Source organism: Vibrio tritonius (assembly GCF_001547935.1).
In the GTDB taxonomy this organism is placed as follows: domain Bacteria; phylum Pseudomonadota; class Gammaproteobacteria; order Enterobacterales; family Vibrionaceae; genus Vibrio; species Vibrio tritonius.
On record NZ_AP014636.1, the window covers coordinates 980,416 to 1,441,788 of the forward strand.

At 44.3% G+C, this 461,373-nt stretch carries 415 protein-coding genes, 8 tRNA genes, 7 pseudogenes and 1 riboswitch (1 of these 431 only partly in view); of the genes and pseudogenes, 160 read left to right on the forward strand and 270 right to left on the reverse strand.

Features of this window, described 5'->3' with window-relative positions; translation table 11 throughout:
• Nucleotides 1-38: 38 nt before the first annotated feature.
• From JCM16456_RS19645 to JCM16456_RS19665, 5 genes are all read right to left on the reverse strand, one after another.
• Nucleotides 39-371, reverse strand: coding sequence for a hypothetical protein (locus JCM16456_RS19645; RefSeq protein WP_068717690.1), 333 nt, complete (start codon nt 369-371; stop codon nt 39-41).
• 176 nt (nt 372-547) lie between these two features.
• On the reverse strand, nt 548-865 hold the full coding sequence (locus JCM16456_RS19650) for a heavy metal-binding domain-containing protein (RefSeq protein WP_068717692.1): 318 nt from the start codon (nt 863-865) through the stop codon (nt 548-550).
• 155 nt (nt 866-1,020) lie between these two features.
• Complete coding sequence (locus JCM16456_RS19655; RefSeq protein WP_068717694.1) at nt 1,021-1,239, reverse strand: DUF6500 family protein; 219 nt, start codon at nt 1,237-1,239, stop codon at nt 1,021-1,023.
• Nucleotides 1,240-1,552: 313 nt separating this feature from the next.
• On the reverse strand, nt 1,553-1,837 hold the full coding sequence (locus JCM16456_RS19660; protein WP_068717696.1) for a MazG nucleotide pyrophosphohydrolase domain-containing protein: 285 nt from the start codon (nt 1,835-1,837) through the stop codon (nt 1,553-1,555).
• A 141-nt stretch (nt 1,838-1,978) separates the two neighbouring features.
• Entirely contained in the window at nt 1,979-2,737 is a 759-nt protein-coding gene (locus JCM16456_RS19665) for an alpha/beta fold hydrolase (protein ID WP_068717698.1), read from the reverse strand.
• A gap of 290 nt (nt 2,738-3,027) precedes the next feature.
• Between JCM16456_RS19665 and JCM16456_RS19670 the strand changes: the two are divergent.
• Together JCM16456_RS19670 and JCM16456_RS24560 are read left to right on the forward strand one after the other, a co-directional pair.
• A pseudogene (locus JCM16456_RS19670) lies at nt 3,028-3,186 on the forward strand (phage integrase N-terminal SAM-like domain-containing protein); the annotation flags it as partial.
• Nucleotides 3,172-3,466 (forward strand): annotated as a pseudogene (locus tag JCM16456_RS24560) (transposase); the annotation flags it as partial. The pseudogenes JCM16456_RS19670 and JCM16456_RS24560, both read left to right, overlap by 15 nt.
• A 193-nt stretch (nt 3,467-3,659) precedes the next feature.
• Here JCM16456_RS24560 and JCM16456_RS19675 read toward each other — a convergent pair.
• The 4 genes from JCM16456_RS19675 to JCM16456_RS19695 form a co-directional block, all read right to left on the reverse strand.
• Nucleotides 3,660-4,274, reverse strand: coding sequence for a hypothetical protein (locus JCM16456_RS19675; protein WP_068717702.1), 615 nt, complete (start codon nt 4,272-4,274; stop codon nt 3,660-3,662).
• A gap of 154 nt (nt 4,275-4,428) precedes the next feature.
• Nucleotides 4,429-4,683, reverse strand: a complete 255-nt coding sequence (locus JCM16456_RS19680) for a hypothetical protein (RefSeq protein ID WP_068717704.1) — start codon at nt 4,681-4,683, stop codon at nt 4,429-4,431.
• A gap of 52 nt (nt 4,684-4,735) precedes the next feature.
• Nucleotides 4,736-6,270 (reverse strand): IS3 family transposase gene (locus JCM16456_RS19685; protein ID WP_456243176.1). Its coding sequence is split into 2 segments (ribosomal slippage): nt 4,736-5,802 and nt 5,802-6,270, totalling 1,536 coding nucleotides; the frame shifts between segments, so codons are not numbered across the junction.
• Nucleotides 6,271-6,316: 46 nt separating this feature from the next.
• Nucleotides 6,317-6,739: a hypothetical protein gene (locus JCM16456_RS19695; RefSeq protein WP_179946807.1), complete on the reverse strand. Its 423-nt coding sequence runs from the start codon at nt 6,737-6,739 to the stop codon at nt 6,317-6,319.
• A gap of 342 nt (nt 6,740-7,081) precedes the next feature.
• On the opposite strand from JCM16456_RS19695, the pseudogene JCM16456_RS19700 reads away from it, so the two are divergent.
• Nucleotides 7,082-7,632, forward strand: a pseudogene (locus JCM16456_RS19700) (IS110 family transposase).
• 31 nt (nt 7,633-7,663) lie between these two features.
• On the opposite strand, the gene JCM16456_RS19705 reads toward JCM16456_RS19700, so the two are convergent.
• From JCM16456_RS19705 to JCM16456_RS19790, 18 genes are all read right to left on the reverse strand, one after another.
• Complete coding sequence (locus tag JCM16456_RS19705) at nt 7,664-9,004, reverse strand: hypothetical protein (RefSeq protein WP_068717708.1); 1,341 nt, start codon at nt 9,002-9,004, stop codon at nt 7,664-7,666.
• Between the two features lie 110 nt (nt 9,005-9,114).
• The gene (locus JCM16456_RS19710; RefSeq protein WP_068717710.1) at nt 9,115-9,729 is read right to left on the reverse strand and encodes a hypothetical protein; all 615 of its coding nucleotides are present in this window, start codon (nt 9,727-9,729) and stop codon (nt 9,115-9,117) included.
• A gap of 119 nt (nt 9,730-9,848) precedes the next feature.
• A complete protein-coding gene (locus JCM16456_RS19715; protein ID WP_068717712.1) occupies nt 9,849-10,700 on the reverse strand; it encodes a DUF6602 domain-containing protein in 852 nt (283 codons plus the stop codon).
• 932 nt (nt 10,701-11,632) lie between these two features.
• Nucleotides 11,633-12,691, reverse strand: coding sequence for a nicotinate-nucleotide--dimethylbenzimidazole phosphoribosyltransferase (cobT, locus tag JCM16456_RS19720; protein WP_068717714.1), 1,059 nt, complete (start codon nt 12,689-12,691; stop codon nt 11,633-11,635).
• A gap of 38 nt (nt 12,692-12,729) precedes the next feature.
• Nucleotides 12,730-13,488, reverse strand: a complete 759-nt coding sequence (gene cobS, locus JCM16456_RS19725; protein ID WP_068717716.1) for an adenosylcobinamide-GDP ribazoletransferase — start codon at nt 13,486-13,488, stop codon at nt 12,730-12,732.
• A gap of 2 nt (nt 13,489-13,490) precedes the next feature.
• Entirely contained in the window at nt 13,491-15,041 is a 1,551-nt protein-coding gene (locus JCM16456_RS19730) for a cobyric acid synthase (protein WP_068717718.1), read from the reverse strand.
• 99 nt (nt 15,042-15,140) lie between these two features.
• The gene (locus tag JCM16456_RS19735; RefSeq protein ID WP_068717720.1) at nt 15,141-15,866 is read right to left on the reverse strand and encodes a cobalt-factor II C(20)-methyltransferase; all 726 of its coding nucleotides are present in this window, start codon (nt 15,864-15,866) and stop codon (nt 15,141-15,143) included.
• A gap of 25 nt (nt 15,867-15,891) precedes the next feature.
• Nucleotides 15,892-16,668 carry a sirohydrochlorin cobaltochelatase gene (cbiK, locus tag JCM16456_RS19740; RefSeq protein WP_068717722.1) on the reverse strand — a complete coding sequence of 259 codons (777 nt, stop codon included), beginning with the start codon at nt 16,666-16,668 and terminating at the stop codon, nt 15,892-15,894.
• Nucleotides 16,669-16,735: 67 nt separating this feature from the next.
• Nucleotides 16,736-17,551, reverse strand: coding sequence for a precorrin-6A reductase (gene cobK, locus JCM16456_RS19745; RefSeq protein WP_068717724.1), 816 nt, complete (start codon nt 17,549-17,551; stop codon nt 16,736-16,738).
• Complete coding sequence (locus JCM16456_RS19750) at nt 17,548-18,351, reverse strand: precorrin-3B C(17)-methyltransferase (RefSeq protein WP_082712391.1); 804 nt, start codon at nt 18,349-18,351, stop codon at nt 17,548-17,550. Before JCM16456_RS19750 ends, cobK begins: the two co-directional genes overlap by 4 nt.
• On the reverse strand, nt 18,336-19,424 hold the full coding sequence (locus JCM16456_RS19755; protein ID WP_068717726.1) for a cobalt-precorrin 5A hydrolase: 1,089 nt from the start codon (nt 19,422-19,424) through the stop codon (nt 18,336-18,338). Before JCM16456_RS19755 ends, JCM16456_RS19750 begins: the two co-directional genes overlap by 16 nt.
• On the reverse strand, nt 19,411-20,175 hold the full coding sequence (locus JCM16456_RS19760; RefSeq protein WP_068717728.1) for a cobalt-precorrin-4 methyltransferase: 765 nt from the start codon (nt 20,173-20,175) through the stop codon (nt 19,411-19,413). The genes JCM16456_RS19755 and JCM16456_RS19760 overlap by 14 nt, the downstream gene beginning before the upstream one ends.
• Nucleotides 20,162-20,737, reverse strand: a complete 576-nt coding sequence (locus tag JCM16456_RS19765; protein ID WP_068717730.1) for a decarboxylating cobalt-precorrin-6B (C(15))-methyltransferase — start codon at nt 20,735-20,737, stop codon at nt 20,162-20,164. Before JCM16456_RS19765 ends, JCM16456_RS19760 begins: the two co-directional genes overlap by 14 nt.
• Entirely contained in the window at nt 20,724-21,329 is a 606-nt protein-coding gene (locus JCM16456_RS19770) for a cobalt-precorrin-7 (C(5))-methyltransferase (RefSeq protein ID WP_068717732.1), read from the reverse strand. Before JCM16456_RS19770 ends, JCM16456_RS19765 begins: the two co-directional genes overlap by 14 nt.
• Nucleotides 21,326-22,534 carry a cobalt-precorrin-5B (C(1))-methyltransferase CbiD gene (gene cbiD, locus JCM16456_RS19775; protein ID WP_068717733.1) on the reverse strand — a complete coding sequence of 403 codons (1,209 nt, stop codon included), beginning with the start codon at nt 22,532-22,534 and terminating at the stop codon, nt 21,326-21,328. Before cbiD ends, JCM16456_RS19770 begins: the two co-directional genes overlap by 4 nt.
• Nucleotides 22,531-23,229: a cobalt-precorrin-8 methylmutase gene (locus JCM16456_RS24015; protein WP_068717735.1), complete on the reverse strand. Its 699-nt coding sequence runs from the start codon at nt 23,227-23,229 to the stop codon at nt 22,531-22,533. Before JCM16456_RS24015 ends, cbiD begins: the two co-directional genes overlap by 4 nt.
• Nucleotides 23,230-23,238: 9 nt before the next feature.
• Nucleotides 23,239-24,189 (reverse strand): adenosylcobinamide-phosphate synthase CbiB, encoded by a 951-nt coding sequence (cbiB, locus tag JCM16456_RS24020; protein ID WP_068717737.1) that lies wholly within the window; start codon nt 24,187-24,189, stop codon nt 23,239-23,241.
• Complete coding sequence (locus tag JCM16456_RS19790; RefSeq protein ID WP_197655222.1) at nt 24,186-25,793, reverse strand: cobyrinate a,c-diamide synthase; 1,608 nt, start codon at nt 25,791-25,793, stop codon at nt 24,186-24,188. The genes cbiB and JCM16456_RS19790 overlap by 4 nt, the downstream gene beginning before the upstream one ends.
• 59 nt (nt 25,794-25,852) lie before the next feature.
• A riboswitch (cobalamin riboswitch) is annotated at nt 25,853-26,034 on the reverse strand.
• Nucleotides 26,035-26,665: 631 nt separating this feature from the next.
• On the opposite strand from JCM16456_RS19790, the gene cobA reads away from it, so the two are divergent.
• The 3 genes from cobA to JCM16456_RS19805 are packed head-to-tail and all read left to right on the forward strand — an operon-like array spanning nt 26,666 to nt 29,420.
• On the forward strand, nt 26,666-27,439 hold the full coding sequence (gene cobA, locus JCM16456_RS19795) for a uroporphyrinogen-III C-methyltransferase (RefSeq protein ID WP_068717739.1): 774 nt from the start codon (nt 26,666-26,668) through the stop codon (nt 27,437-27,439).
• Between the two features lie 45 nt (nt 27,440-27,484).
• Complete coding sequence (cobD, locus tag JCM16456_RS19800; protein ID WP_068717741.1) at nt 27,485-28,564, forward strand: threonine-phosphate decarboxylase CobD; 1,080 nt, start codon at nt 27,485-27,487, stop codon at nt 28,562-28,564.
• On the forward strand, nt 28,557-29,420 hold the full coding sequence (locus tag JCM16456_RS19805) for a GHMP family kinase ATP-binding protein (protein ID WP_068717743.1): 864 nt from the start codon (nt 28,557-28,559) through the stop codon (nt 29,418-29,420). The genes cobD and JCM16456_RS19805 overlap by 8 nt, the downstream gene beginning before the upstream one ends.
• On the opposite strand, the gene JCM16456_RS19810 is transcribed toward JCM16456_RS19805, so the two are convergent.
• Together JCM16456_RS19810 and cobU are read right to left on the reverse strand one after the other, a co-directional pair.
• Entirely contained in the window at nt 29,417-30,034 is a 618-nt protein-coding gene (locus tag JCM16456_RS19810; RefSeq protein WP_068717745.1) for a histidine phosphatase family protein, read from the reverse strand. The two genes, JCM16456_RS19805 and JCM16456_RS19810, sit on opposite strands and share 4 nt — an antisense overlap.
• Nucleotides 30,027-30,593 carry a bifunctional adenosylcobinamide kinase/adenosylcobinamide-phosphate guanylyltransferase gene (cobU, locus tag JCM16456_RS19815; RefSeq protein WP_068717747.1) on the reverse strand — a complete coding sequence of 189 codons (567 nt, stop codon included), beginning with the start codon at nt 30,591-30,593 and terminating at the stop codon, nt 30,027-30,029. Before cobU ends, JCM16456_RS19810 begins: the two co-directional genes overlap by 8 nt.
• A 181-nt stretch (nt 30,594-30,774) precedes the next feature.
• On the opposite strand from cobU, the gene JCM16456_RS19820 reads away from it, so the two are divergent.
• The 3 genes from JCM16456_RS19820 (at nt 30,775) to JCM16456_RS19830 (ending at nt 33,159) form a co-directional block, all read left to right on the forward strand.
• A complete protein-coding gene (locus JCM16456_RS19820; RefSeq protein ID WP_068717749.1) occupies nt 30,775-31,245 on the forward strand; it encodes a DUF3237 domain-containing protein in 471 nt (156 codons plus the stop codon).
• A 241-nt stretch (nt 31,246-31,486) separates the two neighbouring features.
• On the forward strand, nt 31,487-32,455 hold the full coding sequence (locus JCM16456_RS19825) for a glutathione S-transferase family protein (protein WP_068717751.1): 969 nt from the start codon (nt 31,487-31,489) through the stop codon (nt 32,453-32,455).
• A gap of 101 nt (nt 32,456-32,556) precedes the next feature.
• Complete coding sequence (locus tag JCM16456_RS19830) at nt 32,557-33,159, forward strand: alpha/beta hydrolase (protein ID WP_068717752.1); 603 nt, start codon at nt 32,557-32,559, stop codon at nt 33,157-33,159.
• Here the strand turns inward: JCM16456_RS19830 and JCM16456_RS19835 are convergent.
• Together JCM16456_RS19835 and JCM16456_RS19845 are read right to left on the reverse strand one after the other, a co-directional pair.
• Nucleotides 33,134-34,314 (reverse strand): IS3 family transposase gene (locus tag JCM16456_RS19835; protein WP_408068373.1). Its coding sequence is split into 2 segments (ribosomal slippage): nt 33,134-34,047 and nt 34,047-34,314, totalling 1,182 coding nucleotides; the frame shifts between segments, so codons are not numbered across the junction. The genes JCM16456_RS19830 and JCM16456_RS19835 overlap by 26 nt on opposite strands.
• A 251-nt stretch (nt 34,315-34,565) precedes the next feature.
• Nucleotides 34,566-35,009 (reverse strand): winged helix-turn-helix transcriptional regulator, encoded by a 444-nt coding sequence (locus JCM16456_RS19845; RefSeq protein WP_068719071.1) that lies wholly within the window; start codon nt 35,007-35,009, stop codon nt 34,566-34,568.
• Nucleotides 35,010-35,109: 100 nt separating this feature from the next.
• Between JCM16456_RS19845 and JCM16456_RS19850 the strand changes: the two genes are divergently transcribed.
• Together JCM16456_RS19850 and JCM16456_RS19855 are read left to right on the forward strand one after the other, a co-directional pair.
• Nucleotides 35,110-35,970: an alpha/beta fold hydrolase gene (locus JCM16456_RS19850; protein WP_068717755.1), complete on the forward strand. Its 861-nt coding sequence runs from the start codon at nt 35,110-35,112 to the stop codon at nt 35,968-35,970.
• Between the two features lie 3 nt (nt 35,971-35,973).
• Nucleotides 35,974-36,990 (forward strand): NADP-dependent oxidoreductase, encoded by a 1,017-nt coding sequence (locus JCM16456_RS19855; protein WP_068717757.1) that lies wholly within the window; start codon nt 35,974-35,976, stop codon nt 36,988-36,990.
• A gap of 106 nt (nt 36,991-37,096) precedes the next feature.
• Here JCM16456_RS19855 and JCM16456_RS19860 read toward each other — a convergent pair whose 3' ends face one another.
• The 4 genes from JCM16456_RS19860 to JCM16456_RS19875 all read right to left on the reverse strand — a co-directional run bounded on the left by JCM16456_RS19860 (nt 37,097) and on the right by JCM16456_RS19875 (nt 39,006).
• Complete coding sequence (locus JCM16456_RS19860) at nt 37,097-37,477, reverse strand: nuclear transport factor 2 family protein (RefSeq protein WP_068717759.1); 381 nt, start codon at nt 37,475-37,477, stop codon at nt 37,097-37,099.
• Nucleotides 37,478-37,494: 17 nt separating this feature from the next.
• Nucleotides 37,495-37,893 carry a GFA family protein gene (locus JCM16456_RS19865; protein ID WP_068717761.1) on the reverse strand — a complete coding sequence of 133 codons (399 nt, stop codon included), beginning with the start codon at nt 37,891-37,893 and terminating at the stop codon, nt 37,495-37,497.
• A 74-nt stretch (nt 37,894-37,967) separates the two neighbouring features.
• Complete coding sequence (locus JCM16456_RS19870; RefSeq protein WP_068717762.1) at nt 37,968-38,720, reverse strand: SDR family oxidoreductase; 753 nt, start codon at nt 38,718-38,720, stop codon at nt 37,968-37,970.
• Between the two features lie 67 nt (nt 38,721-38,787).
• Nucleotides 38,788-39,006 (reverse strand): hypothetical protein, encoded by a 219-nt coding sequence (locus JCM16456_RS19875; RefSeq protein ID WP_068717764.1) that lies wholly within the window; start codon nt 39,004-39,006, stop codon nt 38,788-38,790.
• A gap of 422 nt (nt 39,007-39,428) precedes the next feature.
• Between JCM16456_RS19875 and JCM16456_RS19880 the strand changes: the two genes are divergently transcribed.
• The 5 genes from JCM16456_RS19880 to JCM16456_RS19900 are packed head-to-tail and all read left to right on the forward strand — an operon-like array spanning nt 39,429 to nt 45,086.
• A complete protein-coding gene (locus JCM16456_RS19880) occupies nt 39,429-41,183 on the forward strand; it encodes an ABC transporter substrate-binding protein (protein ID WP_068717766.1) in 1,755 nt (584 codons plus the stop codon).
• Between the two features lie 15 nt (nt 41,184-41,198).
• Nucleotides 41,199-42,152: an ABC transporter permease gene (locus tag JCM16456_RS19885; RefSeq protein ID WP_082712393.1), complete on the forward strand. Its 954-nt coding sequence runs from the start codon at nt 41,199-41,201 to the stop codon at nt 42,150-42,152.
• A 20-nt stretch (nt 42,153-42,172) separates the two neighbouring features.
• A complete protein-coding gene (locus JCM16456_RS19890) occupies nt 42,173-43,063 on the forward strand; it encodes an ABC transporter permease (RefSeq protein WP_068717770.1) in 891 nt (296 codons plus the stop codon).
• Between the two features lie 2 nt (nt 43,064-43,065).
• Nucleotides 43,066-44,088 carry an ABC transporter ATP-binding protein gene (locus JCM16456_RS19895; RefSeq protein ID WP_082712394.1) on the forward strand — a complete coding sequence of 341 codons (1,023 nt, stop codon included), beginning with the start codon at nt 43,066-43,068 and terminating at the stop codon, nt 44,086-44,088.
• On the forward strand, nt 44,088-45,086 hold the full coding sequence (locus tag JCM16456_RS19900; RefSeq protein ID WP_068717771.1) for an ABC transporter ATP-binding protein: 999 nt from the start codon (nt 44,088-44,090) through the stop codon (nt 45,084-45,086). Before JCM16456_RS19895 ends, JCM16456_RS19900 begins: the two co-directional genes overlap by 1 nt.
• A gap of 32 nt (nt 45,087-45,118) precedes the next feature.
• On the opposite strand, the gene JCM16456_RS19905 is transcribed toward JCM16456_RS19900, so the two are convergent.
• Nucleotides 45,119-46,054, reverse strand: a complete 936-nt coding sequence (locus JCM16456_RS19905; protein ID WP_068717773.1) for an alpha/beta hydrolase — start codon at nt 46,052-46,054, stop codon at nt 45,119-45,121.
• 342 nt (nt 46,055-46,396) lie between these two features.
• Here JCM16456_RS19905 and JCM16456_RS19910 point away from each other — a divergent pair, with 342 nt between their 5' ends.
• A complete protein-coding gene (locus JCM16456_RS19910; RefSeq protein WP_068717775.1) occupies nt 46,397-47,488 on the forward strand; it encodes a pectinesterase family protein in 1,092 nt (363 codons plus the stop codon).
• Nucleotides 47,489-47,686: 198 nt separating this feature from the next.
• On the opposite strand, the gene JCM16456_RS19915 is transcribed toward JCM16456_RS19910, so the two are convergent.
• Nucleotides 47,687-48,208: a GNAT family N-acetyltransferase gene (locus tag JCM16456_RS19915; protein WP_068717777.1), complete on the reverse strand. Its 522-nt coding sequence runs from the start codon at nt 48,206-48,208 to the stop codon at nt 47,687-47,689.
• 24 nt (nt 48,209-48,232) lie between these two features.
• On the reverse strand, nt 48,233-49,102 hold the full coding sequence (locus JCM16456_RS19920) for a hypothetical protein (RefSeq protein WP_068717779.1): 870 nt from the start codon (nt 49,100-49,102) through the stop codon (nt 48,233-48,235).
• A 615-nt stretch (nt 49,103-49,717) separates the two neighbouring features.
• Here JCM16456_RS19920 and JCM16456_RS19930 point away from each other — a divergent pair.
• Nucleotides 49,718-51,252 (forward strand): IS3 family transposase gene (locus JCM16456_RS19930; RefSeq protein WP_408068385.1). Its coding sequence is split into 2 segments (ribosomal slippage): nt 49,718-50,171 and nt 50,171-51,252, totalling 1,536 coding nucleotides; the frame shifts between segments, so codons are not numbered across the junction.
• Nucleotides 51,253-51,273: 21 nt separating this feature from the next.
• Here the strand turns inward: JCM16456_RS19930 and JCM16456_RS19935 are convergent.
• The gene (locus JCM16456_RS19935) at nt 51,274-51,777 is read right to left on the reverse strand and encodes a CBS domain-containing protein (protein WP_231894456.1); all 504 of its coding nucleotides are present in this window, start codon (nt 51,775-51,777) and stop codon (nt 51,274-51,276) included.
• Nucleotides 51,778-52,176: 399 nt separating this feature from the next.
• Nucleotides 52,177-53,538, reverse strand: a complete 1,362-nt coding sequence (locus JCM16456_RS19940; protein ID WP_068717780.1) for an aminotransferase family protein — start codon at nt 53,536-53,538, stop codon at nt 52,177-52,179.
• Between the two features lie 213 nt (nt 53,539-53,751).
• On the opposite strand from JCM16456_RS19940, the gene pdxR reads away from it, so the two are divergent.
• Nucleotides 53,752-55,266: a MocR-like pyridoxine biosynthesis transcription factor PdxR gene (gene pdxR, locus JCM16456_RS19945; protein ID WP_068717782.1), complete on the forward strand. Its 1,515-nt coding sequence runs from the start codon at nt 53,752-53,754 to the stop codon at nt 55,264-55,266.
• A gap of 341 nt (nt 55,267-55,607) precedes the next feature.
• Entirely contained in the window at nt 55,608-56,570 is a 963-nt protein-coding gene (locus tag JCM16456_RS19950) for a transposase (protein WP_068717784.1), read from the forward strand.
• Between the two features lie 225 nt (nt 56,571-56,795).
• On the opposite strand, the gene JCM16456_RS19955 is transcribed toward JCM16456_RS19950, so the two are convergent.
• The 5 genes from JCM16456_RS19955 to JCM16456_RS19975 all read right to left on the reverse strand — a co-directional run bounded on the left by JCM16456_RS19955 (nt 56,796) and on the right by JCM16456_RS19975 (nt 60,767).
• Nucleotides 56,796-57,557 (reverse strand): amino acid ABC transporter ATP-binding protein, encoded by a 762-nt coding sequence (locus JCM16456_RS19955; protein WP_068717785.1) that lies wholly within the window; start codon nt 57,555-57,557, stop codon nt 56,796-56,798.
• Entirely contained in the window at nt 57,550-58,215 is a 666-nt protein-coding gene (locus JCM16456_RS19960; protein ID WP_068717787.1) for an amino acid ABC transporter permease, read from the reverse strand. The genes JCM16456_RS19955 and JCM16456_RS19960 overlap by 8 nt, the downstream gene beginning before the upstream one ends.
• A 10-nt stretch (nt 58,216-58,225) precedes the next feature.
• Nucleotides 58,226-58,867, reverse strand: coding sequence for an amino acid ABC transporter permease (locus tag JCM16456_RS19965; protein ID WP_068717789.1), 642 nt, complete (start codon nt 58,865-58,867; stop codon nt 58,226-58,228).
• 74 nt (nt 58,868-58,941) lie between these two features.
• Nucleotides 58,942-59,811, reverse strand: coding sequence for a transporter substrate-binding domain-containing protein (locus JCM16456_RS19970; RefSeq protein ID WP_068717791.1), 870 nt, complete (start codon nt 59,809-59,811; stop codon nt 58,942-58,944).
• Between the two features lie 170 nt (nt 59,812-59,981).
• A complete protein-coding gene (locus tag JCM16456_RS19975; protein WP_068717793.1) occupies nt 59,982-60,767 on the reverse strand; it encodes a helix-turn-helix domain-containing protein in 786 nt (261 codons plus the stop codon).
• Nucleotides 60,768-60,851: 84 nt separating this feature from the next.
• On the opposite strand from JCM16456_RS19975, the gene JCM16456_RS19980 reads away from it, so the two are divergent.
• Complete coding sequence (locus JCM16456_RS19980; protein WP_068717795.1) at nt 60,852-61,859, forward strand: bile acid:sodium symporter family protein; 1,008 nt, start codon at nt 60,852-60,854, stop codon at nt 61,857-61,859.
• A gap of 21 nt (nt 61,860-61,880) precedes the next feature.
• Here the strand turns inward: JCM16456_RS19980 and JCM16456_RS19985 are convergent, their stop codons facing one another.
• The 8 genes from JCM16456_RS19985 to JCM16456_RS20020 all read right to left on the reverse strand — a co-directional run bounded on the left by JCM16456_RS19985 (nt 61,881) and on the right by JCM16456_RS20020 (nt 69,566).
• A complete protein-coding gene (locus tag JCM16456_RS19985; RefSeq protein ID WP_068717797.1) occupies nt 61,881-62,300 on the reverse strand; it encodes an OsmC family protein in 420 nt (139 codons plus the stop codon).
• 431 nt (nt 62,301-62,731) lie between these two features.
• Nucleotides 62,732-63,277: a GNAT family N-acetyltransferase gene (locus JCM16456_RS19990; RefSeq protein WP_068717799.1), complete on the reverse strand. Its 546-nt coding sequence runs from the start codon at nt 63,275-63,277 to the stop codon at nt 62,732-62,734.
• A gap of 62 nt (nt 63,278-63,339) precedes the next feature.
• The gene (locus tag JCM16456_RS19995) at nt 63,340-64,356 is read right to left on the reverse strand and encodes a lipoate--protein ligase (RefSeq protein WP_068717801.1); all 1,017 of its coding nucleotides are present in this window, start codon (nt 64,354-64,356) and stop codon (nt 63,340-63,342) included.
• 220 nt (nt 64,357-64,576) lie between these two features.
• Nucleotides 64,577-65,752, reverse strand: coding sequence for a pectate lyase family protein (locus tag JCM16456_RS20000; protein WP_068717803.1), 1,176 nt, complete (start codon nt 65,750-65,752; stop codon nt 64,577-64,579).
• Nucleotides 65,753-66,152: 400 nt separating this feature from the next.
• Nucleotides 66,153-68,003, reverse strand: coding sequence for a sensor domain-containing diguanylate cyclase (locus tag JCM16456_RS20005; RefSeq protein WP_068717805.1), 1,851 nt, complete (start codon nt 68,001-68,003; stop codon nt 66,153-66,155).
• Between the two features lie 109 nt (nt 68,004-68,112).
• Nucleotides 68,113-68,658 carry a ribosomal protein S5-alanine N-acetyltransferase gene (rimJ, locus tag JCM16456_RS20010; RefSeq protein WP_156430606.1) on the reverse strand — a complete coding sequence of 182 codons (546 nt, stop codon included), beginning with the start codon at nt 68,656-68,658 and terminating at the stop codon, nt 68,113-68,115.
• 96 nt (nt 68,659-68,754) lie between these two features.
• A complete protein-coding gene (locus JCM16456_RS20015; RefSeq protein ID WP_068717809.1) occupies nt 68,755-69,153 on the reverse strand; it encodes a phosphate-starvation-inducible protein PsiE in 399 nt (132 codons plus the stop codon).
• A 20-nt stretch (nt 69,154-69,173) separates the two neighbouring features.
• Nucleotides 69,174-69,566, reverse strand: a complete 393-nt coding sequence (locus JCM16456_RS20020; RefSeq protein WP_068717811.1) for an NUDIX hydrolase — start codon at nt 69,564-69,566, stop codon at nt 69,174-69,176.
• Between the two features lie 305 nt (nt 69,567-69,871).
• On the opposite strand from JCM16456_RS20020, the gene JCM16456_RS20025 reads away from it, so the two are divergent.
• From JCM16456_RS20025 to glpD, 4 genes are all read left to right on the forward strand, one after another.
• Nucleotides 69,872-71,869, forward strand: a complete 1,998-nt coding sequence (locus JCM16456_RS20025) for a methyl-accepting chemotaxis protein (RefSeq protein WP_068717813.1) — start codon at nt 69,872-69,874, stop codon at nt 71,867-71,869.
• Between the two features lie 392 nt (nt 71,870-72,261).
• A complete protein-coding gene (locus tag JCM16456_RS20030; RefSeq protein WP_068717815.1) occupies nt 72,262-72,444 on the forward strand; it encodes a hypothetical protein in 183 nt (60 codons plus the stop codon).
• A gap of 382 nt (nt 72,445-72,826) precedes the next feature.
• Nucleotides 72,827-73,264, forward strand: a complete 438-nt coding sequence (locus tag JCM16456_RS20035; RefSeq protein WP_068717817.1) for a DUF3069 domain-containing protein — start codon at nt 72,827-72,829, stop codon at nt 73,262-73,264.
• Between the two features lie 260 nt (nt 73,265-73,524).
• Nucleotides 73,525-75,075 carry a glycerol-3-phosphate dehydrogenase gene (gene glpD / locus JCM16456_RS20040; protein WP_068717819.1) on the forward strand — a complete coding sequence of 517 codons (1,551 nt, stop codon included), beginning with the start codon at nt 73,525-73,527 and terminating at the stop codon, nt 75,073-75,075.
• A 57-nt stretch (nt 75,076-75,132) separates the two neighbouring features.
• On the opposite strand, the gene JCM16456_RS20045 is transcribed toward glpD, so the two are convergent.
• The 3 genes from JCM16456_RS20045 to JCM16456_RS20055 form a co-directional block, all read right to left on the reverse strand.
• The gene (locus tag JCM16456_RS20045; protein ID WP_068717821.1) at nt 75,133-75,738 is read right to left on the reverse strand and encodes a DJ-1/PfpI family protein; all 606 of its coding nucleotides are present in this window, start codon (nt 75,736-75,738) and stop codon (nt 75,133-75,135) included.
• A 26-nt stretch (nt 75,739-75,764) separates the two neighbouring features.
• Entirely contained in the window at nt 75,765-76,172 is a 408-nt protein-coding gene (locus JCM16456_RS20050; protein ID WP_068717823.1) for a MazG nucleotide pyrophosphohydrolase domain-containing protein, read from the reverse strand.
• Between the two features lie 169 nt (nt 76,173-76,341).
• The gene (locus JCM16456_RS20055; protein WP_068717825.1) at nt 76,342-76,980 is read right to left on the reverse strand and encodes an HAD family hydrolase; all 639 of its coding nucleotides are present in this window, start codon (nt 76,978-76,980) and stop codon (nt 76,342-76,344) included.
• A gap of 85 nt (nt 76,981-77,065) precedes the next feature.
• On the opposite strand from JCM16456_RS20055, the gene JCM16456_RS23875 reads away from it, so the two are divergent.
• Entirely contained in the window at nt 77,066-77,233 is a 168-nt protein-coding gene (locus JCM16456_RS23875; RefSeq protein WP_156430422.1) for a hypothetical protein, read from the forward strand.
• Nucleotides 77,234-77,495: 262 nt separating this feature from the next.
• Here the strand turns inward: JCM16456_RS23875 and JCM16456_RS20060 are convergent, their stop codons facing one another.
• From JCM16456_RS20060 to JCM16456_RS20075, 6 genes and pseudogenes are all read right to left on the reverse strand, one after another.
• Nucleotides 77,496-77,903 (reverse strand): TM2 domain-containing protein, encoded by a 408-nt coding sequence (locus JCM16456_RS20060; RefSeq protein WP_225251685.1) that lies wholly within the window; start codon nt 77,901-77,903, stop codon nt 77,496-77,498.
• Nucleotides 77,900-78,121, reverse strand: a complete 222-nt coding sequence (gene yidD, locus JCM16456_RS23450) for a membrane protein insertion efficiency factor YidD (RefSeq protein WP_082712395.1) — start codon at nt 78,119-78,121, stop codon at nt 77,900-77,902. Before yidD ends, JCM16456_RS20060 begins: the two co-directional genes overlap by 4 nt.
• A gap of 1 nt (nt 78,122) precedes the next feature.
• Entirely contained in the window at nt 78,123-78,338 is a 216-nt protein-coding gene (locus tag JCM16456_RS20065) for a DUF4177 domain-containing protein (protein WP_068717829.1), read from the reverse strand.
• A 156-nt stretch (nt 78,339-78,494) separates the two neighbouring features.
• Nucleotides 78,495-78,644 (reverse strand): annotated as a pseudogene (locus JCM16456_RS23880) (GNAT family N-acetyltransferase); the annotation flags it as partial.
• Between the two features lie 138 nt (nt 78,645-78,782).
• On the reverse strand, nt 78,783-79,256 hold the full coding sequence (locus JCM16456_RS20070; protein ID WP_068717831.1) for a GNAT family N-acetyltransferase: 474 nt from the start codon (nt 79,254-79,256) through the stop codon (nt 78,783-78,785).
• Nucleotides 79,257-79,359: 103 nt separating this feature from the next.
• Nucleotides 79,360-79,935: a cysteine hydrolase family protein gene (locus JCM16456_RS20075; RefSeq protein WP_068717833.1), complete on the reverse strand. Its 576-nt coding sequence runs from the start codon at nt 79,933-79,935 to the stop codon at nt 79,360-79,362.
• Nucleotides 79,936-80,083: 148 nt separating this feature from the next.
• Here JCM16456_RS20075 and JCM16456_RS20080 point away from each other — a divergent pair, with 148 nt between their 5' ends.
• Complete coding sequence (locus tag JCM16456_RS20080) at nt 80,084-80,389, forward strand: hypothetical protein (protein WP_068717835.1); 306 nt, start codon at nt 80,084-80,086, stop codon at nt 80,387-80,389.
• A 247-nt stretch (nt 80,390-80,636) separates the two neighbouring features.
• Here JCM16456_RS20080 and JCM16456_RS20085 read toward each other — a convergent pair whose 3' ends face one another.
• From JCM16456_RS20085 to JCM16456_RS20100, 4 genes are all read right to left on the reverse strand, one after another.
• Complete coding sequence (locus JCM16456_RS20085; RefSeq protein WP_068717837.1) at nt 80,637-81,254, reverse strand: NUDIX hydrolase; 618 nt, start codon at nt 81,252-81,254, stop codon at nt 80,637-80,639.
• 132 nt (nt 81,255-81,386) lie between these two features.
• Nucleotides 81,387-82,010 (reverse strand): GNAT family N-acetyltransferase, encoded by a 624-nt coding sequence (locus JCM16456_RS20090; protein ID WP_068717839.1) that lies wholly within the window; start codon nt 82,008-82,010, stop codon nt 81,387-81,389.
• Nucleotides 82,011-82,289: 279 nt separating this feature from the next.
• A complete protein-coding gene (locus tag JCM16456_RS20095) occupies nt 82,290-85,274 on the reverse strand; it encodes a sensor domain-containing protein (RefSeq protein ID WP_068717840.1) in 2,985 nt (994 codons plus the stop codon).
• A 232-nt stretch (nt 85,275-85,506) separates the two neighbouring features.
• Nucleotides 85,507-86,433 carry an AEC family transporter gene (locus JCM16456_RS20100; protein ID WP_068717842.1) on the reverse strand — a complete coding sequence of 309 codons (927 nt, stop codon included), beginning with the start codon at nt 86,431-86,433 and terminating at the stop codon, nt 85,507-85,509.
• A gap of 698 nt (nt 86,434-87,131) precedes the next feature.
• On the opposite strand from JCM16456_RS20100, the gene msrP reads away from it, so the two are divergent.
• The 4 genes from msrP (at nt 87,132) to JCM16456_RS20120 (ending at nt 91,373) form a co-directional block, all read left to right on the forward strand.
• Nucleotides 87,132-88,142: a protein-methionine-sulfoxide reductase catalytic subunit MsrP gene (gene msrP / locus JCM16456_RS20105; RefSeq protein ID WP_068717844.1), complete on the forward strand. Its 1,011-nt coding sequence runs from the start codon at nt 87,132-87,134 to the stop codon at nt 88,140-88,142.
• Nucleotide 88,143: 1 nt separating this feature from the next.
• A complete protein-coding gene (locus JCM16456_RS20110; protein ID WP_068717846.1) occupies nt 88,144-88,770 on the forward strand; it encodes a ferric reductase-like transmembrane domain-containing protein in 627 nt (208 codons plus the stop codon).
• Between the two features lie 260 nt (nt 88,771-89,030).
• Nucleotides 89,031-90,260: a sensor histidine kinase gene (locus tag JCM16456_RS20115; RefSeq protein WP_068717848.1), complete on the forward strand. Its 1,230-nt coding sequence runs from the start codon at nt 89,031-89,033 to the stop codon at nt 90,258-90,260.
• Nucleotides 90,261-90,290: 30 nt separating this feature from the next.
• Nucleotides 90,291-91,373 carry an AraC family transcriptional regulator gene (locus tag JCM16456_RS20120; protein WP_068717850.1) on the forward strand — a complete coding sequence of 361 codons (1,083 nt, stop codon included), beginning with the start codon at nt 90,291-90,293 and terminating at the stop codon, nt 91,371-91,373.
• On the opposite strand, the gene JCM16456_RS20125 is transcribed toward JCM16456_RS20120, so the two are convergent.
• The 4 genes from JCM16456_RS20125 to JCM16456_RS20140 form a co-directional block, all read right to left on the reverse strand.
• The gene (locus JCM16456_RS20125) at nt 91,370-92,287 is read right to left on the reverse strand and encodes a glycyl-radical enzyme activating protein (protein WP_068717852.1); all 918 of its coding nucleotides are present in this window, start codon (nt 92,285-92,287) and stop codon (nt 91,370-91,372) included. The genes JCM16456_RS20120 and JCM16456_RS20125 overlap by 4 nt on opposite strands.
• 60 nt (nt 92,288-92,347) lie before the next feature.
• Entirely contained in the window at nt 92,348-94,888 is a 2,541-nt protein-coding gene (grpM, locus tag JCM16456_RS20130; protein ID WP_068717853.1) for a glycyl radical diol dehydratase GrpM, read from the reverse strand.
• A gap of 170 nt (nt 94,889-95,058) precedes the next feature.
• Nucleotides 95,059-95,256: a hypothetical protein gene (locus JCM16456_RS20135; protein WP_068717855.1), complete on the reverse strand. Its 198-nt coding sequence runs from the start codon at nt 95,254-95,256 to the stop codon at nt 95,059-95,061.
• Between the two features lie 86 nt (nt 95,257-95,342).
• Entirely contained in the window at nt 95,343-95,837 is a 495-nt protein-coding gene (locus tag JCM16456_RS20140) for a GlcG/HbpS family heme-binding protein (RefSeq protein WP_068717858.1), read from the reverse strand.
• Between the two features lie 38 nt (nt 95,838-95,875).
• On the opposite strand from JCM16456_RS20140, the gene JCM16456_RS23885 reads away from it, so the two are divergent.
• Entirely contained in the window at nt 95,876-96,034 is a 159-nt protein-coding gene (locus JCM16456_RS23885; RefSeq protein ID WP_156430607.1) for a hypothetical protein, read from the forward strand.
• A gap of 100 nt (nt 96,035-96,134) precedes the next feature.
• Here JCM16456_RS23885 and JCM16456_RS20145 read toward each other — a convergent pair whose 3' ends face one another.
• From JCM16456_RS20145 to JCM16456_RS20160, 4 genes are all read right to left on the reverse strand, one after another.
• On the reverse strand, nt 96,135-97,004 hold the full coding sequence (locus tag JCM16456_RS20145) for an aldo/keto reductase (protein WP_068717860.1): 870 nt from the start codon (nt 97,002-97,004) through the stop codon (nt 96,135-96,137).
• Between the two features lie 268 nt (nt 97,005-97,272).
• Nucleotides 97,273-98,511 carry a PrpF domain-containing protein gene (locus JCM16456_RS20150; protein ID WP_197655223.1) on the reverse strand — a complete coding sequence of 413 codons (1,239 nt, stop codon included), beginning with the start codon at nt 98,509-98,511 and terminating at the stop codon, nt 97,273-97,275.
• Between the two features lie 274 nt (nt 98,512-98,785).
• Nucleotides 98,786-98,860 (reverse strand) — tRNA-Gly (locus JCM16456_RS20155).
• A gap of 44 nt (nt 98,861-98,904) precedes the next feature.
• Nucleotides 98,905-98,979 (reverse strand) — tRNA-Gly (locus tag JCM16456_RS20160).
• 253 nt (nt 98,980-99,232) lie between these two features.
• Here JCM16456_RS20160 and JCM16456_RS20165 point away from each other — a divergent pair.
• The 4 genes from JCM16456_RS20165 (at nt 99,233) to JCM16456_RS20180 (ending at nt 103,733) form a co-directional block, all read left to right on the forward strand.
• A complete protein-coding gene (locus JCM16456_RS20165) occupies nt 99,233-100,849 on the forward strand; it encodes a VRR-NUC domain-containing protein (RefSeq protein ID WP_068717862.1) in 1,617 nt (538 codons plus the stop codon).
• A gap of 499 nt (nt 100,850-101,348) precedes the next feature.
• Complete coding sequence (eat, locus tag JCM16456_RS20170; RefSeq protein WP_068717864.1) at nt 101,349-102,713, forward strand: ethanolamine permease; 1,365 nt, start codon at nt 101,349-101,351, stop codon at nt 102,711-102,713.
• Nucleotides 102,714-102,899: 186 nt separating this feature from the next.
• Nucleotides 102,900-103,262, forward strand: coding sequence for a hypothetical protein (locus tag JCM16456_RS20175; RefSeq protein WP_068717866.1), 363 nt, complete (start codon nt 102,900-102,902; stop codon nt 103,260-103,262).
• 282 nt (nt 103,263-103,544) lie between these two features.
• Nucleotides 103,545-103,733 (forward strand): hypothetical protein, encoded by a 189-nt coding sequence (locus tag JCM16456_RS20180; RefSeq protein ID WP_068717867.1) that lies wholly within the window; start codon nt 103,545-103,547, stop codon nt 103,731-103,733.
• A 43-nt stretch (nt 103,734-103,776) separates the two neighbouring features.
• On the opposite strand, the gene JCM16456_RS20185 is transcribed toward JCM16456_RS20180, so the two are convergent.
• The 8 genes from JCM16456_RS20185 to JCM16456_RS20220 form a co-directional block, all read right to left on the reverse strand.
• The gene (locus JCM16456_RS20185) at nt 103,777-104,364 is read right to left on the reverse strand and encodes an RNA-binding S4 domain-containing protein (protein ID WP_068717868.1); all 588 of its coding nucleotides are present in this window, start codon (nt 104,362-104,364) and stop codon (nt 103,777-103,779) included.
• An 80-nt stretch (nt 104,365-104,444) separates the two neighbouring features.
• Nucleotides 104,445-105,704 (reverse strand): enterobactin transporter EntS, encoded by a 1,260-nt coding sequence (gene entS, locus JCM16456_RS20190; RefSeq protein WP_068717869.1) that lies wholly within the window; start codon nt 105,702-105,704, stop codon nt 104,445-104,447.
• 64 nt (nt 105,705-105,768) lie between these two features.
• On the reverse strand, nt 105,769-110,091 hold the full coding sequence (locus JCM16456_RS20195) for a non-ribosomal peptide synthetase (RefSeq protein WP_068717871.1): 4,323 nt from the start codon (nt 110,089-110,091) through the stop codon (nt 105,769-105,771).
• 14 nt (nt 110,092-110,105) lie between these two features.
• Nucleotides 110,106-110,321 carry an MbtH family protein gene (locus tag JCM16456_RS20200; protein WP_068717873.1) on the reverse strand — a complete coding sequence of 72 codons (216 nt, stop codon included), beginning with the start codon at nt 110,319-110,321 and terminating at the stop codon, nt 110,106-110,108.
• Between the two features lie 22 nt (nt 110,322-110,343).
• Nucleotides 110,344-111,039 carry a 4'-phosphopantetheinyl transferase family protein gene (locus tag JCM16456_RS20205; protein WP_068717875.1) on the reverse strand — a complete coding sequence of 232 codons (696 nt, stop codon included), beginning with the start codon at nt 111,037-111,039 and terminating at the stop codon, nt 110,344-110,346.
• 32 nt (nt 111,040-111,071) lie between these two features.
• On the reverse strand, nt 111,072-111,731 hold the full coding sequence (locus tag JCM16456_RS20210; protein ID WP_068717879.1) for an isochorismatase family protein: 660 nt from the start codon (nt 111,729-111,731) through the stop codon (nt 111,072-111,074).
• 8 nt (nt 111,732-111,739) lie between these two features.
• Nucleotides 111,740-113,368, reverse strand: coding sequence for a (2,3-dihydroxybenzoyl)adenylate synthase (locus JCM16456_RS20215; RefSeq protein WP_068717880.1), 1,629 nt, complete (start codon nt 113,366-113,368; stop codon nt 111,740-111,742).
• A gap of 11 nt (nt 113,369-113,379) precedes the next feature.
• On the reverse strand, nt 113,380-114,561 hold the full coding sequence (locus JCM16456_RS20220; RefSeq protein ID WP_068717881.1) for an isochorismate synthase: 1,182 nt from the start codon (nt 114,559-114,561) through the stop codon (nt 113,380-113,382).
• Between the two features lie 172 nt (nt 114,562-114,733).
• On the opposite strand from JCM16456_RS20220, the gene JCM16456_RS20225 reads away from it, so the two are divergent.
• The 4 genes from JCM16456_RS20225 to JCM16456_RS20240 all read left to right on the forward strand — a co-directional run bounded on the left by JCM16456_RS20225 (nt 114,734) and on the right by JCM16456_RS20240 (nt 118,549).
• On the forward strand, nt 114,734-115,522 hold the full coding sequence (locus JCM16456_RS20225) for a 2,3-dihydro-2,3-dihydroxybenzoate dehydrogenase (RefSeq protein WP_404819166.1): 789 nt from the start codon (nt 114,734-114,736) through the stop codon (nt 115,520-115,522).
• A 177-nt stretch (nt 115,523-115,699) separates the two neighbouring features.
• A complete protein-coding gene (locus tag JCM16456_RS20230; protein ID WP_068717883.1) occupies nt 115,700-117,355 on the forward strand; it encodes an alpha/beta hydrolase-fold protein in 1,656 nt (551 codons plus the stop codon).
• A 74-nt stretch (nt 117,356-117,429) separates the two neighbouring features.
• A complete protein-coding gene (locus JCM16456_RS20235; RefSeq protein ID WP_068717884.1) occupies nt 117,430-118,164 on the forward strand; it encodes a nucleoside phosphorylase in 735 nt (244 codons plus the stop codon).
• A 4-nt stretch (nt 118,165-118,168) separates the two neighbouring features.
• Entirely contained in the window at nt 118,169-118,549 is a 381-nt protein-coding gene (locus tag JCM16456_RS20240) for a DnaJ family domain-containing protein (RefSeq protein WP_068717885.1), read from the forward strand.
• A gap of 45 nt (nt 118,550-118,594) precedes the next feature.
• On the opposite strand, the gene JCM16456_RS20245 is transcribed toward JCM16456_RS20240, so the two are convergent.
• From JCM16456_RS20245 to JCM16456_RS20255, 3 genes are all read right to left on the reverse strand, one after another.
• On the reverse strand, nt 118,595-119,569 hold the full coding sequence (locus JCM16456_RS20245) for a LysR substrate-binding domain-containing protein (RefSeq protein WP_068717886.1): 975 nt from the start codon (nt 119,567-119,569) through the stop codon (nt 118,595-118,597).
• A gap of 464 nt (nt 119,570-120,033) precedes the next feature.
• On the reverse strand, nt 120,034-121,944 hold the full coding sequence (locus JCM16456_RS20250) for a DEAD/DEAH box helicase (protein ID WP_068717888.1): 1,911 nt from the start codon (nt 121,942-121,944) through the stop codon (nt 120,034-120,036).
• A 799-nt stretch (nt 121,945-122,743) separates the two neighbouring features.
• Complete coding sequence (locus JCM16456_RS20255; RefSeq protein ID WP_082712446.1) at nt 122,744-123,226, reverse strand: phosphatase PAP2 family protein; 483 nt, start codon at nt 123,224-123,226, stop codon at nt 122,744-122,746.
• 484 nt (nt 123,227-123,710) lie between these two features.
• On the opposite strand from JCM16456_RS20255, the gene JCM16456_RS20260 reads away from it, so the two are divergent.
• The 3 genes from JCM16456_RS20260 to rnb all read left to right on the forward strand — a co-directional run bounded on the left by JCM16456_RS20260 (nt 123,711) and on the right by rnb (nt 127,497).
• On the forward strand, nt 123,711-124,673 hold the full coding sequence (locus JCM16456_RS20260; protein WP_068717890.1) for a transposase: 963 nt from the start codon (nt 123,711-123,713) through the stop codon (nt 124,671-124,673).
• 46 nt (nt 124,674-124,719) lie between these two features.
• A complete protein-coding gene (locus JCM16456_RS23890) occupies nt 124,720-124,950 on the forward strand; it encodes a hypothetical protein (RefSeq protein ID WP_156430608.1) in 231 nt (76 codons plus the stop codon).
• 522 nt (nt 124,951-125,472) lie between these two features.
• The gene (rnb, locus tag JCM16456_RS20265) at nt 125,473-127,497 is read left to right on the forward strand and encodes an exoribonuclease II (RefSeq protein WP_068717891.1); all 2,025 of its coding nucleotides are present in this window, start codon (nt 125,473-125,475) and stop codon (nt 127,495-127,497) included.
• A 153-nt stretch (nt 127,498-127,650) separates the two neighbouring features.
• On the opposite strand, the gene JCM16456_RS20270 is transcribed toward rnb, so the two are convergent.
• Nucleotides 127,651-128,004, reverse strand: coding sequence for a DUF3024 domain-containing protein (locus JCM16456_RS20270; RefSeq protein WP_068717894.1), 354 nt, complete (start codon nt 128,002-128,004; stop codon nt 127,651-127,653).
• Between the two features lie 313 nt (nt 128,005-128,317).
• On the opposite strand from JCM16456_RS20270, the gene JCM16456_RS20275 reads away from it, so the two are divergent.
• On the forward strand, nt 128,318-129,139 hold the full coding sequence (locus tag JCM16456_RS20275) for a phosphate ABC transporter substrate-binding protein (RefSeq protein ID WP_068717896.1): 822 nt from the start codon (nt 128,318-128,320) through the stop codon (nt 129,137-129,139).
• A gap of 62 nt (nt 129,140-129,201) precedes the next feature.
• On the opposite strand, the gene JCM16456_RS20280 is transcribed toward JCM16456_RS20275, so the two are convergent.
• Nucleotides 129,202-129,873, reverse strand: coding sequence for a MaoC family dehydratase (locus JCM16456_RS20280; protein ID WP_068717900.1), 672 nt, complete (start codon nt 129,871-129,873; stop codon nt 129,202-129,204).
• A gap of 328 nt (nt 129,874-130,201) precedes the next feature.
• On the opposite strand from JCM16456_RS20280, the gene JCM16456_RS20285 reads away from it, so the two are divergent.
• Nucleotides 130,202-130,292, forward strand: a tRNA-Ser gene (locus tag JCM16456_RS20285).
• 65 nt (nt 130,293-130,357) lie between these two features.
• Here JCM16456_RS20285 and JCM16456_RS20290 read toward each other — a convergent pair.
• The 7 genes from JCM16456_RS20290 to JCM16456_RS20320 all read right to left on the reverse strand — a co-directional run bounded on the left by JCM16456_RS20290 (nt 130,358) and on the right by JCM16456_RS20320 (nt 139,468).
• On the reverse strand, nt 130,358-131,350 hold the full coding sequence (locus JCM16456_RS20290) for a sensor domain-containing diguanylate cyclase (protein ID WP_068717902.1): 993 nt from the start codon (nt 131,348-131,350) through the stop codon (nt 130,358-130,360).
• 1,019 nt (nt 131,351-132,369) lie between these two features.
• On the reverse strand, nt 132,370-133,362 hold the full coding sequence (locus JCM16456_RS20295; RefSeq protein WP_068717904.1) for a cytochrome d ubiquinol oxidase subunit II: 993 nt from the start codon (nt 133,360-133,362) through the stop codon (nt 132,370-132,372).
• Nucleotides 133,359-134,699, reverse strand: a complete 1,341-nt coding sequence (locus JCM16456_RS20300; protein WP_068717906.1) for a cytochrome ubiquinol oxidase subunit I — start codon at nt 134,697-134,699, stop codon at nt 133,359-133,361. The genes JCM16456_RS20295 and JCM16456_RS20300 overlap by 4 nt, the downstream gene beginning before the upstream one ends.
• A 281-nt stretch (nt 134,700-134,980) precedes the next feature.
• Nucleotides 134,981-135,967: an acyltransferase family protein gene (locus JCM16456_RS20305; protein ID WP_068717909.1), complete on the reverse strand. Its 987-nt coding sequence runs from the start codon at nt 135,965-135,967 to the stop codon at nt 134,981-134,983.
• Between the two features lie 374 nt (nt 135,968-136,341).
• Nucleotides 136,342-137,169 carry an aldo/keto reductase gene (locus JCM16456_RS20310; protein ID WP_068717911.1) on the reverse strand — a complete coding sequence of 276 codons (828 nt, stop codon included), beginning with the start codon at nt 137,167-137,169 and terminating at the stop codon, nt 136,342-136,344.
• 140 nt (nt 137,170-137,309) lie between these two features.
• Nucleotides 137,310-138,539, reverse strand: a complete 1,230-nt coding sequence (locus tag JCM16456_RS20315) for an MFS transporter (protein ID WP_082712396.1) — start codon at nt 138,537-138,539, stop codon at nt 137,310-137,312.
• 50 nt (nt 138,540-138,589) lie between these two features.
• A complete protein-coding gene (locus tag JCM16456_RS20320; RefSeq protein ID WP_068717916.1) occupies nt 138,590-139,468 on the reverse strand; it encodes an SDR family NAD(P)-dependent oxidoreductase in 879 nt (292 codons plus the stop codon).
• Between the two features lie 382 nt (nt 139,469-139,850).
• On the opposite strand from JCM16456_RS20320, the gene JCM16456_RS20325 reads away from it, so the two are divergent.
• Entirely contained in the window at nt 139,851-140,807 is a 957-nt protein-coding gene (locus JCM16456_RS20325; RefSeq protein WP_068717918.1) for a LysR family transcriptional regulator, read from the forward strand.
• Between the two features lie 102 nt (nt 140,808-140,909).
• Here JCM16456_RS20325 and trpS read toward each other — a convergent pair whose 3' ends face one another.
• From trpS to JCM16456_RS20340, 4 genes are all read right to left on the reverse strand, one after another.
• Nucleotides 140,910-141,932 (reverse strand): tryptophan--tRNA ligase, encoded by a 1,023-nt coding sequence (trpS, locus tag JCM16456_RS20330; protein ID WP_068717921.1) that lies wholly within the window; start codon nt 141,930-141,932, stop codon nt 140,910-140,912.
• A 281-nt stretch (nt 141,933-142,213) separates the two neighbouring features.
• The gene (locus JCM16456_RS23455; protein ID WP_082712397.1) at nt 142,214-142,429 is read right to left on the reverse strand and encodes a DUF1289 domain-containing protein; all 216 of its coding nucleotides are present in this window, start codon (nt 142,427-142,429) and stop codon (nt 142,214-142,216) included.
• Nucleotides 142,430-142,675: 246 nt separating this feature from the next.
• The gene (gene yicI, locus JCM16456_RS20335; RefSeq protein WP_068717925.1) at nt 142,676-145,000 is read right to left on the reverse strand and encodes an alpha-xylosidase; all 2,325 of its coding nucleotides are present in this window, start codon (nt 144,998-145,000) and stop codon (nt 142,676-142,678) included.
• 1 nt (nt 145,001) lies between these two features.
• A complete protein-coding gene (locus JCM16456_RS20340) occupies nt 145,002-146,414 on the reverse strand; it encodes a glycoside-pentoside-hexuronide (GPH):cation symporter (protein ID WP_068717926.1) in 1,413 nt (470 codons plus the stop codon).
• 532 nt (nt 146,415-146,946) lie between these two features.
• On the opposite strand from JCM16456_RS20340, the gene JCM16456_RS20345 reads away from it, so the two are divergent.
• The 8 genes from JCM16456_RS20345 to JCM16456_RS20380 all read left to right on the forward strand — a co-directional run bounded on the left by JCM16456_RS20345 (nt 146,947) and on the right by JCM16456_RS20380 (nt 154,457).
• Nucleotides 146,947-147,336 (forward strand): universal stress protein, encoded by a 390-nt coding sequence (locus JCM16456_RS20345; RefSeq protein WP_068717930.1) that lies wholly within the window; start codon nt 146,947-146,949, stop codon nt 147,334-147,336.
• A 206-nt stretch (nt 147,337-147,542) separates the two neighbouring features.
• The gene (locus JCM16456_RS20350; protein WP_068717932.1) at nt 147,543-147,899 is read left to right on the forward strand and encodes a DOPA 4,5-dioxygenase family protein; all 357 of its coding nucleotides are present in this window, start codon (nt 147,543-147,545) and stop codon (nt 147,897-147,899) included.
• Between the two features lie 154 nt (nt 147,900-148,053).
• Entirely contained in the window at nt 148,054-149,376 is a 1,323-nt protein-coding gene (locus tag JCM16456_RS20355) for a DASH family cryptochrome (RefSeq protein WP_068717934.1), read from the forward strand.
• 2 nt (nt 149,377-149,378) lie between these two features.
• Complete coding sequence (locus JCM16456_RS20360) at nt 149,379-150,098, forward strand: SDR family oxidoreductase (RefSeq protein WP_068717936.1); 720 nt, start codon at nt 149,379-149,381, stop codon at nt 150,096-150,098.
• Between the two features lie 278 nt (nt 150,099-150,376).
• A complete protein-coding gene (locus JCM16456_RS20365) occupies nt 150,377-151,696 on the forward strand; it encodes an acetylxylan esterase (RefSeq protein WP_068717942.1) in 1,320 nt (439 codons plus the stop codon).
• Nucleotides 151,697-152,087: 391 nt separating this feature from the next.
• Nucleotides 152,088-152,828 carry a hypothetical protein gene (locus JCM16456_RS20370; RefSeq protein WP_068717946.1) on the forward strand — a complete coding sequence of 247 codons (741 nt, stop codon included), beginning with the start codon at nt 152,088-152,090 and terminating at the stop codon, nt 152,826-152,828.
• A gap of 49 nt (nt 152,829-152,877) precedes the next feature.
• Entirely contained in the window at nt 152,878-153,774 is an 897-nt protein-coding gene (locus JCM16456_RS20375; protein ID WP_068717947.1) for a hypothetical protein, read from the forward strand.
• Nucleotides 153,774-154,457, forward strand: coding sequence for a hypothetical protein (locus JCM16456_RS20380; protein WP_068717948.1), 684 nt, complete (start codon nt 153,774-153,776; stop codon nt 154,455-154,457). The genes JCM16456_RS20375 and JCM16456_RS20380 overlap by 1 nt, the downstream gene beginning before the upstream one ends.
• Before the next feature lie 238 nt (nt 154,458-154,695).
• On the opposite strand, the gene JCM16456_RS20385 is transcribed toward JCM16456_RS20380, so the two are convergent.
• A complete protein-coding gene (locus JCM16456_RS20385; protein WP_068717949.1) occupies nt 154,696-155,676 on the reverse strand; it encodes a ribonuclease T2 family protein in 981 nt (326 codons plus the stop codon).
• 308 nt (nt 155,677-155,984) lie between these two features.
• On the opposite strand from JCM16456_RS20385, the gene map (JCM16456_RS20390) reads away from it, so the two are divergent.
• Nucleotides 155,985-156,776 carry a type I methionyl aminopeptidase gene (gene map / locus JCM16456_RS20390; RefSeq protein ID WP_156430609.1) on the forward strand — a complete coding sequence of 264 codons (792 nt, stop codon included), beginning with the start codon at nt 155,985-155,987 and terminating at the stop codon, nt 156,774-156,776.
• A gap of 57 nt (nt 156,777-156,833) precedes the next feature.
• Here the strand turns inward: map (JCM16456_RS20390) and qhpR are convergent, their stop codons facing one another.
• Both qhpR and JCM16456_RS20400 read right to left on the reverse strand, forming a co-directional pair.
• Nucleotides 156,834-157,889 carry an AraC-like transcriptional regulator QhpR gene (qhpR, locus tag JCM16456_RS20395; protein ID WP_156430610.1) on the reverse strand — a complete coding sequence of 352 codons (1,056 nt, stop codon included), beginning with the start codon at nt 157,887-157,889 and terminating at the stop codon, nt 156,834-156,836.
• A gap of 208 nt (nt 157,890-158,097) precedes the next feature.
• Complete coding sequence (locus JCM16456_RS20400) at nt 158,098-159,180, reverse strand: phosphotransferase enzyme family protein (RefSeq protein WP_197655224.1); 1,083 nt, start codon at nt 159,178-159,180, stop codon at nt 158,098-158,100.
• A gap of 232 nt (nt 159,181-159,412) precedes the next feature.
• Here JCM16456_RS20400 and JCM16456_RS20405 point away from each other — a divergent pair, with 232 nt between their 5' ends.
• Entirely contained in the window at nt 159,413-160,753 is a 1,341-nt protein-coding gene (locus JCM16456_RS20405; RefSeq protein ID WP_068717956.1) for an aspartate aminotransferase family protein, read from the forward strand.
• 75 nt (nt 160,754-160,828) lie between these two features.
• On the opposite strand, the gene JCM16456_RS20410 is transcribed toward JCM16456_RS20405, so the two are convergent.
• From JCM16456_RS20410 to JCM16456_RS20430, 5 genes are all read right to left on the reverse strand, one after another.
• Complete coding sequence (locus JCM16456_RS20410) at nt 160,829-161,896, reverse strand: FAD:protein FMN transferase (RefSeq protein ID WP_068717958.1); 1,068 nt, start codon at nt 161,894-161,896, stop codon at nt 160,829-160,831.
• A 344-nt stretch (nt 161,897-162,240) separates the two neighbouring features.
• The gene (locus JCM16456_RS20415) at nt 162,241-162,546 is read right to left on the reverse strand and encodes a DUF4144 family protein (RefSeq protein ID WP_068717960.1); all 306 of its coding nucleotides are present in this window, start codon (nt 162,544-162,546) and stop codon (nt 162,241-162,243) included.
• A gap of 3 nt (nt 162,547-162,549) precedes the next feature.
• On the reverse strand, nt 162,550-163,044 hold the full coding sequence (locus JCM16456_RS20420; RefSeq protein WP_068717962.1) for a GNAT family N-acetyltransferase: 495 nt from the start codon (nt 163,042-163,044) through the stop codon (nt 162,550-162,552).
• A gap of 192 nt (nt 163,045-163,236) precedes the next feature.
• The gene (locus JCM16456_RS20425; RefSeq protein WP_068717964.1) at nt 163,237-163,743 is read right to left on the reverse strand and encodes an HD domain-containing protein; all 507 of its coding nucleotides are present in this window, start codon (nt 163,741-163,743) and stop codon (nt 163,237-163,239) included.
• A 278-nt stretch (nt 163,744-164,021) separates the two neighbouring features.
• Nucleotides 164,022-164,582 (reverse strand): hypothetical protein, encoded by a 561-nt coding sequence (locus JCM16456_RS20430; RefSeq protein ID WP_068717965.1) that lies wholly within the window; start codon nt 164,580-164,582, stop codon nt 164,022-164,024.
• 484 nt (nt 164,583-165,066) lie between these two features.
• On the opposite strand from JCM16456_RS20430, the gene JCM16456_RS20435 reads away from it, so the two are divergent.
• Entirely contained in the window at nt 165,067-166,803 is a 1,737-nt protein-coding gene (locus tag JCM16456_RS20435) for a polysaccharide lyase family protein (protein WP_068717966.1), read from the forward strand.
• Nucleotides 166,804-166,888: 85 nt separating this feature from the next.
• Here JCM16456_RS20435 and JCM16456_RS20440 read toward each other — a convergent pair whose 3' ends face one another.
• From JCM16456_RS20440 to JCM16456_RS20450, 4 genes are all read right to left on the reverse strand, one after another.
• The gene (locus JCM16456_RS20440; RefSeq protein ID WP_068717967.1) at nt 166,889-167,776 is read right to left on the reverse strand and encodes an AEC family transporter; all 888 of its coding nucleotides are present in this window, start codon (nt 167,774-167,776) and stop codon (nt 166,889-166,891) included.
• Nucleotides 167,777-167,918: 142 nt separating this feature from the next.
• Nucleotides 167,919-168,062: a hypothetical protein gene (locus JCM16456_RS23895; protein WP_156430611.1), complete on the reverse strand. Its 144-nt coding sequence runs from the start codon at nt 168,060-168,062 to the stop codon at nt 167,919-167,921.
• Between the two features lie 19 nt (nt 168,063-168,081).
• Complete coding sequence (locus JCM16456_RS20445; RefSeq protein ID WP_068717968.1) at nt 168,082-168,516, reverse strand: hypothetical protein; 435 nt, start codon at nt 168,514-168,516, stop codon at nt 168,082-168,084.
• Nucleotides 168,517-168,691: 175 nt separating this feature from the next.
• The gene (locus JCM16456_RS20450) at nt 168,692-170,590 is read right to left on the reverse strand and encodes a hypothetical protein (RefSeq protein ID WP_068717969.1); all 1,899 of its coding nucleotides are present in this window, start codon (nt 170,588-170,590) and stop codon (nt 168,692-168,694) included.
• Between the two features lie 553 nt (nt 170,591-171,143).
• Here JCM16456_RS20450 and JCM16456_RS20455 point away from each other — a divergent pair.
• On the forward strand, nt 171,144-171,782 hold the full coding sequence (locus tag JCM16456_RS20455; protein ID WP_068717970.1) for a DUF2628 domain-containing protein: 639 nt from the start codon (nt 171,144-171,146) through the stop codon (nt 171,780-171,782).
• 230 nt (nt 171,783-172,012) lie between these two features.
• On the opposite strand, the gene JCM16456_RS20460 is transcribed toward JCM16456_RS20455, so the two are convergent.
• The 5 genes from JCM16456_RS20460 to thrS all read right to left on the reverse strand — a co-directional run bounded on the left by JCM16456_RS20460 (nt 172,013) and on the right by thrS (nt 177,794).
• On the reverse strand, nt 172,013-174,223 hold the full coding sequence (locus JCM16456_RS20460) for a family 43 glycosylhydrolase (protein WP_068717972.1): 2,211 nt from the start codon (nt 174,221-174,223) through the stop codon (nt 172,013-172,015).
• Nucleotides 174,224-174,609: 386 nt separating this feature from the next.
• Nucleotides 174,610-174,963, reverse strand: a complete 354-nt coding sequence (rplT, locus tag JCM16456_RS20465; RefSeq protein ID WP_004401084.1) for a 50S ribosomal protein L20 — start codon at nt 174,961-174,963, stop codon at nt 174,610-174,612.
• Nucleotides 174,964-175,009: 46 nt separating this feature from the next.
• On the reverse strand, nt 175,010-175,204 hold the full coding sequence (rpmI, locus tag JCM16456_RS20470) for a 50S ribosomal protein L35 (protein WP_004727973.1): 195 nt from the start codon (nt 175,202-175,204) through the stop codon (nt 175,010-175,012).
• Nucleotides 175,205-175,310: 106 nt separating this feature from the next.
• Nucleotides 175,311-175,838 (reverse strand): translation initiation factor IF-3, encoded by a 528-nt coding sequence (gene infC, locus JCM16456_RS20475; protein ID WP_197655225.1) that lies wholly within the window; start codon nt 175,836-175,838, stop codon nt 175,311-175,313.
• A 27-nt stretch (nt 175,839-175,865) separates the two neighbouring features.
• Nucleotides 175,866-177,794: a threonine--tRNA ligase gene (gene thrS, locus JCM16456_RS20480; protein ID WP_068717976.1), complete on the reverse strand. Its 1,929-nt coding sequence runs from the start codon at nt 177,792-177,794 to the stop codon at nt 175,866-175,868.
• A 555-nt stretch (nt 177,795-178,349) separates the two neighbouring features.
• Here thrS and JCM16456_RS20485 point away from each other — a divergent pair.
• Nucleotides 178,350-179,576 carry an MFS transporter gene (locus tag JCM16456_RS20485; RefSeq protein ID WP_068717978.1) on the forward strand — a complete coding sequence of 409 codons (1,227 nt, stop codon included), beginning with the start codon at nt 178,350-178,352 and terminating at the stop codon, nt 179,574-179,576.
• Nucleotides 179,577-179,719: 143 nt separating this feature from the next.
• Here the strand turns inward: JCM16456_RS20485 and JCM16456_RS23900 are convergent, their stop codons facing one another.
• The 5 genes from JCM16456_RS23900 to JCM16456_RS20505 are packed head-to-tail and all read right to left on the reverse strand — an operon-like array spanning nt 179,720 to nt 185,465.
• Nucleotides 179,720-179,887, reverse strand: a complete 168-nt coding sequence (locus JCM16456_RS23900; protein WP_156430422.1) for a hypothetical protein — start codon at nt 179,885-179,887, stop codon at nt 179,720-179,722.
• A gap of 29 nt (nt 179,888-179,916) precedes the next feature.
• Nucleotides 179,917-181,509 carry a microcin C ABC transporter ATP-binding protein YejF gene (yejF, locus tag JCM16456_RS20490; protein ID WP_068717979.1) on the reverse strand — a complete coding sequence of 531 codons (1,593 nt, stop codon included), beginning with the start codon at nt 181,507-181,509 and terminating at the stop codon, nt 179,917-179,919.
• Between the two features lie 7 nt (nt 181,510-181,516).
• Nucleotides 181,517-182,557, reverse strand: coding sequence for an ABC transporter permease (locus tag JCM16456_RS20495; RefSeq protein ID WP_068717981.1), 1,041 nt, complete (start codon nt 182,555-182,557; stop codon nt 181,517-181,519).
• Entirely contained in the window at nt 182,557-183,639 is a 1,083-nt protein-coding gene (locus tag JCM16456_RS20500; RefSeq protein WP_068717983.1) for a microcin C ABC transporter permease YejB, read from the reverse strand. The genes JCM16456_RS20495 and JCM16456_RS20500 overlap by 1 nt, the downstream gene beginning before the upstream one ends.
• An 8-nt stretch (nt 183,640-183,647) precedes the next feature.
• Entirely contained in the window at nt 183,648-185,465 is a 1,818-nt protein-coding gene (locus JCM16456_RS20505) for an extracellular solute-binding protein (protein ID WP_068717990.1), read from the reverse strand.
• Between the two features lie 273 nt (nt 185,466-185,738).
• Here JCM16456_RS20505 and JCM16456_RS20510 point away from each other — a divergent pair, with 273 nt between their 5' ends.
• On the forward strand, nt 185,739-186,527 hold the full coding sequence (locus JCM16456_RS20510; protein ID WP_068717994.1) for a siderophore-interacting protein: 789 nt from the start codon (nt 185,739-185,741) through the stop codon (nt 186,525-186,527).
• 86 nt (nt 186,528-186,613) lie between these two features.
• On the opposite strand, the gene JCM16456_RS20515 is transcribed toward JCM16456_RS20510, so the two are convergent.
• Nucleotides 186,614-187,297: a UTRA domain-containing protein gene (locus JCM16456_RS20515; protein WP_068717996.1), complete on the reverse strand. Its 684-nt coding sequence runs from the start codon at nt 187,295-187,297 to the stop codon at nt 186,614-186,616.
• A 133-nt stretch (nt 187,298-187,430) separates the two neighbouring features.
• On the reverse strand, nt 187,431-188,105 hold the full coding sequence (gene yjjG, locus JCM16456_RS20520; RefSeq protein ID WP_068717998.1) for a pyrimidine 5'-nucleotidase: 675 nt from the start codon (nt 188,103-188,105) through the stop codon (nt 187,431-187,433).
• A gap of 253 nt (nt 188,106-188,358) precedes the next feature.
• Between yjjG and JCM16456_RS20525 the strand changes: the two genes are divergently transcribed.
• A complete protein-coding gene (locus JCM16456_RS20525; RefSeq protein WP_068718004.1) occupies nt 188,359-189,279 on the forward strand; it encodes a LysR family transcriptional regulator in 921 nt (306 codons plus the stop codon).
• On the opposite strand, the gene JCM16456_RS20530 is transcribed toward JCM16456_RS20525, so the two are convergent.
• Nucleotides 189,272-190,234, reverse strand: a complete 963-nt coding sequence (locus tag JCM16456_RS20530) for a transposase (RefSeq protein ID WP_068718005.1) — start codon at nt 190,232-190,234, stop codon at nt 189,272-189,274. The two genes, JCM16456_RS20525 and JCM16456_RS20530, sit on opposite strands and share 8 nt — an antisense overlap.
• Nucleotides 190,235-190,483: 249 nt before the next feature.
• Between JCM16456_RS20530 and JCM16456_RS23905 the strand changes: the two genes are divergently transcribed.
• From JCM16456_RS23905 to eutC, 6 genes are all read left to right on the forward strand, one after another.
• Nucleotides 190,484-190,651: a hypothetical protein gene (locus tag JCM16456_RS23905; RefSeq protein WP_156430612.1), complete on the forward strand. Its 168-nt coding sequence runs from the start codon at nt 190,484-190,486 to the stop codon at nt 190,649-190,651.
• Nucleotides 190,652-190,679: 28 nt separating this feature from the next.
• Nucleotides 190,680-191,330, forward strand: coding sequence for an isoprenoid biosynthesis glyoxalase ElbB (elbB, locus tag JCM16456_RS20535; RefSeq protein WP_068718006.1), 651 nt, complete (start codon nt 190,680-190,682; stop codon nt 191,328-191,330).
• Nucleotides 191,331-191,655: 325 nt separating this feature from the next.
• Entirely contained in the window at nt 191,656-192,804 is a 1,149-nt protein-coding gene (yiaY, locus tag JCM16456_RS20540; protein ID WP_068718007.1) for an L-threonine dehydrogenase, read from the forward strand.
• Nucleotides 192,805-193,076: 272 nt separating this feature from the next.
• The gene (locus tag JCM16456_RS20545) at nt 193,077-194,825 is read left to right on the forward strand and encodes a formate--tetrahydrofolate ligase (protein WP_068719079.1); all 1,749 of its coding nucleotides are present in this window, start codon (nt 193,077-193,079) and stop codon (nt 194,823-194,825) included.
• Between the two features lie 313 nt (nt 194,826-195,138).
• Entirely contained in the window at nt 195,139-196,542 is a 1,404-nt protein-coding gene (locus tag JCM16456_RS20550) for an ethanolamine ammonia-lyase subunit EutB (protein WP_068718008.1), read from the forward strand.
• Nucleotides 196,539-197,414 (forward strand): ethanolamine ammonia-lyase subunit EutC, encoded by an 876-nt coding sequence (eutC, locus tag JCM16456_RS20555; protein WP_231894457.1) that lies wholly within the window; start codon nt 196,539-196,541, stop codon nt 197,412-197,414. Before JCM16456_RS20550 ends, eutC begins: the two co-directional genes overlap by 4 nt.
• 179 nt (nt 197,415-197,593) lie before the next feature.
• On the opposite strand, the gene folE is transcribed toward eutC, so the two are convergent.
• Nucleotides 197,594-198,247, reverse strand: a complete 654-nt coding sequence (folE, locus tag JCM16456_RS20560) for a GTP cyclohydrolase I FolE (RefSeq protein WP_068718009.1) — start codon at nt 198,245-198,247, stop codon at nt 197,594-197,596.
• Nucleotides 198,248-198,438: 191 nt separating this feature from the next.
• Between folE and moeA the strand changes: the two genes are divergently transcribed.
• From moeA to JCM16456_RS20575, 3 genes are all read left to right on the forward strand, one after another.
• Nucleotides 198,439-199,671 (forward strand): molybdopterin molybdotransferase MoeA, encoded by a 1,233-nt coding sequence (gene moeA, locus JCM16456_RS20565; RefSeq protein WP_068718014.1) that lies wholly within the window; start codon nt 198,439-198,441, stop codon nt 199,669-199,671.
• 17 nt (nt 199,672-199,688) lie between these two features.
• Nucleotides 199,689-200,441 carry a molybdopterin-synthase adenylyltransferase MoeB gene (gene moeB, locus JCM16456_RS20570; RefSeq protein WP_068718016.1) on the forward strand — a complete coding sequence of 251 codons (753 nt, stop codon included), beginning with the start codon at nt 199,689-199,691 and terminating at the stop codon, nt 200,439-200,441.
• Nucleotides 200,442-200,509: 68 nt separating this feature from the next.
• On the forward strand, nt 200,510-201,343 hold the full coding sequence (locus JCM16456_RS20575; RefSeq protein WP_068719082.1) for a sulfurtransferase: 834 nt from the start codon (nt 200,510-200,512) through the stop codon (nt 201,341-201,343).
• Nucleotides 201,344-201,470: 127 nt separating this feature from the next.
• Here the strand turns inward: JCM16456_RS20575 and JCM16456_RS20580 are convergent, their stop codons facing one another.
• The gene (locus JCM16456_RS20580) at nt 201,471-202,472 is read right to left on the reverse strand and encodes a sugar-binding transcriptional regulator (RefSeq protein WP_068718018.1); all 1,002 of its coding nucleotides are present in this window, start codon (nt 202,470-202,472) and stop codon (nt 201,471-201,473) included.
• A 456-nt stretch (nt 202,473-202,928) separates the two neighbouring features.
• On the opposite strand from JCM16456_RS20580, the gene tal reads away from it, so the two are divergent.
• Together tal and tkt are read left to right on the forward strand one after the other, a co-directional pair.
• Complete coding sequence (tal, locus tag JCM16456_RS20585; protein ID WP_068718019.1) at nt 202,929-203,879, forward strand: transaldolase; 951 nt, start codon at nt 202,929-202,931, stop codon at nt 203,877-203,879.
• Nucleotides 203,880-203,955: 76 nt separating this feature from the next.
• Nucleotides 203,956-205,995 carry a transketolase gene (gene tkt / locus JCM16456_RS20590; RefSeq protein WP_156430613.1) on the forward strand — a complete coding sequence of 680 codons (2,040 nt, stop codon included), beginning with the start codon at nt 203,956-203,958 and terminating at the stop codon, nt 205,993-205,995.
• 78 nt (nt 205,996-206,073) lie between these two features.
• On the opposite strand, the gene JCM16456_RS20595 is transcribed toward tkt, so the two are convergent.
• On the reverse strand, nt 206,074-207,000 hold the full coding sequence (locus JCM16456_RS20595) for a ketopantoate reductase family protein (protein ID WP_068718021.1): 927 nt from the start codon (nt 206,998-207,000) through the stop codon (nt 206,074-206,076).
• Nucleotides 207,001-207,388: 388 nt separating this feature from the next.
• Between JCM16456_RS20595 and JCM16456_RS20600 the strand changes: the two genes are divergently transcribed.
• Nucleotides 207,389-208,114, forward strand: a complete 726-nt coding sequence (locus tag JCM16456_RS20600; protein WP_068718023.1) for a helix-turn-helix domain-containing protein — start codon at nt 207,389-207,391, stop codon at nt 208,112-208,114.
• 261 nt (nt 208,115-208,375) lie between these two features.
• Here the strand turns inward: JCM16456_RS20600 and JCM16456_RS20605 are convergent, their stop codons facing one another.
• Nucleotides 208,376-209,818 (reverse strand): carbohydrate porin, encoded by a 1,443-nt coding sequence (locus JCM16456_RS20605; protein WP_068718024.1) that lies wholly within the window; start codon nt 209,816-209,818, stop codon nt 208,376-208,378.
• 590 nt (nt 209,819-210,408) lie between these two features.
• Between JCM16456_RS20605 and JCM16456_RS20610 the strand changes: the two genes are divergently transcribed.
• Nucleotides 210,409-211,086 carry a tRNA (adenine(22)-N(1))-methyltransferase gene (locus JCM16456_RS20610; protein ID WP_068719084.1) on the forward strand — a complete coding sequence of 226 codons (678 nt, stop codon included), beginning with the start codon at nt 210,409-210,411 and terminating at the stop codon, nt 211,084-211,086.
• An 84-nt stretch (nt 211,087-211,170) separates the two neighbouring features.
• On the opposite strand, the gene JCM16456_RS20615 is transcribed toward JCM16456_RS20610, so the two are convergent.
• The 4 genes from JCM16456_RS20615 to JCM16456_RS20630 all read right to left on the reverse strand — a co-directional run bounded on the left by JCM16456_RS20615 (nt 211,171) and on the right by JCM16456_RS20630 (nt 214,881).
• The gene (locus JCM16456_RS20615; protein WP_068718025.1) at nt 211,171-211,974 is read right to left on the reverse strand and encodes a DODA-type extradiol aromatic ring-opening family dioxygenase; all 804 of its coding nucleotides are present in this window, start codon (nt 211,972-211,974) and stop codon (nt 211,171-211,173) included.
• A 303-nt stretch (nt 211,975-212,277) separates the two neighbouring features.
• Nucleotides 212,278-212,475: a hypothetical protein gene (locus JCM16456_RS20620; protein ID WP_068718027.1), complete on the reverse strand. Its 198-nt coding sequence runs from the start codon at nt 212,473-212,475 to the stop codon at nt 212,278-212,280.
• Between the two features lie 83 nt (nt 212,476-212,558).
• The gene (locus JCM16456_RS20625) at nt 212,559-213,671 is read right to left on the reverse strand and encodes a hypothetical protein (protein WP_068718029.1); all 1,113 of its coding nucleotides are present in this window, start codon (nt 213,669-213,671) and stop codon (nt 212,559-212,561) included.
• A 130-nt stretch (nt 213,672-213,801) separates the two neighbouring features.
• Nucleotides 213,802-214,881 carry a PTS transporter subunit IIC gene (locus JCM16456_RS20630; RefSeq protein WP_068718031.1) on the reverse strand — a complete coding sequence of 360 codons (1,080 nt, stop codon included), beginning with the start codon at nt 214,879-214,881 and terminating at the stop codon, nt 213,802-213,804.
• A 204-nt stretch (nt 214,882-215,085) separates the two neighbouring features.
• Between JCM16456_RS20630 and JCM16456_RS20635 the strand changes: the two genes are divergently transcribed.
• The gene (locus tag JCM16456_RS20635; RefSeq protein WP_068718035.1) at nt 215,086-217,008 is read left to right on the forward strand and encodes a RecQ family ATP-dependent DNA helicase; all 1,923 of its coding nucleotides are present in this window, start codon (nt 215,086-215,088) and stop codon (nt 217,006-217,008) included.
• Nucleotides 217,009-217,042: 34 nt separating this feature from the next.
• Here JCM16456_RS20635 and JCM16456_RS20640 read toward each other — a convergent pair whose 3' ends face one another.
• A complete protein-coding gene (locus tag JCM16456_RS20640; RefSeq protein WP_068718036.1) occupies nt 217,043-217,246 on the reverse strand; it encodes a hypothetical protein in 204 nt (67 codons plus the stop codon).
• Nucleotides 217,247-217,792: 546 nt separating this feature from the next.
• Here JCM16456_RS20640 and JCM16456_RS20645 point away from each other — a divergent pair.
• Entirely contained in the window at nt 217,793-218,905 is a 1,113-nt protein-coding gene (locus JCM16456_RS20645) for an iron-containing alcohol dehydrogenase family protein (RefSeq protein WP_068718037.1), read from the forward strand.
• Nucleotides 218,906-219,142: 237 nt separating this feature from the next.
• Here the strand turns inward: JCM16456_RS20645 and JCM16456_RS20650 are convergent, their stop codons facing one another.
• Nucleotides 219,143-220,366 carry an MFS transporter gene (locus JCM16456_RS20650; protein ID WP_068718038.1) on the reverse strand — a complete coding sequence of 408 codons (1,224 nt, stop codon included), beginning with the start codon at nt 220,364-220,366 and terminating at the stop codon, nt 219,143-219,145.
• A 326-nt stretch (nt 220,367-220,692) separates the two neighbouring features.
• On the opposite strand from JCM16456_RS20650, the gene JCM16456_RS20655 reads away from it, so the two are divergent.
• Nucleotides 220,693-221,592 (forward strand): LysR family transcriptional regulator, encoded by a 900-nt coding sequence (locus JCM16456_RS20655; protein WP_162266558.1) that lies wholly within the window; start codon nt 220,693-220,695, stop codon nt 221,590-221,592.
• A gap of 4 nt (nt 221,593-221,596) precedes the next feature.
• Here JCM16456_RS20655 and JCM16456_RS20660 read toward each other — a convergent pair whose 3' ends face one another.
• The 4 genes from JCM16456_RS20660 to JCM16456_RS20675 form a co-directional block, all read right to left on the reverse strand.
• A complete protein-coding gene (locus JCM16456_RS20660) occupies nt 221,597-222,178 on the reverse strand; it encodes an HD domain-containing protein (protein ID WP_068719086.1) in 582 nt (193 codons plus the stop codon).
• Nucleotides 222,179-222,214: 36 nt separating this feature from the next.
• The gene (locus JCM16456_RS20665) at nt 222,215-222,817 is read right to left on the reverse strand and encodes a histidine phosphatase family protein (RefSeq protein ID WP_068718041.1); all 603 of its coding nucleotides are present in this window, start codon (nt 222,815-222,817) and stop codon (nt 222,215-222,217) included.
• Nucleotides 222,818-222,974: 157 nt separating this feature from the next.
• Nucleotides 222,975-224,372 (reverse strand): APC family permease, encoded by a 1,398-nt coding sequence (locus tag JCM16456_RS20670; protein ID WP_068718042.1) that lies wholly within the window; start codon nt 224,370-224,372, stop codon nt 222,975-222,977.
• A 165-nt stretch (nt 224,373-224,537) separates the two neighbouring features.
• On the reverse strand, nt 224,538-225,677 hold the full coding sequence (locus tag JCM16456_RS20675; RefSeq protein WP_068718044.1) for a tyramine oxidase subunit B: 1,140 nt from the start codon (nt 225,675-225,677) through the stop codon (nt 224,538-224,540).
• 265 nt (nt 225,678-225,942) lie between these two features.
• On the opposite strand from JCM16456_RS20675, the gene JCM16456_RS20680 reads away from it, so the two are divergent.
• Entirely contained in the window at nt 225,943-226,776 is an 834-nt protein-coding gene (locus JCM16456_RS20680) for an AraC family transcriptional regulator (RefSeq protein WP_068718046.1), read from the forward strand.
• Between the two features lie 117 nt (nt 226,777-226,893).
• Here the strand turns inward: JCM16456_RS20680 and JCM16456_RS20685 are convergent, their stop codons facing one another.
• The 19 genes from JCM16456_RS20685 to JCM16456_RS20775 form a co-directional block, all read right to left on the reverse strand.
• Nucleotides 226,894-228,390, reverse strand: a complete 1,497-nt coding sequence (locus tag JCM16456_RS20685; RefSeq protein ID WP_068718047.1) for a DHA2 family efflux MFS transporter permease subunit — start codon at nt 228,388-228,390, stop codon at nt 226,894-226,896.
• Between the two features lie 12 nt (nt 228,391-228,402).
• On the reverse strand, nt 228,403-229,608 hold the full coding sequence (locus tag JCM16456_RS20690; protein ID WP_068718048.1) for an efflux RND transporter periplasmic adaptor subunit: 1,206 nt from the start codon (nt 229,606-229,608) through the stop codon (nt 228,403-228,405).
• Between the two features lie 21 nt (nt 229,609-229,629).
• Nucleotides 229,630-231,093 (reverse strand): efflux transporter outer membrane subunit, encoded by a 1,464-nt coding sequence (locus JCM16456_RS20695; protein WP_068718049.1) that lies wholly within the window; start codon nt 231,091-231,093, stop codon nt 229,630-229,632.
• Nucleotides 231,090-231,593, reverse strand: a complete 504-nt coding sequence (locus JCM16456_RS20700) for a MarR family winged helix-turn-helix transcriptional regulator (protein WP_068718051.1) — start codon at nt 231,591-231,593, stop codon at nt 231,090-231,092. Before JCM16456_RS20700 ends, JCM16456_RS20695 begins: the two co-directional genes overlap by 4 nt.
• Nucleotides 231,594-231,938: 345 nt before the next feature.
• Nucleotides 231,939-232,307 carry a DUF1294 domain-containing protein gene (locus JCM16456_RS20705; protein ID WP_082712401.1) on the reverse strand — a complete coding sequence of 123 codons (369 nt, stop codon included), beginning with the start codon at nt 232,305-232,307 and terminating at the stop codon, nt 231,939-231,941.
• 174 nt (nt 232,308-232,481) lie between these two features.
• Nucleotides 232,482-232,850: a hypothetical protein gene (locus JCM16456_RS20710; protein WP_068718053.1), complete on the reverse strand. Its 369-nt coding sequence runs from the start codon at nt 232,848-232,850 to the stop codon at nt 232,482-232,484.
• 184 nt (nt 232,851-233,034) lie between these two features.
• Complete coding sequence (locus JCM16456_RS20715; RefSeq protein WP_082712402.1) at nt 233,035-233,442, reverse strand: YbaN family protein; 408 nt, start codon at nt 233,440-233,442, stop codon at nt 233,035-233,037.
• The gene (locus JCM16456_RS20720) at nt 233,423-233,989 is read right to left on the reverse strand and encodes a hypothetical protein (RefSeq protein WP_068718057.1); all 567 of its coding nucleotides are present in this window, start codon (nt 233,987-233,989) and stop codon (nt 233,423-233,425) included. The genes JCM16456_RS20715 and JCM16456_RS20720 overlap by 20 nt, the downstream gene beginning before the upstream one ends.
• Nucleotides 233,986-234,528 carry a TadE/TadG family type IV pilus assembly protein gene (locus tag JCM16456_RS20725; RefSeq protein ID WP_068718059.1) on the reverse strand — a complete coding sequence of 181 codons (543 nt, stop codon included), beginning with the start codon at nt 234,526-234,528 and terminating at the stop codon, nt 233,986-233,988. Before JCM16456_RS20725 ends, JCM16456_RS20720 begins: the two co-directional genes overlap by 4 nt.
• Nucleotides 234,528-235,370 carry a tetratricopeptide repeat protein gene (locus tag JCM16456_RS20730; protein ID WP_068718061.1) on the reverse strand — a complete coding sequence of 281 codons (843 nt, stop codon included), beginning with the start codon at nt 235,368-235,370 and terminating at the stop codon, nt 234,528-234,530. Before JCM16456_RS20730 ends, JCM16456_RS20725 begins: the two co-directional genes overlap by 1 nt.
• A gap of 11 nt (nt 235,371-235,381) precedes the next feature.
• Complete coding sequence (locus JCM16456_RS20735) at nt 235,382-236,326, reverse strand: type II secretion system F family protein (protein WP_068718063.1); 945 nt, start codon at nt 236,324-236,326, stop codon at nt 235,382-235,384.
• A complete protein-coding gene (locus JCM16456_RS20740) occupies nt 236,323-237,303 on the reverse strand; it encodes a type II secretion system F family protein (protein ID WP_068718064.1) in 981 nt (326 codons plus the stop codon). Before JCM16456_RS20740 ends, JCM16456_RS20735 begins: the two co-directional genes overlap by 4 nt.
• Nucleotides 237,303-238,667 carry a CpaF family protein gene (locus JCM16456_RS20745; protein ID WP_156430614.1) on the reverse strand — a complete coding sequence of 455 codons (1,365 nt, stop codon included), beginning with the start codon at nt 238,665-238,667 and terminating at the stop codon, nt 237,303-237,305. Before JCM16456_RS20745 ends, JCM16456_RS20740 begins: the two co-directional genes overlap by 1 nt.
• A complete protein-coding gene (locus tag JCM16456_RS20750; RefSeq protein ID WP_068718068.1) occupies nt 238,664-239,875 on the reverse strand; it encodes a hypothetical protein in 1,212 nt (403 codons plus the stop codon). The genes JCM16456_RS20745 and JCM16456_RS20750 overlap by 4 nt, the downstream gene beginning before the upstream one ends.
• 16 nt (nt 239,876-239,891) lie before the next feature.
• Nucleotides 239,892-240,533 carry a CpaD family pilus assembly lipoprotein gene (locus JCM16456_RS20755; RefSeq protein WP_068718069.1) on the reverse strand — a complete coding sequence of 214 codons (642 nt, stop codon included), beginning with the start codon at nt 240,531-240,533 and terminating at the stop codon, nt 239,892-239,894.
• 18 nt (nt 240,534-240,551) lie between these two features.
• Nucleotides 240,552-241,979 carry a type II and III secretion system protein family protein gene (locus JCM16456_RS20760; protein ID WP_068718070.1) on the reverse strand — a complete coding sequence of 476 codons (1,428 nt, stop codon included), beginning with the start codon at nt 241,977-241,979 and terminating at the stop codon, nt 240,552-240,554.
• Between the two features lie 56 nt (nt 241,980-242,035).
• On the reverse strand, nt 242,036-242,947 hold the full coding sequence (gene cpaB / locus JCM16456_RS20765) for a Flp pilus assembly protein CpaB (RefSeq protein WP_068718071.1): 912 nt from the start codon (nt 242,945-242,947) through the stop codon (nt 242,036-242,038).
• A gap of 14 nt (nt 242,948-242,961) precedes the next feature.
• On the reverse strand, nt 242,962-243,525 hold the full coding sequence (locus JCM16456_RS20770; protein WP_068718073.1) for an A24 family peptidase: 564 nt from the start codon (nt 243,523-243,525) through the stop codon (nt 242,962-242,964).
• Between the two features lie 19 nt (nt 243,526-243,544).
• On the reverse strand, nt 243,545-243,742 hold the full coding sequence (locus tag JCM16456_RS20775) for a Flp family type IVb pilin (RefSeq protein ID WP_068718075.1): 198 nt from the start codon (nt 243,740-243,742) through the stop codon (nt 243,545-243,547).
• Nucleotides 243,743-244,072: 330 nt separating this feature from the next.
• On the opposite strand from JCM16456_RS20775, the gene JCM16456_RS20780 reads away from it, so the two are divergent.
• The 3 genes from JCM16456_RS20780 (at nt 244,073) to JCM16456_RS20790 (ending at nt 247,516) form a co-directional block, all read left to right on the forward strand.
• A complete protein-coding gene (locus tag JCM16456_RS20780) occupies nt 244,073-244,741 on the forward strand; it encodes a response regulator transcription factor (protein ID WP_068718080.1) in 669 nt (222 codons plus the stop codon).
• Between the two features lie 9 nt (nt 244,742-244,750).
• Nucleotides 244,751-246,127: a HAMP domain-containing sensor histidine kinase gene (locus tag JCM16456_RS20785; protein WP_068718082.1), complete on the forward strand. Its 1,377-nt coding sequence runs from the start codon at nt 244,751-244,753 to the stop codon at nt 246,125-246,127.
• A 150-nt stretch (nt 246,128-246,277) separates the two neighbouring features.
• Nucleotides 246,278-247,516 carry an ankyrin repeat domain-containing protein gene (locus tag JCM16456_RS20790; protein WP_068718084.1) on the forward strand — a complete coding sequence of 413 codons (1,239 nt, stop codon included), beginning with the start codon at nt 246,278-246,280 and terminating at the stop codon, nt 247,514-247,516.
• 1,049 nt (nt 247,517-248,565) lie between these two features.
• Here JCM16456_RS20790 and JCM16456_RS20795 read toward each other — a convergent pair.
• The gene (locus JCM16456_RS20795) at nt 248,566-249,318 is read right to left on the reverse strand and encodes an AraC family transcriptional regulator (protein WP_082712403.1); all 753 of its coding nucleotides are present in this window, start codon (nt 249,316-249,318) and stop codon (nt 248,566-248,568) included.
• Nucleotides 249,319-249,419: 101 nt separating this feature from the next.
• On the opposite strand from JCM16456_RS20795, the gene JCM16456_RS20800 reads away from it, so the two are divergent.
• A complete protein-coding gene (locus JCM16456_RS20800; protein ID WP_068718086.1) occupies nt 249,420-249,845 on the forward strand; it encodes a nuclear transport factor 2 family protein in 426 nt (141 codons plus the stop codon).
• 684 nt (nt 249,846-250,529) lie between these two features.
• Here JCM16456_RS20800 and JCM16456_RS20805 read toward each other — a convergent pair.
• From JCM16456_RS20805 to hutX, 9 genes are all read right to left on the reverse strand, one after another.
• On the reverse strand, nt 250,530-251,627 hold the full coding sequence (locus tag JCM16456_RS20805; RefSeq protein ID WP_068718088.1) for a Fic family protein: 1,098 nt from the start codon (nt 251,625-251,627) through the stop codon (nt 250,530-250,532).
• Nucleotides 251,628-252,386: 759 nt separating this feature from the next.
• On the reverse strand, nt 252,387-254,501 hold the full coding sequence (locus JCM16456_RS20810) for an HlyD family efflux transporter periplasmic adaptor subunit (protein ID WP_068718090.1): 2,115 nt from the start codon (nt 254,499-254,501) through the stop codon (nt 252,387-252,389).
• A complete protein-coding gene (locus JCM16456_RS20815; protein ID WP_068718092.1) occupies nt 254,498-255,958 on the reverse strand; it encodes an efflux RND transporter periplasmic adaptor subunit in 1,461 nt (486 codons plus the stop codon). Before JCM16456_RS20815 ends, JCM16456_RS20810 begins: the two co-directional genes overlap by 4 nt.
• Complete coding sequence (locus tag JCM16456_RS20820) at nt 255,958-256,773, reverse strand: efflux RND transporter periplasmic adaptor subunit (RefSeq protein WP_068718094.1); 816 nt, start codon at nt 256,771-256,773, stop codon at nt 255,958-255,960. The genes JCM16456_RS20815 and JCM16456_RS20820 overlap by 1 nt, the downstream gene beginning before the upstream one ends.
• Entirely contained in the window at nt 256,763-258,475 is a 1,713-nt protein-coding gene (locus JCM16456_RS20825) for a TolC family protein (protein ID WP_068718096.1), read from the reverse strand. The genes JCM16456_RS20820 and JCM16456_RS20825 overlap by 11 nt, the downstream gene beginning before the upstream one ends.
• Before the next feature lie 128 nt (nt 258,476-258,603).
• Nucleotides 258,604-263,775, reverse strand: a complete 5,172-nt coding sequence (locus JCM16456_RS20830; RefSeq protein ID WP_068718098.1) for a beta strand repeat-containing protein — start codon at nt 263,773-263,775, stop codon at nt 258,604-258,606.
• 18 nt (nt 263,776-263,793) lie between these two features.
• Entirely contained in the window at nt 263,794-265,392 is a 1,599-nt protein-coding gene (locus JCM16456_RS20835; protein ID WP_068719090.1) for a Tad domain-containing protein, read from the reverse strand.
• 380 nt (nt 265,393-265,772) lie between these two features.
• Complete coding sequence (gene hutZ / locus JCM16456_RS20845) at nt 265,773-266,330, reverse strand: heme utilization protein HutZ (protein WP_068718102.1); 558 nt, start codon at nt 266,328-266,330, stop codon at nt 265,773-265,775.
• A gap of 10 nt (nt 266,331-266,340) precedes the next feature.
• Entirely contained in the window at nt 266,341-266,847 is a 507-nt protein-coding gene (hutX, locus tag JCM16456_RS20850) for a heme utilization cystosolic carrier protein HutX (RefSeq protein WP_068718104.1), read from the reverse strand.
• A gap of 486 nt (nt 266,848-267,333) precedes the next feature.
• On the opposite strand from hutX, the gene JCM16456_RS20855 reads away from it, so the two are divergent.
• Nucleotides 267,334-268,749 (forward strand): alanine/glycine:cation symporter family protein, encoded by a 1,416-nt coding sequence (locus tag JCM16456_RS20855; protein WP_068718106.1) that lies wholly within the window; start codon nt 267,334-267,336, stop codon nt 268,747-268,749.
• 120 nt (nt 268,750-268,869) lie between these two features.
• Here JCM16456_RS20855 and JCM16456_RS20860 read toward each other — a convergent pair whose 3' ends face one another.
• From JCM16456_RS20860 to JCM16456_RS20875, 3 genes are all read right to left on the reverse strand, one after another.
• The gene (locus JCM16456_RS20860) at nt 268,870-269,775 is read right to left on the reverse strand and encodes a hypothetical protein (protein WP_068718108.1); all 906 of its coding nucleotides are present in this window, start codon (nt 269,773-269,775) and stop codon (nt 268,870-268,872) included.
• Between the two features lie 921 nt (nt 269,776-270,696).
• Entirely contained in the window at nt 270,697-272,262 is a 1,566-nt protein-coding gene (locus tag JCM16456_RS20870) for a methyl-accepting chemotaxis protein (protein ID WP_068718112.1), read from the reverse strand.
• Nucleotides 272,263-272,436: 174 nt separating this feature from the next.
• Nucleotides 272,437-273,045, reverse strand: coding sequence for an OmpA family protein (locus JCM16456_RS20875; RefSeq protein WP_068718114.1), 609 nt, complete (start codon nt 273,043-273,045; stop codon nt 272,437-272,439).
• A gap of 211 nt (nt 273,046-273,256) precedes the next feature.
• On the opposite strand from JCM16456_RS20875, the gene JCM16456_RS20880 reads away from it, so the two are divergent.
• Nucleotides 273,257-273,730, forward strand: coding sequence for an FKBP-type peptidyl-prolyl cis-trans isomerase (locus JCM16456_RS20880; RefSeq protein WP_068718116.1), 474 nt, complete (start codon nt 273,257-273,259; stop codon nt 273,728-273,730).
• 79 nt (nt 273,731-273,809) lie between these two features.
• Here JCM16456_RS20880 and JCM16456_RS20885 read toward each other — a convergent pair whose 3' ends face one another.
• From JCM16456_RS20885 to JCM16456_RS20925, 8 genes are all read right to left on the reverse strand, one after another.
• Nucleotides 273,810-274,412: a beta-phosphoglucomutase family hydrolase gene (locus JCM16456_RS20885; protein ID WP_068718118.1), complete on the reverse strand. Its 603-nt coding sequence runs from the start codon at nt 274,410-274,412 to the stop codon at nt 273,810-273,812.
• 232 nt (nt 274,413-274,644) lie between these two features.
• The gene (locus tag JCM16456_RS20890; protein ID WP_068718120.1) at nt 274,645-275,175 is read right to left on the reverse strand and encodes a GNAT family N-acetyltransferase; all 531 of its coding nucleotides are present in this window, start codon (nt 275,173-275,175) and stop codon (nt 274,645-274,647) included.
• A 342-nt stretch (nt 275,176-275,517) separates the two neighbouring features.
• Nucleotides 275,518-276,150 (reverse strand): response regulator, encoded by a 633-nt coding sequence (locus JCM16456_RS20895; protein WP_082712404.1) that lies wholly within the window; start codon nt 276,148-276,150, stop codon nt 275,518-275,520.
• Nucleotides 276,143-277,888 carry a nitrate/nitrite two-component system sensor histidine kinase NarQ gene (narQ, locus tag JCM16456_RS20900; RefSeq protein ID WP_082712448.1) on the reverse strand — a complete coding sequence of 582 codons (1,746 nt, stop codon included), beginning with the start codon at nt 277,886-277,888 and terminating at the stop codon, nt 276,143-276,145. Before narQ ends, JCM16456_RS20895 begins: the two co-directional genes overlap by 8 nt.
• Before the next feature lie 363 nt (nt 277,889-278,251).
• Complete coding sequence (gene secF, locus JCM16456_RS20910; RefSeq protein ID WP_068718126.1) at nt 278,252-279,151, reverse strand: protein translocase subunit SecF; 900 nt, start codon at nt 279,149-279,151, stop codon at nt 278,252-278,254.
• Nucleotides 279,152-279,153: 2 nt separating this feature from the next.
• Entirely contained in the window at nt 279,154-280,980 is a 1,827-nt protein-coding gene (gene secD, locus JCM16456_RS20915; RefSeq protein ID WP_068718128.1) for a protein translocase subunit SecD, read from the reverse strand.
• A gap of 174 nt (nt 280,981-281,154) precedes the next feature.
• Nucleotides 281,155-281,625, reverse strand: a complete 471-nt coding sequence (locus tag JCM16456_RS20920) for a hypothetical protein (protein ID WP_068718130.1) — start codon at nt 281,623-281,625, stop codon at nt 281,155-281,157.
• Between the two features lie 72 nt (nt 281,626-281,697).
• A complete protein-coding gene (locus tag JCM16456_RS20925; RefSeq protein WP_068718133.1) occupies nt 281,698-282,390 on the reverse strand; it encodes an SH3 domain-containing protein in 693 nt (230 codons plus the stop codon).
• 448 nt (nt 282,391-282,838) lie between these two features.
• Between JCM16456_RS20925 and JCM16456_RS20930 the strand changes: the two genes are divergently transcribed.
• On the forward strand, nt 282,839-284,734 hold the full coding sequence (locus JCM16456_RS20930) for a sensor domain-containing diguanylate cyclase (protein WP_068718135.1): 1,896 nt from the start codon (nt 282,839-282,841) through the stop codon (nt 284,732-284,734).
• 71 nt (nt 284,735-284,805) lie between these two features.
• On the opposite strand, the gene JCM16456_RS20935 is transcribed toward JCM16456_RS20930, so the two are convergent.
• From JCM16456_RS20935 to JCM16456_RS23910, 5 genes are all read right to left on the reverse strand, one after another.
• The gene (locus tag JCM16456_RS20935; RefSeq protein ID WP_068718137.1) at nt 284,806-285,783 is read right to left on the reverse strand and encodes a 2-hydroxyacid dehydrogenase; all 978 of its coding nucleotides are present in this window, start codon (nt 285,781-285,783) and stop codon (nt 284,806-284,808) included.
• Nucleotides 285,784-286,011: 228 nt separating this feature from the next.
• A complete protein-coding gene (locus JCM16456_RS20940) occupies nt 286,012-287,013 on the reverse strand; it encodes a LacI family DNA-binding transcriptional regulator (RefSeq protein ID WP_068718139.1) in 1,002 nt (333 codons plus the stop codon).
• Between the two features lie 69 nt (nt 287,014-287,082).
• Nucleotides 287,083-288,522 (reverse strand): 6-phospho-beta-glucosidase, encoded by a 1,440-nt coding sequence (locus JCM16456_RS20945; RefSeq protein ID WP_068718142.1) that lies wholly within the window; start codon nt 288,520-288,522, stop codon nt 287,083-287,085.
• Between the two features lie 8 nt (nt 288,523-288,530).
• Complete coding sequence (locus JCM16456_RS20950; protein ID WP_068718143.1) at nt 288,531-290,429, reverse strand: glucose PTS transporter subunit IIA; 1,899 nt, start codon at nt 290,427-290,429, stop codon at nt 288,531-288,533.
• A 481-nt stretch (nt 290,430-290,910) separates the two neighbouring features.
• Nucleotides 290,911-291,078, reverse strand: coding sequence for a hypothetical protein (locus JCM16456_RS23910; RefSeq protein WP_156430590.1), 168 nt, complete (start codon nt 291,076-291,078; stop codon nt 290,911-290,913).
• Between the two features lie 321 nt (nt 291,079-291,399).
• Between JCM16456_RS23910 and glgC the strand changes: the two genes are divergently transcribed.
• A complete protein-coding gene (gene glgC, locus JCM16456_RS20955) occupies nt 291,400-292,614 on the forward strand; it encodes a glucose-1-phosphate adenylyltransferase (protein WP_068718144.1) in 1,215 nt (404 codons plus the stop codon).
• Between the two features lie 191 nt (nt 292,615-292,805).
• Here glgC and JCM16456_RS20960 read toward each other — a convergent pair whose 3' ends face one another.
• Nucleotides 292,806-293,708 (reverse strand): AraC family transcriptional regulator, encoded by a 903-nt coding sequence (locus tag JCM16456_RS20960; RefSeq protein WP_068718146.1) that lies wholly within the window; start codon nt 293,706-293,708, stop codon nt 292,806-292,808.
• Nucleotides 293,709-293,786: 78 nt separating this feature from the next.
• Nucleotides 293,787-293,927 (reverse strand): hypothetical protein, encoded by a 141-nt coding sequence (locus tag JCM16456_RS23915; RefSeq protein WP_156430615.1) that lies wholly within the window; start codon nt 293,925-293,927, stop codon nt 293,787-293,789.
• Nucleotides 293,928-294,011: 84 nt separating this feature from the next.
• On the opposite strand from JCM16456_RS23915, the gene JCM16456_RS20965 reads away from it, so the two are divergent.
• The gene (locus tag JCM16456_RS20965; RefSeq protein ID WP_068718148.1) at nt 294,012-295,160 is read left to right on the forward strand and encodes an iron-containing alcohol dehydrogenase; all 1,149 of its coding nucleotides are present in this window, start codon (nt 294,012-294,014) and stop codon (nt 295,158-295,160) included.
• Nucleotides 295,161-295,416: 256 nt separating this feature from the next.
• Nucleotides 295,417-295,872, forward strand: coding sequence for a methylglyoxal synthase (locus tag JCM16456_RS20970; protein ID WP_068718150.1), 456 nt, complete (start codon nt 295,417-295,419; stop codon nt 295,870-295,872).
• Nucleotides 295,873-295,964: 92 nt separating this feature from the next.
• On the opposite strand, the gene JCM16456_RS20975 is transcribed toward JCM16456_RS20970, so the two are convergent.
• The 5 genes from JCM16456_RS20975 to helD form a co-directional block, all read right to left on the reverse strand.
• Entirely contained in the window at nt 295,965-297,554 is a 1,590-nt protein-coding gene (locus JCM16456_RS20975) for an RICIN domain-containing protein (protein ID WP_197655226.1), read from the reverse strand.
• Between the two features lie 278 nt (nt 297,555-297,832).
• Entirely contained in the window at nt 297,833-298,456 is a 624-nt protein-coding gene (gene pncA / locus JCM16456_RS20980) for a bifunctional nicotinamidase/pyrazinamidase (protein WP_068718152.1), read from the reverse strand.
• A gap of 49 nt (nt 298,457-298,505) precedes the next feature.
• Nucleotides 298,506-299,867, reverse strand: coding sequence for a GGDEF domain-containing protein (locus JCM16456_RS20985; RefSeq protein WP_068718154.1), 1,362 nt, complete (start codon nt 299,865-299,867; stop codon nt 298,506-298,508).
• Between the two features lie 51 nt (nt 299,868-299,918).
• Nucleotides 299,919-301,283, reverse strand: a complete 1,365-nt coding sequence (locus tag JCM16456_RS20990) for a GGDEF domain-containing protein (RefSeq protein ID WP_156430616.1) — start codon at nt 301,281-301,283, stop codon at nt 299,919-299,921.
• 126 nt (nt 301,284-301,409) lie between these two features.
• The gene (helD, locus tag JCM16456_RS20995; protein WP_068719096.1) at nt 301,410-303,473 is read right to left on the reverse strand and encodes a DNA helicase IV; all 2,064 of its coding nucleotides are present in this window, start codon (nt 303,471-303,473) and stop codon (nt 301,410-301,412) included.
• Between the two features lie 279 nt (nt 303,474-303,752).
• Between helD and yccS the strand changes: the two genes are divergently transcribed.
• The 4 genes from yccS to JCM16456_RS21015 all read left to right on the forward strand — a co-directional run bounded on the left by yccS (nt 303,753) and on the right by JCM16456_RS21015 (nt 308,343).
• Nucleotides 303,753-305,909 carry a YccS family putative transporter gene (gene yccS, locus JCM16456_RS21000; RefSeq protein WP_068718158.1) on the forward strand — a complete coding sequence of 719 codons (2,157 nt, stop codon included), beginning with the start codon at nt 303,753-303,755 and terminating at the stop codon, nt 305,907-305,909.
• A gap of 242 nt (nt 305,910-306,151) precedes the next feature.
• Nucleotides 306,152-306,409: a hypothetical protein gene (locus JCM16456_RS21005; RefSeq protein WP_068718160.1), complete on the forward strand. Its 258-nt coding sequence runs from the start codon at nt 306,152-306,154 to the stop codon at nt 306,407-306,409.
• Nucleotides 306,410-306,537: 128 nt separating this feature from the next.
• A complete protein-coding gene (locus JCM16456_RS21010) occupies nt 306,538-306,855 on the forward strand; it encodes a hypothetical protein (protein ID WP_068718162.1) in 318 nt (105 codons plus the stop codon).
• Nucleotides 306,856-307,095: 240 nt separating this feature from the next.
• Nucleotides 307,096-308,343 (forward strand): hydroxymethylglutaryl-CoA reductase, encoded by a 1,248-nt coding sequence (locus JCM16456_RS21015; RefSeq protein WP_068719098.1) that lies wholly within the window; start codon nt 307,096-307,098, stop codon nt 308,341-308,343.
• A 64-nt stretch (nt 308,344-308,407) separates the two neighbouring features.
• Here the strand turns inward: JCM16456_RS21015 and modC are convergent, their stop codons facing one another.
• The 3 genes from modC to modA are packed head-to-tail and all read right to left on the reverse strand — an operon-like array spanning nt 308,408 to nt 310,990.
• The gene (gene modC / locus JCM16456_RS21020) at nt 308,408-309,514 is read right to left on the reverse strand and encodes a molybdenum ABC transporter ATP-binding protein ModC (protein WP_068718164.1); all 1,107 of its coding nucleotides are present in this window, start codon (nt 309,512-309,514) and stop codon (nt 308,408-308,410) included.
• On the reverse strand, nt 309,511-310,185 hold the full coding sequence (modB, locus tag JCM16456_RS21025) for a molybdate ABC transporter permease subunit (RefSeq protein ID WP_068719100.1): 675 nt from the start codon (nt 310,183-310,185) through the stop codon (nt 309,511-309,513). Before modB ends, modC begins: the two co-directional genes overlap by 4 nt.
• Nucleotides 310,186-310,210: 25 nt before the next feature.
• Nucleotides 310,211-310,990, reverse strand: a complete 780-nt coding sequence (gene modA, locus JCM16456_RS21030) for a molybdate ABC transporter substrate-binding protein (protein ID WP_068718166.1) — start codon at nt 310,988-310,990, stop codon at nt 310,211-310,213.
• 719 nt (nt 310,991-311,709) lie between these two features.
• On the opposite strand from modA, the gene JCM16456_RS21035 reads away from it, so the two are divergent.
• Together JCM16456_RS21035 and JCM16456_RS21040 are read left to right on the forward strand one after the other, a co-directional pair.
• A complete protein-coding gene (locus JCM16456_RS21035) occupies nt 311,710-312,078 on the forward strand; it encodes a YgiW/YdeI family stress tolerance OB fold protein (protein WP_068718168.1) in 369 nt (122 codons plus the stop codon).
• Between the two features lie 149 nt (nt 312,079-312,227).
• Nucleotides 312,228-312,752: a hypothetical protein gene (locus JCM16456_RS21040; RefSeq protein ID WP_068718170.1), complete on the forward strand. Its 525-nt coding sequence runs from the start codon at nt 312,228-312,230 to the stop codon at nt 312,750-312,752.
• Between the two features lie 22 nt (nt 312,753-312,774).
• Here the strand turns inward: JCM16456_RS21040 and luxQ are convergent, their stop codons facing one another.
• The 6 genes from luxQ to JCM16456_RS21070 all read right to left on the reverse strand — a co-directional run bounded on the left by luxQ (nt 312,775) and on the right by JCM16456_RS21070 (nt 319,215).
• Nucleotides 312,775-315,336, reverse strand: coding sequence for a quorum-sensing autoinducer 2 sensor kinase/phosphatase LuxQ (luxQ, locus tag JCM16456_RS21045; protein WP_068718172.1), 2,562 nt, complete (start codon nt 315,334-315,336; stop codon nt 312,775-312,777).
• Nucleotides 315,337-315,350: 14 nt separating this feature from the next.
• A complete protein-coding gene (locus JCM16456_RS21050) occupies nt 315,351-316,448 on the reverse strand; it encodes a substrate-binding domain-containing protein (RefSeq protein ID WP_404819184.1) in 1,098 nt (365 codons plus the stop codon).
• A gap of 326 nt (nt 316,449-316,774) precedes the next feature.
• The gene (locus tag JCM16456_RS21055) at nt 316,775-317,929 is read right to left on the reverse strand and encodes a conjugal transfer protein TraF (protein ID WP_068718175.1); all 1,155 of its coding nucleotides are present in this window, start codon (nt 317,927-317,929) and stop codon (nt 316,775-316,777) included.
• A gap of 87 nt (nt 317,930-318,016) precedes the next feature.
• Entirely contained in the window at nt 318,017-318,331 is a 315-nt protein-coding gene (locus JCM16456_RS21060) for a GIY-YIG nuclease family protein (RefSeq protein ID WP_068718176.1), read from the reverse strand.
• Nucleotides 318,328-318,987 carry a YceH family protein gene (locus tag JCM16456_RS21065; RefSeq protein WP_068718177.1) on the reverse strand — a complete coding sequence of 220 codons (660 nt, stop codon included), beginning with the start codon at nt 318,985-318,987 and terminating at the stop codon, nt 318,328-318,330. Before JCM16456_RS21065 ends, JCM16456_RS21060 begins: the two co-directional genes overlap by 4 nt.
• A gap of 21 nt (nt 318,988-319,008) precedes the next feature.
• Complete coding sequence (locus JCM16456_RS21070) at nt 319,009-319,215, reverse strand: hypothetical protein (RefSeq protein WP_068718179.1); 207 nt, start codon at nt 319,213-319,215, stop codon at nt 319,009-319,011.
• A gap of 189 nt (nt 319,216-319,404) precedes the next feature.
• Here JCM16456_RS21070 and JCM16456_RS21075 point away from each other — a divergent pair, with 189 nt between their 5' ends.
• Both JCM16456_RS21075 and JCM16456_RS21080 read left to right on the forward strand, forming a co-directional pair.
• Entirely contained in the window at nt 319,405-319,719 is a 315-nt protein-coding gene (locus JCM16456_RS21075; RefSeq protein ID WP_068718181.1) for a DUF496 family protein, read from the forward strand.
• 386 nt (nt 319,720-320,105) lie between these two features.
• Nucleotides 320,106-320,330 carry a hypothetical protein gene (locus JCM16456_RS21080; RefSeq protein ID WP_408068394.1) on the forward strand — a complete coding sequence of 75 codons (225 nt, stop codon included), beginning with the start codon at nt 320,106-320,108 and terminating at the stop codon, nt 320,328-320,330.
• An 89-nt stretch (nt 320,331-320,419) separates the two neighbouring features.
• Here the strand turns inward: JCM16456_RS21080 and glpK are convergent, their stop codons facing one another.
• Complete coding sequence (glpK, locus tag JCM16456_RS21085; protein ID WP_068718185.1) at nt 320,420-321,940, reverse strand: glycerol kinase GlpK; 1,521 nt, start codon at nt 321,938-321,940, stop codon at nt 320,420-320,422.
• Between the two features lie 98 nt (nt 321,941-322,038).
• Nucleotides 322,039-322,893, reverse strand: a complete 855-nt coding sequence (locus JCM16456_RS21090) for an MIP/aquaporin family protein (protein ID WP_068718187.1) — start codon at nt 322,891-322,893, stop codon at nt 322,039-322,041.
• Between the two features lie 516 nt (nt 322,894-323,409).
• On the opposite strand from JCM16456_RS21090, the gene glpA reads away from it, so the two are divergent.
• From glpA to glpC, 3 genes are read left to right on the forward strand one after another with little or no spacing between them, the layout of a single operon-like run.
• A complete protein-coding gene (gene glpA / locus JCM16456_RS21095; protein WP_068718189.1) occupies nt 323,410-325,059 on the forward strand; it encodes an anaerobic glycerol-3-phosphate dehydrogenase subunit A in 1,650 nt (549 codons plus the stop codon).
• Nucleotides 325,059-326,360: a glycerol-3-phosphate dehydrogenase subunit GlpB gene (glpB, locus tag JCM16456_RS21100; RefSeq protein WP_068718190.1), complete on the forward strand. Its 1,302-nt coding sequence runs from the start codon at nt 325,059-325,061 to the stop codon at nt 326,358-326,360. Before glpA ends, glpB begins: the two co-directional genes overlap by 1 nt.
• A complete protein-coding gene (glpC, locus tag JCM16456_RS21105) occupies nt 326,357-327,583 on the forward strand; it encodes an anaerobic glycerol-3-phosphate dehydrogenase subunit GlpC (RefSeq protein ID WP_068718192.1) in 1,227 nt (408 codons plus the stop codon). The genes glpB and glpC overlap by 4 nt, the downstream gene beginning before the upstream one ends.
• Before the next feature lie 49 nt (nt 327,584-327,632).
• On the opposite strand, the gene JCM16456_RS21110 is transcribed toward glpC, so the two are convergent.
• Nucleotides 327,633-328,733 carry a ketoacyl-ACP synthase III gene (locus tag JCM16456_RS21110; protein ID WP_068718194.1) on the reverse strand — a complete coding sequence of 367 codons (1,101 nt, stop codon included), beginning with the start codon at nt 328,731-328,733 and terminating at the stop codon, nt 327,633-327,635.
• Nucleotides 328,734-329,063: 330 nt separating this feature from the next.
• On the opposite strand from JCM16456_RS21110, the gene trxC reads away from it, so the two are divergent.
• The 4 genes from trxC (at nt 329,064) to acuI (ending at nt 334,099) form a co-directional block, all read left to right on the forward strand.
• Nucleotides 329,064-329,498 (forward strand): thioredoxin TrxC, encoded by a 435-nt coding sequence (gene trxC, locus JCM16456_RS21115; protein WP_068718196.1) that lies wholly within the window; start codon nt 329,064-329,066, stop codon nt 329,496-329,498.
• 184 nt (nt 329,499-329,682) lie between these two features.
• On the forward strand, nt 329,683-330,843 hold the full coding sequence (locus JCM16456_RS21120) for an MFS transporter (protein WP_068718198.1): 1,161 nt from the start codon (nt 329,683-329,685) through the stop codon (nt 330,841-330,843).
• A gap of 350 nt (nt 330,844-331,193) precedes the next feature.
• Nucleotides 331,194-332,795, forward strand: a complete 1,602-nt coding sequence (locus JCM16456_RS21125) for a BCCT family transporter (RefSeq protein WP_068718200.1) — start codon at nt 331,194-331,196, stop codon at nt 332,793-332,795.
• A 317-nt stretch (nt 332,796-333,112) separates the two neighbouring features.
• A complete protein-coding gene (gene acuI, locus JCM16456_RS21130; RefSeq protein WP_068718202.1) occupies nt 333,113-334,099 on the forward strand; it encodes an acrylyl-CoA reductase (NADPH) in 987 nt (328 codons plus the stop codon).
• A gap of 224 nt (nt 334,100-334,323) precedes the next feature.
• Here the strand turns inward: acuI and acuR are convergent, their stop codons facing one another.
• Nucleotides 334,324-334,962, reverse strand: coding sequence for an acrylate utilization transcriptional regulator AcuR (gene acuR, locus JCM16456_RS21135; RefSeq protein ID WP_068718204.1), 639 nt, complete (start codon nt 334,960-334,962; stop codon nt 334,324-334,326).
• Nucleotides 334,963-335,084: 122 nt separating this feature from the next.
• Entirely contained in the window at nt 335,085-336,245 is a 1,161-nt protein-coding gene (locus JCM16456_RS21140) for a mandelate racemase family protein (RefSeq protein ID WP_068718206.1), read from the reverse strand.
• Nucleotides 336,246-336,385: 140 nt separating this feature from the next.
• Here JCM16456_RS21140 and JCM16456_RS21145 point away from each other — a divergent pair, with 140 nt between their 5' ends.
• The 3 genes from JCM16456_RS21145 to JCM16456_RS21155 all read left to right on the forward strand — a co-directional run bounded on the left by JCM16456_RS21145 (nt 336,386) and on the right by JCM16456_RS21155 (nt 340,597).
• Nucleotides 336,386-337,069: a FadR/GntR family transcriptional regulator gene (locus JCM16456_RS21145; protein WP_082712405.1), complete on the forward strand. Its 684-nt coding sequence runs from the start codon at nt 336,386-336,388 to the stop codon at nt 337,067-337,069.
• A 176-nt stretch (nt 337,070-337,245) separates the two neighbouring features.
• On the forward strand, nt 337,246-338,403 hold the full coding sequence (ercA, locus tag JCM16456_RS21150; RefSeq protein ID WP_068718209.1) for an alcohol dehydrogenase-like regulatory protein ErcA: 1,158 nt from the start codon (nt 337,246-337,248) through the stop codon (nt 338,401-338,403).
• The gene (locus tag JCM16456_RS21155) at nt 338,390-340,597 is read left to right on the forward strand and encodes a sensor domain-containing protein (protein ID WP_068718212.1); all 2,208 of its coding nucleotides are present in this window, start codon (nt 338,390-338,392) and stop codon (nt 340,595-340,597) included. Before ercA ends, JCM16456_RS21155 begins: the two co-directional genes overlap by 14 nt.
• A gap of 37 nt (nt 340,598-340,634) precedes the next feature.
• Here the strand turns inward: JCM16456_RS21155 and JCM16456_RS21160 are convergent.
• From JCM16456_RS21160 to JCM16456_RS21180, 5 genes are all read right to left on the reverse strand, one after another.
• Nucleotides 340,635-340,708 (reverse strand) — tRNA-Cys (locus tag JCM16456_RS21160).
• A 25-nt stretch (nt 340,709-340,733) separates the two neighbouring features.
• A tRNA-Leu gene (locus tag JCM16456_RS21165) sits at nt 340,734-340,820 on the reverse strand.
• A gap of 273 nt (nt 340,821-341,093) precedes the next feature.
• Nucleotides 341,094-342,203: an ABC transporter permease gene (locus tag JCM16456_RS21170; RefSeq protein WP_068718214.1), complete on the reverse strand. Its 1,110-nt coding sequence runs from the start codon at nt 342,201-342,203 to the stop codon at nt 341,094-341,096.
• On the reverse strand, nt 342,200-343,129 hold the full coding sequence (locus JCM16456_RS21175; RefSeq protein ID WP_068718216.1) for an ABC transporter ATP-binding protein: 930 nt from the start codon (nt 343,127-343,129) through the stop codon (nt 342,200-342,202). Before JCM16456_RS21175 ends, JCM16456_RS21170 begins: the two co-directional genes overlap by 4 nt.
• Nucleotides 343,122-344,075, reverse strand: a complete 954-nt coding sequence (locus tag JCM16456_RS21180) for an HlyD family secretion protein (RefSeq protein ID WP_068719102.1) — start codon at nt 344,073-344,075, stop codon at nt 343,122-343,124. Before JCM16456_RS21180 ends, JCM16456_RS21175 begins: the two co-directional genes overlap by 8 nt.
• 183 nt (nt 344,076-344,258) lie before the next feature.
• On the opposite strand from JCM16456_RS21180, the gene JCM16456_RS21185 reads away from it, so the two are divergent.
• A complete protein-coding gene (locus JCM16456_RS21185; RefSeq protein WP_068718218.1) occupies nt 344,259-344,924 on the forward strand; it encodes a TetR/AcrR family transcriptional regulator in 666 nt (221 codons plus the stop codon).
• Nucleotides 344,925-344,961: 37 nt separating this feature from the next.
• Here JCM16456_RS21185 and JCM16456_RS21190 read toward each other — a convergent pair whose 3' ends face one another.
• The 3 genes from JCM16456_RS21190 to JCM16456_RS21200 form a co-directional block, all read right to left on the reverse strand.
• On the reverse strand, nt 344,962-345,297 hold the full coding sequence (locus tag JCM16456_RS21190; RefSeq protein ID WP_068718220.1) for a GrlR family regulatory protein: 336 nt from the start codon (nt 345,295-345,297) through the stop codon (nt 344,962-344,964).
• 181 nt (nt 345,298-345,478) lie between these two features.
• Nucleotides 345,479-346,768 carry a right-handed parallel beta-helix repeat-containing protein gene (locus JCM16456_RS21195; protein WP_068718222.1) on the reverse strand — a complete coding sequence of 430 codons (1,290 nt, stop codon included), beginning with the start codon at nt 346,766-346,768 and terminating at the stop codon, nt 345,479-345,481.
• Nucleotides 346,769-346,902: 134 nt separating this feature from the next.
• Entirely contained in the window at nt 346,903-347,535 is a 633-nt protein-coding gene (locus tag JCM16456_RS21200; RefSeq protein ID WP_068718224.1) for a hypothetical protein, read from the reverse strand.
• Between the two features lie 545 nt (nt 347,536-348,080).
• On the opposite strand from JCM16456_RS21200, the gene JCM16456_RS21205 reads away from it, so the two are divergent.
• The gene (locus JCM16456_RS21205) at nt 348,081-349,205 is read left to right on the forward strand and encodes a S1 family peptidase (RefSeq protein ID WP_068718226.1); all 1,125 of its coding nucleotides are present in this window, start codon (nt 348,081-348,083) and stop codon (nt 349,203-349,205) included.
• Nucleotides 349,206-349,294: 89 nt separating this feature from the next.
• A tRNA-Gly gene (locus JCM16456_RS21210) sits at nt 349,295-349,369 on the forward strand.
• Nucleotides 349,370-349,387: 18 nt separating this feature from the next.
• Here the strand turns inward: JCM16456_RS21210 and JCM16456_RS21215 are convergent.
• Genes JCM16456_RS21215 through JCM16456_RS21225 form a run of 3 tightly spaced genes read right to left on the reverse strand, consistent with a single transcriptional unit; the run spans nt 349,388 to nt 350,874 of the window.
• Complete coding sequence (locus JCM16456_RS21215) at nt 349,388-349,693, reverse strand: DUF3861 family protein (protein ID WP_068718228.1); 306 nt, start codon at nt 349,691-349,693, stop codon at nt 349,388-349,390.
• Between the two features lie 19 nt (nt 349,694-349,712).
• Nucleotides 349,713-350,441, reverse strand: a complete 729-nt coding sequence (locus JCM16456_RS21220; protein ID WP_068718230.1) for an SDR family oxidoreductase — start codon at nt 350,439-350,441, stop codon at nt 349,713-349,715.
• Nucleotides 350,442-350,451: 10 nt separating this feature from the next.
• The gene (locus tag JCM16456_RS21225) at nt 350,452-350,874 is read right to left on the reverse strand and encodes a GlcG/HbpS family heme-binding protein (RefSeq protein ID WP_068718232.1); all 423 of its coding nucleotides are present in this window, start codon (nt 350,872-350,874) and stop codon (nt 350,452-350,454) included.
• Nucleotides 350,875-351,078: 204 nt separating this feature from the next.
• On the opposite strand from JCM16456_RS21225, the gene JCM16456_RS21230 reads away from it, so the two are divergent.
• A complete protein-coding gene (locus JCM16456_RS21230) occupies nt 351,079-351,696 on the forward strand; it encodes a TetR/AcrR family transcriptional regulator (RefSeq protein WP_231894458.1) in 618 nt (205 codons plus the stop codon).
• A 102-nt stretch (nt 351,697-351,798) separates the two neighbouring features.
• Here JCM16456_RS21230 and JCM16456_RS21235 read toward each other — a convergent pair whose 3' ends face one another.
• Both JCM16456_RS21235 and JCM16456_RS21240 read right to left on the reverse strand, forming a co-directional pair.
• Nucleotides 351,799-353,367 carry a putative bifunctional diguanylate cyclase/phosphodiesterase gene (locus JCM16456_RS21235; protein ID WP_068718234.1) on the reverse strand — a complete coding sequence of 523 codons (1,569 nt, stop codon included), beginning with the start codon at nt 353,365-353,367 and terminating at the stop codon, nt 351,799-351,801.
• 208 nt (nt 353,368-353,575) lie between these two features.
• Nucleotides 353,576-354,001, reverse strand: a complete 426-nt coding sequence (locus tag JCM16456_RS21240) for an MAPEG family protein (RefSeq protein ID WP_068718236.1) — start codon at nt 353,999-354,001, stop codon at nt 353,576-353,578.
• 391 nt (nt 354,002-354,392) lie between these two features.
• Between JCM16456_RS21240 and JCM16456_RS21245 the strand changes: the two genes are divergently transcribed.
• Nucleotides 354,393-354,959, forward strand: coding sequence for a porin family protein (locus JCM16456_RS21245; RefSeq protein WP_068718238.1), 567 nt, complete (start codon nt 354,393-354,395; stop codon nt 354,957-354,959).
• 83 nt (nt 354,960-355,042) lie between these two features.
• On the opposite strand, the gene maeA is transcribed toward JCM16456_RS21245, so the two are convergent.
• On the reverse strand, nt 355,043-356,623 hold the full coding sequence (gene maeA, locus JCM16456_RS21250) for an oxaloacetate-decarboxylating malate dehydrogenase (protein ID WP_068718240.1): 1,581 nt from the start codon (nt 356,621-356,623) through the stop codon (nt 355,043-355,045).
• 13 nt (nt 356,624-356,636) lie between these two features.
• The gene (locus tag JCM16456_RS21255) at nt 356,637-357,920 is read right to left on the reverse strand and encodes a 2-hydroxycarboxylate transporter family protein (protein WP_068718242.1); all 1,284 of its coding nucleotides are present in this window, start codon (nt 357,918-357,920) and stop codon (nt 356,637-356,639) included.
• A 247-nt stretch (nt 357,921-358,167) separates the two neighbouring features.
• Here JCM16456_RS21255 and JCM16456_RS21260 point away from each other — a divergent pair, with 247 nt between their 5' ends.
• Entirely contained in the window at nt 358,168-359,772 is a 1,605-nt protein-coding gene (locus tag JCM16456_RS21260; RefSeq protein ID WP_068718244.1) for an ATP-binding protein, read from the forward strand.
• A 10-nt stretch (nt 359,773-359,782) separates the two neighbouring features.
• Entirely contained in the window at nt 359,783-360,445 is a 663-nt protein-coding gene (locus tag JCM16456_RS21265) for a response regulator (protein WP_068719106.1), read from the forward strand.
• 140 nt (nt 360,446-360,585) lie between these two features.
• Here JCM16456_RS21265 and JCM16456_RS21270 read toward each other — a convergent pair.
• From JCM16456_RS21270 to JCM16456_RS21285, 4 genes are all read right to left on the reverse strand, one after another.
• A tRNA-Cys gene (locus JCM16456_RS21270) sits at nt 360,586-360,659 on the reverse strand.
• A 249-nt stretch (nt 360,660-360,908) separates the two neighbouring features.
• Entirely contained in the window at nt 360,909-361,976 is a 1,068-nt protein-coding gene (locus JCM16456_RS21275; protein WP_068718246.1) for an extracellular catalytic domain type 2 short-chain-length polyhydroxyalkanoate depolymerase, read from the reverse strand.
• A gap of 380 nt (nt 361,977-362,356) precedes the next feature.
• On the reverse strand, nt 362,357-363,757 hold the full coding sequence (locus tag JCM16456_RS21280; protein WP_068718248.1) for a family 43 glycosylhydrolase: 1,401 nt from the start codon (nt 363,755-363,757) through the stop codon (nt 362,357-362,359).
• A gap of 276 nt (nt 363,758-364,033) precedes the next feature.
• Nucleotides 364,034-364,591: a DJ-1/PfpI family protein gene (locus tag JCM16456_RS21285; protein WP_068718250.1), complete on the reverse strand. Its 558-nt coding sequence runs from the start codon at nt 364,589-364,591 to the stop codon at nt 364,034-364,036.
• Nucleotides 364,592-365,080: 489 nt separating this feature from the next.
• Between JCM16456_RS21285 and JCM16456_RS21290 the strand changes: the two genes are divergently transcribed.
• Together JCM16456_RS21290 and JCM16456_RS21295 are read left to right on the forward strand one after the other, a co-directional pair.
• Complete coding sequence (locus tag JCM16456_RS21290) at nt 365,081-365,500, forward strand: winged helix-turn-helix transcriptional regulator (protein ID WP_068718252.1); 420 nt, start codon at nt 365,081-365,083, stop codon at nt 365,498-365,500.
• A 356-nt stretch (nt 365,501-365,856) separates the two neighbouring features.
• Nucleotides 365,857-367,143, forward strand: a complete 1,287-nt coding sequence (locus JCM16456_RS21295) for a right-handed parallel beta-helix repeat-containing protein (protein WP_068719108.1) — start codon at nt 365,857-365,859, stop codon at nt 367,141-367,143.
• Nucleotides 367,144-367,215: 72 nt separating this feature from the next.
• Here the strand turns inward: JCM16456_RS21295 and JCM16456_RS21300 are convergent, their stop codons facing one another.
• Together JCM16456_RS21300 and JCM16456_RS21305 are read right to left on the reverse strand one after the other, a co-directional pair.
• Complete coding sequence (locus tag JCM16456_RS21300) at nt 367,216-367,977, reverse strand: transporter substrate-binding domain-containing protein (RefSeq protein WP_068718254.1); 762 nt, start codon at nt 367,975-367,977, stop codon at nt 367,216-367,218.
• 94 nt (nt 367,978-368,071) lie between these two features.
• Entirely contained in the window at nt 368,072-368,965 is an 894-nt protein-coding gene (locus JCM16456_RS21305; RefSeq protein ID WP_068718256.1) for a LysR family transcriptional regulator, read from the reverse strand.
• 210 nt (nt 368,966-369,175) lie between these two features.
• On the opposite strand from JCM16456_RS21305, the gene JCM16456_RS21310 reads away from it, so the two are divergent.
• The 3 genes from JCM16456_RS21310 (at nt 369,176) to JCM16456_RS21320 (ending at nt 372,738) form a co-directional block, all read left to right on the forward strand.
• Nucleotides 369,176-370,591 (forward strand): coniferyl aldehyde dehydrogenase, encoded by a 1,416-nt coding sequence (locus tag JCM16456_RS21310; RefSeq protein ID WP_068718258.1) that lies wholly within the window; start codon nt 369,176-369,178, stop codon nt 370,589-370,591.
• A gap of 82 nt (nt 370,592-370,673) precedes the next feature.
• Entirely contained in the window at nt 370,674-371,351 is a 678-nt protein-coding gene (locus tag JCM16456_RS21315; protein WP_068718260.1) for a type 1 glutamine amidotransferase domain-containing protein, read from the forward strand.
• Between the two features lie 397 nt (nt 371,352-371,748).
• Nucleotides 371,749-372,738 carry an LLM class flavin-dependent oxidoreductase gene (locus JCM16456_RS21320; RefSeq protein WP_068718262.1) on the forward strand — a complete coding sequence of 330 codons (990 nt, stop codon included), beginning with the start codon at nt 371,749-371,751 and terminating at the stop codon, nt 372,736-372,738.
• 114 nt (nt 372,739-372,852) lie between these two features.
• Here the strand turns inward: JCM16456_RS21320 and hxpB are convergent, their stop codons facing one another.
• Both hxpB and dalD read right to left on the reverse strand, forming a co-directional pair.
• Nucleotides 372,853-373,518, reverse strand: coding sequence for a hexitol phosphatase HxpB (gene hxpB / locus JCM16456_RS21325; RefSeq protein ID WP_068718264.1), 666 nt, complete (start codon nt 373,516-373,518; stop codon nt 372,853-372,855).
• 131 nt (nt 373,519-373,649) lie between these two features.
• On the reverse strand, nt 373,650-375,017 hold the full coding sequence (gene dalD, locus JCM16456_RS21330) for a D-arabinitol 4-dehydrogenase (RefSeq protein WP_068718266.1): 1,368 nt from the start codon (nt 375,015-375,017) through the stop codon (nt 373,650-373,652).
• A 217-nt stretch (nt 375,018-375,234) separates the two neighbouring features.
• Here dalD and JCM16456_RS21335 point away from each other — a divergent pair, with 217 nt between their 5' ends.
• The 5 genes from JCM16456_RS21335 (at nt 375,235) to JCM16456_RS21355 (ending at nt 381,323) form a co-directional block, all read left to right on the forward strand.
• Nucleotides 375,235-376,188, forward strand: coding sequence for a sugar-binding transcriptional regulator (locus JCM16456_RS21335; RefSeq protein WP_231894460.1), 954 nt, complete (start codon nt 375,235-375,237; stop codon nt 376,186-376,188).
• 231 nt (nt 376,189-376,419) lie between these two features.
• A complete protein-coding gene (locus JCM16456_RS21340; protein ID WP_197655228.1) occupies nt 376,420-378,543 on the forward strand; it encodes a beta-galactosidase in 2,124 nt (707 codons plus the stop codon).
• Nucleotides 378,544-378,776: 233 nt separating this feature from the next.
• Nucleotides 378,777-379,739 carry a transposase gene (locus tag JCM16456_RS21345; RefSeq protein ID WP_068718271.1) on the forward strand — a complete coding sequence of 321 codons (963 nt, stop codon included), beginning with the start codon at nt 378,777-378,779 and terminating at the stop codon, nt 379,737-379,739.
• Between the two features lie 349 nt (nt 379,740-380,088).
• The gene (locus JCM16456_RS21350) at nt 380,089-380,805 is read left to right on the forward strand and encodes a DUF554 domain-containing protein (protein WP_068718273.1); all 717 of its coding nucleotides are present in this window, start codon (nt 380,089-380,091) and stop codon (nt 380,803-380,805) included.
• A gap of 23 nt (nt 380,806-380,828) precedes the next feature.
• The gene (locus JCM16456_RS21355; protein ID WP_197655229.1) at nt 380,829-381,323 is read left to right on the forward strand and encodes a GNAT family N-acetyltransferase; all 495 of its coding nucleotides are present in this window, start codon (nt 380,829-380,831) and stop codon (nt 381,321-381,323) included.
• A 5-nt stretch (nt 381,324-381,328) separates the two neighbouring features.
• On the opposite strand, the gene JCM16456_RS21360 is transcribed toward JCM16456_RS21355, so the two are convergent.
• The 3 genes from JCM16456_RS21360 to JCM16456_RS21370 all read right to left on the reverse strand — a co-directional run bounded on the left by JCM16456_RS21360 (nt 381,329) and on the right by JCM16456_RS21370 (nt 384,744).
• Nucleotides 381,329-381,402 (reverse strand) — tRNA-Cys (locus JCM16456_RS21360).
• A 243-nt stretch (nt 381,403-381,645) separates the two neighbouring features.
• Nucleotides 381,646-383,091 (reverse strand): ATPase RavA stimulator ViaA, encoded by a 1,446-nt coding sequence (gene viaA / locus JCM16456_RS21365; protein WP_068718277.1) that lies wholly within the window; start codon nt 383,089-383,091, stop codon nt 381,646-381,648.
• 9 nt (nt 383,092-383,100) lie between these two features.
• Entirely contained in the window at nt 383,101-384,744 is a 1,644-nt protein-coding gene (locus JCM16456_RS21370) for an ATPase RavA domain-containing protein (protein WP_068718279.1), read from the reverse strand.
• 247 nt (nt 384,745-384,991) lie between these two features.
• Here JCM16456_RS21370 and JCM16456_RS21375 point away from each other — a divergent pair, with 247 nt between their 5' ends.
• Nucleotides 384,992-385,513: an NUDIX hydrolase gene (locus JCM16456_RS21375; RefSeq protein ID WP_068718281.1), complete on the forward strand. Its 522-nt coding sequence runs from the start codon at nt 384,992-384,994 to the stop codon at nt 385,511-385,513.
• Between the two features lie 238 nt (nt 385,514-385,751).
• Nucleotides 385,752-386,477, forward strand: coding sequence for a TetR/AcrR family transcriptional regulator (locus tag JCM16456_RS21380; RefSeq protein WP_068718283.1), 726 nt, complete (start codon nt 385,752-385,754; stop codon nt 386,475-386,477).
• Nucleotides 386,478-386,583: 106 nt separating this feature from the next.
• On the opposite strand, the gene JCM16456_RS21385 is transcribed toward JCM16456_RS21380, so the two are convergent.
• From JCM16456_RS21385 to JCM16456_RS24380, 3 genes are all read right to left on the reverse strand, one after another.
• Complete coding sequence (locus tag JCM16456_RS21385; protein ID WP_068718285.1) at nt 386,584-387,870, reverse strand: DEAD/DEAH box helicase; 1,287 nt, start codon at nt 387,868-387,870, stop codon at nt 386,584-386,586.
• Between the two features lie 36 nt (nt 387,871-387,906).
• Entirely contained in the window at nt 387,907-388,488 is a 582-nt protein-coding gene (locus JCM16456_RS21390) for an acyl carrier protein phosphodiesterase (RefSeq protein WP_068718287.1), read from the reverse strand.
• 84 nt (nt 388,489-388,572) lie between these two features.
• Complete coding sequence (locus JCM16456_RS24380) at nt 388,573-388,695, reverse strand: hypothetical protein (protein ID WP_263647140.1); 123 nt, start codon at nt 388,693-388,695, stop codon at nt 388,573-388,575.
• Nucleotides 388,696-389,239: 544 nt separating this feature from the next.
• On the opposite strand from JCM16456_RS24380, the gene JCM16456_RS21395 reads away from it, so the two are divergent.
• Entirely contained in the window at nt 389,240-390,445 is a 1,206-nt protein-coding gene (locus JCM16456_RS21395; RefSeq protein WP_068718288.1) for an aromatic amino acid transport family protein, read from the forward strand.
• 285 nt (nt 390,446-390,730) lie between these two features.
• A complete protein-coding gene (locus tag JCM16456_RS21400; RefSeq protein ID WP_068718290.1) occupies nt 390,731-391,708 on the forward strand; it encodes a glycosyl transferase family 90 in 978 nt (325 codons plus the stop codon).
• Between the two features lie 100 nt (nt 391,709-391,808).
• On the opposite strand, the gene JCM16456_RS21405 is transcribed toward JCM16456_RS21400, so the two are convergent.
• Entirely contained in the window at nt 391,809-392,768 is a 960-nt protein-coding gene (locus JCM16456_RS21405; RefSeq protein WP_068718292.1) for a ShlB/FhaC/HecB family hemolysin secretion/activation protein, read from the reverse strand.
• A gap of 278 nt (nt 392,769-393,046) precedes the next feature.
• Here JCM16456_RS21405 and JCM16456_RS21410 point away from each other — a divergent pair, with 278 nt between their 5' ends.
• Both JCM16456_RS21410 and JCM16456_RS21415 read left to right on the forward strand, forming a co-directional pair.
• The gene (locus JCM16456_RS21410) at nt 393,047-395,242 is read left to right on the forward strand and encodes a TonB-dependent siderophore receptor (protein ID WP_068718294.1); all 2,196 of its coding nucleotides are present in this window, start codon (nt 393,047-393,049) and stop codon (nt 395,240-395,242) included.
• A gap of 483 nt (nt 395,243-395,725) precedes the next feature.
• The gene (locus tag JCM16456_RS21415) at nt 395,726-396,364 is read left to right on the forward strand and encodes a hypothetical protein (RefSeq protein ID WP_068718296.1); all 639 of its coding nucleotides are present in this window, start codon (nt 395,726-395,728) and stop codon (nt 396,362-396,364) included.
• 65 nt (nt 396,365-396,429) lie between these two features.
• Here JCM16456_RS21415 and galE read toward each other — a convergent pair whose 3' ends face one another.
• The gene (gene galE, locus JCM16456_RS21420; RefSeq protein ID WP_068718298.1) at nt 396,430-397,446 is read right to left on the reverse strand and encodes a UDP-glucose 4-epimerase GalE; all 1,017 of its coding nucleotides are present in this window, start codon (nt 397,444-397,446) and stop codon (nt 396,430-396,432) included.
• A 309-nt stretch (nt 397,447-397,755) separates the two neighbouring features.
• Here galE and JCM16456_RS21425 point away from each other — a divergent pair, with 309 nt between their 5' ends.
• A complete protein-coding gene (locus JCM16456_RS21425; RefSeq protein WP_068718300.1) occupies nt 397,756-398,496 on the forward strand; it encodes a 5-oxoprolinase subunit PxpA in 741 nt (246 codons plus the stop codon).
• 33 nt (nt 398,497-398,529) lie between these two features.
• Here the strand turns inward: JCM16456_RS21425 and JCM16456_RS21430 are convergent, their stop codons facing one another.
• The 3 genes from JCM16456_RS21430 to JCM16456_RS21440 form a co-directional block, all read right to left on the reverse strand.
• Entirely contained in the window at nt 398,530-399,972 is a 1,443-nt protein-coding gene (locus JCM16456_RS21430; protein ID WP_156430620.1) for an FAD-dependent oxidoreductase, read from the reverse strand.
• Between the two features lie 381 nt (nt 399,973-400,353).
• Nucleotides 400,354-402,789: an ABC transporter permease gene (locus tag JCM16456_RS21435; protein ID WP_068719112.1), complete on the reverse strand. Its 2,436-nt coding sequence runs from the start codon at nt 402,787-402,789 to the stop codon at nt 400,354-400,356.
• 23 nt (nt 402,790-402,812) lie between these two features.
• Nucleotides 402,813-403,490, reverse strand: coding sequence for an ABC transporter ATP-binding protein (locus JCM16456_RS21440; protein WP_068718304.1), 678 nt, complete (start codon nt 403,488-403,490; stop codon nt 402,813-402,815).
• Between JCM16456_RS21440 and JCM16456_RS21445 the strand changes: the two genes are divergently transcribed.
• From JCM16456_RS21445 to JCM16456_RS21455, 3 genes are all read left to right on the forward strand, one after another.
• A complete protein-coding gene (locus JCM16456_RS21445; protein ID WP_068718306.1) occupies nt 403,489-404,088 on the forward strand; it encodes an arylesterase in 600 nt (199 codons plus the stop codon). The two genes, JCM16456_RS21440 and JCM16456_RS21445, sit on opposite strands and share 2 nt — an antisense overlap.
• A gap of 92 nt (nt 404,089-404,180) precedes the next feature.
• Nucleotides 404,181-405,383 carry an enoyl-ACP reductase FabV gene (gene fabV / locus JCM16456_RS21450; RefSeq protein ID WP_068718308.1) on the forward strand — a complete coding sequence of 401 codons (1,203 nt, stop codon included), beginning with the start codon at nt 404,181-404,183 and terminating at the stop codon, nt 405,381-405,383.
• Between the two features lie 198 nt (nt 405,384-405,581).
• Nucleotides 405,582-407,231, forward strand: coding sequence for an ABC-ATPase domain-containing protein (locus JCM16456_RS21455; RefSeq protein ID WP_068718310.1), 1,650 nt, complete (start codon nt 405,582-405,584; stop codon nt 407,229-407,231).
• Here the strand turns inward: JCM16456_RS21455 and JCM16456_RS21460 are convergent.
• Nucleotides 407,228-407,872: a DNA-J related domain-containing protein gene (locus tag JCM16456_RS21460; protein WP_068718313.1), complete on the reverse strand. Its 645-nt coding sequence runs from the start codon at nt 407,870-407,872 to the stop codon at nt 407,228-407,230. The genes JCM16456_RS21455 and JCM16456_RS21460 overlap by 4 nt on opposite strands.
• Before the next feature lie 498 nt (nt 407,873-408,370).
• Here JCM16456_RS21460 and JCM16456_RS21465 point away from each other — a divergent pair, with 498 nt between their 5' ends.
• Nucleotides 408,371-408,976: a DUF2238 domain-containing protein gene (locus JCM16456_RS21465; protein ID WP_068718315.1), complete on the forward strand. Its 606-nt coding sequence runs from the start codon at nt 408,371-408,373 to the stop codon at nt 408,974-408,976.
• A 51-nt stretch (nt 408,977-409,027) separates the two neighbouring features.
• Here the strand turns inward: JCM16456_RS21465 and cutA are convergent, their stop codons facing one another.
• From cutA to JCM16456_RS21480, 3 genes are all read right to left on the reverse strand, one after another.
• A complete protein-coding gene (gene cutA, locus JCM16456_RS21470) occupies nt 409,028-409,354 on the reverse strand; it encodes a divalent-cation tolerance protein CutA (RefSeq protein ID WP_068718317.1) in 327 nt (108 codons plus the stop codon).
• Between the two features lie 54 nt (nt 409,355-409,408).
• Nucleotides 409,409-410,074: an HAD-IA family hydrolase gene (locus JCM16456_RS21475; RefSeq protein WP_068718319.1), complete on the reverse strand. Its 666-nt coding sequence runs from the start codon at nt 410,072-410,074 to the stop codon at nt 409,409-409,411.
• Nucleotides 410,075-410,242: 168 nt separating this feature from the next.
• Nucleotides 410,243-410,773, reverse strand: coding sequence for a hypothetical protein (locus JCM16456_RS21480; RefSeq protein ID WP_068718321.1), 531 nt, complete (start codon nt 410,771-410,773; stop codon nt 410,243-410,245).
• A gap of 284 nt (nt 410,774-411,057) precedes the next feature.
• On the opposite strand from JCM16456_RS21480, the gene JCM16456_RS21485 reads away from it, so the two are divergent.
• A complete protein-coding gene (locus JCM16456_RS21485) occupies nt 411,058-411,531 on the forward strand; it encodes a CreA family protein (protein ID WP_068719114.1) in 474 nt (157 codons plus the stop codon).
• Nucleotides 411,532-411,718: 187 nt separating this feature from the next.
• Nucleotides 411,719-413,023 (forward strand): inosine/guanosine kinase, encoded by a 1,305-nt coding sequence (locus JCM16456_RS21490; protein WP_068719116.1) that lies wholly within the window; start codon nt 411,719-411,721, stop codon nt 413,021-413,023.
• A 240-nt stretch (nt 413,024-413,263) separates the two neighbouring features.
• Here the strand turns inward: JCM16456_RS21490 and JCM16456_RS23920 are convergent, their stop codons facing one another.
• Nucleotides 413,264-413,494 (reverse strand): hypothetical protein, encoded by a 231-nt coding sequence (locus JCM16456_RS23920; protein ID WP_156430621.1) that lies wholly within the window; start codon nt 413,492-413,494, stop codon nt 413,264-413,266.
• 178 nt (nt 413,495-413,672) lie between these two features.
• Between JCM16456_RS23920 and JCM16456_RS21495 the strand changes: the two genes are divergently transcribed.
• Nucleotides 413,673-415,409, forward strand: a complete 1,737-nt coding sequence (locus JCM16456_RS21495) for an EAL domain-containing protein (protein ID WP_068718323.1) — start codon at nt 413,673-413,675, stop codon at nt 415,407-415,409.
• A gap of 84 nt (nt 415,410-415,493) precedes the next feature.
• Nucleotides 415,494-416,807 (forward strand): sensor domain-containing diguanylate cyclase, encoded by a 1,314-nt coding sequence (locus tag JCM16456_RS21500; RefSeq protein ID WP_068718325.1) that lies wholly within the window; start codon nt 415,494-415,496, stop codon nt 416,805-416,807.
• A 7-nt stretch (nt 416,808-416,814) separates the two neighbouring features.
• On the opposite strand, the gene JCM16456_RS21505 is transcribed toward JCM16456_RS21500, so the two are convergent.
• The 3 genes from JCM16456_RS21505 to JCM16456_RS21515 form a co-directional block, all read right to left on the reverse strand.
• Nucleotides 416,815-417,876, reverse strand: a complete 1,062-nt coding sequence (locus tag JCM16456_RS21505) for a S1 family peptidase (protein ID WP_068718327.1) — start codon at nt 417,874-417,876, stop codon at nt 416,815-416,817.
• 265 nt (nt 417,877-418,141) lie between these two features.
• Nucleotides 418,142-419,278: a glycine cleavage system aminomethyltransferase GcvT gene (gene gcvT, locus JCM16456_RS21510; protein WP_068718329.1), complete on the reverse strand. Its 1,137-nt coding sequence runs from the start codon at nt 419,276-419,278 to the stop codon at nt 418,142-418,144.
• A gap of 462 nt (nt 419,279-419,740) precedes the next feature.
• On the reverse strand, nt 419,741-420,367 hold the full coding sequence (locus JCM16456_RS21515) for a helix-turn-helix domain-containing protein (RefSeq protein ID WP_068718331.1): 627 nt from the start codon (nt 420,365-420,367) through the stop codon (nt 419,741-419,743).
• 625 nt (nt 420,368-420,992) lie between these two features.
• Between JCM16456_RS21515 and JCM16456_RS23925 the strand changes: the two genes are divergently transcribed.
• The 5 genes from JCM16456_RS23925 to glk all read left to right on the forward strand — a co-directional run bounded on the left by JCM16456_RS23925 (nt 420,993) and on the right by glk (nt 426,235).
• Nucleotides 420,993-421,148: a hypothetical protein gene (locus tag JCM16456_RS23925; RefSeq protein WP_156430622.1), complete on the forward strand. Its 156-nt coding sequence runs from the start codon at nt 420,993-420,995 to the stop codon at nt 421,146-421,148.
• Nucleotides 421,149-421,346: 198 nt separating this feature from the next.
• The gene (gcvH, locus tag JCM16456_RS21525; protein WP_068718335.1) at nt 421,347-421,745 is read left to right on the forward strand and encodes a glycine cleavage system protein GcvH; all 399 of its coding nucleotides are present in this window, start codon (nt 421,347-421,349) and stop codon (nt 421,743-421,745) included.
• Nucleotides 421,746-421,854: 109 nt separating this feature from the next.
• On the forward strand, nt 421,855-424,716 hold the full coding sequence (gene gcvP / locus JCM16456_RS21530) for an aminomethyl-transferring glycine dehydrogenase (RefSeq protein ID WP_068718337.1): 2,862 nt from the start codon (nt 421,855-421,857) through the stop codon (nt 424,714-424,716).
• Nucleotides 424,717-424,938: 222 nt separating this feature from the next.
• Complete coding sequence (locus JCM16456_RS23930; RefSeq protein WP_156430623.1) at nt 424,939-425,202, forward strand: hypothetical protein; 264 nt, start codon at nt 424,939-424,941, stop codon at nt 425,200-425,202.
• Between the two features lie 64 nt (nt 425,203-425,266).
• On the forward strand, nt 425,267-426,235 hold the full coding sequence (gene glk / locus JCM16456_RS21535) for a glucokinase (RefSeq protein ID WP_068718339.1): 969 nt from the start codon (nt 425,267-425,269) through the stop codon (nt 426,233-426,235).
• A gap of 62 nt (nt 426,236-426,297) precedes the next feature.
• On the opposite strand, the gene JCM16456_RS21540 is transcribed toward glk, so the two are convergent.
• A complete protein-coding gene (locus JCM16456_RS21540) occupies nt 426,298-426,651 on the reverse strand; it encodes a hypothetical protein (protein WP_068718341.1) in 354 nt (117 codons plus the stop codon).
• Between the two features lie 478 nt (nt 426,652-427,129).
• On the opposite strand from JCM16456_RS21540, the gene JCM16456_RS21545 reads away from it, so the two are divergent.
• A complete protein-coding gene (locus JCM16456_RS21545; RefSeq protein ID WP_068718343.1) occupies nt 427,130-427,660 on the forward strand; it encodes an inorganic diphosphatase in 531 nt (176 codons plus the stop codon).
• A 163-nt stretch (nt 427,661-427,823) separates the two neighbouring features.
• Here the strand turns inward: JCM16456_RS21545 and JCM16456_RS21550 are convergent, their stop codons facing one another.
• A complete protein-coding gene (locus JCM16456_RS21550) occupies nt 427,824-428,585 on the reverse strand; it encodes a DeoR/GlpR family DNA-binding transcription regulator (RefSeq protein ID WP_068718346.1) in 762 nt (253 codons plus the stop codon).
• 98 nt (nt 428,586-428,683) lie between these two features.
• On the opposite strand from JCM16456_RS21550, the gene JCM16456_RS21555 reads away from it, so the two are divergent.
• From JCM16456_RS21555 to JCM16456_RS21580, 6 genes are all read left to right on the forward strand, one after another.
• A complete protein-coding gene (locus tag JCM16456_RS21555; protein ID WP_197655230.1) occupies nt 428,684-429,310 on the forward strand; it encodes a TIGR00725 family protein in 627 nt (208 codons plus the stop codon).
• 93 nt (nt 429,311-429,403) lie between these two features.
• Nucleotides 429,404-430,183, forward strand: a complete 780-nt coding sequence (locus JCM16456_RS21560; protein ID WP_068718348.1) for an ABC transporter permease — start codon at nt 429,404-429,406, stop codon at nt 430,181-430,183.
• Nucleotides 430,180-431,220, forward strand: coding sequence for an ABC transporter ATP-binding protein (locus JCM16456_RS21565; protein WP_068718350.1), 1,041 nt, complete (start codon nt 430,180-430,182; stop codon nt 431,218-431,220). Before JCM16456_RS21560 ends, JCM16456_RS21565 begins: the two co-directional genes overlap by 4 nt.
• A complete protein-coding gene (locus JCM16456_RS21570) occupies nt 431,207-432,286 on the forward strand; it encodes an extracellular solute-binding protein (RefSeq protein ID WP_068718352.1) in 1,080 nt (359 codons plus the stop codon). The genes JCM16456_RS21565 and JCM16456_RS21570 overlap by 14 nt, the downstream gene beginning before the upstream one ends.
• Nucleotides 432,287-432,317: 31 nt before the next feature.
• Nucleotides 432,318-433,139, forward strand: a complete 822-nt coding sequence (locus JCM16456_RS21575; protein ID WP_068718353.1) for an ABC transporter permease — start codon at nt 432,318-432,320, stop codon at nt 433,137-433,139.
• Nucleotides 433,140-433,293: 154 nt separating this feature from the next.
• Entirely contained in the window at nt 433,294-434,253 is a 960-nt protein-coding gene (locus tag JCM16456_RS21580) for a transposase (RefSeq protein WP_068718355.1), read from the forward strand.
• Nucleotides 434,254-434,276: 23 nt separating this feature from the next.
• On the opposite strand, the gene JCM16456_RS21585 is transcribed toward JCM16456_RS21580, so the two are convergent.
• The 9 genes from JCM16456_RS21585 to JCM16456_RS21625 form a co-directional block, all read right to left on the reverse strand.
• Complete coding sequence (locus JCM16456_RS21585; RefSeq protein ID WP_068718357.1) at nt 434,277-435,236, reverse strand: D-2-hydroxyacid dehydrogenase family protein; 960 nt, start codon at nt 435,234-435,236, stop codon at nt 434,277-434,279.
• Nucleotides 435,237-435,295: 59 nt separating this feature from the next.
• The gene (locus JCM16456_RS21590; RefSeq protein ID WP_331710532.1) at nt 435,296-435,817 is read right to left on the reverse strand and encodes an RDD family protein; all 522 of its coding nucleotides are present in this window, start codon (nt 435,815-435,817) and stop codon (nt 435,296-435,298) included.
• Nucleotides 435,818-435,907: 90 nt separating this feature from the next.
• Nucleotides 435,908-436,441, reverse strand: coding sequence for a GNAT family N-acetyltransferase (locus tag JCM16456_RS21595; RefSeq protein WP_068718361.1), 534 nt, complete (start codon nt 436,439-436,441; stop codon nt 435,908-435,910).
• Between the two features lie 96 nt (nt 436,442-436,537).
• Entirely contained in the window at nt 436,538-436,993 is a 456-nt protein-coding gene (locus JCM16456_RS21600; protein WP_068718363.1) for a GNAT family N-acetyltransferase, read from the reverse strand.
• A gap of 31 nt (nt 436,994-437,024) precedes the next feature.
• Nucleotides 437,025-437,447, reverse strand: coding sequence for a bleomycin resistance protein (locus JCM16456_RS21605; protein ID WP_068718365.1), 423 nt, complete (start codon nt 437,445-437,447; stop codon nt 437,025-437,027).
• Nucleotides 437,448-437,530: 83 nt separating this feature from the next.
• Nucleotides 437,531-437,980, reverse strand: a complete 450-nt coding sequence (locus JCM16456_RS21610; RefSeq protein WP_068718367.1) for a GNAT family N-acetyltransferase — start codon at nt 437,978-437,980, stop codon at nt 437,531-437,533.
• Between the two features lie 141 nt (nt 437,981-438,121).
• On the reverse strand, nt 438,122-438,694 hold the full coding sequence (locus JCM16456_RS21615; RefSeq protein WP_068718369.1) for a histidine phosphatase family protein: 573 nt from the start codon (nt 438,692-438,694) through the stop codon (nt 438,122-438,124).
• A 75-nt stretch (nt 438,695-438,769) separates the two neighbouring features.
• Nucleotides 438,770-439,780: a Gfo/Idh/MocA family protein gene (locus JCM16456_RS21620; protein WP_068718371.1), complete on the reverse strand. Its 1,011-nt coding sequence runs from the start codon at nt 439,778-439,780 to the stop codon at nt 438,770-438,772.
• Between the two features lie 40 nt (nt 439,781-439,820).
• A complete protein-coding gene (locus JCM16456_RS21625) occupies nt 439,821-440,243 on the reverse strand; it encodes a GNAT family N-acetyltransferase (protein WP_068718373.1) in 423 nt (140 codons plus the stop codon).
• A gap of 287 nt (nt 440,244-440,530) precedes the next feature.
• Here JCM16456_RS21625 and JCM16456_RS21630 point away from each other — a divergent pair, with 287 nt between their 5' ends.
• Nucleotides 440,531-441,883, forward strand: a complete 1,353-nt coding sequence (locus JCM16456_RS21630) for an MFS transporter (protein ID WP_068718375.1) — start codon at nt 440,531-440,533, stop codon at nt 441,881-441,883.
• 184 nt (nt 441,884-442,067) lie between these two features.
• On the opposite strand, the gene JCM16456_RS23460 is transcribed toward JCM16456_RS21630, so the two are convergent.
• Both JCM16456_RS23460 and JCM16456_RS21635 read right to left on the reverse strand, forming a co-directional pair.
• The gene (locus JCM16456_RS23460) at nt 442,068-442,223 is read right to left on the reverse strand and encodes a DUF2256 domain-containing protein (RefSeq protein WP_082712410.1); all 156 of its coding nucleotides are present in this window, start codon (nt 442,221-442,223) and stop codon (nt 442,068-442,070) included.
• Nucleotides 442,224-442,259: 36 nt separating this feature from the next.
• Nucleotides 442,260-442,577, reverse strand: a complete 318-nt coding sequence (locus tag JCM16456_RS21635) for a DMT family transporter (RefSeq protein WP_068718377.1) — start codon at nt 442,575-442,577, stop codon at nt 442,260-442,262.
• 137 nt (nt 442,578-442,714) lie between these two features.
• Here JCM16456_RS21635 and JCM16456_RS21640 point away from each other — a divergent pair, with 137 nt between their 5' ends.
• Nucleotides 442,715-443,596, forward strand: a complete 882-nt coding sequence (locus JCM16456_RS21640; RefSeq protein WP_068718379.1) for a LysR family transcriptional regulator — start codon at nt 442,715-442,717, stop codon at nt 443,594-443,596.
• Nucleotides 443,597-443,696: 100 nt separating this feature from the next.
• Here JCM16456_RS21640 and map (JCM16456_RS21645) read toward each other — a convergent pair whose 3' ends face one another.
• Entirely contained in the window at nt 443,697-444,485 is a 789-nt protein-coding gene (map, locus tag JCM16456_RS21645) for a type I methionyl aminopeptidase (protein WP_068718382.1), read from the reverse strand.
• The gene (locus tag JCM16456_RS21650) at nt 444,478-444,696 is read right to left on the reverse strand and encodes a ParD-like family protein (RefSeq protein WP_068718384.1); all 219 of its coding nucleotides are present in this window, start codon (nt 444,694-444,696) and stop codon (nt 444,478-444,480) included. Before JCM16456_RS21650 ends, map (JCM16456_RS21645) begins: the two co-directional genes overlap by 8 nt.
• 262 nt (nt 444,697-444,958) lie before the next feature.
• Between JCM16456_RS21650 and JCM16456_RS21655 the strand changes: the two genes are divergently transcribed.
• Entirely contained in the window at nt 444,959-446,974 is a 2,016-nt protein-coding gene (locus JCM16456_RS21655) for a methyl-accepting chemotaxis protein (RefSeq protein WP_068718386.1), read from the forward strand.
• Nucleotides 446,975-447,101: 127 nt separating this feature from the next.
• Here the strand turns inward: JCM16456_RS21655 and JCM16456_RS21660 are convergent, their stop codons facing one another.
• The 3 genes from JCM16456_RS21660 to JCM16456_RS24385 form a co-directional block, all read right to left on the reverse strand.
• Nucleotides 447,102-447,809, reverse strand: coding sequence for a pentapeptide repeat-containing protein (locus JCM16456_RS21660; protein ID WP_068718388.1), 708 nt, complete (start codon nt 447,807-447,809; stop codon nt 447,102-447,104).
• Nucleotides 447,810-448,077: 268 nt separating this feature from the next.
• Nucleotides 448,078-448,584, reverse strand: coding sequence for a hypothetical protein (locus JCM16456_RS21665; RefSeq protein WP_068718390.1), 507 nt, complete (start codon nt 448,582-448,584; stop codon nt 448,078-448,080).
• A 164-nt stretch (nt 448,585-448,748) separates the two neighbouring features.
• Nucleotides 448,749-448,883: a hypothetical protein gene (locus JCM16456_RS24385; RefSeq protein ID WP_269450977.1), complete on the reverse strand. Its 135-nt coding sequence runs from the start codon at nt 448,881-448,883 to the stop codon at nt 448,749-448,751.
• A gap of 358 nt (nt 448,884-449,241) precedes the next feature.
• Here JCM16456_RS24385 and JCM16456_RS21670 point away from each other — a divergent pair, with 358 nt between their 5' ends.
• Nucleotides 449,242-450,423 carry a type III PLP-dependent enzyme gene (locus JCM16456_RS21670; protein WP_068718392.1) on the forward strand — a complete coding sequence of 394 codons (1,182 nt, stop codon included), beginning with the start codon at nt 449,242-449,244 and terminating at the stop codon, nt 450,421-450,423.
• Between the two features lie 192 nt (nt 450,424-450,615).
• Complete coding sequence (locus JCM16456_RS21675) at nt 450,616-451,158, forward strand: hypothetical protein (protein ID WP_068718394.1); 543 nt, start codon at nt 450,616-450,618, stop codon at nt 451,156-451,158.
• On the opposite strand, the pseudogene JCM16456_RS23465 reads toward JCM16456_RS21675, so the two are convergent.
• A pseudogene (locus tag JCM16456_RS23465) lies at nt 451,150-451,338 on the reverse strand (transposase domain-containing protein); the annotation flags it as partial. The gene JCM16456_RS21675 and the pseudogene JCM16456_RS23465 overlap by 9 nt on opposite strands.
• A gap of 46 nt (nt 451,339-451,384) precedes the next feature.
• Between JCM16456_RS23465 and JCM16456_RS21680 the strand changes: the two are divergent.
• A complete protein-coding gene (locus JCM16456_RS21680) occupies nt 451,385-452,503 on the forward strand; it encodes an IS110 family RNA-guided transposase (RefSeq protein ID WP_068712904.1) in 1,119 nt (372 codons plus the stop codon).
• A gap of 257 nt (nt 452,504-452,760) precedes the next feature.
• Here the strand turns inward: JCM16456_RS21680 and tnpC are convergent.
• The 3 genes and pseudogenes from tnpC to tnpA form a co-directional block, all read right to left on the reverse strand.
• Nucleotides 452,761-454,137, reverse strand: a pseudogene (gene tnpC, locus JCM16456_RS21685) (IS66 family transposase); the annotation flags it as partial.
• Nucleotides 454,138-454,196: 59 nt separating this feature from the next.
• Nucleotides 454,197-454,550 (reverse strand): IS66 family insertion sequence element accessory protein TnpB, encoded by a 354-nt coding sequence (gene tnpB / locus JCM16456_RS21690; protein ID WP_068713892.1) that lies wholly within the window; start codon nt 454,548-454,550, stop codon nt 454,197-454,199.
• The gene (gene tnpA, locus JCM16456_RS21695; protein WP_068713891.1) at nt 454,547-454,867 is read right to left on the reverse strand and encodes an IS66 family insertion sequence element accessory protein TnpA; all 321 of its coding nucleotides are present in this window, start codon (nt 454,865-454,867) and stop codon (nt 454,547-454,549) included. Before tnpA ends, tnpB begins: the two co-directional genes overlap by 4 nt.
• 108 nt (nt 454,868-454,975) lie before the next feature.
• On the opposite strand from tnpA, the pseudogene JCM16456_RS21700 reads away from it, so the two are divergent.
• Nucleotides 454,976-455,998 (forward strand): annotated as a pseudogene (locus tag JCM16456_RS21700) (methyl-accepting chemotaxis protein); the annotation flags it as partial.
• Nucleotides 455,999-456,240: 242 nt separating this feature from the next.
• Here the strand turns inward: JCM16456_RS21700 and JCM16456_RS21710 are convergent.
• On the reverse strand, nt 456,241-456,756 hold the full coding sequence (locus tag JCM16456_RS21710; protein WP_162266559.1) for a helix-turn-helix domain-containing protein: 516 nt from the start codon (nt 456,754-456,756) through the stop codon (nt 456,241-456,243).
• Nucleotides 456,757-456,886: 130 nt separating this feature from the next.
• Nucleotides 456,887-458,077, reverse strand: coding sequence for an MFS transporter (locus JCM16456_RS21715; protein WP_068718402.1), 1,191 nt, complete (start codon nt 458,075-458,077; stop codon nt 456,887-456,889).
• Nucleotides 458,078-458,373: 296 nt separating this feature from the next.
• On the opposite strand from JCM16456_RS21715, the gene JCM16456_RS21720 reads away from it, so the two are divergent.
• Together JCM16456_RS21720 and JCM16456_RS21725 are read left to right on the forward strand one after the other, a co-directional pair.
• Nucleotides 458,374-459,204 carry a class I SAM-dependent methyltransferase gene (locus tag JCM16456_RS21720; RefSeq protein WP_068718405.1) on the forward strand — a complete coding sequence of 277 codons (831 nt, stop codon included), beginning with the start codon at nt 458,374-458,376 and terminating at the stop codon, nt 459,202-459,204.
• Nucleotides 459,205-459,515: 311 nt separating this feature from the next.
• Nucleotides 459,516-460,436 carry an EamA family transporter gene (locus JCM16456_RS21725; protein ID WP_068718407.1) on the forward strand — a complete coding sequence of 307 codons (921 nt, stop codon included), beginning with the start codon at nt 459,516-459,518 and terminating at the stop codon, nt 460,434-460,436.
• Nucleotides 460,437-460,464: 28 nt separating this feature from the next.
• Here JCM16456_RS21725 and JCM16456_RS21730 read toward each other — a convergent pair whose 3' ends face one another.
• Complete coding sequence (locus JCM16456_RS21730) at nt 460,465-461,055, reverse strand: TetR/AcrR family transcriptional regulator (RefSeq protein WP_068718409.1); 591 nt, start codon at nt 461,053-461,055, stop codon at nt 460,465-460,467.
• Between the two features lie 194 nt (nt 461,056-461,249).
• On the opposite strand from JCM16456_RS21730, the gene fabF reads away from it, so the two are divergent.
• A protein-coding gene (gene fabF / locus JCM16456_RS21735; protein WP_068718411.1) for a beta-ketoacyl-ACP synthase II crosses the window boundary here: on the forward strand, nt 461,250-461,373 show its 5' end (the start). It continues 1,142 nt past the right edge of the window; 124 of the gene's 1,266 nt are visible here — the first part of the coding sequence; the start codon lies at nt 461,250-461,252; its stop codon lies off the right edge, out of view.

Here is a 461,373-nt window from a genome sequence, read left to right on the forward strand (position 1 = left end):
TACCAACCCAGATTTAGATGGTTTAAGTGATTTAATACTTAAGATTTTTGCTTTTTCTTTTTGCCATATTTAGCGTTGTACGCTTTTTTACTTAGCTTCTTATCTTGCTCTTCTTGATCGTCTTTGGCTGCACGTTTTTTCAAACGTGACCACACGAACAGACCGTATAGCACACCACACAACGTCCAAATGATGGAGCCTTTGAGTAAGTAGCTACCGGTGAAAATATTTTCCACGCCCATGTTGTAAGTCAAAACAGCTTCCATGATAAAAACTGGTACGGTAAACAACAAAATACCGCGAATACCAATGAATTTATAAATACCTTGCTGCTTTGCTTTTGCCCAGCGTATTTGATTAGGCGTTTTCATCTTATCTATGTTCCTAACATCATAATTTATCGATAATTTACCTCATCACCATGCCAATTTTAAGAGATAAAATCAAACATCTGCACATTGTTGAGCGTTTAGGTACGATTTTGGTTTAGATAAGAATCAACTGTGTTATGGACTTGTGTCGGCTTCGCGACACAAGTCCTTGTTTGTTATGTTCGAAGTTTAACAGCCGTACCAAACACAAGTATTTCTGATGCCCCATCAATAACAGAGCAAGTTGTAAATCGTACCCCTACTATCGCATCGGCATTTAACTTTTCAGCATCTTCAATTAATCGCTCTACTGCAATATTTCGAGCCTCAGTTAACATCTCGGTGTAGCCTTTAAGCTCACCACCGACTAAACCTTTCAAACCCGCCATGATGTCTCGCCCAAGATGTTTAGACTGCACTACATTGCCATTTACTATGCCCAAAATGGCTTCAATTTCCTTTCCAGGAACCGTTTCTGTTGTTGTATAGATCATAATTTCTTCTTGTCCTTGTTTGGCATAGTGCTTTGCCGTGCACCAATCACCAATAATGGGGTATTAATTGAGATATAATTTCGAAACACAATGCATTATCTGGAGTGCAATGACAGAAGGTAAAGCGTTCCACAACTGAAACTCAAAACATTCTGTTATTGACCTAATTCGACCATTTTAATAATTTTAGTGGCTTTCTCAAAATGATTTAGCTTGTGTGTTTGAATCCACCAAGTAGCCGCTTCCATTAGCAACTCAGGGTCATCGTTTTTATTAGAAAAGAAAGCATAAAATGAAACACCTACATTTTCTCCTTTCTGCTTAATCTTTTTCGTACAAACTTCTATTACTTTAGATTTTAAAGAATCACGCATTAAACATATCCGACGTATTTAAGATGCATTCCACCATACAGGTTGCGAATAGATAGAGCAAAACAGCTCGCCAATCCTATCCCGACGAGTTCAGCATGTATGAGCAAATCAAGTACCGACTGGTAAACGTTTACGTTAGTGATGTGATTAAAACATCGTCACGCCGTGGCTTTTCTCGCCTTGAAAATACGGTCTACTCCGTACCTACCATAAACATCGAACCTGTAATTTGCTATATAAGTGGCTCGGGCTTGTTCAACACCCAGATAAAGTGTCGGCTGCGCGACACTTATCCTTGTTTGTTATACGCGTTCTAGCGGTTGTACTTAACCTTGTTCAAAACTTCTTTTAGTTCATGCGTTTTCTCAAGGTTTACACCGTGAATATTGGCTAAAGCACAAACATAATACAAAACGTCATATAACTCTTCTGCGATTGAACCTTTTAGTTCTTCTAGCGTTGGTTGCCCACTTTTACCTTTGCGAATAGATTCTGATAATTCGCCAACTTCTTCGATTAGTTTTAAAAAATAGTGTTCAGATTGCTCTGGCGCATAATCGAATTCTTTTATATGACTTTGTAACTCAGATAACTTCATAACTTCCTTTTTATATCATTTCTTATAAAGCGTATAACGCCGCAAACAGTGGTGCTTTCACCAATGTTACTGCTCATTTAAAACCCAAAACAACAAGCACCCAAGCGTTAAGCATCCATTGTTTTGCTTTGTTAGGTTTGTTTAAACCGAACTCGCTATGACTGCGGCTAACTCTTTCGGATTTTCCCATGCCATCGAATGTCCGGCGTTTGATACCACAACTACATTAATATTATTTTTATTCAATTCATCATAGTCTGAATCCGGCAGACTATGACTTCCAAAGATATATGTTTTAGCTGTACCAAGCGAATAATATAATTGTCTCCAGCTCGGCACTTGACCTTTTATCAAAGATATTGCATTTCTGTGAATCGCAATTGGTGAACTATTTGATAATCCAGCAGCCCATTCAGTATTACCACTTGTTACGCTCTCTTTAATAAGATTCGCATATCCGAAATTTATAAAATCATTTTCAGTAAAACTTGCAATTTTTTTACTAAAAAAACCGCCACCGGAATCAAGATTAGCTTCACTTAAAATAAGTGCATTCACTCTATTTTTTATAAGATTAGCTAACACGACAGATATCGCTCCTCCCATGCTGTGACCATAAATTACAACGTTGTCGATATGTAAATGATTTAGTAATTTTTCTATATAATTAGCATGATTAGCTATCGTGTAATCAAATGCCTCTGGTTTATCACTGTAACCAGACCCTATCAAGTCAACGAGAATACGTCGATGATCAGATAAGCTTCTCATTGATGCTACTTGTGGATAGTCAAATGATGAGGCGCAACCTAGCCCGTGAATAAATACAATTGGGACATCCTCTCCAGGAAGGTCCTGATACCTAAGAATCACATTATTATCAAGTTTAAACTCTTTCATTTTACTACCCAGTCATTAATTTTTAGCCATTGATAATATCATGGGGACACTGTGTTTATATACAGTTTTGAATTAGTCTTAGTGGGCAGGAGAACCTAACGCCTAATTCAATGGTACATAAGCACCGCTACTGCAAAGACCAAGTAACTTCAAAACAAGAATGCCAGACGTTATATGCATCCATTGCAATTTTTTGTTGAACGAAGCCGCTGCGCGGCAGAGTCAATAGCCTCTTGTCCATACTCTTCAGTAACACTGTCATTCCGACTGTGCCCACTGGAGAAATGATGATGACCCCTCATGAACAAGAACACTTCAATTTTCTTTACCAACAACATCTTACCAATCTAAAGTTGCAAGGCAAAAGACCAGCCACTATTGATGCCTACTCTCGTGCTGTTCGTCGTATTAGTGAATTCTTTAATTGCTCGCCTGATACCGAGGTCACCTTCCGCTATCTAGACAGCCAAACCAACCCCGGACTCTGCCCGTACTGAGTTCTTATGGCTTATCCTGCAGCATGTACTGTCCAAAGGAATGTAACGTGTCAGAGACTACGGCTTCTTACGAGGAAATGCCAAACAGACACGCGTTAGGAGCCAGTTGCTGCTAATTGCTTTGTTTTACTGTACTCCGCACAAAGAGCAACCGGTTAGAAGCAAAGCAGTGCGAGCTTGCCCCTGTTGTGACCACGAGATGGCTTGTGTCGGGGGAAGCCGACCGAGCTAGCCGAAAGGTAACCCGAATAAGGATAATGGCCGCAACTTTATTAATAGGAGATACACTGAAATGTTAGAGGGTTATCGACGTGATGAATTAACATCGTCACGCCGTGGCTTTGCTCGCCTTGAAAATACGGTCTACTCCGTATCTACAATAAACATCGAATCTGCAATTTACTATATAAGTGGCTCGGGCTTGTTCAACACCCAGATAAAGTGTCGGCTGCGCGACACTTATCCTTGTTTGTTAGGTGTGTTTTATATATACACAAACAATCTTCTAATTCATTTGGTTTCAATACTTGAAAATCTTCCGGAAATTCAGAAATGTGGACTTTATCTCTCGAAGTATTGAAGCCTAAATTTTTAGCTCCTTCTTTTGTACCAGCATGCAAATAGACATACTCAGGTTCAAATCCAAAATAAAATCCGATTCTTACCGCAGTATCATAAACCATTAAAGGTCCAATACCACAGATAGGAAGAAGCTCATCGCAAAGTAATTGGTGCAGTTCTTGGAAGTCCTTGCAATCACAAATTGGTAGAGTATTCAGTTTTAATGTGGCCGAATTTAATGCAACTTGTTTTAATCGATATTGATGTGAATGTCGTTTGTTTTTATATGTTTTAGCCGAACCAGCATATCTTATAAGGCTAATAACATCTGGAAGAGAACTATAAAACTCGCGTTCGTCGTCAGTATTTTTTTTATGATATTGTAAATAATTTTGAACAATATCTTCATATGTGTTTAATTTTAAGTTCTTACCTACCGAACAACCTTTACGTTTTTTAATATCTATATTGCATCCCATATAAACTCCGCGGTCACTCAGCTAAGGCGTGAGCAACGCAATACAAAAGCTGCTGCATACCACCTTAAATACCAAACGCAACGCATAGTAAAAACGCCACGCGTTGCGAATCCCTTTTAAACATTTTGTCAATTGATTCGACATGTTAGGCGTTTTACCAGAACCTATTTTGGAGCGAAGGTATTTCTAATTGCAAATCATCTGAATATTCAAAACTTTCTTCATCGTCATCAGATATATGTAACTCCGTAGCGTATGAACGTAACCAGAGCTTCCTGTCTTCGGCCGAAAGCACATATCCTTTAAGCTCTTCTTTTCCTTTAAGGCGATCCGGATAAGCCCAACCTTTTTTTTCAAGTTTAGTAATCGTAACTGTCAAGTGTGCCAACAAAGGTTGTTCAGGCGACACCAATTCATGGAACCGGTGTTTTTCAAGATAGTTGTCATCATTTGCTTATTTATTAAGCTGCTTCTTTTTCTGGATTTAAGTAAACCTCTCCAACGGGTTTACAGTTCCTAATATCTCGCGACCAACGCTCTGGATGCCGCTGTTTTGCAGCAAGTAACACTTCAGCCCTGTGCGCTAAGATAGCTTTATCCTTCCCATTGTGTCGCTGCGAAGGTGTCACGTAATTTAATTGACTGTGTTTGTGCTCGGTGTTGTACCAACTCACGAACGTTTCAACCCAACTACGGCTCGACTTCAGATGCTCAAAGCCCTTTGTTGGCCATGTCGGTACGTATTTCACCGTTCTAAACAGGGACTCAATGTAGGGATTATCGTCACTGACCTTTGGGCGACTATACGATGATATAATCCCTAGCTCCTCCATTTTGGCTTTGAAGGTCAGTGACTTCATCGGTGCCCCATTGTCTGAGTGAAGAACGATAGGCTGATTAAAGCACTGCTCTCGTATCAGAGTTCTTTGTAATAGCTGTGACGCTAATTCACCACACTCTCGCTCGTACACGTCGTAACCAACGATTTTTCGACTGTAGATGTCTTCGATAACATACAAGTAATAATGCTGCCCTTTTACCTTTGACGGTAAATAGGTAATGTCCCATGTATACACTTGATTTGGACCTGTTGCTTTATAGCTTCTAGGCTTAGCATGAGGCTGTCTTCTTCGCTGACGGCCTCGGTGATGCAGTTGGTCATGGGCGTTGAGAACTCGATAAAAACTCGACTCTGAAGCAATATATTCGCCCTTATCCAGCAAGCTCGGAACAATTTGAGTCGGCGGTAAGCTCGCATACTCAGGGCGATTACAAACATCAATAATCGCTTCATGTTCTTGCTGCGATAATTGATTAGCGGGCCGTGGTCGAGCGCAGGTTTTCCTTTTGTCGGATTGAACCTCGCCTTGTTGATACCAACGACGATACGTCCGTAAATCAATAAGAGCTTCATGGCAGGCCGGGACTAAACGACTACCATTTTGCTGCGCTTCATGAATGAGCTCGATTAAGCATTGCCTTTCTTCGGTCGAGGTCAATCGTCCTCTGGCTCTTCCCCGTAAAAGGCTCTCAGCTTTTTTCGAAGAACCAACAAGGCAGCGGTTTCGGCTAAGGCTTTCTCTTTGATTCGTAGTTCTTTCTTTAGTGCTTTGATTTCATTTTTGTCGGCTTTAGCTTGTTTTTTAATGTCCGCTTCACGCTCTTTATTCGACATAAAACCGTGCATGCACTCGCAGCGCCAAGCTTCGACTTGTTCGGGGTAAAGCCCTTTTTCTCGACAATAGTTGCTAAGTTCATTTTCTGTCATCGAGTACGTTTCAGCAACGATAGCAAGCTTGGTTTGAGCAGACCACTGCTCTGATGATGTATGGCTATTAGGCACGGCGGCTCCTGATTCTCTGAGTTGTTGACGCCAATAATACAGGGTTGCCGTGCTAATGCCTTCCTCTTTTGCCAATTGGCTGACAGACATGGAATAAGGTGGCAGTAACTTTTTTAATATGGCTTCTTTTCTTTCAACAGAAATACGAGACAAAATACACTCTTTAACGCCCAAACTGGTTAAATTTTAACAGTGACAACTATCCTGCCAGAGGGGGGAACCAAGGCCAAAACTCTTCATCTTCTTGAGATGCTCGCCAGCCTTTCACTTTGTTTATCTCAGTCAAGTTAGCGTATGGGTGAGAGTGGAAAGTCCCAACTAACTCGATATTTGGCCAATACTTTTCGAAAAAGCTTTTTTTCGCGATTATCGAATTCAAATCAGGCTGAACCCAATCCTGATGTCTTAAAGCAGATGTCTCCACTGTAGCCATTGTAGCGACTACCCGAGCGGGTAGATTTCCTTTTTGAGGAATTGAATAACCCCATAACAACCCAAAGGTCTCCAAGTTTTTATACGATTTACCATTTTTATGCGCTTTATGTTCAAACTCATAAGCTTCTATGGCTGTAGTGAATAGTTGAGGTACAACATGATCTTCAATCACTATATTTTTATCCATTCGGGGATCCTTAAAATAATTTAAAACTCTTTTTCAGCGCCTAACGATTAGCACAGCAGAACTACGATGCTGTACCAACAATCTGATTACTTCAAGCCGCAAACGCCAAGATAAAATGTGTCTGCTGCTGCTCTTTGTATGGATAATAAATATTCAAATTAGGGTAAAGTGAGACCGGCTTTAGCTGCAACTAAAGCTTTCTATGTAGTAGTTCGATGCTGCGTTGGATCCTCAATTGAGAGACCGATAACAAGAAAGAACGCTACATAGCTCTCCAAGCACCACACTCGAATTGTCTTCTGGGTCTCGAACCCGTATTATGCAAGCAAGAGTTAGCTTATTATGAACACTTACGCACATCAAAGTATTAATGTCGGTGTTGATACCGGCAAAGCAAATTTAGATATTTATATCCGTCCTCTCGACATCTTCTTCATCGTTTCGAATGATCACACAGGCACTCAAGAAGCAGTCAACACCATTAAAAAATACCATCCAGAACGCATCGTTGTTGAAGCGACTGGCCGTCTCGAAATGCCGTTCATTTTAGCCTGCTCTAAAGCTAATTTGTCTTTCGTTATCGCCAATCCTATCCACATAAAAAGGTTCGCTGGTGCGATTGGAAGACGAGCTAAAACAAATAAACTCGATGCCAATTTAATCGCTCATTTCAGTGAAGCTGTCAAACCAAAGCTAACTAAGCTAAAACCTGAAATTATGCGATTTATTAGTGACTTAGTATCCCTGTTTTTGAAGCTACTTATCAACGGTTACTTGAGGCAGGGAAACCAAAGAAAGTGGCGATAATTGCCTGTGTCAGAAAGATGGTAGTGATACTTAATTCAATGCTCAGAGATGGTGCTATGTGGAACGAAAATATGGCGAAAAACTAGCTATTGACGCCATACTCGTTTGTTATACGATTTATTCTACGATGTAACGACTTAGAAAATTAGAGGCTGTTACTTTCGAGTCAAAAGCATCTTGAAGTATCTTCGTTGCCTCGGTTGGCGACTGTTCTAGATATTGCTTGACTCTAGTTTGCAATACAGGAAGTGCATCAAACTTATTTGAGATAATAGATTCAGCCGCCCATGCCCCCCAATCAGCCGCCTGTTTTATGGCGATTGATAATTTTAATGCGTATACATCTGTCGAGTTTTTAATAACTTGCTCTTCGACAACGTTAAAGCTACGAGAAAAAGTGTTAGCTGTATCAAAAGTAGAAGAACCTGCTCTTTGCAACAACAGCTCTTGATATTTTTCCCAAAGGTCACCTGATTCATGGGCGAGTTTGGGAGTAAACTCTAAATACGAATGCTTGCTAACAAAAACAAAGCATTCGTCATGCAGATTTTCAACCAACTCAGGAGCTTTTCGTAAGATATTTTCAAATAGTTGGGCGGGACTGTTCACTGAAGAACTATTCGGAGTTTCTCGGGTATTCTTGTTGATACATTTTACCAAACGTTCTTTAGCTGTTGCAGACAGTCTCGATATCAGTTTTGGAGAAATTGATACAGTTGCTAAACATTGAGAGCTATAGTCAGTGTCATCCAATTTTTTCTCAAGCAGCTGACTTACAAGCAATTTGTTCCACTGTTCATTGTTTATACAAGAAATGCCGTCTATGAAATATCGAGAGTTTTGAGACAGCTGCTTATCTGCACCACTAATGTTATCTATCAGCTTAGCTAAAAGGTATGGAAAACCATCGTTATGCAATAAACTCGTTTCGTGCTCTACTGTGACTTTCACATCACGGATATCGCTAGAATAAAAGAAATTTCTATTTTCCAACCGCACTAGTATTTCATCTGCAAGGACTTTAGAGCTAAAAGCCTTTTTACTTAAAAATTTATCAATAACTTCGAAATAGATAAATCTAGCCTCCTCTGCGGAAGGGGCATGTCCAGAGGCATGAGCTGACTTATTACGCCTATTTTTTATTACCTCTGCTGTAGAGGAGTCTAACTCAGAGATCAATTTATTTGCAGCAAGTTGCTCCAATAAGTAATTTTCATAAACATCTTGGTTGTTTTGGCGTTTAGTTACCTCATCATGAATCCGTCTTGCAACTTTGTTCAAATGCCGAATTTCAGCCAATTTGCGCACACAATCATCAAATAATGCGATCGATGAAAGTACGATACAGCCACGGTAAGCACCCGCGCTATAGCACTGCAATGCCTCTTTCATGTAGACTGACATGGAGTTATCAGAGATCTTTTGCAACAACTCTTCCATGTCTGATAAATGTGACATTTCTCAATATTCCCCCCAAATCGTATAACGCCTAAATAAGCGGCGTAGAAAGGTTGGCTAACATTAGCGAAGAATGAGCGCAAGCCAACCTTTATGCGTCCGTTCTTAATTTACTTGTTAGATTTCAGTTCTCTCGATACTACTTCTATAATTGCATGCGCTAATTGAGTACCTTTTTTCGTTATCCTTATACTAGCCGTAATTGTGTTATAGTCACTTTTAGGAATAACTTGCTGGGTTTGATATTTCCATTGAGTGTCATTCTCGCTAACTTTCACAAATCCTTTTGATTCTATAGTCTTAAAATATGAATCAATGTTTTTCGAAAAAGACAAGAAACCTTTTTTCTCGAGAGACTTAAATTCTTTAATTTGATGTGCATTATGAATATAAAGAAACTTTCCATCATAGCTACCAAAAGACCAGTTTCTAGGTCCGAAATAAAGTAGAGTCTCAATCTCCTTTTCTGTCAGTTTTGATAGTTCTTCAGGGATGCCTTTTAGCCCTTTTTGTTTTGCTGCATCTTTTACTTTTAGCTCAAGGTAATTGCCGAATTTCACAGATTGTAGATTATCGACAAACATGGGTAATTTACTCTCAAACGCAGTTAGTACAGGTTTGACTGTACAAAGCGAAATAATAAAAACAATTAACCATGCGATATACTTAATGTATGCAATATGAAGATCGTACCCATTCGTTTTCTGGACTTCTGACTCAGACATTTTCCACCTTACTTTCAATGAAATCTAACGCATAGAACAGTTGCAAAATATATGGCGCTACATTTTGCGAAGCAAAATTCGTGACATATATTTTGTCAATTGATTCGTTTTGTTAGGAACTACCTTACGACGTTGTCTGATATATACTCTACAGGATCAAATTCTACTAACGTTGCCATTTTACAATGATTATATAAGGCACTTACAAGTAAACCTATTGCCAAAGGAACTTCATCATCTATAGGAGCCTTAAATTCTTGATTATGTAGCTCTCTTCTTGTTTGAGGATAATGATAGTTATGAGTAACTCTAAACATTTCCCAAGAGGGATTACAACAATATGCACAATGACCAACATCTAAACTGGCTATAAAATTATGGTAATCAGCTATGTCAACATCAGCACAATAATTAAAGCCTGATTCAGGCATTTCAGTAAAAGATTTACAGATTACAAACGAAAAGATAGCATCAAATCTAAAATATTGAGAATCAAAAGGTAAACCATTATCCTCATCTGGAGCATAAATTTTTCTTGTGGTTCTTGTGCTATTCCGCAAATGTTTTAATGCTTTATTTCTAGCCATCTTATCTAAAATTGTTTCCATTTCAGATCTAGATCTGATTTGAGACTTTACTTCGCCAATAGCTATAACTGCTTCAACAGGAATAAAATGTGTGTGCGATGAATCGACTAACTTAGGACAAGATTGTTTATCATATATGATTAAATCACATTGAGTACTTTTCCTATTATCTTGAGTAATTATGAAACCATTTGTAATACCAAAATTTTGTGGTATGCATAGTTTTAAAAGCTCTTCTACTGCGCGTTCTCGATATTGACCAAATTCACCAGGGTGAAATATCTTGTCCTCTTGATCTCTAAAAATTGTTTCGGATCTATTAAAGTCATCACTTAGCTTTCCAATTTTTTCAATTAATAAATTTCTATAAATATTACTCGACATATTCATATTCCTAACGCCTAGCACAGCAGCACCTAGCCATTGTGCCAGCAAATATTTGACTCTAAACAGCGCCCGCCCAACTTAATAGTGTCTGCTGCTGCGCCTTGTTAAAAAAAGCTTATACTGTAACCACTTACCTTACAGCAACCTTTGGGTTTAAGACAGTCATGCGCTATCAACAAGTGCTGCATTCCACGATGTAACCACGACAAAACAATCAACATCATCAGACTTGTTTGTGGTTGATGAACTTGCCGCCCACCGAAGTAAGGAACAGCTAATTGCCACTTGATGATGCCGAGTTGGCGAGCCTGTTAAATGGCGATATTAGCCCTGCGATAAATTCAAACGGCTTACACCAAAGAAAACGGAAACATACAACAAAGAAAATGCTAAAACTGACTCGAATATTGCAGCGAACACAGAACCAAACCTATTAAATTAGCTTTGCCCTTTTGCAGCTTTTTAACAGATATTATAAAGACAACATCTGGATTTTCTTGTCTTTATAAAACTAAAATTTTGTCTCATACAAAACCACATTTTGTCAGTAAAACCGCCAGTTACCCTCTGGTCATACCTCAGAAAATGCCGACATTGTCTTTTTAATCTATCCACAGGCGGTTTTTGTTATGACTGTATGCATATACAGTAAATTAAAATTTGCCAAGCTACCGCCCTTTCTTGACAGAAATTGACACTGATTTACATACACAGATTGCATATGGGTTATACCAAAGGAGTAACGTCCTTACCACCCTAAAGTGTTATTTTGCTTCGATTTTTATGGGGTATTTGATGTGTGTATAGTTAATTCGTCGATGGGATGTAACAGATTTCGAGCGGAATTGCTTTTGGGGCTATTGCTTTGGGGTGATAAACAACAAGCCTGTGTAACAGGCTCGTTGTTTCGTATTGCGGGGAAAATCGGTTTATACCGGTTTAGGCAGTTCCAGTCCGTTATCTTCCATCTTACCCATGCGGTTATACATGGCGTGCGCGGCATCGATAAATGGCATGGCAAGTACTGCGCCACTGCCCTCTCCTAAACGCAGTTCCATGTCAATAAATGGGCTGAGTTGCAGCTGCTCTAACACCATTTCAGCGCCTTTTTCTGCCGAGCGATGTGACGGAATTAAATAGTCCCAAACACTAGGCACAATTTGGCACGCCAGTAGCGCGGCTGCATAGGAAATAAAGCCATCGAGCACCACTGGAATCTGTTTGGCGGCTGCGCCTAAAATCGCCCCTGTCATGGCAGCCACATCATAGCCACCCACTTTCGCTAAGATATCCACCGGATCCGTTGGGTTAGGAAAGTTAACGTCAATCGCCTGTTGCACAATCGATACCTTGTGCTTTAAACGGTCGCTAGGCAAATTCGCCCCCAAGCCGACCACATCAATCGGGTCACGGCGCGTAATCACACACACTAACGCCGCTGCGGGAGTGGTGTTGGCGACACCGAGTTCCCCAATACCAATCACTTTAAGCGCTTCACGATCAATGCACTCTTGTACGTATAAGGCGCTATCGATAATCAGTTTTTCTGCAACGTCATAGGCCATGGCTGGGCCTTGAGCGATATTGCCACTGCCTCGTGCCACTTTGAGGTTGGTGACACCGGGTAATACTCCGCTATCGATACCCACATCGACCATTTCTACAGCCACTCGGTTCGCAAAGGCAAGCGCAGCGACTCCTGTCTCGCCCTTAACCGTGTTTATGGCTTGAATTGCGGTAACTTCTCGAGGAGAAACAGCAACGTCTTCATCATACACACCGTGGTCGGCGCCCATCACAAAAATCTTTTTACGCCCGATTTGCCACTCTGTCGTGCGGTAAATTGCTGCCAATTGACAGGCCAGTTGCTCTAGCTGTCCCAAACTACCCACGGGTTTGAACAGGCTCTCGACATGATGTTGAGCCTCAGTACGAACCTCATCATCAACGGGAAGGATACTTTCCGCTAACGCGACTAAAGACATCATTAGCGCTCACTCCTACTAATTACTCTTACTTAACGCTGTTAGGCAATCATACTCGCTGCACACAGCAATACTATGATTTCAAACAATTCGTTACCGGCTCCTAGCGTATCTCCTGTCTGCCCACCTAAACTGTGATTAATGTAATAACGGTAAAGCAAACTAAAGAGATAAGACAAAATAAACACGCCAAACGCCATGCCACCGACAGCAAAAAACAGCAAAATAAAGCAGGTTAATAAGGTGATGAGATACGCTTGGCCGCCAATTTTGCCAATAAAAATATTCCCTAAGCCATTTTCACGGGCGTACTCTTGCTCGTACATCAAGACCGACATCAAGGCGCGGCTGACCACTGGCGCTATGATCAACGTGGCATACGCTGCATGTGGATTCATTTGCAGCAGTTTGGCGACTAACATCACTTTTAGAAGCAAACCAAAAATCAAGGCCAGAGTGCCGTGCGTACCAATACGGCTATCTTTCATGATTTCGAGCATACGCTCGCGCGTGCGCGCCGAGAAAATACCGTCACAGGTATCCGCTAGCCCATCGAGGTGTAAGCCTCCGGTCAATATCGCCATCATCAGTACATAAATTACTGCGCTCACGCCGTTACCCAGTTGCAGATAATCCGCAGCAACGTGGGTCACAAACGCCGCTAAAGCACCGAGTATCAAGCCAACCCAAGGGAAATAGATGATCCCTTTGTATGAATCCTTGAATTCAAAGCCATCGGTCCAATGCTGTGGCACCGGAATACGACTCATAAATTGCAGGGTTGCGAAAAACAGTTTCATGCTCAATTATCCTCTGCCAACGTGAGTGGGAAATCATTCATAATGCGCTCAAGCTGTTCAATATCAAGCACTTTTTCAAGTTCATCGGCAAGCAGTTCAAACTGGCTATCTTTGTAAGCCACATAATCAAACACGTCATCCGCTAGAGGTTGTAGTCCTTTGCGTTGACGTAATCGGTTGAGTAAACGGCGTGTATACGCACCGCTATCAAACAGTCCGTGAATATAGGTGCCCGCCACCAAACCATCGGCACTGACCGCACCATCACTCACAGTGACAACGTCACCATTACGCGATTGAATCGTGGTTAAAGGCTGCATGCCTTCACCCAATTCGGTGTCGCCCATGTGAATTTCATAGCCTTGCAGCGTGGTATCGTCGCAAAAAAGCCCCGACCCAGAGACCATTTGCGCCATCACTTGCGTGGTGTGCTTCTCTTTAGCAAAACGCGTCACGGTATTGAGTAAACCAAGGCCCGCCATTTGGTCTATGCCCGATTCTACTCCATCAATCAGCTGTTTACCCAGCATTTGATAGCCGCCGCAGATGCCAAGCACTGGCACTTGCTGAGCTGCCAAATCTTGAATCACCGCACTAAAACCCGATTCATTGAGATACGTTAAATCGCCCAATGTGTTTTTGCTGCCGGGAATGATCAAAAGATCCGGTTTGCCAATTTGGGCAGGTTGATTCACGTAACGCAGCTGCACATCGGGCTGCGCCGCTAACGCATTAAAATCGGTGAAATTGGAGATACGCGGCAAGCTCACTACCACGATGTCGAGCTTTTCACGGTCGCTGTGAATGCCGAGTTGCTGACGCAGTTTTTCCGGCTGCAGTGCCACACCATCTTCTTCTTCTAGATCCACATTAAGATACGGCACCACACCAATCACTGGCACGCCGGTCAGTTCTTCGATTTGGCGTAAACCGGATTCGAGTAACGCGACATCGCCACGGAATTTATTGATTATCACGCCTTTGACGCGTGCTTGCTCTTGGGGAGCCAGCAGCTTGATGGTGCCGTAGATAGAAGCAAACACGCCGCCGCGGTCGATATCCGCCACCAAAATCACCGGGGCGTTAATCAGCTCCGCCATGCCCATATTGACGATATCGCGATCGCGCAAGTTAATTTCTGCTGGGCTACCCGCACCTTCGAGCACCACGGTGTCGAACTCTTGAGTGAGTTCTGTAAAGGCTTGCCACACTTTTTGTTGTAGCTGGGGTTTGTATTCGTGATAGGTTACCGCTTCCATATTGTCGAGCACTTTGCCCATCACAATCACTTGCGAGCGGCGTTCACCAGTGGGTTTGAGTAACACCGGATTCATGCGCACATCGGCATCGATGCCAGCGGCTTCTGCTTGAAAAATCTGCGCGCGCCCCATCTCTTCACCGGTTTTGGTGATGCCAGAGTTGAGCGCCATATTTTGCGCTTTAAATGGAGTGACAGCGTCACCTCTACGTTTAAAAATGCGGCACAAACCGGCTACAAGAATGCTTTTCCCAACGTCAGAGGCCGTTCCCTGAATCATAATGGCGCGACTCATGCCCGCTCCTTTTTGTTTGTTTTTTTCATCATTATCAGGCTCGGATAATATCAAAAAGGCGTTATCTAAGATAACGCCTTGTTTGTTAACCCGTCATTTTTAACCGGAAACTTTCGCGCTCCATGCACGGTTCACCACAATCGTTGAGAAATACGGCAGTTTCTCGTCATCGGGCACCGCCATTAAATCGCGATACGTCACTTCTGTGTCCATGGAAGCATTGGCCATCATTACCGCGTGATCGACTAAATCCAACTCTCGCAGCAGTTCGCGAATTTGTTGGAAACGACCATACACCTTCATCAACACCACACATTCGTGATTTTGTAAGGCAGCCGTTAATACTTCTGGCTCTGCGGTACACGACATCACCGCCATGGATTGCTGCTCCATCGCCAGTGGGAATTGCGCCGCAGAAGCAATGCAAGAATAAGAAGAAATGCCCGGAATCACTTCCATCGGCAAGTTCTTGTCGTGTAAACGTTCAAGTAGGAAGACCCAAGTAGCAAACAGCATGCTGTCGCCAAGGGTAATAAAGCCCACTTGTTTACCCGCCCGCACATCGTGTTCAATGTCTTGCGCTACGGCATCCCACACTTCGGCTTTTTCATCCGCATTGGCGGTCATGGGGAAATGACGCTCTTCCAATTGCACTTGTTCACCAAGATATTCACGCACAATAGAGAGCGCTAAACTGTCTCCGCCTTTACGCCCAGCCGGCGCGTACAGCACATCTAATTTACCGAGCAAACGCGCTGCGCGCACGGTGATCAAATCACTCGCGCCGGGGCCTGTGCCCATGGCGTACAGTTTTCCTTTACTCATTTCCTTCACTTATATTGGTTCCTTGTTATTCTGCTAGCGCTTGCGCTAAGTGCTCTGCAAACATGTCACGAATCATTGGGTTCTCACCCAACCCTTGCACGATAGGCTCAGCTTCAATACCCGCTTGGGTGATCACGGTTTTCCACGAATCCTCTTCGTCTGATGCCATGTCGTTAGTGGCGTGATCGCCAGCCACCAGCATCAGCGGCATCAGGTACACTTTGCGCACCTGTTCTTTATGCAAACGCTTAATCACGGTTTCGATTTCTGGGTAGCTCTCTACAGCGCCCACCACCATCGGCAGCTTTTGATCCATTAACATATGGTCTAAACACGCATACGCAGCGAATGCATGGTGAGTGGCACCGTGCCCCATCAATACAAGGCGTTCATCTGCTGCCAATTTAGGCGATTGATGTTTCAGTGCCGCAATCAAATCTTGGTAATCGTCATAACTGCTCAGCAGAGGCAAGCCGATGTTCAAACGAGCAAATTTGCCTTGAAAACTCTTAATTTCACGAGCGATTTTTTCGTACTCATCACCATTAATGATGTGCAGCGATTGCACTAGAACATCTTCGTAACCCGCATCCAACAAAGCTTGCAGCGCTTGCTCTGGGTTGTTGATTTGTACGTTGTCGCGACGAGCTAACTTCTTAATGATCATTGAAGAAGTAAACGCACGAAACGCATCACGATCTGGGTGAGCGTCAGCTAAAGTCTGTTCGCACGCCACAATGTTTTTTTCCATTGTCTCTGGGTAACTGGTCCCAAAGCTGATCACTAACAAGGCTTTTTTCATGTTTCTTTCCAGATTAAGGGAGATGCGCGCACAAAGGTGCTTCATCCGCATCTCGATTAGAGTCTATTTATTCGTGTTCTTGGGTTCCAATCCACTGGGTAAACAGGGACTGACAAGCGGATAATTCACTTAACACGGCGTGGTATTCCCCACTGAGCACCGGCTGTGGACGTTCAATCACAACACACGCAATGCCGAGTTCTAAACACGGACGCATCTTTTCTAAAAAGCCGCCCGCTTGACCCGATTCTTTGGTCACCATCACATCCGGTGCGACCGTTTTGTATAGCGCATGGTTGAAGGCTTCACTGAACGGCCCTTTCATGGCAATCAAGTTATCCACGCCCAAACCAAGCGCTTCACATTGCTGCATGACTTGGGCGATCGGCAATACACGGGCAATCAAATTTTGCTCCGGTAATTGCTGGCAAAATGTGCCGAGATCTTTACTGCCGGTGGTGAGCAGCACTTTCTGCCACCCTTGGCTTTTTATCTCTTCGCACGCTTGCTGCACCGATTCCACCCGAGTAATCAGTTCATGATCAATATGTTGACTTTGGCGTTCAAAGCGCACCAACGGCAGGTTTAACCCGATACTTGCGGTCATGATGTTTTGACGCAGCTCTTGCGCATATGGATGCGCCGCATCAATCACATGGGTAATGTGATGGTCGGTCATCCACTGCTGCATTTGCGCGACATCCATGCGCCCGACAATCAATTCACCTTGAATGCAAGGCTTGCCATCGCTGCCTTGCGCCATTTGGCGACCGGCATCGGTCGCCACAGAAAAGGTGTAATGAATGCCTAATTGCTCCAGTTCACGACATACGGTAATGGAATCCGACGTGCCACCAAAGACCAATAACTTAGGAGAACTCACTGTGCTTCGCCTGCCAGTTCAGCGTCAGTTGTCGTTTCTTCTACCGGCGCACTTTCATCAGCTGCATCATCTCGTGCCACTTCATAACCGCGCGGTGTTACCATCAAGCCATTTTCAATGTAAGTCGATTTATTGCCGACAATCACCAAGGTGCGCATGTCAACCAATTCAAAATCCATCTCTTCGAACGTGGTGATCCATTTTTCTTCTTTACGACGACCCGCTTCTTTGACGATGCCCACTGGCGTTTTGCCGTCGACAAACGGTGCCATCAGTTCAAACGCGCGTTTCAAATGACCTTCGCGACCGCGACTGCGTGGGTTGTAGAAACAGACCACAAAGTCCGCTTCGGCTGCGGATTTCACCCGTTGTTCAATCACTTCCCAAGGGGTTAATAGGTCGCTCAAGCTGATGTGACAAAAATCGTGCATCAAAGGTGCGCCAAGCACAGAAGCGGCAGCAATACTGGCGGTCATGCCCGGAATCACTTTCACTTCCACGTCCCATTTTTGGCGTGTCACCATTTCTAAAATCAAGCCCGCCATGCCATACACGCCCGCATCACCACTGCTGATGATAGAAACGGTTTTGCCTTCTTGCGCCAACTCAAGCGCCGTGGTGCAACGCTCAATCTCTTTACACATGCCGGTTTTGATGACGGTTTTATCTTTGATCAGCTCTTTCATCAAATGGGTGTAGGTTTTGTAACCCACAACGATGTCCGATTCTTCAATGGCGCGGCGCGCTTCAAAGGTCATCATATCTAGGCCACCAGGGCCAATACCTACCACGTATAACATGCTTTTTTAACTCCAAAAGTGAAGGTCATGCCTTGTTGTTTCACGGTATCTCCGACCAAACACCCTTGGCTTATGATCCAGGCTGAGGGCTGAGAAACGGCGCCAACACCGACCGTTTTTCTAACAAACTCTGATTCTGGGCCACTCCAGCCCGAATCGTTTAATTGTGCCGCGCTGAAAAAGCTCAGCGAAGCGTAATACTGTTGAGCCAACTGCAAAATCGCAGGCTCATCGTGTTTAACATCAATGCTGGCAAACTGGGTTAACGCCAAAGGATGCCAATTGCGCTCTTGCAGTAATTCAGCAAAGCTCTGCGCCATTAAGCTCGGTTCAAGGTCGCGGCGACAGCCCATGCCGACAACAAGTTGCTGCGGCACGATATGATAAGCATTTGAAAGTGCCGACCACTCACCTAACTCTTGCTGCATCGAGACCAGCAGTACATGGTCGCAATAACCCGCTTCGCTTGGCTGCTCAAGCTGGGTTAGACCACGTAAATCAAGCCGATTGAGATCCAAATCGAGCCAAGCGATTGTGCACTGATCAAAATAGATCCCTACTTTTTCACCGCTAACCAAGGCTTGATTAAGCACTTTTACCGCGTCACGAAAATCCACCATGGTGGCGCCAAGTTGCTTGACCAACACATCAATCGCGCAAATCTGATTCACATCCGTTGCGGTGGTGATCACTGGCGTTGCGCCCACGCGAGCCGCCAATTGACACGCCAGTTCGTTCGCGCCGCCAATGTGCCCAGACAGCAAGCTAATGACATGCTGCCCTTTTTCATCCATCACCAGTACGGCAGGATCGTGCAGTTTGTCTTGCACTAGTAGTGCTAAGGTGCGCACCACAATCCCGCACGCACCAATCACGATGATTGCTTCGTCGCGAGCAAAAGCTTCCGCTAAGGTGGCAGCAAAACTGCCACTAAACGCAGTAAAACCCGGTTTGAGGTATTTCTCGGCGCAGTAACATTTCACCGGCCACAACGCTTGAATGCGCTCGGCCAATGCCTGCCCACCCGGGGTTAACGAGAGTAACGATACCCTTGCGGGATCAGCGATACTCATGGCTAAACTCCGCATCGTAGAGTTTGGAGTAGTGATACTCTTCCCCTAAGAAGCGCCCGACCAAAATCAGTGCGGTTTTGTTGATGCCAGCTGCATTCACTTGCTCAGCAATATCGGTTAAATCGCCGCGAATGATTTGGCAATCATCCCACGTGGCTTTGTACACCACCGCCGCTGGCGTCTCTTGTGGGTAACCGCCTTTGAGAAGCTGTTTCACCACACTCTCAATGCCTTGCACTGAAAGGAAAATCGCCATCGACGTTTGATGGGCCGCAAAGCGTTCAATCGATTCCAATTCCGGCGTTGGCGTACGACCTGCCATGCGGGTAATCACCAAGCTTTGTGACACTTCAGGAACCGTGTATTCCACGCCCAATTCCGACGCTGCGCCCAAGAAAGAAGAGACCCCCGCCACAGAGCGAAAACCAATGCCGTGTTTACCCAGCTCTTCCCCTTGTTCACGAATTGAACCGTACAGCGACAAATCACCAGTTTGCAGACGCACCACCAGCTTGCCAGCTTTGATGCCGCTCACCATCAATTCGGTGATTTGATCAAGGTGCAAATACGCACTGTCGTGACATTCTGCTTCTGGTTTGCAGTAATTGAGCAGCTCTTTATTGATCAGCGATCCCGCGTAAATCACCACGTCGGCTTGGCTAAGAATGTTGTAGCCTTTGAGGGTAATCAGTTCTGGGTCGCCGGGACCTGCCCCCACGAAGTACACCATCGAAGGATCATACGTTGCCATGAGCTTTCCCCTTTTTACACGACACCACAAAGGTCGGGTTATTTGGTTTGAAGTAGTAACCTTTGCCGAGTGTGGCATAGTTAGACACCAAAATTTGGCAGCAATCGAGATCGTCTACGTCACACTGTTTCAGGTGGTTAAGCGCCTCGTTAAGGTTATCTTGCAAAATAAAGCTCAATACCAAACGCCCTTTTTCCATCAGGTGCTCTAGGCTCCAATCGATGATGTCGGTAAGATTACCGCCGCTGCCACCAATGAACATCGCATCCACATGACCGGTGAAATCACACGGCGCTTTTGCCGGAATCACTTTGATCTGTTCACAGCCAAAACGCTGGCAGTTGTCTTTGATCAAATCAACCGCTTGTGGTTTTTGCTCAATGGCGATGATGTTCAAATTAGGATGACGAATTGCCGCTTCGATCGCGACACTACCGGTGCCTGCACCGACATCCACAAAGCGACTCGCGTGATGTAAATCCAATCGTTCTAATACTACCGAGCGCACTTCACGCTTGGTCATTGGGACGGTTTCGCCCCGTAAAAATTCACTGTCTTTCATTGACTATTATCACCACATTCATGTCGTATTCTGCCTGCACTTGCTCGGGAGCGAGCACAGAAATCCTTTGGGTTGGGTAACCGAGGTTTTCACCAATGATCATGGTCCGTTTGAAGCCGCGCGACAGGATTTCCTGTGCGATTTGATAAGGGCCGATCACCTTGTCGGTCACTAATGCCGTTTTGTCGTGCATTAAAATAAAATCCAAATTGGGCTGCTTGCCGTGGCTACTGGTGATGTACACATCGTTCATATCCAGCCCCACCGCACTAAACAGCGCTTGAATCGAGCTGATGCCCGGTACAATTTGGCGCTCATGCTCAGCAAAGGCTTCGGCAATGCGTTTACCAATGCCAAACAACATGGGGTCGCCCGAGGCGAGCACCACAATCTTGCGCGTTTGGTTAACGCGCAGCCATTCGATGGTGGCATCGATATCGACGCCCATCAGATGTTTTTCTGCGGGGTGTTCATCAAATTCACTAAGGAGACGTCGCCAGCCAACCAGCACATCCGCTTCATCGATCAAAGCTTGCGCTGCATGGGTGATCAGCGCTTTATCGCCGGGTCCGGTACCAATTACGCTGATCATGCTAAGTCTCCTTTTGGAACCGACTTATCGGCTACCTCGCCAACAATCTCGCTCACTGGTCGGTTTGAACCAAGCACGATGTTGTCGTAGGAAAACAGCACCACATCGCAAGTCATCTTATGCGTGGCATAACGCAGCATATGCTCGACTTTCTCGACAATCGCTTTGGCAATTTCGTTATACACGCCATCGAAACCTTGTTCGTGAATCAGTTCCATCGCCGCTTCGGTGGTTGGACACGCAAACACCGCTTTGAGCAGATCGTTTGGCGCGCCAAGTAAAGCCAAATGCGTGACCAAGGTTTCCATGCGCGCATCCGCCACATGGGAGTGCGTATGAAATACCCCCGCCGCCACTTTCACCAACTTGCCTAAGTGGCCGACCATGATCACCCGTTTAAATTGCAGGCGATTGGCCTCTTGCAGCATGTAGCCAACAAAGTTACTCATGTTCACCACCAGATCGCCGCTTAAATGCAGCTCATCGGTAACAAAGCGTTCGCCATGATTGCCCGGCACGAAAATGATTTCTTCCATACCAAAAGCGCGCTTTTGCTCAAGCTCAATGGCAAGGGATCGTTTCCAACTCTCTTCCGACATCGGCGTCACAATGCCGGTTGTACCGATAATGGAAATACCGCCTTCAATGCCTAACCGAGCGTTGTAAGTGCGGGTGGCTCGCTCTTCTCCCTCTGGAGCAAAGATGACTACTTTCGCCCCTTGATTAGGGCCAATCACACCACGCACTTCTTGCTCGATGGTATGACGTGGCGTTTTATTGATTGCTGCCCAACCAATCGGCAAGCCGACGCCTTTTTTCGTCACCACACCCACGCCTTCTCCACCAGTGATTTCAATGTCGGTGCTCTCTTCTAACAAGGACACACGCGCAAAAATCAGCATATCGTGGGTGGCATCCACATCATCGCCACCATCTTTACGAATCGCCGCGACCGCTTCATTGCCTTGAATAGAAGGCTCTTCCACATTCAAATTGAGCGTCACGCCCGATGGCGTCACAATCGATACCTGATAAATCAGCTGTTGGCGCGCAATCATCAAGGCAGCTACTTTTGCCGCAGCGGTAGCGCACGACCCGGTGGTGTAACCTTTGCGATAAGACTTTCCACGATGCCAAACTAACTCTTCCCCACCGGGACTGGCACTCGCGCTAATCGGTGAGGCTTGCTGAGTCTCTTCGCTCATGCGTTTGCCTTATCGTGATCGGCTTGTGCTTGGGCTTTTGCAGTGTCGGCTGCCGTATCGCGAATGTGGTAAAGCACCGCATTAATAATGGCCGCCGCCACGTTGCTACCGCCTTTGCGACCGAGCGCTGCAATATGTGGGAAACGGCTTTCGTGTAGGGCTTGTTTCGATTCCGCCGCACCAACAAAGCCCACGGGTACACCAATGGCGATGGGTAAATTTTCGGCATCAAAACGCGCTTCATGGCTGAGTAATTGGAACAACGCCGTTGGCGCATTACCAAACACAAACACATGGTTGCCTTCTTCTTGCACCACTTTATCGACCGCGGCCATAGAGCGAGTAATGCCGTTGGCTTTGGCAATCTCGGCCACTTCAGGATCGGCGATATAACAACGCGTTTCGCAGCCATATTCGGCTAATAAACGTTTGTTAATGCCTGATAGCGCCATGGTGGTGTCGGTAACTAAGGTGCAACCAGAAAGAATCGCTTGTTGCAGTTTATCCAACACATCCGGTGAAAATTTTAGGATTTCCAACCAATCAAAATCCGCCGTGGTATGAATGGCACGGGTAATGACCTTTTTTTCCAACTCATTGTGAAAACGGTAATCGGGAAATTCTTCCGCGATGATGCCGTCGATGATTTCAAAGCTCGTACTTTCAATGAGTTGCGGCTGTTGAATAAAGGTCATAATGATTCCCTAATGAATAATCCAAAAACAAAGTGTGAAAATAATCAGTGCGGCGCATGACGCGACAAACATCATTTTATTAGTGTGAACAATATCTTGTGGCTCGATGTCTCGGTGATGATCACCAATCCACGGTTTATCGACCATTTCACCAAAATAGCGGTTTGGACCGCCTAAACGAATACCGAGCGACCCAGCAACAGTCGCTTCCGACCAAGCTGAATTAGGGCTTTTATGCTGATAGCGATCACGCCAACCAATGTGCAGCGCATTGCGCCAGTTAAAATTCAGTGCCCAAGCCGCAAATGTTAAGAGCAACCAGCCTAAACGTGCCGGGATAAGATTGAATAAATCGTCCATTTTGGCAGAAACAAAGCCTAACTCGCGGTAACGGTTGTTTTTGTAACCCACCATCGAATCAAGGGTATTAACCGCTTTGTACGCCATGGCAAGCGGCACCCCACCGATAAACAGGTACATCAAAGGCGCAAACACACCATCGACACTGTTTTCCGCCACGGTTTCAACCGTGGCGCGAGTAATTTGCGGCGCTTCCAATTGCGAAGTATCACGACCAACAATGTAAGAGAGCATGATACGACTTTGCCCCAAATCCCCTTGCATCAAAGGCTTCATCACATCCAAAGCGCAATCTTTCAGGCATTTACCCGCCAATACCGTCACTGCCAACCAAAGCTCGACTGCGGATCCCAGTAACCAGTGCCAGTGGAACAGACTAAACAGCAAACCTTGAGTGACCGCGTAACTTCCACCGACAACAATCAGCCATAAAATACCACCAGCGATGTAGAGCCACTGCGGTTTTTCACCTAAGCTGCGCAGCCATTTCTCCATCCAGCTAATGGAATTACCAATCCAACGAATCGGATGCGGCCAATTGGGCGGATCGCCAATCAGCCAATCGAGCATAAACGCAAACCAGATGATGATAAGGCTCATTTTATTGCCTCGTTTATTGGTTTAGTGCGTGAAAGTTGGTTCTCTTTTGCAAGAGCAAACCAGTGCTTAATTAGCTCTGGCTGTTGAGCAAAATGCAGGTGCAGATAGGTCGCTAAAGTATTGCCAACTTGATAACCACCACCCCAACGCGAAATGATTTCGCCATCGCGTTCTTTGGTCATATCGAACACAGGTTCAAGCTCAGTCGTAAACTCTGAATAATGAAATTCGTGACCGCGTAACACTGTTCCTTGCGGACATATCACCGTATTGGTGTTGGCGGTAGCAAAGCAGTAACCAAATCTTTTCAATGACTTGGTCATAGTGCTACGGCCAGGTAGAATCCCCACCATAGGGTGTGTGTCCCCCTTAACATTCCCTTTATTTAGGGTGTGTGTCCCCGTTAATGGATGTGCGGAAAGGTGTGTGTCCCCGTTAGTTTTAGTAGTTTTAGGGTGTGTGTCCTCGTAAGTGGTGAGGCTGTCGCCGAGGTACATCAAGCCGCCGCATTCGGCATAAATGGGGGTGCCTTGTTGATGGAGCGTGCGCAGTGATGCAAGCATGCTGCTATTTTGCGCTAATGCTGCGCCATACGATTCCGGATAACCGCCGCCGATATACACTAAGTCACATTCAGGTACGGCTTCATCATCTAGAGGACTAAAGCGCACTATGGTCGCGCCTTGCTGCTCGAGTAAATCGAGATTGTCTTGGTAATAGAAGTTAAACGCGTTGTCGTGGGCCAGCGCGATAGTTAAACCCGCTCCCGCTTGGTCTGCTTCTTGATCGGACTCTGCATAGGATTCTGGCAATGCATTGAGATCGGGGAAAGCAAATTCGTTGATGTCTGCGCCCTGATCTTCTATCTCACTTAGCGCCAGCAAGGCATCTAAATCGATATGCTCTTCTATCGCCTCTGCAAGAGTTTGCCAATGAGGATCAAATCGTGAAGATTCTTGCGCGGTCAACAACCCTAAATGGCGCTCGGGCAATTCGATTGCTGGCAACTTAGGCAGGCGACCTAAGACGGGTATTTGACAGTATTTTTCCACTGCCGCGCGAATCAAATCTAAGTGAGAATCGGAATTAACGTTATTGAAAATCACCCCTGCGATATTGAGTTCTGGGTCGAAGTGTTGGAACCCCATCACGGTTGCAGCGGCAGAGGTCGACACAGCGCGCCCGTCCACGACTAAAATTACCGGCAAATTCAAATCACGAGCAAGGCCGGCGGTACTGCAGTAATGTGGATCAACGCCATAACCATCGTAAAGGCCCATTACCCCTTCGATGACAGCGATATCTGCTTTACGAGTATGAGAGTAGAAAAGAGAACGCATGGTGTCTGCTGGCAGCATAAAGGCATCCAAATTACGCGATGCCACACCGCTGACACGAGTGTGCCAAGCAGTATCAATATAGTCCGGTCCGACTTTATAAGGTTGCACCGCTAAACCGCGATTGGTTAGCGCCTTTAGCAAACCTAACGTCATGGTCGTTTTTCCACAACCACTGTTTGTACCGGCAATCACAAATGCTTTCATATTCCACCACAAGGTATAAGTTAGTCCTTGATAGGGAGAGTTTTGAAAAACAATCAACACAAAGCCTACCTTGCGGCATGACCTGTTCTGGTTGTTTCCACTCTCTTCCCACCGAAGAAGTTTTGGAATTCATAGTGACTCGTCTTCTGGCTTAGCGTCATTCGCTTTGGCTCCTTCCCGTTTTCTAAAACAGTGGTGTTAGCCAAATTGTCAGCATTACAGCAGCGGGGGCTGCGGAGGATTCTCACCTCGCTTCCGGAGCATCGCTCACACGATGCGCATCTCTATGATAAACAAATAAATAAACGCGCTTACTATACCTCAAGCTTATCCCAAGCGACATGCGCTTTGCGCCACATTCCCTTCATCTTTAATGTAACTAATCCACATCCTAACTAAGCCACATCACGCTAACAGAGAATAACAGCACAAATTTTTGGCTAACTGCAACCAAGATGCTTAATTAAACAGCCAATGAGCTGTATTCGTCTTTGCCATGTTCGTGCTGTTACACAAAATTAAAGTGCTACCATATTAATATTTACCGCTATTCATCCATGATATAGATCAAGATATTTCTGTTTTCTTTCTATCTTTAGTTAATTGGTTAAAATAAATTCTTCTCGGTAAATCAGGCACTTTAAATATTTCTCCACATTGATTATTCCTTCAGCTAAATTGAATTTTATTCATCTATAAATTGAAATAATTTCATTTTTTCGCGCCGCTTTTATATTCTGCTGTTTATTTCTCTATTTATTTTTTCGTAAATCGTTATTAACTGACACATTATTGTCGTGGCTCAAAAAAAGACGCGATCAGCGATGGTACTGTCAAACGCAGATACCAAATAACATCAATAACATAGTGATAGCCAATCGTGAGCAAGGCCGCTCAACGATTTTCCTCACTGAATAAAGAGAAAAGTAAACATGCCAGGAAAAGTATGGCTCGTCGGAGCAGGTCCAGGAGATCCAACCCTTATTACCGTAAAAGGTTTACACTGCATTCGCCAAGCCGATGTCTTGGTCTACGACCGACTTGTGTGTAAAGAACTGCTTGATGAAGCAAACGCTCAGTGTGAATTGATCAATGTGGGCAAAACCCCTAACTTTCATCCTATCCCACAAGAAGAAATCAATAATATCTTGATAAAACATGCACTTCAGGGGCAGAATGTTGTTCGGCTAAAAGGTGGCGACCCATACGTATTTGGTCGCGGTGGTGAAGAGGCAGAAGCGCTAATTCCACATCATATTCCGTTTGAAGTCGTACCGGGCATCACCTCTGCGATTGGTGGATTAGCCTACGCAGGCATTCCTGTAACTCACCGTGATTGTGCCTCTTCTTTTCATGTCATTACCGGACACCGTAAAGAAGGGAAAGATCAGGTGGACTGGTCACAATACGCCAAACTTGATGGCACCTTAGTGGTGTTAATGGGAATGAGCCAGCTAAGTCACATCTGTCAGTCGCTTATTATGTGTGGCAAAGATGCCTCCACCCCGGTTGCCGTGGTTCGCTATGCGTCACGTAAAGAGCAACAAGTGGTGTGCGGTAACTTAGACAGCATCGCCAGCTTGGTGCAAGACGCTGGATTACGCTCTCCAGCCCTGATCGTCATCGGTAAGGTCGCGGAAAAACACACAATTTTGGAATTTACTGCCACGCATCACGAGATACAATCGTTAGTACTTAACCAGTAAGTGGCCTTATAACAACACAACATCAATATCATTTGGGAAGCGCGTATGGCCAAAAGTGGGCAGCACGGTGGAAATGTCATTCAAATGGCACAAGAGCACGGTTTAAACCCGGAGCAGGTCATTGATTTTAGCGCCAATATTAACCCCTTAGGTATGCCACACAGTGTGAAACAAGCCATTATCGAGCAGCTCGATTGTGTTGAACACTACCCAGATATTGATTATCTCAAGTTGCACCAAGCGATCGCAGCCCATCACCAACTGCCCGTACAACAGGTGATTGCGGGCAATGGGGCAACTGAACTGATTTTTCTGTGGGCCAATCACATAAAGCCGAAAAAGGCGCTTCTTGTTGAGCCAAGTTTTGCCGAATACCGCCGCGCCTTAGCGCGCGTCGATTGCGAAATCGTGCAATTTAATTTGCGAGAATCCGAACAGTTTGCATTGACCCCCAAGTTACTCGACGCACTCGACGCCTCCTTAGATGCCTTGTTCTTGTGTACGCCCAATAACCCCACCGGTTTAATGCCAGACCACGATTTATTATTAGCAATCGTCGCCCGTTGCCATGCACTCGATATTGCGCTGTTTATTGATGAATCCTTTATCGATTTTATGGGAGACACGCCAAGCTTAGTGGCTCAACTGGCTGATTATCCAAATCTCGCTATTCTGCGCTCTTTAACTAAGTTCTATGCCATGCCCGGTTTGCGTCTAGGTTATTTGCTTTCTTCGAATGACGCATTGCTTGGCCAGATGCGGGAACAGCGTGAACCATGGACCATTAATGCGCTTGCCGCTTTAGCGGGTGAAGTACTGTTCTCTGATACCCAATTTGTAAAGAACACCCTACACTGGTTAGAGCAAGAGCAGACATTTGTTTGGCAGGAATTAAGTCAACTTTCAGGCATTACGATGTATAGGCCAAGCGCCAATTATCTGTTTTTTAAACATCTTGAGCCAAATAGTCAGCTGCAAGCTCAAATGATGAAACACGGCATATTGATTCGCAGTTGCGCCAATTACCCAACGTTAAATCAACAGTTTTATCGTATTGCAATCAAATCCCGTGCGGCCAATATCCAGCTGATTTCGGCATTAAAAGAGGTATTACATCATGGCTAAAGCAAGTTGCCCCGCTTCCTGTGGTGAATTAATTCAAGGCTGGATTAATGGCAATGAAAAATTGGTTTCCTGCCCAATTAATTGGTTTTCAACGGTTGAGGTCAGTCGAAACCCCGATCTTCCCACCAATACCGGCTTTATGGCACGTAAGGCTTTCAATTTAGCGTTAACGTTTCTTGGTCAGCCAGAAGAAGCCGCGAAAGAACTTTCTATCCATGTTGAAAGTAATATTCCGAAAGCCAAGGGGATGGCAAGCAGCACTGCCGACATCGCAGCAACCTTGATGGCCACAGCCCGTTATTTTAATCGCGAACTCACTGAGGTGGAAATTGGCCATTTGTGCGCCTCATTAGAGCCAACCGACGGAACCATCTTTAATGCCCTAACCCTCTTTGACCATAACCAAGGCGAAGTGATTGAAACCATGGGGACGATTGATCCTATTAATCTGTTGGTATTGGAAAGTTCGATTAGCTTAGAGACGGCGGATTACCACCGCATGCGTCGTTATGAAACCCTACAAGCATCTTCAGACCAACTGGAAAAGGCCCACCGCCTTTTGCGTAATGCCGTGGACGAACAAGACAAAGCATTACTGGGTGAAGCGGCAACTCTGAGCGCCATTGAAAGCCAAAAAGTGCTGCCAAAACCGCTCTTTTACTCCATCTTAGACATGGTAGAACGCCAAGGTTTGTATGGCATTAACCTTGCCCACAGTGGCAGTGTTATCGGTGTTATGTACGATGAATCCCGCCACGATGTGGAAAAAATAGCTCATCAAATTCGCCAAATCGATGTGCTTGGTTTTTACCACACTCAACATCGACAACAGCTCATTCAAGGTGGGGTGCGTTAATCAAAGGTCGTGGTGGTCAACGGCAGACCAACACCTTGAACGCTAAAAAACGCTTTCCCTTCATAGCGCAGCAGCTGAACATGAGTAACGCTCTGGTTGGTAATGTTCAGCACGCTATACCACTTGGGATCTTTCCAATCCACATTGAGAAGGTGTGCCAACACAAAACGGATCATCCCGCCGTGGGTGATCACTATGGTGTCTTCTTGCGCCTGTTCAACCAGATGTTTCCACGCTGCCACTGCACGATAGTAACCTTGGTCTAAAGGTTCCGATTCCGGTATCGGATTGGCTAATGGATCGGCCCAAAAAGCCTCTAGCTCTGCCCAAGCATCCCCTAACTCATCATAAGGAACACCGTCATAAACGCCAAAATCTAGCTCACGCCAGCTCTGATCAACCTGAATATCGAACTGCTCCCGACACAGGCGATCAGCCACATCAAAGCAGCGACGCAGAGGTGAACTCACAATCTTTTTCACCGGACCTGCTTTGATACAAGCCGCCATTTCATCTTGAATATCATCATTCACCAACACATCCGTTGCACCATTTAGCGCGTTGGGTTGTACGGTTTTACCGTGGCGAATCAGATAAAAGTTTAACTTAGTCATGGGGAAACTCCTCGACCGGCCCACCCTTCATTGCCAAAGGTAAACCAGCAGCCATAAAAGTCACGGTATCGGCAACCTTGGCAATCGCCTGATTCATCCAACCCGCATGGTCGACATACAAACGAGTTACTTCACCAAGCGGCACAATGCCTAAACCAACTTCATTGGAGACACAATAGTAAGTCGCAGGACTGCGCGAAAGAGCCAGCACGAGTTGCTTAACTTGCGCATCTATCATCTCAGCCGTTGCGGTATCACCATTGTTGTAGATGATGTTGTTCATCCATAGGGTAAAACAATCAATGAGTACCACATCCTGCACAGAAAACTTTTCAATCAGCGAGACAAGTTCCGTTGGCTCTTCATGATTATGCCACTGTGTTCCACGACGCTCCTGATGCAGTTCAATACGCCGGCGCATTTCATCATCAAAGGCGACAGCCGTCGCAATGTAGTGCAATTGTTTGCTCTGAGATTGAGCTTTACACGCCAGTGCTAACTGCTCGGCATAACTGGATTTGCCACTGCGTGCACCACCCAGTAAAAAATGGACTGTCATCTAAATTCCTTTCAATCAGCCGCTAAAAAGCACGGTGAATCGTGTTAGAAAACCACGAAAAACGTGGCTTAGCTAGGCTGAATATGGTAACAATAAAAACCGTATATTCCCAAACGATCTCTTGCAGATCTTGTTGAATATTCACAGTTTTGTCTAAAATTTCCTACTATTGTGTGTACTTATGTTTCCAGAATTTGAATTTTCATTTCGCATTGAAATTAAGGTCGACAAACCCGTTGTCGTCAGCCAATCTAAAACCCTTGGTAAACGCCAATTAATCCCGATCGCCTCCGGTATTGTGAGCGGCGCTATTGAAGGAAAAGTGCTTCCTGGTGGCATCGATTCACAAATCATCGACTGTGAGGGGTTATGTCATCTTTCGGCACGTTACGCAGTTGAAACCAAAGACGGCGATACCTTCTATATCGAAAATAACGGCATTCGTCGTATCCCAGAGCAATGGCGCGCCCAATTGTTTAGCGACGACATGAGCTTTTTTAACGAGATCCCTAAAGACGAGATCTACTTTAAAACCACGCCAACCTTTGAAGTGTACAGCGACAACCTGAAATGGTTAACCGAATCACTCTTTGTTTGCAGCGCTGCACGCAGTGCAACCGGTGTGTTCCTCGATATGTATCGCGTTAAGTAAGCGGCCAAACTCGTCACCGTTGCTAACAAAAATCGCGCTTATTGCCCTTTACTGGATAAGCAAATTGTACTGACGGGATTATCCACATTTTGGCGAATATGATTCCACATAATGACCATTTTTGTGGATAGTCTTCAATGTTAATCTAGCCCTATTGGTTTCCAGCCCACGCGAACCTAATCCGCTCGCGACAATACAACACGAAATGCTGGAACGGTTTGATTGATAGGAGTAAAGGCAGATGTTAGTCGATGGTAAATGGGTAGAAAACTGGCAACCCGTCCAGAGTAAAGATGAACAGGGTCGCTTCGTGCGCCAAGTTTCTTCATTTCGTCATTGGGTTACCCCCGATGGCAGCGCTGGCCCAACCGGCGAAGCTGGATTTAAAGCTGAATCTGGCCGTTATCGTCTCTATGTGGCGTATATCTGCCCTTGGGCATCGCGCACCCTAATGGCCCGCGCTCTTAAAGGGCTAGAACAACATGTTCCCATTACGGTCGTTAATCCCACGATTACGGATCAAGGCTGGCAATTTGGTGATTACGATCAAGCAGACCAAGATCCCCTATTTAACTCCAGCTACATGCACGAGATTTATACCCGCGCCGATGCCCATTTCACCGGTCGCGCAACCGTCCCTGTTTTGTGGGACACACACACTAACACCATAGTGAATAACGAGAGTGCGGATATCGTGCGCATGTTCAATACCGGTTTTGGTGACTTGGCAAACAACGATTACGATCTCTACCCAGCTGAACTGGCAGAGCAGATCGACGAACTCAACCCGCGTTTGTACCACCAGCTCAATAATGGCGTGTATAAATCGGGCTTTGCATCCACTCAGCTAGCTTACGATGAAGCAGTGCAAGGCGTGTTTGCCATGCTCGATGAATTGGAACAACGACTCGATGGCGATTTTCTGTTTGGAAAGCAGCTAACCGAAACTGACATTCGCGCCTTTGTCACCTTGATTCGTTTTGATTCTGCCTACCACGGCATTTTCAAAACCAACTGGAAACGCATTGCAGACTATCCAAAGCTCTCTGCGTATATGGAAAAAATTTATCAATTGCCGGGCATCGCACAAACGGTCAATATGGATCACATTACGCGCGGCTATTACTCGATTAAGGCGCTCAACCCACTCGGGATTCGCCCGATTGGCCCTGAGCACATCACACGGTTACTCAAATCCGTGCGCGTCTAATCATTGAGATGTCACATTTGTGCTTTAACCCTGTATAGAATCAACGATACAGAATCTACGCCCGTGAATCGCAGATTGACGGGCTTATTAAGGAGAACTCCATGACAAGGGTGATATTTTTACACGGCGTCGGTGCCAACGGCGCCACATTTAACCCATTGATTGAAATGCTAAAACTTGATGAGTTCAACGTTGAAGTGTTTAACCCTGATGCCCCTTACCCATACGATATGTCTGCTTACGGTCGCCAATGGTTTTCTATCAGTGGCGTGACTGAGGAAAATCGCACAGACCGAGTTAATCAAGCTCTGACCAAGTTCAAACAAGTGCTAGAAAGCTATGGACCACTTGAAGACACAATTTTAGTGGGCTTTTCACAAGGTTCGATTATGTCGCTGCATGCAGCCGCTGCAGGCTTTCCCGTCAAAGGGGTTATCGCAATAGCCGGACGTTTATCGGCCCCAGTCGCCCACCGCGACGAATGGCCAGCAATCACCCTTATTCATGACCAAGATGATCCCGTCATTGCCATTGAAAAAGCCCAAGAAACCTATCACTGGCTTGAAGAAGCTGGCGCAAAACCACAAGCGTTTGTATCCAAAGACGTAGGCCACTCCATCGGCAGCTCAATGATTCCGGTGATCCGCAAAGAGATAGAAAAATTGCTTTATGTAGTGGTCAACAAAAATTGGCCACAGTTTTAGAGTTTTCCCAATACAATCGTTCTGATTCATTGGGTGTTAAGCCACCATTGTACTGATGGGGTCTGAGTTGGCTGTAATAACCAATAATATATCTAATGATCTCTTGTTGAGCTTCAGCAAAGCTACGATAACCTGTTACTGGAACCCATTCTGTTTTTAAGCTTCGGAAAAAACGCTCCATGGGTGCATTATCCCAGCAATTTCCTCGTCGTGATAAGCTTTGCTTTATTTGGTAACGCCAGAGCAATTTTCGATAATAGCGGCTCGTATAATGACTTCCTTGGTCACTGTGGAACATGACATTATTAGGCTTTCCGCGAGATTCAAACGCCATTGTCAGTGCCTTACCAGTAAGTTTACTGTCTGGTGATAATGACATTGCCCAGCCAATCGGTTTGCGCGCAAATAAATCGATCACGACTGCTAAGTACATCCAACGGTTACCTGCCCACACATAGGTCACATCACCCACCCATACTTGATTGGGTTCAGTGACTGCAAATTGGCGACCTAAGTGATTGGGGATTTCAACATGCTCTTGTGTTGCCCGTTTATACCGGTGTTTGGGCGATTGACAACTCACTAAGCCAAGTACTTTCATCATTTTGGTCGCACGATAACGACTGAGAGAAACCCCTTTAGTATTCGTGACGATATCAGCAATAGTTCGTGCGCCAGCCGAGCCATTACTGGCCTCATGAGCTTCACGAACCATAGCTTGAAGTTTTACCTGCTCTGGTGACAATTGCTTTGAACGTTTACGCCAATATCGATAACTGCTGCGATGAACATTGAACACCTCGCACAGCTTTTTAACGCAATAGTTCAAGCTAAGCTGTTCGATTATCGAGAATTGTTCAGTGAGTCCGACATCACCAGAGCCGTAGCCTTTTTTAAAATTTCATTGTGTTCTCGAAGACGAGCATTTTCTTTCTTGAGTTCACGAATTTGAATCTGCTCTGGCGTCATTGGAGCAGATTTGGGAGCAACACCATCACGTTCTTGGCGAAGTTGTCGAACCCACTTATCCATGGTGGATTTACCTACGCCCATGGCATCCGCTGCTTCTCGAATGGAATAATTTTGTTCAACAACGAGCAGTGCGGCTTCAAGGCGAAACTCGGGGCTAAAAGTCGGTCTTGTTCGTTTAGTCATATTGTCACCTGTCTATTTATGAGGTGTATCATAACACCTCTTATCAGGTGGCCAAATTCACTATGCCACTACATTAACTTTGCAACATACCCATGATCACTTTCAAGAACACGAACCACATCAGTTAAGTAAGTACGTACCCTAAAATAGGTAAAAAACCTATTTTCAGAGCAGTACAAAACCGTCCTTGTTCAGTAGACGCAGAGCAATAAACTCAAACTCTGCGTCACTCGAATAAATCGGTGTCCACACTAAACGTCATCTGGACGTACGACACGAATCGGCCTTGAACCAATTTTAGCCCCCGTGTTCTCGTCAATAGTGATTGGTACGATTTCCGTCCCTAATTCTCCATCTAAGAAACGAGTTAATTTTCCTACTCCCCTGTGTTTGCGCCCCCAGGCTCCAATAGCAAACAATACCGGGAGGAAATCTCTACCAGCATCAGTCAATACGTACTCCTCGCGAGGTGGATGCTCTGAATAAAGCCGCTTTTCTAACACGCCTTCTTCAGTGAGCAATGCTAACCTGCGAGTCAGAATTGTTGGTGAAATGCCAAGGTTCTTTCTAAATTCATCAAATCGAGTACATCCATCATGGGCATCTCGAAGAATTAAAATACACCACGCATCCCCTGCAAACACTAAGCTGCGGGCAATTGGACATGGCTCAAACTCTATATTTTCTTTGTTCATACTATTTTGATAGTGACTTAGTTTCAAATTGATAGTAACCTTACTACACATTTGATAGTAACACGCATTTTTATAGAATATAAGATGAATAAGGTGATTTATGAGTAAGCATACGTGGGAAAACGTCCCCACTCAGACTGTCAACGTCAATGGAGTGACTTACGCATACAGACAGCTCGGCACCGGTGATGTTCCGGTTATATTTCTTCATCACCTAATGGCTGTACTTGATGATTGGGACCCAGAAATTATCAATGGTATAGCTACCCAACACAAAGTGATCGCATTTGACAATAAAGGGGTTGGTAGTACCGAAGGCGTTACTCCTAATTCGATTGATCAAATGGCTATCGATGCCATTTCTTTTATTCAGGCGCTTGGCTTTAATAAAGTCGACTTACTGGGTTTTTCTATGGGAGGCGGTGTAGCTCAATCAATAGCCTTACAGGCACCTGATCTTGTTCGTCGGATTGTTCTCGCAGGAACAGGCCCTAAAGGCGGCGGAGGTATTGAACGAATAAATAAAGTTGCGATTTCCGCTTACCTAAAAGCGGTGTTAACTCTCAGCGACCCAAGAAACTTTTTGTTTTTTCCAAGAACGAAAGAAGGTCGACGAGCAGCTAAGGCCTATTTAACTAGGTTAAAGCAACGATCATTTAACCGAGATAAACGGATCTCTTGGCAATCACGAATAGCGCAATTACAAGCAATTAAGTCAGCGGGATTAAGTCAACCGGATGATTTATCCAAGATGACTCAACCTGTTTTTATTGCTAATGGCGACAATGATTTAATGGTTGATAGCTCACTCTCTTTAGACCTTGCTAACCGCATACCTAACTCCAAGTTGTCTATATATCCGGACTCTGGCCACGGGGGCGTTTTTCAATACTACGACACATTTTTATCAGAAACCCTAGCGTTTCTCGATAACCAGAATTCAACAACCTCAGTGAAATGACATATGACTAACCACACTATGAAAGCGCTAACTTTTAGCCGATACAGTAAAGTACCAGAATACGCGTTTATGGACGTACCTGTCCCAACATTACAACCCAACGAATTATTGGTAAAAGTACACGCGGCAGGTATAAACCCTATTGATAACATGATCCCAACAGGGATATTTAAAGCAGTATTACACTTTCAGCTCCCAGCAACAGTCGGCAGTGACCTTGCTGGAGAAATTGTCGCTGTCGGTGAAAAAGTAACGGCGTTTAAACCGGGCGATTTTATATTTGCGAGCGTATTTGACTTAGGTATCGGATCGTTAGCTGAATATGCAGCGATACCGGAACATACGGCTTCATTAAAACCTTCAAACCTTGATTTTGTACAAGCCGCATCGGTGCCAATGGTTGCTCTCACATCATGGCAAGCACTGAAAGAGCGCGCCGATATTCAACCGGGACAAAAAGTCTTTATTCCTGCTGGCTCCGGCGGTATCGGTACGTTTGCAATTCAGCTTGCAAAGCACTTTGGTGCTTATGTAGGCACAACGACAAGCTCAAAAAATATCGAGCTAGTTCGCAGCTTAGGCGCAGATACCGTTGTTGACTATAAAAAGGAAGCTTTTGAAGCAACTCTAAAGGACTACGACTTAGCCCTTGGCACGGTTAGAGGCGATACCATTGAAAAATCGGTATCAATTTTAAAGCGTGGAGGAAAACTGGTTTCTTTAGTAGGTCCTTTGGATGAAGCATTTGCCCATGAGCGAAAACTGAATTTTATCTTCAAGTTTCTGTTTAAGTTAATGAGCAGAAAACTCCGTAAGTTATCAGCACAAGGCAATATTTCGTATTCATTTCTTTTCGTAAGGCCGGCTGGGAACATATTAAGTGAAATTGCTCAACTACTCGAAAATAAAACCATCACGCCCGTCGTGGACCAAGTATTCCCCTTTGAACAATCTAAAGAAGCACTAGCCTATCTTGCCAAAGGTCATGCAAAAGGTAAGGTCGTCATCAAAATACGATGACGTCGCCCTCGTTTCAGAGGCCAATCGTGGTGTTGCGCTCTGCAGGTCTCATCGATTCTAAATAATAGCCAGCATAAAGCTGGTTATTTAACTCAATATTGGTTAGTTAGATCACCACAATACTTGAATGGGCCGCGACAACTTGCCAATCGTGGTTATCTTTACGTTGCCAAACTCGTGTAAAGCGAAACATTCCATTTGCAGGCTCACCGGCATAGGTACCAAATAGGGTGACTTTCGCAAATACCATCGCAGCACCCTGCAGTAATTTGACTTGCCGCTCTTGAGTTTCAATCCGAGTAATCTCTAATAATCCCGAGCGATGCGCTTGCAAATCATCTTGTTTGCCAAGGCATTGCCCTAAATGATTGGTAAAAATAAGTTCGTCTGCGAGCAGGTGATCTAATTGTTCGACATTGGAATCGAGCATCGCTTGAGATAAGGCATCTTCTGCTGCTAAAATTTCGTTTTCTGTACTGACTTCCATGCCATCAAACTCCCAATTTATATTCGATCTGCCGGATGATTCACACCATCATTTGTGACAACGTCACCCAAATCAAAAGGGTTTACCCCATCTAAACATCCGATGTTATAACCGTATTCATTGGGGTTAGAACGTCTTTGGTGGTGGGTGTAGATACCACAAACAGAGCAGAAATAGTGTTTCGCTGTATGAGTATTGAATTGATAAAGTGTTAGAAACTCTTCACCTTGCACAATACGAATTGCAGACAAATCTACTGACCCCACAATAGCACCTTTACGCCGACAGATGGAGCAGTCACAACGCCTTGGATTTACAATACCGTTAGGTAATGTGAGTTCTAATACCACGTTGCCACAGTGACAACTCGCTTGGTGCTTTGGCAAAATGGTGGTCTTCCCTACTTTCTTTATCATCATGACATTCCCTATCTATTTGTCGTTAAGCTAACTTATAACCCAAATAGACCACATAGCAACCTCGCGTTTTTCTATAAGCCACCTGTCACGTCAATGTAGTTGGCAGTTGAAAACGTTGACTTATCAGACGCTAGCCAAAAAATCGCTTCGGCGACTTCTTGCGGCTGTCCTCCACGTTGTAATGGAATAACAGATGTTAATCGTTCGATTCGTTCCGGCTCACCACCATCAGCATGCATTTGAGTATAAATAAGTCCCGGACGAACACAGTTGACGCGGATTCCCTCAGAAGCTACTTCCATCGCTAAGCCTTTGGTTAACGTATCTATAGCGCCTTTCGATGCTGCATAATCGATGTACTCTTTTGGCGAACCAGAGCGAGCGGCACCAGAGGAGACATTAACGATTACACCACCATTACCTCCATGGCGCGTCGACATGCGTTTAACCGCCTCACGACTGCACAAAAAATAGCTGGTAACGTTATTGATTAATACTGTGTTAATTCGCTCAGCAGTCATTTCCTCTAACCGCATTTGCTTAAATAAGATACCTGCGTTATTCACCAATACCGATAAGGTTCCAAGCTCTTTGTCTACTGTCTCGAATAAACGTTGAACATCCCCTTCTTGCGATACATCAGCCTGAACGGTAATACATCGACCACCAGCATTTCTTATTTCATCTGCGACTAAACTTGCTGCCTCTAGGTTGGATTTATAATTGATGCAAACTGAATATCCTTGTTGGGCAAACAGTTTTGCTGATGCCGCTCCAATACCTCGACCACCGCCAGTAATCATCACCACTTTTGAGTTTTGCATGAAAGTCCTTTATTTAGAGAAATAAACGCAAGTTTCGTATAAAGAAAGTCGTTTTACCGCGCATCTATCAATCATCATCCATATATTCCCACATCTCATTATCATGTAACCATATTGGATCGGCGTTATTGAGTATAAATTCATCCACTGGTATGCCTTCGACTGTTTCAGGTCGTTTCACTCTTACCTGCTTACCATTGATAAAAACCATTTGATATTTTTTCTGCCGTTCTAATTTGGCCTTGCGCCTAGCAACTTTTTGCGCCTTCGTTAAACTTTTTTTCATTCATTCATTCGGTACTCATTCTACAGCGACTATTTTCAAATTAATCAATATGATAAAGATATTAATAAAAAACCAATATAGATTAACTTGAATTTCTATCATTGTATATTGCGTAGATAAGCAATTAGTACAGCAAAATATAAGGAATGCCTTGTTAAAATGAACGAAAATTCGCCGTTTATTTTCAATATCAGAATAATGAACGTTTGTTGCGCAAACATTGTATAAATGTGTGATGAATACCACTTTTTTATGTACCTATTCTGAATAGTATCAATCAAGTTAATGAAGCCTAGTGTGAGTTAGGCTGAATAAAATATCGATAGAATCGATTGATTACGCTTAATTTATTCATAAAGGAAGTCAAATTCTTATGTGATTCACTTAATCTCATACAATTTGAAAATACAAAAGGAGTTTGTATGAAAGCAGTTAAGCTTCTGCCGTTGGCAGCGCTTATTATGGCTACTTGTGCCCATGCGGCAGATGATAAAGTCTTTAAATTCTCAGACGATGGCGCACCAAGTACCTTTGATCCCGTTCAATCGGGTACGATGTACAGCAATGAAATCGTCACCGCCATTTTTGATACCCTTTACGAATATAAATACCTCAAACGCCCCTATGAAATAGAGCCAAACCTCGCAGAGGGAATGCCTCAGGTTTCTGAAGATGGCCTCACCTACACTATCAAAATTAAGCAAGGCGTTAAGTTTGCTGATGATCCCGCTTTTGCAGATGGTAAAGGCCGTGAAGTTACCGCTCAAGATTTTGTCTATTCCATTGAACGCCATTACGACCCTAAAAATCGCTCCCAAGGGGCTTGGGTATGGGAAGGTAAAATTGCAGGAATGGATGATTGGAAAGCCGCTGGCTCTGATTACTCTAAACCCATTGCAGGTTTAAAAGCGCTGGATAAATACACCATTCAAATCACGCTCACCCATAAATTCCCACAGCTTACCTACACGTTAGCGATGGGCTATGCGGGCGTAGTTCCCCACGAAGCGGTGGAAAAATACGGACGTGAATTTGGCTTACACCCGGTCGGTAGTGGTCCATTTAAAATGGAATCAACCAACAGTACCAAAACCGTGTTAGTGCGTAATGACGCCTATCGCAGTGATATTTTTCACGCCAAAGCAGAAGGTTACGACGCGAAAGTTCATGGCGCTACTGGTATTGCCAAACTAGATGGTAAAGCGATGCCGTTTGTCGATCGCGTGGAAGCAAACTGGATAAAACAATCTTCAGCACGTTGGAACTCCTTTACCAAAGAGAACGAAATCCAAAATACCTCACTGCAAAACGAGCAGTTAGACCAAGTGCTCTCTTCTCGCGACCCGGTGACACTGCGCCCTGAATACGCGGCAAAATACAATTATCGCGTTGCGACCGAAACTGGCATGGTGTTTAACATGTTCAACTTCGATGACGAGTATTTCGGTTTTAACAAAGATCCTAAGATCAATGCGCAAAACAAAGCACTGCGCTGCGCGATTGTCAGTTCATTTAGTTGGCCAAAACGTATTCAGCGTTTTTACCTTGGCTTAGGTCATGCCTATGCTGGTTTTATCGTCCCCGGAACCGATGGTTTTGACCCGAATATGGGCAAAGAAGCGATTGAACAAAACATTGCTAAAGCGAAAAAACTCCTCAAAGAGAACGGTTGGAATGCGAAAAACCTACCGGTGCTTTACTACCCAACCGTATCGGATGTGAAAAGTAAACAGATGTACGAGGAGTTTCGTGGCTACCTAACCAAAATTGGTTATCCAAAAAACAAGATCAAGCTGAAAGCTTACGCGACGTTTGGTGATTTCAATAAAGACATCAAAGAGAGCAAAACTCAAATGGTACCAATGGGTTGGAGCTTGGATTACCCCGATGCAGAAAATACGCTGCAACTCTTCTACGGTCCAAACCGTTCACCCGGTGCGAACAGCGCCAACTACAGCAATCCTGAGTACGACAAAATCTTTAAGCAAGCTTCGGTTATGCAGCCAAGTCCAGAACGTACTGAGCTATATAAACAGCTAAATAAAATGCTGGTTGATGATTGTGTTGGTGTGGGTAGCTTCTCTCGCACACGTGTCGCTCTGTGGCATAAAGACGCCATCATGTGGCCTGAAGCGAGCATTTTAGGTAACTATTTCAAATACGTAGACGTGCAATAGGACGGTGCCAAAGGCATGGATACATTGAAATACTGCATGCGGAAGCTGGTTTACAGCCTTCCGCTGCTTTTCGGAGTCACTCTGATTAGCTTTGTTCTGATGGTCTATTTTGGCCCAGATAAAACATTCGATCTGCTAGGACGCAATCCAACTGTACAGGAAATCGCCAACGTACGGCATCAACTTGGCTACGACCTGCCATTTTGGACCCGTTATCTGAACTACCTAAAAGAAGTGGTAACGTTCAACTTTGGTTATTCCGATTCCAGCGGTGAACAAGTCATGACCATCTTAGGACGCACGATTCCCATTTCGCTCATCCTTGGTTTGCCCGGCTTTGTGATTGGGCATTTGATCAGTATCGTATTGGGCTTGGTCGCCGCACAAAATCGAGGACATTGGATCGATAAAGTCGTGATGTCATCTTCTGTGGTTGGAATGAGCATTTCTTACATCATTGTGATCATCGCCATTCAACTTATCTTCTGCTCTAGCTATGGGTTGAATTGGTTTCCGGTCTATGGCTGGGAAGTGCACGATGTAAGCAGCTATCTCTACTACGTCACCGTACCGACCCTGTGCACGATTTTCGTGTCCGTCGGTTACACCACTCGATTTTATCGCGCCATTTTGGTGGAAGAAATGAATCGCGACCACATTCGCACCGCGAAAGCGTTTGGGCATTCGCCAATGAGAATTTTGGTCAAACATGTATTAAAGAATGCGCTGATTCCAATTATTACGCGCATCATTTTTTCGATTCCTTTTGTATTGGTCGGAGGATCACTGCTATTAGAAAGCTATTTTGGCATTCCAGGAATCGGATTAGTCACCTACAACGCGATTACTACTGGCGATTTACCGGTATTAAAAGCAGTCATTGTTTTAATTACATTGCTTTATATCGTGGTCGTTAGCACTGTAGATGTTATCTACAAACTCGTTGATCCGCGTATTTCACTGCAATAAGGATATGAGTGGAGGTCATTATGACGGATGTTATTACTCAAGTATCAATGGATGTACCATTAAAACGGGAATCACTTTGGACCAAAGCGTTTTGCAAATTTCGCCAAGACAAAATCGGCATGTTAAGCCTATTTGTCGTAGGCCTATTTTTGTTAATTGCTCTACTGGTATGGTTAGGCGTCATCGGACAGCAATGGGATGAATTGCTTGCCCCCGGACAAAGTGGGCCGAGCGCACAATATTGGTTTGGAACAACCATTAATGGTCAAGACATTCTTGATCGCACCCTATACAGCACCAAAACCGCCTTTCAGGTCGGCTTGATCGTTGCGCTGTTCTCGATCCTGTTCGGGGCGATTGGCGGCGCACTAATGGGTTTTTATTCAAACACTTGGTTAGATGAAGCCATTTTGTGGCTCATGAACAGCATTGACTGTGTGCCCTATTTTCTGCTGGTGGCTGCTATTGCTGTGGCGCTGAAGGAGAATCCTTATGCGATGCACATCGCGATGATCATGGCGTTTTGGACCAGCACAGCGCGCGTGATTCGCGGCGAAGTGATTAAATTAAAAAACATGGAGTTTACTGAGGCAGCGCACTCTCTTGGGGTGCCTACTTATCGCATCATCTTCAAACACCTATTGCCTAACACCATCCATATTTTGCTGGTGGACTTAACATTGCTGTTTATTACCGCGATCAAAAGTGAAGTTATTTTAAGCTTCTTGGGACTGGGCGTGAAAGACAGCATCAGTTGGGGCGTTATGATTGCTGAAGCGAGTACCGAAGTGAGCGCGGGTCATTTCTGTAACTTCTTCGCCGCTTCCGTTCCTTTGTTTGTTCTTGTGTTGGCGTTCAACATGTTCTCCGATTCGCTGCAAGATGCGCTTGATCCGCGCAAGGTGGCGTAACGATGACAGAAGCTAAGTTAACACCATTACTCTCAGTACGCGATTTGGCGGTTGAGTTTCGCACCGACAAAGGCCCAGCTCGTGCCATTAATGGGGTCAGTTTTGATGTTTACCCGGGAGAAACCTTAGCCATTGTTGGTGAATCTGGCTGCGGTAAATCAGTCAGCTCACTGGCGATTATGGGCTTAATCCCTTCTCCGCCGGGCAAAATTGTCGCTGGCAGTATTCGCTACCAAGGCCAAGAGCTGGTCGGGTTGAATGAAAAAGCCTACCGCCGTTTGCGTGGCAGCCAAATTTCGATGATCTTTCAAGAGCCGATGACCGCCCTCAATCCGGTGCTCAAAATTAGCACCCAAATGATTGATGTGATTCGTAATCACCAATCTTTGAGTCGTAAAGAAGCCAAACAACACGCTATCGAGATGCTAAGCAAAGTGGGGATTCCTGCTCCTGAAAAACGCATTGATGATTATCCGCATCAGCTCTCTGGCGGGATGCGACAAAGGGTCATGATTGCCATGGCGCTCTCTTGTCATCCCTCACTATTGCTTGCCGACGAACCGACAACCGCCTTAGATGTGACGATTCAAGCACAGGTAATGCGCGAAATGGTACGCCTTAAACAAGAGCTGGAAATGGCGATGATTTTAGTGACGCACGACTTGGGTGTCGTCGCGGAATCTTGCGATCGCGTGGTGGTGATGTACTGCGGCGAAGTGGTAGAGCAAGGCACAGTAGACGCCATTTTTGCTAACCCACAGCATCCGTATACTCGCGGTTTACTCGAGTCAGTACCTAAAGTGCGTGAACATAAAATTCGCCGGCTGCCGACCATCGAAGGTATGGTGCCAGACCTTTTCCACCTTCCCCAAGGGTGTCGTTTCGCTGATCGCTGCGCTTTGGCTTCGACCCAATGCCACCAGCACAGCCCCGAACTGGAAAACATTTCCGCGTTAACGGCCTCAAACACGCCAGCAGTAGAACACCGTGCCGCTTGTTTTCACCTTGATAAGGAGCCAGCATAATGAGTCCCGATGTATTAGTGGAAGTCAAAGGCTTACGCAAAACCTTTGCCGTCAAACAATCTGGCTTTTTTGGACGTAAAGATCTGCTGTGTAAAGCGGTCGATGATGTCAGTTTTACTATTCGCAAAGGTCAAACACTTGGCTTAGTGGGAGAATCTGGGTGTGGCAAATCAACCTTAGGTCGCTGCTTGCTGCGCCTGATTGAGCCAAGCGATGGCACTATTGTGATCGATGGCGAAGCGGTTGATAGCTTAAATAAAAAAGGCTTAAAGGCGATGCGCAAAGACATGCAAATGATCTTTCAAGATCCGTTTGCCTCGTTAAGCCCGCGCATGACCATTCACGATATATTACGTGAGCCTTTGGATATTCACCGCATCGGCACCATTGATGAGCGTGAAGCCAAAATTGCCGAAGTAATGGCGATTGTGGGTTTAAGACCACAAGCGTTAAACCGTTACCCGCACGAGTTTTCTGGTGGGCAACGTCAACGTATCGGCATTGCGCGCGCGTTGATGCTTGAGCCTAAATTCATTGTCGCCGATGAGCCGGTTTCGGCACTCGATGTGTCAGTGCAAGCACAAGTGCTTAACTTAATTGCAGAACTGCAAGAAACCAAAGGCATTTCGTTTCTGTTTATTGCTCATGATTTGGCCGTGGTGCAGCATATTTGTGATGAAGTTGGAGTGATGTACTTAGGGCGTTTAGTGGAACGAGCCAGTGCCGAAGAGCTGTATCGCAATCCCAAACACCCCTACACGCAGGCATTACTCGCATCTATCCCGGTTCCCGATCCAACCTTGCGTAAAGATAAAGAACCGCTGCAAGGGGATGTACCGTCGCCACTAGCACCACCGAGTGGCTGCACGTTTCGTACCCGTTGCCCTCATGCTAGTGAACAGTGTGCCAAAACCGCACCAAGTACCGTTGACCTTAGTCACTCAAACGACGAACCGCATTGGGTGGCTTGCCATCTGTACCAGCAAACCACCAGCTGAATGTTCATATCAGCCTGTTCATATCGGACTCGTTAGTGACGTTCGCTGTTTTCATCAAAACCACCGTTGCCGTGATAATCACTTTGCGGCGCGGTGACTTGCATAAATCGGCGTAGCTGACGTACAAATTCTAATGCCAAAGGCTGCTCTGGATTGTTATAGGCTGCGCGGTTCGATTCATAGTCTTCCCCTACCGTTCGCAACACATGGTTCATACCTTTAATCACACAATATTGCGCCTTAGGTTGCGCCGATTCTAACGCCAAACCATTTAACTCACCGATTTCCAAATCGTTATCACCATAAACCAATAAAATGGGGACATTCACTCGAGCCAGCACATCCACTGGTTCGTAACGAAATAGGGATCGTAAATAGGGCTGAACTGAAGGGCGAAAAAGATGGCTCAGGGATTCAGATACCTCAGCTACTGGTTTATTGGCGGCGAGTGAATCGAGTATCGATATGGCTTCACCACGAAAGGGTTCCGGTAATGAAGAGAGTTGCAAACGCAGTAATTTTTGGCGATTGAGCGACGATGCTGCAATCATAATCATCTTATCGACACAGGGCATGGTCGCAATTAACGAGGTAATCAACGCCCCTTCCCCCAATCCTATCAACACAATGTGTTTATATTGAGTTAAACGCACCGCAATATAACGAACCCAGTTTTTTGCATCGTTAATGTAATCATCAAAGCTCAGTTCGCTTTCCGATAAACCATAGAAACTGCTGGCACCAATGCCGCGTTTGTCATAACGAATGCTCGCGCACCCCATCAAAGCTAACTCTTGGGCTAAATGTTTTAGGCTGGCGTTACGTTCATTAGGTTGATTTCCGTTTCGGTCGATAGGTCCAAACCCAGCAACAATTAATGCAATGGTATCGCTCTGAATCGGCTCTAATAACTCGCCGTACAGATCACAGCCATCACTGGTTAATGATATCTGTGTGGTCTTGCTCATTTTGCCTCTGCCTCAAGCAAAGAGAATATAAACAATGTAGCATAATCAGAAGTTAGAAAAATAACTCTAAAGTGACAAATAAGCGGTGAATATATGAGCATTACGTCAAGGACTTACCGAGCGAGAAAGTTATAATGTCTCGCGATATCTCATGAGTACAAAAGTATTTAACTCGATAGAGTAAGCGCTAGCCACACTCTGAGGTTTTATCACTAACGTTCTATTTTAGTTTAACTTACAAGGGATTAGAGCAAAAGAACATCCGTTTTACACTATCATACGATGTTAATCTGATAGCGGAGAAAATGGCTCGTCATGTCTTTCTATTAAGGAGCTGGATCAATGTCATCGTTACACAGCAACGATATCCCAACACTCACTGTTCGCCAAGATGGAAAAGGCGATTACCCGACAATCCAAGCCGCTCTTGATGCTTTGGTGGGTCTTGATGCATTAATCAATAGTGAGGGAGTGAAAGGTAAACACACGCTTTACCAAATCAACATTGGTCCCGGCACTTATTATGAACGGCTGTGTGTTACACGCCCTAACCTTATTTTGCAAGGCAGCAGTTTGCACGATACTCATATTGTTGCCAGTACCGCCAACGGTATGCTCGATCCGCAAGGACGCATTTTTGCCACCACCGGCAGTCGCACCGTAAGCCTTGATGCCGACAATATCACCCTACGCGACCTCACCATTCGCAACGATTTCGACTTTGATGCCAACCAAAAAAAACGCGCCGACGATCCTACTCGCCTTACCCATACTCAAGCGGTTGCCTTGCTAATTGATGAGCACGCCGACAAAATTGTGCTCTCGCATCTGGGGCTTGAGGGCGCGCAAGATACCCTATTTCTTAAATCTGGCCGAACCTATCTGCATCAGTGTTTGATAACCGGACACATCGACTTTATTTTTGGTGCCGGAACGGCTTGGTTTGAGCAGTGCGACCTTACCGCCAAAGCACGACGAGATACCGCGCATAATGAAGCGTGGGGTTATGTTTGTGCACCGGCAACCTCAATCACCAAACCCTATGGGTTTATTTTCCATCGCTGTGCACTACTAAAACAGCTCAATGTGCCCGAACACAGTTTTGCCCTCGGCCGACCTTGGCACCCAACTACCCAATTTGCCGACGGCCAGTATGCCGATCCGCAAGCGGTTGGTCAGGCGGTATTCATTGATTGCGTTATGGATAATCACATCTACGGCTGGGATAAAATGAGTGGTAAAGGCAAAGACGGCGAACGAGTATGGTTTACGCCGCAAGAATCGCGCTTTGCGGAATACCACTCCCACGGATATGGCACAGAAAATAACAAAGAGCAACGTCCAGAAATAACCGAAGCCGAACGAGAACAATACACCATAGAGCATGTGTTAGATGGCTGGTTTCCCCAGATTAGCGAAGAAGCGGCGTGGTAAAAACAATGCGTGTGTAGAGATTAAGTTGGTGACTCTGGGGAAAAAAACTGAAATTATTCTTTGGCTGAATGTCACTGTTACCTACACGCCTGTAGCCGAACTCGTTTCACGCCTCTGCCTTAATGTTTTACATCGCATAACGCTGTGCACTGAGTGCATAAGGTGATTAGATGCTTTGATTAGCTTTAGAATGAGAAATTAGTACATATAACCCAGCCAGTCCAAATGACCATTTGTCCATTCTTTGCCACTCACTGATTTGATAAACAACTCATCAATATGCTCCACTGCCACACCATAATTTGTGTGCTCATCGATCCGTAACCAAGAATGGGTTGTTTCAACTTTGCTAAAACCATGACTAAGATAGAAATCATCTAACTCAGCCATAAGCATGATGAAATCAACCGCCTTTCCCTTTGCAAACGCCGACACTTCAGAAAGCATAAACGTTCCAATGCCTTTACCTCGATATTGTTCGGCAACACAAAAATCAATGATACCCAAGACGTTGTAGACATCATTGCCAACTCTCATCGCACGATAATCTAGACCCAAATAGCCCACAAGCATGTCACCTTCATATTGCAAAGCACGCATATGAGGCAGTTGTTTGTAATAGGAGCGATTAACTTGATGTTCAGGAAAAGAATGATTCCTTAAAGACTCGATAGCTTTGTGCTGTACTTCCGTTACATTAATTTCAAATACAATATCCATTGTGTTCCTTGATGGGGCTAACTTTCAAAACATACTATTTTGTTTTTGTGCAAATTGATGATCGGTAACTTTTGTAATTATTTTTTCAACTTTCAAACATGTTGGCGTTTGAGTCTGTATTACATCCATTTCGACTAATAGTATATCATTTTTACCGAACCGCTCTTCTCCTTCATCTACACGGCTTAAGAAATTTTCGTCTGTTATTTCAGCGTAGAAACTTGATTGTCCATCGCTAAACTTCCATTTATTACCATCTTTAAATGACGGTGATTCGATAACTAAGCCTGTTTTTATAGTATTCGTAAATAGCGGTTTTTCAAAATCTATCGGTTTAAAATAGTCTGATTCGTTGGCTGACACATGAGCTTCAATCGCAGATGATGCTGAATTTATTTTAACAGCGTCTAAACCTTTAGATAATGGTTCTCTAATAAAGCAGTCTAATGAATTTGCTGCTTTAGGATCAGCTATGACATTTATTGTTTCTATATGATAAACGTTTGTATCACCACTCTGATTTGTAACACGAACTGACTTATCTATTGTGTTACGCTGAACTTCTTTTGGATGACTACCTTGCAGATGAATACAAGCTTTAATACAGTCTGTTGTTAAAGAAATAAGATCACTTGGAGATGCAGAAGAAAACAAAACAGCAGCTCCTAAATTTACAACTTGTAACGCAAAATCAATATCAAAAGATTCATTTCGAAAACCAGCGACATCAAAAATCAACTCAGCATCTTTACCATAAGCATGTTTAGTGGCAATTGACATAAAGTCATCAATTGCTGATATATACCGAGCAACATCTTTCGCTCGTAGTTGTCCATTAGCTACCTTTTTCCCATGATATTCTAGGGATAACAAATCCTTTATTTCTATATCCAACGTCTATCTCCGTTGCTAAATAAATTACATTTAAGGCTCGCTTTATCTACACAAAAAGGGAGTAATTCTATGTTAATGAGTTAGCATAGCGAGTGACACAAAAAACTAGAAAGGATTGGTGTCAGAATGCAGGCGTTTGTTATACAAAAGTTACAGGAACTAAAACTATTGATTCAAAATCCTTAGCTTTCTCTTTGCCTACTGTCTCAATTACATCATCTGAATGACCAATGAACTCTTCAGCATCTGAGATAGTGCTGGTAATATGTTTCCAACTTAATAGACAGATTATGTTTGACCGACTATGTGCTACTTCGTTGCGAACAATTTCAAGTCTTTCCAAAAAGGTTTTAAATTTTTTTTTACTAAAACCAAACCGTTTTAAAAATTCTGGCTCATTTCTAAGAATTTCTTTTTTATCACAAAGCTGAGCACATTCAATAACAGCGAGGTAATCACTACTCCCTCGACGACGTTCTATAATTTTTTGTACTTTAGTTTGCCTATTTGCGTTTAAATATTGAAGCCAAGTGTCATTAGGATAGTAGTAACCCCCTCTGGCAGGATAGTTGTCACTGTTAAAATTTAACCAGTTTGGGCGTTAAAGAGTGTATTTTGTCTCGTATTTCTGTTGAAAGAAAAGAAGCCATATTAAAAAAGTTACTGCCACCTTATTCCATGTCTGTCAGCCAATTGGCAAAAGAGGAAGGCATTAGCACGGCAACCCTGTATTATTGGCGTCAACAACTCAGAGAATCAGGAGCCGCCGTGCCTAATAGCCATACATCATCAGAGCAGTGGTCTGCTCAAACCAAGCTTGCTATCGTTGCTGAAACGTACTCGATGACAGAAAATGAACTTAGCAACTATTGTCGAGAAAAAGGGCTTTACCCCGAACAAGTCGAAGCTTGGCGCTGCGAGTGCATGCACGGTTTTATGTCGAATAAAGAGCGTGAAGCGGACATTAAAAAACAAGCTAAAGCCGACAAAAATGAAATCAAAGCACTAAAGAAAGAACTACGAATCAAAGAGAAAGCCTTAGCCGAAACCGCTGCCTTGTTGGTTCTTCGAAAAAAGCTGAGAGCCTTTTACGGGGAAGAGCCAGAGGACGATTGACCTCGACCGAAGAAAGGCAATGCTTAATCGAGCTCATTCATGAAGCGCAGCAAAATGGTAGTCGTTTAGTCCCGGCCTGCCATGAAGCTCTTATTGATTTACGGACGTATCGTCGTTGGTATCAACAAGGCGAGGTTCAATCCGACAAAAGGAAAACCTGCGCTCGACCACGGCCCGCTAATCAATTATCGCAGCAAGAACATGAAGCGATTATTGATGTTTGTAATCGCCCTGAGTACGCGAGCTTACCGCCGACTCAAATTGTTCCGAGCTTGCTGGATAAGGGCGAATATATTGCTTCAGAGTCGAGTTTTTATCGAGTTCTCAACGCCCATGACCAACTGCATCACCGAGGTCGTCAGCGAAGAAGGCAGCCGCATGCTAAGCCTAGAAGCTATAAAGCAACAGGTCCAAATCAAGTGTATACATGGGACATTACCTATTTACCGTCAAAGGTAAAAGGACAGCATTATTACTTGTATGTTATCGAAGACATCTACAGTCGAAAAATCGTTGGTTACGACGTGTACGAGCGAGAGTGTGGTGAATTAGCGTCACAGCTATTACAAAGAACTCTGATACGAGAGCAGTGCTTTAATCAGCCTATCGTTCTTCACTCAGACAATGGGGCACCGATGAAGTCACTGACCTTCAAAGCCAAAATGGAGGAGCTAGGGATTATATCATCGTATAGTCGCCCAAGGGTCAGTGACGATAATCCCTACATTGAGTCCCTGTTTAGAACGGTGAAATACGTACCGACATGGCCAACAAAGGGCTTTGAGCATCTGAAGTCGAGCCGTAGTTGGGTTGAAACGTTCGTGAGTTGGTACAACACCGAGCACAAACACAGTCAATTAAATTACGTGACACCTTCGCAGAGACACAATGGGAAGGATAAAGCTATCTTAGCGCACAGGGCTGAAGTGTTACTTGCTGCAAAACAGCGGCATCCAGAGCGCTGGTCGCGAGATATTAGGAACTGTAAACCCGTTGGAGAGGTTTACTTAAATCCAGAAAAAGAAGCAGCTTAATAAATAAGCAAATGATGACAACTATCTTGAAAAACACCGGTAATTAATCCAGAAATTTATATGTAACTCAAATAAAGAAACCACACCAAATAAATATGTCCTTGGAATTGGCTTATTCAGATCTGAACGTGTGACGATACCCACTATTTGATCATCTCGAGTCACATACTTAAATTCAGTTGTCTCCAAAGTATGGAGTAAATGAACTAAGGAGGTATTTTCATCTATTTTTTGCTCTTCTTCTATCGCCTTTACATGTTCAGCTACTAAGCCATGATTCAGAGCCTTCCTTTCAATTTGTCCAACAATAACACCATCATCGTTAACAACACATGTCACATCAAAATCTCTCGATTCAAGAGCATGTTTAGCGTCGGATGCACTATCAGTATCTTTGCAACAAAGGATTGGTTCAAGCAAAGAAAGTAGCTTTGCATTTTCAAGGAAAATACTACGTAAGGACTCAAATCTAGTCCCCTGACGTCGATAACCAGTTTGTGGCGACATCCATAGTTGGTAACCCATGTAGATAAATCCCAATTGTTGTATAACAGTATCTTTACATCAGGAATTGTCTCTATACTATTTTTAAAAATACAGACACCACTCCAGCAACATACTATTCTATATGTCCTATTCTTGCTTACACTCACAAATTGCAGAACATATCTGCCCAATCTCAATTGCTCAACTAAATTCATAATCCTCCAATAACAAAATCAGATCAAGAATCGGCTTGGGTAATTATTCAGCAATAGTACAAAAAGAGAAGCGACTCACTCTTTAGTGTTAACCACAATGAAAAATCGCACGCTATCTTTCGTGTCTTTTCCACTACAAAAGCGCCCGCTAAAAATTTCCAATAAAAAAGGCCACGCTGATTTATGAAAATCGACGTGGCCAATGGCTCGAAGAGAAAAAGGGTTAACGTTTTAAATTAGCAAAAGCGTAGTCGATTGCGTCTGCAATAATATCCGCCTCTTCTTTGGTTAGAGTCAGCATCGGGCTTAAACATAAGGTGTTGTTGTATTTACGAAATGAGCGGTTTGTGCGGCCAATCAGCACGCCTTGTTGCTCGCATAGGCCAACCAGTGCCATACATACCGACTCGTCGACTGGCTCTTTGGTGGTACGATCATTGACTAACTCCATGCCAATGAAGAGACCTTCACCGCGCACATCGCCAATCAAAGGGTATTTCTCTTGCAGTGCTTGGAGGCGTCCTTTGAGGTATTCGCCCATTGCGGCACTGTTTTGCAGCAACTGCTCTTCTTCAATAATGCGTAAGTTTTCTAACGCGGCAGCAGGGCCGGCGGTACAGCCACCAAAGGTACTGATATCGCGGAAATAGCTTTCACGCTCTTCCGGTTGGTCGTTGAGTAAATTGAACACCTCTTCGGTAACCACCGTGCACGAAATTGGTGCATAGGCAGAAGCTAAACCTTTGGCCATAGTGACAATATCTGGTTTAATACCAAAATGTTGATAGCCAAACCATTGACCGGTGCGGCCAATACCACACACCACTTCATCAATGTGCAGCAAGATATCGTACTTGCGACACAGGGCTTCAATCCCACGGAAATACCCAGCAGGAGGCACAATCACCCCGCCGCCAGCGGTAATGGGTTCAAGCACCATCGCCCCAATCGTCTCTGGGCCTTCTTTAAGAATGATCTGCTCTACCGCTTCAACCGACAGCTCTGCATAATTATCGGTATCGCCATATTGGCTGCGGTATTCGCAGCAGTGAGGAATTTCGACAAAACCTGGGGTAAATGGGCCATATTGATTTTTACGTTCTTCCTGACCGCATGAACTCAAACAGGCAATGGTGGTGCCGTGATAGTCGCGATCACGGTACAAAATTTTGTGTTTTTTGCCACCGTATTTTTTCTCAGCAATTTGGCGCACCATTTTGTACGCTTTCTCATTGGCTTCAGAGCCTGAGTTAGAGTAATAAACTCGGCTCAAGCCCGGCATAAAACTCAGCAGTTTAGCGGCAAATTCCGCAGCAATCGGCGTTGCGCCAGAGCCCGCGTAGTAGTTCAGTTGCACAAGTTGGTCGCGCACGGCATCAGCGATGCGAGTTCGGCCATAACCGACGTTGACACACCATACGCCACCTGCGACGGCATCGAGAAATTTCTCGCCTTGGTCATTCCAAAGGTAGCTACCCTCACCTTTCACAAACATCGGTGCGGTATGGTTCGCGTGTTGCATCATATGATGCCAAACGTGTTGTTGATCCTTTTCTTTACTTGATGCTATTGATGACAAATCCATTTCGTCATTCTCCAAATTGCTAACGAAGGCAAATTTCACGTTAGAGCAAATTCTCACCTGCGTTTAGGTCCAGATCTCGGTTTTTTTAGGACCACTTTTATGCTTCATTCCGAATAGGGTTTGCAGCCAAATAGCATATTTCTGAGTAATTATTCAGAAATGGCACATATCATGCTTTTCTATAAAAAAAATATAAATAAAGAGGAGTAGATTTTGAAGAACGATCATTTAATTCACATTCAATTTTCTCCTGATAGAAGCCTCCAAGAACAGATCAGAGAACATCTACTGGAAAAGATTCATCAAGGGATATTTGCAGACAAAGCTCTACCGTCATGCAGAAAATTAGCACAAATGCTCAATGTATCGAGAAATACCATAGTATTAGTCTACGAGCGTTTAGTGGATGAGGGATTCTTGGTCTCTCACCAACGCAGTGGTTTTTTTGCCAACCCCGAAATTGATGCCATAAAAGTCACCACGCTGGCACGAGAAGAAAATGCACCTAAGTGCGTAAGCGACGCACCAATATGGAGCAGAAAGTTCAAATGTGACTTTTCTGGACAACGTAGCCGCATTAAACTCAACAACTGGCAAGAGTTTCCCTATCCTTTTATCTATGGTCAGCCAGACGAAAGCCTGTTTCCTGCCAGCCATTGGCGCGAATGTGGCCGCTTAGCGCAGCGTACCAACGTGATTAAAGACTGGCTTGCAGATCACGTTGACGACGACGACCCTATGTTGATCAAACAGCTACAAACCAACGTTCTTAGCAAACGCGGCATCATTGCCGATAGCGATGAAATTTTGGTAACGATAGGCACGCAAAACTCACTGTTTCTGATTGCACAGCTGCTAACAGATAGTCATTCAACTGTAGGTATCGAAGAACCCGGCTACCCAGATGCGCGCCACATTTTTTCGACCTTTCATGCCAACATTCAAAGCTTGCGGATTGACCACGAAGGTGTGTCTATTACCCCTGAGCTCACTCAGTGTGATTACATCTACACCACACCTAGTCATCAAGTCCCCACTAACGTGACAATGTCACTTAAACGTCGTCATGAACTGTTAAAAATGGCCGATAAACACGACATTGTGCTTATTGAAGATGACTACGACAGTGAAATCAACATCAATCAACAGCCGCATCCATCGCTAAAGAGCTTGGATAAAAATGGCCGCGTGATTTATGTCGGCAGTTTGTCCAAATCGCTATCACCCGGCCTGCGTATCGGCTTTATGGTGGCGGATCGCAATATGATTGCCCAAGCGCGTAAGCTGCGCCGTTTGATGTATCGTCATCCACCATCCAATAACCAACGCACCTGCGCGCTGTTTATCTCTTTAGGCTACTACGATACCTACTTAAGTAAGATTAAACGTGCCTACTGTGAAAAATGGCAAGCACTGCGCCAAGCTCTGGAACGCCATTTACCGGAATGCATCACCACTGATACCCTAGGTGGGAGCGCATTTTGGCTGCAAATGCCAGATGGGGTGAGCGGTAAGCAGGTCGCCAAGCTGGCTCGAGAACAAGGTGTAATTGTAGAAGATGGTGATGTGCTATTTAGACATCCAGAAAATCAACACCATCGCTTTCTGCGCTTAGGGTTTGGTTCAATAAAAGCAGAGAACATCGAACCTGGCATTGATATTCTCAGCCAAATCGTACGCTCACTCACATTAACCTCTTGCCAAGAAGCCTTTTGGCGAGACGAATAGCCCACAGCCAATCCACCAGCAAACACCAAAGAGTAAAGCCACCGCTTTACTCTTTTTTGGCGGACACACACCTTTTTAGCGGGACACCTTTTTAGCGGGACACTCATCGTTATTCGCTTGGAGCGCAGTGCTTTTTAAGCAGGACACTCATTCTTATTCATTTGGAACGCGGTGTTATTTAAGCAGGACACTCGCTTTTATGAAATTCACATTTGGCTTGAAAACATGCATAACAGCACCAGTGATTCTTTGAAGCGTCTCGAATAATCGTGGCCTCACTCTTACACTCACTTCAGTTAATCGTCACGCTAAGGCTCTCTATTTTCTCGGAATCGCAATTTATGACAACCGCCCGATCACAGCTGATTTGCCCCGACATCACGCCTTATTATCACTGCGTGTCTCGCTGTGTGCGTCGCTCTTATTTATGCGGTGTTGATAGTCTTACCGGAAAATCTTATGAGCATCGCCGCGATTGGATTGAGCAACGCATTCTTTCTCTCGCCTCAGTTTATCTGATTCAAATATGCTCTTATGCGGTGATGAGCAATCATTACCATCTCGTTGTTAGTATTGATAAAGAGAGCGCTCTTGCTTTATCGGACTTAGAAGTAGTTGAACGCTGGCACGCGGAACATCAACTGCCACCAATTATCCAACGTTGGTTAGCGGGAGAGATAAAATCAGACACAGAAAAAGAAGCGTGCAATCAATTCATTAGCGAGTGGCGAGAGCGACTTTATTCCCTCAGCTGGTTTATGAGAGAACTTAATTACGGCATTGCCGTGCAAGCTAATAAAGAAGACCAATGCACTGGTCGCTTTTGGGAAGGGAGATTCAAATCACAAGCACTACTGGATGAAAAAGCACTTCTTTCGGCCATGGCGTATGTCGATTTAAACCCAATTCGAGCCAAAATAGCCGACACACCCGAGCAATCCGACTTCACCTCAATAAAAGCACGACTGATGAGTTTAGAGAAAGGGAAAACCACCACACCATCACTCGCCAATTTTACGGGCTACGAGCATCAAGATAAAACGCAAGGGATCCCTTTTCAGCTCAGTGATTACCTTGAGTTAGTAGATTGGCTTGGTCGACAAATAAGGCCAGATAAACCCGGCTATATCGCTGATTCACAACCGAATATACTCGCAAGACTCACACTAACCCAATCTGACTGTTTAGCGCTTTGCACAGAACTAGAGAAAAAGCCTCGAGTTTGGATTGGCTCCACTCCGCGTTTACATCAAGTAAAAACCGCATTGAATAAGAAACGAATGGTCGCTCTGCATATCGCCTAAATCCCTAACTAAATTTGTGTAACTCAACACCCATCTTGCCCTTTTCTTTTGAAAAACAAAGCTAACGCGATTTCCACTTTCGCGACTTCAACCTATTCGTCATTCGTGCAAAACAATTTGACCCATACCGTAACCAAACCGGTTATTTTGCCTTCTCTCTAACTGGATGGTGTGTGTCCTGCTTAAAAGATGTGTGTCCCGGTTAAAAACCGGGTCACTGGTTGGTTATGCGAAGGAGGTTAAGAATTGGCGTACACGCTCAGATTTAGGGTTATTGAAGAACTCTTCTGGTGGGGCTTTTTCAATCAATTTGCCTTTTTCAAGGAACACGACTTGGTCTGATACCGCACGAGCAAAATCCATTTCGTGGGTAACCACCACCATGGTGTAGCCCTCTTGAGATAGTTGCTTCATAACACCCAATACTTCTCCAACACGTTCAGGGTCAAGGGCAGAAGTAGGTTCATCAAAGAGCAAGACGTCTGGGCTTAATGCCAGTGAACGGGCTATTGCAACACGCTGCTTTTGCCCACCAGAAAGGGTTATTGGATAGACGTCTTTTTTATCGAGCATGCCAACCTTTTCCAGTTGTTCAAGTGCGACTTTTTCGGCGTCGTGCTTTTTCATGTGTTTTACTTTGATCAGAGGCAGCATCACGTTATGTAAGATGTCTAAATGTGGCCATAAGTTGAAGTTTTGGAACACCATCCCTACACGTTCACGGATTTTCGCCAGCTGTTTGTTGCTCATTGGTTGATTAGTCGCATTGTCGACACCAATGCGCTCTTCGCCGACAAAAATTTTGCCTTTGTCTGGTGTTTCTAACCAATTCATACAGCGAAGCAATGTTGATTTGCCTGAACCTGATGAACCGAGAATGCTCACTACTTCACCTTTATTTACTGTCAGGTTGATGTCGCGTAACACTTCGATTCCATCAAATTGTTTCGACAGTTTTGTCACTTCAATTGCAGAGTCTTTAAGCATGATAAAATCCTTTTTTCTTACCAATCAACCCGATTAATTTAATGCTGTTTTCAATCGCAAGGCCCACAATCCAATACAATGCAATCGCCACTAAGAACGCTTTAAACGGAATAAAGTACGTCGATTGCACGCTGTTTGCCGATGCGGTGATCTCTTGTACGGTGATAATGCACAGAAAGGCGGTATCTTTTAGAGTAATGATTAGCTGATTTCCAAGTAGCGGTAATGCACTCAGTACCACGTTTGGCAAAATAACGTATAAAAAGGCTTGATGATGACGAAAACCGTGCGCGTGCGCCGCTTCAATCAACCCTTTTTGCATAACCAACCGTTGACCACGTAAGATTTCACAGAAGTAGGCGCCATGGTACAGAATCAAGGAGACCAGACCAGCCACTTCTGCTTCCATGCGAAAACCGTATTGACCTAAACCGTAATAAAGCAAGTAAGCCAAAATCAAAAAAGGGACGGTACGCATGACGGTCATAAAGACTCGCACCGCGCGAGAAAGAAACGGTATTTCCGCTTCTAGGATGTACAACAGCACCAAGCCAAAAATAAAGCCAATAACGGCTGCAATCGCAAACAGATAGAGAGTTTCAGTAAAACCATCAATAAACCAATCTCTGGCTTCCCATATCATTGCCCATTCATTCATCTGACTCTCCTTACATCGCTAAACGGCGAGCTTTAACTTCGGCAATCGACTGCGCTTTAACCAACAGCCCAACAATGACCATATAGATGAGTCCAGCGCCCAAAATTGGGCAGAGCGGTTCATACGTCACCGATGAAATACGGTTGGTAACGCGGGTTAAATCCACCAAACCAATAATCGCCACCGCAGGACTGCCTTTGATCAAAAAGGACATTTCATTCACCAGCGCAGGTAAACTAACCGAGAAAATCTGAGGTAACATAATGTGACGGAAGAAGGTCCATTCAGTCATGCCACATGCATAAGCAGCCTCTCTTTGATCCATAGAAAAGTTACGGATCGCTGAGCGCCAGATTTCGGCATTAAACGCGGCGGTATTCAGTGCTAATGACATGATCGCAGCGACGGTGACATCCAATTGCAATCCCAAAGCTGGCAATGCGAGGAAGATAAACAACACCAATGTCACAAGCGGAGTGGAACGAGCGATGCTTATATATAAGGCAAGTAATTGATCGATGAAAGGAATTTTTCGTTGGCGAATAATGGCGATCAATAATCCCATCGATACACCAATCACAATGGCTGTTGCAGATACCCAAATCGTGGTAACAGCCCCCTTGAGTAACATTATCCAAGCACCCAAATCCATCTAGTCGTGCTCCTTTGTTGGCTTTCTCAAAATCCGGCCCAACAGCTGGGCCGGTACAGCTTTTTTGTTCGCTATTACTTGATGTTAGCGAGTTTATGGAACTCAGCTACATTGGTAATAGGTTGGTCAGGCAGTCCGTTAAATTCTTGACCAAACCATTTTTTCTGCAGTTCTGTTAATTTGCCTGTCGCTTTTAGATGTGCCACAAACCCATCGAGGAAAGCCAATAGCTCTGGGCTGTTTTTAGGTACAGGCCATGAGACGAAACCGCCACCTGAAACAGGTAACCCTTTTTCAAATACGTTAGGGCGTTTTTTCACCAGGTCATTAACTGAGATAACCGCGTTAATAACGTAATCTAAACGGCCGTTAGCAAGGTCGGCATAGGCTTCTGGATATGATTGGTATTGAACGATTTTACCTAGGCTACCACCTTGTTCTTTGAGCATCTTTTTCAACTCAGGCAAGCGTGCCATAAAAGCACTTCCTGCTTGAATGCCGACGGTTTTGCCATCGAGATCTTTGATGGTATCAAGACGATCATCCCCTTTGCGTTTCACAAAATAGTGTTGCGCAGAAGCTAGTGGCGTTACGAAGTTGAAAACATTTAAACGTTGGTCGGTGACCAATGCACCGGTAATCGCTGCATCGTATTGACCAGAAGAGACAGCAGCAAGTAAGCCTGTCCAAGGCAGAATGCTTTGCTCAACTTTGATGTCTTTTGCGTAGGTTTGAAGTTCTTTTAATACGTCGTTGTTAAATCCGACGGGTGTACCGTTATCCATAAAGTTGAAGGGGGCGTAATCATCTTCGGTCGCCACCTTAAATACACCCGCTTGTTTGATTTGGGGTAAGTCGTTAGCGTGAGCAGCGAAGCTTCCTAGCATCAGTGCCAATAGCGTAACTTTCCCGATCCGTTTCAATTGTTGACTCGCTAATTTCATAACCACCTCCTGTGATAGTGTCCTTACGTTATGATTTCTCACAACAATTAGCTTCTATTTAGCAATCCTTAACAATGCTTTCACTATTACTGACTCTACCAAAGAGTAATAGAGCCAAAAATAAATGAAATTAAGGCCAGCACGGCTTTGATAGGGCCAATCTGGCCCCATCAATGATGAAAAAATTGCCCCGGCGTACAGCCAAACTGCTTTTTGAATGCTTCACCAAAAGCCGAGACCGAATCGTAACCACAACGCAGTGCCACTTCAGTCACCACAGTGCCCTGCTCCAATAGATTTAACGCATAGATAAAGCGCAACCTTTGCCGCCACTGCTGAAACGTAAGCCCTGTCTGCTTAACAAAAAGTCGACTGACACTGCGCCCACTTAACCCAATGTGTTGGCCCCATTGCTCTACACTCCAGCGATGCGCGGGTTCCGCTTGCAACTGCTGGCACAGAGCACGAATTCGCCTATCGTCTGGCATTGGTAACTCCAAGCTCACCCTCTCCTGCAATTGCAATTCATCAAGCAACACCATCGCTAACCGCTCTTGTGCTGATGCCAATTCATATAAAGCAGGCATTTGGCAAAAACGAATGATGAGTTCTCTAAATAGTGGGGAAATCACACACACAAAAGGGGCATCCCATCCAACTCCGGGCAGTACATGGGATTCAATATAGAGGCTATTCATGGTGGCAGCGCCATCCGACACCACTTGATGAGTCACCCCTTCTGGTACCCAAATGCCATAATGTGGTGGTGACACGTAGCTGGCATGCTCTGTTTGCACCGTCAAAATCCCTTGCGCCGCATAAGAGAACTGGCCCCATGCATGAGAATGCCAGGGCGTCGCGCTACCTTGATCATCCCAGCGTTCTGGCCGCGCCCAGATAGGGCGTGGCAATTGCTCATACACCGGAATGGTGCGGATTTGTCGTGTATTCGACATAATTTGTCTTAACTTCGATAGCAGGAAATAGAAAGAGAGCGTACCTTAGCGCAGGTCATCTTTTCAATCCCGTTGGAACACTTTATGTTTATCAATTCACTCCTACAACGCATTCAAAAAGAGTGGTTTATCGTCACAATGTTACTCATGATTGTGCTCGCTGCTCTGATTCCCGATTTAGGTAAAAGCCAAGGTTGGTTTCATCTCGACAAACTCACCAGCATAGGTATCGCCATTATCTTCTTTTTACATGGTATTGGCTTGTCACCAGAGAAGATCCGCCAAGGTGTGAGTAACTGGAAACTTCACTTGGTTGTACAACTCGCTACGTTTGTCGTCTATCCGCTGATTTGGGTCGTGTTTGGTCACATGATGTACCAAGCATTTCCAGCGGCATTAGCGGTCGGGTTTTGCTATCTATTTGCCCTACCCAGCACGATTTCGTCATCAGTTGCGATGACCAGCATCGGCAAAGGCAACATTCCTGGCGCCATTTTCAATGCCTCTTTGTCCAGTGTGTTGGGGGTATTTATTACGCCATTGTTGATGGGATGGTTTACTCAATCAACAGGGGCGAGACTCGATGTTTCAGGCACCATTGTATCCGTTGCCGAGCTTTTACTCTTGCCGATGATCGCTGGTCAGCTTCTTCGACCACTGTTGGGTAATTTACTAGCCCGTTATAAAGGCATCACCAATAAAGTCGACAAGTGGGTTATTTTGATGATTGTGCTTAATGCCTTCAGTGACTCCGTCATCGAACACATTTGGTCGCACTTTTCGGTAACACTACTAGGCATCTCTGCTTTGATTTGTGTGGTGGTACTTTTGGCGATCACTCACTTGTTACGCTGGGTATCGGCTCGTTGGCACTTTTCCCATGCCGATGAAGTGGCTGCTGTTTTCTGCGGCACAAAAAAAACCTTAGCCGCTGGCATACCAATGGCTAAGGTTATCTTTAGTACTTCACCAGATTTGGGCATGATACTTTTACCTATCATGCTCTATCACCCAATTCAGCTGTTTTACTGTGCAATTTTAGCTAACCGTTATGCCAATAGAGCCAATGCTCATCTTTCACCAAACAAATAAGCAAATTGCAAAAGAGTTGGGTTAGGATGCCAACTCTTTTGAGATCTGCACAACGTGATAAGTGTAAGTGATCGCCATACTCGATTTAAGCATCAGTGCCACATGACAATTTTCATTTATCGCGCTTTCAATCACTTGATTTACCATAGAATCATTAAGACCAAATCCTTTAATGATAAAATGCAAGTTCACACTTTTAAAGAGACGAGGTTGAGTATCGGTTAAGCTGTAGCTCACCTCTGTTTTCATACCAAACAGTTCTACCTCTTGCTGTTTCAGTCCAGCAATCACTTCACCTGAGCAACAAGAACCTAAGGCTGACAACAGAATATCGGTTGGACAGGTAGCACTTTCATTATTGTTATCCACTGGGAAATGAAAGTTATGATCGTTGATTACATCAAACTTATAATCTTGCTGCCATTCGACGCTAACAGTCATAATAGCCTTCTCCTAAGAGTTATACACACCGCTAAACATTCACCGACGTGTGCTTCACGTTCAGTATGTTTATTACACTCCATTCGGTTAGAGCATAAATAAAATTGAATGTTTTATTTATAATATCAATAAGTTAAATCCGAGCAATTGCAGTTTAAGCAAGCACAATCTCTGCTAATGCTTTAAGCGTTTGCTGTGCGTTATCGATAAAGCCGCCGATAGTAACAGACGATGAACCCGGTTTCATTATCATTATCGAGTTTAGGGAGATAATTTGGTGTAAACGGTGAACTACGCACCAATTGTTAATTCAATTATTATCAAATAAGTTGATACGGAGCGTAAAAGTGAGCTTGATGTGAGCCAAGTCACCCAAAGGCAACTTGGCGCGGCTGGTAAAACACCATAACATTATACAGCAAATGCTAATGTTAACCTTTTGAATTAAAACACCATTCTGTTGCTAGCGCCGCCATGGTGACCTTGTCTTTAAACTCCCCATGACGAAATCCAGCTTGGCGCAAAACGCCCTCCTCGCGATAACCAGCATTGGAGTAGGCCTTAACTGCAGCAGGATTATCGGCAAACGCAGTTAACGTCATACGATGTAATCCAATATCAGCAAAGGCATATTCAGTAATACGCCTCGTAACTAATGAGGCAATCCCTTTACCCCACAGCTCTTTTTCGCCAATCAAGATAAAAAACTCACCACTGCGATTGAGCGTACTCATTGAACTGATACCCGCGTATCCGATCAATTGGTGATTTTCTTGTAGCACAATCCCAAATGTAATGGTGCGGCTATCATCGTTAATCTGGCTTAGCCATTTTTGAACATCAGTGCGTGATTGTGGATAGCGATACCCAGACAAACTGTATTGCGTTATCTCATCATCACAGCCCCAGCGGTAAAAGCTCTCGGTGTCTTCAACATCTAATGCCCTCAGGTAGACCATCCCGGTCTTTAAAATCATCGTGTGTCCTTCTCTTGATCTGTCATACTGTTGATAAAGGGAACTCTTAATAAAGGGGCATACTATTGTATTTGCGCACCAAGCCAGGAGCCGAGTTCCTCAAGTTGGGCTTGATACTCAGGCGCTTGTTCAATCACGGCGGTGATGGCTTGGCGCATACCGTCTACGGTGTATGTCTGTTTGGCCAATGCTGCGCCGAACAGTTCAATCGGTTTGGGATCCAACGCGTCACTGTAGACTTGCGCATGTTCAATAATGCCGTGCGTCACATCCAAATAGAGATCCACCCCACCCCATGCAAACCGCTCACTCAATTGATGAGTAAATTGCGGCGTGCTACCGAAGTTCCACTCCCAGCTACTTTGCTTAGCAAATTTTGTTGCAAAATCTGGCAAGTTGGCTGACGCTTCTGGAGAAATAAATTCGATGTCAATTTCGGTATCATAGTAGTGACGATAAGCTTCTATCATCGCATCACATACCATTTTATGGTCGATTTTCGGCACAATGGTATTGAGGTTAATAACACGCGATTTTACCGAAGTAATGCCTTTGGCTTGCAGTTTTTTAGGATCCGGATTGAGGTAGTCCGCCAAGCGCGACATATCGGTACTCATCAAAATGGTGCCATGATGGAACCCGCGATCAATGGTTTCACGATAGGCCGAACCAGAGAATTTACGAACGCCCTGCTCATCTTCCACAACCAAGTCATTGCGACCCGTTGCTTTGCCATTCACACCGATACTAGCCAGTGCATCTAATACAATTTGGGTGGAAACACTTTTATCGTATTCTGGCTTACCCGCCATAAACGTAAAACAAGTGTTACCAAGGTCATGAAATACAGCACCACCGCCGGTTTGCCGACGCGCCAATTTCACGCCATCGCGCTCCATGATATCGGTTTTACACTCTTTCCAAGGGTTTTGTGCTCGGCCGATAACCACAGTATCGTTGTTTTGCCATAAAAACAGCACGCGCTGATCCGCAGACATAGAACGGAAAATGATGTCCTCCACAGCAAGGTTAAACCAAGGGTCCGTGGACTGGGACAGTAGAATACGCGTTTTTTTCATAGCAAAGCCTGCCTATCTGATTGATTGCTCGATATGTTAAGTGATTTTTAATCGAGAATCACTATGTGTTCGACACGCTCGATTTAAGAAGATAGTCCCCAAAGTTGATGATGCGATACTCAGGCAAAGGTCCATACTTGGTTTCAAGAACAACATAACAACAAAGGCGAACAAAAAAAGGATGCCGAGGCATCCTTTTCGTTACATCACAATGGCTCAATTAAAGAGACAACTTACCAGCGCCTGCTGTCGCTTTTAGATAAGCCGCCAAACCTTCAGTAGAGTACAGTGAGTAAGAGTAAGGAATATTCCAAGATACGTCAGCTGGAATATTGCTACCGCTTAGATCAAGCGTTGTATCATTGAACACTGAACCTGTATCTGTCAGCTCTGAATTGGTTTTGTAGACTTTAGCCACTTTGTATTGTTTGCTGGTTTTCAAGTTATCAATGTTAAATACATTGTATTGTGAATTGATAGAACCTTCATAACCTAGACCGAACGCGTACATGAACGGGTAAGTGTCATCTTTGTAATCGCCTTCAAATAGGTTATTGAATGCATGGATTTTACCGTAACGAACACGTGGCGTACGCTGAGTAGTTTTGCTAAATACGTTATCGGCTAAGGTTACACGTAAATGACCGCTGTCTTCTTTAGAGTTGCTTTTGCTGTGGCCGATAAGCATCGTTTTATTATGGTTTTCAAATAAAGACGCAGAAACCGTGACAAAATCACTGCCATGTTTAATATCAAGCATACCGTCGTGACGAACATATTCATAACCGTCTACTTCTGTGTAATCGGCATCAGTATATGAACCATCATCAAATGTCACATGGTCAACCCAAACATTTTTAGAATATGTGATTGTCATGCTATCCCACTCAGCATTCCAACCATCACCAGATTCAAAATGCGGTGCAACATCCACTGGAGTTTCAATGTGAATATTACGGATAATAACATTATTGACATGAGACATAACTAACGAACCATTAGTAAAGCCTGCATCGCTGGTCACACCAATAATAGTGGTGTTAGAAGGAATTTTAATTTGAGAGCGCGATTTTTGGTCATTAAAACTGCTATAAGCAGTGCCACCACTAATATCAATTGTACCTTGAATTTGAATAATGCGAGCGTCACCCTCATCTTCATCTAGTGCGGCTTCGAATGCGGAAATAGAACTCACAAGATAAATATGCGCGCTATCTGCGTTTGCACCACCAGTGGTACCACCGTTTTGCGTTGCGAAACCGATAGTTGCTTCTGTAAGTGCTTCATTAGTATACAAAGGTCCTGCTTGAGCCGAAACCGCAGCAAACATTGATGTTAACGCACAAGTCACAGCCACACCAAGTGTGCGCTTAGCAAAATGAGAAGAAAAAGTCATACATGATTCCTATAAATGTATCAAAAACAGATTTTGCTTAATTAATAAGCTATCTTATGTTTACGAAAATAAATGGAACACAATCACTCCACATAATTTTCGCTAATGTAAGAATTTGTAAAGTTTAATTCCAGCTGTTTTTAACATTTATTTTTTTATTGTAAAACTCATAAAATTAATAAGTTTACTTTATGGGACCCATGCCACATTTAATCAATGAAAAATATTGAGATAAGAACCTATTTATACTTCTAAGCTCCTATTAATATTTTAACAATTAGATAATATACAGTACCAATATATTTTATTAGATGTTATCCCCACTATACGCAGATGACAGACGGGTTTATACCAGCCTCATTCTACAGGTTACTTCGCAGTTGAATTCACGGGGATACGATTAAGAAAGGTGGTAGCCATCACGCCCGTGATGTTTGACATGATACAGAGCGTCATCAGCCCTTTGAATTACATCACTTAAACTCTTATCGGATGCTTGAACCTTTGCGATACCAATACTAACACCAATAGCAATACATAGATCTCTAATTAAAAATGGATCGGATAGCGCCGCAATAACAGATTCCGCAATATTAATAGCGATATCTTCCGTATTGTCGTAATCCAACAGCAATATCGCAAATTCATCGCCACCGAACCGTGCCACCAAATCGCTACGTTTAACCACGGCGGTAAGGCGCTTTGCGACCTCTTTTAGCACTTCATCTCCAATGATATGCCCATGAGTATCGTTGACCGGTTTAAAACGATCCAGGTCCAGCATCAATAATACGCAACTTCCATGCGAACCACTGGTTGCTGATACCTCAAGTTCACGCGCTAATGCCTCTTCTAACACCTGATTGAATAACATACGGTTTGCCAACCCGGTAAGCGGATCGTGCCGAGCAGCAAACGCGATTTTCTCTGCAGCTTTCTCGCGCTCAGTGATGTCTTCCACCGTCGTCACCCAACCACCATCAGGAAGAGGGGTATATAGTACGGCGACTATCCGACCATGTACTAAAGAGTATTTAATTGCCATCGAATCGCCACGTGCGAAGTGAGATTGCATTTCGCGAAAGATACACTCTGGGCTTAATTCGAAGTCACTACGAACAACCAATTCACTTAAAAGCTGCAAAAAAGGCGTACCATAGACCATTTGCTTCTCATTACGATTGAGAATATCTCGATATTGGGAGTTGGAATATTTTAAATGCGTATGTTCATCAAAAACCGCCACGCCTTGGCGCATATTAGCAATAATGGTATACAACTCATCTGATTTTTCCCGTGCCGTGGATTCACTCTCACGTAAACGCAGTTCTTGCTCACGGCGCGATGTAATGTCTTGACAACCGCCGATGAGCCTCTTCAACTTCCCATTTTCAAATACAGCCTGTCCTGTTGCTTTTACCCAGATGGACTTACCTTTTGCGGTAATCAAAGGAAGCTCAAAGTCCCAAATCCCGGTAGAGTTAAGACCATCCTGAACAGCTTTTTCTATCAGCGGCCTGGCCGTGGGTGCGTAAAAATTTATCGCCTCTTCTAACGTTGGCACATAATCGTCCGATACTTGATGAATCTCACGGGTTTTTTCTGTCCAATAAAGCTCATCGGACTCCACATCCAATTCCCACCCCCCTACTCCAGAAACTTTAGCAACTTCTTCAAGCAGTTGGCCCTTGCGCAGAGCCATGTTCTGTGCGTTTTGTGCGATCTGACTCGCGATATCTGCCTTAATTGCGTTTAATTGCGATCGAAGTAATCCTTCTACCGCTCGAGCAATGCGTTGTAAACGCAATCTATCACGCTCGCTAAATTGCTGTGGCTGTGTAGAAAATAAACTTAATACACCGATAGGAATGTCATCTTGTAGAAAGAGAGGTAAGCCAGCGCAAAAGCGTAATTCACATTGGCTATTTAAGTAGGGATTATCGGAAAACTCGGGACACACATGGCTATCTTGCACCACAAATAGCTCGTTACGCTCTATGATCATTTGATGGAATGAACCTTCATCCACCTCAATGCTTGAAAGTGATGTGCCAACCGCAGAGATAAATTGCTGCTTTCCACCATCAAAGAGAGCAGCTAATGCAATGTCAGCTTGAAAGATATCCGCAACTAAGGTTACCAACTCATCAAGTTCAGGGAGTTGTCCTACCGTCATACGCAGCAAAACTTGCAACGACTCTTGCTGCAAGTCATGTTCTTCAATCGATTCTGCTTTGAGCCTTGTTACCATACCCCTTCCCACGGTTATCTTTACCGAGTTCACACCTTAATGAGTGCGTAGGCCGATAAAGGAACTTACTGAATATAACTATAGGAGAATATGCGTAAAATAGAGGTTTTTACTCCACTAACGGGTTGATCTTCGACATCAATATGTGATCTTGCCATTGACCAGCAATTTTTAAATATCGCTTGGCGTATCCTTCTCGTTCAAAACCCAGCTTCTCGAGAACACGTTCACTGCCCTTATTGTCTGGAATATAGTTAGCCATGATGCGGTGCAATTTTTGTTCAGTGAACAAATAATCAATCGTCGCTTCAAGTATCTCCGTCATATAACCTTGCCCTTCAAACGGTTTGGAAATGCAATAACCAAGAAAACAGGCTTGAAAAGCTCCGCGCGCCACATTGGTAAAATTGGCGACACCAATCACTTGATCACGCTCTGCAGTCAAAGCAACAAAATGAAACCCAATACTTTGCTCAAAATGGGTTTGGTTGCCAGCAACCGCATTGTGCCAATACTCTTTTGTGTAGTATTCCGACGCACGAATCGGTTCCCATGGCGCAAGATGTTCACGGTTTTGTTGATAGAAATTGAGTAATAAATGACTCTCCTCAGGATTGAGTATTTCAATCCGAGTCCTTGCCGTGGTAAGCAACATGATCTCTTCCTATATCAATAAAACTTGGATAAAAAAACGGCCCAAAGGCCGTTTATTTATCCAATCTAATAAAATGCAAACCCCAAAAGGTTTTGTTTAATGCGTATCCGTTTCCCCATAAGGAAATTTCTTATGACCAAAACGAATCACTAAAATCGACAAAGCGATAATAAAGATGGCGCCAGCAATCCCCAACATATTCATGGTGTCGAGATTTTTCATGTCTAACGTTAGGTAACGTGCCAAGGCAACAATGACGATATAAAGCGGCATCCTAACGGGTAAACGCCCCGATTTAAGATACAACCCGACCATAGCGAGAACTTCAAGATAAATGAATAGCAGTAACAAATCGCCTAGGCTGACGGTCATAGCACGATAAATCGCACCCACTTCTACCCCCATCGCAACAATGGTTAACGCCGCGATGAGAAGTAACCCTAGATCTTCAATAACAGTTAGGTATTGATAACCTAACTTTCTGATTTTATTCAACTATGTTCTCCAAAACTATTTTATGCCAATACATTTTGCGCTAAAAATGAATCTAAGGCCATACGATCAGATTCAATATCAGCATGATGCTCACAAAGGTCATGCCAAAAAACTTCCTCGGCCTCATGAGCTTCTATCGTACCTTGCCATGCATCAATGACATAGTAATGGATTTTTTGCCATTCAGTTGTTTTATGTAAATGAGTACACAAATACCGATATTTAGTTGGCACAACGGCAAGTTCTTCTTCCATCTCGCGCAACAAAGTATCCTGCTGATTTTCACCCACTTCCATATGTCCACCTGGAATAGTCACCAAACCAGGATCATGTTCTTTACTCATGGAACGTCGCTCAAGCAGAATTTTGCCGTTTTTAATTAGCATAAATGAGACACATTGATGCTCAGCCATGATTGGATTCCTTTCATGAGTTATATGAATCAATAACATAATGCGATTACTAAAGTTAGGCAAAGCTATTTTGTCAATTCCATGTAAACCTTGCAGTTAGAAGTATTGCGACGTCTCTCTTTGGGAAATGTCTCTTAAATGTCGTAACTGTTATTGAGTACTTTCATAATGTAATGTTAACTCGAACAGTACAAAAATTGGACGCCAGCTAAAACAAGACTAAACTTGCTAAAAATAATTTTAATAATTCTTACGTCATTGGATTGAGGACTTTATAAGATTTTGTAAACGGACCAGGAGGCTCGATGATCCAATTACACTCAATCAAAACTAAAGTGACGTTAGGTTTTGTTACTTGCGTTCTCTGTTTTAGTATCGCTTCTGCCTGCGCTCTTGTCGCATTGAATCATTCATCTGTCGCTTTTAAACACATATTAGCTGAATCAAAAATGTTCAGCGAAGTGAGCGAAATTCAAGCACTGTTTTTGAAAACTCGGTTAGCAGCTACCGACTACTTTTACACTCACGATGATTCGTTTCTCGCCGAACTTTCAACTAAAAAAGAGAACCTATACTCCATTTTCAATCAGTTAAACAAGCATGAGGAGCTTGCACTAAACCCGCAGCTCGAAAAGCAAGCTGCAACCATCCAACAAGACATGAACGAGTATTTCTCAACATTTGATCAGGTAGTAAGGCAATCGCATCAATACGAAGCCTTAGTGGATAGTCAATTTTTACCCGAATTTAAAGCGACCAAAAATGCGCTAAATCTTTTGCTTGAGCAGGCTAGAGAAACGCACAACACTGAACTGGAGTACAACTTGGCCAAATTGGTTGAAGGTATTTTAGAACTCGAAATCAACGCATTAAACAGTTTAAGCACAACGCACTCAGATGCTGCTATTTATGATAAATTACTTGAGCAACACATAGCGCCGCTTGAAGCCACCGTTACCCAACTTCTTACCAGCAGTAACGAACGTAACACCTTTACTCGTTATTTGAAGCATAAATCCCTATTTAGCAACAGTTACCATCTATTAGTGGATTACAAACACGAATTGGAGAATCACAAGCAGCAACTCTTGTCAGTTGGAAGCCATACATCCAAGGACTTAGTCACGATTAAACAAAATCTACTCGCGCAGCAACGCCAAGAAGCCAGCGTAATGGCAGATGAAAAAATCCTCTTTCAAACCATTATTGAAGTGGCCACCATTTTCGCATTCATCGTCGCCGCTCTATGCACCTTTTTTATTAGTCGCTTAATTGCTCAAGGAATGCACAAGCTTTCCCATGTAATTCGGCTGTTAGCTCAAGGCGACCTGACTTACCGCACTCCTGTAAAAGCCTCACAAAAGGATGAGTTTAGTGTTTTACTGCAGCACCTTAATATCTCGTTTGATTCGCTAAATGATGTGTTAAGCGAGGTGACTACCGCTTCTGGTAGCGTTAATCACATGTCTCATAACTTATCTAATGTTGCTAGTACTGTAGACAAATCATCACAAGAACTGCGTAGCGAAATGGACCAAGTTGCATCCGCATTACATCAGGTGGCATTGTCTTCGGAGGAAATCGCCAACAGCGCGCAAGACTCTAATCAGTTCACGGTAAATGCAAGCAAAATCACCACAAAAACGATTAATTCTGTGCAGTTAGTGCTCGACGACATCGCAGACATAACCAGCGATATCGAACAGAGCACGCAGGTAATTTCCCAATTAGTGTCACAATCGGATAATATCGGCAATATCATTGTCACCATTCGTGCCATTGCTGAACAAACCAACATGTTAGCACTTAATGCGGCTATTGAATCCGCTCGTGCAGGGGAACAAGGACGCGGCTTTGCGGTGGTCGCAGATGAAGTTCGTACATTGGCCCATCGTACCCAAAGTTCAACAGAAGATATTGAGAAACTGATAGAGCAATTACAAGAAGGGGTACAAAAAGCGACTGAATCCATAAATCATTGTCGCGATAAAACTATCCAAGCTTCAGGACGTGCAGAGTCCATTTCTGGCACTGTGCGTAGTATGCACGTCACGATTGAAGAGCTTCAGGACATAAATAACCAAGTAGTCGTAGCCGTTGAAGAGCAAAGCGTTACGACCACAGACATCAGTCGCAACATGGACAGTGCTAATGAGATAGTGGTTGAAACAACACAAAACATCACCGAACTTGCCAAAACCAGCAATCACTTATCGCAGCTCTCCTCAGGGCTCATGGCACGAGTTCGCCAGTTCAAATTAGTTAAAGGTGATGACGCAGCTAACCAAAACAGAGCAGCTTAAACCGTTTAGCTTTCATTTTAAGGCGATGATTTACATCGCCTTTATTTCAAAATCACACAATAATCAGAATAATGTCAGAAAATTAACCACTTTACGTCAAGATGCATTAACTGGAATAAGATCACACTAACCCGCACCAATCTGGAACGCAATAAAATCAATTTAATTAATTGATATATAAGTGTTATTTATCAACCCTCGCCCCAAAATAGTAACCTTGCCTCCTAATCGAACAGCATTCATTAAACTTAATTTGCATTTTTACTGGCTATTTTTCTTTTTTACTCAGCGCTAAGGTAATTATCAGTAACGCAGCATAAGAGCGAATACAGCATCTAGAGGTTACTTGGGTATAACAAGTTATCAATAACAAACAATAATCGAGGTTTACAATGAAAGTTATAATTGAATACGATGAATCTGGCCTATACCGTGACAACGCTTGGGAAACGCCAACCGTACGTTCAAAGGGCCAAAGCCAAGCTGTTACGCCAGCGCAAGCCGCTCAACTGATCAAAAATAACCAAGCACATTTATTGAAAAATGAACTTGGTGAAGTTCAATTTAGCCATTAATGCCCTTCGCTCATACAGAGTGTTTTATGGTGGGGAGAACTCCCCAACCATTTTCATTGCGTTTTTCACCCCTGGCAAAAGGTCATAATAGAGCGTGTACTCACAAGCTTATCGGCCCTTATTATGATGCTATCTAGTTACCCCTGCCCCATTCTGTGAACACAACAAAAGCTTGGGTTTGCGCTCAGACAAAGACAACTCACTGTTCATTTGCCACTTTATCGAATCAGCTCAAAGCACGAGCGAAGCAATTTAAGCTAAAATCTGCATAAATGCTGAAAAAAACGCAACTGGACCAAAGTTACTCAATGTTTATTGACTTATCGAGCAATCTTTCTAGGATGCGCATTTGATTTTCGACTTTCTCTACAGGATGGCTTCCATGTCTGATACCAACCAAAATGAAACTCCAGTCGTTGACCTAGACTCTCTGTCTGCAGAACTACGTCAAGTTATCGAGTTTGAAGAAGTACCACAAGAAATGCACTTCATGATCCAATCTATTCACGAAGTATCTGAAGAGGCCGTGCGTGAATCTTGGGATTCTCTACCAGGCAGTGCGCAAAATATTCTCGACAATTTTGAACAGTTCCATGCTCTTATTTCTGTAAGCCAAGCATTTGCTGGTATCAGTGTGATGGAAGAGTTCCCAACACTCGATCTACCAAAAGACATGAGCGAAGAAGACAAAGAAAACTACCGCGCTCAAATGCTTGATGATGTGCTGTTCAACTGCGTAAAAGATATGCTGAAACAACTGAAAAAAGCACGTCGCGACCCGATTTTAAAACGTGACTTTCGTGAAGTGTTTTCAAAGTAAGCAACTAACGCTTTAGCTAACCACCGAGATTAAACCAACCTGCCAATTGGCAGGTTTTTTTGTATTCTCAGCAACCATGCCTGGGGCCGTTCTCCTTCACTTATCACATCTTTGTCATCTCCTACTGGCAAACTTATTTTGTTCACTTGATAACTTTTTTGTTACAAAAACAAAAAAAACGGTGGATATATCACCAAAAAACGCGTTTAATAGTTTCGTACGAACATTAAAGACCAATAACGAACATAAAAGGCCTACAAATGAAACATACACTACGCTCAACAACGGATGACACACTTCTGGATTTGATAGTGGTTGGTGGTGGGATCAACGGCGCAGGAATTGCTGCCGATGCTGCCAGCCGCGGCATGCAAGTAGGACTCTATGAAGCGCGTGATTTCGCAGGGGCAACCTCCTCTGCGAGCTCAAAACTGATTCATGGCGGCTTGCGCTATTTAGAACATTACGAATTTCGTTTGGTTGGCGAAGCGCTGGCTGAACGTGAAGTGCTACTGAAAAAAGCACCTCATATTGTGAAACCAATGCGTTTTCGTCTTCCCCATCAACCTTATTTACGCCCCGCCTGGATGATTCGTACCGGGTTATTCCTTTACGACCACCTTGGAGGGAAACGTACCTCTTTAGATAAAAGCCATAAAGTACGATTAAACGCGGGACACACCACTACTGAAGATTTAAAGGTGGGTTTTGAGTATTCAGATTGTTGGGTTGACGATGCGCGTATGGTGATCCTCAATGCCATGCAAGCAGAAGAAGCTGGCGCCGAAGTACGCAACTACTGCCTCGTTGAAAAAGCACAGCGCAACGATAATCACTGGGTCGTCACTCTCTTTGATGAACGGACTCAAACGCGCTTTACCCGCAAAAGTAAAGCATTAGTGAACGCAACCGGTCCTTGGGTAAAACACTTTCTTACCGAAAATATCGAGCTAAACTCACCTTATGGTATCCGGTTGATTCAGGGCTCTCATATCGTCGTACCAAAAATTCACGGCGAAGAGCAAGCATACATCTTACAAAATGAAGATAAACGTATTGTGTTTGTCATTCCTTATATGGACAAATACTCTCTCATTGGCACCACCGATGTAGAGTACCATGGCGATCCTCGCGCAGTTGCCATTTCAGATAAAGAACGTGAGTATCTGATCAAAGTTGTGAATCAGCATTTTGAACACAAGATTTCAACTGATGATATTGTGTTTGAATACAGTGGCGTACGCCCACTGTGTGATGATGAGTCAGATTCACCGCAAGCGATTACCCGCGACTACACTCTGACTTTAGATGGCACCCCAAGTAAAGCGCCTGTGGTGTCCGTGTTTGGCGGTAAATTAACAACGTATCGTAAATTGGCTGAATCGGCACTACACCATTTACAACCATTTTTCCCAGGGTTACCTGAAGGAAACACAGATACATCGTTACTGCCCGGCGCAGAGAGTTACGATTTAACCCATTGGCAGGCGGAGTTACAACGTCACCTACCAACATTAAGCACATCTCTGATCAAACGCTGGTTAACGAGCTACGGATCTCGAGTTGTCACTGTGATGCTGCGTGACGTTGATAATGTGGGTGACTTAGGAGAAGAGTTGGCGCCTGAATTCTACGCCAAAGAACTGGACTATTTATTGGAATATGAGTACATCTACCAACTTGACGATGTGATTTGGCGTCGCAGTAAATTGGGTATTGGCATGAGTGACGGTGATAAGGCTCGTATTCAAGCTTACATCGAACAAAAGATCGCACAGCAAACAGTCCAAGAACCTGAGCTAGTGGATTAATTAACGGTAGTAAATCGTTTTTCAATAACAGACTCGTGGGGTGAATCCATCACCCCACTACTCAGTAATAAACTGATCATCTTGCGGTGCATTTTCCCAAGCGTAATCCATCTGGATCGCCGTCTCTTCGGCTAAAGTTCGTGTCGTCAACTCGCTAACAAGCCACAAACTCATATCAATCCCAGCGGATATTCCAGCCGATGTCACCACATAGCCATCATGAACCCAACGTACATTGGGCACAACAGTCAGTTCCTCAAAGGTTTCCTGTAAAGCGGGAATGTCTTCCCAATGGGTAGTGACTTTTTTACCAGCCAATAAACCTGCTCGAGCCAGCAAAAATGCACCAGTACATACGGATGTAACCCAGGTAGCTTGCTGCTCTGCTACCGACTTAATCCAATCAATAACGGGAGCCTTATCCATCTCGTCATGATGAATACCGCCCACAACCACCAAGAGGTCAATGGGAGGGTGATCAGTAAATGAATACATTGGAACATGCTTAAAACCACCCCGAGCGGAAATAGGTTCGTGGGTTTGGCCTACCGTAAATACATTCCAATGATCAGCCCCTAATCGTTTTGCCGTTGAAAATACTTCAAAAGGACCGGAAAAATCCAACACTTCTGAATTCTCATAGACATAAATACCGATATTCATAGGACTCTCCTTGTCGCATGGTAGGATTATTTGTTTTGCGCAGTTAAAGCATTATTTTGCGGCGTTAACACATCTTCACAATGTGCTTTAGCAAGCTCAACAGACTGTCGATGTTTCACTTCATCCCAAGGCTGACCTTGCTCAATAGCGGTTACACGCTCTTGATACTTTTGACATGCACGGTGCAATACGCGTTGGGGATCAATCCCTTGCTCTTTAGCCAGAGCTTGCAATACGTTGACATAGTCCCACAGAACATCAGCTAACTCATCTTCAAGATATACGCGGCGATGTTTGTTTAACTCTGAGCGAACCTCTGCTAGCTCGTTTTCAATTCCAGTTAGGTAGGTTTCTGGACCTTGGTACCAATCACTGTCAGCATCGATGGCCGATTTACGTGCAGCGATCTTCAATAAGGTGTCAAACTCGTTCATAAGCTCATAATATCAAGTAAATTTGATACACTATTCTACCACTCCCAAACGATGAATGGGAGTTAGATCACAGTAGTATGATATAAATCAGTTTAGATATTACCAGAGATGCTTATTGTTTCTTCGACAACAGCTCACCCACGTCGGGTTTTCTCCCCCAGAGTCCACCTTACTTTTCCAGTAATAACCGAAAATCAGAGACATGCGCTGTTGCATTTTCAAAGCAGTGACGCTGATTGAATTTGTGCGCAATAGCCACCACGTCACAGTTTGCAGCAAGACCCGCTTTTAAGCCCGCCTCTGAATCTTCAAAAATAACCGCTTGATCCGCTTTCACCCCTAAACGCTCTAACGCCAGTAAATACGCCTGAGGATGCGGTTTATGTTTGATAACATCTTCTCGCCCAATAATCACCTGAAACTGCGCAGTTAAATTAAGCTGCTGTAAAATCTTATCCACCATCCAGTTTGCTGCAGAGCTTACTACGGCGCAGGCTAAACCACGTTGATTCAACCGCTCTATATAGTCGCGAGCGCCAATATTCAAAGAAAGCTCATCTTCAAGTAATCGCTCATAATGGCGACGAAAATGCGCATTAAATTCACTGAACTCAGGCGTGATATTGGCGTGGTCAAAAAAGTGTTGCGTGACGGTCGCCCAATCTTCGCCCATAACCTGTTGATAGATGTGATAGTCAACATCTGCATCATATTCTTTGCACGCAAGCGCTAAAGCTTGACCTTTAAGAGGCTCTGAATTGACTAGAGTTCCATCCATATCAAATAGATAGGCTTGATATTCCTTCACTTGAATTTCCTTTATATCGTACAAATGTGGCAACTTAATCTAAATTGACCACCAGTGTAAAGTCATATACCCAAATGACCTCAAGATGCAGACTTCAGAGCTTCATCAACGAGCACAGGTCAAGCTCAATGACGGAAGGAATGGTCACTCCCTTTCAACGTCATTGGGCGCAGAAATGGGCTTGTTGATGAGCTCCCAAGGGGCGAGTTGTATTCGCTCCTATGCTGCGTTACCGATTTTCTACGTAGAATAACTAGGTATTCAAATCGGTGCCTTGCCTATGAGCGAATACATTCTCGCTGAAACCGCATCTTGAGGTTACTTGGGTATATACACAATTATGCTTCAATTCTGATAATCAGGCGGATACTCACTATGATACGCACCTAACAAACAGCGCTAACTGCCAATAGTCTAGCAACTGTTATGTGCGGTGATTCTGCCACAGTTTTACATGGTGAAATGTACGATGACAAAATAAAAAGAGCTACCGAAGTAGCTCTTATAACAGTAAGTTAATTTTTCACCAGCGCTTTTTCACGCGCCTCGCAAAGTATTTTTGTCGATATATTGTAGTTGTATTGCCGTACAATCTTCTGCGCATAAAAGAGCTGAGGTAGTTCAACGAGCAATAATACGCCGACTAAGAACCATCCAGAGGTAATCCCAAGGGCAAGAGTGATGATCGCCAATAACAAACAACACACCTCACCGGCGAATAAACCATATTGACGTAAATAGAAATGGTGAATTCCTCCAAGGAAAAACCAATTAAGCGCAGCATAGGTATCGGGGTCTTTCACACGCTGAGACTGCTCATCGAAGAAATATCTCCGGCGAGCCTCATCTAGTGCTTGAACCTGATAACGTAATGAATTTTCTTTATTTTCTAGTTGTATAGTGGATTCAAAAATATTCATCATGGCACCTCATCGTAGATTTTTTCGACGAGATCAGGATGGGTACAGCGACGTATTCGAGACAACCCTAAACGCCAACCTTTGATCGCGCCGTATTTTACGATGCATTGACGCGTATACTCTGAACAACTGGGTTCAAAGTTACACTCCGTGTTAAACCATCGCTTTGAACCGCCTGTTTTCTGATAGTAGCGGATAAGCGACAGTGAAAACCATTTCACATTATCGACCTAACGTCAGAATGATTGCTTCTCGTTGCCAAAAAAGCATAAAACGCTTTTTCTCAATCACCTGAAAGACGACTTCCCAACCATCTTGAGCATAGCGGTTAAGTTCCGCTTCCAAACGCTGAACAGGTAGACCACTCGCACCAAGTAAAATAGTACCGCAACCACCTTCTACAATTGTTACAACTTTATATTCTTTAAATGTTGCCATGTTTAAACCAGCCTATTGATATTAACTAACGTTGTTATGAATTATGTTATCACATTGAATGTTCGATGTATTTATTCAACGTTCTGATGTTACTGGCTGGCTGATTTATGTTCAATTATTAGTCTGTTATCTTTATTCCAATTTTTGCATCAGATTCTACACATTGAGATTATCTGAGTGATTAAACGTCATCATTGTCACTTCATTTCGCGGATACCAATCAAGTTTAGCGTAAAAATTTTGTGCTGCATGGTTGTCATTTAACACAAATAGATGTGTTTTCATGATACCGATTTCAGCCAGCGCAGCGACATGTGTTCGGTTGCACGCCAAAGTGTGATGACATCTTCGTAGTCTTGTATCTCCATTACACGGTAGTTAATCACTGCAGTTTTCCTTACTTTAGATAAAACAATAAATTGGCATCATAGTTACCACGCCAACTCAAGCGTAACTCAACTTCATAACGTGCTGTGGCCCAGCTGCTCCTCCGAGATAAAGCTCGCCAGTATCAATAAACCCACCCGCTAAGTAACTTTGTCTTGCAAACGGATTACGACAGTTGACCGTTAAGTAAATGTTCCCGCGGTGGGAATAATAACTTTTTAAATAGGTACCAAACTGCACCATCGTGGCTCTAGCGTAGCCCTGTCCTTGATAACGTTGATCGATAAAAAAGCCACGCAAGCCGATCGCATTATCCAGCGCAAAGTCATATTTGATTCCGTAGAAGGTATCGATGAGAAAAAAGCCGATCACTTGATCGTTAACGCAGATAACATGTGGATGAACATCCATTGAGACACAGGCAAGGAGGCCTTCCATCGTACCTACGTATTGCTGCTGTTCTTCGCTAACAGCCAGTTCACATAACTGCGCATAATGCGCTTTTGCTAGGGGTTGGATGGTTAGATTCATGCCACTCACCATTTCATTATGAAATTGAATAGAAACATGAACCTAACATGGATTTTAACGTATGAAAACAGTTACCCAATTGAACACGATATGCTGTAGTGTATTAATTGTGTTTCGATTCAAATTGCATAAATTGGTACAACTTAGGGCTACCAGATACAATAGCATCCGCTTTGGCTAACTGAATTGGTACTCCAAAACTGCTCATTGCACTCAATGTTTGATTATGGTGCTGACGAATATTCGCCCCTAATGCATGGGGTTTATCGTGGGTCGTGTGAGCATCAGACGCCAATAAAATGGGGTATCCTAACCCTGCAGCACGGCGTGTTGTCGTATCCACACAAAAATCTGTTGCGTAACCACAAATGATCAAACGATCGACACCCTGCTCTTGTAAAAGCTCTTGCAAATTGGTGCCAAGGAAAGAATCTGGTGTGGTTTTACGTACAAATAAATCATCCGTTTGTGGCTGCAAGGCTTCATACAGTTGCCATTGCGGTGTATCAACTTCCAGCTCTTGCTCTTCATGCTGAATATAAATGACAGGGTAACTTGACTCTCTTGCCCAATTACAGAGTTGATTGATGTATTCGACCACCTCAAGCGCTTTGTACGGCTTAGGGGTTGTATCAAATAAGGCTTGTTGTACATCAATGACCAATAAGGCTATTTTCATTATTTTTCCTTCTACACCATCAACAAAAAAAGGTAACAGCCCAATATTCGTCATTTATCCACAAAAAATATGTGGATAGAGGTATCCAGCTTGCTACATACTCGCTACAATACCCCTACAAAAATTACGATATTAGTCAGTCACCTTCATGAATAAAAAACCTGATCGCATCACCGCTATGCGTCAAATAATCGAAGCGGTAAAAGCGGAATTCCCTCTTTATCAAGCAGACACCTTTGTCTGTGGTCCTGATAATGAATGTATAGGTTGCCCTAAAAAACTGATGGAATTAGTAGACACAGAGCTCACTTATTGGGAGTACGCGATTAATCGCGGTATTTCGCCAACATTTGATGAGCTCAACCGTTTTGGCAAAATGTGCAAAAACGTTCGTCGAGGCTTAGTCAGAAATAAACGAATCCCCAACCAAGCCATTCCTATTATTACAGCATGATAATCGGTAAATATTACTATTACCTACAACATCTCACTTATTTTATGATAAAAAATGCAATTTTTAACGATTAAATACCTTTAAATAAGCATTTGAATATTATGATTATTTTTTACTAATATCATAATCACTAATTCATAGCCATCTAATTTATCACATCATTTTTGCTAGATGGGAACCAAGGTATTAAAAACACAAATTTTAATTTTTATCTATGTTAACTTTTCTTAAATATTAGCCACAACTATTAATCAACATAAACGGGTAAAGATGGGTTATTATAATGAGCAAACATCATTTCTATATCACTCATTAAAGTACGTGATTCTGATAATGGGGGAATATCATCTAGGCTAAAAAAACCTGCCTCAGAAATTTCAATATTCTCAGTGATCTCCCCACCGACAAATTCGCAGATGAAAAACAATTTATAAATATGAAAAGGAAATATAGGGTTGTAGCCGTGTACAGCTCGGTCTTTAATCGCAACCAGTCTAGGGTTTTTGACATCAAGTCCAGATTCTTCTTTAACCTCGCGAATCACACCTTGAGTTGGAGTTTCACATACATCACCCCACCCACCAGGCAGTGACCAGGCGCCATCTTCGCGCTCTCTTACAAGTAATATTTTATTCTCTCGGATAACCGCTGCGCGAACATCGACTTTAGGTGTAGGGTAACCTTCCTCAGCAATATAAAGCTGCGCCACTTTATCAACAGTACTGCCCGCTAAATCGGCAATCATCTGATAGGATATGGCCTGCACTTGCGCAAAGCGTTCTAGGTCATATTCGTCTTTACTGTAAGCATGGCCCGCTTGGGCGATGGCTTGCAGTTGTTTCGCCATTTCTAGCCAAGGTTGCATCAATGGTCTCCTCTCGACAACAGCGGACCACGGTAGCACACTAGAAAAAAGGGTAAGTGACCTAGGTTACAGTACTTGAGGATAATACTATGAATATTATCAGTATTAGCTATCTAATACTCACGTTGAATGTTAACTAATGGATTTATCGAAACACTCCAAACTACTTAATTTGCTGGTAACAAGCGCACATAAGTTGGGCAGTTTCTCAAACCATTCTTCACGTAACACCCCATATCTAACCGAATCATAGTAGGTTCCATTAAAATAACGCACCTTACGTAAACGCGCTTCTTGCTGCATACCCAGTTTTTCCGCACAGGCCATCATACGGGGGTTACCGGACCAAGTGGTTAACCCGACCCGCGCAATCTCCTTGGTTGCAAACATATGCGTAATCCAAGGAATCAGCGCCTTAAAACCTAACCCTTTTGACCACATAGTGGAGCGATAAATGATGATCCCTACTTCTAGCCATCGTGTGGGCTCGTTTTCCCAGTAGAATGAGACGGTACCAATAGGTTGATCATCTTTGGTAATCAATAAACACTCATCACCCATACATAACTGAGTAAAGTGCCCCAATTGAAAATCACGTAAGTTAGGTCGTTCGTAACCAAAATACGGCCCATTAAATTGCGTCCATTGCTCATCATCGGTGATCATACTGTATACATCGATTAATTCGCTTGGGTAGGCAGGCCTTAATTCAATATCAGCAAACGGCAAGCTAGCCGCAAAAGACGTAGTATTCATTCGACAACTATATAAAGGCGTTTAAAAGGAATGGTCAGATACCAATGCCTCGTATTTGTATATTATACAAGTGGTTAATAAGACACTTAATATCGAAGTAACCTCAAGATGCCGAAACAGAATCTTGGGATCACTTAGGCATCATATAATAAGATTATCGTAATTTTGGTTTATGGGAACGATTCCAGCTCACAGATCCCTTGCGGATAAATGACAGATTCAATAGTGAGATAAGGCTTGTCTCTTAGAGATGAAGATCATCACAACCCCAAAGAGCCATCAATCTTTGTTGCGATTGAAGTGCTGGGTCATAAATTGAGTCAACTGCTCAGCCGACATGGGTTTAGCGTATAGATATCCCTGGCATAGAGTAAAACCTTCATCGAATAAAAAGTGATGTTGCTCTTGGGTTTCAACCCCTTCCGCTATCACTTCTAACCCAACAGCCTCACCTAACCTATGTATGGCACGTGTAATCGCAACATCATTAGCATCCGTTGGCAGATCGTTTACAAAGGAACGATCCAGTTTAAGCTTGGTCACGGGTAAACGTTTTAGATAAGACAGTGAGGAATATCCGGTTCCGAAATCATCAATTGCAATACCAACACCAAGGTTTCGTAACTGATGCAAACGGGAAATAGCCAGCTCGCTTTCATGCATAACGAAACTCTCTGTTAGCTCAACTAAAATATGATTTGCTGGGCACTTAGTCTGTGCAAATATGCCGTTAGCAATGTTCACAAAGTCACTGTGCATGACCTGTTTACCGGATACATTGACCGACACAAAACCTACTGCGACCTCTTGCTCATACCAAGTAACCCACTGCTCACACGCACGTTTTAGAACCCATTCACCTAATGGGTGAATAAGTGCCCCTTCTTCTGCCAAAGGGATAAACTTCATCGGGGGAATCATCCCCTTGGTCGGATGATTCCAGCGCACCAATGCTTCAACACCAGCACAATCTCCCGTCATAATATCCAAAACTGGCTGATAGAAAAGCACCAGTTGGTTCTGCTCGATTGCAATACGTAAATCGGCCTGAAGCTCAGTTCTCTCCTGAATATGTTCCGACATTTCTTCTCGGTAAAAATGATACTGATTACGACCAAGTTCCTTTGACCGATACATGGCAAGATCAGCACGCTGAAGTAAGATATTGGCATCCAAACCATCGTTAGGAAAACAAGCAATGCCGACACTGGCAGAAATAAAGAAATCACCACGTCCAACATCAAATGGCTTCGCTAATTCCGCACAAATCGCAGTCGCAATTTTGCTGGCCTGTTTTTCACCGTCAACGCTACGTAGCAATAGCGCAAACTCATCACCACTATGACGACTTACAATATCATTCTCACTGACAACTGCCTGCATTCTTTCTGCAGCTTGGCAAAGCAATTTGTCTCCAACGGGATGACCATAGGTGTCGTTCACTTGTTTGAAATTATCAAGATCAACAAACAATAAAGCGAGAAACTGTTCATTCTGTTTTGCTTGGGATAAGAACTGCTCAAATTGTTCAAGAAAGAGAGTACGGTTAGGTAAATTGGTCAATACATCGTAATGGGCTAGATAGTGAATCCGTTTTTGGGCTTGGAGCTGTTCGCTGATGTCATACACCGTAGCGATAAAACGTTCTACTTGGCCATTGTGATTATAAATTGTGGTTAAACTGAGCCACAGTGGTGTATCAAATCCCTTGGTGTGGCGCTGCCAAATCTCGCCCTGCCAACGCCCTGTTTCTCGAGCAATATCCCACAGTTCAAGGTAAAATTCTTTACTGTGCTTTTCGGTTCTTAGCATGGCAATGCCCTTGCCTACTATATCCCGATTTTTATAGCCGAGAATCTGCTCAAACGCTGCGTTAATTTTTACCACTCGTCTTTCGGCATCGAGGATCATGACACCATCCATAGTGCTTGAAAATACGTTTGCTGCAAGGATCAATTCAGCATCAGCTTCTTTACGTTTAGTAATATCCGCTATCGACACCACGGCATAATGCTGATCAGCTTCAACCAATGGAGCAAGAGCCACTTCCACAGGAAATTCACGACCTTGCTTATCCAGCGCGTATAGATCTCGCCCCACCCCCATCATTCGAATACTAGGTTGAGTGGTATACTCTCCACGTAAGTGCACATGGTGGCTACGGTAGCGTTCAGGTAGCAACACTTCAACAGGCTGCTGCTCGATTTCATCTTGTCGATAGCCAAACACTTCCTCACTGCGTTTATTCGCTTTTACGATGAGACCATTCTCATCAACCAATAAAATCGCCTCCGGCATGGTATCGATGATATTACTCACCCTAGCTTGGCTTTGTTCCAAGCTAAACTGCCCCTGTTTCAACGTTTCAATATCAGTAAAAGACCCCACCCATTTCGTCTGCTCATTTGGCACATCATCTAAGGGGGTAATCCGCGCGCTAAACCAATGATAGCCACCACTATGATCACGAATTTTGCATTCAATACCTGCCGATGCTTGTGGATTGTTCCAATGCTCAATAAACACCTGACGTTCTGGTTGGGCAATCGTTGCTAGCCAGTCACAACCATCACCATCAAGAAAGCAGACTCCTGTATACGATTGCCATTGCTGACTGGCATAAATGCATTCACCGTGCGCATTAAACTCGAGCATTAACTGGGGAAGCGTTTCTGCAACTCTACGTAGACTACGTTCACTTATCTGTAGGTAATTTTCACTGGCAAGATAATGCTCAACAACAAGTCGTTGTCTCTCGAGTAGCAATTGCACAGCAGCATGTTCTTCTTGAGTAATGTCGATTAAAGAAAGTTGAAGCAGCAATGAAGCGATATCTTCCTTTGGTACCAGCGCATTGCCCCAAGTGGTGAGTACATCGATATAATCTCGCTCTTGATGACACTGTAACTGAATAATTAAAGAACGCTCGTTAGGCAATACCAGCGATAAAGTAGGAAGCTGAGTTAATGATGGACCTTGAGGGAAAACCTCGTTCGCATCAGCGGATAAAGTGATGGTCAATCCCGTGAGTGATTGTCTTTCTGCCGCAATGAGCCAAGGCGCATAGTGATGAGTGCACCACTTTTTGATCTCTGCTGTTTCAACCAGCAACAAAATAGCCAACTTGCCACTTTGCAGCAAAGTATCAATCAGATCTTGTTGCTCAGATGATGGTACCGTGTCTAACCGTATCCACAGCTCATCACCAGCCTCTTGGGCTGAATTGGTTGTATGCTGTCCAGCGGTTGTTCTATTTAAAGCCAAAGGTATTTGCCTCAAAGTCTCATTGTCTCGCTGACAATACTGTCTATATCACTACTCTAAGAGTATATGCAGTAGATAATTAACAGATGGGATTATTTGTAACAATAAAGCCCTGTTTTGTCGCTCTTTGTGATACTCGATACGTAGGTAATACAATACAAGGCACCATCACCACGTCAAACAGCACATCAACTATCGCAGAATAATGGCTTTAGATGATTAGGATTTACCCTTAATTTAGGCCACCTGTATAAAGAATAGAAAGTGTACTCATAATTGCCACCCCACTCATGATCGTCAAACTATTGGTAAATGCGGAAAGCTGCACATCGGCCTTTAACTTCATGGAATAAATTGGGGCGAGCGCACTGGCTGGAGCAAAAACCACCACAGAGAGGACTTGGCGAGTTAAGAGATCAAATGGCAACCAATAATACGCGGTTACCGAAAAGAGCACGCCCCAACACAAACGCAGTGCAGTTAAACCCAATGCGATTTTAAGCTGACTTAACTCTACGTGAGGGTTAAATAGCAGCCCGAGCATAAACATTGCTAAAAATGGCGTTGCTGCGCCAATAGGAGTGAGTATTTGATTGACGGCGTGCGGCAATTTCCAACCTAAAAATGCCAATATAAACATAATGATATAGGTAACAAATGGCACCGACTGTGACAAATTACGTACCACATCCTTCATGGTCATCCTTTCGCCATCGGCTTCCGGTAACAGATATTGAGTGAGAACATACGAACCACCCGTTACTAATAACGCGTTACCTGTGTCAAAAATGGTGGCTAACACGCCACCCTCATTACCGAAATAAAGCTGAATAAACGGCAGCGCAAAACACCCTATATTAAACCCACTGATATTGAGCATCACTACGGCGCGACTGTAGTTGGCCATTTTGGTCGTCATTCGGTAGATCACCAAAATGGGCAATAAACTGGCAACAAAGCCGAACATGCATACCTGCAGTAGGTTTTCCGTTGAACGTAGTGAGGCAAAGGTAACGATGATGGTGCAAGGAAGCGCAAGGTTCATCAGTAGCTTATTCACTACCCGGCTTTCATCAGGCTGAATAAAACCAACCTTTTTAAGGGTAAACGCTAAAGCCATGATAAAGACAAACGATAATGGGCCGAGAAACTGGTTCATAGTGAAGACTCAATATTGGGTAATTAAAAAGGCGAGGCAGCAATTATTCTATCGATTCAATAAGATAAAATTTGCCACTCAGCTCGAATTTTAATCACTTCACACTTTAACCACGGCTGCTTTGCTATGCCCAAAACAGCATTTCACCACCAGCATGACGATGCGTGCTTTGTAGTCCCCACTGGCCCGAGGGAAGACAAAGATCAAGATAAGCTAAGATCCATTTCATAACACATTCCTTGTGTAACATGGGATTACTACGGTGTAAGAACCGTCGGTATCCGCTTATTTCTAGCTAACTTAGTTAGCCCCAAACGGCAAAGGTAAAATATCGATGCGGTTAATCCTTTAACCGACTGATCGTGTGCCTCAAGCTGTATTTGTGCCAAACCAGCGCCAATGGCCTGAGAAACACATCTTTTATCACTCTACCTCAAGCCCTTCAGGATTAAATTTTTAAATCGCGGATGAAAACAGGCCGTACACTGTAACCCTCTAACAAGCCTGCTCATTGCAGAATCAAACACTAACCAACGGTGATCTCAAGCAACAAGCTCATGTTCTTCTATGCTTGTTGAGACAAACCCATTAAACATTCCAGAAACTTAAATTTATTTTCGGTGCAACTGTAATACCTAACGCGTTGTCTACGACTAATAGGCAATAGCTGCACAAACCTCAATTCAATAAGGGACATTATGAACAAGCGTTATCAGCCCAGCGTGAAACTAACAGAAAACGATGTCACTGATGAAGATGTCTATCTGCAACGCAGGAAGGTATTAAAATCCCTTGGCTTTATTGGCCTTGGTAGTTTGCTGCCCAATAGCAGCCAAGCATTTAACCTATTTGGTAGCAAGGAAGAAACGCCTACCCGCACATTTGTGACTCAGCCTCTGAGTTTTGCTAAACCTGAAAAATACGCATCTCAAGAAACGCAAACCCCTTATGAAAAGGTCACTAGCTACAATAATTACTATGAATTTGGCACCAGCAAAGAGGATCCAGCCAAACTGGCGCAAGAATTTAAAGTCGAACCTTGGACGCTCACCATTGATGGCTTGGTCAATAAACCGATAACACTCAGTTATGACGACTTAACCCAACGCTTTTCCCTTGAGGAACGCATTTATCGCTTACGCTGTGTTGAAGCATGGTCGATGGTGATTCCGTGGATTGGCTTTCCGTTAAGTGAATTAATTAAGCAAGCAGCCCCCCTTTCTTCGGCCAAATACGTGGCCTTTGAAACCCTGTTCGACCCCAAACAGATGCCCGGACAAGCTAGCCGATTTGTTGGTGGTGGTTTAGATTACCCCTACGTTGAAGGGCTTACGCTTGCAGAAGCCATGCATCCCTTAACTCTGATGAGCGTGGGTCTGTACGGCAAAACCTTAATGCCACAAAACGGCGCCCCAATTCGCCTTGTTGTGCCTTGGAAATACGGGTTTAAGAACATCAAATCCATCGTACGTATTCGCTTAACCGACAAGCAACCGCGCTCTACTTGGAATGAGTTAGCACCTCATGAATACGGCTTTTACGCGAACGTTAATCCAAATGTCGACCACCCACGTTGGAGCCAAAAAACCGAAAGACGCATTACCGCAGGTGGCTTACTCTCAACCAAACGCATCAACACACAGCTTTTTAATGGCTATAGCGAAGTCGCAAGCTTGTATAGCAATCTCGATTTAAGGAAATTCTATTAACATGGCAATGCGTTGGACCATAAAGCTCACTCCATGGCAAAGAATCATAATCAAGAGCCTAATTCATCTGGTGGCAAGTGGCTGGCTAATGTTGACATTTTGGCTAGGCGTTCAAGATCAACTAGGCGCAGATCCCGTCGCAGGCTTGTTGCATTTTACTGGCTTTGGCGCGATAAACTTACTGCTTATCACCCTATTAATCTCACCACTAAGCCGTTATTTCGGCGGCGAACTCATGCGCTTTCGCCGCTTAGTGGGCATCTACACCTTTGTCTACGCTCTGGGGCATTTTCTCACTTTCGCCATTTTTATTCTGGGTCTCGACCTTAACCAGCTTGGCGCGACCATTGTAGAGCGCCCCTACATCACCATCGGCTTTGCTGCGCTGCTTATTTTACTCGCCCTCACCATTACCTCCCCAAACGCCCTACGCCGCAAACTCGGTCGCCGCTGGCAAACACTGCATAACCTCATTTACCCAGCACTGTTCCTGATGCTATGGCACTATACTTGGTCTGAAAAAACCGCCTGGGGCACACCGGTTTATTATTGGGCGGGAGCGCTGGGTGTTGTATTAATAAAAACCCATATGAAATGGAAAGGTTGGTTATCTTTTCGCCGTAAATAGCAATGCATAACCAGCAATAAACAAGCGGTATCGAGTACAAATTAGCAGGACATCACACTTCGTCGTCATTAAAAATATTAACATCATTTTAGTTAATATAATTTATTGATTTTATGAATAAATATATTCACTTCTACCTTACCATTCTCCTTATCGCCTATTGTTTTCTTTAGTGTGAACGCTCTCAACGTTAACCCCTGCGTGCGCCGTTATAGTGCAATATGGTTATTCCGCTATATTCAACACTCGTGACTCGCATAATGAACGCTCAATATAAACTCCAGCAATACTTGAATATTGATAGGCTGCAAACACTTCAAGACAATTTCAGTAAGTCGATGATGGTGGCTCTGGTGGTGGTTGATGCAGATGGCGTGCCGGTCACGCAACCAAGTGGCTTTTGTGAATATTGCGAGTACGCAAGACAAGACCCTAAGCAGAAACATCAGTGCTATCAGAGCGATTCAGCCGGTGGAAAACTTGCTATGCAGTCAGGCAAACCCGCGGTTTATCGCTGTTATTGTGGCTTTGTCGAGTGTGCTGTTCCCATTATGATCAATGGTCGTTATCTTGGCGCATTTATCTCAGGCCAAGTAAAAATTGATAAGACGGATGATAATCATCCTGTCCCTTATATTCTCAGTCAAAATAAAAACATCGCTAACGATGAACGCTATATTGCACTCTTTAATAAAGCTCAAAGCATGCCCTACGATAGATTTGAGTCTATCGCGTACACGTTGTTTAATGTTGCCTCTTATCTCGTAGAACAAGCTCACAATACTTATATTCAAAGTGAGCTAAGACGCAAAGAAATTGAACTTACGGATGAATTGCGTAAAAGAATGGAAATAGAACGTTCTTTACATGAAGCCGAGTTTAAGGCGTTGTCCTATCAAATTAATCCACATTTTCTTTTTAATGTATTAAACACCATTGGCCGACTTGCCTTTTTAGAAGAAGCACAGCGTACCGAAACCATGGTGCACGATTTTGCCGATATGATGCGTTATTTACTAAGAAAGAATAATCAGGGGTTAATCACGCTAAAACAAGAAATAAATTATGTGAAGAATTACATGTCCATTCAAACGGTGCGCATGGGTAATCGCTTTACCTATTCTATTGATATACCGGATCGTTACTTAAACGTGGTGTGTCCTTTTTTAGTGCTACAACCCTTGGTCGAAAATTTCTTTAATTACGTGGTCGAACCGAGAGAAATTGTCAGTGAATTATCGATAAAAGCAATCGATGACGGAGAGAACGTAATTATTGAACTGAAAGATAACGGTGACGGAATCTCACCAGAGAATATCGACCTCATATTGTCTGGCGAGCGTAATCAACAAAAAGGCGGCATCGGCATTTTTAATATCATTAACCGCATGAAATTACTGTTTGGCGATCATTATAAGCTGGAATTATCCAGCCCTTACCAACCCATGAAGGGCACCACCATTCGCTTACGCTTTCCGATGCAGCAATAGGCTGCATACAATCTAATCACGAGACGCATTATGTACAACATTGTTATTGTGGAAGATGAACCCATCGAACTTGAATCGCTCAACCGCATTGTTTCTCAATGTGTGGATAATGTTGTACTCCATGAGGCATCAACTGGAAAACAAGCCATAGCGCTTATTGACTCATTAAAGCAGATCGACATGATGCTGGTAGATATCAATATTCCGCTGCCCAACGGCAAAGAGGTGATTGAGTATCTCAAAGCAAAAAACAACACCACCAAAGTCGTGGTCACCAGTGCTAATGACGATTTTGATATGTTACGCAGCATGTTGAGCTTACATGTCGAAGATTATCTATTAAAACCGGTGAAAAAAGCCACGCTCACCGAGACCATCAACCGCACATTAGGTGTCGATAGACAAACCATGTCGGCATCACGCGCCATGAAACAGAACATTACCGATCTATTAGATCATGCGCAATGCGCCCAATGGCATGATTACCTTTTAAAGCAGGTCAATCAAGCGTTCCAACAGGCTCAAGCAGGTACGGATGCAAGCCTTCAGCTCAAAGAGCTTTTCGATACTATCCGCATTCACCTTGCTCGCCCGAATGACCAATATGCCACGGTACACACTAAGCTCAATAGCCTTGCCCAAGAGGTAGAGCGTTATGGGCTGACCCCATCACTGTATGCTCATCTTATTCTTTCGTTGCTTAGGTTAAGCCACGAGATTTTTTCGATGACACCGATAACAGCAAAACCGCATTCGAGCCATCAAGCGTTTTTGCAACGAGCAACACTGCACATTGAACGCCATATTCTCGAAAAACTCACGTTAGACGATATTGCAAAACACGCCTTTGTCAGTGCGTGCTACCTAAGTCGAGGATTCAAAAACCAGTGCGGCGTTGGAGTGTCAAACTACATCACTCAACGCAAAATCATGATTGCGTGCGGGCTGTTACAGTACAGCGACCTCAACATGAACACCATTGCTTTAGAACTGGCGTGGCAAGACGCCAACTATTTCTGTCGTGTGTTTAAAAAAACGGTTGGCATGACACCGTCTGCCTACCGACAACACCACGCCTTACCACAACGTTCAGCCGCAATCGTCACTGGTTAACCACCGATTTGACATTCGAAACCTTGCGCTTCTACTGTTGCTTTAAGCTGCTCCATTTTCTCTTCGCTAACTGGCGCTGTCTCTCCCATTGGGTAAATACGCCCCAGCAGCGCGTATTTGTTCTCACCATAGGTGTGATAAGGCAACAAGTGCAACGACTCAACGCCACGCAATAACTTAGCAAACTCGGTAATGGCTTGGATCTCTTCAACGTTATCATTTACGCCTGGGATCACTGGCACTCGCACCACCAGCTGAGTGATTTGCGCAATACGCAGCAAATTTTCCAAAATGATGCGATTATCGACGCCAGTGTGCTCTCGATGAATAAAGGGATTGATCGCTTTGATGTCGGTCAGCGCCACATCAATAAAGGGAAAAATCTCTCTAATCACTCGTTTCGGTGCATAAGCCGATGTTTCTATCGCCGTATGCCACCCTTTCTCTTTGCACGCTTTAAGCAATTCGCGCGCAAATTCCGGCTGGGCTAGCGGCTCTCCACCAGACAGCGTGACACCCCCACCCGCACGGCGAAACAGGTTTTCTTCTTTTTTCAGTTCATCAACCACTTGCGCCACACTCATCCGTGTACCTTTCATTTCTAATGCTTGGGTTGGACAGGCGGCAACGCATTCGCCACATTGGTGACATTTATCACGATCAATAAAATACCGGTTGGCAAACGACAACGCTTGATGGGGACACACCACCTCACACTTACCGCAATGCACACAACGTAGGCTATTGAACATCAGTTCAGGTTTGAGACGTTGCGATTCTGGGTTGCTGCACCATTTACACGATAGCGGACATCCTTTGAAAAAAGGAATAGTCCGAATTCCCGGTCCATCATGGATCGAATAGCGTTGAATATTGAACAGAGTCCCTTCGGCATGGTAATTCACTTCATTCATCTAGCAGCTCTCATGACAAAAAAACAGGCCGCACCAAGGCGGCCTTAAACGGACTCAAGGTTAGAAGGTTTGCTCGGTACGACTGATGATGTCGTCTTGTACCTCTTTGGCTAACACAATAAATTGCGCACTGTATCCCGCCACGCGAACCACCAAGTCTTGGTGCTCTTCGGGGTGCTGTTGAGCATCCAGTAACAAGTCACGATCAATGACATTGAACTGAACATGCATCCCTTTCTTATCAAAATAGCTGCGCACCAAACCACTGAAATGACGTAAGCCTTTTTCACCGGCTAATGCAGAAGGCAGGAATTTCTGGTTGTAGAGCGTACCGTTGGAGGCGATAAAGTGATCCAATTTGGCGACCGAGTTGGCAGCCGCGGTTGGCCCTAAGATGTCTTTACCCTGCCGTGGTGACACCCCATCCGCCAAAGGCTGTTTAGCCAAACGACCATCAGGAAGTGCTGCCACATCTTTACCAAATAAAACGTTGGCTGAAACAGGATAAATCCCTGCTTGGAAACGTCCTCCACGCGGGTTGGTGTATTTTTCCACCTCTTGGCAATAAACCAATGCACAACGACGAGCGACATAATCGACGGCATCAATGTCGTTGCCAAAACAAGGCGTGTTTTCGAGAATATGACGAATCTCCTCGTTACGGGACATACGCCCGCTAGACGCCGGAGTCACATTTGTTTCTGACAGTTGACGATACACCTCTTCTTTAATCGCCGCCGGTTCCAGTGCGCCATTTTGTTCTACGATGCGTTGAACCAGTGCGTTAATTTCATCTTCACCAAGTGACATTCGGCTTGCTGTTTGTGGCTGTCCTTGATAATCAAAGTTCGCATCAAGGGCGGTTTTCAGTTCCGCTAACGACAGTTTCTTGTCATCAAACACCTGTTTTTGCATGGCATAAACCGAGTCGCCACTATCGGCAATACCAAACGCTTGTGGGCCGGTAAAGTTGTAAATTGCGCCCCCTTCTTGCAGTGATTTACCGCGCCCGATACAGTCGTCAACCATGGCAGAAAGAAACGGCAATGGGCAACGTTCGCCGTGGGCAATATCAACACTGTTGCACGCTTCAACCAATTTATGAACAAAGTACGCCATTTGCGTTTTAAACGCGGCAAAAAAGTCTTCGATGTTGGTGTATTTGGTCATTTCGGCAGTGACAGGTCCCAACTGTTTATTACCGACACGACCACCATGTAAGGTAATTTCAAGCACTTTGGCGACGTTAAAGAATGCCGCATCATGCCAACCTTCGGTACGGTGTGGCGCTTGCGGCTCAACACAACCGATAATGCAGTAATCACGCGCATCGTGGAGCGATACCCCGCGGTTTTGTAGCGCCGGAATGATCACTTCATCGTTGTACATCGCAGGCACACCTAAGCCTAAACGCACTAATTCACAAGCGCGGAACAGAAACTCATCTGGTGTCCCTTGCCATACGCGAATGGAGAAGGAAGGTTGCGGTAAACGTACGTGTGCCGTTGCTTCCATACACATGTATGTTAGGCGGTTAGTGGCATCTAAACCCTCTTCGGTTTGACCACCCACAATCAAGTTTTGGAACACGGCATAACCGGCAAACGCTTGTGCAGAGACTTCATCACGGGTTTTATTGATGTCGTTAAGTTTGATCCAGCAGCAATCAACCAATTCTTGGGCGAAGATAGGGTCGATATCCGTATCTGCTGCCAAATAGGGGTACATATATTGGTCGAAACGCCCTGGAGAAATCGAGTGACCGCTTGATTCGATTTGCAACATACTTTGCACAAACCAGAAAGCTTGGCAGGCTTCCCAGAACGTGGTTGCCCCTTGTTCAGGCACGCGACGACAGTTTTGTGCGATCTGTGCTAATTCATCTTTACGATGAGGATTAGCTTCAAGTTGGGCAAGGCGCGCAGCTTCATCTGCATAGCGATGAGCGAACTTAATAGCGGCTTGATAACTGATGATCACCGCATGATAGAACTGTTCTTTCTTAATGTAATCGGGTTGGGTGCGGTCTAGGTTTGCTAACGCTTGCTTTACTTCGTCGATGACGCCGCTAAAACCCTTTTTCAGAATCTTACCGTAATCCACACACACATGACCTACCCCACCGAAGAAGTAGTTGCCGACCGTGAACACACCATTGTTCATCGCAGCGTGTGTTTCAGCAGACATGTAAGACGCCGCCAGTTCACTGGTAGTTTTACCGGGCCAGTATTTAAATGCTTCATGCAGTTGTTGGGCGGTTTTCTTTTCAATCACGAACGGGTCAGCAATACGCGTTGCCATCGTCTCGAACTCTTTTTCAACCCAATCGAACGAGAATTCCGGACAAATTTCCGTAGAACGTGGATTGATGGTCACCGCCCCAACAATCAACTCGTCTGGACGAATGGTGACAGGCAGTTCATTAAAGATTTTCTCCACCACTTTAGCCCGTCGCATAATCGCAGGAAGCTGTTCGTTTTCACGATAGGCTTGGGTGGCAAGCACTGCTCGTTCAGATTCGACATAGGGCTGTGCACGTAAAATGGTATTTTTCAGTCTAACCACCCGATCGGTTGGGTTGGTAAAGCCTTTCTCTAACATACAATGTCTCCCAAAATGATGAACAGGTATGCTTTAACACACACCTTGTAAATGAATTCGGTTGCAGTGATAGCCGCTGTGACTTCGCAAAACCATACCCATGCCTGTCGACTTATGGCCCGTCACTGAATCCCCCCCCTTTGGCGCACGCGCAATGGAGTGGCTGTCATTTAATCTTTAGGATATGAACTCGCGTTTAAGGTGTCAGCCAATGCGCGAGAAACAATGCTGGTTAGATCGAATGCGGCGGTTTTTTGGGCATCTTTTTTAGCATCGCTCACCAAAGGCGTCGCCTCTGTTTCAGCTTTAGGCTCGGTGTATTGACTTAGAATCTTGTCGACGACTTGAGCAATTTCTGCATCGTTCATATCAGATTTCCCCTTGCGGCTAGACCACACATACGCTGTAAAGCCACATTTATGCAGCTAACCATCTGTTGTGCCAGTAATAGCTGTTATGCAGGTAATAATGAGTAGTAACGCTGACTAAATTGGGTGACTGCGTATTGCGCTACCGTAACGTCTTGTTCCACGCTGCCACCACTGATGCCTAGCGCTCCCACTAACAGGTTGCCACTCCACAATGGAATGCCCCCACCAAAACAACACAAACTTGCGTCATTTTGTAAGGTATACAGACTCTTACCCGGCTGAATTTCTTGTGCTAATTGTTGGGTCGACATTTTCAGTGCCACTGCTGTCCACGCCTTTTTAACCGCTACGGTATGGCTAACTAACAGCGCATCTTCCATGGAGAAGAAATAGCGTTGATGCCCACTAGCATCCACTAAGCAAAACACGACCGGCAAATTCATTTCTAGCGCTTTCTGTTTTGCGAATTCGCCCAATAACATGGCGTCATGCAAGGAAATTTTTTGTGGGGCTTGCGTTGGTTTTGGGGCTGTCGCACTCGCGATAGGAGTGTCGAACAATTCATCATGACTCTTCACGGTTCATACCTCTTGTTTGATTTTATTGAGCTAGCACCATGCTAAGACGTGTTACTCCATTCAGTGAGGTAGCGGCTTACCTAGCACATAGCAACATCTCTTTGTTACGTTACTACTTAGGCAAAAGGAATCCGATGTCAGAACTTGCGGCGATGGAGGACAATTTTGCGCACTCCAACGCCTTTAGGACAAAATAGTGCTACTTATACCCAAGTAACCTCAAAGCCCTAAAAAAACACCCCCACCGAATCGGCAGGGGTGTGCTGATGATCATGCTCAGTAATTTAGGCTGGCAAACTAATCGTGAATTTTCACACCTAAACATCCGCGGACAAAGGCCGGATTAAAATGTTTTACCGCTTCACCAACGTAGCCGAGATCAAGCGATGTGATCTTAGCCATCTCAGCGTCTGTTAACGCGAAATCCCAAATATCGAAGTTTTGTTTGATGCGCTCTTCATGTGTGGATTTAGGAATCACCGTCACCCCGCGTTGTACGTTCCAACGCAATACCACTTGCGCTGGTGTTTTGCCATGTTCCGCAGCGATGCCTTTTACCACCTCGTTATCATGAATGTTATGACGACCACCACCCAGTGGTGCCCAAGCTTCAGGTTGAACGTGGTAATGTTGCATTGTTTCTAACGCTTCGGTTTGCGCAAAATAAGGATGCAGTTCAACTTGGTTCACCATCGGCGTGATACGCACAGTTTCACAGAAGTTGGTTAACACATGCGCGTAAAAATTGGAGACACCAATCGCTTTGAGTTTGCCCGCGTCGTAAGCGTCTTCCATTGCACGCCACGCACTGAAATAGTCACCCATGGCTTGGTGTTGGAGGTACAAATCAAAATAATCAAGGCCGGCTTTTTTTAATGACGCTTCGATTCCTGCTTTGGCCGTATCGTAGCTCGCCATATCCTGCACCCACAATTTAGAGGTAATAAACAGCTCTTCACGGGTACATAAACCTTCGGCAATCGCTTCACGCACCGCATCGCCAACCGCATCTTCATTGCCATAAACCGCAGCGGTATCAATCAAACGGTAACCAGCACGAATCGCAGCAAGGAGCGCTTGCTTGCATTCTTCTTTATCTGTCACTTGAAAGACACCAAACCCAGCCATTGGCATCTTAAGACCATTGTTTAACGTAGTGTATTCCATCAAAGAATGTCCTCACTTTGTCGATAATTGTATTGAAATAAACTCGTTTTACTGTCCGTTTGAGCACTGTCGATAACAGCGTCACTTTCTTGTGATGAGCCTATCTTCTATTTTGGGGTATAGATTAACCGAATGAGGACGGGATGATTATCCGCAAAATCTTGGACGAACTTATGAGCACTGATCATCAATGCTAGGCCCAGGGCAAAAATGGACTCAGCGGATAAAAATCATGATCATCATGTGCTCAGATAAAGACTTATTGGTATTAATCGCGATCGAGCGTTAACGCAGCACGCAGCTTTGCTGATGCGCCAATCAAAGGCACCCAACCTTTTACTAAAATTTGTGCCGTGCGCTTATAGGCTGCGCCAGTAATACTCAGTTTGCAGTGAGGGTCGCTTTGATAGGTGATTTCAGTTTCTAATACACCGGCGGGGTTTTCGATACGGATTTTAGTTACATCATGACTGTCTGCGACCTTTTGCCGTTGAATACGTTCGGCAACTTGCGCCGCAACACTACCGTCAACAAGGCAAGCAGAAGCAAGACAACATCCCCCGGTAACGGCCATAGACGCGTGCGCTTTTTGTGGGGTGAAATAGCGCACCGCTATATTGGCATCATTGTGCTTAGGCTTGGTGATCAAACAGATTTTAGGAATCGTCTCACTGCGTTGAAGCTCTTCCACTGTCATGAAAGACCCTTGTTTGGTTTTCAGCCCCATACGCAAACCTGCCTCGACCCAAATGGCCATTAACCGCTGCTTAAGCTCTAAGTTGTCGTTTAGCTGGCTTGGCGTCTCATCGCCCACCATTCCCACATCTTCGGCTTTGACCATCACCATAGGCACCGCGACATCAACACAGCTTACTTCAATACCATCAATGGTTTCCTTCGCTTTACCCGTGGGTAACAACCGTCCAGTTTTGGCCCCGACCGGATTTTGCAAAAAGAGGTCGACACTGGGGTAGCATCCATTAATTCCCGGGATCTCCGTCAATTCAAAGCCCGATGCTTTGGTGTAATAAAGCCGCGCTAACGTAGCCACTCCAGTATTGCTATTCAATATCTCCAACTCGGGATTATCCACTTGGGGCAATAAGCCGTGATCATACGCCCATAGAGGAATCGCGGAGGACATATTGCCACAATTGACACTCCAGTCGATGTCAGCGTGATCGGCGGACAACTGAGCCAAGGTGCTGACTAACTTTACTCGCTGCTCGCTTTGCTCTGCCACAGAAACGAAGAACACTTTGTTGGTTGTCGGCGTAGCGCGCCCTAACCCATTAAGCTGATTATTATTGAGAATTGAGCCAGACAAGGGTGCTCCCATAATGAGCCGAAGCAGCTCTTCGCGTAGCGCTTTGGTTTGCGGCGCGATACCTTCCCAAATCACTAGCCCAGTCGAGGTGCCACCACGCATATAGTAAACAGGAAATTCCACCACGCCAGTCGCGGTATTGACATTGACTGACATAAACTTCTCTTTACTACTGTGCATAGCAACGTCCTTATAAACAAACTCGTCCCCACTCACTGGCCTCTTTTTCAGTGGTTTAACTCGTTAAGATACAACAAGTTGAATTACAGGGAATCATAGAATTGATGGGAATTTAATCTAAAAATCAGATTGTTACCATAATGACATTGAGAATTATTGGGTCAATAGCAAGTTGCTAGAAGTGATGAGTTACTCGGTGAAAAATCGAAAGAATAGCTTGAGTTAATTACTCACTAGTGAAAACGACAATCAAGAAAAGAAACAAGAAGAAACTTGGAGCGGGCAGCGGGAATCGAACCCGCATCATCAGCTTGGAAGGCTGAGGTAATAGCCATTATACGATGCCCGCGTTGATGTGCATCTAGCGCTTGTATGGATGAAAACAGAAGAATCTGGAGCGGGCAGCGGGAATCGAACCCGCATCATCAGCTTGGAAGGCTGAGGTAATAGCCATTATACGATGCCCGCATTGCTTTGCATCGAAGCGATGGACTCAATATGCCACTGCTCTGGCAAAAAGAAAACCCTTTTTTTTCAAATACGTGGTTACTTGGTCAGTTAATGATCAACCTTGCTTCATGCTGATGAAATTTTGACAAACTGTTGGGTTTTTACTGGGTAAATTCTGTGCACCACCTTTTCCGAAGGCAACAATATTGGGTTTTGGAGATGAGGCGGCTATAATGCCAACTCGCCTTGGGCAATCAGCTACAGGAATATCATGCTCCCCTCCTCTGCACACACACCGCCACTCGCTCCTGATTATTACTTGAATAATTTCAAGCGCCTTATCGATCATGCATGCCAGTGGTACACAGATTTGTTAACCGAAGAGGAGCACAACTGGATTAATGCGTTTCAAACACTGCCCCATCCCTCGCAATCTCTTATCGTCCGTTTGTTATCACGTAAAGGCGAGTGGTTTCGGAGCGACAAACTGAATTATCCCGAAATTAAACAATTAGATGAGCAATGGCCAGCGCTTGAAAACGCAGGATTTGTCGAGCGAAACCCAGCCGTGAGCGAACTCGTGCTTTGTGAACAGTTATTCACTAAGCCAGAAATCATCGCACGGCATCCCACGTTAAATAAGGCACTTAAAAAACCAGACTTAATTGCGGCAATAGATCCGAACGAGCCAGCGCAACCCACACCATTTACGGTTATCTTTCTGGCACATAATCACATCATCGAATTACTGCTCATTCTCTTTTTTGCCAATGCGCGCCAAGATCTGAGCCAGTTTGTGCTTGATGATCTGGGGTTACATCGTTTTGAGCAGTACTCACTCAGTCATACTCTGCGCTTTTTCCATAATAGAGAAGAGGTTGAGCAATTACGCCAACTACAGCACCTTGCTCAAGTCTATTGGCTGAATGAAAAACAGCCCACCGCCTCCATTCTCAGCTTGTGTGAACAACTACCCGATAAAGCATCTCATCCTTATGTAGAAAGAAAGCGACAAAAACTCATCAATCAATTGGCTCGCGCATTAGAACGTCAAGGTGAAGCAGAGCTCGCATTGCGCTATTTTGCCCAATCGTCTTTGCCACCAAGCCGTGAACGCCAAGCTCGTATTTACGATAAACTCGGCCAATATCAGCAAATGGGTGAGCTAATTGAGCAAATAAAACACAACCCATATCATCAAGAAGAGCGCGAGATCGCAGAGCGTTTGCAGCAGCGTTATCTTCGCGCTCAAGGAGAAAAGGTCCCTCGAGCAACTAAGCCCAATTGGCCAGAACGTCATCTATCACTCGATTTATCTACCCAACGTGTTGAATTAGCCGTACGCGATGAGCTAATCGCCCAAGGCTATCATGTCTATTATTTAGAAAACCAACTGCTTAATACCCTACTGGCATTGGTATTGTGGCCCGCCATCTTTGCGCCAGTGGAAGGCGCTTTTGTTAATGCCTATCAAGCTCGCCCGTTGGACTTCTATCACGCGGAGTTTGTCACAAAACGACAATCGCTTATTGATGCGTGTTTTTCTTATTTCATCGAACATGGCGTGCTTGCCTTAATCGAACGCTGGCAACAAAAACAGGGTATTGCTAATCCGTTAACGAGCTGGCAAGGCGTTGATGAAGCACTGTTTCATTGGATAGAACGCACCATGCCACGAGCCACTCTGGTGGAATTAATGAAGATTCAACTTAAAGATTTACGCTTGTTTCGTGCGGGAATGCCCGATTTGATGGCCTTTAAAGGCGAAGCATACGAATGGATCGAAGTGAAAGGTCCTGGCGATAAATTGCAAGATAATCAGCAACGTTGGATGAGAGAATTGAGTAAACTCGGTATCCCCTTTTCGGTTTGCTACGTCAATCATTGATGTGCTTCGCCCATAATTAACTCTTCACAACCGAAATCGCTCGCCGACATAACCAGACCATGATTCTGTTAATGCACTATTGATGTGCACAACCAAAGATCGTGCGCCGTTATTGTGCTTATTTATGCATAAAGGCATTCTGTGCTCTGTTTTATCACACTTCATTAACAGCATGATTAGCCGAGAAATAGTTATTCCGCAGTATGATAGCACTAGCGAATGTAACGAAAGATTTCTGCCACATTATTTTGTCCTTAACTTTACTGATTTCATTCCTATTTCAAATAGTCGGTATGAGTTTCGCTTATGGTTGATAGTGGAGCATTAACCACTGGTATGAACAACGCTTTTAATAAATACCACCAGCTTCCACTGTAGCACGATGTATATACAGAATGTTCTTCTGTTGCATCAAATAAGGATAGTTAAACCCAAAGTCTTATTCACGTTAACAAGGATGACGTGAGGCAGTAGACATAAGGGATTAGGAGACATACATATGACGGCCAAATTACAAAAAACACTGGGCACGCTCCCTCTTTGGGGGATTGCGGTTGGTCTAGTGATTTCTGGTGAATATTTCGGATGGAGTTACGGTTGGGGTATCTCAGGCACATTGGGATTTTTGGTCACTACATTGATTGTGGCAGCAATGTACACCTGTTTTATTTTTAGTTTTACCGAGTTAACAACCGCCATTCCACACGCGGGTGGTCCTTTTGCGTACAGTCGCCGCGCTTTTGGTGAAGTGGGCGGTTTGATTGCAGGTTTAGCCACACTGATTGAGTTTGTGTTTGCGCCACCCGCCATTGCCATGGCAATTGGTGCGTACTTAAATGTTCAGTATCCTAATTTAGATCCTAAATTAGCAGCTGTTGGCGCTTATATCGTGTTCATGACACTCAATATCTTGGGTGTAAAATTGGCAGCTATGTTTGAACTTTGCGTGACCATTTTGGCTGTTCTTGAACTGTTAGTCTTTATGGGCGTCGTCGCTCCGGGCTTTAGCTTCTCTAACTTTGTGCTAAACGGTTGGGCCGGCAGCAATGAATTCACTTTTGGTACTTTATCCGCTATTTTCGCGGCGATTCCATTTGCGATTTGGTTCTTCCTCGCCATCGAAGGCGCTGCAATGGCAGCTGAAGAAGCCAAAGACCCACAACGTACCATTCCCAAAGCCTACATCTCTGGTATTTTGACTCTCGTTGTATTGGCCCTTGGCGTGATGATCTTTGCCGGCGGTGCTGGCGATTGGTCTAAACTGTCCGGTATTAACGACCCATTGCCACAAGCGATGAAAATGGTGGTGGGCACTAGTTCTGGTTGGTTACACATGTTGGTGTGGATTGGTCTATTCGGTTTGATCGCCTCTTTCCACGGCATTATCCTCGGCTATTCACGTCAATTCTTTGCCCTTGCACGTGCTGGTTACCTACCAGCAGGACTGGCGAAACTGTCACGCTTTAATACTCCGCATCGAGCTATTTTGGCTGGTGGTGTCATAGGTATCATCGCTATCTTTAGTGATGGTGTAATCAATTTACAAGGTATGAGCTTAACGGCTGCCATGATTACCATTGCGGTATTTGGCGCAATCGTAATGTACATTATGAGTATGTTAAGCCTATTTAGACTGCGTCGTTTAGAACCAAACTTGACTCGCACTTACCGTGCCCCGTTCTACCCTATTGTTCCTGGTATTGCGTTAGTATTAGCTGTGCTGTGTTTGATTGCGATGGTTTGGTTTAACCAAGTGATCACCGCGATCTTCCTCGTGATGATGTTTATCGGTTTTGTCTACTTTAGCCAAACCAAACATCAGCGTGAAACTGCCGAGAAAGATCTGATGTTAGTACGTGAATAACTATTTAAAACAAGAACTTAAAATAATAAAGCCAGTATTAACTGGCTTTATTTTGGTTTTAATTATCGTAATAAAACAATGTGCATATTAATTTGATCTCGCCCCAAAAAATATCATTCGGTTATTTTTTGTTCGAAAATTCCAGCTAAAATTTGCGCACTTCAGATGAAGCTAGGAAATAAAATAATGAAATCAAATCGAACGTTAAACGTCATTTGTGATGAGTGCTACCAAGAATCTTCACTCTCTCCTCATGACCAAAAAGTCATATACGAACAAGGCTATATTCGCTGTAAACATTGCGCCATGGCCGTTGGTTTTGAAGAAACCATCTCGCAAAAAATTAGAACCATTATGTTACTTACCTTTTTTGTTGCGAGTGCTCTAACCATTCTTGCTGTCGTTCTTAGCCACTTTATTAGTGACAACGCGCTGCCCGCTTCCATTGCGATCATCGTTGTTGTGATGAACTTAGTGGTCATCTCTATCGCAAGTAGCCAACCTATCAAACTGGTCAGCTCTATGCGCAACTATGCAGTAAGTCATTAATATTGATAGGCTTCATTCAATGGATGAAGAAGCCTTAATTTCTTTTCTGCCAATCAATCAGTTATTCCCCCTTCCCAAAACGCTGTAAAAAAATCTTATTTTTTGGTTTCAATATCAAGCTGAATTTCATTAAGAAAATCGTTCTAAGCCGATTTGCCAGGATCTTACTGGTGATCCAATTGCTGTGATTTGACTACAATGACACTGAAACGCTGTTATTAACCATAGCAATACCATTGGTCAATAGCATTAAGGCAGCCCTATCAACTAGGAGGTACGAAGATGAATATTCGCGAGAACATTGACGTGCTGGAGCAACAAATATACGTTGCCTGCTCAGAGGGTGATTATGAAACAGTTTCTGCGTTAGAAAAACAGTTGGAATATCTGCGTGGGAAAGTGGAGCATCCTTTTGATGAAGATCCTTACGCCCTTGAGGGCCGAACCTATCAAGACGGTGATTGGTTCTAATGTTTAGGGGAAGCTTTCGCTTCCCCCCTTTTTTCACTCACACTTATAGAAAATCGATCGAATTACGACCCGTTCTATTGGTGTTCACTGGTGCTTCATCGTCTTGTTGTGCCTTCTCTTGCACCGGCGCTTTCTCAGCAGAGGCTGACAAACGTGATTTATTTCGTTTGGATGCAGACTTCTTGGTGCCCGTCGCAGCAAGGAACGCTTTTTCCGCTTTATCTGCCTTGGCAGCACCAGTCGACTTAGGACCTTTTTGCGGTTTTGCAGATTCACCAGACGCTTTTTTTGCACCTGCTGATTTGCTTTTCTTAGCGGCAGATTTTACTTTAGGTTCAGCCTTTTCTTTTGGTTGAGAAACCGGCGCATCGCAAATCACCAAGTAAAATTCTTGGTTAAATTCGATTAAATCGCCGTCGTACATCTTACGACGTTTGCGTGTTTCTAGCTCACCATTCACAAACACGTAGCCTTCAGTGATTACGTGTTTTGCTTCACCGCCACCGCTTACCGCGTCAGCAATTTTCAGCACCTTATACAGTTCAATAGGCTGCTCTGAAACTTCCACGCCAACCGCTTCAATTTCAATTTCGTCTTCAGCCACAAACTCTTGCTGATCCATATCCGTCATAAGTCACTCTCAGTATTACTTTGCGCGCAGTTTACCCTCTTCTCGAAAGGGAAGAAACCACTAAATACCGGGTTTGACAATTATGCCTGCTGTGGCGCTTTCATTAATTGTGGATCGCTTAATTGCGCACCACGTAATTGACGAAAACCAAGTGCCATAACCGAGCCAATGCCAAGTGCCCCTAAGCCAAACGCCAGAATCGACACGCCCGGAGCCATAATGTTACCTAAAGCGCCTAAACCCAGTGCACCAATTGAGTGGCCAGACACATCTTGTGCTGTCCATAAACTGCTCACCCGCCCCATCAAATGATTTGGGGTATGTCCTTGCACCAAAGAGTACTGAATAATTTTGGTTAATGAACCGAGATAACCAAACACCACCAGCACCACTAATAGCAGCACATAATGTGTAACCACCCCAATGGCAGCAATGCTGACAAAAATACCGAGTGTGCTCCACACCATAATCAGTCCCGGTTTAGGGGATTGATTCACCCAACCGGAGGTCAGCGCACCTAACATCGCCCCCAACGGCATCGCCGCATACAGTAACCCAGCTTCTGCCGCTGTGCCACCAAACACATCAATCGCCAAGACAGGAAACATCACTTTCACTGCGGTAGCGAGGGTTTCTAGTGTACCTAATGCCACCACACTGCCCACCAAGCGATGTTGGAAAAGAAACTTCACCCCAACCTTCAGTGAGGTGAGTGGTGTTTCTCCTTTTGTCCCTTCCGCTTTCATGCTCGGCAAACGCAGTAGCGGTAACAAGGTCAAAAAGGTGCCAAGTGCCGCCAAACTATAGTTCCAACTCACTTCACCCCAGGCGATAATCAACCCACCAATGGCTGGCGAAAGTACCATGCCCGCACGAACGGTCAGCATACTCAGTGCCGCGGCTTGGGGAATGTTTTCCCTGCCGACTATCACTTGCATGCAGGCCATTAACGCTGTGACACCAATGGCAGCAAAAAAGCCATTCCAAAGTGAAAGGAAGTAAAGCACCCACAAAGATGGGTCTGGCAGCATGCTGTTCATCGCCATGGCAATAAACCCGACACCACAAATACCGCGAGCAAACAGGATCAGTTGCTTACGTTCATAACGGTCGGCAAGTACGCCCCCTAAAAGTAGGCCAATAAACATACCACCACCGTCCAGTGCCATAATGCCCCCCACCGCTAGGGTCGAGTTGGTCATGTCATGCACTTGAATCGGGACGGCGACCATCATCAGCCCTAATGCCAATACTGACACCAAACGGGCAATGAACACCATGCGAAAATCACGGTTCTCTTTGAGCAGAGTAAAATCAACGAGGAAAGAAGGTTTTTTCATAATAACGTCTTATTAAGCCGCCTTTAGTCATTGCGACTAAAGGCGTTTTGATAAATGAATTCAATTATGCTTTGATGAGCTGGGTATCGCGGCGGATCACTTGATCCAATAACGGTCCTACTCGCTTTAGGGTTTCCGGCTCTAATATATCTTGGTGGCGTGTATCAATATGTAGCTGAGTTAGATCGGCTGCGTATTTAGACCACACCTCCTCAATATCAAAATCAGGGAAGGTTTGGTCGGCAACAAACAGATGCAATCGACCAGCGTAGTAACGGGTTTTCGCTGTGGCCATTAGCCCCACGGCATAACCGTAGTTGGCATCCACATCCGCCAACATGGCTTGTTGCGCTGCGCCCATTTCTATTGCTTCGCCACCGTTTTTCTCGTCAAGAAAAGCGGCTTTCTCTTTTTCTGCCACTTCTTGGTTCATTGCAACGTCCCAATCTTGGCATTCGGTTGGATAGGTATCGAAAAGACCAACAAATGCGACCTCTTCCCCTTCTTGTTGCAGGCGTGCTGCCAGCGTGTGAGCGACGTTGCCGCCAAACGAATACCCAGCTAGATGATATGGACCATGCGGCTGCACTTTTTTCAGCTCCTCGTAATACATATCACAGGCTGCATCCATGGTGTTTGCCGTCGCGATAGCGCCACCTTCACGGGGTGATTGCAAACCAATGATCGGATAGTCGCCACCTAGGTATCGAAGCAATCCAGTATAAAGCCAAGAGAAGCCTGATGCTGGGTTGATGCACACTAATGGTACGCCTTCGCCACGGCGAATCGGCAATACTTTTTCCAGCCCCACCATAGAACTTCCATCAGTGCCTTCATCCAAACATTGTGCAAGGGCTTCCACCGTTGGATTGATGATCACTTGCCCTACCGATAGCGTTTGGCCGGTTTTTTCATGAATGTCGGCAGCTAGTCGCATACAAAGTAAAGAGTGTCCCCCCAGTGAGAAAAAGTCATCTTGGACAGTCACTTCACTGACTTGCAATAACTCACAAAATAGCTGGGCAACGATTTTCTCGTTGTCACTTTGCGGCGCACGCCCTTTATGGCTAGTTTGCAACGTTGGTAATGGCAACGCTTTGCGGTCCAATTTGCCGTTAGCGCTTAATGGGAACTCATTTAGAACCATGATCGCCATTGGCACCATATGCGCCGGCAAACGCTCTTGCATTTGACTGCGCAGCAGTTGTGTATCAAGTAATGGTGTATCGAGCGAATCACTCTTATCACTGGCCAGTACATAACCGATCAATTGGCGGTTATCGGCTCCTGCCACACCGGTTTGTGACGGTAAGTTTTTCGCGCACACAATCGCTTGGTGAACCCCTTCCAGCTCTTGCAGGCACGCTTCAATCTCGCCTAACTCAATACGTTGACCGCGAATTTTAAGTTGGTCATCACTGCGGCCTAAATAGTCCACTTTGCCCGAAGGTAACCAACGCACCACATCACCAGTGCGATACATACGACTGCCCGCAGGACCATAAGGGTCTGCGACGAATCGGTCTGCAGTTAATGCGCTGCGATTAAGATACCCCTCTGCCAGCTGCGCCCCTGTCAGATAAAGTTCCCCTGGCACTCCAATAGGCACTTCACGTAAGAAACTATCTAAAATACGCAGCTCTGTGTTCCACACAGGTAAACCGATCGGCACGCCGCCGCTTAGTCCTTCATCAAGTTCAGGGCCAAATGCTGGACAATAAGTGACATCAACTGCCGCTTCTGTCGGGCCATATAAATTGTGTAACGGCGCATCAATATGGTGTTGATATAAACGCGCAAGCTCTTTAGTCAGCGCTTCACCACTACAGAATACGCGACGTAAACTGGAAGCGACTTGATCGTTTGTATCGACTTGAGAATCAACATAAGCAATAAATGCCGCCAACATCGACGGTACAAAGTGCACCGTGGTGATATGGTAATCTTCCATCAAATGCAGTAACGCATCGGGGTCTTTATGCACTTCCGGTGGCGCCATCATCAAACTCGCCCCTTCAATCAGTGCCCAGAAAAACTCCCACACTGAGACATCGAAACTGCAAGGTGTTTTTTGCAATACCACATCGCTAGCATTTAACTGATACTCGGCTTGCATCCACGCTAAACGGTTAACGATCGCGCCATGGGAAACCAACACGCCTTTCGGGTTGCCAGTCGAGCCAGAGGTATAAATAATGTAGGCGCCATCTTGGGTATCCAATGGACGATTTTCGATAAGAGACTGACTTTCCTCTGGTAAGCTATCCAACAGCAACACCGGCGCAAGATCACTAAACTCAGATTGATATTCTGACGTGGTGATCACCAAACTCGGCTTCGCATCATTCACCATGTAACTTAAACGTTCACTTGGGTAACTCACATCCAAAGGCAGATAAATTGCCCCGGCTTCAATCACCGCGTTAATCGCTAAGCTCAGTTTGACACTGCGCGGCAAAGCAATAGCCACGATATCGCCTTTTTGCACACGATGGGTTATCAGTTGATTGGTCAAACCTTGCACCCGCGCGCGCATCTCTTGATACGTAAACTGATGATCCACATCCATCAAGGCAGATGCTTGAGGCGTTTGTTGCGCTTTTTCACGCATCAAGGCGCGTAACGTGGTTTGAGGTAATACGACTTCGGTTTGGTTTATTTGTGTTAGCAGAGCTCGGTCGGCTTCGGTTTGCAAAGAGAGATCACGCACTAAAGCTTCTGGATGACTTAGCAACTGGTCAATTAGCCATTCCACTTGACCTGCAATTCGTTGTGGCGCGTATTTACTGTTACGATAAGCCACCATAATTTGCAGCTCATCGCCAGGAACAACAAACACTGTCATGGGGAAATGGGTATAACCGCGATTTTTAATCCGCTTAAGACGCCAAGCATGGTAAGTTTCCCCAAGCCATTGCGCTTCTTTAGGGAAATTTTCAACCGACAGCATAGTATCGAACAGGCTTTCCCCACCCACTAATTGTTGGATTTCACTCAGTCCTAACACATCGTTTTCCAACACACCAATTTGAGCCTGCTGCATGGCGATAAGTTGGCTAAACAGTGTTTGATCTGGACGCAGCTTAGCACGCACTGGAATGGTATTGGTTAGCAACCCAACATGGTTTTCGATATCCGTCACTTCAGCAAATCGGCCAGAAATAGGCGTACCAAAGATCACATCTTCACGCCCGGTGATAGAGCCGAGAATCAGTGCCCATACCCCCTGCATTAGCGTGTTGATGGTGATGCCCTGCTTACGACATAGTTGGTAAACCTGTTGGCTTTTTTCGCGGCTTAATGTGAGATTCACTTCGTCGATATCGTGACGCTCAACATCGCCATCGTAAGCCAGTGTGGGAGTCGAACCTTGTAATAACTCTTGCCAAAGCGCTTTTGCCGGCGCTTTATCACGAGCAAGAAGCTGTTCCACTAAGTCCGCGTAAGGAGTGCTATCACTGACAAACGCACATTCTCCTGTGGCATAACTGTGCAATAGGGTGTTGAGCATGAGCGGAGTTGACCAGCCATCCACGATCAAATGGTGCTCAGAAAGATACACAGTATGTAGCCCATCACCATGATGCACTACTTTGCAGTACAGCAAGGGCAACGTCGGATCCATCAGGTCATAGCGGCGGTCAATTTCTTGTTGTTCAATGAGTGCCAACTGCTTTTGTTGCTCATCATGAGATAAGTGATGTAAATCCACCTCTTCAATTGGCCACAACGCATCACTTTGATCAGGGACACTCACCAATATTTGCATGAGTTGTCCGGTAAGACGCGCATCAAAACGAGTCCACAATTGCGGATAGGTTTTAACCACGTTATCTAAACTGTTTTGCAAACGCTGGCGCTCAAATGCGCCCGAAAAAGTCATGATTGATATGGCGTTGTAGTTGCAACCTGCTTGCGCCAGCAATGATTGGAAATAAAGGCCTTGCTGCAAAGGCAATGCCGGAAGAACTTGGCTAACTTTGCCAAATCGCGCTTCACATTGTTGCCACTGTTCCTGAGAGAGGTAGGATTGATTCGCTAGGTGCGTTTTTTCATAGCGGCCATTGACGTCAGGCGCTTGAGCCGCTTGCTCTGACTGTTCATGGCTTGCCTTGCGCGCTTTTTTCTCACCTTTTACTTTGGCTTTTGCTGCTATATCACGAAGCACTTTGCACACAAAAATGTCTTTCGCTTTAAGCACGTAACCTTGTTTGCGCATTTTAGTCGACAGGGCCATCGCGGTAATGCTATCGCCACCTAGAGCGAAAAAGTCGTCATCGATGCTGATGCTATCGGTATTTAGAAGTTCTGACACAATAGAATACAACACTCGCTCAGCATCACTCAGGCCAGAGCAAGTATCGATTGAATTAATCATTTGAGACATCACGTGTTTCTTCCTTATGATTCCTTTGATGGCAATGGCTGGCGAATGTCGACCCAGTGCTTTTCAATGTATTCACAGCACTCTGTTTTTGCACAAGGTCCAAACACCACTTCCCAGCCTGATGGCACCGGCGCAAACTGGGGCCATAAGCTGTATTGCTTTAGTGTGTTGAGCAACACTAAAAATGAATGCTTATCGTCATCAAACGGATTGATATAGTGATCTTTCATGGCGGTTCCTAAAAATTGGGGGTCATTGCGAGCGGTAACCTGCGCGAGGCAGTGTCACAAGCGTAATGACATGAAGAGAGTTCCACAGATAGTCGCAGCAGCAGGTCGCCCATCCCAGCTCATTAGTCAGAGCGTTAGAAAGGCGAAAAGTGAGCTGGCTTTGACTTGCGCAAACCAATGTGGCATCAGAAAAATCGAGATAACGTTTTACATGGGGATAGAGCGCTTTAAATAAGCTCTCTTTGGCAGAAAAAATCAGAGTTAGCTGCTGAGCAAGGGACAACTGCAGTGCCGCGAGCAATGCATGCTCTTGCCCTATAGCAATCACACCAAGCACCGCATCAAGATCGTCTTGCATCAATAACTCTTGAACATCGACACCAATACCTGCCCATCGTTCGTTACCCTCGGCAACGGCGACAGCCATCTCATCGCAGTGGGAAATGGAGCCAACAACGTTCTCAGGCCAACAGGGGGAACGATGTGGTCCAATCGCAATAGAAAAATCGGTGTATCCCAACATACGCAATGCATCGTTTGCCACCACTCTTCCAGCGACAAATTCCGCTTTACGTTTTAATGCAGCGTTGCGAAGTGAATCCGGCAGTGTCATCTGCGCGGTATCTCGAGGTTCTTGAAACTCATGGCGATGGAAACCGCGTAGATAAAGAGTCACCCCTGCAAGCTGCCTAGTCTGGCATACACCGATAAAAGTCATTGGCCAATTACCAATTGAGAAGATTTAAAAAATTAAGCGTCGGCGAACTCTGCCTCATTCACTTGTAATGTGTCTAAAAGCGCAGCGTGGGTGGTCACGTAACCACAGCGTTTTGATACATAATTTAGAGCATGGATGTGCTCTTCCCGAGAGAAATCCCCCAGCGCATCGGAGACGAAAAATGCTTGGATGTCATACATAAAGGCATCTGCAGCGGTTAACATGCAACCGATATGCGCATACACACCACAAATAATAAGCTGGTCACGACCACTCTCTTGCATCATGTTGAGCAGGTCAGAACGTTTAAACGCGCTGTAACGCCATTTGGTATAAACAATATCATCACTCTCTGGCGCCAATTCAGGCACGATACGCGTGATGGATTCATCGGCTTTTAAGCCTGTGCCCCAAAAATCCGTCAGCAGGGCGCGATCCGCTGGGTCTTGGTCACCCGGCTGTGCGGTATACACCACGGGAATACCTTGCGCTTTACACGCTGCTTTTAAGGTTTTAACACGAGAGATCAAGGTTGATTTCAACTGATCATCTGCGTAGAAATCCAAGAAATATTGCTGCATATCATGCACTAACAGCACTGCACGACTTGGATCGACCGCCCAATCGACTTTATTGGTCACACCCAGCATCAGGTTATCGAGTGAGTATGAGTTCAGTTTTGGAATCGCCATAATATCTCCTAAGCGGTGGTCGTTTGTTGAGCAAACTGTTGGCGCAGGTGTTTCTTATCTATTTTGCCAACCGGTGTTTTGGGTAGTTGTTCAACAAAGTGAACAAAATCGGGAATTTTAAAATCGGCTAAACCGCAATCACGCAAGAATTGTTTAAATTCTACTGGGCGGATATCACTGCCCGGGTGAACGACGATCACCGCGCAGCTTCGTTCACCTAGGTATTCATCCGGTACAGCAATTAACGCCGCATCGTGCACCATTGGGTGTCTTAGCAGTTGGTTTTCAATCTCTTCTGCCGCGATTTTTTCACCACCACGGTTGATCTGATCTTTATCGCGCCCAGTAACAATCAAGTTACCCTCTGGGGTCATACGCACAATATCACCGGTGCGGTAAAAGCCTTCAGGAGTAAAAGAACGCTCATTGTTATAAACCGATTTGTAGTAGCCACGGATGGTGTACGGACCTTGAACGGTTAAAAAGCCCTCTTCACCACGCGCCACTTCTTGGCCCTGCTCATCCACGATTTTCACTTCGTCATAAGCAGAAATTGGGCGACCTTGGGTTTGGGTGATCATCTCGAGCGGATCATCTAAGCGGGTATAGTTCACTAAACCTTCTGCCATACCAAACACTTGCTGCAGTTGGCAGTCAAATAGCGCAGGCAAACGCTTCGCTGCCGTTTCGCTAAATTTGGCACCGCCGACTTGAATCACTTTCAGGCTCGACAGGTCATAGTCACCGTCTTGCACCGCTTCCATCCACACCAAAGCAACTGGCGGAACCAATGCGACAAAGTCAACTTCATGTTCTTCAATCAATTCAAATGCGGCATCGGCTGAAGGGTCATCGCCAATAATCACGGTGCCACCAGCCCAGAAGATACCAAGAGAACCAGGGGAACTTAATACGTAGTTATGCGCGACAGGTAATACACAAAGGAAACGTGTATTTTCGTCGATTTCACAAATCTCATTACTGCCAACCACGCTGTAGGCGTAATCGTCGTGGGTACGCGGAATCATCTTTGGCACTCCGGTCGTACCGCCAGAAAGTTGAAAAAACGCCACCTTGTCTGGTGAGGCATTTTGCTCAAAATCAGGCAGTAAGCGGCACGATTTCAACGACACAAAGCGGCCATCGACAGAATCATGCCCACCTTTCACAATCACATGCTTTAGTTGTGGACACTCTTGTGCCACTTGCTGAGCCAGCTCGGTGTAATCAAACATCGGGTCTTCGCCATCGATGATGTACGCCTTAGCATTGGCATGCTGACAGAAATAGGTAATCTCGTTTTTGCGATGCGCAGGAAGTGCCATTACCGGGCGAATGCCCTTTTGAATCAAAGCAAAATAGCAGAAGTAAAATGCTTCATGATTGGTCATTTGCAATACAACGTTATCACCTTCCGTCAGCCCTAGTTGCGTAAAACCCGCTGCTAGACGGCCAATCTCTTGTTGCATTTGGAGATAAGTGTATTCACGATCGTCGCAAATAATCGCCGTATTATGAGGGAAACGACGTACGCTATCGCACAGATAATCGTAAAAGGTTTTTCCTTGCCATAACCCAAGCTCACGATACCGTTTGGCTAACGCTTCGGGCCATGGAGTAAATTCTAACTCTTCCATTTTTGAGTTCCTTAAGCCATTAACTTATCTTTAAGATCGATACCTGCCGCGGACAGGAAAGTGCTCATCTTCGCGCCGGTTTCATCCAGTTCGCTTTCTGGCTCAGATTGATCAACAATCCCTGCGCCAGCGAAGACTTTCATCGAACGTTTTTGCACTTCTGCACAACGAATAGTTATCACCCATTCACCATTACCACGAGCGTCACACCACCCCACCATGCCAGTAAAATAGCCGCGTTCAAATGACTCTAATTGACGAATCGCATCGTAGGCACGTTGACGCGGATAGCCGCATACAGCAGGGGTTGGGTGCAAATCTGCAGCTACTTGCAGCGCGCTCACATTCGTGTCATCTACCTCACCTTCCAATAAGGTTGACAGGTGCAGCATGGTTTTGGTTTCGATTACCGATGGAATCATTGGGGTGTATAAATTACGGCAATATTGGCTCAACACCCGTTCCACTTCTTGTACGACTAAGCTGTGCTCATGCAGATCTTTCGCGCTATTAAGCAGCGACAGAGTGTGCTCTTGATTCACGGTGTCGTCTGCACTGCGGGGTCTTGATCCAGCCAATGGGTTCGATTCCAAATGGGAACCACGTTTACGTACCAAAAGCTCAGGGCTTGCGCCCATTAAGCGTTGGCCTTCACTCAACTTTGCAGAGAAGGTGTAACCTTTGGGGTTACTCATTAGCAGGTTGTGTAGCAACGCAGAATGATCGATATCTTCATCTGTCGCGACTTCAATCGCACGCGAGAGAACAACTTTGGAAAGCTCAGTTGTAGCGAATAATTCGATTGCATCCACAACACCTTGTTTGTACTTCTCACCTGTCGGTCCAGAAATAACATGTCCGGCGGAGCTCGCTTCACTGATTTGAATCTGACCACGAGTGCTGCTTGAAACAGAAAGCTGCTTCGGAATCATCAATCGCGTTGGATGCTCTTCATTAAATGGAATGATGCCAAATAAGATGGGGTTATCAGAGGGATTCTCTTTCGCTTGTTCAAGTAGAGCGCTGGCTTGCGCCGCAAGATTTTTGAACGGGATAGCTTGATTAAATTCACTCTCAATCCCCTGACCAACAAAGGTACAAGTTGGGGATGAGAAAAAGAAAGGCATACTATCAAGTTCTTGATTTGAAGTAATATCTTGCATTTGGCTATAGCCAATGACTTCACGCTTCATCACAGATTCCTTCTTAACTATTAACCTGTTTTGGGAGAGATGTCTCGAATGATGGAGAGCCTAACCGAATATGAGTGCAAATGCTAACAATTATCATTAGTATTTTAGCGAGCGGTGATATCCATGGACACAGATCACAAATATTAATGAATTTAACAACAATAAAGGGCAGATTATGAACGCTCAACACACTCAGAACACCGTACTGCTAACTGGCGCTTCCCGAGGCATTGGTTTTGCGACCTTAACTCGGCTTCTCGAAAGCGGATACAAAGTGATCGCAACCGATTATCAGATGGATGCTTTAGAAACTCACTGTCGTGAATTAAAAGAAGCCTACCCACAACAGCTCTTTCTCAGTAGCCTTGATTTAACTGACCTTAAAGACATTCCGAGCACAGTTGAAGGTTTAATCGACCAATTTGGTCCGGTTGATCATTTGGTTAGCTGCGCTGGTATTTTGCATTTGCAACCAATTTTGACGATGCCAATGGAGCAATTAGCTCACACCTTTGATGTTAACGTTTTTGGTCAGGTCGCGCTGATGCAAACCGTAGGACAACGCATGAAACAGCAAGGGACGGGCAACATGGTGATCGTGGGTTCCAATGCGGCCAATACACCGCGAGCCAACATGGGCGCTTATGCTGCCTCGAAAGCTGCTTTACATATGATGGTGAAGTGCATGGGGATGGAACTCGCCTCAACGGGAATTCGCTGCAACATCGTTAGCCCAGGCTCCACCCGCACCGACATGCAAATGCAATTGTGGAATGAACACTATGGTGAGCCACAAGTGATCGCCGGTGACGCCAGTACCTTTAGACTGGGTATTCCACTCAATAAAATTGCAGAACCAAACGATATCGCCAACACCATACTGTTTTTAATGTCCGATGCCGCAAACCACATCACTTTGCATGATCTGCGTGTGGATGGTGGTGCAACATTAGATAACTGATTCCGGTAACGCCAAGACCATTGAAAGAGCAACATCTTTGACGGTATTCAAAGGCTTTGGCATTTTTCCTTGATACATCACCCTAAACGTAAATGAGCGTAAAACTCTATTTACGTTACGGTTTCTCATTCTATAATCACACTCGCTTGTGATTGATAACCCAATAAGTGATTATTCATGCATCAAGCTCGATTATTATTAATAACCGCAGTGAGTTGTACCGCAGCAACTGTGACCTATGCCAATCCATCATCTGCCACTCATGCTCATCATGCTAAAATTGCTCAGGTGGGAAAAGAGAAGCCTATGCTGCAATTAACTCAGGTAAACAAGACTGAAAATCGATATGTCTACCAAGTTGAAGCGCAAGCAGGCCACTACTATCGTGGACAACTGCGTAGTAACGTACCATTAAGCCGTGCCTATATCCGCCTAGGTAACAACCCAACGAAATCGCTCTTGCAGCCTGGACAAAATGAAGCTGATATCTACTGGTATCCGCAAGAGGACGGCAAAGCACAGTTCATCATTTATACCAATGGTCAGCAATCAAAAGCCGACATTGAGATTAATTTAAACGAGATGCCCCTCAAAGCGAACCAGAAGATCTCACCAAAACATGATGTCCAAAGCCCAATCCTCTTTGATACCCTAACTGCGCTAAGTAACGGTGATAAACAGGCCATCACACGTTTCTGGCAACACGTCGAGAAAAATGGAACACCGCTTATTGAGCCATTAAAAAACCATCGTTCTTTGATTACCTTTTTATGGCGTGGCACAGAGGAAAACAATGTGGGATTGCTTGGTGCTCCTTATGAAGGCCATGCCTACCTCACGCATTTGCAAGGCACAGATATTTGGTATAAGTCCTACGAGGTGAGCAACACCACCCGTCTGTCTTATCGTCTCGCACCAAACGTACCACAACTGAGTGGTCAACATGCAATGGAGCAGCACCGCGCGATTATCGCTACTACCCAAACCGATCCCCTCAATAGCAACTCAACATACCATGAACTGGTTGACCCTTGGGGTGATGCTTCCACGGTTGTTCTCGATAAGGCGGATTTGGCGACCGAAACTCAAAGCCAAGGCAATGTCCCCAGAGGACGAGTCGAACGTTACAACTTCATGAGCCAAGGCTTAGACCAACAGCGGACCATCGACATCTATCATCCTGTGCCATCGAGCAAGCTCACGTCAGATGCCCCACTACTGTTTCTCTTCGATGGGCTAGAATATCAAGATAAAATTCCCGTTCCGACCATTTTGGACAACCTAATCGCCCAAGGGGAAATACCGCCAATGCGCGCGGTGTTCATTCATCACAACTCAATGAACCAAAGAATGAAAGAGCTCCCCCCTAACCAAGCTTTTACTCATTTTGTGGCACAAGAGCTGATACCTTGGTTATGTGAGCAAAAACAACTGTGTCCCAAGGCAGAAAACCGCATCTTAGCTGGTTCGAGTTTTGGTGGCCTAGCCGCTCTATCGATTGCTCACGAACACCCCGAACTTTTTGGTAACGTATTGAGTCAGTCGGGTTCATTTTGGTGGGGACCGAATCCAGAGTCATTGGAATGGCTAAGCCAAAAGATTACGCAAAAACCACACCCCCAAATTAAGGTGTATCTCGATGCTGGTCAGTTTGAAACCACCCCACCGCCTCGGAGTATTTTACATACCAACCAACGCCTCTATTCACTGCTGCAAAGAAAAGGTTACAACGTAGCGTTCTCAACACTTCCCGGCGGGCACGACTTCTACAGCTGGCGTGCCGCGTTTGCCCATGGATTAACGCATTTAGTTAGCCATTCACAGTATCAGTAGTTTGAAAAGGTTGCGGTGAGCGTTAATCGAGTTGCATAATAACTAAAAGCGGCGACTGCCAAGGAGTTATAAGTATGAGTATTCAACCTCATCTGACCGTTGATGAATCGCAAGTGTCAGAGCGAGTGATTGTGTGCGGTGAGCCCGATCGCGTTAATCGTATCGCGTCCTTACTGCAAGAAGCCAAACCAGTGGCGGAAAACCGCGAGTTTCGTCTGTTTCAAGGTAAATATCGCAACCAGCCAATCACGATTTGCAGTACAGGTATAGGTGCGCCGTCGATGATCATCGCACTGGAAGAACTGGTCCAATGCGGCGCAAAGTCAATTATCCGAGTCGGCTCTGCAGGGGCGTTACAGAAAAACGTTGGCCTTGGAGATTTAATCGTTGCAGAGGGAGCGATTCGTGATGATGGCGGTTCGCTGGCTTATGTAGAACCAAGCTACCCAGCCTGCGCCGATTTTAGCCTATTACTTCAAATCGAAAATTACTTACGGACCCAAGAACGACCTTATCACTTTGGCATAATACGCTCTCATGACAGTTTTTATCACGATGACGAAGCGCAACTCCGTCAAAAATGGAGCAAAAAAGGGGCAATCGCCTCTGATATGGAAACCTCAGCCCTACTCACCGTTGGCCGTTTGCGAGGTATAAGAACAGCGTGTATTCTAAATAATGTTGTTTTATATCAACAAGATGTAAAGGAAGGTATTGGAATGTATGTTGATGCGGATAAAGTCATGATGGATGGTGAACGAATCGCAGCCAAAGCAGCATTAGAGGCCCTAACCTACATTAGGTCCTGAGCCTATGACATTGTTAATCGATCAAATAGTCGAACAACGGATCGCTAAAGCGATAGAAAATGGCGAGTTCGATGATCTGCCCAAACAGGGAGAAGCGCTAATCTTGGATGATGATAACGGAGTTCCCGAACACCTTCGGATGGGGTATCGAATCTTAAAAAATGCCGGGTATTTACCACCAGAACTTGTCGCTCGTAAAGAAGTATTGGAGCTGTGTGACTTAGTGGCACAAAGCGATCCAGAATCACAAGAAACCCGAGACGCACTCGCACATATTCGTAAGCTAGAATTGAAGATGCAAATCAAAGGCATTGATACCCGCTTTTTACATCGCTACCTAGCGCATCAACAAGAACAGAAAGCGCAGACAAAAAACAAGCAATAACAAAACGGGCTAAGATGCCCGTTTTACTTAAGTTGCGAACTCGACTTAGTACACAGGTAATTCGATGTTCTTAAATAAGTTATCAATCTTAGTTGGGTTACTGTTGGCCAACACTTCTTCCATCAATGGTTTGGTTAAATGCGGCGCAAATGATCCCAAGAAATCATACATATAGTTATGCAAAATAACGTCTTTACTAAAACAAATCCACGCTTGGCATGGCTGTAATAAGTGGTCAAGATTGATGTATTTCATGTTGGTATTGGCAATATCAGTCGCGGCCAAATTAGAAATGATACCTACACCAAAATTGAGATTCACATAACGTTTGATGACGTCAGCATCCATGGCACTCATAAAGTATTTAGGTGTGCAACCCGCTTCACGCATCGCATCATCAATACATTCACGACCCGTAGCACCCGGTTCGTAACTCAATAAAGGGTGCTCTGCGATTTGCTGAATCGTTGGCTTATCAATTTTCGCCAGTGGATGATCTTTATGCACCACAGCTCCCATGCGCCATAAGTAGGCAGGAAGAACAATTAAGTCAGTATCCGGTGCCACAATTTGCGCCACGATAGAGAAATCAGTATGACCTTTGCTGATGCCACCACGAGTGTCCGAAGGAACAGTCGGATATAAATTGAAATTGACACTTGGATAACGTTTTGTAAAGGTTGCTACACTCTTAGGAAGTAAGTAACTCGCAATGGTGTGCGTGGTGTAGATGTTGAACGTTCCCTTGCCCGGATCAACATACTCTGCCGCAATGGCTTTGATCTTCTCTTCAAGAAGCAGCATTTTCTCTACTTCTTCAAAAATCTTTTCGCCAATATCAGTGATGCGCTGTAAATGTTTACCGTGACGTTCAAAAACACGTACGCCAAGCTCTTGTTCGAAAAGCAAAATTTGCTTACTAACACCTGGCTGAGTGGTATATAAAGATTCAGAGGCCGAGGATATGTTAAGGTTATTATCTTTAACTGCTTTCAGATATTTTAACTGCTGTAACTTCACGTTCTACGATTCCTCTTTTATCTATTCTTTCCGATGAGTATAGATGTCTATTCAGCACATGAATCCATGAGCGACTTACTCACGCAATGTCACCCATAATAGAGCTTGTAGTCGAGTAAATCCATGACAGACTGAAATTAATCAAGCTGTTAGTGCATTCTATAAGCAACCGATAACTTATGAGAATAATAAATCCCAAAAACTCATTTTAAAATCAGTACTGGCAAATAACCCTAATCAGCAAGGGTACAATTTACCTGTAATTATCCGAATAGAAAACGATTATTATCAAAAGTTATTAAATATAGCCGATAGGTTGAAAGGGAATGACCATTCCTTGCGTAATTGTGCCTGACTTAGCTTGATGATGATGCTTTGAATTCTGCATCTTGAGCGTATTGGGGGATAAACCCAAATTCCAGATACAAAAAGGCCCATGATATTCATGGGCCTTTCACTTTTAATTATGCGTCTTGGCTGTGCTGACGGCGACCATGGCCACGCTCACCACGGAAGTTACCGCGATCATCACCACTACGGTTACGGTCAAAACGACGTTCACCACGGTAGTTACCACGGCCATTGTTATCACCGTTACCACCGTTACCACGGAAGTTACCTTCACTGCTGAAACGACGACCGCCATCACGACGACCACCGTCACGACGACCACCATCGCGGCGACCACCATCACGACGACCACGAGGCTCGCGGAAATCAGTGAAGTCACATACAACTGCGTCAACTTCTTTTTGGCGAATACGTAGTTTACGTAGTTTGTTAGTCACATCGTTAGACATGGTTTTTGGCAACTGTACAAAAGTATGACCTTGAGCCAGTTTGATTGCACCAATAGAACCTTTAGTTAGGCCTAGTTCGTTTGCTAGTGCACCAACAATGTCTTTCACTTGTACGCCTTGCTCACGGCCAACTTGTAACTGATAAGTTTCCCAATCTGCGTTGTTGTTACCGAAATCACGACCGTTTTCACGACCGTTTTCACGACGTTCACGACGACGATTCTTATCACGTTCAATCGCTTCTATCATTGGGTCTTCACCAACGTAGAACAATGGACGTTTACCTTGTTGGCGTTTTAGCAGAATAGCGGCAAGAGTTGTTGCGTCAATTTCTAGAGAACCTTGAATTTTCTCTACAAGTTCAGCAAATTTATCTAGAGCTTTGTGTTCTTTTTCTGCTTCCAAATCGCTCGCAAGCTTAGTCAAACGAGACTCTGCTACTTTATCGCGGTGTGGTAACTGGATTTCTTCCATAGAAGAGTGAGTTACGCGCTCAATAGTGCGTAGCATGCGGATTTGGTTAGTACGAACCAATAGGATCGCCTTACCTTTACGTCCAGCACGACCAGTACGACCAATACGGTGGATGTAAGATTCTACGTCAAATGGAATATCGTAGTTAAATACGTGTGTAATACGTGGCACATCAAGACCACGTGCTACTACGTCAGTTGCTACTAGAATGTCGATAACACCTTGTTTGATGTGATCAACAGTACGTTCACGTAGAGACTGAGGAATATCACCGTGAAGTGCAGCTGCTTTAAAGCCACGTGCACTTAACCAATCAGCAAGACGTTCAGTATCTTGACGAGTACGAACGAATACGATTGACGCATCAGTTTCTTCAGTTTCTAGAAGACGAGACATTGCTTCGTCTTTTTCAACACCTTTCACTACCCAGAATTGCTGTTCTACTTTAGAAACAGTTTGGTTAGAACCTGCAACGTCGATACGAGCTGGATCACGTAGGTAACGGTCAACAATGTTTTTAACCATTGGAGGCATAGTTGCAGAGAACAACACGCGTTGTGCTGTTGCTGGAGCCTGCTCCATGATCCAAGTAACATCGTCAACAAAGCCCATTTTTAACATTTCGTCAGCTTCGTCCAATACGAAGGTATGACATTCGTCTAGATGGAGACGCTCACGAGTAATCAAGTCTTTAACACGACCTGGAGTACCAACAACAATATGGGCACCAGATTTCAGGGCGCGCATCTGATCAACGATCGATGCACCACCGTAAATTTCAAGAACTTTAAGGCCAGAGATCTTTTGACCAAGATTCTTAATCTCAGCAGCAACCTGAATAGCCAACTCACGAGTTGGAGCCATAACGATTGCTTGAGGTTTACGTTGAGATAGTTCTAACTTGCTCAGCAGTGGAAGAGAAAACGCTGCTGTTTTACCTGTACCGGTTTGCGCTTTACCAAGCGCATCACGTCCTTCTAACAGAACAGGGATAGACGCTGCTTGAATTGGTGTTGGTTGCACAAAGCCCATTTCATCGAGGGCTGATAGAATTGCACTGTTAAGTGCTAAGTCACTAAATTGAATGACAGTATCTTGCATGGGATTCCCATAATAATAAAAAAAACCAAGGTCCCATGAGCTTTACCATTTCCAACCAATCCAAAAATTTGCTGATTCCGTTCAGATGCGGATAAGTATTAAAACGCATCAAGCCACTTGGGACATAACTTAGGGAAGCGGATTATTCCTTAAATACATAAAAAAAGCTAGGAAAAATTGAAATTCATCACAATTTTTTCTTACGTATGATAAAACTCTGACTTAAACGAGTTCAGAGCCCTTGTTCTACTTGGCTAGTACATTATGTTTAGCCAACTCAAGCCACACCCCAATTTATCCAATCTTTAAGTAGCATTAACCGTCATTTCACCTATCCGATACTGTGTTCGGAATGTATCGAAACATGTAGAACAAACCGTTCGCACAAGAACACAAAACCAGAAAAACCCCCATAAATTCAATGGGCTTTACTGTTTCTCTTGCAAATAAAACTGCACGGCACTCTACTTGAGATTGTCAGATCGCATTTTAGCCTATTCTTGCGCAATTAGATATGGATCACTAAATTTCTTTTTATACTTAATCACTGAGGGCTTTGTGTTTTCAAAGAATGTAAAGTTTGATTTTTAACCATTAGAAGTTCATTCAAATACTAAAGCTTACTTTTTAAACATTTTTAACGACGCCAACTTAATAAGCACCTAATAATTATCTATTTTTACAAAAATAATTCTCACCGAATTAAAAAGTAAAGCCAAATCCAAGTTGTCCATGCTAGATATTCAAGCATGCGAAATTAAGATTTTATTCAGTTAGATAACAGAGTTTAGATAAGCTGTCAGTAGCGGAATGAGACCGCAACACCAACCCCTTTCGACTCAATATAAGGAACGATGGCTAATTCTGTAACAGACCAACCTTGTTGAGAGACTAGGTACTGGATTCCCGTCCCAAGCGCAAATCCTGCAGCCACATCTCGCCAATAATGTCTATCGGCATCAATGCGAGAATAGCCAACGACCCCAGCGGCAATAAATGCTGGGATACCATATTGATAACCATAACGAAACTGTAAATAGGCAGCACCTTGCGCTGCACTCGACGTATGTGCTGAAGGGAAACTATGATCGGTTCCATCGGGGCGAGTGGCATCAACGGTACTTTTTAGTATATGTGTCGACAAAGCCGTCCAAATAGCACCTTCTCCTAATTCGAGCAGTCCCTCTCCATCGAGATGGTAAAGAGAAATGGCACCAGCGACTAAAGGAATACCATATTGCCCTACATCCCCTACTTTCTCTAACTTCTCACTTTTGGCCATGGCTGAAACTGAAAAAGACAAAACAAAAATAGCAGTACTAATCTGAATAATAGACAAAAACTTCAAATTGGCTCTCACTCTTCACAATACGTTACGACGTTGCATTCCCTAGCTTGAATAGATGGCATTATGGTATTTCGGCTCTGAAGGCGAATTACTTTTATTTTATGCCACCTTTTGCACTTTGCCTGACCGAACATAACTTATGTAATCAAGGTCGATAAATCTAAGTCGCTGTACACAAATAAACATTCATTTCCGAGAGCTCAGTACTGTTTAAGTATACGGGACACTCACCCTCAATAAGCCTGTATGACTGATCAAGGAGGACACGCACCTTTATTCAATTCACATTTTGATTTACACCATGCATAACATCTCCAGTGATTCTTTGAAGTCTCTCCAGTAATCACTAACGCACTCTTTTGCTCATTTCACTAAATGGCCACGCTAAACCTTTCTATTTTTCCCGAGGCTACAATTCATGACTACCGCTCGCTCACAGCTAATTTGCCCCGACATCACGCCTTATTATCACTGCGTGTCTCGCTGTGTGCGTCGCTCCTATCTATGCGGTGTTGATAACCTCACTGGAAAATCTTATGAGCATCGTAGAGATTGGATTGAGCAACGAATTCTTAGTCTTGCCGATGTTTATCTGATTCAAATCTGCTCCTATGCCGTAATGAGTAATCATTACCATCTCGTTGTTTGTATTGATAAAGAGAGCGCTTTAGCCCTTTCAGACTTAGAAGTAGTTGAACGCTGGAACGCGGAGCACCAACTGCCACCGATTATTCAACGTTGGTTAGCAGGGGATATTCAATCTGAGTCGGAAAAAGACGCGTGCAATCAATTCATTAGCGAGTGGCGAGAACGACTTTATTCCCTCAGTTGGTTTATGAGAGAGCTTAATTACAACATTGCCGTTCAAGCTAATAAAGAAGATCAATGTACTGGGCGCTTTTGGGAAGGTCGATTCAAATCACAAGCACTGCTCGATGAAAAAGCCTTGCTGGCAGCCATGGCGTATGTCGACTTAAATCCAGTTCGAGCCAAAATGGTCGATACACCAGAAAAATCTGACTTCACCTCAATTAAAGCGAGACTAACGAGTTTAGAGAAAGGAGAAACCACTACACCATCACTCGCGAATTTCATGGGCTATGAGCATCATGATAAAGCGCAAGGTATCCCTTTTCAGCTCAGTGACTACCTTGAGTTAGTGGATTGGATTGGCCGACAAATAAGGCCAGATAAGCCTGGCTATATCCATGATTCACAGCCCAATATACTTACAAGACTCTCGTTAACCCAAACTGACTGTTTAACACTGTGTACTGACCTAGAGAAAAAACCACGTGTTTGGGTTGGAACCACAGCACGTTTACACCACGCCAAAACTGTTCTGAACAAGAAAAGAATGGTCGCATTGCACATTGCTTAAATTCCCTCCGTATATATACCAAAATATATACCAAAATGACCTCAAGATGCAGACTTCAGAGCTTCATCAACGAGCACAGGTCAAGCTCAATGACGGAAGGAATGGTCATTCCCTTTCAACGTCATTGGGCGCAGAAATGGGCTTGTTGATGAGCTCCCAACGGGCGAGTTGTATTCGCTCCTATGCTGCGTTACCGATTTTCTACGTAGAATCACTAGGTATTCAAATCGGTGCCTTGCCTATGAGCGAATGCTTTCTCGCTGAAACCGCATCTTGAGGTTACTTGGGTATAAACTAAGCCAACTTTTACCTATACCTTTATTCCGATTCAATGACAGTAATGAGAATGCCATTTTTGCAGAATCTTTCGTCTCTTAGTCAGTTCGAACCCAATTAACCCACCAATTAGCGCTCCTCTCTCCATAAGGTGAATCACTAAAATCATTTAAGCTGTGTGTCCTTGTTAGTTCTTTGTTTCCAAAGATGAGTGTCCTCGTTAGTTCTCTTCGTTAGTTAGACTTCGCGATATACATTGATGCCATTACCTAGTACCATTGACACCAGACTCAGCGTGCTTTGGTCAACATTGCCACTCGTTTGTAGTGTAACCAGCGCAAATGGCATTATTGATATTTCTTACTCGGTTATCGTAAGGAAGTCAGGATAGCTTTATGTCCGAAGCGTGATGTATGCCAAGAGTGAACACTCAACGCTCACGAAATTGCTCTGCATGATGCAGTTCGTACTGGCGTTCATACTTCATAACAAGGGTATAAATACCAACAATTAAGAGTAAATAATGTTTCAAGACAACCCATTACTTGCCCAGCTTAAACAGCAGATTCAGGAAAACCTACCGAAAAAGGAAGGTTCTATTAAAGCCACAGATAAAGGTTTTGGCTTTTTAGAAGTAGACAGCAAAACTAGCTTTTTCATTCCGCCTCCATACATGAAAAAATGCCTACATGGTGACAAAGTGGTTGCTATTATTCGCACCGAAAATGAACGTGAAGTGGCAGAACCTCAAGAACTATTAGAGCCATCCTTAACTCGTTTTATCGGCCGTATAAAATTATTCAAGGGCAAGTTAAACGTTGTACCTGATCACCCTCAATTGAAAAAGCAGTCATTGAAAGCTCGTACTGCTAAGGGACTGAATCCGGAAGAATTTAAAGAGGGCGATTGGGTTGTTGCTCACTTAACACGCCATCCGCTTAAAGGTGACAATGGCTTTTTTGTTGAGATTTCTAAGAAAATTACCGACGCTGACGACAAAATCGCGCCTTGGTGGGTAACACTGGCCGAAAATGACCTGCCTAATTCAGAACCAGATGGCATTGATAACTGGGAGTTGAAAGACGACTCAGATTTAGTTCGCGAAGACCTAACGGCGGTTCCTTTCGTAACAATTGATGGTGAATCAACCAAAGACATGGATGATGCACTATATGCGAAGAAAAATGCTGACGGTAGCTTTAGCTTAACCATCGCAATTGCGGATCCAACAGCCTACATCACGCCTGAAGACTTTATGGATAAAGTAGCTCGTGAACGTGGATTCACTATCTACCTACCAGGTCGTAACATCCCAATGCTGCCACGTGATCTCGCTGATGAGCTATGTTCACTCATGGAAGGCGAAGTTCGCCCGGCACTATGCTGCAGCGTGACGGTTGATGCAAACGGTGTAATCGGCGAAGATATTCGCTTCTTTGCTGCTAACATGCAGTCACATGCCCGCTTAGTTTATGACCACGTTTCAGACTGGTTAGAAAACGGGTCAAGTGACCAGTGGACTCCGAGCGATGAAATTGCTCAAGTGGTTCGTGATCTTTGTGATTTTTCTAAAGCACGTGCCAACTGGCGTGAAACTCATGCTGTTGTATTCCCAGACCGTCCAGATTACCGCTTTGAATTAAGTGAAGATAACGACGTTGTTGCTATCCATGCTGACATGCGCCGCACCGCGAACCGCTTAGTGGAAGAATCAATGATTACTGCCAATATCTGTGCAGGTAAAGCATTGCGCCAAGCCTTCCAAACAGGCGTATTCAACACTCACGCTGGCTTCAAACCAGAAAAAATGGCGGAAGTGATTGAATTAATGGTAGCCAACGATGCGCCAGTAACAACAGAAGAAGAACTCAACACTGTAGAAGGCTTTGCTACGTTACGTCGCTGGTTGGGTCAACAAGAAACACCTTACCTCGATAACCGTATTCGTAAATACCAAAGCTACAGCGAGATTGGTAACCAACCACTACCACACTTTGCTATGGGTCTGGATGTGTACGCTACATGGACATCACCTATTCGTAAATACGGTGATATGATCAACCACCGCATGCTTAAAGCGATGATTCTGGATAAAGAACCAGTACAAACTCCAGATGAAACCGTTGGTGAAGAACTCGCATTACACCGCAAACACCACAAAATCGCGGAGCGTAATGTTGGCGATTGGTTATACGCCCGCACCTTGGCGGAAGAGCCAGCAAAAGCGACACTCTTTACTGGCGAAATCTTCGATATCAACCGTGCTGGTATGCGCGTACGTGTTTTAGAAAATGGCGCAATGGCCTTTATTCCTGGAGCACTGATTGTCGATAGCAAAGAGCGCATCGAATGTAACGGCGACAACGGTACAATTTCTATTGATAAAGAGATGGTTTACCAATTAGGTGACACACTTGAAATCGTGTTGACGGAAGTAAACCAAGAAAACCGCAGCATCGTTGCCAAACCAACGCAAGTGTTTGCAGCACCACAGAAAGCAGAAGCACCTGCAGTGGAAGCGACGGAACCACAGGCTAAAGACGCTTAATTAAGCTTTATATCGAACTTAATTAAGCTCTATATCGAATATAAAAAGGCATTCGTTAGAATGCCTTTTTTGTTTTTATGCCGTTAATAATTTGCTCATAGCTGTTATGTCATTAGAGTGCTAGCATCGGTTTCAAAAATACGCTTTTACTCACTACTGCCAAAACACCGATTTGGGGTCTTTTTCTACCTCTCGCACCATGGCTGTTAAATCAGAGCTTTTCGATAAATAAGGATAAGGTAACCACTTACCCTCACCTTCTTCATCAGCAGGGACGTATAGAGCCCACTGGCAAATATCGTCCTCCCAAACTAACTTGGCGACAGCACTAATATACTCACAACGAGAGGAATCCAATTTACAATGGTGCTGTAGGAAATGTACTCCCTGCTCGATTGATTCAAAGCTTGATTTTCCCATATCGACAGGCAAATTCTGATTACGGTTTTGACAAATCAGCTCCGCTCGCCTTTCAATCTGACGTTGCAACATGTTCACGACCGTCATGACGAAACCTCATATGCGCTCAATAACTTATAAAGCAGTATCGTCGGATTAAATCCAATATTCAACGACCTCTGTTGCAAATGAGTATAAACGATTTAACGAAAACCCACCCAATTTCACAACAATCTGTCATCTTGACCTATAGTAACATTGATAGGAAATAACCGTTCCTGTTGTGATTGGACTGACCAGACCTCATTAATTAAGCCTAGTATCCTGCATTTGAGGTGACTGGAATACATAGTTTTCACATATATGTCATTTTAACGAAATATACTATTGATTCTTAGCTAATCCCATTTTGGAGTATTTTATGTTGCGAGTGATTCTTGCTGCACTTATTACTTGTTCTACCCTCGCATTTTCTGCGCACGCAGATGAAATCAACGTTTCAGGTTCAACGTCAGTCGCTCGTGTGATGGACGTTCTTGCTGAACACTATAACAATCAACAAAAACAAACCTTTATTGCTGTTCATGGCACAGATTCAACCTCTGGAATCATGCTTCTCAAAAAAGGCATTTCTGATATTGCCATGAGCTCTCGCTATCTAACTGAAGGTGAGAAAGATGATAATTTAACCATCAACACTTTAGCGCTTGATGGTATTGCCGTCGTTATTAACATCAATAACCCGGTGAAGGCGTTAACACGAAAACAGTTATTTGATATTTATAAAGGTACGCTGACCAATTGGAAAGAGGTCGGGGGGCAAGATAAACAGATTGCTGTGGTGACACGTGAAGCCTCATCAGGTAGCCGCTATAGTTTTGAAACTCTGCTTGGCTTAACTCGAGTATTCAAAGACAAATTAGTATCAACCATGACACCCAATGCCCTCGTTGCAAACAGCAATGGGATGGTGAAAACACTGGTCAGTCATAATCCACAAGCTATCGGCTTTATTTCTTACGGCTCGGTAGACATGTCGGTAAACTCATTGCTCATTGATAATGTTAAAGCCACCAGCGACACTATCGCCGACCGTCAATACCCGTTAACTCGACCTTTTTTGATTTTGCACTATCCTGAAAAAAATTCCGCTAGCGTAAAAGCGTTTCTCGCTTATCTTAAATCGCTTGAAGCCCAAAAAATAATACAAGATTATGGCTACGTGCCAATGACCCAAAAATAATACTTTTAGACAAAAAAATAGGAGGGCCTTGGCTCTCCTATTTTTTATCAAACATATTGTAATTAAAAGTGAAGTTGAATAACGGACATCACAATACAGCCAGGACGTCTCACGCCTTCGATTTCTACTTTTATTTCGCGCTCAATCTCCAAACCTTTCTTTATCGGCGTCACTTTTGAAAGCGTACTAACCGCTCTCACCTGACTACCTGATTTTACTGGGTATGGGAATCGCACTGAATTCAATCCAATATTCACCACCATTTTAGCGGTAGGAAATAGGGAATGCTCAGGGTCTACACTATCCGTCAATTTTGGCAACAATGCCAAAGTTAAAAAACCATGCGCGATGGTTGTCTTAAAAGGAGACTGCTCCGCTGCCTTTTCAGGGTTAGTGTGGATCCACTGCATATCTTCCGTGACTTTGCCGAACTGATTGATACGTTCCTGATCAACCATTATCCAATCGCCAGTATGAATAACCTCACCAATCTTCGGCAGTAACTCTTCATACACTGCCTGAGCTGCCGGCGATAAAACGATCGGCTCTGGTGCGGCCACTTCTTCATTTGCTGGTTGATTAAATTCCTTCATCCAAGCAAATATTTGGCGGTTATTGGCTTTGTTCAAGAACTCCCCCCAGTACTCTCGTACTGCCGGAGACATCCATTGCTTGAATTCAGTGTGCTTCACTAGATTTTCAGCACGATGCTTCAAAAGATCCGCGACTTTCATCAAAACCTCATTCTCTACTAAGAAGAAATGCTAACACGTTAATTTTGAAGTACTTCACGCTACGAATCAAATACTTTCGGGCGTACAAGCGTATTCTGAACAGTGTTTTCTATATACTTTTCATAGACTTATCAATAAAACATTATTTTATTAGCCTAACGTCAATTAGAGTAATTGCACGCATATCTTTGCGTTATATTAGCTTTTGATAAAATTTGCGTAAGAATAGTGTCAAATCTGGAAGTGGTCACAATAGCAGCAAACGATTCATTTATACCTATTTTATGCTTTACAAACGATCCAAGCCCCCCTAATATGACCGCCACACGGAGAGATGGCTGAGTGGTTGAAAGCACCGGTCTTGAAAACCGGCATACGTTAATAGCGTATCTAGGGTTCAAATCCCTATCTCTCCGCCACATTTTGAAAAGCCCGCTGATCATTCAGCGGGCTTTTTTTCATTTTTGCTCATTTATGCTTGAAGCTAACGAATGGGATCATCGCTATCTTGCTTGTACATCACCCAGTGTTTGGCTTTAGCAGGCTCATCCATTCCCTCTTCCATTGAGGCATCGTAACAACAGGTTTTATTGCGGCCGTGTTTTTTAGCATGATACAGAGCTTGGTCTGCACGGGTTATCAAATGGTGCACCTCTAGATCACCCACACCGATTTCCGCTAGGCCGATACTAATTGTAAGCAACACCTCAAAGTTTGGAAATGAGCACGTCGTATGAGCGATACACTTGCGTAACTTCTCACTCACCGAAACTGCATTACCAATATCCGTATCTCGCAAGAGCACTAAAAATTCATCTCCGCCCAGCCGACCTATACAATCTCTGGACCGCAATTCCCTTTGTGCAATATTAGCAACATGTCGAATAACACGGTCGCCAGCAGGATGTCCGAACGTGTCATTAATGCGCTTGAATTTATCGATATCAAAGATCAATAAAGTAAAAATACGACCAAACTCTTGAAACTCTTTGATAGCAGAATCTATACGTTCAACAATAGTACGACGATTAGCGATGGAAGTGAGTTCATCAATCTCTGAAAGCACTTTCAAACGCTGTTCGATCAAACGTTGCTCGGTGATATTTTTTGCCGTCCACAGCACAGTGCGTTCATTATTAATGATAAGTGGAAGCGGTTTTATTGTTCCTTCGAACCAAATTTCATCGGTACCTGGTAATCCAGGATAACTATCACCCATTTCTTCTCTGGAGAATTGATAGATGACTTTCTGGGTACACTGCTCTTGTAGTGTTCTTTGAATATATGACAAGTAAATCTTCGCAAGTCTTTGCGGAAAAACATCATTAATTGTCTTACCGACATTAGCCTTGCTGTCTTCGATACGGCTATTTTCTTGACCACCAAAAGCATTCACATATCGGCCTGTTTCAGATAAAACGAAAACATGTTCTGACAGCGCATTTAGCAAAATATCAAATTCGTTGTAATCGCTCATTTTTCTAGCCTATATTTAAACTGTATCTAGTGAAATTATCCAATCACTTCATACATGTCATAACCTATAACAGGTTACGTTAAACATTATAAAACTTAAATACCAAGAATTGGGGATAGATAATTATAAAAATGTCAATACATACGATTAAATAAAAATAACTTACTCATACAATCACTAATCAATTTAAAATCAATAAGATAATGATTTAATCTCGATATAATCTAAACACACCCTATTTTCAACGTCCCCAAAGAGTCAGTATCTATTAATAGCGAAACAATATCTGTGAGCAATCACTCTATTTAACAACTTATTAACTACGTAAAGATAACAAGAAAAGTGAATATGTATTTAATAAAAGCAAGAGTTAACACAATATGTCAGCTATTTTTACAGCAATATGTATACACAGATCATAAATAGTAACTCGCTCAACCCCACCATAAAGCCACCATCCTATACCAAGTATGGTACTGATAATGCCTTTTGATACGAACGAGGCTTAACATCAAGTAAAGAAGAACTATTATCACTGGCATTATGAATTTATGCTTCGTATTGAGTGATTTTTGATAACCCCAAGACTATATATTTATTCAAGAGGAGAATTAAATTTATTGTTATAAAAAATACGGCATACATCGATTATTCACTATTTATCTGAATCCATAAAATTTATGTTCACAATTCATAACAGCATTTTCATTTGGCTATCATGTCAGATAATTTTACAATATAACTAACATATATTTAGTCATCTCAACCATATAAATACGCCCAAATCACAATAAATAAAAGTCTTAGTGAATTTATATTGATGATAGGATTCAAGAAAAATCAGTCCGCCCCATAAACCCATTATCACTGGCTATCAATCACCTGGTCACAATATATACCCAAGTAATTTTAAAAAGCTGTTTCAGTAGGAATGCATTCGCTCTTAGACAAGGCATTGATTTTCTACATAGTTATTCTACGTAAAATACCGGTAATGCCGCTAGGAGCGAATACCCTATTTATTTATAGCTGAGTTCTGAGGCTTTTCCTTTAAAGATTCGATACACAATAAAGGTATAAATCAGAATCATAGGCATCACGACCATCACACCAAACCCTGTTATCAACAAAGTTTCTGGAGCACTTGCAGCCTGTTGCGCAGTAAACTTCCCCGGAACCACTTCAGGAAAGAAACTGTATGCTAAACCAAAAAAACTTAAGGCAAATAGAGTAATAACCCCAGTAAACGGCAAATGCGCACCAAAATCTTCGCGCGTTGGCACTCGAACTAAATACCGATCGATAGCCAATACTAAGCCAATCACAATGACAGGCACCGGAGCTAACATCAGTACTGCCGGAAACTGAAACCAACGTTCCGCGACATGAGTGCTTACCAGAGGGTTAGCAATACTGACCGCCATAATGCCAAACAAAGCAACATACCCGGCTTTACGCGACCAGCGCGCTGCTTTTACTTGAAGTTGGCCTTCTGTTTTTAATACTAACCACGTGCCGCCAATGTAGATGTACGCAGCAGTGACACAAAGTGCACTTAATATTGCGAAAGCATAAGCAGCTGCGCCATCGGCAAATCCCAATACATAACGTCCCATCATGTAGCCTTGCGTGCTGGCTGCGATAAACGAACCCAATTTAAAACAGTTATCCCAGCTGTCCTTGTGATCTGCTTTCGCTTTTGCTCTAAAGTCAAACGACACGCCTCGCATAATTAAGCCGATTAACATCAAGGTGGTAGGAAAATACAGTTCAGTAAAAATTAGGCTATGGGCAGCAGGAAAAGCAATCAACAAAATGCCTACCGCCAATACCAGCCATGTTTCGTTGGCATCCCAAAAGGGCCCAATTGAAGCAATCATTCGGTCTCGTTGTGGTTCACTGTGCATCGGCAGTAACATTCCTATACCGAGATCATAGCCATCAAGCACGGCATACATAAATACCGTAAAGCCAAGCAACAATAAGTAGATTTCGGGTAAATAATGCATCATGCCTGTTTCTCCTGTGGGACAATTGCAAGTTTTGCCTCTTCAGATACGCCCTTGCGTGCGAGATAGAAGATGGTGCGTAAATAGGCATACAATAATGCGACATAGGTAACGAGATAGAGCGCTAACGACAAAGCAACCGAAGATCCAGCAACGGGCGTGACGGCGTCAGCGGTTCTTAGCACCCCTGTGACTAACCAGGGTTGACGCCCTACTTCGGTAACATACCAGCCAGCAAGAGTGGCAACCCAGCCAGAAAAGGTCATCACGACAAAGGTTTTAAGTACCAAAGGCGACAGGTAACCTGTACGATGAACTCGCCAAGCGCCAAACCAACTCATCAGTAACATCAGCACACCGACGCCAACCATAATCCGAAAACCAAAAAACAGTGGCTTAACTGGTGGATGGTCCGGTGCAAATTCATTTAACCCTTGCAACTCACCATTGATATCATGAGTCAAAATTAGGCTAGCTAAGTTGGGTATTTCAATCGCCCAATCATTCGTTCTTTTCTCTTCATTTGGTAGAGCAAAAACCAGCAGTGGCGCGCCCTTCTCGGTTTCCCACACGCCTTCCATTGCCGCAATTTTCGCAGGTTGATGCTCCAAGGTGTTGAGGCCATGCAAGTCACCAACGAACATTTGCAACGGCGCTAGAACAGCAGCGGCTGTTACAGCCACTTTGAACGCCCGTTTCGCTGGACTAAAAGCCTTGTCCTTAAGTAATTGGTATGCAGACACACCAGCGGTAACAAAACACGCAGTTAAAGCAGAAGCCAGCAACATATGGGCAAATCGATATGGCAATGATGGGTTAAATATCACCTCATACCAACTGACCACATGCACGACGCCGTCAATTAACTGATGCCCTTGCGGAGTGTGCATCCAACTGTTGAGAACCAGTATCCAGAATGCCGAGATGGTCGTCCCCACCGCCACCAGCACTGTGGCAAGGGTATGTAGCCATTCAGGAACTCGTCCCCGACCAAATAACATCACACCAAGGAAAGTAGCTTCCATGAAAAAGGCAGTCATCACTTCATAACCCAGTAAAGGCCCAGCTACATTACCGACTTTTTCCATAAACCCAGGCCAATTGGTTCCAAACTGAAAACTCATGGTAATACCGGACACCACACCTAACGCAAAAGTCAGTGCAAACACCTTTACCCAAAAGTAATAAACTGTCAGCCACAGAGAATCGCCTGTACGATTAAAGCGCCATTTGTAAAATACCAGCAACCACCCAAGCGCTATCGTCAAAGTGGGAAATAGAATGTGGAAGCTGATGTTGGCGGCAAATTGAATACGCGACAGGATCAGAGTTTCTAACATAAGAGCATCCTCGTTTAATTCACTCAGGCTTACTAAGTTTTCTATTGATTTCTACGTAAATAGCGCCGTAATGATCATCAATAAAACACTCCAGCCCATACCAGTAATGCACTGATAACGGGCGACAGTGTAACGAGGGTAATTATGTTTTTCTGACACAAAATGTGTGCACATATTGCAAACTATGACTTCGGAAATAACCTGTTTTTCATAAGGTTAAAAAGTCTATAACGCTCATGGGAAAATCATGATAGGCCCATATTGATACAAGCTATCGTATTTTATGCACCTGCTTTTATTGCTTTTCTCAGTACAAAATCGCCATTAAGAAGACCGAAAGCCCTAGCCCAATAATATTTAAGTGCGATAGCAAATACCGTTGCAACTGCGAAAGTAATCATCGCCACTACGATATCGGTTTGCCACGAATGAGGTAACACCCACTCTTTTAGAATCCACATCCAGATAGGATGGCTCGTATAAATTAGCAGTGAATAATCACGACCTATGTCAGCGATCACATTATTGTTCATTTGTGATTTCACCCCAATAAGCATCAGTGCGATACAAAATGGAATCACAAAGATAGGAAACTGGCGCAGGATGATCGAACGAGTATCGTCACCTTGCAACAAATACGGTAAACCGTAAATGCCGATAAGACTGATGGTCAACACCGTATAAACCACTGGCATCTGAATTTTGTTTCGATCCATACCACTCACTACATAACCAATAAACAGGCATGGTAATGAAATAAAATGGCGGAACCAGTTTTCGTTTTGCGTCAGATCAGGAAACAGATCCACCGCAAAATAGGCGCACACAATCCCGGCAGAAACTGCCCACATAGTGCGCATCGAAACGCGTTGAATCAATAACTTAAAAGTTACCAAACCAAACATAAGCGAAGAAAGATACCAAAGATGAAATGACATACCGGAGATAATCACGGTATCAGACATCACACGCTCGCTGATTTTATCCGCGCTGAAATCATGTTTGATGTAGATGTATGGCAGATACATAAGTGACGAAATCAGAAATATCTTACCGATTTTCAATGCTTGACCACCGAGACGGTCTTCTAGCCCTTTAGAACCGATAAAAAAGCCAGTCACCATAAAGAAAAACGGCACCGCCCAGCGACCAGACAACCGGATGATCTCGCCATAAAAATGGTTAAATTCTTTAAATAGCCCCACATGCAATGTAATTACAAAAAAGGCGGCTATCGCTTTCATAACGTCGAGTGTGTAAAGCCGCATACATCACCTGTTTGATTGAAATCTATTGGTGTAAAGCGCCCTGCACTTTACGCTGATACTCAGTTTATCGAATCACAGAATCCGCCTCTACTCGCTACAAGATAGCACCACGATAACTTATGCTTTTGGTAAAAAGCTTGACCTTTCTCCTACGCTCTCTTGACGCCATTTTTGCCCTCACGCCCAATCCAAGAACAAATTCTGTACATCGTTGACTTAACTTGCACAAAGATAACTTAAGTTGGGGTTGGCAAAATTTAAGTAAAATTATTCAGCTATCATCTGGCTAATCACAAGGTAAAAAATAAGGGCAGTCCATCCTCATGATGGTCTGCCCTATTGTTATGGATATTGGAAGGTAATCTTGTCTAAGATTAGCCAAAGGTCAGTGGGTCGGGGCCCATCCGGCGGCCTTGATCCAGTTGTGCGATTTGCGCCATTTCTTGGTTACTGAGCTCAAAGTCAAAGACCTGAAAGTTACTCTCAATACGCGATGGAGTGACGGACTTTGGAATCGCCACATTACCCAGTTGCATGTGCCAACGAATAATAATTTGCGCTGGAGTTTTACCATGTACACTCGCAATAGCGCCAATGACTGCATCATTAAGCACTTCGCCCTGCCCCAATGGACTCCAGGCTTGAGTGACAATATGGTGCTCATGATGAAAAGCTCGTAACTCGGCTTGTTGTAAATAAGGGTGCAGCTCAATTTGGTTAATCACGGGCGCAACGTTCGTCTCATCAATCAAGCGTTGCAAATGATCAGCATTGAAGTTAGAGACGCCAATTGAACGTACTTTACCCGCTTTTTGGGCATCGATAAAAGCACGCCAAGTATCGACAAAGCGATCCTGCTTTGGTGTTGGCCAATGGATCAATAACAGATCAACATAGTCTAACTGCAATCTATCTAAACTGGCGTTTAACGCGGCAGTTGCCTCTTCATAACCTTGCGCATCATTCCATACTTTTGTGGTGACAAAAATATCATTACGCACCACTCCCGACTGCTTAATACCTTGTCCTACACCTTCTTCGTTTTGATAAATCGCGGCGGTATCTATATGGCGATAGCCAGATTTTAGAGCATGACACACCGACGCAGCCGCTTGCTCTTGTGTCGCCTGCCATACCCCTAGGCCAATTTGCGGAATCGAATTACCGTCAGAAAATTTGGTGAGTGTTTGTGTCTGAGTCATAACATCGTTTCCTTTGTCATTAATATGAAATAGTACTTTCTCTTATTTGTGCCAACCGTCTTCATTGCATGGTCAGAGAATCGTTGTGATTAAAGTTAACTAATTGAAAATCAATTATTACTAAAAGAGGTAACTGAGATCTAGTGATCCCAGCGCTTAACTAAATGTTCAGGTTCCCGGCCCATACGCCACCGCTGATAAAAAATGGACAACATCATTAACGCGATGCCAAAAAGCGCTAAGGCACAGCCAATCCACCCCGTCGATGTCCATCCCCAACCATACGCGATGGACCAACCGCCAAGGCTCGCACCAATAGCATTAGATAGATTAAATGCACTGTGATTCAATGCCGCTGCTAACGTTTGCGCTTGACCTGCGACATCCATTAACCTTACCTGAAGTGCAGGCACTAATGCAAAACCACACCCAATCATAAACAGCGCAACCAGTGCGACAAGTTTATTTGATGCGCCGAAAGCAAACAGTGCTAAACTGAACACATTCCACGCCATAATAATAAAAATGGCTTGAATAAGGTTACGATCAGCCATGCGTCCGCCAAACACATTGCCAAACACCATCCCCATTCCCCATAAAGCAAGCACCAGAGGAACGTCGCTTAGCTCAAATCCTGAAACTTGCGTTAACGTCGGTGTGATATAGCTATAGACAGAAAACATTCCACCGAACCCAATCGCAGCCGTCACCAAGGTTAACCATAAAAGCGGACGTTTTAGCCCAGAGAGTTCACTTTTGACTGTGGCATTATTATTTGCAGCGAGTGCCGGAATACAGAAGGTCAGCATTACTATTGTAATAATGCCACCAAGGGTGAGCGCGCCAAATGCCGCTCGCCACCCTAAGTGCTGTCCAATCCAAGTGGCAGCAGGCACACCAAGTACATTGGCCACAGCAAGGCCCGCCATTACATACCCTGCTGCTTGTGCTTTCTTGTTTTCATCCACCAGCGACGCAGCAACTAAACAAGCAACACCATAATAGGCACCATGTGGCAATCCGCCAATGAACCTAGCCACTAACAAAGAGGCATGATTCCACGCTAACGCACTCATGGCATAACCCACCGCAAAGATAAGCAGTAAAACATTTAACAAAGTTTTACGGGGCCAGCGTGCCGCTGTGATGGCAAGGAGCGGCGCGCCCACCATAACACCTATTGCATAGGCACTAATGTAAGCCCCCGCAGCGGGTACCGAGATACTCATCGCGTTTGCCAAATCGGGAAGTAAGCTCATCGAAACAAACTCCCCCGTTCCTATAAAAAACCCACCCATTCCTAACGAAATAAAAGCAGCCCATAAACCATGCGGCGGCACTGGTCGCGCTGCATTGGACAAATTAACCATAATGAGGTTCTCAATAATAAATTTTGACAGGAAATGATGAAAGGCAGTGATTAAGGGATATATTTCTTAAATTCATCCACATAATCTGGATGCCATCGCGATAAGGCAGGCCGCCCCAAAATCATGTCGTCTGCGCTCCACTGCATTCGACGTTGATCAAGCTCTTTGGTCACTTCATTATCTTCACAAAAAATATAGAACTCCCGCCGACTTAACCCTTCGAGTAAACGTTCTACCACCTGATCTACACTCCAAGGCGCTGCGGGCTTGGCTGACAACTCACTATCGCGATCTGAGAAATCCACCTTTGGAAAATTCATTGGGGTGAATGTGTAACCGGGTATCAATAAATGAGCAGAAATCTGCCCCGCTTGCTTCTCACGAAGTTCATGTGCTAATTGTTCCGTTAACACTTTAATGGCGGCTTTAGAAACCGAATAAGCCGCATTTCCTGGCGGTGTGGTAATGCCCTCTTTGGAACCGAGATTAATGACAGCAGCAGGTCTATTTTGCTCAATCAACCGAGGCACTAACATGGCTTGCAATTCCAGTACCGCCCAAAAGTTAACATCCATAATATGACGCCATTGCTGTGTATCATGCCAAGGTCCCGCCCCTCGGCTCACGTTGTTTCCCAATATGCCAGCGTTATTGACCAAAAGCGCGAGTTCTCCCAACTCATCAACTGCATCACTGATCGCGCGACGTCCTTGCAGACTGGCAACATCAGCACATATTGCTTGTAACTGGATGTCTGGATAATGTCGCATTAAATACTGTTTCGCCTGTTCTAGCGTCGCTTTGTTATTGTCCAATATGATGAGATTCATCCCTTCTTTCGCTAAACGGTCGGCAATAGCAAACCCAATGCCAACACTAGCTCCGGTAATGACTGCACTCGCTCCATGACGTATTGCTGGATGATTCATTGATCGCTCCTTGTTGTGGGATAAAAACGTGACTGCGTTGCAAAATAGAATGCCACCACTTCCGGCTTATTTATCCGTGAGGTAATGACATTTATCTTCATCGTTGACTCAGTCTCTATGATACGAAGATCGACTCTCGCTATCTTGCGCCTTTTTTTTAAGGCCCATTGAATTGAATTCAACCTTACTAAAAGACGTATTCCCCCTTTCGCTTAAAATAAGATAACTAACTAAAATTTATAATAATTAACCACACACAGTTAGGTTAATCATTGGGCAAAACATCCTAATCAAACGAGGTTGTTAGCAAATAAATGGATGAATTCTCCCGCCATATTTCTTAGACTATTAATGAATTCTACTCAACCAACCGACTCTTGCGATGAATAGCTATACGAACAAACTTTCTAAAAACGATCTCTCCAATCTCAATGCTTTTTGTGCTGTAGAGCGGTTACGCAGTTTTACTCAAGCCGCAAATGAACTGGGGATCACCACTTCAGCATTAAGTCACGCAATTAAGAATTTAGAAGCGCGCTTGGGGGTAAAATTGCTCCACCGCACAAGCCGTACCGTGGCTCCCACCGACGCAGGGGCCAACCTGGCTCGCAGACTCGATGTAGGATTTAAAGAAATTGGTTTAGCCTTAGATGATGTTAATCGCTATCGAGATAAACCTTTTGGCAAGCTCAAAATCAGTGTGCTCACTGATAGCGCTCGGCTTATTTTGGGTAAATACCTCCCACATTTTCTGGCCAAATATCCAGACGTGCAGCTAGAAGTATCGGTAAACGATCAGATGGTTGATATCGTCGCGGAAGGATTTGATGCCGGTATTCGCTTTGGTGGTACTGTACCAGAAGATTTTGTCGCAACTCGGTTAAGTGATGCCTCCAAATGGGTGATCGTTGCAACCCCCAAGTATCTTTTTCAGCGCCCTAAAATTAATGCTCCAGAGGATTTTCTCCATCCTGACCACACCTGTATCCGCTTGCGTTGTGGCAAAGGCGATGTTTTCAAATGGGATTTTAATCAAGGTGAAGAATGGCGTTACATTGATGCACCAAGCCCTATTTGCGTGAATGAGACACGTCTTTCTCTCGAACTATCTCTTAAAGATGTCGGCATGACTTATTGCCTTGAGTCTATTGCGCAAGAATACTTAGAGCGAGGGGAATTAGTAGTGGTACTGCCCGACTGGGCTCCAGCATCTTCTCCCATGTATCTCTATTATCCAGGGCATAGGCAAGTACCACAGGGACTAAAAGAGTTGATCGCAACACTGAAAGAAGAGATAGCCCTTGAGCAGCAAAAAACAGCCTTAGTGAGAAAACGATAACCATGGCCGATATGGCACAGCATTGTGCCATATCGAAATACCAAGATTGAGCAATTAAATAACACCTACCTAGAAAACACGCACAATCAAAAGTAGCCAATACTAAAGCAGGTTTAAACCAAACACATCTCGCACATCATGCAAAACCTCTTGCGTGCGTTCGCGAGCAGCCGCACTGCCTTTATGCAATACATCAATAAGTTGGCCTTTATCTGCCAGAAATTCCGTGCGACGGGCGCGTATGGGAGCTAACATCTCCAATAAGCACTCTTCTAGCACTTTTTTGGTTTGACCATCGCCCAAACCACCCGCTTGATAGTGCTCTTTTAATCCTGCGACCAAAGCTTTATCGGGGTGAAATGCATCAAGGTAGGTAAAGACGATATTGCCTTCAATCTTACCAGGGTCTTCAATACGAAGGTGATGAGGATCGGTGTACATAGATTTGACCGCCGCTTTGATCTCTTTTTCCGTTGCCCCTAAGTTGATTGCATTCCCTAATGATTTTGACATCTTATTCTTACCATCTGTGCTAGGTAACCGTGAGGCGTTACTGAGCATGGCTTGGCATTCAACGAGAATCTCTTTACCAGCTAAACTATTCATTTTTCGCACAATCTCGTTAGTTTGTTCCAACATCGGCAATTGGTCATCCCCAACCGGCACTAAGGTTGCACGAAATGCGGTAATATCGGCTGCTTGCGAGATGGGATAGGTAAAAAAACCGGTCGGAATAGAACGGCCAAATCCCTTGCTTTGAATTTCGCTCTTCACAGTAGGATTGCGCTCTAAGCGTGACACCGTAACCACATTACTGTAATACATGGTCAGTTCAGCCAACGCGGGCAATTGTGATTGCAAACAGATAGTGGTGTAGTTCGGATCAATGCCTACTGCGAGATAATCGGCGACCACATTTAAGATATTGGCAGAGACTTTTTTAGGATCGTTGGCGTTATCCGTTAGCCCCTGCATATCAGCAACTAATACGGTTTGGTCATGAGTATGTTGTAACTCAACACGCTGCTTTAATGAACCAACATAGTGCCCCAGATGCAAGGGACCAGTGGCCCTATCGCCAGTAAGGATTCGAGTAAGGGGTTGTTTTGATTCGGTGTTTTGCATGGTTAATCTCCAAAAATGCAAGCCACCGGGAGATATTGAGGATAAACGCTCTTTGCTACCTTCCGGCGGCGTAAGAACGAGTTTCATCAGCGCCGCTCAGTTTAAGAGCGCCACCAGAAAAATAGGGATTGGGTGTTAGAAGTCGTCGTTTTCATACCAATCAAACTAACAAATAACCTATTGTTACACAACGACAAATTAGCACCTTCTTTATTCTAATTTGTTACTAAAGCCATGATTTAATAATGCTTAAGCATGAAGTTCTGTACTTTCGAATACTCTTACCTTGTTAAACGATGCTGAGAGAACGAATGTTCGGCTCGCTCTTCACTGTGTTTCAAAATTTCACGCTGTTCACTAACAGACGCCTCATGCCAATGTAATATCTCATCGTAAGTTCGGTGGCAGCCAAGACAAACATCGTGATCATCTAGGCAACAGTTGTGAACACATGGGTTAGGCAAGCTTTCCCGTACCGATTTTGTTTTCGTAAACACACTTCACTCCTACACAATCCATCGTGATGCAAAAAGTATGGTAGCCACTTCGAGGTATTTCAACCATGAATGTGTCAAATACCCATTTCATTTCAAAGTTGATGTTTCCATATTCGAAGCTTAGAGCTTAGCAGGACACACACCTTAAGTTCTTTGCCATATCATAGTGTATGCCCGGTTTATGTGTGGTTTTATTGACAATATTGTCTTACGTGATTTTATCCTTATTCATGCTATTGACGACCTCTACCTTTGCTTAAATTTTACCGAGAATTTCTGGTATCGAGGAATAAGGTATAGACACCCAGCACTTACATCGAGGTCGCATCCCTTTGTGTCAATTACCGCTTCGACAGCCTGATTAATCAAAGCTACTCGGTAATTATTCGATTCACCAGAAGAGACAAAGTGAATCTCGTTGCTGTTTCGGATGGCCTCCAAAGTAAATCTTGGCTTACCATGCCTATCCACTAACTGGCAATGCGCTTGAGCGCTCTGCTGAAGGGCATAGAGTTCAATTGTAACATTATGACAAAAATCATAATCCGTTTTATCATCGCAGGCGCCTTTTGCGAGTAGTGTATTTTGTCTCACAAATAACGGCAAACTCATAAAACCATATTCTTCTGTATGCCAACCCGCCTTGCGCGATGTTTTGTTTAACAGATGGGTCCACTCTCCTTTGGGTAAATAGTATTGAACCTTGCCATCAGTTGAAAAAACAGGAGCTACTAACAATGAGTCACCCAACATGTACTGTTGGTCGAGAAAACTACACGTTGGATCCTCTGGAAATTCCAACATCATCGCACGCATTAACGGATAACCGAATTGCGCTGTTTGTTTGGCTTGCGTATAGAGATAAGGCATAAGTTGACATTTAAGTTGAGTAAAGTAACGCACAACGTCACAGGCCTCTTCATCATATAACCATGGAACACGGTAGGATTTACTACCATGTAATCGACTATGGCTAGAAAGAAGCCCAAACGCACACCAGCGTTTGTAGACATCTGCGGGCGCAGTATCTTCAAATCCCCCGATATCATGACTCCAAAAGCCAAATCCCGATAAACCGATCGATAATCCACCACGTAGACTTTCCGCCATGGACTCATAATTGGCGTAACAGTCCCCACCCCAATGTACCGGGAATTGCTGTGCTCCTACTGCAGCAGATCGAGCAAACAATACTGCATCGTCATCACCACGCTTCTTTTGAATACATTGATAAACTATCTTGTTGTACAAAAAGGCATAATAATTGTGCATTTTGTCTGGGTCAGCCCCATCATGCCAAACTACATCGGTTGGAATTCTTTCACCAAAATCCGTCTTAAAGCAATCAACCCCCATATCCATTAAGCGCTCAAGGTGAGTACAATACCATTGTGCTGCCTCTGGATTAGTAAAATCCACGATTGCCAGACCCGGCTGCCACTTATCCCATTGCCAAACAGAACCGTTAGGCTTGGTTAACAAATACCCGTTGTCCATTCCAATACGAAACAGCGGAGACTTTTGTCCAATGTAAGGGTTAATCCAAACGCAAATCTTTAGCCCTTTGCCTTTTAGCCGCTGCAGCATTCCGTGAGGATCTGGAAAAGTGTTAGGGTCCCATTCAAAATCACACCATTGAAATGGTTTCATCCAGAAGCAATCAAAGTGGAAAACATGCAATGGAATATTACGTTGAGCCATTCCTTCAATAAAACCACTCACTGTTTGTTCATCGTAATCAGTTGTGAATGAGGTCGTTAACCACAAACCAAATGTCCATGCCGGAGGTAATGCGGGTTTGCCAGTAAGCGAAGTGTAACGTCTTAACACCTTTTTGGGAGTGGGACCATCAATAACAAAATATTCCAGTGATTCATTTTCAACGCTAAATTGTACTTTTGACACTTTTTCAGAAGCGACTTCAAATGAGACTTTTTCCGGATGATTTACATAGACACCATAGCCGCGATTGGTTAAATAAAATGGTATGTTTTTGTAAGCTTGTTCGGTACTGGTTCCACCATCTCTATTCCAAATATCGACCGTTTGGCCATTCTTAAGAAAAGAAGTAAACCGCTCACCTAAACCATAAACTAACTCACCTACCCCCAAATCTAGCCGCTCGTACATAAACCTTTTATCTTGATTGTTGTCTTCAATGTACCCAGATGATTTCGGACTACTACTGGTTAATTTTTTTGCCCCAGAATAAAACTCTAGATGCCAAAGATCGCGATAAATTTTTACCGTTAAGTCACCAGAACCAAAAACGCCGTATTCATCGTTTTCTTCAAAATGTGACGCTACACTTTCTTTATAAAGATGATAATTAGGGCCTACTGGTTTTAAACCCAGAAAGTGCTCATACCGCACACCTATTACACCTTCTCGCGGCGAACTAAACGTGACAGTAAAAAGCGGAGCATCCAACTGATTAGCTCGATAATTCATGTCTTTTGGAGACACGTACACAACGAGTTGATCATTATCATATATAAAGCTATGTATGTGCAGTGGATTGGTAATGTCTAACCCTTTTTGAATTAGCCAGTTTCCATCACTAATTTTCATCCTATTTCCCCTCTATCATTACATCATGATCAACTGGAGGTTGAGCAACAAAATCTGTCGGTTTATTTTTACTACCCATTTCCAGTTCGGACATAATCGTCATTAATTTTGCATCAGTAAGAACGTAATATTTAGACACAACGAAACCACTAACCAGATAGCAAATAGCGGGCAACAAAGTAAATAAAATAACAATGGAAGTTGCTGCTGTAGAATTTTGAACCGCAGCGCCGGATTGATAGCCTGTATACGCCAATAACCAGCCAATGACTGCTCCGGCTAATGCAAGTCCGAGTTTAAGCACAAATAACGTACCTGCAAAACTAACACCAGTTAAGCGTTTTCCATATTTCCATTCACCATAATCGACCGTGTCAGACATCATTACCCACTGAATTGGAGTAACCAATTGATGCAATATGCCAATGACCAAAATGAATATAAACATGATAGTCATTGCGCTCATTGGCACAAAAAACATAAGACTACTGACTACAGCTAGAAGAATATTGGTCCAGAAAAAAACGTACACTTTGCAATAATTTTTGGTGAGTGGTTTTGCCAAAGCACTGCCGAACATATTACCTACAGAATACGTGGCTAAAAAATAGGCGAAGATTTCAGGTCTTCCCAGAATATACGTTACGTAATACATCATTGAACCACCGCGAATCGCGACTGCCATGATGTTAAGAATGGTTAACACCCCCACAACACGCCACTGATCATTTCTTAAAATATCCACCAGGTCCTGGCGAGCCGTACCCGGTTCGGAATCAGCTTTGGTTTCAATCCGTTCATGAGTTGTAGCAAAACAAATGAAAAACAGTATTGTTGCAACAACAGAGAGCACAATAATCGCGCCCTGATACCCCCAAACCTGATCATCACCACCAATCCATTTAACAAGAGGCAACATTAACACCGTGCTGATCATCCCTCCTGCAGTTGAAATCACAAATCGGTATGATTGTAGTGAAATCCGTTGTTCTGGCTCAGCGGTAATCACTCCACCTAAAGCACAGTAGGGAATATTGACAATTGTATACATCAGAGTCATCAAAATATAAGTGGCTGAGGCATAGAACATTTTTGCCATCATCGATAAATCTGGCACGGTGTAAGTCAAGACACAACTAACCGCAAAAGGGACAGGAGCAAATAACAAATACGGCCTAAATTTACCCCAACGACTTTTAGTTCTATCTGAAACTAACCCCATAGCAGGATCTGATATGGCATCCAAAACTCTCGCTCCGAGGAACATCGTTCCAACAAATGCAGCATTGAGACCAAACACATCTGTATAAAAAAACATCATATACATCATAATATTATCAAAAATAATATGGCTGGCGGCATCACCTAACCCATATCCTATTTTTTCTGTTTTGCTTAGGACATTCATTTTCATTTTGAGAATTCCTTAATATGTAGGGTTCTGTTTTTCTATTTATATTGTTCTCTCCTTCAGTCACTTTTTATAACAAGCATCCGTACGATGTTCTTTTACCGTTTTTTGTATTAGCTTTATCGAATTTTGTTAACGAGCAGCCCATCACATTTAAGTCTCTTAAATTCATAGCTATATCGGACACAGAAATATTACTAATTAACTATTTCCATATATAAGGCATTAAGATTGCATAACACCATCCATGATGACCCTTATAGAATTGAAGCGTAATTGTGAACAGTTTCACCTTAAAATTTGGTAACCATCGGATTGCCCGAGATAAAAGGTAATAGAGAAACTTAGTGGGCAAATTTAACGAAAAACCTAGCAGGACACACACCTTAAAAAACTGCGATATATCGTTTTACCGGTAGAAGCAGATGCTAGTGATAACGATCAACATCACTAAATAGCAGATGATATGCCCATATCTAACCCTTAATGGCTAGACTTTAAGTACGCACATAACTCTCTCACAAGGAGATACGTAATGAGCTATCAACATATTTTAGTTGCCGTCGATTTATCAGAATCGTCCCAAACTTTATTAGAAAAGGCCGCTGTTCAAGCAACACAAAACCATGCCAAATTGTCGATTGTTTATGTGGACGTTGATCATATTATCAGTGATCCCAAAGCTGAGCGTGATTACCATCAGAAATTAGACAACCTCGCTTCTCACTGTGATTATCCTATCGAAAACACCTTAGTCGTCATTGGTGAGCTTCACATGAAAATTGCAGGTTTAGTAAAATCCGAAGCGGTTGACCTAGTTATTTGTGGGCATCACCATAGCTGGATCGATCGCATATTCAGCTCGGTACCTAAACTTGCCAACAACGTCGATGCTGATTTATTGGTGGTCTATCTACCGAAATAATTGGTCCCATTTTCGATATTCAGGCTCGTTTTAAACAGAAGCTAAAGGGAAAGAAGCTAAACAGGACACACACCCTAAACACTAATGGTGATTAGTGATGTGTGCTTTTTGTTTTTCTGAGTACATGAAATAATGGTTGGTGAATCCCTCCCACATTACTTATTTTGTGGCATACTGCGTTGCCTCATCAATTACCGAGAATGTCCATGACACAGTATCCATCGAATGACTATTCGCACTATCATGCCCATATCTACTTTGATGCCACAACGTTAACTCAAGCGACAGCTTTAATTGAACAAGCTGGCGAAAGCTTTCCGGTTAAGGTCGGTCGAGTGCATCAAAAACTCGTTGGGCCTCATCCCAATTGGAGCTGTCAACTCGCCTTTGAACACACCATTTATGACACGCTTATTCCTTGGCTTGAAGCCAACCGAGCACAACTCACTGTGTTGATTCACGGCTTAACCGACAATGAATATAAAGACCATACCGAGCATTTGTTCTGGCTCGGAGAGAGTAAACAGCTCGATTTATCGGTGTTTAATAGAAACCACTCATAATATGCCCACTGCTATTTAGACTGCTCGTCAGACGCATAGGCCCGAATCGTATTTTTCTTTTTAACAAAAACTTTGATCACCTTTCCTTTCTGAGTATGAACAACAATACTTCTAAAGAGTACATATCTGAACACAGAGTTAAGAAGAGGACTGCGTGAAACGGATCGGGGTTTACTGGTTTACCCATGACTTACGGGTTAATGATAACCAACTGCTGCATAAAGCCGCGCAAGAGCTTGATGAGCTAATTTGCCTATATTGCGTTCCTAAAATTACTCCATTTTTGCAACGTTTTTCTCAGCGACACAAACTAGGCTCTGCTCGGCAACAGTTTATAAATCAATCTGTTCATGATCTTTTGCAGAGTTTACGACGTTATGATCAAACGCTACTGGTAATGGATCGAGCTCCAGTGACGGTATTGCGCTACCTCATTGAACATCATCAAGTAACACATCTATACTGTGACCAATTTTCAGGTTACGACGAGCAGCAAGTTTGCAAACAAATAACTCGAGAGTTTCCCACTCTGGTATTATCCCAACTTGCGAACAATACCCTCTTTGAGCAAGGACAACTTCCCTTTGCTATTACTGAATTACCCAACACATTTACTCAATTTCGAAAGCTAGTCGAGACTCTACCAATTGTGCTGCCCTGCTCTCGTCCTTCTTTCTTACCACCGCCGGTGAATGTGCAGTTGCCTTCAGTTCATTTACCACTATTTGCACCGGATCAGACCTTATACCCAGGTGGTGAAGCCGCAGGGATTGTTCATTGTCAGCACTATTTTGCCACCACATCAGCATCGCACTATAAAGAAACGAGGAATGCGCTAGACGACGAATTAGCTTCGACGAAATTCTCGCCTTGGTTAGCACTGGGTTGTGTCTCCCCTAAAACCATTGTCGCTATGCTGCGTCATTATGAAGTACAACAAGGGCAAAATGAGTCCACCTATTGGATCGTTTTTGAACTTCTGTGGCGCGAATACTTCTATTGGTATGCCAGAAAATATCAGAGCGCATTATTTCAGTTTGCAGGAATTCACCATAAGCGCCCATTGACCAGCTTTTATGCCTCTCGTTTTTTGCAGTGGGTAAAGGGACACACACCTTATCCAATAGTCAATGCCTGCATGAAACAGCTCAATGAAACTGGCTATATGTCTAACCGCGGCAGGCAGTTAGTCGCTAGCTGTTTGATTCATGAATTGGGGCTAGATTGGCGCTACGGTGCAGCCTTTTTTGAAACACAATTACTCGATTACGATGTCGCATCAAACTGGGGCAATTGGCAGTATTTGGCTGGTGTCGGAGCTGATCCAAGAGGTTCTCGCCAATTTAATTTGGATAAACAAACCGAGCTGTATGACCCAGAAAGACGCTTCATCAAACGTTGGCATGGCGACGATAACGTAACCGATATTTACGATGTAGATATGGCAGACTGGCCAATTTTGCCAAAGGATAAGTAGCGATGACCATACCAAGCCACATTGTAGTGATTGGCGGCAGCGGCGGAATTGGCTACGCTATCGTCCAAAAATTGCTCTCCCTCTTTCCCAACGCCTTAGTGCACGCAACATATCATCGGCATGAACCTAGTTTTCAAGCGCCTAATCTTAAATGGACACAATTGGATATCACAAGCCCAACTGAAATTAGCCAATTTGGCCTTCAGTTTTCCCGCGTCGACTGGTTGATCAATTGCGTTGGAATGCTGCATACGCCAGAACATGGACCAGAGAAAAATATCGAATCAATTGATGGTCAATTTTTTCTGCGCAATATTGAGGTCAACACGCTACCTACCCTGCTGCTAACGCAAGCCTTCTTCCCCGCTTTCAAAGTTTCACCATCGGTTAAATTGGCCGTCATTTCCGCTCGGGTGGGAAGTATTGAAGATAATGGTTTGGGCGGGTGGTACAGTTACCGCGCATCAAAAGCCGCATTAAATATGGTGGTGAAAAACCTATCAATTGAAATGCGGCGCCGTTTAAAACAGGCCACAGTTCTCGCGCTTCATCCCGGAACCACGGACACCGAGTTATCCAAACCATTTCAAACCAATGTTCCAGAGGGAAAGCTTTTTAATGCAGACAATGTCGCCCTCGATTTACTCAATTTAATTGCGAACAGTACTCCCAACGATTCTGGTCAGTTTTGGGATTATCGCGGGGAAAATATTCCATGGTAAGCCAATGAGGAAGAGAGTCGACTCCACAGAAAAGCTTAGCAGGACACACACCTTAAAAGCAGTAACTATACGTCTCAAATCACACAATCAAAACAATGGTTTATTTTTTAAAGTTAGCCTTTCATAATTGTGAAACACCTAGAATGTTGACAAGCCATTTTGTTATAAAAAGAAACGAGTACAAGATGTAAAGCTCGTTGATTCAACACACTTAACCACGCTCATTAGATTGGGTTTATTCAGCGAGCACGCCGAAACTCGACCCATAAGGTGTGATAATGGTTAGAAAACATTCGTTACTCAGTGCCCTTTCGGCACTGCTGTTCATCTGTATGGCTTTTTTTGCCCAAGCAGAAAATTATCCTTATCGGAGTGACTATTTATGGGTAACGACACCCAGTCATGATAACTGGTTATATCAGCTCAATGAAAAGGCAACTGTTAAGGTGTCACTGTATCACTATGGCATGCAGCTCGAAACTGGCACTATTCACTACTCGATTGGACCCGATATGCTCGATGCTGATACGCAAGGAGAGATCACGCTCAATCAAGGTATCACCACCATTAATGTGGGAACCATGAACAAGCCCGGATTTCGCGATTTACGTTTAGAATACAAAGAAGGTACTCGAGTCGTTCGCCATCATATAAAGGTGGGCTTTGAGCCCGATAAACTGACTCCTTATACAACACAACCAACCGATTTTCTCAATTATTGGCAACAAGCAATTGACGAGTCGAAAGCCATTCCTTTAGATGTTGAAAAAACGTTTGTTCCACAATTTTCCAATAACATGATTGATTGCTACTTATTGAAGATACAGGTCTATAAAACCGACCAATATGTTTATGGGTATTTAACGGTGCCAAAAAAAGATGGGAAATATCCTTTAGTTTTCTCGCCACCCGGTGCAGGCATTAAACCGATGACGCCAGAAAAACACCTCTTCTATGCAGAAAATGGCATGATTCGCTTTGATATGGAAATTCACGGCATACGCCCAAACCTAGACAAAACCACTTATAAAGAAGTAAGCCGAGCCTTTGGTACAGGCAACAATAGTTACTTAGTCAATGGGTTAGATGACAAAGACAGCTACTACATGAAAAAAGTGTACGTTTCGTTATTTAGAGTCTTAGATTACCTAACCACAGAACCTAAATGGGACGGTAAAAACCTGATTGTTCAAGGAGCAAGCCAAGGTGGCGGCTTAGCTCTAGTGACCGCGGGATTAGATAAACGCGTCACCGCAGTGGCAGTTAATCACCCAGCCCTAGCCGATATGGCAGGTTATAAAGCGGGACGAGCTGGCGGGTATCCTCATCTTTTCACCCGTTTTACAGGCATGGATACTCCAGAGAAATTAGCAACTCTACCCTACTATGATGCGGTGAACTTTGCCCGGCTCATTACCGTTCCTGTGTTTATGACATGGGGCTACAACGATAACACTTGCCCACCCACCACCAGCTACATTGTGTACAACACCCTAACCAGTGACAAAGAGGCGTTAATTACCCCAATCACCGAACATTGGGTATCAACAGAAACAAGATGGAAGATACTCCACTGGATTGAAAGACAGTTACATTAATTATTTGAAACATATATAAAAATTAAAGGGAAGCGAATGCTTCCCTTAGTTGTCTCTAAGGCCTGAACTTAAAAATTAACGGTGTGTGTCCCGCTAAGAGGAGAGGACACAAGATGACTGATCAGGTCCGCATTAATCAATGAAAGGGCCATTACAAGGCAGCGAACTCACTATCGCAAGCCATACTCTAAGAGAACAATATGGGCTATGTCGAACCGAGCCACCTAGGGTAACGGTTTATGTGCAACGCTAGGAAACATCAAGCTTACAAGGCGATATCACCTATGCTTTCACGGGCAATAGCCAGGGAATCTTGCATTGATTATCTCAGTGCAATTAACGATAATACCCGCTGTCGATAATAGAAATATACGTAATTGAGGTGTCTTAAATGTCTTCTAAATTGACCCACTTAGTATGGAATTATCGCACAGATAAAGTCGAAGATAAGCTTATGCTACTCGCTTTAGCGGAGTTATCGGACAGAAAAGGCGCTTTCGAAACGTCTATCGCAGAATTAGCAGAGCTTACTTCCATGTCTTCAGGTATGGTGAAAACTGTACTCAGCCATTTTGCTAACTCACGAATTAAACTGGTAAAACTGCCACCTCGTGAGCCTCAACGTGATACAGAAACCTTTGCCGGTCTGCTTACCATTGATGGGCCACAAGCGCGTACCCTCCCCGTGGTGGAAATGGATCTGATGGAAATGGCACGTGAACAAAACGAACGCCTTAATCAGAACAAGAAAAACAACCATGGTAAGCTCAATCGTAGCCAACGTTCGCAAATTACTCCGCTCAATCGTAGCCGAGAAGAAAAACAATACAATGTGCTCGAAATCTACATGGAAAAAATACCTGATTGGGCAGAAGGCCTAATGTTTAAGAAAGGAGTGCATGGCCGTCAAGATATTTGGGATGCATTTGTTGTCGATGTGCATGGCACTGGGGAAAAAATCTTTTCCCAAACTCAGCTTATCAATCGCCTTCATCAGAAGATCGATTATTTTAAAGGCCAATCGTTCTCCAATTTGGAACAGAACGTGCCATCTCGACCGGCCAAACAATCCGCTCTCAGTGCTTTTGAAGAAAAGTACCAAGATTATTTATATGATGAGCACGACGACTAGTTTGTCTACTTCAGCCCACTTAAAACCATAATGATAAAGGATTGATTGTATGTCAGATAACTTTGATAAGCCGAAAGATATCGCCAGCCTCGGGGTCTCCTTTGAAGAGCGCCTCGCTCAGTTAGGTAAACTCTCAAAGCAGACACGTGGCTCGAATTCACCGACTCAAGGGCATTCGTCGTCAGCTCACCCGACGCAACGTAAAAACAGCGACCTTGATAGTTCACGCTCGATCAATCAACAGTCGAAACAAGCACTGGATGCTTACAAAGAGAAAGGTCAAAGTAAGCAGATTCTTAAAGTGTGGTTTATGCTGATGCAAGCCTTTGATTCAAAAATGAAAGTCTTTTTTGGTGATGAGCCAGACGTTCACTTTATGAAATTTGCAGCAAGCCTCACACCAGAGTCGTATAAACGCCTTGAAGCAAACCTGCTTGAACGTCTTGATGAAGACCGTGAATGGCCGCCATCATTGATTCGTTTGCGCCAACTCGCCAACTCACCAACCAAAGAGATGATGTACAAAGCACGTCAGCATCTGTTTCATCACCCAGTACCCATTGATCAATTGGATCGCGTCGAGCTATTTATTAAACGCTATAAAATGCGTGAAGTCAGAAGTTTCTCTGAGCGTTATTTTGAGGCGGAATTCAACCGTAAATATACCCAATGGTTTAGAGAAGTGATTCTCGAAGACATGGATAAAAAGCTGGAAGAAGAACGAGCACGAATCAGTACCTACATTGATGTTGAGAGCACCAATGAGCATGACAAAGAGATTGACCAAGTCATCGCTCAAGGGAAGGCGTTCGAAAACCCTCTCGGCGAACGAATCCAACAAATGCTGCGTGAAAAAAAATCTCAAGCGCCAGAGATAAGTGATGTGACTGAAGAAGAGCTCGCCCAGCAGCGCCGTCACAAAGCAGACTCAACTGGTGAAAAATAATGCGCGATTTTAATGTGTTAGAGCGTCAGGACCACTATTTTCGTTGCAGTGTCGACAATATCGCATCTCGTTACTGTCGGATTGTGATCGATGAAAATAGCCAAGACCTTCCACTAGGTAAAAGTACACTGCATGTTGAAGAGGTTACCAACCGTTACCAACATCATGGGAAAGATTGTGTATTTCGTTTAACGCTGCCCTTTGCCGAGCAAGATTCTATTGAAATTTGCACCCTTAATGCAGGGCCGAAAAATAGCTTCACTTACAAAGAGTGTTTACGCTTGGGGGGCAAATGGGAACCCGTCATAAACGAATGGGTATTTTCCGGGTCGGTCAAAGATCAAGTAACGAAGTTAGAGACGATTGTTCGCTCAAAACAAGTTACCGTGGAGGTACTGTTTAAAGAAACCATCACCGCCCCACAAAAAGCACTGACGCTGTTTGGTTTTGAACTGGTGAAAGGATTAAATATTAACTTCACCCCCATTATGCACAAAGGGGTCACGGTCAAGAAAGGCGACATCTCCTATGTAGCTGGACCCGATGCAAAAACCATTGCTCGCGCTGGCACCTTGGTGCACCTATGTCTGCCTGAGTTAATGCTCGAGTCAACACTCTATCGCGAAGAGTATTTCGCTGCGCTCGATTATCGGGTAATAAAAACCCGAGCTAAACGTCGCTAAACGCTACGTGACCATCCGCACATCGCCCCGAATAAAAAAGTAAGCCCGACGTTCAAATTGAACCTCGGGCCTTATAAATTTCAACGACGTTGAAAGACTAAATAACGGTTCCTAATTATGTTCCAGTTATACTCATTAGGCGAATGCGGATAAGCAGACCCTCTTTGGTTTTATGCGAGTCTGCGTTCAGCATTTGCCTAAATGACTTACATTTGGGGATTATGGCCAGAGGTTGGGATCAGTTTATCCCTGGCGCCTCTACATAAAATTGTTTACCACAGTTACCCGCAAATGAGTTTGCCGCCTTTGCTCCAGAGACCAATTGGGGAATATCTGCATCCATATTGAGTGATTTGGGTAACTGAACTCGAATTTCGCTGAGGTATTTCTTCACTCTTCCTGAGCAAGAGAGTTGGATTTTATTGACCACCTCATCGCCCATCACGCTAGCCAGTTCACTTTTCATTGATGCCGTTTTCACTTCTGTTGCGAGATTGTGGCGAATAAAATCACCTAATTCAGAATGGTCGAACTTTTCGACTAACTGCTTCATCTGCATAAAGTAGCTGTCATCGTCCAGAGCTTGGCAAGTGCCATGCTTTAACCATTCATGAGAGCCAAAATCAGTCGAATAATAAAAGTTTGGCATCCAAGGCGATATCGCTTTTATCGTTTCTTCACGTAAATTCAGTGGCGTAGTTGCACAACTATCGTAGTGAATACCGCACTCTGTTTTATTGGGCCATAAACCATGTATCGTTAGGTTAGAAACGCTTAAGGATCCGTCATTGAGATGATCACATTCAGCTTTGGTCCCCCGATAATTTACATGTTCACAGAAACCCGCTTGCCAACTCATCGACAGCACATACGAATCAAAGGTATTAGCGACATGACACTCCTTGCTCATACCTAGACTCTCTTTTTCGGCAGATCGTGTATTCATTGATAGGATCCCACATGAGCGATTAACCCACCGCTGCTTCGGCTCTTGGTTTGGAAACTCCAATAACAGCCAATGGCCTCCGGGTTTATTCTCACCGACTACCGAGTAAATATCAGCGACTTGGGTCATTACATTATCTGGGTTATCGCGATTTTTGATGCTTTTGTACGCCGGACAAATAAGTGATGCAGAAAAGGTTCCCTGGATTGGTGCTGCCCATGTGTAAGATGAGCACACTAGCCATCCCAAACTCATAATAATTCCTCGTTTCATGACCTTTCCTTTTCCCTACTAGAACAACGCTTAACGAACTGTGACTCCAATTGAGTTAGCCATCTATTAAAACAACATAAGTGATTGTTTTTACAAGTGAGGCTATTGTATCGGTTTTTTTCCCTATTGAGATGCGAACTGGGTAACAAGTTCTCACAATGAATACAATCTCTATTTGTTATACAAAATGCTCATATTAAAAGTGACAAGATCACAAAACCGACCTAACATTCTAATATAACAGCGATATTTTTAATCAATTTGGCGGATTCACACTGAAATATTGTGAGCACCCTTGAGGAAACAACGTGAGACCAGAGGTCACTCTTAAAACCGATTATGAAATACGGTTAATGCGCGAAAGCGGCGCACTGTTGGTCGAGGTGTTTGCTATGCTCGATGAACGAGTGAAACCCGGTATCACCACGCTTGAGCTAGATAAAATTACTGAGCAGTTTATTCGCCATGAACTCAAAGCGGCACCAGCTAGTCTCGGTGCCTATGGCTATCCATTTAGCATTAACGCCTCCCCTAATCATGTTGCTTGTCATGGGATGCCCACTGAGGAGGTGGCGATCCAACCAACTGATATTTTGAATATTGATATTACCCTAGAGAAAAACGGCTTTATCGTCGATTCCAACAAAACCTATATATTACCGGAAGCTAGCAGCGAAGCGCAGCGTTTGGTTATGGTCGCCAATCAAGCGATGTGGAAAGGCATCGAGCAAGTTGTTCCCGGTGCCCACTCCGGTGATATTGGCTTTGCCATTAGTGAGTTTGTTGAGAGTCAAGGCTATAGTGTGGTTCGCGAATTTTGTGGACACGGTATTGGCAGAGTGATGCATGAAGCACCGCAAATCCTCCATTTTGGCCTACCAAAGACGGGGTTTATTATTGAACCAGGTATGACCTTTACCGTTGAACCCGTTATTAATCAAGGCAGTAATCGTGTGGTCACCTTAAAAGATGGTTGGACTGTTGTGACATGCGATAACCAGCTTTCTGCCCAGTTTGAACATACCCTTGCTGTTACCAAAGAGGGCGTGGAAATTCTCACCTTACGCCAAGATGAAACACCCTTCCCTTGGCGAAAATAGCGAGAGTCGGTTATCGCGGCATCGGCATTAACTTTTACGATTTAACTTTGCCGACACTTAACTTTGCCGACGATAGCGGCTAGGACTGACACCAAACCAACGGCGAAATGCCCGTGAAAAAGCGCTGGTTTCTGAATACCCTAGCATCATCCCCAAGTCGGTGATTGCCAGTTGGTCCTGCTGTAGATACTGCTTCGCCATAGTGCATCGAACCTGCTCAACTAACTGGCGAAATGACTGTTCTTCTTGGCGCAACTGGCGTTGCAATGTCATACGAGAGACTCCCATTTGCATTGCAATGTGCTCCAATTGCGGCTCACCTTGCATTAGCTGATGCTGGATATGAGCACTAACTTGCTCTGTCACACTCTGGCAACTCGTGGTGGTATTTAATTGTGATAGAGCAGAGAACATCAAAGGCAATAACAGCGGATCATGCGAAGGCATCGGCCGCTGAAGAACATTTTTTGCTATTACCAATGAGTTAAAAGGTTGATTGAAATAGACTGGGGCATCAAATACTTTACAGTGTTCATGCCAGTCTGCTGGTGCTGGGTGCTCGAAATGCACTTCTTTGGGTGCCCAATGCATGCCCGCAGCCTGACGCACTAAGTTAACAATCATTCCCATGGTCAGCTCTGCATCCTGACGACGAGCCATAATCGCGCCATGGCGAATCTGATAGTCAAAACGCCACGCCTCTTTAAGTTCCACCCATTGGGTCAAAGTGTCATGCTGATGCCAGTGAAAACAGCGAACCACGTTTTGAATGGCTTCACCTACTGTGGGCGAGCACAGTCCAATGTAACCAAGCAACCCCAACTGTTGAGGCATAAACTGCTTTCCATAATAGAGTCCAAAATGATCGCATCCCGTCGCTTGAGCGGCCTGTTCAAGCACTTCACAATAGCTAACCAAAGTAAGGCTTGAGGTCGGTTGCATTAACCATTCAGGATCAATCTGACTGCGCTCTAAAATGGTATCGGTGTTCCCGCCCATTTGGCGAATAAACCCATCTAATCCTGTCGCGGCAGCCGCTAACACCCCACGATTTACGGTACCTGCCGTGTTGGGCAATACCATGTGCGTTGGATTTATGTTGCCATTCGACATGCTCTGTTCCTCACTAACCGTGTGCTACTTAATAGGATCCAGATTGCAAAATTCACACCAGAAACATTTTTCATCAACAACAAATATCGTATTGATATTTATGATTATTTTTACAGAAGTTACAAAATACAACACATAAATACCAAGCTCCTGCTGCACAATAGGGCACCCGCACTGCCGAAGTGCGTGTGCCTCTATCGCTTCTAAGCTATACGGCCAATGGCAATTCTGAACATTCTTGTTCAAGAAACTCTCTGCATAAACGTACGGTTTCTTTCACCCAATTCTCTCCTAAACTTTGCGCCATTTCTGTCTCACTGTGTGAACCTATCCATGCCAATAATTGAATTCGACGTTGGATGATCATGACTGGTAGAATGGCGATATCGTGCGCGGTTAAAGCACGTACGGATTGATACCCTATCAACCAATTGTTGAGCCATTCATCTCGTAGAGGGTGATGCTCATAAAAGCTGATTGCGGCGGCAGCATCATGCATAAACCAGCCGATACCACAGTCGTCAAAGTCGATGACCCGAGTACCCTCTTGGTGCATCAGTAAGTTAGTTAAACGCAAGTCAGCATGAATTAAACCATATCGGTCTGGCGCTTTACCGTAGTAAGTCAATTGGCGCTGCACGATGTTCAGGACTCGTTCTATCAGTTCTCTATCTTGGTCGTTAAGTCCTGCCACTGCAGACCAAGCCCCCCAGTAACCACGTTTTCCCACCATGTTATCGTGACTCCAAACGAGCCGTTTAAAATCATTCGGTTTGTGCCACTGAATACTTTGCATGTGCAGTCGAGCCATGATGGTCCCTAACGCTTGATACGCTTTGGGGTCAACATCAGTGGTGGGAGTGGTTCCATCGATCCAATCAAATAACACGGCATGGCGTTGTTCGTGTTCTGAGACAAGAAGTGTTTGAACCCTACTTCCATCTCGACTCGCGATAGGCGTGGGGGAAACAATGCCTTGTTCTGTCAGCGCAGAGAGCCACGCCAATTCACTTTCAATACTGATTTTATCGTGATAGTTCGGGCGGTGAATTCGCAAAGCGTATTGCTTGTCTGCTGTCACAATCTTAAACGTGGCATTTTCTGAACGACACAAGAGATAAAGCTCTCCTTGATAGTCTGCAGCATAATTTTGCATCGCGCGCTTAGCGAGTTCGGTGATTTCAACATCACTAAGTGTGTCGTATTGCTCTACTGTAATATCACACTGAGCTTGCGAGCCAGCGTCACCTCGTAACACTTGAGTTTGTTGGTTAGACAGTTCCATCGTCATTGTTACCTCCTGATTTTGGGGTTGGGTCAGGATTAGCATCTAATGAAACGCTGCATGGTGCTTGACCGCAAGGTAAAAACCAAACACTTTGAATGATCTTTGGGGTCAACTAAGGCCTCAAATTGACCTGAGAACGCTTAATCGACGCTCTCAGGTCAAGTTTTTTGCCGATGAGACGTCCATGATGAACCCATACAGCATGATGCTAACTATTGATTAGACCGGAGGATTTATGGTCGTACGCTCAACTATTATGGACACCAATAGCTTTCGCGCCGAACACGCCCAAGCTCTCGATTCACACACTCGCTCATTAACGGATAAACGCGCTAAATTACTTGGCGAATCCTACCGCCTCTTTTATCGTCGTCCCGTGCATTTGGTCAAAGGCCAAGGCCAATATTTGTGGGATGCCAACGGCGACAAATATCTCGATGTGTATAACAATGTCGCAAGTATTGGTCACTGCCACCCTGCAGTTATTGAAGCAGTTAACCACCAAATGCAACAACTCAATACCCACACTCGCTATCTGCATGAACGTATTTTGGATTACAGCGAAGAGATCCTGCGTACTATGCCATCGGCAGTCAATAAAGCGATGTACATGTGTACAGGATCTGAAGCCAACGATTTAGCCATTCGAATTGCGCAAGCCTATTCTGGCGGCACCGGAATTATCGTTACCCAAGAAGCCTATCACGGCACAAGTCAGCTCACCTCTGGCGCTTCACCTGCTTTGGGCTCTGGTCAACCGCTCGCTCCGACCACCCGGTTAGTGGCACCGCCGGATCATTATCGTTTAGCAGGCCAAGATGTCGGCTTATGGTTTGCCCAGCAGATCCAAGCACAGATTGATGATATGAAAGCCAACGGCATTCAGTTCGCGGGCTTTTTGGCCGACTCTATCTTCTCTTCCGATGGCGTATTGCCGGGTGAAGCAGGATTCTTACGAGCAGCGATTGATGTTGTCCATAAAAATGGCGGTATCTTCATTGCCGATGAAGTTCAACCTGGCTTTGCTCGTACCGGCGAAGCGTTTTGGGGCTTTGCTCGTCATGGTATTGTTCCAGATGTTGTGACTACAGGTAAACCTATGGGTAATGGCATTCCTATTTCTGGGCTGTTTGCTCAAGACCATGTATTAGCAGCTTTCAGCGATCAGATTCCGTATTTCAATACCTTTGGCGGTAACCCTGTAGCGATGGCTGCAGCGCAAGCCGTGCTCAATGTGATTCGTGAAGAGGATCTGCAACGACATAGTCTTGATATCGGTTTACAATTGAAAAAAGAGCTACAAACCCTGCAAGAGAAATACGAATGTGTTGGTGATGTTCGCGGTGCAGGTCTCTTTATCGGCTTTGAACTGGTGACAGATAAAGAGAGTAAAAATCCCAACAAAGCATTAGCTCTGGATTTGATTGAGCGTCTGCGTGATAAAAAAGTGCTAACCTCAGTGGCAGGTCCACACGGTAACGTATTGAAACTGCGTCCACCATTGGCATTCCAAGCCCAAGATATTGACTGGTTAGTAGGCGCATTGGATGAATCTCTGCACGAACTTACGCTATAAATCAGATATAAAAATGGCCACAACAAAGTGGCCATTTTTTCGAAAAAATACTATCCCAGTTGTTTTCAACCCGGCTTATTTCGCCGTTTGATCAAACGTAACACGTTTTGATTTTGATAACGCTTCGCTCATAAAGCTGGTTGGGTGATCTTTATCGCCTTCAATAAAGAACACTTCAAGGTTCTTACGTAATGCAACCGCTTTACCCACTTTAGGCCCCAAACACAGCATCGCTGTTGCCCAGGCATCGCTAATTTCCGGATCGTCACCAAACACAGAAGCAGACACCAATTCGTGCGTTACGGGCGCACCGGTACGAGGGTCAAGGATGTGGGAGTACTTTTTACCTTGAGCATCAAATGAGTGATGGTAAGTACCTGATGTATCGAGAGTCACGCCCTTTTCATTATTGATAGTCACAATACGATAAGCTTCAACGCCTTCATCGGCTGGAATAGGTCGCTCAATTGCAACACGCCATTTTTGACCTTTTGGTTTATGACCACGAATTTTCATATCACCACCAAATTCCACTAAATAGTTGGTGATACCGTCAGATTCAAGAATACTGCTCAATTTACCTATGGTGTAGCCCTCGCCCATTGACGAGAAATCTAACTGCACATGCGGCATGGTTTTACGAATGCGCATAGTGCGGGTATCAATTTGAATCTTATCTAAACCCAGCTCTTTTTTTACTGCCGCGATCTTTTCTGCCGATGGCACTTCTAACGTTCCTTTTTGGAACCCCCACAGTTTAAATAACGGAGTAACGGTAGGATCGTAGCACCCTTGTGTATCACGGTTCACCATACGCGCAACTTGAATCAAATGGATAAAATCCTCTGAGGCAGATTGCCAATCCGTACTGGTGCTTTTATTAAATTCCGAAATGTACGAGTCGTCACGGTAAGTCGACAGCTCTTTGTCGATTTGGTTAAGTTTCTCTTTAAATTGCGCTTGGACGGTTTCGGTATCAACAGCTTTATCAGACCACCAGCTAATGTGGTAAGTTGTGCCCTGAGCATATCCTTCTACTTTCTGAATTTCTGGTGGTTGATTACAGCCCAGAAGAGTGCCACTCGCGATAGCTGCGACGAAAAGATTGCGGCGAAGTTTTGAGGTTACACCTTGTTTATTCATGGAGATAAAAGAACCCTGTTTTCGAATAACTTGTTCGAAAGGAAGTGTAGCACGTTGCCTATGTTAGACAGTATAACTAACCGTCAACGTAAGAAATCACCTATCGAAACGAATAAAAATTTTGCAGCAGAGTCTAACTGGAGATGAGGTAGATTGCGACCCCTAAATCACTCTAAACAGGGCTATTCGTGAATTTTTTTTATCAGAAATGCTATATAGAGCAATGAGATACAAGCTAATGAGCCTAGAGTCAATAGCAAAACACCCCCACCCTAAAGATCATTCAAGCCAGCAATAACGATTTTATCCTTGTGGCACAATGTATCTTGCCACAGAGTTATCGACTAAATCGCACGCCAAGCGTCTTTAATTGTGTTGAAGAAGATCTTGGTAACGCAAACTTGTCCTTCATTAAACGTATGTTTTTGTACTAATTCACTGGCTTCATTGACAGAAATGCTATGATTGGCAAAACCCAACTCAGGCGTGAGCACAAAGCACCGCCCATCAGCATCAATTAAACGGTCTTGTTCGGTATATCGCCACCCCAATAGAGGGACTAAGGTATCTTCATCAGCAACAGCAATCAGTTCATCGTCTCCAGATAGATGAATGACTGCCGGCCAGATAATCTTGTTAATGGTTTTCATGGGTTATAATTCACAACGGAAAAAATCAAAGGGTTCAGTATGCTTGGGATTGGCCTTCCAATATTGCCAACCGTGTTTTTGATAGTGGCGTATTGCACGAAGGTTCCTTTGAGCAACCGATAAGATAGCATAGCGACAGCCACAACTCTTTAACTGAGTTTTTAGAAATGCCTCCATCTCTGCAGCCACTTGGGTACTGCGATGCTCGGGGGCAATATACATAAGGTGGACATACCCAGTCTCTGGATAATCACTAAAGTCACGAAAATCGAGTTGGCCAACTAATGTGCAGCCTGATTCATCGCCTTCATCACTCCATACATGCCAGAAATGCCAGCGCTTATCCTGTTGTCGAGCAAGAATACGCTCGGGGTAGTTATGAAGGCTTTCTTCTACGCCTTGATAATGGCCGAAGCTGCAGAAATAAGAATCGCGGCGAAATTGAGTGCAATAGTGACTATCTTGGTCAACGTCGATGGGTTTGAAATAAAGTGCCATACATGGTCCTTTTCTGCTCTATCTGATTGGTATACCCACGAAATGTTAAGATGCTGTTTCAGCGAGAATGTACTCGCTCATAGGCAAGGCACCGCTTTGAATACACAGTTATTCTGTGTAACAAATCAGTCATTCTACGTAGAAAATTGGTAACGCAACAAAATAGCGAAAGCGATTATCAGCAAACAAACATCACAATGGGGGAGCCCATTCAATATCGAGTAAACGTGACATTTCTTGCCAAAAATCGTCACATAGTCCTTTACGATAAGCACATTGAAAAAACTGTGGGTGCTCGCCTCGATACATCGACAGCCGATCTTCATCTCGAGTAACGGTGCACATACGCAGATTCGCCAAGCGATCCGCGGCCTTAACAATGAGAGCCAATTTTTCTCGTCCTGCCACATGAGACATGCGCTCGTACGTTTTAGACTTGCGTTCTTGTCGAGTCGCTCCGGGCTTGTCGGTTAAGATCTCAACACAACTGGCAATAAAAGGGCCAAAGCGCTTGCGGACATCATCTAATGTGGCTGGTGTATCTTCTACCACGTCATGCAAATAAGCGACCGTTGTTGCATCAGTACCGAAAGGCAAACAGAGAATGGCGACCGCATTAAGGTGATTCACATAAGGGTCAGAACCATATTTTTGCCCACCATGAAATTGGACAGCAAAATCCCGCGCTTTACGATTCATGCTTTACCCCTCAGTAAGTTAGCTTATTTTAGACTACACCAATTACGGCAGCAGAGGCACTAAGTCATCTCCATAATGCTCATATTCAACACAAATCTGTGAACCTATCGTCTTAATTATGCGCATAAAACACAAAGGAAAACGGGATTAGCGATGCCTTACTTGAGGAAGTGGAAGTTCATTATAGAAAGATCAAGTAAAATGACGAGAATTAAAAAAGCACCGATAGGTGCTTTTACTATTTTTTTTCTTCTGGTTTCAAAGTGTTAACCGTACCTTCAGCTTGAGCGCGTTCGTAAGCCTGCTTGAGCTTGCGCATAGCCTCGACTTTCCGCTCTTTGGTTTTGCTGTCTGTACTCTGCTGTCTTGATTGCATAATCAAGCCCCTCGTCACCTAAACCAGTGTTTACGCTGTAGTTTAATTCAACAGCATACTTTTTGGCAAGACGATCATAGAAGTGCTTGAGTCTGAGGTTTTCTGCCGAGACAAAATAGACTTGGGCGCCAGTCAATGAACGGTGAAACTCGATTAAGCGACATAACCCTATACCTAAGCGAGCCAATTTATCCAATCCCATAAAACTATACCCGGCGGCAGGAGGAGCATAAAACTGTCCACTTTCAAAATTTTCTACCCGATCAAATTTAATGTCATAACTTTGCTCCGGGATCTTAAAGCCGACCTGTGATTCACGATTTCGTAGATACATAACATCATCACAAATCACTGGCGTAAAGATCATAAAAAATCGGTGGTCATCAACAGAGAAATCAATACGCTGCGAGTAGATCTCTCCGCATGGAAACTGTTCAAATTCCCAACGTTTGATAGTTGGCATGCTCATCCTATCCCCATCAGAACGGCTAGATCCTGTCGCGTAATGCCACCACCAACAGTCAATCCTGTTTTACTCCTTATATCGACCTGCTGATAGAGATAAGCCTTCGCTGCAAGCTTATACATGGCCTACCGTTCATCTATTTATAGAGAATTATTCAACTAGAGCAACAGGTTAACATGCAACTGTATAAATATACAGTATTTATTTAAATTTTGTTTCTGGCCCATTTATCCGTCTGATTTACTGACATTTTCTGAGTGTTTAAAGCATGACTCTGCTAGGCATCAAAACATGATAATTCTGTTAATTTGATCTACTGATACTCGCTTTTTAAGCCAGTGCACTTTTGTTAATGGCTGGCTTTTTAAGGTTCAACCCATCTTAGAGAAGATACTAAATTGTGAATCCTCTGTATGCATCAGCGACAGAGTCATTGGGTGAGCCTTGTGCTCCCGCTATCAGCCTATATTTGGACATCTCTATGAAACCATTAAAACGACAATACCCATTCATTGCGTTGGGGTTCATGATTGCCAGCAGCTCAGTACTTGCTGACGTCACCCTATCTCAATCAGGTGATAAGATCACCATGAGTAATGATCAACTTTCAATAACCATTAACACCACAGGTGCAAATGTCACGGATATTCACCCCGCAGGAGGCATTAACTTAGTTGAAAACCTCTCTGCCCTGCACGCAGATCCCGCTAACGTAAAAACCTTTTATTTGGATTACCATACGGGCGTGAGCGGCGGTGGTAAAAGCTTTGTTCCCACAGACTATCAAGTAGTGAGCCAATCAAACTCTCAAGTGCACATCATGTTTACTGGTGCCGATGATGCCTATTTAGAGCTTGAGTATCACTTTATTTTGCGTGACGGTATGTCAGGTATCTACAGTTATGTGGTGGCTAAAAATCCCCATGACACCACACAACGTGTTGCTGAACTGCGCACCGTATATCGCTTTGATGCGCGAGTGATGGATACGGTATTTAACGGCAAGCACTCCGCCACTCCCCTACTTTATGCCCAACTCGATGAGCTGACCAAAATTCAAGACGAAACGTGGCAGCTTAATGACGGTACCTATTACAGCAAATACGATTTAGCCAATTACACTCGTGAAGCGCCTTTTTGGGGCGTCTACGGCGGTGGATATGGCGCTTGGATGATTCCAGCGAGTCACGATTACTACCCCGGCGACCCGCAAATGCAAGAATTGATTGTCCATCAAGATGGTATTGCACTGAACTACTTAACGGGCGCGCACTTGGGCAGCCCTGATATGCAAGCCCCTTCCGGCTGGGAAAAGCTTTATGGGCCTTGGTTGGTTTACATCAATCAAGGAACGGTTTCTCAAATGCGAAAAGATGCGGCACGCCAAACCCAGCGCGAACGTCAACAGTGGCCCTATCGCTGGATGAATGATGATCGTTACCCACTCGAACGTAGCTCCCTTTCTGGTTCAATCAAGTCAAAATACCCTGTTGAATTAGTGCTTACTTCTGCCACGGGAGAAGACTTTGATACCGAAACTCTAGGCTATTCCTACTCAGTAAAACCCGATAAAAAGGGGCGCTTCACACTAAAACATATTCGCCCAGGCGACTATCAGCTCACCGCTTACCCAATCTCTGGACCACAAACCGGAGCTGTGATTAAAAAAGCATTGACCATCTCAGGCAAACATCAAACCATCAAGCTTGTCGCAGCGCGATGGAAACGGCACGTACTCTGGCAAATTGGACAATCGAACCGTCGTGCAGACGAATTTGCCCTTGCTCATGAAGATCGCAACTACCGTTGGAAAGAACAAGTTCCTGAAAATCTCACCTATACCATTGGGAAAAGCCGCGCTCACCGAGATTGGTATTACGCGCAAACTCAAGTCGGCGGCAGTTGGAATGTCGACTTCAAACTTCGCCACGCTCGCTCGGCACGGTTAGATGTGGCATTTGCGGCCGCCAGCAACAGTGGCATGACGGATCCAACCACTCCCACAGTGGATGTGTTAGTCAATGGTAAGAGTGTGACCACACTCGCTTACGAAAATGATAAAGCCATCTACCGCAGCGCATTGCAAAGTGGACGTTATCACCGCGCATCCATAACCATTCCGGCCAATCTGTTGAAAAGAGGGAAAAACCAAATCAGCTTTAAACTTGAAGGGGGCGCTGTCATGTACGATACCATTGTGTTATCCCAAGGGAGATAGCGGTATACATTTCAAGTTCTACAACAAAAATGCAGGCCTCATAGGGCCTGCATTTTTTCTTGGTGTTCATTCGCATCGCCTTGCATCAACTACCAATAAAAAACATCTTGATAAAAATCAGTGCAATAAACGCTGTTGGTAAGGTTAAGAACGTCAAGCCTGCCACTTCATTAACGGGGCCGTTAAAACGTGTAGCAAAAATATAGTTCAACACCGCCACGGGCATAGAACAAGCAATCAACAAATTGCTCATGTGCAATGGAGATAAACCCAACAAGGTTGCGGCGCCGAATGCCATGGCAAAACCAAGAGCCGGACGATATAACGCCAACAGAGAGAGCCTTCCCCAGTGTGCTTCATGCACTTTCATGTGTGCCAAAGAACGACCTAACATCAACAACATAATTGGCACAGTAATACTGCCCAGCATATCAAATATGCGCACCACAAACTCTGGAACTGGGATACCTAAACCAAGAATAATCGCACCGATAATCAGCGCAATGACGGGGGGATTTGCCAACAACCGACGCGGGTTAAAAGTGCCCGACATCATACCAATGCCTAAGGTAAAATGGCTGATTTCAATAATCGACGAAATGATCACTGCGCCAGCAAGCCCATCACTTCCTAGCAAGGCATACGCGATAGGAATACCCAAATTACCTGTATTAGGATTGACCAAAATAGGCAAATAATAGCGTCGATCCAATTTCATGATTTTAAGTACGATTAATGTGACTAGCACCATCGCAGCCAATGCTAAAACCGATGCAAGTACCAGTTTGCCCATCCCAAGAAAATCGATGTGAGTTCCGAGCATTGAGTGCAACAACAACGTTGGCATACCAACATTAAGCACTAATTTAGGCAAATTGGGGTCGTCAAGATAGGCGGTACGTTTGCTGAGGAAAGCCCCAACCAACGCAATGACCATCACCGGCAAAATCGCCGATATAAATGCGGCAAACATGAAATACCTTTTACTATTGATGCGCCAGCTTATCAAAAATAAGTGAACCAAGATGGTTGCTGAGCATAAAGAAAGAAATTAACGTCTTAATCTACCGTTCTTTTTCATCAATACCAATAGAATTTTACGTCATTTTTAACGATTAAGTTTCATTTGAATCCCACCATAAGATAGTACCAATAATCACCGTCACAACCATTACAAATATCGATAGATCATCGAACGCAATATTGGTCATTGACTCAGCTGCACCATAGGCTTGACTCAACTCCATAAGTATTTTCATTCCAGCATCTTGAGGTTAATCATATCGCTTTCAACATATTATGGTGCGCTTGTGCCAACCCTTCGTATGAAAGTGCTGCAGTCATCGTACGCAACATAAGCTGCGCCATCCCTTTAGGTCCAACATGGCAGACACGCCCCGTTTTTAAGCGCACCAATACTCGGTCTGCACGGATAACTATCTTACTAACTCGATGACCTAGTTCGTTGGGTAACACGTGACGCATCCAGTAGTGCACCACGAAAAAATGACGCACCCTTTGTTTGTCTACGTAAAGAATGCGGCTCAATTCTTTTTCATCAAACGCAAGCTCTTTCTTGTTACCTACTAGAGTCAACTCCAAAAAGCGGGTATTCCACCCTCGGACGTTTTTACACTCACGTGTAATAAACTGCTGAATACGCTGATAGATATCCAAATAGTCGGCAATCATGGTTTGATAAGTCTGAGTCACTGTTTCCTCACCGGTTACTCACAATGTTGAGTGGTCAGATTAAGGAAATAGGTCCAATAGAGAGAATCATAAGCTTATAAACGGCTTATCATAGAGTGTCGCAAACAACAAAAGGCTCACCGTAGTGAGCCTTGTATGATGAGTTTCCGATTTTCTACGTGGGATAACGGATTTGCTACTCAGAATCGGGCGCCTGAGAGCGCTCAATATACCCAGCTGCTTGACCTAAATTTTCACTGTCTAATGCTTTATTTTCCGTACTATTAGGTTGCATTGAACGAGTTTGCTGGTTGATATCATGAATCTGTGAGGCGTTGTGTAAATCACGTTCACTGGTAATCGAAGCGATAGATTCACGATCTTTGAGGAAGGCCCGCATATCATGTTTGATACTCGCCAATTCCTCTTCATTTTTATGTAATTCTAAAATGTAACGCGGGTATTCAAGGTTACGCATACCGGTAGAAGCGAAGGTGCTCGACACAATGCGAGACACAATTACCCAAGGCGTGATACTGGAGCGAACCAAGACATTTTCTGAGCGAGTCGAATCATTAATTCCAGTACCGGTGGAAATTTTCGATTCACTAAAAGTACCTTCCACTTTGATGTAGATAAGGTTACTTTCAAACAGCATTTCTGCGTAAAAGAGATGCCCAGTTTTCACCAATATATTAGCGAATGCTCTGATAAATAAACCACTCACTAAAAGTTGTACGATGCCTGTCAAATGCGTCTTACCAAACACAAGCCACGCTTGCTGAGCGGCATCATTTGAACGCGCTGTCACTGCGGTTTGGATTGCATGGTACGCATCGATCACACTGTAAGCCAACCAGACGGTCACCAATGCAGCAGCAATAAAGAGAATTCGACCCAAAACAACAGCAAAAAAGCGAGAGTTGTCATAAGCACTACCTAAGTTCATGGAGTGAATACGTGGTTGAACTTCCTGAGTCATTTCACCACGAAACGAGCCCTTGCCATCGACTTGCTCGTTTAATGCTGGCTCCAGCATCTTATACACTCGGTTTGGCGCTTCTTGATAACGACGATTTGCCATCACCAAATTGTCTAAATTAATAAAAATTTCATTGGGATGGATACTCTCTTGCCAGTTTTCGCGTAACTCTGACACCTCAGCGACAGCATCACCAAAGGCCAATCTTTTTTTCAGTAATAGAACATTAAAGACAGTGACAATGATTCCGCCAGTGAGAGCCATCAACATAAACCAAAGTGGGTGAACGTTTAGCCAGTCGTTGACTAAAGATTGAATGGCTCCAGATGGCACTTTCATAAACGCCAAAATCCATTGCAGACCAAACCCAATGACGGTTGGTATCAGGATCGCGGCTGCAATAGTCTTAGCAACGTCAATCACACTTAAGCCATCAACGCCCTTTTCAACCTCGCGTTGTGAGCCCATAAAACGCCCTGCTCCAAACCACGTTTTGAGTAGGTGGAGCACCACAAAAATCGAGTAAACGGGGAAAATAGTCTCACCAAGTTGGCCAGCGAAACCCGCAAGGGTAACAAAAGCAACCAACGCATAGACCACAAAAATCAGCACGGTTTTTACCCAAGCGGAAAAGAGATACTGTGCTTGATTACGAATCATATAAGGCATGAATGTTAACCTTGGCACTACGCTATGTAATAGCCGAGCGATGATTCCCTGCGGCTCTACGAACGTAATATTTTTTCTGCCCATCAGCATTTCAGTTAATTCGCTTCCTTGGTAAGCAACGTATTGCGCCTCTTGAGTTGCCGTTTGCGACTGTGATTCACTGAAATTTTGGGCAAGCGACGTGGGATGATTACGTCCAACGAAGTAACGCAGCATAGCTGATACACCAGCCGCGACGGTCCAAATACCACTGACCAGCATACCCAAACCAAATAGAGCGAAAACCCACCCACCGAGAACATCTTGCTTTACCGATGCTGCAGCTTGCACCAACAAATAAACACCAATTAGAGCCACGATAACACCACCTATGGTGTTTATTACGCCCTCTTTCTTAAAAGGGTTCTTAATTCCTAGGTTAATTGAACCGTAATCAAATGCCATTGTACTACCTTATGCCAACCTAAGCTTTTGAAGATTAAACCTCTCAAACTGCAGGATATGTATTCTCATACTCAAATAACCTCAAGATGCAGAAACAATATCTTGAGCTTAATTGGGTACATAATGTCGCCGTCTATATTAAGGGGAAACGTATGCCGACTTTTTGCAAACTATGGGATTCTCTGCACAAAATTGACCTTCAGGGAGCCAGTTTCCCCCAAAAGCGGTAGTGCATTGCCGTCGCTCGCTCGTTATCGTCTCAATAACGGCAAATAACTAGACTCCCGTTCCATTAGTGAGGAGATGCTGATAATTGTGTGATCTTTATCGAAAGGGAAAAATTAACTCGTTTCTCGCTAACACAGTACAAAACGAAGTTCGGTTACACTCAGCACAATACCCAAATGACCTCAAGATGAAGAATGACCTTCTCTCTGAAACAGAATCTTTAGGTTACTTGGGAGTTAAAATTAACTGCGAACATACGTAGTAAAATATATTGGCTAGTGCAGCACCTTTCGTCATGGTGCTAATAATAAAAAGAGACCTTTCTATGACAATGGAAACGCCTGTGACTCAAGAGTCACAACTCAGTGCGAAATGGCTTAAACGCTTTGAGTTGCTCGATCAATTCAATGCTATCAATAGAAACCGCACCGACATTCTACGTGATAAAGCATTTCGTGCTTTACCTTGGAAAAAACGCTTTCTCATCACGACCAACTTGTGGGCGTTCTTATTCGGACCGCTTTACTACTTCGCAAAAAAAATGCATCGCAAAGGCTTTGTTATCTTAGGGATAGCCTCGCTTTGGAGCGCAATGCTCACCGTAATTGAATACCAATTTAGTCTGACTTTGCCGGCTTTTTGTTTCAGTATTCTTCCTAGCGTAATTTGTGCTTCGTACGCTAATTTTGATTACTATTTAAAAAAAGAAATTGGTCAAATCATGTGGGCTAGAGCACCGTTCTGGCTTCATACCACATCGGGGGTTGCTATATTTACGTTGTTAGGCATTGGCATTAATATTTGGGCTATTCAAGATGTGATGCAGCATGAGTATTACACCTATGATGCACAACATGCATTTATAACAGAAACGGTTCGCTGTGGTGATTCAATCATCCATGTCACCACTGGGGAATATCGGTTTAATAGCAAAGAGTCGATCTGCGAATTACTACAAGAATAAGCTAATCGCTAGTTTTACTTCTTTGATTCTTGGACAACCAAGACAGCGCTAAGTACTGTCTTGGTTATTTTCACTGTATACCCATGTAACCTCAAGATGCGGTTTCAGCGAGAAGGTATTCGCTCATAGGCAAGGCACCGATTTGAATACATAGTTATTCTTTGAATACATAGTTATTCTACGTAGAAAATCGGTAACGCAGCATAGGAGCGAAACACAGTTTCCTGAGATCAGTTCTGTTTGACCAAACTAAACATCTGCGACGAATCTCCTGCAATGCATTGGTATTGTACGATGTTTGCCCCATCACGACTGGCATCTGCTGCAACCTGTAAGCAGAGTCCACTATTACGATTAATGATTCGCCATTTACCAGAACCGGCAGCTTGGAAACGAAATTGTTGATCCAAACCATCGTCAAAACGGCTCAATTCAATGTTCGTATTACTAGTCCGATAGCCATTTTTCACTGTCACGGCTTGCGTAGGCGCATTGAGTGGTGAAATACGATGCCAAATTTCATCCACACTCGATATCGCAAATTTTTGGCAATCGTTATTTAACCAACTCCACTGTTCTACATTGGTTCCATCACTGGTTGCACAATTAGTGATATCAATCGCTTTACCTGATATCAATGGTGTAATTCGATACGTTCCACTGACCGTGGTATTGACGACGTTTGACGTGCTGACATCTCTTAAATAGAAACGCTGGCAAATGTTATCAAGGTCTGCATAGACACCGACTGCCGTACCGTCATCTAACGCACAGTTGGTCAAATCGAGCAATTTACCATTCGTTGCAGAAACAAAGCGATATCCCCCTTCATCTCTCGGACGAACATACCATTGTGCTGCGTTACTGGTGCAATTAGAAAAACGAGTACTGCTGCTTTCAGCTGCCAAGCAAGTATTGTTAGCACCGGTGTTCGTCAGCGTCACAGTACCATTAGATTGCGCATTAATTTGCCATAGCTGGCTGTCCTTTTCACTCCATCCTTGCTGCTCCGTTGAGGAGTCTGTCGCCGTTAGAACTCGCCCACTTTGACCACTCACAATGGCGATGTCACCCGTTGTTGATAGACTCCAACCACGACTACAATCCTCCCCGCCGCATGCAGCAAAAGATTCGTTGCTGGTGGCGTTGGTCAATGTAAGCAATCCATCAGAATCGATACCAAAGCGCCATTTTTGGCAGTCCGAATTTTGCCATGGCAAGAATGATTGGCTACTACTGCATTGATATCCTGATAAAAAGTTACCATCTTGGTTGGCAAGACGAACCACACCATCACCAATTTGGTCGACAATAACGTTGATAGCGCTGTCCAACTGTGCAGTGCCATTCTCTTTAAGTGTATAGTGACTCAGCTTGAGCATTGGAGCTTCAGGTTTCACTTTCATTGGGCCATTTTCACCGGAAGGTACAGCGATTGCGGCGCCAGTAGCAACAGGCTGACCAAAGTTTGGCGTACCGTCGCTATTCCAAGTAAAGGATTGCGCGCGAAGTGAACGTGTTGTACCACAACCGTAGCTAGCGCTGGCATTGGCGTGATAAACAAGCCAATCTTCTTTGCCATCTGGCGAAGTAAAAAAGCCATTATGTCCTGGGGCGTAAACCCCATTGGCCGATTCAAACACCGGCTCTGACGTTTTGATCCAGCTATCGATACTTAGCGGGTCATCTCCGGTTAACTCCAGTAAACCCAATTTATAGCTTGATGTCGCACAGTAGCTCGCCGAATAGACCACATAGACATGACCGTTATAAATCAAGGGTTCTGGCCCTTCATTGACATTCATCCCAACTTGTTCCCAATCCAATGACGGTGAACTTAACAAGCTAGGAGAGCCTGATGCGGTCCAAGGGTCAGACATTTCTACAATAAAGAGCTGTTGGTAATCACCGTTCCATTGCGAATACATCAAATAGAGCTGACCTTTGATAGTGATGTAACTACCATCAATATTGTAGCTATCCTCCAACGGAGAACCTTTATATTCATAAGGCCCCATTGGATCATCACCTTGGCTTTCTAACACCGAAATATGCTGATAATCATACGTTCCGTTTTGACCAGAGGTATAAAGCATATACCAGCGCCAACCATTGGGACCATTTAAGCGGTGAAATTCAAAAGCCCAAAAATTGCAGCAACGTGAAGAATCAGTCTCAGACCATACGTTCACTGGTGTTGCATCGGCTAAGCCCGCTAAAGTGGGTGATTTGCGCATTTCTAACTGAGAACTCCACGTTGTGGTCGCAGAATAATAGTTACCGTGATAGTACATGAGCCAAGGATCAGCTCCGTTTTCATAAATAGGGTTGGTAAATGTGGTCGAACTGGCAAAGCTGTTACTTATCGCAAATAAAGATAAGCACAGTAATGCTAATCCTCGACTCCACCAGTGACGATACATCCACTGAGTTGTTTTCATCGTTATTCTCCGTTACACGTTATTTGGTCGTGTTTAGTGCGTAATGGCTGGCAAAAACTGAATAACCACATAGGCATTGAAACACTTAAAAACTATACGAAGCAGCGACTTAAAAGACCTAATCGACAAACGTGATCTGCCACCAAATAGAAAATGAAACATTATTTCATTTATTAATTTGGACACCATATCAACATTTGTATTTCATTTTGGTAAGGAAACTAAAAATAACCGGAATGATGAGATGTCTGCTTAGATGTTTCTCGCAAAGGAAATCGAGAGCTACAGAATAGAGATGGGTCGGGACGGGAACCGTTATAGGCAAAATCAAGACAAGAAAAAAGGAGAGCTACGCTCTCCTTTATCTTAAACCTTCAAACCGCTAATTAAAGAGCAGCTTTCGCTTTTTCAACTAGAACTGCAAATGCAGCTTTGTCGAATACCGCGATGTCCGCAAGGATCTTACGGTCGATCTCGATAGATGCTTTCTTAAGACCATTGATGAAACGGCTGTAAGATAGACCATTTTGACGAGACGCAGCATTGATACGTGCAATCCAAAGTTGACGGAATTGACGTTTCTTGTTGCGACGGTCACGGTAAGCGTATTGACCAGCTTTAGTAACTGCTTGGAAAGCTACACGATATACACGTGAACGTGCACCGTAGTAACCTTTAGCTTGTTTCAGAACTTTCTTATGACGTGCACGAGCTTGTACACCACGTTTTACGCGAGGCATTATGCTTCTCCTAAACTAAACGAATTAATAACTAACTAAAAACAAATTAAGCGTATGGCAGACAACGAACGATACCCGCAACTTCACATTTAGGAAGAATTGAGTTTGGACGTAGTTGACGTTTGTTCTTAGTAGTACGCTTAGTCAGGATGTGACGTTTGGTAGCGTGTTTGAACTTAAAACCACCAGCAGTTTTCTTGAAACGCTTAGCAGCACCTTTGTTGTTTTTCATCTTAGGCATGATGAATAACTCCGCATTGTAGTAGTTAAATAACAATAGTAATTAAGGCGAATTAAAAACTGGCCATTTAAAACGGCCAGTTTCAATTACTTGCGAATGCCGTTAATTACTTCTTCTTAGGGGCCAACACCATGATCATCTGGCGACCTTCAATCTTCGATGGGAAAGATTCTACTGCTGCAAAATCAGCGGTATCTTCTTTCAAACGATGAAGAACGTCTACACCGATGTCTTGGTGAGCCATTTCGCGGCCACGGAAGCGAATAGTAACTTTCACTTTGTTGCCGTCTTCTAGGAAACGTAACAGGTTGCGTAGTTTTACCTGATAGTCACCAATGTCAGTTCCAGGACGGAATTTGATTTCCTTGATCTGGACCTGTTTTTGCTTTTTCTTCTGCTCTTTTGTAGCCTTGCTCTTCTCAAAGAGGAACTTGCCATAGTCCATCACACGACAGACTGGTGGCTCGGCGTTAGGGCTGATCTCTACGAGATCCAAACCAGCTTCATCTGCAGCTGCTAGTGCTTCTTGAATCGATACAACACCAACAGATTCACCGTCAACGCCAGTCAAACGAACTTCACGAACGCCACGAATTTCACCGTTTAAACGGTGCTGGTTTTGTTTGGCCGGCACTTGGCCACGTCTTCCGCCTTTAATAGTTTATTCCTCCAGATTAAGCTTACGGCTAGCAACCTCAGATTGGATATGCTCAATGAAATCATCCAACTTAAATTTACCGAGATCCTTACCTTTACGAGTACGTACTGCGATTTCGCCGGCTTCCATTTCTTGGTCACCGCAAACCAGCATGTACGGAACACGCTTCAAAGTGTGTTCGCGAATTTTAAAGCCTATTTTCTCATTTCTCAAGTCCGCTTTCGCACGAATACCACATTTTTGTAGTTTTTGGGCTACTTCTTGAGCATAATCAGCTTGTTTATCGGTAATGTTCACAACAACGGCTTGTTCTGGCGCCAACCAAGTTGGGAAGAAGCCAGCGTATTCTTCAATAAGAATACCGATAAAGCGTTCAATTGAACCCAGAATCGCACGGTGAATCATTACTGGTACAACGCGTTCGTTGTTTTCGCCTACGTAAGTCGCACCCAAGCGACCAGGAAGGTTGAAGTCCAACTGAACCGTACCACACTGCCATGCACGACCTAAACAGTCGTACAAGGTAAATTCGATCTTAGGACCATAGAAAGCACCCTCGCCCTCTTGAATCTCAAACGGAATTTCAAGAGCGTTCAATGAGGTGATCAAGTCTGCTTCAGATTTATCCCAGATTTCGTCACTGCCAACACGTTTTTCAGGACGAGTTGATAGTTTAACAGCGATGTTCTCAAAACCAAAGGTTTTATATGTGTCGTACACCATCTTAATGCAAGATGTTACTTCTTGCTGAATTTGATCTTCAGTACAGAAGATGTGTGCATCATCTTGAGTAAAGCCACGAACACGCATAATACCGTGTAAAGAACCTGATGGTTCGTTACGGTGACATGAACCGAACTCAGCCATACGTAATGGCAAATCGCGGTACGATTTTAGACCTTGGTTAAAGATCTGCACGTGACCTGGACAGTTCATCGGTTTAATCGCATATTCACGGTTTTCTGATGAAGTCGTGAACATCGCATCTGCGTATTTGTCCCAGTGACCTGAACGTTCCCAAAGAACGCGATCCATGATCATTGGACCTTTCACTTCTTGGTAATCGTATTCAGTTAGTTTACTGCGAACAAATTGTTCTAGACTGCGGAATACGCTCCAACCGTTATGGTGCCAGAACACCATACCAGGTGCTTCTTGTTGCATGTGGAACAAGTCTAGCTGTTTACCAATTTTACGGTGGTCACGCTTTGCAGCTTCTTCTAGACGAGTCAGGTGCGCCTTCAATGCTTTCTTATCGTGGAATGCTGTACCGTAGATACGTTGCAACATTTTATTGTCGCTGTTACCACGCCAGTAAGCACCTGCAACGTTAAGAAGTTTGAAATGTTGACAGAAACCCATGTTTGGTACGTGAGGACCACGACACATATCGATGTATTCTAGGTGATGGTATAGACCCGGACGATCATCACGAGAAACATTTTCATCTAGAATTTCAATTTTGTACGGTTCACCACGAGATTCAAAAGTATCGCGAGCTTCTTGCCAGCTTACTTTTTTCTTCACGACTTCGTATTTGGTTTTCGCCAGCTCTTTCATACGGGCTTCGATTTTCTCTAAATCTTCTTGAGATAGAGAATGTTCCATATCGATATCGTAGTAGAAACCATTGTCGATAGTCGGACCGATCGCCATTTTCGCATCAGGGTAAAGCTGCTTCAATGCGTGACCTAAAAGGTGAGCACATGAGTGACGAACGATTTCAAGACCATCTACTTCATCTTTAGCGGTGATGATTTCAAGACTTGCATCTTCTTCAATCAAATCACAAGCGTCGACACGATTGCCATTAACACGCCCTGCGATGGTTGCTTTAGCAAGACCAGGACCGATAGACTGTGCGACTTCAAGAGTAGTAACTGGGTTGTCAAATTGACGCTGACTGCCGTCAGGAAGAGTGATTGTAGGCATTTGATATCCTTACAGTGGTGTTGCACACCAAGCAACACTTGTCATGTATTTAGTGCGTTGATTCGTTTTGCATACGACGCACACGATAATAGTTGATGCCCTTGTTTAGGTACAAATACGGATGCACCTGCCCAAGCACAATCCATGCATTCTAAATGAATAGTCTGAAATAACAACCGCTTTATAGCCAAGTAACCTCAAGATTCTGCTTCAGGGAGAATGTATTCGCTCTTAGGCAAGGATGGCAAAGAGGAGCTAATACAACACGACCATCTAACTATATCAAATCTCTCATGATAAATAAGAGGTTGCGTACTTGAGCCAATATAAAAAGCAAGGTAACCTCAAAGCAATTTTCCGATGTTCTGCTGCCAAAATTGCGTTATTGAATCAGCATAAGACAAAATAGGAACATCGCCGTTTTTGTCATGAGTCACCATTCCCCTTTTATTGCATCATTTACAAGTTGGGTCTCAGCACAAAACCGCCAGTAAAACATGCGCCATTGTTTTACACCACTCTACTACCTTATGAATAACGAGCACCCAGACACACATGACAACCGATCACTCCTCACTTAAATTGCGCAACTATCCAGCTTTTTTTCATTTCTGGCTGTCACGCTTAACCAGCGGATTCGCGTTTCAAATGGTCTCTGTTGCGGTGGGATGGCAAATCTACGATATGACCCACTCCGCACTTAATTTAGGATTCATTGGTTTAATCCAATTTGTACCTGCGGTGTTACTGGCCTTGCCTGCGGGTCATATCGCCGACCAATTTCATCGCCGCAATGTGGTGGTGGTTTGCCAATTTTTTGAATGGATTGCACTTGTTGCCTTGGCAGTACTCAGTTTTGCCGGCTGGCTTAATGAAACAGCAATACTGACTTTTATCGGCATCATTAGTGTATTTCGTACCTTTGAAAACCCATCAGGTCGTGCCATTGTTCCCGCATTGGTTCCAGAAGCCATTTTGCCGCGAGCGTTAGCCATTAATGGTTCGGGCGGTCAGGCAGCAAGCATTATTGGCCCAGCTCTTGGTGGGTTCTTATATTTGCTTGGTCCAAGTTATGTTTATGCTATTACCGCCGTTATGACCCTTACCTCCCTGATTTTAATGGCAAGTTTGAAGTATCAATATGCACCACCTAAGCGAGTACCGATGAACGTGGAACGACTGTTCTCTGGCGTAGCGTTTATTCGCAAAGAGAAAATCATTCTGGGCGTATTGTCGTTGGATCTTTTCGCGGTTCTACTTGGCGGCGCAACAGCGCTCTTGCCTATTTTTGCTCGAGATATTTTGCACACAGAAGCTTGGGGCCTAGGTTTATTACGTGCGGCACCGGCTGTGGGTGCTCTATTGATGTCGTTCTACTTGGCTAAATATACATTACAGCGCCGCGTGGGAATGGTGATGTTTGCTTCCGTAGCGGGCTTTGGTTTGGCCACCATTGTGTTCGCTTTATCCCAAAATTTATGGCTCTCTCTAGCTGCTTTGTTTGTACTTGGCGCTCTCGATATGATCAGTATGGTGATTCGCAGCACGCTGGTACAAATCGAGACACCCGATGAGATGCGGGGTCGCGTTGGCGCGGTCAATTCTATATTTATCAATACCTCCAACCAGTTAGGCGAATTTGAATCTGGGATGCTAGCCGCCGCTGTTGGCGCTGTGAATGCGGCACTTTTCGGTGGAATCGGTACCATCATCGTGGTCGGCTTGTGGATGGTGTGGTTCCCATCCATTCGTCAGCGAGAAAAGTTGGTACGAGAAGACTAACGATCTCATTATTTAGGGCGTTTAGGGATTTAAATAAAAAAACGGCGCAGTGGATATCACTGCGTTATACCCAAGTAACCTCAAGATGCGGTTTCAGCGAGAATGTATTCGCTCATAGGCAAGGCACCGATTTGAATACATAGTTATTCTACGTAGAAAATCGGTAACGCAGCATAGGAGCGAATACAACTCGCCCCTTGGGAGCTCATCAACAAGCCCATTTCTGCGCCCAATGACGTTGAAAGGGAATGACCATTCCTTCCGTCATTGAGCTTGACCTGTGCTCGTTGATGAAGCTCTGAAGTCTGCATCTTGAGGTCATTTGGGTATATCAATATCGTCAAAAGGAAGAAAGACGAACCAACTCTTGGGTATACGGATTTTGCGGTTGGGCAAAAAGCTGCTGCGTATCACCCTGCTCTACAATCTCCCCTTGGCGCATCACAATGGTGTAATGACACAAAGAGCGCACTACATTCAAATCATGACTTATAAAGAGATAGGTTAAACCATGCTTTTCTTGCAACGATTTTAGCAGTTCCAACACCTGCGCTTGAACAGTGCGGTCAAGGGACGATGTCGGTTCATCCAACAAAATAAATTGCGGCTTTAATACCAACGCTCGTGCGATAGCAATACGTTGACGTTGCCCACCAGAGAATTCATTCGGGAAACGAAAGCGGGTTTCAGGGTCGAGATCCACCTCGCGCATCACGGCACAAATCGTTTGGTCAATGCCCTCTTCATCTAGGTCGGTATGAACGCGAAGGCCTTCACCTATTACCTGTGCGACAGACATCCGTGGGTTCAATGCAGAGAATGGGTCTTGAAACACCACCTGCATTTTACTGCGATATGGCAGCATGGCTTTACGTTCTAGTCCTTGCAGCTCTTGGTGATTAAACTGAATGGAACCTTGTGATTGAACTAACTGCAATATCGCCATACCCGTGGTGGATTTACCCGAACCACTTTCCCCGACCAAACCAATAGAATGGCCCTTTTTGAGTGCAAAGCTCATGTCGGTCACCGCCTTAACATGATCTTTGGTTCGCTTAAGCAAGCCACCTTTGATCGGGAACCATACTTTGAGTCCTTGCGTGCTGACTAAGACAGGTTCTTCTTCACTGACCGCAACAGGCAGACCTTTCGGGTCAGAATCGATCAACTTACGCGTATAAGGGTGCTGTGGGTTGTTAAACAAAGCATGGCATTCGTTCGTTTCGATCAAATGGCCATGCTGCATCACAGCTACGCGGTCAGCAATGCGGCGCACAATGCTTAAATCGTGAGTGATAAACAACATCGCCATGCCCAACTCTTGTTGCAGCTCTTTCAGTAAATCAAGAATCTGAGCTTGTACCGACACATCCAGTGCCGTGGTTGGCTCATCCGCAATCAGCAATTCCGGTTCATTGATTAGCGCCATCGCAATCATTACGCGCTGGCGTTCACCACCAGAAAGCTCGTGAGGATAAGCATCAATTTTTTGCTCAGGCTGGCGAATACCCACTTTCCCTAACCACTCAATCGCTAATGTACGCGCTTTGTTTTCACGCATACCGCGATGCACGGCTAATGTTTCAACCAACTGTTTACCCACTTTATGCAGTGGATTTAACGACACCATCGGCTCTTGGAAGATCATGCCAATCCGCCCGCCACGTATACCGCGTAACTCTCTTTCACTGCATTTGAGCGTATCCACACCATCAAACCGAATTTGCCCAGTTTGATAGTGAGCAGACCCTTTGGGCAATAGCTTTAGTATGGCGTTCGCAGTCACCGATTTACCCGAACCACTTTCGCCAACGAGCGCCAAAGTCTCCCCTTTTTTGATACTCAAGGAAACGTTGTATGTTACGGTTTCGACACTCTGCGCGCGACCGAATCCGACCGATAATTCATCTATGGTTAGTAATGCGTCATTCATATCAAAATCACCGTTGTAAATGAGGGTCAAAGGCGTCGCGTACCGCTTCACCGACAAAAACAAGCAATGTCAGCATCATCGATAACACCACAAAGGCCGAAATGCCAAGCCAAGGAGCTTGCAGATTAGCTTTACCTTGCGCAAGCAGCTCACCTAATGAAGGGGAACCAACGGGCAGACCAAACCCTAAGAAATCCAAAGAGGTCAGAGTGGTTACCGAACCTGACAAAATAAAAGGCATCATAGTTAACGATGCCACCATCGCATTTGGCAGCATATGGCGTAGCATAATACGTCCATCACTTACCCCCATTGCTTGCGCTGCACGCACGTAGTCAAAGTTACGACCACGCAAGAATTCAGCGCGAACAATGCCGACCAAACTCATCCAACTAAACAGCACCATAATGCCCAATAGCCACCAAAAGTTTGGTTCAACAAAGCTCGATAAAATGATCAGTAGAAACAGCGTCGGCATACCCGACCAGACTTCGATAAAACGCTGACCAATTAAGTCTATCCAACCACCGTAATAACCTTGCGTTGCCCCAACGAAAACGCCAATCACTGAAGACACTAAGGTAAGCACAAAACCAAACAGCACTGAAATGCGAAAACCGTAGATGATACGAGCTAAAACATCCCTGCCCTTATCGTCTGTCCCCAACAAATTCGTATGATCAGGGGCAGAAGGCACACTGCCTACTAAGTTATAGTTGATGGTGTTGTAACTAAATTGAATGGGTGGCCAAACCATATAGCCATCTTTTTCAATCAGTTGTTTAACATAAGGGTCGGAATAGTCCGTTTCCGTTAAAAATTCCCCACCAAACGTGGTTTCTGGGTACATTTTTGCAATCGGGAAATACCACTCATGCTGATACGAAACCAGCAGCGGTTTATCGTTAGCAATCACTTCGGCAAACAGACTTAGGACAAACAGCAGGGCAAAAATCCACATTGACCACCAGCCACGACGGTTGGATTTAAAACGCTGCCAACGTGCCACGTTCAATGGGTTAGGACGAGAGTGTTTAAAAAAAGCCATTAGCGAGCCTCAAAATCAATGCGCGGGTCAACCCACATATAAGTGAGATCCGAAATAATGCTGAGTATCAAACCCAATAAAGTCATGATATAGAGCGAGCTAAACACCAGCGGATAATCGCGCTGAATGGTCGCTTCAAAACCGAGTAAACCAATGCCATCAAGAGAGAACATCACTTCAATGAGCATCGATCCAGTAAAAAAGATACTGATAAACGCGGCCGGAAAACCAGCAATGATGATCAACATGGCATTACGAAATACATGCTTGTATAAAATGGCACCTTCATCCAACCCTTTGGCTCGCGCGGTCACCACATACTGCTTATTGATTTCATCCAAAAACGAGTTTTTGGTCAGCATGCTTAATGTGGCAAACCCGCCAATCACCATCGCCACAATCGGCAGCGCCATGTGCCAAAAGTAATCGCCAATTTTCTGGTACCAGGTCATTTGGGCAAAGTTATCCGAAACCAAACCACGTAACGGGAACCAATCAAAATAGTTACCGCTGGCAAATAGGATGATTAAGATGATGGCGAATAAAAAGCCCGGAATGGCATAACCGACAATCACTAAAGCACTCGACCACACGTCAAAACGCGAGCCATGATGAATCGCTTTGGTGATGCCTAAAGGAATCGACACAAAATAGATGATTAACGTGCTCCATAGTCCCAAAGAAATCGAGACAGGCAAACGATCTTTAATTAAATCAATTACATTGCCACCACGAAACAAGCTTTCACCAAAGTGAAACGTCACGTAGTTTTTGAGCATATCGGTATAGCGTTCCAAAATAGGCTTATCAAAACCAAATTGCTTTTTAATCGACTCAACCACTTCAGGATCTAAACCGCGAGAGCCTTTGTAGCCGGTGGATTTTGCTTCGTTTGCAGGAGCAACCTCTTGACCACCGCCAGTGAAACGCTCCATTGTGCCATTAGCCTGTCCCTGAATTTGTGCAATGGCTTGCTCGACTGGCCCGCCGGGAGCGACTTGGATAATGAAAAAGTTAATGGTGATAATTGCCCAAAGCGTAGGAATCACCAACAGTAAACGACGAAATATATACGCAGCCATAAGTCCCTCTACTGACGTTTCGCAGGCAGTTTTTCAGCCTTCGCTTTATCTACCCACCAAGTATCGATAGCCAAAGAGTATTTCGGCATCGTTTTCGGACGATCAAACTTATCCCAAACCGCAATACGGTATTTACTCACATGCCACTGAGGAATGATAAAGAAATTCCATTGCAACACACGATCCAATGCTCTTCCTAACGGAAGAAGCTTTTCAGGGTTCTCTTGGTTCTTAACGATGCTTTCGGTTAATGCATCGATCGTTGGGTCCATCACCCCAGCCGTGTTGTAGGTTGAATCGATATAATGGGAGTTCCATGGGAATAACAAGTAGGAACTCGGGTACGCATTCGCAGAATAGCTTGATAACACCATATCGAAATCGCGATCACGTAGGCGCTTAGTGTACTGCGTGGTATCGATGGAGCGAATGTGCATGTCTATGCCCAAACGTTTCAAATTCCGTTGCAGTGGAATCGCCATGTTTTCTTGAGTCGGACTGTAAATCATGACCGAAAACGTAAAGGGTTCACCGGTTTTTTCATTGACCATCACACCATCACGCACCACCCACCCTGCTTGTTTAAACAGTGCAAAGGCCTTACGCATTTGCGGGCGTATGTAGCCTGAGCCATCAGTGACCGGTGGTTGATATTCTTCAGTAAACACGCGAGGTGGAACTTTATCTTTATAAGGTTTGAGTACTTCAAGCTCTTGCTTTGAAGGTAACCCCTTCGCTTCATAATCGGTGTTGGAGAAAAAGCTGCGCGTACGGGTGTATTGACCATAAAAAAGGTTTTTATTCATCCATTGGAAATCTAACGCGTAGTTGATGGCTTCTCTTACACGAACATCACGAAACATCGGTCTCTGGGTATTAAAGACATAAGCTTGAGTTGCCGCTGGCGATTCATGCTGGATCTCTTCTTTAACGATATACCCTTTATCGAAGTTAGAACCGTTGTAGGCGTTAGCCCACAATCGAGCCTGACCTTCTTGGCGAAAATCAAACTCACCAGCTTTGAAGGCTTCCAGCATTACGGTATCGTCGCGGTAATAATCGTATTGGATTTCTTCGAAATTGTTACGTCCAACGTTGACCGGCAAATCTGCCGCCCAGTAATTAGAGTCTAACTTATAAGTAATGCGTTGCCCCATCTTGTAACTGGCGATTTTATAAGGACCACTACCAATTGGTGCCTCTAACAAGGGTTCTGCTAGGTTTTTATCTCGCCAATAATGTTCCGGTAAAACTTGGGTTGATTCAGCCAAAGAAAATAACTTATCACGATTTGGTGTCGCCATTTCAATCCGTACCGTTAAAGGCTTGATGGCTTTGACCGATTTCACGTCTTTATAATAAACACGATATTGAGGGACCCCCTCGGTCATGAATTTACTGAAGGTAAATTCCACATCTTTAGCGGTAATCGGCGTTCCATCTTGAAAACGTGCTTTAGGATTAATGTCGATTTCCATCCAGGTGTAATCGTCGGAATAACGGACACGTTCAGCAATCAAAGGATAATAAGTGTTGATCTCGTCGTCTGAACCTTTGAAAAGAGCATCATAAAGTTGACTGGTATCAGCCGCAGCCACACCGCGAGAAGCGAAACGGTTAAAATTATCAAAAGTGCCGATTTTACCAAACGTCACTTTACCGTACTTTGGCGCGTTAGGATTGACGTAATCAAAATGAGCAAAGTTGTCAGAATACTTCGCGGTACCAAAGCCGACAAGGTGTTGGCTTTCAATGACTTTTGCTTGAACTGATTGGGTCGCAGTCGCAAGCAAGACAGAAAGCAATACTGGAGCAAATTTCCCCATTACGCCGTCCTTGAGATTTGATTGGAATAACAATTCATTCTATTTACAATGTGTTAAGGTGATGTTCTAGTATAGAGGCTAATCGGGTCTCTTAAGCAACTCGACACTGTTGTTCTTGCCAAGTTTTGCCTTTAAATCCCAATTTTGCGATCTACACTATTAAAACATCACATTTTCACGTAAATGAATGAAAATAACAACGATTATCATTGTTATATATGTAATTAAACGTTACTGTGCCAAACGCACAAGAAGTAATAATAACAGGTAATTATGCAAGCGAAATCGACTCAACGACCTAAATATCAGCTCACAGTGACTGCTACTCAACAACTGTCTGCGAACTACCAACGTATCACTCTTCAAGGTGAAAGCATTGCACACTTTGGAGCAGACAGCGCTGGCGATTACATTAAGCTTCTCTTTACTCCAGAAGGCAGTACCGACCTGTCGACCCTACCACACGACGCTCGTCCCGTGATGCGTACCTACACCATTCGCCAATTCGATGAAGAAACCAACTCCATGGATATCGATTTTGTGCGCCACACCGTCAACGATATGAGCTGTGGTTTTGCAGCTCGTTGGGCATTAGAGTGTAAGGTTGGTGATACCATCGAAATTATGGGACCGGGTAAAAAACAGGGAATCAATGAATACTCTGACTGGTTTTTCTGCGCCGCAGATATGACCGCCCTTCCCGCACTCGCTAATACATTGGCTCAGTTACCGCTGGACGCCAAAGGTTACGCAGTGATTGATATCCTTGATAAGGATGACCGCCAAGAAATCGATGCCCCAGATGGCATTAATGTGATTTGGAATATCCAACATCCTGAACATACCTTGGTGGATGTGGTCAAGGCTCAACCATGGTTAGATGGCCAGTGTGCCGTATGGTGTGCTTGTGAATTTGATTCGATGAAAGCGCTGCGCAAATACTTCCGCGATGAGCATGACATTGATCGTGAATACATCTATCTCAGCAGTTATTGGAAAAGTGGCGTGAGTGAAGATGGACATAAAGTGCTTAAACGCCAAGATTTAGACGAGCAGCACTAATAACCACTCTGCTTTGTCGCTTAAAATAAAAAATGGCCGCTGGGCCATTTTTTTCGTCGATAGATTTTGCCTCAAAAACAGTGGGGTTACCCTTCAATAACCACCACATCATGTCGCCAATATTCCACATCGGCCCTGACGATACGTTGCTGTTTGTCGATAAAACGACGCTCGATCACCAAACAAGGCGTACCTTCAGTAGCACGCAGCAACTGAGCAATGTCCCCCTGTAAGGACTTTACCGCCAAACGATAGGTTACTGCCTCTAATATCAAAGGAAACTGTTTTTCAAGTTCAGTGAGCAAAACGTCTTCTTCAATTCCCTCAGTAGCGCTAACATAGTCTGGTAACAAGTAACTATTCACGTAACAAATCGGTCTCTTTTCGAGGTAACGAATTTGTTCAATAGCGTGCGCTTTACTAAAAGGAGCTAACTCAAGTAAACGAGTTGCCGTTTTCGTCGCTAAGCTGTTCTTAACCGACAAAATTTGCCAGCTGCCTTCCCGCTTTTGATCGTCCGTTAATTGCACAAATGGCAACGCTTTACTGGGGTCATAGCGAAGTGGTTCCGGTGCAATAAACCAACCTCGGCGATCTTCCCGATAAATAGCCCCTTCCGATTCAAGCAGAGATAAAGCCTCACGCAGAGTCACTCGTGTTGTAGAAAACGACTCGGCCAATTGACGCTCAGAAGGTAACTTTTGCCTTGCGGCTAACGTGCCGGCTTCTATCTGATCCAAAATCGCTTGCTTGATTTTCACGTATTGCACGTTCAGTCCTCAAAACGCTGGTTAAACCACACTATACATTTTCTACGTAGAATAACTATGTATTCAAATCGGTGCCTTGCCTATAAGCGAATACATTCTCGCTGAAACCGCATCTTGAGGTTACTTGGGTATATTAAGCCAATAGCAGTGCTTGTAACTCATCAAGAGAACGCACTTCATGATGAGGTAAAATATCTTGCGGCGTTTCTTCCCCATTGAGATTTAACCAACAGGTTTCCACACCAATATTGAGTCCACCAAGAATATCAGAATGAGGGTTATCACCAACCATCAGTACCCGCTTTTTGTCTGGGTTACCCATTTTTTCCAGTGCATGGGCAAAAATACGGGCATCAGGCTTTGCAATGCCAACCTCTTCGGAGATGATGATATGTTCAAAATGAGACGCCAGTCCTGTGCGCTCTAAACGAACCATCTGTAAATCAGCAAAACCGTTGGTAATAATACCCATCCGCACTTTCCCTTGCAGGGCATCAATAAGCGCTTGAGCACCAGGGAGCAAACTGCAAATATCCGCCATAGCCTGCATGTATGAGCGATTTAACTCTGCCGGTGTGGTATCCAGTTGCTTTGCCCATTCAATAAAACGAGTGTGTTTGAGTTCATTTGCAGTAATATCGCCATTTTGATAATCAACCCACAGCGGTTGATTCACTTTTTGATACGCTTGGTAAGCCTCATCCGTCAGCTCCATCCCTTTACGCTCTAACATTAAGGTTAATCCGCGACGACCGTCAAAATGAAATAGTGTCTCGTCGGCATCAAAAAGTATCCAATCGTACTGCATGTGTTTCTCCTCATTAAGTACCGCTCAGTTTATACTGTTTCCAACAAACACATAAGTCATTGGCATAGAAACTTTTTGTTTCCCTCCCATCAACAATAACTCTAGCATTAACACACCGAATGCCGCTACACTCCCTTACGTGGACACACACCCCATTAGGCGGACACATACCGTATCTTTACACGGACACACACCATAAAGTCGTTATAAGTAACGGTGTGTGTCCGGTTAACAATCAAATCAGGAGCCCATTATGTACAACAACTTCCCGACTATTCCACTGTTTGTCGCGGTTGTCGAAAGCGGGAGTTACTCACGCGCAGCAGAAAGGCTTAACATCACTAAATCCGCTGTCAGTAAACGTATCAGTCAGCTAGAAGATGAGTTGGGTATTCGTTTAATTCAAAGGACGACCCGCCATATTAGTCTAACGGAAGCTGGAGAACGTTATTACGAGTATGTATCCCAAGCGTTGTCTTTTGCTCAACAGGGTGTTGATGCGGTGGCAGAGCTGCAAGGAGAACCTCGAGGAAAACTAAAAATTACAGCGCCTATGTCATTTGGGGTACGGCATATAGCACCATTTCTTACTGAGTTTTTGCAGCGTTATCCTCATATTGAACTTGATCTGCAATTTGAAGATCGTATGGTGGATTTGGTTTCAGAAGGTTACGATCTCGCCATACGAATTGGTCATCTAACAGACTCCAATTTGATCGCTAAACGCTTAGTGACCTGTCATAGTGTACTGTGTGCCTCGCCAGAATATCTAGCGCAACATCCAGCCCCTACTGAGCCAGCCGATTTAACTCACCACAACTGTATCAAATACTCGTATTTTCGCGGCGGCAGTGAATGGACTTTTTGTAAGAGTAATAAAGAATTCAAAGTATTACCTAAAGGTAATATGTCGGTAAATAACAGCGAAGCCATTCGAAGAGTGCTGCTTTCTGGATTGGGAATTGGCCAACTACCTACATTTATCGTCGGAAAAGACGTACAAGAAAAGCGCTTAGTACCGATCATGTCGCCCTATGCATTGCCAGTCCATGCCGTTTACGCTGTGTATCCAGTGCGTAAACACCTCCCACAAAAGGTGAGCCTCTTCATCGAGTTTTTAAACGAAAAATACGGCCAAGCACTGCCTTATTGGGATAAGGGCATTTTTAGCTAATCCTAAGGCCCACGATTCGCTGTTTATTGAGTTTTTGTTTTGCAGCATCAAGCTTATGCGCAGCCCCAATCCAAACTTTGGCGTCTTTTTCTAGTTGGGTACAAAGGAAAAGGCATTCACGGTTGGACAACGAGAGTCGCGTTAGAATCGGCGGAGTTGATGCAACAATATAGCCTGAAGACGTATCACGTACGTGTCTTCCTACCCAATCAATGAATTCTATATAATCGAGCAATCGGAAAGGAATGCCCGATGAATCATCAAAAGCCGTATTTCCTACAAAATCACTCAGTCCAATAACCTGGGGTCGTCCCTGCTCTAACGCATCTAAACGCGCTCTTAGTGATGTATGTTGAGCATCTTCTGGCGTGCTGACCATTTCAGCTCGAACAGGATTGAGGTCGACATATGCCATCGCACTTAGCAGCGCCTTTTCATCCAGTAATGCTTGGGATTTAAAACGTCCTTCCCAAAATCGGCCAGTGCAGTCATCCTCTTTATTGGCTTGAACAGCGATGCCATAATTTAGCTCTTTCATAAACCAGCTTAACGAGCAAAGACGTTCGCGCCACTCCAATATCGTTTCATCGCACCATTTTTTCTGAGCGTCCGTTAGTTGCTCTCCTGCCAACCAACTTTTGATTATTACGGGTGTTTTATGTTCAACACACCATCGTTCTACAACATCTCGCTCACTTAAACCAAATGCCTGCTCCTGATTGAGGCTAACCACCAAATGGTAGTGATTACTCATTACCGCATAAGCACACACATCTACACAATAAAAAGACGCCAAGGTCAAAATTCGCTGCTCGATCCAATCGCGTCGATGTTCATATGAGCGTCCGGTTAACGCATCCTCTCCGCATAGAAATGAACGTCGAACACAACGAGATACACAGTGGTAGTATGGTGTCACTTCTGGACATACCAATCGAGAACGAGCTGTTGCCATAACATCACCTGAATTGTTTAACTTCTGACCACTTTCCCTATAGACGCTAACAACGCCAATAATCGTTCCAGTATTTTGCGAGGCAATTCAAAAGATGAGCTGATTATTAGCCTGTCTGTCCAGCTAATAACGTGTGTGTCCGGCTAATGAGGTGTGTGTCCGGTTAACATTTACTGATATAAAACAAGGCGTGAATACGCAGGGAGTTTTATAAAGAAAGGATTGACTTGCCAACCCCTAAGGACAGCTATGAAACACTTTCTCCCCTCTTCTGCTATATTGACCGCATTTACTATGCAACACTATTCTAGTGTCGATGAATATTTGACAGCCCAAGAGCAAAAATCCGAAGCACAACAAGCGGCTCAAGCACCAACCAATCACACTAAAACCAAAGACGATACGGAATCGAACTAACCCCACTTAACAATAAAGGAGCGACCCCATGAAAAAAGTAGCCGTGATACTCAGCGGATGCGGCGTCTTCGACGGAGCAGAAATACACGAATCAGTATTAACCCTACTCGCCATTGAGAAGAATGGGGCGACTTGGCACTGTTTCGCACCAAATGTAAATCAACATCATGTCCTCAACCATATTACCGGTGAGGAGATGGAAGAAACTCGCAATGTATTGGTAGAGTCTGCTCGTATCTCTCGTGGCAAAATAGATGATGTTGCTAAGCTAAAAGCTCACGACTTTGATGCACTGATCATTCCTGGCGGCTTTGGCGCAGCAAAAAATCTGTCTGATTTTGCCTTCAAAGGAGCAGATTGTGTGTTACATGAGGATGTCGCGAAAGCGTGTCGTTTATTTGCGAAAGCAGGTAAACCTGCCGCCTACTTATGCATCGCTCCTCATCTTATTCCCAAAATCTACGAATCAGGGGTCGAGGGAACCATCGGTAACGATAAAGAAACTGCTGCAGCCTTCAATAAAATGGGAGGGCAACACGTCAATTGCCCAGTGGATGACTTCGTCTACGATCAAGAGCACAACGTACTATCGACTCCCGCTTATATGCTTGCTGAGAATATTTCTCAAGCAGAATCAGGAATTAACCGTCTTGTAACAAAATTAATCTCATTGGCGTGATAATTTTTGTGTGCCAAAGCCTTATATAACGGGCTTTGGCGTTAAATTTTGTGTCCAGATTACCCCATTTGTGAAATGTAAAATTACTGCATTAGTTATTCCATTTTGGTAAAAATTCATGAGATGAACATCACCGTATAAAATTCCATCAGTAGAAACTATAAGTCACTATATTCACTATGGTTATTAATGTGATCCAGCTCAAGAATGAGCATCAATTTGAACGTGCTTCAAGGATTTTTGCGCCAGATCAAACACACTCTGCGACAAACTGTGCAACTCTAGAGCCAGATATTTTGAACATAATTATTATTGGAGTTAACTCATGGCGAGTGCATTTTTTATTCCTACAGTAAACCTAATGGGCGCAGATTGTCTTGTTGATGCAGCGGATGCGATCAAATCTAAAGGCTTTACCAAAGGTCTGATTGTAAGTGACGCAATTCTGAACAAAATCGGCGTAGTTAAACAAGTTGCTGACCTACTAACTGAACGTGGTGTAGCAACAGTGGTTTATGATGGTACTCATCCAAACCCAACTGTGACCAACGTAAATGAAGGTCTAGCGATTCTTAAAGAAAACCAATGTGATTTCGTTATTTCTCTAGGCGGCGGTTCACCACACGACTGTGCAAAAGGTATCGCTCTTCTTGCTTCTAACGGCGGCGAAATTGCGGATTACGAAGGCGTTGACCAATCTCCAAAACCAATGCTGCCATTGATCGCAATCAACACCACTGCAGGTACTGCGTCTGAAATGACTCGTTTCTGCATCATCACTGACGAAGTTCGTCACATCAAAATGGCTATCGTAGACAAACACACGACTCCACTGATGTCTGTTAACGATCCTAAATTGATGCTTGCTAAACCAGCTTCTCTAACTGCAGCAACTGGTATGGACGCACTGACTCACGCAATCGAAGCTTACGTTTCTATCGCTGCAACACCTATCACTGATGCCGTTGCAATCAAAGCAATCGAAATGATTCAAGCGAACCTACGTGAAGCAGTGAAAAACGGTCAAAACCTAGAAGCTCGTGAAGCAATGGCATACGCACAGTTCATGGCGGGTATGGCATTTAACAACGCTTCTCTAGGCTACGTACACGCAATGGCACACCAACTAGGTGGTTTCTACAACCTACCTCACGGTGTATGTAACGCAGTACTTCTTCCACACGTACAACGTTACAACGCAACTGTTGCAGCAGACCGTCTACGCGACGTAGCTAAAGCAATGGGTGTGAATGTAGAAAACCTAACAGCTGAACAAGGCGCAGCAGCGGCTATCGACGCTATCGTATCTCTATCTAAAGAAATCGGTATCCCTGCAGGTCTAACTGAGCTTGGTGCGAAAGTTGAAGATGTACCGACACTAGCAACTAACGCTCTTAAAGATGCTTGTGCTATCACTAACCCACGCCAAGGTACACACGAAGAAGTGTGTGAAATCTTCAAAGCAGCATTTTAATTGCTGATTTGCTAAGACTTTGATAAAAAGGTGCTCTCGGAGCACCTTTTTTTATGCCGACTGAAAATACCCCGTCCTACTTATTAAATTCAATAAGTTGAATAATAAAATGGCGATAAAACAGCAGGTAAATTTGATTCATCGCAGTAAAACGGTGAAAGATCCACTGCTTTTCCTCGTTCGTGGGAGTTTTGCTTTACATGCAAAAAATAAAGGTTATTATCCGAAGCAAACGTTTTCCTCACCACTTTATTAACCATGATGAGGGTTTTATGCTGTCAGATATCGAAATTTGCCGCACAACACCACTACAGCCAATTGATGATGTTGCTCATCAAGCGGGTCTACAAACCAACGAGTTTCAAAGCCAAGGTCGCTACAAAGCGAAGGTCTCTCTAGACGCCCTAAACCGCCTAAAAGATCACCCTAGGGGCAAGCTGGTGGTTGTCACTGCCATGACCCCCACTCCGCTAGGCGAAGGTAAAACTGTCACCACGATTGGACTGGCTCAAGGTTTAGAGCAACTCAATCAATCCGTGTTTGCTTGTATTCGTCAACCCTCCATGGGGCCAATTTTTGGCGTCAAAGGTGGTGCCGCAGGCGGTGGTTATTCTCAAGTTGCTCCAATGGAAGAGCTGAATATGCACCTTACTGGTGACATTCACGCCGTCACGGCAGCACATAACCTTGCGGCCGCGGCTATTGATGCTCGTATTTACCATGAACAGCGCAACGGTTACGAAGACTTCACAGCTCGAACAGGATTAAAGGCACTGCGTATCGACCCAAATCATGTCAAATGGAGACGCGTGCTGGATCACAACGATCGCGCACTACGCATGATCACCATCGGACGTAATGAAGATGGCAAAACAGTCAACGGCTTTGAACGTGAAGATGGCTTTGATATCTCAGCCGCTTCAGAGCTGATGGCGATTTTGGCGCTTGCTAGTGATTTAAACGACTTACGTCAGCGTATCGGTCGCATTGTGGTGGCTTATGATTTCGACGGTCAGCCCATTACCACCGAAGATTTGCAAGTGGCTGGTGCCATGACAGTCACCATGAAGGACACTATCCAACCAACGCTAATGCAAACTCTTGAAGGTGTACCAACGCTGGTTCATGCAGGTCCTTTCGCCAATATTGCCCACGGTAACTCATCAATTATCGCGGATAACATCGCAACTCGATTAGCAGATTTTACCGTTACTGAAGGTGGCTTTGGTTCTGACATGGGCTTTGAAAAAGCCTGTAATATCAAAGCAAAAGCATCAAATATCGCCCCCGACTGCGCGGTAATTGTTGCGACCTTACGTGGTATTAAAGCTAACTCAGGTCGTTATGATTTGCGCCCAGGCCATGCGATTCCGGATAGCCTATTTGCACCAGATTCTGCCGCACTCACTGCCGGTTTTGCTAATTTGCAATGGCATATCAACAACGTGACCCAATATGGTGTTCCCGCGGTAGTAGCAATTAACCGCTTCCCACAAGACAGCGAGGAAGAACTACAACAATTAGTGGACATGATCAAAGCCCTACCACAAGGTGTTGAAGTGGCGATCAGCGAAGCCTTTAGTCGCGGTGGATTAGGTGCTACACAATTGGCGCATTGCGTCATGAAACAGTGCGAGAAAACGGTCCAGTTCACGCCACTTTATAAGAGCGAAGACTCTCTGGATGATAAATTGCATGCCGTAGCGCTTAAAGGGTACGGCGCAGGCTCAGTTACCTACTCAGAGAAAGCCACAGCGCAGCTTAAGCGCTTTAACGAGTTGGGTTACAGTCATCTTTCTGTGTGTATGGCGAAAACCCCACTTTCGATCACCACCGATTCGGCCATTAAAGGCGCTCCATCAGGCTTTGATGTGACGATTCGTGAACTGAAACTGTGCTCTGGTGCTGGCTTTATCTATGCCCTCTGCGGCAGCGTAATGACCATGCCAGGACTGCCAGACAAACCCGCCTTTATGTCGTTAGACATTGATGAGCAAGGGAATATTGTCGGATTAAGTTAATCGATACTAAGTGCAGTGATTTCCTCTCACTGCACTTACCCCTCACGCCCCACGCCAGATTTATGTATGTGTATCTTCTAGCCTCTCGCAACCTGCCCAAACAAAGTGCAAGCGTTTCCCTAATATGTAGCAAGGCTCGTATTCGACTGAATACCTATCTCATTAAATAACAAATAACCACATTTAACCTATTGGTTTTTATTGTAAAAATTCTTTTTCATTCCAGCCTTGAAATAGGGACACTTTTTGCATAATGAAGATCAACAGTGCAAAGGCACTCGCCAAATAATCAAACCGAATTTGCGAGGGATGTATGAGTTCGGAATATCGTTATCAATTGGGTAGTAAAACGTTTCGTTTTCGCTCCTTAAAAGAAGTGATGGCTAAGGCGTCACCTCTACGTTCAGGAGACCAGCTCGCTGGCGTTTGCGCCGCGTCTGCAGAGGAACGCGTTGTTGCTCAAATGGTATTGGCTGATCTGCCTCTTAAAACTTTTCTAAATGACTTGGTGATCCCGTATGAGAAAGATGAAATATCACGGCTGATCATTGATGAACACAATGCTAAAGCCTTTATAGACATTGCCCATCTCACGGTGGGTGATTTTCGCAATTGGTTATTACAAGAATCCACCACTTGTGTTGAACTAACACGTGTTGCCCCTGGGGTCACGCCGGAAATGGCAGCAGCGGTCAGTAAAATCATGCGTAACCAAGATCTGATTTTGGTCGCTAAAAAGTGCCAAGTGACCACTGCATTTCGCAACACCATCGGTTTGGCTGGGCATATGTCGACTCGACTACAACCGAACCACCCGACCGATGATATGAACGGTATCGCAGCATCGATTTTCGATGGACTTATGTATGGTAATGGTGATGCCGTCATTGGTATCAATCCAGCAACAGACAGCGTAAGCCAAGCGATTAAGCTTATGAAGCTGATGGACGAAGTGATTCAACACTACGAGATCCCAACGCAATCGTGCGTATTAACCCATGTTACCAACACAATTGAGTGTATTGAACAAGGTGCACCAGTGGATTTGGTGTTCCAATCGATTGGTGGAACAGAAGGTACCAACAAAGGGTTTGGTGTCAGCATTGATGTGCTGCAACAAGCTTATGATGCGGCGAACAGTCTACAACGTGGCACGGTTGGCAACAACTTCATGTACTTTGAAACCGGTCAAGGTAGCGCGCTTTCTTCAAATGCGAACCATGATGTTGACCAACAAACTTGTGAAACACGAGCTTATGCGCTCGCTCGTAAGTTCAAACCTTTATTGGTTAATACCGTTGTCGGCTTTATTGGTCCTGAGTATCTGTTTGATGGCAAACAAATTATCCGCGCCGGACTAGAAGATCACTTCTGTGGCAAGCTGCTTGGTCTACCAATGGGTTGTGATATTTGCTACACCAACCATGCCTATGCCGATCAAAACGACATGGATAACTTATTGACCTTACTTGGCGTGGCCAACTGCAACTTCATTATGGGCATCCCGGGTTCTGATGACATCATGTTGAACTATCAGACCACCTCGTTCCATGATGCCTTATATGCACGCCAAGTGCTTGGATTAAAACCTGCCCCTGAATTTGAAGCTTGGTTGCGTAAAATGCAGATTTTCAGTCAAGATGGTCGAACTCAGCTTAGTGATCATATGGCACCAGCGTTTAAACAGCCGCTTAGCCTACTGCAGGAGGCGGTATGAACTTAGACAAAATGATAAGTGGTAAATTGTCCGCTGAGCAATCTTCGCCAGAATTAGTGCACCATGACCCGTGGGATACATTGCGTCAATTTACCCAAGCGCGAATTGGTTTAGGCCGTGTAGGCACCAGTATTCCGACCAGTGAACTGCTGCGTTTTCAACTCTCTCATGCGCAAGCCATTGATGCCGTGCATGTACCGCTGGATGAAGATGCCTTAGTGACCAGTTTGACTGACAAGGAAAACTTGCGCCCTTTACTACCCGCTTTTCATTTGCACAGTGAGGCAAGCGATAGAGTTACTTACCTACAGCGGCCAGATTTGGGGCGTAAGCTGAGCGAACAAGGCATCACTGAGTTAAAAGAGCACAGTGATTCACGAGCTAAGCCTTACGATTTGGCGATTGTGATTGCCGACGGTCTGTCGTCTTACGCCATTGCCAATCATGCAGCGCCATTTTTGGATGCGCTGTTAAACCAGTTAAATGCTGACACCAAACAAGCATGGGACGTTGCCCCGTTTGTGATTGTTCAGCAAGGCCGCGTTGCTGTTGGTGACGATGTCTGTGCTGCGATTAACGCCAATGAAGTGCTGATTTTGGTTGGTGAGCGTCCAGGGCTCAGTTCCCCAGACAGTTTAGGTTTGTATTTAACGTGGAACGCCTATCGCGGCATTGAAGAGTCGCTACGCAATTGTATTTCGAATGTGCGCCCAGAAGGTTTACGTTACGACGCAGCGGCACACAAATGTTTCTATCTTCTTTCAGAGTCTCGTCGTCGTCATATCACGGGCATTGGTTTAAAAGACCGCTCCGACGACCATACCATCGAGCATAAAGCTGAAAGACAGTTTTCTCTCGTTTCTCCGTCCTAAAATATGAAACGATAGAAACCAAAAGCGCCTTCCTTACGGTCGGCGCTTTTTTCTTGATTCATATAAAACTGGATGTATTGCGATAAGGCTCTGCCGATTGGACTGTCTATTACAGAATCTATCTACAGAAGCCCCTACCAACATAACGAATGCAAAGCGCTAGACGCCTTGCATGAGCATTAACGCAGCCCGTGGAGGAACTCTGAGCGAGTTGCAGGGTTGCTCTTGAAAATGCCACCTAATGCTGTAGTGGTGGTTTCACTGGTGGCGTCCATCACTCCGCGAGATTTCACGCAGTAGTGAGTCGCATCCATGGTCACAGCAACATCATCGGTTTCAAGCAGGGTTTGCAGTGCCACCAGAATTTGCTGAGTCATACGTTCTTGAACTTGTGGACGCTGAGCGAAGAAACGCACGATACGGTTAATTTTAGACAAACCGATAATTTTGCCTCGTGGAATGTAAGCCACCGCCGCTTTACCATCGATAGTCACAAGGTGGTGTTCGCAAGTGCTGGTCACAGTGATGTCTTTCACTCGCACCATTTCACTGACACGCATCTTATTTTCAATCACGGTGATTTTTGGAAAGTTTTTATATTCCAAACCAGAAAAGATCTCATCAACATACATTTTAGCAATACGTTGCGGCGTTTCTTCTAAGCTATCGTCTGTCAGATCCAGTCCGAGAATATTGAGAATATCGCGCATGTGATGCTCAATTTTTTCTTTTTTCTCTTCACGCCCCATATCATTAGGCGTCATCGGAGTCTCAAGACCACGACGGGCAAGCGCTTCTTTAACCAACTTCGCTGAATCGCTCAGATCAGACATTACAATACCTCTTAGATAACCCCTTTCGGATGGCTGACAAGGATACTCGGATTTTTTAATAATTACACCCATATTTTATAACGGGTATTGTACAAACCAATGATTTATCGATTACCCCTGCTCTTGCTTCTCTCTGCGCTTTTTTATGTGTTAAAGTGCACGACACAAAAATAACACCATAGGATTCAATCATGGGATGTTGTGACGCACCGGGCTTAATGCCAATCGAAGACGCATTGAATAAGATGCTTTCCCTCGTATCACCTATTGACGATACCGTCGAGTTACCATTGTCAGATGCTCTAGGCTACGTTCTAGCCGACAATCTGCTCTCACCAATTAATGTTCCCCCCTTTGCTAATTCTGCAATGGATGGGTACGCGGTTCGCACCGCAGAGCTCAATGGTCAACCGCTGCCGGTAGCGGGCAAATCCTTTGCTGGTACTCCATTTAGGGGGGAATGGCCAGCCAATACTTGTATTCGCATCATGACGGGCGCTCAAGCACCCGAAGGTGCTGATGCAGTCATAATGCAAGAGCTTGCTCAAGTTAGCGAACAAGGTGTGCTGTTTACGGTCAGTGACGTGAAACCGGGTGCGAATATTCGACCTATTGGCGATGATATTATGCAAGGGCAAGTTGTTCTCGCGAAAGGCACTCGCCTTACCCCGCGCGATATTCCTATGATCGCCTCTCTTGGTATTGCCACCGTCACTGTGCTACGCAAACCTAGAGTCGCCTTTTTCTCGACAGGGGACGAACTAAAACCTCTAGGCAGTGAACTGGAAGCGGGCCAAATCTACGACAGTAACCGTTACGGCATCAAACCACTGATTGAGCATTTTGGTTGTGAAGCGATTGATCTTGGCATCATTCCCGATTGCCCTGACAAGCTCAAAGCCACCTTTGAAGAAGCACAAGCAGTGGCGGATGTTGTAGTCACCTCTGGTGGTGTCAGCGTCGGTGAAGCCGACTACACCAAAGACATTTTAGAACAGCTTGGCGAAATCGGCTTTTGGAAATTGGCGATAAAACCGGGCAAACCTTTTGCATTTGGTCAGTTACCTAACGCCCTTTTTTGCGGTCTTCCGGGCAATCCAGTATCGGCATTCATCACCTGTTATATCTTGGTGCAACCTATGCTGGCGAAATTAGCCGGACACACGGAGTGGCGACCACAGCCTTCTATTCCCGCAACAACACGTTCAGCCTTTAAAAAGCAGCCCGGTCGAACCGATTTTCAACGGGGTATCTACACCATTGAAAACGGGCAATTCGTGGTCGAAAGTACAGGCAACCAAAGCTCAGGCGCGTTTCGTTCAATGAGCCTTGCGAACTGCTTTGTGGTGTTGGAGCGTGAGCGTGGTCGTGTCGAAGTGGGCGAAACCGTCAATATCGAGCTATTCAACTCAACGCTTTACTGATATTAAGGATTGTTACAATGGATATTCTCAGTGATGAGGAGATGCTGCGCTATAACCGCCAGATCATCTTGAAGCAGTTTGATTTCGATGGACAAGAGGCCCTCAAACAGAGTTCAGTATTAATTATTGGTGCAGGCGGTCTCGGCTGCGCCAGCAGTCAATATTTGGCGGCGGCCGGTGTTGGTAAAATCACGTTAGTAGATTTTGATAAAGTTGAGCTGTCGAATTTGCAGCGCCAAATTTTGCATCACGACAGTGATATTGGTCGCTTTAAAGTGGAATCGGCTGCCGATGCACTTAATGAAATTAACCCGCACATTAAAATCCAAACTATTGCCCGCTGCCTAGAAGACCAAGAGCTAGAGACCCTTATTCGTCATCACACCGTGGTTTTAGATGCCAGTGACAACGTAGCAACACGCAACCAACTCAACCGCCTTTGTTATGAAAGTAAAACACCGTTAATCTCTGGCGCAGCCATTCGTATGGAGGGACAAGTGAGTGTTTTTACCTATCAAAATGAAGACGAGCCTTGCTACCAATGCTTAAGCGGGCTGTTTGGCGAAAATGCTCTGACCTGTGTGGAAGCTGGGGTTATGTCGCCTGTGGTTGGCATTATTGGGGCAGTACAAGCAATGGAAGCCATAAAAGTGATAACCCGCCTTGGCACACCGCTTACAGGCAAGATTTTGATGCTGGATGCGATGTCGATGTCATGGCGTGAAATGAAATTAATGAAATTGCCCACGTGTCCCGTTTGTCATCACTAAACTCATAAACAGTCACTGGATTTTGCGAATAACTGATAAGGATTAACTCAACAATGGATCGTGTAACAATGAGCCCCCTTGTTTCTGCAGCATGGCTTAAAGAACACCATTACGATGCTAATGTGATAATTTTGGATGCCAGTATTGAATTTCAAATCCCTGGTGAAGGCCATAAAGATACATTCAATATTATCACTCGTGCGCGTCGCTTCGACTATGATGAGGTGTTTTGCGATAAAAACAGCACACTTCCGCACATGATGCCCTCTGAGCAGCGTTTTAATATCTTGGCCCAAGATTTAGGTATCAACCAAAATTCGGTGATCGTGGTCTACGACAATAGCGGTACCTTTGCGTCACCTCGTGCATGGTGGATGTTCCGCGCAATGGGACATGAGCAAGTCTATGTTCTGGATGGTGGCCTCACTGAATGGAAAGCGATTGGCGGCGATACCACACAGCAGTATGAACCAGTAGCGACTCAAGGTAACTTTCGTGGTCAACTGCAATCCGGTTATTTCGTTGATGCCGACTATGTCCTGGCCCAAATCAGTAACGATACCAGCTTAACCATCGATGCTCGGGGAGCAGCGCGCTTTTATGGTGAAATAGAAGAGCCTCGTGCTGGTGTGCGTAGTGGTCACATTCCTAGTGCAGTAAACCTCCCTTTTACTGAACTAATGAATGAACATCGCTTTAAACCGATTGAAGATTTAAAACCCATCGTCACAAACGTTTTAAACGCCAGTAAACAAGAGTACCTATTTAGTTGCGGCTCCGGCGTTACCGCGTGCATTGTGTTACTTGCGGCCGCGCTGTGTGGCTATGAGCACTTAGCCGTTTACGATGGCTCATGGACAGAATGGGGACAACGTACGGATCTGCCAATAGAAACTCGCTGATCTTTTGCTTTAACTGCTGCTAGTTACTTTTACGTCTATTTACTCGATACAGCGATATGTTCAAGCGCTGCTTTCTCAATGGAGAGAGCAGCGCTTTTTCATTGGTAAAATCGCGTGAAATTTGGCACTAATCAACCATCAAACGGGCACTGTGCATTTGCTCAGCCAAGTTCAAAACGGTTAATGCATTACTTACACTGGTCGCGACCACGTCCACCGCCCCAGTGCGCAGCGCACCCAATAGTGCCAATGGTTTACTGTTTTCTGCGGCTATGGCAATCACTTCAGAAATCGGACGAAACTCTTCAATACTCATCCCAATCACTCGATCGCTCATCACCGTTTTGGCAATACCACCTTTGACATCAAAAAAGTCGTGTCCAGCGAAATCGCCCACTACGCCTTGATGCAAGCGCGCCTGTACCACCTCATCGGGCGTAAACCACCCCAAATCCACCATGTAGCTGTTTTCGCTCATATCACCAATACCAACTAACGCCATATCCGCTTTACGTGCTAAATCCAAGGTTTGTTTTACAGTGCTGTTTTGCATAAACACCATCTTTTGCTCGAGGTTTTCTGCGTAAGCTGGCGCATAAAGCGTCTCGGAAGTACCGCCGTATTTTTTGGCTAACTGACGACAAATATGGTCCGCGTTGAACGCACTACCACGAGGGTGAATACCACCAATCCCACTAACAAAGGTACAGTCACGGGGAGTAATAACCCCCATATGATGAGCAACGGCAGACACATTACGTCCCTGCCCCACAGTCACCACCATACCGCTTTTAAGTGTTTGGGAGAGATAGTTAGAAACCAAACCCGCCACTTGCTGGCGTTGCAACTCTTCGGTGGGCTGATCGAGAGCAATCAAAGCGCGCTTAATACCGAAGCGCTCCATCAAACGCTGCTCAATTTTGGCACTAAAAACCGGATGGTATTTCACGGTGATCTCGACAATACCTTCATCACGCGCTTGTTTTAACAGCCGCCCAACTTTAGCGCGAGAGATACCGTATTTCTTTGAAATATCTTCCTGAGTTGCACCATCTTGATAATAAGCCACAGAAATTTCGGTGAGTAGATCGCTATCCTCTACTGAAATCTCGGGTTTGGATATATTCATTTTTTTCTCTTATCCTTAGTGCATCACTGCAGTAAATTTGATGAGCAAATGTAATCGCTTTAAACAAAAGTCACAAGCAAATGGTGGCGTTACTTTTGCTCATTAACATTACATTTTCTCAGAGTAAGTTTATGTAATCTGGGTCAGCCAATTGTTAACAAACAGAAACATTCAACAGACACTGATTAGCATAGCGTCAGGGAAAGAAAAAATAGGTGACCAATGTCGTCATATCGACGAAATCTCGATTGACTTTCGCTATGGATGGGTTAAATATGGAGGCATCATTTACTCAGCAATCGATCATATGTTCATGAGCATCTGTTATCGGTTGATACAAGAGAGCAGGTAATCACGAGATACAATGTAATTACCGCTTAATGAATAACGAACATGCTTGCAAATGCCCAGTCACATACTGTGGCAGCCCTAGCCTAACGATAAAGGACGAAAGAAATGAGCAACAAATTAGAGCAACTTCGTAAATTAACTACAGTCGTGGCAGATACTGGTGAAATTGATGCGATCAAAAAATACCAACCAGAAGACGCTACCACTAACCCTTCTCTGATTCTTAAAGCCGCTCAAATCGCTGAATATGCACCTTATATCGACCAAGCAGTAAAAGCAGCAAAAGAACTTAGCACTGACAAAGCTCAACAGCTTGAAGATGCTTGCGACATGCTGGCTGTGAACATCGGTAAAGAGATTTTAAAAACCATCCCAGGTCGTATCTCTACTGAAGTAGACGCTCGTCTTTCATACAATACGGAAGCAAGCGTTGAAAAAGCACGTAAACTGATCAAGCTGTACAACGACGCTGGAATCAGCAACGACCGCATCTTGATCAAACTGGCTTCAACTTGGGAAGGTATCCGCGCAGCAGAGATCCTAGAAAAAGAAGGCATCAACTGTAACCTAACTCTTCTATTCTCATTTGCTCAAGCGCGAGCTTGTGCTGAAGCTGGCGTATTCCTGATTTCTCCATTCGTTGGTCGTATCATGGACTGGTACAAAGCGAAAGAAGGCCGTGACTTTACGCCTTCAGAAGATCCAGGCGTACTGTCTGTAACAAAAATCTACAACTACTACAAAGAACACGGTTACAACACCGTGGTTATGGGTGCAAGCTTCCGTAACATCGGTGAGATTTTAGAATTAGCAGGTTGTGACCGCCTAACTATCGCACCAGCACTACTTAAAGAACTGGAAGAGTCTGAAGGTGTTGTTGAAGAAAAACTTAAAGATTCAAACGGCAATGCAGCACGTCCTGCAGCAATGACTCACGCTGAATTCCTATGGGATCACAACCAAGACCCTATGGCTGTTGAAAAATTAGCTGAAGGTATTCGTAATTTTGCGATCGACCAGGGTAAATTGGAAACCATGATCCAAGCTAAACTGTAATAGCAAACGGAGCGAGGCCTAGCCTCGCTTTTCTTTTTGTTAGGTTTAGCCTCAAACAAAAATTCTGAAGAGCCGCATGTCATTAGAGACGGCTCTACCTAACCTACTTAAATCGAGACATCACATGAATCGTAAACAACTTGCAAATGCTATTCGTGCCCTGAGTATGGACGGGGTACAAAAAGCCAAATCTGGTCACCCTGGAGCACCAATGGGTATGGCTGATATCGCGGAAGTACTGTGGCGTAACCATTTAAATCACAACCCACAAAATCCAAAATGGGCTGATCGCGACCGTTTCGTACTTTCAAACGGCCACGGCTCAATGCTGATTTACTCTTTACTTCACCTCACTGGTTATGACCTATCGATTGACGATCTGAAAAACTTCCGTCAACTGCACTCAAAAACGCCAGGTCACCCTGAATACGGTTATGCACCAGGCATTGAAACAACAACTGGTCCTCTAGGTCAGGGGATTACAAATGCTGTCGGTATGGCGATTGCTGAAAAAGCACTGGCAGCACAATTTAACAAAGACGATCACGACATCGTCGATCACCATACGTATGCTTTCTTGGGTGATGGCTGTATGATGGAAGGCATTTCTCACGAAGCGTGCTCTCTAGCAGGTACACTAGGCCTTGGCAAACTTATCGCGTTTTGGGATGACAACGGCATCTCTATCGACGGTGAAGTTGAAGGTTGGTTCGCTGACGATACACCAAAACGTTTCGAAGCGTACGGCTGGCAAGTTATTCCAGCAGTCGATGGTCACGATGCAGAAGCTATCAATGCCGCCATCGAAGCTGCAAAAGCAGATACCACTCGCCCTACACTGATCTGCTGCAAAACCATCATTGGTTACGGTTCACCAAACAAATCAGGTTCACACGACTGTCACGGCGCACCTCTAGGTGACGACGAAATTAAAGCAGCACGTGAATACCTAGGCTGGAACTACGCTCCATTTGAAATCCCTGCTGACATCTATGCAGAATGGGATGCAAAAGAAGCAGGTGCAGCGAAAGAATCACAATGGAACGACAAATTTTCGGCTTACGCGAAAGCGTACCCAGAATTGGCTGCAGAATTTAAACGTCGTATGGAAGGTAAACTCCCAGAAGGCTTCGAAAAAGCAGCAAATGAGGTGATTGCCAACCTGCAAGCGAATCCTGCCAAAATCGCTTCCCGCAAAGCATCACAAAATGCTCTGGAAGCTTTCGGCAAACTACTCCCTGAGTTTATGGGCGGCTCTGCAGACCTTGCGCCATCTAACCTAACCATGTGGTCTGGTTCTAAATCACTGACTCACGAAGATGCATCGGGTAACTACATTCACTACGGTGTGCGTGAATTTGGTATGACTGCCATCATCAATGGTATTGCTCTACACGGTGGTTTCATTCCTTACGGTGCCACCTTCCTGATGTTTATGGAATATGCTCGTAACGCAATGCGCATGGCGGCACTGATGAAAGTGCAAAATATCCAAGTGTACACTCACGACTCGATTGGTTTGGGTGAAGATGGTCCAACTCACCAACCGGTTGAACAGATCGCTTCATTGCGTCTAACACCAAACATGAGCACATGGCGCCCATGTGACCAAGTTGAGTCTGCAATGGCTTGGAAACTCGCGATTGAACGCAAAGATGCTCCATCTGCACTGATTTTCTCGCGTCAAAACCTAGCACAGCAACCACGTACTGCTGAGCAAGTAGCCAATATCGCGAAAGGTGGCTACATCCTAAAAGACAGTGCAGGTACACCTGACCTTATCTTGATTGCCACCGGTTCTGAAGTTGAACTTGCAGTCAATGCAGCTGCTGAGCTAGAAAAAGAAGGCAAAGCGGTACGCGTCGTATCCATGCCATCAACAGATGCGTTCGACAAACAAGATGCAGCTTACCGTGAAGCCGTGCTTCCTGCTGCAGTGACAGCTCGCGTTGCTATCGAAGCTGGCATCGCTGACTTCTGGTACAAATACGTTGGCTTGAATGGCCGTATCGTCGGTATGACTACCTTCGGTGAATCTGCACCAGCAGAGCAACTGTTTGAACAGTTCGGCTTTACTGTGGCGAACGTGGTAGCGAAAGCAAAAGAAACACTGTAATCGACTAGCACATAAAAATACTAAGGCCCGCATTGTTGCGGGCCTTTTTTATCTCTGGTCACCTAGATAAAGTCAGACTCAGTCGTACAGCTCGTACGCACCTTCGATTGAGTGAATCAGAGCAACAATCAAAGTGTTGTAAGGCGTTGGTACACCATACAGTTTCGCTTGCTCGACAATCGCGCCATTGATAGCATCGATTTCCATTTTGACGCGATGCTTGCGATCTTGATACATCGAAGAGTAACCATCACCTGCTGTTTCACACACCGATTTCACCATATTGAGTGCTTCACGGCGATCAAAATAGGTTCCATCCGCTTCGGCAACTTCAATTGCTTCATAGATGAGTCGCTTAGCAAAATCCCATGCGTGCTGGTTTTTCACCATATAACCGATAGGCGTTTCGGTAATCGCGGTAAAGGTATTAATAGAAAGGTTGACTAAAAGCTTGCTCCAGATGATACGCTGAATGTCATCCACCACTACCACAGCAAAACCCGCTTCTATCAGCGCTTGCTCTGCTACGAGTACTGACCCCTTCTCATTATGATTACTACCGATGGTGGTATCACCTTGTGCGGGATGTTTGATACGGCCTTCACCAAGATTCACAGCGTTGTGTTTACTGGTGCCAATAACGATATTTTCAGGTTTCACGTATTGTGCGATTTTACGATCGTTACCAGCGCCATTTTGTAAAGTCATGACTAATGTCGACTCACCAAACAAAGCACTGTTTTGCTCTAGCGCGACCTCAGTGTAAGTAGACTTAACAAAAACGATCACCAAATCCACAGCATCTTGATACTCACCAGAAACCGCAGCAGTCACATTAGGAAAGTTAACACTTTCACCATTGGCTTCATCGAGCGTAATCCCTTGCGCTTTAATCGCTTCAACTTGTGAAACCGACGTATCAATCATCACCACATCGTGTGAACGACTTAAATACGCTCCATATAGGCAGCCCATTGCCCCTGCACCAATGACAGCAATCTTCATCTAACTCTCCTTGCTGCTAACCGTTGTTAGCATCTAAACCAATCCTACACACTCCACGATGACTAAGTACTCATGAGTGGCGAGCTTCGCTGTTGTGAATTGATCGGGAGTATACAAATCGGTGCTCAGTTTCTCCAAACGGCATAAGTTTCTTTAAACGAAACTTTTATGTCGTTAATTCTCCTATTAATAGAATTTAACCCACTATTTTGCTAAATTTCGCTTGGTATGAAAAAAGTCGTAAATAAAACAGGGAAATAGACCGTAATACGAACCTTTAACTGGAACCGTACGGTTTATACCCAAATGACCTCAAGGGGCGAGCTGTATTCGCATCTTGAGGTTACTTGGGTATAGAGTAGTTATCACACAAGGATATCAATCTACGATGGATGAACACCTCAATATTAATCGCCATATCGGCGGTCGCATTCGTGCTTATCGCAAAACTCGAGGCCTCACCATAGCTCAACTAGCGGAACGTATTCATAAGAGTCGCGCAACTGTCTCCAAATATGAAACAGGAGAAATCTCTTTGGATATGCCAATGCTATTCACATTGGCTAGCGCGCTAAACATAACTCCTAATCAATTAATTGATTATCAAGTCGAACGTTTAGCTGAAACAATCAAACCCCAAAGCAATTTGACCACTTTTCACAATGCCGACCAGCTCTATTTTTACTTCTATGATGGCCGCTACAATCGCGTTAAAGACGGCGTGATAAAAATCCTGCCTGATAAAGAAGGCAATCAACACACCGCAACTCTCACCATCAGTGTCGTGACACCCAATGGCCGCAGCAGCGAAATCTACTACATTGGCAGTGTAACCTATAGCGACCGACTGATTCGTTTCTCGTTTATCAACCAATACAACACATTGGAAGAGTGTTTGTTGTATATTTTCAACCCACTTGAACTGCGTGACAGCACCTATGGACTTTTGTGCGGCATCTCCTCATCCGACATGCGCCCATGCGCGATTAAATCATTTGTGACATTGTCACCACAAACTTACTCAGAAAAACTAAAAGAAGCCCTGCTTCTCACCAAAGCCGAACTCAAAGCCTCCAGCAAACTCAATATGCTGGTCGTAGACAACCTGCTGTGATCCCCCTTAACCGGACACACACCGTAAGTTGTGATTCCTTTCCTTAACCGGACACACACCTTAAATAGAGCTTCCCTTAGCAGGACACACACCGTAAGCTCTTCGCTAAAACAGTAAGTTAAACAAGGTGCATATTTACTGGGAATACCCCGGTAATCCGTCGATGGACATCTCTCCCCAGCACTATCGACAAACGCGTAAACCGGACACACACCTTAACTCGGTGTGTGTCCGGCTTACATTATTGAATAGGCCTAGTGACTAAAACCAGGTCTCCATCTGTACGGCAAACACGGTTTCACTGTTTTCACCCATACCGCAATCGACACCATTGATATAATATGAACCTTCAAACTTGTCACTCCAGTTAATATAGCTGACGGCGAAACGAATCTGAGGACGGTCGAAGAATCCAGCAACATTGGAAATTTTAAATGTCGGTGCAAATGTTGCCTTATACACATTCCCTTTCATGTGCTTGGATGTGTTATCCAAATCTAAATATTGATAAGTACCTTCATACGCAATTTCAAAATTTGGATTAAACTCTTGGGCTAAACGAACGTTAAACACTGCCCATTTATATTCATCACCTTTTAAGTAACGATCTTTTGTCCATTCCGACAATAATGATGGAGCGATACGCCAATTATCAAATATTGGTGTAGCACCAACAGTATAAAAACGGACCGAGTTAGCATCTTTTAATAAATGGTTATCTTGACCAATATTTTTCGTTTCCGCTCCCATTGCATGGCCATACATCATACCAGTACGTGACCAACCCTCTTTCAGACCATAAAAACTATCGGTTTTATAGCCAATCATGGTATGTAAACCATACTGGGCTACATCATTACGGTTGACCGCACTATCGAGTGACGCTCGTTGATCATTTTTGTTTGCGGCAATGGCGTTAAACATTATTTCCCAGTGATCATCGATTAAGTTATTCCAAGTAAAGGTATAACCCTCTAAGTCATAACTGGTGCCACTGTCTGCATCAAATTGGTTACCAATAATAGAAAAGTTTGAGCGCCAATTGTCGCCCATTTTTACATCGTAGATACCCAAACCTGTCCCAGTTAAAAAGATAACGTGTGTATCGATAAAATCGATATCAAAGTTTTCTCGGTCATAACGTTTACCAGCCCAAAGTGTCGAACCAGCAAAGGCGTCGCTGTCTTTAAATGCTGCAATATCAGACATTTCTAGATAGAGTTGGCGCACATTGAGGCTACTAGAGCTTGCACTTACCCAGTCGGTTTCTGTTTCATCACCAGCCGATAGCATGACTTGATACATGGATTTTGTACCATCTTCTGCCTGTTGATAGTGTGTTAATCGAGAGTCGACATAGTTGTCATCTTCTAAACCTAAACGACCAAAATAAGCACCTAAGCCTGAAGCAATCGACATTTGTGGGCCAATTGTGTTACTTCTGCCGCCATGCGCACCTTGAAAGTTTTGATTGATATTCAAACCTGCACGAGCGTAGCCATGAAATTCAAAACTTGACGCTTTATCGTTTGCCTCTTTGGCCACTTGTTCATTTTGATTTACTTTTTCTTGTGTTGCTTTTAACTGAGCCTCCAATTCGCTCACTCGTTGTTCTAAGGTTTGATTATCAGCTGCTGCAGCCTGCTGTAATGGAAATAATGCACAGCTAATAGATAAAGCAAGCAATAATTTTCTATTCTTCATCGTAACTCTCCGAATATATCCACTGATTCCATCTTTATCAGTATTCAAACAGGCAGAATTTACAAAGCAAGGAGGTAAGAACAAAAGTTCGACTCGTAAATTTAAACACTGTACATTAGCTCTGAACAATAAAAATGGTTTTATTCTGTTTATATTTAAATGTTATACACCATAGAAATATTTATCATAATCAAAGAATTAAAACACTGGTTCGATCACGTTAGATAATGATGAGTTTTTATAAACACAACATTAAGCTCATTTTTAAAATATATTTCTTTTTCGATAGTTTTAATGGAATGAATTAAGCATTACTACCATAAAAAATATTGAATAAAATTGACTATGATCCTATTTGTATAATCATCTAACAACCTCATTGTGGAATCTATCTTTGGGGGACACACATGTAATAAGAGTAGATAACACACAAAGTAAACTGCCTCAAAACCAAATCACCGATTTTTACGGTGTGTGTCCGGCTAAGAAAATCAGTTGATATCGACTCTCACGTAAAAATCCGTACAATGCTCGGCAATAAAACCCGTTCAGCATTTCTTTTCCAAAATAAACCACAGGTGAACGCCTACGTGAAATTGAGTAAACGACTGCAGCAAATTGAAGCACTTATCGCCCCTCGTTATGACCATATTTGGGATTGTTGCTGCGACCACGGTTTTCTTGGCGCTGCACTGCTGAAGAAGCATCTACACACTAACGTGCATTTTGTCGATATTGTTCCAAAGTTAATGACTAGCCTGCATAATCGGCTGTTGCATTTTTTCGGTGATGATACTCACCGCTGGCATACCCACTGTTTAGATGTCGCAAAGCTACCTCTAGACCGATTTTCAGGACGTCACTTAGTCATAATTGCAGGTGTCGGCGGTGACTTAATGATGGAATTTATTGAGGCCTTAGAAACACGTTACAGCGATATGGCGTTTGACTATTTACTCTGTCCTGTTCATCACCAATACGCACTGCGTCAAGCGCTTATTCAAAAAAGATTCAGCCTGCATGAAGAGCGTTTAGTTGAAGAGAATCACCGCTTTTATGAAATGCTATTGGTTTCAAACCAAAGGGAACACGGTGAAGAGATTCATCCCATTGGCAAGCACATTTGGCAAGCTCAATCCCCAGAGCAACGGGCATCGATTAAACGCTATCTAGAGAAAACACGGCAGCATTACTCACGTATCGCGCAAGGTCAAAATCAACTGGGAATGGATACGTTAGCGGCCTACCAAGCCATTGAATTAACGTGATCACAAGAATCTCTCAGTCAGTGAGAAAATAAAAAAGCACGAGGCCTTAGGGCGATCGTGCTTTTTTGAATTCACCAATTAAGCCTACTCTTTCCAGTAATACATGCTCGCTTTTTTGCCTAAAATCGTCAGTTCATAAAAACGCTCAGCGGGTTTTTGCGCCATACCGTAACAAACATGCAGTGGCAGTAAATGTTCTTCACGAGGTTGGCAAAAACGAGCCGCGGGCGCTTTCGCCCATTCAACCATACGCTGCGTTCTATCCGCTTCACTAAATTGCGGGTTAGTACAAGTATCAATCAGCCAATGTTCAAAAGCTTGGTTAGCTTCACGAATCTCTGGTGTATCAGGGGCAAAGAAAGCTCTCATGTTATGGAACGAAAAACCAGAACCGACCACCAGCAAGTTGTCGTAATCCAATTCTCGTAACGCAGCACCTAAATCTAGATGGCTAACCGGGTCCAAATTACTTAGTTGGGACACTTGAATACAAGGGATATCGGCATCTGGATACATCACTTTTAGCGGCACAAATAAACCATGGTCATAACCACGTTTTTCATCCAACTTCGAATCGATACCAAATTGGCTCAACTTTTCTTGAACCTGCTTGGCTAAGGCTGGATTGCCCGGAGCTGGATAAGTAATACTGTAGCTCTCTTCAGGAAATCCATAATAATCATAAATAAGAGATGGATTAGCGCCTGAGGTAATCGTCACGATCTTTTCTTCCCAGTGTGCGCTCACTACCAAAATAGCATCAGGTTTGGGGATCGATTTCGCAATCGCTTGTAGTGTATCGACCATTTCTTGGTGCGCTTCATCTCCCAATAAGGGCATTGGGCCACCACCGTGCGATAGGTACAAATATTGACGTGTTTGAGTCATAGTGAAATCCTTAAATGAGAGGTGAATAGCCCTCTGAAGTATGGACTTATGCTACCGCCATTTATCCTAATAACACAACCAATATAAGCATCGAAATATTAGACGTTATTGTTCTAAAAACAAGACTTTACTTACTTTATAACCAAAGCCTTAATTAACATTTTCGTTCACAAAAATACCGCAAATAAATTGATAAAATCATTTATTACTTATAAAATAGGATTTTAATCACACTCAAGTATTATGTGATTGATAACCACACATTGTTCTATAAATAAAAATCAAAAGGCCATAGACAAGTTTTTACCTATTCATTGAAAATAGATTATTAAATAATTTTACTAGTTGCCAATATATCATTTGCGACATACCTGCTAGAGCAGTAACCACAACACCATCAAGAGTTTCATCTAATAAAAACAACAAGTAAGCTACTGACCCCATCCAAACAACTGCGCCATAACAATCAAAAGAAAACCATTTTTTATCCACTTTTTTCATTATGCCCTCTTCTCTTTGCTAGTTGAAACAAAGAAATACGAACAACAATACTTACATATATATACGTAAGTATTGGTTCAACGCTAAGAACAATTATGGATCATATTTTCGATATAATTTGTGGCACCGTCAAAATAATACGTAATTTCTCTTTCACCAAAGAACTGATTCCATCGGGTCTGGATCACATTTCTCTTTTGTTCATCTGTAGCAAAGTCAACAACTCGTATTTTGGCATTTTTACGAGTCATTCGAGATAGCAACTGCCTCATTTCAAAATCTGCACTTGGTAAAGAGTAGCCAATAAAGACCAATTCGCTAGCTTCTGCTATCTCTATGCCCGCATTTTGCCAAATCACCTTATATTGTGGATTATTCAAATCCTTAATGAAGGTTGGCATAATCAAATTGGCAAACAGCTTATGGTTACCCCGTTCTTCCGGGAAATTATCATCACAATGACGGCACGACTCTATGTTTTGCCAATAACTGCTGAGATCATCATGGGTAAATTTGGCATATAGACGCATACAACGTGGACATTGCTTCCAATTCAAAGAACCATGGGGTTTGAGTATTTTAATATTGAAGCCACCGCGTCCCAGCACCTCTAACCCCGGTTTGAGCGATGAATCGTCATCGTCATGAGCACTGATGTAGCAGCAGTAATCAACGACACCATCGCACTGCTTTTGTTGTATCGCCTGATAAAGCGCATTATCCAACAAAGCGTCCCAATTGGTGCTGATCACGCTGACTGGGTCTGCAAATCGATACTGATTATGAGCACGAATTTCACATGCGTTCACCAAATATTCGGCAAAATCATCAATGTACTGCCGAGCAATGGGAGGCGCTTCACTTATAACCGATTGAATGGTTTGACCAATAACATAAAAGGCCGCTTTACGAACATCGGACAGCTGCTTAATACTAATACCGCGAAACTGGGAATTTTCCGACAAACATCGATCAAGCGGTGTAAACACATCTTCCAGATCAACGTATTTGTGATTGTTGTCATGAATGTTCAGTTGGCTAGTTAAAAACTCTTTAAAGAGCATAAACATACGTTGATCGCGGAAATGATCATGGCTTTGAGCCTGTAAACGAAAGGCTTCCGAAATGATTTTCTTTTGAGTGGGAGCGCCAGCTTCTGCAGAAAAACCCGCTCCTAACACATATACCGTTTTCATTTTGCTACCTTCTGCTACCCATGAGGTGACCTTAAAGATAGTGCAATTGCTAAGGTATTTATGCAAAGGATTTTATTGGCAGGCTCCAACAAAAAGCCCGCGTAAAAGCGGGCTATACCATTCATGAAGCCTAATCTAACTTCATATCACCAGGCTTAACCCAGCCTATTTTCTTCAAGCCGTGATTCACTAACAAGGCAATAATAGCGGGTAACACAAAGCACACTAGCCCTAAAGAGATCCAATCCATTTGAGTAATGGCCTCTTTTTGTCCAGAAGCAATATCGGCAAGCCAACCGGAATAAACCCCAATTGGCCCGACAAAACCGCACGTTCCCATCCCTGAGGCAACCGCAGGTCCATTCATCTTGAGCTGGAATAATGTGGTAGCTAACGGGCCTGTGACAGCGGAAGCGACAATCGGAGCAATCCATATTCTCGGGTTTTTCACGATATTAGACATTTGCAGCATCGAGGTACCAACACCTTGAGAAACAACACCGCCCCAACCATTCTCACGGTAGCTGATAACAGCGAAACCGACCATCTGCGCACAGCATCCAGCCAACGCCGCACCACCAGCCAAACCAGTAATGCCTAACGCAGCACAAATCGCTGCACTACTGATAGGTAACGTAAGAGCAATCCCGATGATGACGGACACTATAATGCCCATCAATATAGGCTGCAGCTCTGTCGCCCACATAATGAGGCCACCAACCGAACTCGCAGCTTGGCCAATCGAAGGAGCCAATAACAATGCTAATATCGCGCCGACAAAAATGGTCACAAAAGGCGTGGCGATGATATCGACTTTGGTTTCGCGTGAAATCAGTTTTCCTGCTTCTGCCGCCCCAATCGTTATAAGCAATACCGCCAATGGGCCGCCCGCCCCCCCAAGAGCATTTGCAGCGCCACCAACTGCCACTAGAGAAAAGAGCACCAATGGTGGCGCTTTCAATGCATACCCAATAGCAACCGCCATCGCTGGCCCTGTAGCCGCAGCCGCATAGCCACCTACGGTCACTAAAATTTCAATCCCTAACTTAGCCCCTATCGTTTTCATGATGGTGCCAATCAATAGTGAGGCAAATAGACCATGAGCCATCGCGCCTAAAGCATCGATAGCGTATCTTTTTATTGAAAATTCGATCTCTTTCTTAATGAGAAATTGATTAAAGCGAGACACAGTTTCCTTGTTCTCCTGCATTGATAACTCCCAATACAAATAAAATAATCCTAGCTAGAATAGGCAATCAAGTTAGTAACATTATGTTATTAACAATGCGTTTGTAACATAATGTTATAAACAAGAACAGAAAAAATGTGTGAAGAAAGGCATTTTTTCTCAAATTGGCATCACAACGCATTTTCGAGTATGGTCTAGCGGTGATATTTTTCGTTAGGGATTGCTATGATTCTGCACACACTGAAAACACATTTTGGATTTGATTCTCTTCGCCTAGGCCAAGAAGAGGTCATTAATCATGTCCTTAATGGTCAATCTGCCGCTGCTATTTTTCCAACCGGTTCAGGTAAGTCGCTTTGTTATCAACTGCCCGCATTACACTTACCTCATCTCACATTGGTCATATCGCCTCTGTTGGCGCTCATGAAAGATCAATTGGAGTTTTTACATAGCAAAGGCATCGCTGCTGCCAGTATCGATTCCACGCAAGATCGCCAAACCACACAGCAGGTCATGCAGCAAGCGCGCAATGGCCAACTAAAAATATTGATGATTTCGGTGGAGCGGCTCAAAAATGAACGCTTTCGCCAGTTCATTTCTCAAGTGCCTATTTCTATGCTCGTGGTCGATGAAGCCCACTGTATTTCGGAGTGGGGACATAATTTTCGCCCTGACTACCTCAAGTTACCCCACTATCGCGAACAGCTTAATATTCCCCAAGTCTTGTTACTAACCGCAACGGCAACGCCACAAGTCATCGCCGACATGGGCAGCAAATTTGGTATCGAGCAAAGCAACATTACGGTCACTGGCTTTTATCGTCCCAACCTGCATTTGAATGTCCTACCTTGTCGTGAAGATGAGAAATTTGCGCGTTTACAACAGCAAATAGAAACCGCACCCCAAGCACCAACCATTGTGTATGTCACACTACAAAAAACCGCAGAAGAGATCGCCGAACGCCTAACTCAACAAGGGATCGTAGCTACCGCATATCATGCAGGGTTAGGTCATGAGCGTCGTGAAGCCATTCAGCAGCAATTTATGCTCGGTCAATCAACCTGCATCGTGGCAACCATTGCCTTTGGCATGGGTATTGATAAATCGGATATTCGGCAGGTCATTCACTATGACATGCCAAAATCCATTGAAAACTACTCACAAGAGATCGGCCGTGCTGGTCGGGATGGACAGCCATCAAACTGCACCATACTCGCCAATACCGACAATCTGAATGTGTTAGAAAACTTTGTCTACGGCGATACACCTGATAAATCGGCTATTGCTCATGTCATCGACGATATCACCGCCGCCAATGGTCAGTGGGAGGTCATGGTTTCCCGTCTGTCAAACGACACCAATATTCGTCAACTGCCATTAAAAACCCTACTGGTTTATCTTGAACTCAATCAAATCATTGAAGCGCAGTACACCTATTTTGCGAGTTACCGATTCAAACTACTCAAACCAATCAATGAGATAGTGGCTCATTTTCAAGGTGAACGACAAACCTTTGTTAACGCCATTTTTGCTTGTTCGATTGCTGCAAAAACGTGGTACAGCATCGATTTTGATGCGCTCTGGATGACCTATCAAGCCGACCGCCAACGTGTTATTGCGGCTGTCGATTATTTCCATGAACAAGGTTGGATTGATCTCGAAAGCAAATTAGTAACGGATGTCTATAAAGTGCTGCAAAAGCCTCAGGACAAAACGCCTTTAGTGGAGCATCTCTACCAGTTATTCGCCCAGAAAGAGCAAGGTGAAATCCATCGCATCAAAGAGATGATTGCTTTCTTTGAGAGTTCACAATGTTTGAGTCATCGGCTTGCTGCTTACTTCGCCGATCATAATGCGCCGGAGCATTGCCAGCACTGCTCTGTTTGTGCGGGCCACGTTGCTCACCTATCGGGACGCACGCTTACCCCACTCAACCCAGATCAGCTGCAACATTGGATTTCTCCATTCCAACAAGCAAGCTCCGAACCACTGACTAGCGCTGCTCTAAGTCGTTTTTTATGCGGTATCGCTACGCCACTCACAACGAAACTTAAAGCAAGCAAAATGGAAGGTTTCGGGCAGCTCGAGCACTACCCTTTTGCCACGGTTCGCCAACAGCTTAAAGCGCTGCTAAACGAACCACAGTAGCCTCAATATGTGAAGGGAGGCGACCTCCTCCCTTTTATTTTTCGTTGTTATTTTGGTCGAGCTGAGATTCAAACACCACGTCGTAAGCATCAAAATAGTAATCGCCACTGTTATAGATAATTTCTCCATCGGAGTCGACTGGTAAACAGCGATATCCTTCGGTGCACTCTTCCATAACAACAAAGCGGCGGGATTGATCTGCTAACTTCACTACGATATCTCGTTCTAATGCTTTCATGGTGGCATCTCCTCGGCTTTTACATCTAAATCACTTTCCTATTCCTTGTACGAACATCAAAGTCATTCAGCTCTCTTCTTAGGATAGTCAAACTGTGAAATTTTGGCTCCATCAGATAGCCTCTATTGAGTAAAATATGGATAATACCGGACGCAGTACGCTTAATTGACTTATAAACAACCACATACATCCCTAATTAAGTTTAAGTGAGTAAACCTGACTTTGTTTTATAAATAGCGCTCTTTTTGTAATTTTGAATGGCGTTTTCAACATAAGCAGATTTTAGTCCTGTAAAAGACGCCCAAAGCAGGCTAACCCTCCGCATCACCTTCAACACAATAACTATTAATAATCATATAGTTATGATGGTCATTTTATGCCACAGTTCTTTTCATTTGCATAAGAACAAGGTAGTGTGAGATATGCCTAGCAACACATAAAAGACAGGGATACTCCAACGCATCATCTTATCAGCCAATAGCATGTCGTTTGCTACGAGTGATGGTTGCAAGGAGATAAAAATAAAAACGGGAAAAGGATCATTTCATGTCAAATCAAACCATCTATCTGCCCAATTACACCGTTGGTGAAGATGCCTATCAAAAAGTTGGCGCCATGACGGCGCCTTACGGCTGCAAAGCCGTGGTAATTGGTGGCAAAACAGCAATGGAGAAAGCCAAACCAGCACTACTTAATGCCATTGAAAACTCAGACACCCTGTTACTCGATTTTCTTTGGTATGGCGGCGACGCCACCATGGATAACGTCCACCAGCTACAAGCCAACCCTAAAGTTCAAGAAGCACACATGCTGTTTGCGGTCGGTGGCGGTCGCGCTTGTGACACGGTCAAAACATTAGGCGCATTAACCGGTAAACCGGTCTTCACCTTCCCAACCTTGGCTTCTAACTGCGCAGCATGCACGTCACTTAGCGTGATGTACCACCAAGATGGTTCGTTTGCAGAATACTTCTACCAAAGCCACCCACCATTGCACACCTTTATTAACACAAAAGTGATTGCCGAATCTCCCGTAGAGATGTTCTGGGCAGGTATCGGCGACGCTCTTAGTAAAGAGTATGAAGTGGAATATTGCTGTCGTGATAAAACCCTAACTCACCTACCAGCATTGGGCTTAGGCATAGCTAAAACCTGTACCGACCCGCTACTCAAACATGGACAAAAAGCACTGGAAGATTGCCGACACAAACGAGCCTCTACCGAGCTTGAAGAAGTGGTCTTAACCATAGTGATGCTAACGGGCATCGTCTCTAACTGTGCAGTTCATATCAGCGAAGATATTGCGCCTAAAGATCAGTATTACTACAACAGCTCACTGGCGCACTGCGTTTACTACGGAAGCTCATTGCTCCCAGCGTGTGAATCCCATTTGCATGGTGAAATCGTTGCCTTTGGAGTGCTTTGCCTACTCAAATACGACAACAATGACACAGAATTTGATCGCATCCTCGCTTTCAATAAAGCGCTAGGATTACCGATCACCATGGCCGAAATCGGCATGACCGCAGCCGACTTACCTATCGTTGCAGACAAAGCCGCTTCAGTGATTGAATGGCAATCTTGCCCAGGCACTCCAAGTAAAGAGCGCTTTATTGAAGCTATTTTGGCGGCCGATAAAATCGGTCAACAAAGGCTATAATCTCCGTTAATTCGAGCTATCTCTTACCTGTTACTTGGAACAGTATTGGTCGGGCTGGATTGGGGATTTCAAATAATCACTAAATCACGTCAATCAAATCAGAGCACTACGGAGAACTGATTGATGTAAATAGCAACCAAAGGGAGCATCTTTGTCGAAGCTCCCTTTGTCACTTACAAAGTTAAGTCCTCGAATTATACCAATCTTGGTATTGCATCACAGTGGTTGAAGAGGCACTCATTCTAACAGCCTGTTAACCTTTTTATGTGTCACTACTTGCTGGGTAATAAAGAGCACCAAACCGAATACCATCATGCTTGTCATCACCAAAATGCCAAACTTGGCGCCACGCTGATCAATGAAGTGGCTGACCGATAACGAGAAACCGCATTGACAAATTAATGAGATCCCCAGCCACACGGACATGGCACGTCCCATGTACTGCTTTGACACTAAGTTCATGAGTAATGAATTCATTAAGATTCGCAGTGAAGAGTTAGATAAGCCTAAGATTAGGCTGCATAAATAAAGGTTAACTACCTGGTGATTATGCGCCAAAAGAAACAGGTCTATTGCTGCTAACAAAAACAGCAGTCCAATCATGCGCTCGCTACGCACTTTACTTGCCATCGCAGTCAACGCGATACCAGAAACCAACCCACCAATACCATAGCTCATATCGGCAAAACCAAATGCTACGCTATCTCGCGCCAAGGTTGTATTAACATAATCTGGCAAGACGACGTTATAAACCATAGTGACAATCAGCGGTACAATCGAAATGACGCCCAGTGTAAAAATCTCTTTATGGTGATAAAGAAATGCCAAACCGCCCTGCAGTGAGGCCCAATAGTTTTCCTTATTCGTGGTCGTGATATCGCCTTTATGACTAATCAAGGCAATCACCAAGGCACTGAGCACAAACATTAAAACATTGACCAATAAGATGCTGTTAAAGCTAAACACTCTATATAAAAAACCCGAAACGCCAGCGGCCAAAAACATTCCAACTTGCAGGCTAATTTCCAGTAACGAATTACCGGATACGTAGCGCTTCTCGTCCAATAACTCCTGAAGAAAGCTGCGAGATGCAGCCATATAAACAGTCCAGCCGATACCATTTACGACCGCAAACACATACAGGTAACCCATGCGAAACTCATCTAGCCACAATGCCGCCAAAACCAATCCCATACCGATGGCTCGTAACGCGTGAGTGAGGAAAATAAGACGCTGCCGAGAAACGCGATCAGTAAGCACACCAGAGACAAGAGACGCAACAAAACCAGCAATGACATTGACTGCCAGCATGAAGCCCACGTTGGCACTGGCGCCGGTTTTCATCAATACAAACCAGTTGGCACCAATGGTTGCCATCCCCACCCCAAACCCAGACAGAACATCTGAGGCGAAAAACAATCCAAAATTGCGGTTTTTGAATAATGACCAGTGACTACTCATATAACGTTCCTTAAAGCCTAATCATGCATATACAAACTATGGTGTAGCGGTTTACTCACTAGTAAGCCTATGGCCAATACGGTTTGGACTGAGTTTAATAACGTAACCTATTGACCCATAACGAAGTAAATCAGTGTAAGAGAAGTCTGATAGACGATAAATAACCGATAAATCCTGAAACTTAGTACAATATGTTCACAGTTTTTTTCGTTGCTAGAACGGAGAATTTGAGAAAGAATGGTGCTGTTACCTTTTTGTTTAGTAACGCTTTTCCTGCAAAGCAACTTAAACATCAAGGAGGAGGTCGCAATGAACTGGATAGCACCATGAATTTTATAAAATCGGTAGAAGCGTTCACATTAGCTGTTGAGAAAGGCAACTTCACCAACGCGGCGAATACCCTTGATATTACCCCCAGTATGTTGGCCCGCGAGATTCGAGAGTTGGAGCATTACCTCGGCTGTAAACTGCTACATCGCACTACACGTAAACAGGGGTTGACCATCGCTGGTGAACGGTATTACCGCTACTGTGTTGAGATGTTGGCGATTAAAAAGCAGGCGCAAGATGAGATACACCAGCTCAACGGAGACGTGGTCGGTAATATTCGTATGAGTTCGCCAGTTGCATTTGGTAATAAGATTCTAAGCCCAGTACTTGCACAGTTTCTGCTGCAATACCCTAATGTAAATATTGATTTAATGCTCTGTGATAGGCGAGTTGATCTCATTGAAGAAAATATTCAAATTGCGGTACGTGTCGGGCAAATTGTCGACGATGGTTTAGTTGCTTATAAACTCCCCCCATACCAACAAACCATAGTCGCATCACCCCAGTATTTAGAGGATTGTGGTCAGCCACAAACCCCTGAAGAGCTCGGTGAGCACAACTGCATCTCTTTTTCACAATGGCATGCTCACCAATACTGGCTATTTGAGAAAAATAAGCAAATACATAAAGTTCGAATCACGCCACGCCTTTTGAGTAATACAGGAGAGTCGATTCGCCAATCTGCATTAAATGGCTTGGGAATTGCGGTCCACTCGACAGTAATATTGGCAGAGGATATCGAGCAAGGCCGGCTAATTCGTATTTTGCCAGACTACGAAATAGCTCCACAGCCAATTAACATCTTGCGCCCGCCAATGAATCCCGTTACGCCAGCCATCGATACCTTAATTCATTTTATGCTCGACAAAATAACACCGTCTCCAGTGGTTATCTAACTAATTACTCCAAAATCCCTTCATCAAACCCTTGCAGTAGCTGAGCTTCTAACGCTTGCCAAATGGATTGACTGGCAGTGCCGATGCGGGCGCCATTAAAAGCGAGGATTTTTTCTTTCGTGACATTGTGCTTTTTCCAGCTGTGTCCATCGCCATGGAGGTTATGCAATAACGGCGGTATTCTATCAACGGCTTTAGCAAATTTTGCATCGGGCGTCTCTCCTGCTTCAAACTCTTGCCACAATTCAAGAAAACCTTCCGCCACATTGTTTGGTAATAGAGCCAAAACCCGTTTTATTCCAAGGTACTCTTGGCTTTTTTGTTCATCGGTTTCACTGGCATAAATGATGGTATCCCCTGCATCAATTTCACCCAAATCGTGAATCAACAGCATTTTGATAACGCGATCAATCGCGACAGGTTCGTCGGCATAGTGATGAAGCATCAAAGCACTCAGGCAAACATGCCAACTGTGTTCTGCTGAATTTTCGTAGCGATCCAATCCTACCGGTTTAGTTTTGCGGATAACTCCTTTCAGCTTTTCAATTTCAACCATGAAATCCAATACTTGGGCTACTTCGTTCAACTTCATATTCCTTTAGAGTAATAGTGAAAAGTTCACTTAATTAAGCGCATCATCGCTAAAGCAATCGACACGAGTGAGTGTACCGTTTTGCACCATAAAGAAAGCATCTTGCGGTATCTCTTGGCGCCACATCTCGTCATAACTTAAATTGGCCAGCATCGCACGCAGCGTTAATCCGGTTAAACCATGACTCACCACCACGATATCTTTATCAGTTGGTAACTCCTCGAGCCAAGAGGTCAGACGCTGCTGCACATCCGCTAACGTTTCACCGTTAGGCGTTTTTACCAACCAATCACGTTGTTGTAAGAATTCAGGATAACGCTCAGTTAAGCTGTGAATGGATTGCTGCTCCCAATCCCCCAAGAAATACTCTTTGATTCGCGGTTCTTGGATAATGGCTGAATAGGGAATTTCTAATGCATCACAAACGATTTGCGCGGTTTGAATGGTTCGTCCGAGTGGACTGGCATAAACATAGAATTGATCGGGGGAAAGAAAGTTTTTTAGGGTGGCGCTCACGTCTTCAACTTGAGTAATGCCATGAGGTGTTAATGGCGAATCGCAATGACCTTGCAGTTTACGTTGTGAGTTAAATACCGTTTGCCCGTGCCTAAGTATAAATATACGTTTATTCATCTGCTTACCTGCTAGGTGTGAGGATCTTTATGTTACCTGACACCTTGTGTAACAGCAATCGCAAGCCAAACTCATCTCCGTTTTAGACAACAAACCCGCATGAAGCGGGCTTGTTGTCTATCGCTTATTCTCTATCAATGCTTTATCACAACAACACTTAATCCATATCAGGCGTGAACAGCCCGCGCTTCATGTAAAACTTCACCCACACGACAGTGATCGCGCTAATTAACGCTAAGATACCGCCTGTAATCGCAAACACCAGATGAGTCATTTCAGAAGATGGCGAATTGTTCAGGGCGACATACGCCATAGCAATAATGCCAACGATTTGTGGTATTGGATAAAATGGCGTGCGATAAGGACGATGTTGTTCAGGTAAGCGACTGCGCAATACCATCACATCAATGTGAGCGATGATGTAAGCCAATAGCCAACTGGTTGTCGCCGCGATAACCAAGACAATCAGTGAGTCCATATCGACCAAAAGGAACGGGATTGATGTGCATACGGCGATGGTAACAATACCTACCCAAGGTGCGTTAAATCGGTTGACGGCTTTAAAGATGGGGAATGCCTGCTTCTCTTCTGCCATACCATGCATCATTTTCGGAATAGACGCTAAGATGGTATTCACCGTACTGCACGTTGCGGCTAAGCCCATCAGGGTGGCTATCGCAAGTCCCGCTTTACCGAACACGGCATGAACATAATCAAGATAAGGAATAGAACCATCGACCAGTTCATGAACATTGAGATATTGGCTTGCACCATAAGAGAAAGCCAAAAAGATCAGAAAGATAAGCAACAATGACCAGTGCATCGCCCGTGGAATGTTCTTCATTGGGGATTTAACTTCATTGACCATCGGACAGATAAATTCCACCCCTACCATTAGCCACATGGCTAACGCGATGAGACCAATAAAGCTACCATCGGCGATCCCATCAAAACTCCAAGTCACCGTCTCCCCGGTAAGATGAGGATGAGGTTCGCTCACCCCAGTCACTGCGCAAATGCCAACCAACACCAATGCGGCGACTAAGATAAAAGCCAATGAGTTTTGCACTTTAGCAAACACATTCGCGCCAATAAGATTGGTCACACACAGCACACCCAATATCACCAAAGGCACCACTTTGGCGGGAAAAACCCCAGGCATCAATTTATCCAGCATGGCATCGACCAGAATCATTTCCACAGGCAGAGCCAACACCGCCACCATAACGTAACCTGCGAACACAGAAACAATCGCAGGGAAATGACCAATCGCCTTTTTGGTGTAGGTGGCTAAGGTTCCCTCTTGAGGAAACATCAAAGAGAGTTCAGCAAAACTCATCGCATTAAACTGCGCTAAGACAAATGCGCAGATCAATGCCGCGATAAACCCCAAACCACCAAGACCAATGCCTTGAATAGCGGAAATCATCGCACCTTGCACAATCACCAGACCAATGCAGATCCCCATCATGGTGAATATCCCCATTTTGCTTGGAGTTTTGCTGGGGCTTACTTCAAACATAGTCAGCTTGGCTGACGAGAAAGCTTTATTCATGTTACGCATCCTTTTGTAACAAACCGCCCTGCTTTAGGCCTATGTTTTGCCACTACATCCTATAGGTCAGCAAAACATCACAACACGTTGGCCCAATACAGGTAACGGTCTATTGAATAGATAAATTGAAAACGACTCAAGATATGCGTGAGACAACACACGCGATCAGTTAAGGGCGGGAGTATCCCAAAGGTTAAGCGATACACCGATGCCTTTTTCTATGGCGTTACGATAGATTTTGGTGCCCCATGCAACGTCCTCAACTGGCATGCCACCGACTGACATGATGATGACCTCCTCATCACTAGTGCGTCCTGGTGCGTCACCTGCGACGATCTTGCCAATGTCTTCTAGGTCATCGAGGGTAATGGTGCCTTCAGCGATCATGTCCATAAAACGCACGCCTATAATGGGAATATGATGATGAGCAGGTTTTGGCGCTTCTTCATACCACGCTTGGTAAAGCCCTGTATTGTCGAGAACTTTACGGATATCGTTTTGTTCCATTCCCGCATCTAAACGGCAGTATGCAGGCATCGCGAGAAAGGCTCCCGTTTTAACCCATTCGCGTTTCACTTCAGGATAAGTACTTGGGTCACCCGTTTCGCCAGAATTGCAATACGTGACAATGTCACTACCACGCACCAACTCTTCGATGGTATCAACGACTTGCACTGTGGTGACTTGTGGGTAGGTTGCCGCCAACCACGTCATGAAACTGTCTAAGCTTTTTTGCCCACGACCTTTGATCTTAATCGTATCCACGAGCGGACATTCAGAGATAAACGCTGCAACGGCGGTTTTGCCCATCACACCCGGGCCAAGTAGACCAATGACCTTACTATCTTTACGTGCTAGGTGACGCGCACCCACACCTGGGACAGCGCCAGTTCGGTAAGCAGAAAGTAAGTTTGCGGACATATACGCGAGCGGCGCACCAGTCACAACGTCATTTAAAATGAACATCAGAATCGATCTTGGCAGACCTTTTTCACGGTTAGCGATGTTAGAGCCGTACCATTTCACGCCACAAGTTTGAAACTCGCCGCCAAGGTAAGCAGGCATCGCCATTAAACGACGATCAGCGGTTGGTTTTGGCATCAAAGGAAAAGGGGATTCTTCTGGGAACGTAATCATCGCACCGTGGGAGTCGTTATTTGCGCCCGCCATGCGATAGTCGCCTTTATAGAGCAATTCAAACATCTCTTCCATTGCATCAATACATTGCGGCATGTTGGTCACGCCCGCTTTGATCATGTCTGGTTCAGAAAGATAAATAAAATCGATATGAGTATTTGCTGACATACATCCACCTTGTTCGTCATTAATCAATACCAAGATGCCTCATCCTCAGTGTGCTGTGTTCACTTGATAACAGGGGTAATGTGCAGCACAGGCATCTTTTGAAATTTGAGTGTGACAAGGGAAATTCGCGCTGTATTGAATTTTTGCGACATAGCGAATTTGTTTTGAACAGGTCGCGATCTGGCGTGTTGTTTGCTTAGTACGGAGTGAAATGGAAAGAAAGAGCGCCGAAATTTGGCTCAAATAAACGCAAAGGAATTGCATTATGGCGGAATTTATCACACGTGAACACGTGGCAGGAATTCATTCAAAACAACCTTGGTTTGTCTTAAGTGCGGAGCAGTTTTTCGCCCATAAACCACCCAATCACCCCTATATTTCCCATTTTTACAGTTTCACAATGAGTAACGAATTGGGCAAAACTATCGCCATTCCCGATGGCTGTATTGACCTATTGTTCGACTGTGATGGAGACTCCCCTATCGGCCTCGTTTGTGGCACAACGCTACAAGCTCGTGAAGTCACCTTTACACCACATCATCACTACTTTGGCGTGCGCTTTATTCCCGGCATGGTGCCTGATTTTCTTAATGTTTCCGCCCCTGAATTGATTGAGCATCAGTCACGCTTTGTGGATGTGGTCAGCGACAGCCAATTCATTTGCGAACAAGTGATTCGCGCCCACAGTTTCTTAGAGCGGGTGGAGTTAATCAATGGCTTTCTAGCGCTAAAGCAGCTGCACTCGCCTTCACGACTCACTTCACAGATTGTCGCCAAAATCTGCCAAGAGAAAGGCAATATTCAAGTGCAAGATCTCGAGCGTTATTCTGGGTATACCCGACGAACGTTAGAGCGCCAATTCCAACAAGATATTGGCCTAACGCCGAAGACATTTATTCGCGCCATTCGCTGTCAATCTGCGGTCTATAGCATCAATCATCTTGATACCCTCACCTTTTCCGATTTGGCTTCAGGTTTAGGCTTTAGCGACCAAGCGCATTTTCTTAGAGAGTTTAAAAAACTGGTTCACGTTACACCGCTGGTTTACCAGCAGCAGGTACGACAAAATACCTATCTTGAGCATTTGCAGGTTTGCTAAATGGTGGTGCAGGCGCACCAGCTTTGGTCAGCAGAAAGAACAAAAAAACCAATAAAAAAGCCCAACCTTTGAAGTGAACTGACTCCATAAAGTTGGGCTTTGCTTGTTTAAGCAGATTTAGTGACCGGCAGCGGCCTTCTTGGTGAAGAAGATAAATGGAACCAGCACAATAAACAGCCCCATTAGCAGCGTAAAGAGGTCGATGGTCGACATCATGTAAGACTGCGTGGTAATGGTGCCATTCATTCGTTCAAGGTACGACAAACCGCCCTGCTGAAGGTCGCCCGACACCAATGGATTGTATGCCGAGATGTGTTCCGACATCACTGAGTGGTGCAAGCTGGCGTTATGTGACCAATACCAGGTAGTTAGTGACGAAGCGAAACTCGCACCTATGGTACGGATAAAGGTCGATAACGACGCCGCATCGGCGATATCAGGGCCATTCAAATCCGACAGCAAAATCGTGGTCATTGGCATAAAGAACAGCGAAATCCCAATCCCCATAAAGAGCTGAATGATCGCAATCGAGCCAAAGTCGACTTCCGTATTAAACCGAGCACGGGCATAACAGCTGATCGCAATCACCACAAACGAACCTGCCGCCAGCATCCGCATGTCCATCTTATGACCAAAGCGTCCCAGCACCGGGGTCAAGAAGAGTGGAATCACCCCCATCGGCGCACAAGCTAACCCCGCCCAAAGTGCGGTGTAACCCATTTGACTTTGTAACCACTGTGGCAAAATCAAGTTGATACTAAAGAAGCCCGCATAACCTAAGGTCAGCAGAATCGTACCAATACAGAAGTTACGGTTCTTAAACAGTTTTAGGTTGATGATAGGGTTATCGTCGGTCAGCTCCCAAATCACCATAAAGATCAACATGATGACGGCAAAAATAGAGCCACCGATGATCCATGAGTTGGAGAACCAATCCAAGTCGTTACCTTTATCCAGCACTACTTGTAATACGCCAACACCCAGCGCCATCGTCGCCAAACCAATCACATCCAGTTTTACTTTCTCTGGTTTGTGTGGGCGGTCTTTGAGCTGCTTCATCACTACCATCACGGTGAACACACCAATCGGTAAGTTGATAAAGAAGATCCACGGCCAGCTATAGTCGTAAGTTAACCAACCTCCGAGGATAGGACCTAGAATCGGCCCGACCACCGCCACCATACCAATCAGGGCAAGCGCCATATGTCGTTTATCTTTGGGGAAAATCGACATCAACAGCACTTGGCTCATCGGAAACAGCGGCGCTGCCACCAAACCTTGCAGGGTACGAAATACCACCAACTCGCCCATGGACTGGGAGATACCGCAAAGGAAAGACATCAAACTAAAGAGCACCAAAGCGCCCACATACAGATGCACTTCCCCAACACGGCGACTTAACCATGCAGTGATTGGCAAGCCAATCGCATTACTCACGGTAAATGAGGTAATAACCCAAGTACCTTGGCTTAAACTCACCCCCATATTACCGGCTATGGTCGGCAACGACACGTTCGCGATAGTCGAGTCGAGTACCTGCATAAACACGCCCAGTGAAATGGCGAAGACACACAACGCCATGTTCGCTGGTCGAAATTGTTGCTGCTCACTCATCGCAGATCCTTATTACTCTTTAGCCAAGTAGTTTTTATCGCTAGCATCATTTTCAGCAATGATGCGGTCGATAAGTGGGTCTACACCAGCAAGGGATTGGCTGTAAACATTGGTGCTGTACAGCGCTTTGTCTGGCGTATTTTGTGATAGCAATGGACCAGAGGTATCAGAGGTATTTACTTCAGCAATCATCGACAGACCAATACGCAGTGGATGTGCAGTCAGTTCTTCATCATCCAATTTGATCCGTACTGGCAAACGTTGAACCACTTTTATCCAGTTACCGGTTGCGTTTTGTGCTGGTAATACTGAGAACGCGCTACCCGTACCGATACCTAAGCTTTCAACTTCACCGTGGAACACCACATCGTCGCCATACAGGTCAGAAATCAGATCCACTTTTTGGCCAATGCGCATATCTTGCAATTGCGTTTCTTTAAAGTTCGCATCCACCCACACATCATTCAGTGGCACTACCGCCATCAAATTAGAGTTTTGGGAAATGCGTTGCCCCACTTGCACGTTACGTTTTGCTACGTAACCCGATACTGGCGCAACAAGTACGGTACGTTGTTGTTCCAAATAGGTTTTCTTAACTTGAGCAATCGCCGCTTTCACCATAGGGTGTGATTCCACCGTGGTGTTATGCACCGCTGCTTCACGAGCTTGCAATTGTTGTTTTGCGGCCGCCAAATCTTGGTTAGCAGAGCTCATTACATCACGAGCATGGCTTAATTCTTCACGAGACAAACCGCCCGCTTTCACCATATTTTTACGACGATCGTAGTCGCTTTGCGCTTGTTCTAGCGCGATGGTCTTGGTCTTAACAACCGCTTTTGCTTGTTCAAGATCGTTAAACAGCGCGCGTACTTGGCGTACTGTTTGCGCAAGGTTTGCTTCAGCACTTTCAAAAGCAATTTTGGCATCTGCATCATCGAGATAAACCAGTGGCTGACCTTGTTTTACGTAGTCGCCATCTTCCACGTCGATACGTGTCACTGTACCGGTGATTTCCGGGGTGATCTGCACTAAGTTACCGTTTACATAGGCATCTTCAGTGCTTTGCTCTCCCACGACATAGTTAAAGTAGTAAAAGCCTGAACAAGCAGCCGCCACAAGTAATGCGCTCCCAAAAATGGCGAATCCTTTTTTGCGGTTTGCTTTGTTCTCAAGAGACGCGTTGTCTACCGACGCGTTTTCATTGTTATTCTGTTGCATATCTAATTAAACCTCAGAAAGCTATTTGGTTGTGGTCACTTGGTTGTTTTGTTGAGATGGAGTGGTTTGCGTGTCATAAAATCCACCACCTAATACATTCACCAAGGTCACTTGTTTTTCTTGTTGCTGGTTTTGCAACGTTGTCAGAGCTGATTCAGCCTGAAGTAATTGGTTCTCTGCCATTAGCACTTCGAGTTGGCTCCCCATCCCCGACTGATACCGTTTTTCAGTGATGTGGTAACTTTTCTTGGCTAAGCGCACACTCTCTTTCGCGTCATTTAACTGCTGCTCAGCAGACTGAAGCGCCAACACGGTATCGGCAACATCACCTAGAGCATTGACCAAGGTTTGATTGTACTGAGCAACTGCAGCATCATAATCTGCTGTATTTTCAATCAAATTGGCTTTCAAATCGCGCGTAAAAATCGGCAGTGAAATCGCTGGTGCAACGCGCCACTGACGGCTGACATCTTCAAACATCGCATCGCCTAGCACTGCTCTAAACCCTGCCATTGCGCTTAAATTCAAGTTCGGATAGAACTTGGTTTTCGCTGATGCAATGTTTTTGCTCGCCGCTTCAACACGCCACTTCGCCGCCACAATATCAGGACGATGAGCTAATAAATTGGCTGGCAACTCAGTTGGCAGCGCCAATTTGGTATTCATCAACGCCGCTGGACGCTTGATGGTATTCGCCAAATCAGGACCTTCACCAACCATGGTCGCTAACGCATTGTTAAGCTGTTTGATAGCCAGCAAACGCTGTTTAACCGTTTGTTGTGAGGTCGCCGCATTACTTTGCGCGGTATACAGGCGGTCATCGGAGGTTAAGCCGTTGTCCAGCAAACGTTGCGTAATGGTCACAATACCTTGAGTACGCTCTTGGTCTTGCTGAGCGATATCCAATAAGCGGTAGGCATTAGCAAGCTGAATGTAGGTACTGGCAATGCCACTAGAGAGTGAAATACGCGCGGCTTGATGATCCACTTGCGCAGCACGTTGTGCATCGACACTGGCTTCCCATGCGTCACGCTCACCACCCCACAAATCGACGTTGTAACTGCCACTCAATCCCAAGCTATACAATGTGCTGTACTGATTACCTTGGTGAAAAACGGTGTCTTCAGAGCGAGATAAGCGTGAACGAGCGGCACCAGCATTTGCAGCCAACTGAGGATCAAACTGCGCATCCGCCGCCATTACCGCTGCCGACGCTTTATTGAGATTAGCGTTAGCAAGTTGCAACGTTGGGCTATTTTTCAGTGCACGTTGGATAAGATTGTTGAGCTGAGTATCATTGAGCACTGTCCACCAATCACTTTGTGGCCAAGTTGCAGCAGATAGATCAGTAGACGCTAGGCTTTTACTGTGTTCCAACACACTCTGATCATTGATCTGATTAGTCGGTTTAATGTCGCTTGGCGCGGCACAACCGTAGAGCATGGCAACAGAAATCACAGCAGCCAGAGGCGTTAATTTGTTCATTTTGTTCCTTTTAATAATTGCGCCAAACACTCTTCACCCATATAAGAGGTGACGATTTTCTTTAAACAGTGACGAAGTTGAGCTTTTTCTTCTTCGTTTAATGCTTGCTCAAGTTCATCTAATGCATTCATCGCTAGTGGCATGGCTTCGGCTACGAGTGCTCGCCCCTTGTCGGTGAGATACAACAAAAACGAACGGCGGTCTTCAGGATCAGGCTGACGTTTAATCAGGTCTTTCTTCTCCAAGCGATCCACCATACGGGTGATGCTGCTTTTATCGACATTCAACATCTTGCCGATGTCTGAAGGGCGGTAACTTTGAAACTTATAAATTTGAAACAGTACTTTCGCTTGAGTTGACGTTAACTCTTCCGACAAAGCGGGATACGCCAAGTGTTGGTCAAGCAAGCGATCTTTAACATGACAAGATTTCGCGAGCAAAAAACCAATATTATCAAGGATTAATGGAAAGCACTCTGGTTGTTCAGACGTTGTTGACATTGCTTATCACCATTTAGTTGTCATCCCAATAGTTGCTACTGCAACCAAATATAGTGATTTGGCTCATATAAGTCAATTAGCATTTCGTAATATTTACACAAGTAAATGTGATATTAACCAAGTCTCATAAGAAGAACGTCATCGCAATGTGTGAAGCGAATAAAATCGTTGAGGAAGCACACCAATTAAGGGCAACTGATTTAGGGAAATACGAGGAACAAACAGTGTGAAATGAAATCGTGGCAGAAGACATAACAAGATAATTCGTAAGCAGCTTGGCGTATATTGAATCAGAAACTGGCTAAGCTAAATGCTGCTTACTTAATGAAAACAATAGACAAATGACTACCAGTAACTTGCCAGCCACTCTCTGCCCATCGGCGTCACCAATACGACATAGCACCCGATATTAACAATGACAGTGAACCAAAGAATACTTTTAAACGGCTGCTTTTGCGTCTTGTGGCGAAACACTTTTTGCCCTAATAACGCGCCCGGCCAACCACCTAGCAGCGCCAACAAGTGCAGCGTTTTTTCTTGGACGCGCCAATCGTCGCGTTTAGCTGCCCTCTTGTCTTTGAAGTAACAGAAAAACGTGATCACACTGAGCACAGCATAGCCTAGCAAAACCCAATAAGGCTGCTGAAACCAATAGGTCACCACACCAACCAAAACGAAAAACAAGAGACTCACTAAGCCATTAAGAGAAAACATGAACACCAAACCAAACCTTATTTATTCTGGCAGGCAATGTAGCTTGTTTTACAAGGTGAGGCAATGATGGTTGAAGTTGGCTTTGGGATGCGAACTTTTACATGATAAATCGCTTTTGAATAAGACCAGAAATAGCAACAGCATTATCCTATAAGATACCAATAAGGCTTTTATTTATACTCTTTTGAGAAAGTTAACTTGGTTCACTACTCTAACCAATTCATCTCTATCATTAGATTTGCATAATCCCGATTCGACAGCACCTATTTCAGGGTTATCACACAAGGTCACTCTCAGCTCATACTTTTTAATTAACAAATAACTTATTAAAAAGAATAGCGGAACAGCAACTAGAGCACTGAGTGGATAAATCATAAAGAATGAAAAGCCAAATACTACAGCAATCGATAATGCTCGTTTCATCTTTGTTGAGTTGTTGTACTCAACAACTCGGATGTCCATAATCTTTTCAATCTCAAGCGGTATTGATGAATGCTTACAACAAATAGCTTCTGAATCAATCCACACCAATTGCTCAGACATAATCTCTCCCAGCACGACTTAGCAATATCCCATTCACAATAAGTTCAGCCACATGAGTCTGCTCACGTATTGCTTATATCTCTGTAGAAATTCATCTTAGGCGTGAATGGTTTATTTATGGAATAGCGTAAATTGCAAAGTTACTTTGCTTTTTTATCGCCATTACGCTTAGTCATATTGTTCATCACTGGTTATCCTGAGTCTCTGGGCGACGCCAAATAAAAAATGCGCCAATTCCCATCCCTATCGCCGCAACCGCAAGCCACAGATAAGCAACTTTCATGACCACCAGCAGTGTAAAACACGCCAACATAGAAAGAGCGGAATGCACTTTATTGCGTCTTGAGATCACCCCGCCATGTTGCCAATTATCGATGATGCGGCGAAAGTACGGCACTGACATAATCCACTGATGAATGGTCGGCGACCCTTTGGCTGCCGCCCAAGCGGCCAGAATAACAAACTCCGTTGCAGGTAATCCCGGCAGCAAAATTCCCAACACCGCCATGGCAAGACTGGCAAGCGCTAAAAGCTTATACAGCCACATGGAGAGCGCCGAACGCTTATTAACTTCAACTGTCATCGTCTTCATCGATTCCTAACTCCCCTGCCAGAACCTTATCCACATGAATGGTTTTTTCTCGCGCTCGGTTTGATGCCACCACTTGAATGGTTTTAGGCGACAATAGTGACGCAAAAGGTGTTAACCCCTCGGACTGACGACAAAGCTGCACCACGATCACTGCGTTTTGATCATCTTCGCTATCCTCTTCAGGCATATCAGCACTGAAATTTTTACCCGTACTAAGTTCAGGACAGATACCATCTAATGCTCCGCGCCTTAGTGGACGCCACGCCATACTGCGATCCAATTTCACATTGTAGATATAGAGTTCATACTCCCCGATATCCGCTTCTGGCATGTTTCGGGCAATCAATAGATTCAAGTCCTTAGCACTGATATAGCGCTGAATAGAGATAATAGAAGCTAGGTTGTGCGACATTCGGTCGTAGTGACTACGCAGTTGGCTTACCGTGTAGAGATCGGCAATGATGGCCACCGCCCCCACGAACATTCCCATCATCAGCGTCAATTCAATCAGAGCCAGTCCTTTGGCTTTACGTAAACTGCCTCTCATGATTCATCCTCATCGTCATCAATAACCAAATCACCTAATACTTGTTGGAATTCATGCTGATACGATGTTCCCAAATTGAAAAGCGAAGGTAATGGGGTGATGAACGTTTGCTGTAACGTCAAGGTCAGGTTTAACACTGGCGAATTGGTATAGTCCGGCGTTTCCTCACTATCACTGCTGCTGTCACGGCTGTCGTCGCCGCTTTTGGTTGATGAACCAGAAAACTCGCCCAAATTAGAAAACGTGTGCACCTCTAACGAGACATTCTCTTCATTCACCAAGCCATAAGACTGATTCACGATCTTATCGGTAATCAACTGGTTAAGCTGATTTTGCTTTAGGGCGTAAAAATTGTCTTCAAAGCGCAGTTGTTGCACCGAACGTTCCAGTGACGTGTTGACTGCGATGATCACCAGCGCAATTCTGGCTAACTCAAAAAACATCACCAAAATAAACAGCAATACCGGAAAAATCAGCGCAGCTTCAACCGACACGATTCCCCTTTGTTTGCGCTCAAACACACGCAGCGACCTTGCCATCAATGTTCCTCCGCCAAATTCACTGGCGTTTGACTGAGTGCGGCAATTTCTATGCTGAGCGGTGTTCCTTGCTCAACACGCTGGCGCAGCTGTTCAAATTGGGCGATCGCACGTTCGGTTTGCGTCGTCGGCAATTCACTGCTTAACACTTGGCGTGCTTTATCGGTTCGCTCACCCAAAATGTAAGCCAATGCTAAATTCAACTTACCCGACAATGGCAAGGTATTTTGCCTTGCTCGCAGCAATTCTATCGTGCGATGAGTATCGCCACTGACCAAATAAGTCATGGCTAGGTTATTGAGAACCATAGGATTATTAGCATCCACCTTCATCGCACGTTGCAAATAAGCCAACGCATCGGCTGTACGTCCTTGATAATTGGCAATCACACTTAACCCATTTAACGCCGTCGCGTTATTGGGATTATGACTTAGCACCAGTTCAAAGTGACGCTGCGCTTCTTCTCGTTGTGCCAATTGCAAATAAGCTCGACCCAAGCCAAGTTCAATCGCCTCGCTTTGCTGCGGTTGAATGTTCTTTCCTAGTGCTTCTTGCGCTCGTTGATAAAGATGAATCGCCGTTTCCGCTGGAACCACTAACGCCGCAACTGACGCGTATTCCAATAGATACGCATCGCTCAGTTCATGCTTATCATCCATCTTTTGGTACACCTCATAAGAAGCTTTATAACGACCGTTATCACGCAATAAATGCGCCAGAGTCAACGCTTCTTGCGCTTCTCCTTGCAGCGGTTTAGACGCAGCATTGAGGTTGACCGGTTGAGTTGCACAACCGCTCAGTAGTGCCAATACAAGGCCAGTTAATATCAGTTTAGTGTTCATTATTATGCTCCTTAATTGGCCAAAATCCGTACGATACGCACCATAGCGGGTGCGCCCATCATCGCGATCACTGGTGGCAAAATCAGGGTCATTAGCGGCACACTTAACTGAGCCGGTAACTTACCAGTTTTCTCTTCCAGCTCTAGTACCAAGGCTTTACGACTCTCTTCAGAAATGGTTTTCAATGCTTGAGATAATGGTGTGCCGTAACGTTCCGCTTGTACTAATGTCGCCACCATGGCGGAAATGTTGTCAACGCCACAACGCTCAGCCAGATTTGTCAGTGCTTTACGGCGATCGGTCAGAATTTGCATTTCCATGTAGGTGTAACCCAATTCTTGCGCCACTTCAGGGGCAGAGAACATCAACTCTTTGGAAATCACTTTTAAAATGCGAGCGAGCGGCAAGCCGGCCTCAGCACAAATCACCATCAAATCAAGGGCATCAGGCAAGTCATTTGATAGGCGTTCACCACGGCGCGCGGCGCGCACTTTTAGCCACAACTCAATAAAAAAGCCACTAAGGAACATCAGCATCAAGCTCCCCGCAAGACCAGTCAGCGTGAGGCGATGCCCTGCATCCAAGCCAAAGAGCAAAAACGACATCACCAACACCACACCAGTAGCGTATTTACTGGACGTGAGCAGACCAATAAAGCGGCGGTCTTGAAAGCCTGCCATCGCCAATAGTCGGTAGGTTTTCATCCGGTCGGATTGAGTGCCCGCTAAGCTCTCACCGGCTTTAGCAAAACCGAGCAGGAAAGGGAAACGTTCAAAAAGTGGTTGATTCACTGCGCGCTGCAGATCTTCATCTTTGCTTTGTTCTTGTGACTCAGTGGTATTTAAACGTTCTGACAAAGTGACCTGCTTCGAAAAACAGTAGATGCCCATCAGCACTAGCCCTACAGCTAAACAGATCAATCCCAAGCCAAGAAACAACACGTTAGATTCCATCATCGCAGCACTCGCTTAATCATAAAGTGAGTAATACCCAACCCAAGAGCCACGCTGCAGACCGCGTAGATCAAGACACTATTGCCGGTGGGATCATTAATTAAAAATTCAAAATCTTTAGGGGAGTTAAACGCCATGTACGCCAAAGAGAGCGGTGCAAGTAACGCCACAATGGTGGCAGAAGCACGAACTTCCGATGTTTTGGCTTTGATTTTTAACGCTAACTCTTGGCGATCGCGCAAGGTTTCACTTAGCTTTTCCAAAGTGTCACTGAGCTTGCCGCCCGTCTCTTGGTTAATCACCAAAATCACCACGAAAAAGCGATATTCGTTTAAAGGCACGCGCGCAGCAGAGTCACGCATCGCTTCACGCAGCGGAACCCCGACTTTAAGCCAGTTATCAATCAACATAAATTCAGTGGCTAACGGGCCTGGTAAGTTACTCGCCACCATGGCAAAGGTATTGGTGACAGGTACGCCCGCACGTGCAGCGCGAATAATCGCATCAATTGCTTGGGGCAAATTTTGCTTAAATTCATGAAGATGGCGTTTCATCGCACGAAAATAGGCAAACCACACCAAGGTGACAAAGAAAATCACCGTTAATCCCAACGCCAGCAGTAAAGGGGACGTAGAAGATTTCGCAACAAAGATGGCGACCATAAACGATGGCGCCAGCAACATCAGTGCCCGTTTTTTCCAGGCGTCTTGCCAGCCCAAAAGCGACAAATCCATCCAAAACCGCTGCGCTGCTTTGCCAATTAGAGGCAAAGAAGAAAAACGCTCCGCTTCGATAAAGCGTCGAATTTCATCTTCTTGTTCACTCTTTTCTTCTGTTTGCGGGCCAATGACTTTTTCCCTTAATTGGGAGAAAAAGGCAGTGCGCGATTTCTTCTCGTTGTGCGCTACCACAGCGTAACGCACACTTAAAATTGAACTGAAGATCAGCACAAACAGGGCTAATGTGATGAGATCCCACATTATTCATACTCCCTAAAATAGTGAGCATGTGAGCTGTAGAAATTGGGCTGCAAACCCGATGAGACATAGTTACCAATCACTTTGCCGTGACGATCGATTTCCTGAGTGGCAAAACCAAACAGCTCTTGCGTTTGAATCACATCGTCTTCCATACCGCACACTTCGGTAATCGACACCACGCGACGACCACCATCACTCATGCGCTCAACTTGGACGATCAAATCCACCGCGCTGGCGATTTGGCGACGAATCGCCTCAAGCGGCAACTGCATGTTGGCCATCATCACCATGTTTTCCAAACGCATGATCGCATCTCTGGGTGTATTGGCGTGCACAGTACAGAGCGAACCATCGTGACCGGTGTTCATGGCTTGCAACATATCGAAGCTCTCTCCGCCACGCACCTCACCCAAAATAATCCGGTCAGGACGCATACGCAGTGCATTTCGCACCAGATCGCGCTGATCGACTTTGCCTGCCCCTTCGGCGCTCACTGGGCGCGTTTCTAAACGCACCACGTGAATTTGTTGCAGTTGCAGTTCGGCGGCATCTTCAATGGTGATGATACGGTCTTCATTACTGATGTTTTGTGATAACGCATTGAGCAGCGTGGTTTTACCCGCACCAGTACCACCAGAAATAATCACGTTTAAACGCGCTTTCATCGCTCGTTTTAAGATGGTGATCATCTCGTCGTTCATCGCCCCTTTGTCGGCCAGAATTTCGAGTGACATATTGCGTCGCATGAATTTACGAATCGAAATAGTAGTACCATCAAGCGCCAAAGGATGGGTAATGATGTTCACACGGCTGCCATCTTCCAAACGCGCATCCACCATCGGATGGGTTTCGTCGATACGACGCCCTACGCGCGCAGCAATACGCTGGGCAATATTGAACACGTGCTCTTCATCAATAAAATGAATCGGTGTCAGCACCAATTTGCCAAAGCGCTCAACAAAGACCTGTCCCGCACCGTTGACCAAAATATCGTTGACTGAATCGTCGGCCAACAGAGGTTGAATCGGCCCAATACCGATCATCTCGTTGAACATCGTCTGGCTAATGTGGCGCTCTTCTTCTGCAGAAAACTGCAAACGATGGGTATCGCAAATCGAGCGGATCAAATCGTTGATCTGCTGCTGCAATTTTTCTGGCTTCATCGACGCCACTTTCATCGGGTCGATCTGCTCGTAAAGATAATCGCGCACCACACGTAAGTGGGCATTGGCTGCGGCAGACTCGTTACTCGCTTGCTGTGAAGTACGCTCTACCTTCGTCAGCCCACTCTCTTGCGCAGGCTGGCTTGGCTCACTTTCTCGTACAGGTTCGCGCACTCTATTACGCGGCATTTTTAACATCATGATGCTTTCCTCTCAAACACAGTTGAGAAGAGCGCTAAGAGATTACGCTTCTCTTTTTTTACAGTGGGACGACCACATGCTAGATCCACCAAATGCGCTAATGCCGAGCTAAATTCGCCTAACTCAGAGACCTTTAACGGGCCTTTAAGCAGCTGCTGTTCCAATACCTTACCCGCGGTTGGCAATTGAAGATCGATACGACGACCGATGAATTTTTCAAACTCTTGACGGCTGATCGATTGAGACGTCTCTTGACGCAGATTCGCCACGATAACAATGCGCTGACCGTCCGTTTCATCGCCGATATTCTCCAACAGGCGCAAGGTATTACGCGCTGCAGTGACAGTGTAATCGACTACGATAATGCGGCTCTGCGCACAGTTAAGTACCTCAAGCGCACCTTGTGGTTGGCTTGCAGGCAAATCCCACACCACTTGATTAAACATTTGGCACAAGGTTGCACCAAGAGTTAGCACGTGGTCGTCAGCTAATCGTTCCTCCGCCACTTGATAGTTTGGCACTTGGTTAAGCAACGACAATTTATCCGACACTTGGGTCATCGAACGGTGCAAATAACGCACATCCAGATTGTCTGACTTGAGAACGCCATCCAAACCGCCATCTTGATTGATGCCCGCCAGTAGACCTAAACAGCCATTGGTACGGTCGTAATCGACCAGCGCCGTTGAAATACGTGACTGATTAGCCAACATTTGCGCAATACCAAATGCGATCGTTGACGTTCCTAATCCCCCTTTCACGCCAGTGACAGCAATTGTTCGTCCGATTAATTGCTCTTCAAGCACGCCTTTTTTCATGCAGCTTAACGTCGCGGCGAGGCGATCTAAGGTGATCGGTTTTAGCAGGTAGTCAAAAATGCCTTGCGCCAACATATTGCGATACAAATCGAGGTTAACCTGCGAGCCTAAGGCAACGATTTTGCACGTTGGGCCAGTCACTTCAATCAAGCTGGCTAAGCTCTCTAATGGGTAGTGCTCCTGATCGATATCAACAAACATCGCCATAGGGATTGCGTTGTCTTTTACCCATTGCGTTGCCTTTTCCACATTGCCGAGAAACACATTTTCCGGCGCACAGTTAAGGCGTTGAAAATCCTCGGCGTACAAGGCCACCTGATCTTTTTGAGTCGTAAACAGGACAATCGAACCGAGCTCATCTGCTGTGTATTGGAGTTGTTGTTCACTCATGATGCTCACCTCGTGGTTAGTCTTCGTTGAAATCGATATCGAGCAATTCTTTTAGCTCATCTTCTTGGTAACGCTTAACCGCTTGTAAAGCGGCTTCGCCATCGCCTGGCCCAAGCTCCTTGGCACGTAATAAATCGGCAGGGTCGCTCACCATGCGCGCAAGGTTAGCGCGCGTTGCACAGCCTAAAGGACCAATCGCTTCATAGGGTTTTATCGTCCATGTGCTCGCATCGTGAATCCGACAATCTGGCACGGTAACCACCAATGCCTGCGACTGTACGCGCAAGTCCCACTGCGCCTTATCGGCTTGATAAGTCATCGGCAAAATACGCACATCAATTACGCCAGCCTGTTGCAGTGCGGCATGCAATTTGTTGGCAAACTGCTGGCCATCATTGGAATAAGGCTGAATCGTGAGCTGCTGCTTGGACAATCTGCCCTGATTGGTCAGCAACGAGTTGAGATTTTGCATCGATTCAGGGCTTAATCCCTTGTGTTCAGTGAGTTGCAAAGAGACGGCGGATACCGTCGGTGCCACTTTAATCGGGTAGTTTTTTCCGCTTGCAACGGTTTCATCACCTTCACGCCAATGGTTGATGGTTTGCTCACATCCGGTCAGCAGAACACATGCAATCGCTAAAGAAATGGTTAAACGCATAATGTCACTCCCAGATGATTAAAATAGGTAGCCAGCAGAGGCTTTTTCAGGAATCGAGTTATCCAGCGGTTTAATGCCTTTACCCGGGGTTTGCAGTTCACCCGCTTGAGTAGGGCTGACCACATATGCGGTGGCGATGATCACCAGCTCAGTCTCTTCTTTCTCGTTAGATTCCGATTCAAAAAGACGGCCTAGCATCGGGATATTGCGCAGCCCAGGTACGCCATTGACGGTTTGGTTAACGTTAGAGCGCAGCATGCCTCCCAGAGCAAAGCTCTGTCCGCTCGCCAGCTCGACAGTGGTATCAGCGCGGCGCACTTTAAACGCTGGGATAACATTACCCGCTAACTCAACCGATCCCTCATCAGAGAGATCGCTCACTTCTGGCGCAATGTGCAAACTAATGCGATTTGGCGACAGCAGGGTTGGTGTCATGCGCATGATCACCCCGTACTGTTTGTAATCGATAGTGATGTTGTTGTTGGTCATGATGATGATTGGCACTTCACCACCTGCAGCAAAGCCAGCGGTTTCACCGGACATGGCGGTTAGGTTCGGCTCAGCCAAAATGCTCGCCATACCATTCGAAGAGAGCGCCGTTAATACGCCTGCCAATTTGCCGCTATGAGAAACACCACCTGCCATTGCATTGGTGACGGTGCTACCGGAAAAGACGCCCGTTGTGGCATCAAACAGAGAGGTGCCAGTATTGCGGATAAAGCTGTTGCCGTTATCAAGCAAGGCTTCCCAGCTAAAGCCCAGTTGCGAACTCAAGCTACGCGCCACTTCGACAATACGGACACTGATATTGATTTGCGCCGACAGTTCCACTTTCAATTGGTTAACCACGCGCACCGCCGGACCTTGACCGCCAGGCGCCCCTTGGCCACCTTGACCACCACCGCCCTTGTCGTCAGAAGATCCACCAGTAAAGGCAGTAATCGCGTCAATCACTTGTTTAGACTGTTGGGGAGTTTGCACAGAGCCGCGAACAATGATGCCGTTTTCCGTTGAACGCATCAGCTTAACGTTGGCACCTTCAATTTCGGTATTGATCTGTTTAGTTAACAAAGGCAAATCAAAATCCGCTTGAATAGTGGCAGCGAGAACTACTTTGTCCTCACTGTTAAGCGCATATAAGGTGGTGCTGCCTGCGCTTTCTGCATACACAAAAATGGTATTGGTAGATGGCGTATGAAAACTGGCCACTTTTGGATCAGCAATAAGAACGCGTGTCACCCTTTCAGGCAAGGTCAGCAAAGTACCATGTTTTACGGTCAAGGTAATCTTGTCCGTTACTTTGGCTTGCGAAAAAGCCTGAGCTGAGGACATGGTCTGCGGCGTGGTTTGACCCGCAGAGGCAGCTTGTGCCACAGTCATTCCGTAGCATGCGTTGAGCAGCATAAAAGCCGTAAAGAGTTTTCTTGAAGAGTGAAAAGTCTTCATTAACGTTATTTCCTTTTATTCACAAGGCTGTGAGAGATATGGGTAGGCTAAGCAATCTAGTTAGAGACTTGAGCTGCTTTCATGACTGAACCTTGATATTGAATGACGGTCGCCGCTGGACTCTGTAATTGTTTATAAACATCGGTCGTGTCACTTAAGGTCGTCACATCGCGGGCCGCGAGTTCAGCGGAGGAAGTCTCTTCCGTCGTTGAATCATTCACGGCGCGAATCACCAATTGTAAGTTGCCAAGTTCGCGCGCAACCGTCAGACGTTCTGCTTGTTTGGGCGTTACTTCTAAAGTCACTGTTTCTGGGTAAACCGCTTTTTCTTTGGACTTCTCTTTGTCTTCTTTTATGCGCAGGGCACTGCGCTCTTTGTTGTTGAGCGCAAGCACTCGCACGTTAGTCACTAACGTTTGTGAAGCCACAAAAGGAAAGCTCATTAACGCATCGTCTTTGTCTGATTTTTTGCCGCTTTGTTTATCTTCAAGTCCCAAAATGACATCGACATGATCCCCTGCTTGCACAAGACCTGAACTACTCGAAACCGCATCAGTTGGTATTGCAACCGCGCGTTTTCCCGGTGTTAATACCGATGCAATAAAGCCCGGCTGCCCCGGTTTTACCACCACGTCGTACGTAAGAAGTTCACCTTTTGGCACCAGTTGATTGACGGTCGAACCATAAATTTCAGTTAAACCACCCGGCTCTTTTTTGAAATAAAATTCACTCGGATAATCACGGTCAACTTGCTTCCAGTACACATCGTTTGCACCGATAAAATCGCCAGGATGAAGCTCTCGGCCAGCGGTTAACACAGGGGCATAAATCGGAGCTGGCTCAGGGGTGATATCCACTTTAGGATGAACAGGCTTGGCCGGAGTAACGGTCATTCCTCGGACGATAAACGCGCCACCTAGGGCGAATACCAGTGCACCAGAAACAAACAACACTGATGAAATTTTCATAGAAAAAACAATCTCTAATGAGTTAAAGGAGTAGTTAGGGAGACAATAGCTCCAGCGGCTATCGCTAAGCCGTAAGGCAAACCGGCGGTATTGGGTCGTGTATACGCGGCTTGTGGCACTGGAATTCGTAGCCAAGGCATCATGGTCGAGAGTTGCAAAATCCACTTTGCTCCCGCCATTTCAACGATGCGGATAAAAGGCATGAGCAATGCCAGCACGCCACCGGCGAGCGCTGTGATGAGCAAAAATGCGACCTGATTATTGCCACCGACCAAAAGGCACAGTACCGCCATCAACTTGACGTCCCCTGCGCCCATTTGCCCAATCGCAAACAAGCCAAAACCGATGGACAGCACAGCCACTGCACCAACGAGCGACCAACCAAACTGCGCTGCAGCATGCGCCAGTGAAAGCGAGGCATAACTGCCCAGTCCAACGAAAAACAACACGCCATTACCAAGCGCCAACAGCAAAAGAAACAAAATTAGGTGGTTATGGATTTTGCGATAAAACAGGTCACTAAAAACGACCACGCCTAATGGAATTAATAAGCTTTGCAGCACCAATAAATTATTCATAACCACGTTTGCCTAGAACTTATTTGCCATCGGTGGTTGCGGTATCGGTAATTTGGTCTGCAATTGAGGCGAAACGCTCTTTCAATGCCGTCACAAATACACCATCAGAACCAAAAATAACGCCGATGGCTGCCGCCATTGCTGCTGCCAAAATTCCATATTCAATCGCCGTTACACCACTTTCATCAGCGATAAATTTTTTCAGTTGAGCTTTCATGTTTTCACTTCCTATTTACAAATGACAAGGAGAAGACCGATTGTGTGGGTGTCTCTCTTTGCTCGTATTAAGAGTTATTCTCATTTGCATTTCAACACAGCAAACATTAAGAATGCTTAATAAAAGTATCAACCACCTTTCATAACATCATGTTTTTAATTAAGTTATTACTCTAAAAACCGCTTAACGAGCCCAATATCAAGCCTCTTTATCTCAATCAAAAAAATAATTACTATTGTTATACATTAACAGTTGATATTGAGAATGGTTATCATTAATATTGTTCGCGTTTTGTAAATCTGTGTCAGTTTTGTCAACTAAGGAAAAACCATGCGTGTTCTCATCGTTGAGGATGAAATCCCTGTCAGTCATTGGATCAGCAGTAAACTGCAATCTAACGGGCACACATGTAAGCTCTCTGATAACGGAGCGCAAGCACTAGCATTAATTCAAAACGAAGTGTTTGATGTGGTGGTACTGGATAATATGCTGCCTGAAATGACCGGGATTGAAGTATTAAATAATTTGCAAAATACTCCTCACCCACCGGTATTAATTCTCTCAGCGAATGATCAAACATCTGACCGAATATTAGGTCTTAAATCGGGTGCAGATGATTATTTAGGTAAACCTTTCGACTTTACTGAATTATTACTCAGACTCGAACGCCTTTATCATCGTTCGCAAAAAATCACGTCGCAGCACACCACGCAAATTGGCAGTGTGAATATCGACTTAGAACAACAGAAGGTGACACGTAACGGCAAAAATGTGCTGCTAACCAGTAAAGAATTCAAGCTATTACAAGTGCTGGTGGAACATCGGGGTAAAACGGTGACGCGCAACATGCTGCTTGAGCGGGTATGGGGCTATAACTTTGATCCACAAACCAATATTTTGGATGTGCATCTCTCCAAATTGCGTAATAAATTAAACAGCAATGAGGATGCAGAGCCGCTTATTCGCACTATTCGTTCGAAAGGTTATTCACTAGGATAAACGTTCTCTATGCCTGTTCGTTTAATTATTCATAGTAGCAGTTTTCGTCAAGCTGCTTATGTTGCTTTCTTTTGTCTGATTATTTCATCAGCCTCCATTTTATTAAGTGACAAATTATTAAAAAATGTGATGCATGATCATGTACAAAATATGATCTTAGATGACATTAAAAATAAACAAAATATGAATCTCTTCAGTAGCAGCCAGAAATTGGCTGACTACTTAAATCAACGTGAATTGACCAATCAATACGATGAACTCATCACCTACGCTTTTAATCCCATTGGTGACCTACTCTATGGTGACGCGCAAATTCTTACCGTCGATGAACTAAAGAGCATTCTCACTCGCCAACAAGCGCATATCTCAACGCTCAGTTTTCATAAACCACAGAAAGAGCTGTATGGCATGGTGATTCCCATTGCCGATGGTGGCTCATACTATGCCTCCTACAATATGTCGCCGATGCTCAATAGCACGCGCATTATTCCTCTGATGACGGGAGCGGTGTTATTTACGGTATTACTCTCTATTTTATTGATTAGTTTACCTTTTAGTATCAAAAACTTGCTGCGCGTGAACCGTATTTTGAAAGTGATGGGCGAATACGCCAAAGGCGATCACCATGTGCGTATTACCGATGCGGGTTATAACGACGAATTTGGACGGCTCAGCAGCGAAACCAACTTGCTACTAAGTCGCACGCAACTGCTGATGGAGCAAGTCAAAACCGCTAACAGCCACATTGCCCATGAGCTAAAAACGCCATTAACGCGCCTTAAGCATCGCCTCATTAATACCTCTGAAATGGTCGATGGCTCTGCCCTTGATGAGCTGGATGCGGCAGGTTTGGAAATCGACCGAATCCTCTATCTGTTTCGCGCCATCATGCAGTTGTCTGAAATTGAAAATGGCCAACTGTCACTTCAACGAGAGTCGATTGACGCGCACCATTTGCTCTCTGAAGTGCGCGATTACTATGAGCCGTTATTGGAAGATAAAGGCATCGAACTCAAAATCAAAGTCGCGCATAAAGCCGTGTTTTACGCCGACTACGCCTTGATTTTTCAAGCAGTGGCGAACCTTTTGGATAACGCCATCAAGTACGCACCACAAAGCTCGATGATCAAACTGCAAGTTGAGCAGCAGCTCGAAACCACTTATATCCATGTGATTGACCAAGGACCTGGAATCCCAGACGACCAACTGAGCTTGGTGCTCAAACGCTTTCATCGCCTTGAACGAGTAAAAAGTATCGAAGGTTTTGGTCTCGGCCTACCGTTTGTTCAAGCGGTCGCCGAACGTCATAAAGGTCGCTTTACCCTAGTGAATGGTCAAACTGGACTGATTGCCACCATCAGTTGCCGTGCGATGCCGATGGCCTAGTAGGTGGCACCGAGAATCGATTTGTCCCATCAATGAACTAATTTCACTGGTGATGGTCAATGTCACTGGGCCATATAGAATATACAACAAAATTAATATATTAGAGCCCAAGAAATAACGCTAACCCTCACTGACAATAAGGTGCTATTCATGGGGCTCAACATCCGGTTTTTTATTACAGTTATTATTTCAGGGGCGATTGGTTATGGTATTTCCGCCAGTCTGCACACAGCCCCAGACATGCCTGCGCCGCCACATAATAGACCTTCTGATATTGCGCAAAACAGCGTGACCGATAGCAGCGGCTTAACACTTGCCGATATAGCTCAATTTCATTGCCGCGTTCCCCTACAACAAGAGAAAATAGAGCAGCAAGATTCTCTCGCAAAAGAGGCAGTAGTAACGTCAGAGAAAAACGCATCAGCAGAGCATCATTTGCGCGGAATGGACATTATCGCATCAGCCCTGAGCCAATATGGCTATCGCGCCGAATCACTGACACCACAGCAATGGCGCAATTTCGTTGCTGAGCAGTCAACGGATTATTGGACTGCCGAACTTGATGCGGGATCAGAGTTACTCAATCTCGCGGTTATCAAGCAGAACACCCCCATGATCAAACGGTTACTTGCCAACCATGTCGACGTCGAGTCAACAACGTTGCTCGGCGCATCCCCATTTCAAACAGCCGCAAAATACGCCAACCTCGACGATTTCAAATTGATGGTAGGCAAAGTTAAGAATTTAAATGACGGGCGCTACGACCGGCTCATTAAATGGATTAAAAAAGAGAATCAACCCAGCTTAGCTCAAGCAAAAATAGAGTATTTATTTAACCAAGGCTATGTGTTCGACAATATGAATTTGCAAGTGCTGCCACTACTCAGCTACAGAGAGAATTTAACAACGCCCGAGTTAGTTAACGCATTATCCAACATCAATCCTAATGCCCCGATATTCGATGGCAGAAACGTGATGCTCACAAAAATGATTGTCGAAGGTGCCAATGATGATACCATCACCTCAATTCTGCCCTACTTTGATGCGGAAAATTTATCGCGAGAGGTTTCCGCGAGCCTATTAATTTCTTCCGTATTATCAAACCGAATTCAACATAGCTCCACTATTCGTGCTCTGATTGCTAAAGGCGTTGATGTAAATGCCTACAATTATGGGTCACCAAGTATTCTTATGAGCAGCATATTGGCCGTTCAAAGAGCAAAAAGTGACGCCGAATTTGAGATGCAAAAACAGAAAATCGCCGCCCTCATTCAAGCCGGTGCTGACCGAAAGTACATCGATAATCAAGGCAACAGCGCCCTCTCAATTTTGGGGAAAATCACTGCCAAACCGGAGTATAAGCAGCAAATAAGGGTATTGTTGGATTAGGTGTGGTGGTATTCATAACGAGGCAAACTTTGATAAAACAGCCTATTCAAATCACTTTATGATGTGAATAATCCACTTAATCAAATCATATTATGATGCGAATAGAGTCTGTATTCGTATCATTGGGGAAAATTAAACGGGACACACACTTTTATATTGTTGTTAAAACGACTTTTAACGCTTAACAACTGGTCAAACATCGATTCGAGATACACGATACTTCGGCGCACATTCTTTGGCTTCCCCCCTCTAACTCCCCCCTGGTCTAGCCGCATCGTTTAACGGTGCTTTTATGCAGGGGGGAGAACTGTATGGTGCTCGTCGATATATCGACCACATCAACAGGAAAATCATGATTTAAAATAATAAAACCCATAAAATCAGTAAATTAAATAACTTTCGTGCGCGCTAGCTCCCTCCCCAGCCCTCCCTCTAAAGAAGGAGGGGGCCAGACCGAGATCGCTGCCGTAAATATGCTCAAATCGAGGCTTAATCATGATGTTGAACTCATAAATCACAGCGTGCTCGAACCGGTTCTCCCCCCTTGGTTTTTGGGGAAAAACTGTAGGGTGCTCATAGACATATCACGCATACCAATAGATAAATCATGATGTTGAACTCGAAAATCGCAGCGCACTCGATCCGGTCCTCCCCCCTTGGTTTTTAAGGGGGGAGTTAGAGGGGGGATTATGCGCAGAAGCCTATTTTTACATCGTAAGACACTGAATTAAAATACATTTATTAAACCACCATTTAAAAACCAGCAGTCATTATTCAGTTTCTCCACGCACTAAACCGAGCACATACTTTACACACTGCTCCGAGCACATCATTTACACAAAGCCTATCATTCGATGGTGACTTGGCCGCACATTTGAAATGCATGGGCGTTCGTGTCATGGACTTGCAGCGTCACGAGGTAAAATGCTTAACCGACTGCAACACGTCCCCTTCGGCATTATTCGAGCGGGGCTGCTTAGTTCAAACTGGTGGTGGTCGCACTACGCACTATCACTGCCTACATGATATTTTCTAAAATAAAACCGCAATTAATGGCGTATTACCTGATTTTTACCGAGAGAATTTCTTTTGAATTGTCCAGGCGTTTCATTAAAATTCCGCTTAAACGCACTGATATACGCACTCACATTACCGTAACCACTTTTTACGGCCACATCGTATATTGGTTCATCATCAAGTAGCCATTGCATAGAATTTATTAGTCTTGCTTGTTGGCGCCACTGGGTAAAAGTAAGGCCAGTCTCCTTTGTGAAAACCCTACTTAGTGTTCGAGTACTCAATCCAAAACAATTTGCCAATTGGGCTTGAGTGCTTATATTACTTGGTTGACCGATTAAAAATTCCGCCATTTTGCGAGCTCTTCTATCGTAAGGCAGTGGTAGCTCAAACTTTATATTTCTGGATACATCCAGTTCGTAGCCGATAATCTCTAAGAGGTATTCAAGCAAATGTTTGGGATAGGGTACTCTTGGATGATAGACAATTTTTTTCAGTAGAGCGTGACAAAATGAGTCCACACCGAATACCCGAGGATTGTTGGGGTAATGACTTCCTATGTCCTGAGCAACACGGACTATCCACCCATCTACATCGGCGAGCGTATGTGCTTTATGCCGACTATTAGCAGGAATCCAACCTAACGTGCCGGGAGTCATAGGCCATTGAGAGTCGGACGTCTCAACAAGGATGATGCCTTTGCTAAGCCAATAAAGTTGTCCATCTTGATGCGAGTGCCACACTGTCTCATGTTGAACTTGGTGATCTATTTTCTGAATCATCATCGAATCTGGCGTATACACAGTATTAGTGGTCTTAATCTCGAAAATATACCCTGTAGTGTTCGTTGTACACTTGTTTATTAGATGATTTAGAGGGTAATCAAATGGACAAGCAGACCTTAGTTATCGACGCATTGAATAAAATCATTGGTAATGATTCGTACAATAAATTAGAGATTGCGGAATATTTTTCTCCTGATTATTCGCAAACCGTAAATGGAGATAGCCTCAACTACGAGATGTTTGTCGAGCATATCAAACTACTTAAACAGACAGCGGATCATATGCATGTGCAGGTCGTTTCAACAGCAGTGACTGATGATACAGTCTTTACTCATCATTTCGTTGATGTGCTCAAGGCAGATAGAAGAAAATCTCAATTCGAAGTGTTTGCTCGCTTCACACTGAAGCAACAAAAGATAGTTAGCTGTCATGAGTTAACACGAATGATAAAAGGCGAGAGTATGGATGAAACCTTGGGTAGCCAATGTCGCGCACACCAACAGGTGAATCATGATCTAAAATCATGAAAAAAACATAAAAACAGTAGATTAAACAACTTCTTCGCGCGTTAGCTCATTCACCTTCTATCGCTCTAAAGAAGGAAGAATTAAACGGGACACACATTTTTATATTGTTGTTAACCTGACTTTAAACGCTCAACAACTGATCAAGCATTCATTCGAGATACACGATACTTCGGCGCACATTCTTTGGCTTCCCCCCTCTAACTCCCCCCTGGTCTAGCCGCATCGTTTAACGGTGCTTTTATGCAGGGGGGAGAACTGTATGGTGCTCGTCGATATATCGACCTCATCAACAGGAAAATCATGATTTAAAATAATAAAACCCATAAAATCAGTAAATTAAATAACTTTCGTGCGCGCTAGCTCCCTCCCCAGCCCTCCCTCTAAAGAAGGAGGGGGCCAGACCGAGATCGCTGCCGTAAATATGCTCAAATCGAGGCTTAATCATGATGTTGAACTCATAAATCATAGCGTGCTCGAACCGGTCCTCCCCCCTTGGTTTTTAAGGGGGGAGTTAGAGGGGGGATTATACGCAGAAGCCTATTTTTCCCTCGTAAGGCAATGAATTTAAATACATTTGTTAAACCACCATTTAAAAACCAGCCGTCATACTTCAGTTTCTCCACGCACCAAACCGAGCACATACTTTACCAAAGTAGCCGCCGAGTTCTTTTATTATCAACGTCGTTATGTCGGCAGCTGATAGCGCGTACTGCGACCGCCACCAGTTTGAACTAAGCAGCCCTGCTCGACTAATGCCGAAAGATGACGTGTCGCCGTCGGTTTGCTCACTTTAGCCACGCTCGCGTATTGAGACGTATTAATCCCATCAACAAAATCACCATCAAGCAGTCTATTAAGTACTTTGACTTGTTCTTGAGTCAACTGAGTTTGATCAATACGTCGCCAGTAATTGGTTTTAAATACCGTTTGATCAATCTCTTTTAGCACATCATCAAAGGTTTGATTAAGCGTGTCGAAGAACCATATCAGCCAAGCGGTGATATCCACACCGCCTTTTTGCGTTTGTTCCAGGATGTCGTAATAGCTTTTGCGATTGGCTAAGATACCCACCGACATAGCGTAAAAACGCACTGACTGATGCTCCGCTTGGGCTAACGCCAAATCGGTTAATAGCCTAGTAATACGACCATTACCATCATCTAATGGGTGCAAAGTGACAAACCACAGGTGCGTGATTGCCGCGCGAAGCAAAGGATCCAATGCGGCATCGACTTTCGAAGCGTTGAACCATTGAATAAATCGGCTTAGCTCACCGTCTAGGATGTCGCGACTCGGTGCTTCAAAATGAACAACTGGCCTATCGATACGCCCTGATACCACTTGCATTGGCACATCACCTCGCAGCTGTCCACCAATCACTGGATTAAACAGCGTGTACCCTTCTGGAAACAATTTCTCATGCCAATGCAGAATCCGTTCTAACGTTAGCGGTTCATCAAGGTTATTAACCGCATCTAGCATGATCTCTGCCAACCCGTCAGTTTGCTGCGTGGTTGGAAATGGACGCTCTTCGGTCAGTCCAAGTTTGTTAGCAAGGGATGAGCGCACGGAAAAAGCGTTGAGTTTTTCCCCTTCAATCGCGCTCGAGTGAACGATATTCGCTAATAAGGTATCGAGCATACTTTCTTGTTGATCTTGCGCCTGACTCAGCATTTTCCCCAGCAGAATCCCTTGGTTAAGACGAGTTCGTCTCACCATCGGGTCTACTTGGGCTGTATCCCATTGAAAGTTGGGCCAGTTAGCCTGTTGCCAGATCCACATAAGAGCACCTTGATTTGAAAAAATAGATTATTCAAATCATATTATGATGCGAATAACCCACTTAATCAAATCATATTATGATTCGAAAAGAGTCTGTATTCGTATCATTGGGGCAAATTAAACGCACGAATTAAACGGGACACACGCTTTTATATTGTTGTTAAGCTGACTTTAAACGCTTAACAACTGGTCAAACATCGATTCGAGATACACGATACTTCGGCACACATTCTTTGGCTTCCCCCCTCTAACTCCCCCCTGGTCTGACTGCATCGTATAACGGTACTTTTATGCAGGGGGGAGAACTGTATGGTGCTCATGGATATATCGCATACACCAGCAGATAAATCATGATTTAGAATAATAAAACCTATAAAATCAGTAAATTAAATAACTTTCGTGCGCACTAGCTCCCTCTCCAGCCCTCCCTCTAAAGAAGGAGGGGACCAGACCGAGATCGCTGCCTTAAATATGCTCAAATCGAGGCTTAATCATGATGTTGAACTCGAAAATCGCAGCGTGCTCGAACCGGTCCTCCCCCCTTGGTTTTTAAGGGGGGAGTTAGAGGGGGGATTATGCGCAGAAGTCTATTTTTACATCGTAAGACACTGAATTAAAATACATTTATTAAACCACCATTTAAAAACCAGCCGTCATTCTTCAGTTTCTCCACGCACTAAACCGAGCACATACTTTACACACAGCTCCGAACACTTCATTTACACAAAGCCTATCATTACAAACGGTATCACTGGCACCTTACATAACCGACTCGCGGATCAGGACTTTCATGATGGCTTGCCACACACGGCTGAGAATACTTTGTCCTTCACCTTCGATGGTAACTTGGCCGCGCATTTGAAATGCGGGGGCGTCCGTGTCTTGGACTTGCAGCGTCGCTAGGTAAAGGGCTTGCTCGGGTATCGGTTGATGGGTTTTCCGATCAATAGTTGCGGCAATCGGGCCAAGGTAAGGAGAACTGAGTTCAGGGTGAGCGCTAAGGTTATCAATCGTGCCAAGTGATAGTTTGGATAGCTGCAGTGCAACTGGCGGTTGATTGAGATTTTCAGCCACAAACACCGCGGTTGCACCAGCGTTTAGACGCGCGTATTGATGTTCATCGATATAGGCATCAACGCGGCTCTCTTGATTGCTGATGAGTGTCGCTAATACTTGTCCTGTCGCGAGCCAATCCCCAGCCTGCAGGTAGGGATTCACATCGACGACTTGTCCTGAAAATGGCGCACGCACGGTTAATTCATCGAGTAATGTTTGCTGCTGAGCCAGTCGCTGAGTAATAACCACCAGCTCATCGCGGATGATGGCTAAATCCGCCGAAGCCTTTTTATCAAAAGGATAGGATTGCAGTTGCTTGAGTAAACTCTGCTGGCGATAGGTCAGCTCGGTTATACTCTGCAAAAGTAAAGGAGAGCTTAGCCGAAACAGCACCTCACCCTCCTGCACTTGCTGGCCCGATTGAACCTCGATGGTCTGCAACTGGGCATCTTGCGCCACAAACAGTGTTTGCTGTTTGGCTAGCCACATGGCAGGAGCGCTGATGGTTTGATGCCACGGCACAATTAAGCTAATCAGTAACAGTAGACTCGTGATAAGTGTCAGTTTGGTATTGAGATTAAAGGTCATTTTTTGTTTTTGGCTCAGCCAATAGCGAATTTCATAAACACAAGGACGAACCAGCAGATACGCGATTTCGACCATAAATAGCACCACACCTAAGGCTTTGAACACTAGGTGATAAATCCCAAAGGCAATGCCAAAATAGAGAGTTAAGCGATAGAGCCACATGGCAAAGGCATAGCTGATGACCAACCGTTGACGCGCCTTGCGCATTGGCTCTGGTGCTGCATCCTGCCACCCCCACAACCATGACCGAATTTTCCATTGCGCCATTTTGGTTGCGCGCTGTTGCAAATTCGGCATCTCGAGCCAATCAGAAAAAATAAAGTAGCCATCAAAACGCATTAAAGGACTAAGGTTGACCGACAGCGATAACAGTAGCGATGTGGTAGCAAGGGTGAGTAACACGCTGCGCGCGATCCCCGGGTCAAAGAAGTTCCACAGTAGTAGCGCCCATGCAGCAATCACTGCTTCAGTGAGCATGCCAGCAGCGCTTATCATCATACGCGGGCGCTGCTGTTTTAGCCGCCATGCAGTAGTGACATCGGTATAAAGCACCGGCCAAAACAAAATGAAGTTCACCCCCATGGTTGCCACTCGCCCATGGTACTTTTTGCAGACAAACGCATGCCCCAATTCGTGAAGCACCTTCACGACAATCACCGTAGTGACGGAAAGCACGATGCCCGAAAAAGAAAACAGATAGGAAAACCCAGCGCTAAACTCCTGCCACTGATGAGACGCTAACCACAGCCCCATCAGTCCAACTAAGGCACTGAGTTGAATAAACTGACGGGACAATAATGGTCGCACCCAAGGTAATGCTTTGGTTAGCCACGCATCCGGTGAGCAGAGCGGTACGCGAAACGACAGATGACGTTGAAACAACCATTGCCACCATTTTTGAGCACTTCGCCGCTGTTTATCTTGTTCGATTAGCTGCTCACTATCAGCCTGCACCAATTGGTTGTGTTGCAGAAAACGAATAAACGCCCCAAGCTGCGTGGCATTGGGGCTTAAGGTCGTAGTTTGGCAAATGCGTTTAAGCAGCTCCTCTGCCGATGACTGCCAATGGGCCAAAAACTCGGTTTCTAACCAACCCAGTTGAAAGAACTGCCCGCGAACGGGATCTTCTAAAGTCCAACGCGGCGCGCCATTGTCTGCGGCTGGCGCTTCATGCAAACGCAACTCTTGACGCAGTGGAGGTAAGCATTCAGGCAAGCTTGCGCTCATCATAAGCCGCCCCACCACATGCGTAAGTGCGACAAAGGACGACGCATTAGGTAATAAATCAACGAGGTGCGCTCACCATAGATTTTCGCCATCCCTTTTAGTCCCATGGTGGGCGAGTCTTGCTCTGCGTCCATCTGCGCTTTGAGTTCAAACGCATACTGGCCATCATTTTGTAGAGTCGAGCGATAAGCAACGGTGCTTAACTTGGCAGGAATAGCATCCGTTGGTCGGCTATTAAGAAAAAAGCGCACTTCATCGCCTTGGCTAAGCGCCATTCGATCTTCCACCGCGAGCTGAATTTTAATCACGGTATGAGTAGGATCGGCGATGTCCATTAAGGGTTCACCTAAGCGAATAGGACGTCCAACCCAATCGCCTTGATCGTCAAACAGAGTGATACCATCTTGCTGTGCCACTAACCGGGTTTGTGCAACTTTCTCTTGCAGATAAGCCACTTGAGAATGAGCAAGAGCCTGTTTGCCTTCCAAAATGGCAAGACTGGCTTTTCGACTGGCATCGTAAAAAGATTGCTGCTGCGCCACCCGCAGTTCCGCACTGGCAATGGAGAGCTGTTGCTGAGCTTGAGCAAGTTGATCGTCGAGGGTTTGTGAATCAAGCTCTAACAGCACATCGCCCTTTTTCACTGCGCTATTGGGTTTAACCCACAGCTTTTTGACTACGCCATCTAATGGCATGCGCACCGTCATTGGTGTAGCAGACACCACTTCTGCCGGAGCCAATACGGATTGACGCACTGGCAAAAATAGCGCCCCAACAGCCAACGCTCCAACCAACCACCACAGTTTTTTGTGACCGAGCATGGTGCGATGCATAGAACGCTCTTGAGACGAACTTCTTTCAAACCACGCCCGCTTTCGACTTTGCTGAGCTAAGGCTTGCCAAACAAAACCGACTTGTTCGCTCCAAAATGTGAGCAACCTTTTTTCTCTCAACGAGAGCGCTGTTGAACGAAACAGCCATAACCCAGCCACCAGCTCATGGTGTGAATTAAGTAATGGCACCCACACCGCCACTTGTGTGAAAGCCTCGCTGTTTGAGGAATCTGGATTTAAGCCATCAGCCTCAGCACTGAGTTTATCAAGCTCGACTTTGTGGATCTGTTTGCCCTGATCTTGGCGAGCAACCTGCTGACTTAATTTGGCCATCCACTGACTAAACGGCGCTTTCGGGTCGATGGTTGTAACTGCCGAAGCGCCGCACACGACTTGCCGTTTGGCGTCCCACAGCAAGGCTTGTTCATAATCGAGCAAGCTTTTGGTTTGATTGAGCACCACAAAATGAAGTTGATTCAGTGTCTCGGCCTCGCGCGCTTTTTGCTGCAGTTGTAGCAGTGTCAGCAGAGCTTGCTCAATCTCGTTACTCTGGGGTGAGGTGCTCGATGGTTGTGCGGTGATAGAGTGTTGCGAAGTGATAGTGTGTTGCGAGTGGGTCGTGCTCATCACTTGTTCCTATTACGACTGGTGAGCGTCATCTGCGCGCTCCCGCTCATACCCGGCATCAGAACCAGCCCTTCATGGGCCTGAATCTCGCCAAACACTTTAAACGATTGGCTTAGCGCATCGATTACACTGCCTAACCGAGTCACTTTGGCAGGATAGGTTTGACCAGTTTCATCCAGCTGGACGGTAAAGGATTGACCAATTTGCAGAGCAGTTACCCAACGCGATGGCACAATCATTTCCACATCGTACGCGTCGGTACTGTAGATATTGAGTAGCTTAGTGCCTTCACTTACAAATTCGCCCGGTTCGACCATGCGTTCAGACACCCGACCGGCAAAGGGCGCACGAATCGCACAGCGTTTCACCATGATATCGGCAGCGCGCTGCTCTGCCTTGGCTTTCGCAAAATCGGCACTCGCCTGCCCCACTTCCAAAACGCTATTGGATTCGAGGGTATTTAGCCGTTTTGCCACTTGGTATTTTTGCTGAGCCAGCTCGCTTTGCGCCAAGGTTTGTTGGTATTTGGCTTGATACAAATCGCACTCAATACTGGCGATCACGTCTCCTTTAGCAAAGTGTTGCCCCTCTTTAAACGGCACACGTTGCAAGCGCCCAGCAAGTTCACTTGACACCACTAGCTGCGCTGCCGGTTCGAGTTGAATGCGAATGCTGTCAGATGGCTGCTGGCTTGGTACAACACTTGGTACAGCGCTTGGCATATTACTGGCAGCGGCATGAAAGCTAATTCCAAGGCAAACGCCGCTAAGCAAAGCGGCGCTGCGTCCTTTGGTCAGTAAACCCTTACTTGGCATTCGTTTCCTCCACTGGGCGGGTGTAGTCGTGGATAATCGCCGCTTTCAGAGAACCTAACGAATCATAAACCGAGACATACTCAGCAGGCTTGGTGCTGTTGCTCTCCGTAGCCACAGATTGAACAGGTGAAGTTGACTCGTGTGTGGTCACTTCCCCCTGTTTGACCAACGCAATCACCTGCTGTTGCTGAGCGGTTAACGTGCCCTTGGTCAGCAGCTGGTTTTGCTCTGCAATCGCTTGAGAGAGCGTTGCAACACTGGTGTCACGGATGGTTTTTGGCAGAGGATCTAACCCTGCTGCTTGGTAAATCGCGCCATAGGCAGTGTAAGCCTGCGCCAACTGTTGGTCACGATGGCGAGTGATCAGCGCCGTTTCGGTGAGCATTTTGATCTGCTCTAGACGCGATTTCAGGTCACTTTGGAAAGCACTTTGAGTTTGCTGAGCGATGCCTTGTTGCAAGCGCAGTAGCTCGGCAGCTTGCGCATATTGCGTTTGCGCTTGGCTATATTGTTGCCACGCCAAGTGAACTTGAGTAAGCACGGCCATGCGCAGCGCCTGACGTCTGAGCTCTGCCACTTCTTCTTTGGCTTTGCCCGCCTGTTTAATTGATGAATAGGAGAAGACATTCATCAAGTTCCAACTCACACGCACTCCAGCATCGGCCCAATGTTGATTAACCAGATAGCTGTTGCTGTCGTAGTGACCGCCGACAAACAGCGATGCGCCCGGTAAGAGGTGCGTTAGCTGTGAGCGTGTTTCTAACACTGCATTACGTGCTTTGTAGATCTCTTCATTGATTTCTGGACGATTAACCATTGCTAAGGTTTCTAAATGATCCAGTTGATAACCCACCGCTGGCAGCTGCGTTTTTGCCGTAGCAATAGGTGCCAATGTAAACGGTGTACCAGGAGCTAGGTTCATTAAGCTTGCCAGTTCGGTTTTCGCCATCACCAATTCTGCCGATAGGTTTTGTAACTGGGCTATCATCTGCAGCAGGCTTTTTTGATACTGCATCGCTTCAATTGGCGCGACCAAACGCTCTTGTTCCGTTAACTTGGCTTTGGCTAACGCTTGTTTGGCCTGCGACAATGCTTGATTTACGGTCGGCTCTAGCTGCTGCGCGGTCGCTGCTGCCCAGTAGGCTTTACGCACTTTTTGCATGATGTCGGCGACCACGGCGCGTTTTTGCTCCTCAGCTGCCAACACATTGTTGCCTTGGGCTTTGGCACCAAAATAGCCGATACCAAAGTCGAGTACGTTCCAGCTCAATGATAAATCGCCATTGGACACATTGCGGTCTTGGCTTGTGGACGCCTCAAGTGATTGAGTGCCAGTAGAGACCGATTCGCTGGATGACGCAGCTTGGTTATCACGGGTACGCCAACCGGCACTTGCAGCAATCGAAGGCAATAGATCATAGCGCTTACTGTCGAGTAATTGATTCTCGTAAGCGTGTTTCATCAGTGCTAAACGCTCTTGTAAGTTGTATTTCACTGCACGCGCCATCGCCTCTTCTAGAGTAATGGCATGCACAATCGGCTCCTGATGCGCAAACATGGCGAGTTGGTCTTGTGCTAACAGTGCACTTTTTTCCTGATCAGTCACCGCTTCAGGCGTTAATGAACAGCCAGATAAAACCACTAGGCTGGCAACAGAAAGACTTAATGCGCTCTTTTTAAAATAACGAGTTGTGTTTTTCACTACGGGTTACCACTGCTGGTGAAGCCACTTTCCTTTTTGCTTGTTGAATGTGGGAAAGCTGGCCTCGATTAAAGGTGAATAAGAGTGCGCTGCGCGCGCTCTTATTGCGGATTCAATTTGGCAAAGTGTTAGCTCAGTTCTGCCAATAGACGTTGATTCTCCACGGCCATTGCTTGCTGACTTACCTGTTGGGTTTGCTGCCCTAACGTCATCTGTTCAGAAACGGTGTGTTGCGACATGATGTGCTGCACACTCGCCTGCACCGATTGGCTATCAACCGGCACGCTTTGAATCGGTAAGGTCAGCTCTCTAACCTGACCGTTGGCATCTTGCGTAGTCACGGTGATGGTTGGATTCGACAGTCGGTTGGCTGCCTCACTATCGACCGTAAGCACACCCGTTTGCGGGTTGTAGCTGATACCATCAGGGAGCGGCTGGCCGTGTTCGCCGGTGACGTTCACCACTTTTAGCCCTGACAGAGCAGGCAATTCGAACAGATCGCGTTGCTCGCTGGAAGCTTGCTCTTCACTTGAGGATAACTCACTGTTTGCAGAGCCATCATTCTGCTGCAGCTCTTGCCACCAAAGCTCCGTTGTTGAAACAGTACTGGCTAAAACTGTACTTAACGCCGTATTAAACAGTTCAGAACCACTGACAGAGCTTACTTGTGGCGCATCACCACTTGCGATCAACGATTGCGCTTGTGGCGCGCTATTCACACCATCAAACCCCGCGCCCATCATGGGCTGTGAGATAAACGGCTCTTGCGCTGAAAAATCATGAATATGAGTGAATCGCTCGTCACTGGCAGAATTACTATTGTCGGGCTGTTCAGGTGAATTAGGATCCGTCGGCGTGCTCGGGTCCGTTGGTGTTGACGGTTCACTTGCTGCGCTCACCGCCAAGACAAAACTAAAGGTCGTGCTCATGCCGCCACTGTTGGTCACGGTGACCGCTATTGAATAATTACCCACTTGCGTTGGCGTGCCGCTTAACGTGTGGGTAGTAGCATCAAAGCTTACGCCATCTGGCAAACCTGCTATCTGCCAAGTGAGCGTCAAATCTTGAGGATCCGTGACGCTATCTTGAGCGAATTGATAGTGGAACGCTTGGCCTTGCTCTGAACTTACCAAAGCTTGCTCAAAATTCACCAGCGGCGGTTCGATAGCCTCCACGACCGTCATCGTCCAGCTGTTGCTGTTTTCTGCCCCTTCATTATCAGCCGTGGTTAACGTAAAGGTGAGCTGCTCGCCACTGGTGCTATCTGCGCTAACCGTATACTGCACCGCGTGTAACAGGGTATTAAGCTGGCTTTGACTCACATTGCCAGTCACGTTTAGCACCCACTGCCCATTGGTAAAGGCATAAGTAGCGACGGTTTCCCCATTGAAGGTGATGGTGCCATCACTGGCAGAAAAACCTGAGCTGCTGCCGAGAGAGAGGTTATCTGCTGACAAGTTGGCATCGCTGCTGGTGAGGGTAAACGTAAATCCCGCGTATGAATCGCTCAACGCACTATCAGGATCGGTCACCTCAATCGTCGGCATGAGAACCCCACTACTGCCTATCGCTATGCTAGGTTCATAAACCGTAGAGTTAAAATAGGTAAACTCATTGCCACCCAGCAACACATGTCCATCACTGGTGACTTGCAAATCGGCATCGGTTGACGAGATAGCCACGCTATCAATCAATGTTAGGTTTGAGCCCGAAATCAGGTAACGCTGTAAACTGCCCTCGCTGGTAGTGACATAGAGCACAGAGCCATCTGGCGAGAGTGCGCTATCGACAACGTTACTTAGCTCTACTGAGCCACGAGTGGTAAAGGTATTACTCTCATTATCAAAGTGATACAGGCTGATGCCACTATTGGTTATTGCATAGATGCTTTGCCCATCTTCTGCCACCACCAAATCTTTGATGTCCGTGCTTATCGACATAGTGGCACCGTTAGCGTCGGTATTACCATTACGAATGTAACCCACCCAGTTCAAACCTGAGTCTTCGATCTTATAAGCAATTAAGGTCGCGGATGAGAAATTAGTGGTGACGAACAGATAGTCACCGGAGACGGCAATGGCCGTCGCTTGATACATGTAAGGCTCAGAGTAGGCACCACTGTAGGTCTGGACATTCGTTAATTCTCCCGTGTTGCTGTCAACCTGATAAGAGTAGAGACTGTAATCAGACGTAAAGAACAGATAACGACCATCGTCTGATAACGTAAAGTTGCTCATCGCATCGTAAACAGAGAAATCCATCGAGGTCATCGATACCACTTGCTGCTGCGTTAGCTCGCCTGCACTATCGACGGTATAGACGGTCACTTCGCTGTAGGTAGTGCTGTATTGATCCAATTTAGAGGTAATGGCAAACAGTTGACTCCCGTCAGCATTCGTCACCAAGGTTTGTGCTGTACTCTCGCCAGCCAAAGTGTACAGATGACTAAGCGCACCAGTGGTGCTGTCCAGCGCGTAAACCGCGATGTGTCCCTCATTATCAGAAACAAACAAGCGATTACCTGATTTAGAGACCACGGTGTCTGCGATATCCGTAAGATCCGTCAGTTGGTCAGAAGAGGTAATCGAATCAAGCAAACCTTGGTCGAACAAAGCCCCCAGCGAGGTCAGCGGCGCATCATTGACTTGCGTAAACGCAATCGACTTGGTGTACACCTGCGATGCTTCCCCAAATGAATCGGTCACAGTTAGTGATACCTGTGTACTCTCAGCCAGCGCATCGGCATTGTTGGTGTAATGAATCAGCGATAATACTTGATTGACATCCGCAGTGGTCGGAATGGTTTTATACGCTTCGGTGAAAGTTATCTTAATCCCTGTATCGGTGTTTTCGACCGTGGCGATCACCACACCATCTTTAAGAATCTGCTGCGATGTGTAGGTGTAAGTATCATCGCCTTCGATTGTGATCTCACCATCGGAATCGCCACTCTCTTTGCTAATAGTGATAACAGCGCCGGCGTAGTTACCCTGTCCATCATTACGCGCATCCATTTCCGCATCGGAGACGGAAACTCCATCGAACAGAGAGTGTGAGCCGCTGTTTTCCGTGTAGGCAAGCGTGCCACTATCACCGTTGATCTCCGGAAGTTCGTTTGCTGCAGATTGGGCGGTGATATTGACTGTGGCATCCACGGATGTCGTACTCGCGGATGCATCACTTTCCATCACTTTGAGTGCAAAACTCACCTCACCTTCACTATTTGGTGTAGTGGAGCGATAACTGATGCTATTGATCACATCGGCGGATGACTGAACGTCTTTATTGAGGAAGATCACCACGGTTTTCACCCCGTCACCATTACTCATCACCTGATAGCTCAAGCCATTTTCAGTGGTACGAAAACCACTAAAGGTCGCCAAAGTAATAACGTTGCCATCGACCTTGATCGTATCCGTATCACTGGAGCCTTCAACCGTGATGCTCGCCTTCCAAATCGATTGCCCCTCTTCAACGGTATCGATGGTTACATCAGAAAACAGAGGCACATACTCACTACCCGATGTGTAATCCAACGTGGTATTGGTTCCTTGTAAAACGGGAGCGTCGTTAACATCATTGATATTTAATGTCACATTAAGCGTGCTTTGTGCGCCAGCGCCATCTGCCACGGTCACATTCATGGTGACATTAGCACCAGCTGCATCCGGGTCATCACTGGTATTGGTGTAGGCAATTTGTCTTAACACCATCTGCGCCGTGGCTTGAGAAACCGAGGCGGTGAAAGTGACTGAAGCCCCCGCTTCACTGGCGCTCCATGTACCGATGACGACGCCGTCCAGCAGCACGTTATTGCCATCAACCGTCAGTCCATTGCCTGCCAATAACGAGTAACTGTCATTGCTATTTTCTACCGCTTCAGCGCGGCTGATGCTGATGGTTGCACCGTTATAATCCCCGAGTTGATCCAGTTCTGAATCACTGACTAGACCATTAGGTAAAATAGCCACCGCATCGTTGCCTTCGGTGTAGGTGGTTGCTGCGGTTTGATATTGAAAAACACTAAACGCATTGGCCGTTATGGTGAGGATCTCCCCATTGGCATAAGCAACACTGGTAACTCCACCATTCAGTCGACCAGAACTGGAATCCATGGTGGTGCTGGAAGCCAACGTGCCATCACTATTAAGGTGATAAGCCGTTACGGATGTGCCGAAGGTAAAGAGGGTTGAACCATCTTGACTGAGAACTAACTGGCTCACATCACTTGTGACGGTTTCGGTCGCTTTTAGTGAATAACTGTGCTCAGTCGTCGATGACGTATCTTGCGTAATGGTTAAGACTTCTCGGTCATCACCGTTATAACGCAATAGATAGATGACGCTGGCATCGTCACTTGCCACCACCGACTGGATGTAGTTGCTTTCCGCGCCCGTCACACTGCCTACATAGGTCAGCGCACCGTTGGTAACAGAAAAAATACTCAATACTTCACTGTCGCCATTACTGCTGCTGGCAAAGAGCAGCGAGCCATCCGCTGAAAAGGTCATGGAGGTATTATCGCTAATGCCTGCCACCCCATTTTCACCGTTAGTTTCAGTATCCAGCACCGTAAACGTCACACCATTATCCACCGATTGCAGCGCATAGATTGAGCCACCCACCGAGGCATACAGATAACCGTTACTCTCTTGGAGATCATCAATGATTTGGCCGTTTAATGTTGTGCTTAAATCCGTTTGACCAGAATAGGTTAGCTCGCCACTTGAGCTATCACGGGTAAAGGTCAATAAGGTTTGATTGGCTTCGCTGTAAACATACAAATGGGATTGGTCGCTAGAAAACTGCACTAACGATACTTCATTTAAACCATCGGTCAGTGATTCAGCTAAATCGCTGCTGTGCAGGTTTTGCACCAGCGCGATAGTGCCATCATCGGCAATCGAAAATACCGTGACCACTGAGTTGGTATAGGAAACTGCATAGGCGTAATGCCCATCGGCAGACATCACCACGCTATCAACGTTAGATGTGAGGTGGCCAAAAATCGTGTCATCGTACGTTTCCTCTGATGAGTAGTTGACCGCAACGATGTTATCTTGATTGGTACTCACCTCAGGCGCACTGTTGTCGCTGCTTTCATCACTGACGGTGGCAGTGCTGGTGTCTGAACTTGCCTCACTTGATGATTCGGCTGAGGACTCTGTCGCGTCAGCCGCCTGTGATAAGGCAGCACTGTCAGCAACCTCAGCCGCCGTGACAGCGACGTCACCATCAAACACAATGCGCGGCTCTAACATAAATGCGTGCAGCGATGACTCTGTTGGGAAACCTTTCATATCTCTTCCTAATGACGATCAGTTAATCAGGCGAACGTAGTAGTTACGACGAATGTCTTTGGCGATATCTTCTAGCGCATTCTGAATTTGCGATTCGCCGTCTTTAAAATTGGATGCATCGGCAAAATACATATTGCCCTCACCTTCAGTGCAAATGAGCATCCCGGGGCCAGCGACTTTATCGAACAACACACGGCCAAATTCCTCTGGGTCGCCGGGGCGCACCCCAATAAAATAGAGGTGGATATTTTTGGAGCGAATGCTGCGGCATAGGTCAACAAACCGTTGGCGCGCAAAATTGGTAGAAGTGCCGGTGACATTTGCATCGCGATAGAAGTTGTAGCTATCGGTATCAAACCAATCGCCGGTGGTGTTAGCTAACATGATGATGGCTTTGTAATTGGTATTGTCTGAACCAAAGTCCAACGGCAATTCGTTATCGCCCCAGCCATCACTACCACGCATTTGCGGTGATAAAGCGGCAGCGGCCCAGCCCATTGCAATCGCGTAGTTGACGTTAAAACGCGATGTCATTTGATTAAGACGCGCTTCAATTTTGTCTTCCTCGTTCGTCAGAGGTAAAAGCGGCGTATTAGGGCAGCCTTTGTCGGCCACGATCCAACGTGTATCTATTGCGCCCGAGTCGGGAAAATCTGGGTTTGGCCCCTGCCAAGAGATAGGTGCAGCCCCCGGGCTACCGTTTTCCGGCAGATCGTGACGGTAATACACGCCAAACTCGCTCACGGGGGATTGATCCCAAAAGAAGTTCTCACCTTGACCTAAGCCACGGAAAAGACAAAGTAGATGCGCAGCTCGGTCGGGGAAACGCTCATCCGCCAGACTGTTGACTTTACCGGTACGAAACAGACTGCGCAGTTCACTTGGGTTAAGCGCGCCGCCAGCAGCCCAGCGAGTCAAACGACCGGGGTCAGATTCATCATAAACATTGACGGATTGACTAAATGGCACCAAAGCGAGCCAACGCTTGAGATCGTCAAGATTCTCATCACCGCCGGTGTTAAGGAAATCTTTAGCAAACTGTTTGCCCAAACGCTTGAGTGCGGCAATATCCCCATCACTTTCTGAGTTAGTATTGGGAAACATCATTGCCACTTCGGTCGGACGAGACATCACTTCCACCGTAGAGAAGATGGTTTTGTCCTCGACCTTAGTGCCAAGCTCTGGAGCTTCAAATGAGGTAGTAACACTCACTTTGTAAGTGACCGCCCCATCACTGGCTTCGCCTTTCTGCACTCGCACGGTACTTAGATCAACTTGCTCAGCAAGACCAGAATCCAAACCCAAGTTTTGCTTAATGTAGTTTCTTGCCAACTTAGTCAGGTCGCTGTTTTTGCCCGTATTGCTGCTCGCCAATTCGGTATAACCTACCGCCATCGCGGCGGCATCGGTGGCACGCTTGAGCTGCGACGCACTGTCGATCATCCGTGACGTATCAAAGCTATAAACGCTTACCAGTAACGCGCCAATAAACACCAACACAGGAAATGGCATCGCAGAGCCAGATTCGTTGTGGGTAAACTCAGCTAACTTAATTTGAAGTTGGTTGACCGTCACTCGGCCTTTTATACGCTCGCGCACAAACGAAGCAATAGACATCAATGCAGCACACTTTTGTGGTGAATAATTGATGAAGATGATAAGCATTCTCAACAAAAAGCGTAGTCCACAATCATTAATATTCGTTAATAATTGTTTTAAATCTAGTTATGGTGAACAGCTCATTATCAGGAGAATGCTGATTAGCAGACCCTCTTTTGCCAAGGATGGCAAAGTGGAGCCACATGGATGGGTTTACGCGAGTCTGCGTTCAGCATTGGCCGAATTAACTCACATTGAAGCACGGTTATTGAACACATTGGCCTATCTAAGAATTTAGGCATAACGAGAAAAAGGGAACCTTGTTCCCTTTTGTATACGGTTTCACTTTAATGCTGGCACTATGTTACCTCGCGTAACATTGCCAAAAAGCCTATCCGTTAGGCGTTTTGTAACGCGTCAAATTCAGGGATGGAGGTCATTGGTTGGTGGCCTTCATCAAGATGAACCACATCGACAAGATCCGCGTTAGAAACTTGATACGCTTGACCAAAACCTTTGACATACAAACCATGTTCGGTCGTGAATTGATACAGTTTGAAGTCTTTCATCTGGCTCACTTTACCGATGATGTCGCCAAAGCGCGCATCAAGTTGAGTCAATACTCGCTGCCACAGCGGTGTATCACGCTCAACTTGGTTTGCATGAGCGGCAAACGTGAGGCGTTTACGCGCATAAAGCTGCTTAGACTGGCTTTCGTCTGCAATCATCATCATCGACAATTTTGGATTCTGTTTCAGGTTACGCGCATGTTGGGCGATTTCTGAAATCAGCACAAAGTAACCCAGTTCGTTGTAAACAAACGGAGCATAACTTACGGTCGGCTCACCACTTTCATCAACCGTTGCCAATTGTAATGTGCGACATTGTTGACGAAATTCCACGATCTCCGGTTCTAAGCGAGTTTGGAGGCGCTGCTGTTTTTCATTGGTATCCATAAATGTGTCCTTAATTATTCAAATCATGTTTTAATGCAACAAAGGCACTGACCTGCTCTGGCAGCAGTTTGCCTTGCTCGTCACGCCCCAAATACACTTTAAATACGCACTCACCCGCCTGATTAAAAAAGCCAAAGTAGTGACTGTCTCGCCCCATAAAGGGTTTACTAACCAAAGCTATATTGTCGATGAGATCCAACTTGAGATGACCATGTAACTGACCCGGTTCACCAAGCAAATTGAAATAGCCCCGGGCATTTTTACCTGCAGGCAATGGCGCTTTAATCTCAAAAATCGAGCCACCAGAGTGCACGATAACCGTCACTGTTGTGTGCCAGTCAGCGATGGTTTCCAGCAATGACTGAGCCAAAGCACCGGGAACTACCACCACCTGCTCGGGGGGATAGCAGCGAATAACCGCCAGTTCACTCGTGTTGAGCGAATGGGCAATATCATGGGGTAATTGATGCGGTTGTTGTTCAAGTATGGCGTTAACTTGAACGGCCAAATCGTCCATAGAAGTACCTTAAATGGGTGTGAAAAAGGTCTACACAAGCGGCTCGAAACGCCGTTGCAAAGGATGACTGGAGCATAATGAATACGAGAAGCGTTCTCAATAAAACGCCCCAATAGGACCATTAATATTTGTTAATGTGCGGCTATCGACGTGTCACATAAGGCAAAACAAAAGCGGTGAACATTCGTTCTATTTTAAAGCTCCCGTTGATAAAGACGGGCATTTTTACAGCAAATTTACGCACACATTTGCTTAAAAACCCTACTCATAGTAACTATTTATGCAGACACATTTTGAAAATAAACGTTTAAAATAGATACGATCTTGAGTATGATCCGCTGCCTGTTTGCATGAGGATGTAGGTTTGTCCCTATTCTTTCTCATAACGCAGAAGGATAAGGATGATACCAAAGAAGTCATGATATTCACAATTATTATGAGCATGACTTTTTGCAAGCAGGTTATTGAATATTTCAAGGAGAACAAATGGAATTTTTAGAATCCTTCTTTGGGTTAATTGGAGACTTGACATGGGGCGCGTCTCTAATCCCATTTCTGGTAATTTTTGGGTGTTTCTTCACCATCGTCACGGGCTTCGTTCAGTTCCGTTACTTTAAACGCATGTTCCGTGTGTTGAAGAAAACCAATCAGACAGACAATCATAAAGCCATTTCAGGCCGCGAGGCACTGCTCCTTTCTATCGGTGGTCGCGTAGGCGGCGGTAACATCGCAGGTGTAGCAGTCGCTATTACGTTAGGTGGTCCTGGCGCTGTATTCTGGATGTGGGCAATTGCCCTTGTCGGTATGGCAACCAGCCTTGTGGAATGTACTTTAGCGCAACTTTACAAACGTAGAGACGGTCACGAGTTTCGTGGCGGCGCTGCCCGTTCTATCATCCATGGTCTTGGTGAAAACTACCGCTGGCTTGCCACTGTTTATTCGGTGTGTTTAATTGCTTCTTTCGCGCTTGGCTTTAATGCTTTCCAAGGCAACACAGTTGCGGGTGCTGCGCAAGACAGCCTAGGTATCGATCGTATTTATACTGCGATTTTCCTAGCGGTTATCGTCGGCTTCATCATCTATGGCGGGATCAAACGTATCGCTAAGTCAGCTGATGTCATCGTTCCTATCATGGCGGTTGGCTATGTTGCTATTGCCGTGGTTGTTATCTTGATGAATATCACCCACATCCCTCAAGTTATTTCCGACATCGTGGCAAATGCGTTTGGTATCAAAACCGCCGTTAGTGGTGGTATGGGAGCAGCAATTGCACAAGGTTTGCGTCGCGGTCTATTCTCAAACGAAGCCGGCCTAGGTTCAGCGCCTAACGTAGCAGCAACAGCGGATGTACCTCACCCTGTTAGCCAAGGTATTGCACAGTCACTTTCTGTGTTTATCGATACTATGGTGGTGTGTTCATGTACCGCATTCATCATCCTACTTGGTAATGTGTATGTACCAGGAGCTGAAGGTATCGACGGTATTGTACTGACACAACAATCCATGGTTGCACACCTAGGCAGTTGGGCACAATATTACTTAACAGCCGCTATCTTACTGTTTTCATTTAGCTCTGTAGTGTACAACTACTACTTGGGTGAAAACGCCTTAACCTTTATGACGCAGAAGAGCTGGCCAGTTCATATCTTGCGTCTTGCGGTTATTGCGATTGTGTTCATCGGTGCTATTGCTCCGGGAGCAACCGCTGTATTCTTCTTCTCTGATCCATTGATGGGTGTGCTGGCGGTAATCAACTTACTTGCTTTGATCATGCTGTTCCCAACAGCAATGCGTCTACTGCAAGACTACCGCAAACAGCTTAAAGAAGGCGTTGAAGAGCCGGTCTTTAACCCTGAAGAATTTGCTGACCTAGATATCGACCACACTGCGTGGAAGAGCTAAACCGATAAGCATCTCATTGCTCTCCTTCCCCATGAAGGAGGATGAAAAAAGCCAGTCGTCAGACTGGCTTTTTTATCACCACAATTCGTATTCCACTGCGTTAACAGGATTTGTATTACTTTACTCTGCGCTGCTCTTTGTTGCAGGAGCCGCATCGGCTTTAGTAGTCGCAGGTTTAGGCGCTGTTGTCACAGTCGGCATCGCTTTTGGTGCTGGTGCAGATGCCACCGGAGCACTTGGCGTCGTTGCTTTGACTTCAGCAGGTTTTACCTGTTCGGTTTTCGCACTAGCTTTGGTTTGAGTAGCCGCTTTAGTTTGTGTGGCAGGCTTTGCTGCTGTTTTAGCTACTGTGGTTTTAGCTGCTGTGGTTTTTTTCGCCGTCGTTGTAGTTGCGGCTTTTGTTGTCGCTCTGGTTTTTCCTTTCACAGGCGTTGCCGGTTTAGTCGTTACCTTGGCTTGTGGCTGAATATCCTGTTTCTTTGCTACAGGGTTAGGCGTAGCTCTAGGTGTTGCCTTTGCTAAGTTATCCGTTACATCACCAAATTGCTTATGACTCCAAGTATTCAGCTCTGCTTGAAAATCGGCACAGGCACTAAACCAATTTTCTTGTTGAGTCTTTAGAGATTCCATTAACCTCAGTTGGTTATCAATTAGCTTAGCTATCATATCTGGTGATGATTGGCTGGTTTGAGCGATTTCCAACGCTTTACCTGTTCCTTCCACAACCGCATCAAAGGCACCACTCTGACTGCTGGCTAAGCGATCATAAGTCGTTTTCATTAAAGCGGTCAGGTTTGACTCTGTCGTTCCCCATTTATCTGGGGGAGTAAAAAATAACATGGTGTAGTTAGGAATAGAATCCAGTATTCCAGAAGAGAGCCAATCACTCCATGACTGACCTGCATAAGCGCCAACCGGAGTCGCTGCAAAAAAATTATTGAACTGTTTAACATAGGATTCTTGAAACTCAGTCCATTGATCCACGGCTTGAGTCACGTTCATCCATTCACTTGTACTAGACGCCATATTTAATCTCCATTGTCGATTTCATTTAGGTTAGGTATGAGCTCTCCTAGCCCCAATAGTCATCTCATTAACGGTTCCCTACTAACCTTAGAACCATACTAAAAATTGCTTTGTGGTGTACTGGACATGCTTTCCTGATTGTCACTGTGTAAGCATGTGAACCGTTCCAGTCCATTCATATCGGTCACTGGTTGATATAGTGAGATGTATTTTTGCTTAAAGTGAACTGCCTGAACCTGTTGATTAACAGAGGCAGCTTTAAAGGATGGGTAAATTTGTGATTGAGCGCTACTCAATTGAGCCCAAGTAGCTCCCATAAGCAGCAATACAGCCATTACTGCAGAGCCTAAGCGACGCTTCCCAAAAAGAGACTTTATCTTCATTTCCTTTGCTCATTCACAAGCCCCTAATAACCAGGGCACGAGATGAAAACAAGGCTACGGTCTTCCTTTCGTTATAGACGAGAGTCGGCAAAAAAGAGGAGATGTCAAAAAAGAGTGGCAATAACCCCTACAGTTATCTCAATGTGATATCCCTGCTTTTTGCCGGGCTTTTTGTCTTTGCGCTATAGTGTTGTTTAAAAGAAATATAATCATTTGTTTCATCGGCACAGTGATCCAAACGAAAAATATCCCCAAACCACCACAGCACTCCCTACGCAAGTCAAAGATCTACGCTGCAACTATTTAAATTGTCAAACTCTAGGTAGAAAGATCGATAAGGCCTTACCCTTAATGAGTATAGGTGAATTTTTACTAAATCAATTTCACAAAATTGCATTATTTATGAGATTCGAGACCTTATCAAATGTAACAATTTGTTTAATAAGAAGAATTTAATCAAATTTTTAATTCAAAGCGATGAAAAAATTTCTATCATCTATCTCAATACCCAAAGAACACCTTTTGGCGCTCTCATGTGTTAACGCTCTTCAAAACGTTTTGCAAGCTGGCGAAACTCATCTACTTTCTCACTCATGACATGGCTAAATTGCTGAACAGACTCAGTCGCAACCAAGTTTTCCTCAGCGGCTGAGGCTATTGAGTGGATATGACTATGAAGTTGGCCAGTTAACTGACGCTGATTCTGTGCCGAGTTCGCCATGGATGAGATGCCTTGGTGAAGCTGTTCGAGTAATACTGTTACTTGCTGAAGACGCTGCTCGCTTTCTAATGCATCTGAGCTGCAAGCCGCCGTCTGTTGTTGGCTATTTTCTATCTCATGACGCCAGCTTTCAATGGTATGTAGCATGGTTGTAATGCTAGATTCAATTTGCTGGGTCGCCTTTTGAGTGCGCGAAGATAACGCCCGAACTTCATCGGCCACCACCGCGAAACCTCGTCCCTGCTCTCCAGCACGAGCCGCTTCAATCGCAGCGTTGAGTGCCAATAAATTGGTTTGCTCTGCAATTCCCCCAATTTCACTCATCAGAGTACCAACTTGTTGAGCCTGCTCATTTAATTTAACGGTGGTTTCCGTTGCACGCTGTGCTTGATCGGTTAAATGCTCAAGGTTGAGATGAGTTTTATCAATGCTCTCTTTGGTGTTTTGACACTCACGATTTACATCGTCGATAAGGTGATAGGCATCATCGGCACCTTGAGACACATTCCGGGCAGCCTGCTCAACTTCGTTGGTCGCACTCACCACACTTTTGATGTCGATATTTTGTTGGCTAACCGCGTTATGCACTTGAATCGCTGTTTGGTTAAGCTCTTCAGACAGTGAGTAGAGAGGTTTCGCTGAGTCGACAAATCGCCCTAACACTGTGCGAATTTTTGCTGATGCCATTTTTAGATGGTAATCCGCATAGGAGAACGAATCATTACCGGAATAGATGAGTCGACTTAAGCTGTCGTACTGGCTACGTAGTCGCAACAACTGTTTGGGGGTGTCCACCAACTCTTGCCGAAAAAACAATATGATCGAAGCCAGCGGCAACACACTTAGCATCCAATGTAAGAGATCACTCTTTAACCACACATGAGCAGAAAGTGGCGCTAGCAGGGCGATAAGGAGCAACAGATAACGCAGTGTGGCACTGATACGTAGTGATGGGCGACGCTTACCTTGCTCAATCGCACACAAGTCGCGATAGGCTTTCGTTGCCGTACTCACCCAACGACTCTGTGGTTTTACGCGTACTGATTGGTAACCCGACATTTTGCCATTTTCATAAATGGGCGTAACGTACGCATCAACCCAGTAGTAGCCACCACTTTTGGTGCGATTTTTAACGATACCGCGCCATGGATGACCTTTCTTTAGATGCTCCCACATATCAGCAAAAGCCGCTTTAGGCATATCGTTATGACGCACAATATTATGGTTATGCCCCAACAGCTCTTCAGGAGTAAAACCAGCAATACGGCAGAACGTATCGTTGCAATACGTAATCACACCTCGCAAATCCGTGGTCGACACCAATTGTTCACCTTCGGCCACAGGTACTTCTTGATCACTATAAGTCGTTTTATTGGCTGACATTACTCATCCAGTTGTGTTGATTTCCGCCCTTGTTGATATTAAACATAGTTCAATTTGCAACGAACGGATAAACACGAGCGTGCTTAATGCAATGAAGTGCGAACTAAAACAAAAAAATCCCGAAAAATTCGGGACTTCTGTAAATATTGCAGAGCAGATGTGGTGAATTACAAACTAACTTTCATCAACAATAAACAATAACTCAACCCGTCGATTGCAAGCTCGACCTCGTGACGTTTTGTTGGTGCATTCAGGTATATATTCACCATAGCCACGAGTGTATATCGACTCTTTCGGGACATTCATCTGTCTGAGCATGCGCTCAATAGATTTAGCACGACGCTCAGAAAGACTGTCGTTCAATCGATAAGTCCCTGTGGTATCAGTGTGTCCGTTTACCACGACTGTAATCGCTGGATGATGCGCCAAGAAATAACTTAAATTAGTCATCCAAGGGTATGAAGCCGGGGCCACTTTATCTGAGTTGGTATGAAAACGAATCGTATCTTCAACGTACACCATCATAGATTGGCCAGGAACGACCTGATACTCAATTCTATGCTGTTGCAAAAATTGTAGAAGCACCGTGTAATTACTTCGAATCGCACTCATGCTTTTTTGGGGAGTGTTTTGCTTTACCACTCCCCAATCTGGGTTACGCACCGACATATCGCCCTTTGGTGCCACATCAAGTTTGTTATTCCCTCCCAAGAGTTTATCAAATGACCCGACGCTACTGCACGCGCAGAGCAACAAAGGAAGGAAAAGAGATAAATACTTCATCGAACTCTTCGCTCATTGATGGATAACATAATGTATATCGGCAAAACCTAAAAAACTTTATGAAAAATGATCGTATTATCAATCAGTACTGTGGGGTTTGACACATTTATACCCTTTACACTGAGTTGGCAATCATTACACTGCTACTCAAATTTAGCCAATTTTGTGAAAACTGGCGAACTCTTCCCATTTTTAATTGAGTGATGACCCTATGTCTAAAATTCTACTTCCGCTGATCATTTTGGTACTGGCGGCGTTTTTCATCTATCGCACATGGAGCAACCATAAACTGGCCGAAGAGAACTTCGCTAAGGGCCAATCGTTTTTAGCCGAAAATGCTCAAAAAGAAGGGGTGAAAACCACCGAAAGTGGTCTGCAATATGAAGTTCTACAAGCAGGGACAGGCACAGAACATCCTAAAGCCACCAGTAAAGTGAAAGTACACTATGAAGGTAAGCTGCTTGACGGTACGGTGTTTGACAGCTCTTACAAGCGTAATGAACCAATTGTGTTTGGTTTAAACCAAGTCATTAAAGGTTGGACAGAAGGCCTACAATTGATGGTCGTTGGCGAAAAAGTCCGTTTGTACATTCCGAGTACTCTTGCCTACGGGAAATCAGGTAGCGGCCCTATTCCACCCGCATCAACCTTGATTTTCGATGTTGAATTACTCGAGATCCAATAAGCTACATAATCAATGAAAAGATAATCAATGAAAAGGGGCACTCAACGTGCCCCTCGCTTTTGGTGTTCTTTGCGCATCACTATGCTGGGAAAGGATGAAATTCCAACCCGCTATCGGTCACCAATACACAATCCATTCCGCCGGCATGAGCGGCTTGCATGCCCAATAAGGTATCTTCAAATACCACACATTGATCCGGTGTAAGGTCGAGTGCACGACACGCTTGTAAAAACGTATCAGGGTTAGGCTTATGATTTTCTACATCAGTGGCGGTAACAAGAGCATCAAGCTTGGGTAAAATCCCCATTCGCGTTAAGAGTTGAGTGGCCATGCCTCTTTGACTGCCCGTCCCAACTGCGATTTTCTTTTTACCTAAAAAACGATCCAGTACTTCGTTGGTCATCGGTATCAGGCTACCTTTATCGTCCATTTCGGTAAAAATACGCATTTTGTTTTCTGAGACCGCTTTGGGGTCCAAAGCTAATCCATAACGCTGGTTAATTTCCTTTACAATTTTGAAGCTCGGCATCCCCCCCATACTGTGTAACCATGGGCCATCAAACGGAAAATCAAACTGTTCTGCGGTAATTTTCCAAGTTGCCACATGGGCTGGCATGGTGTCGATCAAGGTACCATCCATATCAAAAATCAGTCCTTGATAACGCTCAAAATCAATACTCATTAACACAATTACCTTATAACAGCTGAGAGAAAGTTCATCATCACACGAACAAAACTGCGATTCAACACTTCCAGAAGGGCATACCTATCATGGTGATCATGTGGTCAAAAATTGAATAGAAAAAAGGGGGAGAACAAAACAGCCATAACCATTATAAATGGGCAATCCATTTGCCTTTTATGTGCCATGGCTGCTTGTTTGATTGAGCTAAAACAACCTATACCCAAGTAACCTAGTGTACAGCTTGCGCCAGCGCTTTAGGTGTTTCCCAAGTGTAGATGAACTCAGGAATCGTACTGCCACAAGGGGAATGCCACTGGCGTTCTAAGTGGTGAATACCACCAATGTGATCGTAAAAATCGACCGCTTGAGAATTTTTTTCCATCACTTCGATGTAAACGCCGGAATCTGGGAAATAGTGATCAACCCATTTTAGAGCTTCTTGAATTAATTGCTTACCAATGCCTCGTCCACGATGTCGAGGAGCAACATGCAATGACTCGATGATCGTGCCTTTTTCGAAATCATGATTACCAAACACACAGATAAACCCAATAAGTTCACCTTGCTCTTCTGCAAGCACGATGTGTTGGTTAAAAGGGGGATTGGTTAGACGGGTCTGCCAAATTAATAGTCTGTCTTCTAGTACGTCGTGCTCAAGGTACTCTTGACCAAGTATGCCTTGATAATGGGTTTGCCAGCTTAAAGCATGTAGCTGAGCAACCCGTTCATAATCTCGGTATTCTGCTGCTCTAATTTCCATTTATTGTTCCTTATAACGTCCTGTAAGGATTAAAACCAGACTTCATACTATTCAATACAGCGCAAAATGCAAAACTAAGGGTCGATTAAACTTAGATTAAAGTTGATAAAAAGTGGTTATCTCTACAATATGCTTTATTAGCAATACATTGTACTATTGTTTTAATCTACGTTAATGCATCTCGTTTGATAACGAATAATGACCTCTAACCACCTGATTGCTCGCTATTTCCCCTTCTCCTTTACACCAACAAAAAAAGTAGAACCCTCAGCATACACACTGAAAGCTCTACTTTTCGCTAAACATCAAACTGGGTTACCGCCGCGGTGATAACCTGACATGCTATTTAAGATCACCAAAACGTTCTAGATAAAGCACCGTTGCTGCCGTTCTAGATGGCACCTGTAGTTTCTTCAGCAAACTCTTCATATGCACTTTCACTGTTGATTCAGAAATAAACAGTCGGTCAGCAATTTGTTTATTACGAAATCCCTTCGCTACTTCACTTAGAATTTGAGTTTCACGGTCAGTAAGGAGATCAAACACATCACGTCTATCCCGTCGTTTACTCAAATAGTTCAGCACTGTATCACTGTACGCTTTGGTCCCTGTTGCTGCATCTTTAAGCAGCTCAACCAATTGATCTGGCTCGGTATCTTTGAGTAAGTAACCATCAGCACCGACTTTCACTAACGCTTCAATATCAGCTGCATTATCTGACACTGTCAAAATAACAATGGTTGACGTACACCCATCTGCCCGCAGTGCTTTGAGGGTGTCGAGCCCAGATTTGCCTTTCATGTTAAGGTCCAGCAAAATCATGTCCGGTTCGTCTTGCTCAACAAGAGCAATCGCCTCATCACCACTGCTGGCTTCGGCAATGACATCAAACTCAGGTTCAATGCTAAGTAGCTGTTGTATGCCTCGGCGCATCAACGGATGATCATCTACCAGCATTACTCTACATTTAGTCAAGGGTATTCTCCTTTTCTAGTTGATACGTTAGGGTCACTTTGCAACCTTCATTTGGCTTCGACTCTATCGTCAGTTCCCCGCCTAAACGTTGCGCTCGTTCATGCATGATGTTCATGCCGTAATGGTTTTTCTGAGATACTGCTTCTTCAAAACCAATCCCATCATCTTTAACGTAAGCGATTACCTTGCCATCTTTCTCTTCACAATAAATGACGATTCGATCGGCTCGTGCATGTTTAATGGCATTGATCGTCGCCTCTCTCAACAACTGCAATAAATGCACTTGTTGATGTGCATCGATATCCAATGACGAGAGCTGATTAACCAGTACAATCTCTGCGCCCGTCTGGGAATCGAGTTGGTCAGCCATTTCTTTCAATGCCTGACCAAAATTCGTCTCTTTTAACGTTAAGCGGAACGTGGTTAAAAGCTCCCTTAACTGTTTGTACGCATTAGATAACCCTGTATCTATATCCGCAATCACCACTCCGGTTTTATCTTGAACACCTGGGTCATCAATACTCGCCATGACTCGTTTGAGCAGTGTCATTTGAATCTTCAAGTAGGATAATGATTGAGCAAGCGAGTCATGCAACTCTCGGGCAATAGTCGCGCGCTCTTCTAACAGCATCAGTTGCTCTTGCTGTTTTTGATAACGATTGTAGTAAATCCCCCGCGAGAGCACGCGCCCAAAACTGTTAATTAGCGAGCGATCAGGACAGGGTAACCCCTCCTTCCAACGTAATTTCCCGAGAGTTTCCCCATCCACCGACAATTCCATCTCATTGGGAAAGCTATCGCATTCACTCCCATCATGTAGCTTAATGCCATCGACCCCCGCATCGGCGATTTCCATTTCCACTGACACTATGCCTTCAATGGTCGAAAAATGGTGCACAATCGCCTGGAAGTTCTCCAATTTTATACGCGAGCTGGAGAGCTCCTGTGACGATTGGTAAAGCACTTGTAATGACTGATTAGCTTGCCTCAAACGCCGTGTTTTTTCATCAACTGCCAATTCCAATCCCCGATAGAGCTTACCGAGTTCACTGGCCATACTGTTAAATGTCTGCGCAAGTATCCCGAGTTCATTGGGAAAATCCGACTCAATTTTGATGTCGAATGAACCAAACTTAACTTCTTCACTTGCCTTCATCAATAACCGCAGAGGGTGAACAACATATTTACGCATGTAGCGCACCACAATCAGTGAACTGAGCAAAATCCCCCCGAGACAGAGCCCCCCTACCGCAGCCAACGTACGCAGCTTCTTCTCATTAAACTGCTGAAGATGCAGAACAAATCGATCTATCTGATCGACATAGGGTTCCAGTAATTGCTGTGCTTCATCACTCTCTTTACTGATCACTAACCCTTTAATATTTTTCCAACCCAAGATGAGATGATGGTATTCATCACGCAACTCAGGAGGTGTTCCCCAGCTATCTACCGCGCGTAATGCGGGCCCATATAGCGAGCGTTCAAAATCGCGTATGTGTTGCAACGCCATACCATTATTATCTTTCAAATCAATCACAAGGCGATATGACTGCATGCGCATTGAGCCTGCCACATTGATCGATTCGGCGTCATTTAGCGATGACGACAAAGTAAGCACAGCAAATAGAATGATCAATAAACCAAATCCAATCACCCATGACATAGCCTTAGCCACAAAATTGGTCACAGGTTTTGGTTTACTGAGCGCATTAGACGACAACTTTAACTCTCCTCGTATATCAATCCCTTCGTTGCTTTTCGAACTCGTAAACCAGTCGACCACCGGTAATCCTTGTTACCGACCAATTTTCAACGTTAATTACTTTAGCGTTAATCCTAAGGGGTTATATATAGAAATAGGCTATAAAACGGCTTTTGTGTATAGCAAATGTATGTTTTCTTGATAAAAACTGTGAAGCACACGCAAATATCGGTAAAACTTCACTTTTTTATCTTATACCCAAGTAACCTCAAGATGCGGTTTCAGCAAATACAACTCGCCCCTTGGGGGCACAACAACATTACAGAAACACCGCGTAAAGAAAAAGAGCCAGCAATGCTGACTCTTTTAGCGTGAAATAGACAGTCTAAAGAGACCAAATCAAGGAGCCATATCCACTTCGGTAGGTAAATAATGTTGGGCAGTTAACTGACATTTTTCCGGTAAAACCGTACCAATAGAAATAGATGACCAAGTACCCGAAATAACACCAATAAACATTGCGGTTGCAAACCCTGCTAATGAGTTTCCTCCCATCAACCACAGTGCCGAAATGGTAATTAACGTTGTACCTGACGTAACCATGGTCCTTGAGAAGGTAGCCATCACGGCTTGGTCATTGATCTCTGGCGTCGGCGTATTGCGTTTTGCTAGTAACAATTCTCGAATACGATCGGCAATAATGATGGAGTCATTTAAGGAATAGCCTAAAATCGCCAGCACCGCAGCCAATGTTGTCAGGTTAAATTCCATTTGAGTCGCGGCAAAAAAACCAAGCACCAGCACCACATCGTGGAACAGAGCCAATAGAGCGCCGCTAGCTAAACGCCATTCGAATCGAAAACAGAGATAGCCTAAAATACACAAGGTTGAGATGAGCAGAGCTAAACCACCTTGATTAACCATATCATCGCCCACTTGAGAGCCTACCATGCTGTTACCCACGATCTGAACTTGGTTTGAAATAGGCGATAACAACTGGGAGATATTGGGCGTTTCTTGTTTATCACCAACGGCGTAGCGAATGAGCCAGCGACCTTCGCCTCCAGATGGCGTCACTGTAGTCCCCTCACCTAAGGTAGGCGTTAACACATTAAGCAATTGGTGGTTGTCCAATGAAGCATCCACAGTGACCTCAGTTACCATCCCCCCAGTAAAGTCCAAACCAAGGTTAAGCCCGCGAACCGACAACACGACCAATGAAAGTACGATTAAAGTAATCGAAACATACGAGGTAATATAACGAATGCCTCGAATGTATGTTTTAAAAAATTGACTCATGGTTACACCCTCACATCACGACGTGTATCTCGACCCCAAATAAGGTTGACGAGCGCTCTCGAAGCAAATACTCCGGTAAACATACTGGTCATTAGCCCAAGTCCTAGGGTTAATGCAAATCCCTGAATTGGCCCGTTACCGATGGAGTACAACACCACTGCGGTGATCATAGTGGTAAAGTTCGCATCCCAAATGGTGGCAAATGCACTACTAAATCCTTGGTCAATTGCCTGAGCAAACGAACGACCTTCACGCAATTTGTCACGTATACGCTCGAATATCAGCACGTTCGTATCGACGGCCATCCCCACAGTGAGGACTAACCCAGCAATACCTGGCAAGGTTAATACCGCTCCGGGCAGTAGTGCAATTAAACCCAGCAAACAAACCATATTGGCGAGCAATGCTACATTCGCCACCCAGCCTAAGCGGCGATACCACAACGCCATAAAGGTTAAAGTTAGCCCCATCCCCAACGCCAACGCAGCGAAACCATTACTGATGTTCTCAGCCCCGAGTGAAGCACCAATGGTACGCTCCTCAACAATAGTAATCGGTGCGGTAAGAGAGCCAGCGCGCAATAACAACGCAAGTTGCTGCGCTTCATCACTTGAGCCTGCGCCAGTAATTCGAAATTGGCTGCCAAGCTGAGATTGAATAGTAGCAACGCTAATCACACGCTCGCTGCGCACAGTCTCCCCCCGAGAATTGGTTTTATACTCCCGATAGACTGTTGCCATCGGTTTGCCAATATGAGTTGCAGAGAAGTGGCCCATAGTTTCACCCCCCACATGATCCAAAGTGATATTAACTTCCGACATTCCCATATTATCCAGCCCCGCTTGCGCGTTGATAATGTGGTCCCCCGTAAGAACAGGCTGCCGCGCTAACGCCACTTTTCGACCCAATTTATCAGCCAGTGTAAAAGTATCGTGATTCGAACCATCACTCACTACTTCATAAAATGCGAGACTGGCGGTTGCGCCAATCACTTTTTTCGCTTGGGCAGGGTCTTGTACACCAGGAAGTTCAATACGAATACTGTGCTCACCTTGACGTTGCACTAACGCTTCCGTGATCCCAAGCTCCGCAATACGATCACGCATGATCTTAAGGTTTTGTTTTAACGTGCTCTGTTGGAAAGTTTGTTTATTTTGTTCGGTTGGGGCTATGGATATTTCGTTGCTCCGACGCACTGCATTCCAACCAGGATATTGTTGGGTCACAAACGTATACACGGTATCTAACGCGCTATCGGCATGGCTTATCACCGTAACCCCCAGATTAGGCTGCGACGAAACGCGAACTTGGCGTATGTGCTGTTGACGTAATTCAGCTCGAATATCGTCGGCCAACGCATCGCGTTGTTCATCAAATGCTTTATTAACGTCCACATTCAACAAAAATTGCACGCCACCACGCAAATCAAGGCCAAGCTTGATTGGCTCAAAACCCAGCTTAGACAACCATTTTGGCGCTACAGAACGGTATGAGAACGTAATGTTATCGTCTTTACTTAGCACCTTATCTAACGCAGTTTTTGCCAAAGTCTGCTGCGTTTCACTACCAAACAGCAGTGATTGTTGCCGTCCTTGTGATGAGATTGTTTGTGCCGAAATTCCTTGTGATGCAAGGAAGTTTTTCATTGCTAACACATCATTTAACCGTGCACTGGGCTGAGCATAATCAATTTGAATAGAAGGTTGTTCACCATACCATGTTGTAATCGCACTTAACGCCAAAACAACAATAGTGACCAATAACACCATGTACTTCCACGCGGAGTAATGGTTTAAGACACGTTTAGTGCCGGAAGCTGTTTTTTTCATATCATTCTCCTCAGCGTCCGAAGGTTCAAAATTCGCTGAGTCAGTAAAGAATTAATGTGACCGCGTCACGTAAGTGCCTGACGCACTTAGTCGGGTCTTTACCACGTAACCGACGCCCCCTCCCTATGAGAGGTAAATAGCTTTGGACACAGTTACGACAAATAATTCAATAACTTATGAGAACTGCGCGTTCAACGCGACATAAAGGGCATTACTCTCTTTCCACCCAGACAGCCGGTGGTCAGTGAAGTGATGTTGATAAGGAATATTAGGTAAACGAATGGCAGCATACGCATAGCTGCTCGTTTCTGGCATCAGCCAGACTAAAGAATTTGGCTGTTCAAAACCCAGTGGCTCACTACTGCTATCATCATTACCTTCATTAAGCGTCGACCGCAGAGCAAGTGTCAGGCGCCCTTGAAAAATGACCGCATCAGATAGAGGCCCCATATCTTTCGTAGAATAAGGGACAGAATGGGTTCGGTTAACTAACTGGTGAGCTCTCTTGGTGTGCTTTGAACCATGAGAAAATGACAAAGCAGGTGTATAAACTTGCGCTGAGTTTAATTCAGCCGCACTCCACTTTTGCACTGGCAACACCAGAGCAAGCAGAGAGCACAGTATAAGAGAATACCAACGCGACAAGATGAACACCTATGGAGAGATAAGAGGCCTCAGTGTAATGTTCAAGACCTCACTCGACAAGCAAAACTTCTGTTAACGTTTGACGTCATCAGGACCAAACACTTTGGCGTTCTGGGCATTAAGATAGATTTTATTAACACGCTTCATCCCGCCACAGTAAACAAAGTACACATCTTCATCACTAAAATTAACCGAGCGAACCCACCCCCCTGTTTCAATAAAGTCATCGGGCTTGCACCGCTTTTTCTTCAGGAGATTATTCGTCGTATTAATGAATGTCTCTTCGTACTTACCCATGTCATCGGATTTATCGATATAGCTCAGTATGGTTTCGCGCCGTTCATCAGGGCTGATCTCGGGTTTTTGGGTGACCAAGCCATCTAGCGGTATCCACTTGGCGGTCGCTGGGCGATTTTCTTGAAAAACAAAATACTCGGTGATTCTACCCCAGCCATTTTTCTTTTCTAAAAGGTGCACCGCATCGCCACGATATAAGTTCCCTTCAATAAATGCGTTAATATCCGTTTTACTGCGGATCGGTAGCGTTGCATCATCCACGTAGTAATCCATGATATCAGGGTTCTCTATGTCCATCTGAGCTTGATTTACATCAGGGTCCACAGGTTCCTCTTCTGGCTTAGGACCAAATGTGACATACATATCAAAAATCGATCCATGCATTGGCGCATAATAGAACAAATAGTAGCCAGCCCCCGCTCCTACTATGCCCAAAAGAAATAACAATGACATGATGACCTTTTTCATCCTCAATTTGCTCCTTACGCTATCATGAGGAAAACCAGCTATAAGTATCGGACACAGTTATTCACCTGTCTAAAATTGCATCTTAAGCCCACGCTATTTAACGTTTTTTTGTGAGGTGCCTCGGTTAAACATCTGGTTAATATGCACCTAATAGATTAACATTACCCATACAAAGAGAATGGATAAATCGCTTAAGTTTACATTGTAAATAGTCGATTTTTCTCTTTGGTAACAACAGGATTCCCCATTGAAATTTGGACTCATACTCTCTAGAGTGGGCTTTGAGATAGACAATTCTCACACGACGGCTAATACCTCGTGTTGCGTCAGTTTTTTGTCAAAAGCGACTTCTCCCATCTGTTTCTTTGAGGTTAAAAACGTCGTAAACCGCTTAAGAATGTTGCTCTAACTCCTCGGTTTACCATTCACTCGACAAAAGTAGGTCATTGTGTCTTCTGATAAATTTAAAAATGTGGCGCAGTTTTTCTTCATCTGGGGCGTTTTGAGCCTTGTGCCCATTTTGTACTTCTATTTGCAGTATCGTGGCGTTGAACACCAGATCTACAATTTGGTGCAGCAGGAAAGAGGAATTAATCTCGAGTTTGATAAACAAGGGATCATGACCAACACACAGGACGTACTAAAAACGTTTAGGGTTCTTTCAGATAGCATCGTATTAAATAATGCCGTTACTGCACCAAATGACCTGAATTCAGCTGTATTAAAAGACTTTTGGCGATCGGTACTGTACGCACAAAACACCTTATCTCGGCTCCGTTTAGTTAACTTGCAAGGACAAGAGTTGGTGAACGTCTACAATCTTGACAACAATGTTTCTGCTGCACAAAGTAACCAGCTCATTAACCTTAACCATTCCAATCTATTCGATAAAATCAAACAAACGCAAAACAAAACCATTGGGGTTTATATAGTCAATGCGCAGAAAGACCACGTCGATTTAGGTTTCAGTTCACCGATACGGCTTGTCGCTCCGCTCTTAGTTGATGGTCAACGACGTGCTTATTTTATTGCGGATATGAACACCGATCACCTCTACAATAAAACACTCAGTAACGAATCAAAAAATATTCCAGAACTAATTGATATTAAAGGGAATTACCTACTTAGCAAAACCCATACAGGGAGGTTAGAACCTGAATCAAGTGAGAAAGCAGTCGACAATTTTGCCACCTTGTACCCTGCCATTTGGCATGAGATGACATCTTTAGGGTCTGGTGCATTCAAAACAACGCTCGGTTGGATTAGCTTTGTACAAGTGCCTCTCCATATTGTTGACCCTAATTTAAATGATCTCTATCTGGTCGATATGATAGGCAATAGCGATATCGCCCAAACAGAGCGCAATCACTATGCTGCGTTAACCTCACAATTAGTCGCTGTGTTAGCTATTTTAGGACTCCTTTCAGTTCTCTTTCTCAACTGGAACCGCAAACATATTAAAAACACACTTGAGGGAAAACTGGCTCTTGCGGCAATGGAAGGAATGTCGGCCATTGTTATTACCGACAAGAACAACAAAATTATCAAAGTGAATTCGCAGTTTTCTCGTTTAAGTGGCTATCAACAGGAGGACGTGCTGGGAAAAACACCATCACTTTTCTCCTCTGGTAAACATGAGGCCGAGTTTTATCAGAAAATGTGGCAAGACTTACAAACCGTTGGAGTATGGGAAGGTGAAATCATAAACCGCCGTAAAGATGGTCGCCTACTGACTGAGATTTTACGCATTCAAGCCATTACCGACGATAACCATGTCATTCAGTACTATGTAGCTTCATTTGTCGATATTTCTGAACGCAAAATACTGGAAAATCGCCTCCGTGAACAAAGTGAGAAAGACGCCCTAACTGACATTCCAAACCGCCGTAAATTTGATCAGGTTTTCCGCGGAAACTGTTATGAGATTCAGCGCTATCCAAACCAAAAACACGCCTGTTTTGCCATTTGTGATATCGACCATTTTAAATCGATTAACGATACCAAAGGCCATGCTTATGGTGATCATGTGATTCGCTCGGTAGCACAAACACTCAAAGACGGCTTACGTGAATCGGATTTTCTTGCCCGCATTGGTGGTGAAGAGTTTGCGGTTATATTACCGCACACTTCTGAAGAAGAAGCTCAAAACGTATTGGAACGTTTACGAATCACTATTTATGAGAAACACCACAAAAAAGTGACCATTAGTATCGGCTATACCACGATGACAGCCCTTGCCGAAGATGTCTACCAGCGCGCCGATATGGCACTTTATGAAGCAAAATCTTGTGGTCGTAATCGGGTTAATTATCTCGCCAATCAAGAACACCTTGATTTAGTCTAAGAGACAGCACCATTTCTTCTGACAAAAAGGCCTTGTTACACAAGGCCTTTACTCACGATTTGATCATAAGATCATTGTTTCAACTGGCGAATATTGGCGCAATTTTGTTCCACATTACCTTCTAGCGCATTGATAAGGTTATCTACCGCGCATTGGGCCATCGCGTAACGAGTCTCATGCGTGGCAGACCCCACATGAGGGAAAAGCACCACGTTATCAAGTCCAATTAATTCACTTGAAATTGGCAGTGGCTCTTTTTCATAGACATCTAAGCCAGCCCCTTTGATCACACCTTTTTTCAACGCATCAATAAGCGCTGCTTCATCAACCGTTTTGCCGCGACCTCCATTAATGAAAAAAGCACTCGATTTCATTTTATTAAATGCGTCTTTATTGAAAAGCTTATCGGTTTGTTCGGTATAAGGAAGAACTGAGCAGATAAAATCTGAGGTTTCAATCAACTCGTCAAAAGAGACTTTCTTCGCGCCCAACTCCTGCTCAGCCTGCTCTTTACGACTGGTATTGTAATACTGAATATTCATGCCAAAACCGTGATGCCCACGGCGAGCCACCGCGGTACCGATACGACCCAACCCGAGAATCCCTAATGTTTTGCCATGCACATTCGAGCCGAATTGGTCGACACCAATACTCTGATGCCACTCACCTTGGCGAACGAAACGATCCAGCTCAATAGCGCGGCGAGCGGTACACAATATGAGGGTAAAAATGGTGTCTGCGGTAGTCTCAGTTAGTACCGTAGGGGTATGCATCACAGGGATAGAGCGCGCACTAAGATAATCAAGATCAAAAGCATCCGTTCCTACGGAAATCGTTGAAATCGCTTTTAATTGGGTTGCTCGATCTAATTGCTGAGCACCCAAAGGTAAACCTGCACCAATCAAACCGTCGGCACTGCTTAATTCGGCAAGAAAATCGTCCTGATTGGCATTTTTTAACTCGGGAAATTCGACGACATCAAATGCATCACGTAAACGCGCGAGTTCCGCCTCTGGCAATGTGCGATATAAGATAACCTTCTTTTTCATTCCAACTCCTGAAAAAATGAGTTTCACTGTAGGATGAACTCTCCCAGCATGACACGCCAAAAGCGTGAGATGGAGAGATGGTAAAGAAACCGATGAGATAATCGATTTCTATTTCAGCAGGCGTTGATGCAGAATAAATGATCTTATACGAATAAAATATCGACATTGTCACTCTTTATGGACAAAGAGTGACAACCATTACAGTAAAAATGTGTGATAAAAGCGTGGTTAAACAGCGAGCTCAGCGACAGAATTGCGAATAATTAGCTCACAATTGAGGTCAAGATCCTGTGATTGTTGTTGTTGCCCAATCAAGTAAAGAATGCCTTTTTGTAGCATGCGGTCAAATGGAATAGAAACCGTGGTTAACGTTGGCGTGACGTAGTTACTCATTGAAATGTTGTCAAAACCCGCAATCGAAACATCATCAGGAATGCGATAACCCATTTCGTAAAGTGCTTTCATCGCACCAAACGCCATCTCATCATTACCCGCTAAAATTGCCGTCACTTGCTGACCATCAGCAAAGAGTTGTTTGGTGGCTTGATACCCACCTTCAGGTAACCATTGACCTTCAACTGCCCATTCATCACGGTAGACTAGTTTGTGTTTTGCTAACACATCACGATACGCTCTGAAGCGGCACTCACCGGAAGCCGACCCTTCCACACCACGGATAAAAGCAATCTTGGTATGACCTTGGCTAATGATGTATTCCATCATTTGCACTGCTGATTGATAATGGTCGGTCACAAAAGCGCATTCTGGATGGGATGCTTGATGACGGTTAATGACAACGATAGGCGTCTCAGAAGACTCAATGATTTCAGCCATCTCCTCTTCATTGAGAAATGAGGGATAAACCACAATACCTGCGCACTTCATATCAAGGAGAAAATTGATGGCTTCACGCTCCTCTTGGGCAGAGTGTTTACCGTCGGCAAGAATTAGTTGGTGGCCATTACGTTCGCTGAACGAAGCAGCGTTGTAGACGATGGTAGAGAAATAAGGACCGTTATACAGTACGTTGGTCATCACGAAACCAATGTAACTGGTCTTTTTGGTTGCTAATTGACGCGCCAGTAAGTTAGGGCGATACCCTGTTTCTTCTATCGCCTTATAAACGGCTAGTTTAGCCTGTTCACTGACCACTGTATTACCGCTTAGAATGCGCGATACAGTCGATTTAGATACCCCCGCCTTTTTGGCAACGTCTAACATAGTAACCATAATAATTCTCTAGCCTAGTTATCGTAAGATAGTGAGCCAGCTGACAGCTGGCTCACAAAGGCGACAATATTAGAGTTTCTCTCCATTGGTCGCAATCACATCTTGATACCAATAAAACGATTTTTTCTTAGCTCGGGCTAACGTTCCAGTATTGTCATCGTGTTTATCAACATAGATAAACCCATAGCGTTTTTTCATTTCCCCGGTCGTGAAGGAGACCAAATCAATGCAACCCCACGGGGTGTACCCCATTAAATCAACACCATCGATGCTAATCGCTTTACCCATTTCCTCAATGTGAGAACGCAAATAATCAATACGGTAATCGTCGTTGATTTCTCCGTTGTCTTCCACTTTATCAACCGCACCGAAGCCATTTTCCACGATAAACAGTGGCACTTCGTAACGTTCGTATAAAGTAGCTAGCACATAGCGCAGACCCACTGGGTCGATTTGCCAACCCCAATCACTCGCTTTCAGGTAAGGGTTTTTCACTGAGTGAGCACCACTGCCATCCACACTGTTACTGTCGTTGTTTTCAATGGCAGAATTCACTGTGTTAGACATGTAGTAACTGAAACCAAGATAATCTGATTTACCCTCTTTCAGAATCGCTTCATCACCCTCTTCCATAACAATGTTATAGCCTTTGCGCTGCCACTCTTTTTTGGCGTAGCTTGGATAATGGCCTTTCACCATCACATCAGAGAAGTAGAAACGGTCGTGCATCGACTCTTGCGCCAACATCACATCATCTGGGTTCGACGAGTAAGGATAGTAAGGCACCATAGAGCACATACAGCCCACCAGCAGATTAGGATTCAGAGCATGCGCTTGTTTCACCACTTTTGCGGCCGCAACAAACTGGTGATGTACGGCTTGGTACATCGCCTCTTCAGGTCGTTCTTGCTCAGAAAGTAAGATACCTGAACAGGTCCATCCAAAAATGTCTGGATGGGTGTGTTTTTGGTTGTTGATCTCATTAAACGTCATCCAATACTTCACTTTGTGCTGATAACGTTCAATGACCGTCATGGAAAACTTAACAAAGAGATCAATCACCTTGCGATTCAACCAACCACCGTACTCTTTCGCTAAGTGGTATGGCATTTCAAAATGGCTCAACGTAATGACAGGCTCAATACCGTATTTCAACAGTTCATCAAACAAGTCATCATAAAACTGCAACCCAGCTTCGTTCGGCTGCGCTTCATCACCGTTGGGGAAGATGCGTGTCCAGGCAATACTGGTTCGAAAGCATTTAAAGCCCATTTCAGCAAAAAGCTTCACGTCTTCTTTGTAATGACCATAAAAATCAATTGCTTCATGGTTTGGATAAAATTCACCGTCCAGTACGCCGTCGGTAATACGGCGCTGTTTGCCATGGGCACCTGCGGTTACCACATCAATAATGCTGACGCCTTTTCCCCCTTTATCCCAGCCACCTTCTAGCTGGTGTGCGGCAACCGCACCTCCCCACAAAAAATCTTCGGGAAAAACGTTACTCATAACAACTCCTATGCGATTTGAATTACGGGTTCGCCCATTTCGATTGAATGTTCTTCTTCATCCAAAATCTGCAGTTTAAACTCGTCACTATTAAGAACAATAAATGGTGTAGTCACGTCATAACCAGCGGCTTTGATGGCTTCTAAATCGAAACGAATGAGTGGCTCACCGGCTTTCACTGTTTGATCTAACGTAACTAAGGTATTAAAGAATTCACCTTTCAAGGCGACGGTATCTAATCCGACATGAATCAAGAGCTCCATGCCATTTGCACAAGTCAAACCAACCGCATGCTGACTCTCAATCACCGATGAAACCACCGCATCACAAGGCGCTGTGACCAATCCTTCTTGTGGTTTAATGGCCACACCATCACCCAATAGCTTTTGCGCAAAGGTGTCATCGTTTACGGTCGCAAGAGGAACAACAATGCCTTTTACTGGGCTAGCTAACATCACCTGCTGTTGGCTTGCAGCAGAAGCAGGTACTGCAGCTTTTGTCGCCGGTTTTACGGTTTTAGACTCATCACCGGTTTCTTCTTTTGGATCTTCAAAACCAATCACAAAAATAAGGATGGTAGTCACCACACAGGTAACAGCAACGCCAGAGAGCATACCGATAAATGAATATGGGTTTTCAGGTGTAATTGCGTTCACCGTGGTGATAATGCTGGATAAACCGGCATACACGTAGTAGTGAGTATCGAAAAAGCTCGCCACCAAACTACCTGCCGCGCCACCAATACAGCCACAGATAAACGGTTTTTTGAAGCGTAAGGTGATGCCGTACAATGTAGGTTCAGTAATACCGAAGATCGCGGTAATCCCAGCAGAATAACCGGTCTTTTTCACGATAGTATTTTTCGATTTGTAAGCACAAGCAAATGCCGCCACCATCTGTGCCACCACAGCGCAAGTTTGGAATACTTGGAACGAGTCTTTGCCAAATTGTTCGTAGTTGGCGAACACTAAAGGTGTTGTACCCCAGTGAATACCGAAGATAACCAATACCTGCCAGAACCCACCAACAACCGCTGCTGCAACCGCTGGCGCAGCGTTATATAACCAGTTATAACCCACAGCAATATAACCTGCTGCAGCGCTGGTAACTGGACCAATAACAACCAAAGTCAGTGGAACCATGATGACCATACACACTAGCGGGGTAAACAGCTCTTTGACCACATCTGGCAAAATTTGCTTGGTATAACGCTCAACGTAAGAGAGTGCCCAAACCAAGAAAATAGGAGGAAGAACTGACGATGAATAGACGGTTTTAGCTAAAGGTAACCCGAGGAAAGTGTAGGCTTCACCGGAGGCAATTTTACCTGCAATTTCAGCCCAACTTGGGTTAATCAATGCACAACAGCACAAGACCGCAATGTATGGGTTACAGCGGAAATATTTCGCCGCGGTAAAACCGATGAACACTGGAAGAAATGAAAATGGTGTCCAAGATAAAAAGTTAAGCACTTCAAACGTACCTGACGTAACCACGCCCGGGAAAAAGTGTTTTGTAACAATTAAAGCCCCTTGCAAAATACCAGCAGACGCCAAAATGAACAGTAGTGGTGCAAAAATCGCAGACATCGAAGCAATCACTGCATCAAGCACGCGAGTCTTCTCTTCACCTGCACTTAAGAAGCTCTTATCAACCAAGTTTCCCATTGCCGCAAACACATCGGCAACGTGCGTCCCGAGTACCACTTGGAATTGACCACTAGCAATAACCACTGTGATAACTCCGGGCATTTGTTTAATTTTATCGGCTGCACCTTCTGGAACTTCTTTTAAAATTAGGCGCAAACGAGTTGCACAACGTGAAAAATCTTTCAGGTTATCCTGCCCACCCACTTCTTCTAATATATCTTTTGCGAGTTGGGCATAATCTCTAATAGCTGAGGCCATGCGTTCACCTTTTGTTTCAATTTGTAGGATTTATTCTTTTTTGCAACCGGTTTCAGACTACCCCACAAAAACACTCCCGCAACCGGTTTCATGGCAAAGTGTGCGCTTTTTCAAACTCTAAAGAGACAGAAGCAGTTTGAGATCACAAGTTATTAAATTCGTGGAACTGGCTGTTGACGAAAAGAGTGTTAAGTAGCGCATACTCTGCCCTACCTTGAGGCGTCACACCGATTATGTTAGGTAAACTTTTCAATTAAACCATATGGTTAGAATGACTAATATTGATTTTCACGCAGCTTGAATTACGTTAGAGTGAGGATATATCGTCTGCGAAAGCCAGCATAATCAAAATTCAGTACGTTTTATAAAATGACCGTAACCGTCGTGCATTTCATCGCTAGGTTATACCCAAGTAACCTCAAGATGCGGTTTCAGCGAGAATGTATTCGCTCATAGGCAAGGCACCGATTTGAATACCTAGTTATTCTACGTAGAAAATCGGTAACGCAGCATAGGAGCGAATACAACTCGCCCTTTGGGAGCTCATCAACAAGCCCATTTCAGCGCCCAATGACGTTGAAAGGGAATGACCATTCCTTCCGTCATTGAGCTTGACCTGTGCTTGTTGATGAAGCTCTGAAGTCTGCATCTTGAGGTCATTTGGGTATACATATAGTTATTTTCTAGTGACACCGAGAAGCAACGTTTTTTGTCTAGAGTAATAACGTCAAGCCCCATGGATGGGTTTAAGCGCGTTTGCGTTTAGCATTGGCTTAAACAGCTCATATTGAGGAACACCACAAACTCACTGGTGAAGAAAGAAATTGGTGAATTTGCAGAGAAAGACTTCGTTTTGATTAGCCATATCTGATATAAATACCACAAGATATGAGACTAGTTTCAATTAGTTAAGCATACCTCAATCAGTCGTTTGGCTGGTTAACATTGCATAATTTCAGGGAGAAATAAGATGCAAGATACCCTAACTGTTGTATTAGCCGGTGGTGTCGGCTCCCGACTGTCGCCTCTCACGGATGATCGCGCCAAACCCGCGGTTCCATTCGGTGGTAAATATAGAATCATAGATTTTACATTGACCAACTGCCTACATTCCGGCCTGCGACGCATATTGGTCCTAACCCAATATAAATCCCATTCATTACAAAAACATCTGCGTGATGGGTGGTCAATTTTCAATCCCGAACTCAATGAGTACATTACTGCAGTTCCCCCACAGATGCGCAAAGGTGGCAAATGGTATGAAGGGACTGCCGATGCTCTATTCCATAATATATGGCTGTTAAACCGCAGTGAGGCAAAATACGTCGTCGTATTATCTGGGGATCATATTTATCGTATGGATTATGCGGCCATGTTAGAAGAGCACATAGCTAAAAAGGCAGGGCTAACAGTCGCTTGCATGGATGTGCCCCGTGCTGAAGCCTGTTCATTTGGCGTAATGGCAACCGATGAATCTAATCGTATCGTCTCCTTTATCGAAAAACCACTTGACCCACCGTCAATCCCAAATCAACCGGATCGCAGTTTGGTATCCATGGGTATTTACATTTTCGATATGGATGTACTGCAACAAGCCCTGCAAAAAGACTCAGATATAGAGAGTTCAAGCCACGATTTTGGCAAAGACATCATTCCAGACTTGATTCCCAACCATAATGTCTATGCCTACCGCTTTGGTGAAAAGGGTCGCGTCAACCGCGATTGCTACTGGCGTGATGTGGGCACCATTGATTCATTTTACGCCGCAAATATGGATTTACTTGAACCCATCCCACCAATGGACTTGTACCAACAAGATTGGGCGATTCGCACTTACGAACCCCAATATCCACCAGCAAGAACCGTCTCTTCAGCCACCGGTAATGAAGGGATATTTATCGATTCTATTATCGCAGGTGGAGTGATCAACTCTGGTGGTTCGGTTCAGCACAGCATCATTTCATGTAACGTACGTATTAATGATGGCGCAACAGTACTCGACAGCATTTTATTTGATGATGTGAATGTCGGTCCTAACTGCCAATTACGCAACTGCATCATTGACAAGCACGTCAACATTCCCGCAAATACCACCATTGGTTTAGACAAAGCGCAAGACGCTAAACGTTTCTATATTTCAGAGCAAGGCATTGTCGTCGTGCCAGAGAGCTATCAATTTAAGTGAAACTCAGTTTAAGTGACGCCCGTCGTCTAGATAAGTGATTCACGGCTAACAAAAAACAAGCCCACGAACTTTTGAGAACGTGGGCTTGGCTTTATCAGGAGCACGTAAATGCTCTTTTTTGGGGGTAATGAGAGTATGGTCGGAGTTAGCGATTTGTAAAAGAGTAAACTTTTGCTGTTCCTCTTCCCCTTTTAGTAGGTTGAATCCAACTCCACTTTTTGCCCCTTCGGCGTTTCATTAAACAGACGCTTAAATTCGCGATTAAACTGTGATGCGCTAGCGTAACCTACTTGCCGGGCGGCTTCATTCACTCGCATACCTTCCACCTGAATCAGTTCACGGGCTTTGTTTAACCTTACTTTTTTCACATATTGCAACGGCGATTCCATGGTGACATCACGAAAAGCTTGATGAAAAGCCGAAACACTCATGTTCGCTTCCTGCGCCAAATCGAGTACCGTTAAATTCTGAGAATAATCCCGATGAACCTTAGCGAGTGATTTTGCCACACGAGCATAATTGCCTTCATAAGAGGCCAGATCAAATAGCAAATGCCCTTCACTGTCAGTCAATACACGGTATAACAGTTCCGCGATTAACCCCTCGGCTAATACGTGCGCTTCGGTTGGATCCAATAGTGCCAGCATGATTCGCTCACAGGTACAAACCATAACATCACTCATCGCCACTGATTTCACGCCACAGCAATCTTTGCGTTTAGAGGGAGCAGCCCTGCCATGCTGTTCGAGCAAAGCGACTTGCCGCATTAGCAGAGCATGATCAAAATGAACACTCAACCCTAAAATTGGCTCTTGCTCTGAACCAAACGATTCGCACTCAAGGGGAATGGGGACACCAGCCACCAAATAGTCATTTGGACCGTAAGTCACTTGTTTACCATTTCCAACAGTGATCTTTTTATACCCTTGCCCCAGAATAAAAGTGCCTGATTCATATATGAATGGCTTTTTAGGCTGAGTTTTTGTGCTGCGAAAAAACCGAATTCCTGGAATGACCGTATCGACAATACCCTCCAAATTGTGCAACTTTTGTTGCTCAACATAACGTGTCATCAGTTCAACCAAGTCACTCATTATTTCCCCCTTAACTTATTTCTGCTCACGCTCGCATAAATTGTAGGAATAGGCAATTAAAATAGAGAAATCCCCCTATTAAGCACTTATATCGCGGATTATTATGCATTCATGATTAAGTTCTGTGTGTCTTATACCCAGTGACGTTGAAAGGGAATGACCATTCTTTCCGTCATTGAGCTTGACCTGTGCCCGTTGAGGAAGATCTGAATTCTGCATCTTGAGGTCAGTTAGGTATATACCGCAGGGCGTTATAACAATAAATGGGAAACATCCCCATTTACACAGCAATTGGAGTGTCAGATGCAATTTACTTACTTTAATCCAACTCGTATCCATTTTGGACAAGGACAAATTGCCACCATCACAAGTGAAATTCCGACCGATAAAAAAGTATTGGTGATTTACGGTGGAGGCTCAATCAAACGCAATGGTGTGTACGATCAAGTCGTAAGTGCGCTAGCCGAACATCAGTGGCAAGAGTTCTCTGGCGTCGAAGCCAACCCAACCAAAGAAACGCTCGACAAAGCCGTTGCGATTGTTAAACACGATGACATCGACTTTATCCTCGCAGTTGGCGGAGGTTCAGTGATTGATGGTTCAAAATACGTTGCAGCTGCTGCACATTATGATGGTGATGGCTGGGATATTTTGACCAAAAAACACGATGTCGTCACCGCAGTACCACTTGGCGCAATTTTGACACTGCCTGCCACCGGCTCAGAATCTAACGCGGGTGCCGTGATTACCAAAAAAGAAACTGCTGATAAACTGGCTTTCCATGCCAAAGTTGTGCAACCACGCTTTGCTGTGATGGACCCAGATGTAATGAAGACACTACCTGAACGCCAGTTGATCAACGGCATTGTCGATGCTTGGGTTCATACCTGTGAGCAATACATTACTATGCCAACCAATGCCATGGTTCAAGACGGTTATGCTGAAACGTTGCTCCGAACTCTAAAACAAGTTGGTGATCAATTTGCAGAGCGTGACAACGATGCGTGGCGCGCCAACCTTATGTGGGCAGCAAACCAAGCACTGAATGGCTTGATCGGTACAGGTGTACCTCAAGACTGGGCTACACACATGATAGGTCATGAGCTGACGGCACTTTGGCATGTCGACCACGGTCGTTCATTAGCCATTGTGCAACCTTCACTACTTCGCAATCAAATTGAAGCAAAACGTGCCAAGTTAGAACAAATGGGACGTAATGTATTCCAATTGTCTGCAGGTGAAGATTTGGCAGAGCGTACTATTGATGCAATCGAAGCCTTCTATCATAGTTTAGATGTAGCCACTCAATTTGCCGATCATGGTATGAGTCACGAACAGGCGGTAGATACCGTGGTGAAACAATTAGAACACCATGGCATGACCGCTCTTGGCGAGAATAACGCCATTACTCTTACTCAATCTCGTCAAATCTTACAAAACGCACTCGTCTAAACGAGCCGTTTTACCACACCATACTTTTTCTACACCATGAAAAGGCGCCTCATTGAGGCGCCTTATTTGTTAGCTAATATTCTCACCAAAACAGCATCTAGAGGCCAATGGGTTATAAATACCGGCATGAGATGATCGACAAGGTCACTGAAATGGCGTTTTAATTCGTATAACATCAAACACTAAATAACGTAAATCAAGATCATGTTCTCTCAGCGTAGACATACTGATCTTTCTTGGAGCATCAGGGAAAAAAATGAAAAAAACCACACGGACATTGAACGCCCACAAGCACATTGCTTTGGTTGCTCATGACAACTGCAAAAGTGAACTACTGCGTTGGGTTCAAGAAAACAAAGAGAAATTACAGCAGCACTTTCTTTATGCAACTGGCACGACAGGTGGGATGTTAAGCAAAGAAACAGGACTGGCGATTAAAAGCATGATCAGTGGCCCAATGGGAGGCGACCAACAAATTGGCGCACTGATTTCAGAATGTAAAATCGATGTTTTGGTGTTCTTCTGGGACCCTCTCAATGCTGTACCACACGACCCAGACGTTAAAGCTTTACTGCGTATTGCCAGCGTGTGGAACATTCCTGTTGCCACTAACCGCGCTAGCGCTAAGTTCATTTTCAATTCAGATTTGATCAATCAAGAAGTGGACATTGAAGTGCCAGACTATCAAGCGTATTTGGCCGAACGCACCTAAACGGAACGCATTTTTCTGTCCTTCCCTACATTCTATCGAAACAAAAAAAGGGCTCGTTACCGAGCCCAAAACACGTAATTAAACAGCCAATACTAGTCTTGTGGACCAGTACCGCCGTCAACCTCACTACCCAAAACACTCGGATCTTCTAACGTGTAGTTGTACATATTCACGTCAGAGAAAACGGTTGAACCACTGTCCTTGTACTGGTCGGTTGATGACACGCCAGTGTAAGTGTTACCAGAGGCACTAAAATAGGCGCTACCAATATTCCAATGTGGTTTTGCACTATTTTCAAAGTAATTATTTTCAACCAGAATTTGCGCGCTATCATCACCACCAATCGAGAAGTAAGTGATGTCTTTCCAATAGTTATTAAACAAATGAACTCGCGCGTCTTCACCATCAATTTTAGGGTTACGTCCTGCAGCGGTATCCCAGAAGTTATGATGGAAAGTGACCTCCGAATCAGCAACTAAATTGGTATACCAGTGCTGACTTGCACACACTTGTGAGTTATAACCATAAAAACGGTTCCAACTTACAGTCACGTTTTTGCTGTTATCCACATCAACATAACCATCACTAATATTGCTAAAGGCAACATGGTCGACCCAAATGTGGCTACTGTCATTCACAGTAATGCCATCACCCGCTTCAACTAATGAAGGGTTAATCGTGCTGATGGCCAAATTACGAATGATGACGTTTTCTACTCCACTCAAGTACAAGTTGGCACCAATAATTTTCGAACCACTGCCTAAACCAATTAACGTTTTATTGGATTTCACATAAATCGTCGACTCGTTACGAGTCACATTAACGGTGCTGCTGGATGTGCTGCCATCGAACTCGCTACAGCTTTGGCTACTCGTTGGAATACGATACCAAGTTTTACCGCTGTCCCCCCAATTAGAACAATCTAGGGCACAAGCAGCCACTGTTCGCGCGGAAGTACGGCAGTCAATTGACGTATTAGCAGGAATTTGAATCACCTGAGCAGATGATGAAGTTAATGCTGAAGTCAGCGCAGAACAGCTAGAAACGGTAACGGTACTGCCTGCGGCACCACCGGTTGTGGTCGATAAACCGTCATCACCCGATTGTGATGCAAAACCTACAAGGTCGGTATCAGAAGAACTGCTGCAAGAGCCAGAAACGGGGTTGATATACCAACGTTGTGAGCTAAGTGATTCATCGGAATTTTGGTAGACATTAGAGCCATTGCTTGAACCAGCAACAGTCAAAGAGAGTTGAGAGTTTTTGTTAACGATTTTAAAACCACCATCGGAGTCTGTTTTGATCTCCCAACGCTGATTATCACCGTCCCAATCAGTATAAGTGTCTACGTTGGCGCCATTAGAGGTTGATGAATTTAACACTTCCAACAGCTTGCTGTTATAAACCGATTTTATTTCCCAATAGTTGTCACTTTGTTTGGTCAGAACAAACTGCTGGTTTGTCGGCTCCCAAAATTCGTAAGTAATCACATTCGGTACAGTGCTGGTATCGTTAGTATTCACGTCTAACGCTTGACCTGAGCCTTTATTAATCAGGTAATAGGTACCGCCAGAGGTCGGCATGGAGGAACAATTCTCTGCCAATGCAGACATGCTTACCACTGTAAGAGCAACAGCACTGCACGCGCGCCATAACACTCCTTTTTTCACTTTTTTCATCATTTCGCTACCACTCCTAAAAATTTAATACTCACCTGCTTATATTTAAAATGAAACGGTATTTTATATATAAAATTCTAACTTCTTAGCTCGTGTGATGTTTTAATATAAATATGAATTGGAAAGCGGATCCCAAAATATTATCGAGAAAAATGAAAAGGACGCATATTTAGGGACTGAAAGTCAAATTATGGGCTTTGCGCCCATAATAAAATAAGGAAATAAAAGAGGAAAAAACTAGAAATTTTAATAAATAGCCATCAAATTCATAAACTTGACAATTAACAATGGGTAAGAATATCGCCACTAACTACCATTTTACAACCTGAGTTTTCCATTTCTTTAAATGCATCTTCAGAATCATTTATATTAATATTTACACCACGACAAGCATCTTTAATAACATAAGTATTAAAACCACATGATACCGAATCCAATGCCGTAAATTTAACACAATAATCTGTCGCTAATCCCGCAATATACACATCGGTATAATTGTGCTCACGTAAATAAGCTTCTAATCCGGTAGCTTGTTGGCGCTGATTATCAAAAAAGCCGCTGTAGCTGTCGATACCTAATTGAGTGCCTTTCAATACCACATGATCAATGTGGCTCTGCTGCAAGCTGGCAATCAACTGCGCACCGGCCGTATTTTGCACACAATGATCTGGCCACATCATTTGCTTGATACCACGTAGATCAATCACACTACCAACAGATTCACCATGAGTAGAGGCAAAACTCGCATGGCCTTTAGGGTGCCAATCTTTCGTCGCGATAACATGATCAAAGCAAGGTAATAATTGATTAATGATCGGAACAATTTCATCTCCTTGTGGTACAGCCAAAGCCCCACCTGGTGCAAAGTCATTTTGCACATCAACTAACAGTAAAACTTGCGTCATTTTGCTTCCTTTTCATTATGTGATGCGGATGTAGGTTCACCACTTATTGCTACATCACAACCTGATTACGTCCCTGAGCCTTAGCACAATAAAGCGCTTGATCCGCTCGATTAAACAGAGACTTAACTGTATCGCCTGTTTGAAACTGAGTCACGCCAATACTCACCGTATAAGCTGGTAAAACGTCCGTTATCGACTTTTCGACGGCGGCTCTTAATGTTTCTGCCAACTGCAACGCCGCTTGGCCATTTTGGAGTGGCACTAAAATGGCGAACTCTTCACCACCAATACGGAACAATTGGTCGCTAGAACGAAGTAAGTTGGAGAGTAAGCCACATAGGTGTTTAAGGACTTTATCTCCCACTGCATGACCATATTGATCGTTTATTTTCTTAAAATAATCGATGTCCAATAGAATCAAACTCAACGGGCTACCTTGACTCGCTAGGTCTATTTGCAGCTTAAGCTGTTCATCCCATTTATGACGATTGTACACACCGGTGAGCTTATCTCGAGTCGCCAAAATCAAAAGCTGTTGCTCAACTTGCTCACGGTTGGTGATCTCTTGAGCAAGGCGGACCATCATCTGTTTTAGCTCAACTTCAAGCTGACTAAACTCATCTAAAGCACGTGAATCATCGTTAATTAGGCCATCGTATTCAGCCGTTTCACCATGTTTTATCGACTCATCGAGGTTTTGAATATCTTGTTTAATACGGGCAATACGCAGCATAAAAAAGCGCACTATGTAGGCGGTCAAAGCAATGCCTATCATGGTCGCACACAATCCTAGCGCAATATTGATCCAATAAAATTCCTGCTCATGCTTCTCGGTGTAGCGGCTAGTATCATCGGTGAGTTTATTCAGCTCTTTGAGAATTGCTTGTGCAGAGCTTTCTAGCTGATTAGCGAGATCTTCCAATTTGACTTTTTTGTCTAATGGCGTCTCTTGACCATCAAGCACATCACCCAGCACCTGCTCAAACTGGTTACTATGCTCATGATAACGTTCAATTTCTTGCAGCAATTGTCTGTGTTGACCACGTTCGAAACGAATGTGGTTTTGCTCAAGATTCAACATGATCAGCTCGACCGCTTTATCAAGTGAATCCTTAATCTGCCTTTTTTGATAGGCATATTCTTGACTGGGAGTCCGCTTGTGTTGATCGGTGGTTTCTTTAAGTTTGAACTGCTCCAGCAAAATATGCTGCTCCAATTGCAGCATCTCAATGCGCCCCATAATTTGATTGAGGGGCACATCAATATACGCCACTTCCTTCATCTCAGAATCGATGATGCGCAGTTTGTATATCGAAAAAACAATCACCATGAGCAAAATCGTTAGCAGCACAGCAAAAATGCTGCTAATACGACGACTTAGTGATGAATTATACCAAGCAATAATTTTCATAATAAGCAGTTAAGGTTTGAATTAAACACGCAATAACAAAGTAGTTAGAAACTACTCAAGAATCACTTGGTTACGACCTTGTCCTTTCGCATGATAAAGACCCTGATCAACTCGGTTAAATAGCGTTCGGACACTGTCTTGTGCTTGAAACTCGCACACTCCCATACTCACAGTGTAGGCTGGGATTTCCTGTTCGGCACTCTGTTCCACTTTGACACGAATCTTTTCTGCAAATTGCATTGCCATTTGGCCATTTTGAAGAGGCAGAATAATGGCAAATTCTTCGCCACCAATACGAAATAACATGGCGGTATTATCAAGCTCCGCTTGTATCAGCTGGCATAAATGAGTTAAGACTTTATCACCAACAGGATGCCCAAATTGGTCATTGATACGTTTGAAATAATCAATATCCAACAGCACTAGGCTAAATAACGACCCTTGCTGACCAAGAGACACTTGCCATTTTAGCTGTTCATCCCATTTATGACGGTTGTATGCCCCTGTCAACTTATCATGGGTTGCTAAACGTAATAATTGCTGCTCGACCAACTCTCGGTTTTCAATTTCTTGTGCTAAACGTCCCATGACCAATTTAAGCTCTCGTTCAAGAGCGGAAAATTCATCCAAACAGTCGTCTTGCTCAGTAACTTGCGGAAAAGGCAACGGCATCCCCGCAGCTAAAGACGAATCGATTTGCGTAATATCATGCTTCATTCGCGCAATGCGCTTACGGAAAAACTGAATAATGTAGCTAGTTAGTAGTAAGCCTATTAATAGTGCACAAATACCTAACGTAATATTTATCCATAAGAACTCTTGCTCATGCTTTTGTGTATAGCGGCTAGCATCGATAGTCATATGGTTAATCTCATCTAAAATCTTTTTTACGGAGAGTTCTAGATTGGATGCAAGACGTTCGAGTTTTCGCTTGTGAGCATCATCCAAAGTGTCATTGATGATCACTTGCTCTAAGGCTTGTTCAAATAAATCACTATGCTGGTGATAGTCTTCTATCTCGGTAAGTAAACGGTGGTGCTGCTGTTTTTTAAAACGAACTGTATTGTTCTTAAAGCTATCCGCTAAGAGTTTAACAGCAAGATCAAGTTGTTTTTTCATCTGCTGTTTTTGATAAGTAAACTCTTGGGCTGGACTCATTTTTTCATTTGGATCACTTTCCTTAAGACGAAATTGCTCCAGCAAAATATGCTGCTCCAATTGCAACATCTGCACACGTTCCATAATTTGATTTAACGGTACATCGATATAAGCAACTTCTTTCATCTCTGCGTCAATCACACGCAGTTGGCTGATAGAGAAAGCAATCACGATCAACAAAATCGTCAATAACACCATGAAGACACTGCTGATCCGACGGCTAAGGGAAGCGTTGTACCACTGTAAAATTTTTAACACTGTTTCTATTCACCTATCAAATGCTCAGTTAGAGCATCGCTCATTCTCAACAACAATTAAAGGTTGAGCGTCTTTTATCATCTTAAATTAGCCGATTTTATTTTTCCGCAATCTAACCCTTTGAAATTACTTTTGTTTAACTACAGGGTAATTGCCATTAACGAGTTCTTGAACAAAAGCAGAGCCTTGACCACTATGAGTGATCCAAACTTTTTCTTTGGCGCGAGTAAGCGCAACGTAAAATAGACGTCGCTCTTCCGCGTAAGGAAAATCATCACGGCCTTGATTCAGTGCCCCATCGAGATGCACCGCCTTAACTTTGGCAGGGAATTGACCTTCATCCACGCACAAAATAATCACAAAATCGGCTTCCTTCCCTTTACTCGCATGACACGTCATAAAATCCATTTTTAGGGAGAGATATCGCTGTTGCCAGTCTTTAAGCAGTTCGGGCTTATGGTAGTGATTTCGCCCCAGTAATAATACGGTTTTTAAACCGTCTGCTTTACGATTAAGTTGATCAAGAACCTTTTCCACATTCTGATTAGGTGTGAGATAAACGGCTTTTTGCTTTTGTGCTTTATAGCTATTAAGCGTTTTGTCCAATTGGTTCGGATTTTGCGCAATAAAAGTATTCGCGACCAAGCCAATTTGTTCATTAAAGCGATAAGTCGTATCTAAATGATGAATGGTTGAATACGGGAAACGCGCTGCAAAACGCGTCGTCAAATTGACATCCGCTCCAGCGAACTGATAGATAGCTTGCCAGTCATCTCCCACCGCAAAGAGATTGCAACCTTGTGGTGTTTGTTCAACTAACGCCTGAATCAATGCCAAGCGTTGTGGAGAAATATCCTGATACTCGTCAATCATGATGAACTTCCAAGGGGATGGAAACTTACCTTTCGCAACGTAATCCGTTGCGCGGCTGATCATGATGTTAAAGTCGATTTCATCATTCTCTTTTAGCATCTGCTGCCATGCCTGATAGCATGGCCAACATAAGTTAAGCTCACTGTTAAGCCGAGCATAATCAGGATGTTCAATTAAACGCTCTTGAAGCTGTTTCTTTTTCAATCCCAATTGAGCCAATTGATCAAGCTGTTGGGCTAACCAGGCGATCAATTTAGGATTCTCTACCTGACTACCAAGTTCATCATCCCCGGTTAAATAGGCGATAGGCCAGCTTGATAAATGCTTTTGCCAACGCTTAAAGTTGGTTGGTGTCATCCAGTGACGCTTGAGCCAATCAATACACCAAGCTTGTTTCTGGTTATCATCTAATGCTAACGGAGACAGAGTGACGCAGCTCCCTTCAACGCGGTTAAGAATCCATAGCCCCAACTGATGAAAGGTGTTCACTCGCACCCCTTCACTTTGCGCCCCCACTTTCCCTTGGATACGCTGTTCCATTTCGATGGCTGCTTCTTTACCAAAAGCCACTAATAGAATGTCTTCCGGCTGAGCAAGTTGGCTCTGTAGCAGGTACGCAACCCTAGCCGTCAGCACACTGGTTTTACCAGAACCTGCACCCGCTAACACCAAGTTGTGATCATCGTTAAGCAACACAGCTTGCTGCTGACTTAAGTTCAAAGGGGAAGATTCGATAGAATCAAATAAAGAGGTCCAAGATTGACGCTCTTGTTCTACCCATGCTTGATTGCGTTCGCTCAATTGAGCTGATGTATTGAGAAGCCATGGCATCATTGGCGCCATCACGCCGGGTAAACGCTGGTAGGTTTCTTCAATACTCATACCAATGCTATCAAGGTCTTTCAAAACCTTATTGGCCCAACCGTTGGCGAGGGAATGAGGTAAAAAGCTTGAAATTGATTGCATTTGAGCAAGTTCTTGCTGCCATAAAGGGACATACTGACTTAATTGCTCACACTGTTTATCGTGCCATTGCTGATACATATTCACGACATAATTGGCAAAGTCTCGACACTCAGGCCAAGGTAAACCTTGTACTAACCATGAACGTTGTACTCCCGACTCTTCGTGAGCAAAAAACTGCAGCGATCCCCACAATAAACCATGATGCAATTTTACGCAGCCATTCCAAATATGAAATGGAATACGCTCTTCGGTCTGCTGCGAAGACAAAATAAGGATGTCTTTCTCAAGCTCTATTTGATGATATTCGTTAGAAATAAAAAACTGTGCAGTCTTGTTTGCGCTTAGCTGCATTGGTAATAACTCGTCCATTGGATTCGGCCTCATCATACCTTAATCATGTATGAGAATGAAAAAATAATGTCAATATTCACCGAGTTTTGATTCCCACTTATCTCACTCTTTTTTTATCTCGTTCAGACAGTTATACACGAGAATGAGTATTCCTTCCGTCATTGAGCTTAACCTGTGCTCGTTGATAAAACTCTGAATTCTGCATCTTGAGGTCATTTGGGTATATTCTTAGCATCTGTTAAAATCCCCTTTTCTCACTGATTGACTGAATACACTATCGTGCCGATTGCAAACCGCTTAAAGCTCTATTGGGCCAATAAAACCCTTAACTACTGTGCCTTGATTCTTGTCACGCTCTTGGCAGTGGTTATTCCATGTTGGCACTATAATCTAAACACTTGGGTCACCCCTCTTATTTTAGGCGTGATAGCTGCCGCTTTATCAGAAAGAGACGACAGTTTTTCAGGTCGACTCAAAGCCATTGCACTCACGTTTGTTTGCTTTGCTATCGCCTCTTTTTCTATTGAAATCTTATTTAATCATCCATTGTGGTTTACGCTAGGCCTGTTTGTTTCGACCTTTGGTTTTATCATGCTCGGTGCGCTTGGAACTCGATATGCGAGTATCGCATTTGCTTCTTTGCTACTGGCGGTTTACACCATGCTGGGTGCAGATCAAAGTACTAATATTTGGTTTCAACCTTTGTTGTTACTGAGTGGTGCCGCAGGCTATTTTGTTTTATCAATGGTGTGGTATGTCGTATGGCCAATGCAACCCGTTCAGCAAAGCTTGGCTTCTGTTTTTCAACAAATGGCGAATTATCTGGATGCCAAAGCACAACTTTTTTACCCAACATCACAATTTACGCCACAGCCATTTCGTATTAATGAAGCCAATCTCAATGCAGCCACTGTTAACGCACTTAATCAAGCCAAAGCTATTTTCTTAACTCGTGCTAAACGCGGCCATGTCGACAGTGCCAGCGACCGATTCCTCAGTATTTACTTTTTAGCGCAGGATATTCACGAACGCGTTAGCTCAACCCACTATCGTTACCAAGAGTTAGGTGACCACTTTGGCCGCTCCGACATTCTATTCCGTTTCAAATATTTATTAGAAACGCAAGCCAAAGCATGCCGTGAAATAGCCGAATGTGTTCGCTTAGGCCAGCCTTACGAACACAGTGGCGATTCGGTACTCGCACTTGATGAACTGCAGCTTTCACTTGACCATTTAAAACAACAAAATCGCCCTGAATGGCGATCGTTGCTCGCTCAGTTAGGGTATCTTTTTACGAACCTGGTTACGGTGGAAAAACAGCTCAATAACATCAGTAACCCGGATGCCAATAAACTGGAAGAAAACGTACTGGAAGATAACGAGCCACATTCATTAAAAACGATGTGGGTACAACTGCGTGCCAATTTCCACCCCGATTCGTTGCTATTTCGTCATGCATTACGCATGTCCGTCGCACTAACACTCGGGTATCTCATTTTGCAAGGGCTTGGGCTTGGTCGCGGTTATTGGATATTGCTGACAACTCTGTTTGTTTGTCAGCCAAACTATGCGGCGACAAGGCAAAAGATTACATCGCGCATTATCGGTACAGTCATTGGCCTATTAATTGGGGTCATGTTGTTAACACTCTTTCCGTCTCAAGAAAGTCAACTCGCCTTTATTGTCGCCTCTGGGGTGATGTTCTTTGCCTTTCGTCTCGCTAATTACGGATTCGCCACCGGCTTTATTACTGTGCTTGTTCTGTTCTGTTTTAACCAACTTGGTCAAGGCTATGCCGTCGTCATTCCTCGCTTAACCGATACATTAATTGGTTGTGCCCTCTCAGTGGGTGCCGTAGCGTTTATATTGCCTGACTGGCATGCGAAAAGACTGTATAAAGTGATGGCAGATGCTATCGAAGCTAATAAGCGCTACCTTGATCAAATCATAGGTCAGTATCGAGTTGGGAAAAACGATAACCTGACTTATCGCATCGCCAGACGTAATGCTCACAACCAAGATGCAGCATTGGCCGCGGCGGTAAATAATATGCTGGCAGAGCCCGGACGTTATCGTTCTGCATCAGTAGAGAGTTTTCGCTTTCTTACGCTAAACCATGCGCTGTTAAGCTACATCTCGGCTCTAGGCGCTCATCGAACTCGTATTGATGATAGCGTTCATAAGCTAGTGCTCGATTCACATCGCATTATTCATCAACATTTAGATGTCTTGTATCAGCAACTTTTTGAGCACTGTGAGCAGTGCGACATTTCAAAAATTGATGATGCAGGCCTAGAGCAAAAGCTAGCAGAATGGCGTGATGAAGACGAAGGCAATGCTCGTTTGGTGCTACAGCAACTGCACCTTATCTACCGCATGTTACCGGAACTGCACTCATTAGCTGATAAGTTTGCTGTCCGCGTAGAACGTATATAATTCTCCCCCCAACCTTCCGAGCCTAGTCAAAACGTTATATTTGCCTAGGCTTGCACGCATTTAGCCCATTTTTAACAAAGCGCGGACATTTTTTAAGCAACTTTTTATAGTATGTTAACTCTAATAAATGAGAAAAGGCGTAAATAAGCGCTACATCCCGTGTTTTGGGTATAGTGCAAAGATTACGTATTTTACATAATGGGTGTGAAGACGATTGAAACGCCGTTGTGTGAGTATAGACCATGACAAAGTTAACAACAGAAAAGTGGCAAAAAATTAATAACACAGATTATACGCCATCTGCATCAAGCGCTTTTTTGCTGTTTGGAGACGAACGTATGTCAAGTACACAGTTTGAATACATGAAAGAACAGCTCAAGTTATTATCACCTCAACAATTACGATCTTTACAAGGTGAAATTAGTCACTCGCTTGAACACAATAAAAACGAGCTACTAACAGAAGAAGAACGTCACATGTTAGCGAGCCTTTTTTCTTAAGTTTCTGATTTAGGTAAAAAGGTTATGCTCAGTAGGCAAGCACTGCTAGGTACGTAATAAAGAGGTATCGCGTAATTTGCGAAAAACGCTAACTACGCATAAACTTTAACCGTAACGAGGTGATGATTATGTCAGTTTCATCTGTAGGTTCAGGTAATAACGGGTATGCCATTCTTCAACAATCGAAGAAAATGGCCGATGAAGCAGCGCAAGAGCTTCAACAAACCCAAGCTCTTGAACAAAAAGATCAATCCTTGCGATTTAATCGGGTCGATTCGGCTCAACAGGATGCTGTGGAAAAAGCTCATGCTCATCACACAACCCATCCTGATCAAGTTGATTCCCTGATTAAGCTGAACCAAGCACAGCAGTACAACCGAGCAGGTGTCACGGTCGTGCAAAAAGAACGCGACATGTTAGGTAGTTTGCTTGATTTACGTGTTTAAATAGGCGGCTCAAACGGATTGAGCCGTTTTTTATGTCTCTCTTTTTTTCTTTTGCATCCCCATATCCAATTTCTCCCCACTACATAGTTACCACTTACAAATGCAATACCGATATCCAAGTGACCTCTAAATGATTTTCAAAGAGTACTACTCACCCTTTGGTAGCTCATTTGGGTATAAACAATTGTGATTATTGGCCTAATGAGTACAATGCAGGCAAATAATGACAATGAACTCATCATGAAATCAACAGCCCCAGTCTTATCTATGACTTTACCTGAAAACACTCAACTCAATAGTGCCTTAGCCCCTAAACGACATAGCCCCACTAAAAAGCTGGTAGCAAGTGGTCGCCTAACATCAGAGTTAGTGTCTAAACGGTGGCAAGTGCTGGATGATGAAGATGTAAAAGATGCCCTACTTGATTCAGTAACTACTGAACAAATGGATGTGTATAAAAACAACATAGAGCATTTTATCGGTACAGTAAAAGTGCCTGTTGGGGTCGCAGGACCGCTGCGCATTAATGGGACACACGCCAATGGCGACTATTTTGTACCACTTGCCACCACGGAAGCGGCTTTAGTTGCCTCATACCATCGAGGTAGCAAACTGATCACAGCTGCTGGCGGAGCATCTGCCATGCTTCTAAGCGAAGGTGTGACACGCAGCCCTGGGTTCGCTTTTTCTTCACTCATTGAAGCAGGGCAATTCGTCGCATGGATCATGACCCAATTTGACCAATTTAAGCAGCTCGCAGAAAACACCACCCGCTTTGGGCGGCTAAACGACATTAACGTCAACATCGAAGGTAATCACGTTTATCTCGTTTTCGAATATTTCACTGGTGATGCAAGCGGTCAGAATATGGTAACCATTGCCACCAACGCTATTTTTGATTACATCCTAAAAACCTCTCCGATTGAACCAAACTATGCTTTTTTGGACGCGAATTTATCAGGCGATAAAAAGCCTAATGCTCATACACTAAGAAACGTGCGCGGTAAAAAAGTAACCGCTGAAGTACACTTACCACCGTATCTTATTGAAAAATATCTCCATACGAGCGTAGAAAAGATGGTGCAATTTGGCCATATGACCACGACAGGTGGGCTATTAAGCGGTTCGATAGGAATTAATGCGCACTACGCCAACGCGTTAGCAGCATTCTATATTGCATGTGGCCAAGACGCCGCATGCGTTGCTGAATCGGCGGTAGGGATGACTCGCTTTGAACAAACCAAAGAGGGAGGGCTGTGTGCCAGCGTTACCCTGCCCAACATTATGGTCGGTACCGTTGGCGGCGGTACGGCACTTCCATCCCAGCGCGCGTGCTTAAAACTTTTGGGGTTATACGGTTCAGGGCAATCTCGTGCTCTTGCTGAAGTGGTTGCAGGACTCTGTCTGGCGGGTGAGTTATCGATTGTTGGTGCGTTCTGTGCAGGCCATTTTTCTCGAGCCCATCATAAACTGGCTCGCGGTAAATAGTAAACAAAAGCCGGCCAACATCTGTTACCTGTTGGCCGGCTTTATCACAATGGAATCATTAAGATCATCGGCTCACTGCTACATCTTGTTGGGAAATACTCACCCCTTTAATCTGTGCAAATACAGCTTGTCCGATTTTCAATTGCAAATCATCTAAAGCCCACTCCGTAATGGTTGCCCATAACTCACAATCAGAAGCTAGCTCCAATTTTACATCCACATAACGACTGCCCGTTTCCTGCTGTCGATGTTCAATTTGCTTCACATTTGCTGGCAAGATATTACGAATGGAAGTCGTAGTTGGCTTATCAAGAACTAGGGAAACATCGGTGGCTCGAATTTGCAAACGTACAGCAGCGCCTGCTTCTCCTTTTACCTGCTGTACCCACAGAGGAACTTGTGGTGCGAGGCGCAGTTCAGTGATGCTATATTCATCATGCTGCTTGAAAATTTCTCCCGCAAAAAGCGTGCTATGTTCGCTCAAGTCATGCCAAGGCCGCATAGTTTCTGAACTCCATACCGCTTCGACCTTCCCTGCATTGACTACTCGCCCCTCTTGAATAAGCACCAAGTAATTGGCTAAACGCAATATTTCATCCAAGCTGTGCGTAACATAAAGAATGGGGATTTGAATCCTGTCGGCAAGTTGCTCTAAAAACGGCATCACCTCACGTTTACGGGGTAAATCAAGTGATGCAAGAGGTTCATCCATCAGCAAAATATCAGGTTGTGATAGCAAGGCACGGCCGATCGCCACACGCTGCTTTTCGCCTCCCGATAAGGCATTAGGGTAACGCTCTAGTAATGGCGCAATCGCTAACAATTCGACGACAGAGTCAAAATAATCAGCATCAAACTGCTTAATGCCATAATGCAGATTCCCCTTTACCGTGTAGTGCGGGAACAGGCGAGCCTCTTGAAATACATACCCTACTCTGCGTTTTTCAATCGGCAAATTCACCTTATTTTTACTGCTAAACAGCACCCGTTCGGCAATGCGTATTTCTCCTTGTTCAGGACGAATTAACCCACTAATCACATTGATAAGTGAAGTTTTACCGGCACCTGAACGGCCAAAGACTGCAGTAATGCCACGGTTAGGTAATTCAATATCGATATCAAAAAAGGTATCACCCAACTGCTTTTGAAATTGTAAAGCCAGCTCACTCATCGGTTGGCTCCCAAACGCAATTTCATTCTGCGACTCACCAATTCAGACACAAACAAAGAGATCAATGCAATCACTATGGAGATCACACACAAACGGGCCGCATCCATTTCTGCACCTGGGGTTTCTAAGAAATTATACATCGCCAAGGGGATGGTCTGTGTTTCACCGGGAATATTCGAAACGAAGCTAATGGTCGCACCAAACTCGCCCAAACTGCGAGCAAACGACAACATCACTCCAGTAATAATACCGGGGATAGTCAAAGGTAGCGTAATAGTGAAAAAGACTTTGATAGGAGACGCACCTAGGGTTCGCGCCGCTTGTTCCAATTTGGTGTCCACCCCTTCAATACTTAATCGAATCGAGCGAACCATAAGGGGAAGTGCAATCACCGAACACGCAAGCACCGCGCCACGCCAACTAAAGCTAAACGTAATACCAAACCAATCAGCGAACCATTGACCTAAAAAACCTTTGCGCCCCATGCTAATAAGCAATAAGTAACCAACCACAACAGGCGGCAACACCATGGGTAAGTGAATAATACTATCGAGTAATCCTTTACCGACAAATTCTTTACGCGCCAATAACCAGCCGAGTAATAGCCCGACTGGCAGTAACCACAACACGGTAAACCCAGCCACTTTAAGGCTGAGTAACAGTGCTGTCATTTCATAATCACTAAGAAATTGCAGATTACTTGGCAGCAAATTTTTGGTTTCCTAGATCTGTGTTAAAACCATATTGATTCAGCACTTTTTTACCTTCAGCCGATTTAACGTATTTTACAAAATCAGCAGCTTTAGAGCTGTCGCTCACTTGAACTAATGGATAGTGGATTGCGGTATGTAAGCTAGAATCAAACGTGCTGACAATTTTGACTTTATTGGTCAATACCGCGTCCGTTTTATACACCATCCCTAGATCTGCTTCACCACGTTCAACAAGTGCCAACGCTAGACGTACATTATTCGCTTGTGCCAATTTAGGCTGAACGGTATCCCACACACCAAGGTGTTGCAGAGCTTCTTTAGAGTACATCCCCACTGGCACTGAGGCAGTATTACCAACGGCCATATGGCTTTGGGATAGTAATTTTGTCCATTCGCCTTTATTTTTCACATCAAATGCTTTGATATGAGCCTTGGCTGGTTCAATCAAAACCAGTTGATTACCCGCCACCAAAGAAACTTTATCCGCAGTCACAACCTTTTGTTGAATTAGGTAGTTAACCCACTTTTCGTTCGCGGATAAGAACACATCGGCAGGTGCACCCGATTCAATTTGACGAGCCAACGATGACGAACCTGCATAAACCGTTACCACCGAGACATCACTGTGTGTTTTCTCATAAGCAGCCGCTAAATCATTCATAGCATTCGTCATCGAAGAGGCTGCATAGACGTGAATTTCATCATTAGCAAAAGAAGGGGCGGTTAACAGCGCTGCGCTGATAAAGAGTGCAAGTTTTTTCATGTCTTATCCGTTATGTCTAACCATTAGGCATCGCGTAAAAACGCCATACCGTTTGCCAAAAGAGGGATCGCTTGTTCCTGCAAGGTAAAAGTGACCATAAAGTCGGTTCGAACAGGCTCCTGCCCAAAAATGTCAAGAAGGGAAAAATCTTAGGAGTCGAAGATACCGTGTAACCCGACACCAAGTACCTGATTACACAGGCCCATTACATCATTTTTTTGCGACATTTCAAGCGAAATCAATGTTTCCATTTTCCGCTATAGCCAAAAGAAGCACGTTAAAATTTATCAATTCCCACCCATGATTGAACAAAAATCCATCAAATCCGCTTTAAACGCTCTGTAAATCAGCACGTTCTTGCAAAATATCGCTTCTTTATTACTTCAATCACTTATCCCATCCCTTGCTGTGAAGAAATGAAAAAGGTCAGTTTCCGAGTTGGAAACAAGCAAAAAGTAGAATTAAATCACAAATATTCATTGGTTACGTGCAAATTTGCATAATAATCGCATGTCTATCATAGCAAAAGTCACCTCTGTTACCTTCACATTGCCTATCTGGTATTCACCACTTCAGGGAGAGATGAACAGTATATGAATTAACGACTCACGCTAGGTTCAATAAGCATATGTTTTTATATACCCACTGAGCGACACCAGCAAAGTATGACAAACCCATTTGTCGTTAACACATTGTTCAACAATAAAAAGGATTACCCCATGAAAAAAACAACACTATTCCTCGCTGCTCTTTTAGTTGCTGCTCCGACTCTTAGCTTTGCCAATGACAAAGATCACCGACGTGGCATTGAATATAAGGGACCTGTTGAGATCACCCCAGTAAAATCGTTACTCGATGACGACAGCTTTTTCTCGGACAGAGACGTCGTTGTTGAAGGACATTTAGTAAAACGTTTAGAAGAGAACCTGTTTCTCTTCTCCGATGGCCAACACGAAATTCGCGTTGAGTTAGACGATGATATGCGCCACACAGGCCCTATTGATGCCAAAACCAAAGTGCGTCTCTATGGTGAATATGAGAACCATCGCCAACCAGAAATCGAGGTTGACTACCTACAAGTAATGTAAATATCAGTATTTTTTTAAGTAATTAGGCATTCATCATTGATTTTGTAGTAAAAACCACAGGAAAATAGTCTAGAGTTAAACTTGCCCTGTGAATTGCAGGTCTTTGAATTATCTTTAGGTTTTATACACAATCAGGATGAATGCCTATCATGTTAAAAAAATCGTGTTTGGTCGCCCTTTTCTCAACAGCATGTGCATTCTCGGGTGCGGCAGCGGCAAACAATTTTGATTATAACTTTCTCGAAGTTCGCACGACGGCTGGCCCACAATCTTCAGGCATTGAGATGAGCACCTACTACACCGACAATTCTCATTTTGTCGTGCGTGGCGATTCACGTTTTAACAAGGATTGGGATTTAGCCGCTGGAATGGGATTTAACGGTCCATTTGGTGCATTCGCCGATCTCTTTGGTGAAGCATTACTTCACCAAATCCGTGAGGACGCTGAAGATGGTGGCGATGACACGACCGAAGTTGAAATAAGTGTTGGCGCACGACTTTGGATTGCTGATCAACTAGAAGGAAGTGTTCGCTTGGGTCGTTTAGCGGAAAGTACTGTGTTTATTACTGGCCTTCGTTTTCATTCCACCGATCAATTATCTGTCGCCCTAGAAAGCCGCAATGCGGGTATCTGGGGACCTCAAATTGCACTGAGCGTACGCTTCGGTTTCTAGTTTTCCTCTTCCACGCGATGGCTTAAGTGGTCAGGCGCTGCTGTTTAAAGTAAAGGAGCGCCTCATTCAAACTCGTTTCTTTAAGCGGTTTCACTAATACATACTCCGCTCCAGCGGCAATAAAGGCATTGCGTGTAGACTCCATACCATCGGCGGTACAAGCATAAACAGCGGCTGGTAAACCTAACTCTTGTTTAATTACCCGAGTGGCATCAATCCCGCCAAGATAAGGTAATTGGTTATCCATAAGGATCAAATCAAACGGTTCTTCTTTGGCTTTATCGATCGCTTGAACGCCATCAGTAACCCACTCTACTTCTAGGCCATATTTCTTACAAAAAGCTCGAGCAATAAATGCATTGGTGTGATTGTCTTCAACCAACAGCACTTTAAGTGGTTTGTCATTAAACAGACTAAACTGCACGTCTTCTTTAGCAACGGTGTCACTCACTTCCACCTGAGCTACAGGCAATGGAATACGCAGATTAAACTCCGTTCCTTTACCAAACTCAGACTGTGCCTTAATCGACCCACCTAGCATTTCGATTAGGCTATTCACAATGGCTAATCCTAATCCACTACCACCGTACTCTCGCGTTGTGGTGGACTCTGCCTGAACAAACGGCTCAAAGATGATGCGCATATCTTCACTACGAATTCCAATCCCAGAATCTTTAACCCGTACTTTGAGCGTTGATTGGCTTTCGGTCACTAACAGGATGAGGTCAACACTAATTTCCCCGTAGTGGGTAAATTTCACGGCATTATTTAGTAGGTTAAATAGGATCTGGTTAATACGTACCTGGTCACCCACCACCATAACATCTTCTACAATATTCGAGTTTAACTGCAGTGTTATGCCCTTTTCGCTACACATAGGCTGGTAAATTCGTTCTATTGCATACACAACATCAGACAAACGGAACTGACTTTTTTGAATGCGAAACTTACCTTGTTCAATGCGTGAGAAATCCAAAATGTCATTGAGTACCGCGAGTAGGTGTTCACCACTACTGCACAATACGTTCACCTGTTCGACTTGCTCTTTGTCATTAACAGTGCGTTTAAGAAGCTGAGACACACCTAAAATACCATTCAATGGCGTACGCAGCTCATGGCTCATTTTAGCTAAAAAGTCAGCCCGTAACCGAGCAGATTCCTCTGCCTCTTTACGAGCGATGCGGCTTTGCTTCTCTGCTTCAGTGATGCTGGTGATGTCATAACCTTGCGCGATGATTGACTCAATATGGTCATTCACTTCGATTGGAGAAAGGTTCCAACGGAACATCTTACCGCCCAATTCGGTATTCACTTCTTTAATGATATTCCCTTGGGCCGCCTCACTGATTCGATCGCGAAGTTGCCGGGTTAACTCATCAAGCAACGGTTTGTCATCTTCAAATTGATGCAAAAATTGTTGCTTTGCTGAGGGATTCATTTTTACTAATTCCCCATCCGTAGACCAAAGCACGGTTGGAGAAACAGTAAAGTTGAATAGGTCTTCAAACTGCTTTTCTTGTTCAGATAAACGGGAAAACGTATGTTCTAGCGTTCGACCAAAATGGTCAAATTCATAAATGGTTGAACCAGGAAACGGATTACGTCGCCCCTTATCGGCCACTTGATGGGTATAAGTCATAAGACACGCAATTTCGGATTCAATGCGCCTTTGAATCCACCAGCGAGTAATAGCGGCAACGATGACCATGGCAACAAGTGCAAAAATCATCCAGAAATAGTAGTTATCTCTTAGCCGCAAGGCATTTTGGTTGTTTTGTACCGAGTAAACCGTAAGGTAAGTGGGTACCCCTTCCACTTCCAAAGAGGCTCGACTGACCATATTGCGGTTATAAAGCGTATCACTTTGACCAGACTTAATTACATTCGACTCGCGATACGGTTCATTACCATTCAACGTTGAGGCAATCACTTTCTTGCCCACCGTAAGTACCAAGTTTTGTGAATTGCTGCCATCGCGCATGGTTTCTATCAAGGCGTAGTTATTATTCAACACCAACGCGACATAGAGAAAACCAGCAACCTCCCCTGTCTCTTTATTGATTAATGGCGAGCGTCGCACCATAAGATAAATCATATCTAACTGCGACGTTGAAGAAATCAAATGCCAGTTACTATTAAAAGCAACGCGACGAATCACTTTGTTTATATCGTCTTGACTTAAACCATAGAATTGCGCATTCCCATCATCCCAAATAAGACCATCCATGGTGGTGATAAAACGGAGATCAGGAGTATTAGATAGTTCAAGCTGATCAACACTCAAAAAGTACTGATCGATTGCCTGCGGATCGCGTGACTCTAAAGATTGGATTAAATTCTGACTCTGGGTACTGCTGTCTTGATGAATTTGTACGGTCGCTAGTCGAAAATTGAATAGGCTCTGTACTAAATTAGAGGTTTGTCCCGAGGTACGTAATACCTCTTGTGACATTAACCGACTGCTAATTTGATAGCTTTGAAATAATACGCTGAGGGTCAGTGCACCAAGCACAACCACGATCGCAAAACTAATAAAGTTCGCGATACGTCTTTTCGGTTTTACAGGGCTGGTTATCACACTCACTCAAATGTCCTTGCCTAGCGATCCGAATATCGAAACGCCCATTTTTCTAGACGTTTAACTCTATCAAGGCTGTCGTTCTTAGTCACGACTTCAAAGCCACCTGAATAAACCGTAGGAACAGGCTTGCCTTCTAAGTCCCACTTGATCGCTTCGGCCATCGCGACACCCGTATCATCATTCATACGCATTACCGTCACCTCCATATCGCCTTTAGCAATTTCATTGAGCTCAGCAGAACCTCCGCCCCAGCCATTTACAACAATATCTTGGCGTTTGAGTTCCTTGAGTGCCTTGATCGCTCCTAAAGCAATATCGGTTGAACAAGCGTATATAAATTTAATGTTAGGATGATTCTTTACGATATTTAATGTTGCTTGGTAACCACTCGCTTCAGTGGCTTTGGTGTAGTATGACGATGCGAGTCGATAGCGACCTAAAGTTTGCAATGATTGAATAAACGTATCGCCACGAGCGGCGCTGATATAACCTTCAGAATAGTATAAGACTGAATATTCACTGCCCGCAGGTTCGAGTTTTTGGTAGTAATCGAATAATCTTGCGGTTCCAAGCTCGTGGTCGAAACCGACATACATCATGGGCTGACGCTTGTCCCACGCTTTAACTGGCGTGGTAATGTTTTGCAAAATCAACTTGGTTTTTGATGATTGCAAAACATGTTCGATAAATTTGCGATGACGTGTGGTATCAAGAGTGAAAATCACATAGTCCGAATTGGCTTTTATCGCTTCCATTAGCGACAAACTCAACTCTCTAGCATCCACATTCGGACGCGTAAATACCTGATTAAGTTGATACACGATGCCCAATTCCTGCATTCGTAGCTCAAAGGCTTTGATGTTACGAACCCAATAATCCGAGATTTGTTGCCCAGGGAAAACCACTGAAATGGTGATTGGACGTGTTTGTTTTATAGTGAGAGGGACAGGATCGCGACGTACCGTTTTCACCATTTTATCAGTCAACATTTGCTGATCGGGATTGTGGCTTAGAAACTCACGATAATGCCAATAACCTTTAAGCACTTGGGATGCATCCGCAAGCTGAGGAAACACTGACATAAGAAGTAAACAAAAGGTAATGGTGCGTTTGATCATTCAGCTCTCATTATTATGGTCTTTTATACCCCAATTACGTTGAAAGGAAATGACCATTCTTTCTGTAATTGATCTTGAGGTCAATTGGGTATTTGAGCAGTTCTGCGAACATTAACCCGTGGTCAATAAGAATGAAAAACCTTTACTGCAAAGGGCTAGCGCTCGTGTGAATTATGAAACATATAGACTCTAAATGATAGTGCGGGTAACAAAAAAACTTGTTATCCGCACTGTATACCCAAGTAACCTCAAAATGCTGTTTCAGCGAGAATCTATTTGGGTATAAATTAGAGCCTTAATATCAAACCGCTCAATAGATTTAATTAAAAGGTAAAGGCTAAGTTGGCAGAAACACCATATTGGTTTTCACCGGCGTACAAGCCCGCAACGTCAATACTAACAAGGTCGCCCGGGCTGATACCTATACCCGCTGTAATCGCATTATCGACGTTATTTTTCAGATCCACTTCATATCCCGCACGTAGCTGAGCCCATCCCCAAGCATCACCCTCTATACCAAAACGTAAAAATTGGGTGTCGTCGTTACTGCCGTTAAAGCGCTTTTGTGGCGTCACATCGGCATCCACGGCAGCGGTAAAGAACTGGCTTACATAAGCACCCGATACCGTTACTTGGGTATTAAGCTCATAGGTATTTGAGTCATCATACGTGTTAATTTCTTGGCCAAACACATCTTTTACAGCAACTCCGACTCGATAGCTCTCTTTCATCCAAACAACACCTAAATCTAGGTTAAACGCCGATTTGGTTTTCTTGCTCTCATCGTAATCACTTAAATCGAAATCTTCGACCGTCACCGTATCTTTATAAGTTCGCAGTTGTTGAACTTTGGGCGATATTCCAAAAGCATAGGTTTGGCCATTAAAGTCGATTTTCTTTGCCATCGCGAGACCAACTTCAGTATACCCAAAGGCAATCAAATCGACTTGTGAGTTCTGATAACGAGTACGAACATTGCCAGCATCATTCCCTGTATCAGCAGCAATATCGGTATCCGCAATGATTTCTGCGTAGGCGCGTGTGAATAAATTAAACGAAATGGCATCGATAGGCAGCGCAATAGCTGCACCTAAACTGGCAGTAACTGTGAGTGGTTTGTTGTTCTCTAAATCATTAAGATAGCCGTTCAATTCTACGGCGTCACTAGTACTAGGGCTAGGGTTGTCATCAAAATCATCAATGGCATCTTGCAAATCGTCCAGCGTAGTGAGCGTTTCATCGGTATCACGCGCCGTTGCCCCAACACCTGGCAGCAAAATTCCGATATCATCATTATCTCGATAAACCGCAGTAAGCGCGGGATTGTAGAAAGGAGCCAGGAGGTAATCCGCAGTAGTCACCCCGGTATTTCCCATGGCATTGCCGCGCGCGTCTGCGACACTACTCGCGGCTTGAACGGATGTCACAGCACCTAGCGCCAGCGCTAACGCAACGACGATTGAAGTTGGTTTAATCATAATTGCTTATCACCTTATTAGATTGACTCATCATTAAAAGTAATAGCAATTCGGAGGCTGCCAGCGAAAGTTCAATGACAGATTGGCTTAATGTGAAATTGATCTCACTTTATTTAGCAGAACTTTGAACAACTCCCCATCCGATACGAGGCTTTCCTTTTGCACTTTGGTCAGTTGTTTAATTTGCCATTCTAATTTCAAGGCTTCACTTTTACTGTCACTGACCTGCGCACTCCAAACGAGTTCAAGTGGCCCTTTTCCTTTGAGAGCTTTGGCTCCCCGACCATTGCAATGCTGAGTGAAACGCCTTTCGACATCGGTTGTAATACCACAATAAAGCGCGTTGCGATGGGTGCGAACTAGATACACCCACCACTGTTTCTCTAATGCACTCACTCTTATTGATCGAGCAACTGCTGTACTTGTAACGTCAGCGCTTCCACTTGGGCACGTAAATCTGCCACTTCCTCACGCAGTGCTGTCACTTCATCGTTGTTCACCACTGCCGTTGGTTGAGATGTGACCTCCATTGCACTGATGTCCACTTCGCCACAAAACAGATGCTGATAACGAGACTCACGCTTGCCAGGTTCACGCGGTAATTTTACCACTAACACACCGCTGGTATGGTCTTGCGCCAAATGCTCCAGCACAGCTTCCACTTCTTTGACATCGGTAAAAGTGCACAAACGGTTGGTTCGGGTGCGTAACTCACCTGGAGTTTGTGGCCCACGTAACAACATGCAACACACAATGCCTAGCTCTTGTTGAGTTAATTGCAGGTCACCAAATTCAGTATTGCAAAAACGGTGCTGATATTTACGGGTACGGCTGGCGAATGCGCTTTCATCACTCACCAAATGTCGAGCAATCAGCCCTTCAACCGCATCTTGTACTTCCGCTTCCGTTAGCGCCAAAACAGGGTCTCGGTTACTCTTTTGATTACAGGCCGTTGTTAAGCTATTTAAAGAGAGCGGGTAATAATCTGGCGTGGTGATCTCTTTCTCGATAAGACAGCCAATGATACGGGCCTCAAGAGCAGTTAACTCTATATTCATAGCGTTATCCTTATTGTAATTTTAATGTTCCAGATTCAAAGACAACTTAATAATGCGTCCATTTGCATCCACCATGACGATTTTGGACCGATTGAGTTCAATTTCAGTCATCTCAAGGCGCTCACGCTCATTAATATAAGCACAACCTAATTTAGTTGTTTTTGAATCTTGTTGTTGCTCTGGTTCTTGATTATCTTGTTTAATAACAACGATGTCGGAATGAAACATAGTGCAATCGTAGCTTCGTCATAAATTGCGCCCATCATATAGCGCATCATCAATGAAGTACAATCACCCTTACTTTTAACTGTCTATTATTTAACCAAGCCGCTTTGGGGTTTGATCTAAAAGCTGTTATGAAACGATACTATGTGGTTTAATCATTGACAGTAGAAGACATTATAGGAAAAAGGACCTATGAATAGCGTATTTGAAATCGTAAGCCTTGCTCGTCGCAAAAACAAACTTAAACGTGAACTCCTAGACAATGAGAAAAAGGTTCGTGACAACCGTAAACGTGTTGATCTTCTAGATAACCTCATTGACTACATCAAGCCTGATATGACTCAAGAAGAAGTGATCGCTATCATTAAAAACATGAAGTCAGATTACGAAGACCGTGTTGATGACCACATCATTAAAAGTGCTGAAATTTCTAAAGAACGTCGTGACATCAGCCGTCGTATTTCTGACTTAACAGAACAAGACAAACTGGCTCAAGGCAAAAAATAACTTTGCTTTTTTAATCAGAATCGTCATTTAGAAATCAAACCCGCCAAGTGCGGGTTTTTTCTTTTTGCCATCATGTGATGGGCAATAAATACCCATACAAAATCAAACAAACGATTGCGCAATCGCTTACACTAACATTACATAAATTTGTGTCTATAATCACACTTTCAGTGTTGGTATAGTGCGACCCGAACCATCACTCCTATCACTCTATAGGTATAGCTAGACCATTCGAGGCAAGGAACGCTCCCATGACAAAAGCGATATCATTACCGCTTATTTTGGGGTACCTCGAGATTCTCAAGCAGAGAAGATTGGTCCGATAGTGGCATTTTTTATTCGGACAATTTAAGGGGCTCTACGTGGACATAAACACCATCGAAATTATGGGATACGCTGCATCAATCATGGTTGCACTGTCTTTGACGATGAAAGAAATTGTTAAACTACGCATCATTAACTTTATCGGTTGCGTGCTGTTTTGCATTTACGCCAGCATGATTGCTGCATGGCCAGTGGTTGCAACCAATGCGTTTATCGCGGTTGTGAACATTTACTACCTAGCTAAGCTAAGACGAGCAAATAAAACTGAAATTCACAGTGCGGCTTAATGCTTGGTAACTTAACATAGAAAAGCCACCGACATTGCGGTGGCTTTTTGTTATGCAATATAGAACGAGAGACTCTGCCCTATTAAGCTTTAATCGTCGTCTTCTTCAGAGATCCGCGCCCATGCTTGTGCACATTTCACGGCACGCTTCCAGCCTTTGTAGCGACGTTGGCGTTTTTCTTCGTCTTGATGTGGGATAAAACTGCGGTCAATCTCAGATTTATCTTTCAATTCATCAAGATTATCCCAAAAACCAACCGCTAAACCCGCAAGATAGGCGGCGCCCAATGCTGTGACCTCGGTGATCTTCGGACGATGAACTTCGGTATCCAAAACATCGGCTTGAAACTGCATTAAGAAGTTATTTGCTACAGCACCGCCATCGACACGCAAGGCAGAGAGTCGAATACCAGAGTCGGCTTTCATCGCATCCAGTACATCACGCGTTTGGTAAGCAATACTTTCTAGCGTAGCTCGAATAATGTGGTTTTCGTTGGTACCACGAGTCAAACCAACAATCGTTCCACGCGCATACGCATCCCAATACGGTGCGCCTAGCCCAGTAAATGCCGGCACGACATAAACACCATTTGAGGTATCCACTTTGTTGGCAAAATATTCAGAGTCACGGGCATCACGAAGCAATTTCATTTCATCGCGCAACCACTGAATAGAAGCTCCGCCCATAAAGACTGAGCCTTCGAGCGCGTAGGCTGGTTCGCCTTTTGGCCCACAAGCTAGGGTGGTGACCAAACCGTTACGCGAAGTCACTTTGTCTTTCCCTGTGTTCATCAGCAAGAAACAGCCTGTGCCATAGGTGTTTTTTGCCTGTCCCGCTTGCACACACATTTGGCCGTAAAGAGCAGCTTGTTGGTCCCCCGCAATCCCGGCGATTGGAATACGAGTCCCACCTTTACCACCGATGTTGGTTTTTCCATACACTTCTGAGGAACGTTTTACTTCTGGCATCATGTTAAGCGGAATATCTAATGCTTTAAGCAGCTTTTCATCCCAATGCAGATTATTAATATTAAACAACATAGTACGAGATGCATTGGTATAGTCAGTCACATGAACGCGACCTTGCGTCATTTTCCACACTAGCCAAGTATCGACAGTACCGAAAAGCAACTTACCCGCTTCTGCATCTTCGCGAGCGCCAGGAACATTATCTAAGATCCATTTGATCTTAGTCCCTGAAAAGTAAGGGTCTATTAACAGACCGGTTTCTTCACGAATGTACTGATCAAGCCCTTGCGCTTTCAACTCTTCACATATTGGGGCGGTACGACGGCATTGCCATACAATCGCATTGTATACAGGCTTACCGGTTTCCTTGTTCCACACGATGGTGGTTTCACGCTGGTTAGTAATACCGATCGCAGCCACTTCATCGCTCCGGATACCAGCTTTGTTCAGCGCTTCAATCAATGTTGAGCTTTGGGTGGCATAAATTTCCATTGGATCATGCTCAACCCATCCAGATTCTGGGTAGATCTGTGTAAACTCACGCTGAGAAACACTGACAATATTCGCATTGTGGTCCAACACCACAGCTCTAGAGCTAGTGGTTCCTTGGTCAAGGGCGACAATATATTTTTGCTCAGTCATCTTGTTATCCTGTCAGTTTCACGTTGGTTTTTGTTTTACAAATACACAGTAAGGCCATTTGTTATCATTAAGAAGCATCGTGCTTCGTTTGCCCTCGTTTATACGTGGGCTTGCTCATTAGAAGACGCATCATCACATTGGTTGGGAATGGTACAACCCACACCTTGGCTTGGGAGATACGCTGCAATAAATTTCGGATAAGCCCAAGCCCCAAAACAGGCTCCAAAAATGGGGCCAATTATCGGAACAATAAAATAAGGAATGTCTCTGCCCCCCGTCATGGCAAAATCCCAGCCAGCTAAATAAGCAAACAGTTTGGGGCCAAAATCACGGGCAGGGTTCATGGCAAACCCAGTCAATGGACCTAATGAGCCACCAATAATGGCAATTACAATACCAATCAAAAGTGGGTTCATTGCGTTACGATGCGCGCCATTGTTTTCATCACCAAGGGCTAAGATGGTAAACATCAATACCGCAGTGATGCAAAACTCGACAGCCACTGCACCGCCAAAAGAGATAGAGGGCATCGCATAAGTAGAGAAGATACCCGCTGTCGCTAATGCTGCTTGGCTACTGCGAGCAATATGGTGGTTCACTTCATAATCGATAAATAGGTTGTGATACAAACCGTAAATTAAGGCTGCCGCACAAAATGCACCAGCAAACTGTGCCAAAATAAAGGGTAATGTTTTACGTTTATCAAAGCCTTGAAACAGAGTAAGTGCAATGGTTACAGCAGGGTTTAAGTGTGCTCCGGAGACGCCAGCGGTACAATAAATGGCAATTGCAACGCCAAAGCCCCATACAATACTGATTTCCCATTGGCCAAACTGTGCGCCAGCCAACACCATGGCAGCGACACAACCTACACCAAAAAAGATCAGCAAGCCCGTGCCAATAAACTCTGCTATACACTCTCCGAGTAGGGTATGTTGTTTTTTAGTTGTCATCGTAAGTGTCCTGTGAGTGGATTGAACTGGTTTGTTCACGGTGTATCTTGCCTAAACCCACAGCATTCGAAAACTAACAACCATCAAATATGAGCATTCGAGCACGAATTTGTTAACATTAAGCATCTTTTTTGTTAAACACATCATCCTTTTCTCCTTTCCACTCCATAGAGCGTAACCTAAACTTTTCTCCCCGACTTACTCTAGCGTCACATTACCAATACAAAACAACAATTTAATCAAGATAAGCATCAGCTCATCAGTGTATTTGCATACGTTCACTTTATAATTCGAACGCTAGAAAATCACCACCAGTTAACAATTAAGCTACATAAATTGTTACTAATATCGGATTACCGTTTGAGATAAACAGGGATAAATGGGATTTCTATCGCTTTTTTAACAAGTTATTTTCACTAAAAAATGTTCGTTCGAACTTTTGTGAGCTGACTAGCTAACAACCCATAGTAATCATGCAAAAATTAACCTTAATAAAATAAAGGTTAAGGCAACACTATGACGCACCCTAATTCTCTTGAGACCGATGTGGTTATCATCGGTGGCGGCGCCACCGGAACGGGCATCATGCGCGACTGTGCTTTACGCAATATTCGTTGTATTTTGCTGGAACGCCTCGACATTTCCGCAGGTTCGACTGGCCGCAATCACGGCCTACTTCACTCTGGGGCACGTTATGCTGTAACAGACCCTTTATCCGCCATGGAGTGCATTCAAGAAAACAGAACCTTACGTCACATTGCGCGCCATTGCGTAGAAGAGTCTGACGGCCTGTTTATTTCACTGCCAGAGGATGACCTCGACTATCAAGAGCAATTTATCAAGGCTTGTCATCATGCCAGCATTCCCACCCAGTTGCTGAGTGCAGAAGAAGCGTTGCGCTTGGAACCGAATGCCAATCCGACTTTAAAAAGTGCAGTCAAAGTCCCTGACGGAACGCTAGATCCATTTCGATTGTGCTCTGCGAATGTGCTGGACGCCCAGCAACATGGCGCCACACTGCTCAATCACACTCGCGTCATAGGCCTACTCCGCCAGCAAGAGCGTATTGTAGGTGTACGATGTGAAAATCAACTCACTCATCAGAAATTTGAAATTCGTTGCCAGCAAGTTATTAACGCTGCCGGCATTTGGGGACAGCAAGTCACCCAAATGGCAGGTGTTCCTTTGACCATGTTTCCAGCGAAAGGATCACTGCTTATTTTTGATTACCGCTTGAATAATCTCGTCATTAATCGCTGCCGAAAACCTGCCGATGCCGATATTTTAGTTCCAGGCGACACCATTTCATTGATTGGCACCACGTCAGAACATATTGATTATCATGACATTGATAAACCGACCGTGACCGCTAAAGAGGTCGAGTTACTGATGAATGAAGGCATTAAGCTTTGTCCTAGTATGGCTAACGCTCGCGTGCTACGAGCTTATGCTGGTGTACGACCTTTAGTGTCGGTGGATAATGATGGTAGTGGGCGTAATATTTCTCGTGGGATTGTATTACTCGATCATAAAACTCGTGACGGCTTAGATGGCTTGGTCACCATCACGGGCGGGAAATTAATGACCTACCGTTTGATGGCCGAACAAGCGACCGATTTAGTGGCGCAAAAGCTTGGCAATTCAATTCCTTGTCAAACCCATATTCTGCCTTTGCCCGGCTCAACCCATGAACCTATTCCGAGCGACCACCCTCATGCTTCTATCCCTATTTATCAGGCCGCGATTGATCGTCATGGCAGTCAAGCTTCGCATTTTTTAACGTCCGATGCCGAGGATCAAACCGTTATTTGTGAATGTGAAATGGTGACCGCTGGGGAAATCGGCTATGCCATCAATCAACTGCAAGTGCAAGATTTGGTCGATTTACGTAGGCGCACCCGTTTAGGTATGGGGCCCTGCCAAGGTGAACTGTGCAGTTATCGCGCGGCGCAGCTCTTTTGTGATATTGGCCAACGAGACGGCAACCAAGCCAGCCACCTTCTTGAACAATTTCTACAAGAACGCTGGCAAGGAACACAACCTATATTTTGGGGCGACGCACTCAGAGAAACCGAGCTCAGCTATTGGTTATACGAAGGCCTTATGGGTATATCTGGATTACCGACCACACTTTCGTCCACCAAAAACAAACAAGGAGCGCATTGATGATTCACTATGATACTGCGGTCATTGGTTCAGGCATTGCTGGCCTTACCGCGGCGATTTACAGCCAATCTCATGGGCAGCGTACGGTGTTAATTAGTCAGGGACAGAGTGCAATGCATTTCGCTTCCGGATCTTTTGACGTATTGAGTCGATTACCCGATGGCGCACCGGTTAGTCACCCGTTTAAAAGTATGCCGACTTTATTTCAGTTGCGTCCCACTCACCCCTATCATCGGGTTGGCATTGAAACCATTCGAGCCAGTTTAACTTGGTTTAGTGAAATGATGGCTGGATGTGGCATACCGCTCACCCATCAAGCAGATGAAGCAAATCACTTTAGAATAACGGCGTTAGGCACATTAAAATCCACTTGGTTATCTCAGCCTTATGTTTACCAGCACCGTCATCACGTACCGTTTAAACGAATAGTCGTTATTTCGGTCAAAGGCTATCGTGACTTTAGCCCACAAATGATTCGCGATAATTTGTCGCTTCACCCCGATTTTGCCAACACACCTATCGTTAGCCAATTCATTACGCTGCCAGTGCGTCCTAACGGTAATCACAATTGGCGTGCGCTAGATCTAGCGCATCAGCTCAGAATTGAAGCCAACTGGCAGCATTGGTGTGAACAGCTCAATCACTTTGCCAATGCCGATGATCTGGTGGTACTACCAGCGATACTAGGAAATGGCGACGGTTTAATCCAACTCTCAGAACTGCATAAAATCACAGGGCTTACCTTTAATGAGGTCGCCGCTATGCCTCCATCATTACTTGGTATTCGCATTGAAGAAGCGCTCCTGCGAGAGTTTCGTCGTTTAGGTGGCACTCTCTTGCGTGGTGACAGCGTCACTAACGGGGAGTTCCATTATAACAAATTGGTCAACCTCTCTACCGCTCATTTGGGTAGCACTAAGCTTCACGCCAAGCGATTTATTATGGCAACGGGCAGTTATTTCAGTCAGGGATTAAAAGCTGAATACCATCAGATTCGTGAACCCATATTCGAGTTAGAAATGGACACTAATTACCAACAAGGGAATTGGTATCAACCTCGTTTTGCCGGCAATCAAGCTCATCCATTTGTTGCGTTTGGCGTCAAAACCGATGCCCAGCTTCGTCCTTATCGTCAAGGCAAAGTAGTCTCTAACCTCTATTGCTGCGGCGCTATGTTAGCCAATTATGATCCTGTATTTGAGGGATGTGGTGGCGGTGTCGCTATCGCAACAGCTTTTCATGCGGCGCGGCAAATGCTTTTGACTCCGCAAGCTACTCACACTAGCGAGGCAATTTTATGAGTACCATGTATTCCACTCAAGCCCCCCGCAACCTCTCTTTCGAACAGTGCATAAAATGCACTGTCTGTACGGCATATTGCCCTGTGGCTAAGGTCAACCCATTGTATCCAGGCCCCAAACAGTGTGGGCCAGACGGGGAAAGGTTACGGTTAAAATCACCTAGCTACTATGACGAGACATTAAAATACTGCACCAACTGCAAGCGCTGTGAAACAGCCTGTCCTTCTGGGGTAAATATTGGTGATTTAATTGCGATTGCGCGCGGACGCTATGGTCGCCATCCAACAAGCCCTAAAACAGTACGTGACTATGTTCTCAGTCACACCGACCTTATGGGAGCTATTGCTGCACCGTTAGCGCCGCTAGTTAACACCATGACCCATTTAGGTTTAGTAAAAAAGGCCATGCACCATACCTTGGGAGTGGACAAGCGTAAGCAACTGCCTAACTATGTACGCCAAACGTTTCGCCACTGGTTTAAACAATCGTGTCCCGATCAAAGCCACTTTGCACAACAAGTGTTGTTCTTTCATGGCTGCTTTGTGAATAACAACCAACCCCAACTAGGCAAGGATTTAGTCAAAGTGCTTAACGCAATGGGGATAGGCATGCAGCTTCTTGAGCATGAAAAATGCTGTGGCGTTCCTTTGATTGCCAATGGTTTTCATGAAAAAGCGCGCAAAAACGGGCTGTATAATATTGAATACATTACCAAAGCATTCCAAGACAATGATATGCATTTGGTGTCTACATCATCAACCTGTGCTTTCGCATTAAAAAGCGAATATCCCCACGTTTTGGGCATTGACAACTCAGCACTAAGTGAACGTATCGAATACATCACCAAATACTTGCTTACTCAAATAATGAGCGGTCGTCAGCTCAAACTTAAACCGTTGCCTTTAACCGTGCTCTATCACACACCTTGCCATCTTGAACGCAGCGGTAATGTCATTTTCACACTTGAATTGTTGCGGCAGATCCCGCAGCTCAACTTGATCCAACTCGACAGTGAATGCTGTGGATCCGCCGGTACGTACGGATTTAAAACGGAAAACTACGACACCTCTATTGCCATTGGGGCGACGCTGTTCAATTCCGTTAACTCACAGCAAGCCGACTATGTGATTACCGACTGTGAAACCTGCCAATGGCAGCTAAAAGAGAACACGGATAAAGAGGTGCTTCACCCTGTATCGCTATTGGCCATGGCATTAGCCTAATGTAGGTGGATAGATAAGAGGGAGAGAGCTTTAGCCTTTTATCCCTCAGCTATTCTTGCACGTTGTTCTCGCGTTCCTTGTTAGCTTTGCACGCGGTTAAAGTCGGCTGAATCAGTTCTAATGCCGTCGCTTGACACTCTGGCAAGCTGGCATCGCTGTTGGCGATAGGCGTTACCCTATTTCCCCAGCGAACAAGTCCAGCTCCCCAAGTCAAACCAGCACCAAACGCCGTTAGCACTAAATTTGCGTTAGGCTCTACCCTTCCCTGTTCTACCGCTTCACACAGCGCAATAGGGACAGTAGCTGCCGAGGTATTTCCATACTGGGATATATTCACAAATGCCTTTTCCAAAGGCATTTGAGCTAAATCACACAGGGTTTGAATGATGCGCAAATTGGCTTGATGTGGAATTAACTGATCGATTTGGTCAAGCGCTAATCCTTCTCGGCTAAGAATTTCATTCATCGCCGCGCCCATGCCTTTTACCGCGCGTTTAAAAATCTCTTTGCCAACAAAATTAAACTCCCAAAATCCATTGTCAGCGGCAAAACGGTCCATACCAGTACCGAAGGATGGTACCGACAGAATATCTCTTCCACCAGCATCACAACCTAGATGGCTTTGCAATAAACCACATTCGTGCACGCTATGACTCAACACCACAGCGCCCGCTCCATCGCCAAACAATACTGCTGTATCTCGTTCTGTCCAATCGATAAAAAATGAGAGCCGTTCTGCCCCAATTACGACAGCATGATGATACGCCCCAGCCTGCAGTAATCGCGTTGCGGTCTCAAGCGCATAAACAAAACCGGTACAAGCCGCATTTAAGTCAAAGGCTGCGGCACTCAACCCCAGGTTTTGACAGACTTTCGATGCCACATTAGGAATCAAAGTATCAGCACTGCACGTCGCCACAATCACTAAATCGATTTCTTGATTAAGGAGTCCTGCGCAAGCAATGGCTCGTTGAGCTGCTACCGTTGCCAAATCTGACGTATTTACGTGGCTAATTCGCCGCTCTTCAATTCCTGTACGACTGACAATCCACTTATCACTAGTGTCTAAAAAAGTGGTTATATCTTGATTTGATAAACGCGCTGGCGGTAAACACTTTCCCCAGCCAGTGATTTCAGCATAGCGATTCATCTCTTCTCCTTGTCACTTCAGAACTCGTGATAGCTTTACTCTTTAAATCATTAGCTAAATAACGGTTCCAAGTTGTGCTTCAGTTTTACTCATCAAACGGATGCTTATCAGCATTTGCCTAAATGACTTACTCTTGTTAAATCTTACTAGTGCCCCAAGATAGGAAGCCTGTAATCAATATAAACTAGCTCATCACCACCATTTCCATATCGAGTGCACCAGCTCAACACTCACACAGATATCAACAATTGACATGGTGGGCTGTGATTACGTTTTTAAGTATAAGCAGTATCAGTCAAAGCTGCTGAACAGAGAGAAGAGAGAAAGAAAGTGACTACATTTACCACTCGTTGCCCATCTTGCCATGGGCTCAATCGCGTACCAAACGAACGTATCGCTGAACAACCACATTGCGGCAAATGCCAAGCTCACCTTTTAGACGGCGCGCCTATTGAAGGAACATCAGAGAACTTCATGGCATTGCTGCAAAGCCCACAGCCAGTCGTTATCGACTTTTGGGCACCATGGTGCAACCCTTGTGTTGGCTTCGCCCCCGTTTTTAGCGACGTTGCAGAAGAACGTTCTGGCGAGATACGTTTCGTAAAAATCGATACGGAAGCACAACAACAGTTGGCCGCGCAATTTCAAATTCGCAGTATTCCAACCATCATGCTGTTTAAAGATGGACAACGTGTCGACACGCTCAACGGTGCACTACCAAAAAGTCATTTTAGCCAATGGCTTGATGAGGCTCTTAACAAATAATCTCTAGTCAAAAGTTGGCATATTATGCTGCAAGATGCCAACTTTCCTCTCTCCATTTAAGACATTTCACCTCGATAAAAATCTTTAATCGACAAGGTCATTATTTTTCGTTTTACGTTTGCATACGATAGATCCATAGTCGCCGCGATTTTTCTGTTTCTGTTCTGATTTCGAGGCTACACCGTTGAACACTTCCCTTGCTGTTGGCACATCTCCACGCATCTCTATTCCAGTGATTGCGTTAACTTTGTACGCCGTTGCGTCTGGTTATTTGATGAGCTTAATACCTCTTATGCTTCCAGTTTATGGCCTTGACAGTTCAATGGCGAACTGGCTCGCTAGCGCTTTTTACGTAGGCCATTTCCTTGGGGCTTTGTGCATGGAGAAGTTTGTCCATAAAGCAGGACATCGTAATGCATTTATGGTGTGCTTAACTGTCTTGATGGTTTCAAGCTTGGCGTTACCTTGGGTAGTGAACGACATAGCGTGGTTATGTTTCCGCTTTGTTGCAGGTATTGCTGTGGCTGGTGTATTTGTCGTTGTTGAGTCATGGTTACTTCATGGGGACGAAAAAGGGCGCGCGAAACGCCTTGGGATCTACATGGTGTCTCTCTACGGTGGTACTGCGTTTGGCCAATTAGGCATTGCCTCTATCGGCGTTGATGGACTTGCTCCATTTATTGCCATTGGCACGTTACTGCTCATCGCAACGTATATTTTGCGTTTTAGCAAAGGTGCTCAACCATCCGTTGGCAGTGGCACTAGCCTGTCATTACGCCAAATTTCGAAGTTAAGCCATCCAGCCATCATCGGTTGTTTGGTTTCAGGTCTAGCCACTGGTGCCATTTATGGTTTGATGCCTCTTGAGCTACAACAACGTGGCATTAGCCATACGGACTTAGGTACTTTAATGGCTATCGTTATTTTGGGCGCGATGGCGATCCAACCCATCGTTCCTTGGCTGTCACACATTATGGGCCGCACCCTTCTTATGGCACTACTTTGCTTGTTGGGGGCCGCTGCAGCAATTGTAAGTATGATGGTTCCAGACTTAGCAACTCTCACTATCTGTTTATTTATGGTTGGTGTATCAACCTTTGCTCTCTATCCTATTGCGATCAATTTAGCGTGTGCTAATCTGGATTCCAGCTATATTGTTTCTGCAACTCAAGCGATGCTGTTTAGCTACAGCGTTGGGTCGGTTTTAGGCCCAATAGCAGCAGATTGGTTTATGCAAGGACACCAAGGCGTTATGGCCTATTTGTTCATCACTTTGATGGCTACTTGTGTCTACATGCTAATGTCAAGCGTGAGAACCAAACATCAATGGGTTGCTGGCAAATAGCAAAAACAGATTCCTTTACAGACCAAGAGCACGAGTTTTTTCTCGTGCTTTTTTTTTCACCAATCAAACTCTCTTCGGCATTATTCAACAAAACACAAATTACTTAGTAAACACCACAGAAAATACATCGAGCTAAAACCATTTGTCCTCATTACTTTTAAGCACCCCTATCAGGATGCAAAACCAGTAAAAACAATAGAATTTGGCTAAAACTTGCCTTTCACTGTTAAATTTTGGTAACATTTGCCATGTAAAACAGTTTGTACTCTAATTTTTATGCTGAGTATCCTTTTAAAAAAGCGGCATAAAAATGGGCACAATGTATCGATTACTAAACAAAAGTGGACTTTATGGAAAGTGTGTCGAAAAAATACAGTATCGAAACCACCGATTATCAGGTGGGACAAGATAATGTGCAGAAATGGGGGTTTGATGTACATAATCCCGTCTTTGGAATCAGTGCTGGCCTCATACTAGCCTTTCTTATTGCGGTACTCGTGGTCGATCCTGCCACCGCTAACAATGCACTCAATCAAATGAAAAACAGCATCATGGATGAGTTTGATGGTCTGTTTATGTGGGCAACAAATGCCTTTTTAATTTTCTCTGTCTTTTTGATGGTCTCTCCTTATGGCCGTATTCGCCTTGGTGGCAAAGACGCAAGACCCGATCACTCTACCGCTTCCTGGCTTGCGATGCTATTTGCAGCCGGTATGGGGATTGGTCTGTTATTCTGGGGAGTAGCGGAACCTACCGCTTACTTTACCGATTGGTATAAAACACCACTGAATGTTGCACCCTATACTCCTGAAGCGAAATCTCTTGCGATGGGCGCAACTATCTTCCACTGGGGGATTCACGGCTGGGCTATTTTTGCAGTGGTTGCCCTTGCATTAGCCTTCTTTGCTTTTAATAAAGGATTGCCTCTTTCGATGCGTTCCGCTTTCTACCCTATTTTTGGTGATCGCGCCTGGGGATGGTTAGGACATGTTATTGATATTCTAGCAGTGCTATCCACTCTGTTTGGTTTAGCAACCTCGCTTGGTCTTGGGGCGCAACAAGCGACGAGCGGAATCAACTATGTATTTGGAACTGATGGCGGCATTGGTATGCAGTTAATTGTCATTGTGTTCGTTACGTTAATTGCTATTGGTTCAGTGGTTCGTGGTATTGATGGCGGTGTAAAAGTGCTGAGTAACATTAATATGATGTTTGCCGCCGCTTTGTTCGCCTTTATTGTGGCAGTTACCTACGATACCGCATGGAGCTCGCTAGCAAATACCTTTACAGGTTATGTAAAAGCGATCTTACCGCTAAGTAATCCTCACGGACGTGAAGACGAAACCTGGATGCATGCTTGGACTGTTTTCTACTGGGCTTGGTGGATTTCTTGGTCGCCATTTGTCGGGATGTTTATTGCTCGTGTTTCTCGAGGTCGAACAGTTCGAGAATTTATGATTGCCGTTGTCTTTGTTCCTACACTGGTCACTATGATTTGGATGGGTATCTTTGGTGGTATCGCATTAGACCAAGTAGCAAACCATATCGGTGAACTCGGTACTAAAGGTTTAACCGATATTTCATTAACGTTGTTTTATGTGTACGACCAACTGCCTATGGGGAGCGTGATTTCGGTCATTTCAATTGCGTTAATTTTGATCTTCTTTATCACCTCATCGGATTCCGGCTCACTGGTTATCGACAGCATTACCGCCGGTGGTAAAGTTGACGCGCCAATTCCACAACGCATTTTCTGGGCAAGTATCGAAGGTGCGATTGCAGCCGCCATGCTTTGGATCGGTGGTCAAGATGCTCTTCAAGCACTGCAATCAGGTGTGGTGGCAACAGCTTTACCGTTTGTCTTTGTACTGCTGCTCATGTGTGTAAGTTTAATCATGGGCTTAAGAACGGAATATGGTGCTTACAGAGAGCCAGCGTTCAACCAAGCGTAAAGCTCATCTCCGCATACTCACTTGGCTGTTCATTCTCTAGCCAACCGACTAAAAATGCGCCTATCCGTAGGCGCATTTTTTTGGTCTATTGTTTAAGCAAAACAAATGCTGTTAAGCAAAAATTAGATAAATTGATACAAGTCAAATCCACTCTCCCTATTTCATGATGCTGGCAATTTATCCTTGCTTCTTATGCTGCTGACTTTTATCCTAAAAATATTATTAAACGATCGGTCTAAATTAGAAATTAAACCATGGTTTGTATACCATGCTATTTAGTCTTATCACTCCTTATTAAGCCACAAGGTAGACACTCTATGTTTAAAGCGCTCTATATCGATAAAGTCGACGACCAATATCAATGCCAATTTAAGCAGTTGGAAGAAACTGACTTTCCTGAGGGGAACGTGACGGTTAATGTCGAATACTCAACTCTGAACTTCAAAGACGGCTTGGCGATCAGTGGCAAATCCCCAGTAGTGCGTCGCTTCCCAATGGTGCCGGGTATCGACTTTGCAGGGGTGGTTGAGTCAAGTGACCATCCTAATTTTAAAGCAGGCCAGCGTGTATTTATCAATGGTTGGGGCCTTGGCGAAAAACATTGGGGCGGTTTGACAGAGAAAGCCAAAGTTAATGGCGATTGGCTGTTGTCCACTCCAGAAAACATGAGCAGCTTTGATGTTATGGCGGTAGGCACCGCTGGTTACACTGCCATGCTGTGTGTCCAAGCGCTACAAAACAACGGCATCACACCACAATCCGGCAAAGTGCTAGTGACTGGCGCTAATGGTGGTGTAGGTAGTTTTGCTATTGCCTTCCTAGCCAAATTGGGCTTTGAGGTGGTTGCATCAACAGGCCGACCAGAAGAGGAAGCACGTTTACGTCAACTCGGAGCAAGTGAGATCATTGATCGCAATACCCTCTCGGAACCAGGCCGTCCATTAGGAAAAGAGCTTTGGGCAGCAGCTATTGACTCTGTAGGTAGCCATACTTTAGCGAACGTTTGTGCATCAACCCAATACGGCGGCGTCGTTGCCGCTTGTGGTCTTGCCCAAGGTATGGACTTCCCAGCAACTGTTGCCCCCTTCATTTTGCGCGGTGTGACGCTCGCTGGTGTCGACAGTGTGATGTGTCCAAATGAAAAACGCCTGAAAGCTTGGGAACAAATTGCCCAACTGGTGGATCAAGAGGTACTTAATACCGCCAGCTCTATCATTGGCTTTAATGACGTGATTGATACCGCGCACCAACTGCTGGAAGGCAAAGTGAAAGGACGTGTTGTAGTAGACATTAACAAAGACTAGCTCTGTTTTTGCGCTTTAGAACTCAGGGTTATTTTTAATCCTGAGTTCTCTTTACTCAATTGGTGAACTCACTTCTCTTAAAAATGAGCCCGTTAAGCCAGCCAATGCTGAACGCAAAGTGAAATCCCACCCGTCGCGCACTTTGCCATGTATGGTAAAGTCTTGCTTATCAACATTCGCATCCGCCTAATGATCAGAGCTGGAACCTCAGTGGGAATGGTTGTTTAACATTGACTGATGCTACAACGAAAATAGTGCCAAAAATCATCCAACGGCTGAGTGGAACGAAAGAGCTTGGCACGCATTACAGCCCCTTCCCATCCAGACCAAAATAGTGCTGCCAAATGGGCATCGGTTGCCGATGATTGCCACTGTTGCTGCGCTCGAGCTAAAGCAAAACAGGCTGCAATTCTCTGTTGCCAATCAAGAATGATGCTTTGTAACTGAACCGCTAACGCTTGCGATAGTTGTGGTACTTCCTGCATCATATTGCCAACCAAACAGCCACGACGAAATTCAAAACGTTCAATCCCCGCTTTCGCATCCGCCACAAACAAACCAATTCTCTCTAATGGTTCGACATCCATCCGAGATAAATGCTTATCCAGTTTGCGGGCAAAATAGTCGCCATAGGCGGCCAATACTTGCGAGCCAAACTCTTCCTTATTCTTAAAATAGTGATAAAAAGACCCTTTCGGCACTTGAACTTTTTTCACCACCGCATCGACGCCAGACGCTGTAAAGCCAAATTCAGTGATCATCTCTAATCCACTGTGTATAAGGACTTTCTTGGTGTCGGAGTATTCTCGTTCGATTTTAGGTGGACGCCCACGGCGACGTTTTACGGGTTGTTGTTCGCTCACGTTCTTCTTAATGTCGTTGTTGTTTCACACAATTTTACAGATTTTGCGATCAGGATACCACAAAGTGTCTGGCCATGAGCAAAACCAGACACTTTGCTTCCCATTACTGGACAATATAAGGATTAATCGTGCACAGCCAGAGTGTGTTCTTCAATGTAATCAAAGTTAATATCTTCACCTAAGCCGGGGCGAGAAGAGAGATGAACAAACCCTTCACTGTCCATTGGGTCGGCAAGTTGATTGAGATAAGATATACCTTCATCATAGTCTAAGAATGGGTGCAGTAAGCCTCGTTCATACCATTGACAATTTTTGATCGCTGCACAAACTGCTAAGTTGGCTGCGCCATTACCATGCACTTCACAGTTCATTCCATATGATTCAGCAAGGTGTGCCACTTTCAACGTTGGAGAGATCCCCCCAACTCCGGGTACACCAGCGCGCAAAATATCGCTTGCTTGTGACTTAACCCACTCTGCACGCGTATGGTGCTTACCCGATGCCGATTCAGGACCAATAACCGGAATCGATAGTTGGTGACTTAGCCATTGATAAGAGGAAATACTCTGTTCGTTCATCGGCTCTTCAAACCAAGCAAAATCCAACCGCTCTAGCGCCTTACCTATCTTGAGCGCTTCGGTACGGTTGTACCAGTGGTAACCATCGATCATCAGTTCGATCTTCGGTCCAACCGCTTCACGTACCGCTTCACAGGCTCGAATATCCATCGTAACACTAGGTGCAAAAGAGACCGGTGGCATCCAAGTGTGGAGCTTGATCGCTTTGTAGCCCCGCGCAACTAACTGCTCAGCAAATCGGCCATAGTCGTCTGGTGTCGCTAAACCGCCACTGAGTTGGTCACCACACATAGTGCTGCCATACGCTGGTACTTTATCGCGATATGCGCCAATCAACTGATAAACTGGCACATTCAAAAATCGCCCAGCCCAATCCCAGAGCGCTTGATCTACTACCGCCAAAGCGCGATCGGTTAATTGCCCAGCACTGCCACGTTGCCACAATTCTAAGTCGTGCCATAACTGTTCGCGAAACATGGCATTTTTCCCAATCAACACTTTTTTAAAGAAAGCATTAAGCACATGAGGTCGAATCACTTCTACGGGAGCAAAAGCATACCCTTTGTTGCCATCCTCAGTTTCGATGGTCAGCATAGCTTGTTTTGCCATGGCTCCTTGGGGAAAGGGATGTGAGTGCCCTGCACTATCGGAAGACCGCTTGGTAAAATACTCAAATGCCGTGACAGTTACTTGGGTGATAATCATAAACGCCTCTTGTCATACAAGTTGATAAGCTTCATACAGATAAAGAAAGAATTTGCGAGAGGTCTTAGTTTGTCACGACTAGGCTTTCCTGCTAAGTAGGCAACACGCTAAACTTGTATGACAAGCCAGATTGGAGAACCATGATGTCGTCTCATCCTCGCAGAGCCCACACCGTTGTTTTGGAATTGAAGAATGCCATTGAGCAAGGAGAATACCCTCCGGGTTCAAAACTGCCATCGGAGCAACAATTAGTGCGTCGTTTTGCAGTAAGTCGAACGGTCATTCGCGAAGCGATGGCGGATTTGCGCGCGAGCCAATTGGTCATGACCCAACAAGGCAAAGGAGCGTTTGTTTGTGACAAACCGATCAGCGATGTACTGCAGCTAACCAGTACAGGCGCATCACCCGAGTTGGAACTCACTTACTTAATGGAATTGCGTATCGCAATTGAATCGGAAACCGCTTATCTCGCGGCTCAAAAACGCACCATGCGCGATGTTGATCAACTGCAGATACACCTGCGTGATATGAAGCAAGCCATAGCAAACAACCACACCTCATCGGATATGGATGCTCGTTTTCACTTCACGGTTGCAGCCGCAGCCAAAAACCCTCACTTTGTTGCTTTACTCACCTACGTTTACCAACGTTTAAATCATAAAGATCCGTTAATCCCTGCATCACGAAAACAACAGGCACTAAAAGAGCACGAACATCTCTGTCACGCGATTGAAAGAAGCGACCCAGACGCAGCGCGATCCGCGATGCGTTTGCACCTTTCAGGGACCAAAGCACGCTTATTAAATGCCATTATCCCCGAATAACCTCGAATACCACTAAGGTGGAAATTGTTTGATTTATACACCGACCTAACATTTTTTAGGGTATTTATTGATCGCAAAATTTGGTACGCGGGTACTAAGCTGAACTACACTTTATTCAAAGGTGAGTCTACCCTTGATGACTCCAACCCCTTTCACTATTTTGAAGAGGATGAGCCATGGCTTTGTATGAGATGAGAAAGTTTGTCGCACCAGAGTTTATATTCGGAGTAGGCGCTCGACACAAGGTTGCAGTGTACGCTCGTAATATGGAGGCACGGCGGGTCCTAATAGTTTCAGACAAAGGGGTTATCGAAGCTGGATGGGTACAGCAAGCCATCAATGATTTGGCAGAAGTAGGCATCGAGTCGGTGGTATTTTCCGAGCTTACAGCGAACCCGAAAGACCATGAGGTAATGCGAGGAGCTCAATTTTACGCTGAGAATGAATGTGATGTTATCGTTGCAGTGGGCGGAGGCAGTGTTATTGATGGCGCAAAAGCCATAGGGATTGTCCATACCAATGACGGCGAAGTATCCATGTTTGAAGGTATTGATCAGGTCGATATTCCTGGCCCTCCTCTGATTTGTATCCCCACCACCGCGGGCACCTCGGCCGATATCTCCCAATTTTGTATCATCACCAATAGCGACATGCGCTACAAAATGGCGATCATCAGTAAAACTGTCGTACCTGATGTTGCGTTGATTGATCCAGAGACCACCACAACTCTCGACACTTACCTGACTGCCTGTACTGGCGTAGATGCGTTGACCCATGCGATTGAAGCCTACGTCTCGACAGCAAGCTCCCCGATTGTCGACGTACACGCGATGCACGCGATTAAATTGCTGTGGGAAAATATTCACCGTGCAGTGTTTGAACCTAGCCATATACCCAGCCGCGAAAACATGCTGCTTGGCTCACTTCAAGCTGGACTTGCTTTCTCTAACGCAAGCTTGGGCGCTGTGCACGCTATGGCGCATTCCCTTGGTGGCTATCTTGATATTCCCCATGGCGAATGCAATGCCCTACTGATCGACCATGTAGTGCGGTTTAATATGTCCAAAAGTGGTGAGCGCTATCAAAACATTGCCCAAATCATGGGCATTGATACTCGAGGTATGCAAACCAAAGTTTTGGGTTCACGTATTACACAAGAATTCTCTAATTTGCGCAAACAGTTAGGGATTAATGAAAAACTGTCTAATGTAGGAGTTCATTCCTCAGACATTCCGGAACTGGCCACTCATGCGGTCAATGATGCCTGTATTGTGACCAACCCTCGAATAGCCTCTCTCGGAGATATCAAGGCGATTTACAGTGAAGCAATGTGACGACGAAGATAAAAACGTTAAGAAAGACACAATAGGTCAGCGTAGAGAAGACATTATCGGATTAGGGGATCGTTCTTTTCGCAAAAATTACTATCCCCAGTTGCGCCGTAACATGGATCGCCTTGAGCGGTTTAAAACCCTGCTCGACCATACGCCAGACATGGTCATGCTCATTTCTCTTCCTGACGGAATAGTGAGTGACGTGAACCAATCAGTCTGTACACTGTTTGGTGTTCAAGAAAACCAACTCGTCAACAAACCACTTCATGAGTTACCGTGGAGTCGTGTCAATGACGTTCTTGATAATATTTTAAGCGACTCAAACTCAGGCTCGGCAGTTATTGAACAAAAAAATTCTGCTGAAGAATGGGTATGGTTAGAGCTAAGCTATCAGAGAGCGACCTTAGACAACCATCAGTTTTGCGTTATTGTTGGACGTAATGTCACTGAGCGAGTTGAGCAAAGTGAAACACTCAACACCTTACTTTCAGAAAAAAACGCGCTACTCGATAATGCGTTAGTTGGTATGGTGTGGATAAAAAATCGTATCATTGTGGCATGCAATCAACGCTTTGAACAAATGCTTGGCTATGAAGAAGGGACCGTAATAGGGCAATCTACCCGCCTGCTTTACGACTCAGAAGAAACCTTCAACGATTTTGGTAACGAAGCGTACCGTGTTCTTTGTAACGAAGACTCCTACAGTGCAACAATTCAGCTCATGAAAGCTAATGGTGAATCTGTATGGTGTGAACTCACAGGTAACGCTATCGATCAAAATAACCCTCGCAAAGGCAGTATTTGGATTTTTAACGATATAAACCAGTTAAAAAGCTCTGAAGAGAAAGCCGTGTACATGTCGCAACATGATGCTCTGACAGGGCTACCTAACCAGCGCTTACTTTCCGATCGCTTAGAGCAAGCGATGCTACAAGCAACTAAGCAGTGCCCTTCTATCGCTTTACTGAGTCTCGATTTAGATAACTTCAAAATTATTAACGATTTGCTCGGATATTCTAATGCTAACCAACTTTTAGTACTGGTATCAGAGCGTCTTAAAGAGTGTGTAAAAGAACTTGGCACCGTGTGTCGGCAAGGCGGCGATGAATTTGCGATTCTCTTCCCCAATTTAAGTGATGCAGAGAAATGCATTTCTCGAATCAGTAGTATTTTTAGCGCACTAGAAACGCCTTTTCACTTCGAAGGACGAGAGATTAACTTAACCGTATCTATGGGTGTAGCCTTATTTCCTGAAGACGGATCTGATTTAGAAACCTTATTAAGAAAAGCCGATTCGGCCATGCTTCAAGCGAAAGAGGATGGCAAAAATACCTACCGATTTTATAGACAGCAATTGAATGAATCTATCGAAGAAGAACTCACGATTGCTTTTGGGTTACGCAAGGCATTAGACGACCACCAGTTTGAACTCTACTACCAACCCAAAGTGGAAATTCGCTCCGGTAAGCTTAAAGGGGCTGAGGCGCTAATTCGTTGGAAACATCCCACTCTGGGCATGATTTCTCCCGCCAAGTTTATTCCTGTCGCGGAAGAAACTGGGCTTATCATCCCTATCAGTGATTGGGTACTGCATACCGCATGTGCAGCGGTAGGGCGATGGCGCGACCTTGGTATGGAGAATGCTCTCGTGGCAGTTAACCTTTCTGCAGTTCACTTTGCACGAGGTGATGTCAGTGAAAGCATACACAGAGCAATTAACGATACAGGCATCGTACCACGAATGCTTGAGCTGGAATTAACTGAATCTATTTTGATCAAGGATCCCGAGTTCGTACTCGATGTAGTAAAAGATCTAAAAGAGTTTGGCTGTCGCCTCTCAATTGATGATTTTGGTACAGGGTATTCAAGCCTCGCCTATTTAAAACGATTTCCGGTAGATATACTCAAAATAGATAGAGAATTCGTTAAAGAGATCGCCACCAATCAAGAAGATGAAATCATTGTCAAAACCATAATCCAAATGGCCAAAGGCTTTGGCATTGCCACGGTTGCCGAGGGCGTAGAAGATCAACAAACATTAGATAAATTACAGCGCTTTGGCTGCGACCGATCACAAGGCTACTTTACCGGTCGACCAATGCCAGAAAATGAATTCATTGAATTTATGCTCAACAATCGTCGTGAACAGAAAAATAAAGCACCGCAAAACTCACCGAATGATTATTCGATTTAGCTTGGTTTGGCAACAAGGAATTGAAATAGAGAGAGTATGGAGGCGCGTCCCGGAGTCGAACCGAGGTCCACGGATTTGCAATCCGCTGCATGGCCACTCTGCCAACACGCCATATAGAAAAGCTTTGTAGAGAAGATGGTGCCCCGGGCCGGACTTGAACCGGCACAGCGCGAACGCCGAGGGATTTTAAATCCCTTGTGTCTACCAATTCCACCACCAGGGCACGCAAAACTTTTTGCGATGGGAAGACACCATCTTAGATACCGGACTAGCATCCCATATCTTTTTATTCTTCAACAACACTGAGTGTTAATGTTGCCACATTCACAGCGCTTTGCCCTGTGAACAAGGCACACTTTACTCGAGATAAAATTCACGTCAACAGTTAATTCTATCTTTTTGATTTAAGTGATGAAAAATCACACACCCTTGCCTATGATACATACATTTTGTGGGTTTTATCATCACTTATATAATTCGGAATTATAACGCCGAATCAATCGAGCGACTTTTTAAAACGTTTCGCCGATACCCACACACCGCACACGGTAAAAATGGCTAACCAAAGGGTGTCCTTCCACATGTCCATCAAGCTGGCACTGCGTAACACGATACCTCGGATTAAACGCATAAAATGGGTAGTGGGTAATGCTTCAGCGACCCATTGAGCCACATTTGGCATAGCTTCATAAGGTGTGATAAAACCAGACAGCAGTATCGACGGCAAAAGAATAAACATGGTCATCTGCATGGCTTGTAACTGTGTCATTGCCATCGTTGATATCAGTAGACCAACGGTTAAGCTCGCTGAAATATACAGTAGCGCCCCTAAAAAAATCTGATGTACGGCACCATTGATTGGCACATCGAACATAAAGTGGCCTAAGGTAAGAATGATCACGGTTTGAATTAGACCAACAAAAATGTAAGGGACAATTTTCGCTATCATAAGCTCAAGCGACGATACCGGAGTGGTAATAAGCAGTTCGAGGTTACCTTGTTCCCGCTCTCGAACCACAGCCACACTGGTAAACAAGACCATGGTCATACTCAAAATCACCGCTAATAGACCGGGTACAATGTTTACTGCTGAACTGCGGCTAGGGTTATAAAATAACGCGACATTTAACGTTTCTGCGGTGTCATTACCCACTTGCGTATTGAGCGATTCAGGGAAGAGGGTAAATGGTAACGACCTCAGTCCCAAAATCGCAGAACTGATGGTGCTATCGGTGCCATCCACCATCCATTGTCCTAGGGTTTGAGAGTGAGCCAAACGGTAGTTCACATCAGCTGGTATCACCAATGCAACTCTTACTTCGCCTGCTTGAATCGCTTGCTGAGCTTCAGCCGGGGAAGAATAGCTATGGGTGAAATTCACCACCTGAGAAGCCAGAACTTGCTGCTGTAATTGGCGACTGGTTTGATTTTGGCTCATATCAACAATTCCAGCCGGAATGTTGCGCACATCCATATTAATCGCATAACCAAACAAAGTCAGTTGTACTAGAGGGATCACCACAATCATCGCAAAGGTAATTCGGTCGCGCCGCAACTGCCGTATTTCTTTAATGATAATCGCTTTCATCCGAGTCCATGAACTCATTGACGCCCCTCCCCTGTCACCGATACAAACACATCTTCAATAGTTGGCCGCGCAATCGTCATTTCCGCCTTATTTAATTCGGGAAACGTCTGCTGCATCCAACCGATAGGATCCTCTATTTGTTGGTAAATCAATACGCGCAGTCGAACCCCCAACTGAGCAGCTGAACGAATCTGTTGTGGATACTGAAGTAATTTGGCTTTAAGCGTTCGAAGACCTGGCGCCTTTACTTCCACAATGTTCACACCCATTTGTGCCATTAACTCATCCGGCGGCCCATCTGCACGCATTTTGCCAGACTCCATAATAGCTAAGCGATGGCAGCGCTCGGCTTCATCCATGTAGTGCGTGGTTACCAAAATCGTGGTGCCCATTTCTGACAGATCAAACAGTTTTTCCCAGAAGTCGCGACGGTTTTCTGGGTCAACTGCGGATGTTGGCTCATCAAGAAACAGAAGTTCCGGACGATTCATGGTGGCACAAGCAAGTGATAGACGTTGCTTTTGCCCCCCACTCATGCCTCTGGCTCGCTGGTTACGTAATCTATCTAAACCATAAGTTGACATCTGTTCTGCACAGCGTTGATCTAAGGTTTTAGGACTCATACCAAAAATCGTCCCCATAAACTGCAAGTTTTCATAAACAGACAAATCGTCATACAATGAAAACTTCTGCGTCATGTAACCAATTTTGAGGCGTAACAGGTCGGCATCGCGAGGAATCTTATAACCAAGAACTTCGATTTCCCCTGAAGTTGAGTGCAACAATCCCGTTAACGTGCGAATGGTCGTGGACTTACCACAGCCATTGGGTCCTAAAAAGCCATAAATACACCCTTTGGGCACATTCAATGAAATATCATCAATCGCGGTAAATTCACCAAAGCGTTTAACGATATGTTCAGCCCTAATCGCTAACTCACTCATAATCGTCATCCAAATCCACTTGAACCGGAATGCCTGCTGGTAATGAGGCCGCTGAGTCTGGTAGGTCTATTTTGGTTAAATAGACCAAACGAGAGCGATCACGTGCACTCATGCTGCGATAAGTCGTGAAAGAGGAGTCTTTCGAAATCCAACGAACTTTGCCCATCATTGCTTTCTCAATACCATCAACGTGCACGGTGACTTGCGTACCTACAGGATAGTGAGCAACTTGCAATTCTGGTAAGTACACCCGAGCGTACGGCTTACTTTCCGCGGCGATGATTGCAACAATACCATTCACCGGAACTCGCTCTCCTTGATGGTAAGGTAACGAATCGATCACACCTTCACGCGTTGCAGTAATCGTCAATTCGCTGAGTTTATGTTGTTCAAGTTCAACATTTGCTTTTGCTGCTGCCAGCTCAGCACGTGCAACCTCAATGTCTTCTGCTCGATAACCTGCGGACAATTTCTTCAATGTTTGTAGAGCCGCATTATAGGATGCTCTCGCTTCGTCGCGCTTGGCTAACGCATTGTCTTTTTCTGCTGGCGAACTGAGTTTGCGTGCAACTAATTCAGCAATTCGACGGTACTGCTTCTCTTCGTTATCTAATCGAACACGCGCATTTTCCACATTCGCTTGTGCGGAAGCGACATCTTCCGATCGTTCACCATTAAGCAATTTAGTCAGTTGCGTTTGCGCTTGTACTTCTTGCGCCACCGCTTTAGCCAATACAGCCCGCTGACTGATAGAAGAAAGGGTGAGCAAAACATCACCTTGCTTAACCGCCTGGCCTTCTTTTACGTCAATTCGCTCAATAATTTCATTGGCCGTTGCGGTGAGTGAAATTCTGTCGCGTTCCAAAGAACCAAGAGCCTGAGGGTTTTCTTGTGGAGTGCAACCAAACAGAACCAATAACGGTAAAATAATCAACCTATTACGCATGTTTTCATTCTCATCATTGTGAGTGCTTACTTTCCCTATGGTGGTCATCACTCGCTCGCCAAACAGGCGTTGAATAAAGCTCCACGTTAGAAAAATGACGCTTAAACCAATTAGTTTAAATTGAATTTAAATTTAAACTAATTTATCTTAGGGGAAAAATCAAGCAGGGTGAGCAGAGAAAATATGACAAGACGTAAAACATCAACCCGTGTTGATGGAGAAATTACTCGCCAACGCATTTTAGATGCCGCAGGTAAACTCTTTGCGATAAATGGATTTGCTGAAACCACCAGTAAATCCATAGCACTAGAGGCTGGCGTCGATTTGGCTTCGATCAATTATCATTTTGGTAGTCGTAATGGGTTGTATCAGAAAGTACTAGCCCAAGCACACAGCAGTATCATCAATATTGAGTTACTGAATAACATTGCTCACAGTGGGCAGCCTGCTGAGAAAAAGCTTAAAGCTTTCATTGAGTTATTATGCAATGCCACACGCAGTGGCAACGAATGGCAAGCCCAAACGCTTGCCCGAGAGATACTGGCCCCGACCTCTAACTTAGCGGTTTTATTTAACCAAGAGTTGGAGCCTAAGCTTCTCATTATTCGTGAATTATTAAGTGAAGTGACGGAGATTCCCATCGATGCACCGCAATTGGCTCCTTGCCTACTGAACGTGATTGCCCCCTGCATGGTACTTTTGGTTGCCGGTCAATCGGTTCCGGGCGCATTGCAAGAAACGGCGAATCTGCCACAACAGCAACTAATTGAACACATGTATCATTTTGCGTTGTCTGGCTTACTCGCAATGGGCGAGCAATATCGCCTCACCCACAGCAGCTCTTCTTGAGCATAGTCACTTAAATTGGCTTAGCTGCCGTATTCCGTTACGCCGCTTGAGCAAGGTATTGACCTTCAATCGTCAGCCTTGCTTGTGGCCAATTGAAGATACAGCCAGTCGCGGTAAAATGATCATCACCCACCCTGTTGGCTTCGAGGGTCAACTGAAACTGGTCAATCGCACCGAAAATCGATTCGGCACGTTCGTTCCATTGCTTAACCATGAGTTCTACATGGTATTTCCCTTGACGATAAAAGAGTTTGCCAGAATAGATAAATCCACTGTCTCCGCCATTAACCGAACCATCTTTGATCACCAAAATTCCTTGGCCACAAATGTATTGGCTCGATAAAAACGACACTTGGTAGATACCTTCTTTCATGTGCATTCCTTTAGATAACCACTGAACGAGCAAGAAGGTTACCAGCCCACTGCAAAGACTGATTTTTATAAACTTACAACTTTGATGAACACTTCCATCACATTAAAAAGGGCTGGTCATTACAAACCAGCCCTTTATTCGGGTGTCATCTTTTATTGGCAATTGAGCCTTCCAGCCACGTTTATTGTTTCTCTATTGCACCAAGATCAGGGGCGGCACCCAAATAATCAATGCCATTTACCACCGCGCCCGCATCAATCAATACGGTATTCGCTTTGATATGGAACAAGGCGTTATGAGGTAAAGCACCGTTGCTGCTACGTTCGGCAGTAGCCAAACTGGTGTTTAAGTTTTCAAATAACTTACGAGTCATAGTGATGCCACTATCCCATGAGTTATTACTGGTATTGGCATTTTTGACCGTGACACTACCATCTAAAGAAAGGTTATTACGGAAATAATGTTTCTCGCCTGAACTCAATGAGTTACCAAAACCAAAGTTAATACCATTGTCATACGCGGTGTTATTAATGACACGCACACCACCTGCATTATTATTTTGGTCAAACCCTTTGTTTACATTACCAAACGCGATAGAGCGAGAAATTTCATGGTTCCCTACCGCACGATTTCCGCCCAGTTTGAAACCATTACCGTTACCAGCAAAAGCAGAGTCTCCCCAGTAATCGATACCACTGAGAGAAGCCCAGCTCTCTTTGATCACAACTTTTTGGTCAGTATCGAACAGGTCAAATGCATCATCCGAATTCTTCCAAGCGCGGCATCCAATAAATTCATTACCTGCCCCCTGCTTTTGTTTCGCCCCAAAACCATCGGCCATGCTGCCATGTTTTTTAGGATCGTAATTGAGGTAACTGTCAGAGTTAAGCACCAAGTTATAGGCTCCGCCTTTATTGATTTCTAATCCCGTATTACGGTTGTCATAGAAAGCCATATTTTCAAAGGTATTGTGGTTACCTGTCACATATGCACCTTGATACCCTGCATGGGTAATATCAATGCCCCTAAAATACCAATAACTACCAGTGACATAAAAGCCGAATCCGTTTTGAACCCATTCTCCTTCAGGAAATTGAAAGTCAAATACCGCGCGACCACAGTTTTCTGTTACCACGTAAATAGGTGCAGTCGACGTACCAGATTGACCGAAGCGGAGGGTGTTCTTCTTATCTTGCTGATAATCAATCACATAGGTACCCGCTTGCAGCAAAATCATTTCTCCAGCCTGCACTGTGGACAGCGCCGTTTGAAAATCCATCGCTTGGGATGCGCTGTCGCCGCTGTTACTAGCTACCCCTGTCGGTGAAACATAGTAAATACGTGTGGGGGAAAAGCTGCTGCCATTCCCTTCACATTGCGTTGCCATCGACTCGGATAAAGACGCCCAAGCACTGGTAGAACAAGTTAGTAATAAAGTAGTGAGTATTGTCGCTCGTATTTGACGATTCATGTAAGTTCATCCCATTTTTATTTCACGAACATACATTATAAATAGTTAATACTTTATCAATCACTTAATTAGCTAATATTTACCATTAAGATCAAAAAATAAATAAAAACATTCAGAATGGAATCCTATTTAAATCATTCCACATCTTCTGATAAGTTCTCAATCATTTCTACTGTATGAATAGCTGCAGAAACCCACAAGTTAATTGCATAAATATAAAATTCAATATGGAATAATTCTTGACGTATTTTTTCGTCTGAAATGCAATTCCAATTATCAATCTTTAAGTTCTCCTCTGCAAATTTCCTAGCATTCGACGAGGCATTCATGTCTAAAAGAACACCAAGCTTTTCGTTTACAATATCGATATTAAGCCGATGAACTTGCGGACGAAGTATATAGTCACTAATCACTTTAGGGAGAATTCTCTGTGCGTACTCGATCGTATCAACATTCATTTGATAGAACATCTTTCTGACGACAACCCATTGACTATATGACTTATTATGCATTTGCCCGTCAACAGCATTCAATTCACTTGAACACTCATATGCAAGCTCACGTGTTTCCTCGTTTAAACGACATTCTGATAAAGCCTTAAACTTTGGCAAATGTTTAAAAGCTTGGTTAAGCTTTAAAAAAGTTTCAGCCACATCATAGGTACGATCTAAAGCTCGTTCATAAAGATTACGTAAAATGTCTTCTTTTGAGAGTTCAATTTCAGCTTGGATCTGATTTATTTTCTCATCAAAATATTTTAATTCCACTCACACCACCAAATTTTATAAAAACATTCTACTTTATATATTTCTAATTTATAAACTAAACATACCACATTTATATGTTAATTGAATTATATCCACTAACGTATAAAAGATGAATACGAGATAGTTATAATTCTAACGCCGCCATCCTTAGGACCCATTATGTCCCATGACTGGTCCCAATCCGTCCTAAAAGCTTAACTCCATCGTCAATTTAGCGATATCCGTGCAATAAATTTGTCTTATTTTTAAGATAAACACTCATATCCAAACGTAAATGCTTACTCATGGATTCAGCGTGTGCAGCAATTGTCATATAAAGTATATTTGTTGCATTATTTTTATTAAAAATGCGAGTCATCGTTGATTTTTCGTCCTACACTGTTTAGACATTTGCTTTATTCTCTTTCCACTTTAACAACGACAGATTTTATCTAAACGCCACAGTGGGCGCGTATGCGACACCATTGTTATATGTAGCGGTTTAAGTAACCCAATGTGGTCACTTCTCCCTACGGTAGTTCAACATGCATGAGAATAGCCTTATAATGACGCTTAGACATATCCGCCGCTTTAGCACGTTCATTATTACGCTGATGACATGTCAGTACGCATACGCTACTGAAAGCATCGCACCCGCTATACTGAATGGTACAGCGACCGCTCTATCTTCTATTCCCTATCAGGCACGCCTATCTATTGCCAAGAGCACCAGTGGCGGTACAGTTTATTACTTATGTGGGGCAGCGCTGATAGACGATGGTGTCGCGATTACCGCCGCTCACTGTGTGGATAGCGACCACACAGAAACGTTAATCAGTGTTACTGTTTATTATATGGATTACACCTCACCAAGCAGTCCGGTACTTAACTCAGTCACCATTCCTGAAAGCAGTGTCGATGTCCATCCGACATGGGATGGTAGTTTAGATACCTCCCATGACATTGCAGTGCTCTACGATACAGGCGCTTCATTTACTAATGCGAAAAAAATCAAAATTGCTAGCTCTGCCGAAATGAGCACGATGTTTACTCAATTTTCGAATAGTTATGTCGCAAACCAAGACAACGAGCCTAATGTCCAAGCCAGTGGCTATGGTGAAGATGAGAATGGAAACTCTGGCTCTCTAGAGCGAGTTTTACTTGCTGGGATACCGAGCTCCACCTGTCGCAACATAAAAGCAAGCGTAACAATAAATTACGATGATTACCTTTGTGTCCAAAGCCCAGTTCAAAGTATCAATTATGGTATCTGTCGTGGAGACAGTGGTGGTCCACTTGTGTGGCGTAACCCGAGCAATGCATCAGACAGCGATTACGGAGTGCGTCTTGTTGGTGTCGCCTCTTATGTCACAACGTCAGGTGGGCTATGTAAATTGAATGGCTCATCCTACTTTGGGGCCTATAGTAACGTGCCCTACTATCGTTCGTACATAAACAATGCGGTTGATAGTCTCGCTTATACCCTTAATTACGATTATGCAACCCTATCAATCAGCTATGCCTTTGATAGTGATCCAATTTTGGGCTCGAGTTTGAACATAAATCCAGATTCCGATGACAGTGACGATAGTAGCAGCGGTGGTGGCAGCTTAGGATTACTTGCTATTTTGCTGCTAACCTTAGTGGCGTATCGCCGTCATGCCGTCGAGACAATAAAGCCAATAAGCTGATTGGTTTTTAACCAAACCACGTAGTGCGCCTGTTTTTTGTGAATTTATACTTTTAATTCAGCCAATTAGGAGTATATTAATTCGCACAGGCGTACATCGTATAATGGTTATTACTTTAGCTTCCCAAGCTGAAAATGCGGGTTCGATTCCCGCTGTACGCTCCAATCACTAAAGACCCTCTTCTACTTTTCCTGCTGAGCGACTTGTTGTTTAAATGCCCGCATAAATTCGCCAAACGGCCGATTAAGATCTTTGAATAACGTATGATTACGATGCTCTAACATCACCTCACCCATCATCTTAATCCCCATTAGGAGATTGAGAGACTCTTGCTCACTCAAACCTTCGATGACACCCACTTTAGCCAATACCCCATGCAATTCATCATGACACGGAAAATCAAATGCAATGCTCTGTGGATTGGTAGGCGCATTACCTTCTTTATCTGCCACAGGCGTAATATCAACACGGTACAAATGCTTTTTCATTCTCGTTACCTCACACCAGTTAGCCAAGCATAATCCCGCCGTCAACGGCAATGTGCTGACCCGTAATAAAATCATTTTCCATCAAGTAAACATAGGTACTGGCTAGCTCACGTACGGTCGCTGTGCGACCCAGTGGGATAGTTTGTTCAAAATGAGTTTTAATCTCTGTAACCTGAGTCGTTGGCATATCCCGCCAAAACGTGGTTAACGTCCAAGTCGGTGAAACGGCATTGACTCTAGCGTTAGGAGCTAACTCTACAGCTAACCCCTCCACTAATGCGTTAATACCCAGATTGCCCACATAACTGGCACACGCGTCTTGTGCTCGGCCGCCGGTGCCAGAAGTAAAGATAATTGCGCCACCCTGTGTTATTTTTTCCGCGGCTAGCTGACCAATTCGCACGTTAGTCAGAAATTTTGATTCCATTACGTGACGAATGGTGTCAATTGATGCGCCAATAAAACCACCGCCCATAACATCTCCCACCATAGACACCAAATAATCAAAACCATCAAGCGTACTAAACCAATTCTCGAGTGCGACAAAGTCGTGAGCATCGATACAATCGGTCTTTACTTCAACATCAAACTCGCCTTCTAAGCCCACTCGTGCTGTCGCTAACCTGTCTGAATGACGACCAGCGAGATGTACTTTTGCACCTTTTGCTAATACCAGTTTGGCAATGTCTAAGCCGATACCTGAACTACCGCCAATGATGACGACTCGTTTATCTTTTAAATCTGCCATATTCGTTCACCTACTTAGTCAATACATTCGCGGCTGTCACCGCAACAAAAGAGTCATTTTCACCATGGGCACCACTGACCCCCACTGCACCAATAAATTGACCATCAACAATCAATGGAACGCCACCTTCCAGTGCCGTGACGCCTGGAGTAGAAAGAAAGCTAGGCGAACCATGATTTACAAAATCTTCAAACTGCTTGGAAGGCGCTTGCAATAGCGCTGCCGTTTTGGCTTTAGCCAGTGCCACCGAGGCGCTAACACCAATGGCATCATCGTTTTTTTCCAATGCAACGATCTCTCCTGAGCAGTCGACAACCGCGACACTAATAGCCCAGCCTTGCTCTTGAGCACAATGTTGTGCTGCCTGAATAACGCTACGTGCAGCATACAAGTTCACACTCTTCACCGTTTTTAGGTACGGATGTTCTTCCATTTCTTATCACCCCTTTACACACAACAACTAAACTAAACGGTTTAGTTTTATTTATTATTTAATCACAATAGAAATAATGATCAATAACAAACCTATTATGATTTTTGAACTAAGTAGTTCAGCAAATTCGAAGGTGTATTTTCTTGTGCAGAAGAATTGAGATGGGTATAGTAGCTGCCTATTGTTTTGCGTTTGGAGAGTTCATTGTCTACTGCAGATATTAAATTGGAGCGGGTACTGCAAGGTGCCGCAGAAGTGTTTCTTAAACAAGGATTCACTGCAGCCACGACAGATATGATCCAAAAGGCCGCGGGGGTATCAAAAGCGACCGTTTATACTCGCTACCCGAATAAGCAGGCACTGTTTTCTGCCGTCATCGAGCGTCAATGTCACTTACTCACTCACCAAGTCACTGAGTGCCTACCACAACATTCCGACATTTTCGTCACATTAAGAGAAGTGGGAACTCGCTACTTAACCTTGATCCTGTCACCCGAAGGGATGGCTCTGTATCGAACGATCATTGCAGAATCTCCTCGTTTTCCTGAGTTAGGCCGCGCCTTCTATCTAGCAGGGCCTAAAGTGGTACTCGATCAGGTAACAGAGTACATAACTGATGCTGCAGCTAAAGGTCAGTTAGACATCCAACCTGTTGGAGCACGCGCCGCCGCGACGCTATTTTTAAGCCTTCTGCGCGGGGATGGTCAGCTACAATGCCTAACGCATCCGGATTTTTCTCCCACTAAGATTCTCATTGATGAATGGGTTAACCTTGCGATGATTACCTTTCGTCAAGCGTATAGCAAACCCACTATGAGTTAACGCTAACAGATAAACTCGCTATCAATAATCAATACGGGTCGATTTAAAACAGGGGGTGAGGCTAACTTTGCCGATTAACGGCAGCAAATGATTAAGACTCAATCAATTGATAGCGGAGTTTTCGACCCCAAAAAAACGCGACTCAATTTTGTCGAGCGTTGCTGGGCGAGCAAAAAGATAGCCTTGCATTAAGTCACATCCTAGCTCAACCAATGTATCCATTTGATCTTCGGTTTCTACACCTTCAATAACAATCTGCATATTCAATTTACGGCCCAAAGTGACGACAGACTCAACGATATTCTGCTCTTTTACCCCATCGACAATTCCTTCCACAAAAGAGCGGTCGATTTTCAGTTTATCCACACTTAATTCATTGAGCCGACTTAGAGATGAATAGCCGGTACCAAAATCATCGATCGCGACATGAACTCCTTTCTTACGAATACGATGTAGTTTTTCCAAAAGTAATTCGTAGTTATCAATTAACGTTGTTTCGGTCAGTTCTAATTCCAACTGTTTAGGATCAAACTCAATACCTTTGATGGTATCGAGTAAAGAAGGAACAAAACTCTCATGATGAAACTGATGCGCAGAAATATTAACCGCAAGATATTGATCAGACGTGAGTTTATCTTTCATCTCCGATAACGACCGTCGCAAAACAAAATCACCCAACTGATTGATCAGGCCATATTCTTCCGCAATGTTTACAAATAAAAATGGCGGAACCGAAGCACCTTGAAAATTCCACCTGACTAACGCTTCAAACCCTTTACACAAATGTCTTTTTTGATCCCAAATGGGCTGGTACACCATAAACAATTCGTTATTGAGAATGGCTTTATACAGTTGTCGTGACAACATTTCACGGTATTCACGACGTTGCCCAAGCTCTTCTCGATATAGATACCAATCAATACCATTGGTGGTTTTCGCCTGCTCTAACGCGAGATAGGCCGCTCGCACCAAATCATCTGGGTTATCACTATCTTTAGGATAAACCGCAACTCCCATCGAAAAACGAATGTTGACAACGTACTTACCAATCACAATCGGGACATTTTCAACGCGACGCAAATCAGACACGTAATCTTCAATGACATGTAATCGCCCATCACACAAATCACAAGCCAAAAACTCGTCGCTATTAATACGCGCGACAAAACCCGATTTCTCGTTGCGTAACTTTAGGCGTGTAGCGACATGCTTTAACACCATATCGGCGGTAGTACGCCCATAAAGGTGATTAATGGTGCCAAAGTTATCGATGTCCAACAAAACCGCGATAACATAGCGCTCTTTAGGGCATCCCATCATTAAATGATTAAGCTGCCGTTTAGCTAACCGTGAGTTGGGTAATTGGGTAAGAGAATCAAAATCCGCTTCACGATGTAAACGTCTCGAATAGGTTTGCATGTCCCAATAACGACGTAATCCAAATAGGCAACCACCTAAACCAACAAAAAACAACACGACAAACACTTCATCAAGTTGCCATACTTCTTGGTCGCGACTGAGGTCATGAAACGATTCAAACGCATCGTAACGAATGGAGAAATAGGAAACGAGGACAGTTACCACTAACCAAATCAACAGATCCTGCAATGCACTGGATTGACGTATGGTGCTAATAACATGATGAGAAGCTTTTCTAAGATGGATGGACATCAAGCCTCCGAAGGATGAACGCCAACATAAAAACTATCATTAAGTTAAACAGTTAGACCAAGATCTGTCTAGTTAAACGCCGTAACCTATTCAAGCAAATTCAATTTATCACAACAATTGCGACAGACTTCACTTCTCATCGCAATTTATCAGTAACCACTCACATACTGCTTATGCCATCTTAGCCTTACTACGCACACCTTATAACTTACAATCCATCAACCAATTGAATGGTGGCCAAAATGAACAAAGCTAGGTTCGCCACCACTCCGATAATAAAAAAATAGCTGCGTGGACTTGGGTTTTTCTCTGTAGCGATAGCGTAATAACACAACATATGCCCTACGCGCGCAGCTACGTAAACCCATAGCCATAACGCCAACCAAAATTCAAACGATTCAGATAACCACGCTAAAGCAACAGCTCCCAAAATCAACGGAGCATTTTCAAGTGAATTCATATAAGTTCGATGAGTTCGAAAAACGAAAGAATCGTGACTTAATTGGTCAGGTAATTTCCCTGGAATCGCTCCGGGGTGACGGGCTTTAACTGTGGAAGCAACTAACCATTGAACAAAATAAATCGCGATCAGCGCCCAAAAAGCCCATAAAAAGGCTGCACTATGTACTACCATAAACTGTCCCTCTCTTTAACACGCTTTATACCCAAACGACCACAAGATGCAGAATTCTGAGCGTCATCAATGAGCACAGATAAATTTAACGTTACTCAACCGCCAATGATCGTATTCACAACGCCCTAATTATACTCAGCTTTCTCAATGAGCGGCGAATCGCACATATCTGATTTTCTACGTAGAATAACTATGTATTCAAATCGGTGCCTTGCCTATGAACGAATACATTCTCCCTGAAACTGCATCTTGAGGTTACTTGGGCATCAACTTTCTAACAACTTAATAACAGTAAGCTTACTCATATATGAAGATCTTAAACTCATTCATTCGCACAATGTTGAGGTTGTTAACGAAATATTAAACTTCACTAGTAACTAGGAGCGAAACGATGAAAAAGATCTATCCTGCATTAACAGGCCTATTTGTCTTAGCCTCACTTAGTTTCTCCTCTCAGGCAGCCACAGGCAGTAACGACAGCGGTCTCTATGTCGGTGGTAACTTTGGTTATCTAAAAGTGGATGGCGACGACGACTTTGACGACGATAATAAAGTCTATCAAGGACTTCTTGGTTATCGCATTAATCCTTATGTCGCGATTGAAGGCAGTTACGTTGATTTTGGTAAATACGGAAGTAGCCTGGCCAATGCTGAAACGGATGGTTACACCGGAGCCTTAAAACTCATCGCACCAATTGGTGACCGAGTCGATCTCTATGCAAAAGGGGGACAACTTTGGTACAACACCGATTACAATATCGCCGGAGCTAAAGGCGATCAAAACGACGAAGCCGTCTTTGCTGGAGCCGGGGTCGGCTTTAAAGTCACCAATAATTTGGTCATTAATGCGGAATATACATGGTATGACGTCGACCTTGATGCGTCTGATGTTCAAGATGGTAAAGAGACCAATACCGATTTCAACCAAGTCACAGCGGGTGTCGAATATCGTTTTTAATACCAGCAAGCATTGACACTATTCGCAGAAAGACGCACAAAAAAAGGGCCGTTCGGCCCTTTCTCATAGCATATCAACAGCGCTTAAGCGTGTTGAACAGGTTGCCAGAATGACTCTTCAATCTTTTGTGCCAATTCTGTTTCGCTCAGTTCATTAAACGATTGAGCAACGCCTTCTACTACAGCTTGTTTCGCAACGGCAATCGCGATGATCTTAGAAACTTCCATCGTCGCTTCAATCGCAGGCAGTACTTCATAGTGAGAAGCCTGTGAGCACTCATACTCAGCCAATGCATTCACTGCAGCCATTAACATCTCTTCGGAGATAGTGGTTGCATTAACAACATGCGCACCAAGACCAATACCAGGGAACACGTACACGTTATTACATTGAGAGATAGTGTGTGATTTATCACCAAAAACAACGGGAGCAAACGGGCTACCGGTTGCAACGATCGCTTTATCACCCACCCAATCAAAGACTTGCGCTGGAGTTACTTCACAAGAACTTACAGGGTTAGACAGTGGCATGATAACTGGCATAGTAGTTTGTGCCACTAGGGTACGAATCACTTCTTCGCTAAATAGACCCGCAACACCGGTAACACCAACGATAACGTCTGGCTGATAGTGCTTAATCGCATCAAGAAGTTCAAGTTTAGCCACACCAGCAGGACGCTCTGACGCAGGACGCGCTAGCTCTGCTTGCATTTCATTAAGACCTGCAAAATCATCGTAGATGATGCCGTCACGGTCAACAACGTAAACATTGTGTTGCTCGTCAAAGCCAAAAGTACGCCCGATAAGGTCTGCGATACCACAACCTGCTGAACCACCACCAACGATAAATACGTTTGACTGACCAGATTCTTTACCCGCTTTTTTCAGTGCGCGTTTGATTGTCGCAACCGCTACCGTCGCAGTACCTTGAATATCATCGTTAAAGCAACGATGAGTATGACGGTATTTTTTCAAGAGTGGATAAGCGTGGTTGTTGCTAAAGTCTTCAAATTGAATGATCGCTTTAGGCCAACGTTTTTCTAACGCCGTCATCACTTCTTCTAGGTATTGATAGAAAGTCTCGTCATCAACACGATCTTCTTTATCACCTAGGTATTGTGGGTCCGCTTTCAATTTCGCATTGTTCGTACCGACATCGATACACACTGGTAGAGTACGCTCTGGAGCGATACCACCCACCGCTGTGTACAGAGACAGCTTACCAATTGAAATACCCATACCACCGATGCCAAGGTCGCCCAAGCCAAGAACACGAGAACCATCAGTGATAACAATAATGTCCACTTCTTGTTGAATGCGTTCAATTTGCTGGCTGACCGAGCCACCTTCACGGCACGATAGATAAAGACCACGAGGAGCGAAGTTTAGATAGCTATATTGCTGACATGCGTCACCAACAGAAGGGGTGTAAATATAAGGTAAGCTATCGCGGATATTTTCACGAATATAGTGGTAGAAAAGTCCTTCGTTCTGATCTTGAACGTGGCGCAACATCAGATATTTAGACAGGTTGTTGCCTGCTTGAGCGACAGAAAAACGAACCTGAGCAGTTTGACGGATAATTGAGTTTAGTGACTGGTCCACTGGAGAAAGCGGGCTAATGCCCGCCTCTGTTGTGGCCGCGACGTCATAGGTCTGTGACATTACTTGGCCTTAATTATAAAAATAGCTGCAGAATAAAGGTGGCTAGAATAAGCATCAAAGCGCCACCAAGACGTGAAGAAATTTGAGCGAAAGGCATTAGGCCCATACGCTTACATGATGCAAGAACAGCTACGTCACCTGTTCCGCCCATGTTTGCCATACACAGACCACCAGTAATCGCAGCTTCAATTGGGTAGAAGCCCATCATACGGCCGATCAATGCACTACCTACTACGGCACCAATTACGGTTGAGAACACCATTAGTAGATTTGACAAAGTCAATGCAGCAGCAATTTGGTCAAGGTCTGTGTAAACCACACCGATACCTACCAGTAGCGCTGGCGTTAAATTGTCTAGTACGAACTTAGACCAAACGTGCGCAGCACGCTCAAGTTCACGAGGTAGAAGACCAGTTACTTTAAGAACCGCAACGAAGATGATCATTAAGGCAAATGGATGCATCTTGATGACAGTTCCAAGTAGCGTACCTACTAGGAACATAGTGATCGCTAGCAATGCACCAACACCTAGAGTTTGTACTGTAATAGAGTGTTTCTCATCGGTCTCTTCAGGTTTGTTTGCCTCACCAATGATCAACTGACCATTACCAGTCAATGAAGGGAACGCGTTACCCACTCGATGTAGAATACCCGCCGTCACGATAGCAATAGCGTTACCGATCGCCAATGCAGGAACCATTTTTGACATCAACATGTCGGTGTCCATACCGGTACTTCCGTGCATGATTTCCACTAGAGGAACAGCACCAGCACCCATACCGCCACCCATGATAGGTAGAGCAATCAGCATAACAGAGTTGAAGAAGCCTTCACCTAGCATTGCACCAACAACACCAGCAAACAGGAATGCGCAAGCTACGCCACCCAGAATCACAGGAATGTATTTGAACGCAGCCTTTTTAAGGGTGTGGCTGTCCATACCTAGGATAGAACCAGTCACCAAGCTTGCGATGAAGAAATTGAGGAAACCACCACTCTTCATAAAGGTAGTCACGGTTTTTACTGTTTCAGCAGGAACATAACCGCTGTGGAAAATGTAAGAAGAGCCGAAAATTACAACAATGGCGCCACCACCGAAGTATTGGTTCACAATAGGAGTTTTGTTGCCTATAGTATTTAGCAGGTAACCAATTACCGCCATAATACCAACGGCACCAATCATGCCTGATGGCATCTTATTTTGGATCGTTGCGAAAAGAATAATTAGTGCTGACAAGGCAAACACGATATTGATCGTTAGCTTATCCTTGGCAGAGATAGCAGTACTATTAAACATAACTTGCTCTCATGTAGGGTTGTTTTAAAATTTTCGCGGAGTTTAACAATTCCATAGCATCTGCATACTGAGTAGCGTAGTAATGTAACTATCCAATGCTTTTGAAACTTTTGTTCACGCAAGATGATGCGTTTGTGCGCACATTTAGCGTATTTTTCTTTGACTCATCCCAAAATGCTCCTCAAAATATCGCCCTTGGCGAATCGACCTCGCTTTTAACGAATAAACACTTCGGAAATACTGATAGATGAAACTGAAAAGCCACTTGGCCATTTCAACGATAGCGACCTCGTCCACCATCGTTATCGTGGTCACAACTGTGATTTTTTTTCTACTAAAGAACTTATATCAGGAAGGTTTACAGAACCGAGGTATTGAGCTGGCGAAAGTACTTGCTCAAGATTCCAGAGTGGTTGAAGCAACTCGCCTTAGTAATTTGGGGCAATCTCCTCATCTCAATGACTATATTGAACATATTCGTAGTCAAACCAGCGCATCCTATATCGTCGTCGTTAATCACAATGCCATTCGCCTTTCTCATAGCAATCCTCAACGGGTCGGTCACCATTTCGTCGGTGACGATATTCAAAGAGCGCTAACCAAAGGTGAAGCTTACAGCACAGTAGCCAAAGGCTCTCTTGGAGACGCAATTCGTAATTTTGTTCCGATAATCGACAATGGACAGACGATTGGTGCTATCTGTATTGGCTATCTTTCTGAACGAGCCTCTGCAATATTGTTAGAGCAATACGGGCATATCGGTGTGATGATTGCCGTAGTCTATTTACTGGCGATTAGCATGGTGACACTGTTCGTCTACAAAATGAAACGAACATTTCTTGATTATGAACCTGAATACATCGTCAACAAATTCAGTGAACATGAGCTCATTCTAAATTCCATCCGTGATGCGATTATTGCAGTTGATACCAATCTGAATATCACTACGATAAATAATAGTGCGATGAAGCTATTCGCCATCAATAACTATGGACGTCATGACTACGTTAACCAAGGGATCGCGCGTTATTCACTTTCACTCAGTCATTTGGTCATCTCAACACAGCAGCGTTTCCACCAAGGTGAATTTACCGTTGGCAAATTTTCATTTCGCGCTAATATTTACCCCTTACAAAGTCCAAATGGACAGATTGGCCACGTCATCGTGTTCTTCCCTAACTTAAATCAATCCCAGTTAGAACGAGAGCTGGTCTACCTAAAAAATTATTCTGAGCTGTTACGCAGCAAAACTCACGAATATTCCAACAAGCTTAATACGCTTTCAGGTATGCTGCAGTTGGGACGTAACAACGAAGCCATACGCTTCATACAGCAAGAAACCGACCAATATCAGTCGGTGATCAATGCCATTGTACGCAACGTATCCAATAGTGCTGTAGCGGGTTTACTGCTGGCAAAATTCAACAAAGCAAATGAGATGGGCGTGGAATACACCCTCGACCCAGACAGTATGCTGAGTAACTACGGAAAAACCGTATCTGATAAATTAGTCACAATTATTGGCAATTTAATAGATAATGCCCTGCTAGCCGCTTGGCAAAACCGTAATGAACGTGAACCAAAGGTTTATATTTATTTGAGCGACAGAAGTCGCCATCTCATCATCGAAGTCCAGGACACTGGCTCGGGCATAGATGATGCTATTTTTGACCACATTTTGGAATTTGGCGTTAGCTCTAAACAAGGCGACGAACAACATGGTATTGGTTTATACCTTGTTGGGCAGTTGGTGGACTACTTTGAAGGGACCATCGACTGGGAGCGCACAGAGAATGACACCACTTTATTTAGCCTGTATTTAGACAAGAAAAACATCGAGCAATATGACTAAAATCAGTGTAATGATCCTTGAGGATGACTTAAGGGCAAGCTATATGCTGGAATCAACTGTAAACCAAGATAGCGATTTTACTGTCGTCGCTGTTAGTGAGAGCTATGCCGAAGCACTGCAACAATACTCAATCTTCCAACCCTCACTAATTTTTGTTGATATCAACCTACCTGATGGCCACGGCATTGAGTTTATCCAACGCATGCGTAAGCAAGGTGCCCAATGTGATTTTATTATCACCACTGCGGATAGAGAAACGTCGACTGTTGAGAAAGCGGTGCATCTTGGCGTGAGTGACTACCTAGTGAAACCCATTCGGATTTCTCGGGTACACCAAGCATTAAATGATTACAAAGTGTATCGCGAGCAATTGCAAAGCAATACCACCGTAGACCAAGGTGACATTGATACCCTACTGCGAAAAACACCGCAGAAAGACGTCCGTCAAACCCCTAAAGGCATTGATGCAACCACCTTAGCCACCTTAAAAACCCTGTTAATGGAGTCTCACCTTGAGGAATTCTCCGCAGAAGACATCGGCGAACGAATGCAAGTCAGCCGCATCACCGCTAGACGCTACTTGGAGTTTCTCGAATCAGAAGGGATGGTGAATTTGGTTCTCAATTACAACACCGGGGGCCGCCCTCGCCGTCTGTATCGCTTAGTTTCTTAAAAGGCACTTATACCCAAGTAACCTCACATAGGGAAATCTCAAGGGGTTTCCTTATGTATTACAAGCCTTCTCTATTTATAGCAGGGAAAGGTGATACTGAATTTTAGGCATAAAAAAACCAGCCTAAGCTGGGGAGAGAATGGAGGCGCGTCCCGGAGTCGAACCGAGGTCCACGGATTTGCAATCCGCTGCATGGCCACTCTGCCAACACGCCTTAGGTCGTTACTTACGTAACTCTGTTGCCAAAAGTTCTTCGTGACAACGAGGCGTACTTTACGGATTTATCTGGTAGGGTCAACCATAAATTGCGTTTTTACGTTTAAATGCTTAATTAATGTGCCCAAGCGGCGGCGATAACAGCAACTTGTTTAACTTCTGCTCAGACACATCACCTCTTTCAATTTACGCCTTAGTCTTAATCGGGCTTCACGGTATCAACATACTTGTCATACCATGTGTCATCCTACATAGAAGCATGACGCGCACTGACTAATCGCTCTATCATTTTCTTTACTGCAACCATTTGTGGCGCTTGTTTGGTGTAATAATTGTAAGGCGGCATATTATCTGAGGTATAACCCCAAAAATCCCAACACCCATAAGGATTCATCTGTTCTTTCTTCACTTGCGGGAACAGCACCACCACTCGATTCGCATCAGCCGCTTCCATGTACCCCGTTTCTTTCACATACTCAGTACCGACCATAGCAGCCCCTTGCAAACAACCATGGAAAGCCACATGCACGCGACATTGTTCGGTTTCACAAGCTTTAGGAACATAAAGATAGCCGTGATCATCCAAGCTCACATCGATTTTGAAAAAAGGCCGTTGATCAAACTCAATAAGCGACCCAGATAACTGTGCTTCCGGCACCGATGGGTTGAGGTGACCATAGATCTGCTGCAAAATTTGTGAGGCTTGGTCTATCTGGCAGTTATTAATGTAAGGAGCTTGAGTTGAGCTGCACTGCACATCTTTTGGATGATTAGTAATAAAACCGTGCCCTGCCGACGTGCTGTTATCAAACCGAATTTGGCTGCTGGGCACACCCAATTGCTGATAGAAATCCGCAGCAGCTTGCACTACTCCCGGAACCACAACCTTATCGTTACTGCCTGAAAAGAGATACACGCGGTCATCACGCAAATTGGAAGGCGCATCAATAAGGCCATCTTTCGCTTTTACTTTCGCTAAATCGACTAAATAGTGAATATCTGGCAAGGTGGTGGAATACTTATCCGGATTCATACATTGGCTGATAGCGTTAAAAAGAGGTGCTGCATACACATTCGCGCCAGCACAATCCCATGGACCACCAGCGACGATACCCGCCCCAACCAACGATTGCGAATAGGCAACATGGAACTGTGCAGCCATAAATCCACCTGAAGACAATCCAGATACCGAGCTTTGGTTGGCATACGCGCCTAAAGCAGGCAAACGATCTTGTTCAATGGGGTCAATCCCCCACGCAGCCTCTGAACTAAGACACAGGCTAGTGAGTACAGCAATTAAAGCCAATTGATTCATTTTACTCTCCCTTAGTACGGGTACTGATTGAACCCGTCAATATTAAAGTTGACGCATATCTAAGGAAAAAAAAGTGAACTGCTTTACGAAATGAATGGAATATAAAGAAAAAATCGACCTCGGTTTTATGGCAGTTTTTACCCATATCACAGTAATTTTCAGATTACACACAATCCAATGTGTTTATCTATCCTCAAGTAACCTCAAGATGCTGTTTCAGTGAATACAAGTCGCCCTTTAACCGTTCATCAAAAAGCCCTTTTTGTCATCCCTGACAAAAAGGGCCTGCTTATCATAAACCGCCTGATTAACAGGGCTGGTGCATTATGATGCCTAAATAACCTCGAGGTGCTTGGTATGGCTCACATACCGTGAGTTCGTTAATATTTTGGCCAACCGTCACTGTCCCAGTTCAACTTGCTGATCAACAGCTTAGAAGTACCATTGTCGGTTGCATCATAGGCGTGTCTGACAATGACGTCGGTATTCAAAATGTCTTGACCGCCTGGACCAACCCACTGGGAATTACCAGAGTCAAGAATAGAAACGTGTCCATCCGTCATGTTCAAACCAGATTTACTCACGTAAGGTCCAGTAATACTGGTTGAGCGCCCATAGGCAATACGGTACGTACTATCGACACCACTACAACATTTACCGATAGAAACGAACAGATAATAGTAACCTTGACGATAGATAATCGTTGGCGCTTCGATACCACCAGAGCGAGCGGCCAATGAATAAATAGGGCCAAACGGTTTCATGGTTTCTGGGTTAATACGCGTTAATTTGATGCCGGAGAACCAAGACCCAAACACCAACCATGGGGCACCATCTTTCGCCACCACCAAATCGGGATCTATCGCGTTATAGTCATCAGAGGCGGTAGTATTAATCACTAAACCATCATCTTCCCAATCACCGGTGGCAATGCTACTTGCTGAGGTTAAACCAATCGCAGAGGTATTATCGCCAAATGAAGAAATAGCGTAATACATCCATGCACGGCCATTATAAAACCGCAGATCAGGCGCCCACACATCTAGGCCATCATTTTTGGGAACATAATTTTGCCACCAACTCAATCCATTAGGAAAAATATTCTGTGCATCTTGCCACGTTAGAGCATTTGTGGAGTATTTTCCCGCAATGCCATCCCCTGTTTGGAACACCCACCAAGTACCGTCTTCATAGGCAAGAGTTGGATCGTGAGTCACCAAACTCCCACTCAGATTCCAGTGATCTTCCGCTCCACCAGTTTCTGATGGATCATAAGGCGTTGATTCAACGTTTTTGGTTTTGGTTAAACTCCATAATTGAGCATCGTTACCGGTGTAAGTCCATTGCTCAACGTTTGCACCATTACTGGTATCAAAGTTATATAAATCGAGAGCTTTCCCACTGTTAACATTGATAAAGCTTACGTAATTACCGTTAGTTTTTATCGTCCACAATTGTGTTGTACCACCGCTGTATTCCCACTGTTCAACGTTACCGCCATTTTGGGTCGAATACTCATACACCTCTAACGCCTTACCACTGTTCAAATTAATCAAAGAATATTGGTCATTACCTTGATTAGTGACGAGCCACTTTTGCGTGTCATTACCTGTGGAGCCCCACACAGCCACATTCGCTCCATCGGTGGTTAATGCACTGGTCGTTTCCAAATATTTACCACTGACTTTAGAGGTAATGGTATATACCCCATTATCGAGCGCATAAGCCTGATAGCTTATTCCCGATAGGCTTAGGAATACCGTACATAATACCTTTTTCATTCTATTTCCCCGTGTATATGAATTCATTTCTCTAGGGTAGCGATAAATAACTATCTTGTTTTTATTTTTAAAAGAAAAATATTATTTTTTACCAAAAGATAAAATTACCACACCATTTTAAAAATAATTATATTAATAGTATAGCTATATAAAAAACACAAAGTAACAACAAGAATCTTTAACGGGACAATAAAAGGAAGAGAGAGAGACATATCTTGATCTTTGGCAAATAAAAAAACGGGCTAAACAGCCCGTTTTTTTTAATGCGTAATGCAATTAAAACAGTGCGACGAACTGTTTTAGCATTTCTGAGTGTGCAGGCCATGCTGGTGCTGTCACGAGCTTGCCGTCAGTCACTGCTTGGTCAACCGCGATATCAGCATAAGTTGCACCTGCAAGTTCAACTTCTGGACGACACGCAGGGTAAGCTGACACGTTTTTGCCTTCGATAACTCGCGCAGCAGTCAAGATTTGTGCGCCATGGCAAATAGCCGCTACAGGTTTGTTTGCAGTAAAGAAATGTTTAACGTAATCAAGTACGTTCGCATCCAGACGTAGATATTCTGGAGCACGACCGCCTGGCAAATAAAGGGCATCGTAATCAGCAAGGTTGACGTCAGCAAACGTCGCATTTAGCGTAAAATTGTGACCACGTTTTTCAGAATAGGTCTGGTCACCTTCAAAATCGTGGATAGACGTCGGAATTGCGTCACCCGCTTTTTTATTCGGACATACAGCATCGACTTCGTGTCCCATCGCGATTAACGCTTGGAAAGGTACCATGTTTTCGTAATCTTCTACAAAGTCACCGGTAATCATTAGAATTTTAGCCACTGAATATCTCCGTGTTAGTTATACAAATTTGCGTTGCAACATAGGTTGCAGTCCACACAATAGCCTGTGTTGATCTCACCCTTGTTCACCAAGGGCCTCTCATGGTGGGCAAAACTACCTTAACTGAGAAATTTCATATGCACAGTGTTTGTAATAATTTGTCGACAATGTTGGAATCAACATCACGTAACTTATTGATGCATCTACAAACTACGGGTTGATAAAAACATAGATAGAAGAAATAGGTCAAGGTGAATGTGTTGAACAGCCTAATTGCGCGTTCGCTCTTGTCTCAAGATCACATTCTTAAGCATTGGCTGTTTATCAATTGAGCAACTACAACATATGTTAATCATCAAGATGATTAACCGCTTATTAGTTACAATGTCACCAATAGCGGCAAAAAAGTGGAATCATTGAGTGACCACTTAATAGCAGCGATGTATACTTAACGAAGTATTTTCTTCACGTTTTGTTAGGAATGGAATCATGTCTTCCGTCACCAAATTGCCGGTAAAGCATCATCGCTCTTCTCTACTTGACCAAGTCAAACAAGGTAATGTTCTAGAGAAAGAGTGCCCGTCTCGGGAAATTTTACGCGATGTCACCAACCGTTGGGGTGTGTTGACCATTTTAGCATTAACTGGCGACACGCTACGCTTTAGCGAACTACGTCGTAAAATCAGCGGGATAAGTGAAAAAATGTTGTCACAAACCCTACAAGCTTTAGAAGCTGATGGGTTCGTCAATCGTATTGCCTACCCTGTTGTACCACCACACGTAGAGTACTCCTTGACGCCATTGGGCGAAGAAGTGAGTGTAAGAGTACAAGAATTAACGGGGTGGATTGAAGATAATCTACCCTCAATTTTGCAGCATCGCCGCGAATATCAGGCTGACAACAACTGAGTCTAATAAAAATAGCGGTTCGGCACTGGCTTATACGCCGGTGCCTACGACACCTAATGAGCAATGAGCGCTCATCCCCAAGCAATATAGCACTAACTTAACCCGCCCCGAGTGATAAAACCCAAGTAACCTCAAGATGCAGCCCTAAATTCTGTATCTTGAGGTTACTTGAGTATTTGATTAGACACTGTTAATTAATATCACGATTTATGTTTTATCTTAAATTAATAGTGACAACGATCCAAAAAATGAAACATCGGTTTTTTAATATTCGACCTTATATATAGTTCCTTCTATGGTATAGAAAATTAATAACACATGGGTCAATTATGAAATTTAAAATTCTATCTTTATCAATGTTATTAGCTTTTAGTAATATTTGTATAGCTAAAAATCTATATATTTCTCCAAACGGTTCAGATAACAACTCTGGTACACTTTCATCTCCATTAAAAACGATAATGGCGGCACAAACCGCAGCCTCGTCTGGTGATACTGTTTATATCCGTGGTGGAACTTATTATTTAGATGATTCGAATATAACTCAGTATCAAAGTGTTCGCGCGATCGTCAATAATATTACCAAAGACAATATCAGCTATATCAACTATGGCTCAGAACGTCCGGTGTTCGACTTCTCAAATGTCAAACCTGAAAATTATCGCAATACTGCTTTTATGGTACGAGCAGATAACTGTGTGTTTAAGGGCTTTGATGTGGTTGGCGTACAAGTGACTATTGATGATCAACACACCCAATCTGAAGCCTTTATGGTCAACAAAGGCAGTGGTAACCGTTTTGAAAACTTAGCTATTCATGACGGCATGGCGATTGGTTGGTATTTGGTAGCAGGCAGCAACAACTATGTTCTGAATGTGGATGCTTACAATAATCAAGGCTTAAATAGCTACTCTAACGGTAATGTTGATGGCTTCGGAGCGCACCCAACATCTTCATCTTATACCGGTAATGTGATTAGCCATTCACGCGCTTGGTTTAACAGTGATGATGGCTTTGACTTAATCAATGCCGATGCAGCCGTTACCATTGAATACAGCTGGGCGTTTTATAATGGCTACGATCAAGATTTTAACCGCATAGGTGATGGTAATGGCTTTAAAGCTGGCGGCTATGGAAGTAATGGCAGCACTCCTCCAAGCGTTATCCCTCGTCATACTATTCGTTACAACTTAGCCGTGCGTAACAGCTCTGCTGGATTTTACGCTAACCACCATATCGGTGGGCAAAACTGGATAAATAATACCTCGATTCGTAACCAAAGTTCGAACTACAACATGTTATCAACGCTCGACGATAATGACACTGACGTTGATGGCTACGACCATTACATGCGTAATAACCTTGGTTTTGACGGCCATAATGAAGTTATCAATTTAGGTGACAGCACTGAAAATGACATTAGTTACAACTATTTCAACCTTCCAGTTACTATCACATCAAAAGATTTTGTTCGTTTGGATGAAAATGAATTGATGTATGCTCGCCAAGCAGATGGTTCACTACCTAAAATCAAATATGCACTACTTAAAAAAGGTAGTGACTTGATTGATGCCGGTATGGACATTGGTGATGATTATAATGGCACTGCGCCCGATCTCGGCGCATTCGAATCTGATTACTAACCATGCACAATCAAAACCACTAGAAACGAAAAATGCAGCCTACCGCTGCATTTTTCTCATTGGGGAATAAGGTTACATAAAATGATTTTGTTCCATTAATGTCTTATCTATCCCTTTTAGCTTCATATCGTCCATCACAAAGTTTACGGTATTAAGCAAACGCTGTTCGCCTTTAGGAATTAGATAAGTGAACTCACTTTTGGTAAATGGATTGTCTTTGCGCACCACATCAAACTTAGGATTGGTGGTGTGGTAAAATAGCGCTTCTGGTGTTTCGGTAATCATCACATCCACTTTGCCACTTAATACGGCTTCTGGCACATCAAGGTTATTTTCAAACGTTACATGGGTCGCTTTAGAGAGGAACTGCTTAGCAAAGGTTTCGTTAGTGCCACCAATGTTATAACCAACACGAACATTGGGCTGGTTCACTTTTGCTAAGGTATCAAATTTCATCGTGCGCCCAACCCGAACTAAAAATAGCTTACCAAAGGTCATATAACCTTGAGTCTGTTCCGCAGCCAGTTGGCGATCGATACGACGAGTAATCCCGCCCATTGCAATATCGTATTTACCTGAGCTGAGATCAGAGATCAGCCCTTTCCAAGTGGTTGGTACAAATTCCACTTTTACATTGAGTTGCTGGGCAAGATAGTTTGCGACATCAATGTCGTAGCCGCTGTAATTGGCACCGTCGTAGTAACTAAACGGTTTGTAATCTCCGGTCGTACCCACACGGATAGAACCCCGCTGTTGGATATCATCAAGAAGGTCAGCATGCGCCGCCAGTGACAGCAAAGACAACAATAAAACTACACCACGTTTGAGAGACATATTTCTTCCTTGGATAACGAATAACGCTGCCGATAATTTACAGCGAGTCGTTTATACCACGATTTATCTAACTAGCCGAGAGACGAAAAGAAATTTAGTCTTGCGTCGATTTTAAGCTCCACAGCAAAGTTTGCCGCGCATGCGCAATACGAGGTTGACGCAGCGCACTTGGCGCCCATGCCATGTAGTAACTCAGTTGGGTGTTTCCCACTGGTGCTTCGATCATTTGCAATTCACCAGAACGTAAGTATCCCTCACATAAAAAAGCAGGCATAACCGTCCACCCAAAACCACTAAGGAGTATACTTCTCAGTGCTCGCAAATCTTGGCTCACTACCGATGGACTCGCCATATCTATGCGGATCTTGTTTTTATTAAGCCAACTGTCCATCACAGAAAGTTCTAAGTTGTAAGTCAACATAGGCTCTTGCAACAGTGCCTCAGCAAAAATATCAGCTTGCTCTATCCGTGCAACCACCTGCGGCGCAGCAACCGCATACACAGGCACTGTCATTAAGGTTTCACTGCGCAGTCGTTTATCCGTAATTGGGTGGGCGGTAAAGCCAAGGTCGCAGTGCCCTTCCACCAGCATATTGTGGATCATATCGCCATCTCCACTGTGCATGCGCACACGAATCCCCGATTCAAGCAAGGGTAAGAGCTTGGGTGACACCACTTCAGCCAGAAAATCGGCATGACCAATAATTTGCAGTGCCCCCTCCATATTCATGCTACGGGCGCGAGCTTGTGCCAGTGCGTTTTCTACCGAATCCAATTTGTCGCCGATGTCATTGGCCAGTTCATCCGCCGCGGTGGTGGGTGTCACGCCGCCAGTCTCACGAATAAACAGCCGTCGCCCGACCGCCACTTCCAATCCATTAATGTGCTGTGACACCGCTGGCTGAGTAAGATTTAGGTTGCGCGCAGCAGCACTGATTGATTTCTGCCGATAGACTTCAACAAATGTTCTCAATCTAATCAACGACATAAAATACCCATAAATTTATTTATACCCCTCCTAAAATACCCTTGTTAGCCAACAAACGCCAGTTCCTTTAATCTACGCAGCAAGTCAGCCAAGCAGGGTAATCCTGCTGGACAATGAAATGAGTATTGCTCTGTTGATTCGTTTCATCGCTCACATGAGATGAACCATAAAACAAAGCAACAAACACAGCCTTCAATAAGGAGAGAGCAAATGTCAGCCACTCAAGCTCATAACGAACTGCGTACAATTCTAACCACAATGAAACGCGCTTCGATTCAAAATGGCCCAGCAACTCTTGCCGTGCGCCAAGACCGTCTACAACGCTCCATTCGTTTGATTAAAGAAAACTATTCTGCACTAGCACAAGCGATGAGCGACGACTTTGGTCACCGCAGCACTTATCAAGCGCTGCTCGCAGATATGGTAACCACGGTCAAAATGCTGCAACACGCTCACGATCATGTTGAGCAATGGATGCAACCTAAAGTGATTGAAGGGTTAGACGGTCCAGAAGCATGGATCGAGCAACAACCACTGGGTGTTGTTGGCATCATCAGCCCTTGGAATTTCCCGATTAACTTGGCGTTTGGTCCATTGGCAGGTGTGTTTGCCGCAGGTAATACAGCCATGCTTAAACCATCAGAATTGACTCCACTCACCTCTGAGTTACTGGCAGACCTGATTGGTCGCTACTTTGACCCAATGGAGCTAGAAGTGGTGCTCGGTGATGCGGATGTGGGTCGTCAATTCAGTGCTCTGCCTTTTGACCACTTAGTCTTTACCGGCAGTACAACGGTGGGCAAACATGTGATGCGTGCGGCGGCGGAAAATCTCGTTCCTGTGACTTTGGAATTGGGCGGCAAATCACCGGTTGTGGTTGACGAGGCTTTTGATCTCACGACGGCAATTGAACGCACCCTAACCATCAAAACCTTTAACTCTGGTCAAATCTGTCTATCACCGGATTACTTGATGATTGCCCAAGGGAAAGAGACACAATTGGTCAACAGTGCCAAAGCGTTTATCGAACAGAGCTTTGCTCACATTCAAGATAATGCGGATTACACATCGATCATCAGTGATCGCCACTATCAGCGCCTCATTCACTTACTCAATGACGCGCAAGAAAAAGGCGCAACCATTGTGAATTTAGGCCCACAAGATGAACCGGGATTTGATGCTCAGACTCGCAAAATTGCACCGCATTTAGTGCTTAATGCCACCCAAGAGATGGCCATTATGCAAGAAGAGATCTTTGGTCCATTGCTACCGGTGATGACTTATGACCACTGGACTGACACCATTGATTTCATTAACCAACACGATCGCCCATTAGCTGCGTATTTCTTTAGTGACAATAAAGAACATCAAACTCAATTTGTGCAAAACACCACATCCGGTGCTTTGGTGATTAATGATGTGATGACCCATGCATCGATCGATGATCTGCCATTTGGTGGTGTGGGTGCATCCGGTATTGGTGCTTACCATGGTGAACACGGTTTCCGTCAGTTTACTCACGCAAAAGCGGTGGTACGCCAAAGCGAAGACGGAGCGTCAAACTTACGTTTACGTGCACCATATCAAGATAACTTAGGATTACTAAAAGCCTTTTTGGACGCTTAACCCAAAAACTGCAGGCTTTACTAATGCTCCCATTAGTGACTCCCATTAATAACGAATAGAAAGATAAATAACGAGGAACAACATGAAAATTTTAATGGTACTGACTTCACATAGCGATCTAGGCAACACAGGGGCTAAAACTGGCTTCTGGCTTGAAGAGTTCGCCGCACCTTATTACACCTTTAAAGACGCTGGTGCTGAGCTAGTGCTGGCATCTCCTGCGGGCGGTCAACCACCGCTAGATCCAAAAAGTGATTTAGCCGATTTTCAAACTGAGCTGACGCATCGTTTTAAAGCCGACCCAGACGCACAACATGCATTGGCCACTACCGTCACTTTAGATTCGGTCAAAGCAGAGGATTTCGATGCTGTTTTCTACCCTGGCGGTCACGGTCCACTATGGGATTTAACACCATCACAAACCTCAATTGCGCTTATCGAACGCTTTAACGAGCTAAATAAGCCAATGGGATTTGTGTGTCACGCGCCTGCTGTACTGCGTAACGTAAAAGGTACCGATGGTCAGCCGCTCATCAAAGGTCGCACGGTAACTGGCTTTACCAACGGCGAAGAAGCGGGTGTTGAACTTACCGACGTTGTACCATTTTTGATTGAAGACGAATTTATTGCCCTAGGCGCTGATTATCAAAAAGGCCCTGATTGGGCACCGTTTGTGGTCACTGATGGGCAATTAGTCACAGGTCAAAACCCAGCCAGTTCTGAAGACGTTGCAAAAGTTCTTCTGACTAAACTGGCTTAATCATTCGGTTTTGTGAGACAAGTTTGTGCTTCCACTTCACTCGAACATCGTTTTGCTGTGAAGTCGAAGTCAACTCTTACGCCTTGTGCTTGAGTCGCGCAGGGCGTAATCCACTGCTGGTGTCACGCTACCAGCAACACCCTATACGTGGTAAAGCCTATTAATCCAAGGTGTTAATCAACGAATAGGTGTTCGACATCAATGTTACACCGAATGTTACACTGAATGTCCCACTGCCTAACCCCATTATTGGCTAGGCAGTTTTCTTTTTATGCCACTTACACTGCTTGCTTGCGTTTAACGCCCTCTTTGACAGCGCTCATCAAGAGACTCATTTCTACACGAACAATATCATGGCATACTGCCCGAACAGACAATAAAAAGGAGAATAAAACGAATGACGTTTCCTCCCATTTCCGTGCTCGATTTAGCCCCTGTCATTGAAGGCGCTGATTACGGGCAAACATACCAACGATCTGTCGAACTCGCTCAACAAACAGAACAACTTGGCTACCAACGTTTCTGGTTAGCAGAACACCATAACATGCCCGATATTGCCAGTGCAGCGACCTCAGTACTAATTGGCCATATAGCTGCTCACACCAAAACGATGCGTATTGGCTCTGGTGGGATTATGTTGCCCAATCATGCCCCATTAGTGATTGCCGAACAGTTTGGGACGCTCAATGCGCTTTATCCTGGGCGGATTGACCTTGGCCTTGGTAGAGCTCCTGGCAGCGATTACGCCACAATGCATGCGCTACGACGTGATCCAGAAAGAATGGATCCGGAATTTGATGAATTGTTAGAAGAGCTGCAATTTTTTATGGGGTCAGTTTCTGCCGGACAACCAGTCGCGGCCTATCCGGGCTCTTACTCTAACTTGCCAATTTGGTTGCTGGGTTCAAGTACCTACAGTGCACAATTAGCTGCATTAAAAGGATTACCGTTTGCCTTCGCCTCCCACTTTGCACCGGATGCGATGATGCGTGCGTTAGCTTTATACCGAGAACATTTCACTCCATCAGAAACGCTGGCAAAACCCTACGTGATGATTGCAGTCAACATCACCGTGGCTGAAACAGACGAGCAAGCTCAATACTTGGCGACCACGGAAAAACAGAAATTTCTTGGCATGATCCGCGGCAAACGCGCCAAATTGCCCAAACCCGTCAGCAGCATGGAGCCACTTTGGCAACCCCATGAAAAACTGCATGTCGAAACCCAGCTACGCGAATCGATCATTGGTTCCCCAGACACCGTTCGAGGTCGCCTATTAGATTTGGTCGAGCGCACTCAAGCAAATGAAATCATGGTCAATAGCTTAGTGTATGACCAACAGCAGAAACTCAAATCTTATCAGTTGCTTGCCGATATCATCCGCTAAAAAACCAATCAACACTTGTGGCGAGTCTCGACTCGCCCTTTTTGATCCGTAGTACCACGCTATCGCGCGTTGATCATCCTACTTTGATTTCCGCCAACTCATTACCGCCAGCGCTTACAAAAACAGTTGCTCTTCTTGCCCTTCGCAATACGCCACCACTTCATCAAGATGATAAAAATGAGCATCCGCAATCATAAACTTTTCTGCTTGGCACTGCTCGCAAACGACAAACGTGGTCATCTGTGCATTTTTTGCCGCCAGCACACCGTTGTAACTGTCTTCAATCACGATGCATTGATCGGTCGGCACATCCAATTTTTTCGCTGCTGTTAAGTAAACATCGGGGTGTGGTTTACCGTGTTCCTCATGTTCGGCGCTACAAGTAATATCAAAGTAGTCCCAAAGGTCAAGCTTATTAAACACCGCTTCAATCACGCTTTGGTTCGATGAAGTCGCTAGCCCGATTTTGAGCTTCAGTTCATTGAGATACTCAAGTAGCTCGTACACACCTCGCATCGGTTTGCCTTGCTCTGCAATTAATTGGTGAAGATGCTTTAATATGCTGACTTCAAGCACTTTCGGGTCGATATCAAGCTCATACAATTCACACCATGTTTGAGCAATTGCATCAACACGTTTTCCCATCGTATGTTGTTCACATTGTTTGGGCGTTACATGCACACCATAGACCGAAAGCGCCGCATCTTGTGCACGTTGCCAAAGGGGTTCGGAGTCGATAATAACTCCATCCATATCAAAAATAACTGCTTGTTTTTTCATGCTCTTTTTCTAGTTTAATCGGTAAGAAAAATGCCTTACCGGGTGATAAAATCCGACGCTATAGTTATAACAAAAAGCTGGCCGAATACACCGACCCGACCAGCGTCATTACTTGCCTATTGACACAACATTTAACTCAACAAGTTATAGACCGATTGAATTTTCTTACGCATCAATTGTTCAAACTCTGGACGATTAGCCAATTCGCCAAACAAAGTGACGTTAGTGGCATACAAATGAATCGGATCCTCTGCTTCATACATTTGATGCAAACTCTGTTTGTCTAACACCCCATCATAGTATTCGTAAGGCAACCTCCCTTTATGCCACTCTTGCATATACACGTAGTACATGGCCGGTAATACCGCGGTAGCACTAGGTTCACGCCCCTGCTCATAACATTCACGTAATGTTGGCGTAATCATCGCTGGTATTTTTGACCATCCGTCTGCAGATACACGTTGATTAGTGTCTTTGATGTGCGAATTAGTAAATCTATCTAACACTACGTCTCGATACTGTTCCAAATTAATCGACTCTTGCTCTAAACAAGGAATGACATCTCGTGTGACGTACTTATAAGCAATTTCACGAATAAAACCGGTTTGGGTACTTTCGTGAATGAACTTTTGCCCAATGAGAGTCCCCGTCCAAGCAATGCAGGCATGAGACACATTAAGAATGCGAATTTTTGCTTCTTCATAAGGTTCAACCGATTCGACCAATTCGACCCCTACGCGTTCGAGGTTTGGCCTTCCAGCGATAAACTTATCTTCCAGTACCCATTGAATAAACGATTCACACATCACTGGAGCATTATCATGAATGCCTGTCTTTTGAGCGACACGAGCAACCAAGTTTGGCTCTGGTTTAGGCGTGATGCGATCGACCATACAATTAGGAAACGTCACGTTTTCCTTTACCCACTCTAGAACCGTTAGATTTTGTGTGAGCACTAAAAATTCGTTCAGTCCATCACGGAAACGATCACCGTTATGCCGCACGTTATCACAACTGAGCAAGGTAACTGGGCCAGCATTTTCAGCAATGCGACGTTCGAGAATGCGAGTTATGGTGCCATAGATGGTTTCATGGCCACCTTTAAGGTCCTGTTTTAGGCTGGCATTATTGATATCAAGGCGATGTTCTGTATCTAGATAATAGCCAGATTCCGTTACCGTAAAAGCAATGACTTTGGTTTGAGCTTGAGCACCTTCGTTTATTAAAGGCTCAAGGTCAGGTTGCCAACGCAGCAATTTGTTGATCGACTTAATCACTTCATGATGACGTTCACCGCGAGGAGTCACGGTTTCAAGAATGTATTCACCATGTTGATTGATGAGAACTTCAACAGTGGCTTCACTGTCATTACGAATGTTACCTGCCGCGATGGTCCAGTCACGTTCGCCTGCGCGGAGTAGTTGATTGAAATACCATGCTTGATGCGCACGATGAAACGACCCAAGTCCGATATGTAGCCAAGTATAGAGAGTGTTCATTATTGTTATCCTCTTTCCGAATCACGGTTTGATGCTACAAAAACCCCACCCTCATTTATGAGCACCTAATCACACTAACATAAACAATTGACCACAACGAGAACAAATGACCAAATTTTGTGATTGCAGACAAATTTCTTCAGCGCGACAATAGGTTAAAACAGAATAAATCCAACCAAAGGGTTGCGTAATACGCAGTACAAGTGAGGAACAGAGTTTGAAAGACGAGGAAACACGGATCGACCAAATGGTTCGAGCCGCATGGATGTATTACATCTCAGGCAAAAATCAAAGTGAGATCGCTTCCCTATTAGGCACCTCCCGCCCTGTTGTGCAACGCTTACTCGCCAGCGCTAAAGATGAAGGTATCATCTCGGTTAATGTCAATCACCCACTCGCCTCATGTTTGGACCTCGCTCAGGCACTCAAAACCAAGTACCAATTTTTAGAATGCGAAGTGGTACCAGCATCTGTGCTCGACTCAACGGAAGAAGTATTAGAAAGCGTGACATTTGGCGGCTATCAATTAATGCAAAGACTCATCAGTCCTCAGCCGAGCAAAATCATTGGTATCGGCTCAGGGATGACACTTAAACGAACGATCAACCGCATAGAATTTATCCACGAAAGCTGTGAATGTGTCGCCCTCATTAGTGGTATGGCTAAGGATGGTCACTGTAACTATTACGATGATGTTCCATTGCTGTTGGCCCAGAAAATCCAAGCGAGATATTATCAATGGCCATCGCCACGCCACGCATTATCTTTGGAAGATCACCAAATTTGGCAACGCCACCCTATCTATTGCAGTGTGTTAGCAAAAGCAAAGAAAGCCGACATCATTTTTATCGGCGTTGGAAGCATGGGAAAAACCGCTCCAATGATGCATGATGGCTTCATTACCTATCAAGAAAGCCAACAGCTGGAATCTAGCGGTGCAGTTGGCGAAATATTAGGTCGCTTTATTGATGCGCAAGGCGAAGTGCTCAATTGCCATAGTAACTCCCTCATCACCAGCCATGATATTCGTGAAACCCACTGCCCGAAAATCGCGATTGCCTGCGGCGAAGAGAAAAGAGCGGCCATCTTAGGGGCAATACGCGGCGAGTGGATCAATGGGTTAGTCACGGATGAGTTGACGGCGAAGTGGCTTTTACAACAGATAAATTAAATAGAACCTAAGGAACTTTAACCACCATTGTGACTTCTCCCATGGATAGCTTAGAAAAAAGCTTTTACTCTTAAACCTTGGTTGCAATAACGCATTCACTGTATGTCAATTGGGATTATTCCCTCGTTAAAGCAACTCACTCAGGATTGTAACTGTAAAGGCAAAACCTGAAACGTTCGCAAAAATGCGCCTACGTTTCAGGTTTTTTTTCGTCTAAAGGCTAAGAGAATCATGATGATAAAAAACACCCTACCCCTTCTTACCCTATTAATTAGCAGCAGTTTTACCGTTCATGCTATCGAACCAAGCCATGTGGATATCCCTTATTTTGGCGTGGCATACTACACAGAATACATGCCTTATGAACGTCTCAGCAAAGACATAGAAATGATGAAAGCAGCGCACATTAATGTCGTGCGCATCGGCGAATCTACTTGGGCCACAATGGAACCCGAAGAGGGGCAATTTGACTTTTCTCCGCTGGATAAAGTCCTCGATGCGATGAGTGAAGCAGGAATTAAAGTCATCATTGGCACCCCGACCTATGCGATACCATCGTGGCTTGCAAAAAAATACCCTGACGTGCTTGCAGTCACCGCATCTGGACAAAACAAATATGGCGCTCGGCAAAATATGGATATCACTAATCCTCATTACCGTTACTACGCTAAGCGCATCATTAATAAGATGATTGCCCACGTTGCTAATCATCCGGCTGTGATTGGTTACCAAATCGATAACGAAACCAAGCACTATGGCACCAGCGGCCCAGAAGTACAAAAGGCCTTTGTCTCTTATCTTCAACAAACCTATCCCGACATCAACGCTTTTAACCGCGAATTTGGCCTCGATTATTGGAGTAACCGTATTGCCCGTTGGGAAGATTTTCCTGAAGTCCATGGTTCCGTGTTTGATACCCCTACTACCTCAATCAACGCCAGCATTACCGCTGAGTTTGCTAAGTTTCAACGTCAATTGGTGACCGATTTCCTTCAATGGGAAGCGGATTTGGTGAATCAATACAAACGACCAGACCAATTTGTCACCCAAAACTTTGACCTCGATTGGCGTGGCTATTCCTACGGCCTACAATCAAACGTCAACCACTTTAAAGCCGCTAAAGCCGTTGATGTCGCCGGGATTGATATTTACCACCCAACCCAAAATTTGCTTACTGGCACCGAAATTTCTTTTGGTGGTGATATGGCTCGCTCGATGAAAAATGGCAAAAACTATTTTGTTATCGAAACCGAAGCCCAAGGGTTTGCCGAATGGACACCTTATCCAGGACAGCTACGTTTGCAGGCATATAGCCATTTAGCCAGTGGCGCAAATATGGTGGGGTATTGGCATTGGTCATCGACTCACAATGCTTTTGAAACCTATTGGAAAGGACTACTTAGCCATGATTTTGAGCCTAATCCTACCTATCAAGAGGCTGCGCAAATTGGCGGCGAATTTGCTCAATATGGCAAACAGTTAGCCAACTTAAAAATCCACCATGACACCGCTATTTTGGTGAGTAACGAAGCGCAAACAGCGTTTAACGAATTTCGTTTTGGCTGGGGAAACCAAGAAAAATACAACGATATTCTGCGACCATTTTACGATGCCTTATATCGCATGAACGTCGGCGTTGATTTTATCAGCCCAAGCACCTTAGCGGAGCAAATTAAGCACTACAAATTAGTGGTTGTCCCTGCACTTTACGCCGCTTCGGATGAGCTATTGGAGCAGCTTAATCGTTACGTTGAGCAAGGTGGACATGTGGTCTACACCTTTAAAGATGGCTTTAGCAATGAACATGTTAAAGTACGCTCTAGCCACCAGCCTGGCATCATTAATGCCTCTGCAGGTGTTTATTACAGCCAATTCGTTAAACCAGAACATGTTTCGTTAACAGGCGATTTGTTTGGCGTTGACCCTGCCGATGTTCAAATAAAATATTGGATGGAATTGGTTAAACCTACCACGGCAAAAGTATTGACTCACTATCAGCATGCCGCTTGGGGAGATTATGCCGCCATCACAGAAAATCAATATGGCTCTGGTTTAGCAACCTACATCGGCTTTATGCCAGGCGATAAACTGTTGGAAGGTATCTTGGCCGATGCAGTGAAAAAAGCTGGCATTCACACACCAGCCCAAAGCAACCACTTCCCTGTCATAGTCAAAAGTGGCATCAATGATGAAGGACATAGCGTGCACTACCTGTTTAACTATTCAGATAAACCGATACAAGCACAATATAACTTTCCTAATGGTAAATCCTTATTCGACGCACAAGAAGTGGCTCAAGGCAGCCATGTGAACCTCCCTGCCTGGGGTGTTTCTATCATCATCGAACAAAAATAGGTTGGGGACACACACCCTTTCTAAAGTAGGTCGAGGACACTCACCAACTTTAAAGGAAATAGAACAAAATAGAACAAGGACACTCGCCCTTGTTCTATTCACATTTTTGGCTCATCCATACAAAACATCGCCAGTGATTCTTTGAAGTGTCTCCAGTAATCACTTCCACTCTCTTTTGCGCACTTCAGTAAATCGTCACGCTAAGGCTTTCTATTTTCTCGGAGTCACAACGCATGACCACTGCCCGTTCACAGCTGATTTGTCCTGACATAACGCCGTATTATCACTGTGTGTCTCGCTGTGTTCGTCGCTCGTATTTGTGTGGTATCGATAGTCTCACCGGAAAATCTTACGAGCATCGCCGAGATTGGATTGAGCAGCGCATTCTTAGCCTTGCCAATGTGTATCTGATTCAAATCTGCTCTTATGCAGTGATGAGCAATCACTACCATCTTGTTGTGCAAATTGATAAAGAGCGCGCTCTTGCTTTATCTGACTTGGAAGTGGTTGAACGCTGGCACACAGAGCACCAACTGCCACCACTTATTCAACGTTGGTTAGCAGGAGAAATAAACTCGGACACAGAAAAAGAAGCGTGCAATCAATTTATTAACGAGTGGCGAGAGCGACTTTATTCGCTCAGTTGGTTTATGAGAGAACTAAATTACGACATTGCCGTTCAAGCCAATGAAGAGGACCAATGTACTGGCCGTTTTTGGGAAGGACGATTCAAATCTCAAGCGCTACTCGATGAAAAAGCCTTACTGGCAGCGATGGCATATGTCGATTTAAATCCTATTCGAGCCAAGATGGCCGACACGCCTGAGCAGTCTAACTTCACCTCAATTAAAGCGAGACTCACGAGTTTAGAGAAAGGAAAAATCACCACACCATCGCTCGCCAATTTCATGGGCTACGAGCATCAAGATAAGACTCAAGGGATCCCCTTTAGACTCAGTGATTACCTTGAACTAGTTGATTGGCTTGGCCGACAAATAAGGCCAGATAAGCCCGGCTATATCGACAACGCTCAACCGGGTATACTCACCAGGCTTTCGTTAGATCAAACGGACTGTTTGGCACTTTGTACCGAGCTAGAGAAAAAGCCCCGCGTTTGGGTTGGAACCACAGCACGTTTACAGCACGCCAAAATTGCTCTGAATAAGAAACGAATGGTCGCGCTGCATATTGCGTAATATCTTAGCCTCAGTATTTTTTATTAAACCTTCCAGCAGTAGTTCTTTTAGAACAACATATTGAAACCCACCTATTTCGAATCACGACAATTCAACCGTTAGTCATTCAAACAAACCTGATTCGCCTGATGAGCCAGAAAACAAGCAATATTTTGAATTTATAACACATAGATGTGTGTCCTGCTTATCCCCCTATTACTTATGATGAGTGTCCTTGTTATATGCTTGTTATATTTTGTGCATTAGTTCACAATAGCGTGTCGCGTCCTCTTTCAATCGCGACATTCCATTCTCGTATAACGTCTGATTATACAATCTGTTAGAAACATACATTCAAGGATTTAGTTCAATGGTAGGACCATTTGTTAATGCGTCGGCAATCATTATTGGCAGCGTATTGGGAACGTTGTTTGGTAATAAAATCCCAACCAAAATGAAAGAAAGAATGCCCATGGTGTTTGGCTTAGCATCGATGGGAATCGGTCTTTCGATGGCGATAAAAGTTCAGTTGCTGCCAGCAGTCGTATTATCTCTTATCTTAGGTGCGGTCATTGGCGAGCTCGTTCACCTCGAAGAAAATATTAAGCGAATGGCAAATGGACTAAAATCGCTCATCACTCGCTTTGTTTCGCCGCCAAACAGCTCGATGACTCAAAATGCCTACATGGAACGCTTTATCTCAATTTTAATTCTCTTTTGCGTGAGTGGGACAGGTATTTTTGGTGCGATGAATGAAGGGATGACCGGTGATCCTTCTTTATTGATTGTAAAATCTTTTCTTGATTTCTTTACTGCGGCTATTTTTGCTATTTCGTTAGGACTACCCGTTGCAACACTCGCAATACCGCAAGTGTTCGTGCAAGTCGTGCTCTACTTTTCAGCCAATGCGATCATGCCACTTGCTACTCCAACTATGATTGCTGACTTTTCTGCTGTTGGTGGACTACTGGTATTCGCGACGGGTTTTCGTATTTGTGGCAGTATTGAGTTTCCTTTGGCAAACTTATTGCCATCACTCATCATCGCTATGCCTCTCTCTTCGGCATGGTTACATTTTGCTGGATAAAAAATCACAACAAAGGAGTCATTGTGACCGCTATTCGCCCCGCGACCGAACTGGATATTGATCGCATCGCAACCATTGAATTAATGGGTTTTCCTCAAGAAGAAGCTGCTTCTCTCACCTCATTTCAACAACGTTTCGCAGCGTTCCCCGAATGCTTTTTCGTTGCAGTTAAAGACGACATCGTCGTTGGTCACATTAATGGCTGTCGTTACCACGTGCCAGAACTGCCAGACATTCTTTACGCCGATGCACGCCAACATCAGCACGATGGCGCATATCAAACCGTGTTTGGGTTAGCGGTAGACCCTCAATATCAACATCAAGGTATTGCGCACCAGCTGCTTGATCATTTGATTACAGTAACAAAACAACGCGGAGCAAAAGGTTTAGTACTTACCTGCAAAGATGCATTAGTAGGCTTTTATGAACAGCATGGTTTTGTTTGCCAAGGAGTTTCATCATCAACACACGGTGGTGCTATTTGGAATGACATGCTGCTTGAACTTGAGCATGTTTAAAAGAATGGAGGCGCGTCCCGGAGTCGAACCGAGGTCCACGGATTTGCAATCCGCTGCATGGCCACTCTGCCAACACGCCTCAATAGATCCTCTCGATATGAGAGGGCTGCTACCTTAATGATTATTTTCTGTGAGTCAAACAAAAGTTGTCTTTAGGTCGAACAACTGCCGACATATTCGGCAGTTACGTTCAAATACCGAACAACTTGTGCACTTGTAAGCCTCTCGCATCCTCAGCGGTTTATTACCGAACCCTTCCACCTTTAACGTACGAGTAGTACTTTCTGCATCCATCGAAGTCGGCAATAACACCAGAAACTCACTACCATCGTTTAACCAAGCGTCCTATCCAGTTTGGATGATAGTGCCAGCAGTGATCAAAGAGGCTAACTAACTCTGGGTTACCAAACCGTGATAAACAAACGGCATGGAAACGGTTGTGCTGTTGTTTCAGCCGCTCGACTTGTTCAACGACATCCTCATGCTGATTCGGAGCGATAAAGTCGGAAACCAACACTAAATCGGCATTGCGATAGCGTGACTGTCCCATTAACTCGATGGCATGCAGAATCACCGGCTCAAAATCGGTGCCGCCATGAAAGGAATAGCTAAGGAAATCACTCGCTTCACGTAACCCATCTTGTCGAGTCAGTTCATAGGTAATGAACTCAGTAGAGAACAACATAACGTAACAATCACGGTCCTCAGCTAAAGCAATCTGCATCAACGCATAGGCTAGCGCCTTAGCACACTGTTCTGGGAAACCACTCATGGAGCCAGAAGCATCCAAACAGACGATAAAAGGTCCTTTTTCAACATCCGCTTGCTTTTGATCGGGTTTGCGAGTCTTAACCTTACGCAGCGTTCGCGATTTACCTTGAGTTTGGTAATTCATCAACCTTTTATCGATCAATCGCTTATAAAAGACCACTTCCAATTCTGGATAGGTTAAAAACAGCGTTTCGTTGGGGAGGATTTTATTCAAATCATCACTTTCATGAACCCCTACAATGTCATCTGTTGCCTGATCAGACCGCTCTTCAACCATCGCAACATCTTCCGTCGGCGAAAGGTTTAAGCTGGGATCATCAACATCACTTGCCATGCGCCCAAGTTGGTCGGCAATTTCCTGCAACCCTTTCTGTTTACTCAGAAAATGAGCATGGCGTTTCATCACAGTCAAATCCGTTCGACTCAACTTGGCTGAAGCCATATCCCACAAACGACCGATACTGCGCTCATCACCAGATTCAGTGACGTTTTTCATATTGCGCACGGTTTCCATGCGCTGATAAAGGTCGGCAAGTAACTTTTCTTTGTTCGCTTCTAGCTCTAAAACCTGAGCTTGACGAATGGCATTTTTGAGCGATTGATACCATTCAGCACAAAAAAAGTGGGCAAACATCGGGTTATCTTGCCCTTTGTTTTTCTCCATCAATTTACGCGCTTTACGATAAAACGGTGAATGCCATTCAAGTTGCTTAACCAATTCTGGCAGCTGTTCAAAAAAATGCGCCTCATCCCAATGAATAACTTCCTGATAAAGCGCAATTTCCTGTTGCAAACGCTCTGTTTGCCCTACCTTGGTGATGCGATCTCGCACTTGGCTGCGCCATTTAAGCAAGTGCTTACGCATCGAGGTTCCGACCCCCCTGTGTTCGGCCATCATCATGACCTGAGAGCGGCCCATAAGGTCATTGACTGCGGCATCAATGATGCCAGAATCGGCGATCATCAACGCTAGGTTCAACCCATCAGCTCCTAGCATGTTTTAACCTCAGGCAAAAAACTGCTCCAATTGACTTAAACGAAACACGGTTTTCTCACTCTCTTTCTCAGCTTGTTCCAAATGAGACATCAACTGTACGATGCGAGCCTCCATTGCCGTTGGCAAGGCAGGATCGATAAAATTATGCGGTAAGGCCGCATGGAATTTTTGTCTTACCTCTCGCAAGTGTTGCTCGGCTGACACGATTTCGGCTTGAGCATGTTGCGCGCGAGTAAGGCGCTCTTGTTGCTCATCAGATTCAAAGGATTGATGCGCGACTAAAGCCGTTAACACAGCGCGGTTAGCAATATCCTTGATAACCAAGCGTTCTTGAGCATCCATTTCAAAGCGTAAACGGCACATCGTTGTGTTTTGGTTTACATATCCGTACGCCTCTCCTTGCCCTTCTTTGATCACTTTTTCTAGCTCGCTATGGGGAACATATACCCATCGGCTATCACCTTTTTCCGATTCAGAAACCGACAAATTGCTTTGCAGTAACACCAATTTCACTAAGTTTGTTGTTGGCCCAACGTTATAATGCTTGGCTTGACTAAAATCGTAGTGATACGACTGTTTTTTACGTAGCCCGGTTGAGGTTTCTAAGCGCAAATTCATCGCAAACTGGGTTTCAATTTCCAACTGAATATTGTCCAACGCTTCTTTTGCATTGTTTAGCTTATATTCCACTTGCTGCTGATCGAATGCGTTCTCTAAAGCAAACTCTTTTAACACTGTCTGCACCACATCACGTGATTCTGGGGAATTCCACAAACAATGCTCAAGGAGTAAGAGATCGAGCGGGTTAATGCTATCGCGACCATTAAAGAAAGCACTCGCTTTAATCAATTTTACTGCTTTTTTCCAACGACGGTCCGACACATAAAGGTCAATCACTTCTTTCTCATGGGATTCAAGGCGCGTTTTGATGCGATAGAGCTTATCAAACACATCATCACTGATCGTCATTTGATCCAACTCATGTTGCCATAAATGATATTCTTCATCAGTGATAGCAAGGCCTTGCGGTACTTTTGCTTCTTGTGCGGTTCCGACAGTTAACATCGACTTAAAGTTCTGTCGGTCTTGAATTCGGTTCACAAACAGGCGCACCAGCATGCGGTCATAAAGTGCATCTAAACCGCTATCTTCTTCCGGCAATTCGTTTGAGGCCGATACCAACAAACGCATTGGAACTTTCTCTATTTCACTGCCGTTTTTGAACGTTTTCTCATTAACAACCGTTAAGAGCGTATTGAGGATAGCGGGGCCTGCTTTCCAAATTTCATCTAGGAAGACAACCTGCGCTTTAGGAAGATATCCTTGGGTTAAACGAACATAACGTCCATTGTCTTTCAATTCTTGAATACTCAGCGGGCCAAATACCTCTTCCGGAGTAGAAAATCGGGTCATTAAGTATTCAAAATAGCTGCTTTGGTCAAATGCCTGAATCAAACGCTTGGCAATCAAACTTTTCGCAATACCCGGAGGACCAAGAAGAAAGACACTCTCTCCACTTAATGCCGCCAGCAGGCAAAGCTTTATTGTATGTTCACGCTCGTAAACCCCTTCGCTCAATGCTTTTGCAAGTTTTGTTATACGTTCAGAAAGCAATGCTTGATGTGCATGATTAGCCTTAGGTGATGAGGTCATACTGGGTTCCTTGGCGTGCGATTCGACTCTTTATCTTCATGTCATACTTCTATTGTTTAGCACAGCTAATATGCTGTTTTATTCGCTTTGCGCAATTTATGACTGAATGACTCTATTTTTATTTATTGTTTGCAAATATGACAAGAATAGCAACCTTAGTTTAACTAAATCGCCAAAAGCATCTGGGTATCACGGTCGATTTACGCTATGGTACTGACCCATTGAAGGGAAAATAAAGACCTAAGTCATGAATAGAACGATTCATCAGTGGAAAAAAACCGTCTCTCTTACCGAGCAAGACATGGAACTTCCCAACGGCAAATCCATCACACATACTACCATTGTCCATCCGGGTGCGGCCGTCATCATTCCTCTCACCGAAGACAACCAGATCGTCATGGTGTATCAATATCGTCCATCACTACGAAAATGGATGCTTGAAGTCCCAGCAGGCACCATGGAGTTAGGTGAAAACCCGCTTAACTGCGCCGAGCGCGAGTTGGAAGAAGAAACAGGTTACAGTGCTGAACATTACACAGCGTTGGGTCAATTGACTCCCATGGCTGGCATGTGCGATGAAATCCAGCATCTCTTCATTGCTAAAGGATTAAACAAAACAGCGCGTTATGAGTGTGATGAAGATGAAATAATTGAAGTATGCAGCTACTCAATTGCAGAACTAGAATCGATGATTGTGTCAGGAGAGATTACCGATTCCAAAACCATCGCTTGTCTTTATAAAGCGAAACTCTGTGGTCATCTAGATTAAGTATTTTGTTACTCTTTTTGTAAATTAGGGTAAATACTTTATTCTATAATCAGAGTCTGTGCTGTTATGGGCTGTAGCGAAAGCCTGCATCAAGTGGCTAATAAACAATCAGTTATGTTTACTTTGGGCGAAAAGTAGGCTCAACCTATATCGACTTAGGTTGATCTTGAGCGAACAACCGCATAGGCTGCTTCATTCAGCAAATTTATCACAACGACGATAGTAATTTAGTGTAAAAATGAGAGAAAAACGACAAGGGCGCCGTAGTGCGGAAGATGCACAAAAAACCCGTTTTACAATTCTAACGGTAGCGGCAGACCTCTTTTGTGAATTTGGCTATGCCAAAGTATCATTGCGCCAAATAAGCGATAAAGCCGGTGTATCACACAGCCTGTTGCGCCACCACTTTGGCAGCAAAGAAAAGATTTGGCATGCAATCAGTGATGGTTTGCATTCTTACATGTCGCAGTACATGAAATTGATTCTATCGCACATTCCACCAGAAACGCCGGCCAATATTTTACTTTACCGCTTTACCTTACGCTTGCTCGCACATAGTTTGGTCAATCGTAAGCCGATTCAATTGATAGCCGATTCCGTTCGCCAAGACGATGCGTTATTTGATTATTACATTGGTACGGCAGGAGAAATCGAACATGTTATTGAAGAGCTAGCAGGCGAATACAATCAACAGTTTCCTGATAAAAGCCTCAATGTTTGGGAAGTAAAATGGCAACTGTTAATGTTTGCGCACAGTGCTGCTAGCCTTACACCATTTTTAAAAGAGACATGGTCTGAGGTCACCACTGACTTGAACGAATGTCTACTACTCCACCTCAATCTCTTTAATCAAACCTTGGTTGCTAAATATCACGTTGATGAAGAAAACGTTGAACATCCGAAAAGCATTCAAGAATTAGTGTATGACATGAAATGCGATTGGGGTGATATTACCCCAAATTAAGTTAGCGAATGAACACTCCTCGCTCGCGACGTGTTCTCTTTCATATCATAACTAAAAAGGTGGCCTAGCCACCTTTTTAGTTATCTCTAACGACAAATTCATCGCACTATTTGTTACCACGTTTGCCGCGACCAGCATGAATTTTAAGTTTTGCTTTGAGCTTACGTTTCTCTGCAGAGCGACTTTGTCTCTTAGGTGTTCCATCTGCCATAACTGGCGTGGTTAAGGTTGGTTCAAATCCACTTAACCACTCCTGCGACAAACGTTTATCAAGCAAACGTTCAATGGCAGATAACATCGGCTCTTCATCACGAGCCAGCAGTGAAACGGCAAGTCCTGGATGTCCCGCTCGCCCTGTGCGACCAATTCGATGCACGTAATCTTCTGCTTTAAACGGCATATCAAAGTTGACCACTTGCTCTAATTGCGCAATATCGAGGCCACGAGCAGCAACATCCGTGGCAATCAACGCACGAATCTTTCCTGCTTTAAAATCATCAAGGGCTTTTTGGCGCGCACCTTGGCTTTTATCTCCGTTGATAGAGGCGGCTTTAATGCCATCTAATTTGAGTTCATTGGCTAACGCGTCACTGCCCTGTTTGGTTTTTACAAACACCAGTACCTGCTGCCAATTACGAGAACCAATCAAATAAGCCAGCAGTTCCCGCTTACGTTTTTTATCCACTGGATATACTTTCTGCTCAACCGTGTCGGCGGTTGAGTTTTGTGGGGTCACCTGTACCTCTGCAGGCACTTCCATCATGCGATACGCGATAGATTTTACTTTGGCATTAAAGGTTGCCGAGAAAAACAGGGTTTGGCGTTCTTGAGGTAGACGACGCAGTACACGTTGAATATCGGGCATAAAGCCCATGTCCAACATGCGATCAGCTTCATCTAAAACTAAGGTTTTCGTCGTTGCAAGAGTTAGGGTCTTTACATGCGCATGATCCAGCAAACGACCGGGAGTTGCGATCAAAATATCGGCCCCTGCCGCCAGTTTATTAACTTGCACTTTCATGCTAGTGCCACCGTAAACCGCAACAATGTTAAGGGAAGTGCCTTCGGCGTACGAAACTAGGTTATCTAATACCTGTTGAGCCAGTTCACGGGTTGGAACCAAAATAAGTGAACGAACATCGCCTTTGGCAAGTGGCTCCTCGGTTTTATCATCAAGTAGACGCTGAATCAGGGGCAAGCCATAAGCCGCCGTTTTTCCTGTGCCAGTTTGTGCTCCTGCCAATACATCGCGTCCAGCCAGTACATGGGGAATGGCTTGTTCTTGAATTGGAGTAGGCTGTTGAATACGTAGTGATTGCAGCTGAGAGATCAAAGCCGGATTGATGCCTAATTGGCCGAATGTGGATGGAATTTCTGGCGTCTTTTCGGACATGATGTTTACCTGTTACCATGAAGGACGCGAATTGTATCAGAGTTGAACCCGTTTGGCTTCGTTTAACACTTGCGGATAAAAATCGGTAAATAGTGTCTGTAACGCAGCATAATTAGCCAATAAACTCTGACTGCAGAGAGCCACCGGAGCAATGCGCTCACTACGTGTGGCGATGCGTTTAAGTGCAAATTCAATATTATCGAAGTCTTGATATGATTCAAGCCATCGTCCCGACCACATACGATCTGTCATCCGCAGATACTGAGCTGGCAAATCCGGTTCATAGGAATGCTTAACTTGCTGCTTAGCATGGGCAACAAACTCCGTTAAATCCAGTGCTGAAAATTCATTCCAACGAGACGCCAAGCAGTGATCCCAAAACATATCGAGAGCGATAGGCGCAAAGCGTTGCAGCGGCTTTGGAAACAATGCCTTTGCTTGTTTGATGATGTCATGACGATCGGTATAAGCATCAACCCATCGATGCAGCAAGATCCCTTGTACCACTTCGTCTGAATATCGACCATGTGGCGCTCCCTTAACAAAATCCCCCAGTAAGTTACCAAGCAAATTACTTTGGCTATGTTCAGCAATGTGTAAATGGGCGAGATAGTTCATGTGTGGCGTTCACGGTATGGATTTAGAAAGATAAAGAGAATAGCAGAAAGACTGAAGCCAGCGCTGGGCGCTGGCAACTTCTAGTTATGCCCGTGATGAATCGTTTTCATCACTACGAGTTTCTTGATACTCACTGAGATCAAAACCGATCTCCATGGCATCTAACAGTTCAAGACTATCGTCTTGCTGATTAATTTGGTCACTCATAGTCGACCTCCTTCTTATCATTATTAACCCCGATGTATTCGTGATAATCATTATTCAGTTTTCGGTGCATCGCTGCTTCAGCAAGATGACCATATCAATGTGATTATCCCAATACGTGGGTACTACCTAGCTGAACTTATATATCGTGGCGAATAGCACGACTTTCAAGAGCTCAACAAGATAATGCAGCGAAACTAATGTCGCTGTGTCCTTTTTATATCGCTTTTATGTCAATAACATGACAACATCAAAACGAGTATCCCCAATTCACCTCAAGATACTGTTTCAGCAAGGATGTATCTTGAAGTCACTTAGGTATAACTACCTTTAACACAAATCCGACATTCATGTCACCACATCTTTGCTCGCCACTATTGTAAACATTAATGTACAATTTTGGATTTTTATTTTTACAAATAGATTGACTGGCAAGATTAAGTCTTGGAGAATAACCGGATAAACACAACATATTGCTAGTTGGTTGACTAATAAACGAACAAAACTCTTTAGCAAAAACATTAAACCGTATAATAAAGTTTACATTATGATGAAATCAAAGCTTCTAGGTAGTACTTTGATCATTGCCGGTACCACTATTGGTGCGGGAATGTTAGCCCTACCACTTGCCTCTGCCGGAATTGGATTTTCTACATCGCTGATGATCATGGTCGCGTTGTGGGTACTTATGTCGTTCACTGCCCTATTGATGGTAGAAGTACATCAATACGCCGAAAGCAATGCCACTTTGCACACACTAGCGAAACAAATTTTGGGTGAAAAAGGCAAATGGATTGCCACTTTTGCCATGCTCTTTCTTTTCTATTCGCTCTGTGCTGCTTACATCGCCGGTGGCGGCGCGCAGTTCAGTGATCGCATGCACGATATGCTTGGGCTAGAGTTGCAAGGTTCTGTGGGCACATTACTGTTTACGGTTATTGTGGCTGCGGTAGTTACTATCGGTACAGGTACTGTAGACCGAGTTAACCGTGTACTGTTTACTGGCAAGCTGATTGCAATGGTGCTCGTGTTATTCTTTCTAGCGCCGAACGTAACGGAATCTTACTTACTAAGCATGCCACTTCAACAAGGTTTGATTGTGGCTGCGATTCCTGTGATTTTCACTTCGTTTGGCTTTCACGGCAGCATTCCAGCGATTGTGAACTACCTTGATGGTGACACTCCGGCACTGCGTAAAGCCATTATTTTGGGTTCTGCGATTCCGTTGATCATCTATGTTTTTTGGCAGCTCGTTACATTAGGCGTCGTTAGCCAGAACGAATTGGTTGATAACTCTGGATTGTCTGCCCTGATCAGCACCTTAGCGGTCAAAGTGCATCATTCGAATTTAAGCAACGTCATCGGCATTTTTGCTGACCTAGCATTATTGACCTCATTTTTGGGCGTAAGCTTAGGTCTGTTTGAATTTCTTGGTGATATTTTGCGTAAAAATAGTACGGCAAGCATGAATCGCCCAGTCGCAGCCATGATTACGTTTTTACCACCTCTAGCGTTTGCGTTGTTTTACCCAGAAGGCTTTATCATGGCACTAGGCTACGCTGCAATCGCTTTAGCCATCTTAGCCATTTTCTTACCATTATTTATGGTGGTAAAAGTGCGCCAACAAAAGTCAGATGTAAAATACCAAGTTGGAGGCGGCACTCCTGCGCTGGTATTGACAGGCGTAGTCGGGGTAATGATTATAGGAGTGCAATTGCTAGTAACAGCAGGCGTGCTGCCCGCACTAGGTTAAATCAATCACTGTCGGTTGATAACACCCGATTAAACACCAAAGACTCTAACTCCATCCCCAGTGCATCCTTTATAAGGCTGGGGATGTTCGCTCTTCTTTTATACCCAAATGACCTCACAAATCGATCCATGAAAAATCGATCCATAAAAATTCCCTTTTTTGTCGCCTAACTGCAACCTAACTGTCATTTAACTCCAGCACACTAACTATCAGATGGTTCTGAATTAACTTAACGGCGTCGTAACACTCCATAAGTTAATGTCTCATATAAATAAGAGAGTTGGGATGCGCAAAATTCAATATTATTTATCCAGCGTAATGTACAGTTTAGTTCCTAACCCCATCATGCGCGGATATGTCAATTATCGCCTTAACCGTCTCAGTCATGAGCAACGCCAATCCATGCAACAGCGGCTCAATTACTATCATCAAGTACAACACCGTTTCTCCACTACCCCCGAAGCAAAACAAGCCTCTCATTTTAAGAAAAACTGTGGCAGCACCTACTATTACGACATGCTTAAAGTCATTAAAGGGTTTGATCCGAATTTCAGTTTTGATTTTATCCATGGCGACGTAACAGAAGTCCCAAGTTCACCTACGTTTGTGAAAAGTCGCCCAATCGCGGGCCATAACCACAATTCCATTTTGCTCAAGCTTAATGAAGTACGACACTATCGTTTTGTGAAAGATAAACTCAGCTTCAGTGAAAAATTGGATCGTGTCGTATGGCGAGGCAGTGGTTTTCGTCCTAATCGACGTTTACTCCTAGAAACCTATTTTTCTCACCCACGCTGTAACGTCGGACGAACCGATACCGAAGATCACGATCAACTGCGCTATGTTTTGCCTAAAATGAGCATCAAAGAGCAGCTTAATTACAAGTTTATATTGAGCTTAGAAGGGAAAGATGTAGCCACTAACCTAAAATGGATTATGTCATCTCAATCGCTTGTTATGACCCCGAAATTGGTCTTCGAGACATGGTTCATGGAAGGAAAACTGATTCCTGGCGTGCATTATGTGGAGCTTAAAGATGACTTTTCTGACCTGATTGAAAAGATGGACTACTATCTTGCTCATCCAGACGAAGCTGAACAGATCATCTCAAATGCCAATCAGTGGGTTGCCCAGTTTAAGCAGCTCGGACAAGAACGCTTACTAAGCTATTTAGTTGCAGAGCGTTATTTCAACCTTTCTCAAATTCCGCAAACCGCTCCTACCCCGCCTTGGCTATGGCGATGGAATAAAACCAACTCCTAATTCAGCGCCCTAATTTTGTTTTGTATAGAACACGAGATATTGCCAAACCTTGAAGAACAAATATCATCGTGACTTGCGGTAACGCTCTACGATAACGAGATTAAAGCTTCACTTTAAACCAGTAGTACAACGTATATTGGTCGGTGTAAAATTCGCTCGGATGATCGACAGGTAAACCCAGCGACAAAGTCGTTTCATAACGTTGATGCGCCAACATAACCGATAACGCGGCACCAACCACAGTATCATTTGCTAACGTATAAAAGCGGTCTTGCCCAATTTGCCCCATGTCGATAGACAGTATCGTCATCACTTTACCGACATCAGGGATATCACCTAAATCGTAATTCAAATCATTGCGCCAAAAATAACCTTCGCTTCCGGTGGTTTGCACAAACTCAAAACCATGCAACGCGTAATCATTCACCACGGAAACCGGAGCATTGCCAACACGATCTGAACTCCAGATACCATAAACATAGGTAGAGTAGCCCAAATTCGACGTTAACGGATAACCGTAACTCATCGATAACTCTTCTTTATGAATTTGCTGATAAGTATCTGAAGCTTGGCGAGAGCCGCTTTCTGATTCAGACCATAATGTTGTTCTACTCACCATAGGAACAAATGTGAGTTCATTATCAAATAGCTTGGTGCTGTATTCTACGGCTAAGCGAATGCGTGAACCTTGCTCAGTACGCGGTCGCAACAAATCATCTAACTTTTCTTGCTTGAATGCATCTTGCCCAAAAGAAAAACTGACGGTACCCAATGCTGGCAACGCCTTAATAATGGGTTCATCACTATACCATTGCCATATCTTTTGCGAAGTCACAGTAACAGGAGCGAGATCCCAACCTGCTGGAGAAAATTTGGCAGTTTCAAATAAACATTGAGCATCACTCGATCTGCTTTCCACACCATACGAAGATACCATTAATGACAAGTTAGCAGGTTCACACTGGTCTTTTTGTCCAGAAAAATTAAGCCAAGGCGATGACCAGCTCAAGGTAGAGCTACCCATTAACACTAGACTTAATATGGTTTTGCCAACTGACACGATATCATCTCCCAAATCTCAATGTCGCAAGTTTTACTCATTGCCAAGATCAATTACAGATCACAACATAATACAGTCGATCAATATCACACTAAATACCCCGTTCGGATCATTCATCAGACACTTAGATTATCGCTAATTTACTAATATTGATTTTACTAATGAAAATCATTTGTATTTATCTTCCAAGTATGAGAAAACGTGCCCTTTGTTATTCACATTTTTACACTTTGCAACAAATTTTATAAATAACACGCTTTATCAAAAGTAGAAAATCAATGATATTAACCACTTCTAAGATTGTTCGCCCAAGCGCTTCTTACGCTGTTCGTCACCAATTAAAATGCTACACACTCACATTGTCACCACTGGTATTAGCGATGTTCGCAACGCCAGTGCGCGCCGAAGAATCGCACGCAACTGACAACCAACCAGAGCCCGAAACCATTGTCGTAACAGCTCAGCAACACCAAATTGGTTACACGATGCCGAGCAGTTCCGTCGCTACAAGGGGGAATGTTTCAGTGATGGATATTCCCAAAGCGGTGGCCACTGTAAGCGCTCAAGTTTTACAAGATCAAAACTCCGATTCCTTGATTAACGCATTAACCAATGTCAGTGGAATAACACAAACCAATAACTTTGGTGGTAAAGACGACGCGATCATTCGTCGTGGTTTCGGCGCGTCTAGAGATGGTTCAATATTGACGGACGGACTTAAAACCGCGCTACCTCATTCATTTAATGCCACTACGGAGCAAGTTGAGGTACTAAAAGGACCATCATCCACACTTTATGGGGTATTAGATCCAAGCGGGATGGTGAATTTGGTTACCAAAAAGCCACAAACGGAATTTGGAGCTAAGGTATGGTCGAAACTCTCTGCCATGGGAGCTGGTCGCTACGGTCAAAAATACGGTTTAGACATCACCGACAGCATTAGCGACAGCCAATTTGCCTACCGTTTTATCGGTGAATATGAAGACAGTGACTACTGGCGTAACTTTGGCACAAATCGCAATTGGACAGTTGCTCCATCACTAATGTGGAGCACTGATACAACTGAATTGGTTTTATCCTACTTCCACCAGCATTATCTGATTCCTTATGATCGCGGTACCATTTACGACACCGAGAAAAATGAGTTCGTCAATGTAAGTCCACGAACTCGGCTGGACGAGCCGCTTTCAAAATACGAAGGTGACTCAGACCTAGCCAAAATCTCGCTAAACCAAACGCTAAATGACATTTGGAATCTCGATACGCGTTATGCCTATTCACAAGATGATTTTAAAGCTAATCAAGTACGGACTCGTAGCTACAATTCCACGACTGGCGCTGTAAAGCGCAGAGCCGATGTTCGAGGTTTCTATAAAGTCAAAACCCATGCGGTACGCAGTGACTTGACCGGCAGTGTTGACCTATTTCAAAAGCAAAATGATCTGCTGTTTGGCGCGTCATATGATCGCGAGAAAACTCGCCGATCAAAACTGCAAACTTGTAATCAAAACTCGAACTTTAATGTTAACGATCCTACATATGGTCAAATGGAAGGTTGTACCTATGATGCATCAAGTGCGGTGTTAGAGTACGAAACCATCAATACAACGTCTGTGTACGGTCAAGATCAGTTCCATCTAAACGATCAATGGATTCTTGTGGGCGGCTTACGTTACCAACAATATGACATTGTGGCTGGTCGAGGCGATACACAAAATACCGACACAAATGGCCATGCCTTATTGCCAAACGCCGGCGTTATTTGGAAAGTTGACCCTATGGTTTCACTCTACGCGAACGTCGGTAAAACCTTCCGTCCTAATAGCTCAATGACTAGCGAATACGGTAACTTAGATCCCGAAGAAGGCATTTCTTACGAGGTCGGAAGCAAGTTTGATATTAATCAGCGCATAAACGCAACTCTCGCCGCCTACCACGCACGCAAAAAGAATGTTGCGTATTCAGAAACCGTTGATGGTATGACGGTTTATAACACAGCGGGTTTGGTCCGTTCGCAAGGTATTGAGTTAGATATGACAGCCCAGCTCACCGAGCGTTTACAAGCCATTGGTAGCTATGCTTATACCGATACCAAAGTCTTGAAAGACCCAGATTACGAAGGCAAAGCCTTACCTAACGTAGCGAAACATACTGCGTCACTTTTCCTTTCTTACAATCACGGCAATTTATTCCAAGATAATGACAATCTTCGTTACGGTGGCGGCGTGCATGGCGCTTCAAAACGTGCGGGTGATAACGATAACTCATTCTATTTACCTGAATATGCAATTGCCGACCTGTTTGCTGCTTACACGTTCAAAACCACTAATCCGATTAAGGTTCAACTGAACTTGAATAATGTTTTTGATAAGGAATACTACACCTCGTCAATCGGAAGTTCTGCTTACGCTATCGCCGTGGGTCAGCCATTTAATGCAACGTTAGATATCAGCATGGCATTTGGTGCAATGTAACGATAACGGGTAGTAACGATTACTTAAATCGGCAATACTGAATATAACGACAAAGCGCGAGTGTTTCACTCGCGCTTTTTATACAATTACGTTGAAAGGGAATAACCATTCCTTCCGTCATTGAGCTTGACCTGTGCTCGTTGATGAAGCTCTGAAGTCTGCATCTTGAGGTCATTTGGGTATATGTATATGCCCATTCACCTAAATCAGATAAGTTTTTATTACGCGGTACCTTTTCTTTGCCATGCTTTACGAAAGCAAGAAGTAATATGCACTCTATCTCTTTATTATTTGAATCAATAATCTCTTTACCTATAATCCTACCTTTATAACAAACGTGATCGCGATCTCATTATTTGACAAGAGCGTTTTTTGCCCTGATAATATTCACCTCGTCTAGAGACGACTATCCATTTTATTTGTCAATTTCATTACCTCTAGATTAATGTCACACAATATGTATATCTATATTTAAGAATTATTATGATCAATAAAGCAATAATTAATGCTCTTATTATTACAGGGCTACTTATTCTAGTGAGTTTATGTATCCGCCTAGACGTATTATATTTTCATAATGACATGGGCGAAAATTCGGTTACCGAGATGGCACAGCTTGTCTTACTGTGTATTTCTATTTTCAGTTTCTTTTACTTAGGTAAGCGTAAACCTGAGTTACGCCATGCCGCTTGGCTTATTGGTAGCTTTTACCTTGTACTTTTCATCCGTGAAAACGATGGGCTTTTAGATAATATCTATCATGGTGCATGGCAAGTTCCAGCGGTCATTGTCACCTTGTCTGCACTCATATTTGCAAAGCAAGGCGGAAAGAAAACGTTTGCGGAAATGAATATTATTTTATCAGCTCGTAGCATTAACATTGTCATAATGGCTACTCTTATGCTAATCGTATTTTCCCGATTTTATGGCATGAATGAATTATGGAAAACATTATTACAACATGCATTTGTCAGAGAAGTGAAAAATGTATCTGAAGAAAGTATAGAACTTTTATCCTATGCAATGATTTCATACGGTTCGATAAAAGTATGTTGGGAAATATCTCGCTGCAAGATACAAAATAACATTAAAAGTTATCTAAATGTTATTGAAGAAAATTAAAAATAACCACTAATTATATCTCCAAATGACCTCAAGATGCTGTGTCTGAGGTCATTCGGGTATATTTATACTTCCGGATAACCCTGTGGGTTATTCGATTGCCAACGCCAAGTATCTTGCGTCATTTCATCTAAAGTACGCACCGCTTTCCACCCTAAATCGTTCTGAGCTTTGCTTGGATCTGCCCAACATTCAGCAATATCACCCGGGCGACGTTCAACCAATTGGTAAGGTACTGGTTTACCACACGCCTTTTCGAAGGCTTTCACCATATCCAGCACACTGTAACCATTTCCTGTACCTAAATTATAGACATGCAAACCCGCTTGCTTGCCAACACGGTTTAAAGCTGCAATGTGGCCATCAGCAAGGTCCATTACATGGATGTAATCTCGCACACCTGTGCCATCTTTCGTTGGGTAATCACTACCAAAAACTGACAGGAATTCACGACGACCTACTGCAACTTGAGACACAAATGGCATCAAATTATTTGGAATGCCTTGTGGGTCCTCTCCCAACTCACCGGATGGATGAGAACCAACAGGATTGAAGTAACGCAGGAGTGTGATGCTCCAATCAGGGTTGGCTTTTTGGAAGTCGGTTAAACACTCCTCAACCATTAATTTACTGCGGCCGTACGGGTTCGTTGCACTGGTTGGAAAATCTTCAGTAATAGGTACGCTCGCTGGGTCACCATATACAGTGGCAGAAGAACTAAACACGATTGATTTCACACCGGCTTCACGCATTGCGTCAACAAGCACTAATGTGCCATTTACGTTATTGTCGTAGTACTCCAGCGGTTTTTGAACCGATTCACCTACCGCTTTTAAACCGGCAAAATGAATCACAGCGTCAATACCATACTTCTGCATCGTGCTAACAAGTAAAGCTTTATCGCGGATATCGCCCTGAACAAACTCAGGTTTAACTCCAGACACCTTTTTCACACGTTCCAACACGCTCGCTTTACTGTTGTAAAGGTTATCGAGAATAACAGGTGTCATTCCTGCTTCAATCATTTGAATGCATGTGTGACTGCCAATGTAGCCCATACCACCTGTAACTAAAACCTTCATACCTAGCCTCCATTTAATGTTTGCTTGATTGTAACGGTTAATTATTTTTAAATCACGGTGTTAGAGTCTTAAAGGTTGAGATTAACCCCAATATGACATTCGTGATACGAAGATGACAAATTGCGCTAACTTATTCTCAGTAACCTAGGTTACACTCGGCAAAGAATTCACCACTGACGACTCAGTAAGCTCAATTCGGTTAACCGAATGGCATCTAAACATAAAATGGTGATGCAACATGAGCATTTTCTGCATAAATCGTCATTCATGACTAGGCTTTAACGCAGAATTGGCAGAAGGATATGGCACGTGACTTTACAGAATATTACGTTGAACTGCGATATGGGCGAAAGTTTTGGCGCTTGGACAATGGGGGATGATGAGCAAGTAATGCCTTGGATCGATATGGCGAACATCGCTTGTGGCTTCCACGCTTCCGATCCTCATGTGATGAGCCGTACGATCGACTTAGCAATAGAGCATGAAGTCATGATTGGTGCTCACCCAAGCTACCCTGATTTACAAGGCTTTGGCCGTCGAGCGATGGCGTTTACCGAGCAAGAAATCAGCGAACTGCTTATCTACCAAATTGGTGCACTAAAAGCACTCTGCGAAAGTAAAAATACCCGTTTAGACTATGTCAAACCGCATGGGGCGCTTTACCACGACATGATGAATCAACCAGATGTGTTTCGTGCCGTTGTGGATGCAGTCTCGTGTTTCAACGTCCCACTCATGATCATGGCAACCAGTAACAACCAAGAATTTCTTGATGTAGCGGATCTGTATGATGTACCACTGCTATTTGAAGCTTTCGCCGATCGAACCTACCAAGGCAACGGACGTTTAATGCCACGCACAGAAAAGGGCTCTGTACTGGCAAAAGAAGAAGATATTATTAATCAGGTGAAGCAGATTGCGCGCTATGGCAAAGTCACTAGCGCTGATGGTTTTGTCATTCCCATGGAAGCAGATACCTTATGTGTCCATGGCGATAACAAAGATGCGATTGCCTTAATTGAAAAGATTCGGTATCACCTCAATCCATAACAAAATGCTATCGCATCTCCAGAGCTGACAGAGTTATTCACCAAGCACTTTTGCAAGCGCCTGTGGGTAACCTCGATCATCGGCCATTGCTAGCGCCTTATCTTCCACTTGCTGAGCAGTAAGCTTCATACTGATGGGGTGAGTTAACTCTATGTCTTGCACACCATCCGCAGCAGCCAATTGCCACTGCTGAGCTATTTTACGTACCGCAGATAACGCTGATGACCCTTTCACTATTTCAATTCGCGCATAATGATCTTCTTCAAAGCTCACATCAGCCGCACGCAGCGTCGCATCATCTCCCGGGATCTGTTGGGCACCAAACAACGGCTTGCCCGCAATACCCGCACTGTTAAACGTGGGCATAAACTGACTCATGTGTGAAATTGCGCGATCGGTACGTTCGATCTGAGCATCCAAACTCCATCCTTGAGTTAGCTTTGTTTGTAAATACGTCGGCAGTACGGGTTGGGCTGAACGTAAATCAGAACTCACTAAGCCATCTTTAAATAGAGTGATACCTTCCGTCATACCGTGCAGTTGAAACACACCATCGGCGTAAGGCGTCAGTTGCGCCATTCCGTTTGGCGTACCGCGCTGTCCATGAAAGATCACTTCAGGCCATAACTGCTGACAATCTGGCCAATGAGTGACATAAGCCGCCTTAAACTCCACCAAACGCTTACGATAATGGCGAGCCATATCATCAATTGAGCCGGTTTGATAACCACAAGCATTGATTACATAATCGACGGTAACTTGCTCTTTGACACCGAGGTCACTAAGAAGCGTCACTTGCCACTGAGCATCTGTGTATTCAAGATCAATGACGGTAGTTTGTGTGCGCACATCGCAATTCGGCAAGCGTTCAAGAACAAGTTCCGCGCTAGCGCCTAACCGAAACACACTCCATCCATACTCTTGTACAGCAATCAGCGGATATTTGATTGCATCAAGATTGATATTTTGTACCACTGGGATCATCCATTCATCAACAGTGCTTGGATGTTCTGGCTGAGTACACTGCTGCAATGCTTCAAGTTCAATGCGATTGTAGGTGCGAAAATAATCGTTAGGATTACCCAACAACTGATTACGCGCATCTTCATTAACTAACAACTGATAAGCTGAACGAAGGGTATTTAAGCGAGGTAAAATATCCATTGGGTCACCCGGATCACTATTGGGCACCGCAATCACTGTCGGACGTTTATTGAGAGTGTGTGGATAAAGTCGTACCGTCTCTAATGATTGACGAAGCAATTCAATACATTGCTGCTCCGAAATTTCACGATAGAGGTTACCTCCAGCATGCAAGTGACAAATTGGTGGTCCATTGACCAGCCCCTCTCCTTTTTCGATCAAAAGCACATCTTGACCTAATTCACCTAGGTGCACAGCCGCTGTTGCGCCCGCCACACCGCCGCCAATAATTGCGATCTTAGGTCGGTTGGTTTTCAGGTCTGTCTTTACCATTACACTCTTACTCATCATTGTTGTTCGGCCATTCTAAAACGAGTTGATTGTGAAAAAAATCACAAATTTTACGCGGTCTTAGCCTTTTCCGATCATTGCTAAATAAATAATAACAGCGAAGTAAACGAATGGCGAACTCACTTGCACAACGCCATAATATGCGTATACGTGAATACCATTTTTTCAAGCCAAATTTTTCAAAAAAAAAGCTTGACTGAGATCTTCGCGATCGTTGATTTTGCCATACTGTGCATAACGCATCTGCCTGATCCAACGGTGCGGTAAAGGCTAGCGCCAAAACACGAGTTATCAACAGCCTGAGTTATCCCAAACTTTATCCACTGTTTTTGTGGATAACTAAATTTATCAGAAGATAAAAAGCTAGCTAAACGCTTTATTTAAAGGGATTAGCAACCTACGAAGTAAACTGCTTACTACCACCGCTAAGATGGCAAATGTTACTATTGGTAACACGATCCACAGCATAATATGCAGCTTTGGTTGCATATCAAATCCGTACATCATAATCGCTCCAACCACTGCATCGGCACCAATACAAGCGACCCAACCAGCAACGAGAGCAAGTAAACCGAATTCTGCCCAGATCGTTCGTATCACTCTTTTTCTACTCGCCCCCAAGGTTCGGTAAAGTTGGATCTCTTGTTGGCGTTGGCTCAAGCTCAAGCGTAGCAGCGTGAAAATCAATAAAACCCCAGCAATCACCCCAAGCCCAGCCAGTACCGTCATCGACCAAACAATCTGCTGCAGCAACTTCTCAATTTTTGCTCCCATAGAGCGAATATCAATGAGACTCACCGTTGGGTGCTGTCGTGATAGGGTCACTAGCAAAGGGTTGTCTTTATCACTTAGGCGAAAACTCACCAGCCAGGTTGCAGGGACAGACGCCATTACATCCGGACTGAATATAAAGTAAAAATTGGGTTTCATTTGACGCCATTCCACATGACGTATAGTGTTTACTTTCGCAGTAAAAGTTTCGCTGTTAATCACAAAAGTCAGCTCATCGCCAATCTTGATCCCCAAATCTCTGGCGAGATCTTCTTCTACCGACACCGCCCCCTGCGCTTGCCAAACACCAGCAACAATAGGGTTGTAATCTGGTAGATTTTCACCCCATGTGAAATTCAACTCACGACCTAAAGCATCTTCCCCTTCTTGGCCATTAGCGCGCTCCTTAGCATTTTGCCCATTAATCAACGTTAGTCGACCTCGGGAGATAGGATAAGCAGGTGATCTTTCAACCTTGGCGGCATCCAGAGTTTGCAGATAACTCTCTTTTTCATACGGAGCAATATTGATCGCAAACGCATTCGGCGCATCCGGTGGGAGCGTCTGTTGCCAATCGGTTAACAAATCGGTACGAACCAACCACATCACAGCCAGTAGCATTAAAGAAAGCGATAAAGCACCAAACTGCAGCGTACTCGCCGCTCCAGATCGTTGTAATCGACTGATCGCTAATTTAACCGTTGGACTTAAAGGCAAATAGTTGGTTAATTTGATGATCAGTAACCCCGTGATACCCAACAACACAAACAAGACCACAATACCAATTAGAACAAACCAAATCAGCGTATTACCTTGATACATGTAAACCAATGCAGCCAAGGGTAACAGTACAAGCCACCATGCTCTTTTACGCCCTTTCTCCGAACTCTCATTCATTACTTGCGCCGGACGTATCATCAACAAACGATCAAAAGGAATCCCCAAAGCTGGAATAGCAATGAGTAAACTGGTTAGCAGCGCAAAACCTAATGGCGCAAAACCGTAACTAGGTAAAGGGTCCGGTAACATGTCTGTCAGCGGTATACGGAGCATGATTTCCAAAACAACACCCACCAATGAGCCCAATATCGCAGCCGTCCCGTAAAGCACCAAAGTTTGAATCGCCAACCAACGGACTATCCACCCACGGCTGGCCCCCAAACTTTTCAACATAGCAATGGTTTGCTGACGCGAAGCCACATAGTGCTGACAAGTAAGCACGAGTGTGGTGGCGGCCATGATAACCACAATGGCAACAGCCAAAGAGAGATATTGTTGGGTGCGTTCAAATACATCAGACGTTCTACTGGTGCTACTTTGATCACGCCACCGGTCACTTGGTGTTAAAGTGACTTGCTGCTTTAACTTAGCAATATCAGAATCACTGCCATTAACGAACAATCGATATTGAACTCGACTGCCCATCTGCACTGCTGCGGTTTTCGCCACATCGTCTTGATGAATGAGAACGGCCGGCATCTGCTGAAATGGGTTGAAGCTCAATCCAGGCTCTTCGCCAATACGCCCTGTAATTGTAAAGTCTGCATCTCCGATACTTAAGTGTTGCCCCACTTGCACGTCTAATAACGCAAATAGCCGTTCATCTAACCAAAGTTCACCCGGTTTTACATGATGAACAATCTGACCATTTGTGCCTTCTAAACGCATTTCACCTCGCAATGGATAGACACTATCGACCGCTTTCACCGTCACTAACTGCATTTTATCATCGGCACTAAAAGCCATAGTACCAAACCGAGTCAAAAGCGATGTTGTCACAGGCAGGGCCTTCACACGTTCCCATGTCTGTTCAGGGATAGGATTACCCGACACCAACACTGTATCAGCGGTGAGTGCGTCTTTACCCTGCTTTACGACCACTTGCTCCATTCGTGTTGCCAGGGCTGTCAAAGCAAAGACACAGGCAATGATAAGAACTAATGCCAATGCGACAGGCCAAAGTTTACCATGACGAATTTCGGCCAAGCTCCAACGTAACAAACGTCCATTTAGCTGGCCTTTGCTCATAACGTTTGATACATGAATACTGCTCATAGACGTTCCTCCAACTCACCAGCATGCATATAAAAACAACGTTGGCAACGAGCCGCTAAGTCGGGATCATGAGTCACTAGCACAAGTGTTGTGCCATTGTCTTGATTGAGCTTGAACAGCAGATCAATGACAGTTTGCGCAGTAGCTTGATCGAGATTACCAGTCGGTTCATCGGCAAACAGAATTTGTGGCTGAATCATAAATGCACGGGCTAACGCAACACGCTGCTGCTCTCCACCAGACAATTGCGCCGGAGAATGATGCAAACGATGCCCAAGCCCAACTTGTTCGAGTAATGCAGTGGCACGCTCGATGTTTTCTTTTTCCCCTTTCAGTAAACAAGGTAAGGTAACGTTTTCCAAAGCCGTTAAACTAGGAATCAACAAAAAGCTTTGAAATACAAACCCTATTGAGTTAGCTCTCAATGCCGCTCTCTCTTCATCCGTTAGCAAACTCAGCCCGTGTCCAAGCAGGTGAACTTCACCTTGTGTGGGTGCTTCAAGCCCAGCCAATAACGTCATCAATGTCGATTTCCCCGCGCCTGATGTTCCGACAATCGCCACTGTTTCTTGCTCATAAATTTGTAAGCTAACGTTTTTTAAGATTGTTAATTGCTCTTGTTTGGTGGAGACTACTTGAGTTAACGATGTCGCAGAAATAATGGATGATTGCATGATTCGAAGACTTTCCTTGTTGTTACTATTGTTGTGTTCCACCAGCGCTACGAGTCAAACATTAATGATTCTCGGAGATAGCCTTAGCGCAGGTTATCAAATGCCGATTGAGCAGGCTTGGGCCAGTTTACTCAGTCAACAGCTGAGTGAAAAAGGAAAAAATGTTACTGTTATTAACGCTAGCATCTCTGGCGACACTTCAGGAAATGGTTTAGCACGTTTGCCCGGGTTGTTAACAAAACATCACCCCGATGTTGTATTGGTTGAATTGGGGGCAAATGACGGGCTACGGGGTTTTCCCCCTACCCTGATTACCAATAACTTACGTCAAATTGTGCAACAAATACAGTCAAGCGATGCAAAAGCGATCGTGATGCAAATTCGCATGCCTCCCAACTATGGCAAGCGTTATACCACTATGTTTTATGAGGTTTTCGCCAAAGTCGCACAGCAAGAAAAAGTGCCCTTAATCCCCTTCTATTTGGAACAAATAATCACGAAACCCGAATGGATAATGCCTGATGGTTTGCACCCAAGACCTGAGGCTCAAAGCTGGATTGCTCACTACATGGCTAACGAATTACTCCCATATTTATAACAAATATCACCACTTTTAATGGTCTAGCTCAATAAAGCCCCGTGAATTATGGGGTATTCTCGTCCCTTCTGTTCAACACGATGGTGACACTAATGCACATAGAACCCGTTATTAAGGGTGTGGTGGCAAAAACCGCCCATCCATTAGGTTGCGAGCAAGCTATCTTGCAGCAAATTGAGTTTGTAAAAAAAGAAGAGCCTATTACTCAAGGGCCAAAACGAGTTCTGATTCTAGGCGCATCTTCTGGTTATGGTCTGGCAGCACGTATTGCCCTTACTTTTGGCGGCGCACAGGCTGATACCATTGGCGTATCATTAGAAAGAACTCCATCAGAAACACAAACTGGCAGCGCCGGCTTCTACAACAATTACTATTTCAAGAAACACGCAGAGAGTGCGGGTAAAACTGCGGTCAATATTCATGGTGATGTTTTCTCTCAAGAATTGAAAGATCAGGTCATTGAAGCCATTGAAACTTATTTCGAAGGCGAAGTTGACCTCATTATTTACAGTATTGCGAGTGGCAAACGTCGTCAGGCTAACTCTGACCAGTTTTGGTACTCTTTTATCAAACCGATTGGTGATACCGTAGCAGGTTCAACGATTATTCTTGAACATGATCAGTGGCAAAATCTGCAATTGACTCCAGCGTCAGATGATGAACTCAGCAGCACCATTAAAGTGATGGGGGGTGACGACTGGGAAAAATGGGTAGATGCATTAATCAATGCCGATTCGATTGCCGAAGGCTGTAAAACCATCGCTTTCTCCTATATGGGTCCAGAAATCACCCATCCAATTTATCTCGATGGCACTCTTGGACAAGCGAAAATCGACCTGCATCAAACCAGTCACTCGCTGAATTTGAAGCTGGCTAACTACGACGGCGGCGCCTACGCTACCGTGTGTAAAGCCGTCGTAACAAAAGCGAGTATGGTGATTCCAGGACTCAGCCCTTACATGATCGCTCTGTACAAAGTGATGAAAGAAACTGGTACTCACGAAAACACCATTGGTCAAATGCAGCGTTTATTCCGTAATAAGCTCTACGGACAAGATACAGTACATGTAGATGGAGAGCGTTTAATTCGCATGGATGATTACGAACTGGCTCCAGAAACCCAAGTTAAAGTGAATGCCATTTTGGATCAACTTAACGAATCGAATTTCCGAGAACTTGGCGATTACGCAGGATTCAAACAAGAATTTATGCAGCTAAATGGCTTTGGATTTGACGCGGTTGATTACGCACAAGATGTCGATCTCACCCCGTATTTGAAGCAAGATAGCGAATAAATCGTTCCTATTTTCAGTTCAATATCGATTAGCCTGATGTTCCACCGCCAAAAGCGGGAAGAATATCGGGCTTTTTTGTTGTCAATTCCACCAATGTGCAGCGAAAGCAGCGCTAAGTTGCTATCCTGACTTTACTCTGGAGAACACGGTTTTTATAATCCCCCTCCTTTTACCTCAGACAAAACGAGCTGTCATACTATGGATCAACTAATCTCAAGACTGAAAAAACTCGAGAAACAGAATTATCGTGCCTATCAGCAGATCAAAGGCGACTATGACTTTGGTGACTTCAATCTGTTCATCGATAACATCCAGTCCGATCCATACGCACCAGCGTCACGTGTACGAGCATTCCGAGCTTGGGCACCTTCTGGTCTAGCGTTTCTACGTGATAAATCGGCGGCTTACCAAATCGCAGCACGCGATTTTATCGCGCGCAGCTTCGCTCAGTTTGCACTGCATGAAAATGACGTTCAGATTGCCTTAACCGGTCAAACCGTGCTTGATTCAACGTCTGTTGTATTCACAGAAGAAGGCATCGAACTGCGTTTTCGTGTGAATATGCCCGCCGATGGTCGCCAAATTTTGGCGAAGAAGGCAATTAACCTTTTAACGTTCCATCTGCCTAAATTCATCCGTCGTGCCACAATGGCGCGAGAATTGGATCTGGACACGCTAGCGCATCATTGCGCAGTCATTGAAGACCAGGAAGCTCTGCGCAATCAACTAAATGAACATAACTTAATTGGTTTTGTTGCCAATGGCAGTATCTTACCTCGCCTCGCGGGTAACAGTGATTTACCGATGAAGGACGCCGTGCCATTCAATGCTCCAGATTCTCTTGCAATCACATTAACGACGCCAAATAAAGGGTCCATTACCGGTTTAGGCATCAAAAAAGGGATCACCTTGGTTGTCGGTGGTGGGTTCCACGGTAAGTCAACCCTACTTACCGCAGTAGAGCGTGGCATCTATAACCACATTCCAAGTGACGGACGTGAATATTGCGTAACCGATCGTCAAGCCATGAAGATTCGTGCTGAAGACGGGCGCTGTGTACACAACCTTAATATTTCAAACTACATTAATCATTTACCAATGGGGCGAGACACGCACTCATTCAGTACACAAGATGCCTCAGGGTCAACTTCCCAAGCCGCTTGGTTACAAGAATCGATTGAGGCTGGTGCAACGACCTTACTCATTGACGAAGATACCTCTGCAACCAACTTCATGATTCGTGATGAACGCATGCAAGCACTGGTCAGCAAAGGAGATGAACCGATTACTCCACTGGTTGATCGTATCGGACAACTACGCGACACCTTAGATATGTCGACTTTGATTGTTATGGGCGGATCGGGAGACTATTTAGATGTTGCAGACACCGTCATTCAAATGCAAGATTACCAAGCCATTGATGTCACAGAAAAAGCACACGAAGTGATCGCTCGTCACCCAAGCACGCGTCATAACGAATGTGAATATGAGTTGCAGCAGGTACCAGCTCGCCAATTTCATTGCGGTGGTTTGCAGAAGATCCTAGCAGATGGCAAATTCCGAGTCAGTGCCAAAGACGCACATACGTTACGTTTTGGCCGTGAAACCGTTGATCTCTCAGCCTTAGAACAACTTGAATCGGCAAGTGAAGTGAATGCTATTGGATGGTTATGGTTCCAATTAGCACAAAATCCTGGGTGGAGCAAACAGCCTGTTGAGACTATTAAGGCCTTACTACACCACGAATGGTATAAAACAATGCCAAATCAAGGTGATTTGGCATTGCCTCGTGCTATCGATGTGATGGCAGCGTTAAATCGTATGCGCCAAGCACAATTCAAAGCTTAACTGAAAATGTCCTGATATTGCTCATCACGCAGGACATGCCAAGCCTCACACAAAATTCGGAATTTTTCTGAATTGCCATTTTCTCGGTCCGGATGCCAACGGAGTGCCAAGCGGCGCCAGGTTTTCCGGATCTGAGTAGAACTCGCTGATTCATCCAGTTCAAACAACCTCAATGCTTGTAGACGACTGAGATTTTTATGATCTCCATCGCCACCAACAAATTTTCGATAACGGGTCCAGAATTCATTTAGTAGCCGTTTCACTTCCCCTTCATTGGCTTCGTAGTTTTCCCACTGCATGTAGTAATCACGTAACGGATTTTCAGTGTCAATGTAATGCATCTGACTTTGAAACATCGGACTCAATACGATATCCATTGCTTCTACCTGCAACCATTTTTCTGGATAGAGCGTCTCTTGCAACTGAAAGAGCGCATTCATCATTAAAAAATTACGTTTAAACAGGTCTTTTTCTGGCGAGTCATCCAATGTTGGCATAAAACCAATTTCACCAAGATGAGAAGCCAGTGTATGCACTTTCCAACCGGAAGGTTGATGTTTCAGAACTTCAAAAATTGGCCAAACTAATGGGTTCTCCATATAGCCCTGAAACGTCGCTGTAAGGTGGTGAGTTTCTGACATAGTGCGTCCACTGCGAAAATTGTCATTCTATTCAAATCTATCCAATCACGTTTGTCGAGTAGCAAACTTGGCAAAGCAACCGGATTTTGACCCCGAGTCCATTTCCTAGTAACACTTATCTCATTTGTGTCACTATCTTCCTAGCAACCTTAGATACTCTAATAAACCTAAAAATGAATTTCGTTCAAACAGTTAACTAAGGCATGACATGGCTCTAGCAATAAGAATAGGACAAGGTAGATAATACTTCAGGGTAAATGATTAATATTTTTATATAGTTACTAGGTTTTGAGACTTACTCCAAAAATCCATATATTTGCAATACAGTGTAATAATACCAATTGTTGTTCTATCTGATGCATTAGTGAGATTATTGTCCACCCCGTAAGTCTCTAGAAAAAACGTTTAATATCAACACTAAATACGTTTCGCATGGCATGTATCATTATGGAATTCGCTATGCTGTAAAACTGACTGCCATCAAGGATTGAATGCACTATGACCGTACCTCGCCAACTCACTTGGTTTACGCTCGGCTATGCCGTGCTATTTATTTTTTCAGCTGTCGCCCCAAATTCCCAGTCGGTATGGATAGCAGAAATCATTCCTGTGATGCTCATGCTGGCACTCACATGGTGGATATCAACGTTAGTTCCTCTGAGTAAAACCGCTTACTGCCTGATATTCATTTGGATGGCCTTGCATACGATAGGTGCCAAATATACCTTCGCAGAAGTGCCATTTGGTTGGTTCAATCAATTGATTGGTTCAGAACGTAACAATTTTGACCGAGTTGCTCATTTTGCCATTGGGCTGTACGCCTATCCGATTGCAGAAGTGGTAATTCGTCGGCGTTTAGCTCCCTCTTGGTTAGCAAGAGCATTTGCTCTTTTTGTCATTATGAGTATTGCTGCAGGCTACGAAATCGTAGAATGGTGGTATGCTGATTTAGCGGGAGGAGAAAACGGTATCGCTTTTCTAGGTTCACAAGGGGATATCTGGGATGCACAAAAAGACATGCTGTGTGACACCCTTGGAGCACTATGCGCCTTGAGCCTACTAAGTTGGCAATGTCGACATAATCCTAGGCGTTTTCAGGATTAAAACAGCGAACAAAAAACAATTTATAGCGTAGGAATAAGGCGATCCGTCACCTTATTTTTTTTGTGTATTTTGCTTTATCCAAGCAAGATAAGGGTGAAAACCTTCGGTGATGGGTACTTGCACAATTTGCGGCACGTCGTAATCGTGAAGCGCAGCAACGGTTTGTTCAACATCTGAATAACACTCTAGTTGTGTTTTGATGACTAACAATACTTCATCGTCATGGCAAACCTCTCCCTGCCATACGTAATGACTGCTGATCGGCATGGTTTGAATACAGGCAGCCAATTTTTGCTCAAGCAATGCCTGAATCATTGACTGGGCATTTTCCTGTTTATTCGTGGTGGTTAGCACGATACAAAAATCTTGGGGGTTCATCTTATACCTCCAAAGGAATGAATGTCTCTATTCTAGCGAATTTGCCATGTGAAGTCATTTAGGCAGTTCGAGAAATTGCTTTAGATCAGTCAGTTGCTGTAACGGTTCCACTTCAGCAAAACCACAATCGTGAAGTAGCCTGTCACCTTGCAAATGAAAAGTTTTCACCCCCGCAAGAACCCCAGCAGTTACACCCTGCACGGTATCATCCACATAAATACAGTCATCCAGCCGATACCCCATGTTCATCGCACAATAATGGATAAGGTCAGGATCAGGTTTCCAACTATTTGCATCAAAGCCGGAATAAATATGGTTTTCAAAGTACGGCAAAAGTCCCGTAATTTTCAGTATCTCAGCCGTTTTTTCACGCGGAGCATTGGAAGCAATACACATATCAATGCGTTGTTTTTTCAACTCCTCAAGCAAAGACTTAGCACCAGGCATGGGCTGCAGCTCAGATTTGAATAGAGCTTCGGTGCGACGACGGTATTCCACTTCTAGCACATCAACATCTGCATGAGTGCATGTTGCTATTAGCAATTGATTTAAAATATCTGCGCTTTTCCCGCCATCGAAATGTTGCATCACTTCATCGAGCCTAAGACAAACTCCAATTTCTACTAATAACTGTTGAAGTACCTGACAACACAAACGCTCACTATCAACGAGCGTTCCTTCACAATCAAAGATGACACATTGTTTTTTTATTTTTGCCATACAATCTCCCCCTCTTTGCAGTGTAATCGCCAAGAAGTGAGGAGAAATGATGTACTTAACAGAATATTGTTAGGCTAGGTAAGCAATGTAAATAATTTTAGCCCAAGTCACTAAAACAGACTTTTCGTGCTGCCCCTCTCGCACGATAACGTGACATAAGCAAATACACTACCCCAAAAGAGACTTACCGATAGGTTGCTCTAACCAAATGTGCGCATCGGTTTGTACCACGCCACTTTTTTGTACTACGGCTTGAATAAAGTCAGCACAAGATGGATAAAGAAGATTGGTTTTGACCACGACATCAGAAACTAGCACCTCATTATTCTCTTTGGTGACTAACGCGGCGGCAACAGGGACACTATCGGCAAACCCCAAGTAAAGCGAGCATGGTTCGGAATAGATAATTTGTGTAAAAAATTCTACTAGATCACTTTGCGCCGACTCATCTTGCACAAGAGTCGATTGCAACACCGCAAACATCACCGTCAGACGGTGAAAGTCTACTAAAAATACGCCTTCTAGCTGGCCATCAGTGACAGCGTCACCAAGCGTCAATGACACGACTTCTCGATCGGCGAGTAGCGCTTGATAACAATCGCGTCCACGCAGGCTTTCTACCGTAGGAAATTTAACGTCGACTTGTTGCCATAGCCAACTATTTTTCACTTGGAATACTCTAGGGGTTACTTGAGTCATAGTATTGCTTCATTTCGAGCGAGGTGTTACTTCACTATCAAACCATTCGACAAATAACACTGCCGTCATGATGATTAGGAATCACACCTCGTAATTATTATGGGTATTGAAGGATACCCTCGTGATATGAGGATACTGTTCATATCTAGTTGTCACAAGTGGTTTATCCCATGTGACCTTAAGATGCAGGTTCAAGCGGAACAGTGACAATATCCACGGGATAATTTTGGCGCACTGAAATTGAGCTGCTATGATGAAGCATCAGTTATCACGGAATAAGAATGATGTTAAAAAGAACACTTAGCGTTGCTTTGCTTGGCCTGTTGCTTAGCGGTTGTGACAATTCGGAAGTCGGCGATGTAAGTTTAGGCATTTTCACCACCAAAGATATTAAAATCAATACACTAACCGACCCTGACGTTCCCGGGGTAACTTGCCATGTCGCCAGTATTGAAGCTAATCTCAGCTTGTCTGATCCTTCAGACTCTTCCATTGCCTGTCGTCAAACTGGTGAGATTACTCCAGAAATGATTGCGAACGTCGATAAATCTGAATCTGGTGAAATCGTATTTAAAAAATCAAAAAGTATTTTCTTTAAGTCGATGAAAATTCGCCGTATTTTTGATGTAAAAAACCAAACACTTATGTACATATCTTACTCAACAAAAGAGACGTCGGGCAGCTTTAAACACAGCCTATCGACAGTACCACTCTGGGGTACTAAAGCTTACAATGTGTACACTGGTGAGACGAAATAGCGTTATCCATCACCAACATTAAGAACACCCAGCACAAAGGTTGCGATAAAGAGGTTGTCCGGTAAGATGGTACACCCTCTTTTATTGCAAGCTCTTCCCTGTCCTTTGGAAATCCCCTTAATAAAAGTGCAACTTCGCTGAAAATTTTGTGATATTATCCGCGAAAATTTTTAACCGCATTCGCAACATGAAGTTTCCCGGACAACGCAAATCTAAACACTATTTCCCGACACAAAATCGAGATCCACTCCTTAAGCAAATGCAGCAGACGCAAGCGCTTTATAATCCAACCATCATAGGGATTGGACAAACCATCGTGGACATCGAAGCTCGTGTCGACTCTGAGTTTTTGGAAAAATACCAACTCAGTAAAGGTCACTCTCTCGTACTTGAGGAATCGAAAGCAGATGCGCTGTATGCAGAGTTGGTCGAACGAGATCTTATCACTCACCAATATCCGGGTGACACCATTGGCAACACCTTACACAACTATTCTGTGTTAGCTGACAGTAAGTCTGTATTGCTCGGTGTAATGTCAAAGAATATCGAAGTGGGGTCTTATGCGTATCGCTATCTCTGCTTAACGTCTTCGCGCGTCAATATGAACTATCTGCAAACGGTAGATGGGCCAATTGGCCGCTGTTATACCCTTATTTCAGAAGATGGCGAACGTACCTTTGCAATCAACGAAGGTCAGATGAATCAATTGCACCCAGAGAGCATTCCCGAGTCTATCTTCGAAAAAGCGTCTGCACTGGTGATTTCATCTTACTTAATGCGTGGTAAACCTACCGATCCTATGCCAAGCGCCGTTCAACGCGCTGTGAACCTTGCCAAAGAATACAATGTGCCTGTTGTATTAACACTGGGCACAAAATACGTCATTGAAGGTCGTGCTGAGTGGTGGCAAGAATACCTAAAAGACAACGTATCTGTCTTGGCTATGAATGAAGATGAAGGTTTGGCTTTAACAGGCCATGCAGATCCATTAGTGGCCGCAGACAAAGCTCTAGATTGGGTTGATTTGGTACTCTGTACAGCCGGACCTATCGGTCTGTATATGGCTGGCTATGTAGACGAAGATGCTAAGCGAGAAACCGAATCACCATTACTGCCTGGTAACATACCTGAATTCAATAAATTTGAATTTAGCCGCGCAATGCGCAAACAGGTGTGTGCTGAACCCAAAAAAGTGTACTCACACATTGGCCCGTACTTAGGTGGCCCGTTAAAAATCAAAAATACCAATGGCGCTGGTGATGGTGCACTATCGGCACTCCTACACGATATGGCAGCCAACAGCTATCACGCAAAGAACGTACCTAATTCGGCTAAACATCAACACCCATTTTTGACCTACTCGTCATTATCACAGGTGTGTCGTTATGCAAACCGAGTGAGCTATGAAGTTCTTACTCAGCACTCACCTCGTCTTTCGAAAGCGCTGCCAGAGCGTGAAGATAGCCTTGAAGAAGCCTATTGGGACCGATAATTTTGTAGAGCAGCCTTAGCTGCTCTTTTTTATGATTGATTTATCACATAGAATGACGCCTAAGCTCTTTCTACATAATGCCTAACTAGGCAAACGTTGTCGTCAATATGCACCCAAATAACAGTGCAACCCACACTAATGAGATCAACTCGATAAATATCGTCATTGACTCTGTTTTTGTAATTATGCACCATAGGTTGGCTGTTTTATTAACAATATTGCTATTATACCCAAGTAACCTCAAGATGCGGTTTCAGCGAGAATGTATTCGCTTATAGGCAAGGCACCGATTTGAATACATAGTGATTCTACGTAGAAAATCGGTAACGCAGCATAGGAGCGAATACAACTCGCCCCTTGGGAGCTCATCAACAAGCCCATTTCTGCGCCCAATGACGTTGAAAGGGAATAACCATTCCTTCCGTCATTGAGCTTGACCTGTGCTCGTTGATGAAGCTCTGAAGTCTGCATCTTGAGGTCATTTGGGTATACAAGGGAGCTGTTTATGTTGCCTAATCCTGATAAATACCCTTAGTGGGTAATCAAATTAGATTAATCACTCTACTATACTGTGATATGCTAATCTTATTGACAAACCTGATGATAGAAGAAACGTTTTTATATTCCCTAATGATGAGTAATTAAGTAGTTGAACGTATCAGTGAATAATGACGAGAGTGATCTAAAATACGAGCTAGCTGATGTGACCCATTATCAGCGCTTAGTGCAATTTTTGGATATTGTTTCTGAAGGGTTATTCCACATGGACAATAGCCAAACAATTACACTGTATACCCCTGAATTCTACTCTCAGTTTGGTATCAATAGTTCAACGATTACACTCGACGATTGGTTCAATCTGATCCACCCACTGGATCGTGAGCCACTGCGCCAAAGAATCAAACATCACATGTTGATTTCTGAATCTCAAGATACCCATCGTAAAAATGAGTTTCGGATGCGTAAAACTAATGGTCAATACACTTGGGTGGAAGCGAGCGTTATTTCCAAATCAAATCATTGCGATGGTTTCTATATTGGTCGTCACCGCGATATTTCTGATCAAAAACTGATGGAGTCTTACCTACGTCAGGCTGCTTTCTACGACAATGCGTCAGGCATGTCTAACCGAGTCAAATTGATTACAGATATTGAGCTAGCTCAGAAAGAAGCTGTTCATACAACCTTAATCTACTTTCAAATTGAGGACATTCGCTCTTATCTCAACCAGTATGGTGTGGAAGTCGCACAGCATTTGATTCATCACTTGATGTCAGCCGTACAAGCGATTCCTAATCACCTGACTGAATGCTATCGCGTCAGATCAGACGATTTTGCCGTGCTTCTTTCAGGAGAATTCAGTCAAGATGAACTGATGACCATGTGTTGTAATATTTACTCTAAATACTTAAGTTCTATGAAGGAAGACGGGCATCTATACGGTGACCACATGAGTATTGGTGTTTATCCGAACTTCAGTGAAGATGTTAATGCAGAGCAAATCATCAATATTGCGTCACGCACATGCCAATTTGCTTCAGAGCAGAACAAATCGAAAGTCGAGATTTACAGCGGCAAAACAGGATACAAAGTAGACCGTTTTTTCTTTATTGAGCGCGGTCTAAAAGAAGCGCTCAATCGCCGCTCACTCAATGTCAAATTCCAACCGATCGTCAAATCAGAAACTGGAGCTGTTGCAAGTTTTGAAGCGCTTGTTCGTTGGCGCACCCAAGAATTTGGTGAAATATACCCAGATGAATTTATTCCCGTTGCCGAGAAAAAAGGGCTCATTGGGGAATTGGGTTACCAAGTTTTCGCCAAAGCGTGTGAATTCATTAGTCAATACAACATCAACAACCAAGTGACGACACGAGTTAACGTGAATGTGTCCGTATTGCAACTGCTTGATCGCTCTTTCCCAGAGCAAATTAAAGCCATTGCAGACGAAGCAGGCATTCCCTCCCACTCTATCGTGTTGGAGTTGACCGAAACCGTTATTCTCGATGGCAATAAAAATGCACTGCAACAATTACGCTGCCTTAGCGATATGGGATTTCAGCTTGCATTAGATGATTTTGGTACAGGTTTTAGTTCAATCAATAGCTTCTTTGATTTGCCTATTAATCAAATAAAGATCGACCGTACTATGGCGTGTAAAACCATGGAAAATGATGATTTGAACAATTATTTGGAGTTCATCATTCGCATGTGCCAGCAAAAATCGATTGCTGTCGTTATCGAAGGTATCGAAAACAGCGAAATGTATAAGAAGTTTCAACGTATGGGGGCGTCATACTTACAAGGCTACTGGCTTTCTAAACCGCTTTCCCTCGCTAGTGCAAGCCATTACACACTCTCAAGTGATAGCCCAAACACAACAATATAAATTTCATCAAATATTCATAAAGTTACCCTCTTAATTAAAAACAAATCTCAATAGAATCGATGAGACATAAGGAAGTGTTTCATCATGATTCTTAATCAACCCTACATCACTAATACACCAGAGTTATCTTCATCATCATTGGAGTTAAAGTGCCTTTTCTTGGCGTTATGTATTGTGTTTTTAGTCAATACTCCAATGAGCTATATTAAGTCAGGACGAGAAGATGCGTTTGCTAAACAATTAATAGTGTTAGAGCACACCTACCTTATCCATGACAAAATATTGAGGCTACTATCATCGATAAGTAAAACCGACATCGCGCAGTCATATCAAAAAAATCCGAAACCTTTTAATGAGTTACGCGAATCATTTCTAGCATCCCAAGACCTTATTCAGAATATTGCCATACATCTTGTCGATAAACCTTCGGCAAAAACAACCAAAAAACCAATCAACAGCGCTTCTCCATACCAGCGGTGGAACCCGAACTATCCAACGCATAACTACCCTATTTATCACGATAAGCAGCAAATAGGTTCTCTATCGATAACGCTCAACTTATCTAAATTTGCCAATTATCAAGCACCTAACACCCTTGTATTAGACGATCAAAGCAATGCGGTAATGAGCACCTTTGGCCCTGTTACGCAAGGAAAACCGTTTGTTTCACTCTATCCACGCGCATGGTATGACTTACAAGCAACCCAAAGGCCGACAGGACTATTAGAATATGAAACGCGAAGCATCTCCTATCGTAAAGTTCACTTACCCGAAAACCGAACCCTATTCTTATTGCGCGTAATTGATAATAACGAATTAGTACCACCCTATTTTTATCTCATATTGTTTCTTGGTAGTGCACTGGTAGCAATCAGTGTCTACGTATATCGTATGCGCAAAAGTCGAGCAAAACTGACTCAGATGACATACTGCGACTCTTTATCTGGCCTATATAATCGCCACTATCTCACCAAAATAGTTGAACAAATATCAACACAACAGCATTACTGGATATGTATGTTCGATATCGACCATTTCAAACAGGTAAACGATGCCTATGGTCATGATATTGGGGATAACGTGATAAAACATGTCTCCCACATGATGAAAAATCGAGTACGTAATACAGACTATGCATTTCGTATCGGAGGCGAAGAATTCGTGGTGATTTTAAATGTGGAGAGTCTTGGCGATGCACTGTCTATAGTGCAACGAATCAGAAGCGATGTGGAGTATTATACAACAGGGCCTCAAGTTACTATCTCAGGAGGCCTATGTTGTTTTGATGGACAGTGGCAGGAGTGTCTAAAGCAGGCCGATACTCTTCTTTATCAGGCAAAACAGAGAGGACGAAACCAAATTTGTTATCCTCCTTTGCCGTTGAGCCAAGCCAGTTAAACTCTGTTCAATTCCTACGCCACCGAGCGACCACAACAAGGAAAAGGATTCCATACCATGTCACACTTCCACCACCGGAAGATGAAGACGCTGTGGAAACATTACTCGATGAAGAACTTGAAGATGAACTCGAGCTTGAACTACTTTCTGAATAGGCTTCACGCTCTTCATCCGTAGCGGTATATTTAGCCGTCACCTCGCCATCAATCACTTCTTGAATCCAATCTTCATAATCATAAACTTCCGTAAATACCGCATCGACACCTGAGCTGCCAATGGCTGAGCCACAAGTACTAGGACCAAAACTGGTGATCCCCACCTGAACTAAGCTGCCTGTATAGTCAGTATAAATCGGGCCACCAGAGTCTCCCGAACAGATCCCGTTGCTCAAGTTGGTGGTCGTATCGGTTTCACTGCCTTTAAAACAGAGCTGTGAATCATTGATATTCGCGAGATCACCTGAGCAAGTATCATTAGGCACATAATCCATCGAGGTTTCTAACAGTTCATCACTGACACTGCTGCTCGTTGACGTTTTGCCATGCCCGACAGCTGTAAAACTATAGTCATTGTCATCATCATCGGTTCCATCACTGCCGAGTCGATAGGTATCATCATCAGGCAAGGTGCTTGAACCGGACACGTTCAATTCCGACTCAAGCTCAATGATCGCGATATCATTGGGCCATAAGTTGGTTGATGAATATTGGTAATCATCTGGATAATAAAAGGATTTTGCCCGTACATAGGTGGCGTTACTTGGAAAATTAGATAGGTTATCCACTTGAGCTACCACGGTATAAAGCAAGTAAGACTCGTTGGGCTCGCTATCCTCATCGGTAACACAGTGTGCGGCAGTCAGTACGTGTGAAGAGTCGAGCATAGTACCACCACAGTACATACCATAAGTATAACCAGTGATGCTTTCTCGATAATAAAAAAGATTCACAAAGGCTGGATACGTTGACACAGTGGTCGATGTACCATTGACAATATAAGTCGATACATCAGCCGCATAAGCAGAAATGGTCGAGAGAAATAAAAGGGCGAAAAACGAAATGGATTTCATAACGAGAACCTAGCTTTTTTATAAAAACGAGATTATCTGAATCACATAGCTGGCTTAAACCGTTTTACATCAATTTACATTATACCCAAGTAACCTCAAGATGCGGTTTCAGCGAGATTGTATTCGCTTATAGGCAAGGCACCGATTTGAATACATAGTGATTCTAGGTAGAAAATATATGTACGCCACTGTAACGAAATCAGCCCCAATGGGGCTGATCTATTTTTAATCAAAATACAGATTAGATGAGTAGCTGCTGTCGGCGCTAGCCACGATAGTAACGTTGTGGCACAAAAGGCATTTTGGTGACTGTCATGGGAAGCTTTTTGCCTCGCACTTCTGCCAAAATTGCGGTGCCAATATCGGCATATTCAGTATCAACATACGCCATTGAAACTGGTACTCCCGCTGTAGGTCCTGCCGTACCACTAGTCACGATACCAATTCGCTCGCCTTGCGCTGAAAACAGTTCAGTGCCTTCACGAACCGGGGCTTTGGTTTCACCAACAAGACCAATACGTTTGCGATCAACCGATTTATTGGTGATTTGATCCAAAATAATGGCATCGCCTGGAAAACCACCAGCACGTTCACCATCGGCACGGCGTACCTTGCTGATTGCCCAAAGCAAACTTGCTTCAACTGGCGTAGTGGTTGTATCAAGATCATGACCATACAAACATAAGCCACATTCGAGACGTAAAGAGTCACGTGCTCCCAAGCCAATCCATTCCACTTCGTCAAAGGCGGTTAACTTACGCGCCAGAGCAGCAGCTTCGGCAGCGGGGACTGAGATTTCATAACCATCTTCACCGGTATAACCACTGCGGCTGACAATGCACTCTACGCCATCGATATTCACTTGCTGGATATCCATAAAAGACATGGTGCTCACAGCCGGTTGCAAACGTGCCAAAACCTCTGCAGCTTTCGGACCTTGGAGCGCTAACAAGGCTCGGTCTTCAATCACTTCTAACGATACGTCGGCTGGGAGATGAGCTTGAATATGAGCAATATCTTGCGCTTTACACGCCGCATTGACGACCACAAATAGGTGCGAACCCAAATTCGCAACCATTAAATCGTCTAAAATGCCACCTTGCTCATTGGTAAAAAACGCATAGCGCTGCTTACCCTCAGGAAGATCAAGAATATCCACAGGAACTAATGCCTCTAACGCTTTTGCGGCATTAACACCATGCAAGCGTAATTGCCCCATATGAGAAACATCAAATAAACCAGCGGCATCACGTGTGTGAAGGTGCTCTTTTTTAACTCCTAACGCGTATTGCACTGGCATGTCATACCCAGCAAAAGGCACCATTTTAGCCCCAGCTTCAAGATGCAAAGCATGCAGTGGCGTGTGAAGCAGTGAGTCGTGAGTTTCTGTCGCTTGAGTCATTCTTTTCTCCCTTTAATCAGACTCTTTATTTCTATCATGATAGGCCAACCGGATCGGAAAAAGCTTCTACGTATCGGTTTTCAACCTGTTGGGGCTGCATTTTGGCCACATCGAGACTAAGTATACCCAAATAACCACAGTCCATTTTTGTCTTCAACCTAGCAAAAGAGAGCTGATTAACATCGCAAACTTTTAACACTTGGAGAAATAAGACCGCCAGTTAAGTTTCCTATAGTAAACAAGAATGCTCATTTTTTCGCTTACAGACAAGCAAAATCTACCAATCATGATCACGTTTAACCGAAAGGATAAGACAAAGGTGGAATAAAACTAGAGAAAAGTGGTCAACAAAGGTACTTCATTGACCAACATAGAGAGGCCACTGATAAAATAAGTTTAAATAAACAGCAAGCAATCGATTGCTTTTACTATAGGAAACTAAAAAATGCAGAAATTAGAAGGCTATTTAGCGGTAACCCAAAGGATAAGCGCATCGTCATCACTTACAGAAACCAACATATGCCCCATGTTAGCATCGTAATAAACATTGTCTCCTGCGGCCAATCGCACTGGTTCATAAAACTCAGTGTAAAACATAACTTCCCCTTCCAATATCAATAAGAACTCTTCGCCATCATGACGAATCCATTCTCGGTATTCGTCAAAAGAGCGTGCTCGCACACGGCTTTTAAATGGCATCATTTTCTTATTTGAAAGCTGCGTTGCGAGTAATTCATGTTCATAGGTTTGCGTTGGATGAGGTTTCCCCGCTTCTTTTCTGGTGATATCTCGCCTACCTGTCGCAATTATTTTCTTTGGTGGTTCAAATAGTTGAGGCATATCTATAGCCAAACCATGTGCTAACTTTTGCATTGCTTGGAACGTTGGAGATATTTGCTCGTTTTCGATTTTACTCAATGTTGAACGGGCCAAACCGGTACGTTGACTGGCCTCTTCCAGTGTTAATCCCAAGTTGCCACGAATTGTTTTAATTCGTTCACCTAAACGCAAAGGTTCTATGTGGTTAACCTCGCCCGCTTCACGAGCTAAGGTCATCGATGGATACTCATCGTAAATTTCGTCGGGCATGCTTTCCTTCACGTCATCTTTCCTGTTTGGTTTCTGCCTTAATGTTGCATTAAGCGTGCGTAATAGCAAAGCAAAGTCACAGAATAATTCCGTGCGCCATGTATCAAATACGCACCTTATGTTTCCTATAGGAAATTTTTGTTTGATCATTTCTCACACGCAGAGTATGTTATCACCTTGTTAGGGAGCGGATTCTCCCACTGATTATGGATTTTTCGGCACAACTTTTATTTAACGGTTTGAGCGTGTTTTTAAAACCTCAAATAGAGTTAGTTGCCCAAGTTGATATGGACGTTTTTTGGTGAATTATTGCTTAACCACAATACATCTTGCGATACGAGTGCCCTCACTTCCCCGCATTAGTGCAAATGCCTTGACGCGTTTCACCAAGATGTTTCAACGTCCCGTTTTTTATTCCGGATCATTATGCAAAGTGCGCCGTCTTGAGCATTATTCTCATCAAGCTCATTACACCACTGAGCGGTCCAACTCATCGTATTTAAATAGCATTTCTTACCTTTTATTGTCTTTTTTGACCCAATTTTGCTCAACAACCACACCGCTCAAGCATTTTAATCTCAGTACAAACTCCTCTAATCAATCAGTGATCGGTGGCACAAACACCATGGCATATCTGTTGCAAACTGCCGAAGAAGTATCCCATCGAGTGAGTTCTACTTTTGGTGCTCAAACGGTTCGTGTCACAGCAAACCTGATGAATGTTATCGCTGTCGCAAAAGGGTCACTTTATCTCGGTCAGAAGCGCCTATGCTTAGGTTGAGCATGCAGTTAGGTACGCAGGTTTTCTTGCTAAGTAAACCTCATTTTGAAGTATTTCAGTTTAACGACTTTTTGAGAGACTGTGTGACAACCGCTAAAAACACGTTTTAGTCTTGGGCTAGGTTTAAAAGGGTTGGGTATACATAGTTTCGAAACGAATCATTTTTATATCGGTAAGCTTATTTTTGGAGATTAAGTAATGGATAAAACACTGAAGTTCACAGACAGCCATGAATGGGTCCGCGACAACGGGGACGGTACGGCAACGATCGGAATTTCTGAACATGCCCAAGAAATGTTGGGTGATGTTGTGTTTGTTGAACTGCCTGAAGTTGACAGTGAGATCGATGCGGGCGATACCTTTTCCCTCGTAGAATCCGTTAAGGCGGCTTCCGATATTTATGCACCAGTTTCTGGTGTTGTTATCGAAGTAAACGAAGAATTAGAAGACAGTCCAGAGCTTGTAAACTCAGAACCTTACGATACAGGTTGGATTGTTACGGTAAAAATGTCCGATCCAAGTGAGCTTAACGATTTGCAAAGCGCTGCAGAATATGAAGCTTCATTGGAAGAGGAAGAAGATGAAGACGACGAATAACATCGTCGTTTACATCTAGTGTGGATGGCCCGGAGAGACTTCGGGTCGTTTTTGACGTCACTATTTTCAACGACCTACCTCAGTAACGTTGTTGAGAAGGTAAGGAAACATGACTGATTTACTTCATAGCCTAAGCTCAGCCAACGAGTTCGTTACTCGTCATAACGGACCGAGTGAGCAGGACCAAAAAGAGATGCTCAATACAATCAATGCTGAATCGTTATCAGCATTGATTAAAGAAACCGTGCCAGCCTCGATTCGTCTTGAATCACCGCTCAAATTGACTAGCGCCCAAAGTGAAGCCGATATGCTGCATACACTGAAGGGATTTGCTCATCAAAACCAAGTAAAGAGAACGTTTATTGGTCAAGGCTATTACAACACCTTCACGCCAAACGTGATTTTACGTAATGTATTAGAGAATCCGGGGTGGTACACCGCTTATACTCCCTATCAGCCCGAGATTTCCCAAGGTCGTCTTGAATCACTATTGAACTATCAACAGATGGTCATCGACCTTACCGGAATGGACATTGCCAATGCATCGCTTCTAGACGAAGCCACTGCGGCGGCGGAAGCTATGGCCCTTTGCCACCGCGCGGGCAAGAGCAAAAGTCAGCGCTTCTTTGTCGCAGACAGTGTTCACCCACAAACCATCGAAGTGGTGAAAACTCGCGCTGAGTTTTTAGGTTTTGACGTGGTTGTCGGAGCGATTGACGACCTTGCCAGCGCAGATGTTTTCGGTGCTCTGTTGCAATACCCAACCACAACAGGCGATGTTTTTGACCTCACTGATATTATCGCTCAAGCACAAGCCAACAAAACGTTAGTGACTGTGGCAACCGATTTATTAGCTTCTGCTTTATTAAAACCAGCGGGTGAAATGGGGGCGGATGTTGTGATTGGCTCAGCACAACGTTTCGGTGTCCCAATGGGTTACGGTGGCCCACACGCAGCCTTTATGGCAACCCGTGACAAACATAAACGTACTATGCCAGGGCGCGTTATCGGCGTATCTATTGATGCCAAAGGCAACCAAGCACTACGCATGGCGATGCAAACGCGTGAACAGCATATTCGCCGCGAGAAAGCGACATCCAATATCTGTACTGCGCAAGCATTACTCGCCAACATGGCCTCTTTCTTTGCGGTATATCATGGTCCTGAAGGCATCAGAACCATTGCTCGTCGTACCCATCATATGACTGCGATTTTGGCTGCTGGACTAACCAAAGCCGGTTTCGAACTAGAGCACAATCACTTCTTCGATACCATTACAGTGATGACGCGTAACCGCACGCAAAGCCTTTATGCGACTGCGCAATCGCTCGACATTAACTTACGTAAATTTGATGATCGCTTAGGTATCAGTTTTGACGAAACCACATCCATTGAAGATGTGCACACGTTACTGACCGCGTTCGGTGCCATTGATTCCGCCTATGAACTCTCCAGCCGTATTGCTGAAAACGAGTATTCAGCCATTCCTGAAGGCTGCCTACGTACTTCGAGCTATTTAACTCATCCCGTGTTCAACACTTACCACAGTGAAACACAGATGATGCGTTACTTGAAAAAGCTGGAAAACAAAGACTACTCGCTCACTCATGGCATGATTCCTCTAGGCAGTTGTACCATGAAGCTCAATGCGGCGGCTGAAATGCTACCCATTACATGGCCAGAGTTTGGTTCATTACATCCATTTGTGCCCAAAGAACAAGCGGCAGGTTACACTGCATTAGCTGAAGATCTCAAAGAGAAGCTCTGCGTCATTACAGGCTATGATGCCTTTTCACTGCAGCCCAACTCAGGCGCTTCTGGTGAATATGCTGGTTTGATCGCCATTCAGCGCTATCATCAAAGCCGCGGCGACCATGAGCGTAACGTCTGTTTGATACCAAGTTCTGCTCACGGCACTAACCCTGCATCGGCAGCCATGGCATCTATGAAAGTGGTGGTGGTAAAATGTGACCATAACGGCAACATCGACTTAGGCGATCTTGCGGATAAGATCGAAGCTAATAAAGAAAGCCTCTCATGTATCATGATCACTTATCCATCGACTCACGGTGTGTATGAAGAGCAAGTACGTGAAGTGTGCGATATGGTGCATGCTGCGGGCGGTCAAGTTTATCTTGATGGGGCGAATATGAACGCCCAAGTGGGCCTAACTTCTCCGGGTTTTATTGGTTCAGACGTGTCTCACCTTAACCTACACAAAACCTTCTGTATCCCTCACGGGGGCGGTGGTCCGGGCATGGGTCCTATCGGCGTGAAAGCCCATTTAGCGGCTTTCTTACCGGGTCACGTGGAACACGGTATTGATGGTTCCAACTATGCGGTTTCGGCCGCAGACATGGGTAGCGCATCTATCCTTCCGATCTCTTGGGCCTACATCGCCATGATGGGTAATGAAGGCTTAACCAAGGCGACCGAAGTGGCTATTTTGAATGCCAACTACGTGATGGAACGTTTACGCCCACACTACCCAGTACTTTATCGTGGTAATAATGGCCGCGTGGCACACGAATGTATTATCGACATTCGTCCGATCAAGGAAGCCTCTGGCATCAGTGAAGAAGACATAGCTAAGCGTTTAATGGACTACGGTTTCCATGCGCCCACCATGTCATTCCCTGTCGCAGGCACTCTGATGATTGAACCTACCGAATCAGAAGATTTGGCAGAGCTAGACCGCTTCTGTGATGCAATGATTTCCATTCGCTTAGAAATTGACAAAGTACAAGCGGGTGAATGGCCTTTAGAGGACAACCCTCTGGTGAATGCGCCACACACTCAAGTCGATTTGATGAGTGCTGAATGGACACACGCATACAGCCGAGAAGTCGCCTGCTACCCATCACCTTACAGCAAAACGATGAAATATTGGCCAACGGTTAATCGCGTCGATAACGTCTACGGCGACCGTAACTTAATTTGCTCATGCCCAAGTATTGAGAGCTATGAGTAGTTAAATACGACTTATGCTAAAAAGACTAAGGGGAGCAATATTGCTCCCCTTATTTACATTAAAAGTGAGCTTGACTTGTGCTCGTTGATGAAGCTTTGAATTCTGCATCTTGAGGTCATTTGGGCATATAGATTGATCAACTCCCTATTTAGGGGTAAAAAACGTAACATATATCTGTCGTCTCACGTACAATTGGCTCAAACAACGACCCTATAAACCATTATGAACAACGTCATTTTCGCATCCTTACTCTGTGGACTACTGAGCGCATGCTGCTCAGCAGGCGGACAGTCTCAAAATACCGTCACGGTAGCAACGCCCGTACCAAGATCACATACACAAGAACGTGTGGCAGCGGGTGATCCTTCTGTTGAGGTCCAAAGTGCAACAGGAACACTCTCATCAGGCCCTTACATTCCGGTAAAAAGTGTCTTTTCACACACCAATAATGACGAATTTGAAAATGCTCAAGACGCAACACAATAACCTGTTGTCTTTTGGTAAACGTTGATCAAAAGTGGATTGAGTATTCATAGGTAACGGAGGATTTATGTCACAGCAGTATGCATTGGTGGGCGATATCGGTGGCACGAACGCTCGCTTGGCACTTTGTGCTTTAGATAACGGTCAAATCAGCCAACCCCTCACCTATTCAGGAGCGGATTACCCCAGCCTTGAGGTGGTGATAAAAAAATATCTATCTGAAGTGAATCAACAGGTGACCACAGCATGTCTTGCTATCGCTTGTCCGATCAACAGCGATTGGGTATCGATGACCAATCACAGCTGGGCATTTTCCATTCAGGAACTCAAACAACAGTTGCAACTCGAACGCCTCGAAGTGATCAACGACTTTACCGCTGTTTCAATGGCAATCCCCGCTCTTTCTGCGCAAGATTACCTGCAAATTGGTGGAGGACAACCTCAATCAGGAAAACCTATCGCCATCTTTGGTGCGGGAACAGGGTTAGGTGTCGCACATCTTATTCAAGTCAACAAGCAATGGCTTAGCCTCCCAGGTGAAGGTGGGCATGTCGATTTTGCACCTTGCAGCGATGAAGAAGACTCACTCCTAAAATGGTTACGTCAGCAATTTGGCCGAGTGTCGGCAGAACGTTGCTTATCTGGGCAAGGGTTGGTGCATATCTATAATCACCATGTTATTTCCCAAGGACGCGAACCAGAAGCATTAACACCGAAAGAGATCACCGAACTTGCATTAGCAGAGCAAAACCCTGATTGTGTTGCGACGCTATCACTATTTTGTGTGTTACTAGGACGTTTTGCCGGTAACTTAGCCTTGAATATGGGCACCTTTGGTGGGGTCTATCTTGGTGGAGGTATTGCACCACGCTTTAAAGAGTTCTTGCTCGCATCGGATTTTCGCAAAGCATTCGAAGAGAAAGGTCGCTTTAATGAATACTTAAATGCCATTCCGGTTTTTCTGCTCACTCACAAAGAACCCGGATTACTTGGTGCTGGAGCCTATTTACGCCAAGCACTAGGCAAAGCGCTTTAATATTAAATGTCCATGAATGAGTTAAGGGAAGGTTATTACCTTCCCCTTTTTCATCCGCACATTTAGGCAAGATATAACATAAACGCAGCGGCAAATGCTGGAATACCCGCAACGAAAAGCGTTAATCCGGTGCCCGCATCCATATAAGCCGATGCATTACCAATTTTAGTCAACTGACGGAACTCTCCATTGGCACGCACTGGTGCCGTATATCGGTCAAACCAACTAATCGTACTTTGCGCTTTCGCGCTTTTATCCGATACAAAGCCCGCTAACGCCCAAATAACTACCGTGATAAAGAAGAGAAAATCGCATAAATTCTGAGGCTTAAAAAGATCAACAACCTGCGATAAGCCATAAACCACCACAGCAGCAACCACGTTGATCCCCAATACCATCACTAACCATTTTTTCACGTATACATCCTTATCTTGTATTCTTCTCATCATTTTAATCCTCAGCAGCAATCAAATAGGGTGAATTATTTCTGAGCTACAAAAGATTGCCGCATTAAACACCAATATGAAACAAAATGCACCAATAAAACTCGATAATACAAGGACAGACACTTTAAGGGGGGCAAAGATAAAGTGTCTGTCCCCTCAAGCAGCTTAGAGGGACAGGCATCTTAAACACTAGAGCCGTCAGCTTAGAAGGACAGGCACCCTAAGTATTAGTTTTAGGTTAGAAGGACAGGCACTCTAAGTCGTCTTTTTCATATCGTTACTCTTTCAGGCATTGCGCTTTGGTTTGGGTCGCGTAAACTCAGTCGCGGATTTCTCTAAAATTGAGTGTCTCCATATTGAGCAGTTGCTTCATCGGTGGATGATTATCGTTACCGCTGAGTAACAAAAACTGTTAAAATGCGCGCGAAATATTGATAAGGAAGCTGAAATGGCAGATTTTAATAAAATTTTAACTCCAGGCGATTACGAAAATGGCCTAGTGAATGTAGTTGTAGAAATCCCAACTGGTAGCAACCACAAAATTGAATGGAACCGTGAGCTTGCTGTGTTCGAACTTGATCGTGTTGAACCACAGATTTTTGCAAAACCAACTAACTACGGTTTTATTCCGCAAACTCTTGATGAAGATGGCGACGAACTTGACGCACTAATCATCACTAGCGAACCACTAACAACTGGTATCTTCCTACAAGCTAAAATCATCGGCGTAATGAAATTCGTTGATGACGGCGAAGTTGATGACAAAGTTGTTGTCGTTCCTGCTGACGACCGTAGCAACGGTAATGCGATCAACTCTCTAGAAGATCTTCCAGCGCAACTTATCAAGCAAATCGAATTCCACTTCAATCACTACAAAGATTTGAAGAAAGCTGGCACAACTAAAGTTGAAAGCTGGGGCGACATCGCTGAAGCAAAAGAAGTTATCGCTGAATCAATCCAACGTTGGAACGACCAATAATCGATTGATGATGTTTAGTAACCTCACTCATTATTTAGAGTGAGCCGTTACATAAACGCACAATTAAAAGCCGCTAGCACGAAAGTGTAGCGGCTTTTTTATATCCATTTAAAGAGACAATCTTAGAAGGACAGGCACCACAAACTGCCCCAAAAAAGCTCTACTATCCTGCCACTTCTAGCGGTAATCCTGCCTCTTCAAACAGCACTTGGTATCGAGCATTTGGCGAAGAATCGGTGATGCACAGAGAAAAATCCTTGAGATGCCCAACCTTAACCGCACCACGTTTACAGAATTTGGATGAATCAAGTAACAAAATGGCTCTATCTGATGCTTTCATCATCGCCTTTTTTACCGCGACTTTTTCTGAGTCAAAATCCAGAACATAACCATTTGCATCGAGTCCAGAAGCACAAATTACGGCACAATCGGCGCTGTACGATTGAATGTCTTGGCAGGTTTTCGCTCCTGTTAAAGAGCCATCAGCACCGCGAATGACGCCCCCAGTCACTACTACCGAATGGTCCATTTCAAGTTGAGACAACAACAAAGCCGCTGACAAATTATGCGTAATAATTTGCTTATGGGGGAGCGACTCCATGGCACAAGCCAGTTGCTCACAGGTCGTGCCCGTATCAAGAAATAAACTATCAATCAATCGAATATGCTCTACGGCAGCATGCGCGATAGCCACTTTGGCTTGCGCCATCACCGAGGACTTAAAATTATGACCAAGGCGAACTTCTGGTTCAGCTTGTGTCACCCCGCCATGAAACCGCTGCAGAAGATTATCGCTACAGAGCTTTTTGATATCCCGGCGAATGGTCGGTTGAGAACAACCCAGCTCATGAGCGAGCAACTCGATGGAGGCGTAGCCTTGTTCACGTACGATTTCGAGCAATTTATTGTGTCTAACTTGGGACAAGCGATGATCTCCAAAGTGTCATATTGAGCATTTATGATCAAGTTTATCAGAGCCAACCAACAAGTTGCTCCTTTCAACTCAAGAGTCATAAAAAATTCATGAACACATTGTTTTCTATAGATAATTCGAATCACACACTGCTTTATAGAGCACATCCAACCCTCATTCGAGTCATCGATATGCAGTCGAGCTTTGCCCAAAAAGTCGTTCAATGTCGCGATGAGTTTGCTCTACTGGCGCTTCTTTTTGAGCATAACAAAGAGATTCAAATGCCACCTGTCGGCGTTATTGGTCCCAAAGAAGCCACCGATGAGCAATATCAAGTGGCTAAGCAACTCGGTCAGCGCTTAGCTCAGTTAGGGCTGACCATAGTATGCGGCGGGCGTAATGGAGTGATGGAAGCTGTATGTTTAGGTGTGCACCTTGCGGGAGGCCAATCGATCGGTATTTTGCCTGGAGACCATTGGACTGAAGCCAACCAATACGTCACCTTTCCTATTGTTACTAATATGGGGCCGACGCGTAACTCATTGATAGCTCAAACCGCTTTTGCTTTGATTGCCGTGGGTGGTGGTTACGGCACGTTAACAGAAATGGCATTTGGCTTACATTACAATAAGCCCGTCTTTGCTTTAGCTAATGCACCTGAAGTCGATGGCGTAAAATACTACGAAGATATTGAACCCATCCTACATCGTGTCATTGACGCTTTGTTGCAACGTTAAGTCAAACCGATAAATAAAGCTTCAACAACACGCAATCAAAGTGTCACATCCAAACTTCATGATCACAAACAATCAAATTGATTGTTTAGAGTCATGAAAAAGATCACTTATCTCTACCTTGTTTATCTCACTCTTCCTATCGCCTTGCTGGCGGTAGGATCCTTTGGCCAAAGTTGGGTTAATACTCTGCTGCCATCAGGTTTTACCTTAGAGTGGTATCAGCAAATATGGAACTCAACGTCCTATCATAGAGCACTTATCACGAGCATCGAAGTGTGTCTCGCTGCAGGGCTATTAAACCTTGTGACGGTGACGCCTTGCGTTTATCTGTTACAAGTTTACGGTTCCTCTCGTTTGAAACAGTGGTTAAGGCTGAGCGCTTTACTGCCTATCGCTGTCCCGGAATTGGTGATTGGCTTTGGCTTTATTTTGGCCTTTACCAGCGATGAACTGCCGTGGCTTGGAGCCACCTGGTTACTTATCATTGGCCATTGGGTTTTAACCTTTCCCTACTTCTTTTTTAGCCTTCTTGCGGATAGTGAGAAATCGCCGCTTGAGCAGCTAGACAAAGTCGCCCAATCGTTTGGAGCTAATGCTCTGAAACGATTTATCACCGTATTTCTTCCATTAGCAAGCCAATCGCTGATGACAGGCTTAATTACCGTAGCAGCCATTTCTCTTGGGGAATTTCAGCTTAGTAACCTGATTGCCGGCTTTATGAACCGCACCTACCCCACTTTATTGCTGCAAGCATTTTATGGCGCGACAGGTCTCGCCTGCGCTGCCACTATGATTCTACTGCTCCTTGCGATGGTAATGTCATTTCTCTCCAGCGCACAGCAGTGGTCTAAAAACAAGAGTTGTCCATCATGATTGAATTTAAATCGGTAAACTTCACTTATCCCAATAGCACTGTTGGTGTCCATGACATTTCTCTGCAGGTCAACACTGGAGAACTGATCGCCATTTTAGGCAAAAGTGGTTGTGGCAAAACAACATTACTCAAGCTTCTTGCTGGATTTGAGCAGCCTAACAGCGGCGAGATTTGGATTAACAATGTCAATCAAGCCAACCTACCTTGTGCCAAGCGTCGCCTTGGTATTGTGTTTCAAGATTATGCGCTGTTTCCCCACTATTCCGTGCTTAAAAATGTCATCTATCCATTAAAAATCAATAAGATTGACAATGCTGAGCATAAAGCTCGTCGCATGATTGAACTGGTTGGCCTGTGCGGAATGGAGCATCGTTTGCCACATCAGCTTTCGGGCGGTCAAAGACAACGCGTTGCCCTCGCACGAGCCTTAGTTTTTGAGCCTGCGGCATTACTGCTTGATGAACCGCTCTCGGCACTCGATGCTTCGTTACGCCATGAGATGCGCCAAGAGATTGTTAAGATTCAAAAAGAGCTGAATATGACCACCTTTTTGATCACTCACGATCAAGAAGAAGCCATGACCATGGCCAATCAAGTGGCGGTAATGCACAACGGAAAAATACAGCAATGTGCATCACCACTGGAGTTATACCACCAGCCCAACAGCCTAGAAGTGGCTCGCTTTGTCGGCAAGGCCAATGTTTTGCACGGTAAAGTCACAGCTGAGCATCAAGTGCTAACCGAGCTTGGTCCACTGACTGTGAATCGATCTTTAGTCACAGGGGAAAAAGTGGATCTGATTGTGCGTCCAGAACACATCCAATTAGAAACCAATCACCACGCGAGCAATCAATTCACGATTACTCGCCTGCATCAACAACAGTTTTTGGGCCACACCATGGAGTACACGCTGCAAGTTGGCGATGTCACTCTGCAAGCGTGCGCCCCGCACCTTAATCACCCATTAACACACTTATCTATTCCATCTGAATCTATTCATGTCCTGTACACGGAGACGTCACATGAAACTGCATAAACTTTCTTGCGCTGGTGCGGCACTGGCGCTTATTGCCTCTTCTTCTGTTTTCGCTCAAGCGCTGCAAGGGCCTGAGTTATACAAAGGAGAGCAACAACAATACGACAAAGCCTTAGATGAAGGCATGGTGGTCTCTTTTGACACTGGCCCAACTTGGGCAAACTGGGGAACCATGTTTAGCGCGTTTAAAAAGCGCTATCCAGGCGTAGAAATTGTTTATAACGACCTTGGTTCTGCCGCGACTGTCGTTGCATTAGATAAGTCAAAACACCGCCCTCAAGCCGATACAGCGTATTACTTTGGCGCCTCAGCCATTGATGCGAAGCAAAAGAATTTGCTGACGGGGTATAAGCCCGACAACTTTGCGCAAATTCCTGACGTGTTCAAAGACAAAGACGGAAAGTGGTTTACGATTCATACTCTTAACGTCGCTTTTTTGGTGAATAAAAAGCTCGTTAAAGAGGTACCTACCTCTTGGGCTGATCTGCAAAAAGCGCAATACAAAAACAGCATTGTCTATCAAGACCCACGCACCACTGGTCAAGGACAAGTTGTCGTACTCGCGGCTAACCTTGCCGAAAAAGGCACCATGACCAACATCAAACCAGGTGCCAATTACTTTGGTGAACTGCAGAAAAAAGGCAACGTGCTGCGCGTGGTTGGCACAACACCTTATGCTCAATTTGTTAAAGGTGAGATTCCTATTTGGATCGGTTACGAAAATGACGGTCTCAAAGCCGAGCTCAAAGACGGTATGGGCGACAACGTTGCCGTGGTGATTCCTAAAGAAGCATCATTGGCAGCGCCTTATGCTATTTCAATGGTCAAAAATGGCCCCAACCCAGAAGCAGCAAAACTGTGGTTGAACTTCATTATGTCTCAACAAGGGCAATCGATCTTTGCCGAAGGCTATGTTCGTCCAGTTCTCACCAACATGGCCTTGCCTGATTCGGTGAAAGATAAGTTAGTCAAAGCACCACAAATTCAGCCACTGGATCTCAATGCGGCGGCAGCGATTAAATCCGACTTGGATAAAGCGTGGTCACAACAGGTACTAGGCCATTAATGACCAACCATTTAGTAGAAGGAATCAAAGCATGAAATTAGCAAAATGGGCAGTATGGTTTCCGATGCTTCCCGGACTCTTAGGCTACGGATTGTTTTTCCTGTTTCCTGTCATATTGGTATTTTCAGAGGCGCTCAGTGCGCCTCTTGAAACCTTTAACCGGATGATATCAGACAGCTACCTACTTTCGAGCATCGGTGGAAGCTTGGTACTTGCTGGCAGTGCGTCATTGATGTCACTCTTGGTTGCTCTGTTTATCGCCTATTTTCTTAGTCAAACTTCACCACGGATGAGGCAATGGCTCAGTATCGCAATTGCACTTCCCCTCGTGTTCAGTGGTTTGATTGTTGCTTACGGCTTCATTCTTACTTTCGGTCGCGCAGGATTTGTCACCCAACTATTGGGACAGATTGGCATTCCCGAAGGACAATTTGGTAATGTGATCTTTACGCCAGTGGGCCTTGCGATGGTATATTGCTACTACTTGATCCCACGAGCCGTGTTTATTTTGCTCCCAGTGATACTTAACTTTGACTGGCAACAGATGAAGGTTTCCGAAAGCTTCGGGGCAAACCGCTGGCAGAGTTATCGTTACGTATTCTTACCACAACTCTATCCAGCAATGATCACCTCACTCTGCGTAATGGTCTCCGTCGCGTTAGGCGCCTATGGTACAGCACTGGCGTTATCGGGAACTCAGCTCAATATTTTACCTCTGGCTATCTACAGCAAAATCTCCGATGGCGGCACCGATTTCCCAGTTGTTGGTATGCTATCCCTGTTATTGGTCGGCCTGTGTGTTTTGTTTACATTACTTGCCGATAAACTCAAGCAACGCCTAGAAGCCATGTAATAAAATGCCTGTCCTTCTCTTGCAGGGACAGGCACTTTTTTAGAAGGACAGGCACCTCAATTTTTGAAGTCACTCGCATTCACCTCTATCACGGCTATTCCTTCGATAATTTCTTCGCCAATCTAGAGATTCTTATCTCAACAGGTCTTTCGTTATGACTACAGCCAGAAGCAAGCAAATCGACCTAACTGTTACGCCTTATTATCACTGTGTATCGCGCTGTGTGAGGCGAACATATTTGTGTGGGTTTGACGAGAAAACTCAGCAATCTTATGAACATCGTCGTCTCTGGCTAGAACAAAAAATTCATCGTTTGGCACAAATGTACTGCATTGATATCTGTGCCTATGCAGTCATGAGTAATCACTACCATCTGGTAGTACATGTAAATAAACAAAAGGCATTAGCGCTATCGGAGCAAGAAGTAATGGAAAGATGGTCGATGGAACACCAACTCGACCCGCTACTCGCTCGTTATCAACAAGGCAGGATGACAGATAAAACTAGCGTGCAGGTTTGTCAGGGAATCATCGAAAAGTGGCGAGAAAGGCTTTACTCACTCAGTTGGATGATGCGAGAGCTCAATATGTCGATCGCGATGATGGCCAACAAAGAAGATGATTGCACAGGACACTTTTGGGAAGGTCGTTATAAATCCCAAGCATTGTTAGACAAAAATGCGCTCTTAGCCGCCATGACGTATGTTGATCTCAATCCCGTTCGCGCAAAAGCGGCGGCAACACCTGAAGACTCTGAACATACCTCGATAAAACTGCGTATCGAAGCGCAGAAAAAGGCCCAAACGACACCTGATTCACTACTCCCTTTTATAGGAAATGAGAGAGAATCGCCCCCTATTGGCATCCCTTTTCATTTGAATGATTATCTGCAATGGGTGGATTGGATCGGCAGGCGAGTACGCAGCGATAAATTGGGTCATATCGATGCAGACTTACCTAATATTTTGCAACGATTAGACGATAGCCACCCTCAGTTTCCGGATATCTATAATCAATTAGAGCAACGTGGCTGCTTATGGGTTGGAAGCCAAGATAAATTACATCACGCTAAAATGCAGCTAAACCGGCAGCGCATTCAAGGGATTGCCGTCTAACCACATGCTTTGACCTAAGAAACTCACAAAACCAAATTCTGCGGGCTTCCCTTGGCGTATTGCACCACATTTTCAAAGGCTTTGCCGAAATAAAGCTCATAGCTGCTCTGCTCTACATAACCTAAGTGCGGTGATGCAAGAACATTTTCTAGTGTCAGCAACGGCTCATTAGCAGTGGTCGCTGGCTCATTAGCATAAACATCAATAGCAGCCTGTTTTGAGGGATGTTTTAACAGCGTTTGGTATAAAGCCCCATCTTCTACAAGCTCTGCTCGGCTGGTATTCACAAATAGCGAATCGGCCTTCATCAATTCAAGATCAGCACTCGTTACACATGCTTTGGTGACTTCGTTTAAACGAAGATGTAAAGAAACAATATCTGCCTGAGTAAAAAACGCTTGTTTTGATTCAGCCGCATCAAAACCGTCTTGAACTGCCTTTTCTCTTGATGATGCACTGCCCCAAACCAAGACATTCATACCAAAGGCTTGAGCAAATTTCGCGATGCGCTGCCCGATTTTCCCATATCCCCAAATACCCAAAATTCGGCCATTAAGCGTGCGTCCCAGCCCTAGCGATCCTGAACTTTGCCAGTTACCTTGCTGTAATTGATTCACGTACGCAGGAATATGGCGCGACGCAGCCATAATCAGCGCCCAACAAAGCTCTGAGGGAGCCACGGGAGAGCCAACTCCTTCTGCGACATCAACACCATATTGAGCACATAGTTTAGGATCAATATGTTGGCTCACCTTCCCTGTTTGGCTAATCAATTTTAAACAAGGGAGACGTTCTAACAAAGCCGACGTAATCCACGTTCTCTCACGGATGAGGACCAAAACTTCGACGCTTTGTAAGCGTTCAATAAGCTCATCTTCGCTGTAGGTTTGATTCAATACCTGAACGTCATGGTCCGCTAAGAGCGAAAAACAATCAAGGCGACGCACGGCATCTTGATAATCATCCAATATGGCAATTTTCATAGAAATCAAACTCCTAGCAAAAGACTTAACGTGCCTGTCCTTCTAACTAATCTACGCATTTAAAAGTGCCTGTCCTTGTAAAAAGGTTTCACCGCCTTGACCACAACCGTGCCGGCGATAAGATCATGCCAGCCTTGTTTTCGGCTACTGAAAGCTATCCAGAGAAAGCCAAGACACAATGGAAAAGCGCTAATGTAATAACCAATATAACGAATAACTGAGCGACCAATACCAATCGGCTCACCTGTCGTGGCGTTCACAATCTTCAACTTCAAGATCATTTTGCCTGGAGTTGCTGAGCGATACACCCAGAAAATCATGGTGGCGATAAATGGGAAAATCCAACTAATACCAATACTTGAACTTGCTTGCATCTGCATGCCATTTGCCCAATTGAAATAGCTATAGGCAGAATCGGCAAACGGAAGAGCCACCAGCAACATCAACACAGTATCAATAATTGATGCGCCTAAACGAATCCAAAAACCTGCGTAAACCAGCATTTTGTCTTCCACGTAATATCCTTCTATTTTGTTACGTTGATACTGAGCATTCTGTTGGCTAGCGTTTTCACTTGTCATCAAAAGGAAACCGAACTTACTGTACCAATTTAGAGTGCCTGTCCTGCTAATATTTTTAAGATGCCTGTCCTTATATTAAATATTTACTGACTATCTTTCTTTAGCCAAACCATAAATCGCATGGTCAACAATGCGACCATTGAGATTTTCAGCACGGGTAATGATACCTTCTAACGTAAACCCTAACCGTTCACACAAACTGCGGCTGGCCTTGTTCCCTTCTGCGGCCGCAATCTCCACTTTTTCCATCTGATACTCTTCAAAAGCCACTTCAATTAACTTACGGACGACTCGAGTCATGATGCCACGGCCTTGATAGTCTTCACGTAACCAATAGCCGATTTCGACTTTCTTTAAATTATGATCGATGGAGTTAAAAGAGACTGTGCCAACAATCTGCCCTGAGAAAATCACCGAACAGGTTAACGATTTGCCTGCCGCATAGTTTTGCAGTGACGTTTGGATAAAGCTGAGGAAAAAGCCTTCGCCATCAGCGTGTTCTGGCCATGCAAGCCATTGACTAAGATAAGTTCGCTGCTGGGCGACGATGTCATAATAGATTTTAGCAAATGAGGGCTGAATCAGAGCCAAACGTAATTCTTGGTCGATGTCGAGTGTAAACATAGGTTCTCCTTTACCACTATGTAGACGATGATGAGTTAAGGTGCCTGTCCTTCTAAGAAAGCAAGAAACAGCGGCGGAATTAAAGTGCCTGTCCCGCTAAGGAAGAACATATTCCAGTAAGGGCAACTGGCGGTTTTGTGGTTTACTAAACTCTTCACCTATGCGCTTGGCACCTAAATGAAGATAAAAACCGGCAGCATCGGGGTCAGATACAATCGTAAAACGGGCTATGCCTAGTGCTTGGCATTGACAAAGAATTTCTTTGAACACTTCGCGGCCAAGCCCTTTCCCGGCATAGTCTGGCAACAGCCATAGGTGGTCGAGATAGTTTGTCTCACCTTGCAACAAAGCAAAGAAACCAGCAATGTTATCCTCCACCACAACCAATTTGACCGTATTCGCCGTAATGTACGATGGCTCGATGCGTAAATCTTTACGCCAAATATCCAGCTGTTGCCGAGAATAGCCCCAATACCCTTTTGATTCGATGGCGATATCACTGAGCAATTCACCTTGCTCTGGTAGCGCATCTTTAAAAGTAATCTTTTCCATTACAACCTCTTGGGGTTATTTGAATAAGGTTTTAAGATTTGGTTTTTTCACCCAAATACTGGCTAAAGCGCAGCAGATAACCGTCGGGGTCTTGCACGAGAAATTCGCGCTGACCAGATAGCATATCGCCAACGTCATACCAGCTCTCTTTCATCTCGCGATACAGCGCAATTTGTGCCGATACCAAACGGCCATGCACAGGCGCAATATCGGCTAACTCTATTTGGAAATTGATCCCACGCCCTAACGGAAACTCAAGCGCCCCAGTGTTCCAACCCGATTCGTGAATTTGTTCCAGCATCAGTTGGACATTTCCCATATCGAGATAAGCAAAATCTGGATTTGAACGTTGGTTACGAATCGAGAAGCCCAAAATCTCACAATAGAAATGCAGTGACTTGGAAAAATCGGTCACTGATAACTCAGGAACCATTGGGTTCCAATACTCTTCCATAAGTTCCTAACCTATTATTTAAAAACAATAAAAGAGCAGAATACGTTGTCAGAGAGAAAATAAACAGTGCGAATCGTTATCTATCAATGTGAAAGCGTTTTACCTAGGCAAATTGAGAGTGTGCTAACGCGATATTTACCAAAAGGCGCTATTGGTCTAAATCCTTTTGCTAAGTAGAAATCCACTGCGGTTTGATTGACTAAACGAGTGGAGAGAATGACTTGATGAAAACCAAGCTCATTCGCGATAGCAAGCAATTGCTTTAATACAAAGCTGCCACCACCTGATATTTTTGAATAAATGCGTTTTAGTTCTCCAACACTTGAAGAGTGAGAACGTAAAGCACCGCAGGCAACAGGCTTATTGCCAAGATAGACGACCAATTGAACCGCTTCTTGACTGGTTCTAGCGGCGTGCGTAAATGAACTTGCACCAGAATCACCGGTTAACTTAGTCAGTACCTGATTCAACTCGCCTGCTAATTGACAAAAATCAGCATCATCTTCCATGACTTGTCGACAATGAAAATCCATTTAGCCTCCGATGCCGCTAGGTAAAATCAATTGCATGAAGCGTCACTTATTATCATTTGACTCAGCTAAGTGATTCATCGGTGCCCAAGCTAATCTCATAGAGCACGCGCTCTCCTCCTGACGTTTAATAGACAAGATGTATCACTTGGTCACATCAATCATACGGACAAACGTAAACGCATTGTTTTCAAAGCGATATTCAAAAATCGCGCAGTTGGGAATGCCATTTTTAAGCACTTCTTCGTGGTTTTCATGCCAATGCATCAAAAACTGTTTGCATGAACCGGCATGAGATACTGCTAAAACCGTATTGTGCTCCGGCTTTTGCATGATCTCAGTACATGTTGCTACCACACGTTCACGCACTTTGGCTTTCGCTTCTCCGCCAAATTGCACGTAGTAGGTTTCTCGCATATCGATATTTGGGTGCAAATCTTCGCTTTCTGATTCGTAGGTACCGAAATTGATCTCTTTAAGTCCTTTTAAGCGCTGATAAGGCATTTGTTGATGCGTCACGATTTCTGCGGTATCACAGGCACGTTCAGAAGAAGAGCTGTACAGGTGATCCAATTTGATATCGTCGAAAAAACGCGACGCCATCTTTGCTTGTTCAATACCGGTTTCAGTTAGAGGGGAATCGCACCAGCCTTGGATTTTACGTCGTACGTTAAAAAGGGTTTGCCCGTGGCGCATTAAGTAAAACGTCGTTGCCATCAATCTTATTCCTTAAACTTTAAATTCTTGTATGTGTGTTTCTTTTAGTCACTGCGTTAACTTTTAATCATGGCGTTAAGAAGAAGGGTTGGGGATTACAAGGTGAGCAAAACCGTGAGCTTTCAACAATTGCTCCATGATCTCAATCACTTTGCGACTGGTCGCATGACAAAGCAGTGGCGATTGCGTCTCCCGCTGCAGGATAAGCCCTGATATATGATCAATTTCGTGCTCAAAGCCACCGCCCTGCACCTCGGGTTCGAGTTGGTACGTTTGGCCTTTGTACGCAATATCGATACGTTTGGGGTTCCACCATTTTTCTGCAATGGTGATTGAAAGTTCAGGACCTTTAATCACCGCATAGCGCGGCAGGTCTTTGGTAATTGAGCCGCCAATCCGACCTTGAATTACCCCATCAAAAAGACACTCCACGGTCTGATCAACAGCAATATCTGGGTAGGTTTGGGTTATGGTTGTGCGCGGAAAAGGAACAGGGTGGCCGAGCACTCGGCATAAATCAGCAAACAGCCACAACCCATACACGCCAACATCCAGCGTTGCGCCGCCGGATAACGTTGCATCAAAGATACGCAGCTGCGGATCGTAGGGATGAGCACCACCAAACGCCGCTTCAATCGAGGTTACCTCAGGTTGATGCTCTATCAAAAACTGGCATAGCTGCTGATAAGCAGGAAATGCCACTGATTTCATCGCCTCAGCCAAAATCACGCCATTGTTAACGGCCAATTCAGCCATCGCATCCCATTGTTCAACACAAATGAATGCTGGCTTCTCAACCAGAACATGTTTTCCGTGGCGCAAAAAAAGTGCCACCAGCGGCAAATGGGCGGGATGAATGGTAGCGACATAAACAGCGTCAATCGAAGAGTCGCTAGCCAATTCGTCATAAGAGCCATAAGCTACTTTACAACCATATTGGTCAGCAAAATCCTCGGCGCGCTGCTGCTGTCTTGCCGCAACAGCACTTAAAACACCATATTGACTACTATTGACTAAATCGGTGGCAAAGCGGTGCGCAATTGCGCCTAATCCAGCTATGCCCCAACGTATTTTCTGCGTGGTCATCTCATCTCTCTTGTCACGTTATTGCTGCTTTAAAAGCGAATTATTTTAAGTTCTTTTCCATTGCTAAATGAGGGATGCCTGCTTCGATAAATTCGTCACCAAAAGAGACAAAGCCCAATTTACGATAGAAGTCGACCGCATGGATCTGAGCCCCTAGATAGACACGAGGATAACCTTGTAACTCAGCTTCTTTGATTAATGAACGCACCACCTGAGCGCCAACACCTTGACCACGGTAAGCCGCTAAAACAGCAATACGACCAATATGCCCGTCGGCGAGTAAACGACCAGTTGCTACGGGTTCACCGTCAATGGTAATGAGGGCGTGTAGCGCATTGGCATCGCATCCATCAAATTCAAGCGTTGGATCGATGTCTTGCTCTTGAATAAAAACTTCATCACGTATGGCACGAATTTGTGGCGCATACTCTTCGTTATAACTCACATTGGTTATGAACAGCATTACTATCCTTTTGACTCAATTACCAAATTACTTAGAGAGACAGCATACCCAAATGTGCAATCAGTGGGTAGTCAGATAAACGAAACAGGTTAATTAGTTGTGTTTCTCTTTCTTGCACTTTTATCCTTACATTACAGTTTTTCTGTCGAGGAAATAGCAGAGACAAGGTATGATGTTCGTATACAGACTAGCCTTAAAATCAACAGCTAAATTCAGAGATCTATGCCTGACTGAAAGCTATCGAAGTAAATGACTTTATCTTAGTAAAAAACGAGACTGAACTTTTCATGACAACAAACGACGGTTTACCCATGCCACAACGCATTGGAGCGGTACTCACCATTGCATTGGGTATTACTATGGCAGTGCTTGACGGCTCGATTGCCAATGTGGCATTGCCCACTATCGCTACCGAATTAAACACCACCGCCGGTGCTTCCATTTGGATCGTCAATGGCTATCAATTGGTCATCACCATGACCTTACTTTCGTTGTCTTCGCTAGGTGATATTGTCGGCTATCGTCGCATTTACAAAATCGGCTTAGTACTGTTTTCTGCGATGTCGTTATTGTGCGCCCTGTCTGATTCACTATTGACCTTAACTTTAGCGCGCGTAATGCAAGGTTTTGGCGCAGCTGCGTTAATGAGTGTCAATACCGCGCTTATTCGGCTGATTTATCCTAAAAGTAAATTAGGCCGAGGGATGGGGATCAACGCTTTAGTGGTCGCTATTTCCGCGGCCGCAGGACCAACCGTCGCGGCGGGGATTCTCTCTTTTGCCTCATGGCAATGGCTGTTTGCGATTAACGTTCCCGTTGGCATCGTTGCCTTGCTACTAGCGCTTAAATATTTGCCAGCCAATGATTCTATAGGTGGGCGTAAATTTGATGCGGTGAGTGGCGTGCTTAACGCTCTGACCTTTGGTTTGTTCTTTATTGCATTAACCAGTTTCTCTCATCAACAAAACCTTTTATATGTCGGATTTGAGCTGCTGGCAACGTTGATCGTCGGCTTTATTTTTGTCCGTCGTCAACTCAGTAATCCCTTTCCTTTACTCCCTGTAGATTTACTGCGTATTCCGATTTTCTCTTTATCCATTTGTACGTCCATTTGCTCTTTCTGTGCCCAGATGCTGGCGATGGTTTCCATCCCTTTCTATTTTCAACGCACGTTAGGACTAAGCGAAACAGAGACAGGTTTGCTGTTAACCCCATGGCCACTGGCAACAATGGTGTTAGCGCCGATTGCCGGACGCTTGATTGAAAAAGTCCATGCGGGAATTTTAGGCGCGATAGGCCTTGCGGTGTTTGCTTGTGGGCTTTTCTCATTGGCGATGTTACCAACCTCTCCCGATTACCTTGATGTAGCATTACGCATGGCACTGTGCGGTGCAGGCTTTGGTCTATTTCAGTCACCAAACAATCACACCATTATTAGCGCTGCGCCACGTAATCGCAGTGGCGGTGCCAGTGGCATGTTAGGTACGGCGCGATTGGTAGGTCAAACATCAGGCACGGCGCTGGTTGCTCTACTGTTTAACCTTTTTGCTGACAATGGTACTCACATTTCGCTTATTACCGCAGGCTCATTTGCTTTAGTGGCTGCGGTAGTAAGTGGCCTACGTTGGAAAGCGCATTAAGTTTATACCAATGAACTTGAAAGGGAATGCCATTCCTGCCGTCATTGAGCTTGACCTGTGCTCGTTTATGAAGCGCTGAAGTCTGCATCTTGAGGTCATTTGGGTATAAAGGGATCATTCCCTTCAAATAAAGAGACCACCTCTTCGGTGGTCTCGAAAACTCATGACTCTCTTGAAACATTGATTAATGATTTACAGAACGACGGTTACGGCGACAACGCTCTGAGCAATAACGCACACTTTCCCAGCAGGTTTGCCATTTTTTGCGCCAGACAAAGGGTCTACCACAAACTATACAGATTTTGCTGGGCAAATTGGTTTTCTTTGGCGTTTTGCTCATCCTTGGTTCCTTGTCGTCGCTTCTCACCTCTTTAGCTTAATGAGCCAATTTAAGAACAGCTACTCCGGCGATGATAAACATCACTCCAATGTAACGAAACATTGAAGTTGGATCGCCATAACATAACACGCCAACAAGAAATGTCCCTGCAGCACCAATACCAGTCCACACCGCATAGGCAGTGCCCATCGGAATGGTACGCTGCGCTAAAAACAGCAGTGACCCACTGATGACCATAAACGCAATGGCCATCAAAATCCCCATCCACTTCGTTGATTCGGATTGCGCGAATTTCAAACCGATCGGCCAGCCAATTTCCGTTAAACCCGCTAACAGTAAATACCACCAACTCATAGATTCACATCCTCTTAAACAGTTTGATTGTTAACTCACAAAACCAACTATTGGTAGATTATTTATCGCGTGAGATTGCGAAGTATAGTATCAATGATTATGATGAATAAAAGTTAATAACTATCGAATATTTTCATATGTTAAGTCTTGAGCAAATTCGCATGTTGGTGTTGTCTGCAGAGCTAGGATCCTTCTCCGCTTGTGCCAGAAAAATGGGCAAAGTTCAGTCTGCCGTTAGCCATGGTATCAATACCTTGGAGATCGATTTAGGTGTGGAATTATTTGACCGCAGCGCTCGTAATCCGGTACTCACTCCAGCCGGCGAACGTTTACTCCGCAGTGCAAAAACCTTGGTAGCGCAATCGGACGATCTTGAGCGTATGGCCAATTCAATTCATCACGGAGAAGAAAGTTCGCTGATGGTGGCTTATGATGATGGTCTATTTACCCCCAAACTGGCACAACTATTTAATGAATTTTCTAACCAGTTTCCCTATATTCAATTAGATCTGCGAGGCTGTACTTCTACCGATATCAGTGATGAAATTGTGCATGGTGAAACCGACTTAGGCATTATGTTTTCTGAAATAGAAACCATCAAACAAGTCGATTTTTGTTACGTAGGCAGTATCGATTATATTGCGGTGTGCCACCCTAGTTTCCCCTTAGCAACTCACACAGTCACTTCGGCATCAGATCTGACGCCATATCGCCAAATAGCGGTACGTGGTAGAAAAAAACAAGAATCTCAGTCTCTTATTACCTTATCACCAAAAGTGTGGTGGTGTTCTAGCTACCACACAGTGATGGAATTGGCGAAAGCGCAAATTGGCTGGGCTTATTTACCTGCTTTTATGGTAAAAGAGGCAATAGAACAAGGAGAGTTAATCAATATTCAGGTGGCGTTTGACCACAAACCTTGGTCGGTCCCCGTTGATTTGGTCTTTAAAAAAGGAGCCAATTGTGGTCCAGCGTATCAATGGCTATTTGATGAACTTAAACGAACTTATGCAGGATAAATAACGTAATTTAGATTAAAAACACAAAAAGCAGCAGAGCGATGACTCGCTTTGCTGCTTAGTGGTATCGCTTCACTTTCAGTATTTTCTCAACTCTAGATTAACCAATCCGAGGTAAAACTTCTTCTTTACGGTAAGTAAGCACTTCATAACCGGTTGGTGTTACCAGAACGGTATGCTCAGATTGAGCAGATAACTTTTTATCTCGGGTAACCACGGTCCAACCATCTCGTTTATTTTTGATTTTCGCCGTGCCCTGATTGATCATCGGTTCGATGGTAAAGGTCATTCCCTCTTTTAACAGCATACCTGTATTGGCTTTGCCGTAATGCAGCACGTGAGGAGCTTCATGCATCTCTTGACCAATGCCATGACCACAATATTCGCGGACTACACTGTAACCATGAGTTTCAGCATACTTTTGAATTGCGTAACCGATATCGCCTAACCGAGCGCCCGGTTTTACCTGACGAATCCCTTCCCACATCGCTTCGTAAGTCGATTTAACGAGCTTTCTCGCTAATGGATTGGCATCGGGCATCACGTACATTTTACTTGAATCGGCAATGTAACCATTTTTCTCTAAAGTAATATCTAAGTTAATGATATCCGTTGGTTTGATCACCTCTCCCTCTTTGGGCATACCGTGACAAACCACCTCATTCAGAGAGGTATTCAAACAGTATTGGTAATCGTACTGACCTTTGCTCGCCGGGCGAGATTTCAGCTCATTAACAATAAAGTCTTCCACTTTGTCGTTGATGTTCATGGTCGTGATACCCGGCTTAACAAAGTCATCAAGCATGGCAAATACCTGAGCCAGCAAACGGCCTGATTCTCTCATCAGCTCAATTTCATCAGCTGATTTAATCGTTACCACCTCACTCATCAACCACTTCCTCTGCTGAAAAATCCATCGGTAGTTCGACATTTTTCATCAACTCATTGATGATTTCGTTAAACGACATCTGCGGATTTGTCTCAGCTAACATACCGATTTTCATCCAAAATTCGGCTTGAGAATTTATCGAACGCAACATGACGGCGCTTGCTGTACGAATTTCTTCATGCAGTTGATCTGAAATTTTTACAATACCCATAATATACGCTTTATATACATAACATATACGAAGTGTATTCTTCTGATGACCAATGTCAACCAGTACGGATACGTATCTTGTTGCCACTACAGCAATTATTCCCCCCTGTTTTATACGCCGGATAACATCACGTCTGAAGCACAAATAAACTTACACATCGGTATTTCCCATCTATATTTTTTCTATTGACCAATTCAATAAAGACTTAAGTCAATAGTCACATCATTGTTGTGCCATGTTGCGAACAGGTTTGAGGGAACACATGAAAATTAAGACCAAAATATTGGCAAGTTTTGCCGTGTTAACACTGCTCATGGGGGCAATCATCTTTAACGCCTTAAAAGGGATTAATTCGCTGCAAGCGGAACTCGACTATATTATTGGTCCGGCGTGGTCAACGGCAGATGGTGCGATGGAAACTACCATTGAAATCCAGGGTCAGATGCTGGCGTTGAACAAACTTACTGAAGGTGCCTCTTTCACTGAAATCGATGGCGAGTTACAAGAGCATATTAGCAACGCAGACTTGGCCTTAAATGAAATGTTCAGTGCTGCTTTAATCCCTCAACAGCAAATTGACACCCTTAAAGCCTTTTATTCTCGCTATCAGCAATCTCGCGACAATCTGATTAAGACTTATCGTAACTTCGCTCAAGCCAAAGAGAACTTCCATCAAAAATCTAACCAGATTGTTGAATTTGGCAAAGAGTTGGAAGAAGTCGGGGACCAAGCGGTGGAATACTTAGAATCCAATCCCAACGAAAAATACAGCTGGGCCGATGAAATCGCTCCACGCTGGGCGGCAGCCGATGGTGGGATGGAGTCAAATATCGGCTTACTGTGGAAACTATATCATCTCGAATCATTGCTAGATTCAGGGGATATTGAGCAAGGACGTGCCGACATTAAAGAAGCGAACCAATTCCAGATGGATGCAGCCAACGAGATGTTTGCCACTCCTACGTTTGACCGTAATGTGGGTGGGAAATGGGGCAACAAGAGCTATAAAGAAGTGTATTTGGCACTAAGCCAAGAGCATCAAACCGCTCTTGAACAACTGCTTTCCGCGTTTGATAACTATCAAAAATCCAATCATACCTACGTTCAAGCCTCTAATGCATTAATTGATGATATGGTGAAAGTAGAATCGATGGCCGACGAAACCGTCGACAGCCATAAATCGATTATCGATAACGTGAAATCGACCCTACAACAAACGATTATGCTTACCATCATCATCGTTGTCTCTATCGCAGTGGCCTGTTCAATTTGGCTCACACGCTCTGTGCTTAAACCGATTGCTCGCGTCCAATCCAGCCTGCAAGACATCGCCGACGGTGATGGTGATTTAACCAAACGAATCGAGATCGAATCGAATGACGAATTGGGCGAATTGAGTAATACCTTTAACCGTTTCATCGGCAAAATTCAGTCGCTAGTCAAACAGACTCGGCAATCTATCGACCAAGTGAGTGGCGAAATTAGTACCTTCAGTCGCACTTCCGAACAAGCCAGTAATTTAATCAAGCAGCAAAACAGTGCAACAGGTCAAATGGTGAATACCATTGATGGCGTGCTTGCCAACGCAACAGATGCCGCCCAAAGCGCCCGTAGTGCAGCCGAATTGGTGAAAAGCATTGAAGGCAACACACAGCGCACCTTAGCGAGTGTGATGAGTGCGACCAAAGAGGTTAATCATTTGGTTGAATTGGTTAAACACGGCACTGAGGTGATAGATTTTGTGAAAAGTGATGTCGTCAACATCGGTACTGTATTGACCGATATCAGTGGCATTGCAGAACAAACCAACTTACTGGCACTCAACGCAGCAATTGAAGCAGCCCGAGCAGGTGAACAAGGGCGCGGCTTTGCGGTCGTAGCGGATGAAGTACGTAATTTGGCGAATCGAACTCAACAAAGCACTCAGGTGATCCAAGAGCGCATTCAGAAGCTGCAACAAAGCGCCGATGAAGCAGTGAGCGTCATGAATGCCTCACAAGAAAAAGGTCAAAGTACCGCAGAGACGACCACGCAAGCGCTAGAAGCGCTCGATATGGTGGTGAGAGAAATTTCGCACATCGCATCGATGAATGTGCAGACGGCCAATGCGGTCACCGCTCAAGAGCAGGAAGCGCATAATCTATCGCAGAACGTTAATCACATTAACGATCTCTCATCGAACACCGCCAGCCAAGTCTCTGAAACCGTACAAATTACCCGCTCGATTGCGAATTTGCAGCAGCAACTGCAGCAACAAATTGCCAATTTCAAGGTATAAATCGACTCCCTCCCAAATGGACAAGGGCAAGCTCATGCTTGCCCTTGTTACTTGCTCTGACTCGTTATTACTTGCGCTTAGAAATTGGCTCGTACCCTTTAATCACCGACATCATTGGGCGTTATGGTTAGGCAATGCGCACCACGCTAGTTAAATTCAAAGTTCTGGCTTGATACTCATTCACATAAGCACCAACCAATTGAGTGGTAGCTTGATTCAGGTGCAGCACATCCGCTTCACGCAAGTCAGAGTATGACAGATCCCAATCCACGGCTTCGCATGCATTAACCAGTGACCCTGAGAAATTACAGTGCGACATCACCACTTGATTGACTTTAATATCACGCAGCTGGCAATCGGTTAGGTTGACACCATCGATCATAAGGTGGCTTAACTCCATACCTTGGCAATCACATTGACGCAATGTTAATTGGCTTTGAGCTGTCGCAGTACCTGCAAATACGGCGTTAGAGAGCACCATATGAGATAGCTGACAAGACTCTAGGCGCAGGCCAACCGCCTCAACATCTCGCCACACCGCATGGCTTAAGTCACACTGCTGGAATAGAGCACCACTTAGGTTTGACTTAGAAAAATCACACGGAGTCGGCGTCGAGACAAAAACACATTCACTAAAATGCACACCGCTCAAATCAGCTTCGATGAAAGAACATTCGACAAATTCACACTGCTGAAAAGTCATTCCAGCCAAACTTTGTTGGCTAAAGTTGACCTGATGAAAGCGAATAGCCGTCAATACTCGGCCATGAGTAGCAATTAAGCGACTCACCTGCTGCACATCGGCAGCCTGATAGTGATGAAGTATGTGTGTCATAGTAGCGTCATTTCTCTTGGGCAATGCAAACAAGGATCTCGCTCATCGCTCTTAACTGAAACACCTCAAGGGGTGCTATCAACAGCAAGAACCTCGTTTTAAAATCAATTTGCCGTATAGAATATCCGTTGCTATCAGCTAAGTCTCTAATCGATTGAGCAAAAATGGGACTTTATTGATCTTTTCCCACTGTTTATAAAAAAACATGGTCAGTTAAAAACAGACCTTACAGGGAAAGAAAAAACAAGCGATGATGACATTGCCCCTATCACTGGAATTCTGCGTATTGTTTGAGAAATTCTTGCTTATCGAACGGCAGCACGATCGGCTGTTTACTAAACCATTTTGTTAACGGCCTTGTATCCAGTGTATCTAAGGCTTTGCCAAGCTTTTGCTGGGGCTTAAAGCGAATAAAATCAATCCACTGCTTCAGTTCTGTGCCTGTTTTGTCATAAGCAGAATAAGCAACTAACGCTGAATTGTACTCTTTTAGCTCTTCACCATAACAGGTGCTAGTCGCCATATATTCCAAATACGATGCCGCAGCGTATTTCTGCTCTTTTGTCAGCGAAATGAACCAATCATCTTCAATCTTGTTGAGATATCCACGGTTTTTATTGCATTGCTCAATCTTCATTTCAAGATTAATTTTCGCTTCATCTTTTTGCTGCTCTAGGTACTGTTGCCAAGATAGACTATTCGCGCTCAGGGGGGCAATGAACAGTAAAGCGCAACATATCGTTTTTATCGGGTTAAACCTTTTTTGATTCGTCATTCTTGTTCCTAACGGTATTCGAAGCACAGCGCTTCTACCACTCATTTAGGCTGTCAGTGTATGAACTATCGAATAATTGACGTCAAAACCCGCACAATTTACTGTCATTTCAACGCAATAAATTACCACCCCCCTTTATACCCAAGTAACCTCAAGATACGGTTTCAGCGAATACAACTCGCCCTTTGGGAGCTCATCAACAAGCCGATTTCTGCGCCCAATGACGTTGAAAGGGAATGACCAATCCTTCCATCATTAAGCTTGACCTGTGCTCGTTGATGAAGCTCTGAAGTTTGCATCTTGAGGTCATTTTTATAAAAAACATCTGCAAATTAGCAAAATATATAAACCATTTAATTTCAAACATTTATAGTTACAAATGCGATATTTAGTCAAGATAATTTTGAAGTGCATCAAACAATCATATAAAAGGGATAGATTTTTTATTGCGCATTTTTTCTTCTGGTCCTAATATCACGCTGCTTCTTGATGATAGCCAATCCGAGTACATCACAAGCTGTTTTGTGGCAAGGCGATAGAGCAACTATCCAAGAGTGACTTTGACGGCGTTTGTTTATACAACGCTTTTATTTTCGCTCCGCTTTTCCACACCCACAATCGCAGTGGGAAAGCACGCTATTTGTATAGGAGGCCGCCATGGCTCATTCGGTATTGGATTTTTCCTCATTCTCTGCTCTTTCTGCAGAAGAAACTCACCTAATCGAAACTTCAGTTGCTCAATATGGCGCACCTTTATTACTGTTAGATTGTGATACTGTTCGCTCTCAATACCGCGCGCTGAAAGCAGCACTCCCAGATGTCACTTTGCATTTCGCGCTTAAACCACTGCCACACCCAGCAGTCGTTCGTGCTCTGCTAGATGAAGGTGCAAGCTTTGATTTAGCCACATCAGGTGAAGTGGATTTGGTTGCCAGCCAAGGCGTTCCGGCAGAAAACACTATCCATACTCACCCAATTAAACGTGACATTGATATCCGTGATGCACTTGCGTACGGCTGCCAAGTTTTTGTTGTCGATAACATGAATGAACTAGAAAAATTCATTGCATATCGCGATGAAGCAGAAGTGCTGATCCGCTTAAGCTTTCGCAATGCAGAAGCCTTTGCTGATCTATCGAAAAAATTTGGTTGTTCTTCTGAAAGTGCCATCAAAATGATGACCCGTGCGCAAGAACTAGGGATTCGTATCAAAGGCCTGTCATTTCACGTAGGCTCACAAACAACCAACCCTAATAAGTACGTAGAAGCGATTCATGCTTGTCGTGCAGTGATGGAAGAAGCGATTGAACTCGGTTTACCTGCATTGAGTACATTAGATATCGGTGGTGGTTTCCCAGTAAGTTACTGCAGCAAAGTGACTCCTATTAAGGAATTTTGCCGCCCAATTAATGCCGCTCTCGCAACGTTGCCTGAAACGATTCAAGTACTTGCTGAACCTGGACGTTTTATCGTTGCTCCGGCAGTAATGAGTGTTGCATCAGTGATGGGGCAAGCAGAACGTGACGGTGAAACTTGGTACTACCTTGACGATGGTGTTTATGGCTCATTTAGCGGTTTGATGTTCGACCATGGTGATTACCCAATCATGGCGATTAAACAAGGTGAACGCTTCCCTAGCGTATTAGCAGGACCAACTTGCGACAGTATTGACGTCGTTGCAGAGCATATCATGCTACCAAAACTTGAAAACGGCGACCTAATCGTCACTCGAGTTATGGGTGCCTACACCAGTGCAACCGCAACTGACTTTAACTTCTTTAAACGTGCGCAAACCGTGGTGCTTAACGACATGGTTGCCGACCAACGCATGATCGGTTAACCGTATCAACGATTAATGTTTAAAGATGACTAATAAAGGAGGCGTAAGCCTCCTTTGTTGTTTATTATGTTGTTGGCAATATGTTGCGCCTTACCATGCTACTTTAGTCAAAAGGTAGCTAAGATCATTCATCACCTTTTTCATTTGACTACATTTAACATTAAGATAACAAATGGACGAGAGTAGTCGCTTATGTTTATTCGCACTTGGGGTGCTTTTATTGTTCTGTGGCTGATTGCAACTGGATTTGCACTAACGCTCTTTGGCTGGCAACATGCCGCATTAGTGGCGTTAACACTCATAGTAAGCCCACTCACCCTAAGAAAGGGGGAGCAAATCAATACCGCAGAAGCGGTGAACCCCGATAGCATTATCGCCCCTTTAATCGCAGAAGAGATGAGCCGCAACGCCGTAAGTGCAGCTGAAACCTCATTTTCTGTTGACCAGCTAAAAATAAAAGCAGCAAATCAATTAACTGCGATTGAGAACATCTCGCACTCTTCCAACAATATTACCTCGACGTTAGGCATTACATCCGAATCAGCAATCACAGCTCTGAACTCCGCCCAAGAGATGCAAAAAATCAGTACGCTTGGTATGGCCGAACTGGAATCAGCAGTGCAAGACATGCGCGACATATCAACTCTAACAACCACTTCCGTAGCGCAAATAAATAACTTAGACGCGCAGATAGATCGTAAGCGCCCCATGAACACACGGGGCGTTTTAATGTGAGAAGTTCCACGGAAGAAGTGAGTCAATGTCGGGCTCTGCTTTCGCCAGCTCTTTCATGCACTTGACCATGTAATCGTAGAGAATGAGCCCATTGGCTTTAGCCGTCTCGATGATGCTATAGAGTAATGCGCTAGCATCAGCACCTTTTGATGTGTTGGCGAAGAGCCAGATGGTATGACCTTATATACTAAGACTCACCTATGGTGCGTTTTTGGAGGTCGTCAATATGAAACCAGTTAACTATTCTGCTTATATTGGGCTGGATGTTCACAAAGATACAATTGCTGTTGCAATAGCAAGCCCCGAGAGACAGGGTGAAGTACGTTTTTATGGCAATATATCGTCAGCTAAAGATTCTGTCATTCGTTTGATGAAGAAGCTCATAAAACTCCACGAACCGATTCTTGTTTGCTATGAAGCAGGGCCAACTGGCTACGGTCTATATCGATTATTGTTAAGTATGAATATCGATTGCATCGTTGTCGCTCCTTCTAGAATTCCCAAGCTATCAACCAACAAGATAAAAAATGATCACCGAGATGCGGTTGCATTAGCAAGGCTGTTGAGAGCAGGAGAGTTGGTGGATATTTGGGTTCCCGATATTACGCATGAAGCAATGCGCGATCTTGTTAGGGCGAGAAGTTGTGCAAAAAAGGATACCAAAGTAGCCAAGCAACGAATTCAGAGTATTCTTCTGAGAGCAGGAAAAATATACGAGAAAAAGATGTGGACTGTTCGCCACCGAGTATGGCTGGCAAATCAGTCATTCCCGCTTCCATCCCAACAAATTGCGTACGAGCACTATCGACAAAGCCTTGAACAAATAGAAAATAGAATCACACAGCTTGACCAAGAGATTGATCGATTACTTCCAGATTGGTCGCTTAATAATCTTGTTAACCAATTACAAGCTTTGAAAGGCGTCGGTCGGACTATTGCAATTTCAGTTGTTGCTGAACTGGGAGATTTCTCTCGATTTAGTAATCCCAAGCAAATCATGGCGTTTCTGGGGTTGATTCCTGGTGAGTATTCAAGTGGAGCTACCGTCAGAAAAGCCGGAATAACTAAGGCTGGCAACGTAGAACTTAGGCGCTTGTTATATGAAGCAGCATGGAGCTATAGAACCAATGCAAAAGTAGGTAACTGGTTAGTCACCTACCGCCCAGATAGCGTCTGCCAAGAAGCTAAGGATATTTCTTGGAAAGCACAACAACGTTTATGTTTCCGTTATAGAAGCTTGGTAGCAAAAGGCAAAAAATCGCAGGTGGCTATTACGGCTGTTGCTAGAGAGTTACTTGGATTCATGTGGGATATCGCGGTAACTACTCAAAATCAGAGAGTTTAAAATTTGCTTGGAAGTGAAGAAGCTCAAGGTGAGTAATCCTCGTCAAGAATTTAAGTCGACCATTAGGTTAGATACTAGCAGCCAGAAAGAGGCAAGCTCATTACGAAAACCATGTTGGGGCTAAAGATCCCCGAATAAGAGTATGTATAACCCAAGTATTTGTTGATTCACTTTCAGGCAATTCCAACTCTGAGAATATGCCTCGTCTCACAGAGGAGAGAGAGGTTTTGTCGAAAAACTTGAAAAAGGTCATAAGAATTTTTTCGGCCAATGACCATTGATTTTATCGCACGTTCTGCTCGATTGTTGTCGATGGATAAGTGCCCATCATCCACATAACGCACCAACTTTGGCCATTGACCCAAGGTGTATTTAATCGCTTTACCCAGTGGGCTGGATTCGAACACTTTCTGTGTCGTGAGCCATTGATACAGGTCGTCCAATATTGGTTTGGCGTGTGTTTGTCTTTCTGACCAACGCTCTTCAGCTGACGACTGTTTTAAGCGAGCTTCAAGCGCATAGAGTTTTTGGATTTTTGCTAGCGCGATATCCACTTTCCCAGTCTTGCCTTTTCCCTGAATCTTTTTTGCCTCCATGAACTTACGGCGAGCATGAGCGAAGCAACCAACATTCGTCACTTGAGTGAGACCATCGTACGCCGCATAACCATCAGTTTGCAGGTAACCCGAGTAATCTCCCAAGAAGTCCATTGGGCACGCTCTCGCGCGACTGTTTTGATAGTCGTACAAGACGATGTTTTTCATATCCGGTAAACCAGCTTGCGGAGAGTCAGCTCCTGAGCAGTAAAGCCACATGTAACTGCGCTTCTCTTCTTGAAGAACATTCAACGGGGTTTCATCGGCATGAACCACCACTTGCTCAAGTAAGTGCGTTTTTAAGGCTTGGTACAAGGGTTGGAACTTCTCACTGACTTGGATAACCCAGCGAGCCATAGTGGTTCTTGATAAATCGATACCCGATTGCGTGAACAAGGTTTCTTGTCGATAAAGCGGCAATGCGTACTGGTATTTACCCAAGATGATATTGGCCAGCAAGCTTTCTGTGGCGAAGCTTTTCGGGATAATGCTCTCGGGTGCTGGCTGTTGGTGAACTGGGTTAGTCTCACTGTGTTGCTCACAATGACGGCACGCGTATTTAGGACGAACGTATTCGATAACTTTGAGGACTGCAGGCGTGAACTCCAGTTTCTCGCTACGGTCTTCCCCGATTTGATGCAGAGAATGCTGGCAGCAAGGACAATTTTTATCGTGCTCATCCAGGTCAAGCACCACGGTTTCGCGAGGTAAGTCTTTCGGTAATGACTTGCGTTTACCACGGCGCTTTGTTGTGGTCGTCGTGGTCACCACTTCTTCCTCGACGTTCTCCGCTTCGCATTCCACTTCATTAAAGAAGTCGCCCTGAGCTTCGTTATACGGTTTTAACGCTTCAGAGCGTTTGGCGAACTGACGGTCAAGTGCCAGTTTGAACTGCTCAATTAAGGATTGGCGCTCTTGTTGCCACTGCGATTCTTTTTGCTGCCAAGCGGCTTGCTCAGACATCAACGCCTTCACCATCGCTTGAAGTTCCGCGATGTTTTGGCTGTCTGGATTGATGTCGGGGGTCGTCTTTTTCATGGTGGTTATTGTACTTTATACCGATAAAAAAGGCTTGGTTTATCTGACTTTTTTTGCCATTAACCCATTGTAAAACTGTCGATTTTTACCGGTTTATGGCCGATTATTGTGAAGCCAGAAAGCAGCCTGTCGAGGTCAAATTGCGTTAAGGTAAACACCGTGTTTTTCTCTTGTGTTGGCCACTTAAACTTGGCTTTTTCGAGGCGTTTATACCAGAGCGCATAACCCGTTTGGTCCCAATACAGAACTTTGATTTTATCGCGTTGTTTATTGGTGAAGAGGAACAAAGCCCCTGAGCCCAATTCGAGGTCGGTTTCAGATTCAATCAACAGCGCCAGACCATTGATAGATTTTCTGAAATCGACAAACTCACGGTATAAATACACCACTGGCGCGGTCATCATGCGTTTCATGACAAGGCTCCAATCAACTCTGCAAGATAGTGTGGTGGCGTGCCTTGAGGAATACTCAATTCGACGTTATTTACCATCAAAGTCATGTTGGCTACCCACGTCTGGGTCACCTTGCGACAGGTGGTTTTTTCAATAATTTCGGCCTTAACGAAGCCACTCTGAGTTGGGGATGGGTTAACACTCAACTGCTGCCGCTTAGCGTAAAACGTCGATACGCTAATGTCGTGTTTTTGGCAAAAAGCTTGTTGTGTGAGCGAACTGGCTTGGCATTGCTCAATCAGCGAAAGCCATTCTTGGTCGGTGCGTCGTTTATTCATGTCACATCTCCTTTGGATTGGAGATGTGATCATAGAGTGGGCAAAGCCTGTTTAGAATGTGGGGTTTGTGGTGCGCTTACGATAGATCGCATCAAAAACGTTGCTCAAGTGATTGAAGACATCGCATCGCAAACAAACCTGCTAGCACTCAATGCCGCTATTGAAGCAGCTCGAGCGGGAGATTTAGGGCGAGGATTTGCAGTGGTCGCGGATGAAGTACGCGCGCTCGCCGAACGTACTTCGCAGAGCACCGGGGAAGTGAGTCAAATCGTTGGACAAATTCTCACCGAAACTGGCGAGGTCACCAAAAATATTGAGGCGTTATCAAGCAAAGTAGCCAAAGGTACCGAAAACATTGAAGCGGTAGCGACTCAACTTAAAAACATTACTCATCAATCTCAGCAAGTCGAACATCAGGTGTCATCGATTAGCCAAGGGGTTGAGAGCAATCAAGACGGCTTGCACACCATCGCAAATTCCATTAACGAGGTGAAATCGGAACTGGCCTTAACTGACTCACAGTTGGAAACACTGCAAAAAGAAGCTGAACATTTGATGTTAATGGCAGAACACAGCAACGCGGTACTCGTTGAGCATTACCATCAAAGCGTTCATTGGCCGTTTTATCAGTGGGCTTCACAACTTGCCAAACAAATTGGACAACAGTTTGAACAAGATATCCAGGCAGGGAAAATTACCCGCTCCGCCCTGTTTGACCGCAAACACGAACGTATAGCGGACACTAACCCAATCAAATATCACACCCAATTTGATCCATATTGCGATTCCGTTTTACCCACATTACAAGAACCGATATTGAAGCAGCATAATGACATCATCTATGCAATTGCCACTGACGACAAGGGATATGTACCAACGCACAATAATCAGTTTTGCCAGCCTCTAACGGGTAATCCTGAATTAGACATGGTAGGCAATAGAACCAAACGTATTTTTGGCGACCGAGTAGGACAACGCTGCGGCAGCCACACCCATATCATGCTTTTGCAGACTTATAAACGCGATACAGGAGAAGTGATGCACGACTTGTCTGTACCCATTTATGTGAATGGTGACCACTGGGGAGGCTTACGTATTGGCTATAAACCTCAACACATCAGTTCATCTTAATGAAGGTGGCTATATCCCATAACCTTCTGGATAGTATTTACCAGGATTAGCCATAATACCGATTGTGTAACTCGACCGAGGCTCGTCGATTTTTTTATGTTGGTCTCTTATAAGACGTAATAAATAATCACCAATGTCCTGTTGAAATGTAGAATATTCATCTTCAGTTAGCTCAACGCTAATAAATTTCAACGTAGCCCTCTCTCCTGTTACTGGCTGACAACAAGACTCGAGTAGCCCACTCATGGTTGCATGTTTAATTTTTTTGCGTAACGCGAATTATGGCGAAATACAGTGTATTTAGGTACACGTAATGTACAAGTATTGTTGGTACCGATACTAATAAGGTCTAGTTTTTCCAAATCCCTAAGGGCGAGATACATCTCCGCTACTGTTTTTCCACGCATTTCTGCCAAGCGTTCGATATTTTGTTCAGCAAACACGCCATGCAGCAAATGATACATTTCAGGGTTTTCAGACATAGCTATATCTTGTTTTTCATTATAATAATGTATCTTTGCCATATTCTTTTCGGCAGTAGAAAGAAGATCTGATAGCTGTATATTTAGTAAACTACAAATAGATGACAGGCGCTCAAGGCTTAATTCTTGATGATTATTCAATGAGCGGGTGATTGTCTTCTCTGAAACACCTAAGTAATCGCTAAGGTGCTTGTAGCTAATGGATTTTGTTTTCAATAGCCGTTTGATTTCATCCGCTACAAATGGATATATATCATGTTTCATATCAATGCTCATACAGTATGCTTTCATTTACTTTCACCATCTAGTTAAATCGCTATTTGGCGTGCTGGTTCCTACTTGAATCTAGACTGACTATCCATCGAAAGAAGAGGTCGCACTATTCTATATCTAATTGATTAACAGATCATTCTCTCAAAGCCTTAATATTGAATGAATGTCTAATGTAGGCAATGCCCATGCTAACTAACACAAATCCTATACCATAACTGAAAGTTATATCTGGAGCAGTAAAATTCATCTCTATCAATAAACTAATCAACCCAAAAGAAAATGGTAGACAAACTTGGCTTGCAAAAACTGCCAAAGCAATGGTTTTACCTATTTGCTCTTTCGGGGATCTTTGTTGTAAGTTCGTTAAAATTGACACATTAATCCAAGAAACAATAAATCCAAACAAGAAATAAATCATCGAAGAAAAAATATAACTTGTAGTTCTAGATAAGATTATTATTAAAATAGACAACATAATTGCTGCAGTAAATAAACTAACTTTTGATGAAATCTTTACCAACTGAGTAAATAATGAGAAAGCAATAACACCTACACCATAAATAGCATTCAGAGAACCTATATATTTAGCACTACTACCGAAGTTAATTGCAGCTAAAAGGGGAGTTAAAACAATAAGGACCCCAGTAAAAAAGAAACTCGTAGCCGCTAAAAAACCTAAATCTTGAACAAGGTTTAATTTATTTATTAAAGAAAATCCAGATAAAATACCTTTTACTGGATTCTCAACAATTTTATTACTGGGTACCGAATCAATCAGTAACAGTAAAGAGGTAAAAGAACAAATAATCAAAATAATAACAGTAGCAATGAGAGCATAAGTTAAAGAATATTTATCAATTAGAATTGATATAAGTAATGGACCAATGATCACTCCTAGTTGATTACATGCTGAAAAAATAGAATTGGCTTTATGCAAGCTTTCGTGATTAACAAAATAAGGTAAGCACGAGTTTGCTGTTGGGATAAAAACAGCATCAAGTATTCCAAAGATAAATGAGATTATATACAGTTGATTAATAGTTAAACTATCAATATATGAAAAATAACTTGCTCCTAAGAGTAAAATCACCCTAGCAAAAGTAGTCCCAGATAGTAAAGCACGTTTACTATACCTATCAGCTATATAACCACCAATCGGAATGAATATAACTTTTGGTAGAAAATTCACCGCCAGCAGGATCCCAACTAGTTCTGGGCTAGATAAAATATTAATAGTTATATGCTGTTGTACTAACAGAAAACTCGATAAGGCAGTTGAGGATAGTAAATAGGCAAAGGAAAGATAATAAAACTTATTATTCATTAAGTATGGGATATCGGTCTAATAATATATTTCAACGATAGTAATACAATTTGGAGTGAAAATTAAATGTATATCTTGATGGACTACTTGCGTCCCACACCAGGACAATAAGCGTCCGTGTTAGATAACATTATTGACCGTGTTGATATTCATGAGTAACCTTTTTTGTGCTAACACAAGTTAGCTAAATCAATGAAATAAAAGGGTAAAATCATGAACAACGTAATTCGCAATGTAATCTAATCTATTGTATAGATATTAGGAGTGGAGGTGGCTAGTGCCGCCTCATTTTGGTTATGAAAAAAATAATAAGTAAACTTTTTAGTGAAGAAATTGATGATTCTCTATTGTTTAAATACGATGATGAAGAATTTAGCAAATTAATGCTTATTGAGCATCTAGATCAAAATAGTTTTGGTGCATCTAGAGCTAGATCTTTTATTAAAAGAGAAGTCGAGTTCATTAGTAAAGTTTTTAGCGAACTAAACATCGGACGTAATTTGCTCGACATTGGCTGTGGCCCAGGTTTCTATTGTGACGATTTTAATTACTCTGGATACTCGTGTGACGGTGTTGACATGTCACCTTCGGTAATCGAATTTGCTAAAAATAATATCAGAGATAGTCAATTTCATTGTTGTAAGATCCAAGAATTGATATCCCAAAAAAAATATGATGCAGCATTGGTTTTGTTCGGATTACTGAATGAAATTGAAGATGCTGATTCTTTTATTTCTTCGACTTCTAAACATATAAAAGGTGATGGTTATCTTGTTCTTGAGGTCATGCATCCTCATTTTTTTAATTCTCTGGTATCTGAGTCTATCAATGTTTCTGGCCGAGAAACACCATCTTGTTTTTCTAAAAGTTCACATGTGAGAGTTACAAAGCGTTTCTTTTCAAAAGAACGAGACTGTCTAGTCAACCGTAGCATGGTAGTTGATGATAATGGCATGATGAAACTCTATGAATCACACTTCACTTGTTATGATTTAGAAAAAGCAACGAGGCTGTTAGAAAGTAATGGCTTTATGGATGTACAATGTGTTCAAAGCCCTCAAACTGGTGAGTTCTCTTATGAGAGCTATTACCATTACATCATCGCAAAAAAACGACCTCTAGATTGAACACTACTGCATACTAATTATTCTCCAATTAGGTAGTGGTATTGTTCATTGTTAATCTAGAATACCAAGATACGCTCAACACTCTTGATAAGTTGGGCGTTTTACTGTTTAGGGCTCTAATTTTTGCTTTTTCTCTATTTTCGCGTATTTAGCTGTTGGTACTTATAAATCGCTTTACTGCTTGTCAGCCTCTTTGTTTTAAGGCAATCTGAATCCCTCTTTTGCTCAAATTCCACCCATCTTATCTTCGATCCTAGCCCTTTGTTCGGGTAAGAAAGCAGTTCGTTAGATGGGTATACTAAGGATTCAGTATGTCTTTTCGCGATAAACTATTGGCTTTGGCCATTGTCATCGTCTGGGGAGTCAACTTTGTGGTGATCAAAGTTGGGTTGCAAGGAATGCCACCGCTCCTTCTCGCCGGATTACGCTTTGCTTTTGTTGCTTTTCCGGCCATCTTATTTATTAAACGCCCTAAATTACCTTTTAAATGGCTACTTCTTTACGGGCTCACCATCAACTTTGGGCAATTTGCCTTGCTATTCTGGGCATTAAAACTCGGAATGGCTGCTGGTTTAGCATCATTAATATTGCAAGTACAAGCATTTATTACCGTATTTCTTGGTGCCTTGCTGCTTAAAGAAAAGATCAAAGTTCATAATTTAATCTCCATCGCCATTGCAGCACTTGGGATCTATATGTTAGCAACCGCTCAGACACAAACCGCAGCAAGCCTTTCTTGGTTTACATTAGTGCTGGTCATTGGTGCTGCCAGCGCTTGGGCATTTGGTAATATCACCAATAAAGTGATTATGGCTAAACACACTGTGCCTACCATGTCACTTGTGGTTTGGAGCGCACTTGTGCCTACTTGTGCTTTTGCTATTTCCTCAATGGTCTTTGAAGGCAGCGACTTGATTGTGCAATCATTAGTACAGATAAAATGGCACAATATTTTGGCCCTAGCCTACCTATCCTACCTTGCCACTATTGTCGGCTATGGTGGGTGGAGTTACCTACTTAGCCGTTATGAAACCTCTTTGGTTGCACCGCTCTCTTTGCTGGTGCCCGTGTTCGGTTTGTTAAGTGCGATGATCCTACTTGATGAGCACTTATCACTACATCAAGTGATTGGCGTTATTATTATTGCTATCGGATTGATCTTTAACGTATTTGGCTCTCGCTGGTTCGCCAATCGTAAGCCCGTTCGTTCCGCTGCCTCATCAAGTAAATAACCTGCAAAAACGAAAAAGCAGCTCCGTGCTAAAGCATGGTCAATATTTCCGATTGAGCGTTTTCTAATAGACGCTGCTGCTCTTGTTCATCGGTGATCATTTTAGCAATGGTCACCGCACCGACAAGTGCTGCCATAATGGCCCGTGCTTTGTCACTTACGGTATCGGGCGTTAATTCAACTTTACGAATTCGGCCGAGCGCCCAAATGCGTTTTTCTAGCATCATTTTTACATTCTCATAGGAACGCTGAAATAAAATTCGCACTTGTTCGTTATCCGTACCCGATTCGTTAAATAGCACAACTTCCGGTCCCAACCTTTCTGTCGTCGACTGATTAAGCCCCCAATAATTGGTCACAAGGGCCTTTAGCTTATTTATGCTTAGTGGGCTTTTGACCAATCTAGCTTGACGACTGTCTGCAAGTAATTCAGAAAAACAAGCCTCATAAAGTGCTTCTTTTGATTTAAAGTGCGCATAAAATGCACCATGAGTTAAACTCGCCTGCTTCATTACTTCACCAATCGATATTTTCTTAAATCCATAACGGGAAAATAAGTCTTTGGCCGATTGCACTATCTTATTACGAGACTTTTCCTTGTGGCTTTTGTCGTATGGCATAGTTTCCTCCATTACATACCAATAACGTTGAATTAAAATCCCCTTTCTTCCGTTATTGGACTTAACCTGAACTCGTTAACAAGAAACCGAATTCTGCATCATAAGGTCATTTGAGCCTAATATATTATCTTGATCATATTATGGCGAATGATACGTTTCGAACTAACAATAACATGTTCAATACGGAGAGCATAATGAACTCACCAATCGTAATAACAGGCATGGGCATCATTAGTCCACTTGGCTGTCAGCTTGATGTCGTTTGGGAACGACTTATCGCTTCAAAATCAGGCATTGTTAGTATCAATCATTTCCCCA

Bases quoted from the DNA above. Each gene is read 5' to 3' on its own strand.
- JCM16456_RS20185 (WP_068717868.1), bottom strand. From the start codon at position 104,364: ATGACGGATATGGATCAGCAAGAGTTTGTGGCTGAAGACGAAATTGAA.
- JCM16456_RS19960 (WP_068717787.1), bottom strand. From the start codon at position 58,215: ATGAATGAATGGGCAATGATATGGGAAGCCAGAGATTGGTTTATTGAT.
- JCM16456_RS21240 (WP_068718236.1), bottom strand. From the start codon at position 354,001: ATGGTAGTACATAGTGCAGCCTTTTTATGGGCTTTTTGGGCGCTGATC.
- JCM16456_RS20250 (WP_068717888.1), bottom strand. From the start codon at position 121,944: ATGCAAGATACTGTCATTCAATTTAGTGACTTAGCACTTAACAGTGCA.
- qhpR (WP_156430610.1), bottom strand. From the start codon at position 157,889: ATGTCGAATGGCAACATAAATCCAACGCACATGGTATTGCCCAACACG.
- JCM16456_RS21070 (WP_068718179.1), bottom strand. From the start codon at position 319,215: ATGTTTCATTCCGACATCGTTGTTATTAAACAAGATAATCAAGAACCA.
- JCM16456_RS20085 (WP_068717837.1), bottom strand. From the start codon at position 81,254: ATGCAACCTTGGCTAGAAATGGCGAAACAACTGCAAGCCATCGCCCAA.
- JCM16456_RS19950 (WP_068717784.1), top strand. From the start codon at position 55,608: ATGACAACCGCCCGATCACAGCTGATTTGCCCCGACATCACGCCTTAT.
- modA (WP_068718166.1), bottom strand. From the start codon at position 310,990: ATGAAAAAACTTGCACTCTTTATCAGCGCAGCGCTGTTAACCGCCCCT.
- JCM16456_RS19985 (WP_068717797.1), bottom strand. From the start codon at position 62,300: ATGACTGTTAGCGTCGAATGGCAGCAAGATTATAAGTTTGATGTAATC.
- JCM16456_RS21265 (WP_068719106.1), top strand. From the start codon at position 359,783: ATGATCCTTGAGGATGACTTAAGGGCAAGCTATATGCTGGAATCAACT.
- JCM16456_RS21010 (WP_068718162.1), top strand. From the start codon at position 306,538: ATGTCAGTTTCATCTGTAGGTTCAGGTAATAACGGGTATGCCATTCTT.
- JCM16456_RS21400 (WP_068718290.1), top strand. From the start codon at position 390,731: ATGCGCAAAATTCAATATTATTTATCCAGCGTAATGTACAGTTTAGTT.
- JCM16456_RS19955 (WP_068717785.1), bottom strand. From the start codon at position 57,557: ATGCTTAAAGACTCTGCAATTGAAGTGACAAAACTGTCGAAACAATTT.
- msrP (WP_068717844.1), top strand. From the start codon at position 87,132: ATGAACAAGCGTTATCAGCCCAGCGTGAAACTAACAGAAAACGATGTC.
- JCM16456_RS19705 (WP_068717708.1), bottom strand. From the start codon at position 9,004: ATGTCACATTTATCAGACATGGAAGAGTTGTTGCAAAAGATCTCTGAT.
- JCM16456_RS20210 (WP_068717879.1), bottom strand. From the start codon at position 111,731: ATGGCGATTCCAAAACTGAACTCATACTCACTCGATAACCTGATGCTG.
- JCM16456_RS20050 (WP_068717823.1), bottom strand. From the start codon at position 76,172: ATGAACGAGTTTGACACCTTATTGAAGATCGCTGCACGTAAATCGGCC.
- JCM16456_RS20460 (WP_068717972.1), bottom strand. From the start codon at position 174,223: ATGAAAACAACTCAGTGGATGTATCGTCACTGGTGGAGTCGAGGATTA.
- cobA (WP_068717739.1), top strand. From the start codon at position 26,666: ATGCCAGGAAAAGTATGGCTCGTCGGAGCAGGTCCAGGAGATCCAACC.
- JCM16456_RS20965 (WP_068718148.1), top strand. From the start codon at position 294,012: ATGCAATTTACTTACTTTAATCCAACTCGTATCCATTTTGGACAAGGA.
- JCM16456_RS21595 (WP_068718361.1), bottom strand. From the start codon at position 436,441: ATGTTTACACTCGACATCGACCAAGAATTACGTTTGGCTCTGATTCAG.
- JCM16456_RS21475 (WP_068718319.1), bottom strand. From the start codon at position 410,074: ATGGCAAAAATAAAAAAACAATGTGTCATCTTTGATTGTGAAGGAACG.
- JCM16456_RS19895 (WP_082712394.1), top strand. From the start codon at position 43,066: ATGACAGAAGCTAAGTTAACACCATTACTCTCAGTACGCGATTTGGCG.
- hutZ (WP_068718102.1), bottom strand. From the start codon at position 266,330: ATGGATACCAATGAAAAACAGCAGCGCCTCCAAACTCGCTTAGAACCG.
- JCM16456_RS21390 (WP_068718287.1), bottom strand. From the start codon at position 388,488: ATGAACTATCTCGCCCATTTACACATTGCTGAACATAGCCAAAGTAAT.
- JCM16456_RS21460 (WP_068718313.1), bottom strand. From the start codon at position 407,872: ATGTCAGAAACTCACCACCTTACAGCGACGTTTCAGGGCTATATGGAG.
- JCM16456_RS20750 (WP_068718068.1), bottom strand. From the start codon at position 239,875: ATGAGTGAACAACAACTCCAATACACAGCAGATGAGCTCGGTTCGATT.
- JCM16456_RS21195 (WP_068718222.1), bottom strand. From the start codon at position 346,768: ATGAATCGTCAAATACGAGCGACAATACTCACTACTTTATTACTAACT.
- JCM16456_RS21615 (WP_068718369.1), bottom strand. From the start codon at position 438,694: ATGGCAACGACGTTTTACTTAATGCGCCACGGGCAAACCCTTTTTAAC.
- yiaY (WP_068718007.1), top strand. From the start codon at position 191,656: ATGGCGAGTGCATTTTTTATTCCTACAGTAAACCTAATGGGCGCAGAT.
- JCM16456_RS21350 (WP_068718273.1), top strand. From the start codon at position 380,089: ATGGTAGGACCATTTGTTAATGCGTCGGCAATCATTATTGGCAGCGTA.
- JCM16456_RS19875 (WP_068717764.1), bottom strand. From the start codon at position 39,006: ATGAAAAAAAGTTTAACGAAGGCGCAAAAAGTTGCTAGGCGCAAGGCC.
- JCM16456_RS20295 (WP_068717904.1), bottom strand. From the start codon at position 133,362: ATGATGCATTATTTACCCGAAATCTACTTATTGTTGCTTGGCTTTACG.
- JCM16456_RS21570 (WP_068718352.1), top strand. From the start codon at position 431,207: ATGAAACTGCATAAACTTTCTTGCGCTGGTGCGGCACTGGCGCTTATT.
- JCM16456_RS21675 (WP_068718394.1), top strand. From the start codon at position 450,616: ATGTTTATTCGCACTTGGGGTGCTTTTATTGTTCTGTGGCTGATTGCA.
- rimJ (WP_156430606.1), bottom strand. From the start codon at position 68,658: ATGTTGCTTACCACGGCAAGGACTCGGATTGAAATACTCAATCCTGAG.
- JCM16456_RS20235 (WP_068717884.1), top strand. From the start codon at position 117,430: ATGAGTATTCAACCTCATCTGACCGTTGATGAATCGCAAGTGTCAGAG.
- map (WP_068718382.1), bottom strand. From the start codon at position 444,485: ATGAGTGAGGTGGTAACGATTAAATCAGCTGATGAAATTGAGCTGATG.
- JCM16456_RS20280 (WP_068717900.1), bottom strand. From the start codon at position 129,873: ATGAAAGTCGCGGATCTTTTGAAGCATCGTGCTGAAAATCTAGTGAAG.
- JCM16456_RS20215 (WP_068717880.1), bottom strand. From the start codon at position 113,368: ATGGAAGAGTTAGAATTTACTCCATGGCCCGAAGCGTTAGCCAAACGG.
- JCM16456_RS20350 (WP_068717932.1), top strand. From the start codon at position 147,543: ATGACACAGTATCCATCGAATGACTATTCGCACTATCATGCCCATATC.
- JCM16456_RS20890 (WP_068718120.1), bottom strand. From the start codon at position 275,175: ATGGAAATTAGAGCAGCAGAATACCGAGATTATGAACGGGTTGCTCAG.
- JCM16456_RS20455 (WP_068717970.1), top strand. From the start codon at position 171,144: ATGACAATGGAAACGCCTGTGACTCAAGAGTCACAACTCAGTGCGAAA.
- tnpB (WP_068713892.1), bottom strand. From the start codon at position 454,550: ATGAAACGCATGATGACCGCGCCAGTGGTGTATTTATACCGTGAGTTT.
- JCM16456_RS19990 (WP_068717799.1), bottom strand. From the start codon at position 63,277: ATGATTTTAAAGACCGGGATGGTCTACCTGAGGGCATTAGATGTTGAA.
- JCM16456_RS21480 (WP_068718321.1), bottom strand. From the start codon at position 410,773: ATGACTCAAGTAACCCCTAGAGTATTCCAAGTGAAAAATAGTTGGCTA.
- JCM16456_RS23895 (WP_156430611.1), bottom strand. From the start codon at position 168,062: ATGAAAATACTTATGGAGTTGAGTCAAGCCTATGGTGCAGCTGAGTCA.
- JCM16456_RS20025 (WP_068717813.1), top strand. From the start codon at position 69,872: ATGATCCAATTACACTCAATCAAAACTAAAGTGACGTTAGGTTTTGTT.
- JCM16456_RS21075 (WP_068718181.1), top strand. From the start codon at position 319,405: ATGAATAGCGTATTTGAAATCGTAAGCCTTGCTCGTCGCAAAAACAAA.
- yjjG (WP_068717998.1), bottom strand. From the start codon at position 188,105: ATGCAGTACGATTGGATACTTTTTGATGCCGACGAGACACTATTTCAT.
- JCM16456_RS20970 (WP_068718150.1), top strand. From the start codon at position 295,417: ATGAAAAAAACCACACGGACATTGAACGCCCACAAGCACATTGCTTTG.
- JCM16456_RS20430 (WP_068717965.1), bottom strand. From the start codon at position 164,582: ATGCCAACTATCAAACGTTGGGAATTTGAACAGTTTCCATGCGGAGAG.
- JCM16456_RS20805 (WP_068718088.1), bottom strand. From the start codon at position 251,627: ATGTGGATCTGGCAACAGGCTAACTGGCCCAACTTTCAATGGGATACA.
- JCM16456_RS19750 (WP_082712391.1), bottom strand. From the start codon at position 18,351: ATGTTATACGTGGTAGGTATTGGCCCTGGTGGCCTAGATATGATGACC.
- JCM16456_RS19655 (WP_068717694.1), bottom strand. From the start codon at position 1,239: ATGCGTGATTCTTTAAAATCTAAAGTAATAGAAGTTTGTACGAAAAAG.
- JCM16456_RS21220 (WP_068718230.1), bottom strand. From the start codon at position 350,441: ATGGCAGATTTAAAAGATAAACGAGTCGTCATCATTGGCGGTAGTTCA.
- JCM16456_RS19850 (WP_068717755.1), top strand. From the start codon at position 35,110: ATGAGTAAGCATACGTGGGAAAACGTCCCCACTCAGACTGTCAACGTC.
- JCM16456_RS20495 (WP_068717981.1), bottom strand. From the start codon at position 182,557: ATGGCTTTTTTTAAACACTCTCGTCCTAACCCATTGAACGTGGCACGT.
- JCM16456_RS21625 (WP_068718373.1), bottom strand. From the start codon at position 440,243: ATGCTGTTCATAACCAATGTGAGTTATAACGAAGAGTATGCGCCACAA.
- JCM16456_RS20310 (WP_068717911.1), bottom strand. From the start codon at position 137,169: ATGACTCAGACACAAACACTCACCAAATTTTCTGACGGTAATTCGATT.
- glpK (WP_068718185.1), bottom strand. From the start codon at position 321,940: ATGACTGAGCAAAAATATATTGTCGCCCTTGACCAAGGAACCACTAGC.
- JCM16456_RS21245 (WP_068718238.1), top strand. From the start codon at position 354,393: ATGAAAAAGATCTATCCTGCATTAACAGGCCTATTTGTCTTAGCCTCA.
- JCM16456_RS20885 (WP_068718118.1), bottom strand. From the start codon at position 274,412: ATGAGTATTGATTTTGAGCGTTATCAAGGACTGATTTTTGATATGGAT.
- JCM16456_RS19905 (WP_068717773.1), bottom strand. From the start codon at position 46,054: ATGAGCAAGACCACACAGATATCATTAACCAGTGATGGCTGTGATCTG.
- JCM16456_RS23915 (WP_156430615.1), bottom strand. From the start codon at position 293,927: ATGCAGAATTCAGATCTTCCTCAACGGGCACAGGTCAAGCTCAATGAC.
- JCM16456_RS20370 (WP_068717946.1), top strand. From the start codon at position 152,088: ATGTCTTCTAAATTGACCCACTTAGTATGGAATTATCGCACAGATAAA.
- JCM16456_RS20830 (WP_068718098.1), bottom strand. From the start codon at position 263,775: ATGAAAGGTTTCCCAACAGAGTCATCGCTGCACGCATTTATGTTAGAG.
- cobT (WP_068717714.1), bottom strand. From the start codon at position 12,691: ATGATGTCTTTAGTCGCGTTAGCGGAAAGTATCCTTCCCGTTGATGAT.
- modC (WP_068718164.1), bottom strand. From the start codon at position 309,514: ATGAGTGAGCTGGCTTTACAATTTCAAAAGCAGTTGGGTGATACCTTT.
- JCM16456_RS21545 (WP_068718343.1), top strand. From the start codon at position 427,130: ATGGCAGATTTTAATAAAATTTTAACTCCAGGCGATTACGAAAATGGC.
- JCM16456_RS19765 (WP_068717730.1), bottom strand. From the start codon at position 20,737: ATGAAAGACAGTGAATTTTTACGGGGCGAAACCGTCCCAATGACCAAG.
- JCM16456_RS21140 (WP_068718206.1), bottom strand. From the start codon at position 336,245: ATGATTATCACCCAAGTAACTGTCACGGCATTTGAGTATTTTACCAAG.
- JCM16456_RS20300 (WP_068717906.1), bottom strand. From the start codon at position 134,699: ATGTTAGAAACTCTGATCCTGTCGCGTATTCAATTTGCCGCCAACATC.
- JCM16456_RS23930 (WP_156430623.1), top strand. From the start codon at position 424,939: ATGAACAACGTCATTTTCGCATCCTTACTCTGTGGACTACTGAGCGCA.
- JCM16456_RS20550 (WP_068718008.1), top strand. From the start codon at position 195,139: ATGAGTTCGGAATATCGTTATCAATTGGGTAGTAAAACGTTTCGTTTT.
- JCM16456_RS21005 (WP_068718160.1), top strand. From the start codon at position 306,152: ATGACAAAGTTAACAACAGAAAAGTGGCAAAAAATTAATAACACAGAT.
- JCM16456_RS19995 (WP_068717801.1), bottom strand. From the start codon at position 64,356: ATGAAAAAAACGCGTATTCTACTGTCCCAGTCCACGGACCCTTGGTTT.
- JCM16456_RS20695 (WP_068718049.1), bottom strand. From the start codon at position 231,093: ATGAACAAATTAACGCCTCTGGCTGCTGTGATTTCTGTTGCCATGCTC.
- JCM16456_RS20755 (WP_068718069.1), bottom strand. From the start codon at position 240,533: ATGCGTTTAACCATTTCTTTAGCGATTGCATGTGTTCTGCTGACCGGA.
- JCM16456_RS21395 (WP_068718288.1), top strand. From the start codon at position 389,240: ATGATGAAATCAAAGCTTCTAGGTAGTACTTTGATCATTGCCGGTACC.
- JCM16456_RS19760 (WP_068717728.1), bottom strand. From the start codon at position 20,175: ATGGCAACGTATGATCCTTCGATGGTGTACTTCGTGGGGGCAGGTCCC.
- JCM16456_RS21110 (WP_068718194.1), bottom strand. From the start codon at position 328,733: ATGAATCGCTATGCTGAAATCACTGGCTGGGGAAAGTGTTTACCGCCA.
- JCM16456_RS19805 (WP_068717743.1), top strand. From the start codon at position 28,557: ATGGCTAAAGCAAGTTGCCCCGCTTCCTGTGGTGAATTAATTCAAGGC.
- JCM16456_RS21680 (WP_068712904.1), top strand. From the start codon at position 451,385: ATGAAACCAGTTAACTATTCTGCTTATATTGGGCTGGATGTTCACAAA.
- JCM16456_RS20775 (WP_068718075.1), bottom strand. From the start codon at position 243,742: ATGAAAGCTCAACTGAAAAAATTTATCGCTGATGAAAGTGGTGTAACG.
- JCM16456_RS21600 (WP_068718363.1), bottom strand. From the start codon at position 436,993: ATGGAAAAGATTACTTTTAAAGATGCGCTACCAGAGCAAGGTGAATTG.
- cbiD (WP_068717733.1), bottom strand. From the start codon at position 22,534: ATGAGCGAAGAGACTCAGCAAGCCTCACCGATTAGCGCGAGTGCCAGT.
- JCM16456_RS20945 (WP_068718142.1), bottom strand. From the start codon at position 288,522: ATGAGTAACGTTTTTCCCGAAGATTTTTTGTGGGGAGGTGCGGTTGCC.
- JCM16456_RS21500 (WP_068718325.1), top strand. From the start codon at position 415,494: ATGATTCTTAATCAACCCTACATCACTAATACACCAGAGTTATCTTCA.
- JCM16456_RS20000 (WP_068717803.1), bottom strand. From the start codon at position 65,752: ATGACTTTTTCTTCTCATTTTGCTAAGCGCACACTTGGTGTGGCTGTG.
- JCM16456_RS21640 (WP_068718379.1), top strand. From the start codon at position 442,715: ATGTTAAGTCTTGAGCAAATTCGCATGTTGGTGTTGTCTGCAGAGCTA.
- JCM16456_RS20220 (WP_068717881.1), bottom strand. From the start codon at position 114,561: ATGAAGCGTGAAGTCATTGGCTATAGCCAAATGCAAGATATTACTTCA.
- JCM16456_RS21080 (WP_408068394.1), top strand. From the start codon at position 320,106: ATGGGATACGCTGCATCAATCATGGTTGCACTGTCTTTGACGATGAAA.
- JCM16456_RS20815 (WP_068718092.1), bottom strand. From the start codon at position 255,958: ATGAGCACGACCCACTCGCAACACACTATCACTTCGCAACACTCTATC.
- JCM16456_RS21280 (WP_068718248.1), bottom strand. From the start codon at position 363,757: ATGAAAAAGGTATTATGTACGGTATTCCTAAGCCTATCGGGAATAAGC.
- JCM16456_RS21580 (WP_068718355.1), top strand. From the start codon at position 433,294: ATGACTACAGCCAGAAGCAAGCAAATCGACCTAACTGTTACGCCTTAT.
- dalD (WP_068718266.1), bottom strand. From the start codon at position 375,017: ATGAACACTCTCTATACTTGGCTACATATCGGACTTGGGTCGTTTCAT.
- JCM16456_RS19675 (WP_068717702.1), bottom strand. From the start codon at position 4,274: ATGGGATGCAATATAGATATTAAAAAACGTAAAGGTTGTTCGGTAGGT.
- JCM16456_RS20545 (WP_068719079.1), top strand. From the start codon at position 193,077: ATGCTGTCAGATATCGAAATTTGCCGCACAACACCACTACAGCCAATT.
- JCM16456_RS20065 (WP_068717829.1), bottom strand. From the start codon at position 78,338: ATGGCAACATTTAAAGAATATAAAGTTGTAACAATTGTAGAAGGTGGT.
- JCM16456_RS24380 (WP_263647140.1), bottom strand. From the start codon at position 388,695: ATGAGTGACCAAATTAATCAGCAAGACGATAGTCTTGAACTGTTAGAT.
- JCM16456_RS20100 (WP_068717842.1), bottom strand. From the start codon at position 86,433: ATGAACCAGTTTCTCGGCCCATTATCGTTTGTCTTTATCATGGCTTTA.
- JCM16456_RS20165 (WP_068717862.1), top strand. From the start codon at position 99,233: ATGCTCCCCTCCTCTGCACACACACCGCCACTCGCTCCTGATTATTAC.
- JCM16456_RS20340 (WP_068717926.1), bottom strand. From the start codon at position 146,414: ATGAAAATGAATGTCCTAAGCAAAACAGAAAAAATAGGATATGGGTTA.
- JCM16456_RS21170 (WP_068718214.1), bottom strand. From the start codon at position 342,203: ATGAGTTCATGGACTCGGATGAAAGCGATTATCATTAAAGAAATACGG.
- JCM16456_RS20680 (WP_068718046.1), top strand. From the start codon at position 225,943: ATGGCGGAATTTATCACACGTGAACACGTGGCAGGAATTCATTCAAAA.
- JCM16456_RS20420 (WP_068717962.1), bottom strand. From the start codon at position 163,044: ATGGCACTTTATTTCAAACCCATCGACGTTGACCAAGATAGTCACTAT.
- JCM16456_RS20425 (WP_068717964.1), bottom strand. From the start codon at position 163,743: ATGAATCGTAAAGCGCGGGATTTTGCTGTCCAATTTCATGGTGGGCAA.
- JCM16456_RS21185 (WP_068718218.1), top strand. From the start codon at position 344,259: ATGACAAGACGTAAAACATCAACCCGTGTTGATGGAGAAATTACTCGC.
- JCM16456_RS21375 (WP_068718281.1), top strand. From the start codon at position 384,992: ATGAATAGAACGATTCATCAGTGGAAAAAAACCGTCTCTCTTACCGAG.
- elbB (WP_068718006.1), top strand. From the start codon at position 190,680: ATGAAAAAAGTAGCCGTGATACTCAGCGGATGCGGCGTCTTCGACGGA.
- JCM16456_RS20070 (WP_068717831.1), bottom strand. From the start codon at position 79,256: ATGAATCTAACCATCCAACCCCTAGCAAAAGCGCATTATGCGCAGTTA.
- JCM16456_RS20685 (WP_068718047.1), bottom strand. From the start codon at position 228,390: ATGAGTGAGCAGCAACAATTTCGACCAGCGAACATGGCGTTGTGTGTC.
- JCM16456_RS20935 (WP_068718137.1), bottom strand. From the start codon at position 285,783: ATGAAAAAGAAGGTTATCTTATATCGCACATTGCCAGAGGCGGAACTC.
- JCM16456_RS21650 (WP_068718384.1), bottom strand. From the start codon at position 444,696: ATGGGTATTGTAAAAATTTCAGATCAACTGCATGAAGAAATTCGTACA.
- JCM16456_RS20635 (WP_068718035.1), top strand. From the start codon at position 215,086: ATGATTCTGCACACACTGAAAACACATTTTGGATTTGATTCTCTTCGC.
- JCM16456_RS20175 (WP_068717866.1), top strand. From the start codon at position 102,900: ATGAAATCAAATCGAACGTTAAACGTCATTTGTGATGAGTGCTACCAA.
- rnb (WP_068717891.1), top strand. From the start codon at position 125,473: ATGTTTCAAGACAACCCATTACTTGCCCAGCTTAAACAGCAGATTCAG.
- modB (WP_068719100.1), bottom strand. From the start codon at position 310,185: ATGACAGCACTGTTACTCAGCCTTAAAGTGGCTGGGTTTACCGTGTTG.
- yejF (WP_068717979.1), bottom strand. From the start codon at position 181,509: ATGAATGACGCATTACTAACCATAGATGAATTATCGGTCGGATTCGGT.
- JCM16456_RS21205 (WP_068718226.1), top strand. From the start codon at position 348,081: ATGACGCTTAGACATATCCGCCGCTTTAGCACGTTCATTATTACGCTG.
- JCM16456_RS20790 (WP_068718084.1), top strand. From the start codon at position 246,278: ATGGGGCTCAACATCCGGTTTTTTATTACAGTTATTATTTCAGGGGCG.
- JCM16456_RS19890 (WP_068717770.1), top strand. From the start codon at position 42,173: ATGACGGATGTTATTACTCAAGTATCAATGGATGTACCATTAAAACGG.
- JCM16456_RS21310 (WP_068718258.1), top strand. From the start codon at position 369,176: ATGTCAGCCACTCAAGCTCATAACGAACTGCGTACAATTCTAACCACA.
- JCM16456_RS21635 (WP_068718377.1), bottom strand. From the start codon at position 442,577: ATGAGTTGGTGGTATTTACTGTTAGCGGGTTTAACGGAAATTGGCTGG.
- JCM16456_RS23875 (WP_156430422.1), top strand. From the start codon at position 77,066: ATGCAGACTTCAGAGCTTCATCAACGAGCACAGGTCAAGCTCAATGAC.
- JCM16456_RS21125 (WP_068718200.1), top strand. From the start codon at position 331,194: ATGGAAAGTGTGTCGAAAAAATACAGTATCGAAACCACCGATTATCAG.
- JCM16456_RS21455 (WP_068718310.1), top strand. From the start codon at position 405,582: ATGGATCAACTAATCTCAAGACTGAAAAAACTCGAGAAACAGAATTAT.
- JCM16456_RS21065 (WP_068718177.1), bottom strand. From the start codon at position 318,987: ATGAATATAGAGTTAACTGCTCTTGAGGCCCGTATCATTGGCTGTCTT.
- JCM16456_RS20145 (WP_068717860.1), bottom strand. From the start codon at position 97,004: ATGGAATACACTACGTTAAACAATGGTCTTAAGATGCCAATGGCTGGG.
- JCM16456_RS20580 (WP_068718018.1), bottom strand. From the start codon at position 202,472: ATGAATATATCCAAACCCGAGATTTCAGTAGAGGATAGCGATCTACTC.
- JCM16456_RS21710 (WP_162266559.1), bottom strand. From the start codon at position 456,756: ATGAGCATTGATATGAAACATGATATATATCCATTTGTAGCGGATGAA.
- entS (WP_068717869.1), bottom strand. From the start codon at position 105,704: ATGAAAAAACCTTCTTTCCTCGTTGATTTTACTCTGCTCAAAGAGAAC.
- JCM16456_RS20275 (WP_068717896.1), top strand. From the start codon at position 128,318: ATGTTGCGAGTGATTCTTGCTGCACTTATTACTTGTTCTACCCTCGCA.
- JCM16456_RS19735 (WP_068717720.1), bottom strand. From the start codon at position 15,866: ATGAGTAAAGGAAAACTGTACGCCATGGGCACAGGCCCCGGCGCGAGT.
- glk (WP_068718339.1), top strand. From the start codon at position 425,267: ATGTCACAGCAGTATGCATTGGTGGGCGATATCGGTGGCACGAACGCT.
- JCM16456_RS21730 (WP_068718409.1), bottom strand. From the start codon at position 461,055: ATGCCATACGACAAAAGCCACAAGGAAAAGTCTCGTAATAAGATAGTG.
- moeB (WP_068718016.1), top strand. From the start codon at position 199,689: ATGGATATTCTCAGTGATGAGGAGATGCTGCGCTATAACCGCCAGATC.
- JCM16456_RS20325 (WP_068717918.1), top strand. From the start codon at position 139,851: ATGAATAGCTATACGAACAAACTTTCTAAAAACGATCTCTCCAATCTC.
- JCM16456_RS23460 (WP_082712410.1), bottom strand. From the start codon at position 442,223: ATGAGCAAAACGCCAAAGAAAACCAATTTGCCCAGCAAAATCTGTATA.
- JCM16456_RS19695 (WP_179946807.1), bottom strand. From the start codon at position 6,739: ATGGATAAAAATATAGTGATTGAAGATCATGTTGTACCTCAACTATTC.
- JCM16456_RS20375 (WP_068717947.1), top strand. From the start codon at position 152,878: ATGTCAGATAACTTTGATAAGCCGAAAGATATCGCCAGCCTCGGGGTC.
- JCM16456_RS20800 (WP_068718086.1), top strand. From the start codon at position 249,420: ATGGACAAGCAGACCTTAGTTATCGACGCATTGAATAAAATCATTGGT.
- JCM16456_RS21090 (WP_068718187.1), bottom strand. From the start codon at position 322,893: ATGACAACTAAAAAACAACATACCCTACTCGGAGAGTGTATAGCAGAG.
- acuI (WP_068718202.1), top strand. From the start codon at position 333,113: ATGTTTAAAGCGCTCTATATCGATAAAGTCGACGACCAATATCAATGC.
- JCM16456_RS21415 (WP_068718296.1), top strand. From the start codon at position 395,726: ATGATCAATAAAGCAATAATTAATGCTCTTATTATTACAGGGCTACTT.
- JCM16456_RS19975 (WP_068717793.1), bottom strand. From the start codon at position 60,767: ATGTCGAATACACGACAAATCCGCACCATTCCGGTGTATGAGCAATTG.
- yicI (WP_068717925.1), bottom strand. From the start codon at position 145,000: ATGAAAATTAGTGATGGAAACTGGCTAATTCAAAAAGGGTTAGACATT.
- JCM16456_RS23900 (WP_156430422.1), bottom strand. From the start codon at position 179,887: ATGCAGACTTCAGAGCTTCATCAACGAGCACAGGTCAAGCTCAATGAC.
- JCM16456_RS19935 (WP_231894456.1), bottom strand. From the start codon at position 51,777: ATGGGTTACCAACTATGGATGTCGCCACAAACTGGTTATCGACGTCAG.
- JCM16456_RS21575 (WP_068718353.1), top strand. From the start codon at position 432,318: ATGAAATTAGCAAAATGGGCAGTATGGTTTCCGATGCTTCCCGGACTC.
- helD (WP_068719096.1), bottom strand. From the start codon at position 303,473: ATGCAGCTAAGCGCAAACAAGACTGCACAGTTTTTTATTTCTAACGAA.
- JCM16456_RS20835 (WP_068719090.1), bottom strand. From the start codon at position 265,392: ATGTCTATTGCTTCGTTTGTGCGCGAGCGTATAAAAGGCCGAGTGACG.
- JCM16456_RS19715 (WP_068717712.1), bottom strand. From the start codon at position 10,700: ATGTCGAGTAATATTTATAGAAATTTATTAATTGAAAAAATTGGAAAG.
- JCM16456_RS21290 (WP_068718252.1), top strand. From the start codon at position 365,081: ATGTCTTCCGTCACCAAATTGCCGGTAAAGCATCATCGCTCTTCTCTA.
- JCM16456_RS20760 (WP_068718070.1), bottom strand. From the start codon at position 241,979: ATGAAGACTTTTCACTCTTCAAGAAAACTCTTTACGGCTTTTATGCTG.
- JCM16456_RS21305 (WP_068718256.1), bottom strand. From the start codon at position 368,965: ATGTCGTTGATTAGATTGAGAACATTTGTTGAAGTCTATCGGCAGAAA.
- JCM16456_RS19810 (WP_068717745.1), bottom strand. From the start codon at position 30,034: ATGACTAAGTTAAACTTTTATCTGATTCGCCACGGTAAAACCGTACAA.
- JCM16456_RS20365 (WP_068717942.1), top strand. From the start codon at position 150,377: ATGGTTAGAAAACATTCGTTACTCAGTGCCCTTTCGGCACTGCTGTTC.
- JCM16456_RS21380 (WP_068718283.1), top strand. From the start codon at position 385,752: ATGAGAGAAAAACGACAAGGGCGCCGTAGTGCGGAAGATGCACAAAAA.
- JCM16456_RS19980 (WP_068717795.1), top strand. From the start codon at position 60,852: ATGTTTATCAATTCACTCCTACAACGCATTCAAAAAGAGTGGTTTATC.
- JCM16456_RS20880 (WP_068718116.1), top strand. From the start codon at position 273,257: ATGTCTAAAATTCTACTTCCGCTGATCATTTTGGTACTGGCGGCGTTT.
- JCM16456_RS20625 (WP_068718029.1), bottom strand. From the start codon at position 213,671: ATGAAAACGGTATATGTGTTAGGAGCGGGTTTTTCTGCAGAAGCTGGC.
- JCM16456_RS20860 (WP_068718108.1), bottom strand. From the start codon at position 269,775: ATGGCGTCTAGTACAAGTGAATGGATGAACGTGACTCAAGCCGTGGAT.
- JCM16456_RS20345 (WP_068717930.1), top strand. From the start codon at position 146,947: ATGAGCTATCAACATATTTTAGTTGCCGTCGATTTATCAGAATCGTCC.
- hxpB (WP_068718264.1), bottom strand. From the start codon at position 373,518: ATGAAAAAACAAGCAGTTATTTTTGATATGGATGGAGTTATTATCGAC.
- glpC (WP_068718192.1), top strand. From the start codon at position 326,357: ATGAGTACCATGTATTCCACTCAAGCCCCCCGCAACCTCTCTTTCGAA.
- JCM16456_RS20710 (WP_068718053.1), bottom strand. From the start codon at position 232,850: ATGTCTGAGCAATTGGTGTGGATTGATTCAGAAGCTATTTGTTGTAAG.
- JCM16456_RS20230 (WP_068717883.1), top strand. From the start codon at position 115,700: ATGCATCAAGCTCGATTATTATTAATAACCGCAGTGAGTTGTACCGCA.
- JCM16456_RS20415 (WP_068717960.1), bottom strand. From the start codon at position 162,546: ATGAAAACCATTAACAAGATTATCTGGCCGGCAGTCATTCATCTATCT.
- cpaB (WP_068718071.1), bottom strand. From the start codon at position 242,947: ATGAAAATTTCATCAGTGTTGTTTGTTTCTGGTGCACTGGTATTCGCC.
- JCM16456_RS21655 (WP_068718386.1), top strand. From the start codon at position 444,959: ATGAAAATTAAGACCAAAATATTGGCAAGTTTTGCCGTGTTAACACTG.
- JCM16456_RS20705 (WP_082712401.1), bottom strand. From the start codon at position 232,307: ATGTTTTCTCTTAATGGCTTAGTGAGTCTCTTGTTTTTCGTTTTGGTT.
- JCM16456_RS21275 (WP_068718246.1), bottom strand. From the start codon at position 361,976: ATGAATCAATTGGCTTTAATTGCTGTACTCACTAGCCTGTGTCTTAGT.
- JCM16456_RS23905 (WP_156430612.1), top strand. From the start codon at position 190,484: ATGAAACACTTTCTCCCCTCTTCTGCTATATTGACCGCATTTACTATG.
- JCM16456_RS20125 (WP_068717852.1), bottom strand. From the start codon at position 92,287: ATGAATGAAGTGAATTACCATGCCGAAGGGACTCTGTTCAATATTCAA.
- JCM16456_RS19855 (WP_068717757.1), top strand. From the start codon at position 35,974: ATGACTAACCACACTATGAAAGCGCTAACTTTTAGCCGATACAGTAAA.
- JCM16456_RS20870 (WP_068718112.1), bottom strand. From the start codon at position 272,262: ATGTCAGCCAATAAAACGACTTATAGTGATCAAGAAGTACCTGTGGCC.
- JCM16456_RS21435 (WP_068719112.1), bottom strand. From the start codon at position 402,789: ATGAGCAAAGGCCAGCTAAATGGACGTTTGTTACGTTGGAGCTTGGCC.
- JCM16456_RS20640 (WP_068718036.1), bottom strand. From the start codon at position 217,246: ATGAAAGCATTAGAACGAGATATCGTAGTGAAGTTAGCAGATCAATCC.
- JCM16456_RS19770 (WP_068717732.1), bottom strand. From the start codon at position 21,329: ATGATCAGCGTAATTGGTACCGGACCCGGCGATAAAGCGCTGATCACC.
- JCM16456_RS20410 (WP_068717958.1), bottom strand. From the start codon at position 161,896: ATGAATAAACAAGGTGTAACCTCAAAACTTCGCCGCAATCTTTTCGTC.
- JCM16456_RS21505 (WP_068718327.1), bottom strand. From the start codon at position 417,876: ATGAAATCCATTTCGTTTTTCGCCCTTTTATTTCTCTCGACCATTTCT.
- JCM16456_RS21215 (WP_068718228.1), bottom strand. From the start codon at position 349,693: ATGAAAAAGCATTTGTACCGTGTTGATATTACGCCTGTGGCAGATAAA.
- JCM16456_RS21260 (WP_068718244.1), top strand. From the start codon at position 358,168: ATGAAACTGAAAAGCCACTTGGCCATTTCAACGATAGCGACCTCGTCC.
- JCM16456_RS21315 (WP_068718260.1), top strand. From the start codon at position 370,674: ATGAAAATTTTAATGGTACTGACTTCACATAGCGATCTAGGCAACACA.
- folE (WP_068718009.1), bottom strand. From the start codon at position 198,247: ATGTCTGATCTGAGCGATTCAGCGAAGTTGGTTAAAGAAGCGCTTGCC.
- JCM16456_RS19660 (WP_068717696.1), bottom strand. From the start codon at position 1,837: ATGAAGTTATCTGAGTTACAAAGTCATATAAAAGAATTCGATTATGCG.
- JCM16456_RS20785 (WP_068718082.1), top strand. From the start codon at position 244,751: ATGCCTGTTCGTTTAATTATTCATAGTAGCAGTTTTCGTCAAGCTGCT.
- ercA (WP_068718209.1), top strand. From the start codon at position 337,246: ATGGCTTTGTATGAGATGAGAAAGTTTGTCGCACCAGAGTTTATATTC.
- JCM16456_RS21610 (WP_068718367.1), bottom strand. From the start codon at position 437,980: ATGGATTTTCATTGTCGACAAGTCATGGAAGATGATGCTGATTTTTGT.
- glpB (WP_068718190.1), top strand. From the start codon at position 325,059: ATGATTCACTATGATACTGCGGTCATTGGTTCAGGCATTGCTGGCCTT.
- JCM16456_RS21585 (WP_068718357.1), bottom strand. From the start codon at position 435,236: ATGAAAATTGCCATATTGGATGATTATCAAGATGCCGTGCGTCGCCTT.
- JCM16456_RS20120 (WP_068717850.1), top strand. From the start codon at position 90,291: ATGTACAACATTGTTATTGTGGAAGATGAACCCATCGAACTTGAATCG.
- JCM16456_RS19885 (WP_082712393.1), top strand. From the start codon at position 41,199: ATGGATACATTGAAATACTGCATGCGGAAGCTGGTTTACAGCCTTCCG.
- gcvP (WP_068718337.1), top strand. From the start codon at position 421,855: ATGACTGATTTACTTCATAGCCTAAGCTCAGCCAACGAGTTCGTTACT.
- JCM16456_RS20005 (WP_068717805.1), bottom strand. From the start codon at position 68,003: ATGGTAACAAGGCTCAAAGCAGAATCGATTGAAGAACATGACTTGCAG.
- JCM16456_RS20675 (WP_068718044.1), bottom strand. From the start codon at position 225,677: ATGTCAGCAAATACTCATATCGATTTTATTTATCTTTCTGAACCAGAC.
- JCM16456_RS21175 (WP_068718216.1), bottom strand. From the start codon at position 343,129: ATGAGTGAGTTAGCGATTAGGGCTGAACATATCGTTAAACGCTTTGGT.
- rplT (WP_004401084.1), bottom strand. From the start codon at position 174,963: ATGCCTCGCGTAAAACGTGGTGTACAAGCTCGTGCACGTCATAAGAAA.
- JCM16456_RS21255 (WP_068718242.1), bottom strand. From the start codon at position 357,920: ATGTTTAATAGTACTGCTATCTCTGCCAAGGATAAGCTAACGATCAAT.
- JCM16456_RS19865 (WP_068717761.1), bottom strand. From the start codon at position 37,893: ATGATAAAGAAAGTAGGGAAGACCACCATTTTGCCAAAGCACCAAGCG.
- JCM16456_RS19910 (WP_068717775.1), top strand. From the start codon at position 46,397: ATGTCATCGTTACACAGCAACGATATCCCAACACTCACTGTTCGCCAA.
- JCM16456_RS20270 (WP_068717894.1), bottom strand. From the start codon at position 128,004: ATGACGGTCGTGAACATGTTGCAACGTCAGATTGAAAGGCGAGCGGAG.
- cutA (WP_068718317.1), bottom strand. From the start codon at position 409,354: ATGAACCCCCAAGATTTTTGTATCGTGCTAACCACCACGAATAAACAG.
- JCM16456_RS20525 (WP_068718004.1), top strand. From the start codon at position 188,359: ATGTACAACAACTTCCCGACTATTCCACTGTTTGTCGCGGTTGTCGAA.
- JCM16456_RS20380 (WP_068717948.1), top strand. From the start codon at position 153,774: ATGCGCGATTTTAATGTGTTAGAGCGTCAGGACCACTATTTTCGTTGC.
- JCM16456_RS21340 (WP_197655228.1), top strand. From the start codon at position 376,420: ATGATGATAAAAAACACCCTACCCCTTCTTACCCTATTAATTAGCAGC.
- JCM16456_RS20205 (WP_068717875.1), bottom strand. From the start codon at position 111,039: ATGACTTTTATCGGTGTATGCCAGACTAGGCAGCTTGCAGGGGTGACT.
- JCM16456_RS21015 (WP_068719098.1), top strand. From the start codon at position 307,096: ATGAAATCAACAGCCCCAGTCTTATCTATGACTTTACCTGAAAACACT.
- JCM16456_RS21235 (WP_068718234.1), bottom strand. From the start codon at position 353,367: ATGTCCATCCATCTTAGAAAAGCTTCTCATCATGTTATTAGCACCATA.
- JCM16456_RS21715 (WP_068718402.1), bottom strand. From the start codon at position 458,077: ATGAATAATAAGTTTTATTATCTTTCCTTTGCCTATTTACTATCCTCA.
- JCM16456_RS21385 (WP_068718285.1), bottom strand. From the start codon at position 387,870: ATGTCCGAAAAGACGCCAGAAATTCCATCCACATTCGGCCAATTAGGC.
- JCM16456_RS20150 (WP_197655223.1), bottom strand. From the start codon at position 98,511: ATGCACAGTAGTAAAGAGAAGTTTATGTCAGTCAATGTCAATACCGCG.
- JCM16456_RS20665 (WP_068718041.1), bottom strand. From the start codon at position 222,817: ATGAATAAACGTATATTTATACTTAGGCACGGGCAAACGGTATTTAAC.
- cobS (WP_068717716.1), bottom strand. From the start codon at position 13,488: ATGAAACTGTTTTTCGCAACCCTGCAATTTATGAGTCGTATTCCGGTG.
- JCM16456_RS19825 (WP_068717751.1), top strand. From the start codon at position 31,487: ATGTTAGTCGATGGTAAATGGGTAGAAAACTGGCAACCCGTCCAGAGT.
- cobU (WP_068717747.1), bottom strand. From the start codon at position 30,593: ATGACAGTCCATTTTTTACTGGGTGGTGCACGCAGTGGCAAATCCAGT.
- tnpA (WP_068713891.1), bottom strand. From the start codon at position 454,867: ATGAATAAACGACGCACCGACCAAGAATGGCTTTCGCTGATTGAGCAA.
- JCM16456_RS20020 (WP_068717811.1), bottom strand. From the start codon at position 69,566: ATGGCTGAGCATCAATGTGTCTCATTTATGCTAATTAAAAACGGCAAA.
- JCM16456_RS21295 (WP_068719108.1), top strand. From the start codon at position 365,857: ATGTTATTAGCTTTTAGTAATATTTGTATAGCTAAAAATCTATATATT.
- JCM16456_RS19820 (WP_068717749.1), top strand. From the start codon at position 30,775: ATGTTTCCAGAATTTGAATTTTCATTTCGCATTGAAATTAAGGTCGAC.
- JCM16456_RS19860 (WP_068717759.1), bottom strand. From the start codon at position 37,477: ATGGAAGTCAGTACAGAAAACGAAATTTTAGCAGCAGAAGATGCCTTA.
- JCM16456_RS20090 (WP_068717839.1), bottom strand. From the start codon at position 82,010: ATGAATACTACGTCTTTTGCGGCTAGCTTGCCGTTTGCTGATATTGAA.
- grpM (WP_068717853.1), bottom strand. From the start codon at position 94,888: ATGTTAGAGAAAGGCTTTACCAACCCAACCGATCGGGTGGTTAGACTG.
- JCM16456_RS20530 (WP_068718005.1), bottom strand. From the start codon at position 190,234: ATGGCAACAGCTCGTTCTCGATTGGTATGTCCAGAAGTGACACCATAC.
- glpD (WP_068717819.1), top strand. From the start codon at position 73,525: ATGAAACATACACTACGCTCAACAACGGATGACACACTTCTGGATTTG.
- secD (WP_068718128.1), bottom strand. From the start codon at position 280,980: ATGAAAAAAACAGCTTCCGGCACTAAACGTGTCTTAAACCATTACTCC.
- JCM16456_RS20620 (WP_068718027.1), bottom strand. From the start codon at position 212,475: ATGAAAAAAGTGGATAAAAAATGGTTTTCTTTTGATTGTTATGGCGCA.
- JCM16456_RS20740 (WP_068718064.1), bottom strand. From the start codon at position 237,303: ATGTGGGATCTCATCACATTAGCCCTGTTTGTGCTGATCTTCAGTTCA.
- JCM16456_RS20780 (WP_068718080.1), top strand. From the start codon at position 244,073: ATGCGTGTTCTCATCGTTGAGGATGAAATCCCTGTCAGTCATTGGATC.
- JCM16456_RS20060 (WP_225251685.1), bottom strand. From the start codon at position 77,903: ATGATGAATATTTTTGAATCCACTATACAACTAGAAAATAAAGAAAAT.
- JCM16456_RS20315 (WP_082712396.1), bottom strand. From the start codon at position 138,539: ATGGTTAATTTGTCCAATGCAGCGCGACCAGTGCCGCCGCATGGTTTA.
- JCM16456_RS19940 (WP_068717780.1), bottom strand. From the start codon at position 53,538: ATGGATTTGTCATCAATAGCATCAAGTAAAGAAAAGGATCAACAACAC.
- rpmI (WP_004727973.1), bottom strand. From the start codon at position 175,204: ATGCCTAAGATGAAAAACAACAAAGGTGCTGCTAAGCGTTTCAAGAAA.
- JCM16456_RS21670 (WP_068718392.1), top strand. From the start codon at position 449,242: ATGGCTCATTCGGTATTGGATTTTTCCTCATTCTCTGCTCTTTCTGCA.
- JCM16456_RS21035 (WP_068718168.1), top strand. From the start codon at position 311,710: ATGAAAAAAACAACACTATTCCTCGCTGCTCTTTTAGTTGCTGCTCCG.
- JCM16456_RS20630 (WP_068718031.1), bottom strand. From the start codon at position 214,881: ATGCAGGAGAACAAGGAAACTGTGTCTCGCTTTAATCAATTTCTCATT.
- JCM16456_RS20045 (WP_068717821.1), bottom strand. From the start codon at position 75,738: ATGAATATCGGTATTTATGTCTATGAGAATTCAGAAGTGTTGGATTTT.
- JCM16456_RS20135 (WP_068717855.1), bottom strand. From the start codon at position 95,256: ATGAACGATGCAGAAATTGCTCAAGTCGTCGACAAGATTCTAAGTCAA.
- JCM16456_RS21190 (WP_068718220.1), bottom strand. From the start codon at position 345,297: ATGAAAGAAGGTATCTACCAAGTGTCGTTTTTATCGAGCCAATACATT.
- JCM16456_RS20595 (WP_068718021.1), bottom strand. From the start codon at position 207,000: ATGAAGATTGCTGTCATTGGTGCAGGGGCAATGGGCTGCCTATATGGA.
- secF (WP_068718126.1), bottom strand. From the start codon at position 279,151: ATGAGTCAATTTTTTAAAACATACATTCGAGGCATTCGTTATATTACC.
- JCM16456_RS20360 (WP_068717936.1), top strand. From the start codon at position 149,379: ATGACCATACCAAGCCACATTGTAGTGATTGGCGGCAGCGGCGGAATT.
- JCM16456_RS20115 (WP_068717848.1), top strand. From the start codon at position 89,031: ATGAACGCTCAATATAAACTCCAGCAATACTTGAATATTGATAGGCTG.
- JCM16456_RS21320 (WP_068718262.1), top strand. From the start codon at position 371,749: ATGACGTTTCCTCCCATTTCCGTGCTCGATTTAGCCCCTGTCATTGAA.
- pncA (WP_068718152.1), bottom strand. From the start codon at position 298,456: ATGACGCAAGTTTTACTGTTAGTTGATGTGCAAAATGACTTTGCACCA.
- JCM16456_RS20305 (WP_068717909.1), bottom strand. From the start codon at position 135,967: ATGCGGCTTTACACACTCGACGTTATGAAAGCGATAGCCGCCTTTTTT.
- JCM16456_RS21180 (WP_068719102.1), bottom strand. From the start codon at position 344,075: ATGCGTAATAGGTTGATTATTTTACCGTTATTGGTTCTGTTTGGTTGC.
- JCM16456_RS20810 (WP_068718090.1), bottom strand. From the start codon at position 254,501: ATGATGAGCGCAAGCTTGCCTGAATGCTTACCTCCACTGCGTCAAGAG.
- JCM16456_RS21590 (WP_331710532.1), bottom strand. From the start codon at position 435,817: ATGACAAGTGAAAACGCTAGCCAACAGAATGCTCAGTATCAACGTAAC.
- JCM16456_RS20435 (WP_068717966.1), top strand. From the start codon at position 165,067: ATGAAACCATTAAAACGACAATACCCATTCATTGCGTTGGGGTTCATG.
- JCM16456_RS19710 (WP_068717710.1), bottom strand. From the start codon at position 9,729: ATGTCTGAGTCAGAAGTCCAGAAAACGAATGGGTACGATCTTCATATT.
- JCM16456_RS19880 (WP_068717766.1), top strand. From the start codon at position 39,429: ATGAAAGCAGTTAAGCTTCTGCCGTTGGCAGCGCTTATTATGGCTACT.
- JCM16456_RS20510 (WP_068717994.1), top strand. From the start codon at position 185,739: ATGCAAGCGAAATCGACTCAACGACCTAAATATCAGCTCACAGTGACT.
- JCM16456_RS20400 (WP_197655224.1), bottom strand. From the start codon at position 159,180: ATGACGATGGAACTGTCTAACCAACAAACTCAAGTGTTACGAGGTGAC.
- cbiB (WP_068717737.1), bottom strand. From the start codon at position 24,189: ATGAGCCTTATCATCATCTGGTTTGCGTTTATGCTCGATTGGCTGATT.
- gcvH (WP_068718335.1), top strand. From the start codon at position 421,347: ATGGATAAAACACTGAAGTTCACAGACAGCCATGAATGGGTCCGCGAC.
- JCM16456_RS20035 (WP_068717817.1), top strand. From the start codon at position 72,827: ATGTCTGATACCAACCAAAATGAAACTCCAGTCGTTGACCTAGACTCT.
- JCM16456_RS21055 (WP_068718175.1), bottom strand. From the start codon at position 317,929: ATGATTAAACCAACTTCAATCGTCGTTGCGTTAGCGCTGGCGCTAGGT.
- JCM16456_RS20720 (WP_068718057.1), bottom strand. From the start codon at position 233,989: ATGAGAGGCAGTTTACGTAAAGCCAAAGGACTGGCTCTGATTGAATTG.
- JCM16456_RS20975 (WP_197655226.1), bottom strand. From the start codon at position 297,554: ATGATGAAAAAAGTGAAAAAAGGAGTGTTATGGCGCGCGTGCAGTGCT.
- JCM16456_RS20500 (WP_068717983.1), bottom strand. From the start codon at position 183,639: ATGGCTGCGTATATATTTCGTCGTTTACTGTTGGTGATTCCTACGCTT.
- JCM16456_RS23925 (WP_156430622.1), top strand. From the start codon at position 420,993: ATGGCATATCTGTTGCAAACTGCCGAAGAAGTATCCCATCGAGTGAGT.
- glpA (WP_068718189.1), top strand. From the start codon at position 323,410: ATGACGCACCCTAATTCTCTTGAGACCGATGTGGTTATCATCGGTGGC.
- JCM16456_RS21630 (WP_068718375.1), top strand. From the start codon at position 440,531: ATGACAACAAACGACGGTTTACCCATGCCACAACGCATTGGAGCGGTA.
- JCM16456_RS20795 (WP_082712403.1), bottom strand. From the start codon at position 249,318: ATGATGATTCAGAAAATAGATCACCAAGTTCAACATGAGACAGTGTGG.
- JCM16456_RS21720 (WP_068718405.1), top strand. From the start codon at position 458,374: ATGAAAAAAATAATAAGTAAACTTTTTAGTGAAGAAATTGATGATTCT.
- JCM16456_RS21490 (WP_068719116.1), top strand. From the start codon at position 411,719: ATGAAGTTTCCCGGACAACGCAAATCTAAACACTATTTCCCGACACAA.
- JCM16456_RS19845 (WP_068719071.1), bottom strand. From the start codon at position 35,009: ATGAACAAAGAAAATATAGAGTTTGAGCCATGTCCAATTGCCCGCAGC.
- JCM16456_RS20730 (WP_068718061.1), bottom strand. From the start codon at position 235,370: ATGAACACTAAACTGATATTAACTGGCCTTGTATTGGCACTACTGAGC.
- JCM16456_RS21620 (WP_068718371.1), bottom strand. From the start codon at position 439,780: ATGACCACGCAGAAAATACGTTGGGGCATAGCTGGATTAGGCGCAATT.
- JCM16456_RS23885 (WP_156430607.1), top strand. From the start codon at position 95,876: ATGCTAAGACGTGTTACTCCATTCAGTGAGGTAGCGGCTTACCTAGCA.
- JCM16456_RS19645 (WP_068717690.1), bottom strand. From the start codon at position 371: ATGAAAACGCCTAATCAAATACGCTGGGCAAAAGCAAAGCAGCAAGGT.
- JCM16456_RS19650 (WP_068717692.1), bottom strand. From the start codon at position 865: ATGATCTATACAACAACAGAAACGGTTCCTGGAAAGGAAATTGAAGCC.
- JCM16456_RS20485 (WP_068717978.1), top strand. From the start codon at position 178,350: ATGACAACCGATCACTCCTCACTTAAATTGCGCAACTATCCAGCTTTT.
- eutC (WP_231894457.1), top strand. From the start codon at position 196,539: ATGAACTTAGACAAAATGATAAGTGGTAAATTGTCCGCTGAGCAATCT.
- JCM16456_RS20505 (WP_068717990.1), bottom strand. From the start codon at position 185,465: ATGGGGAAATTTGCTCCAGTATTGCTTTCTGTCTTGCTTGCGACTGCG.
- JCM16456_RS19870 (WP_068717762.1), bottom strand. From the start codon at position 38,720: ATGCAAAACTCAAAAGTGGTGATGATTACTGGCGGTGGTCGAGGTATT.
- JCM16456_RS20030 (WP_068717815.1), top strand. From the start codon at position 72,262: ATGAAAGTTATAATTGAATACGATGAATCTGGCCTATACCGTGACAAC.
- JCM16456_RS19665 (WP_068717698.1), bottom strand. From the start codon at position 2,737: ATGAAAGAGTTTAAACTTGATAATAATGTGATTCTTAGGTATCAGGAC.
- JCM16456_RS20985 (WP_068718154.1), bottom strand. From the start codon at position 299,867: ATGAAAATTATTGCTTGGTATAATTCATCACTAAGTCGTCGTATTAGC.
- cobD (WP_068717741.1), top strand. From the start codon at position 27,485: ATGGCCAAAAGTGGGCAGCACGGTGGAAATGTCATTCAAATGGCACAA.
- JCM16456_RS20615 (WP_068718025.1), bottom strand. From the start codon at position 211,974: ATGACTCAAACACGTCAATATTTGTACCTATCGCACGGTGGTGGCCCA.
- JCM16456_RS21665 (WP_068718390.1), bottom strand. From the start codon at position 448,584: ATGACGAATCAAAAAAGGTTTAACCCGATAAAAACGATATGTTGCGCT.
- JCM16456_RS24385 (WP_269450977.1), bottom strand. From the start codon at position 448,883: ATGCAAACTTCAGAGCTTCATCAACGAGCACAGGTCAAGCTTAATGAT.
- moeA (WP_068718014.1), top strand. From the start codon at position 198,439: ATGGGATGTTGTGACGCACCGGGCTTAATGCCAATCGAAGACGCATTG.
- JCM16456_RS21445 (WP_068718306.1), top strand. From the start codon at position 403,489: ATGATTCGAAGACTTTCCTTGTTGTTACTATTGTTGTGTTCCACCAGC.
- JCM16456_RS21565 (WP_068718350.1), top strand. From the start codon at position 430,180: ATGATTGAATTTAAATCGGTAAACTTCACTTATCCCAATAGCACTGTT.
- JCM16456_RS20450 (WP_068717969.1), bottom strand. From the start codon at position 170,590: ATGGCATTTGATTACGGTTCAATTAACCTAGGAATTAAGAACCCTTTT.
- JCM16456_RS20700 (WP_068718051.1), bottom strand. From the start codon at position 231,593: ATGTCAACAACGTCTGAACAACCAGAGTGCTTTCCATTAATCCTTGAT.
- JCM16456_RS21560 (WP_068718348.1), top strand. From the start codon at position 429,404: ATGAAAAAGATCACTTATCTCTACCTTGTTTATCTCACTCTTCCTATC.
- eat (WP_068717864.1), top strand. From the start codon at position 101,349: ATGACGGCCAAATTACAAAAAACACTGGGCACGCTCCCTCTTTGGGGG.
- JCM16456_RS20255 (WP_082712446.1), bottom strand. From the start codon at position 123,226: ATGGCCAAAAGTGAGAAGTTAGAGAAAGTAGGGGATGTAGGGCAATAT.
- JCM16456_RS21555 (WP_197655230.1), top strand. From the start codon at position 428,684: ATGAACACATTGTTTTCTATAGATAATTCGAATCACACACTGCTTTAT.
- JCM16456_RS21440 (WP_068718304.1), bottom strand. From the start codon at position 403,490: ATGCAATCATCCATTATTTCTGCGACATCGTTAACTCAAGTAGTCTCC.
- JCM16456_RS19730 (WP_068717718.1), bottom strand. From the start codon at position 15,041: ATGAGTCGCGCCATTATGATTCAGGGAACGGCCTCTGACGTTGGGAAA.
- trpS (WP_068717921.1), bottom strand. From the start codon at position 141,932: ATGCAAAACACCGAATCAAAACAACCCCTTACTCGAATCCTTACTGGC.
- JCM16456_RS20940 (WP_068718139.1), bottom strand. From the start codon at position 287,013: ATGGTTACTATGTTAGACGTTGCCAAAAAGGCGGGGGTATCTAAATCG.
- JCM16456_RS20200 (WP_068717873.1), bottom strand. From the start codon at position 110,321: ATGAAAGATCACTATATCAATCCGTTTGATGACGATAAGCATTCATTT.
- JCM16456_RS21410 (WP_068718294.1), top strand. From the start codon at position 393,047: ATGATATTAACCACTTCTAAGATTGTTCGCCCAAGCGCTTCTTACGCT.
- JCM16456_RS21465 (WP_068718315.1), top strand. From the start codon at position 408,371: ATGACCGTACCTCGCCAACTCACTTGGTTTACGCTCGGCTATGCCGTG.
- gcvT (WP_068718329.1), bottom strand. From the start codon at position 419,278: ATGACTCAAGCGACAGAAACTCACGACTCACTGCTTCACACGCCACTG.
- JCM16456_RS21040 (WP_068718170.1), top strand. From the start codon at position 312,228: ATGTTAAAAAAATCGTGTTTGGTCGCCCTTTTCTCAACAGCATGTGCA.
- JCM16456_RS20960 (WP_068718146.1), bottom strand. From the start codon at position 293,708: ATGAGTGACTTGGTTGAACTGATGACACGTTATGTTGAGCAACAAAAG.
- JCM16456_RS20080 (WP_068717835.1), top strand. From the start codon at position 80,084: ATGAATAAAAAACCTGATCGCATCACCGCTATGCGTCAAATAATCGAA.
- JCM16456_RS21370 (WP_068718279.1), bottom strand. From the start codon at position 384,744: ATGACCTCATCACCTAAGGCTAATCATGCACATCAAGCATTGCTTTCT.
- JCM16456_RS20600 (WP_068718023.1), top strand. From the start codon at position 207,389: ATGGATGAACACCTCAATATTAATCGCCATATCGGCGGTCGCATTCGT.
- JCM16456_RS21660 (WP_068718388.1), bottom strand. From the start codon at position 447,809: ATGACACACATACTTCATCACTATCAGGCTGCCGATGTGCAGCAGGTG.
- JCM16456_RS20745 (WP_156430614.1), bottom strand. From the start codon at position 238,667: ATGATGTTAAAAATGCCGCGTAATAGAGTGCGCGAACCTGTACGAGAA.
- JCM16456_RS19970 (WP_068717791.1), bottom strand. From the start codon at position 59,811: ATGAAATTAGCGAGTCAACAATTGAAACGGATCGGGAAAGTTACGCTA.
- JCM16456_RS20260 (WP_068717890.1), top strand. From the start codon at position 123,711: ATGACTACCGCTCGCTCACAGCTAATTTGCCCCGACATCACGCCTTAT.
- cbiK (WP_068717722.1), bottom strand. From the start codon at position 16,668: ATGAAAAAAGCCTTGTTAGTGATCAGCTTTGGGACCAGTTACCCAGAG.
- JCM16456_RS20770 (WP_068718073.1), bottom strand. From the start codon at position 243,525: ATGAATAATTTATTGGTGCTGCAAAGCTTATTAATTCCATTAGGCGTG.
- JCM16456_RS20820 (WP_068718094.1), bottom strand. From the start codon at position 256,773: ATGCCAAGTAAGGGTTTACTGACCAAAGGACGCAGCGCCGCTTTGCTT.
- JCM16456_RS20440 (WP_068717967.1), bottom strand. From the start codon at position 167,776: ATGTTTGCCGCATTTATATCGGCGATTTTGCCGGTGATGGTCATTGCG.
- viaA (WP_068718277.1), bottom strand. From the start codon at position 383,091: ATGCTAGGAGCTGATGGGTTGAACCTAGCGTTGATGATCGCCGATTCT.
- JCM16456_RS21345 (WP_068718271.1), top strand. From the start codon at position 378,777: ATGACCACTGCCCGTTCACAGCTGATTTGTCCTGACATAACGCCGTAT.
- JCM16456_RS20385 (WP_068717949.1), bottom strand. From the start codon at position 155,676: ATGAAACGAGGAATTATTATGAGTTTGGGATGGCTAGTGTGCTCATCT.
- maeA (WP_068718240.1), bottom strand. From the start codon at position 356,623: ATGTCACAGACCTATGACGTCGCGGCCACAACAGAGGCGGGCATTAGC.
- JCM16456_RS20645 (WP_068718037.1), top strand. From the start codon at position 217,793: ATGTCAAATCAAACCATCTATCTGCCCAATTACACCGTTGGTGAAGAT.
- JCM16456_RS24015 (WP_068717735.1), bottom strand. From the start codon at position 23,229: ATGACCTTTATTCAACAGCCGCAACTCATTGAAAGTACGAGCTTTGAA.
- JCM16456_RS20110 (WP_068717846.1), top strand. From the start codon at position 88,144: ATGGCAATGCGTTGGACCATAAAGCTCACTCCATGGCAAAGAATCATA.
- JCM16456_RS20405 (WP_068717956.1), top strand. From the start codon at position 159,413: ATGGTCGTACGCTCAACTATTATGGACACCAATAGCTTTCGCGCCGAA.
- JCM16456_RS20855 (WP_068718106.1), top strand. From the start codon at position 267,334: ATGGAATTTTTAGAATCCTTCTTTGGGTTAATTGGAGACTTGACATGG.
- JCM16456_RS20075 (WP_068717833.1), bottom strand. From the start codon at position 79,935: ATGAAAATAGCCTTATTGGTCATTGATGTACAACAAGCCTTATTTGAT.
- JCM16456_RS20180 (WP_068717867.1), top strand. From the start codon at position 103,545: ATGAATATTCGCGAGAACATTGACGTGCTGGAGCAACAAATATACGTT.
- JCM16456_RS21145 (WP_082712405.1), top strand. From the start codon at position 336,386: ATGATGTCGTCTCATCCTCGCAGAGCCCACACCGTTGTTTTGGAATTG.
- JCM16456_RS21300 (WP_068718254.1), bottom strand. From the start codon at position 367,977: ATGTCTCTCAAACGTGGTGTAGTTTTATTGTTGTCTTTGCTGTCACTG.
- JCM16456_RS19830 (WP_068717752.1), top strand. From the start codon at position 32,557: ATGACAAGGGTGATATTTTTACACGGCGTCGGTGCCAACGGCGCCACA.
- JCM16456_RS20650 (WP_068718038.1), bottom strand. From the start codon at position 220,366: ATGAGTAGTCACTGGTCATTATTCAAAAACCGCAATTTTGGATTGTTT.
- JCM16456_RS20670 (WP_068718042.1), bottom strand. From the start codon at position 224,372: ATGAATAAAGCTTTCTCGTCAGCCAAGCTGACTATGTTTGAAGTAAGC.
- JCM16456_RS23920 (WP_156430621.1), bottom strand. From the start codon at position 413,494: ATGCAGACTTCAGAGCTTCATCAACGAGCACAGGTCAAGCTCAATGAC.
- tkt (WP_156430613.1), top strand. From the start codon at position 203,956: ATGTCATTAGAGACGGCTCTACCTAACCTACTTAAATCGAGACATCAC.
- JCM16456_RS21430 (WP_156430620.1), bottom strand. From the start codon at position 399,972: ATGGTAAAGACAGACCTGAAAACCAACCGACCTAAGATCGCAATTATT.
- JCM16456_RS21515 (WP_068718331.1), bottom strand. From the start codon at position 420,367: ATGCCCGACGAAATTTACGATGAGTATCCATCGATGACCTTAGCTCGT.
- JCM16456_RS21725 (WP_068718407.1), top strand. From the start codon at position 459,516: ATGTCTTTTCGCGATAAACTATTGGCTTTGGCCATTGTCATCGTCTGG.
- JCM16456_RS23890 (WP_156430608.1), top strand. From the start codon at position 124,720: ATGCAGACTTCAGAGCTTCATCAACGAGCACAGGTCAAGCTCAATGAC.
- JCM16456_RS23910 (WP_156430590.1), bottom strand. From the start codon at position 291,078: ATGCAGACTTCAGAGCTTCATCAACAAGCACAGGTCAAGCTCAATGAC.
- JCM16456_RS20290 (WP_068717902.1), bottom strand. From the start codon at position 131,350: ATGAGCGATTACAACGAATTTGATATTTTGCTAAATGCGCTGTCAGAA.
- JCM16456_RS20320 (WP_068717916.1), bottom strand. From the start codon at position 139,468: ATGAATCATCCAGCAATACGTCATGGAGCGAGTGCAGTCATTACCGGA.
- hutX (WP_068718104.1), bottom strand. From the start codon at position 266,847: ATGGACGATTTGGCCGTTCAAGTTAACGCCATACTTGAACAACAACCG.
- JCM16456_RS20605 (WP_068718024.1), bottom strand. From the start codon at position 209,818: ATGAAGAATAGAAAATTATTGCTTGCTTTATCTATTAGCTGTGCATTA.
- JCM16456_RS20725 (WP_068718059.1), bottom strand. From the start codon at position 234,528: ATGGCAAGGTCGCTGCGTGTGTTTGAGCGCAAACAAAGGGGAATCGTG.
- galE (WP_068718298.1), bottom strand. From the start codon at position 397,446: ATGAAGGTTTTAGTTACAGGTGGTATGGGCTACATTGGCAGTCACACA.
- glgC (WP_068718144.1), top strand. From the start codon at position 291,400: ATGCAAGATACCCTAACTGTTGTATTAGCCGGTGGTGTCGGCTCCCGA.
- JCM16456_RS20195 (WP_068717871.1), bottom strand. From the start codon at position 110,091: ATGTCTCAAATGATTAATTCAATCGATACTTGCTCTGGCCTGAGTGAT.
- JCM16456_RS19965 (WP_068717789.1), bottom strand. From the start codon at position 58,867: ATGGATTTGGGTGCTTGGATAATGTTACTCAAGGGGGCTGTTACCACG.
- thrS (WP_068717976.1), bottom strand. From the start codon at position 177,794: ATGCCTACAATCACTCTTCCTGACGGCAGTCAGCGTCAATTTGACAAC.
- JCM16456_RS21485 (WP_068719114.1), top strand. From the start codon at position 411,058: ATGTTAAAAAGAACACTTAGCGTTGCTTTGCTTGGCCTGTTGCTTAGC.
- JCM16456_RS20875 (WP_068718114.1), bottom strand. From the start codon at position 273,045: ATGAAGTATTTATCTCTTTTCCTTCCTTTGTTGCTCTGCGCGTGCAGT.
- JCM16456_RS20950 (WP_068718143.1), bottom strand. From the start codon at position 290,429: ATGGCCTCAGCTATTAGAGATTATGCCCAACTCGCAAAAGATATATTA.
- JCM16456_RS19755 (WP_068717726.1), bottom strand. From the start codon at position 19,424: ATGAGTATCGCTGATCCCGCAAGGGTATCGTTACTCTCGTTAACCCCG.
- JCM16456_RS20240 (WP_068717885.1), top strand. From the start codon at position 118,169: ATGACATTGTTAATCGATCAAATAGTCGAACAACGGATCGCTAAAGCG.
- JCM16456_RS20655 (WP_162266558.1), top strand. From the start codon at position 220,693: ATGAATTTTATAAAATCGGTAGAAGCGTTCACATTAGCTGTTGAGAAA.
- fabV (WP_068718308.1), top strand. From the start codon at position 404,181: ATGCACATAGAACCCGTTATTAAGGGTGTGGTGGCAAAAACCGCCCAT.
- JCM16456_RS20690 (WP_068718048.1), bottom strand. From the start codon at position 229,608: ATGCAACAGAATAACAATGAAAACGCGTCGGTAGACAACGCGTCTCTT.
- JCM16456_RS20715 (WP_082712402.1), bottom strand. From the start codon at position 233,442: ATGAAGACGATGACAGTTGAAGTTAATAAGCGTTCGGCGCTCTCCATG.
- JCM16456_RS19900 (WP_068717771.1), top strand. From the start codon at position 44,088: ATGAGTCCCGATGTATTAGTGGAAGTCAAAGGCTTACGCAAAACCTTT.
- JCM16456_RS21605 (WP_068718365.1), bottom strand. From the start codon at position 437,447: ATGGAAGAGTATTGGAACCCAATGGTTCCTGAGTTATCAGTGACCGAT.
- JCM16456_RS20925 (WP_068718133.1), bottom strand. From the start codon at position 282,390: ATGAAAAAGGTCATCATGTCATTGTTATTTCTTTTGGGCATAGTAGGA.
- JCM16456_RS19915 (WP_068717777.1), bottom strand. From the start codon at position 48,208: ATGGATATTGTATTTGAAATTAATGTAACGGAAGTACAGCACAAAGCT.
- JCM16456_RS20575 (WP_068719082.1), top strand. From the start codon at position 200,510: ATGAGCCCCCTTGTTTCTGCAGCATGGCTTAAAGAACACCATTACGAT.
- tal (WP_068718019.1), top strand. From the start codon at position 202,929: ATGAGCAACAAATTAGAGCAACTTCGTAAATTAACTACAGTCGTGGCA.
- JCM16456_RS20735 (WP_068718063.1), bottom strand. From the start codon at position 236,326: ATGATGGAATCTAACGTGTTGTTTCTTGGCTTGGGATTGATCTGTTTA.
- JCM16456_RS21225 (WP_068718232.1), bottom strand. From the start codon at position 350,874: ATGGAAGAACATCCGTACCTAAAAACGGTGAAGAGTGTGAACTTGTAT.